This is a genomic window from Streptomyces sp. NPDC091272 (assembly GCF_044757485.1).
Lineage (GTDB): Bacteria > Actinomycetota > Actinomycetes > Streptomycetales > Streptomycetaceae > Streptomyces.
Genome location: NZ_JBIVVC010000003.1, coordinates 56,396 through 509,631 on the forward strand (window position 1 = coordinate 56,396; position 453,236 = coordinate 509,631).

The 453,236-nt window shown below is 70.5% G+C and carries 416 protein-coding genes, 5 tRNA genes and 4 pseudogenes (2 of these 425 running past the window's edge); 208 read left to right on the plus strand and 217 right to left on the minus strand.

Going from position 1 to position 453,236, the window contains the following annotated elements:
- A protein-coding gene (locus tag ACIQM4_RS09490) for an NADP-dependent oxidoreductase (RefSeq protein WP_401588408.1) crosses the window boundary here: on the minus strand, window positions 1-601 show its 5' portion. It extends 326 nt beyond the left edge of the window; the window shows 601 of its 927 coding nt (coding positions 1-601); it begins with the start codon at window positions 599-601; its stop codon lies off the left edge, out of view.
- Window positions 602-733: 132 nt separating this feature from the next.
- On the opposite strand from ACIQM4_RS09490, the gene ACIQM4_RS09495 reads away from it, so the two are divergent.
- The 6 genes from ACIQM4_RS09495 (at window position 734) to ACIQM4_RS09520 (ending at window position 4,269) form a co-directional block, all read left to right on the plus strand.
- Window positions 734-1,234, plus strand: coding sequence for a MarR family winged helix-turn-helix transcriptional regulator (locus tag ACIQM4_RS09495; protein WP_401588411.1), 501 nt, complete (start codon window positions 734-736; stop codon window positions 1,232-1,234).
- Window positions 1,235-1,250: 16 nt separating this feature from the next.
- Window positions 1,251-2,111, plus strand: coding sequence for a dihydropteroate synthase (folP, locus tag ACIQM4_RS09500; RefSeq protein WP_401588414.1), 861 nt, complete (start codon window positions 1,251-1,253; stop codon window positions 2,109-2,111).
- Entirely contained in the window at window positions 2,108-2,557 is a 450-nt protein-coding gene (locus ACIQM4_RS09505) for a nuclear transport factor 2 family protein (RefSeq protein ID WP_401588417.1), read from the plus strand. Before folP ends, ACIQM4_RS09505 begins: the two co-directional genes overlap by 4 nt.
- A gap of 190 nt (window positions 2,558-2,747) precedes the next feature.
- Window positions 2,748-3,107, plus strand: coding sequence for a dihydroneopterin aldolase (gene folB, locus ACIQM4_RS09510; protein WP_401588419.1), 360 nt, complete (start codon window positions 2,748-2,750; stop codon window positions 3,105-3,107).
- Entirely contained in the window at window positions 3,104-3,703 is a 600-nt protein-coding gene (gene folK, locus ACIQM4_RS09515) for a 2-amino-4-hydroxy-6-hydroxymethyldihydropteridine diphosphokinase (RefSeq protein WP_401588422.1), read from the plus strand. The genes folB and folK overlap by 4 nt, the downstream gene beginning before the upstream one ends.
- An 80-nt stretch (window positions 3,704-3,783) precedes the next feature.
- Window positions 3,784-4,269 carry a DUF3180 domain-containing protein gene (locus ACIQM4_RS09520; RefSeq protein WP_401588425.1) on the plus strand — a complete coding sequence of 162 codons (486 nt, stop codon included), beginning with the start codon at window positions 3,784-3,786 and terminating at the stop codon, window positions 4,267-4,269.
- Window positions 4,270-4,368: 99 nt separating this feature from the next.
- Here the strand turns inward: ACIQM4_RS09520 and folE are convergent, their stop codons facing one another.
- The 6 genes from folE to dacB all read right to left on the minus strand — a co-directional run bounded on the left by folE (window position 4,369) and on the right by dacB (window position 11,844).
- Window positions 4,369-4,974 carry a GTP cyclohydrolase I FolE gene (folE, locus tag ACIQM4_RS09525; RefSeq protein WP_401588427.1) on the minus strand — a complete coding sequence of 202 codons (606 nt, stop codon included), beginning with the start codon at window positions 4,972-4,974 and terminating at the stop codon, window positions 4,369-4,371.
- Window positions 4,975-5,131: 157 nt separating this feature from the next.
- Window positions 5,132-7,174, minus strand: coding sequence for an ATP-dependent zinc metalloprotease FtsH (gene ftsH, locus ACIQM4_RS09530; protein WP_401588430.1), 2,043 nt, complete (start codon window positions 7,172-7,174; stop codon window positions 5,132-5,134).
- Window positions 7,175-7,394: 220 nt separating this feature from the next.
- Window positions 7,395-7,955 (minus strand): hypoxanthine phosphoribosyltransferase, encoded by a 561-nt coding sequence (gene hpt, locus ACIQM4_RS09535; protein WP_401588433.1) that lies wholly within the window; start codon window positions 7,953-7,955, stop codon window positions 7,395-7,397.
- A 16-nt stretch (window positions 7,956-7,971) separates the two neighbouring features.
- Window positions 7,972-9,039: a tRNA lysidine(34) synthetase TilS gene (gene tilS, locus ACIQM4_RS09540; RefSeq protein ID WP_401588436.1), complete on the minus strand. Its 1,068-nt coding sequence runs from the start codon at window positions 9,037-9,039 to the stop codon at window positions 7,972-7,974.
- Window positions 9,040-9,226: 187 nt separating this feature from the next.
- The gene (locus ACIQM4_RS09545; protein WP_401588438.1) at window positions 9,227-10,357 is read right to left on the minus strand and encodes a zinc-dependent metalloprotease; all 1,131 of its coding nucleotides are present in this window, start codon (window positions 10,355-10,357) and stop codon (window positions 9,227-9,229) included.
- Window positions 10,358-10,428: 71 nt separating this feature from the next.
- Window positions 10,429-11,844: a D-alanyl-D-alanine carboxypeptidase/D-alanyl-D-alanine-endopeptidase gene (dacB, locus tag ACIQM4_RS09550; protein ID WP_401588441.1), complete on the minus strand. Its 1,416-nt coding sequence runs from the start codon at window positions 11,842-11,844 to the stop codon at window positions 10,429-10,431.
- Window positions 11,845-12,024: 180 nt separating this feature from the next.
- Between dacB and ACIQM4_RS09555 the strand changes: the two genes are divergently transcribed.
- Both ACIQM4_RS09555 and ACIQM4_RS09560 read left to right on the plus strand, forming a co-directional pair.
- Window positions 12,025-12,519, plus strand: coding sequence for an inorganic diphosphatase (locus ACIQM4_RS09555; RefSeq protein ID WP_185034151.1), 495 nt, complete (start codon window positions 12,025-12,027; stop codon window positions 12,517-12,519).
- A gap of 855 nt (window positions 12,520-13,374) precedes the next feature.
- Window positions 13,375-15,072: a threonine/serine exporter ThrE family protein gene (locus ACIQM4_RS09560; RefSeq protein ID WP_401590073.1), complete on the plus strand. Its 1,698-nt coding sequence runs from the start codon at window positions 13,375-13,377 to the stop codon at window positions 15,070-15,072.
- Window positions 15,073-15,162: 90 nt separating this feature from the next.
- On the opposite strand, the gene ACIQM4_RS09565 is transcribed toward ACIQM4_RS09560, so the two are convergent.
- The 4 genes from ACIQM4_RS09565 to ACIQM4_RS09580 form a co-directional block, all read right to left on the minus strand.
- On the minus strand, window positions 15,163-15,903 hold the full coding sequence (locus ACIQM4_RS09565; protein WP_401588443.1) for a DedA family protein: 741 nt from the start codon (window positions 15,901-15,903) through the stop codon (window positions 15,163-15,165).
- A 249-nt stretch (window positions 15,904-16,152) separates the two neighbouring features.
- Window positions 16,153-16,911: a MerR family transcriptional regulator gene (locus ACIQM4_RS09570; RefSeq protein ID WP_401588445.1), complete on the minus strand. Its 759-nt coding sequence runs from the start codon at window positions 16,909-16,911 to the stop codon at window positions 16,153-16,155.
- A 209-nt stretch (window positions 16,912-17,120) separates the two neighbouring features.
- The gene (locus tag ACIQM4_RS09575) at window positions 17,121-18,578 is read right to left on the minus strand and encodes an aldehyde dehydrogenase family protein (RefSeq protein WP_401588447.1); all 1,458 of its coding nucleotides are present in this window, start codon (window positions 18,576-18,578) and stop codon (window positions 17,121-17,123) included.
- A 184-nt stretch (window positions 18,579-18,762) separates the two neighbouring features.
- Window positions 18,763-19,626: a helix-turn-helix domain-containing protein gene (locus ACIQM4_RS09580; protein WP_401588450.1), complete on the minus strand. Its 864-nt coding sequence runs from the start codon at window positions 19,624-19,626 to the stop codon at window positions 18,763-18,765.
- Between the two features lie 349 nt (window positions 19,627-19,975).
- Here ACIQM4_RS09580 and ACIQM4_RS09585 point away from each other — a divergent pair, with 349 nt between their 5' ends.
- Window positions 19,976-20,467 (plus strand): ATP-binding protein, encoded by a 492-nt coding sequence (locus ACIQM4_RS09585; RefSeq protein ID WP_401588453.1) that lies wholly within the window; start codon window positions 19,976-19,978, stop codon window positions 20,465-20,467.
- A gap of 159 nt (window positions 20,468-20,626) precedes the next feature.
- On the opposite strand, the gene ACIQM4_RS09590 is transcribed toward ACIQM4_RS09585, so the two are convergent.
- On the minus strand, window positions 20,627-20,869 hold the full coding sequence (locus ACIQM4_RS09590) for a DUF397 domain-containing protein (RefSeq protein ID WP_401588454.1): 243 nt from the start codon (window positions 20,867-20,869) through the stop codon (window positions 20,627-20,629).
- Between the two features lie 264 nt (window positions 20,870-21,133).
- Between ACIQM4_RS09590 and ACIQM4_RS09595 the strand changes: the two genes are divergently transcribed.
- Window positions 21,134-21,682, plus strand: a complete 549-nt coding sequence (locus tag ACIQM4_RS09595) for a hypothetical protein (protein WP_401588456.1) — start codon at window positions 21,134-21,136, stop codon at window positions 21,680-21,682.
- Between the two features lie 62 nt (window positions 21,683-21,744).
- On the opposite strand, the gene ACIQM4_RS09600 is transcribed toward ACIQM4_RS09595, so the two are convergent.
- The 3 genes from ACIQM4_RS09600 to ACIQM4_RS09610 all read right to left on the minus strand — a co-directional run bounded on the left by ACIQM4_RS09600 (window position 21,745) and on the right by ACIQM4_RS09610 (window position 26,604).
- Window positions 21,745-23,952 carry an FUSC family protein gene (locus ACIQM4_RS09600; protein ID WP_401588459.1) on the minus strand — a complete coding sequence of 736 codons (2,208 nt, stop codon included), beginning with the start codon at window positions 23,950-23,952 and terminating at the stop codon, window positions 21,745-21,747.
- Between the two features lie 420 nt (window positions 23,953-24,372).
- Window positions 24,373-25,611 (minus strand): DUF2786 domain-containing protein, encoded by a 1,239-nt coding sequence (locus tag ACIQM4_RS09605; RefSeq protein ID WP_401588462.1) that lies wholly within the window; start codon window positions 25,609-25,611, stop codon window positions 24,373-24,375.
- Between the two features lie 153 nt (window positions 25,612-25,764).
- Entirely contained in the window at window positions 25,765-26,604 is an 840-nt protein-coding gene (locus ACIQM4_RS09610; RefSeq protein WP_401588464.1) for a nitrilase-related carbon-nitrogen hydrolase, read from the minus strand.
- Window positions 26,605-26,813: 209 nt separating this feature from the next.
- Here ACIQM4_RS09610 and ACIQM4_RS09615 point away from each other — a divergent pair, with 209 nt between their 5' ends.
- Window positions 26,814-28,535: a bifunctional 3'-5' exonuclease/DNA polymerase gene (locus ACIQM4_RS09615; protein ID WP_401588466.1), complete on the plus strand. Its 1,722-nt coding sequence runs from the start codon at window positions 26,814-26,816 to the stop codon at window positions 28,533-28,535.
- Between the two features lie 143 nt (window positions 28,536-28,678).
- Here ACIQM4_RS09615 and ACIQM4_RS09620 read toward each other — a convergent pair whose 3' ends face one another.
- Window positions 28,679-29,929, minus strand: coding sequence for a hypothetical protein (locus tag ACIQM4_RS09620; RefSeq protein ID WP_401588469.1), 1,251 nt, complete (start codon window positions 29,927-29,929; stop codon window positions 28,679-28,681).
- Window positions 29,930-30,075: 146 nt separating this feature from the next.
- Window positions 30,076-30,588 (minus strand): SigE family RNA polymerase sigma factor, encoded by a 513-nt coding sequence (locus ACIQM4_RS09625; protein ID WP_401588472.1) that lies wholly within the window; start codon window positions 30,586-30,588, stop codon window positions 30,076-30,078.
- 105 nt (window positions 30,589-30,693) lie between these two features.
- Here ACIQM4_RS09625 and ACIQM4_RS09630 point away from each other — a divergent pair, with 105 nt between their 5' ends.
- The 5 genes from ACIQM4_RS09630 to ACIQM4_RS09650 all read left to right on the plus strand — a co-directional run bounded on the left by ACIQM4_RS09630 (window position 30,694) and on the right by ACIQM4_RS09650 (window position 33,742).
- Window positions 30,694-31,092: a DUF6479 family protein gene (locus ACIQM4_RS09630; RefSeq protein WP_401588474.1), complete on the plus strand. Its 399-nt coding sequence runs from the start codon at window positions 30,694-30,696 to the stop codon at window positions 31,090-31,092.
- 185 nt (window positions 31,093-31,277) lie between these two features.
- Entirely contained in the window at window positions 31,278-31,754 is a 477-nt protein-coding gene (locus ACIQM4_RS09635; protein ID WP_401588476.1) for a DNA starvation/stationary phase protection protein, read from the plus strand.
- 145 nt (window positions 31,755-31,899) lie between these two features.
- A complete protein-coding gene (locus ACIQM4_RS09640; protein WP_401588478.1) occupies window positions 31,900-32,544 on the plus strand; it encodes a DsbA family protein in 645 nt (214 codons plus the stop codon).
- Between the two features lie 64 nt (window positions 32,545-32,608).
- A complete protein-coding gene (locus tag ACIQM4_RS09645) occupies window positions 32,609-33,211 on the plus strand; it encodes a GNAT family N-acetyltransferase (RefSeq protein WP_401588481.1) in 603 nt (200 codons plus the stop codon).
- Window positions 33,212-33,358: 147 nt separating this feature from the next.
- Entirely contained in the window at window positions 33,359-33,742 is a 384-nt protein-coding gene (locus ACIQM4_RS09650; RefSeq protein ID WP_401590076.1) for a VOC family protein, read from the plus strand.
- A 123-nt stretch (window positions 33,743-33,865) separates the two neighbouring features.
- On the opposite strand, the gene pssA is transcribed toward ACIQM4_RS09650, so the two are convergent.
- The 3 genes from pssA to ACIQM4_RS09665 form a co-directional block, all read right to left on the minus strand.
- Window positions 33,866-34,693, minus strand: coding sequence for a CDP-diacylglycerol--serine O-phosphatidyltransferase (pssA, locus tag ACIQM4_RS09655; protein ID WP_401588483.1), 828 nt, complete (start codon window positions 34,691-34,693; stop codon window positions 33,866-33,868).
- Window positions 34,694-34,949: 256 nt separating this feature from the next.
- Window positions 34,950-35,468, minus strand: a complete 519-nt coding sequence (locus tag ACIQM4_RS09660) for a DinB family protein (protein ID WP_401588485.1) — start codon at window positions 35,466-35,468, stop codon at window positions 34,950-34,952.
- 200 nt (window positions 35,469-35,668) lie between these two features.
- Window positions 35,669-36,688 (minus strand): LuxR C-terminal-related transcriptional regulator, encoded by a 1,020-nt coding sequence (locus tag ACIQM4_RS09665; protein ID WP_401588488.1) that lies wholly within the window; start codon window positions 36,686-36,688, stop codon window positions 35,669-35,671.
- 1,377 nt (window positions 36,689-38,065) lie between these two features.
- Here ACIQM4_RS09665 and ACIQM4_RS09670 point away from each other — a divergent pair.
- Together ACIQM4_RS09670 and ACIQM4_RS09675 are read left to right on the plus strand one after the other, a co-directional pair.
- Window positions 38,066-38,671, plus strand: coding sequence for a hypothetical protein (locus tag ACIQM4_RS09670; RefSeq protein ID WP_401588491.1), 606 nt, complete (start codon window positions 38,066-38,068; stop codon window positions 38,669-38,671).
- A 160-nt stretch (window positions 38,672-38,831) separates the two neighbouring features.
- Window positions 38,832-40,223, plus strand: a complete 1,392-nt coding sequence (locus ACIQM4_RS09675) for a helix-turn-helix domain-containing protein (protein ID WP_401588494.1) — start codon at window positions 38,832-38,834, stop codon at window positions 40,221-40,223.
- 27 nt (window positions 40,224-40,250) lie between these two features.
- Here ACIQM4_RS09675 and ACIQM4_RS09680 read toward each other — a convergent pair whose 3' ends face one another.
- Window positions 40,251-40,583, minus strand: coding sequence for a hypothetical protein (locus tag ACIQM4_RS09680; protein WP_401588497.1), 333 nt, complete (start codon window positions 40,581-40,583; stop codon window positions 40,251-40,253).
- A 377-nt stretch (window positions 40,584-40,960) separates the two neighbouring features.
- Here ACIQM4_RS09680 and leuA point away from each other — a divergent pair, with 377 nt between their 5' ends.
- The 22 genes from leuA (at window position 40,961) to ACIQM4_RS09790 (ending at window position 70,470) form a co-directional block, all read left to right on the plus strand.
- The gene (leuA, locus tag ACIQM4_RS09685; RefSeq protein WP_401588499.1) at window positions 40,961-42,706 is read left to right on the plus strand and encodes a 2-isopropylmalate synthase; all 1,746 of its coding nucleotides are present in this window, start codon (window positions 40,961-40,963) and stop codon (window positions 42,704-42,706) included.
- A gap of 161 nt (window positions 42,707-42,867) precedes the next feature.
- Entirely contained in the window at window positions 42,868-43,638 is a 771-nt protein-coding gene (locus ACIQM4_RS09690; RefSeq protein WP_401588502.1) for a thioesterase II family protein, read from the plus strand.
- Entirely contained in the window at window positions 43,635-44,006 is a 372-nt protein-coding gene (locus ACIQM4_RS09695) for an acyl carrier protein (RefSeq protein ID WP_401588505.1), read from the plus strand. Before ACIQM4_RS09690 ends, ACIQM4_RS09695 begins: the two co-directional genes overlap by 4 nt.
- The gene (locus ACIQM4_RS09700) at window positions 44,003-45,403 is read left to right on the plus strand and encodes a cytochrome P450 (RefSeq protein ID WP_401588508.1); all 1,401 of its coding nucleotides are present in this window, start codon (window positions 44,003-44,005) and stop codon (window positions 45,401-45,403) included. Before ACIQM4_RS09695 ends, ACIQM4_RS09700 begins: the two co-directional genes overlap by 4 nt.
- Window positions 45,404-45,477: 74 nt before the next feature.
- Window positions 45,478-45,690, plus strand: coding sequence for an MbtH family protein (locus ACIQM4_RS09705; protein ID WP_401588510.1), 213 nt, complete (start codon window positions 45,478-45,480; stop codon window positions 45,688-45,690).
- On the plus strand, window positions 45,687-46,466 hold the full coding sequence (locus ACIQM4_RS09710) for a thioesterase II family protein (RefSeq protein ID WP_401588513.1): 780 nt from the start codon (window positions 45,687-45,689) through the stop codon (window positions 46,464-46,466). Before ACIQM4_RS09705 ends, ACIQM4_RS09710 begins: the two co-directional genes overlap by 4 nt.
- Window positions 46,463-48,268: a non-ribosomal peptide synthetase gene (locus ACIQM4_RS09715; RefSeq protein WP_401588515.1), complete on the plus strand. Its 1,806-nt coding sequence runs from the start codon at window positions 46,463-46,465 to the stop codon at window positions 48,266-48,268. Before ACIQM4_RS09710 ends, ACIQM4_RS09715 begins: the two co-directional genes overlap by 4 nt.
- The gene (locus tag ACIQM4_RS09720) at window positions 48,265-49,494 is read left to right on the plus strand and encodes a cytochrome P450 (protein ID WP_401588518.1); all 1,230 of its coding nucleotides are present in this window, start codon (window positions 48,265-48,267) and stop codon (window positions 49,492-49,494) included. The genes ACIQM4_RS09715 and ACIQM4_RS09720 overlap by 4 nt, the downstream gene beginning before the upstream one ends.
- The gene (locus ACIQM4_RS09725; RefSeq protein ID WP_401588521.1) at window positions 49,491-50,228 is read left to right on the plus strand and encodes a thioesterase II family protein; all 738 of its coding nucleotides are present in this window, start codon (window positions 49,491-49,493) and stop codon (window positions 50,226-50,228) included. The genes ACIQM4_RS09720 and ACIQM4_RS09725 overlap by 4 nt, the downstream gene beginning before the upstream one ends.
- 94 nt (window positions 50,229-50,322) lie before the next feature.
- Window positions 50,323-51,321 (plus strand): TauD/TfdA family dioxygenase, encoded by a 999-nt coding sequence (locus ACIQM4_RS09730; protein ID WP_401588524.1) that lies wholly within the window; start codon window positions 50,323-50,325, stop codon window positions 51,319-51,321.
- Between the two features lie 129 nt (window positions 51,322-51,450).
- Window positions 51,451-52,527 carry a phosphopantetheine-binding protein gene (locus ACIQM4_RS09735; RefSeq protein ID WP_401588527.1) on the plus strand — a complete coding sequence of 359 codons (1,077 nt, stop codon included), beginning with the start codon at window positions 51,451-51,453 and terminating at the stop codon, window positions 52,525-52,527.
- Window positions 52,528-52,532: 5 nt separating this feature from the next.
- The gene (locus ACIQM4_RS09740) at window positions 52,533-52,763 is read left to right on the plus strand and encodes an MbtH family protein (RefSeq protein ID WP_401588530.1); all 231 of its coding nucleotides are present in this window, start codon (window positions 52,533-52,535) and stop codon (window positions 52,761-52,763) included.
- On the plus strand, window positions 52,760-61,237 hold the full coding sequence (locus ACIQM4_RS09745) for an amino acid adenylation domain-containing protein (RefSeq protein WP_401588533.1): 8,478 nt from the start codon (window positions 52,760-52,762) through the stop codon (window positions 61,235-61,237). The genes ACIQM4_RS09740 and ACIQM4_RS09745 overlap by 4 nt, the downstream gene beginning before the upstream one ends.
- Window positions 61,234-62,532 carry an MFS transporter gene (locus ACIQM4_RS09750; RefSeq protein ID WP_401588536.1) on the plus strand — a complete coding sequence of 433 codons (1,299 nt, stop codon included), beginning with the start codon at window positions 61,234-61,236 and terminating at the stop codon, window positions 62,530-62,532. The genes ACIQM4_RS09745 and ACIQM4_RS09750 overlap by 4 nt, the downstream gene beginning before the upstream one ends.
- 2 nt (window positions 62,533-62,534) lie before the next feature.
- A complete protein-coding gene (locus ACIQM4_RS09755) occupies window positions 62,535-63,194 on the plus strand; it encodes a hypothetical protein (protein WP_401588538.1) in 660 nt (219 codons plus the stop codon).
- A 32-nt stretch (window positions 63,195-63,226) separates the two neighbouring features.
- Entirely contained in the window at window positions 63,227-64,249 is a 1,023-nt protein-coding gene (gene gntD, locus ACIQM4_RS09760; RefSeq protein WP_401588541.1) for a guanitoxin biosynthesis L-enduracididine beta-hydroxylase GntD, read from the plus strand.
- A gap of 249 nt (window positions 64,250-64,498) precedes the next feature.
- Window positions 64,499-64,960 carry a cobalamin B12-binding domain-containing protein gene (locus ACIQM4_RS09765; protein WP_401588544.1) on the plus strand — a complete coding sequence of 154 codons (462 nt, stop codon included), beginning with the start codon at window positions 64,499-64,501 and terminating at the stop codon, window positions 64,958-64,960.
- A complete protein-coding gene (locus ACIQM4_RS09770) occupies window positions 64,957-66,243 on the plus strand; it encodes a methylaspartate mutase (protein ID WP_401588547.1) in 1,287 nt (428 codons plus the stop codon). Before ACIQM4_RS09765 ends, ACIQM4_RS09770 begins: the two co-directional genes overlap by 4 nt.
- Before the next feature lie 59 nt (window positions 66,244-66,302).
- Window positions 66,303-67,259: an amino acid ABC transporter substrate-binding protein gene (locus ACIQM4_RS09775; RefSeq protein WP_401588549.1), complete on the plus strand. Its 957-nt coding sequence runs from the start codon at window positions 66,303-66,305 to the stop codon at window positions 67,257-67,259.
- A gap of 65 nt (window positions 67,260-67,324) precedes the next feature.
- On the plus strand, window positions 67,325-68,320 hold the full coding sequence (locus tag ACIQM4_RS09780) for a DMT family transporter (protein WP_401588551.1): 996 nt from the start codon (window positions 67,325-67,327) through the stop codon (window positions 68,318-68,320).
- A gap of 6 nt (window positions 68,321-68,326) precedes the next feature.
- Window positions 68,327-69,397 carry an aspartate-semialdehyde dehydrogenase gene (locus ACIQM4_RS09785; RefSeq protein ID WP_401588554.1) on the plus strand — a complete coding sequence of 357 codons (1,071 nt, stop codon included), beginning with the start codon at window positions 68,327-68,329 and terminating at the stop codon, window positions 69,395-69,397.
- On the plus strand, window positions 69,394-70,470 hold the full coding sequence (locus ACIQM4_RS09790) for an aspartate kinase (RefSeq protein WP_401588558.1): 1,077 nt from the start codon (window positions 69,394-69,396) through the stop codon (window positions 70,468-70,470). The genes ACIQM4_RS09785 and ACIQM4_RS09790 overlap by 4 nt, the downstream gene beginning before the upstream one ends.
- Before the next feature lie 52 nt (window positions 70,471-70,522).
- Here the strand turns inward: ACIQM4_RS09790 and ACIQM4_RS09795 are convergent, their stop codons facing one another.
- The 5 genes from ACIQM4_RS09795 to ACIQM4_RS09815 all read right to left on the minus strand — a co-directional run bounded on the left by ACIQM4_RS09795 (window position 70,523) and on the right by ACIQM4_RS09815 (window position 75,051).
- On the minus strand, window positions 70,523-71,605 hold the full coding sequence (locus ACIQM4_RS09795) for a hypothetical protein (RefSeq protein ID WP_401588560.1): 1,083 nt from the start codon (window positions 71,603-71,605) through the stop codon (window positions 70,523-70,525).
- Between the two features lie 76 nt (window positions 71,606-71,681).
- On the minus strand, window positions 71,682-72,272 hold the full coding sequence (locus tag ACIQM4_RS09800) for a TetR family transcriptional regulator (protein WP_401588563.1): 591 nt from the start codon (window positions 72,270-72,272) through the stop codon (window positions 71,682-71,684).
- Between the two features lie 69 nt (window positions 72,273-72,341).
- On the minus strand, window positions 72,342-73,013 hold the full coding sequence (locus ACIQM4_RS09805; RefSeq protein WP_401588566.1) for an HAD family hydrolase: 672 nt from the start codon (window positions 73,011-73,013) through the stop codon (window positions 72,342-72,344).
- 44 nt (window positions 73,014-73,057) lie between these two features.
- Window positions 73,058-74,191, minus strand: a complete 1,134-nt coding sequence (locus ACIQM4_RS09810; protein WP_401590079.1) for an oxidoreductase — start codon at window positions 74,189-74,191, stop codon at window positions 73,058-73,060.
- Window positions 74,192-74,193: 2 nt separating this feature from the next.
- Window positions 74,194-75,051 carry a ScbA/BarX family gamma-butyrolactone biosynthesis protein gene (locus ACIQM4_RS09815; RefSeq protein WP_401588568.1) on the minus strand — a complete coding sequence of 286 codons (858 nt, stop codon included), beginning with the start codon at window positions 75,049-75,051 and terminating at the stop codon, window positions 74,194-74,196.
- Window positions 75,052-75,359: 308 nt separating this feature from the next.
- Between ACIQM4_RS09815 and ACIQM4_RS09820 the strand changes: the two genes are divergently transcribed.
- Complete coding sequence (locus tag ACIQM4_RS09820; protein ID WP_401588571.1) at window positions 75,360-76,025, plus strand: ScbR family autoregulator-binding transcription factor; 666 nt, start codon at window positions 75,360-75,362, stop codon at window positions 76,023-76,025.
- Window positions 76,026-76,142: 117 nt separating this feature from the next.
- On the opposite strand, the gene ACIQM4_RS09825 is transcribed toward ACIQM4_RS09820, so the two are convergent.
- Both ACIQM4_RS09825 and ACIQM4_RS09830 read right to left on the minus strand, forming a co-directional pair.
- On the minus strand, window positions 76,143-78,740 hold the full coding sequence (locus tag ACIQM4_RS09825; RefSeq protein ID WP_401588574.1) for an AMP-binding protein: 2,598 nt from the start codon (window positions 78,738-78,740) through the stop codon (window positions 76,143-76,145).
- On the minus strand, window positions 78,740-80,245 hold the full coding sequence (locus ACIQM4_RS09830) for an MFS transporter (protein ID WP_401588577.1): 1,506 nt from the start codon (window positions 80,243-80,245) through the stop codon (window positions 78,740-78,742). Before ACIQM4_RS09830 ends, ACIQM4_RS09825 begins: the two co-directional genes overlap by 1 nt.
- Window positions 80,246-80,503: 258 nt before the next feature.
- Here ACIQM4_RS09830 and ACIQM4_RS09835 point away from each other — a divergent pair, with 258 nt between their 5' ends.
- Window positions 80,504-81,535 (plus strand): hypothetical protein, encoded by a 1,032-nt coding sequence (locus ACIQM4_RS09835; RefSeq protein ID WP_401588580.1) that lies wholly within the window; start codon window positions 80,504-80,506, stop codon window positions 81,533-81,535.
- A 202-nt stretch (window positions 81,536-81,737) separates the two neighbouring features.
- Here ACIQM4_RS09835 and ACIQM4_RS09840 read toward each other — a convergent pair.
- The 10 genes from ACIQM4_RS09840 to ACIQM4_RS09885 all read right to left on the minus strand — a co-directional run bounded on the left by ACIQM4_RS09840 (window position 81,738) and on the right by ACIQM4_RS09885 (window position 98,444).
- Window positions 81,738-81,811, minus strand: a tRNA-Thr gene (locus tag ACIQM4_RS09840).
- 101 nt (window positions 81,812-81,912) lie between these two features.
- The gene (locus ACIQM4_RS09845) at window positions 81,913-83,496 is read right to left on the minus strand and encodes an alpha/beta hydrolase (protein ID WP_401588583.1); all 1,584 of its coding nucleotides are present in this window, start codon (window positions 83,494-83,496) and stop codon (window positions 81,913-81,915) included.
- Window positions 83,497-83,664: 168 nt separating this feature from the next.
- The gene (locus ACIQM4_RS09850; protein ID WP_401588586.1) at window positions 83,665-84,870 is read right to left on the minus strand and encodes a DNA polymerase III subunit delta'; all 1,206 of its coding nucleotides are present in this window, start codon (window positions 84,868-84,870) and stop codon (window positions 83,665-83,667) included.
- Window positions 84,871-85,200: 330 nt separating this feature from the next.
- On the minus strand, window positions 85,201-88,584 hold the full coding sequence (gene tmk, locus ACIQM4_RS09855; RefSeq protein ID WP_401588589.1) for a dTMP kinase: 3,384 nt from the start codon (window positions 88,582-88,584) through the stop codon (window positions 85,201-85,203).
- Between the two features lie 547 nt (window positions 88,585-89,131).
- On the minus strand, window positions 89,132-91,957 hold the full coding sequence (gene topA, locus ACIQM4_RS09860) for a type I DNA topoisomerase (RefSeq protein WP_401588592.1): 2,826 nt from the start codon (window positions 91,955-91,957) through the stop codon (window positions 89,132-89,134).
- 502 nt (window positions 91,958-92,459) lie between these two features.
- Window positions 92,460-94,001 (minus strand): methyltransferase, encoded by a 1,542-nt coding sequence (locus ACIQM4_RS09865; RefSeq protein WP_401588594.1) that lies wholly within the window; start codon window positions 93,999-94,001, stop codon window positions 92,460-92,462.
- A gap of 106 nt (window positions 94,002-94,107) precedes the next feature.
- On the minus strand, window positions 94,108-94,635 hold the full coding sequence (locus ACIQM4_RS09870; RefSeq protein WP_401588597.1) for a small secreted protein: 528 nt from the start codon (window positions 94,633-94,635) through the stop codon (window positions 94,108-94,110).
- A 211-nt stretch (window positions 94,636-94,846) separates the two neighbouring features.
- Window positions 94,847-97,327, minus strand: a complete 2,481-nt coding sequence (locus ACIQM4_RS09875) for a sodium-translocating pyrophosphatase (protein WP_401588599.1) — start codon at window positions 97,325-97,327, stop codon at window positions 94,847-94,849.
- 201 nt (window positions 97,328-97,528) lie between these two features.
- Window positions 97,529-97,978, minus strand: a complete 450-nt coding sequence (locus ACIQM4_RS09880) for an ATP-binding protein (RefSeq protein WP_401588602.1) — start codon at window positions 97,976-97,978, stop codon at window positions 97,529-97,531.
- A gap of 112 nt (window positions 97,979-98,090) precedes the next feature.
- Window positions 98,091-98,444 carry an STAS domain-containing protein gene (locus tag ACIQM4_RS09885; protein WP_185033884.1) on the minus strand — a complete coding sequence of 118 codons (354 nt, stop codon included), beginning with the start codon at window positions 98,442-98,444 and terminating at the stop codon, window positions 98,091-98,093.
- Between the two features lie 163 nt (window positions 98,445-98,607).
- Between ACIQM4_RS09885 and ACIQM4_RS09890 the strand changes: the two genes are divergently transcribed.
- Window positions 98,608-101,064 carry a DEAD/DEAH box helicase gene (locus ACIQM4_RS09890; RefSeq protein ID WP_401588605.1) on the plus strand — a complete coding sequence of 819 codons (2,457 nt, stop codon included), beginning with the start codon at window positions 98,608-98,610 and terminating at the stop codon, window positions 101,062-101,064.
- Between the two features lie 180 nt (window positions 101,065-101,244).
- On the opposite strand, the pseudogene ACIQM4_RS09895 reads toward ACIQM4_RS09890, so the two are convergent.
- The 7 genes and pseudogenes from ACIQM4_RS09895 to ssd form a co-directional block, all read right to left on the minus strand.
- Window positions 101,245-101,679: pseudogene (locus ACIQM4_RS09895) on the minus strand (Rv3654c family TadE-like protein); the annotation flags it as partial.
- Between the two features lie 17 nt (window positions 101,680-101,696).
- Window positions 101,697-102,083 (minus strand): TadE family type IV pilus minor pilin, encoded by a 387-nt coding sequence (locus ACIQM4_RS09900; protein WP_401588608.1) that lies wholly within the window; start codon window positions 102,081-102,083, stop codon window positions 101,697-101,699.
- Window positions 102,070-102,207 carry a DUF4244 domain-containing protein gene (locus ACIQM4_RS09905; RefSeq protein ID WP_401588611.1) on the minus strand — a complete coding sequence of 46 codons (138 nt, stop codon included), beginning with the start codon at window positions 102,205-102,207 and terminating at the stop codon, window positions 102,070-102,072. The genes ACIQM4_RS09900 and ACIQM4_RS09905 overlap by 14 nt, the downstream gene beginning before the upstream one ends.
- 150 nt (window positions 102,208-102,357) lie before the next feature.
- The gene (locus tag ACIQM4_RS09910; RefSeq protein WP_401588614.1) at window positions 102,358-103,149 is read right to left on the minus strand and encodes a type II secretion system F family protein; all 792 of its coding nucleotides are present in this window, start codon (window positions 103,147-103,149) and stop codon (window positions 102,358-102,360) included.
- On the minus strand, window positions 103,146-103,973 hold the full coding sequence (locus ACIQM4_RS09915) for a type II secretion system F family protein (RefSeq protein WP_401590082.1): 828 nt from the start codon (window positions 103,971-103,973) through the stop codon (window positions 103,146-103,148). The genes ACIQM4_RS09910 and ACIQM4_RS09915 overlap by 4 nt, the downstream gene beginning before the upstream one ends.
- Window positions 103,974-104,023: 50 nt before the next feature.
- Window positions 104,024-105,175 carry a TadA family conjugal transfer-associated ATPase gene (locus tag ACIQM4_RS09920; protein ID WP_401588617.1) on the minus strand — a complete coding sequence of 384 codons (1,152 nt, stop codon included), beginning with the start codon at window positions 105,173-105,175 and terminating at the stop codon, window positions 104,024-104,026.
- On the minus strand, window positions 105,172-106,263 hold the full coding sequence (ssd, locus tag ACIQM4_RS09925; RefSeq protein ID WP_401590085.1) for a septum site-determining protein Ssd: 1,092 nt from the start codon (window positions 106,261-106,263) through the stop codon (window positions 105,172-105,174). The genes ACIQM4_RS09920 and ssd overlap by 4 nt, the downstream gene beginning before the upstream one ends.
- 474 nt (window positions 106,264-106,737) lie before the next feature.
- Between ssd and ACIQM4_RS09930 the strand changes: the two genes are divergently transcribed.
- Window positions 106,738-107,586, plus strand: a complete 849-nt coding sequence (locus tag ACIQM4_RS09930; protein ID WP_401588619.1) for an HAD family hydrolase — start codon at window positions 106,738-106,740, stop codon at window positions 107,584-107,586.
- 555 nt (window positions 107,587-108,141) lie between these two features.
- Here ACIQM4_RS09930 and ACIQM4_RS09935 read toward each other — a convergent pair.
- Window positions 108,142-108,969, minus strand: a complete 828-nt coding sequence (locus ACIQM4_RS09935; RefSeq protein ID WP_401588621.1) for an oxidoreductase — start codon at window positions 108,967-108,969, stop codon at window positions 108,142-108,144.
- 112 nt (window positions 108,970-109,081) lie between these two features.
- Here ACIQM4_RS09935 and ACIQM4_RS09940 point away from each other — a divergent pair, with 112 nt between their 5' ends.
- The gene (locus ACIQM4_RS09940) at window positions 109,082-110,074 is read left to right on the plus strand and encodes an ATP-binding protein (protein WP_401588624.1); all 993 of its coding nucleotides are present in this window, start codon (window positions 109,082-109,084) and stop codon (window positions 110,072-110,074) included.
- Between the two features lie 48 nt (window positions 110,075-110,122).
- Here the strand turns inward: ACIQM4_RS09940 and ACIQM4_RS09945 are convergent, their stop codons facing one another.
- Window positions 110,123-111,475: a hypothetical protein gene (locus ACIQM4_RS09945; protein ID WP_401588626.1), complete on the minus strand. Its 1,353-nt coding sequence runs from the start codon at window positions 111,473-111,475 to the stop codon at window positions 110,123-110,125.
- Between the two features lie 290 nt (window positions 111,476-111,765).
- Here ACIQM4_RS09945 and ACIQM4_RS09950 point away from each other — a divergent pair, with 290 nt between their 5' ends.
- The 6 genes from ACIQM4_RS09950 (at window position 111,766) to ACIQM4_RS09975 (ending at window position 120,214) form a co-directional block, all read left to right on the plus strand.
- The gene (locus ACIQM4_RS09950) at window positions 111,766-114,156 is read left to right on the plus strand and encodes a bifunctional SulP family inorganic anion transporter/carbonic anhydrase (RefSeq protein ID WP_401588629.1); all 2,391 of its coding nucleotides are present in this window, start codon (window positions 111,766-111,768) and stop codon (window positions 114,154-114,156) included.
- Window positions 114,157-114,525: 369 nt separating this feature from the next.
- Complete coding sequence (gene acs, locus ACIQM4_RS09955) at window positions 114,526-116,484, plus strand: acetate--CoA ligase (RefSeq protein ID WP_401588632.1); 1,959 nt, start codon at window positions 114,526-114,528, stop codon at window positions 116,482-116,484.
- Window positions 116,485-116,699: 215 nt separating this feature from the next.
- On the plus strand, window positions 116,700-118,166 hold the full coding sequence (gene nhaA, locus ACIQM4_RS09960; protein WP_401590088.1) for a Na+/H+ antiporter NhaA: 1,467 nt from the start codon (window positions 116,700-116,702) through the stop codon (window positions 118,164-118,166).
- A gap of 125 nt (window positions 118,167-118,291) precedes the next feature.
- Complete coding sequence (locus tag ACIQM4_RS09965) at window positions 118,292-118,774, plus strand: phage holin family protein (protein WP_401588634.1); 483 nt, start codon at window positions 118,292-118,294, stop codon at window positions 118,772-118,774.
- Window positions 118,771-119,748, plus strand: coding sequence for an alpha/beta fold hydrolase (locus ACIQM4_RS09970; RefSeq protein WP_401588637.1), 978 nt, complete (start codon window positions 118,771-118,773; stop codon window positions 119,746-119,748). Before ACIQM4_RS09965 ends, ACIQM4_RS09970 begins: the two co-directional genes overlap by 4 nt.
- A gap of 277 nt (window positions 119,749-120,025) precedes the next feature.
- The gene (locus ACIQM4_RS09975; RefSeq protein WP_401588640.1) at window positions 120,026-120,214 is read left to right on the plus strand and encodes a hypothetical protein; all 189 of its coding nucleotides are present in this window, start codon (window positions 120,026-120,028) and stop codon (window positions 120,212-120,214) included.
- Window positions 120,215-120,269: 55 nt separating this feature from the next.
- On the opposite strand, the gene ACIQM4_RS09980 is transcribed toward ACIQM4_RS09975, so the two are convergent.
- The 4 genes from ACIQM4_RS09980 to nth all read right to left on the minus strand — a co-directional run bounded on the left by ACIQM4_RS09980 (window position 120,270) and on the right by nth (window position 125,333).
- Window positions 120,270-121,661 carry a 6-phospho-beta-glucosidase gene (locus ACIQM4_RS09980; protein WP_401588643.1) on the minus strand — a complete coding sequence of 464 codons (1,392 nt, stop codon included), beginning with the start codon at window positions 121,659-121,661 and terminating at the stop codon, window positions 120,270-120,272.
- A 246-nt stretch (window positions 121,662-121,907) separates the two neighbouring features.
- A complete protein-coding gene (locus tag ACIQM4_RS09985; RefSeq protein WP_401588645.1) occupies window positions 121,908-123,113 on the minus strand; it encodes a MarP family serine protease in 1,206 nt (401 codons plus the stop codon).
- Window positions 123,114-123,135: 22 nt separating this feature from the next.
- Complete coding sequence (locus ACIQM4_RS09990; protein ID WP_401590091.1) at window positions 123,136-123,819, minus strand: NUDIX hydrolase; 684 nt, start codon at window positions 123,817-123,819, stop codon at window positions 123,136-123,138.
- A 515-nt stretch (window positions 123,820-124,334) separates the two neighbouring features.
- Window positions 124,335-125,333: an endonuclease III gene (gene nth, locus ACIQM4_RS09995; RefSeq protein WP_401590094.1), complete on the minus strand. Its 999-nt coding sequence runs from the start codon at window positions 125,331-125,333 to the stop codon at window positions 124,335-124,337.
- Window positions 125,334-125,656: 323 nt separating this feature from the next.
- Between nth and ACIQM4_RS10000 the strand changes: the two genes are divergently transcribed.
- Both ACIQM4_RS10000 and ACIQM4_RS10005 read left to right on the plus strand, forming a co-directional pair.
- Window positions 125,657-126,331, plus strand: coding sequence for a Crp/Fnr family transcriptional regulator (locus ACIQM4_RS10000; RefSeq protein ID WP_164258843.1), 675 nt, complete (start codon window positions 125,657-125,659; stop codon window positions 126,329-126,331).
- A 218-nt stretch (window positions 126,332-126,549) separates the two neighbouring features.
- Window positions 126,550-127,344 carry a nucleotidyltransferase gene (locus ACIQM4_RS10005; protein ID WP_401588648.1) on the plus strand — a complete coding sequence of 265 codons (795 nt, stop codon included), beginning with the start codon at window positions 126,550-126,552 and terminating at the stop codon, window positions 127,342-127,344.
- Window positions 127,345-127,502: 158 nt separating this feature from the next.
- Here the strand turns inward: ACIQM4_RS10005 and ACIQM4_RS10010 are convergent, their stop codons facing one another.
- The 4 genes from ACIQM4_RS10010 to ACIQM4_RS10025 form a co-directional block, all read right to left on the minus strand.
- A complete protein-coding gene (locus tag ACIQM4_RS10010) occupies window positions 127,503-128,333 on the minus strand; it encodes an MBL fold metallo-hydrolase (RefSeq protein ID WP_401588650.1) in 831 nt (276 codons plus the stop codon).
- Entirely contained in the window at window positions 128,330-129,334 is a 1,005-nt protein-coding gene (locus ACIQM4_RS10015) for an NUDIX hydrolase (RefSeq protein ID WP_401588652.1), read from the minus strand. Before ACIQM4_RS10015 ends, ACIQM4_RS10010 begins: the two co-directional genes overlap by 4 nt.
- Window positions 129,335-129,406: 72 nt before the next feature.
- Window positions 129,407-129,874: a RidA family protein gene (locus ACIQM4_RS10020; RefSeq protein ID WP_401588655.1), complete on the minus strand. Its 468-nt coding sequence runs from the start codon at window positions 129,872-129,874 to the stop codon at window positions 129,407-129,409.
- Window positions 129,871-130,032: a DUF4177 domain-containing protein gene (locus tag ACIQM4_RS10025; RefSeq protein ID WP_014178397.1), complete on the minus strand. Its 162-nt coding sequence runs from the start codon at window positions 130,030-130,032 to the stop codon at window positions 129,871-129,873. The genes ACIQM4_RS10020 and ACIQM4_RS10025 overlap by 4 nt, the downstream gene beginning before the upstream one ends.
- 82 nt (window positions 130,033-130,114) lie before the next feature.
- Between ACIQM4_RS10025 and ACIQM4_RS10030 the strand changes: the two genes are divergently transcribed.
- On the plus strand, window positions 130,115-131,113 hold the full coding sequence (locus ACIQM4_RS10030; RefSeq protein WP_401588658.1) for an ArsA family ATPase: 999 nt from the start codon (window positions 130,115-130,117) through the stop codon (window positions 131,111-131,113).
- A 155-nt stretch (window positions 131,114-131,268) separates the two neighbouring features.
- The gene (locus ACIQM4_RS10035; protein ID WP_401588661.1) at window positions 131,269-132,693 is read left to right on the plus strand and encodes an ArsA family ATPase; all 1,425 of its coding nucleotides are present in this window, start codon (window positions 131,269-131,271) and stop codon (window positions 132,691-132,693) included.
- Between the two features lie 15 nt (window positions 132,694-132,708).
- Here the strand turns inward: ACIQM4_RS10035 and ACIQM4_RS10040 are convergent, their stop codons facing one another.
- Window positions 132,709-133,056: a WhiB family transcriptional regulator gene (locus ACIQM4_RS10040; RefSeq protein WP_401588663.1), complete on the minus strand. Its 348-nt coding sequence runs from the start codon at window positions 133,054-133,056 to the stop codon at window positions 132,709-132,711.
- Window positions 133,057-133,419: 363 nt separating this feature from the next.
- Between ACIQM4_RS10040 and ACIQM4_RS10045 the strand changes: the two genes are divergently transcribed.
- A complete protein-coding gene (locus ACIQM4_RS10045) occupies window positions 133,420-135,687 on the plus strand; it encodes a transglycosylase domain-containing protein (protein ID WP_401588666.1) in 2,268 nt (755 codons plus the stop codon).
- Window positions 135,688-135,840: 153 nt separating this feature from the next.
- On the opposite strand, the gene ACIQM4_RS10050 is transcribed toward ACIQM4_RS10045, so the two are convergent.
- The gene (locus tag ACIQM4_RS10050) at window positions 135,841-136,317 is read right to left on the minus strand and encodes a GatB/YqeY domain-containing protein (protein ID WP_401588669.1); all 477 of its coding nucleotides are present in this window, start codon (window positions 136,315-136,317) and stop codon (window positions 135,841-135,843) included.
- 88 nt (window positions 136,318-136,405) lie between these two features.
- On the opposite strand from ACIQM4_RS10050, the gene ACIQM4_RS10055 reads away from it, so the two are divergent.
- The 3 genes from ACIQM4_RS10055 to ACIQM4_RS10065 all read left to right on the plus strand — a co-directional run bounded on the left by ACIQM4_RS10055 (window position 136,406) and on the right by ACIQM4_RS10065 (window position 138,380).
- Window positions 136,406-137,353 carry a metallophosphoesterase gene (locus tag ACIQM4_RS10055; protein WP_401588672.1) on the plus strand — a complete coding sequence of 316 codons (948 nt, stop codon included), beginning with the start codon at window positions 136,406-136,408 and terminating at the stop codon, window positions 137,351-137,353.
- A 194-nt stretch (window positions 137,354-137,547) separates the two neighbouring features.
- A complete protein-coding gene (locus tag ACIQM4_RS10060) occupies window positions 137,548-138,276 on the plus strand; it encodes a Pr6Pr family membrane protein (protein WP_401588675.1) in 729 nt (242 codons plus the stop codon).
- A gap of 30 nt (window positions 138,277-138,306) precedes the next feature.
- Window positions 138,307-138,380 (plus strand) — tRNA-Pro (locus ACIQM4_RS10065).
- A gap of 382 nt (window positions 138,381-138,762) precedes the next feature.
- On the opposite strand, the gene ACIQM4_RS10070 is transcribed toward ACIQM4_RS10065, so the two are convergent.
- Both ACIQM4_RS10070 and ACIQM4_RS10075 read right to left on the minus strand, forming a co-directional pair.
- The gene (locus ACIQM4_RS10070; protein ID WP_401588677.1) at window positions 138,763-139,878 is read right to left on the minus strand and encodes an MFS transporter; all 1,116 of its coding nucleotides are present in this window, start codon (window positions 139,876-139,878) and stop codon (window positions 138,763-138,765) included.
- 80 nt (window positions 139,879-139,958) lie between these two features.
- Window positions 139,959-141,854 (minus strand): FAD/NAD(P)-binding protein, encoded by a 1,896-nt coding sequence (locus tag ACIQM4_RS10075; protein ID WP_401588680.1) that lies wholly within the window; start codon window positions 141,852-141,854, stop codon window positions 139,959-139,961.
- A 404-nt stretch (window positions 141,855-142,258) separates the two neighbouring features.
- Between ACIQM4_RS10075 and ACIQM4_RS10080 the strand changes: the two genes are divergently transcribed.
- The 8 genes from ACIQM4_RS10080 (at window position 142,259) to ACIQM4_RS10115 (ending at window position 150,256) form a co-directional block, all read left to right on the plus strand.
- Window positions 142,259-143,617 (plus strand): KamA family radical SAM protein, encoded by a 1,359-nt coding sequence (locus ACIQM4_RS10080; RefSeq protein ID WP_401588683.1) that lies wholly within the window; start codon window positions 142,259-142,261, stop codon window positions 143,615-143,617.
- A 5-nt stretch (window positions 143,618-143,622) separates the two neighbouring features.
- On the plus strand, window positions 143,623-144,474 hold the full coding sequence (locus ACIQM4_RS10085; RefSeq protein ID WP_401588685.1) for an N-acyl homoserine lactonase family protein: 852 nt from the start codon (window positions 143,623-143,625) through the stop codon (window positions 144,472-144,474).
- A complete protein-coding gene (locus ACIQM4_RS10090; protein ID WP_401588687.1) occupies window positions 144,471-146,339 on the plus strand; it encodes an FAD/NAD(P)-binding protein in 1,869 nt (622 codons plus the stop codon). Before ACIQM4_RS10085 ends, ACIQM4_RS10090 begins: the two co-directional genes overlap by 4 nt.
- The gene (locus tag ACIQM4_RS10095; RefSeq protein WP_401588690.1) at window positions 146,302-146,790 is read left to right on the plus strand and encodes a cupin domain-containing protein; all 489 of its coding nucleotides are present in this window, start codon (window positions 146,302-146,304) and stop codon (window positions 146,788-146,790) included. The genes ACIQM4_RS10090 and ACIQM4_RS10095 overlap by 38 nt, the downstream gene beginning before the upstream one ends.
- 17 nt (window positions 146,791-146,807) lie before the next feature.
- A complete protein-coding gene (locus ACIQM4_RS10100) occupies window positions 146,808-147,209 on the plus strand; it encodes a VOC family protein (RefSeq protein WP_401588693.1) in 402 nt (133 codons plus the stop codon).
- Window positions 147,210-147,362: 153 nt separating this feature from the next.
- A complete protein-coding gene (locus ACIQM4_RS10105; RefSeq protein WP_401588695.1) occupies window positions 147,363-148,733 on the plus strand; it encodes an MFS transporter in 1,371 nt (456 codons plus the stop codon).
- Between the two features lie 48 nt (window positions 148,734-148,781).
- Window positions 148,782-149,156 (plus strand): cupin domain-containing protein, encoded by a 375-nt coding sequence (locus ACIQM4_RS10110; protein ID WP_401588697.1) that lies wholly within the window; start codon window positions 148,782-148,784, stop codon window positions 149,154-149,156.
- Between the two features lie 209 nt (window positions 149,157-149,365).
- The gene (locus tag ACIQM4_RS10115; RefSeq protein WP_401588700.1) at window positions 149,366-150,256 is read left to right on the plus strand and encodes a LysR family transcriptional regulator; all 891 of its coding nucleotides are present in this window, start codon (window positions 149,366-149,368) and stop codon (window positions 150,254-150,256) included.
- A gap of 233 nt (window positions 150,257-150,489) precedes the next feature.
- Here ACIQM4_RS10115 and ACIQM4_RS10120 read toward each other — a convergent pair whose 3' ends face one another.
- Entirely contained in the window at window positions 150,490-150,888 is a 399-nt protein-coding gene (locus ACIQM4_RS10120) for a nuclear transport factor 2 family protein (protein WP_401588703.1), read from the minus strand.
- 80 nt (window positions 150,889-150,968) lie between these two features.
- Between ACIQM4_RS10120 and ACIQM4_RS10125 the strand changes: the two genes are divergently transcribed.
- Window positions 150,969-152,777: a prolyl oligopeptidase family serine peptidase gene (locus tag ACIQM4_RS10125; RefSeq protein WP_401588705.1), complete on the plus strand. Its 1,809-nt coding sequence runs from the start codon at window positions 150,969-150,971 to the stop codon at window positions 152,775-152,777.
- 187 nt (window positions 152,778-152,964) lie between these two features.
- The gene (locus tag ACIQM4_RS10130; RefSeq protein ID WP_401588708.1) at window positions 152,965-153,840 is read left to right on the plus strand and encodes an SURF1 family protein; all 876 of its coding nucleotides are present in this window, start codon (window positions 152,965-152,967) and stop codon (window positions 153,838-153,840) included.
- On the opposite strand, the gene ACIQM4_RS10135 is transcribed toward ACIQM4_RS10130, so the two are convergent.
- The 4 genes from ACIQM4_RS10135 to ACIQM4_RS10150 all read right to left on the minus strand — a co-directional run bounded on the left by ACIQM4_RS10135 (window position 153,810) and on the right by ACIQM4_RS10150 (window position 158,716).
- Complete coding sequence (locus tag ACIQM4_RS10135; RefSeq protein ID WP_401588710.1) at window positions 153,810-155,066, minus strand: hypothetical protein; 1,257 nt, start codon at window positions 155,064-155,066, stop codon at window positions 153,810-153,812. The two genes, ACIQM4_RS10130 and ACIQM4_RS10135, sit on opposite strands and share 31 nt — an antisense overlap.
- Before the next feature lie 152 nt (window positions 155,067-155,218).
- Window positions 155,219-155,980, minus strand: coding sequence for a SigE family RNA polymerase sigma factor (locus tag ACIQM4_RS10140; RefSeq protein ID WP_401590097.1), 762 nt, complete (start codon window positions 155,978-155,980; stop codon window positions 155,219-155,221).
- Window positions 155,981-156,386: 406 nt separating this feature from the next.
- A complete protein-coding gene (locus ACIQM4_RS10145) occupies window positions 156,387-157,448 on the minus strand; it encodes an aspartate-semialdehyde dehydrogenase (protein WP_401588712.1) in 1,062 nt (353 codons plus the stop codon).
- A complete protein-coding gene (locus ACIQM4_RS10150) occupies window positions 157,445-158,716 on the minus strand; it encodes an aspartate kinase (protein WP_401588715.1) in 1,272 nt (423 codons plus the stop codon). The genes ACIQM4_RS10145 and ACIQM4_RS10150 overlap by 4 nt, the downstream gene beginning before the upstream one ends.
- 282 nt (window positions 158,717-158,998) lie before the next feature.
- Here ACIQM4_RS10150 and ACIQM4_RS10155 point away from each other — a divergent pair, with 282 nt between their 5' ends.
- Window positions 158,999-159,673 (plus strand): hypothetical protein, encoded by a 675-nt coding sequence (locus ACIQM4_RS10155; protein WP_401588718.1) that lies wholly within the window; start codon window positions 158,999-159,001, stop codon window positions 159,671-159,673.
- A 107-nt stretch (window positions 159,674-159,780) separates the two neighbouring features.
- On the opposite strand, the gene ACIQM4_RS10160 is transcribed toward ACIQM4_RS10155, so the two are convergent.
- From ACIQM4_RS10160 to ACIQM4_RS10170, 3 genes are all read right to left on the minus strand, one after another.
- Window positions 159,781-160,479: a DUF5063 domain-containing protein gene (locus ACIQM4_RS10160; protein WP_401588720.1), complete on the minus strand. Its 699-nt coding sequence runs from the start codon at window positions 160,477-160,479 to the stop codon at window positions 159,781-159,783.
- Window positions 160,472-161,071, minus strand: coding sequence for a recombination mediator RecR (recR, locus tag ACIQM4_RS10165; RefSeq protein WP_401588722.1), 600 nt, complete (start codon window positions 161,069-161,071; stop codon window positions 160,472-160,474). Before recR ends, ACIQM4_RS10160 begins: the two co-directional genes overlap by 8 nt.
- 78 nt (window positions 161,072-161,149) lie before the next feature.
- The gene (locus ACIQM4_RS10170) at window positions 161,150-161,485 is read right to left on the minus strand and encodes a YbaB/EbfC family nucleoid-associated protein (RefSeq protein WP_266664739.1); all 336 of its coding nucleotides are present in this window, start codon (window positions 161,483-161,485) and stop codon (window positions 161,150-161,152) included.
- 329 nt (window positions 161,486-161,814) lie between these two features.
- Between ACIQM4_RS10170 and ACIQM4_RS10175 the strand changes: the two genes are divergently transcribed.
- Window positions 161,815-162,624, plus strand: a complete 810-nt coding sequence (locus ACIQM4_RS10175) for an SLATT domain-containing protein (protein WP_401588725.1) — start codon at window positions 161,815-161,817, stop codon at window positions 162,622-162,624.
- A gap of 82 nt (window positions 162,625-162,706) precedes the next feature.
- On the opposite strand, the gene ACIQM4_RS10180 is transcribed toward ACIQM4_RS10175, so the two are convergent.
- The 3 genes from ACIQM4_RS10180 to ACIQM4_RS10190 form a co-directional block, all read right to left on the minus strand.
- A complete protein-coding gene (locus ACIQM4_RS10180; protein WP_401588728.1) occupies window positions 162,707-163,354 on the minus strand; it encodes a hypothetical protein in 648 nt (215 codons plus the stop codon).
- 257 nt (window positions 163,355-163,611) lie between these two features.
- Window positions 163,612-164,307 carry a GntR family transcriptional regulator gene (locus tag ACIQM4_RS10185; RefSeq protein WP_401588730.1) on the minus strand — a complete coding sequence of 232 codons (696 nt, stop codon included), beginning with the start codon at window positions 164,305-164,307 and terminating at the stop codon, window positions 163,612-163,614.
- 218 nt (window positions 164,308-164,525) lie between these two features.
- Window positions 164,526-165,887, minus strand: coding sequence for an aspartate aminotransferase family protein (locus tag ACIQM4_RS10190; protein WP_401588733.1), 1,362 nt, complete (start codon window positions 165,885-165,887; stop codon window positions 164,526-164,528).
- 353 nt (window positions 165,888-166,240) lie between these two features.
- Here ACIQM4_RS10190 and ACIQM4_RS10195 point away from each other — a divergent pair, with 353 nt between their 5' ends.
- Window positions 166,241-168,364, plus strand: coding sequence for a protein kinase (locus tag ACIQM4_RS10195; RefSeq protein WP_401588736.1), 2,124 nt, complete (start codon window positions 166,241-166,243; stop codon window positions 168,362-168,364).
- A gap of 85 nt (window positions 168,365-168,449) precedes the next feature.
- Complete coding sequence (locus ACIQM4_RS10200; RefSeq protein WP_401588739.1) at window positions 168,450-169,433, plus strand: BtrH N-terminal domain-containing protein; 984 nt, start codon at window positions 168,450-168,452, stop codon at window positions 169,431-169,433.
- A 285-nt stretch (window positions 169,434-169,718) separates the two neighbouring features.
- Here the strand turns inward: ACIQM4_RS10200 and ACIQM4_RS10205 are convergent, their stop codons facing one another.
- Window positions 169,719-171,086 carry a lipase family protein gene (locus ACIQM4_RS10205; RefSeq protein ID WP_401588742.1) on the minus strand — a complete coding sequence of 456 codons (1,368 nt, stop codon included), beginning with the start codon at window positions 171,084-171,086 and terminating at the stop codon, window positions 169,719-169,721.
- A gap of 364 nt (window positions 171,087-171,450) precedes the next feature.
- On the minus strand, window positions 171,451-172,734 hold the full coding sequence (locus ACIQM4_RS10210) for an adenylosuccinate synthase (RefSeq protein WP_401588744.1): 1,284 nt from the start codon (window positions 172,732-172,734) through the stop codon (window positions 171,451-171,453).
- A 208-nt stretch (window positions 172,735-172,942) separates the two neighbouring features.
- On the opposite strand from ACIQM4_RS10210, the gene ACIQM4_RS10215 reads away from it, so the two are divergent.
- The gene (locus ACIQM4_RS10215) at window positions 172,943-173,731 is read left to right on the plus strand and encodes a diacylglycerol kinase (RefSeq protein WP_401590100.1); all 789 of its coding nucleotides are present in this window, start codon (window positions 172,943-172,945) and stop codon (window positions 173,729-173,731) included.
- A 92-nt stretch (window positions 173,732-173,823) separates the two neighbouring features.
- Here the strand turns inward: ACIQM4_RS10215 and ACIQM4_RS10220 are convergent, their stop codons facing one another.
- Window positions 173,824-174,252 carry a GbsR/MarR family transcriptional regulator gene (locus ACIQM4_RS10220; RefSeq protein ID WP_401590103.1) on the minus strand — a complete coding sequence of 143 codons (429 nt, stop codon included), beginning with the start codon at window positions 174,250-174,252 and terminating at the stop codon, window positions 173,824-173,826.
- 178 nt (window positions 174,253-174,430) lie between these two features.
- Between ACIQM4_RS10220 and ACIQM4_RS10225 the strand changes: the two genes are divergently transcribed.
- On the plus strand, window positions 174,431-175,363 hold the full coding sequence (locus ACIQM4_RS10225) for an ATP-binding cassette domain-containing protein (protein ID WP_401588746.1): 933 nt from the start codon (window positions 174,431-174,433) through the stop codon (window positions 175,361-175,363).
- Complete coding sequence (locus ACIQM4_RS10230) at window positions 175,360-176,961, plus strand: ABC transporter permease (protein WP_401588749.1); 1,602 nt, start codon at window positions 175,360-175,362, stop codon at window positions 176,959-176,961. The genes ACIQM4_RS10225 and ACIQM4_RS10230 overlap by 4 nt, the downstream gene beginning before the upstream one ends.
- A gap of 48 nt (window positions 176,962-177,009) precedes the next feature.
- On the opposite strand, the gene ACIQM4_RS10235 is transcribed toward ACIQM4_RS10230, so the two are convergent.
- From ACIQM4_RS10235 to ACIQM4_RS10310, 16 genes and pseudogenes are all read right to left on the minus strand, one after another.
- Window positions 177,010-177,510, minus strand: a complete 501-nt coding sequence (locus tag ACIQM4_RS10235) for a tetratricopeptide repeat protein (protein ID WP_401588752.1) — start codon at window positions 177,508-177,510, stop codon at window positions 177,010-177,012.
- A 130-nt stretch (window positions 177,511-177,640) separates the two neighbouring features.
- Window positions 177,641-178,348 carry a response regulator gene (locus ACIQM4_RS10240; protein ID WP_401588755.1) on the minus strand — a complete coding sequence of 236 codons (708 nt, stop codon included), beginning with the start codon at window positions 178,346-178,348 and terminating at the stop codon, window positions 177,641-177,643.
- Between the two features lie 380 nt (window positions 178,349-178,728).
- Window positions 178,729-180,027, minus strand: a pseudogene (locus ACIQM4_RS10245) (sensor histidine kinase); the annotation flags it as partial.
- A gap of 160 nt (window positions 180,028-180,187) precedes the next feature.
- Window positions 180,188-181,063 (minus strand): alpha/beta hydrolase family protein, encoded by an 876-nt coding sequence (locus tag ACIQM4_RS10250; protein WP_401588757.1) that lies wholly within the window; start codon window positions 181,061-181,063, stop codon window positions 180,188-180,190.
- A gap of 197 nt (window positions 181,064-181,260) precedes the next feature.
- Window positions 181,261-182,478 (minus strand): kynureninase, encoded by a 1,218-nt coding sequence (gene kynU, locus ACIQM4_RS10255; RefSeq protein WP_401590106.1) that lies wholly within the window; start codon window positions 182,476-182,478, stop codon window positions 181,261-181,263.
- A gap of 22 nt (window positions 182,479-182,500) precedes the next feature.
- Window positions 182,501-183,367 (minus strand): tryptophan 2,3-dioxygenase family protein, encoded by an 867-nt coding sequence (locus tag ACIQM4_RS10260; protein ID WP_401588760.1) that lies wholly within the window; start codon window positions 183,365-183,367, stop codon window positions 182,501-182,503.
- Window positions 183,368-183,478: 111 nt separating this feature from the next.
- Window positions 183,479-184,339: a DUF3152 domain-containing protein gene (locus ACIQM4_RS10265; RefSeq protein ID WP_401588763.1), complete on the minus strand. Its 861-nt coding sequence runs from the start codon at window positions 184,337-184,339 to the stop codon at window positions 183,479-183,481.
- A 258-nt stretch (window positions 184,340-184,597) separates the two neighbouring features.
- Complete coding sequence (locus ACIQM4_RS10270) at window positions 184,598-185,011, minus strand: DUF3151 domain-containing protein (RefSeq protein WP_401588766.1); 414 nt, start codon at window positions 185,009-185,011, stop codon at window positions 184,598-184,600.
- A 4-nt stretch (window positions 185,012-185,015) separates the two neighbouring features.
- A complete protein-coding gene (locus ACIQM4_RS10275) occupies window positions 185,016-186,506 on the minus strand; it encodes an MFS transporter (protein ID WP_401588769.1) in 1,491 nt (496 codons plus the stop codon).
- A gap of 398 nt (window positions 186,507-186,904) precedes the next feature.
- A complete protein-coding gene (fbaA, locus tag ACIQM4_RS10280; protein WP_401588772.1) occupies window positions 186,905-187,936 on the minus strand; it encodes a class II fructose-bisphosphate aldolase in 1,032 nt (343 codons plus the stop codon).
- Window positions 187,937-188,238: 302 nt separating this feature from the next.
- The gene (pyrE, locus tag ACIQM4_RS10285; protein ID WP_401588774.1) at window positions 188,239-188,778 is read right to left on the minus strand and encodes an orotate phosphoribosyltransferase; all 540 of its coding nucleotides are present in this window, start codon (window positions 188,776-188,778) and stop codon (window positions 188,239-188,241) included.
- A gap of 21 nt (window positions 188,779-188,799) precedes the next feature.
- On the minus strand, window positions 188,800-189,600 hold the full coding sequence (locus ACIQM4_RS10290) for an aldose 1-epimerase (RefSeq protein ID WP_401590109.1): 801 nt from the start codon (window positions 189,598-189,600) through the stop codon (window positions 188,800-188,802).
- 79 nt (window positions 189,601-189,679) lie between these two features.
- Window positions 189,680-190,591, minus strand: coding sequence for an SRPBCC domain-containing protein (locus ACIQM4_RS10295; RefSeq protein ID WP_401588777.1), 912 nt, complete (start codon window positions 190,589-190,591; stop codon window positions 189,680-189,682).
- Between the two features lie 134 nt (window positions 190,592-190,725).
- On the minus strand, window positions 190,726-192,348 hold the full coding sequence (locus tag ACIQM4_RS10300; RefSeq protein ID WP_401590112.1) for a polyamine aminopropyltransferase: 1,623 nt from the start codon (window positions 192,346-192,348) through the stop codon (window positions 190,726-190,728).
- A gap of 321 nt (window positions 192,349-192,669) precedes the next feature.
- Window positions 192,670-193,191 (minus strand): DUF2617 family protein, encoded by a 522-nt coding sequence (locus ACIQM4_RS10305; RefSeq protein WP_401588779.1) that lies wholly within the window; start codon window positions 193,189-193,191, stop codon window positions 192,670-192,672.
- Window positions 193,192-193,542: 351 nt separating this feature from the next.
- Window positions 193,543-193,818 carry a hypothetical protein gene (locus ACIQM4_RS10310; protein WP_401588782.1) on the minus strand — a complete coding sequence of 92 codons (276 nt, stop codon included), beginning with the start codon at window positions 193,816-193,818 and terminating at the stop codon, window positions 193,543-193,545.
- Window positions 193,819-193,940: 122 nt separating this feature from the next.
- Here ACIQM4_RS10310 and ACIQM4_RS10315 point away from each other — a divergent pair, with 122 nt between their 5' ends.
- On the plus strand, window positions 193,941-195,176 hold the full coding sequence (locus tag ACIQM4_RS10315; RefSeq protein WP_401588785.1) for a pyridoxal phosphate-dependent aminotransferase: 1,236 nt from the start codon (window positions 193,941-193,943) through the stop codon (window positions 195,174-195,176).
- A gap of 69 nt (window positions 195,177-195,245) precedes the next feature.
- On the opposite strand, the pseudogene ACIQM4_RS10320 reads toward ACIQM4_RS10315, so the two are convergent.
- Window positions 195,246-195,647 (minus strand): annotated as a pseudogene (locus ACIQM4_RS10320) (ATP-binding protein); the annotation flags it as partial.
- 158 nt (window positions 195,648-195,805) lie between these two features.
- On the opposite strand from ACIQM4_RS10320, the gene ACIQM4_RS10325 reads away from it, so the two are divergent.
- Both ACIQM4_RS10325 and ACIQM4_RS10330 read left to right on the plus strand, forming a co-directional pair.
- Window positions 195,806-196,639 (plus strand): Scr1 family TA system antitoxin-like transcriptional regulator, encoded by an 834-nt coding sequence (locus ACIQM4_RS10325; protein WP_401588788.1) that lies wholly within the window; start codon window positions 195,806-195,808, stop codon window positions 196,637-196,639.
- Entirely contained in the window at window positions 196,636-196,899 is a 264-nt protein-coding gene (locus tag ACIQM4_RS10330) for a DUF397 domain-containing protein (RefSeq protein WP_401588791.1), read from the plus strand. The genes ACIQM4_RS10325 and ACIQM4_RS10330 overlap by 4 nt, the downstream gene beginning before the upstream one ends.
- Window positions 196,900-196,990: 91 nt before the next feature.
- Here the strand turns inward: ACIQM4_RS10330 and ACIQM4_RS10335 are convergent, their stop codons facing one another.
- From ACIQM4_RS10335 to clpB, 4 genes are all read right to left on the minus strand, one after another.
- Window positions 196,991-197,551 (minus strand): YbjN domain-containing protein, encoded by a 561-nt coding sequence (locus tag ACIQM4_RS10335; protein WP_401588794.1) that lies wholly within the window; start codon window positions 197,549-197,551, stop codon window positions 196,991-196,993.
- A gap of 96 nt (window positions 197,552-197,647) precedes the next feature.
- Window positions 197,648-198,160 (minus strand): RloB family protein, encoded by a 513-nt coding sequence (locus ACIQM4_RS10340; protein WP_401588797.1) that lies wholly within the window; start codon window positions 198,158-198,160, stop codon window positions 197,648-197,650.
- Window positions 198,099-199,496, minus strand: a complete 1,398-nt coding sequence (locus tag ACIQM4_RS10345) for an ATP/GTP-binding protein (RefSeq protein ID WP_401588800.1) — start codon at window positions 199,494-199,496, stop codon at window positions 198,099-198,101. Before ACIQM4_RS10345 ends, ACIQM4_RS10340 begins: the two co-directional genes overlap by 62 nt.
- Window positions 199,497-199,626: 130 nt before the next feature.
- Window positions 199,627-202,239, minus strand: a complete 2,613-nt coding sequence (clpB, locus tag ACIQM4_RS10350; RefSeq protein WP_401588803.1) for an ATP-dependent chaperone ClpB — start codon at window positions 202,237-202,239, stop codon at window positions 199,627-199,629.
- A gap of 131 nt (window positions 202,240-202,370) precedes the next feature.
- On the opposite strand from clpB, the gene ACIQM4_RS10355 reads away from it, so the two are divergent.
- On the plus strand, window positions 202,371-202,775 hold the full coding sequence (locus ACIQM4_RS10355; protein ID WP_401588805.1) for a TIGR03618 family F420-dependent PPOX class oxidoreductase: 405 nt from the start codon (window positions 202,371-202,373) through the stop codon (window positions 202,773-202,775).
- Between the two features lie 168 nt (window positions 202,776-202,943).
- Here ACIQM4_RS10355 and ACIQM4_RS10360 read toward each other — a convergent pair whose 3' ends face one another.
- Both ACIQM4_RS10360 and ACIQM4_RS10365 read right to left on the minus strand, forming a co-directional pair.
- On the minus strand, window positions 202,944-203,276 hold the full coding sequence (locus tag ACIQM4_RS10360; RefSeq protein ID WP_401588808.1) for a (2Fe-2S)-binding protein: 333 nt from the start codon (window positions 203,274-203,276) through the stop codon (window positions 202,944-202,946).
- A 1-nt stretch (window position 203,277) separates the two neighbouring features.
- The gene (locus tag ACIQM4_RS10365) at window positions 203,278-203,505 is read right to left on the minus strand and encodes a hypothetical protein (RefSeq protein ID WP_401588810.1); all 228 of its coding nucleotides are present in this window, start codon (window positions 203,503-203,505) and stop codon (window positions 203,278-203,280) included.
- 130 nt (window positions 203,506-203,635) lie between these two features.
- Here ACIQM4_RS10365 and ACIQM4_RS10370 point away from each other — a divergent pair, with 130 nt between their 5' ends.
- Both ACIQM4_RS10370 and ACIQM4_RS10375 read left to right on the plus strand, forming a co-directional pair.
- Window positions 203,636-204,613 carry a helix-turn-helix transcriptional regulator gene (locus tag ACIQM4_RS10370; RefSeq protein ID WP_401588813.1) on the plus strand — a complete coding sequence of 326 codons (978 nt, stop codon included), beginning with the start codon at window positions 203,636-203,638 and terminating at the stop codon, window positions 204,611-204,613.
- A 38-nt stretch (window positions 204,614-204,651) separates the two neighbouring features.
- Window positions 204,652-205,371 (plus strand): helix-turn-helix transcriptional regulator, encoded by a 720-nt coding sequence (locus tag ACIQM4_RS10375; protein WP_401588816.1) that lies wholly within the window; start codon window positions 204,652-204,654, stop codon window positions 205,369-205,371.
- 55 nt (window positions 205,372-205,426) lie between these two features.
- Here the strand turns inward: ACIQM4_RS10375 and ACIQM4_RS10380 are convergent, their stop codons facing one another.
- The 5 genes from ACIQM4_RS10380 to ACIQM4_RS10400 all read right to left on the minus strand — a co-directional run bounded on the left by ACIQM4_RS10380 (window position 205,427) and on the right by ACIQM4_RS10400 (window position 211,193).
- Window positions 205,427-205,879 carry a heat shock protein transcriptional repressor HspR gene (locus ACIQM4_RS10380; RefSeq protein ID WP_401588819.1) on the minus strand — a complete coding sequence of 151 codons (453 nt, stop codon included), beginning with the start codon at window positions 205,877-205,879 and terminating at the stop codon, window positions 205,427-205,429.
- A 7-nt stretch (window positions 205,880-205,886) separates the two neighbouring features.
- Window positions 205,887-207,065, minus strand: coding sequence for a molecular chaperone DnaJ (gene dnaJ, locus ACIQM4_RS10385; protein ID WP_401588822.1), 1,179 nt, complete (start codon window positions 207,063-207,065; stop codon window positions 205,887-205,889).
- A gap of 35 nt (window positions 207,066-207,100) precedes the next feature.
- Complete coding sequence (grpE, locus tag ACIQM4_RS10390) at window positions 207,101-207,763, minus strand: nucleotide exchange factor GrpE (RefSeq protein ID WP_401588825.1); 663 nt, start codon at window positions 207,761-207,763, stop codon at window positions 207,101-207,103.
- The gene (gene dnaK, locus ACIQM4_RS10395; protein ID WP_401588828.1) at window positions 207,763-209,625 is read right to left on the minus strand and encodes a molecular chaperone DnaK; all 1,863 of its coding nucleotides are present in this window, start codon (window positions 209,623-209,625) and stop codon (window positions 207,763-207,765) included. Before dnaK ends, grpE begins: the two co-directional genes overlap by 1 nt.
- 284 nt (window positions 209,626-209,909) lie before the next feature.
- Window positions 209,910-211,193 (minus strand): LCP family protein, encoded by a 1,284-nt coding sequence (locus ACIQM4_RS10400; RefSeq protein WP_401588831.1) that lies wholly within the window; start codon window positions 211,191-211,193, stop codon window positions 209,910-209,912.
- A 218-nt stretch (window positions 211,194-211,411) separates the two neighbouring features.
- On the opposite strand from ACIQM4_RS10400, the gene ACIQM4_RS10405 reads away from it, so the two are divergent.
- Entirely contained in the window at window positions 211,412-211,993 is a 582-nt protein-coding gene (locus tag ACIQM4_RS10405; RefSeq protein WP_401588834.1) for a sugar transferase, read from the plus strand.
- Here the strand turns inward: ACIQM4_RS10405 and ACIQM4_RS10410 are convergent, their stop codons facing one another.
- Complete coding sequence (locus ACIQM4_RS10410) at window positions 211,994-213,175, minus strand: glycosyltransferase (protein ID WP_401588837.1); 1,182 nt, start codon at window positions 213,173-213,175, stop codon at window positions 211,994-211,996. It abuts the gene before it with no gap.
- 347 nt (window positions 213,176-213,522) lie between these two features.
- Between ACIQM4_RS10410 and ACIQM4_RS10415 the strand changes: the two genes are divergently transcribed.
- Window positions 213,523-215,805, plus strand: coding sequence for a (Fe-S)-binding protein (locus tag ACIQM4_RS10415; RefSeq protein WP_401588840.1), 2,283 nt, complete (start codon window positions 213,523-213,525; stop codon window positions 215,803-215,805).
- A 309-nt stretch (window positions 215,806-216,114) separates the two neighbouring features.
- Window positions 216,115-217,167 (plus strand): YIP1 family protein, encoded by a 1,053-nt coding sequence (locus ACIQM4_RS10420; RefSeq protein ID WP_401588843.1) that lies wholly within the window; start codon window positions 216,115-216,117, stop codon window positions 217,165-217,167.
- 119 nt (window positions 217,168-217,286) lie between these two features.
- Here ACIQM4_RS10420 and ACIQM4_RS10425 read toward each other — a convergent pair whose 3' ends face one another.
- From ACIQM4_RS10425 to ACIQM4_RS10435, 3 genes are all read right to left on the minus strand, one after another.
- On the minus strand, window positions 217,287-217,784 hold the full coding sequence (locus tag ACIQM4_RS10425; protein WP_401588846.1) for a phosphoribosyltransferase: 498 nt from the start codon (window positions 217,782-217,784) through the stop codon (window positions 217,287-217,289).
- Between the two features lie 8 nt (window positions 217,785-217,792).
- Window positions 217,793-218,368 (minus strand): dCTP deaminase, encoded by a 576-nt coding sequence (gene dcd, locus ACIQM4_RS10430; protein ID WP_401588849.1) that lies wholly within the window; start codon window positions 218,366-218,368, stop codon window positions 217,793-217,795.
- A 144-nt stretch (window positions 218,369-218,512) separates the two neighbouring features.
- Window positions 218,513-218,722 carry a hypothetical protein gene (locus ACIQM4_RS10435; protein WP_401588852.1) on the minus strand — a complete coding sequence of 70 codons (210 nt, stop codon included), beginning with the start codon at window positions 218,720-218,722 and terminating at the stop codon, window positions 218,513-218,515.
- A gap of 124 nt (window positions 218,723-218,846) precedes the next feature.
- Between ACIQM4_RS10435 and ACIQM4_RS10440 the strand changes: the two genes are divergently transcribed.
- Window positions 218,847-218,920, plus strand: a tRNA-Gly gene (locus tag ACIQM4_RS10440).
- Window positions 218,921-218,971: 51 nt separating this feature from the next.
- Here the strand turns inward: ACIQM4_RS10440 and ACIQM4_RS10445 are convergent.
- The 16 genes and pseudogenes from ACIQM4_RS10445 to ACIQM4_RS10520 form a co-directional block, all read right to left on the minus strand.
- Window positions 218,972-220,153, minus strand: a complete 1,182-nt coding sequence (locus ACIQM4_RS10445; protein ID WP_401588854.1) for a tyrosine-type recombinase/integrase — start codon at window positions 220,151-220,153, stop codon at window positions 218,972-218,974.
- On the minus strand, window positions 220,153-220,362 hold the full coding sequence (locus ACIQM4_RS10450; protein ID WP_401588857.1) for an excisionase family DNA-binding protein: 210 nt from the start codon (window positions 220,360-220,362) through the stop codon (window positions 220,153-220,155). The genes ACIQM4_RS10445 and ACIQM4_RS10450 overlap by 1 nt, the downstream gene beginning before the upstream one ends.
- A 446-nt stretch (window positions 220,363-220,808) precedes the next feature.
- The gene (locus ACIQM4_RS10455) at window positions 220,809-222,284 is read right to left on the minus strand and encodes an ATP-binding protein (protein WP_401588859.1); all 1,476 of its coding nucleotides are present in this window, start codon (window positions 222,282-222,284) and stop codon (window positions 220,809-220,811) included.
- Window positions 222,285-222,286: 2 nt separating this feature from the next.
- Window positions 222,287-223,147, minus strand: a complete 861-nt coding sequence (locus ACIQM4_RS10460; protein ID WP_401588862.1) for a bifunctional DNA primase/polymerase — start codon at window positions 223,145-223,147, stop codon at window positions 222,287-222,289.
- An 87-nt stretch (window positions 223,148-223,234) separates the two neighbouring features.
- Window positions 223,235-223,423, minus strand: coding sequence for a hypothetical protein (locus ACIQM4_RS10465; RefSeq protein ID WP_401590176.1), 189 nt, complete (start codon window positions 223,421-223,423; stop codon window positions 223,235-223,237).
- On the minus strand, window positions 223,411-223,977 hold the full coding sequence (locus ACIQM4_RS10470; RefSeq protein WP_401590178.1) for a hypothetical protein: 567 nt from the start codon (window positions 223,975-223,977) through the stop codon (window positions 223,411-223,413). Before ACIQM4_RS10470 ends, ACIQM4_RS10465 begins: the two co-directional genes overlap by 13 nt.
- Window positions 223,952-224,389: pseudogene (locus tag ACIQM4_RS10475) on the minus strand (DNA cytosine methyltransferase); the annotation flags it as partial. The pseudogene ACIQM4_RS10475 and the gene ACIQM4_RS10470, both read right to left, overlap by 26 nt.
- Before the next feature lie 86 nt (window positions 224,390-224,475).
- The gene (locus ACIQM4_RS10480; protein ID WP_401588864.1) at window positions 224,476-224,964 is read right to left on the minus strand and encodes a hypothetical protein; all 489 of its coding nucleotides are present in this window, start codon (window positions 224,962-224,964) and stop codon (window positions 224,476-224,478) included.
- A gap of 15 nt (window positions 224,965-224,979) precedes the next feature.
- Entirely contained in the window at window positions 224,980-225,423 is a 444-nt protein-coding gene (locus ACIQM4_RS10485; RefSeq protein WP_401588867.1) for a hypothetical protein, read from the minus strand.
- A 14-nt stretch (window positions 225,424-225,437) separates the two neighbouring features.
- Window positions 225,438-225,632 carry a hypothetical protein gene (locus ACIQM4_RS10490; RefSeq protein WP_401588869.1) on the minus strand — a complete coding sequence of 65 codons (195 nt, stop codon included), beginning with the start codon at window positions 225,630-225,632 and terminating at the stop codon, window positions 225,438-225,440.
- Window positions 225,633-225,721: 89 nt separating this feature from the next.
- Window positions 225,722-226,030, minus strand: a complete 309-nt coding sequence (locus ACIQM4_RS10495; RefSeq protein ID WP_401588872.1) for a hypothetical protein — start codon at window positions 226,028-226,030, stop codon at window positions 225,722-225,724.
- 140 nt (window positions 226,031-226,170) lie between these two features.
- Window positions 226,171-228,399 (minus strand): cell division protein FtsK, encoded by a 2,229-nt coding sequence (locus ACIQM4_RS10500; protein ID WP_401588875.1) that lies wholly within the window; start codon window positions 228,397-228,399, stop codon window positions 226,171-226,173.
- 103 nt (window positions 228,400-228,502) lie between these two features.
- Entirely contained in the window at window positions 228,503-229,513 is a 1,011-nt protein-coding gene (locus ACIQM4_RS10505) for a DUF2637 domain-containing protein (RefSeq protein ID WP_401588876.1), read from the minus strand.
- Window positions 229,510-230,040: a hypothetical protein gene (locus ACIQM4_RS10510; protein ID WP_401588878.1), complete on the minus strand. Its 531-nt coding sequence runs from the start codon at window positions 230,038-230,040 to the stop codon at window positions 229,510-229,512. Before ACIQM4_RS10510 ends, ACIQM4_RS10505 begins: the two co-directional genes overlap by 4 nt.
- Window positions 230,037-230,330 carry a hypothetical protein gene (locus ACIQM4_RS10515; protein ID WP_401588881.1) on the minus strand — a complete coding sequence of 98 codons (294 nt, stop codon included), beginning with the start codon at window positions 230,328-230,330 and terminating at the stop codon, window positions 230,037-230,039. Before ACIQM4_RS10515 ends, ACIQM4_RS10510 begins: the two co-directional genes overlap by 4 nt.
- A 91-nt stretch (window positions 230,331-230,421) precedes the next feature.
- A complete protein-coding gene (locus ACIQM4_RS10520; RefSeq protein ID WP_401588884.1) occupies window positions 230,422-230,790 on the minus strand; it encodes a hypothetical protein in 369 nt (122 codons plus the stop codon).
- A gap of 687 nt (window positions 230,791-231,477) precedes the next feature.
- On the opposite strand from ACIQM4_RS10520, the gene ACIQM4_RS10525 reads away from it, so the two are divergent.
- A complete protein-coding gene (locus ACIQM4_RS10525) occupies window positions 231,478-232,248 on the plus strand; it encodes an XRE family transcriptional regulator (protein ID WP_401588886.1) in 771 nt (256 codons plus the stop codon).
- Window positions 232,245-232,718, plus strand: a complete 474-nt coding sequence (locus ACIQM4_RS10530) for an NUDIX hydrolase (protein ID WP_401588889.1) — start codon at window positions 232,245-232,247, stop codon at window positions 232,716-232,718. The genes ACIQM4_RS10525 and ACIQM4_RS10530 overlap by 4 nt, the downstream gene beginning before the upstream one ends.
- Here ACIQM4_RS10530 and ACIQM4_RS10535 read toward each other — a convergent pair.
- The 6 genes from ACIQM4_RS10535 to ACIQM4_RS10560 form a co-directional block, all read right to left on the minus strand.
- On the minus strand, window positions 232,706-233,275 hold the full coding sequence (locus ACIQM4_RS10535; RefSeq protein ID WP_401588892.1) for an HD domain-containing protein: 570 nt from the start codon (window positions 233,273-233,275) through the stop codon (window positions 232,706-232,708). The two genes, ACIQM4_RS10530 and ACIQM4_RS10535, sit on opposite strands and share 13 nt — an antisense overlap.
- Before the next feature lie 11 nt (window positions 233,276-233,286).
- Window positions 233,287-233,733 (minus strand): GntR family transcriptional regulator, encoded by a 447-nt coding sequence (locus ACIQM4_RS10540; RefSeq protein ID WP_401588895.1) that lies wholly within the window; start codon window positions 233,731-233,733, stop codon window positions 233,287-233,289.
- A gap of 114 nt (window positions 233,734-233,847) precedes the next feature.
- Entirely contained in the window at window positions 233,848-234,684 is an 837-nt protein-coding gene (locus ACIQM4_RS10545) for a hypothetical protein (protein WP_401588898.1), read from the minus strand.
- A 958-nt stretch (window positions 234,685-235,642) separates the two neighbouring features.
- Window positions 235,643-236,806, minus strand: a complete 1,164-nt coding sequence (locus tag ACIQM4_RS10550; protein ID WP_401588900.1) for a tyrosine-type recombinase/integrase — start codon at window positions 236,804-236,806, stop codon at window positions 235,643-235,645.
- Window positions 236,806-237,027 carry an excisionase family DNA-binding protein gene (locus tag ACIQM4_RS10555; protein ID WP_401588903.1) on the minus strand — a complete coding sequence of 74 codons (222 nt, stop codon included), beginning with the start codon at window positions 237,025-237,027 and terminating at the stop codon, window positions 236,806-236,808. Before ACIQM4_RS10555 ends, ACIQM4_RS10550 begins: the two co-directional genes overlap by 1 nt.
- A gap of 189 nt (window positions 237,028-237,216) precedes the next feature.
- Window positions 237,217-237,708: a helix-turn-helix domain-containing protein gene (locus ACIQM4_RS10560; RefSeq protein WP_401588905.1), complete on the minus strand. Its 492-nt coding sequence runs from the start codon at window positions 237,706-237,708 to the stop codon at window positions 237,217-237,219.
- Window positions 237,709-238,013: 305 nt separating this feature from the next.
- On the opposite strand from ACIQM4_RS10560, the gene ACIQM4_RS10565 reads away from it, so the two are divergent.
- From ACIQM4_RS10565 to ACIQM4_RS10580, 4 genes are all read left to right on the plus strand, one after another.
- A complete protein-coding gene (locus tag ACIQM4_RS10565; RefSeq protein ID WP_401588908.1) occupies window positions 238,014-239,750 on the plus strand; it encodes a DnaB-like helicase N-terminal domain-containing protein in 1,737 nt (578 codons plus the stop codon).
- Between the two features lie 113 nt (window positions 239,751-239,863).
- Window positions 239,864-240,661 carry a DUF2637 domain-containing protein gene (locus tag ACIQM4_RS10570; RefSeq protein ID WP_401588911.1) on the plus strand — a complete coding sequence of 266 codons (798 nt, stop codon included), beginning with the start codon at window positions 239,864-239,866 and terminating at the stop codon, window positions 240,659-240,661.
- A 239-nt stretch (window positions 240,662-240,900) separates the two neighbouring features.
- The gene (gene mobC / locus ACIQM4_RS10575; protein WP_401588914.1) at window positions 240,901-241,347 is read left to right on the plus strand and encodes a plasmid mobilization relaxosome protein MobC; all 447 of its coding nucleotides are present in this window, start codon (window positions 240,901-240,903) and stop codon (window positions 241,345-241,347) included.
- Entirely contained in the window at window positions 241,348-243,018 is a 1,671-nt protein-coding gene (locus ACIQM4_RS10580) for a relaxase/mobilization nuclease domain-containing protein (RefSeq protein WP_401588917.1), read from the plus strand.
- A gap of 15 nt (window positions 243,019-243,033) precedes the next feature.
- Here the strand turns inward: ACIQM4_RS10580 and ACIQM4_RS10585 are convergent, their stop codons facing one another.
- Window positions 243,034-243,864: a DUF1932 domain-containing protein gene (locus tag ACIQM4_RS10585; protein ID WP_401588920.1), complete on the minus strand. Its 831-nt coding sequence runs from the start codon at window positions 243,862-243,864 to the stop codon at window positions 243,034-243,036.
- 188 nt (window positions 243,865-244,052) lie between these two features.
- Here ACIQM4_RS10585 and ACIQM4_RS10590 point away from each other — a divergent pair, with 188 nt between their 5' ends.
- From ACIQM4_RS10590 to ACIQM4_RS10615, 6 genes are all read left to right on the plus strand, one after another.
- Complete coding sequence (locus ACIQM4_RS10590; RefSeq protein WP_401588923.1) at window positions 244,053-245,282, plus strand: helix-turn-helix domain-containing protein; 1,230 nt, start codon at window positions 244,053-244,055, stop codon at window positions 245,280-245,282.
- Between the two features lie 55 nt (window positions 245,283-245,337).
- Window positions 245,338-245,784 carry a hypothetical protein gene (locus ACIQM4_RS10595; RefSeq protein ID WP_401588926.1) on the plus strand — a complete coding sequence of 149 codons (447 nt, stop codon included), beginning with the start codon at window positions 245,338-245,340 and terminating at the stop codon, window positions 245,782-245,784.
- On the plus strand, window positions 245,781-246,005 hold the full coding sequence (locus ACIQM4_RS10600; RefSeq protein ID WP_401588929.1) for a hypothetical protein: 225 nt from the start codon (window positions 245,781-245,783) through the stop codon (window positions 246,003-246,005). Before ACIQM4_RS10595 ends, ACIQM4_RS10600 begins: the two co-directional genes overlap by 4 nt.
- A 60-nt stretch (window positions 246,006-246,065) precedes the next feature.
- The gene (locus tag ACIQM4_RS10605; protein WP_401588932.1) at window positions 246,066-247,298 is read left to right on the plus strand and encodes a hypothetical protein; all 1,233 of its coding nucleotides are present in this window, start codon (window positions 246,066-246,068) and stop codon (window positions 247,296-247,298) included.
- A gap of 106 nt (window positions 247,299-247,404) precedes the next feature.
- A complete protein-coding gene (locus tag ACIQM4_RS10610) occupies window positions 247,405-248,727 on the plus strand; it encodes a UDP-glucose dehydrogenase family protein (RefSeq protein WP_401588935.1) in 1,323 nt (440 codons plus the stop codon).
- A 26-nt stretch (window positions 248,728-248,753) separates the two neighbouring features.
- Complete coding sequence (locus ACIQM4_RS10615; RefSeq protein ID WP_401588937.1) at window positions 248,754-249,083, plus strand: MazG-like family protein; 330 nt, start codon at window positions 248,754-248,756, stop codon at window positions 249,081-249,083.
- A 474-nt stretch (window positions 249,084-249,557) separates the two neighbouring features.
- On the opposite strand, the gene ACIQM4_RS10620 is transcribed toward ACIQM4_RS10615, so the two are convergent.
- A complete protein-coding gene (locus ACIQM4_RS10620; RefSeq protein ID WP_401588940.1) occupies window positions 249,558-250,208 on the minus strand; it encodes a TetR/AcrR family transcriptional regulator in 651 nt (216 codons plus the stop codon).
- A 161-nt stretch (window positions 250,209-250,369) separates the two neighbouring features.
- Between ACIQM4_RS10620 and ACIQM4_RS10625 the strand changes: the two genes are divergently transcribed.
- From ACIQM4_RS10625 to ACIQM4_RS10635, 3 genes are all read left to right on the plus strand, one after another.
- Window positions 250,370-251,311, plus strand: coding sequence for an NADP-dependent oxidoreductase (locus ACIQM4_RS10625; protein WP_401588942.1), 942 nt, complete (start codon window positions 250,370-250,372; stop codon window positions 251,309-251,311).
- Between the two features lie 637 nt (window positions 251,312-251,948).
- Window positions 251,949-252,260 (plus strand): NIPSNAP family protein, encoded by a 312-nt coding sequence (locus tag ACIQM4_RS10630; RefSeq protein WP_401588945.1) that lies wholly within the window; start codon window positions 251,949-251,951, stop codon window positions 252,258-252,260.
- A gap of 296 nt (window positions 252,261-252,556) precedes the next feature.
- Complete coding sequence (locus tag ACIQM4_RS10635; RefSeq protein WP_401588947.1) at window positions 252,557-253,168, plus strand: hypothetical protein; 612 nt, start codon at window positions 252,557-252,559, stop codon at window positions 253,166-253,168.
- Window positions 253,169-253,279: 111 nt separating this feature from the next.
- On the opposite strand, the gene ACIQM4_RS10640 is transcribed toward ACIQM4_RS10635, so the two are convergent.
- The 6 genes from ACIQM4_RS10640 to ACIQM4_RS10665 all read right to left on the minus strand — a co-directional run bounded on the left by ACIQM4_RS10640 (window position 253,280) and on the right by ACIQM4_RS10665 (window position 258,854).
- A complete protein-coding gene (locus tag ACIQM4_RS10640; protein WP_401588950.1) occupies window positions 253,280-254,164 on the minus strand; it encodes a histidine kinase in 885 nt (294 codons plus the stop codon).
- A gap of 119 nt (window positions 254,165-254,283) precedes the next feature.
- Entirely contained in the window at window positions 254,284-254,895 is a 612-nt protein-coding gene (locus ACIQM4_RS10645; protein ID WP_401588953.1) for a hypothetical protein, read from the minus strand.
- Between the two features lie 12 nt (window positions 254,896-254,907).
- Window positions 254,908-256,359 (minus strand): hypothetical protein, encoded by a 1,452-nt coding sequence (locus ACIQM4_RS10650; protein ID WP_401588956.1) that lies wholly within the window; start codon window positions 256,357-256,359, stop codon window positions 254,908-254,910.
- 181 nt (window positions 256,360-256,540) lie between these two features.
- Window positions 256,541-256,993, minus strand: a complete 453-nt coding sequence (locus ACIQM4_RS10655; protein ID WP_401588958.1) for a hypothetical protein — start codon at window positions 256,991-256,993, stop codon at window positions 256,541-256,543.
- An 80-nt stretch (window positions 256,994-257,073) separates the two neighbouring features.
- A complete protein-coding gene (locus ACIQM4_RS10660; protein ID WP_401588961.1) occupies window positions 257,074-258,156 on the minus strand; it encodes an ABC transporter substrate-binding protein in 1,083 nt (360 codons plus the stop codon).
- 197 nt (window positions 258,157-258,353) lie between these two features.
- The gene (locus ACIQM4_RS10665) at window positions 258,354-258,854 is read right to left on the minus strand and encodes a DUF2269 family protein (RefSeq protein WP_401588964.1); all 501 of its coding nucleotides are present in this window, start codon (window positions 258,852-258,854) and stop codon (window positions 258,354-258,356) included.
- 108 nt (window positions 258,855-258,962) lie between these two features.
- Between ACIQM4_RS10665 and ACIQM4_RS10670 the strand changes: the two genes are divergently transcribed.
- From ACIQM4_RS10670 to ACIQM4_RS10685, 4 genes are read left to right on the plus strand one after another with little or no spacing between them, the layout of a single operon-like run.
- Window positions 258,963-259,328, plus strand: a complete 366-nt coding sequence (locus ACIQM4_RS10670) for a PadR family transcriptional regulator (RefSeq protein ID WP_401588967.1) — start codon at window positions 258,963-258,965, stop codon at window positions 259,326-259,328.
- On the plus strand, window positions 259,325-260,002 hold the full coding sequence (locus tag ACIQM4_RS10675; RefSeq protein WP_401588969.1) for a permease prefix domain 1-containing protein: 678 nt from the start codon (window positions 259,325-259,327) through the stop codon (window positions 260,000-260,002). Before ACIQM4_RS10670 ends, ACIQM4_RS10675 begins: the two co-directional genes overlap by 4 nt.
- A 40-nt stretch (window positions 260,003-260,042) precedes the next feature.
- Complete coding sequence (locus ACIQM4_RS10680; RefSeq protein WP_401588972.1) at window positions 260,043-260,549, plus strand: cytidine deaminase family protein; 507 nt, start codon at window positions 260,043-260,045, stop codon at window positions 260,547-260,549.
- A complete protein-coding gene (locus ACIQM4_RS10685) occupies window positions 260,546-261,481 on the plus strand; it encodes a sulfurtransferase (RefSeq protein ID WP_401588975.1) in 936 nt (311 codons plus the stop codon). The genes ACIQM4_RS10680 and ACIQM4_RS10685 overlap by 4 nt, the downstream gene beginning before the upstream one ends.
- 243 nt (window positions 261,482-261,724) lie before the next feature.
- Here the strand turns inward: ACIQM4_RS10685 and ACIQM4_RS10690 are convergent, their stop codons facing one another.
- The gene (locus ACIQM4_RS10690; RefSeq protein ID WP_401588978.1) at window positions 261,725-262,777 is read right to left on the minus strand and encodes a PRC and DUF2382 domain-containing protein; all 1,053 of its coding nucleotides are present in this window, start codon (window positions 262,775-262,777) and stop codon (window positions 261,725-261,727) included.
- 340 nt (window positions 262,778-263,117) lie between these two features.
- On the opposite strand from ACIQM4_RS10690, the gene ACIQM4_RS10695 reads away from it, so the two are divergent.
- Window positions 263,118-265,628: an ATP-binding protein gene (locus tag ACIQM4_RS10695; protein WP_401588981.1), complete on the plus strand. Its 2,511-nt coding sequence runs from the start codon at window positions 263,118-263,120 to the stop codon at window positions 265,626-265,628.
- A 112-nt stretch (window positions 265,629-265,740) separates the two neighbouring features.
- Window positions 265,741-268,101 carry an ATP-binding protein gene (locus ACIQM4_RS10700; RefSeq protein ID WP_401588984.1) on the plus strand — a complete coding sequence of 787 codons (2,361 nt, stop codon included), beginning with the start codon at window positions 265,741-265,743 and terminating at the stop codon, window positions 268,099-268,101.
- Between the two features lie 49 nt (window positions 268,102-268,150).
- Here ACIQM4_RS10700 and ACIQM4_RS10705 read toward each other — a convergent pair whose 3' ends face one another.
- Window positions 268,151-268,312: a hypothetical protein gene (locus ACIQM4_RS10705; RefSeq protein ID WP_401588987.1), complete on the minus strand. Its 162-nt coding sequence runs from the start codon at window positions 268,310-268,312 to the stop codon at window positions 268,151-268,153.
- A gap of 354 nt (window positions 268,313-268,666) precedes the next feature.
- Between ACIQM4_RS10705 and ACIQM4_RS10710 the strand changes: the two genes are divergently transcribed.
- Window positions 268,667-269,089 carry an ATP-binding protein gene (locus tag ACIQM4_RS10710; RefSeq protein WP_401588990.1) on the plus strand — a complete coding sequence of 141 codons (423 nt, stop codon included), beginning with the start codon at window positions 268,667-268,669 and terminating at the stop codon, window positions 269,087-269,089.
- A 132-nt stretch (window positions 269,090-269,221) separates the two neighbouring features.
- Here the strand turns inward: ACIQM4_RS10710 and ACIQM4_RS10715 are convergent, their stop codons facing one another.
- Both ACIQM4_RS10715 and ACIQM4_RS10720 read right to left on the minus strand, forming a co-directional pair.
- Window positions 269,222-269,578 carry a hypothetical protein gene (locus ACIQM4_RS10715; RefSeq protein ID WP_401588993.1) on the minus strand — a complete coding sequence of 119 codons (357 nt, stop codon included), beginning with the start codon at window positions 269,576-269,578 and terminating at the stop codon, window positions 269,222-269,224.
- Between the two features lie 150 nt (window positions 269,579-269,728).
- Complete coding sequence (locus tag ACIQM4_RS10720; RefSeq protein WP_401588995.1) at window positions 269,729-270,706, minus strand: LLM class F420-dependent oxidoreductase; 978 nt, start codon at window positions 270,704-270,706, stop codon at window positions 269,729-269,731.
- 202 nt (window positions 270,707-270,908) lie between these two features.
- Here ACIQM4_RS10720 and ACIQM4_RS10725 point away from each other — a divergent pair, with 202 nt between their 5' ends.
- From ACIQM4_RS10725 to ACIQM4_RS10735, 3 genes are all read left to right on the plus strand, one after another.
- Entirely contained in the window at window positions 270,909-271,403 is a 495-nt protein-coding gene (locus tag ACIQM4_RS10725) for a cation:proton antiporter regulatory subunit (RefSeq protein WP_401588997.1), read from the plus strand.
- A gap of 14 nt (window positions 271,404-271,417) precedes the next feature.
- On the plus strand, window positions 271,418-272,749 hold the full coding sequence (locus tag ACIQM4_RS10730) for a cation:proton antiporter (protein ID WP_401589000.1): 1,332 nt from the start codon (window positions 271,418-271,420) through the stop codon (window positions 272,747-272,749).
- Window positions 272,750-272,963: 214 nt separating this feature from the next.
- Window positions 272,964-273,419 carry a tellurite resistance TerB family protein gene (locus ACIQM4_RS10735; RefSeq protein WP_401589003.1) on the plus strand — a complete coding sequence of 152 codons (456 nt, stop codon included), beginning with the start codon at window positions 272,964-272,966 and terminating at the stop codon, window positions 273,417-273,419.
- 32 nt (window positions 273,420-273,451) lie between these two features.
- On the opposite strand, the gene ACIQM4_RS10740 is transcribed toward ACIQM4_RS10735, so the two are convergent.
- The 3 genes from ACIQM4_RS10740 to ACIQM4_RS10750 form a co-directional block, all read right to left on the minus strand.
- Window positions 273,452-274,054, minus strand: coding sequence for a CatB-related O-acetyltransferase (locus tag ACIQM4_RS10740; RefSeq protein ID WP_401590115.1), 603 nt, complete (start codon window positions 274,052-274,054; stop codon window positions 273,452-273,454).
- Window positions 274,055-274,120: 66 nt separating this feature from the next.
- Window positions 274,121-274,747 (minus strand): GNAT family N-acetyltransferase, encoded by a 627-nt coding sequence (locus ACIQM4_RS10745; protein ID WP_401589006.1) that lies wholly within the window; start codon window positions 274,745-274,747, stop codon window positions 274,121-274,123.
- A gap of 40 nt (window positions 274,748-274,787) precedes the next feature.
- Entirely contained in the window at window positions 274,788-275,918 is a 1,131-nt protein-coding gene (locus ACIQM4_RS10750; protein ID WP_401589009.1) for a M23 family metallopeptidase, read from the minus strand.
- A gap of 316 nt (window positions 275,919-276,234) precedes the next feature.
- Here ACIQM4_RS10750 and ACIQM4_RS10755 point away from each other — a divergent pair, with 316 nt between their 5' ends.
- Together ACIQM4_RS10755 and ACIQM4_RS10760 are read left to right on the plus strand one after the other, a co-directional pair.
- Window positions 276,235-276,978, plus strand: a complete 744-nt coding sequence (locus ACIQM4_RS10755; protein WP_401589012.1) for an ANTAR domain-containing protein — start codon at window positions 276,235-276,237, stop codon at window positions 276,976-276,978.
- Window positions 276,979-277,060: 82 nt separating this feature from the next.
- Window positions 277,061-277,807, plus strand: a complete 747-nt coding sequence (locus ACIQM4_RS10760) for an ANTAR domain-containing protein (RefSeq protein ID WP_401589015.1) — start codon at window positions 277,061-277,063, stop codon at window positions 277,805-277,807.
- Window positions 277,808-277,959: 152 nt separating this feature from the next.
- Here the strand turns inward: ACIQM4_RS10760 and ACIQM4_RS10765 are convergent, their stop codons facing one another.
- Window positions 277,960-278,238, minus strand: a complete 279-nt coding sequence (locus tag ACIQM4_RS10765; protein ID WP_401589018.1) for a hypothetical protein — start codon at window positions 278,236-278,238, stop codon at window positions 277,960-277,962.
- A gap of 231 nt (window positions 278,239-278,469) precedes the next feature.
- On the opposite strand from ACIQM4_RS10765, the gene ACIQM4_RS10770 reads away from it, so the two are divergent.
- From ACIQM4_RS10770 to ACIQM4_RS10785, 4 genes are all read left to right on the plus strand, one after another.
- Window positions 278,470-279,636, plus strand: coding sequence for an LLM class flavin-dependent oxidoreductase (locus ACIQM4_RS10770; RefSeq protein ID WP_401589021.1), 1,167 nt, complete (start codon window positions 278,470-278,472; stop codon window positions 279,634-279,636).
- Window positions 279,633-280,307: an FMN reductase gene (locus ACIQM4_RS10775; protein ID WP_401589024.1), complete on the plus strand. Its 675-nt coding sequence runs from the start codon at window positions 279,633-279,635 to the stop codon at window positions 280,305-280,307. The genes ACIQM4_RS10770 and ACIQM4_RS10775 overlap by 4 nt, the downstream gene beginning before the upstream one ends.
- A gap of 29 nt (window positions 280,308-280,336) precedes the next feature.
- On the plus strand, window positions 280,337-280,771 hold the full coding sequence (locus ACIQM4_RS10780) for a VOC family protein (protein ID WP_401589026.1): 435 nt from the start codon (window positions 280,337-280,339) through the stop codon (window positions 280,769-280,771).
- A 112-nt stretch (window positions 280,772-280,883) separates the two neighbouring features.
- Window positions 280,884-281,303, plus strand: a complete 420-nt coding sequence (locus ACIQM4_RS10785) for a hypothetical protein (RefSeq protein WP_401589028.1) — start codon at window positions 280,884-280,886, stop codon at window positions 281,301-281,303.
- A gap of 128 nt (window positions 281,304-281,431) precedes the next feature.
- Here ACIQM4_RS10785 and ACIQM4_RS10790 read toward each other — a convergent pair whose 3' ends face one another.
- The 3 genes from ACIQM4_RS10790 to ACIQM4_RS10800 form a co-directional block, all read right to left on the minus strand.
- Entirely contained in the window at window positions 281,432-282,307 is an 876-nt protein-coding gene (locus ACIQM4_RS10790) for an ABC transporter permease (protein WP_401589030.1), read from the minus strand.
- Window positions 282,304-283,263, minus strand: coding sequence for an ATP-binding cassette domain-containing protein (locus ACIQM4_RS10795; RefSeq protein WP_401590118.1), 960 nt, complete (start codon window positions 283,261-283,263; stop codon window positions 282,304-282,306). The genes ACIQM4_RS10790 and ACIQM4_RS10795 overlap by 4 nt, the downstream gene beginning before the upstream one ends.
- Window positions 283,264-283,539: 276 nt before the next feature.
- Complete coding sequence (locus ACIQM4_RS10800) at window positions 283,540-283,971, minus strand: hypothetical protein (RefSeq protein WP_401589033.1); 432 nt, start codon at window positions 283,969-283,971, stop codon at window positions 283,540-283,542.
- A 324-nt stretch (window positions 283,972-284,295) separates the two neighbouring features.
- Here ACIQM4_RS10800 and ACIQM4_RS10805 point away from each other — a divergent pair, with 324 nt between their 5' ends.
- The 3 genes from ACIQM4_RS10805 (at window position 284,296) to ACIQM4_RS10815 (ending at window position 288,069) form a co-directional block, all read left to right on the plus strand.
- Complete coding sequence (locus ACIQM4_RS10805; RefSeq protein WP_401589035.1) at window positions 284,296-285,174, plus strand: hypothetical protein; 879 nt, start codon at window positions 284,296-284,298, stop codon at window positions 285,172-285,174.
- Window positions 285,175-285,229: 55 nt separating this feature from the next.
- Complete coding sequence (locus ACIQM4_RS10810; RefSeq protein ID WP_401589038.1) at window positions 285,230-285,778, plus strand: FxLYD domain-containing protein; 549 nt, start codon at window positions 285,230-285,232, stop codon at window positions 285,776-285,778.
- 647 nt (window positions 285,779-286,425) lie between these two features.
- Window positions 286,426-288,069 carry an alpha/beta fold hydrolase gene (locus ACIQM4_RS10815; protein ID WP_401589041.1) on the plus strand — a complete coding sequence of 548 codons (1,644 nt, stop codon included), beginning with the start codon at window positions 286,426-286,428 and terminating at the stop codon, window positions 288,067-288,069.
- A gap of 74 nt (window positions 288,070-288,143) precedes the next feature.
- On the opposite strand, the gene ACIQM4_RS10820 is transcribed toward ACIQM4_RS10815, so the two are convergent.
- Both ACIQM4_RS10820 and ACIQM4_RS10825 read right to left on the minus strand, forming a co-directional pair.
- Entirely contained in the window at window positions 288,144-290,234 is a 2,091-nt protein-coding gene (locus ACIQM4_RS10820) for a PhoX family protein (RefSeq protein ID WP_401589043.1), read from the minus strand.
- A 181-nt stretch (window positions 290,235-290,415) separates the two neighbouring features.
- Window positions 290,416-292,053: an MFS transporter gene (locus ACIQM4_RS10825; protein WP_401589046.1), complete on the minus strand. Its 1,638-nt coding sequence runs from the start codon at window positions 292,051-292,053 to the stop codon at window positions 290,416-290,418.
- Window positions 292,054-292,254: 201 nt separating this feature from the next.
- Here ACIQM4_RS10825 and ACIQM4_RS10830 point away from each other — a divergent pair, with 201 nt between their 5' ends.
- A complete protein-coding gene (locus ACIQM4_RS10830) occupies window positions 292,255-293,004 on the plus strand; it encodes a TetR/AcrR family transcriptional regulator C-terminal domain-containing protein (protein ID WP_401589048.1) in 750 nt (249 codons plus the stop codon).
- A gap of 133 nt (window positions 293,005-293,137) precedes the next feature.
- On the opposite strand, the gene ACIQM4_RS10835 is transcribed toward ACIQM4_RS10830, so the two are convergent.
- Window positions 293,138-293,485 carry a DUF6344 domain-containing protein gene (locus tag ACIQM4_RS10835; protein WP_401589051.1) on the minus strand — a complete coding sequence of 116 codons (348 nt, stop codon included), beginning with the start codon at window positions 293,483-293,485 and terminating at the stop codon, window positions 293,138-293,140.
- Between the two features lie 341 nt (window positions 293,486-293,826).
- On the opposite strand from ACIQM4_RS10835, the gene ACIQM4_RS10840 reads away from it, so the two are divergent.
- Complete coding sequence (locus ACIQM4_RS10840) at window positions 293,827-295,308, plus strand: VWA domain-containing protein (protein WP_401589053.1); 1,482 nt, start codon at window positions 293,827-293,829, stop codon at window positions 295,306-295,308.
- A 146-nt stretch (window positions 295,309-295,454) separates the two neighbouring features.
- A complete protein-coding gene (gene metG / locus ACIQM4_RS10845; RefSeq protein WP_401589056.1) occupies window positions 295,455-297,065 on the plus strand; it encodes a methionine--tRNA ligase in 1,611 nt (536 codons plus the stop codon).
- Window positions 297,066-297,162: 97 nt separating this feature from the next.
- Here metG and ACIQM4_RS10850 read toward each other — a convergent pair whose 3' ends face one another.
- From ACIQM4_RS10850 to aspS, 3 genes are all read right to left on the minus strand, one after another.
- The gene (locus ACIQM4_RS10850; protein WP_401589058.1) at window positions 297,163-297,954 is read right to left on the minus strand and encodes a L,D-transpeptidase family protein; all 792 of its coding nucleotides are present in this window, start codon (window positions 297,952-297,954) and stop codon (window positions 297,163-297,165) included.
- On the minus strand, window positions 297,951-298,208 hold the full coding sequence (locus ACIQM4_RS10855; RefSeq protein WP_401589061.1) for a hypothetical protein: 258 nt from the start codon (window positions 298,206-298,208) through the stop codon (window positions 297,951-297,953). The genes ACIQM4_RS10850 and ACIQM4_RS10855 overlap by 4 nt, the downstream gene beginning before the upstream one ends.
- Before the next feature lie 275 nt (window positions 298,209-298,483).
- Complete coding sequence (aspS, locus tag ACIQM4_RS10860; protein WP_401589063.1) at window positions 298,484-300,250, minus strand: aspartate--tRNA ligase; 1,767 nt, start codon at window positions 300,248-300,250, stop codon at window positions 298,484-298,486.
- Between the two features lie 252 nt (window positions 300,251-300,502).
- Between aspS and ACIQM4_RS10865 the strand changes: the two genes are divergently transcribed.
- Window positions 300,503-302,608, plus strand: coding sequence for a SpoIIE family protein phosphatase (locus tag ACIQM4_RS10865; RefSeq protein ID WP_401589066.1), 2,106 nt, complete (start codon window positions 300,503-300,505; stop codon window positions 302,606-302,608).
- Here ACIQM4_RS10865 and ACIQM4_RS10870 read toward each other — a convergent pair.
- The 3 genes from ACIQM4_RS10870 to ACIQM4_RS10880 form a co-directional block, all read right to left on the minus strand.
- Window positions 302,569-303,681 carry an AI-2E family transporter gene (locus tag ACIQM4_RS10870; protein WP_401589068.1) on the minus strand — a complete coding sequence of 371 codons (1,113 nt, stop codon included), beginning with the start codon at window positions 303,679-303,681 and terminating at the stop codon, window positions 302,569-302,571. The genes ACIQM4_RS10865 and ACIQM4_RS10870 overlap by 40 nt on opposite strands.
- Window positions 303,682-303,835: 154 nt before the next feature.
- On the minus strand, window positions 303,836-304,792 hold the full coding sequence (locus ACIQM4_RS10875) for a pirin family protein (protein WP_401589071.1): 957 nt from the start codon (window positions 304,790-304,792) through the stop codon (window positions 303,836-303,838).
- Window positions 304,793-304,879: 87 nt separating this feature from the next.
- Window positions 304,880-305,374 carry an SseB family protein gene (locus tag ACIQM4_RS10880; protein ID WP_401589073.1) on the minus strand — a complete coding sequence of 165 codons (495 nt, stop codon included), beginning with the start codon at window positions 305,372-305,374 and terminating at the stop codon, window positions 304,880-304,882.
- A 131-nt stretch (window positions 305,375-305,505) separates the two neighbouring features.
- Between ACIQM4_RS10880 and ACIQM4_RS10885 the strand changes: the two genes are divergently transcribed.
- The 4 genes from ACIQM4_RS10885 to ACIQM4_RS10900 all read left to right on the plus strand — a co-directional run bounded on the left by ACIQM4_RS10885 (window position 305,506) and on the right by ACIQM4_RS10900 (window position 310,001).
- On the plus strand, window positions 305,506-307,332 hold the full coding sequence (locus ACIQM4_RS10885) for an acyl-CoA dehydrogenase (protein ID WP_401589076.1): 1,827 nt from the start codon (window positions 305,506-305,508) through the stop codon (window positions 307,330-307,332).
- Window positions 307,333-307,418: 86 nt separating this feature from the next.
- Window positions 307,419-308,141, plus strand: a complete 723-nt coding sequence (locus ACIQM4_RS10890; RefSeq protein WP_401589078.1) for a hypothetical protein — start codon at window positions 307,419-307,421, stop codon at window positions 308,139-308,141.
- A gap of 56 nt (window positions 308,142-308,197) precedes the next feature.
- Window positions 308,198-309,490: a M18 family aminopeptidase gene (locus ACIQM4_RS10895; protein WP_401589081.1), complete on the plus strand. Its 1,293-nt coding sequence runs from the start codon at window positions 308,198-308,200 to the stop codon at window positions 309,488-309,490.
- 283 nt (window positions 309,491-309,773) lie between these two features.
- Window positions 309,774-310,001 (plus strand): DUF6458 family protein, encoded by a 228-nt coding sequence (locus ACIQM4_RS10900; RefSeq protein ID WP_401589084.1) that lies wholly within the window; start codon window positions 309,774-309,776, stop codon window positions 309,999-310,001.
- A 54-nt stretch (window positions 310,002-310,055) separates the two neighbouring features.
- On the opposite strand, the gene ACIQM4_RS10905 is transcribed toward ACIQM4_RS10900, so the two are convergent.
- Window positions 310,056-311,888, minus strand: a complete 1,833-nt coding sequence (locus tag ACIQM4_RS10905; RefSeq protein WP_401589087.1) for a thioredoxin-like domain-containing protein — start codon at window positions 311,886-311,888, stop codon at window positions 310,056-310,058.
- A gap of 94 nt (window positions 311,889-311,982) precedes the next feature.
- Between ACIQM4_RS10905 and ACIQM4_RS10910 the strand changes: the two genes are divergently transcribed.
- The 5 genes from ACIQM4_RS10910 (at window position 311,983) to ACIQM4_RS10930 (ending at window position 315,309) form a co-directional block, all read left to right on the plus strand.
- Window positions 311,983-312,624 (plus strand): toxin-antitoxin system HicB family antitoxin, encoded by a 642-nt coding sequence (locus ACIQM4_RS10910; RefSeq protein WP_401589088.1) that lies wholly within the window; start codon window positions 311,983-311,985, stop codon window positions 312,622-312,624.
- Between the two features lie 87 nt (window positions 312,625-312,711).
- Window positions 312,712-313,602 carry a DUF4097 family beta strand repeat-containing protein gene (locus ACIQM4_RS10915; protein ID WP_401589090.1) on the plus strand — a complete coding sequence of 297 codons (891 nt, stop codon included), beginning with the start codon at window positions 312,712-312,714 and terminating at the stop codon, window positions 313,600-313,602.
- 106 nt (window positions 313,603-313,708) lie between these two features.
- Window positions 313,709-314,200 (plus strand): GNAT family N-acetyltransferase, encoded by a 492-nt coding sequence (locus tag ACIQM4_RS10920; RefSeq protein WP_401589092.1) that lies wholly within the window; start codon window positions 313,709-313,711, stop codon window positions 314,198-314,200.
- A 22-nt stretch (window positions 314,201-314,222) separates the two neighbouring features.
- Window positions 314,223-314,783 carry a GNAT family N-acetyltransferase gene (locus ACIQM4_RS10925; protein WP_401589096.1) on the plus strand — a complete coding sequence of 187 codons (561 nt, stop codon included), beginning with the start codon at window positions 314,223-314,225 and terminating at the stop codon, window positions 314,781-314,783.
- Between the two features lie 31 nt (window positions 314,784-314,814).
- Window positions 314,815-315,309 (plus strand): LURP-one-related/scramblase family protein, encoded by a 495-nt coding sequence (locus ACIQM4_RS10930; protein WP_401589098.1) that lies wholly within the window; start codon window positions 314,815-314,817, stop codon window positions 315,307-315,309.
- Between the two features lie 78 nt (window positions 315,310-315,387).
- Here the strand turns inward: ACIQM4_RS10930 and ACIQM4_RS10935 are convergent, their stop codons facing one another.
- On the minus strand, window positions 315,388-316,209 hold the full coding sequence (locus ACIQM4_RS10935; protein WP_401589101.1) for a carbon-nitrogen family hydrolase: 822 nt from the start codon (window positions 316,207-316,209) through the stop codon (window positions 315,388-315,390).
- A gap of 198 nt (window positions 316,210-316,407) precedes the next feature.
- On the opposite strand from ACIQM4_RS10935, the gene ACIQM4_RS10940 reads away from it, so the two are divergent.
- The gene (locus ACIQM4_RS10940; protein WP_401589103.1) at window positions 316,408-317,238 is read left to right on the plus strand and encodes a maleylpyruvate isomerase family mycothiol-dependent enzyme; all 831 of its coding nucleotides are present in this window, start codon (window positions 316,408-316,410) and stop codon (window positions 317,236-317,238) included.
- A gap of 22 nt (window positions 317,239-317,260) precedes the next feature.
- Here ACIQM4_RS10940 and ACIQM4_RS10945 read toward each other — a convergent pair whose 3' ends face one another.
- The 5 genes from ACIQM4_RS10945 to pdhA (ACIQM4_RS10965) all read right to left on the minus strand — a co-directional run bounded on the left by ACIQM4_RS10945 (window position 317,261) and on the right by pdhA (ACIQM4_RS10965) (window position 322,894).
- A complete protein-coding gene (locus tag ACIQM4_RS10945) occupies window positions 317,261-318,565 on the minus strand; it encodes a nitrate/nitrite transporter (RefSeq protein ID WP_401589106.1) in 1,305 nt (434 codons plus the stop codon).
- Complete coding sequence (locus ACIQM4_RS10950) at window positions 318,562-319,203, minus strand: GntR family transcriptional regulator (protein WP_401589108.1); 642 nt, start codon at window positions 319,201-319,203, stop codon at window positions 318,562-318,564. Before ACIQM4_RS10950 ends, ACIQM4_RS10945 begins: the two co-directional genes overlap by 4 nt.
- Window positions 319,204-319,280: 77 nt before the next feature.
- On the minus strand, window positions 319,281-320,723 hold the full coding sequence (locus ACIQM4_RS10955) for a dihydrolipoamide acetyltransferase family protein (RefSeq protein ID WP_401589110.1): 1,443 nt from the start codon (window positions 320,721-320,723) through the stop codon (window positions 319,281-319,283).
- A gap of 12 nt (window positions 320,724-320,735) precedes the next feature.
- Complete coding sequence (locus ACIQM4_RS10960; RefSeq protein ID WP_401589112.1) at window positions 320,736-321,716, minus strand: alpha-ketoacid dehydrogenase subunit beta; 981 nt, start codon at window positions 321,714-321,716, stop codon at window positions 320,736-320,738.
- A gap of 2 nt (window positions 321,717-321,718) precedes the next feature.
- A complete protein-coding gene (gene pdhA / locus ACIQM4_RS10965; RefSeq protein ID WP_401589115.1) occupies window positions 321,719-322,894 on the minus strand; it encodes a pyruvate dehydrogenase (acetyl-transferring) E1 component subunit alpha in 1,176 nt (391 codons plus the stop codon).
- A gap of 326 nt (window positions 322,895-323,220) precedes the next feature.
- On the opposite strand from pdhA (ACIQM4_RS10965), the gene ACIQM4_RS10970 reads away from it, so the two are divergent.
- The 3 genes from ACIQM4_RS10970 (at window position 323,221) to ACIQM4_RS10980 (ending at window position 325,505) form a co-directional block, all read left to right on the plus strand.
- On the plus strand, window positions 323,221-323,883 hold the full coding sequence (locus ACIQM4_RS10970; protein ID WP_401589117.1) for a response regulator: 663 nt from the start codon (window positions 323,221-323,223) through the stop codon (window positions 323,881-323,883).
- A 105-nt stretch (window positions 323,884-323,988) separates the two neighbouring features.
- Window positions 323,989-324,408 carry a pyridoxamine 5'-phosphate oxidase family protein gene (locus ACIQM4_RS10975; RefSeq protein ID WP_401589120.1) on the plus strand — a complete coding sequence of 140 codons (420 nt, stop codon included), beginning with the start codon at window positions 323,989-323,991 and terminating at the stop codon, window positions 324,406-324,408.
- Between the two features lie 35 nt (window positions 324,409-324,443).
- Window positions 324,444-325,505, plus strand: a complete 1,062-nt coding sequence (locus ACIQM4_RS10980; protein WP_401589123.1) for a phosphotransferase — start codon at window positions 324,444-324,446, stop codon at window positions 325,503-325,505.
- 177 nt (window positions 325,506-325,682) lie between these two features.
- On the opposite strand, the gene ACIQM4_RS10985 is transcribed toward ACIQM4_RS10980, so the two are convergent.
- Window positions 325,683-327,404 carry a protein kinase gene (locus ACIQM4_RS10985; protein ID WP_401589126.1) on the minus strand — a complete coding sequence of 574 codons (1,722 nt, stop codon included), beginning with the start codon at window positions 327,402-327,404 and terminating at the stop codon, window positions 325,683-325,685.
- A gap of 364 nt (window positions 327,405-327,768) precedes the next feature.
- On the opposite strand from ACIQM4_RS10985, the gene ACIQM4_RS10990 reads away from it, so the two are divergent.
- The 6 genes from ACIQM4_RS10990 (at window position 327,769) to ACIQM4_RS11015 (ending at window position 335,475) form a co-directional block, all read left to right on the plus strand.
- Complete coding sequence (locus ACIQM4_RS10990; RefSeq protein WP_401589128.1) at window positions 327,769-329,397, plus strand: protein kinase; 1,629 nt, start codon at window positions 327,769-327,771, stop codon at window positions 329,395-329,397.
- Window positions 329,398-329,649: 252 nt separating this feature from the next.
- Window positions 329,650-330,303, plus strand: coding sequence for a hypothetical protein (locus ACIQM4_RS10995; protein WP_401589131.1), 654 nt, complete (start codon window positions 329,650-329,652; stop codon window positions 330,301-330,303).
- A gap of 82 nt (window positions 330,304-330,385) precedes the next feature.
- The gene (locus tag ACIQM4_RS11000) at window positions 330,386-331,075 is read left to right on the plus strand and encodes a PadR family transcriptional regulator (protein ID WP_401589134.1); all 690 of its coding nucleotides are present in this window, start codon (window positions 330,386-330,388) and stop codon (window positions 331,073-331,075) included.
- A 70-nt stretch (window positions 331,076-331,145) separates the two neighbouring features.
- Entirely contained in the window at window positions 331,146-331,961 is an 816-nt protein-coding gene (locus ACIQM4_RS11005) for an ABC transporter ATP-binding protein (protein ID WP_401589137.1), read from the plus strand.
- Entirely contained in the window at window positions 331,958-334,834 is a 2,877-nt protein-coding gene (locus ACIQM4_RS11010) for an FtsX-like permease family protein (protein WP_401589139.1), read from the plus strand. Before ACIQM4_RS11005 ends, ACIQM4_RS11010 begins: the two co-directional genes overlap by 4 nt.
- Window positions 334,835-334,932: 98 nt before the next feature.
- Complete coding sequence (locus ACIQM4_RS11015; RefSeq protein WP_401589141.1) at window positions 334,933-335,475, plus strand: bacterial proteasome activator family protein; 543 nt, start codon at window positions 334,933-334,935, stop codon at window positions 335,473-335,475.
- A gap of 111 nt (window positions 335,476-335,586) precedes the next feature.
- On the opposite strand, the gene ACIQM4_RS11020 is transcribed toward ACIQM4_RS11015, so the two are convergent.
- The 7 genes from ACIQM4_RS11020 to pdhA (ACIQM4_RS11050) all read right to left on the minus strand — a co-directional run bounded on the left by ACIQM4_RS11020 (window position 335,587) and on the right by pdhA (ACIQM4_RS11050) (window position 343,865).
- The gene (locus ACIQM4_RS11020) at window positions 335,587-336,567 is read right to left on the minus strand and encodes an NAD(P)H-quinone oxidoreductase (RefSeq protein ID WP_401589144.1); all 981 of its coding nucleotides are present in this window, start codon (window positions 336,565-336,567) and stop codon (window positions 335,587-335,589) included.
- An 88-nt stretch (window positions 336,568-336,655) separates the two neighbouring features.
- Entirely contained in the window at window positions 336,656-337,762 is a 1,107-nt protein-coding gene (locus tag ACIQM4_RS11025) for a potassium channel family protein (RefSeq protein ID WP_401589147.1), read from the minus strand.
- A gap of 22 nt (window positions 337,763-337,784) precedes the next feature.
- Entirely contained in the window at window positions 337,785-339,200 is a 1,416-nt protein-coding gene (locus tag ACIQM4_RS11030; protein ID WP_401589149.1) for a molybdopterin molybdotransferase MoeA, read from the minus strand.
- Window positions 339,197-340,123: an NTP transferase domain-containing protein gene (locus ACIQM4_RS11035; RefSeq protein ID WP_401589151.1), complete on the minus strand. Its 927-nt coding sequence runs from the start codon at window positions 340,121-340,123 to the stop codon at window positions 339,197-339,199. The genes ACIQM4_RS11030 and ACIQM4_RS11035 overlap by 4 nt, the downstream gene beginning before the upstream one ends.
- A gap of 106 nt (window positions 340,124-340,229) precedes the next feature.
- On the minus strand, window positions 340,230-341,669 hold the full coding sequence (locus tag ACIQM4_RS11040; RefSeq protein ID WP_401589154.1) for a dihydrolipoamide acetyltransferase family protein: 1,440 nt from the start codon (window positions 341,667-341,669) through the stop codon (window positions 340,230-340,232).
- Window position 341,670: 1 nt separating this feature from the next.
- Window positions 341,671-342,639 (minus strand): alpha-ketoacid dehydrogenase subunit beta, encoded by a 969-nt coding sequence (locus ACIQM4_RS11045; protein WP_401590121.1) that lies wholly within the window; start codon window positions 342,637-342,639, stop codon window positions 341,671-341,673.
- 80 nt (window positions 342,640-342,719) lie between these two features.
- Window positions 342,720-343,865, minus strand: a complete 1,146-nt coding sequence (gene pdhA, locus ACIQM4_RS11050) for a pyruvate dehydrogenase (acetyl-transferring) E1 component subunit alpha (RefSeq protein WP_401589156.1) — start codon at window positions 343,863-343,865, stop codon at window positions 342,720-342,722.
- Window positions 343,866-344,062: 197 nt separating this feature from the next.
- Here pdhA (ACIQM4_RS11050) and ACIQM4_RS11055 point away from each other — a divergent pair, with 197 nt between their 5' ends.
- Window positions 344,063-344,620 (plus strand): Lrp/AsnC family transcriptional regulator, encoded by a 558-nt coding sequence (locus ACIQM4_RS11055; protein ID WP_401589159.1) that lies wholly within the window; start codon window positions 344,063-344,065, stop codon window positions 344,618-344,620.
- 126 nt (window positions 344,621-344,746) lie between these two features.
- On the opposite strand, the gene ACIQM4_RS11060 is transcribed toward ACIQM4_RS11055, so the two are convergent.
- Both ACIQM4_RS11060 and ACIQM4_RS11065 read right to left on the minus strand, forming a co-directional pair.
- The gene (locus ACIQM4_RS11060; protein ID WP_401589162.1) at window positions 344,747-345,445 is read right to left on the minus strand and encodes a TetR/AcrR family transcriptional regulator; all 699 of its coding nucleotides are present in this window, start codon (window positions 345,443-345,445) and stop codon (window positions 344,747-344,749) included.
- Entirely contained in the window at window positions 345,442-346,968 is a 1,527-nt protein-coding gene (locus ACIQM4_RS11065; protein WP_401589164.1) for a 3-hydroxyacyl-CoA dehydrogenase, read from the minus strand. The genes ACIQM4_RS11060 and ACIQM4_RS11065 overlap by 4 nt, the downstream gene beginning before the upstream one ends.
- Window positions 346,969-347,094: 126 nt before the next feature.
- Here ACIQM4_RS11065 and paaN point away from each other — a divergent pair, with 126 nt between their 5' ends.
- Window positions 347,095-348,798: a phenylacetic acid degradation protein PaaN gene (paaN, locus tag ACIQM4_RS11070; RefSeq protein ID WP_401589166.1), complete on the plus strand. Its 1,704-nt coding sequence runs from the start codon at window positions 347,095-347,097 to the stop codon at window positions 348,796-348,798.
- 127 nt (window positions 348,799-348,925) lie between these two features.
- On the opposite strand, the gene ACIQM4_RS11075 is transcribed toward paaN, so the two are convergent.
- From ACIQM4_RS11075 to ACIQM4_RS11090, 4 genes are all read right to left on the minus strand, one after another.
- A complete protein-coding gene (locus ACIQM4_RS11075) occupies window positions 348,926-349,951 on the minus strand; it encodes a hypothetical protein (RefSeq protein ID WP_401589169.1) in 1,026 nt (341 codons plus the stop codon).
- Between the two features lie 345 nt (window positions 349,952-350,296).
- Window positions 350,297-351,040: a TrmH family RNA methyltransferase gene (locus ACIQM4_RS11080; protein WP_401590124.1), complete on the minus strand. Its 744-nt coding sequence runs from the start codon at window positions 351,038-351,040 to the stop codon at window positions 350,297-350,299.
- Window positions 351,041-351,111: 71 nt separating this feature from the next.
- Window positions 351,112-352,314 carry an HTTM domain-containing protein gene (locus ACIQM4_RS11085; RefSeq protein WP_401589172.1) on the minus strand — a complete coding sequence of 401 codons (1,203 nt, stop codon included), beginning with the start codon at window positions 352,312-352,314 and terminating at the stop codon, window positions 351,112-351,114.
- Window positions 352,311-352,985 carry a DUF5819 family protein gene (locus ACIQM4_RS11090; protein ID WP_401589175.1) on the minus strand — a complete coding sequence of 225 codons (675 nt, stop codon included), beginning with the start codon at window positions 352,983-352,985 and terminating at the stop codon, window positions 352,311-352,313. Before ACIQM4_RS11090 ends, ACIQM4_RS11085 begins: the two co-directional genes overlap by 4 nt.
- 131 nt (window positions 352,986-353,116) lie before the next feature.
- On the opposite strand from ACIQM4_RS11090, the gene paaA reads away from it, so the two are divergent.
- The 6 genes from paaA (at window position 353,117) to ACIQM4_RS11120 (ending at window position 358,429) form a co-directional block, all read left to right on the plus strand.
- The gene (gene paaA / locus ACIQM4_RS11095) at window positions 353,117-354,289 is read left to right on the plus strand and encodes a 1,2-phenylacetyl-CoA epoxidase subunit PaaA (RefSeq protein ID WP_401589177.1); all 1,173 of its coding nucleotides are present in this window, start codon (window positions 353,117-353,119) and stop codon (window positions 354,287-354,289) included.
- A complete protein-coding gene (paaB, locus tag ACIQM4_RS11100; RefSeq protein ID WP_401589179.1) occupies window positions 354,286-354,585 on the plus strand; it encodes a 1,2-phenylacetyl-CoA epoxidase subunit PaaB in 300 nt (99 codons plus the stop codon). Before paaA ends, paaB begins: the two co-directional genes overlap by 4 nt.
- Complete coding sequence (gene paaC / locus ACIQM4_RS11105) at window positions 354,582-355,307, plus strand: 1,2-phenylacetyl-CoA epoxidase subunit PaaC (protein WP_401589182.1); 726 nt, start codon at window positions 354,582-354,584, stop codon at window positions 355,305-355,307. The genes paaB and paaC overlap by 4 nt, the downstream gene beginning before the upstream one ends.
- Window positions 355,308-355,534: 227 nt before the next feature.
- Complete coding sequence (gene paaD, locus ACIQM4_RS11110; protein WP_401590127.1) at window positions 355,535-356,044, plus strand: 1,2-phenylacetyl-CoA epoxidase subunit PaaD; 510 nt, start codon at window positions 355,535-355,537, stop codon at window positions 356,042-356,044.
- Window positions 356,045-357,109, plus strand: coding sequence for a 2Fe-2S iron-sulfur cluster-binding protein (locus ACIQM4_RS11115; RefSeq protein ID WP_401589184.1), 1,065 nt, complete (start codon window positions 356,045-356,047; stop codon window positions 357,107-357,109).
- 183 nt (window positions 357,110-357,292) lie between these two features.
- Complete coding sequence (locus tag ACIQM4_RS11120; RefSeq protein WP_401589186.1) at window positions 357,293-358,429, plus strand: acyl-CoA dehydrogenase family protein; 1,137 nt, start codon at window positions 357,293-357,295, stop codon at window positions 358,427-358,429.
- A gap of 18 nt (window positions 358,430-358,447) precedes the next feature.
- Here the strand turns inward: ACIQM4_RS11120 and ACIQM4_RS11125 are convergent, their stop codons facing one another.
- The 4 genes from ACIQM4_RS11125 to ACIQM4_RS11140 all read right to left on the minus strand — a co-directional run bounded on the left by ACIQM4_RS11125 (window position 358,448) and on the right by ACIQM4_RS11140 (window position 362,786).
- Entirely contained in the window at window positions 358,448-358,792 is a 345-nt protein-coding gene (locus ACIQM4_RS11125) for a rhodanese-like domain-containing protein (RefSeq protein WP_401589189.1), read from the minus strand.
- Between the two features lie 81 nt (window positions 358,793-358,873).
- Complete coding sequence (locus ACIQM4_RS11130) at window positions 358,874-359,716, minus strand: hypothetical protein (RefSeq protein WP_401589193.1); 843 nt, start codon at window positions 359,714-359,716, stop codon at window positions 358,874-358,876.
- Window positions 359,717-359,805: 89 nt separating this feature from the next.
- Window positions 359,806-361,263, minus strand: coding sequence for a DUF2252 domain-containing protein (locus ACIQM4_RS11135; RefSeq protein WP_401589196.1), 1,458 nt, complete (start codon window positions 361,261-361,263; stop codon window positions 359,806-359,808).
- 227 nt (window positions 361,264-361,490) lie between these two features.
- On the minus strand, window positions 361,491-362,786 hold the full coding sequence (locus tag ACIQM4_RS11140) for a hypothetical protein (protein WP_401589199.1): 1,296 nt from the start codon (window positions 362,784-362,786) through the stop codon (window positions 361,491-361,493).
- A gap of 97 nt (window positions 362,787-362,883) precedes the next feature.
- Here ACIQM4_RS11140 and ACIQM4_RS11145 point away from each other — a divergent pair, with 97 nt between their 5' ends.
- Window positions 362,884-363,321: a MarR family winged helix-turn-helix transcriptional regulator gene (locus ACIQM4_RS11145; protein WP_401589201.1), complete on the plus strand. Its 438-nt coding sequence runs from the start codon at window positions 362,884-362,886 to the stop codon at window positions 363,319-363,321.
- Window positions 363,322-363,442: 121 nt separating this feature from the next.
- Here ACIQM4_RS11145 and ACIQM4_RS11150 read toward each other — a convergent pair whose 3' ends face one another.
- Window positions 363,443-365,158 (minus strand): glycosyltransferase, encoded by a 1,716-nt coding sequence (locus ACIQM4_RS11150; RefSeq protein ID WP_401589204.1) that lies wholly within the window; start codon window positions 365,156-365,158, stop codon window positions 363,443-363,445.
- Window positions 365,159-365,269: 111 nt separating this feature from the next.
- Window positions 365,270-365,352, minus strand: a tRNA-Leu gene (locus ACIQM4_RS11155).
- 310 nt (window positions 365,353-365,662) lie between these two features.
- Here ACIQM4_RS11155 and ACIQM4_RS11160 point away from each other — a divergent pair.
- From ACIQM4_RS11160 to pknB, 6 genes are all read left to right on the plus strand, one after another.
- A complete protein-coding gene (locus tag ACIQM4_RS11160) occupies window positions 365,663-366,508 on the plus strand; it encodes an FhaA domain-containing protein (protein ID WP_401589206.1) in 846 nt (281 codons plus the stop codon).
- A gap of 10 nt (window positions 366,509-366,518) precedes the next feature.
- Entirely contained in the window at window positions 366,519-367,040 is a 522-nt protein-coding gene (locus ACIQM4_RS11165) for an FHA domain-containing protein (protein ID WP_401589209.1), read from the plus strand.
- A 150-nt stretch (window positions 367,041-367,190) separates the two neighbouring features.
- Window positions 367,191-368,690: a Stp1/IreP family PP2C-type Ser/Thr phosphatase gene (locus tag ACIQM4_RS11170; protein ID WP_401589211.1), complete on the plus strand. Its 1,500-nt coding sequence runs from the start codon at window positions 367,191-367,193 to the stop codon at window positions 368,688-368,690.
- A gap of 15 nt (window positions 368,691-368,705) precedes the next feature.
- Complete coding sequence (locus ACIQM4_RS11175) at window positions 368,706-370,106, plus strand: FtsW/RodA/SpoVE family cell cycle protein (protein ID WP_401589214.1); 1,401 nt, start codon at window positions 368,706-368,708, stop codon at window positions 370,104-370,106.
- Window positions 370,103-371,563: a peptidoglycan D,D-transpeptidase FtsI family protein gene (locus ACIQM4_RS11180; RefSeq protein WP_401589217.1), complete on the plus strand. Its 1,461-nt coding sequence runs from the start codon at window positions 370,103-370,105 to the stop codon at window positions 371,561-371,563. The genes ACIQM4_RS11175 and ACIQM4_RS11180 overlap by 4 nt, the downstream gene beginning before the upstream one ends.
- Before the next feature lie 277 nt (window positions 371,564-371,840).
- Entirely contained in the window at window positions 371,841-373,856 is a 2,016-nt protein-coding gene (gene pknB, locus ACIQM4_RS11185; RefSeq protein ID WP_401589219.1) for a Stk1 family PASTA domain-containing Ser/Thr kinase, read from the plus strand.
- 267 nt (window positions 373,857-374,123) lie between these two features.
- Here pknB and ACIQM4_RS11190 read toward each other — a convergent pair whose 3' ends face one another.
- Genes ACIQM4_RS11190 through ACIQM4_RS11215 form a run of 6 tightly spaced genes read right to left on the minus strand, consistent with a single transcriptional unit; the run spans window position 374,124 to window position 378,953 of the window.
- Entirely contained in the window at window positions 374,124-374,864 is a 741-nt protein-coding gene (locus ACIQM4_RS11190; protein ID WP_401589222.1) for a class E sortase, read from the minus strand.
- Between the two features lie 60 nt (window positions 374,865-374,924).
- A complete protein-coding gene (locus tag ACIQM4_RS11195; RefSeq protein WP_401589225.1) occupies window positions 374,925-376,481 on the minus strand; it encodes a class E sortase in 1,557 nt (518 codons plus the stop codon).
- Window positions 376,478-377,122, minus strand: a complete 645-nt coding sequence (locus ACIQM4_RS11200) for an aminodeoxychorismate/anthranilate synthase component II (RefSeq protein ID WP_401589228.1) — start codon at window positions 377,120-377,122, stop codon at window positions 376,478-376,480. The genes ACIQM4_RS11195 and ACIQM4_RS11200 overlap by 4 nt, the downstream gene beginning before the upstream one ends.
- Window positions 377,119-377,298: a hypothetical protein gene (locus tag ACIQM4_RS11205; protein WP_401590130.1), complete on the minus strand. Its 180-nt coding sequence runs from the start codon at window positions 377,296-377,298 to the stop codon at window positions 377,119-377,121. Before ACIQM4_RS11205 ends, ACIQM4_RS11200 begins: the two co-directional genes overlap by 4 nt.
- A 58-nt stretch (window positions 377,299-377,356) precedes the next feature.
- On the minus strand, window positions 377,357-378,055 hold the full coding sequence (locus tag ACIQM4_RS11210; RefSeq protein ID WP_401589231.1) for a class E sortase: 699 nt from the start codon (window positions 378,053-378,055) through the stop codon (window positions 377,357-377,359).
- A 43-nt stretch (window positions 378,056-378,098) separates the two neighbouring features.
- Window positions 378,099-378,953, minus strand: coding sequence for a DUF881 domain-containing protein (locus tag ACIQM4_RS11215; RefSeq protein WP_401589234.1), 855 nt, complete (start codon window positions 378,951-378,953; stop codon window positions 378,099-378,101).
- A 148-nt stretch (window positions 378,954-379,101) separates the two neighbouring features.
- Between ACIQM4_RS11215 and crgA the strand changes: the two genes are divergently transcribed.
- On the plus strand, window positions 379,102-379,359 hold the full coding sequence (gene crgA, locus ACIQM4_RS11220; protein ID WP_401589236.1) for a cell division protein CrgA: 258 nt from the start codon (window positions 379,102-379,104) through the stop codon (window positions 379,357-379,359).
- 287 nt (window positions 379,360-379,646) lie between these two features.
- Here the strand turns inward: crgA and ACIQM4_RS11225 are convergent, their stop codons facing one another.
- Entirely contained in the window at window positions 379,647-380,561 is a 915-nt protein-coding gene (locus ACIQM4_RS11225) for a rhomboid family intramembrane serine protease (protein WP_401589239.1), read from the minus strand.
- 19 nt (window positions 380,562-380,580) lie between these two features.
- Window positions 380,581-381,108, minus strand: a complete 528-nt coding sequence (locus tag ACIQM4_RS11230) for a peptidylprolyl isomerase (protein WP_401589242.1) — start codon at window positions 381,106-381,108, stop codon at window positions 380,581-380,583.
- Between the two features lie 308 nt (window positions 381,109-381,416).
- Here ACIQM4_RS11230 and ACIQM4_RS11235 point away from each other — a divergent pair, with 308 nt between their 5' ends.
- Window positions 381,417-382,127, plus strand: coding sequence for a DUF5324 family protein (locus tag ACIQM4_RS11235; protein WP_401589244.1), 711 nt, complete (start codon window positions 381,417-381,419; stop codon window positions 382,125-382,127).
- A 384-nt stretch (window positions 382,128-382,511) separates the two neighbouring features.
- On the opposite strand, the gene ACIQM4_RS11240 is transcribed toward ACIQM4_RS11235, so the two are convergent.
- Window positions 382,512-383,351, minus strand: coding sequence for a sugar phosphate nucleotidyltransferase (locus tag ACIQM4_RS11240; RefSeq protein ID WP_401589247.1), 840 nt, complete (start codon window positions 383,349-383,351; stop codon window positions 382,512-382,514).
- Window positions 383,352-383,395: 44 nt separating this feature from the next.
- Between ACIQM4_RS11240 and ACIQM4_RS11245 the strand changes: the two genes are divergently transcribed.
- Window positions 383,396-383,824, plus strand: coding sequence for an NUDIX domain-containing protein (locus tag ACIQM4_RS11245; RefSeq protein ID WP_401520834.1), 429 nt, complete (start codon window positions 383,396-383,398; stop codon window positions 383,822-383,824).
- Here ACIQM4_RS11245 and ACIQM4_RS11250 read toward each other — a convergent pair.
- Window positions 383,819-385,642 carry an SUMF1/EgtB/PvdO family nonheme iron enzyme gene (locus tag ACIQM4_RS11250; RefSeq protein WP_401589250.1) on the minus strand — a complete coding sequence of 608 codons (1,824 nt, stop codon included), beginning with the start codon at window positions 385,640-385,642 and terminating at the stop codon, window positions 383,819-383,821. The two genes, ACIQM4_RS11245 and ACIQM4_RS11250, sit on opposite strands and share 6 nt — an antisense overlap.
- A 103-nt stretch (window positions 385,643-385,745) precedes the next feature.
- Entirely contained in the window at window positions 385,746-386,183 is a 438-nt protein-coding gene (locus ACIQM4_RS11255) for a pyridoxamine 5'-phosphate oxidase family protein (RefSeq protein WP_401589253.1), read from the minus strand.
- 677 nt (window positions 386,184-386,860) lie between these two features.
- Between ACIQM4_RS11255 and ACIQM4_RS11260 the strand changes: the two genes are divergently transcribed.
- Genes ACIQM4_RS11260 through ACIQM4_RS11270 form a run of 3 tightly spaced genes read left to right on the plus strand, consistent with a single transcriptional unit; the run spans window position 386,861 to window position 389,769 of the window.
- Window positions 386,861-387,439, plus strand: a complete 579-nt coding sequence (locus ACIQM4_RS11260; protein ID WP_401589256.1) for a hypothetical protein — start codon at window positions 386,861-386,863, stop codon at window positions 387,437-387,439.
- A gap of 3 nt (window positions 387,440-387,442) precedes the next feature.
- The gene (locus ACIQM4_RS11265) at window positions 387,443-388,558 is read left to right on the plus strand and encodes an MAB_1171c family putative transporter (RefSeq protein WP_401589258.1); all 1,116 of its coding nucleotides are present in this window, start codon (window positions 387,443-387,445) and stop codon (window positions 388,556-388,558) included.
- Window positions 388,559-388,581: 23 nt separating this feature from the next.
- Window positions 388,582-389,769: an amidohydrolase family protein gene (locus ACIQM4_RS11270; RefSeq protein WP_401589261.1), complete on the plus strand. Its 1,188-nt coding sequence runs from the start codon at window positions 388,582-388,584 to the stop codon at window positions 389,767-389,769.
- Window positions 389,770-389,824: 55 nt separating this feature from the next.
- On the opposite strand, the gene ACIQM4_RS11275 is transcribed toward ACIQM4_RS11270, so the two are convergent.
- Window positions 389,825-390,661, minus strand: a complete 837-nt coding sequence (locus ACIQM4_RS11275; RefSeq protein ID WP_401520818.1) for a helix-turn-helix transcriptional regulator — start codon at window positions 390,659-390,661, stop codon at window positions 389,825-389,827.
- A gap of 375 nt (window positions 390,662-391,036) precedes the next feature.
- Between ACIQM4_RS11275 and ACIQM4_RS11280 the strand changes: the two genes are divergently transcribed.
- The 21 genes from ACIQM4_RS11280 to ACIQM4_RS11380 all read left to right on the plus strand — a co-directional run bounded on the left by ACIQM4_RS11280 (window position 391,037) and on the right by ACIQM4_RS11380 (window position 407,847).
- Window positions 391,037-391,351 (plus strand): transcriptional regulator, encoded by a 315-nt coding sequence (locus ACIQM4_RS11280; protein WP_248585367.1) that lies wholly within the window; start codon window positions 391,037-391,039, stop codon window positions 391,349-391,351.
- Window positions 391,351-391,725, plus strand: coding sequence for a hypothetical protein (locus ACIQM4_RS11285; protein WP_401520815.1), 375 nt, complete (start codon window positions 391,351-391,353; stop codon window positions 391,723-391,725). The genes ACIQM4_RS11280 and ACIQM4_RS11285 overlap by 1 nt, the downstream gene beginning before the upstream one ends.
- A gap of 57 nt (window positions 391,726-391,782) precedes the next feature.
- On the plus strand, window positions 391,783-392,364 hold the full coding sequence (locus tag ACIQM4_RS11290; protein WP_401520812.1) for a WhiB family transcriptional regulator: 582 nt from the start codon (window positions 391,783-391,785) through the stop codon (window positions 392,362-392,364).
- A 62-nt stretch (window positions 392,365-392,426) separates the two neighbouring features.
- Entirely contained in the window at window positions 392,427-392,786 is a 360-nt protein-coding gene (locus tag ACIQM4_RS11295; RefSeq protein ID WP_401589265.1) for a hypothetical protein, read from the plus strand.
- Window positions 392,787-392,851: 65 nt separating this feature from the next.
- On the plus strand, window positions 392,852-393,652 hold the full coding sequence (locus ACIQM4_RS11300) for a hypothetical protein (RefSeq protein ID WP_401589268.1): 801 nt from the start codon (window positions 392,852-392,854) through the stop codon (window positions 393,650-393,652).
- Window positions 393,653-393,654: 2 nt separating this feature from the next.
- Window positions 393,655-394,383: an ATP-binding protein gene (locus ACIQM4_RS11305; protein ID WP_401589271.1), complete on the plus strand. Its 729-nt coding sequence runs from the start codon at window positions 393,655-393,657 to the stop codon at window positions 394,381-394,383.
- On the plus strand, window positions 394,380-394,730 hold the full coding sequence (locus ACIQM4_RS11310; RefSeq protein ID WP_401589273.1) for a DUF4326 domain-containing protein: 351 nt from the start codon (window positions 394,380-394,382) through the stop codon (window positions 394,728-394,730). Before ACIQM4_RS11305 ends, ACIQM4_RS11310 begins: the two co-directional genes overlap by 4 nt.
- Window positions 394,730-395,149, plus strand: coding sequence for a DUF6195 family protein (locus ACIQM4_RS11315; protein WP_401520797.1), 420 nt, complete (start codon window positions 394,730-394,732; stop codon window positions 395,147-395,149). Before ACIQM4_RS11310 ends, ACIQM4_RS11315 begins: the two co-directional genes overlap by 1 nt.
- Complete coding sequence (locus ACIQM4_RS11320; RefSeq protein WP_401589276.1) at window positions 395,149-396,267, plus strand: DUF2637 domain-containing protein; 1,119 nt, start codon at window positions 395,149-395,151, stop codon at window positions 396,265-396,267. Before ACIQM4_RS11315 ends, ACIQM4_RS11320 begins: the two co-directional genes overlap by 1 nt.
- Window positions 396,268-396,350: 83 nt before the next feature.
- Window positions 396,351-396,902: a hypothetical protein gene (locus ACIQM4_RS11325; protein WP_401589280.1), complete on the plus strand. Its 552-nt coding sequence runs from the start codon at window positions 396,351-396,353 to the stop codon at window positions 396,900-396,902.
- Between the two features lie 433 nt (window positions 396,903-397,335).
- Window positions 397,336-397,944 carry a hypothetical protein gene (locus ACIQM4_RS11330; RefSeq protein ID WP_401589283.1) on the plus strand — a complete coding sequence of 203 codons (609 nt, stop codon included), beginning with the start codon at window positions 397,336-397,338 and terminating at the stop codon, window positions 397,942-397,944.
- Window positions 397,945-397,954: 10 nt separating this feature from the next.
- Window positions 397,955-398,932: an NlpC/P60 family protein gene (locus ACIQM4_RS11335; RefSeq protein WP_401589285.1), complete on the plus strand. Its 978-nt coding sequence runs from the start codon at window positions 397,955-397,957 to the stop codon at window positions 398,930-398,932.
- Between the two features lie 50 nt (window positions 398,933-398,982).
- A complete protein-coding gene (locus ACIQM4_RS11340) occupies window positions 398,983-399,321 on the plus strand; it encodes a hypothetical protein (protein WP_007447287.1) in 339 nt (112 codons plus the stop codon).
- A gap of 3 nt (window positions 399,322-399,324) precedes the next feature.
- The gene (locus ACIQM4_RS11345) at window positions 399,325-400,635 is read left to right on the plus strand and encodes a hypothetical protein (protein WP_401589287.1); all 1,311 of its coding nucleotides are present in this window, start codon (window positions 399,325-399,327) and stop codon (window positions 400,633-400,635) included.
- Window positions 400,616-402,247 carry a hypothetical protein gene (locus ACIQM4_RS11350; RefSeq protein ID WP_401589289.1) on the plus strand — a complete coding sequence of 544 codons (1,632 nt, stop codon included), beginning with the start codon at window positions 400,616-400,618 and terminating at the stop codon, window positions 402,245-402,247. Before ACIQM4_RS11345 ends, ACIQM4_RS11350 begins: the two co-directional genes overlap by 20 nt.
- A gap of 6 nt (window positions 402,248-402,253) precedes the next feature.
- Window positions 402,254-403,780 carry an SCO6880 family protein gene (locus ACIQM4_RS11355; RefSeq protein WP_401589292.1) on the plus strand — a complete coding sequence of 509 codons (1,527 nt, stop codon included), beginning with the start codon at window positions 402,254-402,256 and terminating at the stop codon, window positions 403,778-403,780.
- The gene (locus ACIQM4_RS11360; protein ID WP_366799528.1) at window positions 403,777-405,213 is read left to right on the plus strand and encodes an ATP/GTP-binding protein; all 1,437 of its coding nucleotides are present in this window, start codon (window positions 403,777-403,779) and stop codon (window positions 405,211-405,213) included. The genes ACIQM4_RS11355 and ACIQM4_RS11360 overlap by 4 nt, the downstream gene beginning before the upstream one ends.
- Window positions 405,210-405,596, plus strand: coding sequence for a DUF6238 family protein (locus ACIQM4_RS11365; RefSeq protein WP_401589295.1), 387 nt, complete (start codon window positions 405,210-405,212; stop codon window positions 405,594-405,596). The genes ACIQM4_RS11360 and ACIQM4_RS11365 overlap by 4 nt, the downstream gene beginning before the upstream one ends.
- On the plus strand, window positions 405,596-405,859 hold the full coding sequence (locus ACIQM4_RS11370) for a hypothetical protein (RefSeq protein WP_401589298.1): 264 nt from the start codon (window positions 405,596-405,598) through the stop codon (window positions 405,857-405,859). Before ACIQM4_RS11365 ends, ACIQM4_RS11370 begins: the two co-directional genes overlap by 1 nt.
- 39 nt (window positions 405,860-405,898) lie before the next feature.
- The gene (locus tag ACIQM4_RS11375) at window positions 405,899-407,347 is read left to right on the plus strand and encodes a type IV secretory system conjugative DNA transfer family protein (protein WP_401589301.1); all 1,449 of its coding nucleotides are present in this window, start codon (window positions 405,899-405,901) and stop codon (window positions 407,345-407,347) included.
- Window positions 407,344-407,847 (plus strand): hypothetical protein, encoded by a 504-nt coding sequence (locus tag ACIQM4_RS11380; protein WP_401589303.1) that lies wholly within the window; start codon window positions 407,344-407,346, stop codon window positions 407,845-407,847. The genes ACIQM4_RS11375 and ACIQM4_RS11380 overlap by 4 nt, the downstream gene beginning before the upstream one ends.
- A gap of 565 nt (window positions 407,848-408,412) precedes the next feature.
- On the opposite strand, the gene ACIQM4_RS11385 is transcribed toward ACIQM4_RS11380, so the two are convergent.
- Complete coding sequence (locus ACIQM4_RS11385; RefSeq protein WP_055643649.1) at window positions 408,413-409,045, minus strand: HAD-IA family hydrolase; 633 nt, start codon at window positions 409,043-409,045, stop codon at window positions 408,413-408,415.
- 174 nt (window positions 409,046-409,219) lie between these two features.
- Between ACIQM4_RS11385 and ACIQM4_RS11390 the strand changes: the two genes are divergently transcribed.
- The 13 genes from ACIQM4_RS11390 (at window position 409,220) to ACIQM4_RS11450 (ending at window position 421,257) form a co-directional block, all read left to right on the plus strand.
- Window positions 409,220-410,440: a helix-turn-helix domain-containing protein gene (locus ACIQM4_RS11390; RefSeq protein WP_283451046.1), complete on the plus strand. Its 1,221-nt coding sequence runs from the start codon at window positions 409,220-409,222 to the stop codon at window positions 410,438-410,440.
- Window positions 410,441-410,521: 81 nt separating this feature from the next.
- Window positions 410,522-410,770: a hypothetical protein gene (locus ACIQM4_RS11395; RefSeq protein WP_401589307.1), complete on the plus strand. Its 249-nt coding sequence runs from the start codon at window positions 410,522-410,524 to the stop codon at window positions 410,768-410,770.
- Between the two features lie 235 nt (window positions 410,771-411,005).
- Window positions 411,006-411,422, plus strand: a complete 417-nt coding sequence (locus ACIQM4_RS11400) for an ATP-binding protein (protein WP_401589310.1) — start codon at window positions 411,006-411,008, stop codon at window positions 411,420-411,422.
- Window positions 411,422-411,937 (plus strand): DUF6415 family natural product biosynthesis protein, encoded by a 516-nt coding sequence (locus ACIQM4_RS11405; protein ID WP_401589312.1) that lies wholly within the window; start codon window positions 411,422-411,424, stop codon window positions 411,935-411,937. The genes ACIQM4_RS11400 and ACIQM4_RS11405 overlap by 1 nt, the downstream gene beginning before the upstream one ends.
- Window positions 411,931-412,395 carry a DUF6302 family protein gene (locus tag ACIQM4_RS11410; RefSeq protein ID WP_401589315.1) on the plus strand — a complete coding sequence of 155 codons (465 nt, stop codon included), beginning with the start codon at window positions 411,931-411,933 and terminating at the stop codon, window positions 412,393-412,395. The genes ACIQM4_RS11405 and ACIQM4_RS11410 overlap by 7 nt, the downstream gene beginning before the upstream one ends.
- 53 nt (window positions 412,396-412,448) lie before the next feature.
- The gene (locus tag ACIQM4_RS11415; RefSeq protein ID WP_401589318.1) at window positions 412,449-412,652 is read left to right on the plus strand and encodes a DUF5999 family protein; all 204 of its coding nucleotides are present in this window, start codon (window positions 412,449-412,451) and stop codon (window positions 412,650-412,652) included.
- A complete protein-coding gene (locus ACIQM4_RS11420) occupies window positions 412,649-413,296 on the plus strand; it encodes a hypothetical protein (protein ID WP_401589321.1) in 648 nt (215 codons plus the stop codon). The genes ACIQM4_RS11415 and ACIQM4_RS11420 overlap by 4 nt, the downstream gene beginning before the upstream one ends.
- Window positions 413,297-413,499: 203 nt before the next feature.
- Complete coding sequence (gene fxlM, locus ACIQM4_RS11425) at window positions 413,500-414,738, plus strand: methyltransferase, FxLD system (RefSeq protein WP_401589324.1); 1,239 nt, start codon at window positions 413,500-413,502, stop codon at window positions 414,736-414,738.
- Between the two features lie 50 nt (window positions 414,739-414,788).
- Window positions 414,789-414,995: an FxLD family lanthipeptide gene (gene fxlA / locus ACIQM4_RS11430; RefSeq protein ID WP_250287672.1), complete on the plus strand. Its 207-nt coding sequence runs from the start codon at window positions 414,789-414,791 to the stop codon at window positions 414,993-414,995.
- Window positions 414,996-415,089: 94 nt separating this feature from the next.
- Window positions 415,090-418,155 carry a lantibiotic dehydratase gene (locus tag ACIQM4_RS11435; protein ID WP_401589327.1) on the plus strand — a complete coding sequence of 1,022 codons (3,066 nt, stop codon included), beginning with the start codon at window positions 415,090-415,092 and terminating at the stop codon, window positions 418,153-418,155.
- Window positions 418,152-419,381 carry a lanthionine synthetase C family protein gene (locus tag ACIQM4_RS11440; protein WP_401589330.1) on the plus strand — a complete coding sequence of 410 codons (1,230 nt, stop codon included), beginning with the start codon at window positions 418,152-418,154 and terminating at the stop codon, window positions 419,379-419,381. The genes ACIQM4_RS11435 and ACIQM4_RS11440 overlap by 4 nt, the downstream gene beginning before the upstream one ends.
- A 2-nt stretch (window positions 419,382-419,383) precedes the next feature.
- Window positions 419,384-420,346 (plus strand): thiopeptide-type bacteriocin biosynthesis protein, encoded by a 963-nt coding sequence (locus ACIQM4_RS11445; RefSeq protein WP_401589333.1) that lies wholly within the window; start codon window positions 419,384-419,386, stop codon window positions 420,344-420,346.
- Window positions 420,347-420,945: 599 nt separating this feature from the next.
- Window positions 420,946-421,257 carry a hypothetical protein gene (locus tag ACIQM4_RS11450; RefSeq protein WP_401589335.1) on the plus strand — a complete coding sequence of 104 codons (312 nt, stop codon included), beginning with the start codon at window positions 420,946-420,948 and terminating at the stop codon, window positions 421,255-421,257.
- 16 nt (window positions 421,258-421,273) lie between these two features.
- Here the strand turns inward: ACIQM4_RS11450 and ACIQM4_RS11455 are convergent, their stop codons facing one another.
- From ACIQM4_RS11455 to ACIQM4_RS11515, 13 genes are all read right to left on the minus strand, one after another.
- Entirely contained in the window at window positions 421,274-425,719 is a 4,446-nt protein-coding gene (locus tag ACIQM4_RS11455; protein WP_401589338.1) for an AAA family ATPase, read from the minus strand.
- A gap of 635 nt (window positions 425,720-426,354) precedes the next feature.
- On the minus strand, window positions 426,355-426,531 hold the full coding sequence (locus tag ACIQM4_RS11460) for a hypothetical protein (protein ID WP_401589340.1): 177 nt from the start codon (window positions 426,529-426,531) through the stop codon (window positions 426,355-426,357).
- Between the two features lie 3 nt (window positions 426,532-426,534).
- Entirely contained in the window at window positions 426,535-427,188 is a 654-nt protein-coding gene (locus ACIQM4_RS11465) for a hypothetical protein (RefSeq protein ID WP_401589343.1), read from the minus strand.
- Between the two features lie 44 nt (window positions 427,189-427,232).
- Window positions 427,233-427,511 (minus strand): DUF6211 family protein, encoded by a 279-nt coding sequence (locus tag ACIQM4_RS11470; RefSeq protein ID WP_401523181.1) that lies wholly within the window; start codon window positions 427,509-427,511, stop codon window positions 427,233-427,235.
- A 201-nt stretch (window positions 427,512-427,712) separates the two neighbouring features.
- Window positions 427,713-428,321, minus strand: coding sequence for a DUF6349 family protein (locus ACIQM4_RS11475; RefSeq protein ID WP_401589346.1), 609 nt, complete (start codon window positions 428,319-428,321; stop codon window positions 427,713-427,715).
- Window positions 428,318-428,716, minus strand: coding sequence for a DUF6181 family protein (locus tag ACIQM4_RS11480; protein WP_384312008.1), 399 nt, complete (start codon window positions 428,714-428,716; stop codon window positions 428,318-428,320). The genes ACIQM4_RS11475 and ACIQM4_RS11480 overlap by 4 nt, the downstream gene beginning before the upstream one ends.
- Window positions 428,717-428,760: 44 nt before the next feature.
- Complete coding sequence (locus ACIQM4_RS11485; RefSeq protein ID WP_401589348.1) at window positions 428,761-429,189, minus strand: DUF6197 family protein; 429 nt, start codon at window positions 429,187-429,189, stop codon at window positions 428,761-428,763.
- A 59-nt stretch (window positions 429,190-429,248) separates the two neighbouring features.
- Window positions 429,249-429,893 (minus strand): hypothetical protein, encoded by a 645-nt coding sequence (locus ACIQM4_RS11490; protein ID WP_401589350.1) that lies wholly within the window; start codon window positions 429,891-429,893, stop codon window positions 429,249-429,251.
- 84 nt (window positions 429,894-429,977) lie between these two features.
- Complete coding sequence (locus tag ACIQM4_RS11495) at window positions 429,978-431,453, minus strand: DUF3560 domain-containing protein (RefSeq protein ID WP_401589353.1); 1,476 nt, start codon at window positions 431,451-431,453, stop codon at window positions 429,978-429,980.
- Between the two features lie 329 nt (window positions 431,454-431,782).
- On the minus strand, window positions 431,783-432,205 hold the full coding sequence (locus tag ACIQM4_RS11500; RefSeq protein WP_356359998.1) for a DUF6409 family protein: 423 nt from the start codon (window positions 432,203-432,205) through the stop codon (window positions 431,783-431,785).
- Window positions 432,206-432,331: 126 nt separating this feature from the next.
- Window positions 432,332-433,207, minus strand: a complete 876-nt coding sequence (locus tag ACIQM4_RS11505) for a hypothetical protein (RefSeq protein WP_401589355.1) — start codon at window positions 433,205-433,207, stop codon at window positions 432,332-432,334.
- Between the two features lie 127 nt (window positions 433,208-433,334).
- Window positions 433,335-433,694 carry a hypothetical protein gene (locus tag ACIQM4_RS11510; RefSeq protein ID WP_381179781.1) on the minus strand — a complete coding sequence of 120 codons (360 nt, stop codon included), beginning with the start codon at window positions 433,692-433,694 and terminating at the stop codon, window positions 433,335-433,337.
- A gap of 66 nt (window positions 433,695-433,760) precedes the next feature.
- Window positions 433,761-434,393: a hypothetical protein gene (locus ACIQM4_RS11515; protein ID WP_401589358.1), complete on the minus strand. Its 633-nt coding sequence runs from the start codon at window positions 434,391-434,393 to the stop codon at window positions 433,761-433,763.
- A 762-nt stretch (window positions 434,394-435,155) separates the two neighbouring features.
- Here ACIQM4_RS11515 and ACIQM4_RS11520 point away from each other — a divergent pair.
- Window positions 435,156-435,566: a hypothetical protein gene (locus ACIQM4_RS11520; protein WP_401589361.1), complete on the plus strand. Its 411-nt coding sequence runs from the start codon at window positions 435,156-435,158 to the stop codon at window positions 435,564-435,566.
- A 113-nt stretch (window positions 435,567-435,679) separates the two neighbouring features.
- Here the strand turns inward: ACIQM4_RS11520 and ACIQM4_RS11525 are convergent, their stop codons facing one another.
- From ACIQM4_RS11525 to ACIQM4_RS11555, 7 genes are all read right to left on the minus strand, one after another.
- A complete protein-coding gene (locus ACIQM4_RS11525) occupies window positions 435,680-435,883 on the minus strand; it encodes a hypothetical protein (RefSeq protein WP_401589363.1) in 204 nt (67 codons plus the stop codon).
- 224 nt (window positions 435,884-436,107) lie between these two features.
- Window positions 436,108-436,467 (minus strand): hypothetical protein, encoded by a 360-nt coding sequence (locus ACIQM4_RS11530; protein ID WP_401589365.1) that lies wholly within the window; start codon window positions 436,465-436,467, stop codon window positions 436,108-436,110.
- Between the two features lie 593 nt (window positions 436,468-437,060).
- Window positions 437,061-438,278, minus strand: a complete 1,218-nt coding sequence (locus tag ACIQM4_RS11535) for a hypothetical protein (RefSeq protein ID WP_401589367.1) — start codon at window positions 438,276-438,278, stop codon at window positions 437,061-437,063.
- Between the two features lie 134 nt (window positions 438,279-438,412).
- Complete coding sequence (locus ACIQM4_RS11540) at window positions 438,413-438,835, minus strand: hypothetical protein (protein WP_401589370.1); 423 nt, start codon at window positions 438,833-438,835, stop codon at window positions 438,413-438,415.
- A 64-nt stretch (window positions 438,836-438,899) separates the two neighbouring features.
- Complete coding sequence (locus tag ACIQM4_RS11545) at window positions 438,900-440,675, minus strand: ParB N-terminal domain-containing protein (RefSeq protein ID WP_401589372.1); 1,776 nt, start codon at window positions 440,673-440,675, stop codon at window positions 438,900-438,902.
- Between the two features lie 94 nt (window positions 440,676-440,769).
- The gene (locus ACIQM4_RS11550; protein WP_401589374.1) at window positions 440,770-441,234 is read right to left on the minus strand and encodes a DUF6197 family protein; all 465 of its coding nucleotides are present in this window, start codon (window positions 441,232-441,234) and stop codon (window positions 440,770-440,772) included.
- Window positions 441,235-441,308: 74 nt separating this feature from the next.
- Window positions 441,309-442,049: a DUF2786 domain-containing protein gene (locus ACIQM4_RS11555; RefSeq protein ID WP_401589376.1), complete on the minus strand. Its 741-nt coding sequence runs from the start codon at window positions 442,047-442,049 to the stop codon at window positions 441,309-441,311.
- Between the two features lie 541 nt (window positions 442,050-442,590).
- On the opposite strand from ACIQM4_RS11555, the gene ACIQM4_RS11560 reads away from it, so the two are divergent.
- The 7 genes from ACIQM4_RS11560 (at window position 442,591) to ACIQM4_RS11590 (ending at window position 449,728) form a co-directional block, all read left to right on the plus strand.
- Window positions 442,591-443,040, plus strand: coding sequence for a hypothetical protein (locus ACIQM4_RS11560; protein WP_401589378.1), 450 nt, complete (start codon window positions 442,591-442,593; stop codon window positions 443,038-443,040).
- Between the two features lie 938 nt (window positions 443,041-443,978).
- On the plus strand, window positions 443,979-444,887 hold the full coding sequence (locus ACIQM4_RS11565) for an urease subunit gamma (protein WP_401589380.1): 909 nt from the start codon (window positions 443,979-443,981) through the stop codon (window positions 444,885-444,887).
- Between the two features lie 2 nt (window positions 444,888-444,889).
- Window positions 444,890-446,971, plus strand: coding sequence for an urease subunit alpha (ureC, locus tag ACIQM4_RS11570; RefSeq protein ID WP_401589383.1), 2,082 nt, complete (start codon window positions 444,890-444,892; stop codon window positions 446,969-446,971).
- A gap of 99 nt (window positions 446,972-447,070) precedes the next feature.
- Window positions 447,071-447,745: an urease accessory protein UreF gene (locus ACIQM4_RS11575; RefSeq protein WP_401589385.1), complete on the plus strand. Its 675-nt coding sequence runs from the start codon at window positions 447,071-447,073 to the stop codon at window positions 447,743-447,745.
- A gap of 25 nt (window positions 447,746-447,770) precedes the next feature.
- On the plus strand, window positions 447,771-448,466 hold the full coding sequence (ureG, locus tag ACIQM4_RS11580; protein ID WP_401589388.1) for an urease accessory protein UreG: 696 nt from the start codon (window positions 447,771-447,773) through the stop codon (window positions 448,464-448,466).
- 119 nt (window positions 448,467-448,585) lie between these two features.
- Complete coding sequence (locus ACIQM4_RS11585) at window positions 448,586-449,410, plus strand: urease accessory protein UreD (protein WP_401589390.1); 825 nt, start codon at window positions 448,586-448,588, stop codon at window positions 449,408-449,410.
- Between the two features lie 123 nt (window positions 449,411-449,533).
- Window positions 449,534-449,728, plus strand: a complete 195-nt coding sequence (locus tag ACIQM4_RS11590) for a hypothetical protein (RefSeq protein WP_401589393.1) — start codon at window positions 449,534-449,536, stop codon at window positions 449,726-449,728.
- A gap of 321 nt (window positions 449,729-450,049) precedes the next feature.
- On the opposite strand, the gene ACIQM4_RS11595 is transcribed toward ACIQM4_RS11590, so the two are convergent.
- A complete protein-coding gene (locus ACIQM4_RS11595; RefSeq protein ID WP_401589395.1) occupies window positions 450,050-451,921 on the minus strand; it encodes a tyrosine-type recombinase/integrase in 1,872 nt (623 codons plus the stop codon).
- 104 nt (window positions 451,922-452,025) lie between these two features.
- Window positions 452,026-452,098 (minus strand) — tRNA-Ala (locus ACIQM4_RS11600).
- 164 nt (window positions 452,099-452,262) lie between these two features.
- Between ACIQM4_RS11600 and ACIQM4_RS11605 the strand changes: the two genes are divergently transcribed.
- The gene (locus ACIQM4_RS11605) at window positions 452,263-452,811 is read left to right on the plus strand and encodes a DNA-binding protein (RefSeq protein ID WP_401589397.1); all 549 of its coding nucleotides are present in this window, start codon (window positions 452,263-452,265) and stop codon (window positions 452,809-452,811) included.
- A 60-nt stretch (window positions 452,812-452,871) separates the two neighbouring features.
- Window positions 452,872-453,236, plus strand: partial view of a protein kinase gene (locus tag ACIQM4_RS11610; RefSeq protein ID WP_401589400.1) — the start only. Its footprint extends 1,297 nt past the window's final position; the window shows 365 of its 1,662 coding nt (coding positions 1-365); it begins with the start codon at window positions 452,872-452,874; its stop codon lies beyond the right edge, outside the window.

Consider the following 453,236-nt stretch of genomic DNA (forward strand, 5'->3'; position numbering starts at 1 on the left):
CGAGGCCTTCGCCGTACGCGACGGGCGTCGCCCCGAGCGACCGCAGGTAGTCGTGGTTGCGCTCGCTCGCGGTGCCGATGACCTCGGCGCCCAGCGAGCGCGCGATCTGCACGGCGAGCGAGCCGACGCCGCCGGCCGCCGCGTGCACGAGGACCTTGTCGCCAGGACGGACCGCCAGGTGCCTGGTCAGCGCCTGGTAGGCGGTCAGCCCGGCCAGCGGCAGCCCCGCCGCCTCCTCGAAGCCGACGTTGGCGGGCTTGCGGGCCAGGGTGCGGACGGGCGCCGCCACGTACTCCGCGAAGGTGCCCCGCGAGACGAGGTCCTCCCGTACGTAACCGATCACCTCGTCCCCCGGCACGTACTCGGTCACCGCGGCGCCCGCCTTCTCCACGACGCCCGCCACGTCCCACCCCGGCACCACAGGGAAGACGGCGTCCAGCACCGGATCCAGATGGCCGCCGAGGATCTTCCAGTCGACCGGGTTGACCGAGGCGGCCCGGACCTTGACGAGCACGGAGTCAGGACCGAGCTTGGGCTCGGGCCGCTCGCCGTACTCCAGGGCGTCGGGGCTGCCGTATGCGCTGTACGTGATGGCCTTCATGGAGGTGCTCCAAACTCAGTGACTTCGCGTCGCCACTCGACGGACGACAGATGGTTGACATCCTCAAGTAACCGTTTCCGACGGTACCTCAATCGTTGAGATGGTCAAGTTTTCCGGCGTACACTGCGTGTCATGGCAGCCCACCCGCCGAACCCGGCCCACCCCCCGACCAAGGCCGAACTGGTCGACCGGCTGGCCGCGTCCTTCGGTGTCTACTACGCCGACTTCACGCTCGCCGCCGCCACCGCGGGGCTCACCCCCAGCCAGGCCAAGGCGCTCAGCGTGCTGCGCTCCTCTCCTGCCCCGATGCGTGCCCTCGCCACCACCCTGGCCTGTGACGCCTCCAACATCACCGGCATCGTGGACCGGCTGGAGAAGCGCGAACTGGTGCGCCGGGAGCCGAGCCCCACCGACCGCCGCGTCAAGAACGTCGTCCTCACCCCGCACGGCGAGCAGACCATCGACACGATCCGGGCCAGGATGCACGCCACGCTCGCGGCACTGGACACCCTGGACGGCACGGAACGCACCACCCTGTTCACCCTCCTCGCCCGGGTCTTCGGCGCCGGCGCGCAAGATCCCGGCGATCCGGACGGTTCACCCGTTCCCGACGGTCCGGAGATCGGGACCTGACGCCTAGGCTGGACGTATGAGTACGTTGCTGCACACCCACCCCGCCGAAGGACTCCCGGAGTGGGACCGCTGTGCGGTCATGGGCGTCGTGAACGTGACGCCCGACTCCTTCTCCGACGGCGGCCGCTGGTTCGACACCGCGTCCGCGGTGAAGCGGGGCCTCGCCCTGGTCGCGGAGGGGGCGGACCTGGTCGACGTGGGCGGCGAGTCCACCCGCCCCGGCGCCAGCCGCGTCGACGCCGACGAGGAGCTCAAGAGGGTCGTGCCGGTCGTCCGCGCCCTCGCGTCGGAGGGCGTCACCGTCTCCGTGGACACCATGCGCGCCGCCGTCGCGGAACAGGCCGTCGCGGCCGGCGCCGTGCTGGTCAACGACGTCAGCGGCGGTCTCGCGGACCCCGCCATGGTCCCCGCCGTGGCGGCGGCGGGCGTCCCCTTCGTGGTGATGCACTGGCGCGGCTTCAGCGCGGACATGAACAGCCTGGCGGTGTACGACGACGTCGTCGCCGAGGTCCTCGCCGAGCTCCACGCGCGCGTGGACGCGGTCGTCGCGGGCGGCGTCGACCCCCGGCGCATCGTCGTCGACCCCGGCCTCGGCTTCGCCAAGCGCGCCGAGCACGACCTCACCCTCCTCGCCCACCTCGGCGACCTGCGCTCGCTGGGCCGTCCCCTGCTGGTCGCCGCCTCCCGCAAACGCTTCCTGGGCCACGTCCTGGCGGGCGAGGGCGCCGCTCCGCCGCCCGCCCGTGAGCGCGACGCCGCCACCGCCGCCGTCTCCGCGATCGCCGCCCACGAGGGCGCCTGGGCGGTCCGGGTGCACGAGGTACGGGCCACCGCCGACGCGGTACGGGTCGCCCGCGCCGTGGCGGGCGCCAGGTGACGCCCCGCGCCTCCGACGCCGAGCGGGTCGAACTGGCCAACACGGCGTTCTACGAATGTCTGGAGCGCGGCGACTTCGAGGAGCTGTCCGCGCTCTGGCTCGACGACGAGATCTCCTGTGTGCACCCGGGCTGGCCGGTGCTCTCCGGGCGCGGCGAGGTGCTGCGCTCGTACGCGCTGATCATGGCGCACACCGACTACATCCAGTTCTTCCTCACCGATGTGCGGGTCTCCGTGATGGGCGACACCGCCCTGGCGACCTGCACGGAGAACATCCTCAGCGGCGGCCCCGCCGAGGAGAGCGGCGAACTGGGACCCCTGGTCGGCCAGCTGGTCGTCGCCACCAATGTGTTCCGGCGCACCCCGGACGGCTGGCGGCTGTGGGCCCACCACGGCTCGCCGGTCCTGGCGGACTCCGACGACGACGAGGACGAGGATTCCTCCTGACGGACGACGCAACCGCGCCCCGAGTGGGTAGGGGCCTGGGAGGAAAACCCGGAAGGGGCCCTTCCGGGCGCCCGGCGCGGCCCCCGCGGACCGGGCCTGTCGGTGCCCGCAGGTAGATTCGGTTCTCAGGTGACGTGCCGACCGCACTCGGCACGGGCCCCGATGACTACGAACAGCAGGAGTGATTCGCGTGGATCGTGTCGCGCTGCGCGGCCTCAAGGCCCGTGGACACCACGGCGTGTTCCCCAAGGAACGCGAGGAGGGCCAGACCTTCATCGTGGACCTCGTCCTCGGCCTGGACACCCGTCCCGCCGCCGCCGACGACGACCTGACGAAGACCGTCCACTACGGCGTGGTCGCCGAGGAGGTCGTGGAGGTCGTGCAGGGCGAACCGGTCAATCTGATCGAGACGCTCGCCGAGCGGATCGCCCAGCAGTGCCTCAAGCACGACGGGGTCGACGAGGTCGAGGTCACCGTCCACAAGCCGGACGCCCCGATCACCGTGCCCTTCGACGACGTGACCATCACCATCACCCGGAGCCGTGTATGAACCAGACGCAGAGCGACCCCACCGTCCAGCCGGTTCCCACCTCCGTGACGGAGCAGGTGGACGCGGCCGACATGACCCTGTCCAACCCGAAATGGGCCGTCATCGGTCTCGGCAGCAACCTCGGCAACCGCCTGGAGACCCTCCAGGGCGCCGTGGACCTCCTGGAAGACACCCCGGGCGTCCGGGTCAAGGGCGTCTCCCCGGTGTACGAGACGGAGCCGTGGGGCGTCGAGGCCGGCTCCCAGCCGTCGTACTTCAACGCGGTGATCCTGGTGAAGACCACCCTCCCGCCGGCCTCGCTGCTGGAGCGCGGCCAGGCCATCGAGGAGGGCTTCGACCGGGTCCGCGAGGAGCGCTGGGGCCCCCGCACGATCGACGTCGACATCCTCTCGTACGCCAACGTCGTCTCGGACGACCCGCTGCTCACGCTCCCCCACCCGCGTGCCCACGAGCGCGGCTTCGTGCTGGCCCCCTGGCACGACGTGGAGCCCGAGGGCCAGGTCCCGGGCCGGGGCGCGGTCGCCGACCTCCTGGGCACCGTCTCCACCGAGGGCGTGCACCCGCGCACCGACCTGGAACTCCATCTGCCCGAGTAAGCGTTCACGTCGTACGACACTGGTGTCAGGCGTGGTGCGGTCGAGCACCACGCCCCTTAGGTGACGGAGAGCGGAGCTTCGTGAAGCAACTACGGCTCGGGGTACTGACCGGCGTGTTCGCGGTGGCCGGGGTGCTGTCCTGGGCGGGCGCCCGGCTGTGGGCGTCGGTCGCCACCCTGCCCGGCGTACCGGTCGCTGCGCCCGTCGTGCTGGCACTGATCGCCGTCGTGCTGCTGGCGACCGCGCTGGCCCTGCGCGCCCGGCTGCGCGCCCAGCGCGAGCGCCGCCCCGGCGCCAAGGGCGTCGACCCGCTGCTGGCCGCCCGCGCGGTGGTCTTCGGCCAGGCGAGCGCGCTGGTCGCCGCCCTCGTCGCCGGGATGTACGGCGGCGTGGGCGTCCACCTGCTCACCCAGTTCTCCGACCTGCCCTCCCGCCACACCCAGGCCCTCTACGCGGGCTTCTCGGTCCTGGCGGGCGCGGCCATCGTCGCCGCCGCCTTCTTCCTGGAGCGCGTCCTACGCCTCCCCGACGACGACGACCAGGCCCCGGCGGCGGACCCGGCCTGACCCGCCCCAGGACCTTCGCGCGGCCCGGCGCATACCAGCGGGCCATGATCAGCGTTCACCAGCGGGCCGGCCCGGCGTTTGCCGGCGGGCCGGCCCGGACTAGCGGGCCATGATCAGGCTCATCGCCTCGGCGCGGGTCGCCGGGTCGCGGAGCTGTCCGCGCACCGCGGAGGTGATCGTCTTCGCGCCCGGCTTGCGCACCCCGCGCATCGTCATGCACATGTGCTCGCACTCCACGACGACGATCACCCCGCGCGGTTCCAGGATCTCCATGAGCGAGTCGGCCGTCTGCGTGGTCAGCCGCTCCTGGACCTGCGGCCGGCGCGCGAAGACGTCGACCAGCCGGGCCAGCTTCGACAGACCGGTGATCTTGCCGTCGGTGGACGGGATGTAGCCGACGTGCGCCACACCGTGGAACGGGACCAGGTGATGTTCGCAGCTGGACATCACCTCGATGTCCTTGACCAGCACCATCTCGTCGTGCCCCAGGTCGAAGGTCGTCGTCAGGACGTCCTCGGGCTTCTGCCGCAGCCCGGCGAATATCTCCCGGTACGCCCGCGCCACCCGCGCCGGAGTCTCCCGCAGGCCCTCGCGGTCGGGGTCCTCGCCGACGGCGATGAGGAGCTCGCGCACCGCGCTCTCGGCCCGCTTCTCGTCGAACTCGCCGACGGAGAACTCGCCGTCCAGCGTCACGGGGTCGGTCATCACTGCCTCGTTCCTGTGGTTCATCCGTGCGGCACGCAGAAAAGCCGCGGCCCCCAGGCTAAAACCTGGGGGTCGCGGCATCCATTCCGGGCCCGGGGCGAACCGGGCCGGCGATGGGGTCTCCCCTGCTCGAAGAAGCTGAGCGTCCGGGGAGGGTTCAGCTGTTCTCCGGTCGCTCCTCGGGAGCCGGGGCCGGGGCCCCGTCCCCCGGTGTCGCGTCCTTGGTCACCGAGGTGATCGCGGGCGTGGCACCCGCGGAGCCGTTGGTGAGGGCGAGCTCCCTGGGCGAGAGCACCGGCGGCCGGGTCGACGGCGTACGCCGGGAGGAGCCGGTCCACGCGGGGCGGGCCGGGCGCTTCACGAGAGGCTGGAAGACCTCCGCGATCTGCTCCTTGTTCAGCGTCTCCTTCTCCAGGAGGGCCAGCACGAGGTTGTCCAGGACGTCGCGGTTCTCGACCAGGATCTCCCACGCCTCGTTGTGCGCGGTCTCGATGAGCTTCTTGACCTCTTCGTCGACGAGCGCGGCGACCTCTTCCGAGTAGTCGCGCTGGTGCGTCATGTCCCGGCCCAGGAAGGGCTCGGTGTTGTCGCCGCCGAACTTGATCGCGCCGAGACGCTCGGTCATGCCGTACTGCGTGACCATCGCGCGGGCCGTACCGGTGGCCTTCTCGATGTCGTTCGCAGCGCCGGTCGTCGGGTCGTGGAAGACCAGTTCCTCGGCCGCGCGCCCGCCCATCATGTAGGCGAGCTGGTCGAGCATCTCGTTGCGCGTGGTCGAGTACTTGTCCTCGTCCGGCAGGACCATGGTGTAACCCAGGGCCCGGCCGCGCGACAGGATCGTGATCTTGTGGACCGGGTCCGAGTTCGGCAGAGCCGCCGCGACCAGGGCGTGACCGCCCTCGTGGTACGCGGTGATCTTCTTTTCCTTGTCGGACATGATCCGGGTCCGCTTCTGCGGGCCCGCCACGACACGGTCGATCGCCTCGTCGAGCATGTGGTTGTCGATCAGCTTCATGTTGCTGCGCGCGGTGAGCAGCGCGGCCTCGTTCAGCACGTTCGACAGGTCCGCGCCCGTGAAGCCGGGCGTACGACGGGCGACCGCGCCCAGGTCGACGTCCTGGGCGACCGGCTTGCCCTTCTGGTGAACCTTGAGGATCTCCAGCCGGCCCTGCATGTCCGGGCGGTCGACCGCGATCTGCCGGTCGAAGCGTCCCGGGCGCAGCAGCGCCGGGTCCAGGATGTCCGGCCGGTTCGTGGCGGCGATCAGGATGACGCCGCCCTTCACGTCGAAGCCGTCCATCTCGACGAGCAGCTGGTTGAGCGTCTGCTCGCGCTCGTCGTGACCGCCGCCCATGCCGGCGCCGCGGTGGCGGCCGACGGCGTCGATCTCGTCGACGAAGACGATCGCCGGGGCGTTCGCCTTGGCCTGCTCGAAGAGGTCACGGACACGCGAGGCGCCGACACCCACGAACATCTCGACGAAGTCGGAACCCGAGATGGAGTAGAACGGCACGCCCGCCTCGCCCGCGACAGCACGCGCGAGCAGGGTCTTGCCCGTGCCCGGCGGACCGTACAGCAGTACGCCCTTGGGGATCTTGGCCCCGACGGCCTGGAACTTCGCCGGCTCCTGGAGGAACTCCTTGATCTCGTGGAGCTCCTCGACCGCCTCGTCGGACCCCGCCACGTCGGAGAAGGTCGTCTTCGGGGTGTCCTTGGTGATGAGCTTCGCCTTGGACTTCCCGAACTGCATGACCCGGGAGCCGCCGCCCTGCATCTGATTCATCAGGAACAGGAAGACGACGACGATGAGGACGAAGGGCAGCAGGGTGAGCAGGATCCCGACGAAGGCGTTCTGCTTCGTCGGTGAGACGGTGTAACCGTTCTTGATCTTGCCGCTCTCGAACTTCTGGTCGAGCTTCGCGGCGAGCTTGGAACCCTGGTCCCCGATGTAGCTCGCCTGGATCTTGGAGCTGTCGTCGACCCTCTGGTCGCCCTTCAGCTGCACCTTGATGATCTGTTCTTCACCGGTGGTCAGTTTGACCTGGTCGACCTGATCCTTGTCGATCGCCTGGATGACCTTGCCGGTGTCGACCGTCTTGTAGCCGCCAGACGAGCCGACGACCTGCATCAGCACGACCACGGCGAGGACGGCCAGCACGATCCACATGACCGGCCCACGGAAGTATCGCTTCACGTCCATCCATACGGGGCGAACTGCGCCCCGTCCCTCCTGCCCGTAGGTAAATGCCGCTGAATAAAAGACTGTTCTTCGGACGGTACCCCAGCATTGTCACCCGCGACCGCAGGGGACGGCTGACAAACCTGCCTTCCCCTCCTCCAACGGCGGGAATTGCGCGGGGGTTCCCCGATATGGACCCGGGAACGGACCGGGGCCGCCGGGCGGCCGTCCGGCGGAGCCGTCAGCCCCCGTAGACGTGGGGCGCGAGGGTCCCGACGAAGGGGAGGTTGCGGTACTTCTCGGCGTAATCCAGGCCATATCCGATGACGAACTCATTCGGAATGTCGAATCCGACCCACTTCACGTCGATGGCCACCTTGGCGGCCTCCGGCTTGCGCAGCAGCGTGCACACGTTCAGTGAGGCCGGCTCGCGCGAGCCGAGGTTCGACAGCAGCCAGGACAGCGTCAGTCCGGAGTCGATGATGTCCTCGACGATCAGGACGTCCTTGCCCTTGATGTCGGTGTCCAGGTCCTTGAGGATCCGGACCACACCCGAGGACTGGGTGCCCGCGCCGTACGACGACACCGCCATCCAGTCCATGGTGAGCGGGGTGGACAGCGCACGCGCCAGGTCCGCCATCACCATCACGGCGCCCTTCAGCACCCCGACGATGAGCAGTTCCTTGCCCGCGTACTCCGCATCGATCTTGGCGGCCAGCTCGGCCAGCTTCGCGTCGATCTCTTCCTTGGTGATGAGCACCGACTTGAGGTCGGTGCCCATGTCGTTCGCGTCCACCCGCATCACTTTCGTAGAACTTTCAGCCCTGCCGAATGACCAGTCTGCCACCCTGCCGCTGAGCCTCCACCCGGCCGGGGAGGTTGATGGCTCCCTGCCCGCGCCATCCGGTGATCAGCCGGTCCACCTCCTCGATGTGCCGGGCGAAGAGTGAACCGGCGGGCGAACCCACCTCGATGACCGCCCTGCGCAGCACCCGGCGGCGCACCGCGGGCGGCAGCGCGTACAGCTTGGCGCACTCCAGCCGGCCGGTCTCGTCCCGCACGGAGCGGCCGGCCTCGGCGGCCCAGTCGTCGAGGGCGTCGGCGTCGTCCCGGGAGAGCTGCGCCGTACGGGCGAGGGCCTCGACGACGCCCTTGCCGAGCGCCTTCTCCAGGGCCGGCAGGCCCTCCTGGCGCAGCCGTGAGCGGGTGTAGGCGGGGTCGGCGTTGTGCGGGTCGTCCCAGACGGGCAGGGACTGGACCATGCAGGCCTTGCGGGCGGTCTGCCGGTCGAGCTGGAGGAAGGGACGGCGGTAGCGCCCGGCCGCCCCCGAGACGGCCGCCATTCCGGACAGCGAGCGGGTGCCGGAGCCGCGGGCGAGGCCGAGGAGGACGGTCTCGGCCTGGTCGTCGCGGGTGTGGCCGAGCAGGATCGCGGCGGCGCCGTGCCGCAGGGCCGCGCCGTCCAGCGCCGCGTACCTCGCGTCGCGGGCGGCGGCCTCCGGGCCGCCGGCCCGGCCGACGGTGACGGCGACGGCCTCGGCGGGGGCCAGGCCCAGGGCGGTCATCCGGACCACGACCTCGGCGGCGCGCGTGCCGGAGCCTGCCTGGAGGTTGTGGTCGACGGTGATCCCGCCCGCCCGGACGCCCAGCTTGGGCGCCTCGAAGGCCAGCGCGGAGGCGAGCGCCATGGAGTCCGCGCCGCCGGAGCACGCCACGAGCACGAGCGGGGCGGGCTGCTCCTGCGGGGTCGCACGGTGCGCCCGGTCGTCGCTTGCGGGCCGGCCGGCGCCGTCGTGCCGGTCGGTGCGGTGATGGTCGTTCAGGACGTCGTGGAGTACGCGGCGGACCGCCAGGCGTATCGCTGCGACCGCTGGATGGGGACCCATGTCCGGTGCCCTTCGGTGGAGTTGGGGTGCCTCGGGAGGAGGAAGCCTCTGTCACTGAGAGTGCGTAGATGGTGACAGAAACGAGCGGATACCCGAGCATTGCACGCCTACCCAGCGCTTACGGTCCCTCAGATGGGTGATTTCCAGGGCGTTTCCCTTACCGTTCCTGCCGTCGCACACACCGGCTTCACGCTTCTCCCTTACGGTGCACCCTCGCGACCCAGTCCGCAGGCGCGGCGATCTCCGATTTGGTGGGCAGCGTGTTCGGCGAGGTCCAGACCCGGTTGAAGCCGTCCATGCCGACCTCCTCGACCACGGCGCGTACGAAGCGCTCGCCGTCCTTGTACTGACGCAGCTTGGCGTCCATGCCGAGCAGCCTGCGCAGCGCGAGGTCGAGCCGGCTCGCGCCCTTGGCGCGCCGCTGCTGGAACTTCTCCCTGATCTCGGCGACGGACGGGACGACCTGGGGCCCCACGCCGTCCATGACGTAGTCCGCGTGCCCTTCGAGCAGGGACATCACGGCGGTGAGGCGGCCGAGGATCTCGCGCTGCGCGGGGGTCTGGACCAGCTCGACGAGACTGCGGCCGCCCTCGTCCTCCTCGCCGTCGGGGCGGCCTCCGGCGAACGACTGGGCGGCTTCGCGCAGCCGTTCCAGGACCGTCATCGGGTCGACCTCGGTCTCGCCGAGGAACGCCTGGATCTCGCCCTCCAGGTGGTCGCGCAGCCAGGGCACCGCGGTGAACTGGGTGCGGTGGGTCTCCTCGTGCAGGCACACCCAGAGGCGGAAGTCGTGAGGGTCCACCTCCAGCTCGCGCTCGACGTGCACGATGTTCGGCGCGACCAGCAGCAGCCGGCCGCCGCCGTTCTCACCCGCGGGAAGGTCCCTGCTGCCCGGGGCGAAGGTCTCGTACTGGCCCAGGACGCGGGAGGACAGGAACGACAGCAGCATCCCCACCTCCACGCCGGTGACCTTGCCGCCGACCGCGCCGAGCACGGCGCCGCCGGGGGTGGAGCCGCGCCGCTCCTGCATCTTGCCCAGCAGCGGCCTGAGCAGTTCGCGGAAGCCCGCGACGTTCGCCTTCACCCAGCCGGTGCGGTCGACGACCAGTACCGGGGTGTCCTGCAGTTCCGTTCCTTCGGGGATCATCCGCGTGTACGCGCGGACGTGTTCCTCGGACGCCTTGGCGTGCTTGCGCAGCTCCGCGACGACGGCTCGGGCCTCGTCCCGACTGATGTCGGGACCCGGCCTCACGAGTCGGGTCGCGGTCGCCACCGCGAGCTTCCAGTCGACCATCTCCGCACCACCGAGGCTCGTCATGCGTCAACCGTACGTTGTCGAGGGCGTACGGGGAGGGGGGTCGGGGCGGGTGGGTTACGGGACGCCGTTGCTCAGTGCGCGCCCGCCAGCGCGGACGCCATCGCGTCCAGCGCCTTCTGCGCCGGGTCCGGCGCCGGGGTGCCCGACGCCAGGAACGCGAACGCCAGCAGCCGTCCGTCCTCGGTGACGACGGTCCCGGCGAGGGTGTTGATGCCGGTGAGGGTGCCCGTCTTGGCGCGGACGAGACCCGTGCCGGGGGCCGAGCCGGCGTAGCGGGACTGGAGGGTGCCGCTGAATCCGGCGACCGGCAGACCGGTGAGGACCGAGCGGAGTTCCGGGTGGTCCGGGTCCGCCGACCGGGCGAGCAGCGCGGTCAGCAGCCCCGCCGAGACCCGGTCGTTGCGGTCCAGGCCGCTGCCGTCGGCGAAGTGCGCGCCGCTCAGCAGGCCGTCCGCGGGCAGGTCGAGCCCGGCGAGGCGCTCGCGCACCGCCTTGCCCGCCCCCGCGAAGCTCGCCTCCTTGCCCGCGGCCAGCGCCGTCTGGCGGGCGAGCGCCTCGGCGAGGTCGTTGTCACTGTTGGTGAGGGTGCGCTCGACGAGCGCGGAGAGCGGCGCGGAGAGGGTCCTGGCAACCGGCTGCGCGCCTTCGGGTGCCTTGCCCGCGGACGGGACGCCCGTCACCTGCACGCCCAGGGCGCGCAGTTCGCCCGCGAAGGCGCGCGCGGCGTCCGCGGCCGGATCGGGGGAGCGGTCGCCGATTCCGCTGCGGGTGCCGTCGGTACGGCCCTCCTCCACCATCAGCGGGGTCACCCGGGCGATGTTCTCGTTGCCCGCGCCGATGGGGTGCACCTCGGGACCGCTGTAGAGGGTCGTGTCGTACGTGAGGGACACCTTGCCCGCGCCCTTGTCGCGCAGCGCGCGGGCCGTGTCGGCGGCCAGGGCGCGCAGCCCCGCCTTCGCCAGGGTGGGGTCGCCACCGCCCTTGAGGGTGATCCGCTTGTTGTCGGGGGCGGCCAGGACCGTGGTGGCGATGCGGTGGTCGGGGCCGAGGGCGGAGAGCGCGGCGACCGTCGTGGCGATCTTGACGGTGGAGGCGGGCGTCATCGCGTCCCGCTGCCCGCGCCCGTACAGCTGCTTGCCGGTGGCCGCGTCGACGACCGAAGCGGTACGGAACGCGCCGAGCGCGGCCTTCTCCATGAGCGGCGTCAGCACCTCTTTGAGGTGGTTCGGGCGCGCGGCGGGCGCGGCGGGGGCGCCGAGGGCACTGAGCACGCCCCGCGCGCTGGGCGCGGGAGCCGGTTCGGCCGGGTCGGGGCCCGGTGTCGCGTGATGTGCGCCACCCGTACGGTCCTGGGCGGCCGACAGGTCCCGCTCGGCCTTACGCTGACCGGAGTCCCAGGGCCCCGCCACGGCCACGGCGCCGGCGGCGAGTGCCAGTCCGGCGACTGCGGAGCCCGCCGTGAGCTGCCAGGTCTTGAGCTTGGGCACTGCGGACCAGCCCCTTTCGCGATCACACGTCTGCGTGAGGGACACTTAACCACTGCGTCTTGCGCGAGCACGGCACCCCGCGGGGCACATCCGGCCCATTCGGCCGGGGCTCCGGGGGTCGGTTTCCTCCGGGAGGACGCACCACCCTTGAAAACTGTGTTGATCATGGAGGAGCCACCCGTGGAGTTCGACGTCACCATCGAGATTCCGAAGGGTTCGCGGAACAAGTACGAGGTGGACCACGAGACCGGTCGGATCCGTCTGGACCGTCGACTCTTCACCTCGACCAGCTACCCCGCGGACTACGGATTCGTCGAGAACACCCTCGGCGAGGACGGCGACCCGCTGGACGCGCTGGTCATCCTGGACGAGCCCACCTTCCCCGGCTGTGTCATCAAGTGCCGCGCCATCGGCATGTTCCGCATGACGGACGAGGCCGGCGGCGACGACAAGCTGCTGTGCGTCCCGGCCTCGGACCCGCGGGTGGAGCACCTGCGCGACATCCACCACGTGTCCGAGTTCGACCGCCTGGAGATCCAGCACTTCTTCGAGGTCTACAAGGACCTGGAGCCCGGCAAGTCGGTCGAGGGCGCGGACTGGGTCGGCCGCACCGAGGCGGAGGCCGAGATCGAGGCCTCGTACAAGCGCCTTGAGGCGCAGGGCGGGGCGCACTGACCCGCACCGCGATCGTCCGTGTGAGCGGGCGGCACACCCTCTTCGCCGAGGGGTGCCGCCCGCTCGTACGTTGCGGGCCGGGCGGGCGGCGGGGCGGGTGGATCCGTGAACATACTGGGCAGGTGGGGTATCACCGAGGCTGGAGTGACGAGAGCGAGGCGAGTGGTGGCGGAGGCGCAGGGCGGCGGCGAGGGCGGTGCCGAGGCCGATGAGGTCGAGGACCGCAAGCCGCAGTCGGACGAGGCGCGCGGCGCGTCCATGACTCCGTCGGGCGCGAAGCCTGACGCGGGTCCTGCGACGAGGTCCGGCAAGCCGTCCGACGCGAGGCCCGGCAAGCCGTCCGACGCGAGATCCGGCAAGCGGCCGTCCGATGCGGAATCCGGCGCGAGGGGTGACGCGCGGGCCGGCTCGGGAACCGGGGCAACGTCCGGCGCGAAGCCCGGCGCGCGGCCCGGCGCGGGGGGCGGGGTGAGGTCTGGGGCGGCGTCCGCGGCGAAGCCCGGGGTCGCGTCCGACGCGAAGCCCGGTGCGCCGTCCGACGCGAAGCCCGGTGCGCCGTCCGACGCGAAGCCTGGCGCACCGTCCGACGCCAGGCCCGGTGCGGGGGGCCGCGCGAGGTCCCGCACGGAGGGCGACGCGCCGTCCGACGCCAAGCCCGGTGCGGGAGGCCGCGTGAGGTCCCCCACGGAGGGCGGCGCGCCGTCCGACGCCAGGCCCGGTGCGGGGGGCGGTGGGCCCGTGGGGTCCCAGGCCGTTCCGGCTGTCGGTGGGTGGTCCGGGTCCGTCGCCGCGTCCGGTGCGGGCGCCGGGCGCAACTCCTCCAGCGCCACGTCCGGTGTCGGGGCGACCCAGGCCATTCCGGTGGTGACCCTGGACGAGGACCAGTCGGTGACCTCGGAGTTCGCGCTGCCCGAGGGGTTCAGGGCCGCTCCCGCGGTCGAGGAGGAGCAGGCGACCTCGGAGTTCGCGCTGCCGCAAGGGCTGACGCCCGAGAGCCCGCAGGTGCAGGAGGGCTCCGCCTTCGACGCGCCCAGGACCGCCGCGCAGAAGCGGAACGGCTTCGAGCCCCCCAGGACCTACAGCGCGCGGAACTCCCCGCCCGCCTTCACCCCCGCCCACGGCATACCTGTCGTACGGCTCACCAAGGAGGCGCCCTGGCAGGACCGGATGCGCACCCTGCTGCGCATGCCCGTCGGCGACCGGCCGGTACCAGACAGCGTGCAGCGGCACGGCGACGAGGAGGACTCGGGGCCCGCGGTCCCGCGCGTGCTCGACCTGACGCTGCGTATCGGCGAGCTGCTGCTGGCCGGCGGTGAGGGCGCCGAGGATGTCGAGGCGGCCATGTTCGCGGTGTGCCGGGCCTACGGGCTCGACCGATGCGAGCCGACCGTCACCTTCACGCTGCTGTCCATCTCGTACCAGCCCTCGCTCGTCGACGACCCGGTCACGGCCAGCCGTACGGTACGGCGCCGGGGCACCGACTACACCCGGCTGGCGGGCGTCTACCGGCTGATCGCGGACATCACGGCGCCGGACATCGACGTCACCCTGGAGGAGGCGTACCGACGGCTCGCCGAGATCCGGCGAAACCGGCACCCGTACCCGGGCTGGGCGCTGTCCGGCGCCAGCGGGCTGCTCGCCGGCTCGGCGTCGGTGCTGGTCGGCGGTGGGGTCATCGTGTTCGTCGCGGCGGCGCTCGGGGCGATCCTGGGCGACCGGCTGGCATGGCTGTGCGCGGGGCGCGGGCTGCCGGAGTTCTACCAGTTCGTGGCCGCGGCGATGCCGCCCGCCGCGATGGGGGTCGGCCTGGCCTTCGTACCGGAGAACGTGGTCGGCGGAATCCTGCCGTCCGCCGTGGTCACCGGTGGACTCTTCGCGCTGCTGCCGGGGCGGGCGCTGGTGGCAGGCGTGCAGGACGGCCTGACCGGCTACTACATCACCGCGTCCGCGCGACTGCTCGAAGTCATGTACTTCTTCATCGCGATCGTGCTGGGCGTACTGATCGTGCTGTACGCGGGCGCGGGGCTGAACCCGAACCTGCACCCGGACGCCACCATGCAGGTCCAGTCCCGGCCGGTGATCCAGATCCTGGCGTCCATCGCACTGTGCTTCGCCTTCGCGATCCTGCTCCAGCAGGAGCGCAACACGGTGATCATGGTGGCCCTGAACGGCGGCGTCGCCTGGATCGTGTTCGGCGCGATGAACACCACGGGGAACATCTCCGCCGTCCCCTCCACCGCCGTCGCCGCCGGGCTCGTCGGCCTCTTCGGCCAGCTTTTCTCGCGCTACCAGTACGCGTCGGCGCTGCCGTACGTCACGGCGGCCATCGGGCCGCTGCTGCCGGGTTCGGCCACGTACTACGGCCTGCTGGGCATCGCGCAGAACGATGTGAACGCCGGTATCGCCTCGCTCTCCAAGGCGGCGGCGATCGCGCTCGCGATCGCGATCGGGGTGAACCTCGGTGGCGAGATCTCGCGGCTGTTCCTGCGGATGCCGGGCGGCGGACGCGAGGGCGGCAGCCGCCGGGCGGCCAAGCGGACGCGAGGCTTCTAGCGCACCGCGAAGGAGTACGAAGAAGTACGAAGGAGGGGCGGCCAGGACCGAAATCCTGGCCGCCCCTCCTTCGTCGCGCGGGCCGGGAGATCAGCGCTTGGCGTGCCTGCCGCGCTGCGGCGGTGTCGGGGGCTGCTGGGGCGGCAGACCGGAGGCGGGTCCGGCCGTGGTGTCACCCGCCGGGCCCTGCGCCGGGTCCTTCGGGGCCTTCTTGGACTGGCTGCGGGCCCGCAGCACCTCGATGACGATCGGGACCACCGAGATCAGGACGATGCCGACCAGGATGAGCTCGATGTTCTTGTGGACGAACTCGACGTTGCCGAGGGCCGCTCCGAGGAGCGTCACGCCCGCGCCCCAGAGCAGACCGCCGATGACGTTGTACGTGATGAAGGTGCGGTAGTTCATCTTGCTGACGCCGACGATGATCGGCGTGAAGGTGCGCACGATGGGCACGAAACGGGCCAGGATCAGGGCCTTCGGTCCGTGCTTCTCGAAGAACTCGTGTGCTTTCTGGACGTTCTCCTGCTTGAAGATCTTCGAGTCGGGCCGGCGGAACAGCGCGGGGCCGACCTTCCGGCCGAAGAGGTAGCCGACCTGGTCGCCGATGACCGCCGCAAGCACGATCAGCAGGCACAGCAGCCACAGCGGCGTGTCCAGCTTGTTGGTGGTGACCAGCAGGCCCGCGGTGAACAGCAGGGAGTCGCCGGGCAGGAAGAATCCGATCAGCAGGCCGGACTCGGCGAAGACGATGGCGAGCAGGCCCCACAGGCCGAAGGTGTTCAGCAGGTAGTCCGGGTCCAGCCAGGCCGGTCCTAGCGCAAGCGTATTCACGGGTTCCGGGCTCCTGGGGGGGGGATCGTCTGCGATGGGCTCGCCAAAACTATCAACGCGCGCGTGCGCTTCCGGGTTCCCCCGGCTCTCCCAGGGTGCACTCCGCGCAGACCGGTGCAAAGCTCCCGGCCGGGAACCGGCGGGAAGACGACCCTCACGACCCTCCCCGCGGCGTGCCAGGGAGCTCGGGGGTGGGTACGGGCCGGGCGGCGGGCACCCGCTCCGTACGCACCCCCGTCCCCTACCGGTTCAGAGGTGGCGCAGCGCGTTGGCCAGCATCGCGTCGCGCATGTAGACGGCGAGTCCGGGCCTGATCGCCTCGTAGGTGGCGGTGAAGCGCGCGTCCGCGACGTACATCTCCCCAAGGCTGCTGTGCATCTCGTGGCCGCACTCGTAGTGGTTGCCCGAGATGAACCCGCGGTGCTCCTCGGCCACGTCCATGGCCTGTTCGGAGTCGGCCGCGACCCCGGCGTCGAGCAGGCCGGCCATCCTGCGGTGCAGCGCGTCGAAGCCCTCGGTGAGCCGTTTCCAGTCCTCCTTGGTCCAGGTGACCGCGTTGTGCTGCGACTCGCGGTAGGCCTCGGTGCCGCCCCAGCGCTCCCGGACCTCGTCGGCGTACTGGTCGGGGTCGAAGTCCCCGAAGACCTCGAACTTCTCCTCGGGGGTGAGGTTGATGCCCATCTTCCGTGCCTCCATGGCGGTTTCGACGGCGGCGGCCATCTCCTGGAGCCTGGCGATACGCCCGGTCAGCAGCGCGTGCTGACGCCGCAGGTGTTCCCACGGGTCGGATTCCGGGTCGTCCAGGAGGGCCGCCACCTGGTCGAGAGGGAAGCCGAGCTCCCGGTAGAACAGGATCTGCTGCAGCCGGTCCAGGTCGCCGTCGTCGTAACGGCGGTGCCCCGCGTGGCTGCGGCCGCTCGGGGAGAGCAGACCGATCGCGTCGTAGTGGTGCAGGGTGCGCACGGTGACTCCGGCGAGTTCGGCGACCTTGCCCACGGGGTGGCTCATGGCTGTCCGCTGCCCTCTCTGCGGGTGTCCCCCGCGCGGGCCCGTGCTGCGAGGCCCGCGGGGGCGGTGGGGTGTTCCTTCGGTACGTCCCCCAGCCTGTGTCCTCACGCGGCGTGAGGTGCAACCCCGCCGGGCCGCGCGCCTCGCGCACCGCGCGCGGGCGCCCGGCCGGGCCGCATACCCGGCTCACCCCGCGCGCACGGGCGCCCTCAGAAGGGGAACTCGGAGCGGCCGTGCTGGACCGAGATCCACTTCTGGGTGGTGAAGACGTCGACGGTCGACTCGCCGTTCATCCGGCCGATGCCGGACGCCTTCTCGCCGCCGAAGGCGACCAGCGGGTCGTCCTGGATGGTCGAGTCGTTGATGTGGATCATGCCGGTCTCGATGCGCCGGGCGAAGCGGACGCCCCGCTCGACGTTCTCGGTCATGACGGCGCCGCTCAGTCCGTACGGGCTGTCGTTGGCGATGCGGACGGCCTCGTCCTCGCCGTCGAAGGGCAGCAGGAGCGCGACGGGTCCGAAGACCTCCTGCTTCAGGATGGGCGAGTCGTCGGGAAGACCGGCGAGGACCGTCGGCTCCACGAGGTTGCCGCGCGTAGAACCCCGTACGAGAGCGGTGGCGCCCTCGGCGAGGGCCTGGTCGACCAGGCCGGACAGGGCCTCGGCGTGGAAGTTGTTGATGACCGGGCCGAGCTGGGTGGCGGGGTCGGTGGGGTCGCCGGTGCGCAGCGCCCGCACCTTGGCGACGAACTTCTCGGTGAACTCCGGCTGGACGGACCGGTCGACGAGGATCCGGTTGGCGGCCATGCAGACCTGCCCCTGGGAGACGAACCGGCTGAAGACGGCCGCGGACGCCGCGTAGTCCAGGTCCGCGTCGTCCAGGACCACCAGCGCGCTGTTGCCGCTCAGGGACAGGATGGTGCGCTTGAAGCGGGCCCCTGCGACGGCCGCGACGTGCCTGCCGGTGCGGTCGGAGCCGGTGAAGGAGATCACCTTGGGCACGGGGTGCTCTATGAGCGCGTCACCGATCTCGGCTATGTCGGTGATGAGGACGTTCAGGAGGCCCGCGGGCAGCCCCGCCTCCTCGAAGAGGTGGGCCAGCAGCCCGCCGCCCATGACGGGGGTGTTCTGGTTCGGCTTGATCACCACGGCGTTGCCCAGGGCGAGGGCGGGGGCGGCCGCCTTGATGCCGGTGAGGAAGGGGAAGTTGAACGGGCTGACCACACCGACGACGCCGACCGGCAGCCGGTGCACCCGGTTCTCCTTGCCCGGCACGGGCGAGGAGAGGATGCGGCCCTCGGGCATGGTCGCCAACTGCGTTGCCTCGCGCAGGAATTCCCTGGCCAGGCGTACTTCGTACAGCGCCTTCGTGCGCGTACCGCCAACCTCTTCGGTGATCGCGGCGACGATCTCCTCGTGCCGCTCCTCGACGAGGCGCAGCACCCGGTCCACGACGTCTCGGCGGCTGTACGGGCTCACGGCGGCCCAGTCGCGCTGTGCGCGCTCGGCGGCCCGGTAGGCGTCGTCGACCTCGGCGACCGAGGCGACGGTGATCGCGGCGAGCTTCTCCCCGTTGTACGGGTTGAAGTCGATGATGTCCCACGAGCCGCTGCCGGTGCGCCACTCGCCGTCGATGTACTGGTGCGCCAGGTCGGTGAAGAAGGACATGCGATCCCTTACTGCTGCTGTCGCGCGACTGCCGCTGCCGCGCACTCGCCGAGTTGTTCCCCGTGGTGTTGCCGTTGGTGCCGTCCGCGCCGGCGCCCGTGGTGCCGTTGTTGATCGCCGTTGTTGATCCCCGTGACTACTGATGCTCACGTGCAGTCCGAGGTTCCGTCAACGTACATATGGATCAGATCAGTTGGAGCAGTCCACGCAGGACGTCCCGGGTGGCGGTCGGGGTCGGGCAGTCCTGTTGGAGGCGTCCCATGACGCGCTCGTACTGACCGACCTCCTCGCGCTTGTCCAGGTAGAGCGCGCTGGTCAGCTGTTCCAGATAGACGAGGTCGGAGAGGTCGGACTCCGGGAACCGCAGCAGGGTGAAGGCGCCGCTCTCGCCCGCGTGCCCGCCGAAGTTGAACGGCATCACCTGGAGCGTGACGTTCGGCCGCTCGGAGACGTCGATCAGGTGCTGCAACTGCCCCCGCATGACGTCCCGGTCACCGTACGGGCGGCGCAGGGCCGCCTCGTCGAGCACGGCGTGGAAGTGCGGGGCGCGCTCGGACACCAGGATCTTCTGCCGCTCCAGGCGCAGCGCGACCCGGCGGTCCACCTCGGCGCCGGTGGCGTGCGGCATGCCGCGGGAGATGACGGCCTGCGCGTACGCCTCGGTCTGCAACAGCCCGTGCACGAACTGGACTTCGTAGATCCGGATCAACGACGCCGCACCCTCCAGGCCGACGTACGTCTGGAACCAGCCGGGCAGCACGTCGCCGAAGCTGTGCCACCAGCCCGCGAGGTTGGCCTCGCGGGCCAGCGCGAGCAGCGAGTCGCGCTCCGCCCCGTCGCTCACGCCGTACAGCGTGAGCAGATCCTCCACGTCCCTGGCCTTGAAGCTCACCCGTCCCAACTCCATGCGGCTGATCTTCGACTCGGATGCACGGATCGAGTAGCCGGCTGCCTCGCGGGTGATGCCGCGCGACTCGCGCAGGCGCCTGAGCTGTGACCCCAGCAGGATGCGGCGCACCACCGACCCGCTCGACTCCCCTGCGGTCACTTCTCCGGCCCTCCCTCTCGTTCATCTGTGCGCGAGGCCCTCCCCCAAGGGTCCCGAGAGCCGAAGTCTGCCACCAAAACGCTTCAGCCTGTACGCATTCGGTTACGGAAATGGCAGGCCCGCGAAAGTGGTCGAAGGAAGAAATGAGCAAGAAACGGCACTCTGTTGTTCAAGTCCGGCGCGTGCACGTGCATCTGCCCTTGCATCTGCCGTACGCATTCGGGAACCTTGGTCCGCGCGCACGTATGACCAACGTTCGCACCGCCGTCGCATTGCTTGACGCGTCGCCGTTGCAGCGCTGCTGCTTCACCGCCGTATCGCCATGACCGCGAACCCGGGAGCGCCTCGCATGGGGACGAATGGATCGACCGTGCTCGTGCCGTTACGGCAGGGGCTGCCCCCCATCGACCCCTCGGCCGTGTCCTCCTCCGCGTCCTGCGCGCTGCCCGCACGGTACGAAGCGGTGGGCGGGGCGCGGAAGTTCACCCGCAGCACGCTCTGCCAGTGGGAGCTGGAGAACAGGTTCGACGACGTCGCACTGGTGGTCTCCGAGCTCGTCACCAACGCCCTGCGGCACGCCCTGCCCTCCGACACCCCGCGCGAGAACGACCCGCCGGTACGACTGCACCTGATGCGCTGGAGCTCGCGGCTGGTGTGTGCCGTGCGCGATCCCAGCCACCAGGGTCCTGCGGCGCGCGAGAGCGACGACTTCTCCGCGGAGTCCGGGCGCGGGCTCTTCCTGGTGGACTCCTTCAGCGACAGCTGGGGATGGCACCCGCTGGCCGGGACGCTGGACGGCAAGGTCGTGTGGGCGCTGTTCCGGCTGCGGCCCGAGAGCTGAGCCCGCGCAGGTGGGCCACTGACCGGCGGTGAGTCGCCGCCCGTAGATCAGGAACGGGCGGCGGCTCCCCGCCCGCGGGCACGGACGCACGGCACGGTTCCCCGCCCGCGGACGCACGAGGGCTTCCCGCCCGCGGACCGGGACGGTGCGTACGGCGGGTCAGCCGCCTGCCGTCAGGTGGTCGAACTCGCCGTCCTTGATGCCGAGCAGCATCGCCTCTATCTCCGCCCGCGTGTAGACGAGCGCGGGCCCTTCCGGGTGCCGTGAGTTCCGTACGGCAACGTTTCCCCCGGGCAGTTTCGCGAACTCCACGCAGGAGCCCTGCGAATTGCTGTGTCTGCTCTTCTGCCAGACCACCCCGTGGAGCTCTGTGGCAGCCATGCCGTTGTATGCGTGGTGCACAGGACGCTCCCGGAAGTACTGGTGTCAACTGACCCGGATCATAGCTTCGTTCACCTGCCGTTGCATGGGCAGATGCACGTGCACGCGGGGTTGCCCCTTGACTACAGAACCGGATGGCTCTATTGGCGTCCCCTGCGCCCTTGCGTCCCGCCACCCCTTCGTACGGACTTCTTCAGTAGACGCCCTGGTAGCTTGACGCGTTCCTTCCACCTGCCAATTGACGTAATGGCAAAAGCACATGGGGAGTCTGGAGTGCACAGTCACATGCGTACCGGTGCCGGGGTGGCCGCGCTCGCGGCGCTCCTCCTGCTGACCGGCTGCAGCAGCGACGGCGGCGGCGAGGGCAAGGACGCCGGCGGCCCGCCGACGGCGGCCGGCTCCGGGCCGGGCGCCACGGAGAGCCCCGAGGGCGACGCGAGCACCGCGCCGCCCGCCGGGGACGCCGGGACGGCCGACATCGAGGGCTCCTGGACGGCGAACACCGCAGGCAAGCTCGTCGTGCTGACCGTGCAGGACGACATGGCGGGCGTCGCCGGCGAGCACCTGTGCACCGGGCGGGCGATCCGCCAGGGGAGCATCACGCTGGACCTCAAGTGCGCGAACGGCGACACCGACCGTGCGAAGGGGCAGGTGAGCCCGGGCGCGGACGGCAGGACCCTCACGGTGAAGTGGGAGGGCAGCGGTATCGAGGACAAGTTCTCCAAGGCACCGTCGGACGCGATTCCGTCGGAGATGCCGTCCGGGATGCCGTCGGACCTGCCGTCCGGGATGCCGTCGGACCTGCCTTCGATGCCGAAGCTGCCGGAGTCCTGACGCGTTGACGCGCTGGTGCCTGGTGGCTGGTACCTGGTGTCTTTTGCTTGGTGCTTGGTGCGCTACGAGGCGACGGCGGCCGCGCTCCCCTTGGGGCGGGGCCCCTCGCCCGCGAGGGACTCGGTGAGTTCGTCCAGCGCCTCCAGGAGGAGCCCGGCGCCCTTGCGCACCACCTTGTCGTCGCCCTCGGCATCCTCGGCGTCCCAGGCGCCGAGGGCGGAGCGGAAGGCCTCCCAGCGAGGCGCGCGCCTCTCCCGTACGGCACGGGCCGCGTCCTCCACGTCGCGGCGCAGCGCGTCCGCGAGCAAGGCGGCGGCCGGGACGGGTTTGGTGTCACGCGCCGGGAGGTGCGCCTCCATCAGCATGGCCACCCGGGCGAGCTGGGCGAGCGCGTCCGGGGCGTCCGCCGCGGCGGACCTGGACAGTCCGCGGTGCCGTACGGGTTCGTTGGCCGCCCGCTCCAGGGCGTCCTTCCAGTTGACCCGCGCCTCCCGGGTGCCGAGCAGGGCCTCCCGTACGGCCTCGCGCGGGGCGCCCGCGGGGTCCGCGTACCGCTGGAGGACGGCGGATGCGTACCGGCCGTCCGCCACCAGCCAGTCGGCGAGGCGGGTGCGCAGCCGCGGGGTCTCCCAGGCCGGGTAGACGGCGTACGCGAGCATCGCGAGGAGTCCGCCGGCCAGGGTCAGCACGACCCGCTCGGGGACGGTCTGGGTCCACTGGAGGCCGCCCATGCCGAGCAGGAAGACCACGTAGGCGGCGACGAAGACCTGGGTGACGGCGTACCCGGTGCGCAGCAGCAGGAACATCAAGAAGGCGCACCCGACGGCGAGCGCAGCCGAGAGCCGGGTGTCCGGGTGGGTGAGCTGGACGAGCCCGGTGGCGAGGGCGACGCCGAGCAGGGTGCCGCCGAACCGGGCGACGGCGCGGGAGTACGTCTGCGAGAAGTCGGGCCGCATGATCATGACGGCGGCCATCGGCGCCCAGTAGCTGTGGCCGAGCGGGAGCGCCGAAGCGACCGCGTACCCGGTGGCGCTGACCGCCGCGACGCGCAGTGCGTGCCGCAGTACCGGGGAGTCCCTGCGCAGCTCGCCGCGCATGGCCCGCAGGGCGACCGGGAACAGCTCGAACACCGTGGGCCGGTGCAGATGGTCGTCGGGGTCGGCGCGGTGCTCGGGCCGGCGGGCGACCCGGCGGGCGGCGCCCCGGGCGAGGCGGGCGGCGGTGCGGTAGGCGGTGTCGTCGTCGGGGCTGCGGTCGGGTTCCTTGCGCCTGGCGTTGGTGGTGCCGCTGCCCTGGGCGGTCTCGATCACGTCGCGCAACAGGGTGATCAGCCGGGACTCCGCGCGGCGGGCGGGCCCGGAGAGGACGGCACCCTCCTTGGGGACGGCGAGCACCGCGCGGGCGGCCGGGGACATGGTGACCGGCTCGCCCTTGCGGACCGCGCGGGCGGCGGCGTCCAGGGTGGAACCGGCGGCGGCGAGCAGTTCGCGGACCCGCGCGCGTGCGTCGCCCTCCGCGGGGACGCCGAGGGCCGGGTCGGCGAGGGAGGCCAGGACGGGGCGGATACGTTCCGCCAGGCCGCGGGTGCCGTGCAGTTCCGCGGGGCGGCGGCGGGCCTGGCGGGGCGTGATGGCGGCGGCGTTGCGCGCGGTCATCAGCGGCTCGGGGTCGAACGGGGCAACGGGGTCGTGCCGCAGCCGTCGCGCGTAGTCGGCCTCGGCGGCGAGGGCGTCGGCGAGGGCGTCCCGCTGGGCGCCCCAGCGGCGTACCGGGAAGAGCACGATCAGCGCGGCCTGCACCACCCCGCCCACCATGATCATCGCAGCGTGCCCCGCGGCGGTGGCGACGGAGGTGGGGAGGGTGACGGTCACCAGCATGATCGCCACGTTCGAGCTGGCGATCATGCCGGCGGTGGGCCCGACCGCCCAGGTCATGCCCGCGAGGAACGTCCAGACGGCCAGCAGGCTGATGAACAGCACCTGGTGAGAGCCGGTCAGGTAGCCGACGAAGGTCGTCACCGCGAGGCTCGCGCCCGAGGCGAGCGCGAGTACGGGGCGGGTGCGCCAGCTGCGCTGGAACGTCGCCAGGGCGGCCTGGAAGGCACCGAATGCGGAACTGGCGGCCACGGCGGGGCCGAAAACATACAGAGAGACACCGACGAGAAGGGCAAGCCCGACCGCGGCCCGGACCGCGATCAACGGATCGAGCCGCTGGCGCTCGACCGTGAGTCCGGAGCGGGCGGTGTGCTTCAGGGCTTTCAGCCAGCTCATGCAACGACCCTAATCGCTGAGTGAGGGATGGGGCGGAGCGGGCGAGGGAGGCGGGAGTGGGGGATGGGAGTGGCGGGGCGTGCGGGGTGCGGGGTGTGGTGGGGGCGTCTGTCCGGGGGCGTCTGTCCGGGGCGGTGAGCGTGGTCGCCCTGGGGCGGTGAGCGCGCCAGCACCCGGCACAGTGCGCCCGTCCGCCCGGCACGGTGAGCGCGACAGCACCCGGCACAGTGCGCCCGTTCGCCCGGCACGGAGAGCGCGACAGCACCCGGCACGGTGAGCGCGTCCGTCCGGCAGAGCTGCGCCGTCGCGCGGGGGATGGCCCCCGGGGGGCGCCAGGCCCCTGTCGCTGCCACGAAGCTCGGAGGCCCCGCGCCCCCTCCCAAAGGCCCCCGTCCCGCGCGCGCGGCGCCGCGGGCTGTCTCAGCGGGTGATGCGGTCCTGGGAGTCGCGCGGTCCTCGCGGGTCGTGCACCGATGCGCGGTTTGCCGCCGCGGTGCCGTGTTCCCAGCCGGCCAGGTCGTTCACGCCGCGTACCCGGGTGGACGTCGTGCGCGGGAACATCTGCTCCGCGCGGTCCGTCACCGCCACGTCCCGCGCCGAGAGCACCGGCAGCAGCGAGCCGCCCGCCTCCTCCACCACGTGCTCCGTGGCCTCCGCCAGCCGGGCGCCCAGCCTGCTCGCGTACGCCGTCAGGAAGGACTGCCGGAAGGATTTCGTCCGTTTGCGGCCCCCGGCCCGCTGGGCCGCCTCCGCGCGCGTCATCGCCGCCGTCCCCTGCACCAGCAGCGAGGTGTGCAGCAGCTCGACGGCCTCCAGGTCCGCCTCGAAACCGACCACCGTGGAGAACCCGAACTCGCTGTTCCACACGGCCTGGCAACGGTTCGCCCGCGCCACCGCGTCGAGCAGGATCGCCTTCGCCGTCTCGTACGGTGCGTCGACGCCGACGCGGCAGGCGCCGGGACCGCCCGCCGAGCGCCCGTCCCCCTTCGCCGCGAGCACGGCCTCGTCGATGCTGTGCCGTGCCATCAGCTCCTGCGCCTTGCCGGTGAGCGCCTCCGCCTCCTCCGGGTAGTCCGTGGCCTCCGCCTTGGCGAGCAGGGCCCGGATCCGGGTCAGCATCCGCGGCTCGCCAGGTACCGCCTGCTGCTGCTGCACGAGCGCGGAGGCGCCGGGAGCCGGGCCCACCGGCTCGATCGTGGGCAGCCTGATCAGCAGCCGCAGCAGTTCCAGCACCGCGGTCGCCAGCGAGAAACGGTCGGTCCTCTCGCGGCGGGCGAGCGCCTCGGCGTACCGCTCGTCGCTCCGCCACCACACCTCTCCCGCGGCCCCCAGTTCCTCCAGCTGTGCCTGCCAGCGCGGCGGCACGTACGCGCGCGCGGGCGCGTGCCGCCTCTGCTCGGCGGCGATCAGGTCGGCGAGGAGGCGTACGTGCACCTCCTTGAGGTCGCGGCCGACGAGGCGGGCGACGTCGGCGGGCTGCCAGCCCCGGTCCCAGGCGCGCCGCACGAACTCCTCGCCCCTGCGCAGCACTTCCCGGCCCGCGTCGGCCCAGGGGGCGGCGGCGAGCAGCGAGGCCCCGAGGTCGAGATCGTCGTCACCGGTTCCGTACAGGGCGGAGAACGCCTGCTCTGCGCCAGGAAAGGCAGCGGTGTCGGTCAACGGATCTCCTCGGTCGGGCTCACCCTTCTGGTATACCGCGCCCGGCCCGGCAGTCGTGAGCCGGCCGCCACCTACCTCCCCGTCCCCCTCACCCGGCTCCGACCGGCGGGAGCCCCCCGCCCGGCCCAGCCTTGTGTCCTCGCCCGGCCCCCCTCAGCTGTCCCCGCCCTCGTCGATCAGGCGGCCCACCTCGCGCGACACCAGTCCGAGTCTGGCCTCCGCGACGAGCGGCACCGAGCGGCGCTGGCGGCGTGCCTCGTGCACCGAGATGTCGGCGGTGACCAGGGCGGCCTCCCACTTGGGCGCCTGCGCGACGACCATGCCGCGCGGGTCGACGACACGGGAGCCGCCCCAGAAGGACGCGCCGTTCTCGCTGCCGACCCGGTTCACGAAGACCACCCAGCACTGCAGCATCCGGGCCGTGTACGACAGCAGGCTGTCCCAGTACAGGCCGGTGTCCATGGCCTCCGGGTCCAGGGACGCGGCGCTGTTCGCGGGCACGACGACGACCTCGGCCCCGTCCTGCACGGCGATCCACGGCAGGACCGGCTGCCAGGCGTCGTTGCAGATGAGCGTGGCCGCCCGGCCCCGTCCGCCGGGCAGGTCGTACGCCTTCAGCGACTGGCCGGGACTGACGTGCTTGCGCTCCTCCCAGGCCAGGTAGTTGGGCAGGTACAGCTTGCGGTGGGCGTGCAGCAGGGCGCCCGCGCTGTAGTAGCCCGAGGTGTTGTACGCCCGCATGGACGTGTACTCGTGGAAGCCGACGACGACGTCCGCGCCGAGCGTGCTCAGCTCCGCCAGCCGGGGGTCGCGGGCCTCCACCGAGGTGTCCTGCTTGAGCGCCCCCAGGTGGTAGCCGTGCAGGCTGAGCTCGGGGAAGACGACGAGGTCCGCCCCCTGGGCGACGGCCTGCCTGATCCCGTCCCTGGCCGCGGCCAGGTTGGCTTCGACGTCACCGAGGACGCAGTCGGTCTGTGCCAGTGCCACTCGCATGCCGTCGACCCTGCCAGCGGCCCGCCGGGTCGGCATCCCGGGCGGGCTGTGCGGACGTACCCCGAGGCACACCGGGGCTCCGGGGACTCTGGGGGGCCGGGGGCTTCCGGGGGGCCGGGGGCTTCCGGGCGTTCCAGGGGCTTCCGGGGGCTTCCGGGGGCTTCCGGCGGGGCCGGCCGTTGTCAGACCCCCCTGCCAGACTCGCTGCCATGAACGAGAGGTGGGCCGTCGCCCCGGCGGAGGGCGGCGGGGCGCTGCTGGTCCCACTGACCCGGGCCGGCCGCCCCGCCTCCGGGGTGCGCCACGAACCCGACCTCGCGGAGGCGGTCAGGTCCCGCCCCGAGGTGACCCGGTGGGTGTGGCGCTCCACCGCCGAGATCTACCCGCGGCTCCTCGCCGCCGGCGTCCGCGTACCGCGGTGTTACGACATCGAGGACGCCGAGATCCTGCTCCTCGGCCACGCGGGCCGCTCGGGCGAGCCCCGTTCCGCCGCCGCGGGGTACGCCCGCCTGCACCACCTGCCCGTCCCGCCCGACCCGCCGCAGCGCGCCGCCGAGCCGGGCTCCCAGTCCTCCCTGTTCGAACCGCAGCCGGTGCACCTGCCCTTCGACGCGCTCCTCCAGGTGTACGAGGACCAGGTCCGCCGGCACGACGAGGCCGAGCACCCGGGCCGGATGCGGCTGCTGACCGGGGCCGAGTCCGCCGGCATGCTCGTCGCCGCCGAGATGAACCGCGCGGGCCTGCCCTGGCGCGCCGACGTCCACCGGTCCGTCCTGGACGAGCTCCTCGGCGAACGGTACGCGGGCGGCGGTGACCCCCGCCGGATGGCCGAGCTGGCGGACCAGGTGTCCGAGGCGTTCGGCCGCAGGGTCAGGCCCGAGCTGCCCGCGGACGTCATCAAGGCGTTCGCCTCGGCCGGGATCAGGATCAGGTCGACCCGGCGCTGGGAGCTGGAGGGGATCGACCACCCGGCCGTGGCGCCCCTCGTCGCGTACAAGAAGCTCTACCGGATCCTGACCGCGCACGGCTGGAGCTGGCTCCAGGACTGGGTGCGCGACGGCCGCTTCCGGCCCGAGTACCTGCCGGGCGGCACGGTCACCGGCCGGTGGGTGACCAACGGCGGCGGGGCGCTGCAGATCCCCAAGGTCATCCGACGGGCGGTCGTCGCCGACGAGGGCTGGCGGCTGGTGGTCGCCGACGCGGACCAGATGGAGCCCCGCGTACTTGCCGCGATCTCGCGCGACCCCGGGCTGATGGAGGTCGCCGGGCAGCCGGGCGACCTCTACAAGGCGGTTTCCGACCGGGCGTTCGCCGGCGACCGGGAGGCCGCGAAGCTCGCCGTACTGGGCGCGGTGTACGGGCAGACGTCCGGCGACGGCCTGAAGAACCTCGCCGCGATGCGCCGGAGGTTCCCGCGCGCCGTGAGTTACGTGGACGACGCGGCGCAGGCGGGCGAGGAGGGCCGCCTCGTCCGCACCTGGCTGGGCCGGACGTGCCCACCGGCGGCAGGCGCTGACGACGACTTCGGGGAGGCCGGAATACCGCAGGAGCCCGACGAAGGCCCCCGGGGCGAGGGAGAGTCCGCCCCCGGCCGCCAGGGGCGCGCGGGCCACCCGGGTCAGGCCTCGCGCGACGACCGCGCCCGGGGCCGCTTCACCCGTAACTTCGTCGTCCAGGGCAGCGCGGCGGACTGGGCGCTGCTGATGCTGGCCGCACTGCGCCAGGCCCTGCACGCCTCCGGGGCCAGGGCCGAACTGGTCTTCTTCCAGCACGACGAGGTGATCGTGCACTGCCCGGTGGATGAGACGGAGGCGGTCACGGACGCGATCCGCGAGGCCGGTGAGCTGGCCGGGCGGATCGCCTTCGGGGAGAGCCCGGTACGGTTCCCGTTCACGGTGGCGGCGGTGCGGTGCTATGCGGACGCGAAGTAGGCGCACAGGCCGGTGGTGCGCCCGTGCGCCTCTCGCGGGCCCGCGCGCCGCGAGCCCGCGAGCCCGCGAGCCCGCACCCCGCTCCTAAGCCCTTGCCCCTGCCCCTGCCCCTGCCCCTGCGTCCGGTTACCGCGCCCCGGCGGTCACTTCCACCAGCGGGGGCTGAGGGCGATCGACTTGAGCTGCTCGGCCGTGAGGACCGGGTGTGGGCGGGTCGGTGCGGTGTGCTGGGTGTCGGAGTTGAAGGCCGAGAGCACCACGCGGCGTCCGTCGGGGCGCAGCGTGTCGACCGTGCGCATCACGACTCCCTCGACCCCCTTCTCCCCCGCCGAGTCGGCGACCACGACCTTGGTGCCGTCCGGGAGCACGGTGGCCCGGCCGGGCGTCATCTCACTCATGCCGCGCTGGGCGTTGACCTGGACGAGGCCGCCGCCCTGCCCGTCGTTCACGACCAGGCTGGTGAAGCCCGGTTGGCTGAAGCGGTCCCGGGTCTTCAGCCCCGCGGGCAGCAGCGCGCCCAGGATGGCGGACATCTTGGCCGCGCCGGGCTCGCCCGGCACCCCGTCGTCGGCCGGCGCCGGGGCGGCCAGCCGGCCCGCAGCCGTACGCCACCGCGCGTCGGTGACCAGGGCCTTCAACGCGGCAGGGTCGAGCGGCGGGTTGAGCCTGCTGTCCGGCGCGCCCTTCTGCGCGGGGGCGTTCCACTCACTCGCGTCGACGAGGTATCCCTCACGGCTGAGCAGCACCGCCCGCCAGGACTTGGTGTTCACCTTGCCGGTCGCGTACTCGTACCCCTGAAGGATCATGAGCCTGGCGCCGTCCGGAAGCCTCTCGCTGGTGCACGCGTCGAAGCGGACGTACGCCTTCGACGGGCAGGCGACCTGGTCGGAGGCCGCGTCGCTCGCGGGGTCCACGCGGCCCAGGCTGATCCCCATGGCCGCCTTCCCCTTGCCGTCGTCGTAGACGGCCGACGCGGAGGGAGGCGACTGCTTGGGCCCCTCGGCGCTCCCGGACCCCCCCGCCTGCACGTCGGTGAGTGTGCCTCCCGGCAGCAGCTCCCTGAAGGTGTCCGCCATGAAGGCCGCGGTCACCTTCTCCCCCGCGGTCCCCCCGCCGGCCGCCGCGGTCGCCCGTGGTGGCGCGGTCGCCGGCCCGGAGGCGGCCACCTGCCCGGTCGCCCCGCCGCCGGCTCCGAGCAGACCCCCGGCCCAGGCTCCGCCCACCCCCACCAGGGCGAGGGCGGCCACGCCGCCGGTCACCGCACCGGCCCGGCGGCGGCGCAGGGCCCGCAGACCCCTGGTCCGCCCGAGGTCGGCGAGCTGTTGCTGGTCGGTGGAGAAGCCGTCACCGGCGCGCCGCAGCGCCTGACCGAGCTCGTCCTCGAAGGAAGGCATGGCAAACCCCTGTCGTGGGCGTCGCGTGGACGCGTGGTCGTGTGTGTGCGGGTGGTCGTCGTCGGGAGGGGGTTGGTGCGGTCACTCGGTGGTGCGTGCGCCCCGTTCGGTGCGTCCGCGCAGTGGTGCGGTCCTGCGGGGCCCCCTCAATGGGAGGCGAACTCCGTCAGGCTGCCGCCCAGTTGCTCGCGCAGCCGCGCCAACGCCCGTACGGACCGGGTACGTACGGCCGCGGAGCTCACGTTCATCGCGTCGGCGGTCTCCTCGACGCTGCGGTCCTCCCAGTACCGCAGCACGACGACCGCCCGGTCCTTCGGAGCGAGCCGCCCCAACGCCTGGAGCAAGGTCACCCGCAGTTCGAAGTCGGCCCCGGGAACGCCCGCGCCGTCCGGGAGTTCGCCGACCGGCCGTTCCGAGGCCGAACGTCGCCGCTGCTGGCTCAGGAAGGTCCGCACGAGCACGGTCTGGGCGTACGCGGCCGGGTTGTCGATCCGTGAGACGCGCCCCCACAGCGCGTACATCCGCCCCAGCGTCTCCTGCACCAGATCCTCGGCCAGATGGGTGTCTCCGCTGGTCAGCAGACAGGCGGACCGGAACAGATGACCTCCTCTGACGGTGGCGAACTCCAGATACGCCTCGTCCCGCCGCGCTCCCCGCATGCGTCCCCCACTCGTCCCGTCCGCTGCCTACACCTCACTGACGCGGTGGCCCCTCCCGAATGTTTCACCCCGCATCCACCCGTACCCGCGGGGTACGCGGCAGGCATGCACACACACGACATCGGACCCGCAGAAACGGAACTGGCCTCGTCGCTGGCCGCCTCCCGCGACCTGATGGTGGGCATCGCCCCGTTCGTGATCGGGCTGGCCCTGGTGGCGGTACTCATAGGCGCCGTGTGGCTCGGCATCCGGGTGAAGAAGCGTGAGCCCGCTCCCCCGCGTCCCGAGGAACAGCCCCGCGCGCCGAAGCGGGACCACCCGCCGGGCGAGGTACAGGAAGTCAGGGAGCCGGCCGAGGTCCCGCAGGACGGGGTCCGCCGCACCCCCCATCAGCTGGGCGGGTACGGCAACTCGGGCACCTGCCCGGCCGGTGCCGACGCACGGCCGCCCACCTGGAGCGAGAACTCCGGCGGAGCGTTCGGCAGCGGCGGGCCCGGCGCCTGACCCGCACCGAGGCGCGACCCCGCACGACGGACCGCGCACACCGCACCGCACCCCGCACCCCTCACCCCGCACACGAGCCGCGGACCACGTATCACGCCCCGCGCACCACACGCACCACACGTGCCACACGCCACACGCACCACGCACCACGCACCACGCACCAGAACGCACAGGAGGAACCCGACATGACCGCCCCCACCATCCAGAGCACCCTCCCCGAGGCCTCCCGCCAGATAACCGGCGAAGCGCTCCAGGGCGCCCTGGTCGACCTCCTCGACCTTTCGCTGCTCGCCAAGCAGGCGCACTGGACGATCGTCGGGCCGCGGTTCCGTTCGCTGCACCTTCAGCTCGACGAGATCGTCGACACGGCCCGCGCCTACGCGGACACGGTCGCCGAGCGCGCCTCCGCGATCGGGGTCGCACCCGACGGGCGGGCGGCGACCGTCGCCAGGACCACCGAGCTCCCGCAGCCCGCGAGCGGCTGGACCGCCGACGACGACGTGGTGTCACTGCTCGTCGAGGCACTGGGCGGCGCGATCCTGCGGATGCGTGAGCGCATCGAAGCGACCGACCGGCCGGACCCGGTGACCCAGGACATCTTCATCGGGATGACCGCGGAGCTGGAGAAGCAGCGCTGGATGTTCCAGGCCGAGAACCACTGAGGGAGCCGCTGAGGAGCACCACAGGGGCGCACCGCGGAGGCATACCCCGGACAGGCGCAGGTGCCCACGGCCGCCGACCGCCCGCTGGAGATGCGGCGCCCGGCCCCCTGTGCGTACCTGGGAAGGACGAGAAGGAGTCCGGCCCATGCCGCAGCAGTCCGCGCCGCCCCAGCCCCCGCAGTCGTCGCAGCCGCCCCGAAGGCCCGCCCACACCACGGGCGGGTCCGGGCTCGTCGTCCCGTACGGAAGGGCCGGCGAGCTGCCGGTCCTCTCCGTGTACGAGGACTTCCGCTGCCCGTACTGCGCGAGCCTGGAAGGCAGCGCGGGAGCCGCGATCCGCCGCTTCGCCGACGAGGGGCGACTGCGCCTGGAGTACCACTTCGCGGCGTTCATCGACGGGATGGCCGGCGGCCGGGGGTCGGTGACGGCGGTGGCCGCGGCGGGCGCCGCGGTCAACGAGGACCAGGCGGCCTTCAAGACCCTGCACGAGGCCCTCTTCGCCCAGCAGCCCGACGAGAGCGTCGACTCCTACGGTGACCCCTCGGTCGTGCTGCGGGTCGGCGAGTCCGTGGGCCTGGTCGCACCGGGTTTCCGCGAGGCGACCGCTGCCGGCACGTACCTCCCGTGGGCGCAGGCCGTCACGGAGGAGTTCGGCCGCAACGACGTGCGCAGCACCCCCACGGTCCGCCTGGGCGGAACGCCGATCCGCGGCCTCGACCGCGCCGGCCGCCCGCTGTCGGCCGCGGAGATCACCGCCCAGATAGAGGCGGCGCTGGGACGGTCGGCGTGACGGCCGGGAACACCAGGTCGTACGTCTTGTTCCACATCCCGCTCCCCGCTGTCACGCTGTGGGCATGGCAGCAGTGGCAGCAGAGGTGTTCTTCCGTCGGCTGAGCAGGTGGCAGGCCGACCAGCAGCGAGAATCCATCGCGGATCTCTACGAACTGACGTACCGGGAAAGCAGCTTGACCCCTCGGCGGAGCAATCCGTACGAACCCGTGCCGGCGCCGGACTCATCCTTCCACGACCGCGCCGCCTTCCTGGCCCGGTTCGCGGCGGCCGTGCAGCGCCCGGGTTTCGACCTCCTGATCGCGAGCACCCCCACCACCCTGGTCGGCTGCGTCTACGGCTACCTCCCCGACCGGCAGGGCTCCTGGTGGTACGGACGCCACGACATCGCGCCGCCCGAGATCGGGCAACTGGCCGACTCGGGCCGGGTCTTCAACATCGCCGATCTCATGGTCGCGCCCACCCACCGCCGGCAGAAGGTCGCCGAACGCCTCCAGGAACGGCTGCTGGTACGGGTGGACGCCGAACTCGTCACCACGCTCATCGAGCCGGCCAACTCGGCGGCCAAGGCGGCGTACGAGGCCTGGCACTGGAGCCGTACGGGCCGCATCGCCGCCGCCAACGGCCGCCCCGAGCTTGAGGTTTGGACCCGTATACCACCCGGGTGAGGACCCGTCCCTGCGACAAAAGGCCAGGCCAGAGCGGGCGTACGAGCCTGGCGTACGGGCCTGGCGTACGGGCCTCGGCGACCATTGACAGCAGCCCGCGGGCCCTGCTTGGTTCTCCCCATGCCTACCTCTTCTGCTCCACCTCAGCTGCGTGTGAAGGATTTCGACCACCTGGTCCTCAACGTCCAGGACGTGGAGCGTTCGCTCGCCTTCTACACGGGCCCGCTCGGCCTGGAACCGGTGCGCGTGGAGGAGTGGCGCGCGGGCAAGGTCCCCTTCCCCTCCGTACGCGTGAACCAGGCGACGATCATCGACCTGTTCAGCCGCCCCCGCGGCGAGTCCAACGTCGACCACATCTGCCTGACCGTCGACCCGCTCGACTGGCAGGCGGTCATCGACTCCGGCACCTTCACCGTCCTGGAGGGCCCGGTCCCCCGCTTCGGCGCCCGCGGCGACGCCCAGTCGCTCTACGTCTCGGACCCGGACGGCAACACGGTCGAGCTCCGCTGGTACCCGCAGGACGTCGACTAGCCCCGTATACGCGGTACATGGGCGACCGCCACGAGCGGCCACGTCACACGGAAGGGCCCCAGGCCCGCACTTCGGGACCTGGGGCCGCTCGTCGGACCCGGCCACGCAGGCCGGGTCCCGTCGCTACGCCGAACGCGTGTGGCGCGCCGTGTTGATGCGACGCGCCGTGGCGACCACCGGCAGCAGCGCGGCCAGCGCGACCTGGAGCGCGCACCCGGTCACCATCAGACCCTCGGCCCGCGGGACACCGGCGGCCCAGGCCACCAGGCAGCCGATGTTGAAGGCCGCCCACACGACCGTGGCGACCGCCATCCGGCCGGTGGGCTTCGGGTACTCGACCCGGCTGACCATGAGCCACGCCACGCCGGCCAGGGCAACGAGGGTGATCAGGAAGGGGAGTTCGAGCAGGACGACCGAGACGACGGTGAGCGCGGCGAACGGGATCGGCATCCCCTGGAACATGCCGTCCTGCATCGCGGTGACGGAGAACCGCGCCAGCCGCAGCAGCCCCGCGAGCAGCACGGCGACCGCGCCGAACACGGCGAGTCCCAGGTACGAGACGTCGCTGACGATGCCCCAGACCACCACGAAGTACGCGGGCGCCAGGCCGAAGCTGATCAGGTCCGAGAGGTTGTCGAGCTCAGCTCCCATGTCGGAGCTGCGGAACCTCCGGGCGACCAGCCCGTCGCACAGATCGAAGAGCGACGCCAGGAGGATGAGCATGACCGCGGTGGCGGCCCCGTGCCGTACGGAGCCGGCGCCCTCCCCGTCGGTCAGGTAGGGCACCAGGACCGCCGTGGTGATGAAGTAGATGGAGAGGAATCCACAGACCGCGTTGCCCAGTGTCAGCACGTCGGCCGCCGAAAGCCTCGAAGGAGACGGCTTGCGCGCCGCCTCCTCGGACATCTCCTCGGCCCACAGCACTGACATTTCAGTATCGGTCGTGGTCAAAACACTCTCTCCTACGCGCGAATGGTCGACTGCCGGTCACCGGTGGCGAGCATCATCCCAGTACCGTGCGGGAATCGACAGCCAGGGTGGACGCCCCGCCCGGGTGCGCCCGGGACCGGCCGGCGCCGAACAGGAAGGCGTCCGGATCGAGGGCCGGCCCGAGGAAGTCCCGGTCAACCAGTGTGCACCGTGCGGGGGTTCATCAATTTCGCTGCGGGGGATCCACGGCGTCCGGCAGCTCGCCCGGACACCGGGGTCAGTCGTCCAGCGGGTTGCCGGTCGTGCCGTCGAGCAACTCGCGCAGGATGTCCAGGTGGCCGTTGTGGCGGGCCGTCTCCTCGGTGAGATGGAGGAGGATCCAGCGCAGGTCGACATGGAGGCCGTCGCGAATGGTCTCCTTGGCCCGCGCGGCCAGGTCGGTGCCGGCGGCCAGTTCACGGTAGCGGGCGCTCTGTTCCTCGTACTCGTCGAGCAACTGCGTGAGCGGGAAGTCGACGGCGATGCGCATCTCGCCGTCGGGGTCCTCGTCCGTCATGGGGGCCCGGTCCTCCTCGCCGAGGAAGATCACTTGGAACCAGTAGTACTCGACCCAGCGGAGGTGGTTGATGATGCCGCTCATGGTCATCAGGGGCGAGCCCGGCAGCAGCGCCTTGCGGGCGTTCTCCGCGGAGACCCCGGCGCACTTGGCGCGGGCGGTGTTACGTGCGTAGTCGAGGAACGTGGTGAGCTGGGTGCGGTCGTCCCATGCGGGCGGTGTGTCGTCGATTTTGGTCATCGCCTGAAGCGTCCCCGATCACCGAGCCCGATGTCGAGCGCTTTGGCGACGGACCCTACCCGTCGGGTCACCCGGACCGGCGTACGGACCCGGCCCGCCGGGTCGCCCGGACCGGCGTGCGGACCCGGCCACGAGCCGCGACGCCGTACCGGGTCCGTCACGCGGAACCGGCCACAAACCGTGGCGCCGTACCGTCGTCCCTACGCGGGCTCCCGGCTGTCGTCGATGCTCACGTCGTCGTCCTCGACCTCGGTCTCCCCCACGACACCCAGGTCGGAGTGGTCCAGCAGGTCGGTCTGGGCTATGAGGTAGGCGAGCTGTGCGCGGCTGCGGCTGCCCAGGACCTCCGAGGTCTTCTGGACGTGGGTGCCCACCGTGCGCCTGCTGATGCCCAGGCGCCCCGCGATCGCCTCGTCGGTGTAGCCCTCGACCATGAGCCGCAGCACGGCCCTCCTGGTCTCGTTGGTGAGGGGCGGCGGGCGCAGCCGGGAGGGCGCCTCCCCCACCGGTGCCGCCCGGCTCCACGCCTGCTCGAAGCCCTTCACCAGGTACTCGATGATGCTGGGGTGCCGGATGACCAGCGCGGACTGGCGGCGGTCGCGCGGGCCGGGCATGAAGGCCGTCCTGCTGTCACACACGATGAGCCGCTCGAAGACCTCGTCGATCGTCCTGACCTCCGCGCCCGCGGACACCACTCGCTCGATGTAGGAGAGCGTGGGGCCGTGTCCCCGCACCGTGTGCTGGTACAGCGTGCGCTGTTTGACACCGCGGGCGGCCAGGGCGAGATCCCGTGGCAGCGCCTCGGCGAGGAGCTCGGGCGAACGGCCGCCGTTGGGCTGGGCGGTCAGCAGCTCCTCGCGGCACGACTGCACCGCCTCTTCGAGGGCGGCGGCGATCACGCTCTCGCCGGAGAGCACCTGGACCGAGGTGCCGCCGTCCTGCTGGGCCTCCGCGTAGACGGTCTCCGCCCGGGCCATCGTGGTGCGGATCGCCATCAGGGTGTCCTGGTACTCCGTGATGGCCCGTTTGATCGGGCGGGAGAGCGAGGCAGCGGCAAGGTCCGGGGGGACCGGAGTGAGAGCGTCCGGGTTGTCCGGCAGGAACCGGAGCAGCCCCAGGTCGACCAGGCAGTCAGGGACCCGGTCAGTCGTGACGCCGCCCGCCTCCAGCACGTCGCGATAGCGCTCCAGGCCGACCTCGCACAGCTCAGGGAGCTTCATTACCCCCACCTGCTCATGCTCTGTACACATCTGTCCACCCTTCACGTTCTTGCACTGCCCACTCATGATGTCATTCGAACCTTCACCCGCGACGAACGGCGGTGGATGATTCTGAAACACCGCAAAGGTGAACTCAGTTTCTGAATCGTGGGGGAATCATGATTGACCGCATTCGCACCGTTTCTGTCGCACTCGGAACGGCCGCCCTGCTGGCCTTCGGCACCGTCAGTCTTGTTGCGGGCGGCCCGACGCCGGCGAACACCGAATACGCGGCCGCTGCTTCCCAGGGTTCCGGGTCCGCCACGTCGGACGACTCCGCCTGGGGATAATTCCCACTGTGCTCCCGCAGCCGTCAAAGCGGGACGCGAGCCTGGTGGACGGGGATCCGACGGCCGGTTCGGCCACGGATACTTCGCCCAGGTGACCTGGTACGAGAAACGCTGATGCGCACGCCTCGCGAGAACCGACGTGACTCGTATCCGGCAGCCGCCGGAGTTTCACAGAACATTGCGAATTCCGGATCACCCTGGACGGCGGTCCGAAATGCTGCCCGGCGGTGAGAATGTGCGCCCTGCCGCGCGTGCCGGTTCGCGCGGGAGGGCCGACCGGTCACGGCGCCGGGTCCCCCGGGGCAGGCGTTCTCGTGAAGGCGTGCCCGAAGGACCGCCCTCCCGGTGCGCGACCCCGTGCGCCGACGGCACGGCGCACCACGGCGAGCAGTCCGAATGAGATGCACGTTCGTCACCAACTGGGGTGCGAGGAACGGTATTTGAGAGCGTGACAGGTGTCCCGGCCGATCGTGGTCCGGGCGCTCACGACGAGGCGAGCCGTATCGCTCAGCACGGCTCCACGTCGCGGAATTCGCCTTCGCGACTCTCATTCGACGCCGCCCCGTGGGCAGAAACGCAAGCGGCGCACGCTACTGGGACCGGGCTCCTCCGTGAGTCGACGACAGACGCGGCAGTGCCCTGATGACATACCTGGTGCAAAGGAGGAGGAGTCAGAATGACCGATCGGCCCGTGGTGGCCCTGGTCGATGCTTACTCCAGTGCGCGACTGCTCGTTCCCCCGATCCGGGACCGAGGTTATGAAATCGTCCACGTGCAGAGCACCGCAGCGATACCAGAACGGTTTGCGTCGTCCTTTCGCTGCGACGACTTTCGTGACGTCGTGGTGCATCGCGCCCGATTCACGGACACGCTGGACCGCGTATCCTCCTTTCAGCCGGTAGCCGTTCTGCCGGGGCTCGGCACGGGGGTCGGACTCGCCGCGGCTCTGGGCGCGGGACTGGGTCTGCGAAGCAGTGGTATGCGACGGAACGTGGCTCGGCGGAATTCTGCTGAAAAAGCCGGGCCGTCGGGATTCAAGGTGCATTCCGTGAGTCTGGACGGGGTCCACTACATCTGCGATATCTGGGAGACGCGGCAGACCGGGCCGCGGCAGGCGGACGGACGGCCGGGCGGTGCGAGGCTGCTCGCCCGCCGGGGCGAGCGGCAGGACCGCTTGGCGGACCTGACACTGACCGGACTCGACGCGGCGGGGCTGCGCAACGGTCCGGCCTGCACGGTGTTCGAGCACACCGTGCACGGCCCGGCCCCGGTCACCACGACCGCGGGCATCTGCGCCACCGACGAGCCGCTGCTCACACGCGCGGCGCTCGGCGAAGGACAGGCCGACTGGACCGTGTTCGCCTATCTCGCCCCGGAATGGTTCCGGTTGCGTGCCGCCAGGCCCTACCGGCGGCTACGGCACGCGGCCTGGGTCGCCCTGCCCGTTCCGGCCTCCGGTTCCGCGAGTTCCCGGGGCCTCATGCGGGAGTTGAAGGCGCTGGAGAGTTACCAGGGCGCAGTGACCGGCGGGTCTGTGCCCGTCACCCGGGTTCAGTTCCTCCACGCCGATGAACCGACCGTGGAGCACGACTACGCCGCGGCCCTGTCCTCGGTGGAACGGTACGGGGAAGGGCCATGGACGCCGGCCGGCTGAACGTCATTTTGACCGTGGCTCATCCCTTACGGACGGCGCCGGGAGCAGGGCAGCACGGACGCCCCCGCCCGGACCGACATCGCTCCCGGGGGACGCGGCGACGGTGTGCGACCCGAATCAACTTGCTGTCCACAGCACGAGACACAGTGGCGAGGATGCTTTGAATTCGACTCAGAACCGCGACGAGCGCACGGTGCCGCCGGACCATCAGGACTCTTCGAGCCTCGGGGCCGTACTCAAGGCGGCACGCAGACGCATCGGCGTCACCCAGACCCAGCTCGCCGACCTGTCGTCCGTCAGTGTCCGGACGATTCGGGATCTCGAACTCGGTCTCACCCAGAACCCCCGGCGGGAGACCCTCCGACTGCTGCTGGACGGTCTGCGGCTGACCGGGGTCCAGCGGGCACGGGTCGAGGAGGCAGCCGCCGGGCCCGCCTCCGGCGGCATCCCGGCCGACTCCTTCGCCCCGCCGCCCGCCGTGCTCGAACCGACCGTCGGCCGCGAGCGCGACATCGAAGCTCTCCTGGGTCTCGTCAACCTCGGCGGACACCGTCTGATCCGGGTGGTCGGCATGGCCGGGGTCGGCAAGACCCGGCTGCTCCAGGAGGTCGCCGGGGCGATGGACGCCTCGTCCCGGATGCGGGTCCTCTGGGCAGGGCCGGAGGGCGGGGCCACCGACAGTTCCGCGGACCGTTCGCAGGCCCAGGTCGCCGAACTGCTCGGCGGTGACGGTGAGATCGACCAGCTGGCCACCGCCGTCGGCGCCGACGACATCCTGCTGGTACTGCCCGACGTGACCATGAACCCCGACTCGCTGGCGGCGCTCCGCCGTCTGCTGGTGCGGCGGCGGGGACTGCGCGTCCTGTACGAGGCCAGGGAGAGCTCGGAGTGGGGCGCGGGCACCGACTACCCGGTCTTCCCGCTGTCCGTGGCGGACCGTTCGGCCGGTTCCGCAGGCCGTGAGGCGTCCGTCAGCCCTGCTCTGCGGCTGATGCTGTCGCGCTGTGGCTCGCTCGAACGCGAGGCGTCGGCCGACAGCCGGACCATGGCCGCGCTCGCCGGCATCTGCCGAAGCCTCGACGGCATCCCCCGGGCGATCGAAGCTGCCGCCGCCTGGCTCCTTCTCTACAGTCCGGACCAGCTCCTGAGCCTGGCCGGGCGCGATCCGTTCAAGCTCGCCACCCCGCCCGGCAACGACACCGCCGATCTGCGGGCGGTGCTGCAGGCGGCCGTCGAGTCACTGCACCCGCGCGACGCCGACGTCCTGCGTCGGCTCACCACCCACTCGCTCCCCTGGACCATGGCCCAGGCCTTCGCCTCGCCGGAGCAGATCGGCGACCCGGCGCTCAGCTCCATCCACCTGCTGTGCACCCTGGGCCTGGTGCGGCCGGCCAACTGGGACGCGGGCGGCACCCCCAGGTTCACCGTGCTGAACCTGGTCCGCCATCTGCTGGCCGAGGACGCCGCACCAGCTGCCCCCGCACCCGAACCCAGAGTGGCGCTGCGCTGGCAGTCCCCGGCCGGCGTGGAGTCCCGGTCCTATGCGGCGTGAGCGGGCCGCAGGGGGCAGAGGAGGGCGTCAGTACCAGTCGTCGTCGGGCTTCGTGACGTCGTGACGGTCGTGGCGTCCGTAGGAATCGCCGTCCTCGGGCAACGGCGGCAGCACCAGGGGGCCTGGCGGCGGGCCTTGGTCCGTCTGACGTGCGTAGCGGTGCTCACGGAACCTCAGATGCAGCTTCCGTTCCCGCACCTTCAGCCGACGCCGCTCGCGCCGTCCCGCTTCGTCGTCGTCCTGTTCCTGGGTGAGCCGCCGGTTGTCCCAGTACGCACGCTCCTGGTCCGCCACCTCCTCCCCGGGAGAGGAAGGGCCCTCAAGATCACCGTAATCGTTGTCGTCCAGGCGGGCTGTCATGCGGCTCAGATTACTTGCAGGCCGAGCCGTCGGGTGTGGCGTGCACCACTCCTGAGCAGGCGACTCGACGTCCTGGTTCCCGCCGCAGGAACCGGCGCGGAGCCGACCGGCGATACCGGGCGGAAGTCGCCGCCTGATCGCCTCCGTTGCTGCCGGTCCCGGGGGGCCGGCGCTCCTAAGGTCTGGATCCATCGCGTAGTTGGCGGATCGGCGAGCGTCCTTCTCCGAAGGCGCACCAGGCCTGTGACCGCTGCTTCCTACCATGCGCAGCACATCGCGCGAGTCTTCGGCGCGGCAGCCACCGGTACGGGCCGACCCGCGGGGTGAGCGCGCCCCTCAGTACACGGACACTCCTTTCCAATCTGGGCAGAGGACCAATGATGTCAAGCACTCTCGTGGAACGGCCCGCCTCCGTGGCCACCACCTCCCTGACCGGCACCTCCCGTACCGGCGCCTCCCTGACCGGCAGCGTCCAGCAGCCGAGCGGTATGCCAGTGCACCGCTACAAGCCCTTCGAAGGGCCGGACCTGCCGGACCGCCGGTGGCCGGCGCGCAAGCTCCGCAAGGCTCCGCTGTGGTGTTCGGTGGACCTCCGCGACGGCAACCAGGCGCTGCCCGAGCCCATGGACCTGGCACGCAAGCACCGGCTGTTCCGGCAGCTCGTCGCCATGGGCTTCAAGGAGATCGAGGTCGGCTTCCCGTCGGCGAGCCAGGTCGACTTCGACTTCGTGCGCGAGCTGATCGAGCAGGACCTGATCCCGCACGACGTGACGATCCAGGTCATCATGCAGGCGCGTACCGAACTGATCGAGCGCACCTTCGAGGCGCTGCGGGGCGCCCCGCGCGCCGTGGTCCACCTGTACAACTCCGTCTCGCCGCTCCAGCGCCGGGTGGTGTTCGGCGCGGACCGTGAGGACATCCTCCACATGACGGTGCAGGCGGTCCGGCTGATCACCAAGCTCGCGGCGCAGCACGTCGGCGGAGAGATCCTTTTCGAGTACTCGCCGGAGTCGTTCACCGCGACCGAGCCCGACTACGCGCTGGAGATCTGCGAGGCCGTCATGGACGTCTGGCAGCCGGCTGCGGGGCGTCCGATCATCATCAACCTGCCCGCGACCGTCGAGTGCACCCTGCCCAACGAGTTCGCCGACCAGGTCGAGTGGATGGACCGCAACCTGAGCCGCCGCGAGCACATCAGCCTGTCCGTGCACCCGCACAACGACCGGGGCACGGGAGTGGCGGCGGCCGAACTCGCTGTCCTGGCAGGCGCCGACCGGGTGGAGGGCTGCCTGTTCGGCAACGGCGAGCGCACCGGCAACGTGGACCTGCTGACACTCGGCATGAACCTCTTCTCCCACGGCGTCGACCCGATGATCGACTTCTCGGACATCGCCACGATCCGGCAGGTCGCCGAGGAGTGCACGCAGCTGCCGACCCACCCGCGCCACCCGTACGCCGGCGACCTGGTCTACACGGCGTTCTCCGGTTCCCATCAGGACGCGATCAAGAAGGGGTTCGACTCGATGGAGCGCACGGCGCAGGGCGCCGGTTCCCCCGTCGGTGAGACCCCCTGGGGCGTTCCCTACCTGCCGATCGACCCGAAGGACGTCGGCCGTTCGTACGAGGCGATCATTCGCGTCAACAGCCAGTCCGGCAAGGGCGGGGTCGCCTACCTGCTCAAGACGGGGCACGGCTTCGACCTTCCGCGCCGCCTCCAGGTGGAGGTCTCCCGCCTGGTCCAGCGGCACAGCGAGGAGTGCGCCACCGAGGTCGGGTCCGCGCAGGTGTGGGAGCTCTTCACCCGGGAGTTCCTGGCCGAGGGTCAGCCGCTGCGGGTGACCGGCACGACGGACGGCGTCGTCGAGACGGAACTCGACGGAGCCACCCGCTACTTCAGGGCAAAGAGCGGTGCGGCGTTCGCCGACGCGCTGCGGGACGCCGGGACGGACGTGACCGTGCGGTCCCTCACCGTCCAGCCGCCCGACGCCGAGAACTCCTCGGTGGTCGTCTACGCCGAGTGCACGGTCGGCGGGGAGAGCGTCTGGGGTGTCGGCCTCCACGGCGACGAGACCGGCGCGGCCGTGCGCGCCATAGCCTCCGCGGTCAACCGGGCCGCCAGGTAGCTCCGCGGCGGCCGCTCCGGACCGGGACGTCAGACAGCACCGCAGCACACCGCTCCGGACCGGGGCGCCAGACAGCACCGCGGCACACCGCTCCGGACCGGGGCGCCCCGCCTCTGCGCCGCCGGCCCGGTGGCCGGGCCCATGAGATAGGCGAAACAACGATGTTCAGAGATCTCCGGAAGCGTCCCGGGACGTCCTCCAACGGGCCGACCGAGGAGCTGACCTGCTACTTCCTTCACCATGCGGGCGGCTCAGCCGCCGGCTTCATGGCGCTGGCCCAGGCCTTCCCGCCCGGCTGGCGACTGCGCGCCGTCGACCTCCCGGGCCGCGGCGCTGCCTCCCACCTGCCGCACTGCCGTGACGCGGCGGAGGCCGTGGAGCTGCTCAAGCCCGCCTTCCTGGCCGAGGCGGACGGCCCGTACGCCGTGTTCGGGCACAGCATGGGCGCCCTGATCGGGTACGAGCTCGTCCGGGAGCTGGAGCGGGCCGGCCGGCCGCCGGCCTGGCTCGGGGTGTCCGCGATGCCCGCGCCCGCGCTGGCGTGCGCCCGCTTCTCCGAGCGCCGTGACCTGTGGTCGCCGGAGCGGTTGATCGGCTTCATGCGGAGCCTGGGCGGCACTCCGGAGGAGATGCTGTCCGACCCCGAGACGGCGGACTGGATGGTCGGCGTCCTGCGGGGCGACCTGCACCTGGTGGACACCTACGAGTACGCGCAGGGACCGCCCGTCACCGTGCCGATGTCGGTCTTCATGGGCGTCGACGACGAGATGTCCACGCCCGAGCTGATCGACGACTGGCAGTCGTACTGCACCCGGCCCGTGCGGTTCCACTACCTGCCCGGGGGCCACTTCTACCTGTTCGAGCAGGCCGAGGGCCTGGCCCGGTGCATGGCCGAGGACATGGCGAAGGTCAGGGAGACGGCGCCGCTGTGAGCAAGGCCCGCCCGAAGTACGAGATCGACACCGACCGACAAGGACAAAGACAGGCAATGGAATCGTCACCGAGCGCCGTCCGTCAGCACGCCGAACAGGGCGAGAAATCGCAGCAGCCGAACACATCCCAAGCCCCCTCCAATGCACCTGTGCAGGAAATGGCGGAGCTGTGGGCGTCACTTCTCGACCGCGAGGTCGCGCCGGACGACAACTTTTTCGAAATCGGCGGCAATTCGCTGATCGGCATCCAGATTCTCGAACGGATTTCGCAGACGTACGGGGTCCGGCTGTCCGTACGTGACTTCTACCTGGCGCAGTCCCCCGCCCGGGTGGCCGAGCTGATCGAACCGGGCAGGTCCCGGACATGAGGCTGACACCGGGCGCAGGCCACGACGTCGACCTCGACGATGTCGATCTGCTCGACCTGGACCTCTACACGTCGGGCGATCCGCACCGGATCTGGGACGCAATGCGGGCGAGGGCGCCGCTGCACCACCAAACACTGGCGGAGGGCCGGGAGTTCTGGTCATTGACCCGCTACGACGACGTCTGCCGGGTACTGGGCGACCACCGGGAGTTCACCTCCGAACGCGGCACGGTGATCACTCATCTCGGGGAGGACGACGTCGCCGCCGGCGTGCTGCTGACGTCCACCGACCCGCCCCGGCACACCGAGGTCCGCAGGCCGATCGCCCCCAAGCTCACCGCACGCGCGGTGAGGTCCTGGGAGGACGGCATCCGGCGGGCGATCGTACGGTTCCTCGAACCGGCCGTCGAGAGCGGCACCTTCGACCTGGGCGAGCAGGTGCAACGCCTGCCCGCGATCGTCACGGGCCCGCTCCTGGGCATCCCGGAGCAGGACTGGGACGGACTCGTACAGCTGACCTCGATGGTGATGGCCCCCTCGGACCCGCACTTCAAGCTCGGCAGCGAAGCGGCGACCCTGGCCATCGCCCACCACGAGCTCGTCGACTACGTGACCCAGTGGGTCAAACGGCGGCGGTCGGACGGCGGCGAGGACGAGAGCCTGCTCGACCACCTGATGAGCGTCCGCGCGGGGGGCGCGCCGCTGACCGACGAGGAGATCGCCCTCGACGGCTACAGCATCCTCCTGGGCGCCAACATCACCACTCCGTGGACCATTTCGGGCACGGTGCAGGCGCTCGTGGAACACCCCGAGCAGTACGCGCGGGCCGCCGCCGACCTGTCCCTGGTGCCCAACCTCGTCGAGGAGGGGCTGCGCTGGACGTCGTCCGCGTGCAACTTCATGCGGTACGCGGTGCACGACGTCGAGATCGGCGGGGGCACGATCCCCGCCGGTGGAGCGGTCGTCGCGTGGATCGGGTCGGCCAACAGGGACGGGACCCAGTTCCCCGACCCGCACAGGTTCGACATCACGCGCGACAACGCGAAGCGCCAGGTCGCCTTCGGCTTCGGACCGCACTTCTGCATCGGGGCGCCGCTGGCCAGGATGACCCTGCGGATCTTCTTCGAGGAGCTGCTGGGGCGGTGCGAGTCGATCGAATTCGCCGGAGAGCCGCAGCACCTGCGGTCGATCTTCATCGCGGGGATGACCCAGCTGCCCGTCACCGTCCGCAGGAGGCGACCCGACGGTCGTCACCGCGGTGGACAGCGGGTCGCCGGTCCGGCGACGGCCGGGGCCGACGCCGCCGCGCGGCCTGCCGGGACAACGGATTCCGGGTGCCCGGCAATTGCCGCTGTTCTGCCTCAACAGGTGCCGGTGAAGGCCAATTCCGGGTTCTAGCCTGGTTTTCGGAGCTTCATCCGGCAGGGCCACCGTCTTTTAGCTCACCCACCCACATTTCGACCGGAGCGATGATGAGCAATACCTCATTGGAAGCAGCGGAGAGTGCCGTATGGCTGGCCGTGCGCAACGAGGAAGGCCGGCACAGCATTTGGCCTGACGGCCTTTCCATACCCCCCGGATGGAGCGAGGCCGGGCACCGCGGTGACAAGTCCGGTTGCCTGGAGTACATCTCGGAGAACTGGACCGACCCGCGCCCGGCCGGTGTGGGGCGGGTGCGGTCTTGAGCAGCCGAGAGGGCGGCCGGCAGTGGCTCGTCCGCGACACCGACCCCGACGCCCGAGCCCGGTTGTTCTGCTTCCCGGTGGCCGGCGCAGGTGCTTCCTCCTACCGCGACTGGCCCACGCGGACGGGCGACATCGAGATCTGCCCCGTCCAGCTCCCGGGCCGTGAGAACCGGTTCAGGTCCCCCGCCCACACGTCCATGGACGTGTTCGCCAAGGAGGCGGCCGACGCACTCCTGCCCTACCTGGACAAGCCGTTCGGCTTCTTCGGCCACTGCTACGGGGCGCGCCTGAGCTACGGCCTCTCGGTCGAGCTCGCCGCCCGTGGCGGCCCGACGCCCCAGCAGATCTTCGCCTCCTCCTGCCTGGCCCCCCACCGCGGTGGCTACTTCGGCGGCGGCCGCTCCGGCCCCTTCACACCGGAGACCACGGACGAGGAGTACATGGAGGAGCTGCGCCACGGCTGCGAGCAGCGCGGCGAGCCCACGCCCCCGGACGAGCTGCTCGCCATGGCCATCCAGGTGCTGCGCGCCGACATCGCACTGACCTGCGGCTACCAGCCGTCGGGCGCGGGCAGCACCCCGTTGGACGTCACCACCATCTCCTGGACCGGGGACACCCACATGCGTCCCGAGGAGATGGACGAGTGGTCGGCCTACGGAAACGTGCGGCAGATCCTGCTGCCCGGAAACGACCACACCCACCGATCGGCACCGGCGGACCTGCTCCAGGTCATCGCGGACGGTCTCCCGGAACGAACAGGAGTGCTCACACCGTGAACACGGACGACCGCCGCACCGCCCCGGGCGTGCCCCCCACCCTCACCGAGCTGTTCACCAGGTCGGCCGCAGCGCACGGCGACTCCCCGGCGGTGTCGGACGACTCCGGCCGCCGGCTCACCTACGCCGAGCTCGACCGCGCGTCGGCCGAGCTGGCCCAGCGCCTCATCGACGAGGGCGTACGCCGCGAGGACCGGGTGGGCATCCACCGCGAGCGCGACGTCGACCTCGTGATCAGCATTCTCGGCGTGCTGCGGGCCGGCGCGGCCTACGTGGCTGTGGACCTGCGCTACCCGAAGGCCCGGCGCGAGCTCATGCTCAGCGCGGCCGACGGCCGGCTGACCCTGGTCGGCCCCGGCGAGCGGGAACAGCTCGGTGCCCAGGTGCGCACCCTGGTCTGGGAGTACGACGCCGAACGCGCCCGGGCCGACGCGCCGGGGGCCGGCCTGCCCGACAGTGCCCCGCAGGACGCGGCGTGCGTGCTGTTCACCTCCGGCTCCACCGGCACCCCCAAGGGCGTCGTGGTCGAGCACCACAACCTCGTGCACTTCGCGGTCAATCCGCTGCTGCCGACGCTCAGCCCCGCCGACCGGGTGGCCCAGATCGCGAACATCTCCTTCGACACCTTCCACTGGGAGCTGTGGAGTTCGTTCTGGGCAGGCGCCGAGATCGTCATGATGCCCTCGGTGCCCGACCTGGTGAAGGGCGACCCGGGACGCGAGCTGCGCCGCCGCCGGATCACCGCGCTGCTCTCGCCGACCATGGCCTTCAACCACATCGCGGCCGAGGACGCCGACGTGTTCTCCTCGCTCCGCGTGCTGCAGACCGGTGGCGACGTGGTCCGTCCCGCCGCCTGCCGCGACGTGCTCGCGAGCAAGTTCTCGGGTCAGCTGGTCAACCTGTACGGGCCCACCGAGGGAACCACCGCGGCCACCGCGTTCACCATCACCGACGTCGCGCCGGACGCGACGAGCGTGCCCATCGGCGCCGGTCTCGCGGGTGTGCAGCTGCACGTCCTCGACGAGCGGCTGCGCCCGGTCCCCAAGGGAACACCCGGCGAGCTCCACATCGGCGGGGCGGGCGTGACCCGCGGCTATCTGCGTGACCCCGCGCGGACGGCGGAGCGGTTCCTGCCCGACCCGTTCGGCACCCCCGGGTCCGTGATGTACGCGACCGGCGACCTCGTCAGCGAGCGCCCCGACGGCGTACTGGACTACCTCGGCCGCAACGACGACCAGGTGAAGATCCGCGGCTACCGGGTCGAGCCGCGCGAGGTGGAGCGTTCGCTGCTCGCCTGTTCCGGCGTTCTCGACGTCGCCGTGCTGCCGCAGGGCGAGGGCCAGGACAAGCGGCTCGTCGCGTTCGTCGTGCCCCAGGGCCGGACCACCATGCCCGAGGTGCGTGCGTACGCCGAGGCGACCGTCCCGGACTTCCAGGTGCCCTCCGAGTTCCTCCAGGTGCCGGAGATCCAGTCCACCCCGCACGGCAAACGCGACACCGCTGCGCTGCTCGATCTCCTGGGCGACCGGGACCGGCGCCGCAGCGACTACGTGGCTGCGCGTACGGACAGCGAGCGCTACCTCACCACGGTCTGGGAGGAGCTGCTCGGCACCGAGCGGATCAGCGTCAACGACGACTTCTTCGAGCTCGGCGGCAACTCGATGCTGGCCTTCCGCATGAGCCGCCGGATCAACCGGGACCAGGAGGCGGGCATCGGTCTGGAGGACGTGCTCGGCAACACCGTGCTGTCCGACATGGCGCTCGCCCTCGACGCGTCGCGGAGCAAGGGAGAGGACGAATGACCCAGCTTCTGATGTCGGCCGCCGACATCGACCTCAACGACACCGAGGCCTTCGTCACCGGCGACCCCCACGAGTTGTGGGCGCGGCTGCGTGCGGAGGACCCGGTCCACTGGAACCCCACGCCCGAGGGCGGGTTCTGGGCCCTGACCAAGTTCGACGACGTGCTGATGGCCTTCCGGGACACCGAGACGTTCAGCTCGGAGCACGGAACCGTCATCGGCGGCTCGTTCCGCAACGAGGCCGACACCGCCTCCGGGCGCATGCTCGTCACCTCCGACGCCCAGCGCCACCGGCAGCTGCGCCGCCGGATGCACCGGGTGTTCTCCGCGAAGATGATCGAGCGGGTGACCGAGACGGTCCGCGGGCGGGTCGCCGTCGTGCTGGACAGGATGTGGGCCGACGGCGGCGGCGACTTCGCCACCGACGTGGCCCGCGAGCTGCCGGCCGGTGGCCTGATGGCCCAGCTGAACATCGGGCACGCCGACGCGCTGCACCTGCTGCGCCTCACCCAGACGATGATCGGGTACCGGGACGAGGACCACACCCTCGGCATCGCGCACGAGGGGCTGCGGCTCGCGACCGCCCAGGCGGACGTCTTCGACTTCTTCCTGGACCTGATCGCCGAGCGCCGGGCCCGGCCGGGCGACGACGCGGTGAGCATCCTGCTCCGGCCCGAGCCGGGCGAGCGCGACCTCGACGAGGACACGCTCCTGTTCAACCTCATGAACCTGGCCATCGGCGGCAACGAGACGACCCAGCACAGCGCCAGCGGTGGTCTGCTCGCCCTGATGGACGACCCGGCGCAGTGGGAGAGGCTGCGGGCGGACCAGAAGCTGATCGGCACCGGTCTGGAGGAGTTCGTCCGCTGGACGTCCACCGCCTCGTACGTGCAGCGGCAGGTCACCAGGCCCGTGGAGGTGCGCGGTGTGCAGCTGGCCGAGGGCGACTCGGTCACGCTGTGGACGGCGTCCGCCAACCGCGACGAGGACCAGTTCCCCGACCCGAACCGGTTCGACCTCGGCCGCACCCCCAACCGCCATGTCGGCTTCGCCAGCGGTCCGCACCACTGCATCGGCGCCGCGATGGGCCGCACCGCGCTCGCCGCCCTGCTCCAGGGCCTGCGCGAGCGGCCCGGCCGACTGGTCCCGGCCGGCCCGACGACCCGGCTCCGGTCGAACTTCATGCTCGAGTACAAGAGCGTGCCGGTCGAGGTGACCGCGGTATGACCGTCTGGACCCTGCGGCCGGTGCCTGCCGACGGCGACTACCTGGTCCTCGGCGTGCCGTACGCGGGCACCGGGGCGGCCTCGTTCAAGACGTGGCCGCGAGAGCTCGGGGCGGGCCGGTTCTGCGCCGTGCAGCCGCCCGGCCGCGAGAACCGGTTCGGCGAGGCGCACGTCAGCAGCCACCAGGAGTTCGCGGAGGGCCTGGTGGCGGAGATCGCCGAGCACCTGGACCGCCCGTACGCGCTGATCGGCCACTGCGGCGCGGTGCCGTTCCTGCTGCAGATCGCGGCGCACCTGGAGAAGCAGGGCCTGCCGACCCCCCGGCGGCTGTTCGCCTCCGGGTGGGGCGCCCCGCACAAGGGGCTCTACGGAAGGCTGAACTTCGTCGACCTCGACGAGGTCGACATGGTCGCCGAGATCGAGGAGCGGTGCGCGGCCCTCGGCTACCGAATGCCGCCCGATTTCCTTGAGGTGGCCGCGGAGACCCTGCTCGCCGACGTGCGGCTGCAGCGCGGCTACCGGGCCGAGGCGCTGCCCAGCCGGAGGGTCCCCGTCTCGGTGATCGGCTGGACCGAGGACGCCGTCGTCCCCCAGGCCGAGGTGTGGCCCGGCTGGGACGAGTGCGCCTCGGCCACGTACCACGTTCTTGAGGGCGATCACTGGGAGTTCCTCCGCTTCCCCCAGGAGCTGCGCGACCTCATCGAGCGCGAAATGACCGCCGCGACCAGCACGTAGACGCCCGACGCGGCTCGTGACTGCCCGATTCCACGCGACCGACCGCTGCGCGACCTTCAGCATCAGGCCCGCGTGATCGCCCAAAGGACCAGACATGCCCACTCATATGTTGAGCCACCGCATTCCCGAGGACCTCGACCGGACGAGCGTGACGCTGACCGACCGGGAGCGCGCCGACGTGCGCGCACTGGCGGAGGAACTGCACCGGTCCCCGGCCGCCGGGCAGATCGACGACCCCCGCTGGCTGGCGCAGGCGCGGCGGCACAGCTGCCGGCTGCCGGTACGGCTGCTCGAAGCCCTGCGTGACTTCCGCTCCGCGCCGGGTCCCGGAGGAACCCTGCTGGTCGGGAACCTCCCCGTCGACGCAGGGACGCTGCCCGACACCCCGACGGTGCCGGACTCCGTGGAGCGCAGGGCCACGGTGCCCGCCGCGACGGCGATGCTTCTCGGCCAGCAGCTCGGCGACGTGTTCGCCTTCCGCAACGAGAAGCACGGCGCGCTGGTGCACAACGTCGTGCCGGTCCCGGCACTGGCCACCTCGCAGAGCAACGCCGGTTCCGTCGAGCTCGAACTGCACAACGAGAACGCCTTCCACCCGCACCGCCCGGACCTCATCGGGCTGCTGTGCCTGCGCAGCGATCACGAGGGCACGGCGGGCACCCTGTTCTCCTCCGTACGGCGGGCGCGGGTACTGCTCGACGACAGCGACGTGGCGATCCTGCGCCTGCCCCGCTTCGTCACCGAGGCGCCGCCGTCGTTCCGTGCGGGCGACGCGACCACCGCGCACGCCGTCCTGAACGGTTCGTTCGACGACCCGGACATCCAGGTCGACCTCAACGCGACCAAGGCACTCGACGACGAGGCCGGCGCGGCGCTGCGCCGGCTCGGCGCGGCCCTGGCCGAGACGGCGTCGGAACTGGTGCTGCGGCCCGGCGACATGGCGTTCCTGGACAACCGCCTCGTGGTGCACGGCCGTACCGAGTTCACCCCCCGCTACGACGGCAACGACCGCTGGCTGCACCGGGTCTACGTCCACATGGACGGGCGGCCCAGTCTGTCGCACCGGATCGGCCCGGGGCCCGTTCTGGCCTAGGGGCAGCACCGAGCCCAGGCCGGGCCGGGCCCACGCCGGACCGAGCCCAGGCCGGACCGGGCCCACGGCCTGATCCGCCGGACCGCCCCCAGCCGTTCGCCCTTGAGATTCCCGTAAAGGACAAAGCATATGAACGCAGCTCAGACGGCTGTCATCCCGTCGGCCGAACCGGCGGCGCCGAGCCTGGTGCGACAGATCCTCCTGGACATCTGGAGCACCACGCTCCAGCACGACGTGAGCGTGCACGACAACTTCTTCCAAGCCGGCGGCGACTCACTGACCGCCCTGGTCACCATCGAGCAGATCAACCAGCGCCTCGGCTGGCGGATCAACATGGGCGACCTGATGCGGTTCCAGACCATCGCCGAATTGAGCGCGCAGAAGGCGCAGCCACAGGCCGCCAACACCGAGATCGCGCTGCTGCGGATGAGCAACCAGGGCTCGCGCACGCCGATCGTCTTCGTCCACGCCGGGCACGGCATGGTCGACGGTTACGGCCGGCTCGTCCGGGAGCTGGGTACGGACCGGGCCTGCTACGGGCTGCAGTCCCCCCTGCTGGTCGAAGGCGTCGAGAGCGTGCCGGACGACATCCAGGGGCTCGCCGGGCTCTACGCGGACGCGCTGCAGGACGAGTTCGGTGAGGACGAGTTCCACCTCTTCGGCTCCTGCGCGGGCGGCGCGCTCTGCCTGGAACTCAACCGCATCGCCGCGGACCGCGGGCTCACCGTCGGCCGGACGATCGTGGTCGACGGCTACATCGAACGGGGCACCGACGGTGTGATGTCCGAGGACGAGCTGATCGTGGACTTCTACGAGGGCCTCCTGCGCATGTCGGGCACCACGAAGCAGTTTCCGCCGATGAGCCCGCAGGACGCCGACCTCGAACTGGCGCTGCGCAACTCCGCCGCCGCCATGTTCGGCACGGGTCTGGGCTTCGACGACCGGGCCGAGGCATTCTGCCGCCGCCTCTACACCTCCTTCGTCAGCACCGCGCGCGCCTGGGAGTCCTACCGCCCCGAGCCCGCAGACGTCGATCTGCTGCTGCTCCTCGCGCAGGACAACGACACGCTCGACGACTGGAGTTCGGCCGTCACCGGCGAGCTGACCGCGGAGGTGCTGGACTCCGAGTTCTACGGCCAGCGGCTCTGCATCGAAGAGGCCCCGTACCTCGTGGCCCGCACCCTCAACTACCTGGGCGAGAGCTGATCAGCATGGACAGCACAGCTACCAACCCGTTCGAGGACGCCACCGGCGTTTACCTCGTGCTGCGCAACACCGCCGGTCAGTACTCCCTGTGGCCGGGATCCGTGGACGTGCCCGCCGGATGGCACACCGAGTTCGGCCCAGGACCGCGGGCGGCCTGCGCCGAGCACATCGAGAAGAACTGGACGGACCTGGGCCCCGTGCGCCCGGGTGCCGCGGCGGGAGAACTGGTCTCATGACCGAGCAACTTGAACGCTTCGCCACCCTCGCCCGGCCGGCGCAGCCGGCGACCGGCCTCGTCGGCCGCTTCGCGGAGCAGGTCGCCCGTGCCCCCCGGGCACCGGCACTGATCGCCGGGGACACCGTCGTGTCGTACGGCGAACTCGACGACCGGGCCAACAGGGTGGCGCGTCGGCTGGCCGACCGGGGCATCACGGCGGAGGACGTCGTCGCCATCCTCCTGCCCCCTTCCCCCGACCTGGTCGCCGCGCTCCTCGGCACCCTCAAGGCCGGGGCGATGTACCTGCCGCTGGACCCCCACTACCCGCCGGACCGGCTCGCCTACATGGTGGCCGACGCGGCGCCCCGCGCGCTGATCACCACCCGGGAGGCGGAGGCGGGATTCGACGGCCTCGGCGAGGTCGACACGGGCGCGGTGCTGTACCTGGACCAGCACGAGGACGACCAGCGGGACCCGGCTCCGGCCGGCCCTGCCGGTCCCTTCCTCGACCCTGTCTTCGACCCGGCCTCCGATGCGAGCTTCGACTCCGTCCTCGACCCCGCCTTCGATCCCGGCTTCGACCCGGACCGCGGCGCCTACACCATCTACACCTCGGGCTCGACCGGCCGCCCCAAGGGGGTCGTCGTCACACACCGCTCGCTCGCGAACTTCCTGGACTGCCTGACCGACCGGTTCCAGGTGCAGCCGGGTGACATCGCCCTGTCCACCACCTCGATCTCCTTCGACATCGCCGGGCTTGAGCTGTACCTGCCGCTGGTGAACGGCGCCGTGGTGCACCTGGTGCCGCGGGAGACCATCGTGGACGGCGTGTCGCTGCGCCGGTACCTGGCCAAGGCCGCGCCCACGCTGGTGCAGGGGACCCCGGCGCTGTGGCAGCTGCTGCGGGAGGCCGACTGGAGTCCGGCCGAACTCCGCGCCACGGCGCGCCTGTTGTGCGGTGGCGAGGCGCTGCCGCAGGATCTCGCCGACTTCCTCGCCGCGGGCACGGCCTCGGTCTGGAACCTCTACGGCCCGACCGAGACCACCATCTGGTCGCTCCTGGCACCGGTGGTCGCCGGGGAGCCCGTCACCATCGGACACCCGATGTGGAACACCGGGGTCCACGTCCTGGACGACTGCCTGGCACCGGTGCCACAGGGCGGGACGGGTGAGCTCTACCTCTCCGGGGACGGCCTGGCCCGCGGCTACCGCGGGCGCGGCGCGCTCACCGCCGAGCGCTTCGTGGCCTGCCCGTTCGGCGCCCCCGGAAGCCGTATGTACCGCACCGGCGACCTGGTGCGCCAACGCCCGGACGGCGCACTGGACTTCGTCGGCCGGGTCGACGAACAGGTGAAGATCCGCGGCTACCGCGTCGAACTCGGCGAGATCGAAGCGGCACTGCGCCGGCTTCCCCAGGTGGCCCAGGCGCGGGTCATCATGCGTGAGGACGTCTCGGGCGTCGCCCAGCTGACCGGGTACGTCGTACCGGCAAGCGGCCACAGCCCCACGGCCGACGAACTGCGCCGCGCCCTCGGCGCGTGGCTCCCGGCGCACATGGTGCCCTCCGGCATCGGCATCCTCGACCGCTTCCCGCTGACTCCCGCGGGCAAGATCGACCGCAAGGCGCTGCCTTCGGCGGTCCGCACCGGCACCGAGGCGGGCCGGGCTCCGAGCACCCCGCACGAGCGGGTGCTGGCCGAGCTGTTCGGTGAGGTGCTGGGGCTCAGCGACGTCAGCGCCGACGACAGCTTCTTCGACCGCGGCGGCAACTCGCTCGCCGCCAACCGCCTCGTCTCGCGCGTGCGCGGCGAACTCGGCGTCGAGATACCCATCCGCGCCGTCTTCGACGAGCCCACCCCGGCCGCCCTCGCACTGCGGCTCACCGAGGCCGACCAGGCCCGCCCCGCCCTGCGCCCGATGGAGCGCGGAGCCTCGCTGCCGCTGTCGTACGCCCAGCAGCGTCTGTACTTCCTGCACCGGCTGGAGGGCCCCAGCTCCACGTACAACATGCCCGTCGCGGTGCGGCTGACCGGGGAGCTGGACCTGGCGGCGTTGCGCGCGGCCGTCGTCCACCTCCTGCAGCGGCACGAGAGCCTGCGTACCCGGTTCGCGGAGGGGCCGCTCGGCGCCGAGCAGGTGGTGGTGGCCGGCTCCGACGCCGCCGTGGCCGCCGCGGCCGACATCACCGTGCACGAGGTCACGGACCAGGAGCTGCCCGCCGCCGTCGACGTCGCGGTGGGCCACCTCTTCGACCTCACCACCGACATCCCGGTACGCGTCGACCTGTTCCGCACCGGCGACCGCGAGCACGTGCTGGTGCTGTGCATCCACCACATCGCCAGCGACGGCTGGTCGCTGGTCCCGCTGGTGCGCGACCTGTGCGACGCGTACACCGCCCACCGTGCGGCCACCGGCCCCACGACGCCGCCGCTGGAGGTCCAGTACGCCGACTACACGCTGTGGCAGCGCGAACTCCTCGGCTCGGCCGACGACGCGGACAGCCTCATGGCACGGCAGCTCACCTACTGGCGCGAGCAGCTCACCGGCGCGCCCGAGCTGCTGGAGCTGCCCGTCGACCGCCCGCGCCCCGTCACGGCGACCTTCCAGGGCGACGTGGTGCCCTTCGAGGTGCCGGCCTCGCTCGCGGACAGGCTGACGAAGCTGGCCAAGCGAGAGGGCGTCAGCCTGTTCATGGTGCTCCAAGCGGCCACGGCGACACTGCTGACCAAGCTGGGCGCAGGCACCGACATCCCCCTGGGCAGCGTCCTCGCCGGGCGCGCCGACCGCGCCGTCGACGACAACGTCGGCTTCTTCGTCAACACCCTGGTGCTGCGCACCGACACCTCGGGCGACCCCACCTTCACCGACCTGCTGGCCCGGGTCAGGACCGCCAACCTGGCCGCGTACGAGAACCAGGACCTGCCGTTCGAGTACCTCGTCGAGGTGCTGAACCCGTCCCGCGGCACCAGCCACCACCCGCTGTTCCAGGTCATGCTGGTGCTGCAGAACAACGAGACGCCGCAGTGGCGCCTCGGCGAGCTCGCGGCGACGCACGAGGTGGTGCCCACCCGTACCTCGAAGTTCGACCTGACCTTCGAGCTGACCGAGCGGTTCACCGCCGGTGGCAGGCCGGACGGGCTCAGCGGTGAGATCGAGTACGCGACCGACCTGTTCGACCGGTCCACGGCCGAGACCCTGGTCGAGCGGCTGCTGCGGGTGCTGGGGTCGGTGGCCGACGACCCGGCGCGTCCGCTGGCGTCCGTCGACGTCCTCGGCGCGGCCGAGCGGCGCACGATCGTGCAGGAGTGGAACGACACCGGACTTCAACTCTCCGGTGCGACCTACCCGCAGCTGCTGGCCGACCAGGTGGCCCGTACCCCTGACGCCGTCGCCCTCGTCCACGAGGACACCGAGCTGACCTTCGCCGAACTCGACCGCCGGTCGAACCGGATCGCGCACTGGCTGATCTCCCGTGGCGCCGGCCGTGACGACGTGGTCGGACTCGCGATGCGGCGCAGTCCCGAGCTGCTGTGCGCGCTGCTCGGAATCCTCAAGGCCGGCGCCGTCTATCTGCCGCTCGACCCGGACTATCCGCCGGACCGCCTTGCCTTCATGATCGCGGACAGTGCTCCCGCGATGCTCCTGACCACGAGCGACGTCGTCGCGAAGCTGACCGACGAGGCGCGCCGGCTGCCCCGCCTGGAGTTCGACGACCCGCACACGCCTCACGAGTTGGCGCGCCATCGCGCCGACGCGCCGACGGACGCGGACCGCCGCGCGCCGCTGCGCCTGGACGACCTGGCGTACGTCATCTACACCTCCGGCTCCACCGGGCGCCCCAAGGGCGTCGCCGTCACGCACCGGGGCATCCCCAACCTCGCCCACAGCTACCTGGAGCGGTTCCGGCTCGAACAGGGCTCGCGGTTCCTGCAGTTCTCCTCGATCAACTTCGACCCGACCTTCTGCGAGCTGTGCTGCACCCTGCTCGCCGGCGCGACCGTCGTACTCACGTCGCCCGACGAACTGCTCTCCGCGGACCGTCAGCGTGAGGTGATGGCCCGCCACCGGCCGACGCACATCACCTTCTCGCCCACCATTCTCAGCGGGATGTCCCAGGACGCGCTCGCGGACTGCGGCAATGTGATGGTCGCCGGCGAGGCGTGCCTGCCCGCACTGGCCGCCACCTGGGCGCCGGGCCGCCGGATGATCAACGCTTACGGGCCGACCGAGGCCACCGTGGACACCCTGTACTGGGAGTGCGGCAGCGGCCCGGACGGCTTCGAGGACGCGTCGGTTCCGGTGGGCCGTCCGCTGAGCAACACCAGGGTGTACATCCTCGACGCCGCGCTGCGCCCGGTGCCGCCCGGTGTCACCGGTGAGCTGTACATCAGCGGTGACGGTCTGGCCCGCGGCTATCTCGGCAGGCCGGCCCTGACCGCCGAGCGGTTCGTGGCCTGCCCGTTCGGTGCCCCCGGCGGCCGTATGTACCGCACCGGGGACCTGGCGCGGTGGCGCGCGACCGGTGTGGTGGACTTCGTCGGCCGCGCCGACGACCAGGTCAAGATCCGCGGGATGCGCATCGAGCTCGGCGAGATCGACGCGGTGCTGAAGGGCCACCAGGAGGTGGCGCAGTCCGCCGTCGTCGTCCGCGAGGACACCCCCGGCCATCAGCAGCTCATCGGCTATGTGGTCCCCCGGGCACACGGCGGGGCCCACGACATCGAGCACGTCGACAAGTGGCACCAGATCCACGAGCAGGGCTACAGCGAGCAGCGCGACCTCGGCACCGAACAGGACTTCACCGGCTGGAACTCCAGCTACGACAACGAGCCGCTGCCCCTGGAGTACATGACCGAGTGGCAGGCTGCCACGGTCCGCCGCATTCTCGACCTGCGCCCGGCCAGGGTGCTGGAGGTCGGGGTCGGTTCCGGTCTGATCCTGCGGCCGGTCGCACCGCACTGCACCGCGTACACCGGGGTGGACTTCTCCGGCGCCCTGATCCGCACACTCGGCAGGTCGATCGAGGGCAGCGACCTGCACGACCGGGTCGACCTGCACACCATGGCGGCCCACGAGATCGGGGCGCTGGCGCCCGCCCGCTTCGACACCGTGGTGATCAACTCGGTGGCGCAGTACTTCCCCAGCGTCGACTACCTGACCGACGTCGTGCGCCAGAGCATGGAGATGCTCGCTCCCGGCGGTCGGCTCGTGCTGGGTGACATCCGCAATCTGCGGCTGCTGCGGGCCTTCGTCACCGCCATCGTCCTGCACGACGGCGCGCACGCCGACGAGTCCCTCGCCACGGTGCGGGACATCGTCGCCCACCAGCAGGAGCTGGAGAGCGAGTTGCTGCTCGACCCGGCCTTCTTCGCCCGGATCGGCGACCTGGTCCCGGACGTCGCCGGTGTGGACGTACAGCTCAAGCGCGGTGCCTTCCACAACGAGCTGACGGACTTCCGCTACGACGTGGTCCTGCACAAGCAGGGAGCGGACCTGGTCTCCCTCGCCGACGTGCCCGCGCACGGGTGGACCAGCGCCGAGGACGTCGAGACCCACCTGGGTACGGCCCGGCCGCAGGCGCTGCGGGTCACCGGGGTGCCCAACGGCCGGGTGACGGCGAAGGTGGCGACCGCGCGGCGGGTGGCCGCCGGGACCGACACTCTCGTACGCAGCCTGTCCGAGGCGGGCGACCCCACGTCCGGGGTCGACCCCGAGACCCTGTGCGAGATCGGCGCCAGGCTCGGCTACACCGTGCACCCGACCTGGACGGACACCGAGGAGGGCGACCGGTTCGACGTGGTCTTCCTCGCCGCCGGGCGGGCGGGGCAGGCGCTGACCGATGTGTTCCTGGCCCCGGACGGGGACGAGCGTCCGCTGTGGCAGCTCGCCAACGACCCGCAGGCCGCCGACCGCGGCCGCAGCCTCGCCACCGAACTGCGCCGCCACGCGGCACGGCGGCTGCCGGACCACATGGTGCCCGCCGCCGTCGTCGTACTGGACGCGTTGCCCTTGACGCCCAACGGCAAGCTGGACACCCGGCAGTTGCCCGCCCCCGAGTTCGGCTCCCGGGCGGGACGGCCGCCGGCCACGCCGCAGGAAGCTGCGATGGCGGCGCTGTTCGCCGACGTGCTCGGCCTGGCGGCGGTCGGCGCCGACGACCGCTTCTTCGACCTCGGCGGCGACAGCATCCGGTCCATCCAACTCGTCAGCAGGGCGCGCGCGGAGGGTTTCCGGATCACCCCGCGCGACGTCTTCCACGAGCAGACGGTCGAGGCCCTGGTGATCCGGGCCGCCCAGCACGCCGAGGCCCACCCGGCGGACGACGGCGCGGTCGTGGACGTCGAGGCCTGGGAGAAGATCCTGCGGACCCCCGACCCGGCCTACCCGGTCTCCGAACCCTCGCCCGCCGAGGAACGGGGGCGCCTGACCCGGCGCGTCGTCGGCGAGGCGGCCGAGCGGCTGCTGACCGCCGTGCCGCGCCTGTACCACTGCGGCCCCGAACACATCGCGGTGGCCGCGCTCGCTCCGGTGCTCGTCGAGTGGCGCCGTACGCAGCTGCCGGGGGCCGGAGCCTGGCTGCGACTGGACCTGGCCACGGCGGGCTCGCCGACCGCGCACCCGGTGCGTCTCAATCCGGGCACGCCGGACCTGGCCAGGGCGCTGGCCGAACCGCGGGAGCTGGCGCGGGTACTGAAGCGGGTCAAGGAACAGGTACGCGCGGTACCGGAAGCCGGCCATCACTACGCAGCGCTGCTCGCCGACCCCACGGCCGCACAGCGACTGTCCTCGTACGAGGCCTCGCAGGTGCGCCTGCGGGTGACACCTGCCGGTACGGGCCACGCCGACAGTGCGGCGGGTACGGCCCACGCCGACAGTGCCGCGGGTACGGCCATTGCCGGCAGCAACGCCGGTACGACGCACGCCGGCAGCTCCGCCGGTGCGGACCGAGCCGCCAACGACGTGCGCATCGGGCACGAAGGTACGGAGCCCGCTCTCAGCATCGATGTCCGGCCGGCCGGGGACGGCAAGGCTCTGGAGACCAGCTGGTCCTGGGACGCCACGCGGTTCACCGAGACCGCCGTGGCGGCGCTCGCCGACCGGTGGGCCGACTTCCTGGTCGCGCTGGCAGACCTCGCGGACCACCCGGAGCTCGGCGGGCTGACTCCTTCGGACGTCGCCCTGGTCGATGCCAAGCAGTCGACCATCAACCAGTTGGAGGCCGACTACCCCGGCCTCTGCGACATCCTGCCGCTCACCCCGCTCCAGCAGGGCTTCCTGCTGTACGCATCCGCCGACCACCACGGCCGTGACCCCTATCAGCGACAGAGCCTGTTCGAGCTGGACGGGCCGCTGGACACCGATCGGCTGCGCCGGGCGGCGCAGGCACTCCTGACCAGGCACCCCAACCTGCGCGCCGGCTTCACCCACCGAGGCCTGCAGACCCCCGTGCAGGTGGTGCAGGAACAGGTGGAGGTGGAGTGGACCGTGCAGGACCTGTCCCACCTCGCACCGGCGGAGCAGGAGCGCCGGGAGGCGGAGATCCTCGCTGCGGACCAGGGGCGCGGGTTCGACCTGTCGGTGCCCGTGCTGATGCGCTTCACCCTGCTGCGCCTCGGGCCGGAGCGGCATCGGCTGCTCGTCGGAGACCACCACATCCTGCTCGACGGCTGGTCGAACTCGCTGGTGTGGCACGAGCTGTTCGCGCTGTACCGCGGCGATCGGCTGCCGGCGGCGCCGGCTTTCCGTGACTACCTGGCGTGGCTCGCGTCGGGCGACCGCGAGGCCGCGGTGTCGGCATGGCGAAGCTATCTGGCGGACGTCGACGGCCCCACCAGGGTCCATGCGGCCAAGCCGGCGCCGGGCGTCCCGCTACGGGCCCTGAAGGCCGAGCTGACACCGGAGTTGACCGGTTCACTGCAACACCGGTGCGCCCAGGCCGGGGTGACTCTCAACACGGCCCTCCAGACGGCGTGGGGCATCGCGCTCGGCAGTCTCACCGGGCGCGAGGACGTGCTGTTCGGCAACACCGTCTCCGAACGGCCGGCCGAGATCGACGGCGTCGAGTCCATGGTCGGGCTGCTGCTCAACACCGTGCCGCTGCGCGTGCGTGTCCAGGCGGGCGAACCCGTCCGCACGACCATGGCCCGGGTGCAGGAGTCGCAGCTGGACATCTTCCCGCACCGCTCCCTCGAACTCACCGAGATCCAGCGGCTGTTCGGCACGGGCGAACTGTTCGACGCCTGTTACGTGTTCCAGAGTTACCCCGCGGATTCCCTCAACGAGAGCGGGGGCAACGGCCTCCGGATTCGTGAACGGACACTCGGCGACGAGGGGCTTCCGCATTACCCGCTGAGCATCACGGTGACTCCGGGCCGGCAAATCCAATTCACCGTCGGATACCACCCTCATCTGTTCGACGACGACCAGATCAACGAGATCAAGGAGTCCGTCATCGGTACGCTCAAGACGATCGCGGCAGGGGAAAACGGATGAAGAATTTCCTGACGATGGTGCGCGGACTTCCGTTCGCGATGAAGGTCCTGCTGGCTTCCGCCGCCGCGCGCAGCCTGAGCTCTTTCGCGATCCTGGCCTACATGCCCATCTACCTGTACGACTCGGTGGGCATGGAAGGTGCCACCATCGGCTATGTGATCGGTGGCAGCGTACTGGTCGGCACGCTTTCGGGCGTCTACGGTGGCTATCTCGCGGACCGGGTCAAGAAGATCGACCTGGTGATCGTGCTGGACATCGTGGTCATACTGCTCAATCTCAGCCTGACGACGTTCCGTGATCCGGTAGCCGTCACCGCGGTCCTTCTCCTGACCAATATCGCCTCCTGGACGATGGGCGTCGCCGGCAGCGCCCTGCTCTCCGACCTGGTGCCGTCCGAGAATCGCACCAAGGTTTTCTCGCTGCGCTACTCGTTGCAGAACATAGGTGCAGCAGTGGGCCCCTTCCTGGGAATTGCCGCGCTCGCGGCCGGGCCCGGTGGGCCGTTCATTCTCAGCGTCGTCGTCATTGGCGCCTCCTTGGTTCCTCTGCTCATGTACCGCCGCCGGTTCCTGCCTGCCGCCGCCGGTACGACGGCGCCGGCCGGGCATGCGGAGCAGAGCGCCGGGAAGCAGGACGCGGAGGAGGCGGAAGAGACTCCCAAGTTCCGTCAGGTGCTGAAGGTGATGGGGGCGGACCGCCGGCTGACCTTCTTCACGATCGGCGGAATCCTCAGCATCGTGGTCTACGGACCGCTGTTGACCTTCATGTCGCAGTACCTCGTCCTGGTCGAGGACCGCGACACCGCCTACAAGCTGGTCGCGTACATCTCCGCCGCCAACGCCATCACGGTCATCGGCGCCCAGTACGCCCTCGGCAGCCGCCTCAGGCCGGACAACCTCCTGAAGTGGCTGACCATCGGGATCGGCGCCTTCGTCGTCGGCCTGATCGCGATGTCACTGTCCACGAATGCGGCCATCATCGTCGTCGCTGTCGTGATCTTCAGCCTTGGCGAGGTCATCCTGGTGCCCGCGGAGTTCTCATTCATCGACTCCATCGCTCCCGCCAATCTGCGCGGCAGCTATTTCGGCGCACAGAACCTCATTCATATCGGTATAGCCCTGGGTCCGATTCTCTGCGGCTTCCTCCTCCAGCACTTCGCGCCGGCCGCGATGTTCTACGTCCTGATCGCCGTCGTGCTGGCCAGCTGGTGGTTCTACGTCATCGGCTGCCGGGTCACGGCAGCCCATCGCGAGCCGACACAGGCTGCCACGGAACCAGCGAAGGTGGGTAACTAGAAGTGAGCTTCGAAGAAATCACGCAGAAGACCTACTGCCCCTTCGCCAAGCCGTCGAAGATGGGACCCGGAATCACCATCCGGACCGATGACGTCGAAATGGAACTGACACGCCACCGGGACCTCGTCGCGGAGTTCTTCCGCACGGCCGCCGAGCGCTCACGCGACGGCATGATCATCACCTTCGAAGAGCCGACGCTCGGTATCACGCTGGACGCGCTGGTAAACCTCACCCGACGCTTCTACGCCACGCTCACCCAGATGTTCTCAAGCGTCTACATTCCCGATGATCCGCTGCCCGACGAACGCTGGTACGCGATGATCGAGGGCGAACTCTTCTTCCTGGTCTCCTTCGCCCCCTGCTACCCGGAGACATCACCGCGGTACACCCACGGCGATCAGCGGACCTACTTCCTGCTGCAACCCGCCAGCACTTTCGAGCGGCACGCCAAGTTCATCGACCGGCAACGCGCGGGAATCAGCCGCGCCTTCGCCGCGGTCGGCAAGCCGTACGACGCGCGGCTGGCCAATGTGGAGAACGACATCTTCAAGGCCGTCATGCCGATCGCCCCCATCGATCAGCACATCCCCTGGTGGTCCCCCGAGAGCACCCCGACGAACCCCCAGCAGGACCGCCTCCTGCACACGGCCCTCAACGGCTGACACCAAACATTCGAACCAAAGGTGAGACACCCATGAGTGAGTACCGCGGCATTCTGAGCTACGACCTCTCCGCCGAACAAGTGGCGTCCCTGGACCAGTTGCTCTCCGCCCCGAACGTGGCACAGCACGATCCCGGCGAGCAGGCGTTCTACGACAACGCCTGGGAGCTGGTGTCGAAGGTGCCGGTCGGACTTCGCCGGTTCCTTGAGGAGTTCCGGCGCGACGAGGCAGCTGCCGGCTTCCTGCTGCGCGGCTTCGGCGTCGACGACGACGCCGTCGGCCCGACTCCCGCCAACTGGGCCGAGGCCGCGGCGGCCGGACGCACCCGCCGGGAGGAGCTCTTCCTCGCGCTGATGGGCCAGTGCCTCGGCGAGGTGTTCAGCTGGCCCACGCTCCAGTCCGGACGAATGATCCAGAACGTGCTGCCCATCGCCGGCGAGGAAGGCGAGCAGAACGGACACGGCAGCGACGTGCTCCTCGAATGGCACACCGAGGACGCCTTCCACCCCTACCGCTGCGACTACCTGGCCCTCTTCGGCATCCGCAACCACGACCGGGTTCCGACGACGCTGGCCTCGGTCCAGGAGGTGGAACTGTCCGCGGACAGACGACAGGTGCTGTCCGAACCGCGGTTCCACATCCTGCCCGACGACGAGCACCTGCGTCAGCTCGCCGTCCAGCGGCCGAACGACCCCGGCCTGCTGCGGATGCGCGAGATGCGGGACAACCCCGAGCCCGTCGCCGTGCTCTTCGGCGCCGCCGACGCTCCGTACCTGCGCATAGACCCGTTCTTCATGCGCTGCGTCGAAGGCGACGGCGAGGCGGAACTGGCGCTCAAGGACCTGGTGACAGAGCTGGAGCGTGTGCAGCAGGACGTGGTGGTGGACGCGGGCACGCTGCTGGTCGTCGACAACTACCGCGCCGTGCACGGCCGCCGCGCGTTCACGGCCCGCTACGACGGCGCCGACCGCTGGTTGCAGAAGGCCGTCGTCACCCGCGACCTCCGCAAGTCCCGCTCCGCACGGGAGTCCGCCGCAGGACGCCTCCTCAGCTGACCCACGGCCCAGAACCGAACGCTCCGTCCCCCGTCCGGGGCGGAGCTCGGTCGCGCCGCTCACCCTGACCACGCAGAGACCATCGAAATGCCGGGGGCCGGATCCAGCCGCTGACGCTGAGCGCGCCGGCCGACTGACCGGACGGCGCGGCACCGAGGTTTCGGGCGCTGGGCGAAGAGTGGGAGCAGTGATTCGACCCCGCGTCGAAGTGTTGGCGCAGGTGGGCGTGCCGTTCCTACCGTCAGGGCCATGAGGAAACCGAGACCCCATCCCGACCCCAGGCGGCCGCGCCGCGCGGTGCTGTCCAGCGTCTCCTCGGACTCGCACACGTGGAACCTGGTCTACCTTCAGCTCCTGCTCGAAGAGGCGGGGTTCGAGGTCACCAACCTCGGCGCCTGCGTGCCTCCGGAGATGCTGGCCGAACGCGCCCTTGACGTCCGGCCCGACCTGATCCTGCTGTCCAGCGTCAACGGGCACGGTGGACTTCAGGCCGCCGCGTATGCCCAGCTGATCAAGGCGCAGTCAGCCCTCGCCGACACCCCGCTCGTCATCGGCGGCAAGCTCGGCGTGGCGGGGGAGGCCGACCGTGGCCTGGTCCCCGAACTCGTCGAGGCCGGCTTCGACGGGGTCTTCGTCGGGGACGAGGCCGTCGCCGAGTTCCGCGAGTACCTCGACCGGGTGCGCCCGCCCACCGTGGTGGCCGCCGCGTGAGCGCCGCGCCCCCGGTGGCCTTCGGCCGCCATGTCGCCGAGCGTGCGGCGGCCGGGTCCCTGGTGGTCCAGCCCCGGCTCGGCTTCGCCACCACCGAGCGGATGCGCGGCGCCCTCGAAGCGGTCAGGGCGGCGCGCGCGGACACCGTCGGCACCCTCACCCTCGACAGCTACACCCGCGTGAACGACCACGCCGCGGCCGCCGCGGCACTGCGCGCGGGCCAGGACCTCAACGGGTTCCCGCTCGTCGCACACGGCACCGACCGCACCCGCGGCATGCTCGAAGGTCTGTTCGACGCGGACTTCCCGGTGCAGGTCAGACACGGTTCCGCGCAGCCGCTGCAGATCTTCCGGGCGCTGCTCGACTCCGGTCTCGACGCCACGGAGGGCGGCCCGGTCTCGTACTGCCTGCCCTACAGCCGGGTCCCGCTGGAACAGGCCGTCGCCGCCTGGGCGGAGTGCTGCCGGCTGCTCGCGGACGGTCCGGGAGACGGGCGTCCGGGGCATCTGGAGAGCTTCGCCGGATGCATGCTGGGACAGCTGTGCCCGCCCGGACTACTGGTCGCGCTCGGCATCCTGGAGGGCCTGTTCGCCCGCCGGTACGGGGTGCGCAGCCTGTCGCTGAGCTATTCGCAGCAGGTCGACGCGGAACAGGACGCGGAGGCCCTGCGGGCGCTGCGGGCGCTGGCCGCGGAGTTTCTGCCGGACATGGACGTCCACCTGGTCGTCTACACGTTCATGGGCCTGTTCCCGCGCACCCCGCAGGGCAGCGCCGCGATCCTGCGCGACAGCGTCGACCTGGCCAGGAGCGCCGGGGCGGAGCGGCTCATCGTCAAGACGGCGGCCGAGGCCGAGCGCATCCCGACGGTCGCGGAGAACGTCACCGCCCTGGAGCAGGCCACGGCCCGCGCCAGGACCCGGAGTTCGGCGCCGGTCACCGGCCCCGCCGACGCCACCGCCACCGAGACGTACGCCGAGGCCCGGCTACTGATCGAGGCGGTGCTCGGTCTCGACACGGACATCGGCCGGGCCCTCGTCGCCGCGTTTTCGCGCGGCGTGCTCGACGTGCCGTACTGCCTGCACCCGGACAACGCCAAGCGGGCTCGCGCCCGGATCGCCCCCGACGGGCGGCTGCGCTGGTCCGACCCCGGCCGGATGCCCCTGCCCGCCGCGGCGGTGCCCGCGGCCGAACGGCACCGCCGGGTCGGCTCCGCGGAACTCCTGCACATGCTCTCGCACAACCAGCGGTCGTACGACGCCCAGGCTCCGGCCGCCGTCGCCTGACCGCCCGGCTCCCCCACCTCACACGTCACTTGTCACCACCTCAGAGAGGCAGCTTCGCCATGCCCCCGATCTCCACCTCCGCCGACTCCGCCACCCTCGACGCCGTCCGTGCCCGCGGCCGGGTCCGGGTCGGCGTATCGACCGGCATCAAGGGCCTGTCCTGGACCGACGAGCAGGGGGTGCGCCGCGGCCTGGACGTGGACACCGCCCGCGCGGTCGCCGCCGCGGTGCTCGGCGACGCGGATGCCGTCGACTACGTCGAGCTGACCCCCGAGCAGCGCATGCCCTCGCTCGCCGCCGGCCGGATCGACCTGCTGAGCTGCAACGCGACGTGGACGCTGACCCGCGAGTGCGCCTCCGGCGCGGTGTTCCTGCCCACCACGGCGTACGACGGCGGCGCCTTCATGGTGAAGCGCTCCTCGGGCATCACCACGGCCGACCAGCTCGACGGCCGCAAGCTCGCGGTGCTCGGCGGCACCAGCAGCGCCGGCAGCCTGGAGGCATACTTCGGCCCCCGCGGCATGGCGGTCACGGCGGTGCCGTTCGACACCCCGGCCGGGGCCCTCGCCGCCTACGCCGGCGGCAGCGTCGACGGTTATGTCTGCGACCGGATCGTGCTCGCCGGTGAGCGCACCCGGATCGGCGACCCCGAGGACCACGTGATCCTTGAGGAGACCATCTCCAACGAGCCGATGGGCCCCGCCGTCCGCGACGACGACGCGGCGTGGCTGCGGATCAACCGCTGGGTGTTCTTCGCCCTGGTCGCCGCCGAGGCCGAGGGCCTCACCTCCGCGAACGTCGCCGACTTCGACTCGGGGCTGCTCGCCCGGCAGGCCGAACTCGGCGCCGCCGCCGGCCTTCCGGCCACGTGGATCAGCGACGCGGTGGGCCAGGTCGGCTCCTACGGCGAGATCTACGACCGCAACCTCGGCGCCGCGTCCGGTCTCGGCATCGCCCGCGGCCTCAACGACCTGTGGCTGCGCGGCGGCCTGATCTACGCCCCACCGCTGGCCTGACCGCACACCCGGGTGCCCCGCCCGCCGTCGTCCGTACCCGCGACTCCCCTGGAGCTCTCCCTTCCATGACCACCTCGTCCTCCAAGCGCCCCCTGCTCCAGATCGGTACGGCCATGGCCGGCTGGGGCACCATCGGGGCGTTCGTCCTGGCCAGTGGCCAGTCCTCGTTCAACGTGGCGTTCGTGCGCTGTCTGCTCGGCGCCGTCGCGATCGCCCTCGTCTGCCTCGCCCGCGGTGACTTCCGCGCCACCAATCTGACCCGGCGCAATCTGCTGTTCATCGTCGGCGGCGGCATCTGCCTGGTCTTCAACTGGGTTTTCCTGTTCACCGCGTTCCAGCTGACCTCGATCACGCTGGCCACCGTGCTCTACCACACCGAGCCGTTCTTCGTGCTCCTCATGGGCGTCATCGCCTTCAAGGAGGCGATCACCCGGCACAAGGTGGCCTGGGTCGTCGTCGCCTTCGCCGGTCTCGTCGCCACCACCGAGATCTGGCGGCTCGACTCCGACGACCTCGGTGACGGCATGGTCGCCGGCATGGCCTGCGCAGCCGCGGCCGCCCTGCTCTATGGCATCGCCACCGTCACCGCCAAGCAGGTCGAGGGCGTCAAGCCGCAGCTGACCGCGCTGATCCAGTTCGTCATCGGCATCGTGCTGCTGCTGCCCTTCGCCGATCTCGGCTCGCTCGCCTCGGCCGGCTCCGGCTGGGCCTGGCTGGTGCCGATCGGCCTGTTCCACACGGCGCTGCTGTACTTCCTCATGTACTCGGCGGTCCCGAAGCTGCCGAGCGCCACCATCGCCGTCGTCGCCTTCGTCAACCCGGCCGTGGCGATCGTCTGCGACATGGTGTTCTTCGGCCACCGCCTCACCCTCGGCGAGGGCGTCGGCATCCTCCTGATCGCCGTGGCCAGCCTCGGCGTCACCCTCGGCTGGCGTCTGCTGCCCGGCACGTCCAAGTCCCTTACTCCGGCAGCTGGTTCACCGGTCCAGGCGCAGAGCGCCGAAGTCATCGCGGCGGAGCCCGCCGCTGCCACCCCGTCCTCGTACGCCGCCAGGAGCTGACCCCGCATGACCGCCACCCTTCCCGAGACCACCGCCCCCGCCACCGTGCGCCCGCCCCGGATCGCCCTGGTGGGCGGCACCGGCGCCGTCGGCCGCACCTTCCTGGATCTGATCGCCCAGCGCGGTTTCGCCTTCGAGTCGATCCGGCTCGTCGCCTCACCCCGCTCGGCCGGGCGCACCCTGCCCGTGCCCGGCGGCTCGGCCGTCGTCGAGTCCCTGGAGAGCTGCGACTTCGACGGTGTGGACCTCGCGTTCTTCTCGGCGGGTACGCCGCTGAGCGTGGCGCACGCGCCCCGGGCCGCCACGGCCGGCGCCCTCGTCGTCGACAACACCAACGCCTTTCGGATGGACCCGGCGAGCCCGCTGGTCGTCCCGCAGGTCAACGGGGGCCTGCTGGCCCGGCGCCCGGAGAGCGGCATCGTCGCCAACCCGAACTGCTCCACCATTCCATTGGCGCGCCTGCTGAAGCCGATCCAGGAGCGGTACGGGCTCGACCGGGTCACCGTCTCCACCTACCAGGCGGCGTCCGGCGGCGGCCAGAGCGGCATCGACGAACTGCGCGCCGACACCGCCGCCCGGCTCGCCGACTTCGCGGCCCCGGCGCCCGAGAACAGCAGGTTCGGCCCCGGACTCGCCTTCAACGTGGTGCCCGCCATCGACAGGCTCCTGGCGCACGGCGGGACGCTGGAGGAGCAGAAGATGCGCCAGGAGTCACGGCGCATCCTCGGCCTCGACACACTCGACCTGACCGCCACCTGCGTCCGCGTCCCGGTGGTCAACGGCCACTCGGAGGCCGTCGTCATCGACGCACAGGACGAGGTCGACGCCCGGGAACTGACCGACCTGCTCGACGCGCAGGAGGAGGTGCGGGTGTGGCGCGAGGGCTGGCCGACGCCGCGCACCGCGGCCGCCGAGTCCGATCTGGTGCACGTCGGCCGGGTCAGGACCGACCCGGAGAACCCGCGCCGGGTGCTGCTCTGGCTCGTCGCCGACAACCTGCGGATCGGCGCCGCACTCAACGCCCTACAGATCGCCGAGAAGGCGGTCGCACACGGAATCGTCGGAGGTTCGCGATGACCCTGCACGTCCTCAAGTTCGGTGGCTCGACGTTCCCCTCGACCCACCAGTACCGCTCCATCGCCCGCTATCTGCGCCGCCGCCTGGCCCGCGGCGAGCAACTGGTCATCGTGGCCAGCGGCATGCAGGGCGCCACCGAGAACGTCCGCTCCCTGGCCACGTCCATCGATCCGGCGGTCGGCACCGCCGCCCTGCACGGGGTGCTGCCGCTCGCCGACACCACGGGCGCGGGACTGCTCAGGATCGGCCTGGAGCGCGAAGGGGTGCCCGCCACGCTGCTGCACGGGCACCGCACCGGGCTGGTCACCGAGTCCGTCGAGGACCGGGCGGCGCCCCTGCTACGCACCGAAACCACCGAGATTCACGCACTGTTGGCGCGCGGCATCACGCCGGTGCTGCCCGGTGGTCAGGGCGCGGACGACCAGCACCGGCCGACGTGGCTCGGCAAGAACAGCTCCGATCTGAGCGCGGTGGCGCTGACCGGCGCGCTCGGCCTGCCGGAGGTGGAGATCTTCTCCGACGTGGAGGGCGTCTACTCGGCCGACCCGAACGTCATCGACGGGGCGCAGCCCATGGCCGAGCTGCGGTACGAGGACATGCTGGCGCTCGCCGCGCACGGCGCGAAGGTGCTGCACCCGCAGTCGGTGCGGCTCGCCCAGCAGCACGGCGTCAGCATCGTGTGCCGCCTCAACTATGGCGATTTCACGTCGGGTTCGGTGATCGGCGAGCGCGGCAGGGCGCGCAGCGTGGTGGTGGACCTGCGCTCGGTCGTCGCGTCGTTCGCCGACGCGTACACGGCGGACCGGGCGTACCGGCACCTGCTGGCGGCGGGCGCTCAGGCGCACCGTCCGGTGCTGGAAGGCCGCCATCTCGTGGCGGTGACCGGCGGCTTCTTCGATGTGCCGCGGGCCCTGTCGGAGGGCGGGTTCGCGGTGTCCATCGGCAGCGAGCGAATGGTGACCGCGGTGAGCGAGGACGGCGCCGCCGTGCACATCGCGGCCGACGAAGCGCAGGCTCGGCGGCTCGGCTCCCTTCTGCACGACGAGCTGACCGGGGTGGCCGCCCTGGCCTGACCCGGCTCACGAGAAGGTCCCCGGAGCATTGGCTCCGGGGACCTCGCCGTTCTCAACCGGCCGCGGAACCAGCGGCATTGAGCAGACGCGAGCCCAGCTCGGTCAGCAGGTGCTGAACCTGCTTCCCGCGCCGGTACGTGGCGACGAGCCCGGCCAGGCGCAGCGCGGTGGCGTGGCTGGAAGCGGTGGGGGCGCCGACCCCGAGCCGCAGGGCGAGCTCCGTGGTGCTGCACCCGGTACCGATGGCGGCCAGCGCCTGCGAGCGGGCCCGGCCGAGCAGCCCGATCAGCGGCTTGGCCTCGGCCCCGGTGCGCCGCTCGGTCCGCTCCTCGGTCACCGGGTAGCGCAGCACGGTCAGTTCGCCGTGGGTGAGCACGGCGGGGTGCGGTGCGACGGCGCTGGGCACGATGAGCGCGCCGGCTGTGGCGTGCCTGGGCGGCCGGGGCCGGGCGGCGGCGCCGTTGCGGGCCGCGGGTCCCGCGCCGGACCGGGCGGTGGCGAGGTACAGCACCTCGTCCTCGTACGAGATGTGTTCGTGCAGCGTGTCAAGCAGGTGGCCGACGCCGTGGCGGGCGAGGACGTGCGCCCGGTAGGCCACGTCGCCCTCCAGTGCGCGGCGGACCTCGGGCCAGCGGTCCGCGAGCCACACGTCGAAGGCCCGGCGCAAGGCGTCGAGCAGTTCCGCGACGTGCGGCGAGGGCACCGGGGCCGGGGGCCCCGCGGGCGCCGCCGGCTCCTCGGCGGCGGACGGGTCGCCGTGGACGTCGGCGCACATCCGGGCGCTCAGCGCTTCGAGTTCGCGCTCCAGGTCCGGGGAGCTCGTGACGTCGAACAAGGCGGGCGAGAGCAGCGCCGCGGTGGGCCATCGGGTGGCGCGCAGGGCGTCGGAGAGCCGCCTCAGTTCGGCGTCGCGCGAGCCGTCGCGCCTACTGCCGCCCGCGTACTGGGCGACTTCGGCGAGGAGTTCGTTGAGCGGGGAGATGACGAAGCGGGTGCGGGACAGCGCCGTGCCGTCCATGACGACCACGGGCCGCCCGATGCCGCTCGCGCCGCGCGGCGCGCGGGTGCGCGTGGGAGTGGGCGTGGGCGTGGGCGTGGGCGTTCCGATGGTGGGTGCTGGGCCGGCGATGTCCATGGTGAGCCTTCTCCTGAAACATTCGTTCTCAAAGGTATGTTTTTGCGTGGCGCGGAGGTCGCGCGAGCCACGAGCGTTACGGCCCGCAGATCACGTCGAGCACCGTCCGCGCCACCTCCGGCCAGCGGCCCACCTCCCCTGCCGCCCGGCCTCCGAACGTGGCGCCGCACACGAGGGCGAACAGCACCTGGGCGGCGGACTCCGGGCGCCAGGGCGGGGTGAGCCGACCGGAGCGCTCGGCCCTGTGCAGTTCGTGGAGCAAGTGCCCGTGCATCCGCTCCAGCAGGTCGGCCCCCTCCTCCCCCGCATCCGGACGCGCGTCGGCGGCGAGCCGGAGCGCCGCCCGGAACCGGGGTTCGGCGAGCCGCCGCATCAGCGCACCGGTCGCCGCACGGAGCACCTGTCGCGGATCGCCACCCCCGTCCGCCTCCGCGCGGGCGCACATCTCGGCCCAGTCGGACGCGGCCTGCCGGGTCAGCGCCTCGGCCAGCGCCTCCTTGGACGGGAAGTGCCCGTACAACGCGCCGGTCGTGACCCCGAGGCGGCGGGCCACGACCTTGAGGTTGGCCGCCTGGTAGCCGACCGTGGCGAACTCCTCGGCGGCGAGGTCGAGTACACCCTGCCGGGTGCGGTGGGACCTCTCCTGCTGCGTCATCTTCTCGGCCATCAATTTCCTTCCCGCGGGTATGTTTCGATGTCGTACGTGCGGGCCCCGAAGGGCCCGCACGGCAGGGTCCTAGAGTCGCGGCCCACTCCCCGCGGGCAGCTGGGGCCACCCCGCACGCAGCGCGTGGTCCGCGAGGTCCGGATCGTCTCCGACCACGGCGGGGCGCCCCACCGCCCGCAGTAGCGGCAGGTCACTGGCGTGATCGCCGTACGCGTAGCAGCCGTCGGCGACCGCGCCGGAGCGGCGGATGAGATCGCGGGCCGCCGCCCCCTTGACCGCCCCGATCATGGGCCGTTCGACCTCGCCGGTGAGCACCCCCCGGGCGTCGGCGCACAGTTCGGTGCAGAGCACCGCGTCGGCGCCGAGGTCGCGGGCGACCGGCTCGACCAGGGCCCGCATCGAACCGGAGACCAGCACCACCGTGCGGCCCGCGGCCCGGTGCCCGCGCAGCGCCTCGACTGCGCGGAGCACAAAGGCCGAAGCGCCCTCGCGGTACGCGGCGTACCAGTGCCGCCCCGCCGCTTCGAGTTCGGCGGCCGGCACCCCGGCGTAGCGGCGGAAGTGGGCCCGGTTCCGGGCGGCGCGGTCGCCTTGGACCGGGCGGGTGTCGGCGCCCCGCCCATGTCCGAGCGCGGTCCAGTATGCCCAGAAGTCGAACATGCTCTTGGTCGCGATCAGCGTCTCGTCGACGTCGAAGAAGGCGATCGCGCCCGAGGTGTACGTACGTCCCTCGGGCTTCAACGTCTGTCTTGAAATCGCTAGTTGGGCCCCGACGGCCGCCGCATTCACTCCGCCCCCGCTCGCTGCGCGGGCACGGCGAAGAGTGCCTGAGCGTACGCCTCGGCCGCCGATTCGAAGCCGAGGGCTGCGTGCGAGGCGATCGCGGCGATGTCGTTGCGCCGCAGCAGCACCGGGTCGTCCTCCGCGAGGCCGCCCGCACCGAGGCCGCGCCACAGCCCGTCGACCGCCTCCGCGCACAGTTCCACGGCGAGCACCGCGTCCCTGCGGTTCTCGGCGACCACCAGCGCGGTGGCCTCGGCGTGGTCCGCCCGGTGGGTGGCGGCCCGCAGGAGCAGTTCCGCCGAGTGGACCTTGGCGGCAGCGCGGGTCAGGACGTGCCGGGCCCCGACGCCCGCGATGGCGGAGGTCCCGTCGGGGCGCCGCTTGGCGGACATGGCCGCACGCCAGTCGAGCAGCGCACCGCGGGCGGCGCCGAGCGCGGGCAGGGCGAACATCAGGGAGCCGACCAGGGCGTACGGGACGCGGTGGCAGCGCTCCACGGACGGGTCCACGCGGCCGAGGTCGGCGAAGCTGAAGCTGCGGTGGGCGGGCACGAACACGTCCTCGGCGCGGACGGCGTTGCTGCCGGTGCCGCGCAGCCCGGTCGTGTGCCAGGTGTCGGTGACCGTCACCCGGTCGCGGGGCACGGCGAACACCCGGTGCCCGGCCTCGCCCTCCCCCGGCGTACGGCTGGCGAGCAGCACCCACTCGGCGTGGTCGACCCCGCTGGCGAAGCCCCAACTCCCGGTCAGCCGCCAGCCGCCCGCCGCCGCGGTCGCCTCACCCTGCGGCGGGACGATGGAGGCGGCGATCCGCACGTCGGGGCCCGCGCCCCACAGGTCGCACTGCCCCGCCTCGGGCAGGTAGGCGGCGAGCCGGCCGTGCGCGGCGTACAGCGTGGCGCACCATGCGGTGGAGGCGCAGGCCTCGGCGACGCCCGCCGAGGCGTCCAGCAGTTCGCCGAACCCTCCGGCGCGGCCACCGAACCGACCCGGCACGAAGTGCCGCGCGAACCCGGCCTCGACCACCGCCCCGGCCACCGCGCCCGCCAGTCTTCGCCGACGCGGCAACTCTCCCCGGTCGGCCAGCGCGTGCGCGACGAGGGCGTCGACATCGATCCCGGTACGCACGTCCGTCATGGTCAGCACGTCGCACCCCCCAGCGTGACCGAGGCAAGGGTGCGCTCCCCCTGTGCGACGGTCACTTCGACCGCATCGTCCGCGCGTTGACGCGCCGTCAGCAGGGTGTCGGCGTCCAGTTCACCGAAGGCATGGAAGACGCTCTCCAGCGCGGCGGGCCGCGCGTGCTCCGGGTGCAGCGCGGCGCCCACCTGCCGGACGGCCTCCAGCAGGACCATGCCGGGCATGTGGTCGCAGCCGTGGTCGAACAGCACCGGGTGCGCCGGGTCGAGCCGCAGCCGCCAGGCGTCCGCCGCCACCCTCTCGACGAGCCGGTCCCGGTCCGCGACCGGCCCCGAGGCCAGCACCGGCCGGATGTCCTCGACGCCCGAGTACTCCGTGCCGCGCAGCCGGAGCGTCGCGTACCGGTCCCGGTCCACGGCCATCCAGCGCATGCCGCCGCGGGCCACCCGCCGCCCGTCCTGGTACACCTCGGCCGTCATCCGCATGTCGAAGCGCCGCCCGCGCCCCAGCGGTGTGAAGGTCGCCTCCATGACCAGCGGCGCCGCGTCGGGGCCGCCGGCCGGCAGTTCGCCGTCCCGCTCCAGGTGCAGATCGCACAGGATGAAGGCGTGGTCGCGCGGCACGGCGTAGAAGCGGTGCGAGAGGTGGATCGCGGTCTGCCGGACGGCCTCGGCGAGCAGCAGCGGATCACCGGCGGCGCCGCCCCCGCGGTGCCCGAGGAAGTGGTCGCGGTGCCAGCGCAGCGCCAGCACGAACCGCCCGCCCTCCAACTGCACCGCGTCTTCGAGCAGTACCTCACCGTCGGCCGCCTTGTGCACCGAGTCGCGGTGCACAAGGGCCTGGGCCCGAGCCTGCACAGGGCCCCCCGCGAAGTCCTCCCGAGCCTGCACAGGGCCCCCCGCGAAGTCCTCCCGAGCCTGCACAGGGCCCCCCGCGAAGTCCTCCCGAGCCCTGTCGTCCGTAGCGCCGAGCGCCGTAAAAACGTGCATGACCACACCTCCCCGTACTGAGTACGCACCGCGAAAAGTGCGCTCTGAGCAGCGCCCTCCAAGATCATTCCGGCGAGCGGCTCGAAAATATACCTACGGAAAGGTATCTTTCAAGGGTCGCCCGACAGGCGATACGCCCACGGCCAGGACAAGCGATCAGGAACGAGCTGCTCCGCATGACTCCCCCTCCCACCACCCCCGGGACCTCGCACGCCTTCGCCACCAAGAAGGTCACCGCCGCGCGCGGCCCCGAGCCGCGCCAGGACCGTGCCGTACGCACCAAAGCCGTCGTCCTGAGGGCGGCCGCCCACCTCTTCGCCACCCGCGGCTTCCGTCACACCTCGGTCAAGGACGTGGCGGAGGCCGTCGAGATGACCAAGGGCGCGGTCTACTTCCACTACCCGACCAAGGAGGCCCTCGCGGTCGCCGTGGTCGAGGCGCACTACGCGGAGTGGCCCAAGCTCCTCGACCAGGTACGGGAACTCGGCCTCGCCCCGCTGGAGACGGCCCTCGCGATGCTCGACGGCGCGGCACTCGCCTTCCGGGACAACGCGATCGTGCAGGGCGGCGCGCGGCTCCAGATCGAGCGTCCGCACATCGACGCCGAGCTCCCCACGCCGTACGTGGACTGGATGAACCTGCTGCGCGACCTCCTCGAACAGGCTCGGGACCAGGGCCAGTTGGCGGACTCCGTGGATCCGGTGGCGGCCGCCCGGACCCTGGTGGCGAGCTTCTTCGGCGTGCAGCACGTGTCGGACGTCCTGGCCGGCCGCGCGGACCTGGAGGAACGCTGGACGGAGTCGCGGACACTGTTCCTGGCGGCACTGCGCCGACAGCCGTAACGCCTCCCCTTCGCACCACACACAGAGAACCGCCGGACCCACACCATCGGGTCCGGCGGTTCTTCGTACGTCTCTCCACACTCCGTCAGCACTGGCGCAGTGGGCGGGAGTTGACGCCTACTGGACGATCTCCTCGGCCGCCCGCGCGGCGAGCCAGTCGCACACCACGGCGTCGTTGGGCGGTTCGAGCAGGGCGAAGTGGTCGATGGGCAACTGGTCCACGTCGGCCTCACGCAGGATGTCGCGCCACTGCCCGAGCGCGCTGCCCGGGGTCCACGGCAGGCCGGAGGTGGCGGCCAACGCCGTCTCGCCCCGGTGGGCGTAGTCGACGGCGCCGCCGGTGTCGCCCTGGAGCAGCCGCACCGGCAGCCCCTCGGGAGCGCCGAGGCGGACTCCCTCCAGGATCCGGGCATTCGACTCGTACACCGTCCAGGCGTCCTCGATCTCCTCGCCGCCCGCCTCGGCGGCCAGGGTCCCGGCGGCCTTGGCGGCGGCGGTGACGGCCGCGAGGTCGAACGCCCCTTCCTCGGTGACGAACTCCTGCGGCGGCGCCGGGATCGACCAGCCGACGCGCACGAAGATGTCGAAGGCGTCCCGCGGGTTCACCCGGTGCGAGCCGGGGTCCGGCGGATCGATCAACAGGGCGCGCACCGGGCGGGCGCCGTCACGGTGCAGGCGGCGGGCCACTTCGTACGCGAAGACGCCGCCCAGCGAGAAGCCGGAGACACAGATCGAGCCGAACCGTTCGACGCCGTTGTCGAGGAGCACCCGCGCGAGCCCGTCGGCGAGCGCCGCCATGCCCTGGCTGGACAGTTCCGCCGGGGTCTCCATGGCCCACACGGTGTCGTCGGCGGGCAGCAGCCGGGACAGCGCCGCGTAGCGGGTGACCGCGCCGGACAGCGGCGGCAGGAAGACCCACAGCCGCTCCTGGCCCGCCGTCCGCATCGGGACGAGCGTCGTACCGGTGACGTGGTGCGCGGTGGGGATGCCGCCCTGCCGGTCGGCGAGCAGCCCCGCCAGTGCGTCGAACCGGGGCGAGCGGTAGAGCTCGGCGGCCCGCAGCTGGACTCCCGTCATGTGCTGGACCTTCGAGATCAGCTCGATGGCCCGGACGGAGTCGCCGCCCGCCTCGAAGAAGCTCGCCGTGTCGTCCTCGGGCGGCGAGCCGAGCACCTGGCTCCAGGCGTGCCGCAGCAGCCCGGTCGTGTCACGCGGGTCGAGGTGCTCCGCCGCGTCGGCGTGCCGGGCCTCGGCCCGCCCGCGCAGCTCGGCCCTGTCGACCTTGCCCCGGGTGGTCAGCGGCAGCGCGTCGACCACGGTGACCTGGGAGGGCAGCATGAAGTGGGGCAGGGTGGCGGCGAGTTGCCGCACGAGGTCCGAGGCGCCTGCGGCCCGCGCGCCGCAGTCGGCGGTGAGCGTCACGAAGGCCGCGAGCAACCGGCCGCCCGCGCCGTCGAAGGGTACGACCGCGGCGTCCTGCACGTCGTCCAGGGACCGCAGGTGGGAGGCGACCTCGTCGAGCTCCACCCGGAAGCCGCCCTGCACCTTGACCTGGGCGTCGAGGCGGCCGTGCAGCACGTAGCCGCCACCGGGGCGCGCGGTGGCGAGGTCGCCGGTGCGGTAGGACCACACGCCGTCGATGGTGCGGAACGCCGTCGAGGACGCCGCGTGCCCCAGGTAGCCGCGGCCGACGGCGACGCCCTGGATGACGAGTTCGGTCGCGTCCTTCCCGCTCTTGTCCTCCGTGTCACCGATCGGGTCGAGGCGGAAGGTGACACCGTCGATGGGGTCGCCGATGGTGATCGGGTCGCCGGGCAGCAGGTCCCGGTAGCAGACGACGACGGCCGTCTCGGTCGGCCCGTACCCGTTGACGACCCGGACGCCGTCGGCCGCGGCCCCGGCCCAGGCGGCCACCGCTCCCTGCGTGGGGGCCTCGCCGCCCGCCATGACCAGGCGCAGGCCGGGGGCGAGGCGGGTGCGCGATGCGGCGAGTTCCGCGCCGAACTTGTTGCAGACGCCGGTGGGCAGGCTGACCACGGTGACACCGAGGCGCTCGCAGTGGCGCAGGAACTCCTCCGCCCTGCTGTAGACGAACGCCTCGTCGCGGAAGACCAGTTCACAGCCCGCGGCCATCGACGTACAGATCTGTTCGAGCGCGAGGTCGAAGGCGATGGAGGAGAAGAACAGCCGGGTGTCGGTGGCGGTGAGCCCGTACCACTCGACGGTGCCCCGCACATGGTTGTCCAGCGCGTCCTGTTCGACCACGGCGCCCTTGGGTGCGCCGGTGGAGCCCGAGGTGTAGCCGACGTAGGCGGCGCGCGAGGTCCGGCGGGCGAGCCGCTCGTCCAGCGGCGGCCCGGGGCGGGGCCCGCGTTTGGGGCCGTTCGCGGTGATCACCGCGGCCGGGGCGCAGTCGTCGATGATCAACTGCTTGCGGGCGTCCGGGAAGTCCGGCTCCAGCAGGGTGAACGCGGCTTTGGCCCGCTGCACGGCGGCCATGGCGACGACCGTGTCGACGCCGACCGGCAGATCGATGACGACGACGCTCTCCTCGACGACGTCGAGTGCGCGCAGTTGACTCGCCAATTCGGTGACGGCGGAGTTGAGTTCGCCGTAGGTCGTGCGGCGCGGGCCGTGGCTGAGTGCGATTCGCCCGGGTCGTTCGGCGGCGTGCGCGGCGATCGCGGCGGACAGGGCGGCGGGGGTGGGGGACATCAGGCATTCACCTCGTGGGACGTGGCAAGGACAGGGGCGCGCTTGGCGGGGCGGGGCAGGAGGACCAGGACGAGGACGGCGGCGGCGCCCGCGACGGCGGCGCCGGTGAGCCAGGCGGCCGTCAGACCATGGCCGACGGCGTCGGTGAACCAGTGCGCGGCGTGGCCGAACCGGTCCAGGGCGGCGGCGTGGCCCTCGTTCACCGTCCCCGCCCCGGCCGGCACCGGGGGCGTCGCCCGGTCGGTGTCGGAGGCGTAGCCGGCGGAGAAGACGAGGCCCATCACGGCCACTCCCCCGGCCCCGAAGATCTGCTGGAACATGGCGTTCACCGAGGAGCCGACCCCGGCGTCGGCCGGCCGGAGCGTGCCGACGATCAGCGTGAGCGCGGGCCCGACCGACCAGCCCATGCCGAGGCCGCACCCCAACAGGCCCACGGCGAGCAGCGGATAGCTCCCCTCACCGGCGGCGAGCGCGCTCACCGCACAGCCCACGGCGGCGCAGCCGAGCCCCGCCGCGACGAGCGTCCGGGGCCCGGTGGCGGCCACCACGCGTACGCAGGTCAAGGAGGCGACCGCGAGTCCCGCCGCGAGCGGCAGCAGTCCGGCCCCCGCCGCAAGCGGGCTCCACCCGAGGCCGTACTGAGTGAACTGCCCGGCCAGGAACACCGACCCGAATAGCGCGAAGAACAGCCCCGACATGGCGACGACGGCGCCGGTGAACTGCCGCTCGCGCAGATAGGACAGGTCGAACAGCGGCCGCTCGGTGCGCTGTTGGTGCCGTACGTAGCCGATCAGCGCGAGCACGGCGACGAGAGCGATTCCGGCGCGCACGAGGGCAGGGACGCGGTCGTCGGTGGCGAAGATGACCGACGCGGCGAGTGCGAGAACCCCGACCAGCAGCAGGGCCGCCCCCGCAGGGGCCGGTCGCCGGGCCGCGCCGGTCGGCCGGACCCGGTCGACGAGCAGCGCGTTCCCGATCAGCGCGACGACGCCGACGGGCACGTTGATGAGGAAGATGGAGCCGTAGGCGAAGCGCGTGAGCAGCAGCCCGCCCAGCACGGGCCCGATCGCGACACCGAGGCCGACCACGGCGGGCCACAGCGCGAGCACCCGCCCCCGCCCGTGCTCGGTCAACTGCCGCGCGAACAGACCGAAGATGCTCGGCACGATGAACGCCGCCCCGACCCCCATCCCGGCCCGCGAGACGACCAGGGCCACCACCGACGGCGCAAGGGCCCCCAGCACCGACGCCGCAGTGAAGGCGGTGACGCCGATGGCGTAGGAGCGGCGCGGGCCGAGGCGGTCGACGATGCTGCCCGCGACGATGAGCGAGGCGGCGAACACCAACATGTACGCGTCGATGGCCAGTTGGACATCGGGAGTACCGGCGTTCAGGGAAGCGGAGATCTTGGGGACCGCGGTATTGATGATGGAATTGTCCGCGGACACCATGAAAAGGCTCAGATACGCGGTCGCCACCACACCGATGGTGCGTGAACGTCTCACTGGCTGACGCGGGGCCGACGGCATGCGGTTCTTCTCTCGTCTACGGGAGTGGTGTCGTGCGGAGAATCGCGGTGTCGCGGCAGCTCCACGCCGGGAAGCTAACAGCCGATTACTTCGCCGAACCAGCATCCGTGACCGCGGTCACACACAATGCCCGACCCTTTTGACGGTGCCTCAAATAGATGGACGGGAGGGCGCAATGCGTTTTCGCTACCGGCACGACGCGACCCTCGCGATCCCTTCTTCCCGGAGCCACCCATGACGATTGAGACTGTTGCCGCGCCCACCTGGACCATCGAGCCGGAGTTCGCGTTCACCGACGCCGAGCGCACGGCCCTCGAAGCCTCGCTGAGCACGGTCACAGCGAACCCGTACCGCCTGTACGAGGCCCACCGCTTTCAGGTGGGGCAGCTGCTGGCCGAGGGCGCGGTGCCCGAGCGATTCATCCGCCACGTCGAGACGCTGACCGCCCGCGACCGGGCCGCCGACCCCGTCGTCGTCATGAAGAACGTGCCGCACGACCGCGACGTACCGGTATTCGACTTCGACCAGCCGGTCCGCTCCAAGTACGAGGTGAAGAAGACCTTCGTCGCCGAGGGATTCCTGGCCCTGTTCGCCCAGCTCGCCCACACCCCGGCCATCGGATACGTGAACGTCAATGACGGGGACGTGTTCCAGGACATCTATCCGCAGCGACGCCTCCAGGAAAGCCAGTCGCAGAAAGCGCTGAAGCAGATTCATTTCCACAAGGACCTCGCCAACCATTTCGTGCGGCCCGACCAGGTCTACATGGTGGGTATGCGCAGCAACCCCGTGAACGAGGTCTACACGTCGTTCGTACGGAACATCGACGTGATCGAGGCATTCACCGCGCAGGAGCTGGAACTGCTGCGCTCCAACGAGTTCTACACGCCCTTCGACGACCTGAGCACCATGGGCGGCGGCCGCGTGACGCTCGGCGAGGCCGACCTGCACCCGGTCATCGGTGGCCGCGGCCCGGAGGACCTGCGCTTCTTCGAGAACCGGACGGTCGGGGTCACCGAGGCGGCCAAGGCCATCGTCCCGAAGCTCGCCGAGACCCTGCACCGCCTCAAGCAGCGCGTCTTCATCGAGCCCGGCGACTTCGTCATCACCTACAACAACCACACGATCCACGCCAAGGAGGTCCTCCACGTCGGCGACCCCGAGGCCCTCCAGACCCGCTGGATCATCAAGACCGTCAACGTCGACGACATGACCCCGCACCGCGAACACCTTGTCCCAGGCACGGACCACCTGATCAACGGCTGACAGTCTCGCAATCGAGTGACAGATGGCCCGCCACGGTTTCCGTGACGGGCCATCGGGTCGCGTAGGAGCTGTTCGCATCGTTTCTGCGCCGCGTACGTGCGGCGGGGCGGGTGAGCCCCAAGCGGGCGGTATCGCCCACAGAAATGGATCACGAAAAGCACAAAGGCCCAGGTCAGAGGCAATCTGTCCTGGGCCTTTTCGGAGCCGCCTTCGGGATTCGAACCCGAGACCTACGCATTACGAGTGCGTTGCTCTGGCCAACTGAGCTAAGGCGGCGCCGCTGCCGGTCACACCATGGTGCGATCAGCAGCGGAGCCAAGTCTACACAGTTTCGCGAGGTGCTCCGCACACCCCCAAGGCAGTGGTCCCCGTGCAGGTCAGGAGCACTGTTTACCGTCCTTGGGAGGGGTTCCCTCCAGCAGGTAGGTGTTGATCGCCGTGTCGATGCAGTCGCTGCCGCGGCCGTACGCGGTGTGGCCGTCACCGTCGTACGAGAGGAGGGTTCCGGTGGCCAGCTGGGCAGCGAGGGACTTGGCCCACCGGTAGGGGGTGGCCGGGTCGCGGGTGGTGCCGACCACGACGATCGGGGCCGCGCCCCTCGCCTCGATGCGGTGCGGCTTGCCGGTGGCCTCGATCGGCCAGGACGCGCAGTTCAGGGAGGCCCAGGCCAGGCCTTCGCCGAAGACGGGGGAGGCCTTCTCGAAGGTCGGCAGCGCGGATGTGACGTCTGCGGCGGACGTGAAGGCCGGCGGGAGGTCGAGGCAGTTGACGGCGGTGTTGGCGTACATCAGATTGGCGTACTTGCCGTTGCCGTCACGCTCGTAGTAGCTGTCGGCGAGCGCGAGGAGTCCGTTTCCGTCACCGGACTGCGCGGACTTGATGCCGGCCTGCAACTGCGGCCAGGCCGCCTCGTCGTACATCGCGGCGATCACCCCCGTGGTGGCGAGGGCCTCGCCGAGCGGGCGGTTCCTGTCCTTGGTGGGTACGGGCTTGGCGTCGAGCGTGGCGAAGAACTCCTTGAGCCGGGCGCCGGCCCGGTCAGGGGTGCCGGTGCCCAGCGGGCAGCTCTGCTGCTTGACGCAGTCCGCCGCGAAGGACCGGAACGCGGTCTCGAAGCCGGCCGTCTGGTCGCGGTTCATCTCCCGGGCCGCCAGCGAGGGGTCCATCGCGCCGTCCAGGACGAGGCGGCCGGTGCGGTCGGGGAAGAGTTCGGCGTACGTGGCGCCCAGGAAGGTCCCGTACGAGGCCCCGACGTACTGGAGCTTCTTGTCGCCGAGGATCTCGCGCAGGACGTCCATGTCGCGGGCCGCCTCCACGGTGGAGACGTGCGGCAGAACGCGCTTCGAGCGCCTTTCGCAGCCCGCCGCGAACCTGTCGTACGCGGCGGTCAGCTTCGCGGTCTCGGCCGCGTCGTCCGGGGTCTGGTCGACCTGCGTGTGCGCGTCCATCTCGGGTCCGGTCAGGCACTCGACGGGTTCGCTGCGGGCCACGCCGCGGGGGTCGACGGCGACCATGTCGTAGCGGGCGCGGACCGGGGCCGGGTAGCCGAGGGCGGCGTACGCCTGGAGGTAGCCGATCGCGGAGCCGCCGGGACCACCCGGGTTGACCAGCAGCGAACCGATGCGCTTGCCGGGCCCGGTGGCCTTCTTGCGGGAGACGGCGAGCTTGATGTCTCCGCTGCCGCCGGCGCCGGTGCCCGGCTTGGCGTAATCGAGAGGCGCCTTCATGGACGCGCACTCGAAGCCGGGGACACCGCACTCCCGCCAGCTCAGTTTCTGCGCGTAGTACGGGGCCAGGGCCGCCCGGTCCGCTCCCTGCGCCGGGCCCTGCGCCGCGGTGGGCACGGTGCGGCCCGGTGCGGGCGGCGACGCGTTGCCGGACGAGCAGCCGGAGGAGCCGACCAGCAGGGCGGTCGCGGCGAACAGGGTGGCGGAGGAGAGGAGCAGGCGCCTGGTATCCATGTCCGGAGCGTAGTGGGAGTGCTACCTGGTGTGCGCCCCGGAGGTGCGCAGTTGCCCGTACGAGTGAGGCGGTCAAGGGCGGCGCCCCCTCAGCCCCTTCAGCCCCCCAGCCCTTCAGCCCTCTCAGCCCCGTCAGCCCTCTCAGCCCCGTCAGCCCTCTCAGCACCCTCAGCCCGTCCGCAGTGACACCGCCATCGCCTCGACCGCCAGCAGCGGGGCCACGTTCCGGTCCAGGGCCTGTCGGCAGGCGATGATCGCCTCGATCCGGCGGAGGGTGCGCTCGGGGGTGGAGTCGCGGGCGACGCGGTCCAGGGAGTCCCGTACGTCCTCGTTCGCCAGGGCCACCGACGAGCCGAGCTGGAGGGCGAGTACGTCCCGGTAGAACCCGGTCAGGTCCGTGAGGGCGAGGTCGAGGGTGTCGCGCTGGGTGCGGGTGGAGCGGCGCTTCTGCCGGTCGGCGAGTTCCTTCATCGCGCCCGCCGTGCCGCGTGGCATCCGGCCGCCGGCCGCGCCGCCGAGGGCCGCCTTCAGGTCCTCGGTCTCCTTCTCGTCGACGTCCTCAGCGACCTGTTTCGCGTCCTCGCCCGCCGCGTCGACCAACTCCTGGGCGGCCTTGAGGCAGCCGCCGATGTCGTCCACCCGCAGGGGGAGCCGGAGGACCGTGGCCCGGCGGGCGCGGGCCCGTTCGTCCGTAGCGAGGCGGCGGGCGCGGCCGATGTGGCCCTGGGTCGCGCGGGCGGCGGTCAGCGCCGCCTCGGGGTCGATCCCGTCGCGCCGTACCAGTACGTCGGCGACGGCCGTCACCGACGGGGTGCTGAGCGTCAGGTGCCGGCAGCGGGAACGGATCGTGGGCAGCACGTCTTCGAGGGAGGGCGCGCAGAGCAACCAGACCGTGCGGGGGGCGGGCTCCTCGACGGCCTTCAGCAGGACGTTGCCCGCGCCCTCGGTGAGGCGGTCGGCGTCCTCCAGGACGATGACCTGCCAGCGGCCGACCGCGGGGGACAGCTGGGCGCGACGGACCAGGTCCCGGGTCTCCTTCACACCGATGGAGAGGAGGTCGGTGCGGACGATCTCCACATCCGCGTGCGTACCGACGAGGGTGGTGTGGCAGCCGTCGCAGAACCCGCAGCCGGGGACGCCGCCCATCGCCCGGTCGGGGCTGGTGCACTGAAGGGCGGATGCGAAGGCACGGGCGGCGGTGGAACGTCCGGATCCGGGCGGGCCGGTGAACAGCCAGGCGTGCGTCATCTTCGACGCGTCCGCCGCGACCCCACCGGTCGACTGGACGGTGACCTGCGCATCGGCGTCCCTGGCCGCGCCGGCCAGCTGCGCCTGGACGCGCTCCTGCCCGACCAGGTCGTCCCATACGGTCATACCGCTCCCACCTCACACCTCACGACCCCGAAGCAGGGGCCGGACCCCGAAGCGGGGGCCTGTCCCATTGTGGGCGACGGGACTGACAACCCTGACAACGGCGACAACACTGACAGCGGTGAACGGAAGCGAACGGACCCGTGCCAGGCGAGGCACGGGTCCGCTGTCGGACCGAAGCGAACGGACCGTTCCTACGAGCACGAGCAGCCCGCCGACGTCGGACCGAAGCGAACGGACCGTTCCTACGAGCACGAGCAGCCCGCCCCCGCCCCGCCCCACGCACCCTCAAGCGTCGGCCGAACCCCGGCCCCTCACGGCCGCGCGCACCCCTCAGGGCCGGCGTCCGCGCCCCCTGCCCCGCTTCCCGTTGTCCTCGTCCTGCTCGCCCAGCAGTTCGTCCGCCAGCGACGGCAGATCGTCCAGCGGCGTCTCCTCCGCCCAGTCCGAACGCCGACGCGGCCGATCGGAGCGGGCCGAGTCCTCGTGCTCGCCGCCCGGATTGTCCGGGTCGAACTGCGGAAGCTCGCGCGTCGCGTCCTCCCGGGGCACGACACGCTCGTCACGCTCGTCCCGGAAGTACCCCCGCGGAACCCGGCCTCCCCCGGCCGCACCCGTATCCCGTACGGGCGGAAACACAGCGGTCTCGTCCGCGGCCCCGGCGTCCCGTACCGGCGGGATCACGGCCGTCTCGTCCGCCGCCCTTGCCTCGCGTACGGGCGGAATGACGGCAGTCTCGTCCGCGTCCCGTGCCTCCCGTACCGGCGGAAGCACAGCGGTCTCGTCCGCCGCCCGCACGTCCCGAACCGGCGGGATCACGGCCGTCTCGTCCGCCGCCCGCACGTCCCGAACCGGCGGGATCACGGCCGTCTCGTCCGCCGCCCGGTCCGCCGTGGGCCGCGGCGGGCGTGGGGAGGTCTCCCGCGCGGACGGCGTCCGGGGCAGCGAGGTCGTCTCCTCCACGTCCCGACCCGCGTCATCGTGGGCGGTCGCGCCCCGGCCGCTCCCGTCCCGGTGGTCCCCGTCCCGGTGGTCCCCGTCCCCGTCCTTCGTCAGGTTCAGCCGTGCCATCGGCGTCTGGAGCGTCGTCTCGTTGTCCGGCTCCGGCACCCGCAGGGCAGCCGCGGCAGCGGAAGCCGCCGATGCCGCTGCCGCCGCGGCCCGTGCCTCTTCCGCACGCAGCAGGGCCTCCTCGGCCTTGCGCTGCTTCTCGCGGCGGCGCTCCTCCGCCTCCGCGCGCAGCCTGGCCTCTTCCTCGGCCTGCTTGCGGAGCCTTTCCTGCTCAAGCGCGCGCGCCTTGGCCTCGGCCTCGCGGCGTACCCGTTCCTCCTCGGCCTGCCTGCGCGCCTCCTCCGCGCGCCTGCGTGCCTCCTCCGCCTGCCGCTCGGCCTCGCGCAGCCGCGCCTCCTCGACCTCGCGGCGCTTGCGCTCCTCCTCCTCGGCACGCAGCCGGGCGAGCTGCTCCTGGCGCTCACGCTCCAGCCGCTCCTCCTCGGCCTTGCGCGCGGCCTCCTCCTCGGCGAGGCGGCGTGCCTCCTCCTCGGCGGCCTTGCGCGCGGCCTGCTGGGCGGCGATCTCCTGCTCCGACAGCGGCAGCATCTGGTCGAGCCGGTGACGTACGACCGTGGTGACCGCCTCGGGCTCCTGGCCCGCGTCCACCACCAGATAGCGGCCCGCGTCCGAGGCCGCGAGGGTCAGGAACCCGGCCCGCACGCGCGCGTGGAACTCCGGCGGCTCCGACTCCAGCCGGTCCGGCGCCTCCGTGAAGCGCTCGCGCGCCGTCTCGGGAGACACGTCCAGCAGTACCGTCAGGTGCGGTACGAGCCCGTGGGTCGCCCAGCGCGAGATGCGCGCGATCTCGGTCGGGGCCAGGTCGCGGCCCGCTCCCTGGTAGGCCACCGACGAGTCGATGTACCGGTCGCTGATGACGATCGCGCCGCGTTCCAGCGCCGGCCGTACGACCGAGTCCACGTGCTCCGCGCGGTCCGCCGCGTACAGCAGTGCCTCCGCGCGGTTCGAGAGTCCCGCGCTCGACACGTCCAGCAGGATCGACCGCAGCCGCTTGCCGATCGGCGTCGCACCCGGCTCGCGGGTGACCACGACCTCGTGGCCCTTGTCCCTTATCCAGTCGGCGAGCGCCTTGGCCTGGGTGGACTTGCCGGCGCCGTCGCCGCCCTCCAGGGCGATGAAGAAGCCGGTCGCCGAGGGTGCCTGCCCGGGTTCCCCGCCGCGGACCGCCTCGCGCAGATCGCGCCGCAGTGGAACCCCCTGCCGGTCGTCCGCCTTCGCGAGCACGAGGGCGGCCACGGGCAGCAGCAGCGCTCCGACCAGCATCAACGTATATCCGGCGCCGCCACCCCGGACGAAGACGAAGCTTCCGCTCTCCAGCCTGTGCATACCGATCGCGGCAGCCAGGAGGGGCCCGGCGAGCACGCCGAGCGCGCCACAGACGCGTACGACCGCCTGCAGGTGCTCCGTCGTACGGGCCCGGCGGTAGTCCTCCGTCTCCAGGTCGAGCAGGGTGTGCCCGGTGTTCGCCGCGACACCCGCGCCGACGCCCGCGAGGAGCGCGAGCAGCAGCACGGTGGTGGTGTCCGGGACCAGGCCCATGGCCAGCAGCGCGACCCCGGTGACGGCGATCGCGAGAGCCAGCAGCCGACGCCGCGAAAGCGTCGGAAGGATCTTGGCGGCAGTACGGATGCCGATGCCCACACCTGCCGCGAGGGCGAGTACGAGCAGCGCGAAGACGGCCGGTCCGCGGCCGAGATCACGTGCGTGCAGTACCGAGACGGCTCCGGCGGCGGCAGTCGACATGGTGACCGCGGCACAGGCCAGAACCAGAAGCGGAATGGCTCCGGTGCGCCCCTTGTCGGGCCCGTTCCCGGTGCTCGGACGACGCAGCCCCTCCAGCGGAGAACGCGCGCGCGGCGTCTGCACATCGGGAAGCCGCAGCAGTACGAGCGTGGAAACGGAGGCGGCGAAGAGTCCTGCCGCGAGATAGGAACCCAGCGCCGCCTGGTGGCGCGAGAACCAGTCGATGCCGGTCCCGAGCAGCCGGCCGAGCAGCACGGCGACCAGGAGCGCGGCGGCGGCGAGCGGGATCGCCGCGAAGTTCGTACGCAGGGACAGCCGTCGCAGCGCCCCGAGGTGATCCGGAAGGGGCCGTACCGCGGCGCCCTCGATGGGCGGGGCGGGCAGCAGTGCGGGTGCGGCACTCTCGCACGCCACGGCCCAGAAACGCTCGGCGACCCCCATCAGGAACACGGTCACCAGCAATATCGCTGTCGCCTTCGCGGGCAGCCAGACCACCCACAGCGGGGCGACGACCAGCAGGGCGAGCCGCAGACCGTCGGCGCCGAGCATCGCCCAGCGCCGGTCGAGCGGACCTCCGGGCGCGACGAGCGCGGAGACAGGGCCGAGCAGTACGGCCCCGAACAACAGAGTGGCGAGCACACGCGCACCGAACACGGAGGCCACGATCAGGGCCGCACCGCGGTAATCCCCGCCGAAGACATCTCGGGGGCCTGATGCCTCCAGCGTCAGCAGGAGGAGGACAAGAAGGGCGAGAGCATCCCCGACACCGCCGACGAGCTGTGCGCTCCACAGCCGCTTCAGCGGCTGATGGCGCAGAAGAGCCCGTACGGCTCGCTCGCGTGAGTCTGCGGCTAGTGCGTCGGAGGTGGGGCTCACGACCGTTGGCTGCTCGGCTCGCGTCATCCGCCCAGCCTATCCGCAGCACCGGGACCGCATGCGCGTGCACTCGAACTAATGTCTCCCCCCACCCTGAGCCCCGCCGGGCAGCGGAGCAGCCCCTTGGGCTGAGGCCGCCCGAAGCTCCCCCCAGCCTCCTTGGGCAGCGGGGCCGCCCCCCCGGGGGCGGGACGGGTGGGCAAGGGGGCGGCCCCTCGCGCGAAGCGCATCCCCCTTGGCGGCGGGCCAGCCTTGCGTGGCGCGTTTCCTTCGCGCGGGCGCGTCGTGGCTGATCGCGCAGTTCCCCGCGCCCCTGGGAGGTGCCCCCTGGGCGTGGGAGCGAGACGTGCGGGTGCGTCGTGGCTGGTCGCGCAGATCCCCGGCCTCGTGGGGCGCCCCCTGGGCGAGGGAGCGGATCGTGCGGGCACGTCGTGGCTGATCGCGCAGTTCCCCGCGCCCCTGGGAGGTGCCCCCTGACCGTGGTAGCGAGACGTGCGGGCACGTCGTGGCTGATCGCGCAGTTCCTCGCGCCCGGGGCCCAGGGGCGCGGGGGCCCCGGGCCCCCGAGGGCCCTCTATTCCGGAGCCGGTGTCTTCTTCGCCGCCGCAGCCGCCGTCTTCTTCGCCGCCGCGGGAGCCGTCGTCTTCTTCGCCGCCGCGCCTGCCGCCGTCTTCTTCGCTGCCGTCTTCTTGGCCGGAGCCTTCTTCGCCGGAGCCTTCTTCGCCGCCTTCTTGGCGACCTTCTTCGCCGGTCCCTTGGCGCGCTTCTCCGCCAGGAGCTCGTACCCGCGCTCCGGAGTGATCTCCTCCACGCTGTCGCCCGAGCGCAGCGTCGCGTTCGTCTCGCCGTCGGTCACGTACGCACCGAAGCGGCCGTCCTTCACCACGACCGGACGCTCGCTCACCGGGTCCGTGCCCAGTTCCTTCAGCGGCGGCTTGGCCGCGGCCCGCCCGCGCTGCTTGGGCTGGGCGTAGATGGCCAGCGCCTCCTCCACCGTGATGGAGAACAGCTGGTCCTCGGTCTCCAGCGACCGCGAGTCCGTCCCCTTCTTGAGGTACGGCCCGTAACGCCCGTTCTGCGCGGTGATCTCGACGCCCTCGGCGTCGACCCCCACCACGCGCGGCAGCGACATCAGCTTCAGCGCGTCGGCCAGCGTCACCGTGTCCAGCGACATCGACTTGAAGAGGGAGGCGGTCCGCGGCTTGATCGCGTTCTTGCCGGTCTTCGGCGTGCCCTCGGGCAGGATCTCCGTGACGTACGGGCCGTAGCGGCCGTCCTTCGCGACGATCTGCCGTCCCGTCTCCGGGTCCGCGCCCAGCTCGAAGTCACCGCTCGGCTTGGCCAGCAGCTCCTCCGCGTACTCCACGGTCAGCTCGTCCGGAGCCATGTCGTCGGGGACGTCCGCACGCTGGTGGTTCTCCGCGTCCTTCTCGCCACGCTCGATGTACGGCCCGTAACGGCCGACCCGCAGCACGATCCCGTCGCCCACCGGGAACGACGAGATCTCCCGCGCGTCGATCGCACCGAGGTCCGTCACCAGTTCCTTGAGCCCGCCCAGGTGGTCGCCGTCGCCGTTGCCCGCCTCGGAGGCGAGGCCGGCCGCCTCGCCCTCGCCGAAGTAGAACCGCCGCAGCCACGGCACGGACTGCGCCTCGCCCCGCGCGATGCGGTCGAGGTCGTCCTCCATCCGGGCGGTGAAGTCGTAGTCGACGAGCCGGCCGAAGTGCTTCTCCAGCAGGTTGACCACGGCGAACGACAGGAAGGACGGGACGAGCGCCGTCCCCTTCTTGAAGACGTAGCCGCGGTCCAGGATGGTGCCGATGATCGAGGCGTACGTGGACGGACGCCCGATCTCCCGCTCCTCCAGCTCCTTGACCAGCGAGGCCTCGGTGTAACGGGCCGGCGGCTTGGTCGCGTGGCCGTCAACCGTGATCTCCTCGGCGCCCAGCGCGTCGCCCTCGGCGACCTGCGGCAGACGGCGCTCGCGGTCGTCCAGCTCCGCGTTCGGGTCGTCGGCGCCTTCCACGTACGCCTTCATGAAGCCGTGGAAGGTGATCGTCTTGCCGGAGGCCGAGAACTCGGCGACCCGGCCGTCGGACGAGGTGCCCGCGATCCGCACGGTCACCGAGTTTCCGACCGCGTCCTTCATCTGCGAGGCGACCGTCCGCTTCCAGATCAGCTCGTAGAGCCGGAACTGGTCGCCGGTCAGGCCGGTCTCGGCCGGAGTGCGGAAACGGTCACCCGACGGGCGAATCGCCTCGTGCGCCTCCTGGGCGTTCTTGACCTTCCCGGCGTAGGTGCGCGGCTTGTCCGGGAGGTAGTCGGCGCCGTACAGCTGGGTGACCTGGGTGCGGGCGGCGGTGATCGCGGTGCCGGACAGCGTCGTGGAGTCCGTACGCATGTAGGTGATGAAGCCGTTCTCGTACAGCTTCTGGGCCACCTGCATGGTCGACTTCGCGCCGAATCCGAGCTTGCGGGACGCCTCCTGCTGGAGGGTCGTCGTACGGAACGGTGCGTAGGGCGAGCGGCGGTACGGCTTGGACTCGACCGAGCGCACCGCGAAGGTGGAGTCGGCGAGGGCCGCGGCCAGTGCGCGGGCGTTCGCCTCGTCCAGGTGCAGGACGTCGCTCTTCAGCTGTCCGGCCGCGCTGAAGTCGCGGCCCTGGGCGACGCGCCTGCCGTCGACCGTCGTCAGGCGGGCGACCAGGGAGGACGGGTCGGAGGCGTCGCCGGTGCGTCCGGTGGAGAACGTACCGGTGAGGTCCCAGTACTCAGCAGAACGAAAAGCGATGCGCTCGCGTTCCCGGGCGACCACAAGGCGGGTCGCGACGGACTGCACCCGGCCCGCCGACAGCTTCGGCATGACCTTCTTCCACAGGACCGGCGACACCTCGTAGCCGTACAGGCGGTCGAGGATGCGCCTGGTCTCCTGCGCGTCGACCATCGGCTTGTTCAGCTCGCGCGGGTTCGACACCGCCTCGCGGATCGCGTCCTTGGTGATCTCGTGGAAGACCATCCGGTGGACGGGGACCTTGGGCTTCAGGACCTCCTGGAGGTGCCACGCGATGGCTTCGCCCTCGCGGTCCTCATCGGTGGCCAGGAAGAGTTCGTCCGACTCGGCCAGCAGCTCCTTGAGCTTCTTGACCTGCGCCTTCTTGTCGGAGTTCACGACGTAGATGGGCTGGAAGTCGTTGTCGACGTCAACCCCGAGGCGACGGACCTCGCCGGTGTACTTGTCCGGCACCTCCGCGGCGCCGTTCGGGAGGTCGCGGATGTGCCCGACGCTCGCCTCGACTACGTATCCGGGGCCGAGGTAGCCCTTGATCGTCTTCGCCTTGGCAGGCGACTCGACGATGACGAGTCGGCGGCCGCCCTGTGCGGTCTCGCTGGTCGGGGACAACTTGGCTCTTCTCTCCGGTCGACACTCGGTGGTCACAAGTGGTGGTTTGTACCCGCCACGCACGGCAGTGCGCGGCGCATATCGCTGCGGAGTGTGACGGTACAACCCGCCCCCGTGTCAAACGGCAAAAGCCCGAAAGCCCGCAACGGCCACTCGGAGACGGTAACCCGACAATCGCCATTCCTGCCGCCCGGACCGACACACCACCCCTTACGGGTGCCGGGTCGAGCCGTCCGGCTCCCGGCCCGGTGACCCCGCCTGACCTGCCGATGAGCCCCCTCAGCCGCCTCTCGGCGAGGCCGTCCCGGCCTGCGCCTTCAGATCGGCCGACCGCCGGGGCGGGCCGGTCCCGCACGCCCCCTGCCGCACCCCGGCGGATCCGACGGACCCCGCCGAAGCTCCTTCGAGCCGCCCTCGGCGGGACGACGGACCCGCCGAGGTGACTTCGCGCACCCGTGCCGCACCCCGGCACTCGCCCACCGGGTGGCCGCGGTCCTTCAGCTCACTGGACCCCGCCCGCCCCGAGCGGCTCCAGGAACCCCTGCTCCACCAGCAAACGGATGGCCTCCGGGGTCCGGTCCCTGAGCAATACCGGGTCCTCCTCGATGAGTTGCGCAATCGCGTCCAGGATCTGACCTGCGGTCAGCGACCCGTCCGACACCCCTGCGAAACCCGCACCGACCGTGTCGACCTTCGTCGCCCGCCGCATCCCCCGGTGCTGGCGCAGCACCACGTGCTCCGGGTCCTCGGCGCCCGGCGTGCCGATCTGCTCCTGCACGACCTCGTCGGCGAGCTTGAAACGGTCCGCGAGGAGCGCCGCGTCGTCGTGTGCGCGCAGATAGTCCTGCCGCTCGAAGTGGGCGCGGATCACCGGGCCCAGCGGCTGCTCGACGGCGTGCGGCCACTCCTCGACGGTGATCGACGGCGCGTCCTGCGCGGCCGCCGACCTGCGCAGGGTGATCCAGCCGAAGCCGACCCCGGTGGTCTTGCGGGCCTCGAACTCGTCCAGCCAGGCCTCGTACCGCGCCGCGTACTCGGCGGGGTCGGTCCGGTGGTCGCCGCCGTCGCGCAGCCACAGCTCGGCGTACTGCGTGACGTCCTGCACCTCGCGCTGCACGATCCACGCGTCGCAGCCGCGCGGCACCCAGGAGCGGAGCCTGTCCTGCCAGTCCTCGCCCTCCACGTGCTGCCAGTTGGCGAGGAACTGCGCGTACCCGCCCTCGTTCAGCAGCTCTCCCGCGCCGGACACCAGCGTGCGGCACAGGTCGTCCCCGCCCATTCCGCCGTCCCGGTAGGTCAGCCGGGCGCCGGGCGAGATGACGAAGGGCGGGTTGGAGACGATCAGGTCGTACGTCGCCTCCCCCACCGGCTCGAACAGCGAGCCCTCCAGCAGCTCGGCCTCCGGCGCCCCCGACAGTGCGAGGGTGAGGCGGGTGAAGGCGAGCGCCCGCGGGTTCAGATCGGTGGCGGTGACCCGTACCGCGTGCTGGGCGGCGTGCAGCGCCTGGATGCCCGAGCCCGTACCGAGGTCCAGTGCGGAGCCGACAGGCGTACGTACGGTGATGCCGGCGAGCGTGGTGGACGCGCCGCCGACGCCGAGCACGACGCCCTCCTCGCGGGTGCCCGCCCCGCCCGCGCCGCCGACCGCACGCCCCAGGTCGGACACGATGAACCAGTCCTGGCCCTCGTCCCCGCCGTAGGGCCGCACATCGACGCTCGCCCGTACCTCGTCGCCCTCTGCCACCAGCCAGCCGTCGGCCAGGCACAGTTCCACCGGCAGTACGGCGGCGGCGCGCGGGGCCGGCACCGGTTCCTGGAGCAGGAAGAGGCGCACCAGCGTCGCCAGCGGACCCTCTCCCCTGGTGGCGCGCAGGGCGGGCACGGTCTCGCCGCGGGCGAGCGCGCTGTACGCGGGCGCGCCGAGCAGGTCGAGCAGCCCGTCGGCGGTGAAGGCCGCGGCGAGCAGGGCGTCCCGCAGCCGGGGCGCGCTCTCGGGGGCGGGCAGGGACTCGGGCAGGGGCGCGGAAAGACTGGTCTGACTCACCCGGCCATTGTCACCGCTGCCACCGACAATCGCCGTAACCCGTGCACGGCCCGGCCCCGGGCGTACCCCCCGGCTCGGGGGGAGCTCGGGCCGCCGGGCCCTTCGGTCACTTGGTCGGGGTCGCGGCCCCGTCCTTGGGCTTCACGCAGGTCGGCTGAGCCTTGCTGAGCAGCTTGTCCGCCTTCTCCATGTCGGTGCCGATCTCCTTCAGGCCCTTCGCGAACGAGTCGCCGTTCTTCGGGTCGAGTGCCTCGGCCTTCTTCTTCAGCTCGGTATACGCGGCGGCCTGCGCCTCCAACTGCTTGATGCCGTCCTGCTGGAGCTGCTCGCCCTTGTCGATCGGCGGTACGCCCGAGGTGCGCAGCGCCTGGGCCAGCGCCCGGTTCGACTCCGCGACCTGCTGGAACGCGGCCACGTCAGCCTTCTTGATGTCCTCGGGCTTGCCGTCGGCCGCCGTCGCGACGATCAGCTGCTCGGCCTTGCTGCGCTTGTCCAGCGCGGTCTTCTCCTTCGGGCAGAAAGCCTTGGACCACTCCGCCTTCTTGTCTTCGGCGTCGTCTCCGCAGCCGGTCAGCGTCGTCATCATCACCAGTACCGCACCGCCGGACAGTGCGGCTGCAAGCTTCTTGTTCACCGGATTGGTCCCTTCCAAGGTTCTCGGCCCCGGAACATACACGCCAACTGGGCTACTACCGCGTGTCGAGGGTCCCATTCACCCGGCATTGAAGCCATTTGCACCAAGAGAGAGACGGCTCACGCCCCTCCCGCGCCCGCGCGCACAGGGGGCGGGCGACACACCAACGCGTGCCGCCCGCCCGCCTTCTGAGCTGCCGTTACCTGATCCTCTACGGCACCGCCCTGGTCGTCATGGTCGGCCCGGCCTGTTCCGGCACACCCCCGGAGTTGCCTTCGTCACCATTTCCTCCCTGGCCGCCCGCTTCGTCGCCCATCACGATGCCGCGCCGCTTGGACACGTACACCGCGCCGACGATCACGCCGAAGGCGATGACCGCGACCACGGCCCGCACCCACGGGTTCGCGTCGACGCCGAAGCTGAACTGGACGACGGCGGGTGCGATCAGCAGCGCCACCAGGTTCATCACCTTCAGCAGCGGGTTGATCGCGGGGCCCGCGGTGTCCTTGAACGGGTCACCGACGGTGTCACCGATCACCGTCGCGGAGTGCGCCTCGCTGCCCTTGCCGCCGTGGTGGCCGTCCTCGACGAGCTTCTTGGCGTTGTCCCAGGCCCCGCCGGAGTTCGCGAGGAAGACCGCCATCAGGGTGCCGGCCCCGATCGCACCCGCGAGGTACGAGCCGAGCGCGCCGACCCCGAACGTGAAGCCGACCGCGATCGGAGCCATCACGGCCAGCAGCCCTGGGGTCGCCAGCTCGCGCAGCGCGTCCTTCGTACAGATGTCGACGACCCGCCCGTACTCCGGCTTCTCCGTGTAGTCCATGATCCCCGGGTGCTCGCGGAACTGCCGCCGCACCTCGTACACCACGGCCCCCGCCGACCTGGACACCGCGTTGATCGCCAGCCCCGAGAAGAGGAAGACGACCGCGGCGCCGAGCATCAGCCCGACCAGGTTGTTCGGCTGCGAGATGTCCATGGAGAGGTTGACCGGGGTGCCTTCACCGCCGGTCACCACGCCTGCCTTCCGCGCCGCGCTCAGGATGGCGTCGCGGTACGAGCCGAAGAGCGCCGCCGCCGCGAGGACGGCCGTGGCGATGGCGATGCCCTTGGTGATGGCCTTGGTCGTGTTGCCCACCGCGTCCAGGTCGGTGAGCACCTGCGCGCCCGCGCCCGTCACGTCGCCGGACATCTCGGCGATCCCCTGCGCGTTGTCGGAGACGGGGCCGAAGGTGTCCATCGCGACGATGACCCCGACGGTGGTGAGCAGCCCGGTCCCGGCCAGCGCGACCGCGAAGAGGGCCAGGATGATCGACGTGCCGCCGAGCAGGAAGGCCCCGTACACACCGAGTCCGATGAGCAGCGCGGTGTAGACGGCGGATTCCAGCCCGATCGAGATGCCGGCCAGCACCACGGTCGCGGCCCCGGTCAGCGACGACTTCCCGATGTCACGGACCGGCCGCCGTGTCGTCTCAGTGAAGTAGCCCGTCAGCTGCTGGATCAGCGCGGCCAGCACGATGCCGATGGCCACGGCGACCAGCGCCAGCATCCGCGGATCACCGCTGTGCCCGAGCACCGTCTTGTCCCCGACGCCGTCGAGATCCGCGTACGAGGACGGCAGGTACACGAAGACGGCCACGGCGACCAGCACCAGGGAGATCGCGGCGGAGATGAAGAAGCCGCGGTTGATCGCGGTCATGCCGCTGCGGTCGGCGCGCCGGGGCGCGACGGCGAAGATGCCGATCATCGCGGTGATCACGCCGATCGCGGGGACGATCAGCGGGAACGCGAGCCCCGCGTCGCCGAACGCGGCCATGCCCAGGATCAGCGCCGCGACCAGCGTCACCGCGTACGACTCGAAGAGGTCGGCCGCCATCCCCGCGCAGTCACCGACGTTGTCACCCACGTTGTCGGCGATGGTCGCGGCATTGCGCGGATCGTCTTCCGGAATTCCCTGTTCCACCTTGCCGACCAGGTCGGCGCCGACATCGGCGGCCTTGGTGAAGATGCCGCCGCCGACCCGCATGAACATCGCGATGAGCGCGGCGCCGAGACCGAAGCCCTCCAGGACCTTGGGGGCGTGGTCGGCGTACACGAGGACGACGACGGCGGCCCCCAGCAGCCCGAGGCCCACGGTGATCATTCCGACGACGCCACCCGTGCGAAAAGCGATCTTCATCGCTTTGTGCGAAGCGATCTTCGAACCGTCCACCGCGGACGCCGAGGCGAGATCCTTTTGTGTCTCCCCCTCCACCGAAATGGCAGGCGTCGCTTCTCGCGCAGCCGCCGCCACACGCACATTGCTCCGTACGGCAAGACGCATGCCGATGTATCCGGTCGCCGCGGAGAATACCGCGCCGACGAGGAAGAACAGCGATCGTCCTATCCGCTGCGAGGCGTTGTCGGCCGGAAGCAGCAGCAACAGGAACACCACCACCACCGCGAAGATCCCCAGGGTCCGCAGCTGCCGCGTCAGATAGGCGTTCGCGCCTTCCTGAACGGCGGCGGCGATCTCCTTCATGGAGTCGGTACCCTCGTCCGCCGCCAGGACCTGCCGTACCAGCAGGCGGGCGACGATCAGTGCGGCGATCGCGACGGCGGCGATGACGATCACGATGAGCCGGTTGTTGTCGGTGAGTGAAACCGCGAGGTTGGAGAGATGTTCGGACTGTGGGGAGTTGAAGAGTCCCGCCATTCGTCCTCCTTGACGCGCAGAGCTCAAGATGTGGACGGATTGTAGGTAGCGGAAGCTGATCTCAACAGACCGCAGTGGAACCGATCTCGGTAAATGATTTTGAAGCGGCTCCGAAAAGACGAAAGGCCCTGCTCAGCAGGGCCTTACGAATATCAATTCCGGAAATGCCGTAGGAGCATTACCACAGGGACCCCAGGGGCCTCAGGGCAGATTCACCGCGGAAGCGATGGGCCAGCTCATACGGATCACTCCGCCGTTCGCCCCGTCGACGACTTCGAGGTCGTCGACGAGCCCGCTGATCACGGCGAGTCCCATGTCGTCCTCGCCGTCGGAGTCGAGATCGACAGCACCCGGCACCGACTCCGGTGTGCTGCGCGCGTCCGGCACCGCGACGTCCGGCCCGGGAACCTCGTCGCCGACCTCGATGGAGAAGGTCTTCTCCTCCTCGGTCAACGCCACCCGCACCGGAGCCGAAATACCGTTCGAACGGTGCAGCCCCACGGCTCGGGAGCACGCCTCACCCACCGCGAGCCGGACTTCGTCCAGCACCGCCTCGTCGACCCCGGCCCGACGCGCCACGGCGGCCGCCACGAGGCGGGCCGTCCTGACGTGCTCGGGCTGGGCGCTGAAACGGAGTTCCACGGTGGCCATTGCGCTCCCCCTTGACGTACGGGCGTGCATCCGCAGGAGGCCGGGCGGTAGGCCCGGCACCCCGCGTTGTACTGCTCTTTGTTTCGAAATCGCTCCCGGGAACCGGAAGCCGTCAGTCGGTGGCCGCGACGGCTTCGTCGACCGTGGTGTGGATGGGGAACACCTTGGTCAGTCCGGTAATCCGGAAGATCTTGAGAATGCGCTCCTGGTTGCAGACCAGGCGCAGCGAGCCCTCATGGGCACGCACACGCTTCAGCCCGCCGACCAGTACGCCGAGACCGGTGGAGTCGAGGAAGTCCACGCCCTCCATGTCGACGACCAGGTGGTAACTGCCGTCGTTCACCAACTCGACCAACTGCTCGCGCAGCTTGGGCGCGGTATACACATCAATCTCGCCACCGACCTCGACGACCGTACGGTCGCCGGCAGGTCCGGTCACGTTGCGAGTCGACAGGGACAGGTCCACGGATCCTCCAGCACCTTGCTATCGAGCGGCCGCCCCCCTGAGGTCTCCCCGGCGGAGCCAGAGGACGGAACGCCAGCCGCGAAACGCATTCAATCACTTACCAGCAGGCGAGCACGACGCCTTGGGCCCATTGTCCGTCACGCCAGTGACACACTCGGCGGTGATGGCCAAGAATCCCCGTACCGGACGACCTCCCCAGAGCAGGGCCCAGACCCCGTCTCCAGGCGAGGTCCTCGCCCGTCTCACCGCAGGGGAGAGCCGGGCCGCTCGCGTCACTCATACGGAGCACCTGCCCCCGCGTGAGGGCACCCATGCAGTCTGGCCCGACCGCATCCGCGCGGAAGTGATCGCGGCCGTCCGGAACGCCGGAATCGAGCACCCCTGGACCCACCAGGCACAGGCCGCGGAGCACGCGCTGGACGGCGAGTCCGTGGTGATCGCCACCGGGACGGCCTCCGGCAAGTCCCTCGCCTACCTGGCGCCGGTCCTCAGCGCCCTCCTGGACGGCTCTGAGGCGCCCAACGGCCGCGGCGCGACCGCCCTCTACCTGGCGCCCACCAAGGCCCTGGCGGCCGACCAGCGCCGCGCGGTGAAAGCCCTCGCGGCCCCCCTCGGCAACGCGGTCCGCCCGGCGGTCTACGACGGGGACACCCCGGTCGAGGAACGCGAATGGGTGCGCCAGTACGCCAACCTGGTCCTCACCAACCCCGACATGCTGCACCGCGGGATACTCCCGTCACACCCCCGCTGGTCCTCCTTCCTCAAGGCCCTGCGCTTCGTCGTCATCGACGAGTGCCACACCTACCGCGGCGTCTTCGGCTCCCACGTCGCGCAGGTCGTACGCCGGCTCCGCCGGCTCTGCGCGCGGTACGGGGCCGACCCGGTCTTCCTCCTCGCCTCCGCCACCTCCGCGGACCCGGCGGTGGCCGCGAGCCGCCTCACCGGCCTGCCCGTCCGGGAGGTCGCCGACGACGCGTCGCCCCGCGGCGAACTGGTCTTCGCCCTCTGGGAGCCCCCGCTCACCGATCTCCACGGCGAGCAGGAGGCCCCCGTGCGACGCACCGCCACCGCGGAGACGGCTGACCTGCTCACCGACCTGATCCTGCACAAAACCCGCACAGTCGCCTTCGTGCGCTCCCGCCGTGGGGCCGAACTGATCTCCCTCATCGCGAAGGAACGCCTGGCCTCGATCGACCGCTCCCTCCCACAGCGGGTGGCGGCCTACCGCGGCGGTTATCTCCCCGAGGAACGCCGGGCCCTCGAAGCCGCCCTGCACTCCGGCGAGCTCCTCGGCCTGGCCGCCACCACGGCCCTCGAACTCGGCATCGACGTCTCCGGCCTGGACGCCGTCCTGATCGCCGGCTATCCCGGCACCCGCGCCTCCCTCTGGCAGCAGGCCGGCCGTGCGGGCCGCTCCGGCGGGGGCGCCCTGGCCGTCCTCATCGCCCGCGACGACCCCCTGGACACCTATCTCGCCCACCACCCCGAGGCCCTCTTCGCCCAGCCGGTGGAATCGACGGTCCTCGACCCCGACAACCCGTACGTCCTTGCCCCGCACCTGTGCGCGGCCGCCGCCGAGCTCCCCCTGACCGCTCCCGACCTCGCCCTCTTCGGCCCGGCCGCGGCCCCGCTCCTGCCCTCCCTCGAAGCGGCGGCCCTCCTGCGCCGCCGCGGGAAGTCCTGGTACTGGACCCGCCGCGACCGCGCCGCCGACCTGGCCGACATCCGGGGCGGGGGCGGCAATCCCGTCCAGATCGTCGAGGAGTCCACCGGCCGGCTGCTCGGCACGGTCGACGCCGAAGCCGCCCACACCGCCGTGCACGAGGGCGCCGTCCACCTCCACCAGGGCCGCAGCTACCTGGTCCGCCGGCTCGACCTCGAAGACTCCGCAGCACTGGTGGAAGAGGCCAGTCCGCCCTACTCCACCACCGCTCGCGACACCACCGCGATCTCGATCCTGTCGACCGACACCACCGTCCACTGGGGCACGGCCCGCCTGCACTACGGCTCCGTCGAGGTCACGAACCAGGTCGTCTCCTTCCTCCGCCGCAAACTCATCACCGGCGAGGTCCTGGGCGAGACCAAGCTCGACCTGCCACCGCGCACCCTGCGGACCCGGGCCGTCTGGTGGACGATCACCGAGGACGACATGGACGCGGCCCGCCTCACCCCCGAGATCCTCCCGGGCGCCCTGCACGCCGCCGAACACGCCTCCATCGGCCTGCTCCCGCTCTTCGCCACCTGCGACCGCTGGGACATCGGCGGGGTCTCCCTGCCCCTCCACCCCGACACCCTCCTCCCCACCGTCTTCGTCTACGACGGCCATCCGGGCGGCGCCGGCTTCGCCGAACGCGGATTCGAGACCGCCCGTGCCTGGCTCACCGCCACCCGGGAAGCCATCGCCTCCTGCGAGTGCGACGCCGGCTGCCCGTCCTGCATCCAGTCCCCCAAGTGCGGCAACGGCAACGACCCCCTGCACAAACGCGGCGCCCTCCGCCTCCTCACCACCCTCCTCAACGCGGCCCCACCCCCCGCCACCACCACTCCCACCCCACCCGACCCCTCCTCCACCGACTCCACCCCATCCGAGCCCACCACCTTGAACGAGAGCGAGTCCTAGGGGTCCCCGAGCCCCTGAGGCACCTTCGACCACGCTGCCTCCCGGCCCTCCCGGCACTCCTGGCCTTCCCGGCCCTCCCGGCCCTCCCTGCCCTCCCTGCCCTCCCGGCCCTCCCTGCCCTCCCTGCCCTCCCGGCCCTCCCGGCCCTGCCGGCCCTGTCGGCCCTCCCGGCCCTGCCCTGGCCCTCACCTCCACCTCGTACGGCCCCACGCCGGCCGCCACCGAGATGTCCGCCACCTCGCCCCGCACCGAACACCTCACCAGCCGGGCACCTTGCGCCCCGGCCACCTCCCGCGCCCTCCCGCACGCCGTGGCCTCCCCCCGCCTCCACTCCATTGCCGCCGCCAACGCCGCCAGGTCGGCGCCGCCGCCGGCCCGGTGCCGGGCCACCACTGCCTGTCCCATCGCCAGCACCCCGGTGAACACCACTGCGAGCATCGCGATCACCCCCAACGCCCACACCGACGCCGACCCCCGGTCCGACCCCGCTCCCCTCGTCCTCATCGGCCCACGCCCCCAACGCCCTGTTCTCCCCGGCGCCGGCGCCCGCCCCCGGCCCCACCTCCGCACCCACCCCCGCACCCACCCCCGCCCCGAGCCACCTCCTCCCGCCATCGCCGTCGCCCGCAGGTTCACGTCGCCCCCGCCCCCACCGTCTCCTCGGCCAGAGCCACCGCCTCGGCCCGCAGTGCCAGGCCCAGTCGGCCGGGCCCCGGCGCGGGTGCTTCCACCAGCACCCGCACCAGGTCGCCCTCACGCCTGAACCCGACCTTCGCGCCGTCCGGCGCCGCCTGCCTCACCGCCGCCTCTGTCGCCGCCCGTGGTTCCTGCCGGGCCGCGGCCCGCGCCCCCACCCGGGCCGCGTCGACGCACTGGATCTGCGCGGAGGCCGCCATCAGGGCCCACACCAGCGCCAACCCGAACAACATCAGTACGGGCAGGGCCAGAGCCGCCTCGGCAGTCACATAGCCGCTGTCACCCTGCGCACGGCTCTGCGTCGCTGTCTCAGAACTGGACATCGAGCGCCCTCGACACCGCCGCCTGCAGCGCCGTCGAGACCGCGTCGCTGCTGACGACCTTGTAGAGCACCGCTGCGAAGGCGCACGCCGCGATCGTCCCCACCGCGTACTCGGAGGTCGTCATTCCGGCGTCCCCTGCCACTCGCCCCCAGCTTCCGCCCCGCAGCTTCAGCCACATCCACCACCGCTTCCACACCCACAGCCATTTCCACATCTCGACCTCCCGTTGATTACGTTCACCGCGTATGCCGAACCGGCTCTTTGCCGGTTCGTTTCAGCCACCGCCCAGCAACCCGTCCGCCAGCCCGATCACCACCGGCGCCACTCCCACCACCAAGAACGCGGGCAGGAAGCAGAGCGACAGCGGAACGACGATCAGCACCCCGGCCCTGTTGGCCGATGCCTCGGCCAAACGGGCCCGTTCCGCCCGGAGGCCGTCCGCCACGCGACCGATCGGCCCGGCCGCCGGGGCCCCGCTGGTTCCAGCGCGCTCCAGGCACCTGGCCAGCCCGGCGGCGCCCGGTATCGCCGCCACCCGGCCCCACGCCTGGGCCGGTTCACCTCCGAGCCTGAGCTCCGCCGCCACCCGCGACAGCCGTTCCCCGACCGGCCCACCGAGTGAATCCCCGACCGCCCCCGCAGCCTCCAGAGGCCCGGCCCCCGCCGCGACGCAGGCCGCCAAGAGGTCTGCGGCAAGCGGCAGTTGCCGACCCACGGCCGCCTCCTCGGCGGCAGCCTCGCCCCCCGACTGACGGCCCCGCTGCCACCGCCGCACTCCGACCGCGGCCACCGCCCCGGCGAGACACCCCCACACCCCGCCCACGAGCACGTATCCCGCGACCAGCGCTCCTGCGGGACCGCCCCAGTCCCGCGCCCACCCGACGCGGCCACGAAGGAGTCCTCGCCGTGCCTCCTCGTACACCGCCGCCTCGACCGCCAGCAGTCTCACCAGCCGCTGCCGGGCCTCCCGCTCGCTGCGCCGCCCCGCCACCGCGAAGGCGAGGCTTCCCACGGCCGCCCCCGCGGCCACCACCGCCCCCAGCCTGTGGACAACTTCGCCACTCATGACCCGTCCCCCTCTCCGTCGCTCACGATCCGGTGGGCCCACAGGAGTCCCACGGTTTCCAACAGCCCTCCCGTCACCAGGCACCCGAGCCCCAGCGGTGTGTGCAGCAGCACCCTCAGCGGGTCGGCGCCCATCGCGGTGCCGATCAGCACTCCCACCACCGGCAGCACCGCGAGCAGTCCCACCGTCGACCAGGCCCCCGCCAGCCGTGCCCGCAGGTGCTCCCGCCGGTCCCGATCGGCCCGCAGCGCCGCCTCCAACCGGTCGAGTCCGGCGGCGAGTCCGGCCCCGCTGCCCACCGCCACCTGCCAGCAGACGGCGAGACCGACCAGCCCGGCCGCTCCCGGCTCCCGCGCGGCCCGGTGCAGCGCCACCGGCACCTCACCCCCGAACCTGGCCGCCGCCAACACCTCGGCCGCCCCGTCGCCCAGCGCGCCGGTGTCCGCGGCCGCCGCGCACAGCGCCTGTCCCGGCTGACTGCCCGCCCGAAGCTCCCCACCGACCGCCCCGCAGAGCGCGATCACCTCGTCGGCGCGTCTGGCGCGCGCCCGCGTCCGCTCCCTCGCCCGCAGCCGCCTTCGCACCAGCGGAACCGCCGCCGCCCCCAGCGCCAGTGGAATCACCGACTCCCCCAGGAGCGCGACCACCGCCGCCCCCGGCACGCACCACCACTCGGGCCGCATCCGCTCCCGCACCTGCGGCCAGACCCTCTCCCAGGGCGCCTCCCGCTCCTGCGCCAAGCCCCCGGCCAGCACCGTCCGGGCCCGTCGCGGGCCCTGCCCCCGGCCGACCAGCAACCAGGCCGCGAGCCCCGCGCACACCATCGCCGCACACGTCGCCGCGTACGTCGTCGCGTACGAGGGCGGCCCTCCGGTCACAGCGCACCACCGATCAGTTCGCGCAGCCGGGGCCAGCCCCGCTCCCGTACGAACCCCTCGGCGCCCCACCGCAGCGCGGGCACCGTCAGCACCAGCCCGGCAGGGTCCCGGTCCAGCACGTGCACCTCGGCGAGGCGCCGCCGCCCGTCCCGGTCCCGTACGAGATGCAGGACCACCGACAGCGCTGCCGCCAACTGGCTGTGCAAAGCCGCCCGGTCCAGTCCGGCGGCCGTCCCCAGGGCCTCCATCCGTGCCGGTACCTGCGCCGCCGCGTTGGCGTGGACGGTCCCGCACCCGCCCTCGTGCCCGGTGTTCAACGCGGCCAGCAGTTCGGTCACTTCGCCGCCGCGGACCTCACCGACCACCAGTCGGTCAGGCCGCATCCGCAGCGCCTGTCGCACCAGGTCCCGCAGGGTGACCCGGCCCGCGCCCTCCTGGTTCGGGGGCCGGGACTCCAGCCGCACCACATGGGGATGGTCGGGTCGCAGCTCCGCCGAATCCTCCGCGAGAACGATCCGCTCCCGCTCCCCGACCAGCCCCAGCAGCGCCGAGAGCAGAGTCGTCTTGCCCGCCCCCGTGCCCCCGCTGATCAGGAACGAAAGCCTGGCCTCCACCAGCGCCCGCAGCAGCACGTCCCCGCCCGGTGGCACGGTCCCGGCAGTCACCAGTTCCTGGGGCCGGAACGCCCTGGGCCGAACCACCCGCAGTGAAAGACACGTCGACCCGACGGCCACCGGTGGCAGCACGGCGTGCATCCGCGTCCCGTCCGGCAGGCGGGCGTCCACCCACGGCCTGGCGTCGTCGAGCCGTCGGCCGGCCACGGCGGCGAGCCGCTGCGCCAGCCTGCGCACCGCCGCCGCGTCCTCGAAGCAGACTTCGGAGAGCTCCAGGCCCGCGCCGCGGTCGACCCACACCCGGTCCGGCGCCGACACCAGCACGTCGGACACCGAAGGATCGGCGAGCAGCGGCTCCAACGGTCCCGCCCCCACGAGCTCGGACCGCAACTCGTCGGCGGCCCCGAGGACTTCCGTGTCCCCGAGCAGCCGCCCCTGCTCCCGCAGCACGGCGGCCACCCTGGCCGGTGTCGGCTCCGCCCCGCTCTCCGCGAGACGCATGCGCACCGCGTCGAGCAGTACGGACGCGCTCATCCGGCCACACCCCCGACCAGCGCGCGCTCCCAGAACGCGGTGCAGAAGCGGGCCAGCGGACCGCGCGGGCTGCTCCCCGGCGGCTCCCCGTCCGCGAGGGCCTCCCACAGCCCCGGCTCGGCGGGCACTTCTCCCACCAGAGGGAGGTCGAGTGCCTTGGCCACCCATTTCTCGTCGAGTCCTGCCGCATACGGTCCTCGTACGACCGTCCGCAGATCCTCCAGCACCATGCCCGCCGTGGCGGCGACCCGCCGAGCCGCTGCCACGGCCCGCAGCTCCCCGGGCACCACGAGCAGCCCGAGGTCCAGCTGGGCCAGCGCCTCCGCCACGCTCTCGTCCACCCGGCGCGGCAGGTCCACGACCACCACCCCGCCGGCCCGGCGGGCCGCCGCGAGCACCGACCGCATCGCTTCCGGGGGGATGACCACCGCGTCGCTGCGGTCCCAGCTCAACACTCTCAAGTCATGCAGCCGGGGCAGCGATTCCTCCAGTGCCGCGCTGGCGACCCGCCCCCGTGAGGAGGCGAAGTCGGGCCAGCGCATGCCCTGCACGCTCTCCCCGCCGAGCAGGACGTCGAGCCCCCCACCGAGCGGATCGCCGTCAATGAGCATGGTGCGGCTGCCGGCTCGTGCCGCCGTGACGGCGAGCGCGCACGCCAGGGTGGAAGCCCCCGCCCCGCCGCGTCCGCCCATCACTCCGACGGTGAGTGCCTGACGGCCGACGCCCTCCGTCGCGTCGGCGATCCGGTTCACCAGCCAGGTTTCCGCGTCCGGCAGGCGCAGTACGTAGTCCGCGCCGATCTCGACGGCCCGCCGCCAGACCAGCGGATCGTCCTGGTCCCGTCCGACGAGCATCACCCCTCGCCTGCGCACGGCTCCCCGCACGCGGGCGGCGGCGTCATCGCCGACGAGCACCAGCGGCGCGGCTTCCCAACTTCCGTGCCGTTCCGGCAATCCGTGCTGAACTTCCGGCTCCGCTCCCGCCGCGGCGCACAATCTCAGTAGATCGTCGAGCAGTTCCACATCTTCGGTGACGATCAGCGGTCCACCCCGCCGCCCTCCGGCAGCCGACAACCGGTCGGGTGTGATCGGTCGAGCCACGATCTCCGCCCCCTCTCACTGCGCTCTCAAGCGATTTCGAGATCCGCGAACTTCGCGGCTGGAATCACCGTGCAGCGATCCGGAAAATCGTGTGGATCTTGCTCGAAAACTGTGGACAACTCATCGGTTGTGAATATTCCGACCACCCTTACCAGTGACTTCCAAGGGGAGCGGAACGACTACCCAGAGTGACTAGTTGAGAGCGTGAGAGGACCCGACATCCATCACGTACGAGAGGGAGGGCCTGCCCGATACACCAGGATCAAGGGCCGCCGAGGAGTCCGAAAACCCATCCGGACATGCGACGACCCCCGCCGGGGGGGAGAGCGGGGGTCGTCTGCCACGGTTCGACTCGGGGGGGGAGGAGCCGAACCGGGGTAGCACGGTCGCGAACGATCCGTGACTTCCATGGTGTACCCGAGAGGCTTCTCAGGCAAACCCACGCGCCACAGCGTACGCCGAATGGTGGGCGCCTATGCTCGCCTCGTGGAAATCCGCTCGCTCCCCCGCACCGCTGCCTTCTTCGACCTGGACAAGACCGTCATTGCGAAGTCGAGCACGCTGACCTTCAGCAAGTCCTTCTACCAAGGCGGGCTGATCAACCGCCGGGCCGTTCTCAGAACGGCGTACGCGCAGTTCGTCTTCCTGGCCGGGGGCGCGGACCACGATCAGATGGAAGGGATGCGCGAATACCTCTCGGCGCTCTGCAAGGGCTGGAACGTCCAGCAGGTGCGGGAGATCGTCGCCGAGACCCTGCACGACCTGATCGACCCGATCATCTACGACGAGGCGGCTTCTCTCATCGAGGAGCACCACGCGGCCGGCCGCGATGTCGTGATCGTCTCGACGTCCGGGGCCGAGGTGGTCGAACCGATCGGCGAGCTGCTCGGGGCGGACCGGGTGGTGGCCACCCGGATGGTCGTCGGCGAAGACGGCTGTTTCACCGGCGAGGTCGAGTACTACGCCTACGGGCCGACGAAGGCGAAGGCCGTCGAGGAGCTCGCCGCATCCGAGGGGTACGACCTGGCACGCTGTTTCGCGTACAGCGACTCGGCGACCGACGTGCCGATGCTGGAGTCGGTCGGCCACCCCTTCGCGGTCAATCCGGACCGCGCCCTGCGCCGGGAGGCGACCGCCCGGGAATGGCCGATTCTGACCTTCAACCGTCCGGTGCGGCTGAAGCAGCGGCTACCCAGTCTCTCGATGCCGCCCCGCCCGGCCCTGATGGCAGCGGCAGCGGTGGGCGCGGCGGCCGCCACGGCCGGCCTCGTCTGGTACGCGAACCGCCGCCGGGTCCCCGTCACCGGTTGAGTCCATGCAACCTGTGGCTTGCCACTCCCCTGCGATTTGCCCGTATTTGAGACTAAAAGTAAAGAAGGCCCCCCAGGGGTTTCGCTTCCCCGCCGACGGGAGTACAAAGGAGTCAACGGCCCGCGAGACCAAGGACATCCGAGAGGATCACCTGCCTACGCATCACGGCCCCACGGACCGCGCATGGAAGCCGAGCACCCACGCGACGTCGACCCGTCGATTACGGGCCAGCCGCACCAGGCGACGGGCGAAGATCCCGACCTGATGGGCAAAAATCCGAGGACGCTTGGTAACCCGGCCGACATGCCAGCGGCGGTACCGACTCAGGTACCGCCGCACCTTTGTGTTCGGCACCGCCGCACCTTCATGTCCAGCGCCGCCGCACCTTTGTGTTCGGCACCGCCGCACCTTCATGTCCAGCGCCGCCGCACCTGCGCGTTCGGCACCGCCGCACCTTTGTGTCCAGCAGGTACCGCCGCACTCTTGTGGCCAAACACCCGTGTCCGACACCGACACCGCCCGCCCCGGCCCCTGAGCGGCCCGCCCGTCCCAGGTTCAGGCCGCTCCGCGCTGCAGGGCCTCGCAGACCGCCGTCGACTCCCGGGCGCCGAGCTCCGCCGCCCGTCCGCAGTGCGCGATCCACGCCGCCACGCCCTCCGGCGTGCCGGACACGTAACCCTCCAGGGCCGCGAGGTACTCCGCCCGGCCCTGTTCCGCATGGCCCACCTCGGCCGGGCACACCGCCTTCGGGTCGAGCCCGCTGTTGATCAGCACGATGCGCTCGGCGGTCCGTGCCACGAGCCCGTTGTGCGAGCCGAACGGCCGCAGGGCCAGCAGCTCACCGTGCACCACCGCTGCCGTCACCAGTGCCGGAGCAGCCGCGCCGCCCGCGATGATCAGCTGGGAGAGCCCCTCCAGGCGGCCGGCCACCTCGCTCGCACCGGGGAGAGCGAGCTCGATCAGTGGCTCGTCGACCGGCTCGCCCGCCAGCCTCGGCCGTCCCACAAGTTCGTCCGCGACGCCCGCTCCACCCGCCGCCACCAGGTGCAACCGGGCCAGGACCCGCAGCGGTGACTGCCGCCAGATGGAGAGCAACTGCCCTGCCTCGGCCGCCAGCCGCAGCGCCCCGCCGACCACCCGGGCCTCGTCGTCGCCGCTGAAGTCGGTGCGCCGCCGCACCTCCTCCAGTGCCCAGTCGGCCCCCGCGAGCGCCGCCGAACCGCGCGCACCACGCAGCGCGGCCTCTCCGGTGATCTCGTTGCTGCGACGCCGCATGACGCGGTGCCCGTAGACCCGGTCCACCGCCCCGCGCACGGAATCCACTGCCTCGGGCACGCCCGGCAGCGCACCTAGCGCCGCGAGCGGATCAGCGTTCGTACTCATAAGTAAGGAGCGTACGCACCGTTCCCGCGCACCCGTCCCGGCTCCTCCTTGGAGTGGTCTTCTTCACTTGCATTGCACACCCAGAGCATTCACGCGATTACCCTTGGTGAACATGAAGATCGCTTTCGTCGGGAAGGGCGGCAGTGGCAAGACCACGCTGTCCTCACTGTTCATCCGCCACCTCACGGCCAACGAAGCTCCGGTCGTCGCCGTAGACGCCGACATCAACCAGCATCTGGGCGCGGCCCTGGGCCTCTCGGACGACGAGTCGGCCGCGCTGCCCGCGATGGGGGCGCACCTCCCCCTCATCAAGGACTACCTGCGTGGCACCAACCCCCGCATCGCCTCCGCCGAGTCGATGATCAAGACGACTCCGCCCGGCGAGGGCTCCCGGCTGCTGCGGGTCGGCGAGGACAACCCGGTGTACGACGCGTGCGCCCGTGAGGTCTCCCTCGACGACGGCGTCATCCGGCTGATGGCCACCGGCCCGTTCACCGAGTCGGACCTGGGCGTGGCCTGCTACCACTCCAAGGTCGGCGCCGTCGAGATGTGCCTGAACCACCTGGTCGACGGCCCCGAGGAGTTCGTCGTCGTCGACATGACCGCGGGCTCGGACTCCTTCGCGTCCGGCATGTTCACCCGCTTCGACATGACGTTCCTGGTGGCCGAGCCGACCCGCAAGGGCGTCTCCGTCTACCGTCAGTACAAGGAGTACGCCCGGGACTTCGGCATCGCGCTGAAGGTCGTCGGCAACAAGGTCCAGGGTCAGGACGACCTGGACTTCCTGCGCGCGGAGGTCGGTGACGACCTGTTGGTCTCCGTGGGCCAGTCGGACTGGGTGCGCGCCATGGAGAAGGGCCGGCCCAACCGCTTCGAGCTCCTGGAGGCGGACAACCGGCTCGCCCTGCAAACGCTCCAGGACGCCGCCGAGGACAGCTACGCGCACCGCGACTGGGCGCGATACACCCGCCAGATGGTGCACTTCCACCTGAAGAACGCGGAGAGCTGGGGGAACGCGAAGACCGGCGTCGACCTGGCTGCCCAGGTCGACCCGGCCTTCGTACTGGACGAGCGGCTGGTGGCCGGCGCGGCCCAACCCGCCTGAGTGGCGAAGTGCCGGCGCACCGGCCGGGCCGGCCAAGGGAGCGGAAGCTCAGTGCCGTTCAGCCGGTGCGGCTGCCTGCGCGGCGGGCGCGTGGACGACCGGTGCAAGGGCGGCCGGGGCGTGAGAGGCCGGTGCAAGGGCGGCCGGGGCGTGGGCGGCCGACGCGCGGGTGGCCGGCTGGGCGGCCGGGTTCAGGTAGGACGCCCAGCCCGTCTTCGGCGCCTGGCCGACCTTCAGGGAGCGCAGCTTGGCCAGGACCTTCGGGTCCTGCGCGTCCAGCCAGTCCGCGAGCTGACGGAACGACACACACTTCACGTCGCGCTGGGTGCAGACGGCCTTGATGGTGTCCTCGATGGCGCGCATGTACGTGCCGCCGTTCCAGGACTCGAAGTGGTTGCCGATGATCAGCGGGGCGCGGTTGCCCTTGTACGAACGGTCGAAGGCCTGCAGCAGACCGTCGCGCATCTGATTGCCCCAGTACTCGTGCTGACTCTCGTCGCCGCGGGTCGCACCCGACTGGTTCATGTAAAAGTTGTAGTCCATGGACAGGGTCTGGAAGGCCCTCCCAGGTACGGGCACCAGCTGCATCGACAGGTCCCAGAGACGGCCCTCCTTCTCGGGCCAGATCTGGTCGTTGACACCGCTGGTGTCGTAGCGGAAGCCCATCTCGCTCGCCGCGCGCATGAAGTTCTTGCGGCCCTCCAGGCAGGGGGTGCGCGCGCCGATCAGTTCCTTCTCGTAGTCGAAGGGCAGCGGCTTGACCGATTTCAGCGCCGCGTTGGACTTCCAGTTCTTGACGAAGGACTTGGCCTGGGAGATCTCGCTCTTCCACTCCTCCTTGGACCAGGTGCCCACCCCGCCGTCCTTGCCGCAGAAGTGGCCGTTGAAGTGGGTGCCGATCTCGTTGCCCTCGAACCAGGCGCCGCGGATCTGCTCCACGGTGTCCTTGATTCCCTTGGCGTCGTTGAAGCCGATGTCGGAGCGCCCGACCGCGTGCTGCGGCGGGTTGTAGAGGTTCTTCTTGTCCCCGGGCAGGAGGTAGACCCCGCTGAGGAAGTACGTCATCGACGCGTTGTACTTCTGTCCGACCTTGCGGAAGTGGGAGAACAGCCGCTGGCTGTCCTCACCCGCGCCGTCCCAGGAGAACACCACGAACTGCGGGGGCTTCTGGCCCGGCGCGAGCTTCTTCGGCACGGGCTGCATGGGCTGGGCCCCGGTGTACGCGGTCGAGCCGTCGCCGATCAGCCGGACCGGGCTCTTGGGTGCGGCGACGGGCTCGTTCTTCTTGGCTCCGTGGGCGCCTGCCGGTCCGGACGTCTGACCCCCGCACCCCGCGAGGGCGGCCAGGGACAGTACGGCGGCGGTGACGCCGAAGGTGACTCTCTTCGTGGCGGCCATCATCCGCCCACCCTCTTTCCTTCATCGGCTTGCAGGGCCGCGGACCGGAACGGTTCGAACGGCGCGGCAAACCTCGCACGCACGCACAATCACATTGATGCGACAAGCCGCACGAAATGCTTATTCACTGGTTCGGGTGAGTAATTGCCCCATTTGACCGCAAAGGCCCACCCAAGCCTTTACTCTGAATTACGATTCGTTTACCGAGAGTTTTAGGTCCCCCGCTGCACGCCGTGATCCACGGCCGCGACCCCTCGTTCCCGCGACCGCGCTGCCCCGGAGGAGACAAGGCAATGACTGCTTGCGTACCCACTCGCCCCGACCACACCTCTCGCACCACCCGAGCCTCACGGTTCCAACGGCCGCACAGCCCGCCGTCCGGTGACGGCGGGAAGCACCACCGAGCCCGTTTCAAGATCGCGGGAGGCGACCTCGCCGCCTCGCTGACCGTGTTTCTGATCGCGGTGCCCATGTCGCTGGGACTGGCCGTCGCCATAGACGCCCCGCTGGCGGCCGGCCTGATCGGCGCCGCTGTCGGCGGCATCGTCGTCGGACTGCTCGGCGGCACTCCGCTCCTGGTCAGCGGGCCCTCGGCCGGGCTGACCGTGGTGACCGCAGGACTGATCCAGCGTTACGGCTGGCGCACCACCTGCGGCATCGTCATCTGCGCCGGTCTGGTGCAGATCCTGCTCGGCTCGCTCAAGGCCGCGCGCAATGCCCTGGCCGTCAGCCCCGCCATCGTGCACGGCACCCTCGCCGGCATCGGCGTCGCGATCGCGCTCGCCCAGTTGCACATCGTGCTCGGCGGCTCGCCCGAGAGTTCCGCCGTCGACAACGCCCTCGCCCTGCCCGAACAGTTGGCCAACCTCGGTCCGGCCGCCCCCCTCATCGGCATCCTCACCATCGCCGTGCTGATCCTGTGGCCGCGCCTCCCGGGGCGTACGGGCAAATTCCTCCGCAAGACCCCCGCCGCACTCGCGTCCGTCGCGATCGCCACCGCGGTCGCCGCCGTCGCGGCCCCCTCGATCACCAGGGTCGACCTGCCGTCCTGGAGCAGCCACGCCCTGCCCGAAATTCCACAGGGGCCGGTGCTCGCGCTCATCGCGGCGGTGCTCACGGTCACTCTGGTGGCGAGCCTGGAATCGCTGTTGTCCGCGGTCGCCGTGGACAAACTGGCCGCGGAGCGCCCCGCGGTGCCGGGCGTGCCACCGGTGCCACGCTCCGACCTGGACCGTGAACTGCGCGGCCAGGGCATTTCCAACATGGTGTCCGGCCTGCTCGGCGGGCTGCCGATCTCCGGCGGCGCCGTCCGCTCCACGGCCAACGTCCGTACGGGCGCGGTCAGCCGGGCCGCCACCGTGCTGCACGGTGTATGGGTACTGCTCGCCTCCGCACTGCTCGTCGGGGTTCTGGAGTGGATTCCGCTGGCCGCGCTGGCCGCCCTGGTGATGATGGTCGGCATCCAGATGGTGAGCTTCGCGCACATCCGTAACGTCCACAGGCACCGCGAATTCCTGGTGTACGTCACCACGGTCGCCGGTGTCGTCCTGCTCGGGGTGCTGGAGGGCGTGGCCCTGGGCATCGCCGTCGCCGTCGCCGTCGCTCTGCACCGGCTGGCCAAGACCCGCATCGTCACCGAGACGACCGCCGACGGCGTCCACCATGTGCGGGTGCGTGGCCAGTTGACCTTCCTGGCGGTCCCCCGGCTGACCCGGACGCTGGGCCAGGTGCCCCAGGGGTCGCACGCGGTCGTGGAACTGGACGGCTCCTTCATGGACCACGCGGCGTACGAGGCACTGCAGAGCTGGCAGGACAGCCATGTCGCGCAAGGCGGCAAGGTCGAGGTCACCGGCAGGTCCGGCATCCGGGTCGCCGGGCCGGTGACCGGTGCGCACACCTGCTGCCGCCCCTGGACCCCCTGGCACAACCACCACTGCGACGAACACACGGCGCCCGCCGAAGCCCCCGGCGCCCGCCCCGCCGGTACGCGCCAACTGGCCAGCGGTCTCAGCGCGTTCCAGCGCAACACCGCGCCGCTGGTCCGCGACGAACTGGCGCGCCTTGCCAGGGAGGGCCAGAGCCCCTCCCAGCTGTTCCTGACCTGCGCGGACTCCCGCCTGGTCACGAGCATGATCACGTCCAGCGGCCCCGGCGACCTCTTCACCGTGCGGAACGTGGGAAATCTGGTTCCGCCGCCGGGGGCGGAGAGCACCGACGATTCGGTCGCGGCAGCCATCGAGTACGCGGTGGACGTGCTGAAGGTCGCCTCCATCACCATCTGCGGGCACTCCGGGTGCGGTGCCATGCAAGCCCTGCTCAACAGCCCGGCGGAGAATGCCGAGAGCACCCCGCTACGACGGTGGCTTCGCCACGGCGCGCCGAGCCTGAGCCGGATGCGCAGCCGTCACCACTCGTGGGCGCGGATCTCCGGACGGCTGCCCACCGATGTCGTGGAGCAGCTCTGCCTGACCAACGTGGTGCAGCAGCTGGAGCACCTGCGCCAGCACGAATCGGTGCGGCGGCGCCTCGCCGAGGGCACCCTCGAACTGCACGGGATGTACTTCCACGTGGGCGAGGCGCAGGCATACCTGCTGGTCGACGGGGCACGGATCGGAGAGACCAGCGAGGTCTTCGACCGGGTCGTGCCGTCGTCACACACGCAGCGGGAGGACCTGAGCGCGTGAGCCGACACGCGCGGGGCGGCCTGGGCGCGTGAGCCGACGGCCTGGAAAGGCCTGAGCGCCCGAGCCGCCACGCAGTGGAAGGGCTTGAGCGCCTGAGCTACCACGCCGCGGAGAGGCCTGCGCGCCTGACCTACCACGCCGTGGAGCGGCCTGCGCGCCCGAACCGCGCACGTCGAACCCTTTCGGGTCGGCGTACGTGAGACCGTACGGCCCCCGCCGCACGCCCGCGGCGGGGGCCATACGGACGTCGTGGCAGCTCACGGACCGAATAGGTCTAAACCAATTTCCTGAGGGCTCTTGTCACCAGGGCCTATGACTGATGAGCTAAGCCACGGGACCCATCGGACGCCCCTGGGATTGGGAGATGTCGTGAGCAACGAAAGCCTGGCCAACCTTCTGAAGGAGGAGCGTCGTTTCGCTCCTCCCGCCGAGCTGGCCGCGAACGCCAACGTCACTGCGGAGGCGTACGAGCAGGCCAAGACCGACCGACTCGGTTTCTGGGCCGAGCAGGCACGTCGCCTCAGTTGGGCCACCGAGCCCACCGAGACCCTCGACTGGACGAACCCGCCGTTCGCGAAGTGGTTCGCCGACGGCACCCTCAACGTCGCGTACAACTGCGTGGACCGCCATGTCGAGGCCGGCAACGGCGACCGCGTCGCGATCCACTTCGAGGGCGAGCCCGGCGACAGCCGCTCCCTCACCTACGCACAGCTCAAGGACGAGGTCTCGCGCGCCGCGAACGCCCTGACCGAGCTGGGCGTCGTCAAGGGCGACCGGGTCGCCGTCTACCTCCCGATGATCCCCGAGGCCGCGATCGCGATGCTGGCCTGCGCCCGCGTCGGCGCCGCGCACTCGGTCGTCTTCGGCGGCTTCTCGGCCGACGCCGTCGCCTCGCGCATCCAGGACGCCGACGCCAAACTCGTCATCACCTCCGACGGCGGCTACCGGCGCGGCAAGCCCTCCGCGCTGAAGCCCGCGATCGACGAGGCCGTCGCCAAGTGTCCGACGGTCGAGCACGTACTGGTCGTACAGCGTACGAAGCAGGAGACGGCGTGGGACGAGACCCGCGACGTGTGGTGGCACGACATCGTCGGCCGTCAGTCCGCCGAGCACACCCCCGAGGCGTTCGAGGCCGAGCACCCGCTGTTCATCCTCTACACCTCCGGCACCACCGGTAAGCCCAAGGGCATCCTGCACACCTCCGGCGGTTACCTCACCCAGGCGGCCTACACCCACCAGGCGGTCTTCGACCTCAAGCCCGAGAGCGACGTCTACTGGTGCACCGCCGACATCGGCTGGGTCACCGGACACTCGTACATCGTCTACGGGCCGCTCGCCAACGGCGCCACCCAGGTCATGTACGAAGGCACCCCCGACACCCCCCACCAGGGGCGTTTCTGGGAGATCGTGCAGAAGTACAAGGTGAGCATCCTCTACACGGCGCCGACCGCGATCCGTACCTTCATGAAGTGGGGAGACGACATCCCCGCCAAGTTCGACCTCTCCTCGCTGCGCGTCCTCGGCTCGGTGGGCGAGCCGATCAACCCCGAGGCGTGGATGTGGTACCGCAAGAACATCGGCGGCGACAAGTGCCCCATCGTGGACACCTGGTGGCAGACCGAGACCGGCGCCATGATGATCTCCCCGCTGCCCGGCGTCACCGAGACGAAGCCGGGTTCGGCGCAGCGCGCACTGCCGGGCATCGCCGCGACGGTCGTCGACGACGAGGCGCGTGAGGTTCCCGACGGCGGAGGCGGCTACCTCGTCCTCACCGAGCCGTGGCCCTCCATGCTCCGTACGATCTGGGGCGACGACCAGCGGTTCATCGACACCTACTGGTCCCGCTTCGAGGGCAAGTACTTCGCCGGCGACGGCGCGAAGAAGGACGACGACGGCGACATCTGGCTGCTGGGCCGCGTCGACGACGTCATGCTGGTCTCCGGCCACAACATCTCCACCACCGAGGTCGAGTCCGCCCTCGTCTCCCACCCCTCGGTCGCCGAGGCCGCCGTGGTGGGCGCCGCGGACGAGACGACGGGGCAGGCCATCGTCGCCTTCGTCATCCTGCGCGGCACCGCGTCCGAGACCGACACCCTGGTCGCCGAACTCCGCAACCACGTCGGCGCCACCCTCGGCCCGATCGCCAAGCCCAAGCGGATCCTGCCGGTGGCCGAGCTGCCGAAGACGCGCTCCGGCAAGATCATGCGACGCCTGCTGCGCGACATCGCCGAGGACCGCGAGCTGGGCGATGTCTCGACCCTCACCGACGCCTCGGTGATGGGACTCATCCAGGCCAAGCTGCCGAGCTCGGCGGGCGGGGACGACTGACCACTGCCGGCTGACCACTTGGGACACGCGCGGGGCACATCCGTCCCGTACGTCCCCTGAACAGCTCAAGGGCACCCCGCGCTCCCCGCGCCGGGTGCCCTCTGCGCTCGTAAGGTGAAGATCGCCGGATACACCCTTGCGCACCACCGGTAGAGTTGTCCGCGCGTCAGGAACGCGTCAAAACTCGACAGGTGCGCCGGGAAGTCTGGTCGGCAATGTGCTTCATGCTGCCCACCGACCGGAGGTATTCACCCGTGGCCGCGCCCACTCCCCCCACCAGGAGCAAGTTCCTCGGACGGCTCCCGCTCCCCGAACGGACGTACGTCGCGGACGCGCTCCGCACCGAGACGGTCGGCGGTGTGCTGCTCCTGCTGGCCGCCGTCGCGGCGCTGATCTGGGCAAACACCTTCGGGTCGAGTTACGAGTCGCTGCGCGGCATGCACTTCGGGCCCGGCTTCGTCGGCCTCGACCTGTCCGTCCAGCACTGGGCGGCCGACGGCCTCCTCGCGATCTTCTTCTTCGTCGCCGGCATCGAGCTCAAGCGCGAACTCGTCGCGGGTGAGCTGCGCGACCCGAGAGCCGCCGCACTCCCCGTGATCGCCGCGCTCTGCGGCATGGCGGTGCCGGCCCTCGTCTACGTACTCGTGAACGTCATCGGCGGTGGGAACACCGGCGGCTGGGCGGTCCCGACAGCGACCGACATCGCCTTCGCGCTGGCGGTCCTCGCCGTCATCGGCACCTCGCTGCCCTCCGCGCTCCGGGCCTTCCTGCTCACCCTGGCCGTCGTGGACGACCTCTTCGCGATCCTGATCATCGCGGTCTTCTTCACCAGCGACATCAACTTCGCCGCGCTCGGAGGCGCCTTCGTCGGTCTGGTCGTCTTCTGGCTGCTGCTGCGGGCGAACGTGCGCGGTTGGTACGTCTACGTGCCGCTGGCGCTGGTGATCTGGGGCCTGATGTACAACAGCGGCGTGCACGCCACCATCGCCGGTGTGGCGATGGGCCTGATGCTGCGCTGCAGCCGTCGCGAAGGGGAGGAGCACTCGCCGGGCGAGCACATCGAACACCTGGTGCGGCCGTTGTCGGCGGGACTGGCCGTGCCACTCTTCGCCCTGTTCTCGGCAGGTGTGTCGGTGTCGGGCGGGGCGATCGCCGATGTCTTCACCAGGCCGGAGACGCTCGGTGTGGTGCTGGGACTGGTGGTCGGCAAGGCGGTCGGCATCTTCGGCGGCACCTGGCTCGCCGCCCGTTTCACCAAGGCGGAACTCAACGAGGACCTGGTCTGGCCGGACGTCTTCGCGGTCGCGTCCCTGGCCGGGATCGGCTTCACAGTGTCCCTGCTGATCGGCGAACTCGCCTTCACCGACGACCTGGAGCTCGCCGACGAGGTCAAGGCGGCGGTACTGATCGGCTCGCTGATCGCCGCGGTCCTGTCCGGCGTGCTGCTGAAGTTGCGGGTCCGCAAGTACCGTGCGCTCTACGACGAGGAGGAGCGCGACGAGGACATGGACGGCGTCCCGGACATCTACGAGGTGGGAAAGCCGGACTACCACCTGAGGATGGCCGAGATCCACGAAGCGAAGGCCGCGGAGCACCGACGGCTGGCAGCGCAGTGCGCGGGTAGCGAGAACATCGAGGAAGTGCTGGGGGCGGCGCGCGACGAGGGCCGCGGTCCGGCATGATCTGACTGCAGATCCTAAGAGCTTGAACAGCAGAGCTCGCACGACAGAGCTCGAACGGCAAAGCCCGAACAGCCGAGCTCGAACAGAAGCTTGTACAGCAGCTTGAACAAAAGAGGGAGAGAGCGATGAGCGACCCCGCCCGCAACGCCCACGGCGTCGAGAGCGCCGAGCGCAGCCTCGGACAGTTGGTCGCCACGGCGACCACCGAGATGTCCGCGCTCGTGCACGACGAGATCGCGCTGGCCAAGATTCAGCTGCGGCAGGACGTCAAGCGCGGCGCCGTCGGCGGCGGGGCGTTCGGCGCGGCCGGCGCCGTACTGATCTTCTCGCTGCCGATGCTGAGCTTCGCACTGGCGTACGGAATTCACACCTGGAGCGGTGGCTGGAACCTCGCATGGTGCTTCCTCCTCTCCTTCGCCGCGAACGTGCTGGTCGCGGGCCTGCTCGCGTTGATCGGCGTCGTCTTCGCGAAGAAGGCGAAGAAGGGGAAGGGCCCGCAGAAGGCCGCCGCGGCCGCCAAGGAGACGGCCGCCGTGCTCGGGAATGCGAAGCCGCACCCCCGTCAGGTGCAGGACAACACGGTCGTTGTGGCACGCTCATCCGTATGACCGCCCTAGATACCGACGGCTCCGGCACTCCCACCCCGTCCGGCGGCTTCGCCGCCTCGGCGTCCGCCTCCTCCGTCGTACGCCTCGACGGGCCGTGGACGCACCGGGACGTGGCGGCCAACGGCGCGCGTTTCCACATCGCGGAAATGGGCGACGGGCCGCTGGTGCTGCTGCTGCACGGGTTCCCGCAGTTCTGGTGGACCTGGCGGCATCAGCTGACGGCGCTTGCCGACGCCGGTTTCCGGGCGGTGGCGATGGACCTGCGCGGGGTGGGCGGCAGCGACCGAACGCCGCGCGGCTACGACCCGGCGAACCTCGCGCTGGACATCACGGGGGTCGTACGGTCCCTGGGCGAGCCGGACGCAGCGCTCGTCGGGCACGATCTGGGCGGGTACCTGGCGTGGACGGCGGCGGCGATGCGGCCGAAGCTGGTACGTCGGCTCGTGGTCTCCTCGATGCCGCACCCGAGACGCTGGCGCTCGGCGATGCTGTCGGACTTCTCGCAGTCGCGGGCCGGTTCGTACGTCTGGGGATTCCAGCGGCCCTGGGTACCGGAGCGGCAACTCGTCGCGGACGACGCGGCTTTGACCGGCCGGCTGATCCGCGACTGGTCGGGGCCGCGGCAGCCGGACGACAAGACGGTCGACGCCTACCGGCTGGCGATGACGATCCCGTCGACGGCACACTGCTCGGTCGAGCCCTACCGGTGGATGGTGCGATCGATGGCACGTCCCGACGGGCTCCAGTTCAACCGGCGGATGAAGACACCGGTACGGGTGCCGACGCTCCATCTGCACGGATCACTGGACCCGGTGATGCGCACCCGCAGCGCGGCCGGCTCCGGCGAGTACGTCGATGCGCCCTACCGGTGGCGACTGCTCGACGGCCTCGGGCACTTCCCGCACGAGGAGGACCCCGAGACCTTCTCCACCGAACTGGTCAACTGGCTGAAGGACCCGGAACCGGACCGGTAACCGACCGGGCGTCACGGCTTGCGGCACAGATCGGGGACCTACCGGTCTGGGTCCGACAGATCTGCGACCGTCCGTGGGCGGACCGTCCGTGGGTGGACCGACCGGGCGTGGACCGACCGGGCGTGGACCGACCGGGCGTGGACCGACCGGGCGTGGACCGACCGGGGACGCCTCAGCCAGAACGCTTGTACTACGAACAGCCAAATGCCCCTCGCATAGGCCAATTGGCGTCGCGTCAGACGATTACCGACCTTGGGCCCCGGGCACACGTCGGGGTATGGGCTGGACGCACGACTACGGTGACGCAGCACGCAACCGCCGCTCGGCCACAGCGCCGATCACCTACGAAAGGGGACGCCCCCACGATGAGGGCCACTACCACCCCGGACGGGCGATTGGCATTCCTCGTATCCTCCGGCGCCGCGCCCGGTGGATGTCGGCGCGACTGAGGCATCAGCGGACCTGACCCTCCCGCGCACGGAGGCCGGACCGCCCCGGGACCAGTCCCTCCTGGTCCCTGGTCAGTCCTTTCTGAGGTAGCCGAGTCCCGGGTGTGCGTTCCGGTAGCCCTCCAGCAGCCTGCGCGCCACCTGTACCGAGTCGACGAGCGGATGCAGGGCGAACGCCTTGACCGCCTCCTGTGCCGACCCGCTCTCCCCCGCTGCCAGCACGCAGCGCTCCACGGCCTTCACGGCGGCCACCAGGCCTGCCTCGTGCCCGGAGAGCTGCGACACCGCGGCGGGGCGGGCTCCGGCCGCGTCGACCAGGCACGGGACCTCGATGACGGCTGCCTCGTCGAGGATGTCCAGCACCCCGCCGTTACGGATGTTGAGGATCAGCGTCGTACGTTCGTCGCGCGCGATGGCCCGCATCAGGGCCAGCGCCACGTATTCGTACCCGCCGGACTCCAGGTCGTCGGCGGTGCGCTCCCCCGCGCCCGCCGCCTCCCGGTTCTCCGCCATGTACGTCGCCTCGCGCTCGGCCCTCGTACGGTCCCAGGCGTCCCAGGCCGCACCCTGGCCCACCGCGGGGTCCCGGGCTGCCGCCAGCTCGTCGTAGAACCGGGACTGCTGGTCCCGCAGGAAGGCGCCGCGGGTCTGCTTCGCCTGCCGGTAGGCGGTCACGGCCTCGCGGTTGAAGTAGTAGTAGTGCAGGTACTCGTTGGGCACCGAGCCGAGCGAGCGCAGCCAGTCCGCGCCGAAGAGCCTGCCCTCCTCGAAGGACGCCAGCCGCTCCGGGTCCGCGAACAACTCCGGGAGCACATCGCGGCCGTCGACGTACAGCCCGCGCAACCAGCCCAGATGGTTGAGGCCCACGTAGTCGGCGCGCGCGGTGGCCGGGTCCTCGACACCGAGGGTGCGGGCGACCCGCCTGGCCAGCCCCACGGGGGAGTCACAGATACCGATGACCCGGTCGCCGAGGTGGCGGGACATCGCCTCGGTGACCAGGCCCGCCGGGTTGGTGAAGTTGATGACCCACGCCTCCGGTGCCAGCCGGGCCACCCGCCGGGCGATGTCGACGGCGACCGGAACCGTGCGCAGTCCGTAGGCGATGCCGCCCGCACCGACGGTCTCCTGGCCGAGGACCCCCTCGTCCAGCGCGATTCGTTCGTCCGCCGCGCGGCCCGCCAGGCCACCGACCCGGATCGCGGAGAAGACGAAGTCCGCACCGCGCAGCGCCTCGTCCAGGTCGGTGGTGACAGTGACCTCGGGGGCCGGTGGCGTGCCGGGGGTGCCATCGGCGCGGGCACGGGCCGCCTGATCTGCCAGGACCCGGGCGATGGCGGTGAGCCGGTCCTGGTCGAGGTCGTGCAGGGTGACATGGGTGACGCGGCCCTCCGCGCGGTCGTTCAGCAGCGCCCCGTACACCAGAGGGACGCGGAAACCGCCGCCGCCCAGGATCGTCAGTCGCATGATGCAGGCCTCTCCGGTACGTGATGCAGGTGGTCGTGGGTCGGGTGGTCGTGGGGCAGGGCCCTTCAGGTGCGGCAGGGCCCTTCAGGTGCGGCAGGGCCCTTCAGTAATCGCAGGTACCTCGGGTCGGGATGCCCCCAGCGGGTTCCCGTACTTCAGACTCGCAGGTCGGGTCGCTCTTATGGATCAACCCGTGGGTTGGCACATTGCCTCCACCCACGGGTTGATCGCCGGTCACCGCGTCACTCAGAGCGCACAGCCCTGGCTGTCCACCTGCTGGTTTGCGGCGCGCCCGACCTTGATGTCGTCGCGGATCTCGTCCGCGGTCAGCGCGTACCCCGTCTCCGGGTCGTCCAGGGATTTGGCGAAGACCACGCCGTACACCTTGCCGTCGGGGGTCAGCAGCGGACCGCCGGAGTTTCCCTGGCGGACCGTCGCGTACAGGGAGTAGACATCTCGGCGCACCGTGTCGCGATGGTAGATGTCAGGGCCGCTGGCGTTGATCCGGGCGCGCACACGCGCCGAGCGGACGTCGTACGACCCGTTCTCCGGGAAGCCGGCGACGATCGCGCCGTCGCCGCTGCGGGCGTCGCCCTCGGTGAACCGGAGCGGTTCGGCCCGCAGGTCCGGCACGTCCAGTACGGCGATGTCGCGCTTCCAGTCGTAGAGCACGACCTTCGCGTCGTACAGCTTGCCCTCGCCGCCGATCTGGACGGTCGGCTCGCTGACTCCGCCGACGACGTGCGCGTTGGTCATCACGCGGCGCTCGGAGAAGACGAAGCCGGTTCCCTCCAGGACCTTGCCGCAGCCGGGCGCCGTACCGACGACCTTGACGATGGACTTCTTGGCGCGCGCCGCGACCGCGCTGCCCGCGAGCTTCGGGTCCGGGGGCTTGACCGCGGTGATCGGCTCGTTGGAGAAGGGGCTGAAGACCTGGGGGAAGCCGTTCTGCGCGAGAACGGAACTGAAGTCCGCGAACCAGGTGCTGGCCTCGCCCGGTACCACCCGGTCCACCCCGAGCAGCACCTTGGAACTGCGCACCTCCTTGCCGACCGTGGGCAGCGAGGTGCCCGCGACCAGCGAGCCGATCAGCCAGGCCACCAGCAGCATCGCGCAGACGTTGACCAGCGCGCCTCCGGTCGCGTCCAGGGCGCGGGCCGGTGACCAGGTGATGTATCGGCGCAGCTTGTTGCCGAGGTGAGTGGTGAAGGCCTGGCCCACCGAGGCGCAGACGATCACAATCACGACCGCCACCAGGATCCCGGTCGTCGAGTCGCCGAGGGACGAGCCGTCGGCGAACCACCCCCAGATCGGCGGCAGCAGCAAGACCGCGACAAGACCGCCGCCGAGGAACCCGACCACCGACAGCACGCCGACGACGAATCCCTGGCGGTACCCGATGACCGCGAACCACACCGCCGCGACCAGCAACACAATGTCCAGGACGTTCACGCCCGCCACCCTGCCATGTCCGTCATGCGTGCCAGTCGAGCGGGACCTCACGAAGGCGGTCCCAGGGCCGCTCCCAGCCCGCGAAGTGCAGAACCTTGTCGACCACTCCTGCGGTGAACCCCCACAGCAGACCCGATTCCAGCAGGAAGGCGGGCCCACGGTGACCTCGCGGGTGGACGCTCGTCGCCCGGTGCGCCGGGTCCGTGAGATACGCCACCGGAACCGTGAAAACGCTCGCCGTCTCCCCCTGGTCGACGGCGCCGACCGGACTCGGCTCGCGCCACCAGCCGAGCACCGGCGTCACCACGAAGCTGCTGACGGGGATGTAGAGCCGGGGCAGCACCCCGAAGACCTGCACACCGGAGGGGTCGAGTCCGGTCTCTTCCTCGGCCTCCCTGAGGGCGGCCCGGAGCGGGCCGGTGGTCTCCGGGTCGCCGTCACCCGGATCGAGCGCCCCGCCGGGGAAGGAAATCTGTCCGGCGTGCGAGCGGAGGCTGCTCGCCCGCTCCATCAGGAGCAGCTCGGGGCCCTGCGACCCCTCCCCGAAGAGCACGAGTACCGCCGACTGCCGGCCGGCCCCGCTCTCGGGCGGCAGAAAACTGCTGAGCTGCTCCGGACGGACGCTGCGGGCCACCGCCGCCACCGGGTCCAGCCAGGCGGGCAGGCCGCGGTCGTTGACGGTGTCCCGCACTGCCTCTGCCGTCACTCCGGTCGCCGCCTTGCTCTCGTGCGTGTTGCTTCTTCCGTACGACTCCGGGTGCTCGTACGCCTTGTCCGTCTCGTGCGTCCTGACGGCCTCGTACGCCCCGCCGGGCGTCCCGTACGCCCCGCCGGGCGTCCCGCCGGGCTCGTACGTCCCGTCGGGCTCGTACGTCCCGCCCGTCTTGTACGTCCTGCGGGACTCGTACGTCCTACCCGTTTCGTACGCCCCGCCAGCCTCATACGCCTCGTCGGTTTCGTATGCCCTGTCGATCTCGTACGTATCACCGTTGCGGCGCGGGCCGCCGTGGGTGTGCGTCTCACGCGCTGCGCCCGCCGTGCTTGCCGCGCTTGCCGCGCTCGCCGCGCTCGCCGCGCTCGCCGCGCTCGCCGCTGCGGTGTGCGGCGTGCCTGTACGTCTCATCCCCACCCCCCTACGTCCCCAACGTCCGCCCCCGCCACGATCGTTCCGGACTCTGCCGTCCTTGCTGTCGTCCCTGCGTAATCCTGGGCCCGAGGGGGTCACATTCCAGCCGGAGCCGCCCCCATCGGCGGCGCCGGCTTGCCACCGGCGTCCAGGAAGGACTGCGGGGGCTTCAGCCGCTGGCCCGGATAGCCACCCTTCTCGTACTTCAGCAGCTTCTCGGCCTTCTCCGGGTCCGTCTCGCCCAGGCCGTACGACGGACAGAGCGCGGCGATCGGGCAGGCCCCGCAGGCGGGCTTGCGGGAGTGACAGATCCGGCGGCCGTGGAAGACGACGCGGTGCGAGAGCATCGTCCACTCGCTCTTCGGGAAGATCTCGGCGACCACCGCCTCGACCTTCACCGGGTCCTCCTCATCGGTCCACTTCCAGCGGCGCACCAGGCGGCCGAAGTGTGTGTCGACCGTGATGCCGGGGACCCCGAAATAGTTCCCGAGAACGACGTTCGCCGTCTTGCGGCCGACTCCGGGCAGCGTCACCAGGTCCTCGATCCGGCCGGGCACCTCACCGCCGAAGTTGTCCCGGAGGGCGGCGGACAGACCCAGCAGGGACCTTGCCTTGGCGCGGAAGAATCCCGTGGGCCGGATGATCTCCTCCAGCTCCTCCGGAACGGCCGCCGCCATGTCCTCGGGCGTCGGGTACGCCTTGAAGAGGGCGGGGGTGGTCTGGTTGACGCGCAGGTCGGTGGTCTGTGCGGAGAGGACGGTGGCGACCAGCAACTGGAAGGGGTCCTCGAAGTCCAGCTCCGGGTGGGCGTAGGGGTAGACCTCGGCGAGCGCCCGATTGATCTTGCGGGCGCGGCGGACCATGGTGAGGTGCGACTCGGGCTTGGCGGCCCGTCCCGCGGCTTTCTTGGCCCCGGTGGCTTTCTTGGCACCGGCGGCTTTCTTGGCCCCGGCGGCCTTCGTCCCGGCTGCTTCGGTGTCGGTCGTCCCCGACTTCGGTTTCTTTGGCTTCGCCGCGGCGCTCGCGGTCTTCGCGGCGGCCTTCCTCGGCTTCGACACGGCCTCCACGGACTCCACGGACTCCGACACGGCCATCCCGGGCTTCGAGACGGCTTTCTTGGGCTTCGACACGGCTTTGTTGGGCTTCGACGCAGCCTGTTCGCCCACGGCGGAATTACGGCTCGCTGTCACCTGTCCAGCCCCCTTGACCTGCGCTCTCACCGGCTTGTTGGACACCCGACCAGCCTAGGGCCAGGTACTGACATCCGCCTTGGTCACGGCCCGATGCCTACCCAATCGGCCCCCTGAAGCACGACCAGGCCCAGTAGTAAGTCATCCTTAGTGATTGATCGCACTGTTTTACCGTCCGGCATCATGGGGACCACGGTCCCCTGAGCAGGTCGACAAGGAGAGAACACGTGGACGACGTTCTGCGGCGCGCCCCGCTCTTCGCGGCGCTCGATGACGAGCAGGCCGCGGAGCTGCGCGCCTCCATGAGCGAGGTAACCCTCGCACGCGGTGACGCCCTGTTCCACGAGGGCGACCCCGGTGACCGCCTTTATGTGGTGACCGAGGGCAAGGTGAAGCTTCACCGCACCTCCCCCGACGGCCGGGAGAACATGCTGGCCGTCCTCGGACCCGGCGAGCTGATCGGCGAGCTCTCGCTGTTCGACCCGGGCCCGCGCACCGCCACCGCGTCGGCCCTGACCGAGGTCAAGCTGCTGGGCCTCGGCCACGGCGACCTCCAGCCCTGGCTGAACGTACGTCCGGAGGTGGCCACCGCGCTGCTGCGGGCGGTCGCCCGCCGGCTGCGCAAGACCAACGACCAGATGTCCGACCTGGTCTTCTCCGACGTGCCCGGTCGCGTGGCCCGTGCGCTCCTGGACCTGTCGCGCCGCTTCGGCGTGCAGTCCGAGGAGGGCATCCACGTCGTGCACGACCTCACGCAGGAAGAGCTGGCCCAGTTGGTCGGCGCGTCCCGCGAGACGGTCAACAAGGCCCTCGCGGACTTCGCCGGGCGGGGCTGGTTGCGCCTGGAAGCACGGGCAGTGATCCTGCTCGACGTGGAACGACTGGCCAAGCGCTCGCGCTGAGCGGATTCGTTCCACGACCGCCAGGCGCTCGGGCTCAGCCGTTGCGGTTCACGAGCACCAGGCGCTCAGGCTCAGCGCTCGGGCCAGACCGTCGCGTCTCGTCTCAGCTCGTCTCGTCTCAGCTCACAGAGCGGTCTCATCTCGTACGCACGACGGCGGGGCGCCCCTTTCACCCAGGGGGCGCCCCGCCGTCGTCACACCACCCCACGGCGGCGGACATGGCACGGCACCCGTACATCGAGCGCGAGGGCTCGATGGAGCGCGTCCAGGCGGAGTTCCGCCCCGTCGTGGAGGCGCTGCACGCGCGCGTGGCGTCGGTCTTCGGCGTGGACCGGCTGCACAGCGCCTATGTGTACGGTTCGGTTCCGCGCGGCACGGCCGTGCCCGGCAGGTCCGACCTGGACGTGCTGCTCGCCCTGCGGGCGGAGCCCACGGAAGCCGATCGGGCGGACGCCCGGAGCATCGGTGAGGCGCTCGACGCCGGTTTCGACCAGATCGACGGCGTCGGCACGCTCCTCTTCAGCGAGGCCGTGCTGCTGAGCGAACTGGAGCGGTACGACATGGGCTGGTTCGTCGCCTGCCTCTGCACACCGCTGATCGGCCCAGACCTGGCGGAGCAGTTGCCCCGCTACCGGCCGGACGCGCTGTTGGCCCGGGAGACCAACGGCGACCTGATCGATGTACTGCCCCGGTGGCGGCAGTTGGTCGTCGACGCGGACACCGACGACGAGCGGCGACGGCTCAGCCGTGTCTTCGCCCGTCGGATCGTGCGGACCGGGCTGACTCTCGTGATGCCCCGCTGGGGCCGGTTCACCAGCGAACTTGTCCAGTCCGCCGAGGTGTTCGCCCGGTATTACCCGGAACGCGGCGACGAGATGCGGAAAGTCGCGTACGTCGCCGGGAACCCCACGGCCGGTCGGTCCGTTCTTCAGACGTACACCGAGGATCTCGGTCCGTGGCTGGCAGACGAATACGTCGCGGTGCACGGCCCCAAGACCCCCCGGCCGTACTGAAACACCGCAGTGAAAGGGCCTTCGCGCCCCCGCAGCTTGTGAACTGCACAGTGAAGCAGAATTCGTTCGGATCAGGCCCGCTCGCGACTTGCGGCAGGCCGCGCACATGCCCTCAAGGCCGGCCCACACATCCGGAAGGCCGGCCCACACATCCGGCCTCAGACCAAGCCGTGCTCGCGCAGATACTCCAGCTGCGCGCGCACCGAGAGCTCGGCCGCAGGCCACAGGGACCGGTCCACGTCCGCGTACACCCGCGCCACCACCTCGGACGCGCTCATGTGCCCGCTCTCCACGGCCATCTCCACCTGTGCCAGCCGTTTCGCCCGGTGCGCCAGGTAGAACTCGACCGCGCCCTGGGCATCGTCGAGAACCGGACCGTGGCCCGGCAGGACGAGATGCACCCCGTCGTCGACCGTCAACGACCGCAGCCGCCGCAGCGAGTCGAGATAGTCCCCGAGTCGACCGTCCGGGTGCGCCACCACCGTCGTGCCGCGTCCCAGAACCGTGTCCCCCGTCAGCACGGCCCGGTCGGCCGGCAAATGGAAGCAGAGAGAGTCCGCGGTGTGCCCCGGCGTGGGCACCACCCGCATCTCGACTCCGCCGGTGGTGATGACATCACCGGCGCCCAGCCCCTCGTCGCCCAGCCGCAGCGCGGGGTCCAGCGCCCGTACCGACGTCCGGGTCAGCTCCGCGAAGCGCGCGGCCCCCTCCGCGTGGTCGGGATGTCCGTGCGTCAGCAGGGTCAGCGCGACCCGCTTGCCCGCCCTCTCCGCAGTGTCGATCACCGCCCGCAGATGCACGTCGTCCAAGGGACCCGGGTCCACGACGACGGCCAGGTCGGAACCGGGCTCGGAGACGATCCAGGTGTTGGTGCCGTCGAGCGTCATCGCCGACGGGTTGGGCGCCAGCACGTTGACCGCGCGCGCGGAGGCCCGGCCGGACAGCGCTCCGCCTCTCGGCTGGCCCGGCAGGGCGGCGGCGTCCGTCACCGGGGGCCTCCTACCGCGGGGGCCTCACCGGCCGGGATGTGCTTGGTGAACTCGTCGTGACCGGGCCAGCTCAGCACCAGCTCCCCGTCCACCAGTCGGGCCTGTGCGAGCACGGGGGTCATGTCCTGGCCCGAGGCGGCCGCCAGGACCTCTGCCACCGTCCGGTACGGCAGGAGGCGTCGCAGCGTGGAGACGGTCGGCGGCATCATCAGCAGCTCCCCCCGGTCGTACCCCGCGGCCGCGTCGGCGGGAGTCGTCCACACGGTGCGGTCCGCCTCCGTGGAGGCGTTACGGGTGCGCTGTCCCGGCGGCAGCGCGGCCACGAAGAACCAGGTGTCGTACCGCCTGGGTTCGAACTCCGGGGTGATCCAGCGCGCCCACGCGCCCAGCAGGTCTGAGCGCAGCACCAGTTTCCTGCGGTCGAGGAACTCCGCGAAGGCCAGCTCGCGGGCGACCAGGGCCTGCCGGTCCGCCTCCCAGTCGTCGCCCGTGGTGTCGTCGACGACGGTGTCCGGCGTGGCGCCGGCCAGGAGGACGCCCGCCTCCTCGAAGGTCTCGCGGACAGCCGCGCAGACCACCGCCTGGGCCGCGCCCAGGTCGTCCGGCAGCCCGAGGCGCTCGCCCCACTCGGCCAGGGACGGCCCCGCCCAGCGGACCAGCGACTCGTCGTCCCTGGGGTCCACGCCGCCACCCGGATACGCGTACGCGCCTCCGGCGAAAGCCATGGAGGCGCGTCTGCGCAGCATGTGGACGGTCAGTCCGCGACCACGTCGAACGGAACCAGCCAAGAGGGCGGCGTCCTCCCGGCCGATGCTCTCCCGGCCGGCGTCCTCCCGGCCAACGCCGACCGGGCCGACCCCGTCGGTGTCACCGGCGGTGTCACCGTCGCTCAGCAGCAGCACGGTCGCGGCCCGCTTCGGGGTGGCCGGGCTGAGCTCGCCGCTCGCCAGTGCGCGGATCCGGTCGGGCCATTCGGGCGGGTACCACTGACCATTGGACATGGCCGGATGCTACGGCCAACCGTCTCGATGTTCGAGGGGCAGTGGTACCCCACACGCGCCGTCACCTGGTGGTCAGGCGTGGGAGAGCTCCACCTGGATCTCGACCTCGACGGGGGCGTCCAACGGCAGGACGGCCACGCCGACGGCGCTGCGGGCGTGCACGCCCTTGTCGCCGAGGACCTCGCCGAGCAGCTCGCTCGTACCGTTGATCACGGCGGGCTGGCCGGTGAAGTCGGGGGCCGAGGCGACGAAGCCGACGACCTTCACGACACGCGCGATGCGGTCCAGGTCACCCGCGACGGACTTCACGGCGGCCAGTGCGTTCAGCGCGCAGATCCGCGCCAGGTCCTTGGCCTCCTCGGGGGTGACCTCCGCGCCGACCTTGCCGGTGACCGGCAGCGAGCCGTCCACCATCGGGAGCTGGCCCGCCGTGTAGACGTACACGCCGGACTGCACGGCCGGCTGGTAGGCGGCCAGCGGCGGTACCACCTCAGGCAGGGTCAGGCCGAGCGAGGCGAGCTTCTCCTCGACGGCGCTCATGCGGCCTTCTCCCGCTTGAGATAGGCCACCAGCTGCTCGGGGTTGTTGGGTCCGGGGACGACCTGGACGAGCTCCCAGCCGTCCTCGCCCCAGGTGTCCAGAATTTGCTTCGTCGCGTGCACGAGAAGGGGCACGGTCGCGTATTCCCACTTGGTCATGCGGCCGACTGTAGCCGGTGGGAGCGCGACGGAAGGACGGCCTCCTGATTGGGCCCCCGGGCGACTGGTTAGGCTCGATGGCGTGAGCAGGCTCCAGGTCGTCAGTGGCAAGGGCGGTACCGGCAAGACCACGGTCGCCGCCGCACTCGCGCTCGCCCTCGCCACCGAGGGCAAACGCACCCTCCTGGTGGAGGTCGAGGGCAGACAGGGCATCGCGCAGCTCTTCGAGACGGAAGCCCTTCCGTACGAGGAGCGCAAGATCGCTGTCGCGTCGGGCGGCGGGGAGGTGTACGCCCTCGCGATCGACGCCGAACGCGCGCTGCTCGACTACCTCCAGATGTTCTACAAACTGGGAAGCGCCGGCCGGGCGCTCAAGAAGCTCGGCGCGATCGACTTCGCAACCACCATCGCGCCGGGACTGCGGGACGTACTGCTGACCGGCAAGGCCTGCGAGGCGGTCCGCCGACGGGACAAGAAGAACGCGTACGTCTACGACCACGTCGTCATGGACGCCCCGCCGACAGGTCGCATCACCCGCTTCCTGAACGTGAACGACGAGGTCGCGGGTCTGGCGAAGTTCGGTCCCATACACAATCAGGCTCAGGCCGTGATGCGGGTTCTCAAGTCCCCCGAGACCGCGGTGCACTTCGTCACCCTGCTTGAGGAGATGCCGGTCCAGGAGACCGCGGACGGCATCGCCGAGCTGCGGGCCGCCGAGCTGCCGGTGGGCAAGGTCATCGTGAACATGGTCCGTCCACACCTGGTGGACGAGGGGGCCCTGCGTTCCGCCGCGGGTGAGCAACGCGCGGCGGTGGCCCAGGCGCTCTCCCGGGCGGGCCTCGGCGGGGCGCGACGTGGCGGGCTCGCGGAGCGCCTGGTGGACCCGCTCCTGGAGCAGGCGGCCGAGCACGCGCAGCGCGTCGAGCTGGAACGGGAACAGCGGGCGGCGCTGGCCGGGCTCAACCTGGGGACGTACGAACTCCCGTTGCTCGGCGAAGGGTTGGACCTGGCCGGGCTCTACCGGCTGGCGGCAGCACTCCGCGCCCACGTCGGCGCGGACCTGGCAGGGGGAACAGCATGAGTACGGACAGGACGTCGGGAACGAACGGGACGCCGGGAACGAACAGGACGCCGGGAACGGACAAGACGCCCGGAACGGACACGGCGGCACGGAGCGCGCCGGGGGCTGGGGCGGCAGATTCCCCCGCGACGTACGGCCCCGGCACGGAGCGCGGGATGGACCCGGCACCGCTGCTGGACGTCGATCCGCTGCTGGACGATCCGGCGACCCGCATCATCGTGTGCTGCGGGTCGGGCGGCGTCGGCAAGACGACGACGGCCGCGGCGCTGGGCGTACGGGCGGCCGAGCGCGGACGGCGGGCAGTGGTGCTGACCATCGACCCGGCGCGCAGGCTCGCGCAGTCGATGGGCATCGACTCCCTCGACAACGTGCCGCGCCGGGTGAAGGGCGTCGACGACTCGGCCGGTGGCGAGCTGCACGCCATGATGCTGGACATGAAGCGCACCTTCGACGAGATCGTCGAGGCGCACGCGGACGCGGACCGGGCCCGCGCCATCCTGGAGAACCCCTTCTACCAGTCCCTGTCGGCCGGGTTCGCCGGTACGCAGGAGTACATGGCGATGGAGAAGCTGGGGCAGCTCCGCTCGCGCGACGAGTGGGACCTGATCGTCGTGGACACCCCGCCGAGCCGGTCGGCGCTGGACTTCCTGGACGCGCCGAAGCGGCTGGGGTCCTTCCTGGACGGGAAGTTCATCCGGGTGCTGATGGCACCGGCGAAGGTGGGCGGCCGGGCCGGGATGAAGTTCCTCAATGTCGGCATGTCGATGATGACGGGCACGCTCAGCAAGCTGATGGGCGGTCAGCTCCTGCGTGACGTGCAGACGTTCGTGGCGGCGATGGACACGATGTTCGGCGGGTTCCGGACCCGGGCGGACGCCACGTACCGGCTGCTCCAGGCGCCCGGGACGGCGTTCCTGGTGGTCGCCGCCCCGGAGCGGGACGCGCTGCGTGAGGCGGCGTACTTCGTCGAGCGGCTCGCGGCCGAGGAGATGCCGCTGGCAGGCCTCGTGCTGAACCGGGTGCACGGCAGTGGCGCCCCCCAGCTGTCCGCCGAACGGGCACTGGCCGCGGCGGAACACCTCGCCACGGCAACAACCTCGACGCCCGCCACGCCGGACAGCCGCACGCCCGTGGCGGAGACCACCTCCACGCCTGCCCCGGCGAACAACTCCGCGCCCGTCACAGGCAAGACCGATGCCGGGAAAACCGATGCCGAAGAAAATCTTGACGAGCGCGGCATTGTGGATCAGGGGGACGGGAATGCTGGAGTTCGTGGCTCCACGGCCGCCTCTCCCGAGACACCTCGAACTCCCCAGCATCCAGGCGCAGTCGACGACGTCGAGCAGTTGACCGCGGGTCTGCTGCGGCTGCATGCCGAACGCATGCAGGTTCTCGCGCGTGAACAGCGAACGCGCGACCGCTTCACCGCACTCCACCCCGAGGTGGCAGTGACCGAAGTCGCCGCCCTTCCCGGGGACGTACACGATCTGGCCGGGCTGCGGGCCATCGGTGAGCGGCTGGCGACCGGTCAGGCATCCCCGCCCGATCCGCCACCTTCCACGCCGACACCTTCGGCCTAGTCCCCCACGATTGGCCTAGCCCACCGCGGCGAACGTCTCCTCGTAGACCTCGTCCTCTTCGAGTACCGCGGGCAGTATTCCCGCACTGCGCTCGTACTCCGTGCGCGCGGTCTCCAGAAGCCGGCGCCACGAGGTGACCGTCGGCCGCCTGCGCAGCAACGCACGGCGTTCCCGCTCCGTCATGCCACCCCACACGCCGAACTCGACGCGGTTGTCCAGCGCGTCCGCCAGGCACTCGGTACGCACCGGACATCCGGTGCACACCGCCTTGGCCCGGTTCTGCGCCGCTCCTTGTACGAACAGTTCATCCGGATCGGTAGTGCGGCAGGCTGCCTGCGCACTCCAGTCGGTTACCCAGCCCATCCCGGCGCCGTCCTCTCCCGAATCGAGGCTCCCCCACGGCGGTAGCGGCATATTCACCGCTGCCAGTTGAGGACGTTACGGAAGGTGGGCACAGCGCAACACCCCCTTCGGGCCCAATCTTGAATGGCCCGAACGGACTATGCGTATGCGGCAGATCACCCAACGGAGTGAGCTGGGGACATGCGTCATCTTCCCGATAAAACGGGACAGTTCGACCAGGTCGCGGCGGATTCGGGCCCGGCCGCGGAGTTGTTCGACCGGCTCCCACACCTTGATGCGGAGCCGCACTCCTGTGACAGTTGAGAGCAGCTTAGGCCAGAGCCTTTACATGTGTCCGGCGAATGAGAACGTAGGCTTCGCCCCATGGCAAAAAAGCGCTCGGGCGGGGGTCTCACGCGGACCCAGCAGGCCGCCAAATTCCTCGGTGTCAGCGTGCTCGCCGGAGCCGTGCTGGCAGGCATCGCCCTGCCCGCCGCCGGCGCGCTCGGTCTCGCGAGCAAGGGGACAATCGAGGAGTTCGACACCATCCCGGCGAACCTCAAGCGCCCGCCGCTGAGCCAGCGCACCACCATCCTCGACAGCCAGGGTGGCAGGATCGCCACGGTGTACTCGCGCGACCGGACCGTGGTCCCGCTCAAGGACATCTCGCCGTACATGCAGAAGGCGATCGTCGCGATCGAGGACAACCGGTACTACGAGCACGGCGCGGTCGACCTCAAGGGCATCCTGCGCGCGCTCAACCGGAACGTGCAGTCGGGCGGCACCGCGCAGGGCGCCTCGACCCTCACCCAGCAGTACGTGAAGAACGTCTTCGTCGAAGAGGCCGGTGACGACCCAGACAAGGTCGCCCAGGCCACCCAGCAGACCCTCGGCCGCAAGATCCGCGAACTCAAGTACGCGATCCAGGTCGAGAAGGAGCTGGGCAAGCAGAAGATCCTGGAGAACTACCTCAACATCACGTTCTTCGGGCAGCAGGCGTACGGCGTCGAGGCCGCGTCGCAGCGCTACTTCAGCAAGCACGCCAAGGACCTCAAGCTCGAAGAGGCCGCGATGCTGGCCGGTCTCGTGCAGTCGCCGACGCGGTACGACCCGGTCAACGACTCGGCGGAGGCCACCAAACGCCGCAACATCGTGATCCAGCGGATGGCCGACATCCGTGAGATCTCGCCCGCCGAGGCGGCGCGGGCCAAGGCCGCCCCGCTGAAGCTGGCGGTCAGCAAGCCCAAGAACGGCTGCATCACCGCCGTCAGCGGCGCCGGCTTCTTCTGCGACTACGTCCGCGAGGTCTTCCTCAACGACCCGGTCTTCGGCAAGACCAAGGAGGACCGGGCCAAGGTCTGGAACCAGGGCGGGCTGACGGTCCGTACGACCATGGACCCGAAGGCGCAGGAGTCCACCCAGGCCTCCATCAAGCAGCACGTCTACAAGAGCGACAAGGTCGCCACGGCCGTCACGCTGGTCGAGCCCGGCTCCGGCAAGATCCTCGCGATGGGCCAGTCCAAGCCGTACGGCTTCGGCGACAACGAGACGCAGATCAACTACTCCGTCGACAGGAACATGGGCGGGTCGAACTTCGGCTTCCCGACCGGCTCGACCTTCAAGCCGTTCCTGACCGCGGCCGCACTGGAGGAGGGCAGGCCGCCGACGCAGACCTACCCGTCGCCGTACCAGATGCCTTACCCGGCCCGGATCGCGACCTGCAGCGGCAAGCCGTGGGTGAACGTCGGTATGAAGCAGAAGCTGGAGAACGAGAACGAGGCCGAGGTCGGCCCGTACGCGCTCGGGGAAGCGATGAACAAGTCCGTCAACACGTACTTCGTTCAGATGCTCGAAGACATCGGGATGTGCCCGGTGGCCAAGATGAGCGAGAAGCTCGGCCTGATCCAGGGCCACGGGGTGAAGATCCCCGAGGAACCCTCGCCGCTGACCCTCGGCTCCAACGGCATCTCACCGCTGCGGATGGCCAGTTCGTACGCCGCCTTCGCCAACCGCGGCACGTACTGCACGCCCGTCGCCATCGAGTCGATCAAGGGCCCCGGTGGCAAGGCCCTCCCGGTCCCGAAGACCTCGTGCTCGCGGGCGATGGCCGAACAGACCGCGGACACCGTCAGCACCTTGCTGCGCGGAGTGGTCGACTCCGGTACGGGCGCGAAGGCCGGGCTCCAGAACGGCCGCGACAACGCGGGCAAGACGGGTACGACCGACGCCCGCAAGAACGCCTGGTTCGTCGGCTACACCCCGAACCTGTCCGGTGCGGTCTGGGTCGGCAGCCCCTCCCAGCAGGTCCAGATGGAGGACATCACCATCGGCGGCCGCTACCAGCCGAAGGTGTACGGAGGCGAGGTTCCCGGCCCCATCTGGAAGGACGCGATGACGGGCGCCCTGGACGGCAAGGACTCACCGCGCTTCAACACCATCGACATTCCCGAGCCCAACAAGGACAAGGACAAGGACAAGGGGAAGGACAAGGGCAAGAAGCGGCCGGGCAGCGACAACAAGCCTCCAGGGAACGACCCGGGCCAGGACCCCGGTGGGAACGGCGACGGTGACAACGGCGGCGGCGACCAGGGTGGCGACGGCGGCGGTGACGGCGGCGACTGGGACGACATCCTCGGTGGCAACTGGCCGTAGGCAGGTACGCCGGTAGTCGGTGCGCCGGTAGTCCGGATGCTTCGGCGGTCCGGGCGCTTCGGCAGCCCTGTAGGCGGCGACATGCGGGAGAGGGCTCCACCCGGTCGGGTGGAGCCCTCTCCCCGTACAGCTACGGCAGCCGCCGTCGTCCCCTCAGCCCGCCAGGAGCCGCTTCACCGTGGCGGCGACCCGGCCGCCGTCTGCGCGGCCCGCGACCTTCGGGTTGACGATCTTCATGACCGCGCCCATCGCGCGCGGTCCCTCGGCGCCCTGTGCCTTCGCCTCGTCGACGGCCCCCGCCACGATCGCGGTCAGCTCGTCGTCGCTCAGCTGCTGCGGAAGGTACGTCGCGAGGATCTCGCCCTCGGCCTTCTCCCGCTCCGCCGACTCCGTCCGGCCGCCCTTGGCGAAGGCGTCCGCCGCCTCGCGACGCTTCTTCGCCTCCTTGGCGATCACCTTCTCCACCTCCGCGTCGGAGAGCTCGCGGGCCTGCTTGCCGGAGACCTCCTCCACCTGGACGGCGGCGAGGGTGAGACGGAGCGTGGACGAGCGGAGTTCGTCACGCGCCCGGATCGCGGCGGTGAGGTCTTCCTTCAGCTGGGACTTGAGCTGGGACTTGGGCGTGGTCATGACGCAAGTGTGGCAGGTCGGGCGCCCCGGCCGCCCACCGATTTCCGCCGCGGCGCTGGGCCCCGTGCTCATCTGCAACGATGGGGACATGCGCGCACGTTACGGAGTACCCCTGGGAATCACGGCCGTTGGCGCGGCCGGCCTCGCCTACGCAGCCGGCTTCGAAGCCCGGTCGTTCCGGCTCCGACGGGTGACGGTTCCCGTCCTGCCGCCGGGGGCGAAGCCGCTACGGGTGCTTCAGGTCTCGGACATCCACATGGTGGGCGGGCAGCGCAAGAAGCAGCGCTGGCTCCAGTCGCTCGCCGGTCTGCGCCCCGACTTCGTCGTCAACACGGGTGACAACCTCTCCGACCCGGAGGGCGTGCCGGAAGTACTGGACGCACTCGGTCCGCTCATGCAGTTCCCCGGTGTGTACGTATTCGGCTCCAACGACTACTACGCACCGAAGCTGCGCAATCCGGGTCGCTATCTGATCGAAAAGGTCCAGGGCAAGCACGGTCTGAACGGCAACCCGCCCGCCACCGGGGTGCTCCGCAACCCGTGGGAGGACCTGCGCGACGGGTTCGACGCGGCGGGCTGGGTCAACCTCACCAACACCCGCGGAAGCCTCAAGCTCCCCACCGCGGACGGTTTCGACCTCGCGTTCACGGGGCTCGACGACCCGCACATCAAGCGCGACCGGTACGCGCAGGTCGCGGGCGGCCCGGACGCCTCCGCCGACTTCTCGATCGGCGTGGTCCACGCCCCGTACCTCCGCACGCTGGACGCGTTCACCGCCGACGGCTACCCCCTGGTCCTGGCGGGCCACACCCACGGCGGGCAGCTCTGCATCCCCTTCTACGGAGCGCTGGTCACCAACTGCGACCTGGACGCCGACCGCGTCAAGGGCCTCTCCACGCACGAGGCGGGCGGCCGGAGGGCGTACCTGCACGTATCGGCGGGTTGTGGCACCAACCGCTACACCCCGGTCCGCTTCGCCTGCCCCCCCGAAGCAACCCTGCTGACGCTGACACCGGGGCCGGCGCCGCGCTCGTAGCCTCGTAAGCGGCGAACGCCCACCGGGCCGCGGGCGCGCCCCGTCTCAGCCACGGGCGCACCCCGCCCGAACCGTCCGATCCCTCGGAACCCTCCTGCCCTCGGAACCCTCCGAACCCTCCTGCCCTCGGAATCCTCCGAACCCCCCGGGACCTTTCGCCTCACACCCGGTCGAATTGTCCTACCGTAGGGATCATGACCGCCCCGATCTCCGCGGGCGTGCCCGCCTCAGCTGTCGTGCCGCCCCGCCGCCGCCCTTACGCCGCCGTCTATCGGGCGCTCCTCTGCGCCGCGGCTGTCGCCGGCATCGTGATCGACCTGTCCGTCGGTGACCCCCTTCTCGTACCGGTCTACTTCACGATCCAGTCGAACGCCCTGCTCGCGCTCGTCCTCGGCTGGTCGGCGGTCCGCGCCTGGACCGGGGGCCCGCCCCTGTCTCCGCGGCTGACCGGCGGCGCGCTGCTCTTCATCCTCATCACCGGCCTCGTCTACCACCTGGTCCTGGCCAACGAATCGAGCGGCTTCTCCATGACCGGCGGCCCGCCCTCCGGCTGGCACGCGCTCTCCAACCAGCTGCTCCACACCGTGACCCCCGTCGGCGCGGCCCTGGACTGGCTCCTGCTCACCGCCCCCGGCGGCCTTCTCCTCCGGTACGCAGCCCAGTGGCTCCTCTACCCCGCCGCGTACTTCGCCTTCGCCCTGATCCGCGGCGCCGCCCTCGCCCCGGACGCCACGGCCCGTTACCCGTACCCGTTCCTGGATGCCGCGGACCACGGCTACGCCGGCGTAGCCACAAACGCGCTGGTCCTGGGCCTGATCTTCTACGCCCTCGCACTGGCCCTGGTCGCCCTGGACCGCGTCCGCCCGTACCTGCCCGCACGCGAAAACCGGATTTCGCCTACGAGCGCGGGTGGGCTAAAGTAATCGATGTCGCCACGGCAACGTGGTGGACATCGGGGTGTAGCGCAGCTTGGCAGCGCGCTTCGTTCGGGACGAAGAGGTCGTGGGTTCAAATCCCGCCACCCCGACAGTGAAGTACCAGGTCAGGGGCCTGATCCGCATGGCGGGTCAGGCCCCTGAGTGGTTCCTGGAGATCGCTTGGGAGAAATCTGGGAGAAGACCTTGATCGGCTTCTCCCAGGAGCAGTCTCCGGTGCGGCAGTCCGAGTGACGCTCAAGCACCCTCGGACCTGCGCGTTCGCGAATCCAGGGCTCGTAGCTGACCAGGGACGCCACGGCGGGCCGCCCCAACGGTCGTGCGGAACACCGCACATGACAGGTCATCGCTCAGCGCCTCCCCACGACCACGCCCGTGCACTCGCCCAGCGGGTGCGGGCGTTGCGGGAGGAACGCGGGTGGACGCGTGAACGGCTGGTCAAAGAGGCGGGCGTCGTTGCCGGACGCTCCCTTGTCAGACTCGGGCAGCCCTCCTCCTGGCCACGGCGACACAACACATTGCGGCCAGGCCCGCAGCCGTCAGTGCCCACCAGGCTGCGACCGCGTTCACGGTGAACAGGTATCCACACGCCATCGGGCCAGTGGCCGCACCCAGCGAGACTCCCATCTGGCTGTAGGCAGTGGCCCGCTGCTCTCGGCCCGGGTACGGCAGTCCGATGGCATAGTGCAGAAGGCCCGCCCAGCCCCAGCCGCCTCCATAAGCAAGCAGGGCACCCACAGTGGTCAGCGTGAGCGACGAATGCGCCAGAAGAACGGTGCCTGCCACTCCCGCTGCAAACATTGCGATCAGCGCCGCCCAGGTGGCCCGAGGCAGCCGCCCGATCAGCCATCCGGCGATCAGCCGGACCGCGATGTTCAGGGCAGCGCCGGCTGTAGCCACCGCTCCCGCGACGGACAAAGACGCACCACGGCTGGTCAACGACAGGACCAGGAAGCCGCCGAGGCCGTTTCCCACCATTGCACCGAAAAATCCGGCGCCGCTCAGAGCCAGCAGGAAGACATCCCCACGCAGTGGAGGCACGATGTCACGTCCTGCAGTCACGGGCCGACTGCCCGGGGGGACCGTGCGCGCGAAGAGGACAGCGGCCACGCCGCACAGCACCGCCGTACCGGCAAACACCGGCCGCCAGCCGGCCGGTCCCGCCAGCGTCGGCATGACCATGCTGGCGAGCAGGGTCGCTGCGGGCACTGCGGCCTGTTTGAGGCCGAAGGCGAACGCCCGCAGTCGAGGTGCGCAGCGACGCATGAGTAGGGCATTGGTGTGAGGCTGGGTGTACCCGTAGGTGAAACCGCCAACCGCCGAGGAGAGCCAGAGCCCCACGGTGGGTGCCGCCGCTGCACTCAGCAGCCCCAGACACGTGGCGCCCAGCGCCACAGCGAGGGTGCGTTCGACCACCGGAGGAAGGGCAGCCCGTTTGCTGATGAAGGCTCCCGACAAGGAGGCCAGCCAGTACACGGCCAGGATGGCTCCCATACGGACCGAGCTCCAACCGAACTCGGAGGAGATCAGGCCGTTCGCCGCCCCGGGAAGGAACACAGGCAGCGACGTGAGCACCGTGACCGCCGCCACCCCCGCAGCTGTGTACGGGCCCGAGGGAGGATCTCCGGTGGAGGAAGCCGTGGCAGGGGCGCGCGCGGCGGTGGACGTTGTCATCGGACGGGCATCTCCACCTGGCCGGACGGCTGCGCTGCGCCGATTCCGAGCACCGTTCTCGCGATCGCGTCCGCGTCCCCCAACGTCACGGAATCGACTCCAGGCCGGACACCTGCCGCTGTCGCCCAGTGCGCACCTTCAGTGGGGACGCCAAGTGCGAACCGGTGGGAGTGAGGCTGACCGTGCGCGTCCACGAGGTGGCTGGGCCGTTCGGTCACCGCGAGGCCACCGGTCTCATAGCTATCGCCGTGTGGATTGGGTATGCGGTACGGGGCCGCCTGCCCGGTGTCCAGGAGATGTCGCATGAGCGGGTCGGAGGTCGTGCGAACGTCTGGGTCCTGAATGCGCGCCTCGATGAGGGCCATGACCGGTGTGGGCGCCCCCGGCACTCTGTCCGAGGAGACCATGAAGCCGCTTCCGTCTGCCTTCGGGACGACACGCATCCCTGGGCCCACGGGCTTCAGGATTCCGGCGCGAATGACTGCCGCCATTTCCGCGATGCGACGTCGGGGCGGGCCGATGGAAAGAGAGGCGTTGAACGGCGAGTACCAGTCGGCCAGTTCGTCTCGGTAGGAATCCCCCGTGATCCGACCGTGGTCGACCACCTGCCGGATCTCGTTGCGCAGATCCCGCAGGGCGTCGAGGGCAGCCTTGACCGGGTCATCGATGTTGCCTCCGCCGGCCAACGCAGCGTCGCGCTCCAGATGCAGCAGCAACCAGTGGGTGAACTCCTCCCGCCCGCTGAGGGCTTCATCACCGTACGGTGTCTCGATGGCCGTCCAGTCCCAGTGATCACATGCGGAGATGCCGTAGGCCCGCAGCCGCTCTGTCAGTGGGCTGTGGTCAGGGAGGGCCAAGGAGGCACTCAGGAACGCCGACGTGGCCTCGGCTGATGCACCACGTCGCCGCAGCAGTGCCTGGTAGTAGACGAGCTCTACTTCACGGGCGATCAGCGGCCACACGTCCCGGCAGAAGCGGACATCACCATCCACCGCAGCGCGTCGGCGCAGGGCCCGGATCCTGCTGTCCGTCAACAGCACGGGCCGGTGGCGTTCCCCCATGCCTTTCTGGTTCTCGCCGCGCGCCTGGTACGGGATGCCTCGGCGAGATCCCGCGTAAAGCTTCGGCTCAAGGCCCGAGGGGTGATAGACGAGCTTCCCGTCCACACGTTCCTCGAACACGCCACCGCGTCCCTGGGTGAACAGCGCCAGGTAGTCGAAGAAGGTGAGGCCAAGGCCGCGCAGCGCCACTGGCTCGCCTGGGCCGATCCCGTTGAGGTCCATCTCCGCGGGATTGCCCGGCCCGATACGGCGTGAACCGGGCGAAGACAATGGAGAGGCAGAGTTTGCGACGTGCCCCTGGGCGAGAATCACGGAGTGGAGCCGTAGGCAGTCCCCTCCCGCCAGCTGCAGCAGCTGCGCCGTACCTCGCCCATCCAGCGTGACCGCGCTGTCCTCGTGAACCCTCACCCTCAGATTTGAGGGCGCTGTCTCCACAGTCCGCTGGAAGGCCCACCGGAGATAGTGACCGTACAGCGCGCGCGTGGGGTAGGAGTCGGGGCTCAGGGCCTGTACCTGCGTGAGTACGCCATCTGGGTATCCCGCCGCTGGTCCCGTGGCAGCCAGCAGGGCTGCCCACTCGTACAAGTTGGGTCCTGGTGTCACCGGCCCGTCGCACAGAACGCTCGCGTCGGTGAACACAGTGATCTGCTCGGCAACCGTGTTCATCATCAGGTGAGGCGACTGCTCCGTACGCCAGACCCGCCCTGCCCCGGCCGGAGCAGGGTCGACTACGTGCACGCTTACATGCCCGACGTCCGGGTGGGACGCCGCGTTGGCGCACAACCGCTCCAAGACAGTGAGCCCTCGCGGTCCAGCGCCCACGATGCCCACGCTAAGCCGCCCGTTCAACGGCAGAACCTCCGCCCCTCAGCTTTCCCTTGCTCCTCATGGACAGCTGCTGAGCGTAAGACCTCGACGAAGCGGCATTCATGCGACCGGCGAACCACTCATACACATGGATCATGAATCGATTCATGCATACAGTGCATGAATGTTCGTCCGCGTCTATTTCCCCACCCTTGGCACCTACAGCTAATTTTGTGAACCGCGGCGAAAGAATGCCCTCAAGTCCGATTCCCGGACGATTGCATGAACACGGGGAAGAGGAAACGCGCGGGAGCCCCCGTGTTCACGCAGGTTCTTCGCTCAGCCTGCTAGGCGCCGCTCATTCGGCAGCCCTGGACCTGACTTGTTCGCTCCGACACCGCATTCACGCAACCCTGACGGGAGTTCGCATGGATAACTCAAGCGAAAGCTCACCGAAGTACAAGCCCTATAACCGCTCGTCCATTCATCGCGCACCGCAATGGGAGCGCATTCCACCCGAGCTGCGCGAGGCAGTCGATGTGGTGTCCCACGTCCTGCCATTCCGAACCAATCAATACGTCCTCGATGAACTAATAGACTGGGACAATATTCCAGACGATCCGATATACCGGCTCAACTTCCCGCACAAGTCCATGCTTGATCCGGACGACTACATCACGTTGCGTGACCTGCTGCGCTCGGACGACAAAAAGCAGCTGGCCAAGCAGATCCACGTGATCCGGTCACGAATGAACCCGCACCCGGCCGGCCAGCAGTCACACAACGTGCCGGAGCTTGACGGCGAGGCTGTTCCTGGCATCCAGCACAAGTACGCGGAGACGGTCCTCTTTTTCCCGAGCGCCGGCCAGACGTGCCACGCCTACTGCACGTTCTGTTTCCGCTGGCCACAGTTTGTCGGCGAGGAGGACCTGAAGTTCGCGGCCCGTGATGCCGAGGGCTTGGTCGCCTACCTCAAACGGCACCCCGAGGTCACCGATGTGCTGATCACCGGTGGCGACCCCTTGATCATGCGCACGGCCACGCTGGAGCGATACCTCGAACCCCTCCTGGTGCCCGAACTGGCTCACATCCAGAACATCAGGATCGGTACGAAGGCGGTGGGCTACTGGCCGCAGCGGTTCGTCAGTGATCCAGACGCCGATGAGTTGCTGCGACTGTTCGAGCGCGTCGTGGGTGCGGGCAAGCACCTCGCGCTGATGGGCCATTACAACCACCCAGCTGAGCTGCGCCCGGCCATCGCGCAAGACGCCCTGCGCCGCATCTCTGCAACCGGTGCCGTCGTGCGCATGCAGTCGCCTGTCCTGCAGCACATCAATGATGATCCGGCCGCCTGGCACGAGTTGTGGACCCAGGGAGTGAAACTGGGTGCCATCCCGTACTACATGTTCGTCGAGCGTGACACCGGTGCGCGGTCCTACTTCGAGCTGCCGCTGGTCAAGGCATATGACATCTTCCGCTCGGCCTACTCGAGCGTCTCCGGTCTGTCTCGTACGGTACGTGGGCCGTCGATGAGCGCGTTCCCGGGAAAGGTGCTCATCGACGGTGTCCCGACGATCCGGGGCGAGAAGGTCTTCGCTCTGCAACTCCTCCAGGCACGGCGAGGCGGCCTCGTCCGCCAGCCGTTCTACGCGAAGTTCGACCCCGAAGCGACCTGGTTCGACCAACTCGTACCCGCCTTCGGGGAGAGCAAGTTCCTCTTTGAGGAGGAGCCGTCCGGCATCGCTGACTCCACGCTCGGCAAGCCGCTCAACCTCGTGGGGGTCTGAGCCGTATGACCGAGGACACGCATCCGGTATACGAAGTCCTGGCACTCCGGTTCGGCACCCATGCAGACCGGCCCGCGCGGGACAACTTCCTTGTCGATGACGGCCAGTTCACACCGGGCAGCGAGATGCCCATGGACTTCTACCTCTGGGCGATTCGCAACGACCGGCACTTCCTCCTCGTGGACACGGGATTCCCCGAGGAGATGGCCCAGCGCCGCGGACGCACCCTGTTCCGCGACCCGGTTGATGCGCTGAGCGATCTCGGTATGGCGGCCGAAGATGTCTCCGACGTCGTGATCACGCACATGCACTATGACCACGCAGGGAACCTGGACCGGTTCCCGCACGCTCGGATCCATCTGCAGCAGGACGAACTCCAATTCTGTACCGGGCCTGCCATGCGTCACCATGTCGTGCGCAAGCCCTTCGAACCGGTCAACATCAAAACAGCGGTGCAGGGTCTGTTCGAGGATCAACTCGTCCTCCACTCAGGGCAAGCCGAGATCATCCCTGGAGTTACGGTGCACCCGGTTCCGGGCCACACTCCGGGCACCCAGGTGGTACGGGTTCCGACCACACGCGGCTGGGTCGTGCTGGCAAGTGACGCCACGCACCTGTGGGCCAACATCCGGCTCCGCAGCCCGTTCCCGATCCTCGACCGTCTCACGCCGATGCTCGAAGGGTACGAACGGATCGAAGCCCTGGCGGACGGGGACGACCACATCATCCCCGGACACGATCCTCAGGTGGCACTGCGCTTCCCACCTCTCCCCGGTGCGGCTGACTGGGCCTGTCTCCACGAACCCGTGCTCGACGGCATCGACGCCGCGGCGGCGACCGCTGGAGCCGTGCGATGAGCGCTCTCCAGGTGGCCGTGAACGGTGTAGGGCCGCGCGGCCTGAGCATCCTGCAGCGAATCTCCGAACTCGCGGCGGAACTGCCGGCGGGATGCTCGCTGGACGTGCACCTCATAGACCCTGGTGACAGCGGCCAGGGTGTGCACTCCACGCAACAGCCAGGACACCTGTTGACCAACACCGTTGCCAGCCAAGTGACGATGTTCGCCAATGGCCAGGGTCCGTCGTTCACCCAGTGGGCGGCTGCCAGCGGATACCGGCAGTTCGGCGGCGCGTTCTGTCCGACGGGTGACGATTCCGGGGAGCCCGTCGGAGAGCACGCCTATCTACCGCGCCAGCTCCTTGGCGCCTATCTCAGCTGGGTCTTCGACCAGACAGTTAATGGCCTGCCGCAGCACGTACGCATTGTCCACCACCGTGACCGGGCCGTGGACATCGAGCAGGGGGACGCCGGCCGCTTCGCCATCCGTCTTGAGAAGGGCTTCGTCGTCCACAGCGACTACCTCTTCCTGACAACAGGACACTGCGAACGGATCCCCACAGAGGAGGATCAGGCGTACGAGGAGTTCGCACGCGGTAACGCCAAGCGGAACCCCCGGCTTGCCTACTGCTCCACTCCGTACCCGGTCAACCGGCTTCAGCAAATCGCCCCCGGATCAACGGTCGCCGTCCAGGGGTTCGGGCTCACCGCACACGACGTAATCTCCGAGCTCACAGTCGGTCGAGGTGGAACATTCCACGGCTCCGGGCCTGACACGGAGTACCGGCCTTCCGGACGCGAACCCCAGATTCGGCTGTTCTCGCGCCAGTGCCTGCCTTTCAGTGCCCGTGGGGTGAACCAGAAGGGAATCACCGGGGCCCACCGTCCGCGGTTCTTCACCAATGAAGCCGTACAACAGCTACAGCAAGAGGCCACCCGACACCGGGGCGACCCCAGGCTCGACTTCACAGAAGAGGTCCTTCCGCTCTTGCTGCGGGAAATGGGGTACGCCTATCGATCGACCGAGGAGCAACGCTCCATTTCGCCGGAGGACTACGAGCTCACTGCAGGCGACCGTCGTGCACTAGAAGAGCTCCTCGACCCGTTGCACGACAAGCAGTTCGCGAATCAGGAGGAATTCGCGAAATTCTTCGTGGACCACATTGTCAGTGACCTGGAGCACGCAGAACTCGGCAACGCCACGAGTCCTGTGAAGGCCGCCACCGACGTCATCCGCGACACCCGGGCAAGCCTGCGGGAGGCCGTTGAGTTCTCCGGCCTCACACCTGACTCGCACAGGGTGTTCAACAGGAAGTACGTGCCAGTCATGAACCGGGTCTCGTTCGGACCCCCACGGCACCGCAACCATCAGCTCCTCGCGCTGATGCACGCGGGGATTGTGGACCTGGCCGGCGGCCCGGGCAGCCGAGTGCTCCTCGATCGGGAGGCGGCAAAGTTCACCGTCCGCACCGACTACCCGGACGGCCCCGAGATCCACTACGCCGACGCGCTGATCGTGGCGCGCCTCGACGCGTTCCACCCCGAGAGTGACCGGTCACCGTTGATCGCCAACCTCCTTGAGCGGGGCCTCATACGGCCCTACTCGAACGACGAATTCAAGCCCGGTGGCATCGACATCGATGAACGCGGCCGTCCGGTCACGGCGGCAGGCCAGGCGCTGAACTCCGCCTGGGCAGTGGGCTACTTGGTCGAGGGGCCACGGTTCTACACACACGCGCTGCCTCGCCAGGCGATGGCCTCGCAGTTCACGCTCGACGCCGACATGGCCGTGCGCGACATGGTCTCGGACATCAAGCACCGACATAACACCACCCAGGAGGAAGAAGATGCCGGTTCAGACCGGAAGCCAATTTCCGTACCCTGAATTCCGCAAACGCCATGCCCAGGAACGCCCCGCCCCGACCATTTGGCAGTGGGAGAGGCTGGCCGAGGAACTGGCGGCAGCCGAGCACACGGAATACGGAACGCTCACACTTGCCACCCCCGACGGCGACCACCAGGTCGTTCCGGGTATGTCGATGACTTTCCAGTCCGTGAGGCCAGGTGAACACACCACCCCGCATACCCACTCCTGGTGGCACCTCTATTTCGTACGATCCGGCTCCGGCGTCCTGGTCTTCGACGAGACCGATGAAACCGTCGGCGTAAGCGGCGGCGACATCGTGCTCATTCCTGCCTGGCATGTGCATCACTTCGAAAATAACAAGTCGGGCGGTGACCTCTTGCTGCTCAATATGTCGAACCTTCCTCAACTGGCCGACTTGCACAACAAGTTCTCCAATGAATACGCGCCGACAGACGTTCAGAACAACTAGCAGTAATGGGAGGGATCATGTTCAAGCGAATAGATCACATCGGTGTAGTGGTGGATGACCTTGCAGCGGCAAGGTCCTTTCTGGAAAGCCTGGGAATGCGTCTGGAGCGGGCGCAGGAGGTCCCGGAGCGGAACGTGAAGATTGCCTTCTACTTCTGTGGGGACGGCCGAATCGAGCTCATCGAGCCCACAACAGAGGAAGCCCGCCGGCGCAGGCTGGGCGCGGGTAACCAGGCTCGGATCGAACACATCGGAGTCGAGGTCGACGACGTCCCCGACATCATGAAGGCGGTCCAAGGACTGGGCGTTGAGCTGACTACCAGCGAACCGGTCCCGGTCGGTCCGAACCTGAATGCATGGACGGAGCCCCACACCTCCAACGGCGTCCAGTTCCAGCTGGTCCAGCGGGATGCCGTCTGACGGAGGGAGCGGCGCACAAGGCGGGCCGCATCGCCCGCCGTTCGAACCGTCAGCTATCGACCGAGGTGTGACTTCTTGAAGACATCTCCTACGCATGAGTCAACGCGAACCGGAGCACGACAAGGGGACGCCGCCCCTCATGGGAAGCGACAGGTGTGGCTACTCGCCTCACTGCTTGGCGGCATGTTCCTGGGAAACGTGGACATTGCGGTGGTCAACGTCGCGATCCCGTCGATCCGAGACCGTCTGCACGCGACCGGCAGCGAGCTGGAGCTGATCGTTTCGGGCTACACGCTCGCGTACGCCATGTTGCTGATCACTGGCGCCAGGCTTGGCGAAATCCGAGGGCGCCGCTGGACCTACCTGCTGGGGTTGGTCGTATTCACGGTCTCCTCACTGGCTTGCGGCCTCGCGCCGAACGGCGGCGCACTAGTGGGTGCCCGAGTAGTGCAGGGGATCGGCGCCGCCCTGATGGTCTCCCAGGTGCTGACAGGCATTCAGGTCAACTTCGAGGGGCCAGCACGCCGACGAGCACTGGGCGCCTATACCGGTGTCCTAGGGGTGAGTTCCGTCATTGGGCAGGCGCTGGGTGGCGTTCTGGTGTCGGCCGACATCCTGGGCACGGGATGGCGCCCCATTTTCCTGATCAACGTACCGATCGGTGCCCTTCTGCTGATCGCCGCGTTCATCTTCCTGCCGGCCGATGAAGGCACCGGGCAGAAGAAGCTGGATCTGCGAGGCGTGGGGCTTCTGTCCCTCGCGCTGTTTCTTCTGGTGACACCGCTCGTGATGGGTCAGGACGCGGGTTGGGCTCCGTGGACATGGGGCTGCATCGCCGCATCCCTGCCGGTCTTCGCTGTATTTGCCGTGGTGGAGGGAGGTATCACGCGGCGCGGGGGCGACCCACTGATGAATGTCGGGCTGCTTGCCCGCAGGCCGGTGGCCCTGGCATTGGTCTCCCAAGCCGCAACTCGCGCCGGGTACTTCGCCCTGCTGTTCGTCCTCGCGCTGTATCTACAGCAAGGGCTGGGCAAGAGTGCGGTGTATGCGGGGCTGGTTCCCGTCGCATGGGTGGCGACCTTCGCTCTGGTCGGCCCCGTCCTCGGCGGAGCCGGCGCGCGCACTCGGCGGCTCGCGGCCCCCGTGGGAAGTCTTCTGATGGCGATCGCTTTTGCAGCCATGGCTGCGGGCGCTCAGAGCACCGGCTGGCTGGTCGTCCTCCTCGGTATCGGTGGCGTTGGCTACGGCGCAGCCTTCAGCGGGACGCTGGCCCACCTCACGGAGTCCGTCGAAGCTCGGTACGCGCCGGACATGAGCGGCCTGTTCAACACGACGCTGCAGGTCGGCGGAACCATGGGTGTTGCCGTCTTCGGAACCGTCTATCTGGGTCTCGCCGAACCGAGCAGCACCCCAAAGGACGCTTTCAGCACCACTAGTGCGGCACTGGCTGTCGTGTCGGTAGCTGCCTCCGCGCTCATCCTGCTCGCGGGAAAGGCCCAGTCAGCCTCCACCTCCAAATCATGATCAACCATCTATCACCACCAAACGACCAAATAGAAGGAGAAGCACACCATGGACGTTATTCGTCACCCCGGAGACGCGACCAAGGGACCTGAGGAGCGGTTCTACGGCGATGTCTGGCTGTGGCCTCGCATCGGTGCCACCGCCAACACCGAAGTGCGCAATGTGTTGTTCACTCCCGGCTCGCACAGCGCATGGCATCGGCACCCGGCGGGTCAGGTACTGCACGTGACCGAAGGCGTGGGAGTCGTGGGGTACCGAGGCGGCGAGCGGCAAGAGATCAGGGCGGGCGACACCGTTGTCTGCCACCCCGGTGAGGAGCACTGGCACGGCGCGGGCCCGCGCACCTTCATGACACACATCGCCGTCACCGATGGCCCCACCGAGTGGAAGGAGCACGTGACGGACGAGGAGTACCAGGGCTGAGCCCACGCGCAGGCGACGTCTCATGCAGGGCCCGGGTCGTCCGGGCCCTGCATGACGAATTGTTCACTGCACGGGCAGAGCCAGGAAACAACAACGCCAAAGCGATTCTCGGGAGATGAGGCAGGGCTCAGGTGCGTACGCAACCCGAGAGCGGCGACCCTTCCGACAGTAATGCAAGTCCCTATGCGGCCTTGCATATGCTTCTGGCCATGAGCATCGAGCTGCACCACCTACGCGGGTTCCTGGCCTTGGCGGAGGAAAGGCACTTCACCAGGGCCGCCCATCGGATGGGTGTGTCACAGCCAACACTCAGCCGCAACATACGACGCCTGGAGGAACTGGTCGGGCGACGCCTGCTGGAACGGTCCACCCGCCAGGTCTCCCTCACCGCGGCCGGCGCGACGCTGTACGACCAGCTCAGCGTTCTCATCCCTCGCCTGGAGGCGGCCCTGCACCCTGACCCCGACGAGGAACCGTTTCGCGTGGGTTTCGCCTGGGGCTTTCCCACAGGGTGGCCCCAGGAGGTCATCGCCACGTTCGAGGCCGAGACCGGGATACCGGTGAAGGTGCACCGGCGAGACGCAAAGCTCGCAGGGGTGGACCAAGGGGAAGCCGACGTGGCAATTCTAAGGGGACGCATACCTGTACCCCCCGAAATGGAATCAGTCACCTTGCTGCACGAACGGAGAATTGTCGCAGTATCCACGCGATCTGAACTCGCGAAGCGGGAAGAAATAAGCTGGCAAGATATCGCTGACCATTCTCTCGTGCTCAATGAGGTAAGCGGGACAACGGACTTGACGCAGTGGCCCGAGGGCAGCCGCCCCAGCATTTCTGCCATCTGTCGAAACTTCGACGAGTGGTTGGAGGCTGTCGCGGCGAACAAAGGCGTTGGCGTGGTGCCCGAATTTGTCGGTCGCCAGCACATTCATTCCTTCGTGTCGTTCCTCACCGTGCCTGACGGTCCGCCCGTTCCCCTCAACCTCGTCTACCTGAAGCATGGCGGCCACCCTCTGACACCTCGCTTCGTCGCCATGGCCCAGGCTGCGATGAGTTCGGCGGAGGAGTCGGGTTCCGGTCTGACAGACCACAGGAACTGATCCGACGCAGCTGACTCCGCATCGCTGCACGTCCCAGAACCCCCACACCAGGGAGATCGTCGTCTGACCCCGCGAGGCCGGCGGCCTTGGTCGTTCATGATGGCCACGCTGCTCGCCCCGCCGAGTCCGCCCACGACCTCCACCGCCTGCTGGAGTCCATTGGCGCCTGGCAGCCGCTTGAGGGGAGGCTGGCGTTGTCCGAGACATTGATCCGGCATCCCGGGCGGCCCCGGTCAGTACCGCTCCACCAGGTGTTCGCGGCCGGTCGGGGGTTCGTAGGGTTCGGGCCGGAATTCTGTGATGTCGGTGAGCAGGCCGGTGGTGGGGTCGGCGGTGAAGAAGGTGATGGCGTGGAGTTCTTCCAGGCCGACCGTGACGTGGAGCCAGGTGACGGCGCTGTAACCCTGGACGACCGTGCGCAGGACTTCGGCGTGCCAGGCGGCCGGATAGTCGCGGTGGAAGCGGGAGAGCGCGGACCTGCCGTGGATGCGTTCCCCGGTCTGCGGGAGGTCGTAGGTGACGTCGTCCGCGAGGGTCTTGTCGAAGGTGACCCAGTCGTGGGCCCCGGCGGCCTTCCAGTAGGCCTGGACGGTGGCTCGCAGGTCTGGGAGCGGGTCTTTGTGGTGGGCCATGGTGTGAGTGTGGAGGGGGGCACCGACAGCCGACGGTCGGGGTGGGTGGGTCCTGGGGGCGGGTCCTGTTTGATGGGGGGATGAGTAGTGGTGAGAGTGACGGCGTGGTGGACGTTCCCCGGTGGGAGCAGCGGTTTCGGGCGGCTCGGGTTTCGTTGCCCGAGTGGGCGGAGCAGGCACCGGAGCGGGCCCTGTTCGTGTCCAACGCGACGGGGACCTACGAGCTGTACGCCTGGGACCGGGCGAGCGGTGCCCAGCGGCAGGTGACGGATCGGGCCAACGGGACCACCGACGGCGTTCTGACGCCCGACGGGCAGAGCATCTGGTGGTTCGACGACACCGACGGCGACGAGTTCGGCGTGTGGCGGCGGCAGCCGTTCGGCGGTGGGGAGGACGTGCTCGCCGTGCCGGGGCTGGAAGCCTCCTATCCCGCGGGGCTCGCCCTCGGGGTCGACGGGACGGTGGTCGTCGGGCGCTCGACCGACGAGGACGGGTCGACGATCCATGTCGTACGGGAGCCCGGGGCCGAGCCCGTGGAGGTCTACCGGCACCGGGAGTCCGCCGGGGTCGGGGACCTCAGTCACGACTCCGCGCTGCTCGCCGTCGAGCACACCGAGCACGGGGATGCCATGCATTCCTCGCTGCGGGTGCTGCGCGTGGCCGACGGCGGCCTCGTCGCGGAGCTGGACGACAGCGCGGGCGGGACCAAGGAGCTCGGTCTTGAGGTGCTCGGCTTCTCGCCCGTGGACGGGGACAGCCGCATGCTGGTCGGCCACCAGCGGCGGGGGCGTTGGGAGCCGATGCTCTGGGACCCGGTGACCGGGACCGAGACCGAGCTGTCCGTCGACCTGCCCGGGGACGTGAGCGCCGACTGGTACCCGGACGGATCCGCACTGATCCTCGGGCACAGCTTCGAGGCCCGCGGCGAGCTGTGGCGTTACGAGATCGCGAGCCGCGAGCTGACCCGGGTGCCGACCCCCGCCGGATCCGTCTCCGGGGCCACCGCACGGCCCGACGGGACCGTCGAGTACATGTGGTCGTCGGCCGCCGAACCGCCGGTCGTACGGTCGACCGGCGGCGGCGTCGTGCTCGACCCGCCCGGCGCCACGCCTCCTGCCTCCGTACCGGTCGAGACGGTGTGGGTGGACGGGCCCGGGGGGCGCATCCACGCGCTGGTGCAGCGGCCCGCGGGCGGCGAAGGTCCGTTCCCGACCGTCTTCGAGGTGCACGGCGGGCCGACCTGGCACGACAGCGACTCGTTCACCGCGGGGCCGGCCGCCTGGGTGGACCACGGCTTCGCCGTCGTACGCGTCAACTACCGCGGTTCCACCGGTTACGGCCGCGAGTGGACCGACGCCCTCAAGCACCGGGTGGGGCTGATCGAACTTGAGGACATCGCGGCGGTACGTGAGTGGGCCGTCGCGTCCGGGCTCGCCGATCCCGCGCGGATCGTGCTGTCCGGGGGCTCCTGGGGCGGCTATCTGACGCTGCTCGGCCTCGGTACGCAGCCGGACGCCTGGGCCGTCGGACTCGCCGCCGTGCCGGTCGCCGACTACGTGACGGCGTACGAGGACGAGATGGAGGCCCTCAAGGCGCTGGACCGCACGCTGTTCGGCGGGACGCCGGACGAGGTGCCGGAGCGGTTCAGGGTCTCGTCGCCGCTGACGTACGTCGACGACGTGAAGGCGCCCGTCTACATCTCCGCCGGGATGAACGACCCGCGCTGCCCGATCCAGCAGATCGACAACTACGTCGACCGGCTGGCCGCCCGGGACGCGGTGCACGAGGTCTACCGGTACGACGCGGGGCACGGGTCTCTCGTCGTCGAGGAGCGGATCAAGCAGGTGCGGCTGGAGATCGACTTCGTGCGGCGGCATCTGGGGAAGTAGGGGTGGTTGCGTCCGGGCGGTGCCGGTGGCCGGTGGCCGGTCACCGTGCGGGCGTCCGGCGCCTGTTCGGGGGCAGCTCGTCCTCGCGGGCGTCCCGCCGCCGGGGCCCGGGGCGAGCCGCCCCCCTGCCCCGCGGCGGGGGCGACCCGCCCTCCTGCCCGGTGGGCCGGGAACGTACCGTAGAAACGTGTACCGGTTTCTGCTGACTCCGCGCTGGTGGGGGATCAACCTCTTCGTCGTGCTCGCCATCCCCTTCTGTGTCTTCATGGGGTCCTGGCAGCTCGGCCGATTCGAGGACCGGGTCGACTCGCACCGCAGCGCGGAGGCGGCCCCCGATCCCGCGAAGCAGGCCGCCGTGCCGCTGGAGGAGCTGCTGCCCGTCTCGACCGAGACCTCGGGCAAGCAGGCGAAGGTGACCGGGCGGTACGCGGACCAGTTCCTCGTGCCCGGCCGGACGCTGGACGACAGGGCCGGGTACTACGTCCTCGGGATGCTGAAGACCGACACCGGCGGTGGCAAGGGGCTCCCCGTCGTACGGGGCTGGGTTGCAGGCGACGCGCGCGGTGCCACTCCCCCGCCCGCGCCCACCGGCGAGGTCACCGTGACCGGGGCCCTGCAGGCCTCCGAGAACTCACAGACCGACGGCGTCGACACCGCGGGCGGGCTGCCGCGGGGGCAGGTCGGGATGATCAGCTCCGCGACGCTCGTCAACCTCGTGCCGTACGGGGTCTACGACGCCTGGATCACCCAGGGCGCCGGCGAGAGCGGTGCGAGCGGGATGAAGGCCGTGCCCGCGGTCGCCCCGCAGGGGAGTGGCCTCGACCTGAAGGCGTTCCAGAACCTCGGATACACCGGCGAGTGGTTCGTCTTCGCCGGGTTCGTGCTCTTCATGTGGTTCCGGCTGGTGCGCCGTGAGGCGGAGACCGCGCGGGACCTGGCCCTGGGGATCCCGACGGAGGGTGACGGGGGCGACGGGGGCGACGGCCCCGGTGCCGAAGATGCGGACGGCCCCGCAGGAGCGGGCCGGCGCGGTCACGGTGCGTCCAGTACGCCCGTCCGGTAGATCGTTCCCGCGCACGCGTTCGGAATCGTCGCCTCCGCGCTCGGGGCGCCCGGTTCCGCCGTGTGCGTCACGGCGACCTTGCCGTCCGCCTGTTCGCCGTCGCCCGTGCCCAGTTGCGTCGTCGCGCCGCCGTCCACGGCGTCCGTGTCGTCCGCTCCCGCCTCCGGTACCTTCCCGCCGCTCTCGCCGCCTGCCGTGGCCGAGCCGCCGTCGGACTGTCCCGGGTCCTCGCCGCCGCCCCCGGTGGGCGTGGGGTCGGGGGACACTCCCGTCGAGGGGCAGGTGTCCTGCGGGACCCACGCGAACCGCACCTCGTACGCCGCCTCAGGCGGCAGCACCAGGCTGCGGGCCTCGTCCGCCGGGTCGGGCAGGCCCGGGGCCGGGTCGCCCGACGTGTGCTCGACGACCTTGATGCGGGACCGGTCGGCCGCGCCCATGGCCTGGAAGTTCATGCTGCCGCCGCCCGGCACGGCGCACTCGGCGCCCGACCTGTTGGCGATCCGGAAGGTGCCGTAGACCCTTCCCTTGGCGTCCGGGGCGCCGGTGGTCGCCCTGACGACCTCCAGCTGCGCGCCGTCGCAGGTGGGCTTCTCGGGCTCCGTGGCGTCCTGTTCGTACGCACCGACGCCGTCGCTGCCGGTGTCGGCGCCGCTCTCGCCGTCCTGCGACCCGCCCGGCTCCGGCTTCTCCTGCTCGCCGTCCGGGCCCTCGTCCCTGGACTCGCCCGGGTCCTTGCTCAGGGGGCCGTCCTTGTCCTGCTCCCCGCCGTCACCGGGGCCGGTGGCCCTGCCGCCGTCCTCGACGCCTTGGGTGTCCTCGGAGTGGCCCGCGTTCGCGGGGCTCGCGGTGGTGGCGGTGCCCGACCTGGACACGTGCAGGAACGCCGGGACCGCGGTGCCGATCAGCAGCGCAGCGGCGGCCACCCCGACCACCGCCTGCCGACGCCTGGTGCGGCGGAGCGGTACCGCCCTGTGCAGCTGGTCGAGCGCGCCCTCCGAGGGTGCGAGGTCCTGCACCGCGCCGTGCATCAGGCGGCGGATCGCCAGCTCGTCGGGGCTGAGGGAGGGGGTGCCGGAGCTCCCCGCCGCCGGTCCGTCGCCAGGACCCCGGGGGGTTGCGGGCGAGCCGCTGCCGAAGGTGTCGTTCCCGCTGCCCCGGGCTCCGTCGTTCGCCGGTGGGGTCTGCCGCCCGTGGCGCTCCTCGTGCCCGTCGCGCCCGTCGTTCACAATCCTGTTTCCAGTCCGGTCGTGCCTCGGCCCGTCCGGCCCGTACCGCGCATGGTGGTCGTGGCGGTCGTGGCGTGCTCCGCGACCGTGGCGGTCGTTGCCGTACCCACCCGGTCCACCGGATCCACCCGTGCCCCCGCCGTTGTTGCCTTTCACGCGGTCGCCTCCATCGCGACGCGCAGCGCCGCGATCCCGCGTGAACCGTACGCCTTCACCGAGCCCAGCGATATTCCGAGCACCTCGGCGACCTGCGCCTCGGTCATGTCCGCGAAGTAGCGAAGGCTCAGCACCTCGCGCTGGCGCCGTTGCAGTCCGCGCATCGCCTTGATCAGCGCGTCCCGCTCCAGGGTGACGTACGCACCCTCCTCCGCGCTCGCCATGTCCGGCATCGGCTTGGAGAGCAGCTTGAGGCCGAGGATGCGGCGGCGCAGTGCGGAGCGGGAGAGGTTGACGACGGTCTGGCGGAGGTACGCCAGGGTCTTCTCCGGCTCCCGGACCCGTCCGCGCGCGGAGTGCACCCGGATGAAGGCCTCCTGCACGACGTCCTCGCAGGACGCGACGTCGTCGAGCAGCAGCGCCGCCAGGCCGAGCAGCGAGCGGTAGTGCGCGCGGTAGGTCTCGGTCAGGTGGTCGACGGTGGTGCCCTCTGCCAGGGTCGTCTCGTCAGTGGTCACGAGCGCGGGCCCGTACGTCGCGGAGTCCGGTGCCGGGGCACCGGCCAGCGGGGCGGTGGCGTGCGGGGCACCGGCAGCGCCCGTCGGCGCCGGCACGACCGAGGAGACCGCTCCCGTCTGCACCGGCGTCGTGACCGTGCCCGTCGGCGCCTGCGCCGGAATGCGTGCGGGCCGTGCCGCGGGCATGGGGGCGATCACCGGCATGCCGCCGGGCGCGCGGGACGTACGCCGCGGGCGCATGGACGCGCCGCGCAGCGAGACCGCCGTGATGTCGAGAACCTCTGCTGCCACGCCTGTTGGACACGCTTCTCCCCGTCAGGGTTGTACGCGCAGGACGTGGCTTTCGCCGGTGTGCTCACCGGCGTGCTCACCGGTGAATGCGATGCACCGTTTCGCCCCATGCGTAACCGCCCCTCCCCATTGCCCCAATTTTCCCCCCGGCAGACGGGATCGCTGTGGCCTCTTGCGAGGGCGACAACGGAGACGCACAACGCCCAACTGCCGGTTCCCACAAGGGCAGAGGCAATTTCCCCGGTCCCTCGACGGCACCGGTCACGCCGCCGCCGTCCTGCCGCACGTCCGACCCATGTGGTTCAGACCCGTTACCCCTGCACAGGGCATTCACAGATCCTACAAACAGTACCGGTCAGTTCATCGCGAGTTCGGCAGCGACCAATTCGGCGATCTGCACCGTATTCAGGGCAGATCCCTTCCGCAGGTTGTCGCCGCAGACGAAGAGTTCCAGCGCCGCGGGATCATCCATGGAGCGGCGTACCCGGCCGACCCAGGTCGGGTCGGTGCCGACCACGTCGGCGGGGGTGGGGAAGTCGCCCGCAGCCGGATCGTCGAAGAGGACCACGCCGGGGGCGGTGGCGAGGATCTCCTCGGCCCTTTCGACCGTCACCTCGGACTCGAAGCGGGCGTGCACGGAAGCGGAGTGGACGCTGATGACGGGGACCCGTACACAGGTCGCGGTGACCCGCAGCTCGGGCAGGCCGAGGATCTTGCGGGACTCGTCCCTGATCTTCAGTTCCTCGGACGACCAGCCGTTGTCCCGCACCTCGCCCACCCACGGCACCACGTTGAGCGCGAGCGGCGCGGAGAACGGGCCGAGGTCGTCGCCGACGGCCCGCCGTACCCCGCCCGGGGTGGTGCCCGCGTCGCCCTCCGCGGCAAGCAGCGAGAGCTGGGCGCGCAGCGTGTCGATGCCGCGCTGTCCGGCGCCGCTGGCCGCCTGGTAGGAGGAGACGACGAGCTCGGTGAGGCCGAACTCGGCGTGCAGGGCGCCGAGCGCCACGATCATCGACAGGGTGGTGCAGTTCGGGGTCGCCACGATGCCGCGCGGGCGCAGCCTGGCGCAGTGCGCGTTGACCTCGGGGACGACCAGGGGCACGTCCTCGTCACCCCGGAAGGCCGCCGAGTTGTCCACCACGACGGCGCCCTTGGCCACGGCGACCGGCGCCCAGCGCGCGGCCACCTCGTCGGGCACGTCGAAAAGGGCGACGTCGACGCCTTCCAGCGCCTCCTCGCCCAGTGCCACGACCTCGACCTGCTCGCCGCGCACGGCCAGCGTGGAGCCGGCCGTGCGCGGGGAGGAGAGGAGTCGGATCTCGCCCCAGATGTCGGCGTGCTGCGACAGGATCTGGAGCATGACCCGGCCGACCGCCCCGGTCGCCCCGACGACCGCGAGCGTCGGCTTGTCGGTCACCTTCCGGTGCCTCCGTAGACCACGGCCTCGTCGGATTCCGTGTCGAGTCCGAAGGCCGTGTGCACGGCGCGGACGGCCTCGTTGACGTCGTCGGCGCGGGTGACGACCGAGATGCGGATCTCGGAGGTCGAGATCAGCTCGATGTTCACGCCCGCGTCGGACAGCGCCTCGAAGAAGCCGGCCGTCACGCCGGGGTTGGTCTTCATGCCGGCGCCGACCAGCGAGATCTTGCCGATCTGGTCGTCGTAGCGCAGCGAGTCGTAGCCGACGGCCGCGCGAGCCTTCTCCAGCGCGTCGGTGGCCTTGCGGCCCTCGGTCTTCGGCAGCGTGAAGGAGATGTCGGTCAGCCCGGTGGAGGCGGCCGACACGTTCTGCACGATCATGTCGATGTTGATCTCGGCGTCCGCGATGGCACGGAAGATCGCCGCGGCCTCGCCCGGCTTGTCCGGCACTCCGACGACCGTGACCTTGGCCTCGGAGACGTCGTGGGCGACTCCGGAGATGATGGCCTGCTCCACCTGCTGGTCTCCCTGCGGCTCGTTGCTGACCCACGTACCGCGCAGGCCCGAGAAGGACGAGCGTACGTGAATGGGGATGTTGTAACGGCGTGCGTACTCCACGCACCGGTGCAGCAGCACCTTGGAGCCGGACGCGGCCAGCTCCAGCATGTCCTCGAAGGAGATCCAGTCGATCTTCTTCGCCTTCTTCACCACACGCGGGTCGGCGGTGAACACGCCGTCCACGTCCGTGTAGATCTCGCAGACCTCGGCGTCGAGGGCGGCGGCCAGCGCGACGGCCGTCGTGTCCGAACCACCGCGACCGAGGGTCGTGATGTTCTTCCCCTCCTGGCTGACGCCCTGGAACCCGGCGACGATGGCGATGTTGCCCTCATCGATCGAGGTCCGGATGCGGCCCGGGGTGACGTCGATGATCCGCGCCTTGTTGTGGACCGAGTCGGTGATGACACCGGCCTGGCTGCCCGTGAAGGACTGGGCCTCGTGGCCCAGGTTTTTGATCGCCATGGCCAGCAGGGCCATGGAGATCCGCTCTCCCGCGGTCAGCAGCATGTCGAATTCGCGTCCGGCGGGGATCGGAGATACCTGTCCGGCGAGATCGATCAGCTCATCCGTGGTGTCGCCCATCGCGGACACCACGACAACGACCTGATGGCCGTTCTTCTTGGCATCCACGACTCGCTTGGCGACACGCTTGATGCCTTCGGCATCGGCGACGGAGGAGCCTCCGTACTTCTGCACGACAAGGCCCACGTGCGCTCCTCGTTAGTCCATTGCGGCAGTTCATTACTGCGCTCGAATCAGTTTAACGAGCGGGCCGGTCGCACCGGGCGGGTACCGCATCGTGAGACGTCTCGCTCACGACCTGGTCCGCCCCGCACGGTCCTGCCTGCTCGAACGGGATGCTGCCCCGGTCCCACGACCGTACGCGGAAGGTGTCCTGCCTCACACGGACCGCCAGGGGAACCGGGCACGGGGAGGGGCCGTCACAGCCCCGCCGCGGGAACTCCAATCCCGCCCGCCCCTGGAGGAACCATGCAAGGACGCACCTCGGCCTACGCCGCACTCGCCCTGCTCACTCTCTCCACGGCCTGCGGGAGCGACCCCGGCGGCCGGACGGACACCGTACGGCCGCGATCCGGCGATGTGCGGGCCTGCCCCACGGGCAACCCCGACCCGCGGGGCCTGCCGACCCGGGACGGGGACGGCTCCCCGATGAACACCCCCGAGGCACGCGCCCTGGCCGACGCCGTCGCCCCGCCCAAGAGGGGCACCGGGCAGAACGCCGCGTACTACGACATCTACAGCTCGATGACCGTCGACCGGCCGCCCGGCCGGGTCGCCCTGTGCGTCACCGACCCGGCACGCGGCCGGGACTGGGTGGCGGCCGCCGCGAAGGCGCATCCCGGGGTGGACTTCGCGCGGCTCGACCTCTACCGGGGGCGCTGGTCCGCGAAGGAGGTCCAGGCGGCCGGTGCACGCGTGCTGAGCCACGCCGGGCAGTACGGCTTCCCGATCCGCACGCTGTCCCAGGACGGGGCCACCGGCCTCACCGTGGGCACCACGCCGGCCGGGGCCGCCTCCCGTGACTTCCGCACCCGGCTGGCCGGGCACGCGGGCACGGTGGCCGTACGGGTCAGGGCGGTGGGCGAGATCCTGCCGGTCGAGGGCACCGCCGGAATGCCCCTGCCGAAGGTGCGGCCGCGCTGAGGGGCGCGGGAACCGGGCACGGGGAGGGGGCCCGCCGCTCGTTGCGGTGGGCCCCCTCGTTTCGTCTTCGCCTCGGGCGCTACTTCGTCCCGTCCTCGCCTCGGGCGTTACTTCGTCCTGATGCCCAGCGGGCCCGCGATCTCCTCCAGCATCACGCGGCCCGCCTCTTCCTCCAGGTCCTTCTCGCCCAGGTCCTCGTCGGTGTCCAGGCCGTCCAGCTCCTGGAGGGGCTGGTCGAGGCGGACGTGTGCGACGAGGGACTGCAGGGCGCGCAGGGTGGCCGAGGCCGTGGAGCCCCAGTTGGAGAAGTACGAGAACTGCCACCACCACAGGGCCTCGCTGGTGCGGCCGGCCCGGTAGTGGGCGAGGCCGTGCCGCAGGTCGGTGACCACGTCGGCGAGGTCGTCCGAGATACGGCAGGCGACGGGCGCCTTGCGCGGCTCGTACGGGTCGAAGACCTCGGAGTAGACGTCGATGGGCTCCAGCATCCGCGCGAACCTTATGCGCAGGTCGTCCACGTCCGGCTCGGGCCCGAGGTCGGGCTCGTACCGCTCGTCCGGGACGAAGTCCTCGTGCGCGCCGAGCCGGCCGCCCGCGAGGAGGAGCTGGGACACCTCCAGCAGGAGGAACGGCACGGCACTGTCCGGCTCGTCGCCCCTCGCCACCTCGGTGACGGCCAGGATGAAGCTCTCCACCTGGTCGGCGATCTGGACCGCGAACGAGTCAGGTTCCTGGTCGGGCCGCCGGTCCTGGCCGGTCCCGGGCGTGGCCGCGGGCGCGCCCGCGGTCTCGGTGACGTCAGACATCCAGCAATCGTCTCCCCTCGAAGGCACGCCCGAGCGTGACCTCGTCGGCGTACTCAAGGTCTCCCCCTACAGGGAGACCACTGGCCAGCCGAGTGACCTTCAAACCCATCGGCTTGATCATCCGTGCCAGGTACGTGGCCGTGGCCTCGCCCTCCAGATTCGGGTCCGTCGCCAGGATGAGCTCGGTGACGGTGCCGTCCGCGAGCCGGGCGAGCAGTTCCCTGATCCGCAGGTCGTCCGGGCCGACGCCCTCGATGGGGCTGATCGCGCCGCCCAGCACGTGGTAGCGCCCCCGGAACTCACGCGTCCGCTCGATCGCGACCACGTCCTTGGGCTCCTCCACGACACAGATGACGGTCGTGTCGCGGCGCGGGTCGCGGCAGATGTTGCACCGCTCCTCCTGCGCGACGTTCCCGCACACCGCGCAGAAGCGGACCTTGTCCTTCACTTCCAGCAGCGCGTGCGCGAGCCGGCGGACGTCCGTCGGCTCGGCCTGGAGGATGTGGAAGGCGATCCGCTGCGCGCTCTTGGGACCGACGCCGGGCAGCCTGCCCAACTCGTCGATGAGGTCCTGAACCACGCCTTCGTACAACGGATTGCCTTCCCTGTTCTTCTTCGTGCGTACGGTAGTTGCTGCGGGGCTCCCGGCAGAAGAGAGCTGCCGGATCCGCTAGAACGGCAGGCCCGGCATGCCGCCCAGGCCCTGGGTCAGCGGACCGAGCTTCTGCTGCTGGAGGGTCTGCGCGTTCTCGTTCGCGGCCTGGACCGCGGCGACGACGAGGTCGGCGAGGGTCTCCGTGTCGTCCGGGTCGACGGCCTTCGGGTCGATCACCAGGGCACGCAGCTCGCCGGAGCCGTTGACGGTGGCCTTGACCAGGCCGCCGCCCGCGGTGCCGTCGACCTCGGTCCTGGCGAGCTCCTCCTGCGCCTGGGCGAGGTCCTGCTGCATCTTCTGGGCCTGCTGGAGCAGCTGCTGCATGTTGGGCTGGCCACCACCGGGGATCACGGCATGTCTCCTAGTCGTCCTGGCGTCGGCGTCGTCCTGGGCATCCTCGGACTCATGACGCGCGCGCTCGTCATTCGGTCGGTCGTTCCGAGCCTACGTGGTCCTCCGACGGCCCGCCCCGCGCCGTACGAAGTGACTCTTTCGGGTGAGTGGGCGTGGCCTCCCCCTCCTGATCACGGCACCCGTACGGAGGGAAATACCGGGGCAACGGCCCCACGGCCCACCATTCGGCGGTAGGAAGGGCGAGCGCACCCGTACGGAGGAGTTTGCCGGTACGCCGCAGGAACGTTCCCAGCGCGGATCTTCAGAGCAGAGCAGAGGAGTGCCCGGTGAGTCAGCCGGAGATGCAGCCCGAGGGGCCGCCGGCCCGGCACGACGCCGGACCGGGGTCCTGTTCCGGTCATGAATCCGGTTCCGGTCACAGTTGCGGTGCCGGCGGCAGTGACGAGTGGGGCTGGGACACCGAGGACCTGGCCGGGCGGCCCTTCCCGCTCGGCGACTGGGGGGAGCCGGCGGAGCGGCTGGACGAGCTGTACCGGTGGGTGGAGGCGGGGGCGCTGCGCACGGCCCGCTGGTACCTGGCCGACCGCGGCTGGAAGCGGCGGGGCGCGCGGGGGCTGCGGATCGGGACGGCGGCGGGGGCCGTGACCGGTGCCGCGCTGCCGCTGCTCGACCTGACCGGGGCGGTGCCGGGTGGCGCGGGGTGGGGGTATCTGTCGCTGCTGGTGGGCGCGGCGTGCGTGGCCTGCGACCGGTACTTCGGGCTGACCTCGGGCTGGATGCGGGACATGGCGACCGCGCACGCGGTGCAGCGACGACTCACCGCACTCCAGTTCGACTGGGCGTCGGAGAGCGTACGGGAGATCCTCGGGCCGACGGACGGTACGGCGAGCGAGGCGGCGGAGCGGTGCCTGGGGGTGCTGCGGCGCTTCACCGAGGACATCACGGAGCTGGTCCGCGTGGAGACGACGGACTGGATGGGCGAGTTCCGCTCGGGTCCCGCGCCGCTGGTCATGCAGACGCTGGGCGCGGCACCGGCCAGGCCCGAGGGGATCTCGGGCCATCCGAGCCGGTTACCGCTGCCGCCGGGGACACGGCCGAACATGCCGCGCCAGAGGCCGCCGGAGGCGCCGAGGTAGGGAGCGGGACAAGGGGCTTCGGGGGGGAGGGCGGGGGGCGGTGCTGCGTGGGACCGCCCCCTGGCCGAGCGGCCCGGCGGAATCAGCTGAAGACGATCATGGAGCCTTGGGCGAGGCTTCGGGTGGCTGCCGCGTGCAGGCCGAGCCAGACATGGCGCTCGCGTGCGAACGGGGACGGGTCCAGGGGGCCGGGGGCCGGCTCCTCCAGCGTGGTGGGGCCGCTCGGCGGGAGCGGCGGCGCGGGCGGGTTCGCCGGGTCGATGCCGATCGCGGGCGCGACGTACTCCAACTCCCGCAGCAGTCCCTGCGCCGACCCCAACGGGCCGCCGCCCGCGAGGAGTTCGTCGGAGGTGAGCGGCGCAGAGAAGTCCACGGGGACGTACACCCCCGCGTGGTCGTAGTGCCAGACGAGGTGCGAGTGCAGTGCGGTCTCCTCGAACATCTCCAGCAACTGCTCGTAGTCACCGCCCAGTTCGTCGACCGGTGTCACCGCGAGGCCGCGCGCCATGAGCAGGTAGGCCCGGCGCAGGAAGTGCAGCGCGTCGTAGTCGAAACCCGCGACCGGGGCGACGTCGCCGGACAGTCCCGGCATGTACGGGAAGATCGGGACCGTCGGCAGACCGGCATCGGTGAGTGCCTTGTCGTAGGTCGCGATCTCTTCGGCGAAGGGGTTGTCGGGGCTCTGGCACAGTACGTCGACAAGGGGCACCAGCCACAGGTCACAGGCCAAGGGGGCTCCTCCACGGTCCGAAGCTTCCGGCCCCGTGGTCGGCGACCGGTCAGGGCAGCGTAATGCCATGTGTACGCGGCGCGAAGACCGCCGGTCAGAGCCCGCGTGCGGAAGTTGTCGCAGCCCGGCCGCGGGCCACCCCCGGGCCCGCACGCGGAAGCTGTTCGCAGCCCGGCCGCGGACCGCCTCCGGGGCCGCGCGCGGAAGCTGTGCGCAGCTCGGCCGCGGACCGCCTCGGGCCTCGCGCGGCAGCGGGGTCAGGACTCGCGAGGGGAAGTGGTCGCGGCGACGCGGTCGGCCCAGGCCAGGGCTGCCTCGTCGTGTGCGGCCAGCACCTCGTACACCGCCTCCTCGTCGCAGCGGGTGAGCGCCTCGACGACCTCCTCGTGCCGCTTCCACAGGCAGCCGGAGGCGCCCAGGTCGCGCTCGGCACGCAGGTGCGGCACGGAGAACACCCAGCAGCGGACGCGGAGCTGATGCAGGAAGGCCGCTATGTGCGGGTTGCCCGCCATCGCGGCGAGTTCCTGCCAGAACCGCAGGTCGTACCCGATGAGGACGTCCAGGTCCCCCGCCCGCGCCGCCCGTGTCGCCTCCTCGGCCCGGCGCCGCATCACCGCGAGCCGGTCGGGGGCCAGGTCGCTCGCGGCGACCGAGAGCCGGTGGTGGATGCCCTCGACCACGAGCCCGCGCGCCTCGACCATGCCGCGGAACTCGTCGAGCGAGTACTCCCTGACCTTGAATCCCTTGTGCTGGTCGGATTCGAGGAGGCCCTGGGCCGCGAGGTCCACGAGCGCCTCGCGCACGGGGGTCGCGGAGACCTCGTACTGCTCCGCGATCTGCCGGACCGTGAACTCCCGGCCCGGCTCCAGCCGCCCGGCGAGGACCTCGTCACGCAGTGCGTCGGTGAGCTGCTGCCGCAGGGTGCTGCGGTTCACCGTCCGGCCAGCGGGCATCGTGCTCCCCCTTCGTCCGCTCCGGACACCCTATGGGGCGCCCGGAGCGGGACAAGAAGGGGGTTACCCGGCGTATCGGCGGGAGGGACGGCCGAGGGGTGGCGGACCGTGTGCCCGACGGGGTGGCGGACCGTGTGCCCGCCGGACGGGAGGGCCGTGTGCCCGACGGGTGGCGACCGTGCGCACGCCGCTCGGCCCGGCCGTGTGCCCGCTCCCCGCTAGACCGTGTGTCCGTCCGCCACCGTCAGCGCCTCGTCGAGGGCCGCCAGGCCCTCCTTGGCCTCGGCCTCGGTGACGTTGCACGGCGGCACGACGTGCGTGCGGTTCATGTTGATGAAGGGCCACAGGCCGTTCTTCTTGCACGCGGCGCCGAAGGCCGCCATCGGGGCGGCGGCCGCACCGGTTGCGTTGTACGGGACCAGCGGCTCGCGGGTCTCGCGGCTCCTGACCAGCTCCAGCGCCCAGAACATGCCCGTGCCCCGCACCTCGCCGACGCTCGGGTGGCGCTCGGCGAGGCCGCGCAGGCCGGGGCCGATGACGGTGGCGCCGAGGTGCGCCGCGTTCTCGACGACCTGCTCCTCCTCCATCACCCGGATGGTGGCGACGGCCGCCGCGCAGGCAAGCGGGTGGCCCGAGTAGGTGAGGCCGCCCGGGAAGGCACGCTTGTCGAAGGTCTCGGCGATCCGCTGCGAGATGGCGACACCGCCGAGGGGTACGTAACCGCTGTTGACGCCCTTCGCGAAGGTCATCAGGTCCGGTACGACGTCGTGGTGCTCGGCGGCGAACCACTTGCCGGTCCGCCCGAAGCCCGCCATGACCTCGTCGAGCACGAAGACGATGTCGTACCGGTCGCAGAGCTCACGCACGCCCTTGAGGTATCCGGTGGGCGGCGTCATGATCCCGGCCGTGCCCGGCACGGTCTCCAGGACGATCGCGGCGACCGAGCCCGGCCCCTCGAAGGTGATGGTGTCCTCCAGGTGCTGGAGGGCGCGGGCGCACTCCTCCTCCTCGGTCGACGCGTGGAACGCGGACCGGTAGAGGAAGGGCGCCCAGAAGTGCACGGTGCCCGACGTGCCGTTGTCGGACGCCCAGCGCCGGGGGTCACCGGTGAGGTTGATCGCCGTGTTCGTACCCCCGTGGTACGAGCGGTAGGCGGCCAGCACCTTGTGGCGGCCGGTGTGCAGACGGGCCATCCGTACGGCGTTCTCGATCGCCTCGGCGCCGCCGTTGGTGAAGAAGATCTTGTCCAGGTCACCGGGGGTGTGCTCGGCGATCAGGCGGGCGGCCTCGGACCTGGCCTCCACGGCGAAGGCGGGCGCGAAGGTGGTCATCGTCGCGGCCTGCTCCTGGATCGCCGCGACGACCTTGGGGTGCTGGTAGCCGATGTTGGTGAAGACGAGGCCGCTGGTGAAGTCGAGGTAGCGGTTGCCCTCGTAGTCCCAGAAGTACGAGCCCTCCGCACCTGCGACGGCCAGGGGGTCGATCAGGCCCTGGGCGGACCAGGAGTGGAACACGTGGGCCCGGTCGGCGGCCTTGACGGCTGCGCCCTTGGCCGGGTCGGGGGTGAAGTGAGGGGTCATGGAGCCAGGGTAAGGACCCGCAGCTCGCAGGGGCCATGGCCACCTTGTACGGGATGCGCCACGGGGGTCGGCAGGGTGTCGAGAGGCGCCCGGCGAAACCCCCGGCGGCGGCTACCACCGGCGGCCCGCACAACCCCCGCGGCGGCTTCCACCGGCGGTCCGCGCAACCCCCCGCGACGGATTCCACCGGCGGCCGACGAAATCCCCCACGGCGTCTTCCACCACAGCACCCACAGTGACACCGCCCCGACGCGACAGTGACGGAACGGTGGCACGCACCGGACCCGATTGTCGTACGGCGGCACTATCCTCGGCCCATCGGCGGCACATCGGGGGAGGGTGGCGCAGCAATCATGGCCATGGAGAAACTGGGGCCCTCGGACCCCCGCCACATCGGCGACTACCGACTGCTGGCGCGCCTCGGCGCGGGCGGGATGGGCCAGGTCTTCCTGGCCCGCTCGGACCGCGGTCGCACCGTCGCGGTGAAACTCGTACGGCGGGAGCTCGCCGAGCAGGAGGAGTTCCGCTCGCGCTTCCGCCAGGAGGTGCAGGCGGCGCGCCGGGTCGGCGGGCACTGGACCGCGCCCGTCCTCGACGCGGACACGGAAGCCGAAGTCCCCTGGGTGGCCACAGGTTACGTCGCGGGGCCCACCCTCCAGCAGGTGGTCTCCGGCGGCCACGGCCCGCTCCCCGAACGCTCGGTGCTCGTCCTGGCGGCCGGTCTCACCCGCGCCCTCCAGGACATCCACGCCGCGGGCCTCATCCACCGGGACCTCAAGCCCTCCAACGTCCTGGTCACCATCGACGGCCCGCGGGTCATCGACTTCGGCATCGCGCGCGCCCTGGAGACGGTCACCGACAGCGGACTGACCCGCACCGGAGCGCTGGTCGGCTCGCCCGGCTTCATGGCCCCCGAGCAGATCCGCGGGGACCGGGTCACCACCGCCTGCGACGTCTTCTGCCTCGGTTCGGTCCTCTCGTACGCGGCCACCGGCCGCCTCCCCTTCGGTACGGCCCACAGCGGTGTGCACGCGTTGATGTTCCGCATCGCGCAGGAGCCGCCGGACCTCGCCGACGTACCGGAGTCCCTGCACGACCTGATCCGCGACTGTCTGCAGAAACCGCCCGCGGCGCGTCCCGCCCTCGACCGGGTCCTGGCCCGTACGGGCCCCGCCCCGGCGGCGGGCGAGCCGTGGCTGCCCGCGACACTGGTGGCCCAACTGGGCATCCACGCCGTGCAGTTGCTCGACCTGGAGAACCCGACGACGTCGCTTCCGGCGGGCGCGTTGCCCCCGGCGGAGCCTGCCGCGAACCCACCGGGCACACCCGAGGCGCAGGCCGGGGACCCTCCGGGCACATCCGAGGCGCAGGCGGCGGACCCACCGGGCGCACCCGAGTCGCGGGCCGGGGGCGCGGGCGCGCAGGAACCCGCCGGCCCACCGGCAGCCCCCGGCACACCCGGCGGCGGGGGCGGTGTGCACTCCATGCCCACCGTGGTCGTCGGCACCCCTCCCGCCGCCCCGGGCGGCCCTCCCGCACCCGGCGTCCCGCGGAGCCCCGGCACACCTCCGCCGCCCCAGTCGCCGGCGCAGTCGCCACTGCCCGCCCTGCCCCCCACCGCGTCCGGACCGTACGCATACCCGAACCAGCAGGCACAGCAGGGCGGTTACGGGTACCCGGGCCACCAGCAGGCCCAGCCCGGCGGATACGGATATCCGGACCAGCAGCAGCCGCAGCCCGGCGGAGGTTACGGATACCCGAACCAGCCGCCGCCGCAACCCGCCGCCGGTTACGGGTATCCGAACCAGCAACCGCAGTACGGGAGTTACGGCTACACCTACCCCGGTGGCGGCGTCCCCGGTTCCGGGCCGGGGTCCTCGCCCGAGCCCTCGCCCCGCAGCAACCGCGCCACCTTCGCACTGATCGCCGTCGCACTCGTCGTCGCGCTCGGCGCGGGTGGCTCGGTCTACGCGTTCATGCGCGGCGGCGACGACAGTCAGGTGACCGACGCGGGGGCCTCCGGCAGCCCGACGTCCCCGCGCAGCGCCGCCTCCTCCCCCGCCGAAGGGTCCGGCTCCCCCGGTTCCTCCTCCGCACCGGGCAGCAGCGGCGCCCCTGCCACCGCCGGAACGGTCCCCGGCGGCTTCCTCGGAACATGGCGGGGGACGGTGGCCGGGGACGCGGGCACGAGCACCCGCGGGCTCACGCTGCGGCAGGGCGAGACCGGGGACACCGTCATGTCGCTGACGGCCGACGGGCCGGCCGGGAGCGGGAGTTACCACTGTCTCTTCGAGGCCGAGCTGACCTCGGTGACCCCGCCGGACGGGCCGGTCCACCTGGGCCCCTCCAGGGTCGTCGTCGGTCCCACCCCGACGTGCACCCCGGGACGGGAGTCCGAGCTGGTGCTGCTGCCGGACGGACGGATGCGCCGTACGACGGCGGACAACAAATCGGTGACCTACACGAAGTCGGGCTGAGGACACACCACTGGCCACCGCCCCCACAACGGCGAGCGGGCAAGCGGGCAAGCGGGCAAGCGGGCAAACCGGGAGAATGGACCCCATGGCCATGGTGCAGGGCGCGGACGCCCGCGGGATGCAGCACTGCGAGACGACCGCCCTCGGCGTGCTGCTGCGGCACGAGGGGATCGACCTGTCCGAGCCGATGCTGTTCGGGCTCGGCTCGGGGCTCTCCTTCTTCTACTGGGACAGCAAGAGCATGGGCTTCCCCTTCCTGGGCGGCCGGGTCAAGCCGTTCGAGCTCACCAGGAACCTGGCCGCCACCCTGGGCCTCGGCCTCCTGGTCGAGGAGACCACCTCGCCGCGCAGGGCCTGGCAGCAGGTGGTGGCGCACCTCGACGCCGGGCGGCCCGTCGGCCTGCAGCTGGACAGCTACCACCTGGACCACTTCGACACCAAGGTGCACTTCGGCGGGCACGTCGTGGCGATGTACGGCTACGACGAGGAGAACGCGTACCTGGTGGACACCGCGCCGCAGGGCGGAGCCGTCACCACCTCCCTCACCGGCCTGGCCAGGGCCAGGGCCGAGCGCGGCCCCATGACGGCCAGGCACCGGTCGTTCACCCTCACGGCGCCCGGCCGCCCGGTGCCCCCGCAGGACCGGATCGTCCCCGCGATCCGCGCCTGCGCCGAAGCCTTCCTGAACCCGCCCATCGCGAACCTCGGCCACCGGGGCATCGCGAAGGCAGCCGAGCAGGTGCCGAAGTGGCTGCGGCGCAGCGGGAATCCGCGGGAGGACCTGCCGCGGGCCGCACTCCTCATGGAACGGGCGGGGACCGGCGGCGCACTGTTCCGCAACCTCTACCGGGACTTCCTCACCGAGTGCGCACAGCTCGTCGACAGCGATCGTCTGCGCACCGGCCTCGGCCTGTACACCGAGGCCGCCGCCCACTGGACACGGGTGGCCGAACTCGTCGCGGCAGCCGGTGAATCGGGCGATCCGGACGACCTCGCTCAGGCTGCCGCCCTCCTCCAGGAGCTCTCGCGGGTCGAGTACGACGCGATGCGCTCGCTCAGCCTGATCTGACGACCCCGGGGATGAACGTCCGGCGAACACTGGGCGCTGCACCGCCCGGCGTGCCCCACCGCCTCGTACCGTGACCGGTCCCGCGGCACCCTTCCGCGGGCTCGGGGGAAACGGGGAGGGGTGAACGGAGCCGGCGGCGGCCGGTCGCGTGCCCGGGAGCGTGGAGGCGGCCGGTCGCGCGCCCGGGGCCGTGGAGGCGGTCGCCCCGTCTGCCCGGGGCCGTGGAGGCGGCCGGTCGCGCGCCCGGGGCCGTGGGGCTGAGGCAGCCCCGGGCGCGCCGCCCCGCTACCCCGCCGCCGGAACCTCCGGCTCCAGCGAGTTGCCCGCCGGGATCCGCCCGCAGTCCGACGGTGCCTTCTTGCCGGCGAACCGGTCGTTCAGCCAGCCCAGCGCGGTGGGCGCCCACGGCACGGCCGCCCCGACGTGGCTCAGCAGCTCGAACTGGTCGTACTTGATCGCCGCGTTGCCCTTGTCGCAGTACTGCCGCGCCAGCCCGCGCACGTCGCCCGCGACCATCACCCCGTCGCCCCTGCCGATGCCCGGCAGGTTGCTGAGGGTCCCCTCGAAGACGCCTCCGTTGCCCTGGGCGATGTAGCCGGGGATCTGCGGGGTGGCGGCCGAGCCGAGGTTGAGCTTGTTCACGGCCTCCAGGAAGGGGGCCACCGAGTTCGGGTTCTCGTACTGCGGTTTCACCAGCTTCTTCCAGGTCAGCCCCGGGTACTGGCCCAGCGCGTTGATGATCGACGCCTTCTCCAGCTTCTTGAAGACCTGGAGGCCGTAGCTGTTCAGGTAGGGCGTGAAGTCGATGTCGTACGCGCGGGCCGCCCCGATGACGGCCATGGGGGCGACGCCCGCCCAGATCGAACTGCCGCCGATGTACTTGAGGTTGTGCGCCGGGTTCACCAGCAGCCCGCCCTCGGCGTAGCCCACCAGTCTCCTGTTGACGTCCGGCGCGTAGCTCGGTGCGAGGGCGGCGGCCCAGTGGGTGGCGATGGCCCCGCCGGAGTAACCGGCCATGCCGAACCGGGTGGTGGGGTTCAGACCGGTCTCCGGGGAGCGGCTCGCGGCCCGGATCGAGTCCAGGGTGTTCGTCCCGTACTCGGGTCCCGCCGCGAAGTTGGCGGTCTGCCCCTCGGTGTCGGGGATGACCACGTTGTAGCCCGCCAGCAGCAGCGGAACCATGAGGAGCGACTCGCCGTTGGCGATCAGGCCGCCGAGGGAGACATCGCCCGCGATCGCCCGGGAGGGCCCGTGCTCGGGGTCGAGGGAGTCGTAGAACGACTGGTACGACACCGCCTTGCTGCCGTCACCGCTGGGGCTGCGCACGATCGAGGTCACCCCGGCGGACGGCCGGCCCTTGGCGTCGACCGTGCGGAACAGCAGCTGGGTGGCCTTGACCGGCGTGCCGATGCCGAGGACGTGGTAGTTCATCGTCCGCGTCTTCAGCACGTCGCCGGGCGCGTACGAGGCGAGGGGCTTGCTGCCGTCGTAGGTGTAGAAGGTGTCCTTCGCGGCGGCAGCTGCTGCTGCGGAGGACGCCTGCGGAGCGAGGGTGCTGGGGGCGGCCGACGCGGTGGTGGCCAACGGGACGGCGGTGACGGCCAGAGCGGTGAAGACGGCGGTGGCCAGCTTGCCCGGTGCGATGCGGTGCATGGTTCCCTCGGATTCGTCTCATGGAACACGGGGATGGCGTGGGGGTGTTACCTCGCGGTAACAGCGCCGCAAGTTACCAAGGGGTACGCCTGTTGACCAGGGTTCTCACAAGCCCGGGAGGGAAGTTCTCGCACGGCCGGGAGGGGCGGGGGAACCAGATCTCCGCCCAAACCGTGCGCGAAGCCGCACGCGGACAGCGCGCTCGGGCATGGCGGGGGGGGGTGCCCGGAGCACCGCACGCGGGCATGGCGAAGGGGGCGCCGGGACCACCCTCACGCGGGCATGGCGAAGGGGGCGCCCGGACCACCGTCCGGACGCCCCCTTTCCGTTGCTGCCGGCTCCCGCGCGCGGGGGCCGCTCTCCCTCAGATGAAGGAGTTGATCTCGATCGTCTCGGTGCGGCCGGGGCCGACGCCGATGGCGGAGATCGGTGCGCCCGACATCTCCTCCAGGGCCTTCACGTACGCCTGCGCGTTCTTCGGCAGGTCGGCGAAGGTCTTGGCCTTGGTGATGTCCTCGGACCAGCCGGGGAGGTTCTCGTAGATCGGCTTCGCGTGGTGGAAGTCGGTCTGCGAGTACGGAAGCTCCTCGACGCGCTTGCCGTCGATCTCGTACGCGACGCAGACGGGGATCTCCTCCCAGCCGGTCAGCACGTCGAGCTTGGTGAGGAAGAAGTCCGTCAGGCCGTTGACGCGCGTGGCGTAGCGGGCGATCGGGGCGTCGAACCAGCCGCAGCGGCGGTCACGGCCGGTGGTGACACCGCGCTCGCCACCGATGCGGCGCAGCGCCTCGCCGTCCTCGTCGTGGAGTTCGGTCGGGAACGGGCCCGCGCCGACCCGCGTCGTGTACGCCTTGAGGATGCCGATGACCCGGCTGATCTTCGTCGGCCCCACGCCCGCACCCGTGCAGGCGCCGCCCGCGGTCGGGTTCGAGGAGGTGACGAAGGGGTACGTGCCGTGGTCGACGTCGAGCAGCGTGCCCTGGCCGCCCTCGAAGAGGACCACCTTGTCGTCGTCCAGCGCCTTGTTGAGGATCAGGGTGGTGTCGGCGACGAAGGGCTTGATCTGCTCCGCGTACTGGAGCATCTCCTCGACGATCTTCCCGGCCTCGATGGCGCGGCGGTTGTAGAGCTTCGTGAGCAGCTGGTTCTTGGTCTCCAGCGCCGCTTCGACCTTCTGGGTGAGGATCGACTCGTCGTAGAGGTCCTGGACGCGGATACCGGTCCGGTTGATCTTGTCCGCGTACGTCGGGCCGATGCCACGGCCGGTCGTACCGATCTTCCGCTTGCCGAGGAACCGTTCCGTCACCTTGTCGACCGTGACGTTGTACGGCGTGATCAGGTGGGCGTTGCCGCTGATCAGAAGCTTGGACGTGTCGACACCGCGGTCGTTCAGCCCACTCAGCTCGGAGAGCAGGACGGCGGGATCGACGACGACACCGTTTCCGATGACCGGCGTGCACCCAGGAGAGAGGATTCCGGAAGGGAGAAGATGCAGCGCGTACTTCTGGTCGCCTACGACAACCGTGTGGCCGGCGTTGTTGCCGCCTTGGTAGCGCACCACGTAATCGACGGATCCACCGAGCAGGTCGGTGGCCTTTCCCTTGCCTTCGTCACCCCACTGAGCACCGAGCAGCACAAGTGCGGGCACAGGCGTACACCCCTTCCGGGCGGGGCATGTCCAAGGTCAGGGGCGTACGCGATGACGTGCGTCGACGACAGTGTCGACATGCATCGCGTGCCTTGACCGCTGAACCGCTGCCCCGGAATAGACCAAGCCCCTGGCGCAATAGCGCAAGGGGCTCTTGCACAAAGATGCTACCCGAGGAAGGACCGAGGTGTCGGCTCCCGACCAGCTCATGGTGGTCATCGACCCGGTCGCCCGGCGGACGGACGGCGAGTCCGTCCGTATCGCGAAGGATGTGCTGTGCGCCGGGGCGCGCGCCAAAATTTGTCTTCCCGAGACCTCCGAGGAGTTCGCGCGGGCACTCGCCCGCAGGGGGCGCCGGCGGCCGGTGGTGATCGGCGACGACCGTGCGCTGTTGCGCACGGTGGGCCTGCTGCACCGCGAGAGAGAGCTGACGGGCGGCGCCCCGGTGGGCGTGGTGCCGGTGGGCCAGGCCGTCTCGCTGATCCGTTCCCTCGGTGTGCCGACGGGCACGGTCGCGGCGGCGCGGGCCGTCCTGGAGGGTGCGGTCCGGCGGCTGGACCTGCTGGTCGACGACAGCGACGGGGTGGTGCTCGGCGGGCTGCGGGTGCCGGGCGCGATCACCGCGACGCCGCCGCCGGCCTGGGCGGCGTGGCCGCCGTGGACCGCCTGCCGTTCGTTCGTACGGACCCTGGTGCGGCCCGCGCCCCCGCGGCTGCGCACCTACCGGCTGCGGGTGGAGGCGGACGGGGTGCTGCTGAGCGACCTGGACGAGCCGGTGCAGGGCGTGTCGGTACGGGCGCGTGGCGGCCGGGCCGAGGTGGTGGTCAGCGGCTCCGCCGACCGCACCGCCGCCCCGGCCACGGTGCGGGCCCTCTCGGTCACCGTCTCGGGCCCCGACTTCCGCTACCGGGCCGACGAGGTGGTGGGCGGCCCGGTGCGGACCCGGACGTGGACGGTACGGGAGGGGGCCTGGGGGCTGGTGGTACCGGCGGGGTAGGCGAGGCGGCGCGCGGTGAGCCGTGGCCGGCGCGGGGTGGGTGTCCTGCGGCCGGCGCGGGTGTCCCGTGGCCGGCGCGACTGCGCGGGTGGTCAGCGGCGGTCCTGGTCGAGTTCCGCCCGGTGCTCGCGCCAGCGCTGCATCATCAGCGGGATCTGCTGCTGGACGAAGGCGAAGAAGTCCGCCGACTCCGCGATCCGCCGGCCTGCCGGGCTGTCCTGGCCGAGCAGTTCGGCGCCCTCCAGCAGGACCGCCTCCCAGCGCACCAGTACCGCGTCCCGGCGGCCGAACGCCTCGTACCAGAGCTCGTCGTGCAGCAGGTAGCGGTCCCGGCGGGTGCCCGGTTCGCGTTCGCGGCGGACCATGTGGACGTGGGAGAGGTAGCGGACGGCGCCCGAAACGGCGGCCGGGCTGATCCGCAGCTGTTCGGAGAGCTCGGTGGAGGTCATCGAGCCGCTGTCCGAGGCCAGCAGGGCGGCGAACACCCGGGAGGCCATGCGCTGCATGCCCGCGTCCGTCATCTCGCCGGCGAAGCGCTCGACGAAGCGCGACACGGCGCCCTCGGGGCGGTCCGCCGTCGCGGGTCCGGTGCTGTCGTCGCTGGTCACTGCCACATCGTCTCCCCTGCTCGGCCTTCCGCCAGAGTTTATACGCTTCCTTAACTTCACAACTTTGTGAACTGCGCGTACGTTCAGAAGCATGACCACCGCGATCAGCGTGGCCGGACTGCACAAGTCGTTCGGCCGCACGCATGCACTGGACGGCCTGGACCTCGATGTCCGGGCGGGCGAGGTCCACGGCTTCCTCGGTCCGAACGGGTCGGGCAAGTCCACCACCATCCGGGTCCTGCTCGGCCTGCTGCGCGCCGATGCGGGCGCGGTGCGGCTGCTCGGCGGCGACCCGTGGCACGACGCGGTCACCCTGCACCGCCGGATCGCGTACGTCCCCGGCGACGTGACCCTGTGGCGCAACCTCTCCGGCGGCGAGGTCATCGACCTGTACGGGAGGCTGCGCGGCGGCCTGGACCCGGCGCGGCGGGCCGAGCTCGTCGCACGCTTCGAGCTGGATCCGACCAAGAAGGGGCGTACGTACTCCAAGGGCAACCGGCAGAAGGTGGCCCTGGTGGCGGCGTTCGCGGCGCGGGACGTGGACCTGCTGATCCTCGACGAGCCGACCAGCGGACTCGACCCCCTGATGGAGTCGGTGTTCCAGCGGTGCGTGCAGGAGGCCAGGCAGGACGGGCGGACCGTGCTGCTGTCGTCGCACCTCCTCAGCGAGGTCGAGGCCCTGTGCGACCGGGTCAGCATCATCCGGCAGGGGCGGACGGTGGAGACGGGTTCCCTCGCGGAGCTGCGCCACCTCACCCGTACGTCGATCACCGCCGAGCTGGCGTCCGCGCCGAACGGGGTGTCCGCGCTGCCCGGCGTGCACGACGTCGACGTGCAGGGCAACCGGGTCCGGCTGCAGGTCGACACCGACAAGCTGGACGCGGTACTGGGCTCGCTCACCGCGTCGGGGGTGCGGTCGCTGACCAGCACGCCACCGACGCTGGAGGAGCTGTTCCTGCGGCACTACGGCGAGCACGGCGCCGACGCGGACGGCGCGGGCCACGAGGAGGTGGCGGCGCGATGAGCGCGCCGGCCGTTGCCCTCGCGGGCGCCCGCCAACTGACCGGTACGGGCGCGCTGTTGCGGCTCGCGCTGCGCCGGGACCGGGTACTGATGCCGGTGTGGGTCCTGGCGCTCGGGCTGACCATGAGCAGCGGCGTCGGCACCGTCGAGTCGCTGTACGGGACGGCAGCCGAGCGCACCGGGGTGGCCGGGTCCATGGCGGCGAACGGCTCGCTGCGCGCACTGTACGGACCGGTCTTCGAACCCTCGGTGGGCGGCCTGGTGGCCTGGCGGCTCGGCGGGTTCGTGGCGCTGATGGCGGGCGCGATGAGCCTGGTCGTCGTCGTACGGCACACCAGGGAGGAGGAGGAAACCGGGCGGCAGGAGATGCTGTCGGCCGCCGTCGTCGGCCGCCGGGCCGCCCTGGCGGCGGCGCTCCTCGCCGCGCTGGTCGCCAACGCGGCGCTGGTGGTGCTCGTCGCCGGCGCTCTCGCCCGGTCCACCGGGGAGACGGGCGGGGCGCTCGCGCTGGGTCTCGCGATCGGCGCGACGGGCATGTTCTTCGCCGGGGTGGCGGCGGTGACCGCGCAGCTCAGCGAGAGCGCACGGCTGGCGAAGGGCCTCGCGGCGGCGGCCCTGGGCGCCGCCTTCATCCTGCGCGCGGCGGGCGACGCGGCGACCGCCGACGCCTCGTCGGTGCTGAACTGGCTCTCGCCGCTCGGCTGGACGGAGAACGTCAGGCCGTACGGCGACGAGCGGTGGTGGGTGCTCGGGCTGCTCGTGGCGGGCGCGGTCGCGCTGGCCGCGGGCGCCCAGGTGCTGGCCGGCCGCCGGGACGTCGGCATGAGCTTCCTGCCCGCCCGGCCCGGCCCGGCCGCCGGACGGCTGTCGTCGGCCCACGCTCTCGCCCTGCGCCTCCAGCGCGGCAGCCTGGCGGCCTGGCTGACCGGATTCCTGCTCTGCGGGCTGCTGTTCGGCGGGATGACGGACGCGGTGACGGACCTCGTCGGCGCCAACGAACGGACCGCCGAGATCTTCCGGCGCCTGGGCGGCGAGCAGGAGATGAGCGAGGCGTTCCTGGCCGCGATGGCCGGGATGCTGGGGATGGTCGCCGCGCTGTACGTGGTGGGCTCGGTGCTGCGGCTGCACGGCGAGGAGACCTCCCAGCGGGCCGAACCGGTGCTGGCGGGGGCGGTGGGGCGGATCGGGTGGGCGGCCGGACACCTGGTCGTCGCGTTCGGCGGCGCGGTGGCGGTGCTGCTCGCGGGCGGCCTGGGGCTGGCCGCCGGACGCGGGCAGGACCTCGGCGCGGTGCTCGGTGCGTGCCTGGTGCAGGTGCCGGCGGTGTGGGTGCTGGGCGGGCTCGCGGTACTGCTCCACGGCTTCGCACCGCAACTCGCGCCGGCCGCCTGGGGAGTGACCGGGCTGTGCCTGGCGGTGGGCTGGATCGGCCCGGTGCTGAACCTGCCGTCCGCGCTGATGAACCTGTCGCCGTTCGGCCATCTGCCGAAGCTGCCGGGCGGGGAGATGTCCTGGACACCGGTACTGGTGCTGACCGCACTGACGGCATGCCTGGTCGCGGCGGGCCTGACGGGGCTACGGAGGAGGGACCTGGGGTAGCGGGGCGGAGGGGGGCCGCTCGGCCGACCGGACGGGCACGGTGCCCCGCTACTCGGTTTCGTCGAGGTCCTTCGCGTAGTACCCGATCGCCGCCCGGTACTGCCGCACCCCCGCGTCCTCGCTGGTCTCCGCGAGCAGGTGGAGCAGCAGTTGCATGCCCTCGTGGGCCTGGCCGACGTTGTAGAGGGCCATCGCCAGGAAGGTCCGCAGTGCGCCGTCGGCCGGGAACTCGTCCCTGCCGGTGCGCAGGGTCCGCACCGCCTCCTCGTACCGGCCGAGGACCCGGTACGTGCTGCCGAGGCCGAGGAGCGCGCCGCGCCTGTCGGTGGCGGACAGCTCCCCCGCCAGCGCCTTCTCGTAGAACGGCACCGCCTGTGCCTCCAGGCCGAGCCGGTCGTGCGCCCACGCGCTCTGGTAGGCGATCTCCGCGTCCTCGGGGAAGCGCTCCCCCAGCGCCAGCAACCGCTGCCTGGCCTCCTCGGTGCGGTCGGCGACGCGCAGGGCGACTGCTTCGGCGAGGAGGGACGCGCGGTCCTGGTGGGCGGTCATGCGGGCCATGGTCGCAGGGGGCGGGCCGAGCATCCCGATACCGGCCGAACTCCCGGCCGGCTGACTTAACACCGTTTACAGGAGTCGGGCGCGAACAAGGTCGGTTCACATGTCCGGGTGGTCCGCTCGGCTACCCCGGCCGCACCAGCCTCGCCTCGTACGCGAAGACCGCCGCCTGGGTCCTGTCGCGCAGGCCCAGTTTCACCAGGACCCGGCTGACATGGGTCTTGATCGTGGACTCGGCGACGACCAGACGGGCGGCGATCTCCCCGTTGGAGAGGCCGTGCGCGATGAGTACGAGTACCTCGGTCTCGCGGTCGGTGAGGTCGCCGATCTGGGCCACACCGGCCGGCTGCCTGCCGACCGGTTCGGTGAGCTTGGAGAACTCGGCGATCAGCCGCTTGGTGACGGCGGGGGCCAGCAGCGCGTCGCCGCCCGCCACCACCCGGACCCCGTCGGCCAGTTGGCGGGCGGAGGCGTCCTTGAGGAGGAAACCGGACGCCCCGGCGCGCAGGGCCTGGTAGACGTACTCGTCGAGGTCGAAGGTGGTCAGCACGAGCACCTTGGAGTCCGGGTGCCCGGCGACGATCGCGCGGGTGGCCTCGATGCCGTTCAGCTCGGGCATCCGGATGTCCATCAGGACGACGTCCGGGCGCAGGGCGGCGACCTGCGCGATCGCCTGGCGCCCGTCGACCGCCTCGCCGACGACCTCGATGCCGGGCATCGCGTTCAGGAGCACCGAGAAGCCCTCGCGGACCATCATCTGGTCGTCGACGATCAGGACCCGGATGTCGGCGGAGGCGGGCCGGGGGTCGAGGGGCACTGCCGCGGCCGTCACGCGGAGGCCTCCCGGCCGCGCGGCACGGAGATCCCGCGGGCGGAGCCGGGCGGTGCTGCGTCTGCCTGTACGGAGCCGGACGGCACGGAGCTGTGCGATGCGGAGCCGTGCGATGCGGAGCCGTGCGATGCGGAGCCGGGCGATGCGGAGCCGTGCGGCATGGCGGCGGCCGGTACGGAGCCGGACGGTACGGCGTCCTCGACGGACGTCGCTTGGCCCGGGACCGCCTGACCACCGGCGGCCATGTGGCCCGAGGTCGTGCCGTCCGCGCCCGTGCCGCCCGGGACCGCGTCGGCCATGACCGTGGGGTCCGGGGCGGGCTGTCCGGGGATCGCGTCACTCACCATCGGCCCCGGGGCGCTCTCGCGCGCGGTCGCCGGTGATTCCGGGGCGGGCGCCGTCGCCACCGGTACGAACACCGTCACCTCGAAGCCCCCTTCCGTCGTCGGCTCCGCCGTCATCTCGCCGTCCAGCATGGCGACCCGCTCCCTCATGCCGGTCACGCCGTGTCCCGCGCCGGGCGACGGCGGGGCGTCGGCCGTGCCCGGACCGTTCACCACGCGCAGTCCGAGTCCGCCGATCACGTAACTCACCTCGACCCGCGCGGAGGCCCCCGGCGCGTGCCGCAGCACGTTGCTCAGTGCCTCCTGCACGATCCGGTACGCGGACAGCTCGACCCCCTGCGGGAGCTCACGGACCGCGCCCGTGGTGACCTGCTCGACGTCCAGGCCGGTGTCCCGGACGTTGGCCAGCAGCCCGGCCAGGTCGGCGAGCCTGGGCTGCGGGGCGTCCGGCGCCTCGTGGTCCGACGCCCGTACGACGCCCAGGACGCGCCGGAGTTCGGTCAGCGCGGCCACCGCGTTCTCCCGGATCGTGGCGAAGGCCTGTTCCAGCTCGGGCGGCGGGTCCTGCACCCGGTAGGGGGCCGCCTCGGCCTGGATGGCGACGACCGACATGTGGTGCGCCACCACGTCGTGCAGCTCGCGCGCGATGGTGGTGCGCTCCTCCAGGAGCGTGCGGCGGTCCCGTTCGACCGCGGTGACGGACTTCTGCGCGACGATCTCGCGCTGGCCGGCCCGGCGGACCTGGACGAAGCAGACGAACAGCAGCAGGAAGGCGGCGCCGACCAGGAAGGGCCCGCCGTTGCCGGTGCTGCGGGCCGCGGGCAGCACCTCCGCCAGCAGGAAGTACCCGGCGGACAGCGACCACATCCAGACGGCGGTACGCGGCCTGGTCCTGGCCGCCACCACGACGAGCACGGCGAGGTGCGCGACGACCATGCCGGGCGGCAGCGGCCAGTCGTCGTCGAACCCGCCGAGGCCGCCCGTGACCGGGATCATCAGCAGCGAGAACCACCAGGCGCCGACCGGCCTGACCAGGGTGAGGAGCACGGGAGCCGCGGTGAGCAGGCCCATCACCAAGCCCTGGACCTCCCCGCCCGCCGAGTCCAGCGCGACGTAGCCCGCGATCAGTGCGAACCCCGCGACGACGGCGTGCACGGCCCACGCCGCACGGGGCCTGATCCGGGCGGGCAGCCGGCTCAGCGGCGGACTCCCCTGCCGCAGGGGCGGCAGCAGGCGGTACGCGAACGGGTCGCGCAGCAGGTCCTCGCGCAGCCCGCCCAGCGCATGCGCCGCCAGGCGGAATTCAGGGCTTCGACTACCGGTCGTCTTGGTCACGCATCCCAAGGTAGGCGGGCGGGCGCGGCAGGTCGTCCGCCCGCACGGCGACCTTTGCCGTCCGTCGCTGGTACTACCCGCACCCCTACTCCCGGCGGAACCGTGCTCCCGGAGGAACCGCCGGGAAGTCCGTGCGCTCCCGGAAGGGGAGGCCCCCTCCCTAATACGCGAGCTGTGCGATCTCCTCCGCCACCACCGCGCACGCGTCCGCCGCCGGGTCGATCAGCGGGAAGTGCCCGACGTCCTCCAGGAGCGTCAGCCCGACGACCTCGCCGGCCCCGGCCGCCGCGTCCGCGTACGCCTCCGCCACCTCGTGCGGGACCGTCGTGTCGGTGCGGCCCTGCACGACGGCGGTGGCGATCCCGGTGGGCAGCAGCGCGGCCGGGTCCGCGTACGGCTGCCGCTCCTCGTACCGCGCCGGGCCGCCCAGGAGTTGGGTGACCGCGCCGCCGCACACGTCCAGTCGTACCGCCGTCGCGAAGTCCGCGACCGGGGCGAGCGCGACCACTCCGCGCAGCTGCGGCGGGGCGTCGAGGCGCCAGCGCGAGCCCTCGGGGAGGACGTGCCTGGCCGCCGCCCAGAGCGCGAGGTGCCCGCCCGCCGAGTGCCCGGTCAGTACGGTGCGCCGGACGTCGGCCTCGGGGAGCGCCTCCTTCACCAGGTGGGGCAGCGCGTCGAGGGCCGCCGCCACGTCGTCGAAGGTCTCCGGCCAGCGGCCGGCCGACGGACCGTCCGCGTTCTGCCGCGGGAGCGAACTGCCGCGCCGGTACTCGACGTTGGCGACCGCGAAGCCGCGCCGGGCGAGGAAGTCGGCGAACGGGGTGATGTGCTGCCTGTCGTACTGCGCCCGCCACGCCCCGCCGTGCAGGACCACGACCAGCGGCGCGGCCCCGCCGCTCCCGGACTCCCGCCGAGGGGCGTAGAAGTCGACGACCTGGTCGGGGTGATCGCCGTACGCGGCGCAGGCGTCCGGTGCGACGGCCGGGTGCTCGGGCGGCTCGTCCGGCAACGGCGCACGGCTCGGCATGCTCGGCATACGACTTCAACCTCCGGGCACTGGCGGGACGTTCACACGCCCGTACGGATCACCGGTGGCCCGCCGGTGGCTCACCCGCGGACCACTTGTCGGATCACATGTGGATCATTAAGCGCGGACGCTACCAGCCACTTTGCGCACGCGTGGCCACGCCGGGAACGGTTCCCCCCGACGTGGCCGGCCTCCTGGCGCGCGGCTCAGGACCGCTGGAGCACCTCGGCGAGCACCCGTGCGGACCGCTCCACGTCACCGAACCCGACGTACAGCGGGGTGAAGCCGAAGCGCAGCACGTCCGGGTGGCGGAAGTCCCCCAGCACGCCCCGCTCGATCAGCGCCTTCATCACCTCGCCCGCGTCGGCGCAGCGCAACGAGATCTGGCTGCCGCGTTCGGTGTGCGCGAGCGGTGTCACCACCTCCACGCGGCCCTCCGGCAGGTAGTCCCGTACGCACTCCAGGAAGAAGTCCGTGAGGGCGAGGGACTTCGCCCGTACGGAGTCGACGCCGACCCCGTCCCAGACACCGAGTGCCGCTTCGAGTGCCAGCATCGAGAGGATGTCGGGGGTGCCCACCCGGCCGCGCACCGCGCCGTCGGCGGGCGCGTAGTCGGGCGCCATCCCGAACGGGTTCGCGTGGCCCGTCCAGCCGGGCAGCGGCGAGTCGAAACGCTCCTGGTGGCGGGCGGCGACATACAGGTAGGCGGGCGAACCCGGCCCGCCGTTCAGGTACTTGTACGTGCAGCCGACCGCCAGGTCCACGCCGTGCGTGTCGAGCCCCACGGGGAGCGCGCCCGCGCTGTGGCACAGGTCCCAGACGGCGAGCGCGCCCGCCTCGTGCACCGCCGCGGTGAGACCGGGCAGGTCGTGCAGGCGGCCGGTGCGGTAGTCGACGTGGTTGAGGAGCACCGCGGCGGTACGGGGCCCGAGTGCGCCCGGCACCTCCGCCGGGCGGACCGGGCGCAGCGTCCGGCCGGTCATCCGGGCGGCGGACCGCGCGATGTAGCCGTCGGTGGGGAAGGTCGTCGCGTCGACGAGGATCTCGTCACGCGCCTCGTCGTCCACCAGCCGCACGGCCGCCACCAGCGCCTTGAAGACGTTGACGCTGGTCGAGTCGCCGACCACGACCTGTCCTGGCGCCGCGCCCACGAGCGGGGCGAGGCGGTCACCGATCCGCTCGGGCGCCGTCCACCAGCCGCTCTCGTCCCAGGAGCGGATCAGCAGCTCGCCCCACTCCCTGGCCATCACGTCCTGGACGCGTCCCGGGACGGCGCGGGGCAGCGCGCCGAGGGAGTTCCCGTCGAGGTAGACGACCCCTTCGGGAAGGGCGAACAGCTCGCGGTACCCGGCGAGTCCGTCGGCGGCGTCGAGCGCGACGGCACGCGCCGCGTACGTCTCGGACACGGTGCTGCTCCCGGACATCGCGTTCCTCTGCTGTGCGGTCTCAGACATGGCTGCGCGCCGTCCACAGTTCGGGGAAGACGTTCTTCTGCGCGCGCTTCTCCAGCCACGCCACCCCGGCGGAGCCGCCGGTGCCCACCTTCGAGCCCATCGCGCGCCGGGTCGCCACCAGGTGGTCGTTGCGCCATCGCCACACGAGCTCGCCGACCTCGGTCAGCGCCTCGCCGAGCACGACGAGTTCGGAGCGTCCGGCGCCGACCTCCTCGGCCTCGTAGAGCCGCGCCCACACCGCCTCGACCTCGGGCGAGGGCACGTACTTCTGCGAGAGGTCGCGGTCCAGCACCTCGGGCGGCACGGGCAGCCCGCGCCTGGCGAGCAGCCGCAGCACCTCGTCGTACAGGCTGGGCTGGTGCAGCGCCTTCTCCAGTTCGTCGTGCACGCGGGGCGCCCCCCGGTGCGGTACGAGCATCGAGGCGGACTTGTCGCCGAGCATGAACTCCATCCGCCGGTACATCGCGGACTGGAACCCGGAGCCGTCACCGAGCGCGCTGCGGTACGAGTTGAACTGGACGGGGGTGAGGTTGGCGAGCGGCTTCCAGGAGGCGTTCAGGGCCTCCAGCTCGCGGGTGGAGCGTTTCAGGGCCTCCAGCGCGACGGGGATCTTCTCCTCGCGCAGCGCGGCGGCAGCCGTCTCCCACTCGTGGACTATGACCGTGAACCACAGCTCCATGACCTGGGTGGTGACCAGGAAGACCATCTCGCCGGGATCGTCGGAGAGGGGGTGCTGGAGGTGGGTGAGAACGTCCGCCTGGACGTAGTCCTCGTACGGTGTGGTGCCCGCGAAGTCGAGGTTGGGGGTCTCGGGACCCGCTGCCTCTCCGCTGCCGGGCGCCTCGGGGGTGTGCGTCATCGCATGCTCCTAGACACGGACTTCCAGGTAGCGGTCCGCCCCTTCCGAGAAGGATTTTCGGAGCCCCGGTCCCTTGCGGGCATCATAGGCCGGGCTCGGTCGGGTGGCTCCTCAGCGGCCGGGGCCGGACAGATACGCACCGTTCGCGGCATATGGCCAGGCGTTGGAGTGGCATCCCTCCAGGCCCTTGATCTGCTGCATCATCACGGGCGCGGGGCGGCCGGGGGCGGGGCAGCCGAGGTGGTCGAGGCCCAGGGCGTGGCCCAGCTCGTGGTTGATGATCAGGTGCCGGTACTCGGCGGGCGCCCCCGCGAACTGCGGCGACCCCCGCACCCAGCGGCGCAGGTTCACCACGACCCCCTGGCCGGTCTCGCAGTTGAGCTCGCCGCCGGTGTCCAGGCCCACCTCGCCGCAGAGCCGGTCGGCGGTGTCGGGGGTGGCGATGCGGATGACGAGCTCTGCGGGTCCCCCTGCCACCAGCTGGAACTGCCCCCTGCCGTTCCTGGCCCAGCCGCGCGGGTGGGCCACGATCGCCTGTATCTCGGCGGCGGCCCGCTCGGGGGCGATGCCGCTGCCCTCCTCGACCTGTACCTGGTAGCGGCGCAGGGTGGAGCCCGAACCGACGGGCCTGCCGGAGATCCCGGCGGCGGCGAACGTACCGGTACCGGCCTCGGGAACGGGGGCGTCCGGCGTCTCGGGGCCGCGTGCGCGGCTCGGCGGGTCGGCGGACACCTCGCCGGGTGCGTCACCGGGGGCGCGGGTGGCGCCGGGTCTCCCGTCCGCCGTCCACGGGGTGCCCGGTCTGGCGGCGTCGTGCCAGGCGGCCACCGCGAGGCCGCCACCGCCGAGGACCGCCGCCGTGCAGGCCAGGGCGACGATGATCCGTCCGCGCCGGGTGAGGCGGGTCCGGCAGGGGCCGGTGGAGCGGCGGTCGGGCCGGGCGTACTCCCGGCGGTCGTCGCGCTGGCCCACGGCAGAGCCCTCCCCTGGTTGGTGCCGCCGGCAGGTGGGGGGAGCGGGGCGGACGGCCCCGGGCGCCGGTAACGATCATTGCTGGAACCCGCCGATCGTACAGGCGTCCTCTCCCGCTGCCTCCGCGGCGCGGCCCTCCCCCGGGCCGCACATGCCGCAGACCCCCACACCCGGTTCTGCCCCGGCCCGGACATGCCGCTGCCCCCACGCCCGGGTTTTCCCCAGGCTGTGGGGGCAGCGCGCCACCGGTGTCCCCGGTCAGCCCAGGGTGTCCGCCGCCGCCTCGGAGGACTCGCGCAGGAAGGTCGAGCAGCGGTCGTACTCCTCCTGCTCGCCGATCGACTGCGCGGCACGGGCCAGCGCGTGCAGGGCGCGCAGGAAGCCGCGGTTCGGCTCGTGCTCCCACGGCACCGGGCCGTGGCCCTTCCAGCCGGCCCGGCGCAACGAGTCCAGACCGCGGTGGTAACCGGTGCGCGCGTACGCGTACGACTCGACGACGCTGCCGCGCTCGAAGGCGTCGTCGGCGAGCTGCGCCCACGCCAGCGACGACGCGGGGTACTTCGCTGCGACGTCGGCGGGCGCCGCGCCGGACGCGAGCAGCTCACGCGGCTCCGGGTCGTCGGGCAGGTGGGTCGGGGGCGGTCCCCCGAGGAGATCCTGGTGAATAGCCATGCCCCTAGTCTGCCTGCCCCCGGGAGCGGTCGGGTTCCAGCGGGGGAGCCGCGACCGAGCAGTTCGTACGGCACTCCGGGACGTGTGCGTCCGGCCTGGGGTTGCGTACGGTCAGCAGTGCGATCAGCGCGCCCAGCACCAGCACCCCCGCGCACATGGGCATCGCCCGGTCGAAGGTGGCGCCGAACTCCGCGGCCGAGCGGTACGCGTCCGGGCCCATGCCCGCGAGCAGCGGCAGCGCCGCCACCGCGACGAGTCCCGCCGCGCGGGCGGCGGCGTTGTTGATGCCGGAGGCGAGACCGGCCTGCCCGGTGTCGACCGAGGCCAGCACGGTCGCGGTGAGGGGGGCCACCAGGGTCACCATCCCCATGCCCATCACCACGATCGCGGGCAGCACGTCCGTCAGGTACGAGGAGCCGGCGCCCACCCGCAGCATCAGCAGCATGCCCGCCGCGCACAGCAGCGGCCCCACGGTCAGCGGCACGCGCGGCCCGATGCGCTGGGCGAGCGCCCCGGAGCGGGCGGACAGGAACAGCATCAGTACGGTCGTCGGCAGCATCGCCGTACCCGCCTGGAGCGCCGAGTACCCGACCACCACCTGGAGCTGGAGCGCGGTCAGGAAGAAGAAGCCGCTGAACGCCGCGTACACGCACAGCGTCACCACGTTGACCGCGGTGAACTGCCGGGAGGCGAACAGCGTCAGCGGCATCATCGGGTCCTTCCTGACCCGCTCCACGTACAGGAAGGCCGCCGCGACGACCACGCCGCCGACCGCGCACCCGATGACGAGCAGCGACGCCCCGCCGTCCGGCGCCTCGATCAGCGCGTACGTCACCAGCGCCAGCGCGAGGGCCGCGAGGACGGCCCCCAGCACGTCGAACCGGCCGTGCGCCCGCGGGTCCCTGGACTCCGGTACGTGCCGCAGCGCGACAGGCACACAGAGCGCGGCCAGCGGCACGTTGATCAGGAACGCCCACCGCCAGCCGGGCCCGTCCACCAGCCAGCCGCCCAGGAAGGGCCCGACGGCGGCGCCGATGCCGCCGAGCCCCGACCAGAGGCCGACCGCGCGGGCCCGGTCGTCGGGGTGGAACGAGGCCTGGATCAGCGCGAGCGAGCCCGGGGTGAGCAGCGCCCCGCCGATGCCTTGCAGGGCGCGGGCGGCGACGAGCACCGTGGCGTTGGGAGCCAGCCCGCACAGCAGGGAGGCGGCGGCGAACCACACCACCCCGATCACGAAGACCTTGCGCCGCCCGTAACGGTCCCCGAGCGCCCCGCCGAGCAGGATGAGCCCCGCCAGCGTCAGCATGTACGCGTTGACGGTCCACTGGAGCCCCGCGAGGTCGGCCCCCAGGTCGCGGCCGATCCTCGGCAGGGCGACGTTGACCACCGTGGAGTCGAGCATCGCCATGCTCGACCCGAGCACGGTGGTCAGCAGCACCCACCGCCCGGCCCCACTCCCAACCCGAAGCCCACCACCACTCACACCCAAAGCCATACGCGCATCGTCCCCGCAACCCACCCCCACGGCCACCCCAACCACCACCCCCACAGGGGCGCCCTTCAGGGGCGCGGAGAACTGCGCGCCCAGCCACAACGCACCCGCACAAAACCCACCCGCCCCCTCAGACGACGCGGGCCCTCGCCCCCAAAGGGGCGCCCTTCAGGGGCGGGGAACTGCGCGACCAGCCACAACGCACCCGCACAAAACCCACCCGCCCCGCGGCGAGCGGCTCAGGGAAAGGGGCGGGGAGGGGCACCGCCCGCCGCAGGCGCAAACAACCCGCACATCCCATCCCCAGCCCCCCTCCCCCGCACACGACAAAGCCCGGCACCCCCGAACCAATCCGGGAATGCCGGGCCCACACCGGCGAAGGCATCGCCGACGCCAACGACCTACTTCAGCCGCGTCCCGGTGGACCGAAGCGCCGCACAAGCCTCCGTCACCCGAGTCGCCATGCCCGCCTCAGCCGCCTTGCCCCACGTGCGCGGGTCGTACTTCGACTTCGTGCCGACCTCGCCGTCGACCTTCAGCACCGCGTCGTAGTTGCGGAACATGTGGTCCACGACCGGACGCGTGAAGGCGTACTGCGTGTCCGTGTCGAGGTTCATCTTCACGACGCCGTTCTCCAGCGCGGTGGCGATCTCCTCGGCCGTCGAGCCCGACCCACCGTGGAAGACGAAGTCGAACGGCTGGCTTCCGGCGGCCTTGCCGTACTTCGCACCCACGCCCTCCTGAAGGTCCTTCAGCAGCTCCGGGCGCAGCACGACGTTGCCCGGCTTGTACACGCCGTGCACGTTGCCGAACGAGGCGGCCAGCAGGTAGCGGCCCTTCTCGCCCAGGCCCAGCGCCTCAGCGGTGCGCAGCGCGTCGTCGACGGTCGTGTACAGCTCGTCGTTGATCTCGTGGCTGACGCCGTCCTCCTCGCCGCCGGTCGGGGTGATCTCGACCTCAAGGATGATCTTCGCGGCGGCGGCCTTGGCCAGCAGCTCCTGGCCGATGGCCAGGTTGTCGGCCAGCGTCTCGGCGGAGCCGTCCCACATGTGGGACTGGAACAGCGGGTTGCGGCCGGCCTTGACGCGCTCCGCGGAGACCTCGATCAGCGGACGCACGTAGGTGTCCAGCTTGTCCTTGGGGCAGTGGTCCGTGTGCAGCGCGACGGTGATGTCGTACTTCGCGGCGACGATGTGCGCGAACTCGGCCAGGGCGACCGCGCCGGTCACCATGTCCTTGTTGTGCTGGCCACCCAGGAACTCCGCACCGCCCGTGGAGATCTGGATGATGCCGTCGCTCTCGGCCTCGGCGAAGCCACGGAGCGCCGCGTGCAGAGTCTGCGACGAGGTCACGTTGATCGCCGGGTAGGCGAACTTCTCCGCCTTCGCCCGGTCGAGCATCTGGGCGTAGACCTCGGGGGTTGCGATGGGCATCTGTCCGCTCCTTGGGATATGCGGGTGTGCGTTGCTGGTCCCTGACCTGGGGGCGACGTCATCGTCGCCCCCATCTTTCCAGACTCTCCCCCCGGCTCCACCCGGCGGCGTCCGCCGGTGGCACCCCGGAACGCGCAGAGGTCGGTGTGTTTCACGTGAAACACACCGACCTCCGACAAACCCCCAGGTCAGAACCGCACCCTCGCGAGGCCCGGACCTAGGTCACCAGTTAGGGCGAGTTCCAGCCCGACCAGCGACCAAGCGGTTCGGGCCAGATCCAGCCCGACCAGCGACCAGCCGGTTCAGGCAAGATCCAGATCGGCCAGCGAGTACGCGTTGATGTACGGCAGACCCGCCGCGTCGATCACCGGCGCCGCTCCCCGCTCCACGATCACCGCGACACCGACGACCTCGCCGCCCGCCTCCCGGACCGCCTCGACGGCCGTCATCGGGGAGCCGCCGGTGGTCGACACGTCCTCGACGACCAGGCAGCGACGGCCCTTGACGTCGGTGCCCTCGATCCGGCGCTGCATTCCGTGCGCCTTGCCCGCCTTGCGGACGACGAAGGCGTCCATCCGGCCGCCGCGCGCAGCGGCGGCGTGCAGCATCGAGGTGGCGACGGGGTCGGCGCCGAGCGTCAGCCCGCCGACGCAGTCGTAGTCGAGCGCCGCGGTGGCGTCGAGCATGACCTGCCCCACCAGCGGCGCCGCCTCCCCGTCCAGGGTGATCCGGCGCAGGTCGATGTAGTAGTCGGCCTCCAGACCCGAGGAGAGGGTCACCTTGCCGTGCACCACGGCCTTGTCCTTGATCTGCTGGAGCAGCTCAGCACGTACGTCAGTCATGGTGACGAGCTTAAGCGGGGGTCAGGAGAGCCGCCGCCACGCCCAGGTCGTCGACGCCTCCAGGGGGTCGACCGGGGTGACCAGCCGCGGCAGGGTGTTGAGCCCGTTCGGCGGGCCGGTCTGCGGTTCGACGCAGACGGCCGCCTCCTGCTCGTCGTACACGACCACCCACTCCTCCCGGCTGGTGACCTTGATCTCCAGCTGCCGCGGCCAGGTCAGGGTGACCTCGACACCGTCCGGCATGCCGAAGCAGTCGTCCCAGGGGCCGGGCCGCGGGTCGACGCGGCGGCCGGTCGGCAGGTGGTTGTCGCCGCGCTCCTCCTGCCAGGCCGCCTCGAAGGCGAGCTCGACGTCCGCGCCGGAGCCCAGGTTGCGCCGGAACCACGGGTGCCAGCCGATCTGCGCGGGGAACGAGTCGTCGTAGGTCTCGACACCCATGCTGAGCGTGAGCGCGTCCGGCGTCAGCTCGAAGGTCTGGGTGACCCGGCCCTTGTACGGCCACGGGCTGGTGAGCTCGTACGTGAACGAGGCCGACGCCTCGTCACGGGCCGCGGTGCGCCAGCGGGCGTCGCGGCCGGTGCCGTGGATGGCGTGCGGCGGCGAGTTCACCGGGAGCTGGTGCACCTTGTCGCCGTCGCGGAACCTCCCGTTCTCGGTCCGCCCGCACCAGGGCACCATCGGGAAGCAGCCGAAGGGCTTGCCGTTCTCGGGCCCGCGGAGCACCTCGGTGCCACCGATGCGCAAGCTCTCGACGCGGCAGCCGTCGGCCGGGTCGACGGTCAGCTCGACGTCTCCGGCGTGCAGCAGGACGCCGGAGCCCATGTCCTTGTTCTGTTCGCTATCCACGCACGGGACCCTACCCAGCGCCGGGCCCCGTGCGGCCCCGTCACGGGCCCCGGTTCTACCTGCGGCGGCGCAGCGCCCGCCCGACGACCACCGCGGAGGCGACCGCGAGGGCCGCCGCCGGGGCGAGACGGCGCAGCGTGAACGTGCCGGCTGCCGGGGCGGGCGCCATGACGGGGGCGTACCGGCCGCGCGGCGGCGCGTGGTCGACCTCCTCGGCGCTGCGGCCGATCATCGTGCGGCGGGCGTGCGCGGCCTCGGCGGGCGGCTCCTCGGGGAAGGCCTCCGGGAGGTCGTCGGGCAGTCCGTCGAGTGCCTCGCGCAGCGCCTCGTCCTCCTCCTCGCGGGTGGGCGGCACCGGGACGGGATCGGGGTCCTCGCCGCGCGGACGGAGTGCGGGCTCCGGGTCGGGGTCCTCGCCGCCCGGGCGGAGCGTGGGCTCCGGGGCGGGGTCCTCGAACTCCAGCTCGTCGTCGCTGAGCCGGTCGAGGGTGGGCGGTGTCACCTCCGCGCCGTGCCCGGAGTCCTCTTCCGAGGGGCCCGCCTCCGCCGCGAGACGGGTGGTGAAGCGCTCCAGCAGCCGTTGTACCGCGGCCTCCACGGCGGGGGCGTCGAGCTCGGTGATGCGGCCCCCGCCCCGGGCCGTGCCGGTGAGGAGCAGCGTCGTGCCCCCCTCGGCCGCCTCGGTGCGCACGGTCAGGGAGACCTTGACCGTGCCGTCCCCGCGCGCCTCGGTGCCCTCGCCCGTCAGGGTGAAGGTGTCGTCCTGGGGACCACCGCTGATGCTCAGCGCACCCCGGTAGGTGATGGTGTGGCCACCGGCCCTGACCTTCAGCCGGCCGGACAGCGGCGGGGACGTCTTGTCGGCATCCTGCTGGAGGCCTGGCACGCAGCGCGCGACCCGGGCGGGGTCGGCGAGCGTCTGCCGTACGGCCTCGGGCAGAACCGGAACGAACACCTCATGCTCCATGGTTCCCGAGCCTACTCACGCGCGCCGGGTTCACACCCGTCTCTGCGCAGAACCTCGCGCCGAGTGTGCCCAGGCGTGCAGAACAGCCGCGCCGAGTGTGCCCGGACGCGGGGGGGGGGCGCACCGCTCGCCGGTCACGGCGCGTACCGCGGATGGACCAGGGTCGAGGCGGGCAGGCTTGCCGTCCGGGTCGCTTCCGCCGACCGCGCGCCGGAGAGCAGCAGCGGGGAGGTGAGCGAGCGCAGCCGCGGGGCCCGTGGGGAGAGACCGAGGGCGGGGCGGGTGCGGCCGGCGAGGAGCAGCCCCCAGTCGCGGGGTGCGCGCGAACTGTCCGACGAGCGGTCAGGACCCGCACTGAACGCGGAGAGACGGCCGCTCGCCAGATAGGGGCGGGTGCGCAGGCCCGCCGCGCGCAGGGTCGCCTCGACCGTCCAGTAGTCGTGCGGGCGGGCCCCGACCGGCCCGGCGTGCACGGCGATCCGCCCGTCCGGGGCGAGCACGGCGGCGGCCAGCCCGTAGAACTCCTGCGAGTAGAGCTTCGTGGACGCGGTGATGCCGGGGTCCGGCAGGTCCGAGATCACCACGTCGTACGGGGCGACGTCGAGCGGCGCCGAGCGCAGCCACCCGAACGCGTCCGCGTGCACGACGTGCAGCCGGGGGTCCCGGTGGACCCCGCCGTTGAGGGCGACCAGCGCGGGGTCCGTACGGGCGAGCCTGACCAGTTCCGGGTCGAGGTCGACCAGGGTCACCGAGGTGACGTCCGGGTAGCGGAGGATCTCGCGGGCGGCCAGTCCGTCGCCGCCGCCGAGGACGAGGACGCGGGCGTGCCTGCCGCGCATCGCGGGATGCACCAGCGCCTCGTGGTACCGGTACTCGTCGCGCCCGGAGAAGCGGAGCCTGCCGTCCAGGAAGAGGTCGGGCGGCCCGTTCGGCTCCCCGGTGACGACGACCTCCTGCACGTCCGTCTGGACCGCGACGCGCACCCGGTCCCCGTACACGGCCCGCCTGGCGGCCCGTTCGAAGTCGTCGACGAGGACGGTCGCGGTGGCCAGCGAGGCCAGCACCACCAGGTTGACCACGATCAGGAGCCAGCGTGAGCGGCGGGTGAGGTCGCGGCGGAACAGCCACAGCACCAGGGCCCCGCCGGCGGCGGTGTTGACGGCCCCGGTGACCAGGGCGCCGGTGAGCTGCCCCAGCATCGGGAGCAGGAAGAACGGGAAGGCGAGACCGCCGACCAGGGCGCCCACGTAGTCGGCGGCGAACAGGTCGGCCACGTCGCCGCTGGCGTCGTCCTCGTCGCCCTCGGCCGCCTTGCGCCCCTGTCTGCCGATCCGCTGGATCATGGTCATCAGCAGCGGGATCTCCGCGCCGATGAGGATGCCGATGGCCAGCGAGAAGCCCACCAGGACGTAGCTCGCGCCGCCGAACCAGGCGAACGACGCGTACAGCACCAGGGCCGAGCTCCCGCCGACCGCCGCGAGTCCCGCCTCCAGCAGCCCGAACCCCACGGCCGCCCGCCAGCGCAGCCGCTTCGCCAGCAGCGAGCCGACACCCATCGCGAAGACCATCGTGGAGAGCACCACGGACGCCTGGGTGACCGAGTCGCCGATCAGGTACGAGGCGAGGGCGACCAGCTCCAGCTCGTACACCAGTCCGCAGGCGGCGCAGATGAAGACCACGCCGAGCACCAGGAGCCGGGCCGTCCGCGCCCGTACCGGAAGCGGCGCCCCCGACCTGCCCGCCCGCCCGGACGGCACCGACTCGCAGACGTCCGCCGCACGAGGGCCCGGCGGCACGGAACGCGCGGCTCCGGACCGGTCAGAACGCGAAGTACCGGACCGGTCAGAACGCGACGCGCCCGGCCGGTCAGAACGCGACGCGCCGGACCGATCGGAACGGGAAGCACCGGATCGATCGGAATGCGAAGTACCGGACGGGTCAGGGGTGTCGGGGCCGGCTGGGGCGGAGGCCGGTTGGATCATGCTGGGTACGCTACGTCACCACTCGCCCGCAACCTGTCACCCACAAGGGTGTAAGTGGAGCACACCCCGCATGGAACGCGCGTCGTGCGGAACACCTCACACCGCCGCCGGCACCCGGGCCCCCACCCTCGTCCTGGTCACCACCAACTCCCCTTCCTGCGGGTACGCGTGCCAGGTGCGCCAGCTGACCCGCCCGGCGCCCTCGCGCTGGGCGAGGAGCGCGGTGAAGGCGTGCGGGCTGCCGGGGAACGTGCCTGCGAGGCCGTGCGGATGGTCGGCGACCAGGGCGAGAAGCTCCTGCGCACGCCCCGCGAAAGCGGCCTCCGACAGCGATTCGACGCGGGCCGCGAACTCGTAGTCCCACTCGCCGACCTGCTTGGAGACGCCCAGCGGCAGCGGGGTCCTGCTGCCCGGGATGCAGGCCACGGTCTCCGAGCAGTAACCGTCACCCTCCTCCAGGAGCACCTGGTGGGAGGCGCCGAGCAGCCGCAGCTGAAGTTTCGCGCCGTGCAGTTCGAGGTCCAGTACGGCGAGGGCGGACAACGGCTCCCGGCCCAGCGCCCAGGCCAGGTCGGAGGCACACGTGTCGGTGTAGTCGGTCTTGAGGGTCGTGAGCATGAGGGGGCTCCGCAAACACGCAGTGGGGGGTGGACCAGGGGGGTACGCCGGAGGGGTCGGGGTGGTGGAGCTGGGGACCGCCCGCTCGGGTCCGCCTGGGACCGCGGGATTCCAGTGACGGATTTTCAACAGCGAGGGAATCATGAAGTGTGCGGCGCTCATAGCGTTTTTACCCAACTTGACGGGGTTTCCATCCCCCCGGGGGCCACACGGTTCAACTGTTCAACAAATAGGGGCTCCCAGCCCAACAAATGTGCGCCCGGCGGGAGTTCGGGTCGGCGTTCGAGCCGTCCCTCCTCCCGCCGGGCGCACGGCGGTGATTCACCGGTTCACCGGACCAGCTGCCCCGTGTCAGCTGCCTCCGCCGCCGCCGCAGCCACCACCGCCGCCCCCTCCGCCACAGGAGGAGGAACCGCCGCCGCAGGACGACGACGAACTCCCGCAGGACGAGGAGGAGCCGCTGTCGCCGCCGCCCACCCAGCCGCCACCGCCGCTCCAGCCGGCGCCGCCGCGCCGGTGCCCCCGCGACCTCGTGACGGGCCGGCGCGCCGACCCGCGCGAGACCGTCACCAGGATGCCGACGATCACGACCAACGACACGCCCAGTGCGATGAAGAGACCGACCATGGGTCCCACCGTCCTTTCCGTTCCCCCGGCGCGGACGGCAGGTCGCCCGCACGTGCCTCGGTGATTCCCGAAGGCCCACGCGGCCAAAGCAGAGTTGAGCAAGTCCAGAGGTTCCGCGCAGGATGGCTGCCATGACCTCCACCGCCGACACCTCTGGCACCTCAGACGCCCCCCGCCCCCTCCTCAACCGCCGCCTCGCCGAGTTCGGGACGACGATCTTCGCCGAGATGTCCGCCCTGGCCCTGCGCACCGGCGCGATCAACCTCGGGCAGGGCTTCCCCGACCGGGACGGCCCCGACGAGGTGCGCGAGGCCGCGGTGCGGGCGCTGCGCGACGGCCGTGGCAACCAGTACCCGCCGGGCCCCGGCGTCCCCGAGCTGCGGCAGGCGGTCACCGCGCACCAGCAGCGCCGTTACGGGCTGCCGTACGACCCGGACACCGAGGTCCTGGTCACCGCGGGCGCCACCGAGGCCATCGCCGCATCCCTCCTCGCGCTGGTCGAGCCGGGTGACGAGGTGATCGCACTGGAGCCGTACTACGACTCGTACGCCGCCTGCATCGCCATGGCGGGCGGCCGGCGCGTGCCGGTCACGCTCCGGCCGCGCGACGGCGCGTACCACCTCGACCTCGACGAGCTGCGCGACGCGGTCACCCCGCGCACCCGGCTGATCCTGCTCAACACCCCGCACAACCCGACCGGCACCGTCCTCACCCGCGAGGAGCTGGCCGCGATCGCCGCGCTCGCGGTCGAACGCGACCTGCTGGTGGTCACCGACGAGGTGTACGAACACCTGGTGTACGACGGCGAGCACATCCCGCTCGCCTCGTTCCCCGGGATGCGGGAGCGCACGGTGACGATCTCGTCGGCGGGCAAGACCTTCTCGTTCACCGGCTGGAAGGTCGGCTGGATCACCGCCTCCGCGGCGCTGGTGGCGGCCGTACGGTCGGCAAAGCAGTACCTGACGTACGTCTCGGCGGGCCCCTTCCAGTACGCCGTCGCGGAGGCGCTCGCCCTGCCCGACACGTACTTCGACGGGCTACGGGCCGAGCTGACCGCCAAGCGGGACCTGTTGGGCACCGGACTCGCGGAGGCGGGCTTCGACGTCTACCGGCCGTCCGGGACCTACTTCGTGACCACCGACATCCGGCCGCTGGGCGCCCCCGAGGGCGGCGACGGCTTCGCGTTCTGCCGGGCGCTGCCCGAGCGGTGCGGGGTCGTCGCGATCCCGAACGCGGTGTTCTACGACGACCGGGCGGCGGGCGCCCCCTTCGTACGGTTCGCCTTCTGCAAGCGGACCGAGGTCCTCCAGGACGCGGTGGACCGGCTGAAGGTGCTTCAGAAAGGGGGCTCCGCGTAGCCGCACCCGTACGGTCTTGCCGGACTCGCCCGCACCCCTGTCCGCACGCAGGAACCAGCTCAACTCGCCGAGCTCGCTCACCAGATGGAGCCCCCGGCCCCTCTCGTCACACCGCCGGCCGTGCGCGAAGCCCGCCACCGGGTCGGACACGTCCACCAGCAGGCTGCCGTCCTCCAGCACCGCCAGCCGCAGCCAGGCCACCCTGCCGGGCCGGTGCGCGTGCACGACGGCGTTGGTCACCAGCTCGGAGACGACCAGCACGGCGTCCTCGATGTCACCGCCCCACCCGAGAAGGGTCAGTTCGACGCGTGTACGAGTACGGGCGAGGGCGACCGCGCGCGGAACCGGCGCGCACTCGGCGGACCACTCACGGGACACGGGAGGCAGCAGGGGCGTGGCGGGAGCTGAGTGGAGCACGTTCCGGACCTCGTGTTCGTGAGGGGCGAGGGGGAGACCGACAAGTTCGCTCATCGTGGGTGAAAGCGTGTCAGCGGCCGACTACCGTCGGTACTCCACCCGACCCGTAAAAGTGAACTTGCGGCTCGGAACGGAATCCGGTGCGGCCGAAGTGGGCAGCCTTGAGGCCGCGTTGCGGGTTCGGTGAGGTGCGCTGTGGAGGGCGGGGAGAAGTGGGAGACCAGAGCAGTGGCAATCGAGGAAAACCGCTCATCTGGAAGATGTTCGGCCTGCAACAGAAGGCGCTGCGGGCGCATCGCGGCCTGACCCAGGAACAGTTGGCAGCGATGACGGCGCGCAACTACTCGCTGTCGACGGTCCAGAAGGTGGAGGCCGGGTCGATCCGGCCACATCCGGACTACGTCACGGACGTCGACCACGCACTGGGCGCGAAGGGCATGCTCGTCGCGATGCTGGAGGAACTGGCGAAGCCGGGGTATCCGGAGTTCTTCCAGGGATACGCGGACACGGAGAAGACCACCACCCGGCTGTACACCTACAACACGCACGCCCTGCACGGTCTCTTGCAGACCGAAGCTCACGCGCGCGTCGTGCTCAGCAACTTCGTCCCGTTGCTGGAAGACGATGAGATCGAAGCGAATGTCCGTGGCCGTCTGGAACGCCAGTCCCTACTCGCCCGGAAGCCCTCGCCCGCCCTCTGTTTCGTCATTGAGGAACAGGTGCTGCGCCGCCCGATCGGCGGGACGGCAGTACACAAGGAACAGCTGCTGCACATCGCCGACTGCGCGCGGATGCGCAACATCTCTCTGCACGTCATGCCAACGAACGTAGAGACCCACGTCGGACTCGACGGATCAATGACACTTCTGGATACCGAGGAGGGTCAGTCGCTCGCATACGTCGAGTACCAGGGCGGCGGGTCCACCTTCTACAGCCTCCCAAAAGAGGTCAACGCCATGGAGCAGCGGTATGCAATGATCCGATCCGATGCACTCCGGACGAGGGAGTCGCTGAAGCTGATCGAGGAACTGGCAGGAGCCCTATGATCGACATTATCCCCAACTCGGCCTGGAGCAAGTCGAGTTACAGCGGCAATGCAGGCGGCGAGTGCATCGAGGTCGCCCACGGCTGGCACAAGTCCAGCTACAGCGGCAACCAGGGCGGCGAGTGCATCGAAATCGCCACCTGCGCCTGCGCCGACGTCCACGTCAGGGACAGCAAGCTCGGCGGCGCCTCCCCCACCTTCGACGTCAGGCCCACCAGCTGGACGGCCTTCACGGCCTTCGCGGCGGCGCACACCGTCTGACCGCGCGACGGAAGAACGAAAGCCCGGCCCGGGGCCTCGGTCGTGGTGACCGCAGCGCCCTGGCCGGGCTCTCGATGTGGCGTGGGGGCGGTTACTTGCCCTGCTCCGTACCCTCGCCGTTGTCGCTCTCGCCGTCCTCGCCCTTGACGGCCGAGTCGACGTCCTTCTCCAGGCCGAGCTGCTCGACGACCCACTTGTCGAACTCGATGGAGGCGCGGACCCAGCTGACCGTGGAGGACACGAAGTGCTCCAGGGAGACGCCGGTGCCGATCAGCATCTGCGCCTCGCCGATCAGGCGGACGGAGCCGTCGTCGTGGGTGTGGCTGTAGACCTTCGGCCACAGGGTGCGGCGGTTCCAGTCGTCGAGGAGCTCCAGGAGCTGGACCTTGTCCTCGATGCTGTGCGGCCGGTCGTAGAACGTCCGCACCGAGAAGACCTGCTGGTCGTCCTCGCCACGGAACATGAAGTACGTGCGGAACTCTTCCCACGGAGCGGCGAGGTCACCCTCGTCGTCGGTGACGTACTTGAGCTCCATCTGGTCGAGCAGCTGCTTGACCAGATCCTGGTCGGGGACGACGGGGCCCGACGGTCCCTCGGGCTGCGGTTCGGGCTGTCCCCCGAAATTCGGAATCGAGGACGGGTCGATGCTCACCGTGTATTTCCCTTCGTACGGTTCCGGTCATCCTCTCCCATCCCGGGAGGGGGAACGCAAGCCCCGCCGGGTGCGATCCGCTGCGGGCGGACACTTTCACGGGTTGGCCATGCGATCGGTGAGCCTCCACACCCCGGTCGAGGGGTTGCGTTCGTGCTGCTCACCCGACGGGTCCAGCTTGCGCGCCCGCTCGGCGGCCTGCGGGAGTCCGTCACGGTACGTGGCGAAGTCGACCCGTGTCTTGTCGTAGCCCGGCACGTGCTTCCGGAGCAGGGGCAGCAGCTTCTTGTACGAGTCGACGTGGCCCTGGTGGTCCGCGAAGTGGAGCAGGAGCCACAGCTCGAAGCACGGGGCGGAGACGGCCACCTCGATACCGTGGCGCCGGGCCTCCGCCACCGCCTGAGCGACGTCCTTGAACTCGTCGACGTCGAAGACCGCCCAGACCTCGTCGTAACCGTCCCGGTGCAGGTCCCGCTGACCGCAGGCGTACTTCACGAGCTGAGTCGGCGAGCAGGGCTTCTCGCGTACGGCGACGGACACCGCACGATTACGCAGATGGTCGCGCAGCCCCTGGAGATACAGACGCTCGGTCGCCTTGCTCCCGCACACCACGAGGATCGTGCGTGCGGACGGCCGGACCGGTGCGCGGCGCCGTCCGGACCCCTCGCGCGGGAACTTCCTGGCCATGGTCCCCCTCGTAGTGCTGCCAGTAGTTCTTGACCAGCTCCTCGAAGGCCGTGGCGGGGAGCAGCGGCACCGCTCCGTAGCTCCCGGCGAGGTATCGGCGTTCGAAGTTCTCCCCCTTACGCGGCTTGAAGTCGCTGAGCGGGTACAGCTCGGAGGCACCCGTGGCCGGTGCCTTCTCCACGAACCACACCTGGTCCCGGCGCAACACCTGTTCTCCCAGCATGCTGCCGAGGAGCGAGGCATCGTGCGTGGTGAAGATCAGTTGGGCGCCGCACGGGTTGAGCTCGGGGTCCTGGAAGAGGCCGAGGAGCTTGGCTGCGAGGAGGGGGTGCAGGCTGATGTCGAGTTCGTCGACCCATACCTCCCCGCCGCCCAGGAGAGCGACGAGCGCCGTGGTCACCAGGCTGAGCCAGGTCTTCGTGCCCGCCGATTCGGCCGTGGCGGGCAGCACGAACTCCTCGTCCCCGACCCGATGGATGAACTCCAGCACTTCGGCCTTCGTCGCTTCGAAGACGTCCGACGGCTGCCCGTGCTGACCGGCGGCGGTTCCGTCCCTGGGCCGCCGCCGAATGCTGTGCACGCCCAGGTCGGCAGCCGTCAGGACCTCGGCGAGGACGGACAGACCCTGTCTGCTCAAGTGCTCGTACAGCACAGCGGCCAATCCTCCGGAACCGCTGGCGACGACTGCCTGGCGCGTGCCGTCGTTCACCCGAAGGCTTCCCGTCAGAGCACTCCACACCACTTTGAGCTGCGGATGCGCCGCCTGGGCCGCCGCCGACAGATACAAACTGTTGGGCCGCGTCGTACGCTCGACGGCCAGTCGCTCCCCCGTCAGCGTCGCCCCGTACGACATCGTCATGCCCGTGCGCTCGTAGAGCACCCGCCGCCGGCCTTTGGGGTAGGAGTACAGCCACTCCTCGGCGATCTCCCTGTCCGTGACGCTGAACCCGTACACGTACCGGACGCCGTCCAGCAGCACGTCCACCCCGTACGAGGAGGGCTCCTGGCGGCTTTCGTGGTCGAGGAGGAAGGGCGTGCGGGGCACCGGGGCGTCGGGCAGCCAGCGCGCCTGGGAGTCCTTCACCACCGAGACGAAGAAGCCGTACGCCTGCATCAGCGTCGACTTCCCCGACGCGTTCGCCCCGTACAGGGCCACCACCGGCACCGCCGGGCGGTCGTCCCCGTACGCCGGTGCGAGGTTCAGCTCCTGCGGCTCCCGGAGAGAGCCGTGGTTGGCGACTCGAAAGCTAAGCAGCACCCCTTGCCTCTCTTTCAACGTCTTGTGAACAAGTGAACTGCGCATTGGCCACTTAGCACAGAGCCTAGTCCCTGTTCGAGAACAGGAACAGGCCCGCCACCCACGAGGGTGACGGGCCTGATCGCCCCCGTTACTTCTCCAGCACCGGCGGGGCCGAGGTCGCCGGTCCCACCAGCAGCTCGTCGCCGACCCGCTCGACACGCACCGTGTCGCCGTCCTTGACCTCGCCCGCCAGGATCTCCTTGGCCAGGCGGTCGCCGATCGCGGTCTGGATGAGGCGGCGCAGCGGCCGGGCGCCGTACGCCGGGTCGTTGCCCTCCTCGGCCAGCCAGGCCAGTGCCTCGGGCGTGACGTCCAGGGTCAGCTGACGGTCGGCGAGCCGCTTGGCGAGGCGGCCGACCTGGAGCTCGGCGATGTGCGCCAGCTCGTCCTTGCCGAGGGCGGAGAAGACCACCAGGTCGTCGAGCCGGTTCAGGAACTCCGGCTTGAAGGAGGACCGGACGACGTCGAGCACCTGCTGCTTCTTGACCTCCTCGGTGGTCAGCGGGTCCATCAGGTACTGGCTGCCGAGGTTGGAGGTCAGGATCAGGATGGTGTTGCGGAAGTCCACCGTCCGGCCCTGGCCGTCGGTGAGCCGGCCGTCGTCGAGGACCTGGAGCAGGACGTCGAAGACCTCCGGGTGTGCCTTCTCGACCTCGTCGAGGAGCACCACGCTGTACGGGCGCCTGCGCACGGCCTCGGTGAGCTGGCCGCCCTCCTCGTAGCCGACGTAACCGGGCGGGGCGCCGACCAGGCGCGAGACGCTGTGCTTCTCGCCGTACTCCGACATGTCGATACGGACCATGGCCCGCTCGTCGTCGAAGAGGAAGTCCGCGAGGGCCTTCGCCAGCTCCGTCTTGCCGACGCCGGTCGGGCCGAGGAAGAGGAAGGAGCCGGTGGGGCGGTCCGGGTCGGCGATGCCCGCGCGGGTGCGCCGGACCGCGTCGGAGACCGCCTGCACGGCCTCGTGCTGGCCGATCAGGCGCCTGCCGAGCTCCTGCTCCATGCGCAGCAGCTTCTGCGTCTCGCCCTCCAGCAGGCGGCCTGCCGGGATGCCGGTCCAGGAGCCGACGACGTCCGCGATGTCGTCGGGGCCGACCTCCTCCTTGACCATGGTGTCGACCTCGCGCACCTCCGCCTCGGCTGCGGCGGCCTCCTCCAGCTCCCGCTCCAGGCCGGGGATCTCCCCGTAGAGCAGCTTGGAGGCGGTGTCGAAGTCGCCGTCGCGCTGGGCGCGCTCGGCGGTGCCGCGCAGCTCGTCGAGCTTCTCCTTCAGCTCACCGACCCGGTTGAGGCCCTGCTTCTCCTTCTCCCAGCGGGCGTTGAGGCCGCGCAGTTCCTCCTCCCTGTCGGCGAGGTCACGGCGCAGCTTCTCCAGCCGCTGCACGGAACCGGCGTCGGTCTCGCTCTTGAGCGCCAGCTCCTCCATCCGCAGCCGGTCCACCGACCGCTGGAGCTCGTCGATCTCCACCGGGGAGGAGTCGATCTCCATCCGCAGCCGGGACGCCGCCTCGTCGACGAGGTCGATCGCCTTGTCGGGCAGGAAGCGGGAGGTGATGTACCGGTCGGAGAGGGTGGCCGCCGCGACCAGCGAGGAGTCCGCGATCTGCACCTTGTGGTGCGCCTCGTACCGGCCCTTGAGCCCGCGCAGGATCGCGATGGTGTCCTCCACGGACGGCTCGGCGACCAGCACCTGCTGGAAGCGCCGCTCCAGCGCGGGGTCCTTCTCGATCCGCTCGCGGTACTCGTCGAGCGTGGTCGCGCCGACCATCCGCAGCTCGCCGCGGGCCAGCATCGGCTTGAGCATGTTGCCCGCGTCCATGGCGGAGTCACCGCCGGCCCCGGCGCCCACCACGGTGTGCAGCTCGTCGATGAAGGTGATGATCTGGCCGTCGCTCTCCTTGATCTCGGAGAGGACGGTTTTCAGCCGTTCCTCGAACTCGCCGCGGTACTTGGCGCCCGCCACCATCGCGCCGAGGTCGAGCGAGACCAGCTTCTTGTTCTTCAGCGACTCGGGGACGTCCCCCTTCACGATGCGCTGGGCCAGGCCCTCGACGACGGCGGTCTTGCCCACGCCCGGTTCACCGATCAGCACCGGGTTGTTCTTGGTGCGGCGCGACAGCACCTGCACCACGCGCCGGATCTCCTGGTCGCGGCCGATGACCGGGTCCAGCTTTCCGTCGCGCGCGGCGGCCGTGAAGTCGGTGCCGAACTTCTCCAGGGCCTTGTACTGGCCCTCCGGGTCGGGAGTGGTCACCCGGCGCCCTCCCCTGCTCTTCTCGAATGCGTCGAGCAGCTTGTCCGCGCTCGCGCCCTGGTTCTTCAGTACGTCGGCGGCCTGGCCGCCCTTTGCGGCGAGGCCGATGAGCAGATGCTCGGTGGAGAGGAATTCATCCCCCAGCTCCTTGGCGCGCTGGGCGGCGTCGGCGACGACGGCCAGCATCTCGCGGTTGGGCTGCGGCGGCGACACCGTGGACCCGGTCACGCTGGGCAGCGCCGAGAGCAGCCGCTCCGCGCCGGAGCGCACCGCCGCCTGGTCCGCCTCCACGGCGGCCAGCAGGTCGGTGATGTTCTCGTTGTCCTGGCCCTCCAGCAGGGCGAGCAGCAGGTGCGCGGGGGTCAGATCGGGGTGGCCGTCGCTCACGGCCCGCTGGGTGGCCGCGTTGATCGCGTCCCGGCTCCTGTTGGTCAGCTCGGCTTCCACGTCTGTTCTCTCCTCCTGTACGCCCTCACGGCACCGACAAGCTGTACGACCCGTATGGCTCTGCCAACGTGCACAAAGTTGAGTCTATTCCACTCAGCTTTACCGTTCCCTGCCGGGCTAATCTGCGGTGCATGGCCATCGACGTACGCAATCCGACCCCCGAGTACCGCGCCTTCTGGAGCGAGTACCACCTCTGCACCCTGACTACCCCCCGCCCGGACGGAACGCCACACGTGGTGCCGGTAGGGGTGACCTTCGACCCGGAGCAGGGCGTCGCGCGCGTCATCTGCTCGGGCACCAGCCGCAAGGCCGTCCACGTGGCGGCGGCGGGCGCGGCGGGGGCCCGGGTCGCGGTGTGCCAGATGGCGGGCCGCAAGTGGGCGACGCTGGAGGGGGTGGCACGCCTGCGCACGGAGCCGGCGGAGGTCGCGGACGCGGAGCGGCGCTACACCGAGCGCTACGGGCGCACCCCGCGGGAGAACCCCGCGCGGGTCGTCATCGAGATCACGGTGACGCGGGGCATGGGCAACGCGTAGGCACGGGCCGCGTGCGGGCGCGTGGGCCGTGGTGGGCGCTCAGGCGCTCCAGGCCGTGTGCGGGCGCGCGTGCGGGCACAACACAGCGGCGCCCTCGTGTTCAGGTTCACGAGGACGCCGCCGTGGGGGGGAAGCGCCTGAGCGATCTACTGCAACGGGGGAATCGCGTCAGGCACTGCGGGGGGTGGTCAGGCGCGAGGCGGAGCGGGGAACGTTCTCCGCCTCGAAGAGCTGGTGGTCGGACTTCTCAAGGTTCACGAAGATGTTGCCGTACCGGATCTCGCACCGGATCGGCTGCGGCGCGCCACGGGGCCTGCGCAGACACCGGTAGGCACGGACCTCCTCGTCCTGGTCACGAACGACCAGGATCGGGTCGCCGAAGAGGGTCACCATCAACGAGTCGCCGCGCTCGGGGAGGGCGGAGACAAGATCGACGAGGTGCCACCCGCTGCGGATGACGCGTGCCATCTCACGCCGGAAGGAGGGATCGTCCGAAGGCATGTCAGGCGTCCTGACCGGCAGGGACGGAATCCCAGATCACGTCCCCCGGGCCCTTGACGGCGGCAGGGACGAGGTCCCAGATCACGTCCGGCGGCACCACGTCGCCGGCGCGGGTGTGGGCACTCGCTGGGGCACTGTCCCAGATCACGTCGTAGCCGCCCGCCGCCGTGAACAGCGCACTTGCGGAAAAGGACACCGCGAGCACCGAGTGAAGCAATCTCTTGCGCATGGTCGGCTTCGTCCTCACTTCCTAGGTTTCGTCGCCCCCGACACCGAAACGATGGCTCATAGACCCACGTCAGCACCACAGAGTCGATGCATCATGTTCTTGTACGTGCAAGACCCTGGGGGGCGGACAAATGGACCAGAGCGGGGCAGAAGTGGCACATCCTCATGGGGTGTCGGACCTGTGCGACCAAGGGAGGCAGGCCTACATCCGGGCATTGCAGTCCGGTCGCATCGCGCGTGCCGAAGTGACGTCCATACCTTGCCTGATGGACTTGGCACTGTTGCAACCCGACCCGGACGACGCGGACTTCCTGCGCCCGGTTCCACCCGCGGCGGTTTTGGCCAAACGTCTGCACCCCATCGAGCACCAGATCCAGGAGCACCGCCGGCTCGCGGTCGAACTGGTCGATTCCTTCGACCAGTTCATGGCGATCAGTGCACAGGATCCACCCATCACCCACGCAATCACCGTGCTGGAGAGCAAGCCCCGCATCAACGCGGCCATCGGCGCCGCCATCGCCGACTGCCGGTCCGAGGTCCTCACCATCCAGCCGGGTGGCGGCCGCAGTGAGGACACCCTGCACCTGGCGGTCCAGCGCGGCCAGTTGATGACCGGCCGGGGTGTCCGGATGCGCACCCTGTACCAGCACACGGCGCGGCACAGCCACGGTACTCTCGCCTACGCGGAGATCATGGCCGAGGGCAGGGTGGAGATCCGTACCCTCGAAGAACTCATCGAACGCTTGATGATCTTCGATCGCAAGGTGGCCTTCCTGCCCGCCAGCGACGACCGCGAGGTCGCCCTGGAGATCCGCCACCCCGGACTCGTCGAGTACCTCGCCAACGTCTTCGAGCAGTTCTGGCACCGCGCCGTCCCCCTCGTCGAACCCGTGACCTACGAGCCCACCCCGACCGGAATCTCGGGCGTCCAGCGCTCCATCGCGAAGCTGCTCATCGACGGTTACGTGGACGAGGCCATCGCCCGTCGGCTGGGCATGAACGTCCGGACCTGCCGAGCACATATAGCCAAACTGGCCGCCTCTTTGGGCAGCGGGAGCCGCGCCCAACTCGGCTATCTGATAGCAAGGTCGAACATCCTCGACTCCTAACAGCGTCTGAGTGCGCCCCTCGCCCGATCGGAACAACCTTGATCTCGGCCCCACTTCCCGCGATCACCGTCCTGGAAGGTCTTGAGCGGATCAACGCCTCCCTGGACACGGCTTCCGCGGAATGCCACACGGAGGTCCGCACGCTCCAGCCCGGCGGAGCCCGCTCCGAACTCGACCTCGCCCAGGCCCTTGAGCGCTCCCAGCACTTCGGCGTGCGCGGCATCCACATGCGCACCCTCTACCAGCACACCGTGCGGCACAGCTACGGCCTGCACGCCTACCTGGACCGCCTGGCCGACGTCCAGCTGGAGGTGCGCACCCTGGAGGAACTGGTTCCCCGCCTGATGATCTTCGACCGCACGGTGGCTTACATCCCGGCCGGGGCCGGCACCCGTATCGCCCTGGAGCTGAGGGACCCCGACCTCATCGCCTTCCTGACGGCCGCCTTCGACTGCTTCTGGCAGCACGCCGTACCCCTGCACGAACCGCTGCCCGAGCCCGCAGGACCGGACGGCATCACGGCCATCCGTCGCTCCATCGCCCGGCTACTCGTGGAGGGCAACGTGGACGAGGAGATCGCGCACCGCCTCGGCCTCAACATCCGCACCTGCCGCGCCCACATCGCGAAGCTCTCCGCCGCGCTCGGCGGCAGCAGCAACCGCGCCCAGCTCGGCTACCAGATCGCCAGATCGGGCATCCTGGACGAACCGCGGCCGGCCGGACAGGCGGGGTCGGGCGGGACTGAAGGCGGGGCTTGAAGCCTGGACTTGAAGACTGGACTTGAAGGCGGGCCTGGGCGGCCCCGGGCGGGGCCTAGGCCTCGCCGTGCCGCCTGGGGCGCCACACCACCAGTGCGCTCGCCTGGTGGACGTCCTGGTAGGGGACCAGGTCGCGGCGGTACGAGGCGTGCACCTGGGCCTCGCGTTGCTGGATGGCGGCGGCGGCGCCGTCCACCGCGGCCGAGAGTTCGGCGACCCGGGACTGCAGGGCCGCGACCTGGTTCTCCAGCTCGATGATGCGCTTGATACCGGCCAGATTGATGCCCTCGTCCTGCGACAACTGCTGGACGGTGCGCAGTAGTTCGATGTCACGGGCCGAGTAGCGCCGACCGCGCCCGGCCGTGCGGTCGGGGGAGACCAGGCCGAGGCGGTCGTACTGACGCAGGGTCTGCGGGTGCAGGCCGGAGAGCTGAGCGGCGACCGAGATGACGTACACCGGAGACTCGTCGGTCAACTCGTAAGGATTGGTGCGTCGTCGGCCGTCCATGACTCTCCTATGCCCCCTTCGCGTCCTGGAAGAGTGCGGCCCGCGGGTCGTCGCCCGCCGTGGCCTCACGGTAGGTCTCCAGGGCTTCCCTGGCCTTGTCGTTCAGTTCGGTGGGTACGTCGACCTCGACGGTGACGAGGAGGTCGCCACGGGTGCCGTCCTTGCGGACCGCGCCCTTGCCACGGGCCCGCATCGTGCGCCCGTTGGGCGTGCCTGCGGGCAGCTTCAGGGTGACCGCGGGACCGCCGAGGGTGGGCACCTTCACCTCGCCGCCGAGCGCCGCCTCCGTGAAGGAGACCGGCACGGTGACGGTGAGGTTGTCGCCCTTGCGGCCGAAGACGGGGTGCGCGTCGACGTGCACGACGACGTAGAGGTCGCCGGCCGGTCCGCCGCGTTCGCCCGGGGTTCCCTTGCCGCGCAGGCGGATCCGCTGCCCGTCGACGACGCCGGCGGGGATGCGGACCTGCATGGTGCGCGAGGACTTGGCCCGCCCCGAGCCCTTGCAGATGTCGCAGGGGGTCTCGGCGATCAGACCGCGGCCCTTGCAGTCCACGCACGGGTCGGTGAGGGAGAACCCGCCACCGCCGCCGCGCGAGACCTGCCCGGTGCCGACGCAGGTCGGGCACACCCGGGGCGTGCCGTTCTTGTCGCCGGTGCCGGAACAGGCCTTGCAGGGGGCCTGGGACGACATCCGCAGCGGCACCGTCGCCCCGTCGACCGCCTCGGTGAAGCTGAGGGTGACCTCGGACTCGATGTCCTGGCCGCGGCGGGGCTGCGTGCGCGTGCCCGTACCGCCGCGGTTGAAGAGGCCGCCGAAGACGTCCCCGATGCCACCGCCGAAGCCACCGGGCTGGGTGGAGCCGCCGGCCGCGCCGCCGAACAGGTCCCCGAGGTCGAAGTTGAACGAGCCGCCGCCCGCGGCCCCGGGGCCGGGGCGGAAGCCGCCGTTCCCGAAGAGCGCGCGCGCCTCGTCGTACTCCTTGCGCTTCTTGGCGTCCCCGAGGATGTCGTTCGCCTCGGAGATCTCCTTGAAGCGGTCCTCGGCCTCGGCGTTGCCCTTGTTGGCGTCCGGGTGGAACTCGCGGGCGAGCTTCCGGTACGCCTTCTTGATCTCGGCCTCGGTGGCGTCCTTGGGGACGCCGAGGACCTTGTAGTAGTCCTTCTCGACGAAGTCCTTAGTGCTCATTCCTCGACGTCCCTCCTCTCGGACTCCGCAGAGCTTCAGCCCTTTTCGGGGCCACCGCTCTCCTCAGCGTCCTCGGTTTCCTCACTCTTGTCGGCGGCGCCCGGCTGGGGCTCCGCCACCGCGACCCGGGCGGGACGGATCGTGCGTTCGCCGATCCGGTAGCCGGGCTGCAGGATCGCCACGCAGGTCGTCTCGGTGACGTCCGGTGCGTAGCTGTGCATCAGGGCTTCGTGGATCGTCGGGTCGAAGGGCTCGCCCTCCTTGCCGAACTGCATGAGGCCCATCTTCGCGGCCACGGTCTCCAGCGACTCGGCCACCGACTTGAAGCCGCCGACCAGTTCGCCGTGTTCCCGTGCCCGGCCGATGTCGTCGAGCGTCGGGAGGAGCTCGGTCACGAGGTTCGCCGCGGCGATCTCCTTGACCGTGACCCGGTCCCGCTCCACGCGGCGACGGTAGTTCTGGTACTCGGCCTGGAGCCGCTGGAGGTCGGCCGTGCGCTCGGAGAGCGCCATCTTGGCCTGGTCCAGCTGGGCGGTCAGTGCGACGTCCTTCGCGGCACTCGCGTCCCCGGCCGGGGCCGCCGAGCCCTCGTCCAAGGAATCCTTGGACGCGGGGGTCTCGGCGGCCTTCGGCTCGGCGTCGTCCGTGCCGGGAGAGACGTCGGGCTTCTCGTCGAAGCCCGGTGTCTCCTCCGTCATCAGGCAGCGCCGCCCTTCTTGTCCTTCTCGTCGTCGACGATCTCGGCGTCGACGACGTCGTCGTCGGCCTGCGCCTGACCGGCACCCTCGGCGCCCGGGGCACCCTCGGCGCCCGCGGCCTGCGCGCCCTGGGCGTCGGCGTACATCGCCTGGCCCAGCTTCTGCGAGACGGCGGCGACCTTCTCCGTCGCCGTGCGGATCTCGGCCGTGTCCTCGCCCTTGAGCTTTTCCTTCAGCTCGGTGACGGAGGTCTCGACCTCGGTCTTCACGTCGGCGGGGACCTTCTCCTCGTTGTCCTTGAGGAACTTCTCCGTCTGGTAGACGAGCTGCTCGGCCTGGTTGCGGGTCTCGGCGGCCTCGCGGCGCTTGTGGTCCTCGTCCGCGTACTGCTCGGCCTCTTCGCGCATCCGGTTGACCTCGTCCTTCGGCAGCGAGGAGCCACCGGTGACGGTCATCTTCTGCTCCTTGCCGGTGCCGAGGTCCTTGGCAGCGACGTGCATGATGCCGTTGGCGTCGATGTCGAAGGCGACCTCGATCTGCGGCACGCCACGCGGGGCCGGCGGCAGACCGGTCAGCTCGAACATCCCGAGCTTCTTGTTGTACGCCGCGATCTCGCGCTCGCCCTGGTAGACCTGGATCTGCACGGACGGCTGGTTGTCCTCGGCCGTCGTGAAGATCTCGGAGCGCTTCGTCGGAATCGTGGTGTTCCGCTCGATGAGCTTGGTCATGATGCCGCCCTTGGTCTCGATACCCAGGGACAGCGGGGTCACGTCGAGGAGCAGGACGTCCTTGACCTCACCCTTGAGGACACCCGCCTGGAGCGAGGCGCCGATGGCGACGACCTCGTCCGGGTTGACGCCCTTGTTGGCCTCGCGGCCACCGGTGAGCTCCTTGACGAGCTCGGCCACGGCCGGCATACGGGTCGAGCCACCGACGAGAACGACGTGGTCGATCTCGGAGAGCTGGATGCCCGCGTCCTTGATGACGTTGTTGAACGGGCTCTTGCACCGCTCCAGCAGGTCGGAGGTGAGCTGCTGGAACTGGGCGCGGGTGAGCTTCTCGTCCAGGTGCAGCGGGCCCTCGGCGGACGCCGTGATGTAGGGCAGGTTGATCGACGTCTCGGTGGACGACGACAGCTCGATCTTCGCCTTCTCCGCGGCCTCGCGCAGACGCTGGAGAGCCATCTTGTCCTTGCCCAGGTCCACACCGTGGTTGCCCTGGAACTGCTTCACGAGGTAGTCGACGACGCGCTGGTCCCAGTCGTCACCACCGAGGTGGTTGTCACCGTTGGTGGCCTTCACCTCGACGACGCCGTCACCGATCTCCAGGAGCGACACGTCGAAGGTGCCGCCGCCGAGGTCGAAGACGAGGATCGTCTGGTCGTCCTTGTCGAGGCCGTACGCCAGGGCGGCGGCAGTCGGCTCGTTGACGATGCGCAGGACGTTGAGGCCCGCGATCTCACCGGCCTCCTTCGTCGCCTGACGCTCGGAGTCGTTGAAGTACGCCGGGACGGTGATGACCGCGTCGGCCACCTTCTCGCCCAGGTAGGACTCCGCGTCACGCTTGAGCTTCTGCAGGATGAAGGCGCTCATCTGCTGCGGGTTGAAGCTCTTGCCGTCGAGGTCGATGCTCCAGTCGGTGCCCATGTGGCGCTTGACGGAGCGGATCGTCCTGTCGACGTTGGTGACTGCCTGGCGCTTCGCGACCTCGCCGACGAGCACCTCGCCGTTCTTGGCGAAGGCGACGACGGACGGCGTGGTCCTGGCGCCCTCGGCGTTGGTGATGACGGTGGGCTCGCCGCCTTCGAGAACGCTGACGACGGAGTTAGTCGTGCCCAGGTCGATGCCGACCGCACGTGCCATTTCGATTCCTCCTGCAGTTCTTACTTGAGTGGATCTGACTCAAGGATGCATCACCTGCCCGCAGACGTCAACAGACCTGAGTCGACCTCGCTCAACTCTTATGCGGTTCTTATCCGCAAGGGCGCCGACGGTTGCGTTTGCCCATCTCAGAGGGGTGAGGGTGGCGATTGAGGGTGGTGGGTGCGGGCGGGGCGCCCGTGGTTACGGAGCCGCCCCACCCCCGCTGCCCCAAGTTCTGGCGCCTACTCGTACGCGTCTACTTCGTACGCGTCGCTCTGGCCCGCTTACTCGTACGCGTCGTGGTACGGCTCGAACTCCGGCTCGTCCGGTTCCTCCGCCGGCTCCCGCTGCGCCCTCCGCAGCGCCGCCGCCAGCGGCGTGTCCTTCTGTACCGCTTCGAACACCCGGCGGGCCTCCGGTTGTTCCAGGTCGAGGCGGTACCAGTGGTCCTGCGCCTGGCGGTGCGGCACCGTGTGGAAGGTCAGCGCCCCGGGCGGCAGCTCCTGCAGGCTCTGGACCATGCCGTACAGCTCGCTCAGCGAGTCGAGGCCCGTGTCCGCGCTCACCGCGGAGGTCGCCGCGTCCAGGACCGGGAAGAGCCGGGCGGGGTTGGCGAGGGTGCCGTTGTTGCGGATCTTGGCGGCCAGCCGGGCGACGAAGTCCTGCTGGCGGCTGATCCGGTTGAGGTCACTGCCGTCGCCGACGTAGCTGCGCGCCCGGACGTAGGAGAGCGCGGTCTCGCCCTTGAGCAGGTGCTTGCCCGCGCTCAGGTCGAGGCCGACGTTCGGATCGTGCTCGGCCTTCCTGACGTTCACCTCGACACCGCCCACCGCGTTGACGATCTTCTTGAAGCCGGTGAAGTCGACGCTGAGGTGGTGGTCGATCCGGATGCCGGTGAGCTTCTCCAGCGTACGGATGGTGCAGGCCGCGCCGCCGAACTGGAAGGCCCAGTTGAACTGGGCGTTCTGCTCGACGCTGTACTCCCCGTCCTGGCGCAGACAGCTCGGGATGTCTACCCGCAGGTCACGCGGCACGCTCAGCACCTCGGCGCGCCTACGGTCGGCGGCCACGTGCAGCAGCATCACCGTGTCGGAACGCTCACTGCCCGCCTCCTGCCGCCAGTCGGAGCCGAGCAGCAGGATGTTCTGCGCGCCGCCGGGGTGCGGGGCGGGGCGCTGGGCCCCGTACTCGGCGAGCAGCGCGGCGGTCTGTTCGTCGGTACGGATGTTGCCGTCGATCTTCCGGTACGCGAGCCAGCCGGCGACCGCGGACAACCCGACGAGCAGCGCCACGCCCGCGCAGAGGAGCCGCAGGGGCCTGCCGCTCCTGACGGCGCGGAGCGTGCGGTTGAGGCGTCGCCCGGGCGGGTGTGGGCGGGCCTCCCGACGCTCTCGGACCTCTTGGACCTCTCGGACCTCCTGCCCGTCCCGGCCATCCCGGCCCACCAAGCCCTCCTGCCCCTCCCGGCCATCCCGGCCATCCAAGCCCTCCTGCCCCTCCCGGCCCTCCTGCCCGGCCCAGTCCCCCTGCGCGCCCCGGCCCTCCTGGTCCTCCGGTTGCGTGTTCATCGGATCCGTCCCCTCCTCGTTCGCCTCACCCGCTCAGGCGCCCGGCGTCGGAACAGGTGCCGTGCCGGCCAACACCTCTCCGCACCTCTTCGACCCGGCCGGGTGACGCGAGCGTGGCGCGCCACCCTCACCGGCTGCTGTTCCTCGTGGGAGAGTCATTTCCACAAAAACGACTATTCGCATTAAGTCAGGCAAAGATCCCACGAAAGGATGCGGATATGCGGGCACCGTCCGCCAAGCGCACGCTCGACCTGGCCGGCAGCCTGCTGCTGCTCGTCGTTCTCGCCCCGCTGCTGGCCGCTGCCGCTGCCGTCGTGGCGTTCACGTCTCCCGGCGGCGTCCTCCTGCGGCAGACCAGGGCCGGACTGAACGGCGCACCCTTCGAGCTGCTGAAGTTCCGCACCGTCACCCGCACCACCTCCCGCACCATGTCCCACGCCGTCTCCCCCACCACCCCGGCCGGGCGCCTCCTGCGCCGCTTCTCGCTCGACGAGCTCCCCCAGTTGATCAACGTCGTACGGGGCGAGATGTCCCTGGTGGGACCGCGACCGCTGCCCGTGGCGGACGCCGGCCACCGAGGCGCGGCCCGCGGCCGGCTGATCGTGCCGCCCGGCATCACGGGCCTCTGGCAGGTCAACCGGCATCCCGAAATGCCGTGGAACGAGATGGTGTTGGTGGACCTGGAGTACGTGGACCGGCACTGGCTCGGTCTCGACCTCGCCATCCTGGCCCGCACGCTCCCCACCGTGCTCACCCCTCGCCCCGCACGCACCACGCACACCGCGCATCCCGCGCACTGATCAGCCCGCGCCCGGGACCCCGTCCACACGGCCGGCGCCGCGCCCGTGCAGCACGGACGTGTAAAGCGCCGTCGTACGCGCCACCCACACCGGCTCCGAGTACCGCTCGCCGAACACCCGGACGCAGTGCGCGCGCCGTGCGGGGAAACGGGCGGCCAGCGCCTCCGCGTACACCAGGGGCACGCGCTCCGGACAGCGGCCGGGAAACACCAGCCCCCGCCAGGACGGCAGCCGCCGCCGCAGCTCCTGCCTCCCCAGCGTGCCGAGGAAGCGCACCGACGCACCCCTGGCGGCGGCAGCGGCCCGGCAGTCGACGTCCAGCTCCCCGTCACCGACCACGTCGAGGGGAACCTCCTGCGGCCAGCGGCGAAGCAGTTCCAGGATTCCGTCCTCCGCGCCGAGCCGCCCCACGAAGACCCATCGCCCCTTCCCCGCGGTGGAGTTGACGCGCGGCGCAGCGGACACGAAATGCGGTACGAGAGCCGGCCGGCCACCCGGTAAGCCGGCCCTCTCGTACGTCCGCCGGCTCAGCTCGGACAGCACGACGAGCCGGTCCGCCCGCGACAGCAACGGATCGGCCGCCACGCCGCCGGCCGTCACGCCGCCGCGCCCGGACCAGGCAGCCGGCAGGGGCGCCGTACGCGGCCCCCGGTCACAGCCCTCACGCCGCCCGGCCCAGCGCCCGCCGTCCGCACACCGCGCGCAGACCGGGCCCGCCCGGTAAGGGCCGCCCGCGGGGCACTGCGGACGGTGGTGGTGGTGGTACAGCGTCGCGACCACTGGCCCCTGCCAGTCCCACACCCAGGCACTCGCGGAGTCCGGGGCGAGGTCGTGCACGTGGACCACGTCGGGCGCGAAGCCGGCCAGCCGCTCCACCGGGCTCGCGTCCCGACCGGGAGCACTCCAGGAGAGGCCCTTCAACGGCTCTGCCCCGCGCGCGAGTTCACGTGGACGGACGGCGATCACGGTGACCTCGTGCCCGACGGCACGCAGGGCCCGCTCCTGGTCACGGACCGCCTCGTACTTCCCGCCGGGCGTCGCGGAGGCATGGCCGCCGATCACGAGGGCGACCCGCAGCGCCCCGCCCCCGCGGTCGACCCGGGAGAGGCCGGCCCCGGAGAGGCCAGCCTCGGAGAGGTCGGTACGGGCGGTGGCGGCCGGACGGCGAGCGAGAGAAGTCATGCGCGCACGGTAGGCAGTCGTTCACGTTCGGTGAGACGTGACGCGCGGGTGCCCGCCGGGCGGGTGAGCGACGGGCACGAGCACGCGGACGGGCGCATCCCCCGATCACCGGCCTGAAGTGCAACACCACACCCCCCACCGATTCCCGCTGCGGTCCGGTGAGGCTCCCCTGAGCGACACAGATCACCGCCCCCGCGGATACTGTGCGACGGCATAAGTGGGTAATCTCAGCTCGACTGGATAAGTTACCGCTTAGTAATCAAGAAGCACGCTTGAGGCCGCCCGGGACCCGGGAAGCGCCCCAGGCACCCCGTTACCCACCCTCGCAGGCCCGAGGAGCCCCCAAAATGCAACTCGCCGCGATCATCGTGTCGCTGGTCCTCATGGCAGTCGGCGTCGCGCTGTTCGGCCGTGCGACCGTCCAGATCTACCGCTTCGTCAAGCTCGGCCAGCCGGTCCCCGCCGGCACCAGGACCGACAACCCCTGGCAGCGCGCCGTCACGGTGGTCAAGGAGTTCCTCGGCCACACCCGGATGAACAAGTGGGGCGTCGTCGGCGTCGCGCACTGGTTCGTCGCGGTGGGCTTCTTCTCGCTGCTCCTGACGATCGTGAACGCCGTCGGCCAGCTCTTCCAGGCCGACTGGCTGCTGCCGATCGTCGGTGAATGGGCGCCGTACAACGTCTTCGTCGAGTTCATCGGCACGATGACCGTGCTCGGCATCCTGGTGCTGATCGCGATCCGCCAGCTGAACCGGCCCGGCGGGGCAGGCCGCAAGTCCCGCTTCGCCGGCTCCAACACCGGCCAGGCGTACTTCGTCGAGACGGTCATCCTGATCGTCGGCATCTGCATCTTCACGCTGCACGCGCTGGAAGGCGCCCAGCACCACGTCGACAGCTACGAGGCGTCCTTCTTCATCTCGTACCCGTTCGTCGCATGGTTCCGCGGCATGGACCTCGCCACGCTGCAGACGCTCACGTACTTCTTCGCGGGCCTGAAGATCGCCACCTCGTTCATCTGGATGATCACGGTCGCGCTCAAGACCGACATGGGTGTCGCCTGGCACCGCTTCCTGGCCTTCCCCAACATCTTCTTCAAGCGCAAGGCGGACGGCGACGTCGCGCTGGGCGCGCTGCTGCCGATGACCACGGGCGGCAAGGAGATCGACTGGGAGGACCCGGCGGAGGACGCCACCTTCGGCGTCAGCCAGGTCGAGCAGTTCAGCTGGAAGGGCATCCTCGACTTCTCCACCTGCACCGAGTGCGGGCGCTGCCAGTCGCAGTGCCCCGCCTGGAACACCGGCAAGCCGCTCTCGCCGAAGCTCCTGATCATGTCCCTGCGCGACCACGCGCACGCCAAGGCGCCGTACCTGCTGGCGGGCGGCGGCAAGGACATGGAGGGCAACGAGCAGGCCACGCCGGAGCAGCTCGCCGACGTACCCGCCTCGGCCCTCGCCGAGGCCGAGCGCCCCCTCATCGGCACGGTCGAGGAGAACGGCGTCATCGACCCCGACGTCCTCTGGTCCTGCACCACCTGCGGCGCCTGCGTCGAGCAGTGCCCGGTGGACATCGAGCACATCGACCACATCGTCGACATGCGCCGCTACCAGGTGATGATCGAGTCCGCGTTCCCGTCCGAGGCGGGCACGATGCTCAAGAACCTGGAGAAGAAGGGCAACCCCTGGGGGCTCGCCAAGAAGCAGCGCGTGGAGTGGACCAAGGAGGTCGACTTCGAGGTGCCGATCGTCGGCAAGACGATCGAGGACCTCACCGAGGTGGAGTACCTCTACTGGGTCGGCTGCGCGGGGGCCCTGGAGGACCGCGCCAAGAAGACCACCAAGGCCTTCGCGGAGCTCCTGCACATCGCGGGCGTGAAGTTCGCGATCATGGGCGGCGACGAGAAGTGCACCGGTGACTCGGCCCGCCGCCTCGGCAACGAGCCGCTGTTCCAGCAGCTGGGCGCCGAGAACGTCGCGATGCTGAACATGGCGTACGGCGAGTCCCTCGACGAGGACGGGGGCGTGGACGAGTCGACGCGTAAGCCGAAGTCGTCGAAGAAGATCGTCGCGACCTGCCCGCACTGCTTCAACACGATCGCGAACGAGTACCCGCAGCTGGGCGGCGAGTTCGAGGTCATCCACCACACGCAGCTGCTCCAGCACCTCATCGACGAGGGCAAGCTGATCCCGGTGACCCCGGTCGAGGGCCTCATCACGTACCACGACCCCTGCTACCTGGGCCGCCACAACAAGGTCTACACGCCCCCGCGCGAGATCATGTCCGCCGTCCCGGGCCTGCGCCAGCAGGAGATGCACCGCCACAAGGAACGCGGCTTCTGCTGCGGCGCCGGCGGCGCGCGGATGTGGATGGAGGAGCGGATCGGCAAGCGCATCAACAACGAGCGGGTCGACGAGGCCCTCTCCCTGAACCCGGACATCGTCTCGACCGCCTGCCCGTTCTGCCTGGTCATGCTGACCGACTCGGTCAACGGCAAGAAGAACGACGGCAAGGCCAAGGAGTCGCTCACCGTGGTCGACGTGGCCCAGCTGCTGCTGGACTCGGTCAAGACCCCGGCGGAACCGACGGACACGCCGGAATCGGAGATCGCACCGGAGCCGGAGCCGGTGAAGTAGGGGCGTCCCGCGCACGGCGTCGTAGGCACGGCGTCCCACGCACGGCGTCGTACGCGGCGCCTCACGGGGAGGGCCTCGTACACACAGGTCCGTATGCGGAGAAGTGAGAAGTGAATGCGGCCGGTTCTGCCCCCCAGCGGGGCGGAACCGGCCGCATCGCGTTGCGAGGGGCGCGCCACTCGTGCCCCTGCCCCACCCCCGGACAGCCCCCCAGGGAACCCCTAGGGGATGTCACAGGTCGGCCGCAAAGGCCCCCCGCTTACGCACCACCCGGCACCGGGCGCATCCGGAGCGGGTACGTTCGTTCGTGTGGCTGGATTCAGGATCGGACGCGGCCGGGACAACCGCACGCAGCAACAACCGCAGCGGCAGCAACCGCAGCGGCAGCAACCGCAGCAGCAGCCGTACGGGGGGCAGCAGGCACCGCCTCACCCCCAGTACGGCCAGCAGCAGTGGCCGCAGACGCAGGGGCAAGCCGGTTACGGCGCTGCCCCCAGAGGCCAGGGCGGACACGGCAACGGCGGATACGGAGGCGGCGGTTACGGCGGCGGCGCGGACGAGCCGGAGTACTTCGGCGACCCGCACCCGCAGGGCGGTTACGACCCCCGCGGCGGCGGTCGCCCCCCGTACGGCAACGATCCGTACGGCCAGGACCCGCACGGCCGGGACCCGTACGGCCAGGGCGGGCACCCGCAGGGCTCCCCCGCCCACGACCCGTACGCCAACAACCCGGGTCACACCCAGGCCTTCAGCGTCAACGAGGACCCGTACGGCGACGGCAACACCTACCGGGCGGGCAACACGCCCGCCCCGCCGGCCGGTCCCCGCCTGCACTGGAAGCAGCTGCTCTCGGGCATCGTGCTGCGGCCCGGTGCGACGTTCTGGCAGACGCGCGACCACCAGGTCTGGGTCCCGGCGCTGATCGTCACGTTCCTGTACGGCCTGCTCGCGGTCTTCGGCTTCGACAAGGCCCGCGAGGAGACGATCAACTCGACCTTCGCCAGTGCCATTCCGTACGTCCTCACGACCTCGGTCGCGATGATCATCTGCGGTCTGATCCTGGGCGTGGTGACGCACACTCTCGCCCGTCAGCTGGGCGGCGACGGCTCCTGGCAGCCCACGGTCGGGCTGTCGATGCTGATCATGTCCCTGACGGACGCGCCACGCCTGCTCTTCGCCCTCTTCCTGGGCGGCGACAACAGCCTGGTCCAGATCATCGGCTGGGTGACGTGGCTGGCGGCCGGCGCGCTGTTCACGTCCATGGTCAGCAAGTCGCACGACCTGCCGTGGCCGAAGGCACTGGGCGCGTCGGCGATCCAGCTGGTCGCGCTGCTTTCGCTGCTGAAGCTCGGCACGATCTGAGGGTTCGCGCGATCCGACGCCCGAATGGATCTGACGCACGCGCGAGGAAGGGCCCGGTACGAGAACTCTCGTACCGGGCCCTTCCTCATGTCACCCTCATGCCACCACTCTCGGCATGGTCACGCGTCGAGAACCTGCCCCGCACGCCGGACGACGGGCTTCTCCACGGACCAGGGGAAATTGATCCACTCGTCGGTCCGCTTCCACACGTACTCGCACTTCACGAGGGAGTGCGACTTCTCGTAGACGACGGCGCTGCGCACCTCGGCGACGTGCTCCAGGCAGAAGTCGTGCACCAGCTTCAGGGTCTTGCCGGTGTCGGCGACGTCGTCAGCGATAAGAACCTTCTTGTTGCTGAAGTCGATCACGTTCGGCACCGGCGCGAGCATGACCGGCATTTCCAGCGTCGTGCCGACCCCGGTGTAGAACTCGACATTCACCAGGTGGATGTTCTTCACGTCGAGGGCGTAAGCAAGCCCGCCCGCGACGAAGACACCGCCCCGCGCGATGCTCAGCACGACGTCGGGCTCGTAGCCGTCGTCGGCGATCGTCTGCGCCAGTTCGCGCACCGCGTGCCCGAAACCGTCGTACGTCAGGTTCTCTCGTACGTCACTCATACCGGCTATCACACCTGTGTCCGATGGAAATTGAGGAAGGAGCGCGAGGCGGTAGGCCCACGCTGCCCCTGGTAACGGGACCCGTACCGCTCGGACCCGTAAGGAAACTCAGCCGAAGAACTCAACTGGAACAGACACAGCTGCCCGATCTTCATCCCAGGCCACAGCTTGATGGGCAAAGTCGCGAGATTCGACAGTTCAAGCGTCACATGCCCGGAAAAGCCGGGGTCGATGAACCCCGCGGTCGAATGCGTCACCAGCCCGAGCCGTCCGAGCGAACTCTTTCCCTCCAGCCTCGAAGCGAGGTTGTCGGGGAGGGTGATCGTCTCGTACGTGGACGCGAGCACGAACTCACCCGGGTGAAGGATGAAGGCCTCGTCGCCGTCCGGCTCGACGAGCCGCGTCAGATCGACCTGCTCGACGGCGGGGTCGATGTGCGGGTACCGGTGGTTCTCGAACACCCGGAAATAGCGGTCCAGCCGTACATCGATGCTCGACGGCTGCACCATGGATTCGTCGTACGGATCAATGCGTACTCGTCCGGCGTCGATCTCGGCCCGGATGTCCTTGTCTGAGAGAAGCACCCACCGAGGATACGCAGAGCGCGCGGGCCCACCCCAACCGGGCAACCCGCGCGCCGACCCACTACCGACCGCTACTCACCACTCACTCCCACCCACCGGCTCCCACTCGCCGGCGCCGCTCCCTGACTCCACTCCCTGACTCCCCTACCGCTCCTCGACCCCCCTCACAGGTACGGCCTGCCGCAGCCGAGCACACCGAGGACAACGAACGAGCCTCCCGGGCCCGATCCGCCCCTCACCGAGCTGCCGCAACGGGAACGAAAAGGTACTGAACACATGCCCTTCGGCACAGCGGACGACGGTGCGATCCATCAAGTCCCTTCCCCAAACCACGCGTGGACGAAGCTGCCACATTAGGGGATAAACAGGACGCCCCACCAAACGGCACTCCGCACCCGCCCCCACCCGCTACCTGCATCGGGATCCCGACATGGGGTACAGTGTCCGACGATGCGGCAACAGCTCAACGGCCGTTTCGGCGGGTGTAGTTTAATGGTAGAACATGAGCTTCCCAAGCTCAGAGCGCGAGTTCGATTCTCGTCACCCGCTCCATAGCAAACCCCCAGGCCAGCGGCCCGGGGGTTCTTTGTTGTCTAGACCCATTCAGGAACCGTGCACCACCTCTGCACTACCTTGCCCCTTCCTGACCTGCTCAGAGGCCTTGTCGCGTGCCCCTCGCACCATCTTGTCCAGCCCGCTCGCGAGCTCTTTCTGTCGCTCCAGATCGGAGTGCTGGTAGATCAGCGCCGCCCGTTCGGTGGATTGGCCGGCGCGCACCATCGTGTCCTTGAGCGTGGCCCCGGACCGGGTCATCAGCGTGTGGCCGGTATGCCGAAGGTCATAGAAGCGGAAGTTCTCCGGCATCCCGACCTTCGTGCGTGCCTTGCGCCACTTGCGGCCGAAGGACGACCGCCGGAACGGGGCCCCCTTCTCGCCGACGAACAGCAGCCCCTCCGCGCCCTTCTCGGCGTACCAGTCGAGGTGACGACGCAGGTCCGTGCGGAGGAAGCCCGGCAGGACGATGACGCGCTTCCCTGCCTCGGATTTCGTGGGGCCTTCAGCCCGTCGCCCCGTGGTCAGCTCCGGTGCGGCCTTGCGGACGCGGATCGTCATCTGCTCCAAGTCCACATCCTTGCGCCGAAGTTCGGCCTGCTCCTCGGGGCGCATCGGGCCGTATGCCCCGAGGTAGACCATCAGCCGCCAACGGATGCCAACTGCCTCCGCGAGCGCGTCGACCTGCTCCACGGTTGCGATCTCGCGCTCCTCGGCCGTCTCCTTGCCCGCACCCTTGATCCGGCAGGGGTTGCGGCGGATCAGCTCATCGTCCGCGGCCGTCTCCAGGATGGCTTTGATGAGCCGGTAGGACTTGGCCACCGTGGTCGCGCCGGTGGCCTTGCGTCGCTCCGTACGCCATTCACGGATGCGGGGCGGTGTGAGCTGGTCCAGGTCGTATGAGCCCAGCCCAGGAAGGATGTGGAGGCGAAGGAGCCGTAGGTACAGCTCCTCGGTGGTTGCTCCGATCTCGCGGTCCTCCACCCACTGCCGGGCGTACTCGTCGAAGTTCACGGCTCCCGCATCCGGGTCACGCCAGTCGCCTCGGGTGAGGTCCGCTTCGATCTGGGAGAGCCAGACTTCCGCGTCCGTCTTCGTGTCGAACGTCTTCGGTGCGAACCTCCGCTCCCCGGTGGGGTCTAGGTACGAGGCGGCCCACCGGCCAGAGCGGTACTGCCGTACCGCTCCGAACCGGCGGATACTCTTGCCCTTCTTCGGGCCCTTCTTTGCCACTAAGCGACCCTCCTGCTGCGGCGGCGCGGGCGAATCGGCTCCACCGTGTGCGCCTCGATGAACGCGGTCAGTGCGCTTTCCGGGATGCGGACGTGGCGACCGACCTTGACGAAGGTGATGCGTCGCTCTGCGATCAGGCGACGAGGGAAGCGTTCGGTCGTGCCGAGAAGCTCTGCGACTTCTGGCACCGACAGGTATTTCTCACGCAACGGGCACTCCTCGGTGGGCGCGGAGGGAAGTGCTGCTGTCTGTCCGAGGTGCGGATTTCTGCGTCACCGCGTCACCTGCGTCATTTGCCGGTCTGACCTGCGGTTTTGGGTGACGCAGCGGTTTCGGGGTGTGTCACCGGCGCGTCATCCCGTACGTCATCGGGTGACGCGGGTGACGCAGGATGACGCAGGATCGGCCGTCTGCGTCATCGGTGTTGGGGCAGGTCACGGACCGTTTTCCACCCCGGGGTGACGCAGGTGACGCAGAACTTCTCTCTTAGGAAAAAGAGAAGGGGGAGTTCTGTTGGTGGTGGGGGTGCGACTCAGAGAGCAAAGAAGGAGCCGCTTCGCGGCGCGACCACCGGGGCGGCGCGGTGCGCCGAACAGCAAGAAGAGCACCGGCACGGGGTGCTCTTCTTGCTTGTCCGCCACCACGGCGGCGCTGATCAGAACGCCGCTTCCTGCTGCTCCGGGGGCGGCCCCGCAGGTCGGGCCATCTCGATGTAACGGGCGGTCTTGGAGCGTCCCCAGTCGATGAGGACCCCGCGCGCTGCAAGGGTCGGCTGAAGCCGCTTGAGACGGTCGGAGAGAACCTTGCCCGTGGTCGGCCATCCCTTGGGCAGCGGGTGGAAGTCCTCTCCGGTGTAGAGCTGGGTGAGGCAGTGCAGCCACTCTGCGGAAGCCATCCGCTGCTCTGCCCCGGCGTCCAGTCCGGCGGCGTGCTTGAGGACGGTCTGCGCGAGCAGGTCGCCCTCGATGACGTCGTCGTTGAGGTCGTCCAGACTGGCCCGGTAGGCGTTGAGCGCACCGAGCCCTGTTGCCGCGTCGAGCTGCGCGCACAGGTGCGCGAAGTCGGCCATCCGCAGATCAGTGGGGATGCCGGCGTCCGCGCCACGGACCTTGACGGTGAGGTCCAGGAGGGAGCCGAGGACGACCGGCAGGATCTCCTCGAACTCCTTCCACAGCTCCGCTTCCGTACGCCGCACCCGCGGACGTTCGAGGCGGAGCGGCAGAAGCCGTTCGGCGAGGTCGGGCCGGATGACGCCGACGTCGATGCCGGTCATGAGCAGCGGGCGCCGGTAGCCGACGCGGAAGACGTCCCCGTCGGTGAACAGGGCACGCTTGACGTTCTCGGCCCCGGTGACGATGCAGCACATCGCATCGGCCAGGTCCGGGGTCATGTGCGAGAGGTTGTCCAGCGCGGTCACCCATCCTGCCGCCACGGCCGCGATCAGGTTCTCCTCATCCTTCGGCGCCCGCCGCAGGTCCCCGCTCATGCCCTCGATGATCCGCACGAGCATCCGCCCGCCGGTGGACTTGCCCGCACCCTGCGGCCCGGTGAGGAACGGAGCAGGGACCGGTACGGACGGCCCGAGACAGCCGATCAGCCACGCGATGGCCAGGCACTCGGTCTCCGCGGTGGCGAAGTTGCACAGCCGCATCAGGAGGTCGATGCCCTTGCCCTGGGTGTCCTTGGCGGGCAGGGGCAGTTCCCCGGTGAGCTGGGTGCGTCGCCAGCACACCTCTCGCGGGTCGGGGGTGAGGATGTCCCAGCCGGTGGGGTGGATGCGTACGGACTGCCCGTCATCGCGTCCCAGGTCCAGCCACGTCGCTCCGTCGAAGCCGGGGGCCACACGGATGTGCACCGGCTGCACCCCCTCGTACAGGGCGAGTGCCTCGATGAGGTCCAGCGCCTCTTTGAGCGCGGACCCGTTGAACACCCCTTGCCCGTCCTTGAACAGGCCGACCATGAGTTCTTGGCGGTGGCTGCCGGTGGTGCCCTGGGAGCGGATCGGGCGGGCGACGGGGTGGCCGTTCTTCTGCGCGTACACGGTGCCGTCTCCGGTGCGGAAGTACCGGAAGTGGGATTGCGCGTACTCGGTGATGATCTCGCGTGCCGGGGTCTTTTCGTCGTCGGACATGGTCACAGTCCCAACTTGGTGCGGGCGTTGGTCCAGGCGTCGGTGCAGTGCCGGGCGGTTTCGCCCTTGGCCTGCGCGGCGGTGAACAGCCGGGTGACGTGGGCGTCGGTGAGGCATCCGCATCGCCCGTGGACGGAAAGCACGGCGAGGAAGGTGCGGTAGACGGTCGCGTGGATGCCGCTGGACGCCTCGGTGATGCGCTGTTCCGCCATGGTGATGCCGCGTTCCAGGAAGGCGGGCGTGCGGTGCCTGCAGACCCCCTCTGCGGCCCGCGTGGGCACGGTGAAGGCGTACGGCACCGGCCGGACGGGGGCGGGTTCCTTGACGGCCAGTGCGCGCACCTCGGGCGGCAGAGCCGTGAAGGTGCCGGTGCCGGGGCCGCGCCAGCGGGCGTAGGCCATCGTCGACTTGATGTCGACGCCGTCGCGGACGCCGTTCGCGGAGGGCATGGTGCCCTGGTAGATCCAGTGCTGTCCGCGCGTGGTGCGTACGGTCCGGGTGGCCGGCAGGCAGACGCGCGCCCAGGCGATGGCGTCGGCGTGGTCGAGGTCGAGGACGGTCAGGCCCGCGCCGCCCGGGTAGTAGGCGACCGCCGCCGCAGTGCGCCACGCGTCAGCCCATTGCGGTGAGTTGAGGGTCCACGGGTCGGTGGTGGCGGCGGCCCAGCCGTGGCAGGGCTTCGGGCAGGTGCAGGGGCCGGGGGTCTTCATGTGGGGGCGCCCGCCGCACGAGGTGTACAGGCAGGCGGGGCAGTTGGCGAAGGGCACTTTGCCCTTGTGCAGCGGCAGGACGGGCAGGCCGTCGGCCGCGAGCGTAAGGGCGGTGCTGAGGTGGTCTCGCCGGATCGTGGCGGGATGGGTCATGCTGGTGGTCTCCTGCTCTCCTGGAGGGATGGGAGAACCCGGGGCGGGCGCGGCTTGTGGAAGAGATGGCGCCCGCCCCGGGCGTGTTCAAGCGGCGGTACGGGTGGTCAGGGCGGCGGGGCTGAGGAAGCGGAGCGCGGCAACGGCCTGTTGCGGCACCACGCCGTTGCCCAGCGCCTTGAGCTGTGCGGAGCGAGAGAGGCCGGGAACGGCGGTGACGTGCCCGTCAGGCAGGCCCATGAGCCATTCGACGAAAGCGGGACTCAGACGTCCCACAGCGTCAACTGGTCCGGGGGCGGGGCGCTGGAGGACCGTTTGCCACCGCGCGACCGCTTCGGCGTACTCGCCCCACTCGGCGCCTGCGTCGGGAACGCACTCAGCGCCACCTCGGGCAGGTTCGCCCTGCCCGATCGCACCCGCCGGTCCGTCGAATCCGTGCGCGAGACCGCGCCCTTCGTGCCGTCCGTGGCCCGCGGGGTCGGCAGAAGCGAGCCCATCTCGGCCGCCAGGCTCTTGCCGTGCCTCCCGGCTTCCTGCGACGGCGAGCGTTTCGTCTGACGGTTCTCGTTCTCCGACGCGCGCGGGGTGGGCAGCAGCGAGACGACGTGCCGCAGGTTCATCCCGCCCTGTGCCGCGTGCCCCGCTCCGGTGTTCTCCGAGGTCGAAGGAGTCGGCAGGAGCGAGCCAACGGCGGTCGGAAGCTGCCCGCGCTGCCCGCCGCCCTTGAAGTCCCGTGCTGCCGGAGTCGGCAGGCCACGCGAGGACGAAGAGCCGCCTTCGCTGATGAGCCGCTCCCACGTCAGATGCGCGAAGAGTGCACCACCGCGCATCGAACCCGAGGGCGGCAAGGTCTCCAAGCACGGTGTCGAATCCGAGAGAAAGGTGCCCTGCGACGTTCTCAAACACCGCGAGTCGGGGTCGTAGAACCCCAAGGGCACGGGCGATGTCGGACCAGATGTGCCGCTCATCAGCGGTCCCTTTCCTCTTGCCGGCGGAGCTGAACGGCTGGCACGGGTAGCCGCCCAGCAGCACGTCGACCGGTGCGACGCGGGCCCAGTCGACGGCGGTGAGGTCGCCCAGGTTCGGCGTCCCCGGGTGATGGTGCGCGAGGATGCGGCTGGCCCCGGCGTCGTTGTCCGCGACCCAGGCCAACGAGCCGCCGAACACTTCCTGCACGGCCATGTCCAGGCCGCCGTATCCGGTGCACAGCGAGCCGAGCCGCAGTGCGGGGGGAGGACTCATACGGGGTTCTCCTGCTCTCTTGGAGGGATGGGAGAACCCGGGGCGGGCGCGGCTTGTGGAAGAGATGACGTCCGCCCCGGGCACAGCTAGACGCACGTGCAGTCGGGGCGTTCGCCGCTGCCATCGGCACCGCACCCGCAGCAGTGCGGGTAGATCTCGCCGTCGTCGTCCTCTGCTGCGCAGTGGGGGCAGTCGGCGAACTCGTCTTCGTCGGCGCTCGTGTCGTAGCCGAGCGGGCTGAGGGCCGAGTGCACCTGGTCGAGGGCTTCGGCCAGGTGCTGGGCGCGGCCGATGGCGACGCGCGCGGCCTGGACGGCGGACGATGCGGCGTGGGCGGGGTCCTTGCTTCCGTCCACGGTGAGCCGGTCGGCCTGGTGGGCGTCGGTCACGGGCTGGAGTGCCTGGGTGATGGCCTGCGGCAGCATGCGCGAGAGGTGTGCGAGTGTCCCGATCAGGCTGTAGGCGTCGCCGGGGTACTGCCAGCCCGTCCCCGGCGTGCGGGTGCGGTGGTTGATGGCGCGGATGGCTTCGGCGGCCTGGTCGGCCAGTGCTACGGGGCTCTGGGTGTGGTCCATGCCGTACTCCTCTGGTCAGGTGTGGAAGTGGTTGCGTTTGATGACGGCCTTGCGGATGTTGACGGTCGTGCCGCCGCCGGATCCGGCGAAGAGCTGCACGGCGATGAAGCCGCCGAAGATGACCGCGGCGAGGATGATGAGCTGGGTGATCAGCGCGGTGAGTGCGGCGATGAACGTGGTGAGCATCAGCAGGCCGCCGCAAACCGCGGCGAAGCCGACGCCCCCGAGCGCGATGTTCACCGCGGCCCGCGACACGGGCGGCTTGACGGTGACCGGTTCGGGTTTGGCCGGGTCGATGGCGTAGCCGGTGACGACGCGCCCGTCGGGCAGCACGATGGTCTGCACGGCCGGGATGCGGCCCGGTTGTACGGGCATCATCGGCGCCGGGGCCGGTATCGGGGTGGGGTAGTGGAGGGTGCCGGCGGTTTCGGCCGGGCGGTAGGGGGTGGGCTGGTTCACGGCGGGGTCTCCTGTCAGGGGCGCAGGCCTGCGAGGAAGTTGAAGACGGAGGCGCACAGGTCGCGGATCGGTTCGTCCGCGCCGGTTCCGGCGGTGAAGAAGCCGAGCAGGAACAGGACGACGGCGGGGCCGATGCCTCCGGCCTTGGCCTTGACGATGAAGATGGCCGCGATGGCGAGCAGGAGGATCGCGGAGAGGTTGACCGCCATGGGCGGTGCTCCTTTCGGTCAGCGGGCGGGGCAGGAGGCCACGAGCAGGCCGAGGACGACGCAGAGGAGCGCGAGGCGCAGGACGGCCCTCATGCGGTCGGCGCCTTCCGCGCGCCGGGGCCCGTGGCTTTGGCGGCGGCTTCGTCGGCGGCGCGGCCCTTGCAGTAGGCGCGCACCCACAGGTGGTAGAGGTGGCGGCCGACGCGTATGCGGATGCCGTGGCCGTCGCACTTGCGGCAGTGCTTGCCGCGCTTGGGCTTGCCGCTCCGGGTGTGGGTGAGCTGGAAGCCGAGTCCCTCGCAGCGGCGGCAGGACTTCCACGGGGAGACTGCACAGACTCCGGCGTAACCGAGCGTGAGCAGCACGATGAGGGCGCTAGCGAGCAGCGGGAAGGGCATGAGGGCCTCTCTGGGCTGGTTTCCGGGGTTTTCGCAGGTGAGTCGCTAGGTGCTAGCGACCTGATCAGGGGCAATGTGGGTCGCTAGCGAGGTTGCTAGGTCTAGCGACCTTGCTCGCTAGACCTAGCGGCCTCTGGTTCCTACTTGTCGCCCCGCTTCTTGTTGCGCTGCGTGACCGCGTCGATGATGTGCTGACGCTCGATGCCGCGCCGGTTGGCTCCCTTGCCGTCCTCGGTCTTGCCCCACACCTGGCCGGTGGTGATGCCGTACGGCTTGAGTGCGGTGGCGAGCTGGTCGGCCTTGGCGCGGCCCTCCAGGTCGGCCCACTCGCCGTAGACGGCGGGGGCGAACTCGGCGAGGCGGTCGACGACCGACTCGGACCACACCTTGTCTTCGCTGCGCCCGAGGACGGCGGCGGTGTCGTCGAGGATCGCGTCCGCGCTGCGGGTCGCACTCACCTCGCCCGCGGCGTCGCCGGACAGCGTGCCCTCCTCCTCGCGCAGGGCGCGGGCACGGCCGAGGATCGTTTCCGCGTCGCGGCCGGTGGCCAGGTAGGTGCGCACGATCCCGGAGTCGTCCGTCATGCCCTTGAGCAGGCCCACGCCCTTGTGGGACTTCAGCAGCTTGGACGCGTCCAGGCCCTCGCCCATCGATCCGGCACCGAGCACCACCTCAGAGACGTGGTACGAGCCGACCCGCAGCGAGAACCGGGCCTGGTGCTGGTCACGCAGCACCGACGGGCACGCGGTGTCATCGGGCTTCTGCGTGGAGTTCATGACCGAGACGCCGACCGCCGGGGCGACCCGGGCGAGGTAGACGAGCAGGTCAAGGATGGTCTTGCCGTGGGTGGGGTGCTGCAAGTACTCCTGCACCTCATCCACCACCACCAGGGTGAGCGGCATGTTCAGCTTCCGGTCCCGGCTGATCTCCGGGGTGAGCTTGCCCTCCGGGCAGATGTGCAGGGGCAGTTCGGAGAGCCGGTGGTAACGGTCCTCCACATCGGCCTTCAGCTCCATCAGCGCGTTGACCAGGTGCATGACCGGGTCAAAGCCGTCCCTGGGGACGATGCCGAAGCCGATCCGGTGCGCGACCTTGGCGAAGGAACGCCAGTCCGGCGACGCCTTCCCGTCGAACACGATCAGGCGGACGTCCGGGTCCAGGGCGGCAGCGAGCGCGATGGTGCGGGCAGAGAACGTCTTGCCCTGCCGCGGCACCGCGCCGACCAGCAGCGAGAGCCACAGCATGGTGGCCATCACCGGGTTGCCGCGCTCATCCACGCCCCACGGGAACGGCTTCCAGAAGTCCACCCTGGTCGCACCGAGCAGCGGCGACTTCCCGGACGGAACCGCGAGCGGGTCACGGTCGGCGATCCAGTAGGAGACGCGCCGGCCGCTGGTCTCGTCCTTGTCGAGGAACAGCTGCGTGGGGGCGATGTCCATGCCCGAGCAGAGCCGGGCATGGGCCTTCATCGCATCCTCGAACGTCATGCCGTACGGCAGGTCGACCACCACACGCCAGCCGTCCCCGTCCCGGCCGATCGGCCGCGGGAACGCGATCGTCTGGTCCTTCGTGGTCAGCTTCGCTGCCTCGTGGGCGCGGATCACGATGTCCGAGGACAGCTTGCGCTTGCGGAACGTCACCTTCGCCCGGTCGATGAGCGGCTTGTCCGCAGGCGTCCCCCCGAGACCGAGACCCGTGGTCAGGGTGACGATCGACAGGGCAAGGAGCCAGGTGGGCGCCATCACCCACAGCAGCAGAGCCAGGGTGAGGCCGACCATGCTGGCCACGGTCGCGACGATGGACCGCATCCGCACCCGGGCGTCACGCTGACGCGACAGCTTCAGGTACGTCGCGGCGTCCTCATCGAGGACAGAGGCCAGGCGCAGGGCCCGCCCTTCGGTGTCGAAAACCCAGCGGCCCACCGCCGACGACCAGCGCCAGGCGCCGCGCGGGCTGTAGGCGAGCAGCTTGGGCGTGTAGACGCACGGCAGGCGCCACGCGTGGTAGCCGAGCATCGTGGAGTAGTGCCGCACCGCCCACTTGCGGACGGCCGTGCGCTGGTCAGGCAGCTTCACCCAGTCCGGGAAGACCGGCTGACGCACCTTGTCGCGTACCTCCATCCACTCCGTGATGGACGGCGGGTACACCTCCTTGGGCGGGTCGACCGTGGCGCCCTCGGTCAGTCCCTGGGCCTCGGGATCCTCGGTGTCGGGGAGTTCGGCCTCCCACTCACCCGGCTTCACCGTGCCCGGCGCCTGCTCAGCAGGGGCCGGGGCGGGGGCCTTCTTGAGCTTGAACGGCAGGACTGCCGCCGTCTTTTCCTCTTCCGGCGCCTCAACGGGCGGACCGGACACGTTGATCTCGGTCATGCTGGAGTACTCCTTCAGGGGAGTTGCAGGGGTTCGGCCGCCGCGGTGAGAGGTGAGCGGCCGAACCCCGAACAGGACTGATCACAGGGAAGGTGCAGGGCTGTTACTGGCCCGCGATGGCGAGTTCCGTGCGGCGGCCCGCGTCGGGCTCGCGGTGCTCGGCATAGCGGGAGGAGACCCAGCCGACCGACCAGCCGGACAGTTCCGCCGCCTGCCGCACGGGCAGGCTCGCGGTGAACGCGGCGGTCACGATCCGGCGCGCCTCGTCCTCGGGCAGCTTGCTCTCGGCAGGACCCCGGTTCAGGAGCGCGGCGCGTTCACGCTCGGCCCGCTCCACTCGTTCACGGCGTTCACGCTCAACCGCCGCAGCGTGCTCGCGCTGTTCCGCTTCGGCACGCTCGTGGCTCTGGCGTTCACGCGTCTGCCGCTCGCGTTCACGCTGTTCATGCTCGCGTTCACGGCGTTCACGGGCCTCCCGCTCGACCGCCGCAGCGTGCTCGCGGGCCTCGCGCTCCTCACGCTGCCGGCGCTCTTCGCGCTCGGCCTGTTCGCGGGCCAGATTCGTTTCGTGGTCACGCTGTTCACGCGCCAGCCGCTCAGCGTGCTCGCGCTCCTCACGCGCCTCCGCACGGGCCCGCTCAGCACGCTCGCGGGCCGCCTGCTCCCAGTCTTCACGCTCGGCCTTCTGCTGGATCTCCAGGCCGCTGACGGCCCGCGCGATGGCCCGCCGATAGGCAAGGCCGGTTTCTGCGGTGACGATGAGCAGGAGCGGCGCCACGGCATGGACGGACACGCCGACCAGGTCTTTCTTCAGTGCGGAGTCGGCGGTGTTGAGCGCCAGCGTCATCAGACCGGTCATCCAGCGCAGCACCACCGGCCAGCGTCCGCCGTGCCCACCGAGCCGGGCCAGCACGTCATCGAGCTTGACCACGATGACCACGGCCGCATCGACGACCAGGGGCAGGATCGGGGCCGTCCAGTCCCACGAATCTGCGGTGTGCCTGGCCATCAACGGCGTGACCGTCAGGACGGAGAAGAGCATCGCCCCGGACACGATGAGCCAGGTGCCAACGGACAGGGCCTTTTCCGCTGAACGGATATGAACAGCGTTCACGCCGCCCCCCAGACCGGCTCCGCGATCGGGGTCAGTGCCCCGCGGAACCCGTGTGCGGTGGCGTCGTAGGTGAACGTCGCCAGCAGCCATTCCGCATCCGCCCAGAAGCGCCGGGCCGGACCCCAATCGCGGTCCATCGGAACAGCGTGGGCGGCGGTGTCGGCGTAGGCGTCCTCACGGCGGCGGTAGACCATCACCGGGGTGCCGTGGTGCACGAGTACGAACACCTGCCGCGCCTGAACGAGCGCCTCCGTGAGGTCCTCGCGCAGACGCCGAAGCGCGATGTCCTTGAGCAGAAGCTCTTCCTGTCCGGCGCTCAGTTCGTCCAGGGCGCCGGCAAGGAGCATGCCGACCTCATCCGCGGTCGCCTCCGCACGCTCCGCGCGGTCGGTGACGGCGAACAGCTCGACCGTGTGCCGGACCGACGCCTCCTTTGCGGCCTCCCTCGCCTCGCGGGCCCGCTCGAACGCGGCGTGCGTGTCTGTCTCAAGCAGGGCGAGACGCTTACGGGCGACGATGCGGATCATGCCGCCGCCCCCTTCCGGACCCGACGGACACGGGCGGCGGGACGGGTGAGCGGCACGACGTTGAACAGCTCCGCGGCGTGCTCCTCGATCGCGCGGGAGGCGATGCGGATCGCGTCGTCGGGCATACCGGGGTTGTCGGCGAGGATGTCGCGGGCCGCGGCCAGACGGGCCGCGCGCTCCATCTCGCTCTCCCCCTCCGCACCCAGCCACAGCTCAACCGGGGTGCCAAGGGCGAGTTCAACGAAGTCGGTGCTGGTCACGGCCTGATGGCCGCTGATGTACGAACGCATGACGAACTCCTGATCACGGAGGGACAGAGGAAGGACCGGGGGTGGGCGCGGCTTGTGGAGAGACGACGCCCACCCCGGCAGGAGGAGCAGGTCAGACACGCACCCGGCGCGGCCGGTGGAAGGTGTTGACCAGCCCGCCGAAGATGGCGGAGACGGAGGAGAGCGCGACGAACACCGTCAGCGCCAGACCACCACCGAGGTTGTGCACCGTGCCGCCCAAGACCGCGGCGACCACCAGGGCGAGCGCGAAGAGGACCAGCGTGGCGACGGACCGGGCGGTGCTCTGCGGCTTCATGCCGCGGGCCACCAGCTCCAGCTCCGACGGAACCACCGGGCGGGAAAGCCCGGGACCGAGCGAGAGAACGACCAGACTGCCGCTGGTGTGAGCGGCGACCCCGGCGACCGTGCCCAGGGTCTTGCAGTTGCGGATACGAACGACGTCACCGATACCGAGCAACATGAACGACTCCTGTCGTAGACGAAGTGGAGCGGACTGAGCTGATCTCCGGCTCCCCTCAACCCCGCCCGTACGGCTCGATGGCCGGACGGGCGGGGGAGGCAACCAGCCCAGTGCTTCGCCGGCGTGCCGTTGCCACGGCTGGCCGGACCCGAGATTGGGAAATCGGTGCGTCATCGTCACTGCTCTGACGCCAGCAGGGCGGCGCGTACCAGGTGGCAGACCAGCGGGTTGACCTCCCGAAAGGAAGGGATGATCCCGAAGGACTGTTCTCCAGAGCTGGCACACATCAAAGGGGCCACCAACACGGTCATCACCCGGACTGTTACGGGGCAGGGGTTCGAGCCCTGCTCTTCATCTCACTGTTGAGTTCTCAAGGAACGACCAACTCAGGACCCGAAAGCGCGCGGCCGAAGCCGCCTTCAAACGAGCAATCCCGAACCGACCGAGCAGGCACAGCGGCACCTCACAACTCCGTGAGGTACATGTAGTACTTGTTCCTCATCATGCAGAGAGGTGTTCGCGGCGTCAAGCCCTTCGACTTTTTCGGATTTCGCGAGCCCCTCGGCTCGATGTGTCTTAAGACTCGCCCCGGCAGCGAAGACGTTCGACCCCGCACATGTACGACCTGTGCACGACTTGGGTACGGTGAAGTCGTACCAAGTCGTCCCAACTGAGCGGGAGTTCGGCGTGGCCAACGAGAAGCTTCGCGGCGCGATAGTCGAGAGCGGCATGACGCTTGCCGAGGTGGGGGCCAGTCTCGGAGTGTCGACCAAGACCGTCGAACGCTGGATCAATGACCCGAAGCGCAAGCCGTACCGGCGCTTCCAGTACGCGACGGCCTCACTCCTCCAGCGCGACGTGTCCTACCTGTGGCCGGAGGAGCAGACCTCAGCAGAGATCACGGAGGCCGGGAACGCTGAGCTGGTCAAGCTGTACCCGCACCGGTCCGTCGTGCCCAAGCAGCTCTGGAACCAGCTCTACGAGCAGACTCGGGAGGTTTTCGACGTCGTCGTGTACTCCGGTTTCTGGCTCACCGAGGACGCCGAGTTTCACCGCATCGTCAAAGAGAAGTCATCGGCCGGCGTACCGGTCCGCTTCATGCTCGGAGACCCGGACTGTCCCGCCGTGGCAGTACGCGGCGAAGACGAAGGAATCGGTCCGGCCATGGCCAGCAAGATTCGGAACGCGCTGGTCAACTACCGGCCGCTCTTCAGGCTCCCCGGTGTCGAGTTCCGCCTTCACCGCACCACGCTCTACAACTCGCTGTACCGCGCCGACAACGAGATGCTCGCGAACGGCCACCTGTACGGCGTGGGTGCCTATATGGCTCCCGTGCTCCACATCCAACGCGTCCCAGGTGGCGAGCTGTTCGACGCCTACGCTGAGAGCATCGAACGAGTCTGGGACAACGCCCGCCCCATCTCGTCCCCCACGGATCTCGGAGGAACGACCGCATGAGCCGAATCGACTACTACCGCGACCCGAACGCCCCCAAGGCAAACTCTGTCGTCCCCTCGGTCACCGCAGTCGTCCGCGACGATGCGGGCCGACTCCTGCTCATCCACAAGACGGACAATGACCTGTGGGCAGTCCCCGGCGGTGGCCACGACATCGGCGAGAGCGTCGGCGACACGGTCGTACGGGAAGTGCTGGAAGAGACCGGAATCACCGTCGAAATCGACAACATCGTGGGTCTCTACACAGACCCCCAGCACGTGATGGCTTACGACGATGGCGAGGTCCGCCAACAGTTCTCGATCTGCTTCCGCGCCCACCCCACCGGGGGTTCCCTGCGTACGAGCAGCGAGTCGAAAGAGGTCCGCTGGATAGACCCGGCGGACCTCGATGACCTCGACATCCACCCGTCAATGCGTCTGCGCATCCAGCACGGCCTGGACGACTCGCGTCAGTCTCCCTACATCGGTTGATCTGTGGGACGTGCCTGAGCAAGTCGTCCCTCAACGCGGTGCGCCGCCGCGTGGATCTCCGGCGCCGCCCGCTGAATGAAGCGGCCCACGATGGTGTCGGGGCCGTACCGGTTCACGATCTCGTCAAGGCGCGCGGTCACCGTGGTCTGCGTGCCGTCCGGGGTGGTGGTCATGTCGCAGAAGAGCAGCGCGTCAACGAGGTCGGGCCGCTCTAGGTCGAACTCGCTTTCCAGCTCATGCCGTAGCCCTCGCTCCTCAGCTTCCAGGAGTGCGCACGAGTGGTGGGCCACTAGGCGGATCACCCGCTCATCCACACCTTCCTGCTTGCGCAGAAACCGGGCACCGTCCAGGGGGTGGAATCCAGTGACCGCAACATCTGGCGAGTACCCGATGTCGTGCAGCACTGCGGCTGCTTCCAACAGCTCCGCATCGTCACCGAGGATCGGGGCGAGGGAGCGCGCGCGCTTGGCCACTCCGAGGGAGTGCTCCCACCTACGCGGCAGAGGCTCGGCCAGAAGCGATTCAGATAGCGGGTAAGCCCACTCAGTCAGTCCCATGAAGGCCAAGATTACGACCGCCTCGGCGAAGACGGGAGGGCGCGCACCGTGCGCCCCTTGCCGTGGACGGTGACGAGCAAACCGTTCCCCTCCATCAAGGCAAGACCACGACGTACCGCCGTACGAGAGGCAGCGAACCTCTCGCAGAGCTTCGCTTCGGACGGGTAGGGGTCGCCGATCGCAAGACCGTCACCCTCGATTACTGCGGTCATCCGTTCCACCAGCGGCCGGCGGTCGCCGCCCTGCGCTACACGCCAACCGATCCCCGGCGCAGACTCAAGCACGCCTTCGGTTTCGAGCGTCTTGAGGGCGCGCCGGATCGTGTTGCGGGAGACCCCGTGCTGCTGCATGAGGACAGCCTCGGATGGCAGGCCGTCGACGAACTCACCATCCACCACCCCCTTCCGCAGTGCTTCCGAGATGACCAGGTAGGTACCGCGCGGACTGGCCTCCGACACTTGGGTTCCCCTCATAGTCGATAGGTAATAAACGTCAAGCTTGCCATCCTCCAGAAAGGAGCCATAGCTAGAGCCTTGTACACCCCTCGCGGCACAGCTCGCTCATCTAGCACCTCATGGGCGGTCAGGTCCTGGCCCGGTCGTCGGCCCCCGCACGCTGCCCTCTTCCGGCACAGCGACGAAAGCCTGTCTCGTTTGGCTTAAAAAGTCCGCTGAGGATAGGCGCCCACGCCGCCCGCGATGTAGAGCTGCCGGAAGAGTTGCAATGATCGCCGCAATAGCCAAGCTCACCACTGAGGGCACATTCAGAAAAGCGGAGCATGCGGCAAAAATGAGCGCCAGGAAAGCCCCAGCGATAGCCATTCTAAATTCTCTCCTGTCGTCACTGCCTAGTGAATTTTCTGTTGCGAGCACCTGCGCTCTCGGAGAAAGGTCAGAGTCATCGAGCAAGCCGTGCCAACACCCCCGGGCGGACCTTTCGAAGACCTTTATGGCCAATTCCATTAGCGCCTCGCGCCCATCAACACCCTTGACGAGGATTCCCTCAGCCGAGTCTTCTATGGTGGCAGCCACCTGCCGCAGGTGCATAGCGGACTGATCTCGTCGTACCGGCGGCACCCCGGGCCGCCCGTGTGCGGCCACAGAGCGCAGAGCGAGACATAGCAAATTCACCTCTCGATCGATATGAACAGAATCGAATTTGATCGGATTTGGGTGCGCGCATGCGTAGAGCACGTACAGCAAGTGCGCGTGCACTGTTAACTCGACATCAGCCTTGAACTGCCATCGCATATTCGAGACCGCGAAGTGGAGAAAAATGTAATAGATGACAAATCCGCTGAGTTGAATCGCTGCAACGTGAGCCGAAAAGAAACCCCACGAGTTTGTCTTTTCAGGGTCAAGGCCGAGGTAGCCACTTACCGCAGAGGTAAGGACCGTGAAAGCGCTCATCACGAGGATACTAGTCGAGCTCAGCACCAACAAATCCTGCACTCGACCAAAATACGCTCGATACCGGGCAAGCAGGATACTCCGCGCCCGTGCCTTGCTTACTGGTATAGCGCAGCCCTTTACGGCGAGATATCGGGAGACCCCATTAACCCACCTTCGCTCTCTCTGAAATAGTTTCCTATACCGGGCAACGGAGAGCATCTTACCTCCACGCCGCCACGGTAGAAATATCGCCGCCCTCCTCCGCGATCTCTTCAGCCGTATAATTACCGCAAAGGGGAGAAACAGGTCGAAGAAAAGAATCAAGATGATGAGAAAGGAAGTGTGAGTCAAATCCGCCACCCCGCTTGAGTGCGCCTCCGTCTCGGTCATCTTGCCAGGAGTCGAGTGCAGCAATCAGCCAAAGCGCATTTCTCTTCTTCGCCTTGCGCCACGTCTTGAATCAAGCCGATGGGCACACCACGCCGCGCTGTGCACGTCGCGGTGATCCAGGCAGCGTCCAACCGACGCCACGCAGCCCCGGCCGTAGCGCACTACCTCTGCACCACTTAACGCGGTCACTCGCGGTCAGCAGGGGGCAGCCAACCCGCCCACCTGGTAGGGACTCGCAGTCATTTCCCCACGTCAGGGCCTCTCGCCACCGCCAATCCTCGGGATTCCCAAGCTCAGAGCGCGAGTTCGATTCTCGTCACCCGCTCCATGACGAAGGCCCAGGTCAGAGACCTGGGCCTTGTTTGTTGTCCAGTCCTGTCGAGAGTCGGCGTGCCCTCTGCGTGCCCCAACTCCCGGATCAACGCCGTCCGGAAGAGTCTTGGGCGACGCGCAAGGAGCGTGCCCACGAACCGCGTCTCATATGGCGAGACGCGTTTCGGGTGACCTGTGTCACTTCTAGCGCCACCGAGCGAATCTGCATACTCGAACGACTCTCGGTGGTACCTCGACCCGTGACAGGAATCGCCTATCCGAAACGGCGTTTCGGACTCGGACCAGCTCCTTTCTCCTCGGGGCGTCCGCGCAGCTCGCGCACCCTGGCGTCGATACCTCCGGCAACCTCCCGCTGTCGCTCGTCGTCCGAGTGCTGATAGATCAGCGCGGCCTTCTCCGAAGACTGGCCGGCGCGAACCATCGTGTCCTTGAGGGTGGCGCCGGACTGGGTGGAGAGGGTGTGGCCGGTGTGGCGCAGGTCGTAGAAGCGGAAACCCTCCGGGAGACCGACCGCGTCACGGGCCTTGGCCCACTTGCGGCCGAAGGTGCTGCGGCGGAACGGCGCTCCCCTTTCCCCGACGAACAGCAGCCCGTCGGGTTCCTTCGCGGCGAACCAGTCCAGGTGCCGCTTGACCTCCTTGGCGAGGAAGGCGGGCAGGTGGATGGTGCGTACGCCCGCCGTCGACTTCGTGTCGCCTTCCGCTCGGCGGCCGGTGGTCAGCTCGGGGGCCGCTTCGGTGATGCGTACGGCGAGCGGGTCGAGGGTGATCGAGGTGCGACGCAGGGCCGCCTGCTCCTCCGGGCGCATGGGGCCGTAGGCGCAGAAGTAGACCATCAGCCGCCAGCGGGGACCCATGGCCTCGGCGAGGGCGTCGACCTGGGCGACGGTGGCGGTGGGGCGCTCCTTGGGTTGCTCGGTGCCCGCGCCGCGGATGCGGCAGGGGTTGCGGCGGATGAGTTCGTCGTCGGCGGCCGTCTCCATGATCGCTTTGAGCAGGCGATAGGACTTGGCGACCGTAGTCGCACCGGTGGCATCCAACCGCTCGGCCCTCCATGTCCGGACGGCCTGCGGGGTGATCTCGTCAAGGTCGTGGTCGCCGAAGGCTGGCAGGACGTGCAGTCGGAGCAGGCGGCGGTACAGCTCGTCCGTGGTGGCGGCGAGGCCGCGCTCGTCGACCCACTTGAGGGCGTACTCCTCGAAGTTGACCGCACCCGCGTCGGGGTCGACCCAGTGGTTGCGTTCGATGTCGGCCTGGGTGAGCGTCAACCAGGTCTGCGCCTCGGTCTTCGTCCGGAACGTCTCGGGCGCGGTGCGGCGGGCACCGTCGGGGGCCCAGTAGCGGGCCTGCCAGCGGCCGGAGGGGAGCTGGCGAGTGGTGCCGAATTCGCGCCGCCGCTGCGGCTTACGGGCTGTCATCAGGCTGCCCTCCGCAGGCGGGCGCGGGTCTCGCGGAGGGTGTGGATGGTGCGCTCCTCGATGTACGCCGTGATGGCGCTGTCGGGGATGCGGACGGGCCGGCCGAGCTTGACGTAGCGGATCCGGCGTTCCTGGATGAGGCGGCGGACGAAGCGCACGCCGGTGCCGAGGCGTTCGGCTGCCTGCTCCACGGTGAGGAGGGCGTCGGGGGTGGTGGTCACCTCCTTCGCGGGACGGGTTCGCCGGGTGGAGGCGTGCGGTATCGCGTCGGGGCGCAAGGGTGCTCCGATTCTGACCCGTGGCAGGGGCGGCAACCCCGGGGCCTGGGTCGTTCAGGGATGGGCGTGGGTGGGTGAAGAGCCGTCGGCCGAGGGTTTGCGGGCTCGGGACGGTGAGGCGGCGGCCGGGTACTACCCGCGGACGGGTGGTCCCGGGCGGCCGGCCTGGAGATTGACGAGTTCGGCGGCGATGGCGTTGGAGACCATCACGTCGGCTTCGGCACGGATCTCGGGGTGCTGCTGGAGGTAGGCGTCGAGGACGTCGCGGGCCTTGTTGGCTTCGATGCTGGCGCGGGTGGACGCGCGGTAGGCGGCGACCACGTCGTCGATCAGCTCCATGGCCCGATCCATCGCGGCCAGCCCGGGGGGACCGACGAAGTTGGTGAGCGGGACCCCGAAGACCTCGGAGAAGCCGATGGCCTCGTCGAGGTTGAGGCGGCGTTTGCGGTTCTCGATGCGCCAGACCGCCGACGGGTTCATGTCGTAGCCGGCCTCGTTGAGGTGGTCGGAGAGCGTGGTGGTGCTCCAACCGCGCTTGTCGCGCTCCAACTTGATGCGTACGGCGGCGTTGTCCTCGCTGCTGAGGACCACTCCTGCGGCGGCTTCCCGCTCTTCCTCGGGCATCGGATCCTCCTCTCGTCGTTCGAATTGCCGCGGCTGTCGGGGCATGGCACAACAGTACATGATCTTGTGCGCTTCGCAAAGCTCTCTGCGCACCGCATAGTGCGTGGTACTGTCGATCATCCCAGCAGACCGCAGCGATCCCCTGGAGTCCCCCAGCAGCGACCCGAGCATGAAAGAAGCCCCCCGGTGATCCACCACCGAGGGGCTCAAGCGCAAACCTCACGCCGCCCATCCCTGAACGACTTACCTGCGAGCCGGGATTGCCGTCCCATGTGGCCCGCACGTAGAGGAGCTCGCTGTCCATTATGGACGACGCCCGGCCCAACGCGCCACACCGCACCGTCCCGCCCGATCCGACATCCGTACCGCCGCACGACGCGGAGGCCGAGGCTGCCGTCCTGGGCGCCTGCATGCACGGCCCGGACGTCATCGACGCCGTCCGCAACCTGCTCGACGGATCCGACTTCTACCGCCCGGCCCACGAGACGGTCTGGCGAGCGATCCTCGCCCTCCGCGCCGAGGATCTGCCGACCGACCCGATCGTGCTCGGGGACCACCTGCAGAGGCAGGGCGACCTGGAGCGCGTCGGCGGCAAGGTGTACGTGCACCGCCTGTACGGGGCGACGCCCGCCGTGAGCGGCGCCCTCCACTACGCGGGCATCGTGCGCAACCTCGCCGACCTGCGCCGCCTGCGCGCCTCCAGCATGCGCACCACCCAGCTCACGATGGAACCGGGAGCGGATCCCGACGCCATCCGCAGCGCGGTCGAGGCCGACGTTCGCGCCGAGCGCGAGCGAGCCCTGGCGTCCGGCCAGGGGCGGCTCTCGCGCTACCTGACCGACGGGTGGCACTTCGTGACCCGGACGGGCGCCGACCAGGACCCGCTGTGGGGAATGCCCGAGCAGAGCGCCTGGTCCTCCGGCGAGAGCCTGATGATCGTCGGGGCTCCGGGAGTCGGCAAGACCACCCTCGCGCACCAGGTCATCTTCGGCCGCCTCGGCCTGGCCGACAGCGTCCTGGGGCTGCCGGTCATCCCGGGCAAGCGGGTGCTCTATCTCGCCATGGACCGGCCCAAGCAGATCGCGCGCACCCTGGCCCGGCGGGTCGAGCCGCAGCACGAGTCCCGGCTGCGCGACGGCCTCGCCGTCTGGCAGGGCCCACTGCCCGCCACCCTCGACCAGGAGCCCGACCTCCTCGCCGACCTCGCCGCCGCCCACCAGGCCGACACGATCGTGATCGACAGCCTGAAGGACGCGGTCAGCTCCCTCGTCGACGACGCCCAGGCCGGCGCGTACAACAACGCCCGCCAGCGAGCCATCCGCAACGGCGTCGAGGTCATGGAGCTCCACCACCAGCGCAAGGCCGGCGAAGGACTCCCGCGCGCCCAGCGGCCGAGCCTCGACCGCGTCTACGGCTCGACGTGGCTGACCTCCGGGGCGGGCAGCGTCCTGTTCGTCAGCGGCGAGGCGGGTGACCTCGCGGTCACCGTCCACCAGCTCAAGTGCCCCACCGGCGAGATCGGCCCGCTCCAGGTCATCCACGACCACGAGCGCGGCGTCTCCACCGTCGACCCGGCGCTCGACCCCGTCGAGATCCTCCGCAAGCGGCCCGACGGACTCACCGTCCGCGAACTGGCCATGGTCCAGAGCGGCGAGAACAACCCCGGCCGGGCCGCCACCGAGAAGGCCCGCCGCACCCTGGACCGCCTCGTGCGGAGCGGCCTTGCGGCCAAGGCCGACGGCACGGCAGGCGGCAGCGGAGGCGGCCAGCAGGCCCGCTACCGCGCCTCCGTCCGGCACATCGGCGCCGTCTCCTGGCCCAGGCCGACCCGGCCCGGACCGTACACGGAGGCGTACACGCACCCCCAGGGCACAGCCCCGTCCCCGCCCGGCCCGAGGCGTACACGAACACCGAAAAACCCCAGGTCAAGCGATCACGCACTCGTACACGCCGTACACGCGCACAAGCGTTCACGCGCGAGCCCCCCTTTAGAAGGGGGCTCGCGTGTACGCCCCTCCCGTGAACGCCGTGATCGCTCCTGAAATCCCAGAACGGAGCACTCCCCCTGAACGCCGCCAGCACCACCTCCTCCCGCCCGACCCACCAGGCGGCCGGACGGTACGTACTCCTCGTCGCCGGGGCCTTCATCCTCGCGTTGACCACCGCCGGGTTCTGGCTCTCCTACGCGCACCTCGCCGAGGTCGCCGGACGCCACGGCCTCGCACTCTCCCCCGCCCGCCAGTGGGCCTGGCCCGCCACCCTGGACGCCTTCATCGTCATCGGCGAACTCCTGATGCTCCACGCCGGTCTGCGGCGGGAGACCGACCGCTGGGCCATGGCGATGACCGCGACCGGCTCGGTCGGCTCCATCGCCCTCAACGTGGCCGGGGTCAGCGGTACCGGCGACGCCCCGGCCCCCGTCCTCGACTACGTGGTCGCCGCCGTCCCACCCAGCGCGGCGCTGCTGGCCTTCGCCCTGCTCATGCGGCAGGTCCACCGGCTGGTCACGATCCCGGCCACCGCGCCCACCCACACGGGGCCCCGGGATGGCGACCGCCACGTGGCGTCGACCGGGGGCCACAACGTGGCCGTGGCTCTCCTCGACAACCCGTCCGCCCGAGCCGCTCGCACCGGTGCTGACGCGGCCACCGAAGTTCGGGGAGCCACGGCGCCGGCGCAGGAACCCGCAGCCACGGGCGGGGCGACGGCTGAGCGGGGCGCAGCAGCCGAGACGCCTCAGGGCACGGGCAAGGCCCGACGGCCCAGCGCCACGATGGAGGAGATCCTGCGCATCGGCCGCACCACTCCCCTGGGCCGCGACGGCGTCTCCCGTCGCAAGCTCGAAGAGGCCGTCCGCGCCGCCGGGTACGCCGCCGGCCGCAAGCGCCTGGAGGACGCCAAGAAGGCCCTGCAGGACGAACTCGACGAGACCGCCGACGCCCGCACCGCCTGACCCATTCCCCATCCCCGGCCCCTACGGGTCGACATTTCGAAGGAACACCGATGCACGACCAGGACCACGCACACGCCCGCGAACTCCCTTCCCAGCAGGCGCAGATGACCGTCACCCCCACCCCGGGCGGAGCAAGGTATGGCGTTGGACCGTCCAGGGGCCGGTCCCACGCAGCCTCCGCCCCAGGGGTGGCGCAGGCAGGACTCCGGAGCGGGGGCGCACCGGAGCAGAAGGGGGTCGTGCGTGCCGCCGACGAAGCCGCTCTGCGCCGCGTCGCCCGACGCCGCGCCCGCGAGAGCGAGCAGCGCAAAGAGCGCGTCGACGTCCGTTACAGCGTCGACGAGAAGAGCGCGATCCTCACCGAGGCCCACCGTCTCGGACTCGCCGGCGCCCACCTCGTCGGCGCCATCGTCATGGCTCACCTCCAGGACGGCCTCGCCCTGCCCGCCGTGCGTACGCAGCTCGACGACCTGATCGACGAGCTCGCCGCCCTGCGCACGGACGTCGCCCGCGTCGGCACGAACGTCAACCAGATCGCCCACCGCCTCAACGCGGGCGGCTCCCCACACTCCGGGGACACCGACCTCCTCGCCGAGGCAGGCCAGGTCCTGGATGTGGCCCGCCGGGCGGTCACCGCGATCGACACGGCCGCCGACGTGGCCGCCACCGGGCACGAGGTGGCGTGAGTGATCGCCAACATCGTCAAGCCCGGCAGCAAGACCAGGGGCGTCCTGAACTACCTCTACGGGCCCGGTCGCGCCAACGAGCACACCGACGCCCACCTCGTCGCCTCCTTCGACGACTTCGCCCCCGACCCCGGCCGCGACCCCCAGGCCACCCTCGCCCAGCTCACCGCCGTCCTCGACCTCCGGGTCAAGCAGGCCGGCGACCAGGCAGCCGCCGGCCACGTGTGGCACTGCTCGATCCGGGCCGCTCCCGAGGATCCCGTCCTCACCGACGAGCAGTGGGCCACCATCGCCCGACGCGTCCTGAACGCCACCGGCATCGCCCCCGCCGGCGACCCGGACGCCTGCCGCTGGGTGGCCGTGCGCCACGCGGAGGACCACATCCACATCGTCGCCACCAAGGTCCGCGCGGACCTGCGGCCACCCCGCAACTGGAACGACTTCCTGCGCGCCGACAAGGAGCTCGTCGCCGTCGAGAAGGACTACGGCCTGCGCCAGGTGCCTCGCGGCGACCGCTCCGCCGCCAAGCGGCCCACCCGCGCCGAGCAGGAGAAGGCCCGGCGTACCGGAAAATCCCGTACCGCTCGCGAGGACCTGCGCAGCACGGTCCGCACCGCCGCCGCAGCCGCCACCAGCACCGACGAGCTCTTCCGCCTCCTTCAAGGCTCCGGTGTCCTGGTGGACCTCCAGCACTTTCCTTCCGGAGACGTGCGCGGCTACAAGGTCGCTCTGGCCGGCGACACCAACAAGGACGGACAACCCGTCTGGTACTCCGGCTCCACCCTCGCCGCCGACCTCTCCTTCCCCAAGATCAGGGAACGCCTGGACTCCGCCGGCACCACCCCGGTCACCCCACCGGCCGTCGACGCCTGGCGTCAGCTCGCTCATGCCGCCGACCGGATACCGGGGCTCCTCGACCACAGCGACGACGAGGCAGGGCAGGCGCACATCGCGGCCCTCTCCGAAGCCCTCGCCGCCCTGCCGCTCACGGCACCGCCGGACGTGCGCCGACCGCTCATGCAGGCAACGGTCGCCTTCGAACCAGCGGGACGCTCCCGCATCCGAGCCGACCACCGGCAGGCACAGGCCACCCGACGCACGGTCAAGGCGATCCTGCGCACGCCGCCACCCAAGGACGGAGCCCTCCTCGTGGCCGTCCTGGACGCTGTCCTGCTCGCCGTCATCGCCGCACAGCACTGGCACCGCACCCGCGGCCACCACCAGCAGGCCGAGGCCGCCCACCGAACCACCGTGCACGTGTGGACCGCCTACGCGGCGGCAGCGGCCGAGCCCCTGGCGAAGCTCCGGCAGCGGGGTGACGGGCTTCCCCGCCACGTCATCGACCAGCAAGCCGCCGCCGTGCGCCGAGCCGTGCCCGACCTGGCCGAACAGATCCTCGCCGAACCGGGCTGGCCGGCCCTCGCCGCCACTCTCCACGACGCCCCCGCCACGGGACACATCGCGAAGGCTTCGCTGCTCGTCCGTGCAGTCGGTCGGCGCGAGCTCGACAGCGCCACCAGCCTCAGCGAAGTCCTCACCTGGCGCCTCAAGAGCCTCGCTCCGCCGGCCTCCGCGCCGGTCCAGCGAGCCGGCGTGGCAGCCGACAGGTCGGCGCCCGTCGCGGCCGGCGTGACCCGCCAGTCGCCGAATGCTCGCGGACGAGGGCGATGACGGTTTCGGAGAGCGTCAGCCCCGCAGGTGGGACAGGGTGACGGCGACCGGCAGGTGGTCCTTGTCCTTGTCCTGCTCCCACCGGCCCATGACCCGCGCCGTGGCCTGTGCCAGATCCGCCGGCAGACCGGCCCCGCGGAGCGCGTCCGCGACCTCCTCCATCTCCGGGGCCCAGCGCCAGGCGCGGGCGGCGACGCTCGGCAGGTACTGCGGGTCCGACAGGATGCCGGAGACCATGATCTCGGCCTCTGCGGTGAGCTGCTCGCCGACTCCGTGGGCGTCGGCCAGGGCGTGGGCGACACCGGCGAGGGTGCGGGCGGCCTTCTGGTAGCTGGCGAAGGCCATCTTGAGGGCGGAGGCGGATCCGATGTCGTCGCCGGTTCGCCGTACGTGCACGGAGGTGCCCGGGAACAGCGCCTCGACCAGGGCCACGGCTGCCGGATCCCCGGCGAGGTGGAGGCGGGCGCTGCGATCGTCACCGGGTGGCGGGCCGAAGATCGCGCCGTCGACGATCGCGGAGCCGGGGCAGATCTTCTCCGCGATGCGCTGCATGCGCTGGGGACTGACGGCGTTGGCATCGACGTACACCCCGGCGAAGTCGTGCGAGGCGACCGTGGCCGCCACGTCCTCCGCAGCCTGCGGCGGGCAGACAGAGAGGACCACGGTGCTCCTGGCCAGTGCTTCCGCGAGCGAGCCGCACGCCACCGCTCCCGCCTTCCGTGCGCGGCTACGGGTGGTCTCGCTACGACTCTCAGGCACCCAGAGCACCTCGTGGCCGGCGGCCACGGCCTGGGCGGCGATGGCTGCCCCCATCGTTCCGGGGTGCAGGAGAGTCAGGGTGGTCACGGGCTGCCTCCTGGCAGGACGGAGTTCGGACACGTTGCTCGGCGCCATCATCGGGGAGGGCCCGGGGTGGCGTTGTCCTTGAACTCACCGCACCCCGGCGCGGTGTCCTGGGTACCGTGCTGGTGACGAACTCAGTACGGACGACTCGGTGAGCGATCCGGGCGGTCCGGCGGCCTGGAGGTGTCCTGATGCTGGAGGAAGCCGAGGAGATCGGCCGGCGGGTCCGCAGGGCGAGGCTGCGGCTGGGGATGCCGCAGGCCGACCTGGCGTCGGCCCTGGGCAAGTCGCAGGGCTGGGTATCGAAGATGGAGCGGGGCCTGATCGAGCTGGACCGGGTGGGTCTGCTCAACCAGGTCGCCGCCGAGCTGCACGTCCATCCCAACGATCTGATCGGCCGCCCTTACAGCAGCTCTCCGGCCGACAACCAGTGGCAGGTCGCAGCCGCCTCCATCCTGCGCGAACTGCGCCGCTACGACCTCACCCCCGTCTTCGACGGCACACCCCGACCCGCACCGGAGCTGTGGCGCGAGGTGACCCGGCTGCACCGGCTGCGGGACGCCGCCGCGAACGTGGCGGTCCTGCGCGTCCTGCCCGACCTGTTCCGCGAGGCCCGCGCGCTGGCGGAAACGTCGCAGGGCCACGAGCGGGAAGAGGCGTACGCGATCTACGCGGTGTGCTGCAAGTTCGCGCATACCGCCGCGCACTCACTGGGTCATCCCGAGCTGGTGGCGATGGCCTGCGAGCGCGCCGCCTGGTCGGCGCGGTTGTCCGGGGACCCGGTGCTGCCGGCCGTCGCGGACTGGATGCGCGTGTGGGACATGTGGGCCACGGCCGACTGGGCGGACGCGCTGACGCTCTCGGACAAGGCGATCGCCTCGGTCCAGCAGGCGTACGAGCACGGCGAGCCGCTGGCCGTACGAGCATGGGGGACCCTCCAGCTCCGGGCAGCGGTGTCGGCCGCCCGCGCCGGACGCGGGCCGGAGGCGGAGGAGCGGATCGGCTACGCCAGGACCGCCGCCGAGCGGATGGAGGGGCTGGGGCAGGCGCCGGTGTACGACCGGCACTCGCTGACGTTCTCTGCCGGCAACGTGCAGATCCACGCCGTCAGCATCGCCCTGGAGATGGGCGAGCAGGGCAAGGCGCTGGAGATCAACCGCCGCACCAGCCCCGACCTCGTGGACGCGCTGCCCCACTCCCGCCAGGGTCACCACCACATGGACGTCGCGCGGGCCTGGCTGTGGGACGGCAACCGCACTAAGGCCCTCGCCGAGCTGGAGACCGCCGAGCGCATCGCACCCCAGCTCGTCCGCAACCACCCCATCGCCCGCTCCACCCTGCGCAGCATCGTCTACGCCGAGCGCGCGGCCACGCGGGAGAAGCTGCGGCGCATGTCCGACCGCTTCCACCTGGACGGATAAGGGCTGTATTCCTCCGGCTCATATTCGGCGGCCGAGCCGTCCCTACCTTCTGGGCATGACCGGACGACGCTCATCCCACCACCCGTTACCGGGAGCCGAGCCGGAAGCGGCCCCCTCCTCTGCGCCCCAGCTCGGTGACCTCGTGACCGACACCGCCCGCCAGGGCCGTGTCGGTGTCGTGGTCGCCCTGCCCGGCGAGGACTCCGCCACGACCTACCACCTGCGCCCGCCCGGCGGAGGCTCCGCCTGGTCCGCGCCGGCCGACGGAAGAACGCTGCGGCCCGTGCCCACGCAGGCCGCCCACGCCACCCTGCTGCCCGGCCGTGACGCGGTCTACAACCGCCGTACCGGCGAGGGCTCCGTAGCCGTTCGCCTCCACTTCGAGGACGGCTCGACCCGCGAGGGCTCCCTCGTCCTCGCGTCGGCCGAGCTGGAACGGCTCTACGTCGAGACCAGCCGCCTGTTGTCCCTGCACGAGAAGCACGCGAGGAACGGCGGATGAACGGGCGCCACCAGCACCGCCCGACGCGCTCCTCCGCTGCCGACCCCACCCGCCTGGACCGCGGCAGCCGACTCGCCCTCGCGGCGCTCGCCCTCGCCGGGCCGGCGGGACCCGCCTGGGTTCTGCGCGAACAGGCCGATCCCCTGCTCGGCGCCGGAAGCCACCCGCCCGCCGTCGCCGAGCCGGACGACGGCCTGCCCCGCACCGCCGCCAACGGCTGAGGCGCTGCCCACAGCCAACCTGACCCGGCGCACCCTGCTGCGCTTTCCCCGGGAGGTTTCATGGACATCCCGTACATCGTCATCGACCAGCTCGACCCCGACCAGCAGCAGATCTGGAAGACGCACTTCGGCGACGCCGACCGCCCCCGTTACATCGAGGAGGGCATCTGGCGCCGCACCCAGGAGCAGGCCACCGCCCGTCAGTCCGGATGGTCGGGCCCCGGCGACGCCCGCCGGCGCGTCGTGCACTACCGCTACCGGTACGGCCTGGTGCCCACCACCGCCGCCCCCGCCATCGGCCTGACCGACCTGTACCTCTACCACTCCGCCGCCGCCCCGGCCGAGGAGATCACCGCCCACCGCGACGCCTTGCGGGCCTCGCTCACGGCCGGGGGATGGAAGAGCCTCCTCGGCGGCGAGCTGTGGACGCGACGCGACCTGGAGTGCCGGATCACCCCCTACGACGTCCACCCCCAGGACGCCCGTGCGGGCCGCCGCCTCCCCACCGGGTACCGGACGCTGGACGTGCAGATCACCTCGACCTCGTACACGCCACCGCCCTCCGTGCGCCACCTGCCGTGGAGCGTGCTGGCCGGCGGCATCCGGCGCAAGGACCGCCCGGGTACGCCGACGCTCGTCCCGGACCTGTCCGCCCTGGCGGACCTGCGGCCCTTCCAGGTGGAGATCGGCTGCGGCACGTCCGTGGAGGCCGGCATCCCGCCGCTGCACCGGCTCCACGAGATCTACCGGGTCACCGACCGCCAGGGCCACGAACCCCGCGAACACCGCTTCACCCTCTCCCCGGCCACGGACACCCTGCTGCACGAGATGCTGACCGAGCCGGAGGAGAAGACGGCGGAGTTCGTGGAGATGTTCCGCGCCTGCTTCCTGGCCGAGCCGACCCCCGCCATGTGGGCGCTGAAGGAGCTCCAGGACGCCGGGCACCTCGTGGGGCCGGTCATCACCAACAACTTCGACGTCCTGGCCGCCCGCGCCGGCCTCGACGAGTGCTTCGTGCGCCGCTACGACCAGATCGTGCCCGACGTCACCTGGGTGGAGGGCGCCAAGGCACTCCTGGTGGTCGGCCTGCACGCCGACCGGCGCAAGGTCCAGGCCCGTGCTCGCGAGCGCGGCATGACCGTCGTCCACCTGGACCCCGAGGGCTTCTGGCACGACGGCCGCTTCCTGCCCTACCCGCTGGAAGGACCGCAGACCGGCGATCTGGTGTGCCGAGCCACCGCAGCCGAAGCGCTGCCCGAACTCGTCAACCTCCTGAAGCAGCCTTCCGGTTGACCTACCTGCACGAAGAAGGCCGAGCCGGGTGCGGGCGCTAGCGTGACGCATCCGGCCGGCCCGGACTCCCCGGGCAGGCGAGACGAGGGAAAGGAGCGTCGGTCCCATGCGCGTATCCGTCATCGGCTGCGGCCACCTGGGCATCCCGCACGCCGCTGCGATGGCCGAGATCGGCCACGAGGTCATCGGCGTCGACCTGGACCAGGCCAAGATCGACCGCCTCAACGCCGGCGAGAGCCCCATCTACGAAGAGGGCCTCGCCGAACTCCTCGCCACCCACACCGGCACCGGCCGCCTGCGCTTCACCACCAGCCTCGCCGAGGCCGCCGACTTCGCCGACGTCCACTTCCTCGCCGTCGGCACCCCCATCGACGCCGACGGACGCAGCTACGACACCGGCCAGGTCTTCGGCGCCGCCCGCGCCCTCGCCCCGCACCTCACCCGCCCCACCGTCATCATCGGCAAATCCACCGTCACCGTCGGCACCACCCGCGACCTCGCCGCCCTCCTCGCCCGCCTCTCCCCGGCCGGCGACGACGTCGAGGTCGTCTGGAACCCCGAGTTCCTCCGCGAAGGCCACGCCATCGACGACACCCTGCGCCCCGACCGCATCGTCGTCGGCGTCCCCTCACCCCACGCCGAAGACGTCGTCCGCGAGGTCTACGGGCCGCTCCTGGCGAACGGCATCCCGCTGTTCGCCACCGACCCCGCCACCGCCGAACTCATCAAGGGCGCCGCCAACGCCTACCTCGGCATGAAGATCTCCTTCATCAACGGCGTCGCCGACATGTGCGACGCCGCCGGCGCCGACGTCCAACAGCTCACCGAAGCCATCGGCCTCGACCCCCGCATCGGCCGCGGCGGCCTCAACGCCGGCCCCGGCTACGGCGGCGGCTGCCTCCCCAAGGACGTCCGCGCCTTCACCGCCTCCGCCAACACCCTCGGCGCCACCCAGGCCGCCAAACTCCTGCGCGCCGCCGAAGAGGTCAACGAATCCCGCCCCACCGCCGCCCTCAAACTCATCGAGCAGACCCTCGGCCGCCCCGTCACCGGCGTACGCGTCACCGTCTGGGGCGCTTCCTTCAAGGCCGGGACCGACGACGTCCGCGAATCCCCGGCCCTGGCGATCGCCGCCCTCATGCACCAGCGCGGCGCCACCGTCACTGTCCACGACCCCCACGCCGTCCCCACCGCACTCCGCCGCCACCCCGAACTCGACTACGCCGACACCCTCGACGCCTCCGCCCAGGACGCCGAACTCATCGTCCTGGCCACCGAATGGACCCACTTCCGCGACGCCGACCCCAAGGCGCTCGCCTCCCTGGTCGCGGACCCGGTCCTCGTCGACCTCCGCAACCTCATCGACGCCGACGCCTGGCGCATGGCCGGATGGAACGTGCGCCAGCTCGGACGACCCGCACAGGAATAGCCGAACCCATCGACCGGAGGTCCGCCATGGACGCCATATGGGACGACATCGAAAAGCTCTCCGCCGTCTGCCGAGCAGCCGGCGCCCACCTGCCCGACGAAGAGCTCCGGAGCCTCCAGATCGGCAAGGTCGCCGAGGAAGCCGGCGAAGCCATGCACGCCCTCCACGGCCTGAAGGGCCTCACCACCTGCGGTGACGACCATGACTGGAACGAGGTCCAGAACGACCTCGTCGGAGCTGTCATCGCCGCCTTGCTGGCCATGCATTACGTCAGTCCTGCGGATGCTCGCGTCACCTTCGACGAGATCTTCCACAGGCGCACGCGCCGAGGTCGTGAGGCCGCGAGGGCTGTTTGACTTGCGCCGGCCGGCTGCCTCGCTGGGCACCCATCAGTTGCGCCGCTGGATGAGTAGGGGTGAGACCTGACTGGGGAGCGATCAGTGCACTCAAGGCACCCGTTACGCCTTCTCTCGGAAAGTCCGCACGCCACAACGGCCGCCTCTGGGACACGTCCGGCCGACCGTGCCACAACGTGCCGGTCGGGCCGGTGAAGAGCGGCAAACGGGGTGGCGCACCAACAGGTCGCCACCCCACATCAGCCCACGTTTACGCAGGTCAACGCCTGAGGGTTGTTCGTCACCCCACACTCTCCGAGGCTGCGCACCAGCCGGTCGAGCGACACCGGTCACGGTGTTGTCGGTCGCCTGAAGGACGACACGCACGGCCGGTGTACCCGGGCGAGGTCCGAAAGGGGCCTGGTAGCGGCCAAGGAGACAAACCCCGCGACCTGCTCGCACGGTACGACGGTCCGCCCTGGTTCCGCCGCGACCTCAGCCCGGGGTGTTCGCGTCGGCGAGGAGGTCGTGCGGCGCCTCGCCGGGCAGGGGGCGGGTGCCGGGTGCGCGCAGGCCGTCGAGGAGGAGGGCGACCGTGCGCTGCCACTGGGTGTCGGCGGCCCGGAGGTCGAGGCAGTCGGTGCTGACGGAAGCGCGGGTCAGGACGACGATGTCGCGCCAGGTGACGTCGCCGCGGAGGACGCCTGCCCGTTGAGCGCGCTCGGTGAGCTGCTGTGCAGCCTCGCGGAGCCACAGCCGGGAGGCGCTGCGTTCGGGTTCCAGGGAGGTGGTCTGTGCGGCCAGTTCGCAGATTCCGCGGTTGAGGGTCTGGGCCCTGGTGAGCTCGGTGAGGAACAGCGCGAGGCCCTCCCACGGGTCCGGGGTGTCCAGGGCGTGGTCGACGGCTGCCCGCAGTTCGGCGACGGCGGCGGCGACGATGTCCTGGATGAGGGCTTCGCGGGTGCCGAAGCGCCGGTAGAGGGTGCCCACGCCGACTTCGGCCAGCGTGGCGATCTCGTGCGCGCCGGCCTCCAGCCCCTTCGCGGCGACGATCTGGCGGGCGGCCTTCAGGAGCCGGAGGCGTTTGCGCCGGGAGTCCGCCCGCTCGGCGGGCGAGGGCGGGGGTGAGGCGGGCGCGGAATCCATGCTTCCACCTTACGTGGACGCCACCACTCCGAACGGACGTGATCGTTCCGTTCAGGTGTTACGGTCGAAATCACGGCAGCGAAAGACGCCGGAAAGTCCCTTTTGGGTGGCGACCCTGGGCAGTGGTGCGCCGCCCCATTTCCGAAGAGAGCAGGTTCCCCATGCGCGCGGCTGTGTTCACCGAGGCGGACGGATTCGGCATCGTCACCCTCCCCGTCCCCGAGCCCGGCCCCGGGCAGATCCGGGTGAAGGTCGCGGCGAGCGACGTCAACAACATCGACGTCTCCCAGTCGCGAGGCAACATGGCGACCCACGTCGACCCGACGACGAACCCACCCGAAGTTGAGATGGGCCACCCTGAACGGGTCGGTGTCGGCGTCAACGTCGCCGGAACTGTCGACGCCCTCGGACCCGGCGTGAACGGCCCGGCACTCGGCACGCGAGTGGCCGGCACGCGCTTCGGGAGCGACCCTCGGTTCACGGAGCTGGGCAGCCACGCCGACTACGTCCTCGTCTCCGCCAAGGACATCGCTCCCCTCGCCGACAGCCTCGACTTCCTCGACGCCGCCACGATTCCGCTCAACGCCCTGACCGCGGCCGACGGGCTCGCCCAGCTGGACATCAGCCTCGGCAACCGGGTCCTGGTCACCGGGGCGGCGGGCTCGGCCGGCGGATACGCCGTGTCCCTGGCCGCCCACGCGGGCTGGGACGTCACCGCCCTGGCCCGCGACACCGACACCGACTTCCTCCAGCGCGCCGGCGCCGCCCACGCCATCACCTCACTCGACGGGCAGGAGGGCTTCGACGCCGTCCTGGACGCGGCGAGCCTCAACGAGCAGACGCTGCCCGTCCTGCGTGACGGCGGTACCTACGTCGCCTTCGACCTCCGCTACCCCGAAGGACTCGACGCCCGGAACATCACCGCCCACGCCGCCTACTACCCCCGGGCCGGCCACCAGAAGCTGGAAGAAGTCCTCCAGCTCGCCGCCGAGGGCATCCTCGAACCCCGCCGCGCCGGCATCGTCCCCCTTGACGACGCCACCCGCGCCTACAGCCTCCTCACCAAGGGCGGCCACCGCGGACGGTGGGTCATCACCCCCTGAAACGAGGGGCGAGCGCCTGCCCGGTGGAGTGAACGGACAAGGAGTTCCCAGCACGGCACGGGGCACCGGATCACCCTTACCTACGCTCCAGGGAGCCCACAGCTGTCCGACAGGCGCCTTGGGCACCTCCACGCCCGTCCCTGCAACTACGGCTGAGGGCCGAGTCGCACCCCGCCGAGCGATCCAGGCTCGACGCAGAGGGCAGAGCCGCACCGTTCGCAAGCGCCATCCGTGGGGACCCGGTCGCATCCCCGCCGCCGCGCACGGGCCCAGAACGTACTCCCCGGCGGCGGGCTCCGACCTCCCGCGCACCACCTCGGCGACCCGTGCCCCGAACGTGCCCTCCAAGGGGGAGAAGAGCGGTCAACAGGGGGTGTGATCAGGCCCAGCCCAGACACCCACGTTGCCCGCATACGGCCAGGTCAGAGGAGGTTTCACGTGATCAAAGCACCGTGATTCCCAAGCTCAGAGCGCGAGTTCGATTCTCGTCACCCGCTCCACGCAGAACATACGAAAGCCCCAGGCCGGCGGCCCGGGGCCTCTTTGTTGTACGTCGGACCGCCGTATCTGTGCCGGGTGCTTAGACCGCCGCCCCCAGTCGTACAAGTGTCTGTCCGCCGCACGGCATCATGCACGCATGGTCACCATTCATCTGAAGTACGAGATCGACTCTGACAAGCTTGCGGATTTCGAGGAGTACGGGCGTCGCTGGGTCCGGCTCGTCAATCGGTTCGGCGGGACGCACCACGGTTACTTCCTGCCCAGTGAGGGCGACAGCGACATTGCCTATGCCCTGTTCTCCTTCCCCAGCCTGGCCGCGTACGAGCAGTACCGCTCCGACAGCATGTCCGACCCCGAGTGCCAGCAGGCGTTCGAACTGGCTCGTGAGACCCGTTGCATCAAGCGCTACGAGCGCCGGTTCCTCAGGCCGCTCGACGGGCTTTCCTAGATCGCCCACCCGGGAGGCCGCCGGCGCGCGGGTCGCCGGCATCGGGACAGGCCCGCCCCCGGGGCAGCCCTCTGGTCGCGCACCTTGTGCTGACGCAGGCGGGTGACGTCCGTCGGTGTCGTGCCGGTATGGGATGTCACGGTCCTGTCTTATGACGATCACGGAAGGAACTTCCGGCAGCCTCCTCGGCATCTCCCCCTGCAAGAACCACGGCAAGGGGCCGGGGGGTTGGCCGGTGGCCGATGTTCCCGGGCCAGATCGCCTGTCCGGCTGGGGCAGGAACCCGTTGAGGAGAAATGATGCTCGTTCGGAAGAAGAAGATCTCCCTGTTCGCCGTCGCTGCTGTGGCTGCCGGTCTGTCACTCACCGCCTGCGGCGGCAACGCAACCGACGCGTCCTCGTCCGCCAAGGCCGGTTCGTCCGCCAATGCCGGTTCGTCCGCCGAGGTCGGTTCGTCCTCTTCCGCGAGTGCCTCGCCCTCTGTTGCCGCGACGACGTCCGGCAAGAACGTCGCCTCGGGTTCCGCCGAGGAGGGCGGGGGCCGCTGCACCGACCAGTTCGACTACGCGGACGACCCGCGCTCCAACGCCGAGATCAACAGCATCGGTGCGGACACGGGGCACTGCCCGGCCCCGGAGAAGAAGGGCGCCGGCGGTAAGGGCGGGGCCAGTTGTACCAACCGGATCGACTACGCCGGCGACCCCCGTTCCAACGCCGAGATCAACAGCATCGGCGAGAGCACCGGCCACTGTCCCGCCCCGGAGAAGAAGAGCAAGCCCGCCGGTACGCCCAAGAAGGCCGGGAGCAGCTGCACCAACCAGATCAACTACGCCGGCGACTCCCGCTCCAACGCCGAGATCAACAGCATCGGCGCAGACACCGGCTACTGCCCGCCGGTCAAGCCCTGATCCCGCGTTCCTCGGCGGCGTCCCGCATCGGCTTCGGTGCTGCTTGAAGCGCCGGGCCGCAGCCGGCCGCGCGGGACGGGCCTTGGCCGGCGATCCTCGCCCGGTGGCCGACTACGCCTCGCGTGCGGCCTGTTCGGTCTTCGCGGCGCGGAGGTCGCTCTGCGGCGGGAGCAGGTCCGTGAGGTGGGTCCAGATTGTTTTGGCGGGGACTTGGACGAGCCTGAAGGGGGTTGACGGGGCGATGCGCGTGTCCGGGACCGGTTCGGTGGGGAGTTCGCGGAGCCAGTAGCCCAGGGGGCCGCAGTCCCAGACGGCGAAACCGCGGGCCTCCGTGGCTTCGCCCGCGGCGGTACGGGTCTGCCAGGCCGAGGTCAGGCGCCAGCTGGAGCGGAGTTCGGAGATCAGGTCGGCGAGCAGGGTCAGCGAAGGTTCGGCGAGCGCGCCGGTGGTGGCGAGGGCACGGTGGATCGCCTCGTGCTCCACCTCCGCGGGGCGGGCGACCTGCGCACCTTCCAGAACCGCCAGTCCCGCCTCGACGGTGGAGAGGGTCGTCTCCACGACGGCCGCTGCCGCCTTGTCCCGCGGGTCCTGCGCCGGCCCCTCGGTGCCCGGGGACTGTTGGAGGTTCACCATCTCGGCCAGTTTCCACACCAGCGTCTTCGGCTCCACGCACGTGTACTCCGACTCGGCCGTGCCCGGCCACGCCTCGTGCGCGACGACATGTTCCTCGCCGATCAGCATTCCGTGGTGCAGCTTCCCCTGCCTGCTCGCGGTCTCCAGCGAGATGACCACCCCCGGCGTGAGCACCGTCCTCAGCAGGGGCAGCAGCAGTGTCGAGAGTTTGCCCTCCGCGGTGATCAAACCGCAGTCCAGCAGCTCCTGACGGGCTGCCGCGAACTCGTCGGGCGCCACGTTCCCCGAGGCCAGCTCGGACAGCACGATCACGTGCTCGTCGGCCAGCCGGAAACGGGACCGGGACATGTCGAAGGAAGGCATACATCCCCATTTAGTGGTGGTGGTGAGGGAGGGAGGTGAGGGAGGGAGGGGGCGGGAGGGGGGTGGTGAAGGAAGGGGTTGTGTGGGGGGCCGGATCGGTCCGCGTCGCTCGGGCGGGGTCAGGACTGGGATTCGGTCCAGAAGAAGAAGATCCTGCGCATGCCCGCCCGTACCGCTCCCCGCCGCGTCAGTACGGAGCGGTCGACCTCACAGAAGAGGACCGCGAGGGCGATGTCCGCGGCCAGGACCCGTCCCGTCGCCCGTACCGTCACCCTGCGTCCGCCGGCCAGGCCGGTCTGCCGGACTGTGATGAGGGCGCCCGGGTCCTCGGAGTCCGCGCTCCGGGACAGTTCGTACGCGCGGCGGCCCAGCGCCGTCAGCCGGTACGAGTCGCCCAGGTACGTCATGCGCAGGGAGCGCCCCCGGTGGGTGGGCGCCCAACGGTTGCGGTCCATCCTCACCAGTGCGTCGCCCACCCGCAGCGTCGAACCGTTGAGGGTCGGCCTCAGTGCCGTCTCCGTGTGCAGCCCCCGCGTCTCGAAGCGGGTCCGCGGGATCTGTCCGCCACTCGCCTCCGTGGATATGGAGTTCGACACGTTCGGGCCTGCCGGGCACGCCACCCGGATCTCGCCGAACTCCGCAGAAGTGCCCTGCCAGCCGGAACTGGTGCGCCCGCCCGGCTGCTTCTCCTTCCAGGGAGCGAGCGTGAACGGACTGATCGTCGTGTGCATGTGCCTGCCTCGCTAGTCGAACGGATTGAGGGCGCTGCCGAGTTTCTTCGCACCGCCGGCGATGCCGTCCCCGATGTCGGACACCTTGTCGCCCGCCCAGTCCGTGGCCTTGCCGATGCCCTCGCCGATGGCTTCGTGGTTGTCCCAGACCAGGGCGCCCGCGTACACCAGCCCCGTACCCACCGCCAGGCCGGCCGTGACCGGGTTGGGGGCCACGGTCAGCGCGGTCATCGACGCGCTGAACGCCGTACCGCTCAGGTCGCTGGCGAACTTCGCCGGGTCTGCCTTGATCATGTCCGCGTCGTACGTGGCCAGGTTGGCGACCCCGTAGGCGGTCGCCGCGACCCCGCCGACCACGCCCGCGCCGCGGATCCAGCCGGCGGCCTTCGCGGCATTCGCCAGGCCGCCGTTCTGCGCGACCCGCACCAGGTTGGCCTCCGCCGCCGACGGCATGACGAACGCGCCGTTGCGCATGAACCCGCCGAGCATGGCGGCCTCGTCGGACCCGGTGATCGCGTTGACCATGCCGGGCGGGACCCGGCTGAGCAGGCTTCCCGGCGCCACGCCCGCGAGGCGCGTGTTGATGAAGTTGGAGAGGAACGTGCCGGGGGCGGTGACGTCCTTGCCCTGTTTCAGGTACTTGAAGAGCTTCAGGGCGCTGCCCGCGCTGCCGCCCGCCGCCGCGGCGAACGCGGAGGCCGTGATGGTGCCCTTCTGCACGGCGGCGAAGAGTTCCGCGAGCTGTTTGCTGCCCGTCAGCTTCTCCACGCCGGACTTCTGCAGGCGCTGGATGTAGTCGTCGAGCGTCTCGCCGTCGCGCATGGCGAGCGAGTTGAGCTCCATGCGCTCGCGCTTCTGCTGGTCGTCGGCGGCCGCGACCTTGTCCGCATTGCCGTTGAAACCGCCCGTGGTGCCGTCGTTCGCACCGCCACCGGTGTCCTTGACGACCGCTTCCAGGTCCTTCTGGAGGTTCTTGTCGGCCTCGTCGACGGCCTTCACACAGGACTTGAGGTACTCGGCCCAGGACTGCTCACTGGCCCGGACGCTCTTGGCGTACTCCGGGTCGTGGCGCAGGGCGTTGCGCTCGCTCTCGGTCGCGCGTTCCAGGTCGAAGGCCACGTTGCCCTGCTCGGAGACCTTCATCCCGGCCGCGACCGCGTCGGCGCGGCCGGTCTCCAGCCGCTCCTTGAGCTCGACGAACTGCGCGTGCGCGTTGCGCAGCAGGGTGGCGGTCGCCTTCGCCTGGGTCTGGGCGGCCTGGTACTCGTACCGGGTGGCCGAGAAGTTCAGCGCAGCCGCGTCGGCGCTGCGCCCCTGCCACGTCTCACCGACAGCGATCTTCTGGACGCTGTCCCGGTAGCGCTTCTCGACCTTCGCGAACTCGTCCGCCATGGACTTCCACTTGTCGGCGGCCGCGGTGAGTTTGCCGTAGTCGGTCGTCAGGACTTCGCGGTACGTCAGCATGGTTGTCCCTTCCGCGAGAGAGCGGAGGTGTTGGGTGGCGGGTTGGGGTGGGGGTGCAGGCGGAGGCGGCGGTACGTGACCGTCGGCGTCTCGGTGGCCTGCGGGCGGAGTGGGCGGCGACGACCCGACACCGCCCGTGCCGCACAGGCCCGCCGCGGGCACCCGCGTCGGCGTCGGTCCCTCATCGGATGCGGTCGAGCCCCGACGGGGGCCTGATGGCGTCGATTCCGTCGCGGCGTGCGCCGTCGGCCCCGGTCAGCGTGGTGGCGGTGTTCCGCAGGCCGTCGCGCTCGCTGCTCAGGCGGCCCATCAGGGCCTTGACCTGGCCCTCCCACGTGGTCTGCACCTTCTTCAGCGCGGCCGCGGTCACCCATCCGTTGAAGGCGGTGACGGCGGTGGCATGGGACTCGTCCGCGTGGTCGCCGGCCTTCTTGGTGCTCGACAGCAGCTCCGTGTCTATGACACCGGCCGCGGCCCTCTTCTCGGACGACGACGACGCGAGTCTCGGCGGGCCGCCGCCCGGGGCCGGAGTGGGCACCAGTCCCTCATCGGGGAGACCGTTCAACCGCATCCCGGTGGAGCCGCGTTCGGTCGCCGCCGCACGCAATTCCGCCCATTCCTCGTCGAAGCCCACTCCGCGCCTCCCCCACTGCTGCTGATCACGGCTTGGCGCCGGAGTCTATAGGCCGTGTCCGCAGCCGCGACCGGAGCCCCTCAGCCGGTGTGCAGGATCCGGAAACGGTCGAGGTCCGCGGGGTCCCTGTCGGCCACCTGGACCGGGGCCGTTGCCCATTGCCGGACGCCGATGCCCGGTACACGGGAGAAGCCGATCCGTCCGCGGGTGCCCTCGACCGTCACGTCCGGCCAGGACGCGGCGATACGGGACCGATCGGTGCCGTGGCCGCGCAGCACGTCGGCCAGCACGGCGATCGTGTCGTACCCCTCGAAGGCGACGAAGGAGGGGGCTTGGGACAGTTGCGCGCGCAGTGCCTTGCCTACCCGGGCGCCGAGCGGGGTGAGATGCTCGGGCAGGTAGCGCAGGAACGGGATTCCGGCGCCCTCCTCGCCCAGCAGCTCCGTCCACCCCGCGAACTCCGGCTGCCCGGCCGGGGCGCCCAGCAGGACCCTGGTCAGGCGGCTGTCCCGGCGTACGGCCCTGACGAGGGGCACCGCGGGTTCCGGGTGGCCGACCAGGAGCAGCAGGGCTGTCGCGCGGCGGGCCACGAGCGCGTCGCAGACGGCCTCGGGGGAGAGCGTGCTCATGTCGAGCGCGGTGACGCTGCCGCCGCGCGGGGTCAGGTGGTCCCGCAGGATCCGGGTCCCCGTCCGCCAGTAGAGCGTTGGCTGGGCCGCCACCGCGACGCGCCCGTGGCCCGCGGCGAGAAGGAAGTCCGCGTAGACCTGCCAACCGCGGGACTGCGGCGGTGAGAGCCGCGCGACCCACTCGGTCGGCTGCTCGGTGAGCGCGTCGAGCACCGCGGACGAGCAGAGGTACGGGAGGCCGAGGGCGTCCGCCCTGGTGGCCGCGGCGCGGGCGACCACGCTGTGGTACTCCCCCGCCAGCGCGGCCACACCCAGGCCGGCCAACTCGTCCACGGCCGTGACGGCCCTCTCCGGGTCGGCCGCGGTGTCCCGTACCACCAGGCTGAGCGGCCTGCCGTCGATCCCGCCGGCGTCATTGACCTCGCGCACGGCCAGTTCGCACCCGGCGAGCAGGTGCCGGCCCGCCTCGACCCAGCCGGGACTGGTCAGCGGAGCGAGAACGCCGATCAGCAGCGGCGATGCCCCGGCGGCCATGGCCGTTCCTGGGGCTGTTCCTGGGGCCGTTCCTGGGGCCGTTCCCGGGGCCGTTCCCGGGGAAGAAGTCCTGTGCATGCGGGGCGTCTCCCATGAGAGGCGGTCGGCTGTGCCGGACATTGCATCCACCGCCGTCGGCGTTGGCAACCGAATACCCCCTCCCGAGCCGGAGCGCCCGCGCCCCCAAGACCGTCCCCTCACGCTCCCGTCGTGGAGCCGGGACGGACCACCATCAGGACGACGACCGCCGCCCACAGCAGGTTGAAGATTCCGGTGGTCATGGCGAGCCTTGCGGTGGCCCTGCGACGGGTGGGTGCCTCTGACTCGTCCGGCTCGGTCGCGCCCTCGCCGGCCAAGGGGGTTTCGAGCAGCTCCTCCTGGCCCGGCAGCACCAGGGCCAGGAGGATTCCGGCTGCCACACCCGTCAGCACGATCGACGCCATCAGCCACGCGTCGCCCAGTACCCCCATCGCCGCCCCGGTCGCGATACCGAGTACCGGGACCGCGATCCCCACGGTGGCGTAGACCCGGCAGATCCTGTGCAGGAAGGCAGCCGTACGGAGGTCCTGGCCGGGGGCGCCGCCGTCACCGGGAGCGGCGGGCCTCGCGTAACGGGGGAACATCGACGCCGCGACCGTGATGGGGCCGATCGCCAGGATCGCCGCCAGAACGTGCAACGACAGCAGGAATTTGGTCACGGAATGTCCTTCACGGTGGGGTCCTTCACCGGGTGTTCTTCGCGGGGGCAGATAGGTTGGCTGCCAATAGGTAACACAGCAACGCGTGTTTGTGTAGGCTGCCTACCCATGAGGCAGGATGCGGTACGCGGACATCTGGACGGCCTGCTGCTCGCCGTCGTCGAGCCTGGCCCGCTGCACGGTTACGCGATCATCACCGCCGTGCAGGAGCGCAGCAGCGGCGCGCTCGAACTGCGGACCGGGACCATCTATCCGGCGCTGAACCGGCTGGAGCGGCTGGGACTGCTGCAGAGCAGTTGGGAGGGCGAGGGTCAACGCAAGCGCCGTTGTTACGAGTTGACCGAATCCGGGCGGCGGTTCCTCGCCGACGAGCGCACCGCCTGGCGCGACTTCACCGCGGCCATCGGGTCGGTCCTCAACCCCGTCCCGCCGGCCGCGCCGGGCCGGCACGGGCAGCGGGGACTGGCCACATGAGTGCGCCGTCCGCGCGGCCGGGCGGCCGGGGCGACCCCGTCGAGGAGTACGTCGCCGGGCTCGACGCCACCCTGCGGGGTCCCGTACGCGCCAAGGCCCGCCTGGTCGCCGAACTGCGGGACGGACTCGGGGACACGGTGGAGGCCCTCGTGCGGGCCGGGGTCTCGTACGAGCGTGCCGTGGACCGGGCGGTGGAGGAGTTCGGGGAGGTCACCGAGGTCGGGGAGAGCTGTCAGCGGGAGCTGACCTTCGCCCAGACCCGGCACACCGCCGGGGCGGTGGCGATCACCGCTCCCTTCCTGGTCGCCTGCGGGTACCTGGTGAGCAGGGCCGGGCAGGAGCAGTCCGGGGCGCTGCCGCGCGCCGCGTACTTCGTGGCCGTGCAGCTCGCCTCCGTCGCGGGCGCGGCGGTGCTGCTCGCCGCGGTCGCGCTGGCGGTGACCGGTGCCTTCGCGCGCCGACTGCCGGACCTGCGCCGGCTGCCGCACGCCGTCGCCTGGACCGGAACCGCCGCGAGCGCCTCGATGGCCGTCGCCACACTCGCCCTGGCGACCGCGGCCCTGCTCGCCGAGGAGTGGGCGCTGACCGCCGGCGCCTGCGCCCTCGCCGCCGTCTCGCACGCCGTCGTCGCGGGCTCGGCGAGGGCCTGCCGGGCGTGCGTACGGGAGGAATAAGCGCAGGCCGCCGGCCCCGGCCCTCCGTACCATGCCGCGCATGGGAACTTCGATGCGTGAGCTGAGCGCCGACGAGGAGGAACTCCTCGCGTACGCAAGGGAGATCGTCGACACGCACGGCGACGGCGCGGCCGGGATCCACACCATGGGGGCCGCGGTACGCGGCGCCGACGGGCGGATGCACGGCGGGATCAACGTGTACCACTTCACCGGCGGGCCCTGCGCCGAGCTGGTGGCGCTGGGGCACGCGCGGGCCTCGGGGGCACGGGAGTTGGTGACGATCGTCGCCGTCGGGGACGGCGGGCGCGGGCCGGTCGGACCGTGCGGCCGGGACCGGCAGGTACTGCTCGACCTCCACCCGGGCATCAGGGTGATCCTGCCGACCGTGGAGGGGGTGCGGAGCGTTCGGGTCGAGGAGTTGCTGCCGCACGCGACCCGTTGGACGCCCGAAGGCGGGGCGGGCGTGCTCCAAGCAGCCGAGAAGGCAGCAGAGCGAACAGAAGAGCGAGCAGCAGCAGAGGACGCGGGAGAAGGGGGCGCGGCATGAGTCGGGTGGCGGACGGTGCCTGGCCCGGGCCACTGGTGGGCGTCGACTGGCTGGGGACGCACCTCGGCGCGGAGGATCTGGTCGTGCTGGACGCGTCCGTGGGCGCGCACCGGCGCAAGGGGCCTTGGATTCCCGGGGCCCGGATCTTCGACATCGACGGGGAGATGTCGGCCCACGGGGAGGGCCTCGCACCGCACACCAGGCCGAGCGCGGAACAGTTCGTCGCCCGCGTGAAGGCATGGGGAGTGCGTGAAACCGACCGCCTCGTCGTGTATGACGCCGTCGGCATCTACTCCTGCGCACGGGCCTGGTGGATGCTGCGCGCCACCGGGTTCGAGCGGGTCGCCGTGCTGGACGGGGGTCTGCCGGGCTGGATCGCGGCAGGACTGCCGGTCGACACGGAGCCGGTCGACGCGCAGCCGGTCGACGCGCAGCCGGTCGACGCGCAGCCGGTCAACGCAGAGCCGGGGAATGCCCACGAGGTGCGCGCCGAGGTGGCGGCGCCGGCCACCGGTGCGGTACGGGAGAGACCCGGTGCGTTCGTCGGGCGGGCCGAGGTCGAGGCGGCGCTGGAGGACGGGCGGAGCGTGGTGCTCGACGCGCGCAGCCGGGGGCGGTTCGCGGGCACGGAGCCCGAGCCCCGGGCGGGCCTGCGCGCGGGGCACATGCCGGGGGCGGTCAATCTGCCGTTCGGCGAGCTGCAGGACGGGCACGGGCGGATGCGGCCAGCGGCGGAGCTGCGCGCCAGGTTCGACGACGTCGCGGACGCAGGGCGGCCGTTGGTGGTCAGCTGTGGCTCCGGGGTGACCGCCTGCGTGCTGGCCCTGGGCGCCGAACTGGCCGGGCGCGGGGACGTATCGGTGTACGACGGCTCGTGGAGCGAGTGGGGCCTGGAGGGGGCGGAGACCCCGGTCGCCACGGGAGAGAACTGAGTCCGCCGCCCCTCCCCGGGAGGCAGGTCAGGGGAGCGGCGGGAGAGCCGCACGCACCCCTGGCCCTCCGCGACAAACCGCACGCATCCCTGGCCTCCCGCAACAAACCGCACGCACCCCCGGCCTCCCGCAACAGAAGGGGACGAGTAGCCGGCCCGTGTCGGCGCCGGCTCCTCGTCCCTGCCCTGCTTCACCCCATCGCCGCGGGCCCTCGCGGGCCCGCGGTTCACCGAGGACGTGAGGTCACCGCTTGCCGCGGTGGTCCGTGTCCTTGTTCCAGGTTTCGCGGGTGTTCGCGTGCTTCTCGCGGAGGCCCTCGTCGTAGTCGACCTCCTCCTTGCGGACCTGGCCCGAGACCTCCTGCTGCTCGGTCACCTTGTAGACCTCCAGGCGGACCCGCTCGACCGGCACGGTCTCCTTGCGCATCACCGCCTGCTCCTCGTGCAGCACCACCTCGACCTCGGCCTCGCCGATGTTGGCGGTCGTGCGGCCGGTGCGGCGCTCCTCGTCGGTGATGGGCACGCGGCTGACCCGTACCTCCTCGTGGCTGACCTCGACCGACTTCGTGACGTCCTCCGTCACCACGCGCTTGCGCAGCGCCGCACGCCCGCTCTCGCGCTCCTCGGTCGCGAAGCTCAGCCGCTCCTCGGAGAGCAGCAGCTCCTCGCTCTGGCCCTTGTCACCGGCCGTACCGGCGCTCGCGCGGCCGGTCAGGTCGGCGTCCGTGCCACGGGTCGGCGCTCCCGCACCGGCCATGGGCCTGGCGCCGGGCGCACCCGCCAGCGGCCGGGCAGTGGTCTCGGCCCGGCCCGTGGTGGTCTTCGAGCGTTCCGCCGCGGCGGCGGTACCGCCCGCCACCCCGCCCGCTGCCGCTGCCGTACCCGCGGCACCTGCCGCGCCCGCGGCGTGCCGGCCCGTCGACGGCGTCGCGTCGCCCGTACGGCCCGCGAGGCCGTTGCCGCGCGCCGCGCCGCCGGGTCCCGTCAGACCGTAGTGCTCGTAGAGGGTGCCCTCCTCCGAGCGGTCCAGATGGCCGTCCACGTCGATGCGCGGCGCGTCCTTGATGAGGTCCTTGCTGTGCGGGACCCGCAGGCCGCCGTCGGTGCGGGTGGCGCCCGCCAGCGGGACGAACGTCTCCTTGGTGCCGAACAGTCCGGTGCGTACCGTGACCCACTCCGGTTCTCCGGTGGTGTCGTCGCGGTAGACCTTCTGCACGGCCCCGACCTTGTTGCCTTCGGCGTCGACCACGTTCGCGCCGGACAGGTCCTCAGGGGTGTAGCCGTTGGGAGCGGTCATGGGCTTCTCGTCTCCTTCCGCGCAGCACCGATGCAGCACCGATTCAGTGCAGTGCCCTGCGCATACGTACAGTTCGCGCGCCATCGACGCCGCCCGCGACCGCAGTGATCGCCCCGTGGGCGGTCCGGTGCCCGCCGGAGGGCCCTTCTCCCCGTCATAGCAGGGCCTCGGGGGGCTGTCGGGCAGTTTCCACCCCATGTACTCCGTTCGAGTGAATCACCCCCTGCAGGCGGTCTTGCCCTCCCCCGTCACCACCTGTCACCGTGCGGTCCGTACGCTGACAGGGATGCCCTAACGGGCCACACTGGTACGTACATTGAGAACCGCGTGTGGGGGCGACATGGCACTCGGCTACACCCGGCGCACCGGCACGCTGCCCGTCGAGGTGACGGGCTTCGTCGGCCGCATCTCGGAACTGGACCAGGTAAGGGAGCTGCTGCGCCGTTCACGGCTCGCCACCCTGGTCGGTCCCGGCGGGGTCGGCAAGAGCCGTCTCGCGCTGCGTACCGCGCTCTCCCTCAAGGGGGAGTACGACGACGGGGTCGTCCTCGTCGAACTGTCCGCGCTGCACGATCCCGAGCTGCTGCCGGGCGCGGTGGCGGGCGCCCTCGGGCTGCCCGAGCAGTCCGGGCGGGTGATGGTCGACGTGGTGGTCGAGCATCTGGAGGACCGGCACCTGCTGCTCGTCCTGGACACCTGTGAGCACCTGCTCGACGCCTGCGCGCTCCTCGCCGACCTGCTGCTGCGCGAGGCACCCGGTGTCACGGTGCTGGCCACCAGCCGCCAGCCGCTCGACGTGCCCGGTGAACACACCCTGCCCGTACCACCCTTGGAGGACCGCGACGCGATCGAGCTGTTCGCGCAGCGGGCCGCCGCCGTCGTCCCGGGTTTCGAGGTGCACGACGGCAACCGGGGAGACGTCCTCGCCCTGTGCACCCGGCTCGACGGCATTCCGCTCGCCATCGAACTCGCGACCGTCCGGTTGCGCGCACTGCCCCTGGAACAGCTCACCGCGCGCCTGGAGCACCGCTTCCAGGTGCTGACCGGCGGGCGGCGCAGCGCGGCGCTGCCCCGCCACCAGACGCTGCGTACCGCCATCGACTGGAGCCACGAGCTGTGCTCGGAGCCGGAGCGGCTGCTCTGGGCGCGGCTCTCCGTCTTCGCCGGTTCCTTCGACCTGACGGCGGTCGAGGAAGTCTGTTCCGACGGCGGGGGGAACGGCGGCGCGAATGCGGGTGGGAACGGGGACGCGGCTGGGGGCGGCGGCGCGGGTGGGGACGGCAGTGGGGGCGAGGACGGCGGCGGGCAGGGCAGCGGGCTCGCCCGGGAGGAAATCCTGGAGCACCTGATAGGGCTCGTCGACAAGTCCGTCGTCCTCAGGGACGGCGACGAGGGCGCCCGCTACCGGCTGCTCGACACGATCCGTGAGTACGGCGCCGACAGGTGCACCCAGCCGGAGCGCGAGCGGTGCAGGCGGCGGCACCGGGACCACTACCTGGGGCGCGCCTCGTACTTCTTCGAGATGCTGCTCTCGGCGGAACAGGTGCCGCTGTACTGGCAGTTGCACCGGGACCTGGCGGACCTGCGCAGCGCCCTGGAGTACTCGCTCTCACGGCCGGACGGGGTGCGGTCCGCGCTGGTGATGGCGGCCAGGCTGTGGCCCTTCTGGTCGACGGCGGGGCTCTTCAAGGAGGGCAGGTACTGGCTCGACAAGGGCCTCGCGCTCGACCCCGAGGCGTCGCGGGAGCGCTCGCAGGCGCTGCTGTGGGGCAGTCTGCTCGCGGTGATGCAGGGCGACGTGGGGCCCGCCCTCGCCGGGTTCCAGGAGACCTGCGCGGTGGCGGAGGCCTGCGGCTCGGAGCTGGACCGGGTGCTCGCCCTCGGTTACATCGGCGGCATCGCCTGGCTGTCGGGCGACGAGGCCAACGGGCGCGGCACCTCCACCGAGGCCCTCTCGGGCCAGCTGCGCATCGGGGACCCGCTCGGCCTGGTGGTGCACCACTACCAGAGCGCGTACGTCCAGTCGCTGATAAGGCGTTCCGACGAGTCCGACGCGCACGCCGACGAGGCCCTGCGGCGGATCGCCCAGGCACCCGGCGGCGGGGTCGGCGAGTGCATGATCACCAGCCAGGTGCTCGGCATCAAGGGCATGGCCGCCTGGACCAGGGGGGACGCGCCCGAGAGCGTACGGCTGGCGCGGGAATCGCTGCGTGCCAGCAGGGAGTTGCGGGACGTCTTCGCCGCCACGAACTCACTGGAGCTGCTGGCCTGGGGCTCGGCGGAGACCGGTGCCCACCGGCTCGCCGCCTGGCTGCTGGGCACCTGCGGCGAGCTCTGGCGCAAGATCGGCTCCCCCATGATCGGCGTGGCCATCTACCAGGACGACCACTCCCGGGTGGCGGAGCAGGTGAGCGCCGCGCTGGGCGCATCCGAGTACCGGCTGCTGTTCGCGCAGGGCGCCCAGCTCTCCCTCGACCAGGCGGTGGAGCTGGCCCTGGCCGGTGCCACCCGCCCTGTGAACCCCGCATCCCCCGGCGACCGGCCGCCCTCGTACGACCACCTCACCCGGCGCGAACGGGAGGTCGCCACGCTCGTCTCGGCGGGCCTGACCAACCGGGAGATCTCCGAGCACCTGGTGATCTCCAAGCGCACGGCCGACGCCCACGTCGAGCACATCCTGGCCAAGCTGGGCTTCTCCTCGCGCACCCAGATCGCGGCCCTGGCCCAGGAGGACGGCGCAGGCGGGACGGCGGAGCAGGGGACGGCGGTACGGGGGGCTCCGGCGCGCGGGCCCGGCGGCAGCCCCCCGAACGGCCCCGGCACGGCCCGTGCGGGGACGGCGAGGCCCTGAACCGACGAGCGGTGACAGCCGGGTCTCCCGGCAGCGGGAACCGTAGGCTGGTGCGGGCGGGGCCGGTCGGGCCGCACGGCACGCACCTTGAGCACCGCACCTGGGGGGCGACATGGCACTCGGCTACACCCGGCGCACCGGCACGCTGCCCCTGGAGGTGACGGGCTTCGTCGGCCGCACCGCGGAGCTCGGCCAGGTACGTGAACTGCTGCGCCGCTCCCGCCTCGTCACCCTGGTGGGCCCCGGCGGGGTCGGCAAGAGCCGTCTCGCACTGCGCGGCGCGCTCGCCGCGAAGGGCGAGTACGACGACGGCAGCGTCCTGGTCGAACTGTCCGCGCTGCGCGACCCCGAGCTGCTGCCCGGCGCCGTCGCGGACGCGCTGGGGCTGCCCGAGCAGACCGGCCGGGACATGCTCGACGTCGTCATGGAACACCTCGCGCCGCGCCGGCTGCTGCTGGTCCTGGACACCTGCGAGCACCTGCTGGACGCCTGCGCGCTCCTCGCCGACCTGCTGCTGCGCGAGGTGCCGGGCGTCACCGTGCTGGCCACCAGCCGCCAGCCGCTCGACGTGCCCGGCGAACACACCCTGGCGGTACCGCCGTTGGAGATCGGTGACGCCCTTGCGCTCTTCGCCCAGCGGGCCGACGCCATCCTGCCTGGCTTCACCGTCGACGAGTCGAACCGGGCGGACGTCACCGCCTTGTGCGGGCGTCTGGACGGCATCCCGCTCGCCATCGAGCTCGCGACCGTGCGGCTGCGGGCGCTGCCGCTCGCCCAGCTCACCGCGCGCCTGGAGGACCGCTTCCAGATCCTCACCGGCGGGCGGCGCAGCGCCTCGCTGCCCCGCCACCAGACGCTCCGAACCGCCATCGACTGGAGCCACGACCTGTGCTCGGAGCCCGAACGGGCGCTGTGGGCACGCCTTTCGGTGTTCGCCGGGCCGTTCGACCTGACGGCCGTCGAGGAGATCTGTGCGGAGGGCCCGGGGGACACCGGCGCGGCGGACGGCGTGCTGCCCAGGGCGGAGGTGCTGGAGTTCCTGGTGGGGCTCGTGGACAAGTCCGTCGTGCTGCGGGTCGGCGAGAACGGCGCCCACTACCGGCTGCTGGACACCATCCGCGAGTACGGCGCCGACCGGTGCGCCGACGACGAACGCGCACGGCTGGCCCGGCGCCACCAGGACCACTACTTCGCGCGCGCCAGGCGCTTCGCCGACCGCGTCGTCACCTCCGAACAGGTGCCGCTCTACCGGCAGTTGCACCACGACCTCGCCAACCTCCGCAGCGCCTTCGAGTACGCCCTGGGCCGTCCCGAAGGAGTGCGCCCCGCGCTGCGCGCGGCAACCGGGCTGTGGCCCTTCTGGGCGACGGCGGGCCTCTTCAAGGAGGGCCGCTACTGGATCTCCAAGGGTCTGGCGCTGGAGGGCGAGCCCTGCGAGGAGCGGGCGGCGGGCTTTCTGTGGGGCTCCCTGCTGGCCACCATGCAGGGCGACATCGAGCCCGCGCTGACCGGCTTCGAAACGGCCCGCGCGGTCGCCGCGGAGGCCGGTGACGACCTCCTCCTGGCCCTGGCACTCGGTTACGCGGGCGGTGTGGGCTGGCTCTTCGGCGACGAGGTCAACGGCCGCCGGATGCTGGACGACTCCCTGGTGATGCAGCACCGGCTGAACGACCACTTCGCGCTGATCGTGCACCACTACCAGCGCGCCTACATGCACTCGCTGCTGCGGCACGCCGACGAGGCGACCGAGCACGCCGACGAGGCGCTGCGCCGCATCGGGTCGGGCCCCGGCGCAGGACCGGACGGCGCCGCGGGCGAGTGCATGATCAGGAGCCAGGCGCTGGGCATCAAGGGCATGGCCGCCTGGGTGCGCGGTGACGCGAAGGAGGCCTTCCGGCTCGCCCTCACCTCGGTGGCCCTCAGCCGGGAACTCCAGGACGTGTTCGGAACTGCGAACTCCCTGGAACTGCTCGCCTGGGGGGCCGCGGGCACGGACCGCACCCGCCAGTCGGCCTGGCTGCTCGGTGCCTGCGGCGAGCTGTGGCGCAAGGTGGGCAATCCGATGGTGGGGGTGGCCGCCCATCCGGACGACCGGGCCCGGGTGGAGCGGGAGGTACGGGAGAAGCTGGGCGACGAGACGTACGGACGCCTCTTCGCACAGGGCGCCCGGCTCCCGCTGGACCGGGTGGTGGAGCTGGCCCTGGCCGGTTCGCCGGTTCCCGCGCCCGCCCCGCCGCCGGGCCCCGGCGCCGACCGCGCCGCCGGGCGCGACCATCTGACCCGGCGCGAACGCGAGGTCGCGGACCTGGTCTCCGCAGGTCTGACCAACCGGGAGATCTCCGAACGCCTGGTCATCTCCAAGCGCACGGCCGACGCCCACGTCGAGCACATCCTCGCCAAGCTGGGCTTCTCCTCCCGCACCCAGATCACGGCGCTGGCCCAGGAGCCACCCGCGGGGGACGACCGCTCGTAGGGCCGGGGCGCGGCGTCGGCCTGAGCGGCACGGGCGGCGCGGCGGTTCCTCAGTCCTTCGGCGGGTTCGAGGAGGGTCCGCGGTAGCGGGCGGCCACGCTCAGCAGCGCGAGTGCGAACACCACGGCGAGGACGATCCGGGCGGCCACCGGCAGGTCGGGGCCCGCCGCGGCCAGGACGGCGGCGGGGGCGTCGGCGTGCATGAGGTTCATGGCACCCGTGTGCCCCGCGCCCGTGCGGACGAACGCGGTGTCCCTCCGACGGGCGGCGCGTCTCTCCCGGGTTGACGCCGGCGCCCCCGGCGTCTCTCCCGGGTTGACGCCGGCGCCCCCGGCAGGGGCCACCGGTGTCCCCGGCAAGGGCCCCTCACCAGCCCGTTCCGCCTGCTCGCCGACGGTCGCGGACGGGCGGGACGGTTCGTCACCGCCCTTCCTGCGGCATCCCGGGAAATTCCCATGACTGAAAACGCCATGATGGGGAAAGCGCGTCAGCAGAGCACCGGACATCACGGGGGACGTCAGGTGTACGACAGAAGACGGGTGGTGCGGACGGTGCGGGAAGCGACAATGACGGTGACCATCCCATTCAGTGCCAGCGCGACATACGACGGAGCGCCCGGCACGATTGGCGAGGCCCGGGATTTCGCCGCCGATTTCCTGCTGCGGGCAGAGGCCCTGCACGGCGTCCCGGTGTCGTCGAGGACGGCGGGCACGGTGAAGCTCGTGGTCAGCGAGCTGGTGACGAACGCGGCGAAGTACGCGCCCGGCCCGTGCCTGCTCGACCTCTCGGTCAACCGCTCGACCCCGCACGGCAACAGCCTTCAGATCACCGTGTGGGACACCGACGACAGCCTCCCGCAGCCCGGTACGCCCGACCCCGAGCGGATCGGCGGCCACGGCCTGGAACTGGTGCTCGCACTGTGCAGCAAGTACGACATCCAGCGGCTGGCGGGCGGCAAGCGGGTACGGGTGCACGTCTCGCTCGACTGATTCGGCGCCGGTGCCAACGGGTCCGTTGTACTCACCTGTACTCACACACCGTTGAGGGAACACAGCTGAGGGCACACAGCTGAGGGGCGGGCCCGGACTTCTCGTCGGACCCGCCCCGTACCGGTGCGGCGGTTAGCGGCCCGTCACCCGCAGCTGGACCTCCTGCTCCTGGTCACCCGCGGCCGTTCCCTCGTCCGAGACCGAGAACGCCGCGCCGAGCGCCTCCTGCGCCCGCGCCACCTCGTGCGGTCCGCCCTGCACGGTGACCGTCGCCGGTCCTGAGAGCGAGGTCGGCGCGGGCTTCTCGCCGGTGCTCTCCGCGCCGTCCGACTCGTAGACCGTCGTCCACACCGTGGGCCCGCCCCCGGCGTTGTCCTGCGGGGCGTCGCCCGAGTCACGGTCGGAGGACGCGAACACGGTGGCCACGACCTCGAAGACGGCTCGGGCGTCCTGCGCCGGGCAGTCGGTGACGGTGACGGTTACCTTCATGATTCCTCTTCCTGGGTTCAACGGCTCGGGTTCGGTGGTGGTGCGGTGCCGGTCTCACACGGTGTGCGGTTCACCCGGTGTGCGGTTCGCACGGTGCCGGGCTCGTACAGTGCCGGGCTCGTACAGTGCCGTGCTCGCGCGGTGCAGGATTCACAACTCGCGCAGTGCGGGCAGCAGTTCACGCTCTGCCCACTTCAGGTACGGCTCCTGCTGGTCGCCGCCGATCTGGACGAGGGCCACCTCGGTGAAGCCCGCCTCCACATACGGCCGTACGGCCTCCACGAAGTCCGCCACGTCCGAGCCGCACGGAATCGTCCCGGCCACGTCCTCGGGCCGTACGAACTGGGTGGCGCCGGCGAAGCCCGCCGGGTTCGGCAGCTCCGCGTTGACCTTCCAGCCGCCGGCGAACCAGCGGAACTGCTCGTGCGCACGGGCCACCGCGGCGTCCTTGTCGGTGCCGAAGGACACCGGGAGCTGGCCGACGCGGGGCTTGCCCGCCCCGCCGTGCCGGTCGAAGGCCTCGATCAGTTCGCTCTTGGGCTCGGTCGCGATCACCAGGTCGCCCAGCTGTCCCGCCACTTCGCAGGACCGCTCGCCGGACACCGCGATGCCGATCGGCGGCAGTTCGAGGCCCTCGTCGGCCGGCAGGTCCCACAGCCGCGCGTTCTCGACGTCGAAGTGCGTCCCGTGGTAGCTGAAGTCGCCGCCTCCGAACAGGCCCCGGATGATCTCCACGGCCTCCTCCAGCATCTCCACCCGGACGTGCGCCGCGGGCCAGCCCTCGCCCACCACGTGCTCGTTGAGCCGCTCACCCGAACCGAGGCCGAGCCGGAAGCGGCCCTCGGAGAGCAGCTGCATCGTCGCGGCCTTCTGGGCGACGACCGCCGGGTGGTAGCGCACGGTCGGGCAGGTCACGTACGTCATGAGCGGGATCCGCTCGGTCGCCTGCGCGGCGGCGCCGAGCACGCTCCAGGCGTACGGGGCGTGGCCCTGCTCGGTCAGCCAGGGGAAGTAGTGGTCCGAGGTGACGGAGAAGTCGAACCCGGCCCGCTCGGCGCCGACGACGTGGTCGACGAGGGCGCGGGGCCCGGCCTGCTCGGTCATCATCGTGTAGCCGATTTGCACCATGCTGATCGCCTCTCCGGACAGCGGTTGTCGAAACGCGCAAACGCCCCATGGACATCATCGAATGTCATTTGCTTATCACCGTATATCGGCTCAAAGCACACCACCTCCGCGCGGAGTAGGGTAATGGAAAGTTAAAGTTGATCAGCTCTGTCCCCGCTCCGATCTCTTCTGCCCCCGTTTTCGAGCTTCCATGGAGGCCCTCGTGGGAACCCGCCGATCCACCCTCCCCGGCATAGGCAGCCAGTACGACTTCGTCACCGAAGGTGGCCGGCACATCTCCGTCGTCGTCCACCACGACGGCAGGCGCTTCCTCGGCTTCTACGACGAGAGCGACCCGGACGCCTGCCGGCAGGCGATCCCGCTCTCCCAGGACGAGGCCACCGCGCTCGCACACCTCCTGGACGCGGCCCCTATCGACGCCGTACGCACCGACGGGATCGACCTCGTGACCGAGCACATCCCGGTGACGTCCAGGTCGCCGTACGGCGGCAAGCTCCTCGGCGACACCAAGGCACGCTCCCGCACCGGCGCCTCGATCGTGGCCGTGCTGCGCAGGGCCAGCGCGCACCCGTCGCCCGAGCCTGCCTTCCGGCTGGCGATCGGGGACACCCTCGTCGCGGTCGGCACCCGCGAGGGCGTGGACGCGCTCGCCGAGATCATCGCGGGCACCGCTGACGGCGCCACCGCCGACGACTGAGGGCGAGGAGAACCGTGCACCACACCACCGCCCTGCTCATCGAACTCGGCGCCGTCATCCTCACCCTGGGGATCATCGGGCGCCTGGCGGGCCGAATAGGCCTGTCCCCCATCCCCCTCTACCTGCTCGCCGGGCTCGCCTTCGGCCACGGCGGACTGATCCCGCTCGACGCGAGCGAGGACTTCACCGCCGTCGGCGCCGAGATCGGCGTCATCCTGCTGCTGCTCCTGCTGGGGCTGGAGTACAGCGCGAGTGAGCTGGTCAGCAGCCTGAAGACGCAGTACCCCTCCGGCATCGTCGACTTCCTGCTCAATGCCGTGCCCGGCGCGGTCGCCGCCCTGATCCTCGGCTGGGGCGCGGTCGGCGCGGTCGCCCTCGCGGGCGTCACCTGGATCTCCTCGTCCGGCGTCATCGCCAAGGTCATGACCGACCTCGGACGCCTCGGCAACCGCGAGACCCCCGTCATCCTCGGCGTCCTGGTGATGGAGGACCTGGCGATGGCGGTCTACCTGCCGCTGCTCACCGCCCTGCTCGCGGGCGTCGGCCTCGCGGGCGGCAGCGTCACGCTGCTCATCTCGCTCGGCACGGTCGGCCTGGTCCTTTACGCGGCGCTGCGGCACGGCCGGATCATCAGCCGGGCGGTCTCCTCCGACAACCCGGAGATGCTGCTCCTGGTCGTGCTAGGGCTGACCGTCCTGGTCGCGGGCATCGCCCAGCAGCTCCAGGTGTCGGCGGCGGTCGGCGCGTTCCTGGTCGGCATCGCCCTGTCGGGGGAGGTCGCGGAGGGCGCGCACAAGCTGCTCGCCCCGCTGCGGGACCTGTTCGCCGCGGTGTTCTTCGTCTTCTTCGGCCTCTCGACGGACCCCGCGGACATCCCGCCGGTGCTCCTGCCGGCGCTCCTCCTCGCGATCGTGACGACCTTCACCAAGATCGGTACGGGCTGGTACGCGGCCCGGCGCGCGGGCATCGGCTCACGCGGCCGGCTCCGCGCGGGCGGCACGCTGGTGGCGCGCGGCGAGTTCTCGATCGTGATCGCGGGCCTGGCGGTGGCCACGGAACCCCGCATCGGGCCGATCGCCACGGCGTACGTACTGATCCTGGTCATCATCGGCCCACTGGCCGCCCGCTGGACGGAACCCCTGATCACACGGGTACGAGGCACCAGGCGCAAGCCCCCACTCGCGGGACCGCCGACCCTGGAGGACATGATCGCGGCAGAAACGGCCGCGGCGACCGGGGCCTCGGGCCCCGGGGGGAGCGCGGGAGCCGGGGGGCCTGCCGGAGCGGCCGGCTCAGCGGAAGCCACGGGGGCTGCCGGAGCGGCGGAGTCGGCCGCGCGCTCCTGAGGGGCGCGGGGTCGCGTGGGGCTGGGCGGGCTCGCTTGCGCGGGGACTCGCGGGCTCGCGCGGGGCTGGGCGGGCTCGCTTGGGCTTGCGCGGGGACTCGCGGGCTCGCGCGGGGCTGGGCGTTACCTCCCTCCCCGGGACTTAGGGCGCCTTTAGCTCACACCCTGTTAGTTTCTACACGTCTGTAGATCCATTCTGACGACGGAGAGACTTCATGGCCCTGTGGGACCGCCTCAAGGAAACCGCCTCGACGATGCAGACCCAGCTGGAGTCGAAGAAGAACGAGCTGAAGAGCGGCTCGTTCCGTGACGCGAGCATGGCCATGTGTGCGTTGGTCGCGGCGGCGGACGGCAGCATCGATCCCGCGGAGCGCCAGCGGGTGGCCGCGCTCATCGCCTCCAACGACGTCCTGAAGAACTTCCCCGCGGATGATCTCCAGAGCCGCTTCAACGACTACGTCGGCCGGCTGACGTCGGACTTCGCGTTGGGCAAGGTGAGCGTCCTCCAGGAGATCGCCAAGGCGAAGAAGAAGCCGGCGGAAGCGCGTGCGGTCGTCCAGATCGGCATCGTGATCGGCGGCGCCGACGGCGACTTCGACAAGACGGAGCAGGCGGTCGTCCGGGAGGCGTGCTTCGCCCTGGACCTGCCGCCGCACGAGTTCGACCTGTAGCTGTTACCGCTCGACCGGCCGGTACGGGCACGTCAGCGTGGGGCGACTGCCTCCAGTTCCTCCACGCTGCCCGCCATCACCACCCGTACGTGCTGCGTCAGATGCTCGACCGGCCAGTCCCACCACGCGAGTGCGAGCAGCCGCTCGATCTCCTCGTCACCGAACCGCTTACGGATCAGTCTGGCCGGGTTGCCGCCGACGATCGCGTAGTCGGGCACGTCGGAGGTCACGACGGACCCGGCGGCGACGATCCCGCCGTGCCCGATCCGCACGCCTGGCATGACGGTGACCCCGTACCCGATCCAGACGTCGTTGCCCAGGACGGTGTCGCCGCGTACCGGCAGGTTGGTGAGCAGGTCCACATGCGGGCCCCACGCCCCGCCCAGCGTCGGGAACGGAAAGGTGGACGGGCCGTCGAGCCGGTGGTTGGCACCGTTCATGATGAACCGCACGCCGGTGGCCAGCGCGCAGAACCTGCCGATCCGCAGCCGCTCGGGGCCGTAGTGGTAGAGCACGTTCCGCGTTTCGAAGGCGGTCGCGTCGTCCGGGTCGTCGTAGTACGAGTAGTCCCCCACCTCGATGAGCGGCGAGGTCACCAGCGGCTTGAGAAGCACGACCCGCGGCTGACCCCGCATGGGGTGCAGGGTGTGGGGATCGGTGGGCGGAAGTACTTCGGTGGGGGTGCTGGAATCGGTCACGGGTCACTCCTTGCCAGGCGTCGTACGACGTGCCAAAAGTGCGGGGCGGCTCGGCGCCGCATAACCGGCAGGGCCCGGCGCGGCATAACAATGCACGTCGACGAGCTCTCCCGCACCCCAGTTCTGTTCACCCGTCCCGAGCCGTCGCCACCCGATCCGCTCGTAGAAGGCCACCGCGGGGTCGACGGCCACCACATCCAGCACCGGCCACAGGCCCAACCTGTCCGTGCAACTCACCACTTGCGTCAGCAACGCCCGGCCGATCCCGTGGCCGTGCCCCCGCGGCGCGACGAACAGCCGGCCCACCACGGCCGCGCCCCGGGCACGGACGCCCTGGGCACAGGCGCCCTGTTCCGCACGCCACAGCCCGGGAGCGACGTCCCCGGCCGCGGGCGCCGTCAGGGCCACATGCCCGACGATGTCCCCGTCCGGCGCCTCGGCAACCCACGCGCCGAGCTCACCGCCCTGGCACAGCCAACCCGGTGGGTCAGCGGGCCAGTTGCGCGGGTAGCCACTCGTCCCGTGCACCGTGCGCAAGGCCCGTACGCATGCCTCAAGGTCGGCGTCCCGCCGGGTCCGCACCCTCACATGGGTCCCGTTGTACTCGTCCACCCCACCGTCAGCGCGCATCCGCACATGGAAGCATCCCGCCCCGCCGCCGTAACGAGGGTCATACGTCCACCCCGTGCTCGCGCAGCCACGGGAGCGGGTCGACGCCGGAGCCCAACTGCGGTGTCACGCGTACCTCGAAGTGCAGGTGCGGCCCGGACACGTTGCCCGTGCTGCCGCTGAGCCCGACGGTCTCCCCCGCCGCCACCCGGCGGCCGGGCGCCACCCCGAGCACCGACAGGTGGGCGTACTGCGTGAAGTAGCCGTTCGCGTGCCGCACGATCACCTGCTTGCCGAAGCCGTCGCCGCAGCCGGTGAAGTAGACGGTGCCGTCGCCCACGGACCGTACCGGCGCGCCGTCGAGCACGGCGAAGTCCTGCCCGGTGTGCCGGTCCTTCCACCGTCCGCCCGGCTGTGCGAACCCCGCGGACAGCGGCGCGGGGTCGACGGGTGCGACCCAACGCGGCGCGGCGGTCCGCTCCGAAGGGGCGTCCGGCGGCGGCCCGAGCGGCTCCCCGGCCGTCCCGCCGCCGCAGGCAGGCCCGGGAGCCCCGCCGGCCCGAGCCGCCCCGTTGCCCGCGCCCTGGCCGGCCTGTGCCATCGCGAGCGCCGCCCGCCGGGCCTCCTCGGCGGCCCGGAGCCGCTGCTGGGCCTCGCGCAGCCTCCCCTCGATCTGCTCCCTGGCCGCCGACTGCCGGGCCAGCTCGACCTTGAGCGTGCCGAGCGCGCGCGCCGACGCCGCCCGGTCCCGCGCGAGCCGCGCCCTGGTGTCCCGTGCGCGCGTCAGCAACGAGGCCGCCGCATGCCCTCCCCGCCGCGCGAGTGCCACCTTCTCCATCATCTGCTCGGGGGACGAGGCGGCCAGGAACCGTACGGTGAGCCCCAGCCCGCCACCACCCCGGTACTGGCTGCGTGCGAACCGGCCCATCGAGTCACGCAGTTGGCTCATGCGCCGCAGCTCGACGCGCTCCGCCGCCCGCAGCCGGCCGGCCTTCCCCCGCTCCCGCCGCACCGCCTTGCGGGCCGCCTCGTGCGCCTGCACGGCCAGGGACGCCTCGCGGTACAGCCGTTCGACCTCCACCGCCCCGGACGGGGATTCGACGCCCTGCCCGCTGCCGCTCGCGCCCACCACGAGACAGCCCGCAACGGCCACCGAGACCGCACACCTTCGTGTGAATTCGATTCGTCGCATCGACCGACTGTGGCAACCCCGCGCCGGATCGGACCGGCACCGCCCCGCGGGACGCGCGAGAGGGTCACTCAGGTGCAGCAACGCGGGTGCGCAGGCCAGGCGGTGCACGTGTCGTCGACGGGCGTCGGTGTCCGGCAGCGGCCGGCTGACGGGATCCACCGACCGGCTTGGTTGTCAAGTCTGCTTGAAGCGCGGCGGGCGGCGCGTGCATGCTGAGAGGCAGTGGAGGAAGCGCCGTTCGGAAGTGTGCGGCACCACGGGTCCGGTCCGCGTACCGGAGCCGTGGTCGTCGGCACGGTGGCCGGAGTGACAGGACATGACCGCGTTCAGGACCGAAGAACTCGACTGGCTGCTGGACTCGTTGGAGCCCGGCGGGCCGGGGCCTGCCGGAAACTGGCCGGTGCGGTGTGCCGAGTTGCTGGACCTCGACGGGGTGTCGGTCTCCACCCAGAGCCACTCCGCGGAACTGATCTGGTACAGCGGAGAGTTGAGCACCAGGCTGGACGACCTTCAGTTCACGCTGGGCGAGGGCCCGAGTTACGTCGCCACAAGGGACGGCGCCCTGTGCCTGGTCACCGACGTGCGAAGGTCACCAGGACCCTGCTGGCCGGCCTTCGTCCCCGGCGCCCTGGAACTGGGCGTGCAGTCCGTGTTCGCCTTCCCGCTCCGGCTCGGCGCGCTGCGGATCGGCTCGCTGACCGGGCACCGCCGGGAAGCGCGGGGCATGGTGGAGGAGAGCGTCGACGCGGCACTCCAGATCTGCGACGCCCTCACGATGTTCGTGCTCTCCTCGCTGCGGACACCGGGCCGCGAGATGGTGCCGACACCCGTCAGGGGCGAGCGCCCCGGCGGACTCCACCGGGCCGTCGTGCACCAGGCGACCGGGGTGCTGACAGTCACCCTCGGCGTGGACCTCACCACGGCCCTCGACCGGTTGCGGGCCTACGCCTTCGCCCAGGACCGCCCCATCGTCTCCGTCGCGCGTGACATCGTCGCCCGGCGGCTGCGGCTGCCCGACGACCGGCCGCAGACGCGGGACGGACCGGACGGCCGCGGATGAGGGACGAGGACGCCCTCGGGCCGCCGGCTGCCCCAGACCTGCCGGACACCATGGGAAGCTGCGGGAACCGAGGAAGACGAACATGACCAGGGAACGCGAACTGTCCCTCGCAGACACCTTCGTAGAGCTGGCGGACACCCTCGTCGACGAGTTCGACGTCATCGACTTCCTCCAGCAACTGTGCGTCCGTTGCCGGCAGCTGGTCGACGTCGCCGTCGCCGCGGTGCTGCTCGCCCCGCCAGGAGAACCGTTGCGCCCCGTGGCCCCCTGTGATCCCGGGGACGACCTCGCCGAACTCCTCGACCTCTCCGCCGAACAGGGCCCCGCCCTCGACTGCCACCTCGGCTCCGCCCCGCCCGCGGGCGGTGACCTGGCGCGCGTGGACCTGGCCGGTGCCGCGTACGACCGGTGGCCCGTCTTCCTGCCGAGGGCCCGGCAGGGCGGTTACACCTGGGCGAGCGCGCTGCCGCTGCGGCTGCGCGGGGAGCGGCTCGGCAGCCTGCTCCTGCTGCGTACGGGCACGGAGCCGCTGTCCTCCACCGACGTACGGATCGGCCAGGCGCTCGCCGACGCCGCCACCATCGGCCTGGTGCACGAACAGACCCTGCGTGCCCACCGCGCCACGGGCATCCAGCTGCGCACCGCGCTCCACAGCCGCATCCTCATCGAGCAGGCCAAGGGGGTGCTGGCCGCCCGGCTGGCGGTCGGGGTCGACGAGGCGTTCGCGGTACTGCGCGCCCATGCGCGCAGCCACGGCCGCCGGCTGACGGAGGTGGCGCGCGAGGTCATCGAGGACGGGCTGGTGCCGGAGCCGCAGGCGCAGCGGTAGGCCTGCCGGCGGTGGGGCTGCCGGCGGTGGGGCTGCCGGTGGTGGGGCTGCCGGTGGTGGGGCTGCCGGCGGTGGGGCAGCGACTCGTCGGCACTCGCCGCCGGTGGGGCAGCAGCACACCTCCGGCCCCTCCGGGTACGGCGGTGCCCCGTTCAGGAGAAGCGGCGCAGGTGTTCCTCGGTGGGGCGGAAGCGTTTGCAGCAGTTGCCGCACCACCAGCGCCAGTGGTGCTCGTCGGTGGCCCTGATCTCCGCCCTGGTGTCCTTCCAGAGCAGGCCCTGTCGGCAGCGGGGACAGGTTGGCGGGATCGGCGGCGGAGGCGGCAGGGCTCCCGCGGCGGGGCGGGGATCGGCGTGGGCGCCCGCGCGTGTGCCGTTCACGGTGCTGGGGGGTGTGCCGGTGCGTGTGCCGGTGCCTGTGCGTGTGGACATCCCGGCAGCGTGCACCGCCGCAGGGCCTCGCGGGGCGGATTCGTGGTGCGCTCACCCCTTGGGGGGACAGGGGCCCGCCCGCCTTCGATCAGCCGACCGACGGTCGCCGCCAGGCCCCGGCCGCCGCCCGGTGCCGGGGGCCGCGGGGTGGGGGAATAGATCGCGGGGGCCGCCCGTTGACGGGTTTGTTCAATATTCAACAAGCTCTCGACAGACGCAAGAGGTGGCCCGATGAGCGCGACGCAGTTCGGAATCTTCACCGTCGGCGACGTGACGCCCGACCCGACGACCGGACGTACCCCGACCGAGCACGAGCGCATCAAGGCGATGGTCGCGATCGCGCAGAAGGCGGAAGAGGTCGGCCTGGACGTCTTCGCGACGGGCGAGCACCACAACCCGCCGTTCGTCCCGTCCTCCCCCACCACGATGCTCGGCTACATCGCCGCCCGCACCGAACGCCTCATCCTGTCCACCTCCACCACCCTCATCACCACCAACGACCCGGTGAAGATCGCCGAGGACTACGCGATGCTCCAGCACCTGGCCGACGGGCGCGTCGACCTGATGATGGGGCGCGGCAACACCGGCCCGGTGTACCCGTGGTTCGGCAAGGACATCCGCCAGGGCATCCCGCTCGCGGTCGAGAACTACGCGCTGCTGCACGAGCTGTGGCGCAACGAGGTGGTGAACTGGGAGGGCAGGTTCCGTACCCCGCTCCAGTCCTTCATGTCCACCCCGCGCCCGCTGGACGGCGTCCCGCCCTTCGTCTGGCACGGCTCCATCCGCTCCCCCGAGATCGCCGAGCAGGCCGCCTACTACGGTGACGGCTTCTTCGCCAACAACATCTTCTGGCCGAAGGACCACTTCCGGAAGCTGATCAACCTTTACCGCGAGCGGTACGCGCACTACGGCCACGGCACCCCCGACCAGGCGATGGTCGGACTCGGCGGCCAGCTGTTCCTGGCGAAGAACTCGCAGGACGCGGTCCGCGCCTTCCGCCCGTACTTCGACAACGCGCCGGTCTACGGCCACGGCCCCTCCCTGGAGGAGTTCACCTCCCAGACGCCGCTGACGGTGGGCTCCCCGCAGGAGGCCATCGAGAAGACCCTCACCTTCCGCGAGAGCTTCGGCGACTACCAGCGCCAGCTCTTCCTGATGGACCACGCCGGTCTGCCGCTGAAGACCGTGCTGGAGCAGCTCGACATCCTCGGCGAGGAGGTCGTGCCGGTCCTGCGCGAGGAGTTCGCCAAGAACCGCCCGGCCCAGGTCCCCGACGGGCCGACGCACGCGGCACGGGTCGCCCAGGCCCTCGCCGACAGCACGGACAACACCGACAGCACCGACAGCACCGACAGCACCGACAGCACCGACAGCAACAAGGAGGTGGAGGCGTCATGAAGCTGGTCGTCGTCTCGGCGGGCCTGAGCGTCCCCTCCTCCACCCGGCTGCTCGCGGACCGGCTGACCGAGGCGGTGCGTACGGAACTCCCCGACGTCTCCGTACGGTTCGTCGAGCTCCGCGAACTCGCCACCGCCATCGCGAACAACCTGGTCACCGGGTTCCCGAACGCGGCCCTGCACGAGGCGATCGAGTCGGTGGCCGGTGCGGACGCCCTGATCGCCGTCACCCCGGTCTTCTCGGCCTCGTACAGCGGTCTCTTCAAGTCCTTCTTCGACCTGCTCGACCCGGACGCGCTGACCGGGACCCCGGTCCTGATCGCGGCGACCGGTGGCACACCCAGGCACTCGCTCGCGCTGGACCACGCGGTACGCCCCCTCTTCGCGTACCTGCGCGCGCTGGTCGTCCCCACCGCGGTCTTCGCCGCGTCGGAGGACTGGGGCGGCGAGGGCGACGCCTTCACCGCCCACCTGCCGGGCCGGATCGCGCGGGCCGCGGGAGAGCTGACCACGCTGCTACGGGCGCGGGGAGGCGCCGCCGTACCCGCGGCGGCGCCGCCCACCGAGGCTGCGACGGAAGAGGCCGTCGTGTCCGAGGCGGAGCCGGCCGCGTCCGGGGCGGAGACCGTCGTGCCGTTCGCCCGGCAGCTGGCGGAACTGCGCATCGGCTGACCTCCCGCCGCCGGCACTATGGTGGCTCGATGTCCTCGATCAAGAAGTTCCAGGTCACCTTCGACTGCGCGGAGCCGGAGCGGGTCGCCCGCTTCTGGTGCGAGGTCCTGGGGTACGTCGTGCCGCCGCCCCCGGCGGGGTTCGCCACGTGGGACGCCTACGACCGCTCGCTGCCGCCCGGGGAGCAGGGGGCGTCGTTCGCGTGCGGTGACCCCTCGGGGGAAGGTCCGCGCCTGTACTTCCAGCGCGTCCCCGAGGGCAAGGCAGTCAAGAACCGCGTGCACCTCGACGTGCGGGCCGGCACCGGACTCGTGGGCGCGGAGCGCCTCGCCGCGCTGGAGGCCGAGAGGGACCGGCTGGTCGCCCTCGGCGCGGTGGAGGTGCGGGTGCTGCCCGCCGACGAGGTCAACGAGTCCTGCATCGCGATGCAGGACGTCGAGGGCAACGAGTTCTGCCTCGACTGAGCAGTACGGGAGGGTGCTGGCGAGGAGTGCCGAGGCGGGGGCCGAGAAGGAAGCCGGCGCGGGAACGGAGAAGGAAGCCGGCGCGGGGTGCCGACGGCTATCCTGCGGCCGCATGAGCGACCCCACCCCGGCCCCCGCCGCCGGCTACGTCCGGTTCCAGGGCACCACACCGCACGCCCGCGGCCACCTCCCCGGCATCTTCGCGCTGGTCAACGGCCTTGCCAGGGACGGCAGACTCTCGCCCGAGCAGGAGAGGTTCCGCCGCGCGAACAACGACTGGTACGACGGCGCGTACCCCGAGCCTTCGAGCGTCGACCCGACCGTCTACGACCACGCCGTGAATCCCGGCGCGGTCGCCTGGTTCAAGGCCGGTTCGACGGAGCTGATCGAGCGGGTGCCCGGTTACCTGGAGATCCTGGCCGCCCACGGGGTCGAGTGCCTGGAGGTCCGGTCCGAGAACGCCCCGGGGCGGATCGTCTACGAGGACGCGTGGCAGGTCGTCGTCGTCCCGCACCACCCGGACGCCCCGTAGCGCCACTGGGGGCGCGGGTTGGGGACGCACGCATCGCGGGCCCCGGCGGCACACCCAACTCCCGTTCTCCACCCTCCGGTTGTAGGTCCCTACTTCCGGTTGTAGGTCCCTACTTCCGGTTGTAGGTCCTACTTCCGGTTGTAGAGCCGCATCGTCGCCGTGCCGAACGCCACCAGGAACAGTGCCGCCCAGCCGAGCGACCACGCGATGTCGGCCCCCGGCCAGCGACCGGCCATCAACTCCCGTACCGCAGTGGCCACATGGCTCACCGGGCTGTTGTTGACGAAGGCCTGGAGCCAGCCCGGCATGGTCCTCGGGTCGACGAAGACGTTGGACAGGAAGGTCAGCGGGAAGATCACCATCATGCTGACGCCCATCACCGACTTCTCCGAGCGCAGCATCAGACCGAACATCGTCCAGATCCAGGAGAACGCGAAGGAGAAGATCATCAGCAGGACCACGCCCGCCAGGACGCCCAGCACCCCGCCCTGTGGCCGGTAGCCGATGATCAGGCCCACCGCCAGGATGACCACCGAGGCGATGAGGTACCGCACGACGTCGCCCAGCAGATAGCCGACCATCGGCGCCGGGCGCCACATCGGGAGGGTGCGGAAGCGGTCGAAGACCCCCTTGGAGATGTCGGTGTTGATGGCCACGCCCGTGTACATCGTGATCATGACGATGGACATCACCAGCACGCCGGGGAGAAGGAACTGGATGTACTCCGACACCGAGCCGGCCAGCGCACCGCCGAACAGGTAGGCGTACATCAGGACCATCATGATCGGGAAGGCCGTGACGTCGAACAGCTGCTCCGGCACGTGCTTGATCTTCAGCATGGCGCGCCAGCCGAAGGTGAGCGAGGCCGAGAGCGCGCTCGGGCGGGGCGGCCGGTCCTTGGCGACGAGCAGCGCGGCGAGTTCGTCGACCTTGGGGGCCTGCAGAAGGGCTTCCCCCGCGTCCTGCTGGTCGGTGATGGTGGTAGCGGTGGGTGCGGTGCTCATGCTGCGGTCCCCTCCTTGTCGGTGAGCGCCATGAAGACCTCGTCGAGGCTGGGCTGGCCGAGCGCGAAGCTGTCGACGGTGATACCGGCGCGGGCGAGAGCGGCGAGGGACGCCGCGGCCTGTTCGGCGGCGCCGGCCTCGGTGCTGCCGCCGTCCACGGTGGCGGTCAGCGCGACGGGATCCGGGTCGAGTTGGACGGTGGCGTGCATCGCGTCGACCAGGATGCGCTCCGCCTGGGCGCGCCGGTCCGCCTCGCGCAGCCTCAGGTGTACGGAGCCGGAGCCGACCGACGCCTTCAGCTCGCCCTTCGTGCCCTCGGCGATGACCTTGCCGTGGTCGATGACGGCGATCCGGGAGGCCAACTGATCGGCCTCGTCCAGGTACTGGGTGGTGAGGAGCACCGTGGTGCCCTGCGCGACGACGGCGCGGATGATGTCCCAGACCTGGTTGCGGCTGCGCGGGTCGAGCCCGGTGGTGGGCTCGTCCAGGAAGAGCAGGTCGGGGGTGTTGAGGATGGACGCGGCGATGTCGATGCGGCGCCGCATGCCGCCCGAGTAGTTCTTGACCTGCTTGCCGGCCGCCTCGGTCAGTCCGAACGCCTCCAGCAGCTGGGCGGCGCGGGAGCGGGACCCGGGTTTGGTGTGCCCGAGCAGCCGGGCGAGGAGGACCAGGTTCTCGGTGCCGGTGAGGTCCTCGTCAACGGACGCGTACTGCCCGGTGAGACTGACCCGCGAACGTACCGCGTCCGCCTCCTTCACCACGTCCTTGCCGAACACGCGGGCACTGCCGCCGTCCGGCCGCAGCAGGGTGGCGAGCATCTTCACCGCGGTGGTCTTGCCGGCGCCGTTGGGGCCCAGGACGCCGTAGACGGTGCCGGTGGGGACGGAGAGGTCGACGCCGTCGACGGCGCGGTTGGTACCGAAGACCTTGACCAGTCCGGTGGTCTCGATCGCGATCTCCGGGGTGGTGGCGAAGGTGGGTGCGGAGGTGGACGGGGTGGGTGGGTTGGACGGGGCGGAGAGGGTTGATGGGTTGGACGGGGTGGGTGGGTTGGACGGGGTGGATGGGTCGGAGGCTGCTGGATGACTCACGTTGCCTTACCCCTGCTCGGTCGAATCGGCAGTGCAGACAGGTGTTCTACTACGGGCCGCGGGCGAGCGGACCGCCCCGGTACAACTCGACCGTAGTTGACGTGAGTTGGGGAGCGACAAGCGTTTTTTGCCCGCTGTTTGCTAGGGGGCGTGCGAGTAGAAGACGTAGTACGAGGCCACCAGCATCGCCGCGAAGAGGGCCAGGGCGAGGACCACCGAGGTGAGGACCGAGCCGCCGCCCAGGCTGAAGAGGAAGCCCATGGCGATGCCGAAGGGGACGGCGAAGGCGAGGGCGCGCTGGCCGGGTGCCAGCCGATGACCCACCTTGCCGACGGCGTACGCGATCGCGGTCAGAATCACGCCGCACACCACGCCGAGCCAGACGTTCCCCCAGGTCAGGGGGGAACTGTCGCGGGCCATGAAGGCGGTGTAGATGCCGTAGACGACACCCAGGGTGAGGGGGACGGCCCAGCCGGCCCGCCCGGCGCGCGTGGGAGCGGCGGCCCCGGCCGGCTGCGGAACTCGTGGGGCCCGGCCCGTACCCCGTCCCGGTACTGCTACGTGTGCACCCATGTCGGCGACCTCCTCGGTACTCGGAACGCCCCCTGTTCTCGCCCTTCCAGGTCACACCCGGCGCGCGTGGGGGGCAAGTGGATCACGGGGACCGGGACGCTGCCCCGGCCGACCGGGCGCACTGTCCCGCCGACCGGGCGCACTGTCCCGCCGACCGGGCGCACTGTCCCGTCGTCCGGGACGCCCCCGGCGGGCCACCGTTTCGGCAACTCGTCCGCCCCGCGGATCACCGATCACCGCCCCCAGCGGCTCACCATCCCGGGAACTCACCGCCCCGGCGGCTCACCGGTCGCGGGGAGGGTGGGACTCGCCTTGGCTGGGGGCATGCGCCGATTTCTCCCTCTCCTGCTGCTCGTCCTCGCCGCACTCCTCGTACCGGTGAGCGCGGTCGCGGTGTGGGCGAACGCCGAGATCGAGGACACCGGCCGCTACGTCGACACCATGGCGCCGCTGGCCCACGACCCCGAGGTGCAGAAAGCGGTCAGCTCCCGGTTGACCAGCGAGGTCGTGAAGCAGATCGATCTCGGCCCGCTGCAGAACGGCGCCGAGCGGCTGATCGGCGAGGCAGCCCGCTCGTTCACCGGCACCGACGCCTACGCGACGGCGTGGGACACCGTCAGCCGCGTCACCCATGACGCCTTCGCCGATGCCCTCGCCGCCGACAAGGGCTCGGGCGACTCCGTCACCCTCGACCTGGCGCCGGTCACCGCAGAGGTCAAGGAACAGCTCCAGGAGAACGGCATCCCGCTCGCCGGCCGCATCCCGGTCGTCCACACCGACATCACCCTGCTGCGCACCGACCAGCTGGACACCTGGCGCACGGCGTACCACCTGCTGATCCCGGCGGCGCGATGGCTGGTCCCACTGACCGTCGTGCTGATCGCGGCCGCGATCCTGCTCGCCGTACGGGGCCGGCGCCTGCTCATCACCGCGCTGGCCGGCCTTGCCCTGGTGGCCGGGGCGCTGCTGCTCGCGCTCGTGCTCGCCGTCGCGCACAACCTCTCCCTGGCGAACCTCCCGCAGGACGTCAGCCGGGCGGCGGGCGAGGCCGTGTACTCGGCGCTCACCGCGGCCCTGCGCACCACCGCGTGGACGGTGGGGGCGGTGGGGCTCGTGGTGGCGGTGGTGGCCTGGGGAGCGTGGTGGCTGAGCGGGCGCAGGAGCGCACGGAGGACGGATACGGCGCCGGCGAGGCTCCGCTGACCCGTTCGGACCGCTTGCCTCGCGGCCGGCGCGGGGGCGGCGCAAGGTGGCCCGCATGAAGATCACCCGTGCAGCTCGTGCAGCTCGTGCAACCCGTGCAACCCGCGCAACCCGTGCAGCCGTCCTCGTCGCGGCCCTCGCGCTGACCGCCACCGCGTGCGGTGATGACGACAAGGCGAAGGCCGGGGACGTCGTCTCGAACGCCACGAAGAAGGCCGGGGAAGCAGCGGCGAGCGCCACCGCGAAGGCGGGCGAGGCAGGCGAGAAGGCGAAGGAGGCGTACGCGTCCGCCTCCGCGTCTGCCTCGGCCAAGTTCGCCGAGATCAAGGACGGCGCCGACGCCAAGGACGAGGTCAAGGCCGGCGCCGTCAAGGCCGCCGGCGACCGCTCCACCGCCGAGGTCACCGCGACCAACAAGCAGGACAAGGAGAAGACCTACACCGTCCAGGTCGACTTCCGCGACGGTGACGGCAACCGCCTGGACACCGTCGTCGTCAACGTCAAGGACGTGGCGGCAGGCAAGAACGCCACAGCCACCGCACGGAGCAACCGGACGCTGAACGGCGACGTCAAGGCGGAGATCGCGAAGGCGGTACGGCACTGAGGTCGCTGCGGCGCTGAGGTCGCTGCGGCACTCAGGTCGCTGCGGCACTGAGGTCGCTGCGGCACTCACGTCGCTGCGGCGCTGAGGTCGCTGCGGCACTGAGCGCGCCACCACGCTCACCTCAGCCGGCGGACCACCACACGGGGGGCCGCCCCGGTGCACGTCGCCCATACGGGGCTCAGCGCATGCGGTCGCGTACGAACACGACCAGCCTGGAGCACCGAGGCCGCAACACAGCGGGACCCGACGACGGCGAGAGGGGCACGCGCAGTGCCGGCAGAAGCGGGACGCAGGACCCAACGCCGTCCGGCACCGGACCGAGCGGCCCTTCTCGCGGTCGGACGGCAGACAGCGACCCCGGACCGCCGGGCGCCGGGCCACCGGGCACCGGGCCACCGGGCACCGGGCCACCGGGCACCGGACCGCCAGACACCGGACCGCCGGGAACGTGACCGCCGGGCACCGGACCGCCGGGACCGTGACCGCCGGACCTCCTCCCACGGGCTACGGACACTGCCCCCGGACCGGTCGGCGTCGCATCGCACGGCCTTCCGCACCGGCGGCGGCCAGTGACCCCGGGCCGCCCCGGGGCGGGCGCCCCGGCAACCACCCCCCTCGCCCAGCGCACGCTGCCCCGCGTTCGACCGGTGGTCCACCGCCCCGGCGCCCCCCGGCCCGCCCGGGTCGTCGTCGGGCTCCTCGGCGCCGTGCTGGTCCTCCTCCTCACCGCGTGCGGTGGCGGTGGCGGGCCCGCCCCCGACGACTCCTCCTCCGCCTCCGCGTCCCGAGCAACCGGCGCTCCCTCCGTGCCCGCGCCCGACGCAGACTGGAAGGACTGTCCGCTGACCGGCCAGCCGGACCGGGAGTGTGCCACGTTCAAGGTGCCGGTGGACGCGGCGAAGCCCGGTTCCGGCACGCTCGACCTGGCCGTCTCCCGGCTTCCCGCCACCGACCGCAAGCGCCGGGTCGGAGTGCTGGTGACGGACCCCGGCGGCCCCGGCCTGCCCGGCCGCTACACCCCGGCCGCCCTGCTCCCGCCCCAGCTCCGCGCCCTCTTCGACATCGTGGGTCTCGACCGGCGCGGCTCGGGTGCCAGCACCCCGGTGGACTGCGGTGAACCGGGCGCCGCGGTCCAGCGGCTCGCGAAGGCCGAAGCCCCGGGCGGTGGTTCCCGTGACGACCTGGGGAAGTCCCTCACCAAGGCGGAACTCACCGCCGTGAGCACCGAGTCGGCCGCCTATGTCACCAAATGCCGCACGAAGTACGGCGAGTTGACTGCCCACCTCGGCACCCGCGACGCCGCGGCCGACCTGGAGTCCCTGCGGCTCGCCCTCGGCGAGGAGAAACTCAGCCTCCTCTTCCTCTCGTACGGCACCCTGCTCGGCCAGGAGTATCTGCGCCTCCACCCCGACCGGGTGCGGGCCGCGGTGCTCGACGGCACCGCGGACCCGGACCGTACCGGCGCCCAGGTCGCCGTCGACGGCGTCCTGGACCTCGAAACGGCCTCCGGTACAGAGGACGAGGAGCCGGCCACCGGCCAGAACGCCGCGAAGCTGCGCTCGTACACCGCCGGTTTCCGCCCCTGGTGCAGCACCTCAGGGCCGGCCGAGTGCGCGCTCGCCCCCGACCCGGTGGCGCCCCTCACGCGCGTCGCCGCCAGGACCCCGGACCTGCTCAAGGCCGCCGAGGCCGTCATGGTGGTGCCGGCCGACTGGCCCGGTTTCAGCAGGGCCGTCGCACAGGCCGCCGCAGGTCTCTCGGCGGGCGCCGACCCGGCGGACGGCGGCACACCCTTCGCCGCCCTGAAGGCGTACGCGGCAAAGGGCTTCCCGAAGGACGTCGCTGCCGCCGCCAAGCCCGTACCGCCCCCGCTCGCCCTCACCCTCGGCAACCACTGCGCGGACTTCTCCTGGCCGCGGGAGGCCGCCGCGCTCCTCACGCAGGTCTCGGCGACCGCCCGGCGGGCCGGCAAGGCGGACAGCGCACCCCAGATCGCCTCCGAGTACGTCCCGTGTGCCGAGTGGCCACGGGCCTCGGGCCCCGCGGGCCCGCTCGGCGCGTTGACCGCGAAGGCCGCCCCGCGCCCGCTGATCGTCAACTCCGCCCAGGACCCGCGCACCCCGCTCGCGGGCGCGCGGGCGGTCGCCGAGCGCCTGCCCGGCGCACTCCTCACGGTGGCCGGCCGCTCCCACGGCGTCACCCTGAACGGCAACCCGTGCGTGAACACCGCCGTGCTCCGCACCCTCACCGGCAACGCCGCGCCCGCCGAAGGCTCCTGCCCGGCGGCCTGAGCCCGGCGACGGCGCCTGGGCCGGGGCGGCCGGGGTCTGCCCCCTGCCGCCCCGGCCCGCCCCCGCAGGACTCCTCACACCCCGATGTCGCGGCCGTCCTTGCGCCAGACCGAGACGACCGCCGGGCGGACCATCTTGCCGGGCCCGTCCGGCCAGGCCGAGAGGGGCTTTTCGACGGTGGCGCCGTCGAGCTCGCCCGGGTGCTGGACCGCGACCAGGACGCGGCGGTCCTGGATCAGCGGGCCGCAGGTCTCGGCCCCCTTGGGGACGGTCAGGAACTGCTTCAGCTCACCGCGCCGCTCACCGGCCGTGGCGACACCGAACAGCCCGTCGTGCGATCCGAGTTGGTTGCCGTCGGTGGAGATCCACAGGTTGCCGTGGTCGTCGAAGGCGACGTTGTCGGGGCAGGAGATCGGGGAGACCTTGTCCTTGGGGAAGCCCGCGAAGTACGTGGCCGGGTCGGCCGGGTCCCCTGCGACCAGGAAGAGGCGCCAGGAGAAGGAGTCGCCCGCCGGGTCGTCCCAGTGCTCGGCGAGTTCGAGGATCTGGCCGTGCTTGTTGAGATTGCGCGGGTTGGCCTCGTCCGCACCGGGCTTGCCTGGCTTGCCGCGGTCGGTGTTGTTGGTGAGGGCGACGTAGACGCGGCCCGTGCGCGGGGAGGGTTCGACGTCCTCCGGGCGGTCCATCTTGGTGGCGCCGACCTTGTCGCCCGCGAGCCGGGTGAAGACGTAGACCTCTTCGGCCGTCATCCCGGGGACGTGTGACTTCGTGCCGGTGGCGAGCGGGATCCAGCTGCCGGTGCCGTCGAACTCACCGTCGGATGGCAGCTTGCCCGTACCGTCGAACTCCGCCGCGGGGGAGTCGCCCGTCAGCTTCGCGACGTACAGGGTGCCCTCGTCCAGGAGCGTGAGGTTGTACTCGCGCGCGGCGCGCGAGTTCCCCTTCTTCATGCGGCGCGAGGAGACGAACTTGTAGAGGTAGTCGAAGCGTTCGTCGTCGCCCATGTAGACGACCGGACGCCCGTCGTCGGTCAGCCGCGGCTGCGCCGCCTCGTGCTTGAAACGGCCGAGCGCGGTGCGCTTGCGCGGGGTCGAGTCGGGGTCGTACGGGTCGAGCTCGACGACCCAGCCGTGCCGGTGCGACTCCTGGGGCTCCTGGGCGATGTCGAAGCGCTTGTCGAACCGTTCCCACTTGCGCTCGGTCGCGCCGACGGTCATGCCGTAACGCTGGTCGGTGGCGCTCTTCGCGTAGTCCGCGTTGGCGAAGTAGCCGTTGCAGTTCTCCTCGCCGTGCAGGGTGGTGCCCCAGGGCGTGGTGCCGCCCGCGCAGTTGGCGAAGGTGCCGAGGACCTTGGTGCCGGTCGGATCGGCGGACGTACGCAGGAACTTGCTGCCCGCCGCCGGGCCCGTCAGCCGCATCGGGGTGGTGGCCGTGATGCGGCGGTTGAGGTGGTGGCGCGGGACGGCGGTCAGACCGGCGCCGCGGCGCATCTCCTCGACCACGACGACGCCCAGGCCGTGCGCCGCCCAGGCGATCTCGACCTGCTCGCGGGTCGGGTTGGCCGGGTCGTAGCCCCGGAACATCAGGACCTCGTCGGTGTACTCGTGGTTGGCGACCAGCACCTGGCGGTCGCCGCCCTCGCCGCGCAGGGGCAGCAGCGAGAGGAAGTCGTTGTTGTAGCCGAACTGGCCCGCCTGCGCCTTCGCGGTCTGCTTGTCCGGGTCGAAGGCCGGTGCGCCGCGCAGGATCGGGTCGCCCCAGCGGATCACCACGTTCTGCTCGTAGCCGGAGGGGATGGTGACCTTGTCGTCCTTGTTGGGCGCGACGGGGGTGAAGCGCAGGCCCTTGGCGCCGGAGGCCTTCGAGCCGCCGCCGTTGCCCTGACCGGTGCCGGGGCGGTTCCGCGCGGACTCCGCGGCGACCGCGTCCGGCGCCCCGCCGACCGCGAGCGCGCCGCCCGCCGTGGCCGCGACCGTGACGACCGCCGCCGCGCGCATCATCGAACGGCGGGACAGCACCCCCGCGATGACGTCACCGACGTACTCGTTGTCGCTGGTGTTGGGGACCTCCTGGAAACAGGCGTCCCCGCAGCGGTATCGGCACGTGAGCGCGGAACGTCCGCCGGCGTGCGGCGACGGGTTGAGCAGCGGCAACAGGGTGCGCACGTCGGTTCCCCTCCGAGGGTGAACGGGTGACAGGTGACAGTGGGTTTCGGCCGTGACACTAGGTGCAGTACGGGGCGCCCCCGGGGCACGTCGGATGAACGGGCGGTGAAGTCCGGCCGACGGAACCCCTGCTGACCGGGCGCGGGCGCCACAGGCCGGGGCGCCCAACCCTCCCGCAGGGTCAATGGGCGGCATCAGCCAGCGGATGTACCGGTGCCTTCTCCTCCTGCTCCCGCCCCGGACCTTGCAACGGCCCCTGCGCCACCTCGTCGGCCGCCGGGCCCTGCGCCGGAACCCCCACCGCCTCGTCGGCCGCCGGATTCATCCCCTTCGGGTCCCGCATCATCAGGAAGGCCACCACCGCGGCTGCCAGCACCCCCGCCGCGCTGATCAGGAACGTCGTCCCCATCCCCGAGGTGAACGCGTCCCGTGCGGTGCCGGCGAGCGTTCCGTCCCCGGTACGGGCCGCCAGGGCCAGCGCCTCGCTGACGGAGTGCCGGGCGGCGGCCGGCGCGGACTCCGGCATGGAGGCCGCGTACGTCGTGGTCAGGATCGAGCCGAGAGCGGCGACGCCCAGGGCCGCGCCCGCCTGCTGGATGGTGTCGTTGAGTGCGGAGCCCACCCCGGCGTGCTCCGTCGGGATGGCGCCCATCAGCGCGGTGATCGCGGCCGGCATCGCCAGTCCGGCACCGGCCCCGATGGCAACCATTCCGGCAGCCAGGAACAGGAAGCCGTCACCGGGCTGCAGCGAGCTGAGGAGCACGAACCCGCCGGCCAGGACGACCAGGCCGACCGCGGCCATCGCCCGGTTGCCGATCCGCCCGCCGAGCGTGGCGCCCAGTCCGTTGAACACAAGGGCGGCGAGCGCCATCGGGATGAAGGACGAACCGGCCTCGGTCGGCGAGTAGCCGAGCACGAACTGGACGTACTGGGTGACCACCAGGAGCAGTCCGCCGTTGCCGACCTGGACGAGGGTGAGGGAGAGGCTGCCGCCGGCGAAATTGCGGTCCCGGAAGAGGCTCAGCGGGACCATCGGCTCGTCGGTCCTCAGTTCCCAGACGACGAAGGCGGTCAGACCGAGGACCGCGACGGCCAGCGGCACCAGGGTGGAGGCGTGGGAGAGCCCGCCCTTCGGCAGTTCGTTGATCGTCCAGACCAGCGCCACCATGCCGAGCACGGAGAGGAGCGCGCCGACCGGGTCGGCCTTCTTCCAGGGCCCCTTGGACTCCGGCATCAGGAGGACGGCGGCGAGGATGGCGAGGACGGCCACCGGCACGTTGATCAGGAAGACCGCGCTCCAGGAGAAGTGCGTGACGAGGGCGCCGCCGAGGACCGGCCCGCCGATCAGGCCGAGCATCGAGACCGAACCCCACACCGCCATCGCCTTGCGCAGTTCGTCGGCGGCGAAGACGTTCATGAGGATGGAGAGAGTCGAGGGCATGACGAGCGCGCCACCGATCCCCATCACCGTACGCGCGGCGATGAGTTGGACCGGGTCGGAGGCGAACGCCCCGGCCAGCGAGGCGAGTCCGAAGAGTGACAGCCCGATCATCATCAGCCGGCGTCGGCCGAACCTGTCGGACAGACTGCCCGAGGTGAGCAGCAGACCGGCGAAGACGAGGATGTAACTCTCCAGCACCCACTGGATGTTCTGCGGCGTGGCGCCCAACTCCTCGGCAAGCGCCGGGACCGCGACGGTCAGCGCCATGTTGTCGATCACCAGCACCAGGGTGGCCAGGCACAGCACCATCAGGATGATCCACCGGCGCGGGTCGCGCACCGAACCTGCTTCTGGCGCAGTGGACTTGGACTCTGTCATGGCCAACCTCCGTGTCACGTTCCCCAGTTGGGAAGGGTGCGTACCGCGTGCTCTCGTTGCGCACACTGTACGCAGTGCGCACGGTGTACGCAAGACGATTACGCCGTACCTCGTTGCGAACGAAGTACGCAGCAGGCAAACGTCGTGCGCTACCGTGGCCGTGGTACGAGCGAGCCGACGCACAGAGGGAGGCCCCCGGTAATGGCCACGAGCGAGAAGTCACCGCAGCCGATCGCATCCGTGTGGGCGCGTCCGCGCGCCAAGCAGCGGGAGCAGCTGAGCCGGGAGCAGATCGTCACGCAGGCGGTACTCCTGCTGGACGCCGACGGCATCGAGTCCTTGAGCATGCGAAAGCTCGGCACCCGTCTGGGCGCCGGCGCGACATCCCTCTACCGGCATGTCGCCAACAAGGACGAGCTCATCGAGCTGGTCGTGGACGAGATCTACGGAGAACTCGAGGTCCCGGCGGTGAGCGGGGAGCTGGGCTGGCGGGAAGCCACTGTCCGCAGTGCGTACAGCGTGCGGTCGATGGCACTTCGCCACCCGTGGATGGCTTCGGTGATGGGTCAGGTGGGCCTGGTCCACCTGGGGCCGAACGTGATGCGCATGACGGAACGGCTGGCCGACATCATCGCGGCGGCCGGGTTCCCCGTCGAGGAGGCCGATCTGGCCCTCAGCGCGGTCTTCTCCTACGTCATCGGGTACGCGACCAGCGAGGCCGCGCAACTGTCGTTGATCGCACGCAGCGGCCTGAGTGAGGCCGAGTGGATCGAGAGCCTGTCCGACGCCTCCGCACGGGCCACGGAAGATCTTCCGCGGCTACGGGAGGGACGGGACAACTACCAGGGCAGGTCTCCCGAACAGATCCGGAACGAGAAGTTCGGCTACGGACTTCAACGTGTCCTGGACGGACTGGAGTTCAGGCTCGGTGCACTTGGTACGGAGGGTTAGGCACTTCGGTCGTACGGAGTACTTGAGGCGTCAGGTCGTACGGAGGACTTGAGGCGTCAGGTCGTACGGAGGACCTGAGGTGTCCGGTCGTACGGGACTCGGTGAGTCCGGGGCAGCCACTCGAACGGGGAGGTCAGGCTGCCGTCTCGTAGTCCGCGCGGACACCCCGGACGCGGTCCAGCGAGGGGACCTGGCGTACCGAGGGGGAGCCGCCGTGCGCCTCGGCCCTGATGCGCTGCTTCATGGTGGGGGGCACGGAGCGCGTCGGCACCTGCGCCGACCAGCGTGCCGAGAGCGGGGCCGTGGCCGGCTGTTCCACCCGTCCGTTGTGGCGCGCGGTCGCCGGGGCCGACGACTGCTGTGCGTCGGAGGAGTTGTCCGCCGTGGCGGCCGGGGCGGTGGCGGCGGCCGGGGCGGTCAGGCCCAGCGTCGCGAGGAGCGCGACAATCGCGCCGATCAGTGCGGTCCACATCGTCTTCATGGCAGAGCTCCTTGAGGAAGGTCGCAACGGAACGTCAGGGACGAATCCGCGATGTCCGGTTGTCGTACATTCCTCATGATGCGGATGAAGCACGAGATGACACGGACCGCCACCCCGATTCGCAGTTCTTCGGACAAACGCCACCCGTGCGGAGCAATTGAGGGCATTTGAGGGCCGGACACGTCGTCCGGAAGCCGCTTCCGGAGCGGCGGAAGCCACTGCTCCGGCCCGGCGGAGAGGGCCGCTAACCTTACGTGTCACCCCTGGTCAGGGATCAATCCCCCCAGTGCGGACATACAACGCACCCCACTCACACCCCACTCACTCGAAAGGCCTCGCCCATGGGCATTCGGAGCTTGCTGCGCAAGGTGTTTGGCGGCCGGACGGAACAGCAGGACGAGTCCTCGGCGGTGTCGTCGTCACCGTCGGTCCCGTCCCAGGCCGGGCGCACGCAGGGGGCGGCCGAACCGGCCGATGCCCAGGCCGCCGAGGGGGCCGAGAGCGGGGAGAAGCCCTCGAACTCGGCCTCGAAGAAGGCGGGTTCCGCCTCCCTGGCGGATGAACTGGTGGCCGAGGCGTTCGACAAGCCGAAGCAGGGGGCCACGTCCAAGAAGGAGTCCGCGGCTTCCGATGCGGACGGTTCCGCCAAGGAGGAGGAAGAGGTGCCCGCGCCGGCCGTGTCCGCCGAGGGCCAGGTTCCGGCCCAGACGGACCGGGACTCGGCGCCCGAGGCGACGGACGCGCCGCTTCCCGCGCCGCACGAGGTTCTTGACGAGCCGTCAACCGCGACCCCGGTCATCCCGGAACAGTCGGAGCCGGAGCCCGAGCCGGAGCCCGAGCCGGAACCGGAGGCCGTAACTGCTGCGCCCGAGCCTGCCGTGGAACCGGAACCGAAGCCGGAGCCGAAGCCCGTGGCTGCCGAGCCGGAGCCGAAGCCCGTGGCTGCCGAGCCGGAGCCGCAGCCCGAGCCCGTGACCGCCGAGCCCGTGACCGCAAAGGCCGAGCCGGAAACCGCCAAGGCCGCTAAGACCGCCAAAGCCGCCAAGGCCGCCAAGGCCGCCAAGGCCGATCCCGTCGCGCCGAAGACCAAGCCGGAAGCCGCCAAGGCCGAGCGGGCGTCCCGGTCCGGCGCCGCCGGGGCCCCGGCACTCACCGCCGCGCAGGTCAAGGCGCGGGCCCCGCAGCTCTCCGCCGCGTACCGCGCAGCCGGCACCGTACTCAAGAAGGCCGAGCTGACCGGGGCGCGTGCCCGGGTGTACCTCGTGCTGGACCGGTCCGGGTCCATGCGTCCGTACTTCAAGGACGGCAGTGCCCAGAAGCTCGGCGAGCGCGCGCTCGCGCTCTCCGCGCACCTCGGTGACACCGGGGAGGTCCCCGTCGTCTTCTTCTCGACCGACATCGACGGCACCGGCACCCTCACCCTCGACGACATCGACGAGGGCTCGGGCAAGGTCGACGCGCTGCACGCCGAGCTCGGCCACATGGGGCGTACGAGCTACCACCGCGCGGTGGAGGAGATCGTCGACCACTACGAGAAGAACAGCGGCGAGTACGAAGGACCCGCACTGGTGATCTTCCAGACGGACGGTGCGCCGGAGGCCAAGGGCGCGGCGACCGCCGCGCTCGCCGAGGCGGCCAGGCTGCCGCTGTTCTGGCAGTTCGTCGCGTTCGGCGAGAGCGACGCGAAGGGCTTCGACTACCTGCGCAAGCTGGACGTCCCGAACGCCGCCTTCTTCCACGCGGGCCCCGAGCCGGCCGGCCTCACCGACGCCGCCCTCTACAAGGGCCTGCTCGCGGGCCCCGCGGAGTGGCTCAAGGGCTGACGCTCCACGACGGGAGTTGCGAAGGGCCGTCCCCCCACCGGGACGGCCCTTCGTACATGCGGGTGAAGGTGCCGCCGCATATGCGGGCGAAGGGGCCGCTGTATATGCGGGTGAAGGGGCTGCCACGCACCACTTAAGATTTCTGCATGGCGGCCACTGGATTCGAGAAGCAGGGGGCGGCGGCGTACTACGTCACGACCCCCATTTACTACGTCAACGACGCTCCTCACCTGGGCCACGCCTATACGACCGTCGCAGGCGACGTGCTCACGCGCTGGCACCGTCAGCGCGGCGAGAAGGTGTGGTTCCTCACCGGCACGGACGAGCACGGTCAGAAGATCCTGCGCACGGCCGAGGCGAACGGGGTCACGCCCCAGGAGTGGTGCGACAAGCTCGTCGAGGAGGCCTGGAAGCCTCTCTGGGAGCACCTGAACATCGCGAACGACGACTTCATCCGCACGACGGAGAAGCGTCACACCGACCGTGTGCAGGAGTTCGTCCAGGACCTCTACGACAAGGACGAGATCTACAAGGGCGGCTACGAGGGCCCCTACTGCGTGGGCTGCGAGGAGTACAAGCTCCCGGGCGACCTCATCGAGGCGGAGGACGGGACGAAGCTCTGTCCCATCCACAAGAAGCCGGTGGAGATCCTCAAGGAGGAGAACTACTTCTTCAAGCTCAGCGAGTACGGCCCGAAGCTGCTGGAGTTCTACGAGGCCAACCCGGGCTTCATCCAGCCCGAGTCCGCTCGCAACGAGGTCGTGAACTTCGTCAAGCAGGGCCTCCAGGACCTGTCGATCTCGCGCTCCACCTTCGACTGGGGCGTCCCCGTGCCGTGGGACGACAAGCACGTCATCTACGTGTGGGTCGACGCCCTGCTGAATTACGCGACGGCCGCCGGCTACGGCTCGGACGAGGAGAAGTTCAAGTCGGTCTTCCCCGCCGACGTCCACCTGGTGGGCAAGGACATCCTGCGCTTCCACGCGGTGATCTGGCCCGCGATGCTGATGGCGCAGGGACTTCCCGTCCCGGGGCGGGTGGCCGCCAACGGCTGGCTGATGGTCGGCGGCGAGAAGATGTCGAAGTCGAACCTGACCGGCATCAAGCCGCAGGACCTCACCTCGCACTTCGGCGTGGACGCCTACCGCTGGTACTTCCTGCGGGCCATCGCCTTCGGCAGCGACGGTTCCTTCTCGTGGGAGGACTTCACCGCCCGCTACACCTCCGAACTGGCCAACGACTACGGCAACCTCGCCTCGCGCGTGGCCGCGATGGTCGGCAAGTACTTCGGCGGCACACTCCCGGAGGCCACCGCCGCGGGTGACGCCGAGCGCGCCGTCCAGGAAGGCCTCGCGAAGGCCGTCGCCGACGCGGACCGGCTCATCGGCGAGGAACTGGACTTCCAGGCCGGCATCCTGGCGATCTTCGACTTCGTGAAGCAGGTCAACGGCTACATCACGGAGCAGGAGCCCTGGAAGGTCGCCAAGGACGACTCGGCGGAAGGACGGGCGCGTCTCGCGACGATCCTCTACACCTCGGCCGAGTCGCTGCGCGCCATGGCCGTCCTGCTGAACGCCGTCATGCCGGAGACGTCCCAGAAGCTGTGGGACTCGCTGGGCGCGGACGCCGCCGGCCTGGGCGCGCTCGCGGACCAGCGCGTCCAGGACGCGGGCGCCTGGGGCCGGCTCCCCGTCGGCGCGACGGTGACGAAGGGCGCGGTGCTGTTCCCGCGCCTGGAGGAGAAGCCGACCGCGTGATCCGCTGACGCGGTACGCGCGAGGGGGCCCGGGGTCGTGTCGACCCCGGGCCCCCTCGCGTGACCGGTCGGTTCACGTCACGTGACGAGGCGCCCGGTCACTTCGCCAGGTCCGTCGTCGGCCCCATCACCACCACCGGTTTCTTCGCCGGGTCGAGCGCCTGGAGCAGCTCCTTCATCGCCTCGCGCTTGAGGGCGACGCAGCCGGAGGTGGGGGTGGTGTGCTCGACGTGGAGCCAGATGCCGCCGCCCCTGTCCGCGCCCAGCGGACGGCCCCAGTCGAGGGGGTTGTGCCCCGCGCGGCGGTTGTAGTTGATCGCGACGACGTAGTCGAAGGAGCCCCTGAGGGACTGACCGGAGGCGTCCGTGCGGTTGATCCGGTAACCGCGCCCGTGGTCGTAGGGGAGTCTGGTGCCGGGGTCGGGGAGCAGTCCGCCCGCGTCGGTGAGGCCGAAGACGCCGATCGGTGAACGCAGGTCGCCCTGGACATGGTGGTCGGTCCAGCCGCGCCGCGCGTTCTGCGCGGACCAGGAGCGGGCGGTTCGCCAACCGTGGGCGGTCTTCTCGTAGAGGACCGCCCCGGCGTCGGTGGAGTCGCGGTCCTTGCCGGTGACGACCAGGGCCTGCCGGGTGTCCTTGCCGATCTCGCCGCGGGTACGGGGGCCGAGGCCGGGCAGCTCGGCGGGAAGGACGGCCCGCGGGTGCGCGCTCCGCGGTTCGGCCGCATTCCCGTCCGCACCGCCCGGTACCTGCGCAGCCTGCCGGGTCGGTCCGGGGCCCGGGGCCTTGCCGGGTCCGCCGCAGGCGCTGGGCGCGACGGCGAGCGCGACGACGGCGCACGCCGCGGCGCGCATCCGGTGACGGCGGGCGGTGGCCCGGGGGGTGTTCACTGGCTGTCCTTCGTCGCGTCGGTCTGCCGGCGGCCGGGCGGACCCGCGGCCTGGATGCCCGGGGTCTTCCCGTGGATGTCGAGGTTCTGCGCGTCGAGAACCGCGCGGGCCTCCTCCACCCGGTACGGGAGCGGGGCCGCGAGGCACGCCGCGGCCCGCGGACGGCGCTCCCCGCGCGGCGCGCCGCCGGTCGTCCCGGCCGTCGACGACGGCCGGGTGCCGCGGGGCAGCGCCCCCGCGGCGGTGGTCCTCAACAGATCCTCCAGGTCCAGGCCCGCGCACGCATCCGGAACACACCCCGTCTCCCGATCCCTCGCCGTCACCGGGGCCCCTGTCGCTGCCGTGCAATGCCGTGCTCCTGTCGCTCATCCGCGGGCCGCCCGCACCCGCGGATCACGCCGGGGGACCGATCGGGTTGTCCCGGACAGGAAGAAGGGTCCGGACACCTTTCGGTTCCCGGACCCTTCGTACATATGCGCACAAAAGCGCCCCCGGCCGTACGGGCGGGGGCGCTCTCGGGTGCGGAGACCTACTTCTCGACCGGCTTGCGCAGCTGGATGTTCAGCTCGCGCAGCCGGGTCTCGTCCAGGACGGTCGGGGCGCCCATCATGAGGTCCTGGGCGTTGCCGTTGAGCGGGAAGGCGATCGTCTCGCGGATGTTCGGCTCGTCGGCGAGGAGCATCACGATGCGGTCGACGCCGGGGGCGATGCCACCGTGCGGCGGGGCCCCGAGGCGGAAGGCGCGCAGCATGCCCGCAAACTCGTGCTCGACGGTCTCCCGGTCGTAACCGGCGATCTCGAAGGCCTTGAGCATCAGCTCGGGCTCGTGATTGCGGATCGCGCCCGACGACAGCTCGATGCCGTTGCAGACGATGTCGTACTGGAAGGCCAGGATGTCCAGCGGGTCCTTCTCCTCCAGGTCGGCCAGGCCGCCCTGGGGCATCGAGAAGGGGTTGTGCGAGAAGTCGATCTTGCCGGTCTCCTCGTCCTTCTCGTACATCGGGAAGTCGACGATCCAGCAGAACCGGAATACGCCCTCCTCGAAGTGCCCGGCCCGCTTGGCGGCCTCGACCCGCACCGCCGACATGATCTTGGAGACCTCGTCGAACTCGCCCGCGCCGAAGAAGATCGCGTGGCCGGGCAGCAGGGAGAGCCGGTCGGTCAGCGCCTTGACGTCGTCCTCGGTGAGGAACTTCGCGATCGGGCCCGACAGCTGGCCGTCCTCACCGACCCGGACCCAGGCCAGACCCTTCGCGCCCTGCTCGACCGCGTAGTCGCCCAGGCCGTCGAAGAACTTGCGGGACTGACCCGCCGTGTCCGGGACGGGCAGCGCGCGGACGTGCTTGCCGGCGAACGCCTTGAAGCCGGACCCGGCGAAGACGTCCGTGACGTCCACGAGCTCCAGCTTGGCGCGCAGGTCGGGCTTGTCGTTGCCGTACTTCAGCATCGACTCGCGGAACGGGATGCGCGGGAACGGAGAGGTGACCTCGCGCCCGCCGCCGAACTCGGTGAACAGCTCGGTCATCAGCTTCTCGATCGGCTGGAAGACGTCCTCCTGCTCGACGAAGGACATCTCCACGTCGAGCTGGTAGAACTCGCCCGGCGAGCGGTCCGCGCGGGCGTCCTCGTCGCGGAAGCACGGCGCGATCTGGAAGTAGCGGTCGAAGCCCGAGATCATCAGCAGCTGCTTGAACTGCTGCGGCGCCTGCGGCAGCGCGTAGAACTTGCCCGGGTTCAGCCGGGAGGGCACCACGAAGTCACGGGCGCCCTCGGGGGAGGTCGCGGTGAGGATCGGGGTGGCCATCTCGTTGAAGCCCAGCGCGACCATCTTCGAACGGATCGAGGCGATGACCGAGGAGCGCAGCATGATGTTGCGGTGCATGCGCTCGCGGCGCAGGTCGAGGAAGCGGTACTCCAGGCGCCGCTCCTCGTTGACGCCGTCCTCGGCGTTGATGGTGAAGGGGAGCGGGTTGGCGGCGCCCAGCACCTCGATCTCGGTCACCTCGATCTCCACCTCACCGGTGGGGAGCTCGGGGTTGACGTTGTCCGCGCCACGGGCGGAGACCTTGCCGTCGACGCGGACGACGGTCTCCTTGGTCAGCTTCGCGAGGGCCTCGTTGGCGGGGGTGCCGGGGCGGGCGACGAGCTGGACCAGACCGTAGTGGTCACGCAGGTCGATGAAGAGGATGCCGCCCAGGTCTCGGCGATTGTGCAGCCAGCCGCTCAGCCGGACGTCGGCGCCGACGTCGGTGGCGCGGAGCTCGCCGCACGTGTGGGACCTGTACCGATGCTGCATCGTTCATCCAATTCTTCGCGAGATTCTTCGCGAGACAGGCGGGAATCAACTTCCTCCAAGGCTACCGGGCGTGCGCACCCCGTTTTCCGGCCCCGTCGGGCGGACGGCACTTCGCGCGTGTGCGGTGGCGAGGTGCCCGGCCGGAGCGCCCACGGCGCCGTTCGGCGCCGATGTTTCACGTGAAACGGAGACCTCCCGGCACCGCCGCCGCCCCGAGCGGCCGGTCACCGTGCGACCTGGAAGGATGTGCCCATGCGCACCGAGGACGTGCTGGCCGCGATCGACACGGGCCTGTGGCGGTGGGACAACGCCTCCAAGGCCGTTGTCTTCGACGCCGTGGCCGCCCGCCTTGTCGGCCTGCCCGCCGGGGAAGCCACGCTCACCGAGTCCGCCGCACGGGCCCGTTTCCACCCCGTCGACTGGAACGAGATAGACGGCATCATCACCCTCGCCGTCGCCGAGGGCACCGTCGCAGAGGCCCGGCTGCGGGTCATGTCGCAGGACGGGCGCCAGGTTCTTCGTACGGTACGCAGCCGGTCCAGGCCGCTGAGCACGCCGGAGGGCGACTACCAGCTCATCGGCACCCTCCAGGAGGTCGCCGAGCCCCCGCCCGGCACCGCGGCCCGCACTCCGGTGACCGGTGACTGGCGGCGCTCACGTGAGGCGTTCCTGCTGGACGCGGGGCGCGCGCTGGCGGAGGCCCGGTCCACGGCGGAGGTGCTGCGGGTGGCGGCCTCCCTGTCCATGCCGGGGTTCTCGCCGGACGGGCTCGCGGTGTTCGGGGTGGCGGGCGACCGGCTGACGACGATCGGGCACCACGGGCACGGGCCGGGGGACGAGGATCCGTTCCGGGACATGCCGCTGGACACGGACTACCCGGCTGCCGAGGTCGCGCGCACCGGGCGGGCCATCTATCTGCCGACGCCCGAGGATTACCGGACCCGCTTCCCGGCGACCTGGCCGCTGGCCGAACCGTTCGGGCGCAGGTCCTGGGCGTATCTGCCGCTGGTCGTGGCGGGCCGGACGATGGGCGCGTGGATGGCGGGCTTCGCCCACCCGGTCGCGTTCACCCCGGACGAGCGCTCGGTGCTGACGACGGTGGCGCGGATGCTGGCCCAGGCGCTCGCGCGGGCCGGTGTGGAGGAGTCGGAGCGGGCCCTCTCCGACGGCCTCCAACGCTCGATGATGCCGACGCTGGGCCCCGCGGTACCGGGCATGAACGTGGCCGCGCGGTACGTGCCGACCGGCGGCGGGCTCCAGGTCGGCGGCGACTGGTACGACGTGATCCCGCTGCCCAGCGGCCGGGTGGCGCTGGTCATCGGCGACGTGCAGGGGCACGACGTGCGGGCGGCGGGGCTGATGGGCCAGCTGCGGATCGCGTTGCGTGCGTACGCCTCGGAGGGGCACCGGCCGGACGCGGTCCTCTCCCGTGCCTCCCGCTTCCTGCACGGCATCACCGACACGTACGCCCCCGACGACCACTCCAGTCCGCGTTTCGCCACCTGTCTGTATCTGGAGGTCGACCCGGCCGACGGGACGGTGGAGCTGGCTCGTGCGGGGCACCCGGAACCCGCGGTGCGGATGCCGGACGGGACCGTCGTGGTCCGCACGACGGCCGGCGGGCTGCCGCTGGGCATCGACGCGGACACCGACTACCCCACGACGCGGCTCGCCCTCGAACCCGGCGAGACGCTGATGATCTGCACGGACGGGCTGATCGAGACGGGCGGACACGATCTGGACTCCGGCTGGGCCAGGCTCCGTACGACCTTGGAGAACCACCGGGAGCTGGACCTGGAGACACTCGCCGACGAACTCGTGCAGGCGGTGCACGGGCCGCCCTCGCACCACACCACGGGGCCGTTGTCCGACCGCCGGGAGGACGACATCGCCCTGCTGCTGCTGAGCCGGGACGGGGTGCCCGCCACGGTTCCCCCGTCGACGGTGCGGTCCACCGCGCTGACCGTCGCCCAGGCCGAGCCCGAGCGCATCGCAAGCACCCGCCGTCAGCTGCGCGAGCTGCTGCACGACTGGGCGGTCGAGGACCAGGTGGACTCGGCGGTGCTGATGGTCTCCGAGATGGTGACCAACGTGCTCGTGCACACGGACGGGGACGCGCTGCTCACCGCCCGCGCGACCGGACCCCTCGGTGCCCGGCGGCTGCGGGTCGAGGTCACCGACGTCAGCGACGAACTGCCGCACAAGCGGCGCCCCGGCGAGATGGCCTCCTCGGGCCGCGGGCTGCTGCTGATGGAGATGCTCGCGCACAAGTGGGGCGTGGACCCGCGCGGCCGGGGCAAGTCGATCTGGTTCGAGCTCTACGAGGACGCGCCGCCGGTGTCGTACGGGGACCTCTGAGCGCTCTCCCGGACGGGCGGGTGCTCCTTGTCCGAGTAGTCCTTCCTGAGCTCGGAGAGGACGCCGAAGGCGGCGGCCGTCAGCGGCACCGCGAGCAGCATCCCGAGGATCCCGGCGACCGAGGCTCCCGCCGTGATGGCCAGCATCACCACCGCCGGGTGCATCTGGACGGTCCTGCTCTGGATCACCGGCTGGAGGATGTGCCCCTCAAGCACCTGGACGGCGAGGACGACGCCCAGCGCCCACAGCGCGATGACCAGGCCACGGTCGGCGAGCGCGACGAGGACCGCCACGGCGCCGGAGATGAAGGCGCCGAGGTAGGGGATGTACGCACCGACGAAGACGAGCGCCCCGAGGCCGACGGCGCCGGGAACGCGCAGGATCAGCAGGCCGACGGTGATGCAGAGCGCGTCGATGAGCGCGATGAACGTCGTCCCGCGCATGAACCCCTCCACCGCCTCGAAGGCGCGGCGCGACATCGCCTCGGCGGTGTCGGCGGTGTCCCCGGGCGCGAGGCCGCGCAGCGCGGACACGGCGCGGTCCGAGTCCCGCAGGAAGAAGAAGATCAGCAGCATGGCGAGGACCGCGGTCGCGACGATCTCGCCCACGATGCCGAGGCCTGCGAGCACCCCGGAGGCGGCCGTCCCGCCGAACTTGCCCAGCAGGTCCTTGGCCTTGTCGCCGAGGTCGCTCAGGGTGGTGCCCGTCCCACCGAACTTCTCGGCGAGGTCGGACGCTGCACGCTCCACCGACGACAGGATCTGCGCACCGCTGTCGATGAGGGCGTTGACGACGATCCAGGAGGCATCGCCGGCCGCGGCGACGACGGCCGCGCAGGTCAGGGCGGCGGCCAGCGACCTGTTGACCTTCATCCTGACGAGACGTCGATGGAGCGGCCCGAGCAGCGCCGTGCCGAGCAGTGCGAGGAGGACGGGCGTCACCGCGGTCTTGAAGGTGACGCACAGCCAGATCGCCACGGCGACGACCCCGGCGACGAGCAACGCGACGACACACCAGGCGGCGATGCGTCGGGCGGGGTCCGGCAGGAGGGGTTTCGGCTGGGACGACGGCATGCGCCCCACGAGAGCACGGCGCCGGGCCGCCCGCCCCCCGGCGACGGCCGGGCGGGTGACGGGCCGTCAGGACATGGTGTCCGACGGCCCGCCCACGACTGCACTCCGTGCCCCGCGGGCCGTCAGGACAAGGCGTCCGACGGCCCCCCGGCACCTACATGCCGTGCACTGCGGGCACCGTCCCCAGCAGACCCTTCTGGAAGTCCTCGAAGGCCTGGCGGAGTTCGTCCTGGCTGTTCATGACGAACGGGCCGTAGTGCGCCATCGGCTCCCGGATCGGACGGCCGCCCAGGAGCACGACCTCCAGGTCGGGGGTGTGCGAGTCCTGGGTCTCGTCGGCGCGGACCGTCAGCGAGCCCCCGTCGCCGAAGACCGCCGTCTGGCCCACCTGAACCGGGCGCCGGTCCTTGCCCACGGAGCCCCGGCCGGCCAGCACGTACGCCAGCCCGTTGAAGTCGGAGCGCCAGGGGAGCGTGACCTCGGCACCCGGCCGGACCGTCGCGTGGATCATCGTGATGGGGGTGTGCGTGATGCCGGGACCCTCGTGCCCGTCGAGCTCGCCCGCGATGACACGCAGCAGCGCGCCGCCGTCGGGAGAGGTCAGGAGCTGGACCTGGCCACCGCGGATGTCCTGGTAGCGGGGGTTCATCATCTTGTCCGCCGCGGGGAGGTTCACCCACAGCTGGAGGCCGTGGAAGAGCCCGCCGGACTGGACGAGCGACTCCGGCGGCGCCTCGATGTGGAGCAGGCCGGAGCCGGCCGTCATCCACTGGGTGTCGCCGTTCTGGATGGTGCCGCCGCCACCGTTGCTGTCCTGGTGGATGAAGGAACCGTCGATCAGGTACGTCACGGTCTCGAAGCCGCGGTGCGGGTGCCAGGGCGTGCCCTTGGGCTCTCCGGCCGCGTACTCCACCTCGCCCATCTGGTCCATCATGATGAACGGGTCGAGGTGCCGGTAGTTGATGCCCGCGAACGCGCGGCGCACCGGGAAGCCCTCCCCCTCGAAGCCGCTCGGCGCCGTGGTGACGGCGAGCACGGGGCGGGCCACGGCGTCCACGGGAGCGGACACCCTCGGCAGGGTCAGCGGGTTTTCGACGGTCACTGCGGGCATCTTGAGCCACCTCCAGGCGGGATGTTCAACATTCAACTTAGTTGAATCCTGAACTTCCCGCAACAGGGGGCTTTCGGCCGGGCCGGCTCAGCCGTACATGCGGCGCATCGCGAAGTCGACCATCTGCTCCACCGCCTTGGCGTCGAACACCATCCGGTGCTCGCCCTCCATGTCGAGCACGAAGCCGTACCCGGTCGGCAGCAGGTCGATCACCTCGGCGCCGGTGATCACGAAGTACTTGGACTCCTTGCCCGCGTACCTGCGCAGCTCCTTGAGCGAGGTGAACATCGGGATCACCGGGTGCTGCGTGTTGTGCAGCGCCAGGAATCCGGGGCCCTCGCCCCGCGGGCAGTAGACCTTCGACGAGGCGAAGATCTGCTGGAAGTCCTCGGCGGACAGCGTTCCGGTGGTGAACGCGCGCACCCCGTCGGCCAGCGAGGGCGGCGAAGGCTCGGGGTACAGCGGCTGCTCCGCGTAGGCCTGCTGCTGGGGCGGCGGCTGCGGCGGGGCATACCCCTGCTGGGCGCCCCCCGGCGGGGCGTAGCCCTGCTGCGCGCCCGGATTCTGCTCGTAGCCATACATGCGGGAAAGAGTAGTGGGCCACATCTGGCCGCATGGGGTTGCGGCTTATTACCGACGGGTAGCATCATCGTAGCTACTTGCTGGTATTTGTACGAGGATCCTGCCTCCCCGAGTTATACGGAGCCGTCGCCATGGGGCACTACAAGTCGAACCTCCGGGACATCGAGTTCAACCTCTTCGAGGTGCTCGGCCGCGACAAGCTGTACGGCACCGGCCCGTTCGCGGAGATGGACGTCGAGACCGCCAAGAGCATCCTCGACGAACTGCGCCGGCTCGCCGAGAACGAGCTGGCCGAGTCCTTCGAGGACGCCGACCGCAACCCGCCGGTCTTCGACCCGTCGACCAACACCGCGCCCGTCCCGGCCTCCTTCAAGAAGAGCTACCAGGCCTTCATGGACTCCGAGTACTGGCGCCTCGGCCTGCCGGAGGAGATCGGCGGCACCACCTCCCCGCGCTCCCTGATCTGGGCGTACGCGGAGCTGCTGCTCGGCGCCAACCCGGCGGTCTGGATGTACTCCTCGGGTCCGGCCTTCGCCGGCATCCTCTTCCAGGAGGGCAACGACGCGCAGAAGAAGGTCGCGCAGATCGCCGTGGACAAGCAGTGGGGCTCCACCATGGTCCTCACCGAGCCGGACGCCGGCTCGGACGTCGGCGCGGGCCGCACCAAGGCGGTCCAGCAGGAGGACGGCTCCTGGCACATCGAGGGCGTGAAGCGCTTCATCACGTCCGGTGAGCACGACATGTCGGAGAACATCCTCCACTACGTCCTCGCCCGCCCCGAGGGCGCCGGCCCCGGCACCAAGGGCCTGTCGCTCTTCCTCGTCCCGAAGTACGAGTTCGACTGGGAAACCGGTGAGCTCGGTGCGCGCAACGGCGCCTACGCGACGAACGTCGAGCACAAGATGGGTCTCAAGGCCTCCAACACCTGCGAGATGACCTTCGGCGACCAGCACCCCGCCAAGGGCTGGCTGATCGGCGACAAGCACGACGGCATCCGCCAGATGTTCATGATCATCGAGTTCGCCCGGATGATGGTCGGCACGAAGGCCATCGCCACCCTGTCGACGGGCTACCTGAACGCCCTGGAGTACGCCAAGGAGCGCGTGCAGGGTCCCGACCTCGCCCAGTTCATGGACAAGACCGCTCCCAAGGTCACCATCACGCACCACCCCGACGTGCGCCGCTCGCTCATGACGCAGAAGGCCTACGCGGAGGGCATGCGCGCCCTCGTGCTGCACACCGCCTGCGTCCAGGACGAGATCGCGCTGAAGGAGGCGAACGGCGAGGACGCCAAGGCGGAGATCGCGCTGAACGACCTGCTGCTGCCGATCGTGAAGGGCTACGGCTCGGAGAAGTCCTACGAGCAGCTGGCCCAGTCGCTCCAGACGTTCGGTGGCTCCGGTTACCTCCAGGAGTACCCGATCGAGCAGTACATCCGGGACGCCAAGATCGACACGCTGTACGAAGGCACCACCGCGATCCAGGGCCAGGACTTCTTCTTCCGGAAGATCGTCCGCAACCAGGGCGCCGCGCTGAACCAGCTCGCCGAGGAGATCAAGAAGTTCCTCGCGGTCGGCACCGGCGGCGACGAGCTCGCCCCGGCGCGCGAGCAGCTCGCCAAGGCGGCCGTCGACCTGGAGGCCATCGTCGGCGCCATGCTCACCGACCTCGCGGGCACCGAGAAGGACGTCAGGTCCATCTACAAGGTGGGCCTCAACACGACCCGTCTGCTGATGGCCTCCGGCGACGTCGTGGTCGGCTACCTGCTGCTGCGCGGCGCGGCCGTCGCCGCCGAGAAGCTGGCAGGCGCCTCCGCCAAGGACAAGGCCTTCTACACCGGCAAGATCGCCGCCGCCAAGTTCTTCGCCGCGAACGTGCTGCCGGGCGTGGGCATCGAGCGCGCGAAGGCCGAGACGGTCGACAACTCGCTGATGGAGCTGGACGAGGCCGCGTTCTAGGTTCGTCCCCAGCTGCCGAACGGGCCGGAGTGTTTCACGTGAAACACTCCGGCCCGCTGTCGGTGGGGCGTGGCAGGCTTGTTGGCATGGCTGGACAGGAGCACATGAGCAAGGGCGCCGGATACTCGGTCCCGGCCGGGCTGCCGCACGCGCTCAAGGAGCTGCGCAGCAGGCTCGGCTCGGCGAACGACCTGGTGGGCGAGTTGTACGAGGGCGCCCACCCCGCCGAGTACGAACCGGTCGCCGACTCGCTGTACAGCGCGTACCGCACCGCCTCCGAGCTCGCCCCCGCCCGGAACGTGACCGGCTGCAAGGAGCACCCCGACGGCGCCGTCGACCCGACCGTGCCCGACGGCTGGGGCCGCTGCCTGATCTGCAACCACCGCCGCCGGCTCACCGAGCGAGGGGCACCCACCCCCGCCGAGGAGACGCCCCGGCTGCCCGAGCGCACCGGGCAGCGCACCACCCTGGCCACGCTGACCGCACAGTTCGCCCTGGTCAACGAGCGCTCGTTCAACCTCGGGACGGCCTCACGGCCCACGGAGTTCGCGGCACTCGCCGAGGCCCTGCACCGGGCCTTCGTACTGGCCCGCGAGCTGTCCCGGCCGCGCAACGCCTCCGGGTGCGCCCAGCACCCCGGCGCCCCGGTCGACCCGGACGCCCCGCCCGGCGAGGAGTGCCTGTTCTGCGCGGGCCGCCGCCGTCAGGCGCAGCGCGCGGCGGGCACCCCGCAGATGCTGCCCAGGGTGCCGCGCGGCGAGCGACGGATGCCGCTGCGCAGGAGGTTCGAGCGGCCGCCGGGGCTGTAGCGCGCCCGGTGCCTGACCGTGACCCGGGTGCCTGCGGGCCTGGTTACGCTGAACACATGAGCACAGCAGCCCGCTTCGATCGCGGACACACCGACGACCTGATGTCCTTCCTGACGGCCGGCCCTTCGCCGTACCACGCCGTCGCCGCCGCTGCCGAGCGGCTGGAGAAGGTGGGCTTCCGGCAGGTGGCCGAGACCGACGCCTGGGACGGCACCTCGGGTGGCAAGTACGTACTGCGCGGCGGTGCGATCGTCGCCTGGTACGTGCCGGACGGCGCGCGGGCGCACACTCCCTTCCGTATCGTCGGCGCCCACACCGACTCTCCCAACCTGCGCGTGAAGCCGCTCCCCGACACCGGCAACGAGGGCTGGCGCCAGGTCGCCGTCGAGGTCTACGGCGGGACGCTGCTCAACACCTGGCTGGACCGGGACCTCGGCCTCGCGGGCCGGCTGACCCTGCGCGACGGCTCGCACCGGCTGGTCAACATCGACCGGCCGCTGCTGCGCGTCCCGCAGCTGGCCGTGCACCTCGACCGCGCGGTCAACGAGGGCATGAAGCTCGACAAGCAGCGGCACATGCAGCCCATCTGGGGCCTGGGCGAGGTGCACGAGGGCGACCTCATCGCGTACGTCGCGCAGGAGGCGGGTGTGGACCCCGAGGACGTCGTGGGCTGGGACCTGATGCCGCACGCCGTGGAGGCCCCCTCCTACCTGGGCCGCGACCAGGAACTGGTGGCGGGCCCCCGGATGGACAACCTGATCTCCGTGCACGCGGGAGTCGCCGCGCTGGCCGCCGTCGCGAGCGGTGACGAGGAGCTGCCGTACATCCCGGTGCTGGCCGCCTTCGACCACGAGGAGAACGGCTCGCAGTCCGACACGGGCGCCGACGGCCCCCTCCTGGGCAATGTGCTGGAGCGCTCCGTCTTCGCCCGCGGCGGCTCCCCCGAGGACAAGGCCCGCGCGGTCGCGGGGACGATCTGTCTGTCCTCCGACACGGGTCACGCCGTGCACCCCAACTACGCGGAGCGGCACGACCCGACGCACCACCCGCGCGCCAACGGCGGCCCCATCCTCAAGGTCAATGTGAACCAGCGGTACGCCACGGACGGCGCGGGGCGCGCGGTGTTCGCGGCAGCATGCGAGAAGGCGGGGGTGCCGTGGCAGAACTTCGTCTCGAACAACGCGATGCCCTGCGGCACGACCATCGGCCCGATCACCGCCGCCCGGCACGGCATCCAGACCGTGGACATCGGTGTCGCGATCCTCTCCATGCACAGCGCCCGCGAGCTGTGCGGCGCCGACGATCCGTACCTCCTGGCCAACGCCCTGACCGCCTTCCTGGAGGGCTAGGGCCTCTCGTTTGGATCATGCTGGGCTCGCCCTGATCCAGCCTGATCCAAACGAAAGACCCTAGGTCCGAAAGGGTCCAGGTCCTGCCACCGCACCCTTGCGAACCGGCCAAGCCGGCCCGGCCGGAGGGCTGAACTCCGCCTCCGCGCATGGCCGTTCCGGGCCCGGGTACGCGCTCTCGTACAAGAGAGCCGATTGATTCCGTACGCAAACCGGGCTCGGAACGGTCGTAAGCACTCGCGGGTCGCGCATTCGCGGGAATCGCATTCGGAGGCGAACTGACATGGGACTGGGCGGCTGCATCGTCCTCGTCGCGGTGGGGGCCATCCTGACCTTCGCCACGGACTGGGAGCTGGAAAGCGTCAACCTCGACCTGGTCGGGGTGATCATGATGCTCGTCGGTGTCATCGGAATCGTGGTCTTCACGAGCGTGCTGCGACGCCGTCGCGGTGTGATCGTTCCGCCCGCGCAGAACACGGTGGTCGAGGACCCGAACCGCCGCTACGAGTAACGCGTCATCCTGGCCCGCCCCGCAGGTGCGGGGCGGGCCCGACGGCTGTTCCGGCTACGCGTCCAGGCCCGCCAGGACGAGGGCGAGCCTGGGCACACCGGTCTCGGTGACCTTGACCGGAACTCCCCAGTCCTGCTGGTGGACATGGCAGGCGGGGTACTCGTTGGCCGGGTCGTCGTCGCAGGACGCGGCCATCGCGGAGACGTGCAGGACCCCTTCCGCGACCTCCGGGTCCAACAGGATCTCGCGGCTCAGGTCGCTGCCCGTACCGTCCCCCTCCGCGATCAGTCCGGGCGGCGTCGCGGAGACCAGCAGCCGGGTCGAAGGGCCGTACCGGGTGTCGAGCTTCTGACCGCTCGGCGCCTCGAAGACGACGTCGAGCCGGAGCTTGCCCGGCGCGACCTCGGTCGCGGCCCGCTGCGTGCGGTGGGCGACGGCCTCCACCCGTACCGCCTCCTCGGGCAGCCGCAGCCGGGTCAGCCGGTGCCGCGCCGACTCGACGACCACGATGTCGTCGTCGACCAGGACCGCGCCGCTCGGCTCCCGTAGGTCCGTGGCGAGCGTGGTGACCTGGCCGCTGTGCGGTTCGTACCTGCGCAGCGAGTGGTTGTACGTGTCGCTGATCGCGACCGATCCGTCGGGCAGCGCGGTGACGCCCAACGGGTGCTGCAACAGGGCCTGTCCGGCCTCGCCGTCACGGTGCCCGAAGTCAAAGAGGCCGGTGCCGACGGCGGTGTGGACGACGTCGTCGGTGTCCACCCAGCGCAACGCGGAGGTTTCCGAGTCGGCGACCCACAGGCGGTCGTCGGCGGCGGCCAGACCGGAGGGCTGCGCGAACCAGGCCTCGGCGACCGGGCCGTCGACCAGGCCCTCGTTGGTGGTCCCGGCGGCCACCCGGACCCGGCCCGACTCCGGGTCGTACGCCCAGAGCTGGTGCACACCGGCCATGGCGATCCACACCTCGCCGCGCCACCAGGCCACGTCCCACGGGGACGACAGCGACACGTCGAGCGCCGGCCCCGAGGTCGGCTCGCCCTGCCACCACTGCTTTCCGGTCCCGGCGAGCACCTCCACCCGGCCGTTGACCGGGTCGTACGACTTCAGCTGGTGGTTGACCGTGTCGGCGACGACCACCCGGCCGTCGGGGAGGAGGGCGAGCCCCTGCGGCTCGTTGAACCCACCGCCGCCACCGCCGTCGTCGCCGTCGATCCTGCGGAGCACGCGCTCGCCGTCCGACGCCAGCTCGACGAGCTGGTTGCGGGTGGTGTCGGAAACCAGCAGCCGGCCGGGCTCCCCGTCGCCCTGGGGCAGCAGGAGCGCCTTGCCGGGGAAGCGGAGATCGGTGGCGACGGGCTCGGGCTCGACATAGGGGCCGTCACCGCGCCGCAGCGTCCCCTTGGCCTCGTGCTCGGCCTCCAGCTCGGTGATCAGCCGCTCGATGGCGTGTGCATGCCCCTCGCCCGCGTGCTGGGCGACGATGTACCCCTCCGGGTCGATGACGACCAGGGTCGGCCAGGCGCGGACGGCGTACTGCTTCCAGGTGGCCAGCTCGGGGTCGTCCAGGACGGGGTGGTGCACCTGGTAGCGCTCGGTGGCATCGACGACGGCCTGGTGCTCGGCCTCGTGCACGAACTTCGGCGAGTGCACGCCGATGATCACCGTGGTGTCGCTGTGCCGCTGTTCCAGCTCACGGAGCTCGTCGAGCACGTGGAGGCAGTTGATGCAGCAGAAGGTCCAGAAATCGACCACCACGCACTTGCCGCGCAGCCCGGCGAGGGTCAGCTCTTTGCCTCCGGTGTTCAGCCAGCCGCCCTTGCCGATCAGCTCGGGGGCGCGGACACGGGCACGGCGGGGCGCGGGGGTGGGCGCCGGGGCAGCATCGTTCATCCTTAAAGCTTGCCACTCCGGCGCAGCTCGCCGCCGCCCCGGCGCTGAGCCAGGAGCCCTTGATCTGGTACCACTGTGGCACCATAATGCCGCCATGGACCTCACGCCGTATGTCGACACCCTCCGCCGCGAACTCGCGACGGCCGCGGAAGCGGGAGGGGACGAGGCTCGTGCCCTGGCGGAGCGGCTCACGGCGCCGCTGGAGTCGGCCGCCAGGCTCGCCCTGCTGAACGTCCTCTCGGACGCCATGGGCGAGGTGACCCGCGAGCTCGCGCCCGGTTCGGTGGACGTACGGCTGCGGGGGCTCGACCCGTCGTTCGTCGTGACGCCGGCGCCGGGCGGGCCGGAGTTCGCGGGGCGGCCCGAACCCGGCGGACAGGAGACGCGCGGAGACCGGGCGGGGAGCGGGCAGGGGACGCGGGACGGCCTGGCGGGGAGCGGGCCTGCCCCGGCAGCCGTTTCCCGGGCCGCGGAAACTTCGGCAGGCCCGGGGCCCGCGGACACCGAGGAGAACGGCACCTCCCGGATCAACCTGCGACTGCCCGCCCACCTCAAGACGCGCGCCGAGGAAGCGGCAGGACACGAGGGCCTGTCGCTGAACGCCTGGCTGGTACGGGCCGTGGCCTCGGCCGTCGAACCTGGCGCGGGACCGTCGGGCACCGGCCGCCCTCCCTACGCCGACCCCGTCCAGCACCCCGGCCGCAGCAGGCAGAGCTTCACGGGCTGGGTCCGCTGACGCGGAGCGCGAGACGCCGACCGGAACACTCCACGCGGCCACCCGGCTGCGGGGACGACCCGCTGGAACCAGGAGAACGGGACAGTCATGCCGAAAGCCCGGTCCGCCGAAAAACCGCACGTCCACCGCTTCAAGACCCCCACCCCGGTCACGGCCGCCGTGAGCATCGAGGTGGGCACGGTACGGGTCCTCGCCACCGAACGCACCGACACGGTCGTGACCGTGCTGCCGGGGGTGCAGGACAGGCCCGCCGACGTGAAGGCCGCCGAGCAGACCCAGGTGGACTGTGCGAACGGCACGCTGCGGGTTCGCGCCCCCAGGACCCGCGCTCTCTTCGGCAAGACTCCCAGCATCGCCGTGGAGATCGAGGTGCCCGCCGGCTCCCTGCTCGAAGGCCGCTCCTCGGTGGGTGAGTTCGACTGCCGGGGACGGTTCTCCGAGGTGCGCGTCAGGGCGTCGGTCGGCGACATCCGGGTGGGCCACGCGGACACGGTCCATCTCGGTACCGGACACGGCAGCGTCACCGCCGACCACGTCGAGGGCAACGCCGAGGTCACCACCGGCTCCGGCGAGATCCGGCTGGGCACGGTCGGCGGCACCGGCACCGTCAAGAGCTCCAACGGCGACATCCGCGTGGACGACATCACGGGAGCACTGAACCTGCGCGTCGCCAACGGCAACGTCACCGTCGGCCGCGCCCGCTCCGCCGTCACCTCGCGGACCGCCAACGGGGGAGTGCGGCTCGACGAGGTCATCCGCGGAAAGGTCACCGTCGAGACCTCGGCGGGGAACATCGAGGTCGGTGTCAGGGACGGTTCCGCGGCCTGGCTCGACGTCAACTCCACGCTCGGCAGGGTCGAAACAGACCTTGCAGACGCGGACGGTCCGGGCGACGCCGGAGAAACCGTCGAGGTCCGGGCCCGTACGACCATCGGCAGCATCACCGTCCGCCGGGCCGCCGGCACACCGCCCCACTAATCCACTTGCCCCGGCCACCCTCCTCTGGGAACGTGACGGCCCGAGGCCGCGAACACCTCCGCACGCCACCCCGTTCGCGTACCGGAAACCCCGTTCAGGAGACCCCTTGCCGCTCGTCGCCGACCTGCCCACCGACCGTCTCCTGCTGCGCGCCTGGACCCCGGAGGAGATCGACGCGGTGATCGCCGGGAAGCACCTCGCGCACTGGGCGCAGGACTACCCGACCGAGGGCGACCAGAGCCTGTCCGGGCTCTTCGCCGAGAACCCAGACTGGTACGGCGAGTACGGCCACCGTCAGATCGTCGAACGCGGGAGCGGCCAGGTCGTCGGTGCCATCGGACTCTTCTGGCCGCCGACCGACGGCGAGATCGAGTTCGGGTACGGAGTGGCGCCCTCACGCCGGCGCCGCGGTTACGCCTCCGAGGCTGCCCGGGCACTGGTCGCGCACGCGCTCGGCGCCCCGGGCGTGCACACCGTCTACGCGAAGGTGTCGCTCGACAACCCTGCCTCCGCCCGCGTGCTTGAGAAGGCGGGCCTCACGCCCTGGAACGGCCTGACCCTCGAACCCGGCCTGACCGCCTTCCGTACCTCCTCCTGACCACCCGGTGAACACGAGATCCGTGACCGTGCCGCACCCAGGCCCCGCGCCCACCCCCGCGCCGCTGCCCGTTCCCGGCCTCCAGCGCCTGCGTGCCGAACACGCCCCCGCGCTCCTCGCCTTCGAACGCGCCAACCGTGCCTTCTTCGCCGCGTCCGTTCCCGACCGGGGTGACGCGTACTTCACCGGGTTCGCGGACCGGCACCGCGCCCTGCTCGCCGAACAGGCCGCGGGCACGATCGCGTTCCACCTGCTCGTGGGCGAGGACGGCGAGGTCCTGGGCCGGTTCAACCTCGTCGACATCGCCGACGGCTCGGCCGAGGTCGGCTACCGCCTCGCCGAGAAGGCGGGTGGCCGTGGGCTCGCCACCGCCGCCGTCCGCGCGCTCTGCTCCCTCGCGGAGACCCGTTACGCACTGCACACCCTGCGTGCCGCGACCACTCGCGACAACCTCGCCTCCCGCAAGGTCCTCGCCCGCACCGGCTTCCTGACGACGGGAACGGCCGACTTCGACGGCCGCCCCGGGCTCACCTACGTACGGACCAGGCCCGAGCGACCGGAGCCCGGGGCGCCGCGCGCGTGACTCGGCCGTCGGGGCGGGTATCCGTCATGGCATGAAGTTTCTCGTACGCGACAAGCTCTTCTCGATCGGTGACGACTACTGGATCGAGGACGAGAACGGACAGCATGCCTTCCTCGTCGACGGCAAGGCACTCCGGCTGCGGGACACCTTGGAGATCAAGGACTCCGAGGGACGGACGCTGATCACGCTCAGGGAGAAGATGCTCAGCTGGCGGGACGCGATGACCTTGGAGAGGAATGGCGAGGCGCTCGCGACCGTACGGAAAAAGCGGCTGTCGCTGCTGCGCAACCACTACCGCGTCACGCTCAACGAGGGCACCGAACTGGACGTGAGCGGCAGGGTGCTGGACCGGGAGTTCGCCGTCGAGTACGACGGCGAACTCCTCGCCCACATCTCCCGCCAGTGGTTCCGGGTGCGGGAGACGTACGCCGTCAACGTCGTACGGGAGGACACCGACGCGGCCCTGCTGATCGCGGTCGCGGTCTGCGTGATCCGCATGGCGGAGAAGGAGCGTGAGGGGGACTAGGGCCCCTGGTTGTCCTCGTCGGATCCGGTGCGTCCTTGTCGGATCCGGTGCGTCCTCGTCAGGGCCGGTGCGTGCTCGTCAGGGCCGGTGCGGTTCCGGCAGGCCCAGCAGGCGGTCCTTGAGGGCCGGGAACTGTTCGCGGGTCGCCGCGGGCCGTGCCGGGTCCAGGTCCACCACCAGGACCTCCTCGCCCGCGCCCGCCTCGGCCAGTACCTCGCCCCAAGGGTCGACGACGACGCTGTACCCGGCCTGCTCGACACCCGCGTGCGTGCCGGCCGTGCCGCAGGCCAGGACGTACGCCTGGTTCTCCACCGCCCGCGCGCGGGCCAGCAGCGTCCAGTGTCCGCGCCGCTTCACGGGCCATCCGGCGGGCACGACGAAGGCCTCGGCGCCGCCGTCGACGAGCCCGCGGAAGAGTTCGGGGAAGCGCAGGTCGTAGCAGGTGGCAAGGCCCAGGTGCAGCTCCGGCGTGCGTACGGTGACCAGTTCGCGCCCCGCGCCCATCAGCACCGCCTCGCCCTCGTCGAAGCCGAAGCGGTGGATCTTCCGGTAGCAGGCGGCGAGTTCACCGTCGGGGGCGAAGACCAGGGAGGTGTTGTAGAGGGCCCCCTGCGCCGAGGCCGAGCCGTCTTCCGGCGCGGCCCGCTCCACGAACGAACCGGCGTGCAGCCAGGCCCCGATGTCCCGCGCCGCCTTCGCCATCGCCTCGTACGTGGGGCCCTTGAGCGGCTCCGCCTCCTCGGCGAACCCCTGGTACCCCCAGGCTCCCGTCGGCCACAGCTCGGGAAGCACCACGAGGTCACTGCCCTGCTGTTCCCGCACCAGCGAGGCGACCCTCTCCCGGCGGGAATTGACCGATTCCTCGTCCTTTACGTCGATCTGGAGCAGAGAGGCGCGCACACTACCACCGTCCTGGCATTCGAGCCGTCAACACGGGCCTACGATCGTCACACGAAAGCACTGCCGGGGTGCCTCCGGGCAGCGTAACTTAGCGTTCAAGTCCGCACCCGGACACCCGAACCGCATCTGCCCGCCCGCACGCACGGCAACCCAGCCGCACCGCCCGCGCCGCCGCCACTGAACCGCCCGAGGGGTCCCGTGACCGTCCACCAAGCCAGCCTGCAGACCAGTGCCGATGCCTGGGCGCATTCCATCGAGGCGATATCCGACCTGGTGAAGCCACTCGTCGAGGGCGAGTGGAACCGCCGCACCCCGTGCCCCGGCTGGTCGGTGCGCGACATCGTCTCCCACGTCATCGGCGCCGAGTGCGAGATGCTGGGCGACCCCCGCCCGATCCACTCCCTGCCGAGCGACCTCTTCCACATCACCTCCGACGTGGCGCGTTACCTGGAGGTGCAGGTCGACGTGCGGCGTCACCACACGGCGCCGGAGATGACCTCGGAGCTGGAGTACACGATCATCCGCCGCAACCGCCAGCTGCGGAACGAGAGCCGCTCCCCCGACACCACCGTCCGCTCGCCGCTCACCGGCCGGGAGACCACCCTCGAAACCGCCCTGTGGATGCGGGCGTTCGACGTGTGGGTGCACGAGCAGGACCTGCGCACCACCTTCCGGCAGCCGGGCAACCTGGACTCCCCCGGCGCGTACCTCGCCCGTGACTTCCTGCTGCAGGCCCTGCCCAAGGTCGTCGCCAAGGACGCGGGCGCGCCCACGAACTCGGCGGTCGTCTTCGACGTCCACGGCCCGGTCGAGTTCCTGCGTACGGTGCGCGTCGACGACCGTGGCCGGGGCACCGTCGACGGCACCCCCTCGCTCGGCCCGCTCGTCACGGTCGCGCTCGACTGGGAGACCTTCTACCGGCTGGCCTGTGGCCGGGTGCGGTACGCGGCGGTGGCCGACCTGATCAAGATCGAGGGCGACGAGGACCTGGCCGACGCGATCCTGCGGAACTTCGCCGTGACGCCGTAGCGGCGTTTCACGTGAAACATCCTCACGCGGGTACGTGCACGGCCTCCACCCGGCTCGCCACCAGGTGTTCCCGTTCGCGCCGCGCCGTCCGGTTGCGCAACCGCAGGATCTGGGTCAGCCCCACCGCCTCCAGCACGAACACCGAGGCGAACGCGATGCGGTAGTTGTCACCGGTGGCGTCGAGGAGCACGCCGACCGCGAGCAGGGTGGTCATGGAGGCGATGAAGCCGCCCATGTTGACGATTCCGGAGGCCGTGCCCTGTCGCTCCGGCGGGTTCGCCGGCCGCGCGAAGTCGAAGCCGATCATCGAGGCGGGACCGCACGCCCCGAGCACCACGCACAGCGTGACCAGCAGCCACAGCGGTACGTGCGGCGCCGGGTAGGAGATCACGGCGCCCCAGAGCACGGCGGTCGCCGCAACCGTGCCGAGAGCCAGCGGGACGCGCGCCGTGTGGCGCCGCGCGATGACCTGCCCGTACACGAGCCCGATGACCATGTTGGACAGCACGACCAGTGTCAGCAGCTCACCGGCCGCCGCCCGCGACATGCCCTGCGCCTCCACCAGGAACGGCATCCCCCACAGCAGCAGGAACACCATCGCCGGGAACTGCGTCGTGAAGTGCACCCACATCCCGAGCCGCGTACCGGGCTCGCGCCACGCCGCCGCGATCTGCTGTCGTACGAAGGCGGGTCCGGCACGCGTCACCGACGGGGGTTCGTACCCCTCCGGGTGGTCCTTCAGCAGCAGCAGCGTCAGTACGAGGACGACCACACCGGCCGCCGCGCTGCCCAGGAAGGTCACGGTCCAGCCGTAGCCGTGCAGCGACCGGGCGATGACCAGCGTCGAGACCAGGTTGCCCGCCATCCCGAAGAGGGCCGCGACCTGCGCGATCATCGGACCGCGCCGGGCCGGGAACCAGCGGGTGCCGAGCCGCAGCACGCTGATGAACGTCATGGCGTCACCGCAGCCGAGCAGCGCCCTCGACACGAGCGCGGTGCCGTACGTCGGGGAGAGGGCGAAACCCACCTGGCCGACGGTGAACAGGACGGCGCCCAGCGCCAGGACCTTCTTGGTGCCCAGCCGGTCGACCATCAGCCCGACGGGTATCTGCATGCCCGCGTACACGAGCAGCTGGAGTATGGAGAAGGTGGAGAGGGCCGAGGCGTTGACCTGGAAGCGGTCGGCGGCGTCCAGTCCCGCTACGCCCAGGCTGGTGCGGAAGGTGACGGCGACGAAGTAGACGGCGACTCCGACGGACCAGACGGCGACCGCCTTGCGACCGCCCGGCGGGTCGCCGTGCAACCGGGGCACCGTGGACCTGCTCATCGGTCGTCCCCCCTGACCAGCACCTTGACCCGGCTGACGTGCCGGTGGACACAGGCGGCCGCGGCGTCCGCGTCACCCGCCCTGAGCGCGTCGAGCATTTCGGCGTGCTCGGCGATGTTGAGCGCGATGCGGTCCGGGTGGGCCTCCATCACGGCGACGCCCATCCGCAGCTGCCGGTCGCGCATCTGGTCGTAGAGGCGGGACAGGATCTGGTTCCCCGCGCTGCGGACGATCTCCGCGTGGAAGCGGCGGTCGGTGTCGGCGACCTCCGCGAGGTCCCCGGCGAGCGCGCGGCGCTGTTGCTCGGCGAGCAGCCCTTCGAGCCGGGCGATGAGATGCGGCGTCGCCGGTACGGCCTTTCGTACGGCGAACTCCTCGACCAGCAGCCTGGTTTCCACCACGTCCGCGATCTCCTGTGCGGAGACGGCCAGGACCAGGGCGCCCTTCTTCGGGTAGAGCTTGATCAGCCCTTCGACCTCAAGGCGCAAAAGCGCCTCGCGGACCGGGGTGCGCGACACGCCGACCGCTTCGGCGAGGTGGCCCTCGGTGAGGAGCGTTCCGCCCTCGTAGCTGCGGTCGAGGACGCCCCTCTTGATGTGGTCGTAGACACGTTCGGCGGCGGGAGGTGCGGCAGGCATGCGCACAGCATAGATACAACAGGTGCACAAGAGACAGGCCCGTCCACATCGCGGACGGGCCCTTGCCTGCTGCCGTGCTACGCCCAGGTGATCAGGCGCTTCGGGTTCTCCAGTACCGCCGCCGTGTCGGCCAGCACCTTGGAGCCGAGCTCACCGTCGACCACCCGGTGGTCGAAGGAGAGCGCCAGGGTGGTGACCTGGCGGGCCTTGACCTTGCCCTTGTGGACCCAGGGCTGGAGCTTGATCGCGCCGACCGCGAGGATCGCGGACTCGCCCGGATTGAGGATCGGCGTGCCGGTGTCGACGCCGAAGACGCCGACGTTGGTGATGGTCACCGTGCCGCCCTGCATGGCCGCGGGGGACGTCTTGCCCTCGCGGGCGGTGGCGACCAGGTCACCGAGGGCGGACGCCAGTTCGGGCAGGGTTTTGGCGTGGGCGTCCTTGATGTTCGGGACGATCAGCCCGCGCGGGGTGGCCGCGGCGATGCCCAGGTTCACGTAGCCCTTCTGCACGATCTCCTGGTTCGCCTCGTCCCAGGCCGCGTTGACGGCCGGGTTGCGCCTGATGGCGACGAGGAGGGCCTTGGCGATGAGCAGCAGCGGGTTGACCCGCAGACCTGCCAGGTCGGGGTCCTGCTTGAGTTCGGCGACCAGCTTCATCGTGCGCGTGACGTCGAGCGTGATGAACTCGGTGACGTGCGGGGCGGTGAACGCGCTGTTCACCATCGCCGCGGCGGTCGCCTTGCGGACGCCCTTGATCGGGGTACGGACCTCTCGCTGACCGGCCTCGGCCGAAACCACGGTGGCGGCGGCCGTGCCCGGACCGGCTGTTCCACGTGAAACATCCGCGTCGTCGAGGGCTGTTTCACGTGAAACAGCCGGTTCCACCGCGGCGCCCGCCGCGGCGTGCACGTCCTCACGCGTGATGACGCCGTTCGCACCGCTCGGCGTCACGGCCGCGAGGTCGATGCCGAGGTCCTTGGCGAGCTTGCGCACCGGCGGCTTGGCCAGGGGCTTCGTACGCTCCTGGCCGGCGGCGGACGCGCCGTTCAACTCGGCCTGCACGGCGGCGGAGTAGGCCGCCTTCTCGGGCGCCGGGGCGTCCGTCTTGCGGGCGCGGCGCTTGGTGGAGGACTCGGCGACGCCGTAGCCGACCAGGACCGGCTGACGGCCCGAGGGCGCCTCGGCCTCGTCCTGCTCCGGCTCGGTGGCCGGAGCCGGGGCCGGTGCGGCGGCGGGCGCCTCGGGGGCGGCGGTTCCCGGCGCCACGTCGACCGTGATGATCGGGGTGCCGACGTCGACCGTCACGCCCTCGTCGAAGCGCAGCTCGTGCACCACTCCGTCGTACGGGATGGGCAGTTCGACGGCCGCCTTCGCGGTCTCGATCTCACACACGACCTGGCCGTCGGTGACGGTGTCACCCGGCTGGACGTACCACTTGAGGATCTCGGCCTCGGTGAGGCCCTCGCCCACGTCGGGCAGCTTGAACTCGCGGTAGCGAGCAGCGGTCTCTGTAGTCATCTGGTCGGCCCCTTAGTACGCGAGCGAGCGGTCGACGGCGTCGAGCACCCGGTCCAGCCCGGGGAGGTACTCGTCCTCCAGGCGGGCCGGCGGGTACGGCGCGTGGTAGCCGCCGACCCTGAGCACCGGGGCCTCCAGGTGGTAGAAGCACCGCTCGGTGATCCGGGCGGCGATCTCCGCGCCCGCACCGTAGAAGACCGGAGCCTCGTGCACGACGACCAGGCGCCGTGTCTTCTCGACCGAGGTCTGGATGGTGTCGAAGTCGATCGGGGACATCGAGCGCAGGTCCACGACCTCGACCGACTTGCCCTCCTCGGCCGCGGTGGCCGCGGCCTCCAGACAGACCTTGACCATCGGCCCGTACGCGGCGAGCGTGAGGTCCGTGCCCGTACGGGCGACCCGGGCGCTGTGCAGCGGGGCGGGGATCGCGTCGAAGTCGACCTCGCTCTTGTCCCAGTAGCGCCGCTTCGGCTCGAAGTAGATCACCGGGTCGTCGCCCTGCACGGCCTGGCGCAGCATCCAGTAGGCGTCGGACGCGTTGGACGGCGAAACCACCTTGAGACCCGCCACGTGGGCGAACAGCGTCTCGGGCGACTCGCTGTGGTGCTCCACGGCGCCGATGCCGCCGCCGTACGGGATGCGGATGACGACCGGCAGCTTGATCTTGCCGAGCGAGCGGGCGTGCATCTTCGCGAGCTGCGTGACGATCTGGTCGTACGCCGGGAAGACGAAGCCGTCGAACTGGATCTCCACCACCGGGCGGTAACCGCGCAGTGCCAGACCGATCGCGGTGCCGACGATGCCGGACTCGGCCAGCGGGGTGTCGATGACCCGGCCCTCGCCGAAGTCCTTGAACAGACCGTCGGTGACCCGGAAGACACCGCCGAGCTTCCCGACGTCCTCACCCATGATCAGGACCTTGGGGTCCGTCTCCAGGGCCTTGCGGAGGGACTCGTTGATCGCCTTGGCGATCGGGAGCTTCTGAACTGCCATGGCTACTTGCCCTCCTCGGCGAACGACGCCCGGTAGGCGGCGAACTGGGCGCGCTCCTCGTCGACGAGCGCGTGCCCGTCCGCGTAGACGTTCTCGAAGATCGCCATGGTGTCGGGGTCGGGCATCGAGCGCACCACCTCGCGGACCCGCTTGCCGAGTGCCTCGCTCTCGGCCTCCATCTCCTCGAAGAAGGCCGCGTCCGCGAGCCCTTCCTTCTCCAGGTAGGTGCGGACGCGCAGAATCGGGTCCTTCGCCTCCCACGCCTCGCGCTCCTCGTCGGCCCGGTAGCGCGTCGGGTCGTCGGTGGTGGTGTGCGCACCCATCCGGTAGGTGAACGCCTCCACCAGGGTGGGCCCTTCACCGCGGCGGGCCCGCTCCAGGGCGGACCTCGTCACGGCCAGGCAGGCCAGCACGTCGTTGCCGTCGACGCGGACGCCGGGGAAGCCGAACCCCTGGGCGCGCTGGTAGAGCGGCACCCGCATCTGCTTCTCGGTGGGCTCGGAGATCGCCCACTGGTTGTTCTGGCAGAAGAAGACCACGGGGGCGTTGTAGACCGCGGAGAAGGTGAACGATTCAGCTACGTCGCCCTGGGAGGACGCCCCGTCGCCGAAGTACGCGATCACGGCCGAGTCCGCGCCGTCCTTGGCGACGCCCATGGCGTAGCCGGTGGCGTGCAGGGTCTGCGAGCCGATGACGATCGTGTACAGGTGGAAGTTGTTGCTGTTGGGGTCCCAGCCGCCGTGGTTCACCCCGCGGAACATGCCCAGCAGGTTCGTCGGGTCGACGCCGCGGCACCAGGCCACGCCGTGCTCGCGGTAGGTCGGGAAGACGTAGTCGTCGTCGCGCAGCGCACGGCCGGAGCCGATCTGGGCGGCCTCCTGGCCGAGCAGCGAGGCCCACAGGCCCAGTTCGCCCTGGCGCTGGAGCGAGGTCGCCTCGGCGTCGAAGCGGCGGGTGAGGACCATGTCCCGGTACAGCCCGCGCAGTTCGTCGGCGCTCAGGTCGATCTCGTAGTCCGGGTGGGTGACCCGCTCGCCCTCGGGGGTCAGCAGCTGGACCAGCTGCGGCTCGTCGGGGGCCTTGGCGGTGGCCTTCTTGGCGCCGGCGCGCTTGGCGGCCGCTCCTGATGCTCCGCTGCTGCGGCGCGGTTTACGCGCGGCAGTGCTGTCCACGGTCACGTGCGTGCTCCTCCGTCGGTCCGGCCCCCGGGGTCTGCCGGGAGACCAGTGCGGCTCGCCCTGTCCCCGTACCCGCGCACGGGGTGGGTGCGCTCGGTCGGGACAAGGCGTGACAGGTGCCCCGGCGAGCACCCTGTAAAAAGCACGTTACCCAGTGCTTCGCATAACTGCGAAACCCCATTTGACCTGCGATTTTGCTTGGATTTCCAAGTAAATCGAAGAATGCGGGAACAACCACTGGTCAGAGCCTTGCGGGCCGCCGGAACAGGGGCACGTTATCCCGGTCACCTCGGGCACGGGAAGAGTTCATGTGTGAGGATGGCGTCGTGCGCGAATCAGGCAAAATCACCGTTTTCCTTCTTGATGACCACGAAGTCGTCAGGCGTGGCGTCCACGAATTGCTCTCCGTCGAGGAGGACATCGAGGTGGTCGGGGAAGCTGGCACAGCGGCAGATGCCCTGGTCAGGATCGTTGCGACCCGCCCCGACGTCGCCGTGCTCGACGTCCGGCTCCCGGACGGCAGCGGTGTGGAGGTCTGCCGCGAGGTCCGTTCACAGAACGAGGACATCAAATGTCTGATGCTCACCTCGTTCGCGGACGACGAGGCCCTTTTCGACGCGATCATGGCGGGTGCGTCCGGCTATGTCCTCAAGGCGATCCGCGGCAACGAACTGCTTTCGGCCGTACGGGACGTCGCGGCGGGCAAATCCCTCCTCGACCCCGTGGCGACCGCCCGCGTCCTGGAGCGGCTGCGGGCCGGCAACAACGCCAAGGGTGACCAGCGACTGGCCAACCTCACCGAGCAGGAGCGGAAGATCCTCGACCTCATCGGCGAGGGCCTGACCAACCGCGTGATCGGCGAGCGGCTGCACCTCGCGGAGAAGACGATCAAGAATTACGTCTCCAGCCTGCTGTCCAAACTCGGCATGGAACGCCGCTCGCAGGCCGCCGCCTACGTCGCCAGAATGCAGGCGGAAGAGCGCCGCTGACCAGCGCGACTGCACCCCTCGCACCGCGCTGATCAGCCACTATGTGACCTTTCTCGGGACCTAGGTCTCTTTTGGCACGGCCCCGGCATGGCGCACAGTGAAGACATGCCCACCTCCGACAGCCACCGCGCCATCGAGCTGCTGACTTCCGTGCCGTACGGCCGGGTCGCCACCAGCATGCGCGCGCTGCCGTTCCTGGCCGTCGCGCGCCATGTGGTCGCCGACGGCGCGATCCTGCTGCGCATGCATGCCGGCTACGGCTACCACCAGGCCTGCAACGGCAGTGTCGTCGCGTACGAGACCGACAACTTCAACTCGGGCGAGAGCCGGCTGTGGTCGGTCCAGGCCACCGGGGAGGCCCGCATCGTCGAGCCCACCGTCGCGGAGCGGAAACTGTTCGGGCCCGGCCCTGCCGAGGTCGAGGGCGAACCTTTCGAGGCCGTCCACATGCGGATCGATCCGCAGTTCTACCTGGTCCACACGCTGTCCGGGATCCGGGAGCGGACTCTTCAGCACACAGGGTGAGAACCCCTCACCTCAGGTGATCTAACATCTGCCGGGTGCCGCGCTCATCTGTCACCTCCGTCACCGCCGACGCCTTGACCGCCGCCGACGCCGCGCCGCCACCCGACCCGCCCGTGCGGCGGCTGCTGGGCCGGTACGCGGCGCTGGGCGAGCCGGTGTCCTGCGAGCCCGTGGCCCAGGGCCTGCTGAACCACGGGTTCCGGCTGACCACCACCCGCGGTGACTTCTTCCTCAAGCACCACCTCGACGGCGACCGCGCGGCCATCACCCGCCAGCACCGTGCCACCCGGCGCCTGGCCGGGCTCGGCGTGCCCGTCGCCCCGCCCCTGCACGACTCCGGCGGTGACACCGTCGCGGTGATCGGCGACCGCTGCTACGCACTGCATCCCTGGGTCGACGGCAGCCACCGGGGCGGCGCCCAGCACACCGAGACCGAGTCGCTGCGGCTCGGCGCGCTGCTCGGCGTCGTACACACGTGCCTGGACGAGGTCATGGAGGCAGAGGCCGGCCGGGACGGCGGACAGCTGAGCGCCGATCCGGCGGACAGCTTCGAGACCATCGCGGAACTGCTGCTGCTGGCCCGCCGACGGCGCCCCCAGGACGCCTTCGACGTACTCGCCGAGCACCGCCTCCTGGAGCGCCGCACACTCCTGGAGCGGCACGCGCACCGTCGTCCCGCGGCCGGGGACGAGCCGGCCGCCGGATGGGTGCACGGCGACTTCCACCCGCTGAACCTGCTCTACCGCGACGCCGACCCGGCCGCGATCGTCGACTGGGACCGGCTCGCGGTGCAGCCGCGCGCCGAGGAGGCGGTCCGTGCGGCGGCCATCTTCTTCGTCCGGCCGGACGGGCAGCTGACGCTGGCGAAGGTACGCGCCTACGCGCGCGCGTACCGGCGGGCGTCGGGCGCGGACGGGGCCGAGCTGGCCGCGGCCGTCCACCGGGTGTGGTGGGAACGGCTGAACGACTTCTGGATACTGCGATGGCGCTACCAGCTGCACGACCGAAGGGCCGACCCGCAGTTTCCTGCGGCGTCGGCCCTGGCGGTCTGGTGGACCAAGGAGTACGAGGCGGTGCTGGACGCCTTCGCGGGGTGAGCCCCGGCGCGAGGGCCCGCGGGGGAGCGGGCCACTCGCGGGCGGGCCTGCGAGCGGGCCCCTCGCGGGCGGGCCCGCGGGAGAGGCGGGTCCCTCGCGGGCGGGCCACTCGCGGGCGGCGGCCTCGCCTCGGCCGCGGCGGGATGCCCGCCGCGGCGCCCGCGTAGGGGCTTGCGGTTACGGCGTGGTGCCCGCTGCCGCGTTGGTGCCCGCCGCGGCGCCCGCGTTGGCGTTGCCCTCGGCCTCGCCCGCGTTGGCAGCGCCGCCGGGAGTGGTGCCTCCGTCAGCAGCGCCACCGTCGGCCGCACCACCGTCAGCGGCTCCACCATCGGCCGCACCACCATCGGCGGCCCCACCGTCAGCGGCCCCACCGTCAGCCGCACCACCGTCAGCCGCACCACCGTCGGCCGCACCACCGTTGTCAGCAGCGCCACCGTTGTTGGCGCCGCCGTCGACGCTGCCGGTCGGCGGGGTCGTCGGGTCCTTCGTCGGGCCGGTGGTGGGGGTCTTGCTGGGCTTGTTGCTCGGCGTGTAGGGAGGCGGGTTGCCGCCCGTACCGCCGCCGGTCACCGAGTTGGAGCTGCTGTCGCTGTCACCCTCGGTGGTGTTGTCGGTCTCGGTGGGCGACTCGCTGCCCTGCGGGCTGGAGGGGGTGCTGCTGACGGAGGGCGACTGCTTGGGCTCCTGCGGCAGTTTCTCCGCGCCGTTCATCGCGTTCACCGCGTACGCCACGCCGCCCGCGATCGCGAGGATCGCCAGCACCGCGAAGATCCACATCTTGGTGCGGTTGGGGCGGCCCTGGTCGTAGCCGCCGTCGTACGCCCCGTCGTTCGGGTTGCCCGGCGGGAGCATCGCACCGGTGGGCCGGAACTGCGAGGTGTCGCCGTGCTGCGGGTGGCCCAGCGCCATCGTCCCGGCGGTGCCGTGGGCCGGGGTGTAGCCGGACTCGTGCATCTCGACCGGCCCGGTGTTCCAGGTGCCGGTGTGGCTGCCCTGCTGCTGGAGCATCTGGAGCCCGTACTGAACCAGCCCGCGCATCTCCTCCGCGCTCTGGAACCGGTCGTCCGGGTCCTTCGCGAGGGCGCGCATGGCCAGGCCGTCGAGCTCCGGCGGGGCCACGTCCGACATCTCGGACGGCGGCACCGGAAGGTCCTGGACGTGCTGGTAGACCACCGACAGCGGCGTCTCGCCCATGAAGGGGGGCCGCAGCGCGAGCAGTTCGTACAGCAGACAGCCCGTGGCGTACAGGTCGGAGCGGTGGTCGACGGCCTTGCCGAGCGCCTGCTCGGGGGAGAGGTACTGCGGGGTGCCCATGACCATGCCGGTCTGCGTCATCGTCGACTGCACGCCGTGCAGGGCGCGCGCGATGCCGAAGTCCATCACCTTGACCGCGCCGCCGTGCGTGATGATCACGTTGGCGGGCTTGATGTCGCGGTGCACGATGCCGTGCTGGTGGCTGTACGCGAGGGCCTCCAGCACGCCGGAGACGATGATCAGCGCCTGCTCGGGGCCCGGGGCCTCGGCGTTGAGCAGCAGGTCACGGATGGTGTTGCCCTCGACGAGCTCCATCACGATGTACGGGACGAGATTGCCGCCGATGCGGTCCTCGCCCGAGTCGTACACGGCCACGACCGCGTGGTGGTTCAGGCCGGCGACCGACTGCGCCTCACGCGTGAAGCGCGCCTTGGCGACCGGGTCCTCGGCGAGATCGGAGCGGAGCAGCTTCACCGCGACCGTACGGCCGAGCCGTACGTCCTCCGCGGCGAACACCTCGGCCATGCCGCCACGGCCGAGACGGTGCGTCAGCCGGTAACGACCGTCGCCGACCAGTCCGCCCATACCGAATGATTCCGGCAGGTCAGACACTCCGCCGCCGGTGTCCTCGGGTTCGGGTGCCATCAGTCCTCGCCGTCATCATCTGTCCGCGCCGGCGCATGTATCGCGTCGCGGGGGTTCACAGGGTTCTCCGCCACGTCACGCTACAGCCTCGTACGAGGGAGCCCTGCTGCGAGATGGACCTGCCATCAAAACCGTTGCGCCTGTACCCGTGCAAATTACCCGTCCTTCGTACCGCTCGGCGGCTCCGCTGATAACGCTTCCGAGACTCTTCGTTGCGCGTACGGTCACGGATCGGGCACCTCGCTTGACGTGCCGGTGCCCTCGGGCAGACTTGGCCGGTGATGAGGGGCGGTCGCGGACCGTCCCGGCACAGCACCGGAGAAGGACTGACGCGGAGCCGCCGCGCCGAGGGGGATGCACAGTCATGAGCCAGGACGGCACGCGGGGCCGGTATGCCGGCGGCTCGGTGGCAGGCGGGCGGTACCAGCTGCGCGACCTGCTCGGCGAGGGCGGCATGGCCTCCGTCTACCTGGCGTACGACTCCGCCCTCGACCGTCAGGTCGCGATCAAGACGCTGCACGCGGAGATGGGCCGCGAGGCCGCCTTCCGCGAGCGCTTCCGGCGCGAGGCCCAGGCAGTGGCCAAGCTCTCGCACACCAACATCGTCTCCGTCTTCGACACCGGCGAGGACGAGCTCGGCGGTATGCAGATGCCGTACATCGTCATGGAGTACGTCGAGGGCCAGCCGCTCGGCTCGGTACTGGCGGCCGACGTCCGCCAGTACGGCGCGATGCCCGCCGAGAAGGCGTTGAAGATCACCTCGGACGTGCTCGCGGCGCTGGAGACCAGTCACGAGATGGGCCTGGTGCACCGCGACATCAAGCCCGGCAACGTGATGATGACCAAGCGCGGGGTCGTCAAGGTCATGGACTTCGGCATCGCCCGCGCCATGCAGTCCGGCGTCACCTCGATGACCCAGACCGGAATGGTCGTCGGCACCCCGCAGTACCTCTCGCCCGAGCAGGCCCTGGGGCGCGGCGTGGATGCCCGCTCCGACCTCTACTCGGTCGGCATCATGCTGTTCCAGCTGCTCACCGGGCGGCTGCCGTTCGAGGCCGACTCGCCTCTCGCCCTTGCGTATGCACAGGTCCAGGAAGAGCCGGTGGCCCCCTCGTCCATCAACCGGACGATTCCGCCGGCCGTCGACGCGCTCGTCGCGCGCGCCCTGAAGAAGAACCCGAACGAGCGCTTCCCCAGCGCAGCGGCGATGGCCGACGAGTGTGTGCGGGTGCTCAGCACGGTCCGGCCGGGTGCCGCACCAGTGATCGTTCCAGGCAGCGGACCCACCATGAACAGCGGCTCGGGCGTCAGCTCGGCGGTCTTCCCGCCGGTCGAGCAGAGCGGTTACGGGGTTCCGGCGAGCGGTGTGCAGATGCCGTACCAGCCGCCGCCCCCCGGCCCGGGTCCTTACGGGCCGATGACGCCCGCCCCGGTCCCCACGCCGCAGCCGGCCTACGGGTACCCGCAGCAGGGCGGCTACGCCACGCCCCCGCCTTCCCCGTACGCACAGCCCTCCGCGCAGACACCGCAGGCACCCGCGCCGCAGCACCCGCCCGCGAGGAAGAACAACCTGCCGTTGGTCATCGGCGCGATCGTGGTCGCGCTGCTGGCGATCGGCGGCGTGGTCTACGCCATGGTCCCGGGCGAGAAGAAGGACCCGGGCACCGAGGCGGACGGGCAGACGACCGGCCAGCAGGAGGGCTTCAAGGGCCCCGACCGGTCGAAGACCATCAAGAGCACCGAGTGCACCAGCCCCGACGAGAACGACCTCGACCCGGCCAAGGTCGACGCACCCGACTTCGTCTTCAAGAACGTCCGCTCGGTGAAGGAGTGCCTGCAGGCGGCGGGCTGGAAGTTCCAGGAGAAGTCGACCGACGAGAACCAGTGGGGCGAGGAGACGGTCATCGACCAGTACCCGAGGGCGGGCACGGCGATGGACCCGGACCGGACCACCATCGAACTGACGGTCTCCACGGGCAACCCGGCAGGTTAGGCGGGGGGCGCGGCAGGCGGGCCTTGCGTCGGCGCGAGACGCGAGGGCTTGGCAGCGCGGGGCTTTGCGGCAGCGCGAGCGCACGGGCAGCACGCGGCACGGCGGACAGCGCGGCCTTGCGGTGGCGGAGTGCGGGGAGCGCGTGCGGCGGAGGGTGAGGTTCCGTATGCCGCGATACAGGTGCCCGTTTCGACCTGGTATGTGACGCTGAGTCTGTTGGCTCGGCGGTACCGGACGGGAGGCGGTCGCCCGATGGCTCCAAGGCTCCGCGCACAGGTCACCGCTCTCGCGGCGGCGGTCTCGCTGGGAGCGGCGGCAGCACTGGGGACCTGCGCCCCCTCCGTCGCGGCGCCCCCCGCACCGGATTTCGGGGGCTCGTCCGTCACAGGCTCGTCCGTCACAGGCTCGTCCGTCACAGGCTCGTCCGTCACAGGCTCGTCCGTCGCGGCCGGCCTTGCGACCCCGCCGGAGCCCTCCGACCCGATGGTCGACGGGGACCGCGACCCCACGGACACCTCCGACGCGTCCGGCGCGGTGGGACCGGTGGTGTCCGTGGACCGCGCCGACGGGCCTCTCGCCGGGCGGCGGGCCGGGCTGGGGCAGGTCCGTCCCGGGCGGGCGACCGAGCCCGAGATCGTACGGCCGGTCATCGGGAACGTACCGGAGGCGCCACCCGCCCCGCGCCCGCGGCTGCCGCTCCCGCGCCCGGTGCCTCCCTCGCCCCCGTCACCCGTCACACCACAACCACCGGAGCCGTCCCGGGGGGCGACTCCCCCCGCCGACCCGTGGGAAGAGGCCGCACGCCGGCCCGCACCGTTCACCCTGGAGGTGCTGCCACTGGGCACCGGCATCCTCCTGGTGGGGCTGGGACTGGGGTTCCTGGCGATGCGGTTGCGCCGCCGTTAGACACCGCGTCACCGGCACGTACCGCCCGAAGTGGCGCCGGCCAGGCTTGCCATCAGGTCCATACTCGGTATACATACTCAGTATGTCGATCCGCCACGGGCTCCTCGCCCTTCTTGAGCAGGGCCCCCGGTACGGCTCCCAGCTGCGTACCGAATTCGAGTCCAGGACCGGCGCCACCTGGCCGCTGAACGTCGGGCAGGTCTACACGACGCTCAGCCGCCTGGAACGCGACGGCATGGTCGCCGCCGACGGCGACGACGACGCCGGACGCCCGCTGTACGCGATCACCGACGCCGGACGCGAAGAACTGCACCAGTGGTTCGGCCGCCCCGTCGACCGCACCAGCCCGCCCCGCGACGAACTCGCCATCAAGCTCGCCATGGCCGTCGGCGCTCCCGGCGTCGACATCCGGGCCGTCATCCAGTCCCAGCGGCACGCCACCTTGAAGGCCATGCAGGACTACACCCGGCTCAAGGCGCAGGCCCTGGTCGCCGTGGAGTCCGCCACCGGCACGCAGGGCGACTTCCAGGACAGCGCCAGGGGCCGCGACGACGTGGCCTGGCTGCTCGTGCTGGAACAGCTGATCTTCCAGACCGAGGCCGAGGCGCGCTGGCTCGACCACTCCGAGTCCCGGCTCGTCCGGCTCTCCGCCTCGGCCGCCCGGGGAGCCACTCCGCCCCCGGCCGACACCTTCACGCCCAAGGGCGCTCCCGCGTCCTCGGACGACCCTGCCGCCCCGGTGCCACCGCGCCGCCGCGCAGGACGGCGCTGACCTCGCCCACCGCACCTTCCCGCCCGGCGCACCCCGCGCCGGGCGACCTCTCAGGGGGGACCCCACAGCCATGCCCAAGCAGTCCCATCTGCCTCACCAGTCACATCAGCCCCAGAGTTCACAGCAGCCCCAGCCGGTGCTGCTGCTGGAGCAGCTGACCCGGGTGCACGGCAGCGGCGCCACCGAGGTGCACGCCCTGCGCGGGGTGAACCTCTCCGTCTTCCCCGGCGAGTTCGTCGCCGTCATGGGCCCCTCCGGGTCGGGCAAGTCCACCTTGCTCACCCTCGCGGGGGGCCTCGACCAGCCCACCTCGGGACGGGTCGTCGTCGAGGGCACCGACATCACGACGGCCGGACGCAAGGAGCTCGCCGCGCTGCGCCGCCGCAGCATCGGCTACGTCTTCCAGGACTACAACCTCATCCCGGCACTGACCGCGGCCGAGAACGTGGCACTGCCCCGCGAACTGGACGGCACGTCCGCCCGCAAGGCCCGCGTCTCCGCGCTCGCCGCACTGGAGGAGATGGGGCTCGGCCACCTCGCCGACCGGTTCCCCGACGAGATGTCCGGCGGCCAGCAGCAGCGCGTCGCCATCGCCCGCGCCCTGGTGGGCGACCGCCGCCTGGTCCTCGCGGACGAGCCGACCGGCGCCCTCGACTCCGAGACCGGTGAGTCCGTGCTCGCCCTGCTCCGCGCGCGCTGCGACGCCGGCGCGGCCGGCATCCTCGTCACCCACGAACCGCGCTTCGCGGCCTGGGCGGACCGGGTGGTCTTCCTGCGCGACGGCTCCGTGGTCGACGAGACGATACGCACCGAGGCCGACTCCCTCCTCGCCGTCGGCAACGCGACCGGAACCACCGGCACGACCGGGCAGGCGGGCACCAAGTGAGCGGCTGGTACCACTCCTGGCTCGCGGCGATCCGCATCGCCCGCCGTGACGCCTGGCGCTCCAAGGGCCGCAGCCTCCTGGTCCTCGCCATGATCGCCCTGCCCATCCTCGGGGTGAGCGCCGTCGACGTGACGCTGCGCAGCTCCGAACTGGGCGTCAGTGACCGGATGGACCGCATGCTCGGCGGCGCCGACGCCCGGCTCACCGACACCGGCATGGGCGGTGTCGCCATCGAGCAGACGCCGCACACCGGCGACCAGGGCTCCGACCAGTGGGAACCGGTCGGCGGCTGGGACGCCTACACGAACAGACCTACCCCCGAGGGGAAGACGGACGTCACCAAGGTGATCCCGGCCGGAACCAGGGCCCTCACCGACACCCGGGGCTCCACCCCGATCCGGACCACGCACGGTCTGCTCCACTCCGACATCCGCGAGCTGAACGCCGCCGACCCGCTGGCGAAGGGGTTGCTGGACCTCGACCGGGGCCGCTTCCCCGAGAAGGCCGGCGAGATCGCCGCGACCAACCACTTCCTGGAGGCGGGCGGCCTCTCCGTGGGTTCCAAGGTCAAGGCCCGCGCCTCGGAGAGCGAGTTCACCGTCGTCGGCTCCTACGACCTGCCCGACGACCTCAACCTCGACCAGGTCAACGCACTGCCCGGCACCTTCTTCGCCCCGCTGAACAAGGCCCTCACCGCCCAGGGCCTGACGCCCACCGGCGGCGAGACCACCTACCTGGTGGGTGGCGGCGGCCGCGACGGTTTCACGTGGAACATGGTCAAGGCGGCCAACACCAAGGGCGTCGAGGTGCTCTCGCGCGCCGTCGCCCTGAGCCCGCCCGCCGACTCCGAGGTGCCCTACTTCGCGCACCACGCGAAGGACAGCGGCCACGACGGAACGAGCGGGGCACTGGCGGCGGCGGCCACCATCGTCGGGCTCGCCCTGCTGGAGATCTGCCTGCTCGCCGGTCCCGCCTTCGCGGTGGGTGCCCGCCGCTCGCGCCGTCAGCTCGGCCTGGTCGGCGCCAACGGTGGCGACCGCCGCCACATCCGGGCCATCGTCCTGTCCGGTGGCCTGGTCATCGGTGTCGCCGCGGCCGTCATCGGCACGGCGCTCGGCATCGCCCTCACCCTCGCCCTCCAGCCTGCCCTGGAGAGCTACCTCGGCAAGCGGTTCGGCGACTTCGACCTGCGGCCGCTGGAGCTCCTCGGCATCGCCCTGCTCGCCGTGTTCACCGGCCTGATGGCGGCCGTCGTGCCCGCCGTCACCGCTTCCCGGCAGCCCGTCCTGGCCTCCCTCACCGGGCGGCGCGGCGTCCGCCGGGCGAACCGGGTACTGCCGTTGATCGGACTGATCGCCGTCGCGCTCGGCGCGGCGATCGCCCTGTACGGGGCCACCGCCAGTGACAGTCCGCTCCTCGTGGGAGGCGGCAGCGCCCTCGCCGAACTGGGCGTGGTCGCGCTGACCCCGGTACTGGTCGGCCTGTTCGGGCGGATCGGCGGTTGGCTGCCGCTCTCGCCGCGGCTCGCCCTGCGCGACGCCGTACGCAACCGGGGGCGTACGGCACCCGCGGTCGCCGCGGTACTGGCCGCCGTCGCGGGCACCGTCGCGGTCGCCACGTACACCGCCAGCAGCGACGCCCAGCAGCGCGCCTCGTACGAGGCGATGCTCCCGTACGGCGTCGGCTCGACCACCACCGACGAGGCGGGTGGCCGCGACCTGCCGGCCATGCGGGCCGCCGTGCAGACGAACCTGCCGCTCGACGTCCTCACCGACGTCCGGCGCATCGTCGTCGGAAGCAAGAACTGCACCGAGTACAGCGAGGACGCGAAGTGCGGCCTCGTCGAGCTGGTCGTACCGAAGGCCAACCAGTGTCCGCTCCACGAGAGGGACGGGTCCGGCGGCGACCCGGCCGAGCGCTTCTCCGTCGAGGAACGGCGCGAGCTGGCCAAGGACTGGCGCTGCCGGGTGCACTTCGAGGGCAACGCGCCCAGCCCCTCCGGGGTGACCATCGGTGACGAGAAGGTCCTGCGGGTCCTCGGCATCACCGACCCCGGCACCGTGAACGCGATCAAGCAGGGCAGGACCGTCGCCTTCGGCCGGGGCCACGCCGAGAACGGCAAGATCGGCATCAAGGTCGTCACCGACCGCAAGAAGGCCGACGAGGCGATGGCCGCAGGCAAGGACGCACCGGGCAAGATCACGTCGGTGCCCGTCCACCAGGCCCCCGAGAGCGTCGACACCTACGGCCTCCAGGTCCTGATGCCCCCCGCCGCGGCCAAGGCCGCCGGGTTCACCACGGTGCCCTACGGACTGCTCTTCTCGACGTCCACACTGCCCAGCACCGAGCAGACGCAGGCGATGAACGGCGCCTTCGACAAGATCGGCATCACCCAGATGCCGTACATCGAGGCAGGCTTCACCGGCCGCACCGGAATCGTGCTGCTCGCCCTGACGGTGTTCGCGGGGCTCGTCACCATCGGCGCCGCCGGAATCGCCACCGGCCTGGCCCAGGCGGACGCCGAACCCGACCTCAAGACCCTCGCCGCGGTCGGCGCCCCGCCCCGGGTGCGCCGCACCCTCAGCGGATTCCAGTGCGGCACGGTCGCCCTGATGGGCGTGGTCCTCGGCTCGGCCGCGGGCGTACTGCCCGCGATCGGGCTGCTGCTCAACCAGCGGCGGTCCGACGCGGCCCAGCTCCAGCAGAACATCGACATGGGCTGGGGCGGCAGCATGCACACGGCCGAGATCCCCATCGTCGTCCCGTGGCCGACCCTGGCAGCGCTGCTCGTCGCCGTCCCGCTCGGCGCGGCGCTCCTCGCCGCACTGGTCACCCGTTCACGCGGCGCGCTCGCCCGGCGCGCGGAGGCCTGAGCAGAACATCCGGGCAAGCTGTGCCCCCGTATGAAGGTGGATCACCTTTGTGCGGGGGCACACCCACCTGTGACGCAGGTGTACGAGAGAATGTCGGCATGGAGATGCCGAGGAGTGAACGGTCGCAGGAGAGCCCCCAGGTCCTGGTCGTCGGACAGGACGGAATGGCGCTCGGCGGCGGTGACGACGAGTCGCGCGAGGTGCCAGTGACGGACATGGTGGAACAGCCCGCGAAGGTCATGCGCATCGGCAGCATGATCAAGCAACTCCTGGAGGAAGTCCGCGCGGCTCCTCTGGACGAGGCGAGCCGGGTACGGCTCAAGGACATCCACGCCAGCTCGGTGAAGGAGCTGGAGGACGGGCTCGCCCCGGAGCTCGTCGAGGAACTGGAGCGGCTGTCGCTGCCCTTCACCGAGGAAGCCATCCCCTCCGAGGCGGAACTGCGCATCGCGCAGGCACAGCTGGTGGGCTGGCTCGAAGGACTCTTCCACGGCATCCAGACCGCGCTGTTCGCCCAGCAGATGGCGGCGCGCGCCCAGCTTGAACAGATGCGCCGGGCACTGCCGCCGGGCACCGTGCACGAGGACGACGAGGAGCAGGGCCACGGCCACGCCGCCCGCACGGGCGGTCCGTACCTGTAGGCCGTAGCGCGAGGAAGGGGCCCGGTTCCGCGGAACCGGGCCCCTTTTCGCTGTCGTCACGACGGTGGCGCCTGTACGGCCGTGCGCGCGACAGCCTCGCGCGCCGACGTCTCAGTCCGTGCTGAGCAGGATCTTGCCGATGTGAGTGCCCTCGTCCAGAGCCCTGTGCCCCTCGGACGCCTGGTCCATCGGGAAGACCCGGTCGACCACCGGACGCACCCGGCCCGCGGCGATCAGCGGCCACACGTGCTCGCGCACCGCCGCCACGATCGCCGCCTTCTCGCCCAACGGGCGGCTGCGCAACGAGGTCGCGGTGATCGCTGCCCGCTTGCGCAGCAGGGCGTTGAGGTTGATCTCGCCCTTCACCCCGCCCTGCAGACCGATGATCGCCAGACGGCCGCTGGTGGCCAGCGCCTTCACGTTCTGGTCGAGGTACTTGGCGCCGATGATGTCGAGAATGACGTCCGCGCCCTTGCCGTCGGTGGCCTTGCGCAGCTCGGTGACGAAGTCCTGCTCGCGGTAGTCGATGAGGATGTCCGCGCCCAGCTCCGCGCAGCGCGCCAGCTTCTCCGGGCCGCCCGCCGTGACGGCGACACGGGCACCGACCGCCTTGGCCAGCTGGATCGCCATGGAACCGATGCCGCTGGCCCCGCCGTGCACGAGAAGAGTCTCGCCGGGGCGCAGATGGGCGATCATGAAGACGTTCGACCAGACCGTCGCCGTCACCTCGGGCAGCGCGGCGGCCGTGACCAGGTCCACGCCCTCCGGCACGGGCAGCAGCTGACCGGCGGGAACGGCCACCTTCTGGGCGTACCCACCGCCGGAGAGCAGCGCGCACACCTCGTCGCCGACCGCCCAGCCGTGCACCCCGGCGCCCAGCGCCACGATCCGGCCGGAGCACTCCAGGCCGGGGTAGCGGGACGCACCGGGCGGCGGGTCGTAGAAGCCCTGTCGCTGAAGCAGATCGGCGCGGTTGACCGCACTGGCGGCCACCTCGACGAGGACCTCGCCCTCGTTCGGGACGGGGTCGGGGACCTCCGCCCAGACGAGAGCGTCGGGGCCGCCGGGTTCGGGGATCGTGATCGCATGCATGGCGGCGAGGCTACCCCCGGCGCCTCTGATCAGTCCGAAAGCCCTGACCAACAGCCTTCCGAAGAATCGCGCGGACCCGCTTTGCGCCCTACTCCGCCGAGGTGACGCGTACGCTGGACGACCCCTCGGACCCCGGTGTCGCCCGGACGATCGCGATCACCCGGTCGGTGAGCTGGAGCGGACTGGCCTTCGGATCGTCGTAACCGAGCAGCCGGTGCCCGCGCAACACGCTCACCACCAGGTCCTCGGTCTCGCGGACGTTCTTGCCGACCTCGCTCTTTATGACCGGGCGCTCGATCAGGTCCAGCCCCGAGCCCTGCTGGATCAGGTCCTCCATCACCGTGCCGGCGCTCGGGCTGAGCACGGAGAGACCGAGCAGTCGGCCCGCCGCGCTCGCGCTGGTGATGACGGCGTCCGCTCCGGACTGGCGCAGCAGCGGCGCGTTCTCCTCCTCACGGACCGCGGCCACGATCTTCGCGCCCCGGTTGAGCTGGCGGGCGGTGAGCGTGACGAGCACCGCCGTGTCGTCGCGCTGGGTGGCGATGACGATCTGACGGGCCCGCTGGAGTTCAGCCCGCAGCAGTACGTCACTGCGCGTCGCGTCGCCCACCACCCCGGTCAGGCCCTCCGCGTTGCAGGTCTCGATGACCTTGGCGCTCGGGTCGACGACGACAATCTGGTCCTTGCGCAGGCCGGTGGCGATCAGCGTCTGCATCGCGGACCTGCCCTTCGTCCCGTACCCGATGACGACAGTGTGGTCTCGCAACTGGGACCTCCAGCGATTCAGCCGGAACTCTTCGCGGGTCCGCTCGGTGAGGACCTCAAGAGTGGTGCCGACCAGGATGATCAGAAAAAGAACCCGCAGCGGCGTCACGAGCAGCACATTGGTGAGCCGCGCGCCGTCGCTGTACGGGACGATGTCGCCGTACCCCGTGGTGGAGAGGGTGACGGTCGAGTAGTAGACGGCGTCGAGCAGGTCCACGCCGCCGTCGGAGTTGTCGTGGTAGCCGGAGCGGTCGACCCACACGATGAAGACGGTCACCGCGAGTACCAGCATCGCCATCAGCAGCCGCCTGCCGACCTGGCGCAGCGGGCGCTCCACGATGTGCTTGGGCAGCTTCACCGGGGCGGTCGTCAGGTGCTCGTCCGCACCTCGCGCCATCGCGTCATGGCCGGGCAGTTTCACGTGAAACATCCTTCCGTGCGGGCCGGTTGTTTCACGTGAAACAGCCTTCCGCCCAGGGCAGGTCGAGGATTTCCAACTCGTCACCGGCCCGCGCGCCGCCGGGCGGTACGACGGCCAGCCCGTCGGCGGCGGCGATACCGCGCAGCATCGCGGGCCCGTTGTAGTGCAGCGGTACGGCATGGTCCGCGCCGGTCGGGCCGGTGCGGTGGGTGACGGGCACGAGCCGGGTCGAGACGGGGTGGCCGGGGATCTCGTCACGGACCGGCGCCCGGTACGGCTCGGTGGCCGGCCGGTGCGCGAGGGCCCGCAGCAAGGGTCCGGCCAGCGTGAGCAGTCCGGACACGGCGGCCAGGGGGTTGCCCGGCAGCCCCACCAGATGGGTGTCAGGGGAGAGCCGGGCCAGCAGCATGGGATGGCCGGGCCGCACCTCCACCCCGTCCACGAGGATCTCGGTCCCCACGGCGTCGGCCGACGCGCTTCGGGCGGCCCTCGCCGCCGTCGCGAGGAAGGGCCGGACGTGGTCGACCGGTCCCGCGGCCGTACCGCCGGTGGTGACGATCACGTCCGCCTCGGAGCCCAGGACCGCCCTGCGCAGCACCTCCGGGTCGTCCCCCAGGCACCGGGTGTCGAGAACGTCGGCGCCCAGGGCGCGCAGCCAGGGGGCCAGGAGCGGGCCGAGCGCGTCCCTGACCATCCCGTCGTGGGGCAGGCCCCCGGTCAGCAACTCGTCGCCCAGGATCAGCACTTCGACCGTGGGCCTCGGGACGCTCAGCAGGGTGTCGTAACCGGCGGCCGCGGCGAGACCGAGGACGGCCGGGGTGACCAGGGACCCGGCGGGCAGCAGATGGTCCCCGGTGCGGCACTCCTGGCCTCTCGGCCGGATGTCCTGGCCGGGGATCACCTCGCGCAGGGCGTGCAGCCGCAACTTGCTCTCGTCCGCGTGGGCGTGCTCGCTGCGGATGACGGCGGTCGCCTCGGCGGGGATGCGGGCACCGGTGGCGATACGGACGGCCTCGCCGTCGTTCAGCGGATCGGGGGCGGCGCGGCCCGCGAGAATTCCGTGGCCCTCGTGGAAGGACCACGGCCCGGGGCCCGCGACGGCCCAGCCGTCCATGGCGGAGGTGTCGAAGGACGGCAGGTCGGTGAGGGCTTCGAGGGGCTCGGCGAGCACCTGCCCGAGGGCCTGCCCGAGCGGGACCCGCAGCGGGCGGGCCGGCGCGGCGTGTCCGGCCCGGAAGGCGGCGGCGCGAGCTTCGGGCCAGGAGGCGCCGGCGGCGTGGTCAGGGGTGACGGGGTCGGCCGGGGCAGCGGACTCCTGGCCGGCGCCGGCCGCGGTCGCGGCGGTGGGGGCGGGGACCGCGGCCTGCTCGCGTGGTTCACGGGGCTCACGGCTGACCAGGGCGAGCGCCTGGTCGATTCCGTCGATCTCGTGCTCGATGTCGTTCACGAGGTGCCGCCCCCGTCCTGCGAGGCCTTCGCGGAGTCCTTGCCGGACGCCGGTTCCGCGGTCCCTGGGGCCTCGTCGGAGGCCTCCGCCACCCACCGGGCAGCGAGGGCGGTGGCCTTGCGGACCGCTTCGGCGACGGCTTCGGGGCCGTCACCTCCGGCCCGCCCGGCGGCGTACCCGACCAGGAACGTCGTCAGGGGGGCGGCGGGTCGGGCGACGCCGTGCGCGGCATCGCGCGCGAGGTCGAGGAGCAGGGGAGTGTCGACGGGCAGGTCGACGCCGAGTTCGTCCTTGACTGCGGTGATCCATTCATCCAGCACGTGCCCATGCTCCCTGATCCGGGCTCGGGCCGCGGCGATGTTTTCCCAGGTGTCGCAGTCGAAGGAAGCAAGAGGGGCGGCCGTAACCACGCGGGTCAGGGCGAGTTCGGCGGTGAGCCGGCGCAGCGGGAGTCCGGAGAGGGTGCCGTACCCGGTTTCCAGCACGGCGAGTTCGCGGCGCAGCGCCTCTGCCCGGTAGGCAGCGACGAGAGGCTGGTCGCGGCCGCCCGCGTCGACGAGCAGCGCCGCCTGGGCGTGCGGCTCTGCCGCGAGCGCGCCGACGAGAGTGTCCACGGTCGCCCGGTCGATGAACGGCAGGTCGACGGAGAGCACGACGAGGACCGCGGCCCCGCTCTCCCGTACCCCGGCGGCGAGCGCGGCGAGCGGTCCGCCACCCCGCGGCTCCTCGTGCGTCCAGGTCACGGGCCGAGCGGTGGCGCGGCGGCCCCCGACGACCACGGTCGCCCCGGCCCCGTCACAGGCCGTCAGCACACGGTCGAGCAGGGGCCGCCCGCCGACCCGCACGGCGGCCTTGTCCACCCCGCCGAGCCGCCGCCCGGCCCCGCCGGCCAGCACGACGGCGTCATACGCATGGGCACTCATGCCCCAGAGTATGTACGGGCCGCCGCCTCTGCCGGTGACTAGGGCCCGCCCCGCGTGATCGGCGGGACGGGAGCGTTCCTGGCCCTCGGACGCCCACCGGCCGGGATCAGAGGGTGCGCAGCAGCAGCGCCGGTTGCTCCACGCAGTCGGCCACGTATCGCAGGAAGCCTCCCGCGGTGCCGCCGTCGCAGACCCGGTGGTCGAAGGTCAGCGACAGCTGGACGACCTTGCGTACCGCCAACTCCCCCTCGTGCACCCACGGCTTGGGCACGATGCGGCCCACACCGAGCATCGCCGCCTCCGGGTGGTTGATGATCGGCGTGGATCCGTCGACGCCGAACACGCCGTAGTTGTTCAGCGTGAAGGTGCCACCGGTGAGCTGGGCGGGGGTGAGCCGGCCCGCCCTGGCGGCCTCGGTCAGCCGTACGATCTCCTCGCCCAGCGACTCCACGTTGCGCGCGTGGGCGTCACGGACCACCGGGACGACGAGTCCCCGCCCGGTCTGGGCCGCGAAACCCAGATGCACCTCGGGCAGGCGGACGATCTCCCGGGCCTCGGTGTCCACGGTGGAGTTGAGCTCCGGGAAGCGGGCGAGCGCAGCCGTACAGATGCGGGCCAGCAGCGCGAGGACCGACACCTTGGGGGCACTACCCAGGCTGCCTCCGCTGTTCATCGCCGTACGGGCCGCCATCAGCTCCGTCGCGTCGGCGTCCACCCAGCAGGTCGCGTCCGGAATCTCGCGGCGGCTGCGGGACAGCTTGTCGGCGACGGCGCCACGGACACCCTTCAGCGGAACACGCATGGCGGGGGCGGGGGCAGCGACGGTGACGGGAGCTGGGGCGGGGTCCGGGGCCGGGGCCTGCACCACGGCCGGTGCGGATTCCGCTGTACGTATGGCCCGCTCCACATCGGTACGGAGGATCAGCCCGTCGGGGCCCGATCCGTCCAACTGCCGCAAATCGAGACCGCTCTCCCGAGCCAGCCTGCGCACGAGCGGCGAGATCACCGGCACGGGCCCGTCGGCCGCACCGAGCAGCGCACCGGTCACCGATGCTTCAGGGGCCGTCCGAGGCGTCTCCCTCGGCCCGGCCGCGCCGTTGGCCGTCTGCACCACCGGCCGCACCCGGCGGCGACGAGCCGCCGGGGCGGTGGTGCCGTAGCCCACCAGGACGTTCCCCGACCCGGACGCAGCGCCGTCACCACTGCTGTCACCGCCGCCGCCGTCACCGCCGCCGGTTCCGCTTCCCGCTGCCGCACTCTCACCGCCCGTGGTGAGGCCTGCGGCGCCCTCCGGTGACTCCGCGCCGACCGCCACGGTCAACAGCGGGGAGCCGACCGGGAGTTCGGTGCCCTCCGCGCCGAACCTGGCCGTCACCACACCGCCGTACGGACACGGCACCTCGACCATCGCCTTGGCCGTCTCGACCTCGACCACCGGCTGGTCGACGGCGACGACGTCGCCCACCTCCACCAGCCAGCGCACGATCTCCGCCTCGGTCAGCCCCTCGCCCAGGTCAGGCAGTCTGAACTCCAACACCTGAGCCATCTCAGTCCTCCCACTGGAGCCGGGCCACCGCGTCCAGCACCCGGTCCACGCCGGGCAGATGGTGGCGTTCGAGCATCGGCGGCGGGTACGGCACGTCCAGGCCGGCGACGCGCAGCACCGGAGCCTCCAGGTGGTGGAAGCACCGCTCCGTGACGCGGGCGGCGATCTCGCCGCCCGGCCCACCGAAACCGGCGGACTCGTGGACGACGACGGCGCGCCCGGTACGCCGTACCGAGGAGGCCACCGTCTCGTCGTCGAAGGGCACCAGCGAACGCAGGTCGACGACTTCCAGGTCCCAGCCCTCGGCGGTGGCCGCCTCCGCGGCCTCCAGGCACACCGGCAGGGAAGGCCCGTAGGTGATCAGTGTGGCGCTGCGGCCGGTGCGGCGCACGACTGCCCGGCCTATCGGTGCGACGGCCGCCGGGGCGTCGGGCGACCAGTCGGCCCTCGACCAGTACAGCCGCTTGGGCTCAAGGAAGACCACCGGATCGTCGGACGCGATGGCCTCGCGCAGCATTCCGTAGGCGTCCTCGACGGTCGCCGGGGTGACGACGTGCAGCCCCGGGGTGGCCATGTAGTACGCCTCGGAGGAGTCGCTGTGGTGCTCCACCCCGCCGATCCCGCCGCCGTACGGGATGCGGATCGTCAGCGGCATCGGGAGCGCGCCGCGGGTGCGGTTGCGCATCTTGGCCACATGGCTGGCGAGCTGCTCGAACGCCGGGTAGGCAAACGCGTCGAACTGCATCTCCACGACCGGCCGCAGCCCGTACATCGCCATGCCGACGGCCGCTCCCAGGATTCCCGCCTCGGCGAGCGGGGTGTCCGTACAGCGGTCCTCGCCGAACTCCTTGGCCAGCCCGTCGGTGATCCGGAAGACCCCGCCCAGGGCGCCCACGTCCTCCCCCATGACGTGCACCGTCGGGTCGTCGGCCATCGCGTCACGCAGGGCCCGCTGGAGTGCCTGCGCCATGCTCGCGGGCTTCGCAGCGGCCTTGCCCGCCGTCTTGCCCGCCGCCTCGGCGCCTGCCGCGGCCCCCGCCACCGTGCTGTTCATCGGCCGGTCCCCGCTTCCTCTTCAGCGTCCAGCTCGGCCCTCAGCTGTGCCTCCTGCTCGCGCAGCTGCGTGGTGCGCTCCGCGTACACATGGGTGAAGAGGCCCATCGGGTCGAGCACCGGGTCCGCGTTCATCCGGGCGCGGAGGTCGGCTGCCATCGTCTCGGCGGCCTCCCGGGCCTCCCGTATGCCCGCTTCGTCGAGCATGTCGCGCTCCGTGAGCTCGCGCTCCAGGAGGGCGATCGGATCGTGGTCGCGCCAGGCGGAGACCTCCGCGTCACCCCGGTAACGGGTGGCGTCGTCGGCGTTGGTGTGCGCCTCCATGCGGTACGTCACGGCCTCGACCAGCGTGGGGCCGCCTCCTCGGCGGGCCCGCTCCACCGCTTCGGCCAGCACCTCGTGCACCGCGGCCGCGTCGTTCCCGTCGACGAGCCGGCCCGGCATCCCGTACCCGACGGCCTTGTGGGCGAGTGAGGGCGCGGCCGTCTGCTTGGCGAGCGGCACGGAGATCGCGAAGCCGTTGTTCTGCACCAGGAAGACGACCGGGGCCTGCCAGACGGCGGCGAAGTTCAGTGCCTCGTGGAAGTCGCCCTCGCTGGTGCCGCCGTCCCCGACCATGGCGAGGGCCACCACGTCGTCGCCCTTGAGGCGTGCGGCGTGGGCGAGACCCACGGCGTGCGGCAGCTGGGTGGCCAGCGGGGTGCACAGCGGGGCGATGCGGCTCTCCCGCGGGTCGTGGCCGGTGTGCCAGTCACCCCGCAGCAGGGTCAGCGCCTGGACGGGGTCCAGGCCGCGCGCCACGGCCGCGAGGGTGTCGCGGTAAGACGGGAACAGCCAGTCCTGCTCGCGCAGCACCAGTGCGGCGGCGACCTCGCAGGCCTCCTGGCCGGTGCTGGAGGGGTACACGGCGAGGCGGCCCTGCCTGGTGAGCGCGGTGGCCTGCGCGTTGTACCTACGGCCGCGGACCAGTTCCGCGTACAGCCGGCGCATCAGGGCGGGGTCGATCCCGGCGGCGGCCGCGGTGCCGAGCACCCGGTACGGCTCGGGGTCGGGGAGCAGCGGGGCGGGGTCGGTGCGGGGCCGCCAGGCCGGGGGAGGGCTGGGCCGGTAGGCCGCGCTGCCCGGCATCTCTTGAATCGTCACGACGAACACCTCCTCGTGGGAGCGATGCGGAACGGTCGTGAGGGCGTCGGCACCCCGGTGCGGAATGTGGCGCGTCTCACCTACCGATTGTTCGGTCGTGGGTGCAGTTTGGCTACAGGCGGCATCAGCCTGTGGACAAACGGTTCTGCGGGCCCTGGGATGGGAACAGGACGTCCATGGCGGGGAGGCGGGGGCAGATGGCAGCTGAACAAATGGCCGGGTCGGGAGCGAGTGTCCCCGGATCGGGTGACGGTTTTCGCGGCGACGCCGAAGTTGTCCACAGCCCGCCGCCTCCCCCCAGACCCCTGGACGCCATCGACCAGGACATCCTGCGGATGCTCCAGGCCGACGGCCGCGCCTCGATACGGTCGGTCGCCGAACGGGTCCATGTCTCGCGCGCGAACGCCTACGCCCGGATCAACCGCCTGATCGACGACGGCGTGATCCGTGGTTTCAGCGCCCGCGTAGACCACGAACGGGCAGGCCAGGGCGCCTCCGCCTACATAACCCTCAAGATCGTCCAGAACTCGTGGCGCACCGTCCGCGAGGAACTCCAAGCGCTGCCGGGGGCCGCTCACATCGCGCTGGTCAGCGGGGACTTCGACGTGCTGCTGCTGGTGCACACCCCGGACAACAGAACGCTCCGCGAGCTTGTCCTGACCCGGATCCAGGCCATCCCCGAGGTGCTGAGCACCCGCACGCTCCTCGTCTTCGAGGAAACCGACCTGGAACCCAGGCGTTCGTCGCGGGAGTGAGCCTCGCGGCCGGCGCCCGCCCCGCGGCCTCGGGGGCCGATCGTGACCGCCCGCTCCCTCTCGTCTCCCGGTTGAGCCGCCCTTCAGGCTCCGGCTGAGCCCCTTCGGCCCCGGCTGAGCCGCCCCTCAGCCCGTCCGCAGTCCGTCGAAGGCCAGTCGCACCACGGTGTCCGCGAGCTGGTCCTGCTCCGCGGCCCCGCCAGGGTGCGGCCGGTACCACTCGACCAAAGAGTTGATCATCCCGAAGAGCAGCCGGGTCGCCAGCCGGATGTCCACGTCCGCACGCAGGTCCCCGTCGGCCGCCGCCGCCTTCAGCAGGTCGGCGACCCGCTGGTCGAACTCGCGGCGCCGTTCCAGCGCCCACCGCTCGGCCCGGGTGTTCCCGCGGACCCGCAGCAGCAGCGTCACGTACGGAAGTTCCGCCATCAGCACCTCGACGGTGCGCCGGGTGACGTGCTCGACGCGCTCGATCGCCCGGCCACGCACCGCCTGGGGCTCCTCCAGAACGGCGAACAGCCCGTCCAGCGCCCGGCTGACGGCGCGCCGCAGCAGCTCCTCCTTGCCCGCCACGTGGTGGTAGATGGACGACTTGGAGATCCCGGCGGCCTTGGAGAGGTGCTCCATCGAGGTGCCGTCGTAACCCCGCTCGTTGAAGACGCGTACGGCGACGGCGAGCAGGGTTTCGGGCGTGTACGTGTCCCTCTTCGCCGAACCGGGGCGGTCCTGGCCCGCGCGCTCCGAGCCGTGGCCGCCGTGCCCCGGGCGCTCCGGGCCTGAGCGGTCCGGGCGCGGGCGGTCCGTGTGCGTACCTTCTGTGGCGGTCATCCGGTGCTCTCCTCTGCGGACTCGGTCGCCTCTTCGGCGTACGCCTGCCGGTAGTGCGCCAGGGACGGGGCGTAGCGCCCGGTCGGACAGCGTTCGTGCAGCGCGGTGAGCAGGTCGAAGGACCAGTCGCCGGTGAGCTCACGGCCCCACTCCAGCGGCCCGCGCGGGTAGTTGACGCCGAGCCGCATCGCGGTGTCGATGTCCTGCGCCGAGGCGACGCCCTTGGCGACGGCGTCCAGCGCCAGGTCGACGAGCATGGCGACCGTCCGTCCGACGATCATGCCGGGAACGTCTCCGATCACACTGACGTCCTTGCCGAGCGCCTGGAAGAGTCCGACCGCTTCCTTGAGGGTGCGCTCGCTGACGTCGTCCGAGGCAGCGAGGGCGACGCGGGTGGCGGACCGGTAGTCGAGGGCCAGGTCGAAGTGGACGACGTCGCTGTACTCGACGGAGGTGTGCCCGTCGACGGGGGCGAGCTGACCGCCGCCGGGCAGCTCGATGTAGGGGCCGCCGGACGTCAGCTGCTTCACGTCGATGCCGTCGGCCTCCTGGAGCATGGAGATCACCTCGGCGGCGGGCCCGAAGTCACCGGCGACGGTGACGTGCGCGGGCGCCTCCTCGGGCGCGGCGGTGTGCGGCTGCGGCCTCGCCGCCCCTTGCTCGTACGAGAACCACCCCTTGCCGGTCTTCCTGCCGAGACGCCCCGACTCCACCAGACGACGCTGCGGCAGCGAGGGCACGAACTTGGGGCTCTGGTGAAAGGCCTCCCAGACCGAACGGGAGACGGCCTCGTTGACGTCCTGGCCGATCAGGTCGGTCAGCTCGAAAGGACCCATCCGAAAGCCCCCGCACTCACGCAGCACGGCGTCGACGGTGGCCGGGTCGGCGGCCTGCTCCTCGTACACCGCGAACGCCTCCGCGTAGAAGGGGCGGGCGATCCGGTTGACGAGGAAGCCGGGGGTGTCGGCGCAGCGCACCGGGGTCTTCCCCCAGGCGAGCGCCGTGTCGTACGCGCGCGTGGCGGCCGCGTCGTCCGTGCCGAAGCCGCTGACGATCTCCACCAGGGGGAGCAGCGGAGCCGGGTTGAAGAAGTGCATGCCGACGACGCGGCCGGGGTGTTCCAGTGCGCCCGCGACCGCTGTGACGGACAACGAGGAGGTGTTGGTGGCCAGCAGGGTGTCTTCGGCGACGAGCGCCTCAAGGGCGGAGAACAGCTGCTGCTTCACCGTGAGCTGCTCCACCACCGCCTCGATGACGAGGGCCGCCTCGGAGAGGTCCCGCAGGTCGTGCGCGGGGTGCAGCCGCCCGAGCGCCTCGTCGGCCTCCGCGCGGCCGAGCCGCCCCTTCTCCACCAGGCGCTCCACCCGGGAACGCACGGCGGCGTCCGCGGCCGTGGTGCGCCCCGCGTCCACGTCGAAGAGGAGGACGGGGTGCCCGGCGATGAGGGCGACCTGGGCGATGCCCTGGCCCATGGTCCCGGCCCCGACGACGGCGACGGTGCGGGCGCGCTCGATTGCTGTCATGCGGCCAATCCTCCCGGACGGGTTGTCCACAGCTTTACGTCGGCCCCCTTGTCCCGACCGATCGTTCGGTTACTCTAGCCGTGTCCGCCCGTCCAAGCCCAGCTCGACGAGGAGTTGGTCCGCGCAATGCAGTCGCCCCAGAAGCTGACGCAGCTGACCGAGACCCACCGGCCCACACTCGACCAGGCCCTCGACGCGATCCGCAGCCGCGCCTACTGGTCCCCGCACCCCGAACACCCGAAGGCGTACGGCGAGAGCGCGGCGGCCGACGGTCTCGCGGCGTTCGAGGCACTCAAGGGCGCCCGCTTCGACCTGGGCGAGCAGCCCGGCACGGACGGCTGGACCGGCGGTTCCCCCGCCGACGGCGGCGAAGTCTCGCCGTACGGCCCCGAGCTGGGCATCTCGTACCCGCATGCCGACATCGACGTGCTGCTGCCCGCCATGCGCGCGGGCATGGGCGCCTGGCGGGACGCAGGGCCCGAGGCGCGAGCCGTGGTCTGTCTGGAGATCCTGGCCCGGATCAGCGCCCGGACGCACGAGTTCGCGCACGCCGTGATGCACACCAGCGGCCAGGCCTTCATGATGGCGCTCCAGGCCGGCGGGCCGCACGCCCAGGACCGCGGCCTGGAGGCGGTGGCGTACGCCTACGCCGAGCAGACCCGGGTGCCCGCCGCGGCGGACTGGTCGAAACCGCAGGGCAAGCGCGACCCGCTCAACCTGTCGAAGGCCTTCACCGCCGTTCCGCGCGGCATCTCGCTGCTCATCGGCTGCAACACCTTCCCCACCTGGAACGGCTACCCGGGCCTGTTCGCGTCCCTGGCCACCGGCAACCCGGTCCTGGTCAAGCCGCACCCGCGCGCGGTGCTGCCGCTCGCCCTGACGGTGAAGGTGGCCCGCGAGGTCCTCACCGAGGCGGGCTTCGACGCCAACCTGGTGGCGCTCGCCGCGGAGCGTCCCGGCGAAGGCATCGCCAAGACCCTCGCCACCCGCCCCGAGATCAAAATCATTGACTACACGGGGTCCACCGAGTTCGGCGACTGGCTGGAGGCCCACGCCCGTCAGGCGCAGGTCTACACGGAGAAGGCCGGCGTCAACACGGTGATCGTCGACTCCACCGACGACTACCGGGGAATGCTCTCCAACCTGGCGTTCTCGCTGTCCCTGTACAGCGGCCAGATGTGCACCACCCCGCAGAACCTGCTGGTCCCCCGCGGCGGCATCACCACCGACGCGGGCCCCAAGTCGTACGACGAGGTGGTCGGCGACCTCGCCAAGTCGGTGGGCGGCCTGCTCGGCGACGACGCCAGGGCGAACGCGCTGCTGGGCGCACTGGTCAACCCGGACGTGAAGTCGCGGCTGGAGGCGGCGGCCGGTCTCGGCGAGGTCGCCCTCCCCTCACGGGAGGTCAGCAACCCGGACTTCCCCGGCGCGACCGTCCGCACCCCCGTCATCGTCAAGCTGGACGGTGCGAAGCCGGACGCAGAGGCGGCGTACCTCTCGGAGTGCTTCGGCCCGGTGTCCTTCGCCGTCGCCGTCGACTCCACGGCCGACGCCCTGGACCTGCTGCGCCGGACCGTCCGTGACAAGGGCGCGATGACGGTCGGCGCGTACACGACCTCCCCCGAGGTGGAGCGTGCCGTCGAGGAGGTCTGCCTGGAGGAGTCCGCGCAGCTCTCGCTGAACCTGACGGGCGGGGTGTACGTCAACCAGACCGCCGCCTTCTCCGACTTCCACGGCTCCGGCGGCAACCCGGCCGCGAACGCAGCGCTGTGCGACGGCGCGTTCGTGTCCAACCGCTTCCGGACAGTGGAGGTACGCCGCCAGGCCTGACCGCGATGCCGGCGGCGTACGGGCAGGAACGGATGCCGTGGCCCGTGCCCCCCAAGCGGGGGCCACGGCATCCACCGCCTGCGACAGCATCCTCCGCGGCCGGCAGCCTCCATCCCACGGAGGGCGGTCAGCGGTGCCGGCCGGCCGCCACGCCCATCTCCCGCAGCAGGGCGGCGATCTCGGGCGGCGAGCCGTGCACATGGACATCGCCCAGGGACAGTCGCATCCCGCTCCGGCCGTCCGGCTCGTCCCGCTCGTCCCGCTCGTCCCGCTCGTCCCGCTCGTCCCGCTCGTCCCGCTCGCCCTGCTCGCCCTGCTCGCCCTGCCGAGGCTGCGACCGCGCGAACCCGTCCTGACGCAGCCGCCCTACCGCGGGACGACGCTGGCGGTCCACCGCGGACTCGTCCTGACACTGCCGCCACGCCGGTTGCCCGGTCAGCCGCCGTACGATCTCGACGAGCTTGACGGCCCCGCACGGCCGGGTGGGGCGGCCGCCCGCGATCCCGTACCGCTCGGCCTCCGCGCAGCGGTAGTACGGCCCGGACGGTGGCCCACCGTCCTCGCCGGGCGCCGGCAGGCAGACCTCCATGGCGCCGTGCCGGCAGTGCACCGTCCCGTCGGACATCACGGTGACGTCCTCGCCGAGGGCGTTCGCCACGTCCGCGAGGGCGTGCGGCCGCCGCCCGTCATCATTCCGGAGCTCCGCCGAATCCAGGACTTGGCGCACGTCGCACGGCCTCCCGATCGCGTCACCCCCGGCGCCCCGCACCGGGCGCAGCAGTTCGCCGCGGACCGCCCTCGCCACCTCGCTCCCCTCCAGCACCATCGCGAGCACCAGCGCCGCCTGCGCGGGAAAGACCCCCAATTGACGCCTGGGCGAACGCGACTGCGCCAGATTCACTGCCACGAACGCCCGCAGCCTCTCCCCGTGGAGCTGCCGGTAGCCGTAACCTCCCAGCTCCCCGGCATGCCTGCGCACCACCCGGCGCAGCACCACCGGGTCCACCTCGAAGTAGTCGGCGAGCAGCGACGCGGTGACATGGACGCCGTCAGGCAGCAACGGCAGTTGCCTCACCTCGTCCAGGACGTCCGTCCGGTGCGCGAGGGTCGCGCGCACCTCTCGCGCGTCCAGCAGAGCTCGTTCCGTGTACATGGCTGTGCCCTCCAAGGGGGCTCGCAGGAATACGGCGAACCACCCCTCGGTGCAGGAACCAGCTACGGGCGGTGACAGAGACGTTCACATGACCTTGTCCAAGGTCAGCTCTCGGGCCAGCTCTACGCGCGCGGCTTCACCACTGCTGCCGCAACCAGGATCGACGCTCCGCTCGAAGACGTAAACGACACACTCATCCGAAAGTCACACTTACACAGGCACGGGTTGCACGGGTTTACGAACACGCGTGCACAGAAGAGTCGCCGGGAACACGGGCACGGATATACGCGAGCTTTGCATGGGCACGGATATACGCGAGCTCTGCACGGGCCTCCGCGACAGCCCTTAGGACGGCTCCGGCACCTGCGCGTACCGCTGCACCCACGCGTGCATCGCGATCGCCGCCGCGGCCCCGGCGTTGATCGACCGCGTCGATCCGAACTGCGCGATCGAGCACACCATCGACGCGTGCGCCCGAGCCTCCTCCGTGAGTCCCGGCCCCTCCTGTCCGAACAGCAGCACACACCGCTCCGGCAGTACGGTCCGCTCCAGCGGCACCGCCCCCGGCAGGTTGTCGATGCCGATGATCGGCAGGCCCTCGGCCGCCGCCCACGCGGTCAGCGACTCGGTGTCGGGGTGGTGCCGGACGTGCTGGTAGCGGTCGGTGACCATGGCCCCGCGCCGGTTCCAGCGCCGCCGCCCCACGATGTGGATCTCCTTCGCGAGGAAGGCGTTCGCGGTGCGCACCACGGAACCGATGTTGAAGTCGTGGCCCCAGTTCTCCACAGCCACATGGAATCCGTGCCGCCGGGTGTCCAGGTCGGCGACGATCGCCTCACGCGTCCAGTACCGGTACGGGTCGACGACGTTCCGCCGGTCGCCGTGCGCGAGCAGCTCGGGGTCGTACCACTCTCCCTCGGGCCACGGCTCGGGATGCGGGCCTACCCCGATCACGTCCCCGCTGCCTTCCTTCACGTTCAGGAAGGCGTCGTCGTACTGCACCGGCTCGTCCGCACCGGGCCGGCTCACGCCAGGCTCGTCCGCACCAGGCTCGCTCGCGCCAGGCCGGCTCGCACCGCGCTCACTCATGCCGTGCTCACGCGCGCCAAACGCGCTCACGCCGTGCTCGCGCCGACCGGGCTGGGGGGTGTTCTCGCTGCTCACCCCACGAGCGTACGGGGCTCCTCGGCAGGCTCTTGACGCTGCTGCGCGGTCTTGCGCGCGGGCAGCACCCGGTTCCGTAGCCGCCCCGCACGTCCCCCCAGCCACATCAGGAACACCGTCGGCAGGAACACCGCGTCCGCCGCGATCATCGCCATCGAGAAGAACGGCAGGCCGAGGAGGACCGCGATGCTCGCGTGCTCCACGATCATCAACGCCAGCAGGACGTTCTTCACCCGCCTGTTGAACAGCGTGAACGGGAACGCGACCTGCACGATCACCGTCCCGTACGTCACCAGCATCACCATCGTCCCGCTGGCCGCGAACAGCGCGGAGAGGCTGGGCCAGGGCGTGAAGTAGTCCAGGTGCAGCGGGTAGTAGATCGCGGTGCCGTCCTGCCAGCGCGAGCCCTGCACCTTGTACCAGCCCGCCGTCGCGTAGACGAAGCAGACCTCGACCATGATGATCAGCAGGCCCGCGTTGTGCACGAGGTTCGTCAGGACGTTCAGCAGCAGTCGCGGTTCTCCGTCCGCGTACCGGCAAACCGCCCACCACAGGGCGTGCGCGAGCAACAACGTCCAGAAGACCAGCAGCCAGCCCCAGCTCAGCACACCCGCGTATGTCACCACCGCGAGAGCGACGCCGAGCACCGTCCACAGGGCGGGCCCCACCCGGTCGCGCACGACAGCGGCGACGGCGCCACCCGCCGCCCGGACCCTGCGCGCGTCCAGCGACCACACCTGCCCGCACCGGGTGAGCACCAGGTACATCGCCATCAGGTGGATGACGTTGTCACCGCCGTCACCCATGAAGACGCTGCGGTTCATCGGGGACAGCACGCCGATCATGAACAGGACGGACAACGTCCGGGTGCGCCAGCCCAGGAGCAGCAGCACGCTCGCCACGATCGCGGAAAAGTACACAAACTCGAACCACAGGGTGCTGTCCGACCACATCAGCGCCGAGAACGCCTTGTTGTCGTCGATGATGCGCGCCGCCATGTCCCAGCTCCACGGCCCCTGCGGCCCGTACAGCTCGTGCCGGTGGGGGATCTCGCGCAGCAGGAAGAGCAGCCAGGTGGCGGCGAACCCGATACGGACTATCGCTGTCTGGTACGGGCCGCGCGCGGCCGAGGTGACGTACTGGACGCCTTGGCGAAGACCCTTGCGCAGGCTCTGACAGAGCCGGATCAGGCTGCTCACTTGGTCACCCCGGCCTCTGCCGCGACCTTCGTGAGATCGGCCGGCGTCACTGTCCACCACGGCAGCACCCGGTACGCGGGGCCGTTGGCTGCTTTCTCCTTGCTCCACGGCGGCGGTTTCACCGGGGTCGCGCGCGAGCGGACCTGGATGCGGGCGACGGCGCCCCCCATGTCCAGGGCCGACATCCGCTCCAGCACGATGCGCCGTACGTAACGCTCGGCGAGGCCGCCGCGCATGCCGAGCGACCGGTTGTTCTCGTCGTGCCAGCCGGTGTAGAAGTCCCAGCCGCGGCGCAGTTCGTTCTGGACGGTGTGGCTGGGGAGCAGGCTGCCACGGAGCTCCTCGGCGTCCCTGGCGGAGAAGTCGATCCACTCGGTGGTGCGCCACTGGCCGCTCTCGGTACGGATCTGGGCACGGGCCTGGACGGCGATGTTCTGCTGGAGCGGATTGGGCGCGAAGAGCTTCCAGTTCTGCTCGAACTCGGGGTTCATCCAGGCATCCACCGCAGTGCCGTGCTCCTTGGTCAGCGTGTTGGACGGGCTGACGTGCAGGAAGACCATGCCGAGGTGAACCAGTGCGGTGACGGCGATCAGCGCGAGCGCGAGCGCCGCGACGATCCGGGAAGGAAGGGACAGCCCGGCGAGCCCGGCCTTGTCGTCGTACGAATCCATCCCGCCCCGATCAGCACGCGTCGGCCGGCGTCGGCCAGTTTTCCACAGAGGTTGACACCCTACGGGCCACCGCCTCACCATTGAAGTCATTGAACCGAACGATCGGTCGGTAGGTGGCTCAGGGGGCCAGGATGACGGCAGAGACGACAGAGACGGCAGGACAGACCCCGCCGGGGACACAGACGGCGAGCGAGGCAGCGGCCGGGGCGACGGACGGGGCTGCGCGCCGAACATCGGACGGGGCGGCGCGCCGGGCCACGGACGAGACGGCGCACCAAGCCACGGACGAGTCTGCGCACCGCATCACGGACGGGGCGGCGCACCAGGCGGTGTTTGACGCCGCCGTCGCCGCCGACGAGCGGATCGAACCGCGCGACTGGATGCCCGACGCCTACCGCGCCTCCCTGGTCCGCCAGATGGCCCAGCACGCCCACTCCGAGATCATCGGCATGCAGCCCGAGGCGAACTGGATCACCCGCGCCCCCTCGCTGCGCCGCAAGGCCATCCTGATGGCCAAGGTCCAGGACGAGGCAGGCCACGGCCTCTACCTCTACAGCGCCGCCGAGACGCTCGGCACCAGCCGCGAAGAACTCCTCGACAAACTCCACACCGGACGCCAGAAGTACTCGTCGATCTTCAACTACCCGACGCTGACCTGGGCCGACGTCGGCGCGATCGGCTGGCTCGTGGACGGAGCCGCGATCACCAACCAGGTCCCGATCTGCCGCTGCTCCTACGGCCCCTACGCCCGTGCCATGGTCCGCATCTGCAAGGAGGAGTCCTTCCACCAGCGCCAGGGTTACGAATCGCTGCTCGCCCTCTCCCAGGGCACCCCTGAACAGCACGCGATGGCCCAGGACGCGGTGGACCGGTGGTGGTGGCCGTCCCTGATGATGTTCGGCCCGCCCGACGACGAGTCCGCGCACTCCGCGCAGTCCATGGCATGGAAGATCAAACGGCACACCAACGACGAACTGCGCCAACGGTTCGTCGACATCGCCGTCCCGCAGGCCGCATCCCTCGGCCTCACCCTTCCGGACCCCGACCTGCGGTGGAACGAGGAACGCGGCCATTACGACTTCGGCGCCCTCGACTGGTCCGAGTTCCGCGAAATCCTCAAGGGCAACGGCCCCTGCAACGAGCAGCGGATCACCCAGCGCCGACGGGCACACGAAGAGGGCGCCTGGGTACGCGACGCGGCGGCGGCCTACGCGACGAAGCACAGCAAGCACACCAAGCGCGACGAGAACGACAAGCGCAAGGCGCACAGCGAGCTCGACAGGCACGAGGGGGCAGCGGCATGACAGGCACCGGAAGCAACCACGACTGGCCACTGTGGGAGGTGTTCGTGCGCTCCCGCCGCGGACTGTCCCACACCCACGCAGGCAGCCTGCACGCCCCCGACGCCGAAATGGCCCTGCGCAACGCACGCGACCTCTACACCCGCAGGTCCGAGGGCGTCTCCCTCTGGGTGGTGCCGTCGACCGAGATCACCGCGTCCTCCCCCGACGAGAAGGACTCCTTCTTCGAACCGGCCGGTGACAAGCCCTACCGCCACCCCACCTTCTACGAGATCCCGGACGGGGTGAAACATCTGTGACCTCGGCAACGACCCCACTGGCCACGGCCCTGGCACTGGGCGACGACGCGTTGATCCTCTCCCACCGGCTGGGGGAGTGGGCGGGCCACGCCCCGGTACTGGAGGAGGAGGTCGCCCTCGCCAACATCGCACTGGACCTCCTCGGACAGGCCCGCATCCTGCTCTCGCTCGTCGGTGACGAGGACGAACTGGCCTACCTCCGCGAGGAACGCTCCTTTCGCAACCTCCAACTCGTCGAGCAGCCGAACGGCGACTTCGCACACACCCTCGTCAGGCAGCTCTACTTCTCCACCTACCAACACCTGCTGTACAAGCAACTCGCCGCCGGTACGGGCGATTTCGCGCCTCTCGCGGCCAAGGCCGTCAAGGAGACGGCCTACCACCGCGACCACGCCGAACAGTGGACACTCCGCCTGGGCGACGGCACGCCCGAGAGCCACGAGCGGGCACAACGGGCGGTCGACGCACTGTGGCGGTTCACCGGCGAACCGTTCCAACCGGTCGAAGGTCTCGGAGAGATCGACCACCGGGCCCTGGAGTCCGACTGGCTGACCGCCGTGACGGACGTACTGCAGCGGGCCACTCTCACCGTGCCCCGGACCCCGCGTTCCGGTGGCTGGGCGGCCGGCGCCGGACGGCAAGGGCTGCACACCGAACCGTTCGGCCGGATGCTCGCCGAGATGCAACACCTGCACCGCAGCCACCCGGGGGCGACATGGTGACCGACGAGACACGGCGGCGCCCCGAACCCGAGCAGGCCGGCCCACCCGAAGGAAAGAACCACCCGGGGACGGAGATCGACACCGCATCGCTGGCGGGCACCGCACCGGGGGCGGCAGTGGGCACTGCACCGGAGGCGGGCGCCGCGCCGGAGGAGGCGGGCATCGCGCCGGAGGAGGCGGGCACCGCACCGGAGGAGGCGGGCACCGCACCGGAGGAGGACACCGCGTTGCGTTCGGATTCGGATACCGCGCTGGAAGCGGAACTGCGGCGACTGGCCGGTTCGGTCCCCGACCCCGAACTCCCCGTCCTCACCCTGGGCGAACTCGGCGTGCTGCGCGCCGTCCACGTGCCCGGCCCCGGCCGGGTCGAGGTCGACCTGACCCCCACCTACACCGGCTGCCCCGCCATCGAGGCGATGTCCGCGGACATCGAGCGGATACTCCACGAAACCGGCGGCATGCCCGAGGTGACGGTGCGCACCGTCCTCGCCCCCGCCTGGTCCACGGACGACATCAGCCCCGAAGGGCGGCGCAAACTCGCCGAGTTCGGAATCGCACCGCCACGCGCCACCCGCGAGGCCACTGACGAGCCGATACCCCTTTCCCTCGCCATCCGGTGCCCGCACTGCGGATCCATCGACACCGAACTCCTCAGCAGGTTCTCCTCCACCGCGTGCAAGGCGCTGCGCCGTTGCATCTCCTGCCGCGAACCCTTCGATCACTTCAAGGAGCTGTAGATGCCGTTCCACCCGCTCCGGGTCCAGGGCATCGAGCGGCTCACCGACGATGCGGTGGCCGTCACCCTCGCGGTGCCGCCCGAACTGCGCGAAACCTTCCGGCACACCCCCGGCCAGCACCTGGCGCTACGGCGGATCGTGGACGGGCAGGAAATTCGGCGCACCTACTCGATCTGCGCACCCGCCACCCAAGCCCCCGCCGAACCGATGCTGCGGGTCGGCATCCGCCTCGTCGACGGCGGCGCCTACTCCACGTACGCCCTGAAGGAACTACTGGTCGGGGACACCGTCGAGGCGATGCCACCGGCAGGCCGCTTCACCCTGGAACCGCGGGACGGGCACTTCGCGGCGATCGTCGGCGGCAGCGGCATCACCCCGGTTCTCTCGATCGCGGCCACCCTGCTCACCCGGCGTCCGGATGCCCGGTTCTGCCTGATCCGCAGCGACCGGACCGCCGCCTCCACGATGTTCCTGGAGGAGACCGCCGACCTCAAGGACCGATTCCCCGAGCGGTTCCAACTGGTCACCGCCCTCTCCCGGGAGGAACAGCAGTCGGGCCTGCCGTCCGGACGGCTCGACGAGGAACGGCTCACGGGACTGCTGCCCGCGCTGCTGCCGGTGACGGAGATCGACGGCTGGTACCTGTGCGGGCCACTCGGCCTGGTCCAGGGCGCCGAACGGGCACTGCGCACACTCGGCGTCGCCAGGGACCGCATCCACGAGGAAATCTTCCACGTCGACGACGGCGCAGCTGCCGCCGGACCGGCCGCGACCGTCCCCGCCGCCGTGGGAGGCAGCCTGACCGCGACGCTCGACGGCAGGTCCGGCACCTGGCCGGTCCAGGACGGCGAAGCACTCCTGGACACGGTGCTGCGGGCCCGTGCGGACGCCCCCTACGCCTGCAAGGGCGGAGTGTGCGGCACCTGCCGCGCCTTCCTCGTACGGGGCGAGGTACGGATGGACCGCAACTACGCGCTGGAGACGGAGGAGACCGACGCGGGGTACGTACTGGCCTGCCAGTCCCACCCGGCCACCGCAGAGGTGGAGTTGGACTTCGACCGCTGAGAGCCGCAGGCGCCGCACCTGGGTCCCGGCGGGCACCTGGACGCACGGCCGGAAACCCGGACCCACAGCCGGGCACCCGCAGGACGAGGACGTGGCCGCGCCGCCATTCCCTTCCCGTAGAACGTGTTCTATCTTGACGCACCGTCAGGCAACCGAGCTTGCACGGGTACGGGAGGGCAGGCAGTGGACTTCACCTTCACCGAGGAGCAGCAGGCGGCCACCGAGGCGGCAAAAGCCGTTTTCGCCGGGGTGGCGCCCGACGCAGTCCCGAGTCCGGCACTTACCCCGGGCGCCGTCGCCGACGACTTCGACCGGCCACTGTGGGCGAAACTCGCGGGCGCCGACCTGCTGAGCCTCCTCCTCGAACCGGCACACGGCGGCGCCGGCCTGGACCCGATCGCACTGTGTCTCGTCCTGCGGGAAGCCACCAAGGTCCTCGCCCGCGTACCCCTGCTGGAGACGAGCGCGGTCGCACTCGCCGTACAGCGGTACGCGACCAAAGAACTCGCCGCAGAACTCCTGCCCCCGGCAGGACGCGGCGAGCTCGTCCTCACCGCGGCGGCCCACGGGCGCACCGGACACGACCCCGCCGAACTCGCCGTCACCGCTCAGCAGTCGGACCAGGACGCCTGGACCCTGGACGGCGTGCAGACCGCCGTCCCATGGGCCCAGCACGCCGACCGGATCGCGGTGCCCGCCCACACCGCCGAAGGCCGCACCGTACTCGCGCTGATCCCCCGGGACCGTACCGGCGTCACCCTCACCGACCAGGTCTCCACCAGCGGCGAACTCCTCGCCGAGGTACGCCTGGACGCCGTACGCGGTGCCCCGCACGAGGTGATCACCGACGGTGGTGCATGGGAGTGGTTGCGCGCCCTGCTCATCACGGGGACCTGCGCCCAAGCTCTGGGGCTCGGGGAACGCGTCCTCACGATGTCCGCCGAATACACCTCGCAGCGCGAGCAGTTCGGTTTCCCCGTGGCCACGTTCCAGGCCGTCGCCGTCCAGGCAGCGGACCGCTACATCGATCTGCGTGCCATGGAAGCCACCCTCTGGCAGGCGGCCTGGCGCCTAGGTACGGGCGCCGGCGGAGCGCTGCCCCTCGCCGCGGACGTCGCGGTCGCCAAGATCTGGGCATCCGACGGCGTACGCCGCACCGTCCAGACCGCACAGCACCTGCACGGCGGCTTCGGCGCCGACACCGACTACCCGCTGCACCGCTACCACGCCTGGGCCAAGCAGCTGGAACTCTCCCTCGGCCCGGCCGCGGCCCACGAGGAGGCCCTGGGCGACCTGCTGGCCGCCCACCCACTGGGCTGAAACCCGGGGCCGGAAACCTCAGAGCACGAACGCGGGGGCGTCGCCGTCGGCCACCATCGGCCGGCCGGCGCCGTCCCAGGCGAGCATCCCGCCCTCGATGTTCACCGCGTCGACGCCCTGCTGCACCAAGTACTGCGTGACCTGCGCGGACCGACCGCCCACCCGGCACATCACATACGCGCGGCGGCCGTCCGAGACCGCCTCGGTGACCTCACCGAACCTGGCCACGAAATTACTCATCGGTACGTGCATCGCACCCTCGACGTGCCCGGCCGCCCACTCGTCGGTCTCCCGGACATCCAGCACCAGGCCGTCAGCCGGTACCGACGCGACATCCACCGAGGGCATGGAGGCGAAATTCATGGGTCAGGCCTTCTCTCGTACACACAGACAGATCCTTCACACCGGCCACGGCCACACCTCGGCCGCACCCGCCCGGGAACGCTACTGCACCCACCGGGCCAGCTCGCCCTCCCGCTCGGAGACCTGCGCGAGCAACTGCTCGGCGATCTCCTCCAGCAACCGGTCGGGATCGTCCGGGGCCATCCGCAGCATCGAGCCGATGGCGCTCTCCTCCAGGTCACGGGCGACGAGCGTCAGGAGCTCCTTGCGCTGCGACAACCACTCCAACCGCGCGTACAGCTCCTCGCTCTCGCTGCGCCGCACCTCGGGCACCGGGCCGGCCGCCCACTCCTCGGCCAGGTCTCGCAGCTGGGACTCGTCGCCGCGCGCATAGGCGGCATTGACGCGGGTGAGGAACTCCTCACGCCTGGCCTGCTCCGCCTCCTCGCGCGCCAGGTCGGGATGCGCCTTGCGGACCAGTTCGCGGTACAGCTTCCGGGCCTCCTCGCTGGGCCGCACCCGCTCCGGCGGCCGCACCGGCTGCTCGGTCAGCATCGCGGCGGCCTCGGGGGACAGCCCGTCGGAGTCCATCCAGTCGTGGAACAACTCCTCGACCCCCGGCATCGGCATGACCAGCGCCCGCGCCTCCCGGGCCTTCGCCACGTCCGCGGGGTCCCCGGTCCTGTGCGCCCGAGCCTCCGCGATCTGAGCATCCAGCTCGTCAAGCCGCGCGTACATGGGGCCGAGCTTCTGGTGGTGCAGCCGAGAGAAATTCTCGACCTCGATCCGGAAGGTGTCGACCGCGATCTCGAACTCGATCAAGGCCTGCTCGGCGGCCCCCACCGCCTTCTCCAACCGCGCCTCGGGCCGCTCACCGGCCGCACCCTCGCCGGGCCGTACGTCTTCCTTGGGGGTAGCCGGTCCCCCGGCGGCATCCTGAGTCACTCATCCAGCGTACGGTCCCGAGCCACTGCCGGGGGGCTCCCCCTCCCCCCCTCCCCCCGCCCCTCCCTCCCCGCCCCCGGCCCCATCCCTCACACCCCCGTCTCCGCCGCGATCCTTCCGTTCTTGACGGCGGTCACCAGCACGGCGTGGTCGGCCTCCGTACGGTCCGCGTACGTCACGGCGAAGTCCGCGACGGCTTCGTCGAACTCCTCGTTCTTCCCGCAGTAGCCGGCGACGAGCTCCGGGTCCGCGCTGTGCGCGTGTGCGCGGGCGAGGAGTGCGCCGGTCATCCTTCCGTAGTCGTCGACCTGGTCGGCCTCCAGCGCCGCCGGGTCCACACTCCCCTTCCTGTTCCTGAACTGCCGCACCTGGTACGGCAGTTCGTCGACCGTGCACCAACCGAGCAGGATGTCGCTGACGACCTGCATGCGCTTCTGTCCGAGCACCACCCGCCGCCCCTCGTGGTCCTGCTCGGGTATCGCGAACCCGGCCTTCGGGAGGTAGGGAGCCAGGGCGGACGGCCGTGCCTCCTTCACCTGCAGCACCAGCGGTTCGCCCCGGTGGTCGAGCAGCAGCACCACGTACGACCTGGTGCCGACGCTGCCGGTGCCGACCACCCGGAACGCCACGTCATGTATCGCGTACCTGGCCAGCAGGGGCAGCCGGTCCTGCGCGACCGTGCCCAGGTACTCACCGAGTGCCGACGCCACCGCCGCCGCTTCGGCGTCGGGGACCCTGCGCAGGACCGGCGGGGCGTCCACGAAGCGGCAGCTGCCGTCCTCGGCCCGTGCCGTGGACCTGGCGGCGAAGCGCGCACTGGTGTTCTTGCGTGCCTTCTCCGAGACCTTCTCCAAGGTGCCCAGCAGGTCACGGGCATCGGTGTGGGAGACGAGCTCCTCGTCGGCTATCGCGTTCCAGGCGTCCGACGCGGGCATCTTCGCCATCAGACGCATGGTTCGCCGATAGGCGCCGACCGCGTCGAACGCACCCTTCCGGCAGGTGTCCTCGTCCGCCCCTGCCTCACGTCCCGCGAGTACGAGTGAGGTCGCGAGCCGCTTGACGTCCCATTCCCACGGCCCCACGACGGTCTCGTCGAAGTCGTTCAGGTCGATGACGAGGCGGCCCCGGGCGTCGCCGTAGATCCCGAAGTTCGCTGCGTGCGCGTCGCCGCATATCTGCGCGGCCACGCCGGTGACGGGGGTGCCCGCCAGGTCGTGGGCCATCAGCCCGGCGGCGCCCCGCAGGAAGGAGAAGGGGGAAGCGGCCATCCGCCCCACCCGCAGTGGTGTCAGGGAGGCAACGCGGCCCCGGCCGGACTCCTCGACGGCGCGCACCGCGTCCGGGCGTGCGGCGTCGAACACCGCCGTGCTGTGCGTCCGTCGCGGCACCTCGGCGCGCAGGGCCTTCCCCTCCCGCTTGCGCGACCTGGCTTGGTCGGCGCCGGGCGCGCCCGCACCCGCCTTCCCGGCATCCGGGGCGGTCCGCCGGGCGAAGCCCTCCACCACCGGGATCCGCTCGACCCCCATTGCGCTGCCGGCCTCGCTCATCGCGCCGCCTCCCCCCGCTCGGTACCGCACCGGGAGCCGCTCGGTGCGGCTCCGACTTCAACTGCAAACGACGGTATCGCCGTTGTTTCGGTGGTGGGGAGGCTGGTTGTGGATAACCGGGGAAAAGTATGAGGAACGGCCCCGGGTCCGGTACGGGGTACCGGGCCCGGGGCCGTTGTTGTTCACCGCGTGGCAGCCAGGCTTGGAGCCCCCCGGCCCTGTCCGGCTCACACGCCTACCGCTTCCTCCAGCTCTTCCTCGACCGACCCCTCCGCCGAGCCTTCCCGAGCGTCCGGCGCAGCGTGTGCCCCGTGTCCTGCCCGGTGTTCCTGCGCGTCCGGCGCAGCGTGTGCCATGTGTCCTGCCCGGTGTTCCTGGGCGTCCGTGGCGGCGTACGCCTCGTGGCCTGCCCGGTGTTCCGCAGATGCCGGGGCGGCGTGTGCCCCGTGCCCCCGCCGAGCGGCCGGACGAGCGGCCGGGCCCCCGGCCGTCGAGTCGGCGGCCGGCACGACGGCATCGGTCCCCGCCTCGACCGCCGTGCGACGCCGTGCCGCTTCGCCCAGTGCCGCCACGCCGAGCACGGCGACGCCCACCAGGAACCACAGTGCCAGCACCAGCACGCTGCGTCCCACGCCGTTGCCGTCGAAGTAGACGTGTCCGCGTGCCCCTTCGATGAAGCCGGCGCCGTTCCAGAAGGAGTGCAGAGAGGCGAAGAAGCCGGACTGGAGCTCGGGCCGGAATATGCCGCCCGAGCTGGTGAAGTTGAGCATCACGAACAGCACCATCACGCTCAGCGTCGTCCACCTCTTGAGGTAGGTGTGCAGCCCGACGCCGACCAGCAGGATGCCCGCCGAGTACAGCCAGGACATCGCCCACACCCCGGCAAGGCCGTGGTCCACGAGGTGGAAGAGCGGGCCTGCGAAGACCGCACCGATCGCGCTGACCACCAGCGACATGCCCAGGGAGAGCAGTGCCCTGATCCTGAGCGGCAGCACCGCACCCGCTCCGCCGATCACCGCCACCGACGCGTAACTGCCGATGCTCAGTGCGACGAGCAGGAAGAACAGTCCCTGTCCTGTCGGGTCGCCGGCCGACACGCGGGCCACGTCCGTCACCTTGAGCGGTGCGCCCTGCTTGGCGGCCAGTTCGGTGAAGACCTTCTGGACGACGGTCGCGGTCGTGTCGGACCCCGCACTGGCGACCATCAGTTCGGGCTTGTCTCCCGGTACGTACGCTCCGTAGATCTCACGGTCCATGAGCTGCGACTGCGCCGCCGACCGGTCCGCGACGGTACGCACGTCGAGTGCGCCCGCGCCCTTGTCGTGCAGGGTCTGTGCGAGCACCTGCGTGCTCGGGCCGGAGCCGACGACGTCGACCCGCAGGTTGTGGGGTTCGGGGGCGTGGAAGGCGCCCAGGTAGGCCAGCCCCATGCCGATGCACATCAGCAGGGGGGTGACGAGGTGGACGAGAACGTGCCGTAGCGACGCTCCCGTGCCGCTCCGAGTGAGGGGGGACGCAGACATCAACAGACTCCAGGGGGACACGACACAGTGGTTGGTAATTACAACCACATCGATGGATGTACTCTACAACCAATCGAGCGGAGGGCAAAACACCCCAATGACCACCCAGCACCCGCGGCGCACCACGGCCGTCGACACCATCGAACGCGAGCTGACCGCCTTCGCCCGCCGGGCCCGCGCCACCGCGGCCCGTCTCCACCCCCACCTGCCGCTGGTCTCGTACACGCTCCTCGCGCACATCCACGACCAGCAGGGCTGCCGCGCCACCGACCTCGCCACCCACTACATGCTCGACAAGTCCACCGTCAGCCGTCAGCTCGCCGCCCTCGAAAGGCTCGGCCTGGTGGAGCGCCGGCCGGACCCCGACGACCACCGCGTCCAGGTCCTGCACCCCACCGAGGCGGGTACGGCCACCCTGACCGCCACCCACGCGAGCCGTCACGCCGCCTACCAGGAACGCCTGTCGGAGTGGTCGGAGGCAGACCTCACCCGTTTCGCGTCGTACCTGCTGCGCTACAACAACAGCGGCGCCTGACCACGAGGCGCACCACCACCCGTGCACTCGGCCCCGCACGGGCCGCCCCCCGTGAACCCGCGCGTCCCGCCCCCCGGCGGCCAGCAACTCGCCCCGCCCACCCCCTCACATCAGACTCACATCAGAACCGCACGCTCCACACCGTCGCCGCCCCCGCCGAGCCGCCGTCCACCGCCGGCATCCGCAGCACAGTCGCCCGGCGACCGTCGAGCAGCTGCCGCACCCGCGCCGCGTCCGGCTGCAAGCGGCCCTTGTCGAACCGCACGAAGCTCACTCTCGTCCCCGGCTCCACCCGCAACCGCCCGTACTGGCCGTACGTCACCGCGTCGCACCCCGAGTACCAGCCGAACTCCGGCTCGTACCCCGTGACGATCAGGCAGCTCTCCCCGTCCCGCGCCGCCAGCGCCCGCGCCACCGGCACCGTCGAGGCACCCAGCGACGCCGGACCCGGCATCGCGCCGTGCGCCACCGCCTGCGCCGTGCCCGCCACCGTCAGCCCGGCGAGTACACCCACGCACAGCAGTACCCGCGGCGCCCACGCGCGCGTGAGCTCCGCCACTGCCTGTACGCCGAGCACGGTGAGGAGTGTCACCGGCAGGTACACGAAGCGAGGTTCGCCGTCCGTCGCCATCCCCAGCACCACGAACACCAGCAGCGCCGCGGACCCCAGGAACACCCGCCGCCGGTCGTCGGGCCGCGACGGTGCGCCGGAGCCACGCCCCCGCCGCTCCCGCCGTACCCGCAGCCACGCCGCGACCGCCGCGCAGACTCCCGCCGCCATCACCACCGCGCCCAGGTCGCCCGCCAGCCGGTAGGGGAAGACGCCCAGGTAGTAGACGAGTCCGTCGCCGACGTACTCCCGGTTGGCCTGCGAGGTGGCCGAGAGGATCATCCCCAGCGGTTTGCCGGTGCGCTGTGTTGCGTGGAGGAGGTGCGGCACGAGTCCCAGTGCGAGCACCCCGGCCGCCGCCCACAGCCGCCACCCCAGGGCGAGCCAGGCCCGTGGCCCGTAGGCGAGTACGCCGGCGAGCGCGACGGCGAGCAGGTTGCCCACCACCCCGTACCGCAGGTAGAAGGCCGCCAGGGCGACGAACGGCACGAGCAGCACGGCCCGCGCGCCCGCCTTCGTCCCCGCCCGCTCCTGCGCCGTGACCAGCAGGAACACCACGATGAGCAGCAGCGCGGTGGACCCGATGTCGTTCAGGTACTCCGGCACGCGCCGCAGGAATCCCAGCCCGCTCAGCAGCACCAGCACCACCACCACGGCCCGCCGGGGCGTCGTCCACGCGCGTGCCACGAGATACGTCGTACAGAGCATCACCAGGGCCAGCACCAGGGCGACCGCCCGCAGCGCCCCCGTGCCACCGCCCGAGGCGTGTCCTTGATATCCCGTCAGCCGGAGTGCGAGTGCGCCCAACGCGGGCAGTCCGACCGGCCGGTAGACGCCCCAGCCCGCGTCAGGCGTCCCGTCGAACCAGAAGCGCGCCTTGTTCGCGTAGACCGCCTCCTCGTGCCCGAGGTAGGGCTCGAAGTCCTGCAGCCAGGCCCACACCCCCGCGGCCAGGGCGAGGACCACCACCACGTACGCCCACGCCGGGATCCGTCTCAGCCGTTTCTCCGCCGCCGTGATGAATCCGGGAACTCCGCCGGTGTCCGGCCCGTTCTCCAGCCACCAGGGTTTCGCCATCAGCCACAGCACCGCCGCGAGCAGCAGGTAGGGCCAGGGCTGCCAGCCGGGCAGCCAGCCCCCGAGGCCCACGGCCAGCGTCAGTTGCTGCGCCGCGGCCGCCCCCGTCAGCACCAGCGCACCGACACCGAACAGCTTCGACCGCGTCACATCCGCCTCCGACCAGCAGTACACCGGCCCGGCCGGGACGAGCAGGGCCAGCAAAAGGACATACAGAAAAGGGCCCCACCGTTTTCACGGTGAGACCCGATTCTTTGAAAGTGCGCGAGGGGGGATTTGAACCCCCACGTCCCTAAGGACACTGGCACCTGAAGCCAGCGCGTCTGCCGTTCCGCCACTCGCGCATGAGTGAAGTCGTTCGATTCTCCGCACTGGTTTGTGCGACCGGTTGGCGACAAGAAGAAGATTAGCACGCTGGTCGGGGTGGGTTCACACGCATAGTTTCCGGGGACCCGCCAGTGGAACGCGGCCCTCCGGCACCCACTCCTCAAGGGAGGAGCACGCGTGCGGGACACTGTCAGGAGGCCACCTCTACGATCCCTTGTGAGGGGTGACACTCATCGACTGGGCGGACAAGGGGAACCAGCCGTTTTCCCGGCGCGTGGATACGATCAGTAAGCAGTACCAGGACGACAACGACGGAGGAGGTGCCCCATGGGAGTCCTGAAGCGTTTCGAACAAAAGCTCGAAGGCATGGTGAACGGCACCTTCGCCAAGGTCTTCAAGTCAGAGGTCCAGCCCGTCGAGATCGCCGGCGCCCTCCAGCGCGAGTGCGACAACAACGCGACGATCTGGAACCGCGAGCGGACCGTCGTCCCCAACGACTTCATCGTCGAACTCAGCACCCCGGACTACGAGCGGCTGAGCCCGTACTCCGGCCAGTTGGGCGACGAGCTCTCGGGCCTGGTCCGCGACTACGCGAAGCAGCAGCGCTACACCTTCATGGGCCCCATCAAGGTCCATCTGGAGAAGGCGGACGACCTCGACACAGGTCTGTACCGAGTACGCAGCCGCACGCTCGCCTCGAGCACCTCGCAGGTCGCGGCCCCTTCCGAGCCGGGCCCCGCCGCTCCCCGCGGTGGTGGGTACGGCTACCCGCCCGCGGCGTCCGGCGGCGCACCGCCCATGCCGCAGGCCCCGCCCGGCGGCGCGGCCCGCCCCGCGCCGGGCGCCGACCGGCGCGCACCCGCAGCAGGCCCCGGGCCCATGCCCGGCGCCCAGATCCGGCGCTGGATCGAGATCAACGGCACCCGCCACCAGATCTCCAGGCCCACCCTCGTGATGGGCCGCAGCACCGAGGCCGACGTACGGATCGACGACCCCGGGGTCTCGCGCAGACACTGCGAGATCCGCACGGGCACGCCCGCCACGATCCAGGACCTCGGGTCCACCAACGGCATCGTGGTGGACGGCCAGCACACCACCCGCGCTACGCTCCGCGACGGCTCGCGGATCGTCGTGGGCAGCACCACCATCGTTTACCGGCAAGCCGAAGGGTGAAGCGGGGGCAATGTCAGAGCTGACCCTGACGGTCATGCGGCTAGGTTTCCTAGCTGTCCTGTGGCTATTCGTAATTGTGGCCGTCCAGGTCATCCGCAGCGACCTGTTCGGTACGCGCGTCACGCAACGCGGCTCGCGCCGCGGCAATGCGTCCGACACGCGTACCCAGCAGCAGAACACCGGCGGGGGGCGCCAACAGGCCGCGCCCCCGCAGCAGCAACAACGCCAGCGCCGCGGCGCCCCGACCAAGCTGGTCGTCTCCGAAGGCAGCCTCACCGGAACCACGGTGGCGCTCCAGGGGCAGACCATCACGCTGGGCCGCGCGCACGACTCGACGATCGTGCTGGACGACGACTACGCCTCCAGCAGGCATGCCAGGATCTACCCGGACCGCGACGGCAACTGGATCGTCGAGGACCTGGGATCCACCAACGGCACCTATCTCGACCGGAACCGGCTCACCACGCCGCAACCGATTCCGCTGGGCGCACCGATCCGCATCGGCAAGACCGTCATCGAGCTGCGGAAGTAGTACGACAATGAGCGAGCGGAGCGAGCGAGCCGCAGCGGCCCCGGCACAGGGCCACAGCGCCCTGGCCACGGGCCGGAGCGCGCTCCCGACCGGAGGGTGGGCAGTGTGGCTCGAAACCCGGTGTACCCGGAGCCGACGGGTGAGGTGCGTATGAGTCTGTCCCTGCGCTTCGCCGCCGGATCGCACAAGGGCATGATCCGGGAGGGCAACGAGGACTCCGGCTACGCCGGCCCCCGCCTTCTCGCGATCGCCGACGGCATGGGCGGCCAGGCCGCCGGTGAGGTCGCCTCGTCCGAGGTGATCTCCACGCTGGTCCAGCTCGACGACGACGTGCCCGGGTCGGACATCCTGACCTCCCTGGGCACCGCCGTGCAGCAGGCCAACGACCAGTTGCGCATGATGGTCGAGGAGGACTCCCAGCTGGAGGGGATGGGCACCACGCTCACCGCCTTGCTGTGGACCGGCCGGCGCCTGGGCCTGGTGCACGTCGGGGACTCCCGCGCGTACCTGCTGCGCGACGGCGTCCTCACCCAGATCACGCAGGACCACACCTGGGTGCAGCGCCTCGTCGACGAGGGCCGCATCACCGAGGAGGAAGCCACCACCCACCCGCAGCGCTCCCTGCTGATGCGCGCGCTGGGCAGCGGCGACCACGTGGAACCGGACCTCTCCATCCGTGAGGTCCGGGCCGGTGACCGCTACCTGATCTGCTCCGACGGCCTGTCGGGCGTCGTGTCCCACCAGACGATGGAGGAGACGCTCGCCAGCTACCAGGGCCCGCAGGAGACCGTCCAGCACCTGATCGAGCTGGCGCTGCGCGGCGGCGGTCCCGACAACATCACCTGCATCGTCGCGGACGTGCTGGACGTCGACGGCAACGACACCCTGGCCGGCCGGCTCAACGACACCCCGGTCATCGTCGGCGCCGTCGCGGAGAACCAGATCTCGTCGCACGACAGCGGCGCCATGCAGACCCCGGCGGGCCGGGCGGCCGGCCTCGGCCGTCCCGCGCCCACCCCGCAGCCGCAGCAGCCCTCGGGCAGCTTCGGCCCGGCGGGCAGTGGCAGCGGCGGGTACGGGGGGAGCCTCCCCGACGACACGTTCGACATGTACAACGGCGAGGACTTCGTGAAGTCCCCCGGCCGCAAGTGGCTCAAGAGATCGCTCCTCCTCGTACTCGCGCTGGCCGTCGTCGGCGGCGGTCTGTACGGCGGTTACCGCTGGACGCAGACCCAGTACTACGTCGGCGCCAGCAGCGAGCACGTCGCGCTCTACCGGGGCGTCGACCAGAAACTGCCGTTGGTCTCGCTCTCGAAGATCGAGAAGGACCACCCCGAGATCGAACTCAAGTACCTCCCGGACTTCCAGTCCAAGGAGGTCAAGGACACGCTGCCGGCCGGTGACCTTGCCCAGGCACGCGAGAAGATCGAGAAGCTCGCGCTCCAGGCGTCCGCCTGCAAGAAGAAGTCCGAACAGCGCACGGCGCCGCCGCCGAAGCAGCCGACGACGCCCAAGCCCAGCAAGACGCCGGGCGCCAAGACTCCGCCGACCGCAGCCACACCCACTCCGAGCGCCCCCGCTCCCGGTCCCACCCTCTCCGAGGAAGAGCAGGAACTGGCCTCGCAGTGCGGTAAGCCGGCCACACCGTAGGGGGCCCACACCACCATGAGCGTTGTCACCAACACGACCACCATCGGCGCGATCGAAGCACCGAGCAGGCGCAACACCGAGCTGGTCATGCTCGCGTTCGCCGTCGCCATCCCGGTCTTCGCGTACGCCAACGTGGGACTCGCCAAGGACGGCTCCCTGCCCACGGGCATGCTCGGGTACGGGATCGGGCTCAGCCTCCTGGCCGGCGTCGCGCACCTGATGATGCGCAAGTTCGCCCCGTACGCGGACCCGTTGATGCTGCCCGTGGCGACCCTGCTCAACGGGCTCGGGCTGGTCCTCATCTGGCGCCTCGACCAGGAACCGCTGATCACCACGGCCAAACTCGGCGGGCCGATGGCGGCCAAGCAGCTGATGTGGTCGACCGTCGGTGTCGCGCTCTTCCTGGCTGTCCTGCTGCTCCTGAAGGACCACCGCGTACTGCAGCGCTACACCTACATCTCCATGGTGGTCGCCCTCGTACTGCTGATCCTGCCGATGTTCTTCCCCGGCGTGAACGGCGCGAAGATCTGGATCACCATCCCGGGGCTCGGCTCGCTGCAACCGGGCGAGTTCGCGAAAATCATCATCGCGATCTTCTTCGCCGGCTATCTCATGGTGAAACGGGACGCGCTCGCCCTCGCCAGCCGCCGTTTCATGGGGATGTACCTGCCCCGCGGCCGCGACCTCGGGCCGATCATCGCCATCTGGGCGCTCAGCCTGATGATCCTGATCTTCGAGACCGACCTGGGCACTTCGCTGCTCTTCTTCGGCCTCTTCGTGATCATGTTGTACGTGGCCACGGAGCGCACCAGCTGGGTCGTCTTCGGGCTCTCCCTCAGCGCGGCGGGCGCGGTCGGTGTGGCGTCCTTCGCCAGCCACGTCCAGACCCGTGTCCACAACTGGCTCAACCCGCTGGCCCTCGCGTCCAACGGTGGAGTCACCGAGACCGCCCAGTCGATGTTCTCCTTCGGCTCAGGCGGCCTCTTCGGTTCCGGTCTCGGCCAGGGCTACTCCCGCTTCATCGGCGGCATCGCCCCCAAGAGCGACTACATCCTCGCCACCATCGGCGAGGAGATGGGCCTCACCGGCCTGATGGCGATCATCCTGCTGTACGGGCTGCTCATCGAGCGCGGCATCCGTACGGCGCTGGCCGCCCGTGACCCCTTCGGCAAGCTCCTCGCCATCGGGCTGTCCGGCGCCTTCGCCCTCCAGGTCTTCGTCGTCGCGGGCGGCGTCACCGGCCTCATCCCGCTGACCGGCATGACCATGCCGTTCATTGCCCAGGGCGGTTCCTCCGTGATCGCCAACTGGGCGCTCGTGGCGATCCTGCTGCGTATCAGCGACACCGCGCGGCGCCCCGCGCCCGCCCCCGCCCCGTCCCCCGACGCCGAGATGACCCAGGTGGTCCGACCGTGAACAAGCCCCTGCGCCGGGTCGCAATCTTCTGCGGAATCCTGGTCCTCGCGCTGCTCGTCCGCGTCAACTGGGTCCAGTTCGTCCAGGCCGACGAGCTCAAGAACCACGCTGACAACCGCCGTGTCCTCGTGGAGCGTTACGCCCACCCGCGCGGCGACATCATCGTCGACGGCAAGGCCATCACCGGCTCGACGGTGGCCAAGAGCGGCGACCTGAAGTACAAGCGCACGTACAAGGACGGGGCCATGTGGGCCCCCGTGACGGGCTTCGCCTCCCAGGTCTACGGCGCCACCCAGTTGGAGAACCTCAACGACGGCATCCTCACCGGCACCGACGACCGTCTCTTCTTCGACCGGACCCTCTCGCTGTTCACCGGTGAGGAGAAGAAGGGCGGCAACGTCGTCACCACCCTCAACGGTGACGCGCAGCGCGCCGCCTACGACGGCCTGAAGGGCAAGAAGGGCGCCGTCGCGGCCCTCGACCCGAAGACCGGGAAGATCCTCGCGCTGGCCAGCACCCCCTCGTACGACCCCTCCAAGATCGCGGGCATGGGCGACGACGAGGAGTGGAAGAAGCTCGACAAGAAGGTCAACCCGGACGACATCTCGCTCAACCGGGCGCTGCGCCAGACCTACCCGCCCGGCTCGACGTTCAAGGTCGTCACGGCGGCCGCCGCGCTGGAGCACGGCAAGATCACGGACATCGACGCGCCGACCGACACGCCACTGCCGTGGATCATGCCCGGCACGACGACCCCGCTGCCGAACGAGGGCGACATCCCCTGCAAGAACGCCACGCTGCGCGTCGCCCTGCGGGTGTCCTGCAACACGGTCTTCGGCAAGCTGGGCGCCGACCTCGGCAAGGACCAGATGCGGGAGACTGCGGAGAAGTTCGGCTTCAACAGCGAGCAGTTCACCCCCGTCCGCTCCAACGCGAGTGTCTGGCCCAAGGAGCTCAACGCCTCCCAGACCGCGCTGTCCTCCATCGGCCAGTTCAACACGGCCACCACCCCCCTCCAGATGGCCATGGTCACCTCCGCCATCGCCAACGACGGCAAGCTCATGACGCCGTACATGGTCGACAAGCTGACCGACCCCAACCTGGACGTCATCAAGCAGACCGACCCGGTCGAGATGAGCCAGCCGCTGTCTGCGGACAACGCGCAGAAGGTCCAGCAGATGATGGAGACCGTCGTGAAGGAGGGCACCGGCACCGGCGCCCAGATCGACGGTGTGACCGTCGGCGGCAAGACCGGTACCGCCCAGCACGGCGTGAACAACGAGGGTGACCCGTACGCCTGGTTCATCTCCTACGCCAAGACCGACAAGGGCTCCCCGGTGGCGGTCGCCGTGGTCGTCGAGGACAGTGACGCCGCCCGCGGCGACATCTCCGGTGGCGGTCTCGCGGCGCCGATCGCCAAGAACGTCATGAAGGCAGTGCTCGACCGCGCGAAGTAGGCACGGCCAGGACGGGGGGATGTTTCACGTGAAACATCCCCCCGTGCGCGGGACGTCCGAGATGTTTCACGTGAAACATCGCCGGGCGCTCCGGACGCCCGGGGAGTGACCCCGGTCACCACCCCGTCACATTCGCGCACGTTGACGTACCGGTCGGGTATCAGGTGACGGTCGCGGGCCGACCGGGTGCGGACCGCCCGGTACCGTATGCGCGAACAGCACACCGCCGGACCACGCACGGGTGCGGTCGGGACAGACGGAGAGGGCTGGATTAGCTATGGAAGAGCCGCGTCGCCTCGGCGGCCGGTACGAGCTGGGCTCGGTGCTCGGCCGTGGTGGCATGGCCGAGGTCTACATCGCCCAGGACACCCGGCTCGGCCGCACCGTCGCTGTGAAGACGCTCCGGGTGGACCTCGCCCGCGATCCGTCCTTCCAGGCCCGGTTCCGCCGTGAGGCCCAGTCCTCCGCCTCACTCAACCACCCGGCGATCGTGGCCGTCTACGACACCGGCGAGGACTACGTCGACGGGGTCTCGCTCCCGTACATCGTGATGGAGTACGTCGACGGGTCGACGCTGCGCGAGCTCCTGCACTCCGGTCGCAGGCTGCTTCCCGAGCGCACCCTGGAGATGACGGTCGGGATCCTCCAGGCACTGGAGTACTCGCACCGCGCCCAGATCGTCCACCGGGACATCAAGCCGGCCAACGTCATGCTGACGCGCACCGGCCAGGTCAAGGTCATGGACTTCGGCATCGCCCGCGCCATGGGCGACTCCGGCATGACGATGACCCAGACCGCGGCCGTCATCGGCACCGCCCAGTACCTCTCCCCGGAGCAGGCCAAGGGCGAGCAGGTCGACGCACGGTCCGACCTGTACTCCACCGGCTGTCTGCTCTACGAACTCCTCGCGGTCCGTCCCCCCTTCATCGGGGACTCCCCGGTCGCGGTCGCCTACCAGCACGTACGGGAAGAACCGCAGCCTCCGTCGAACTTCGACCCCGAGATCACGCCCGAGATGGACGCCATCGTCCTCAAGGCCCTGACCAAGGACCCCGACTACCGCTACCAGTCGGCCGACGAGATGCGTGCCGACATCGAGGCCTGTCTGGACGGCCGCCCGGTCGCCGCGACCGCTGCGATGGGCGCGGTCGGCTACGGTGGCTACGACTCGTACGGCAGCAACGACCAGCCCACCACCGCGCTTCGCCAGGCCGGCCAGGGCGGTGGCAGTCAGACGGCGATGATGCCGCCGGTCGGCAGTGGCGGGGACGGCTACGGCAACGGGAAGGGCAGCGGCGGTTATGACGAGCCGACCGGCCGCCGCCGCCAGCAGCCCAAGAAGAGCAACACCTCGACGATCCTGCTCGCCCTGGCCGGCGTTCTGGTCCTCATCGGTGCGGTCCTGATCGGCAACGCCCTGTTCAACAGCAAGAAGGCGCCCGAATCCTTCGATGTGCCCAAGCTCGTCGGGCAGACGTTCGCCGCGGCGCAACGGTCCGCCAGTGCGGTCGATGTGACGCTCTCGCGGACCGACGAACCCTGCAAGGACCAGGAGAAGGGCCTCATCTGTTCGCAGAGCCCCAAGTCCGGGAAGGTCGACAAGGGCGACACCATCACGGTCGTCGTCTCGACCGGCGCCCCCAAGGTCGCGGTCCCCGACGTCGTGGAGCAGAGCGAGCAGCGGGCCACCGAGCGGCTGAAGGACGCGGGCTTCACGCCCAAGGTCAAGCAGGCCGAGTCCGAGAAGACCGAGGGCACGGTCATCGAACAGCTTCCCAAGGGCGGTGAGTCCGCGGAGGAGAACTCCGAGGTCACCATCACCATCGCCAAGAAGAAGACGCTGACCGTCCCGGACCTGACCGGTCAGACCTACGAGGCCGCCGAGGCCACCCTCAAGAACCTCGGGTTCGAGAGCGTGAGCAAGGCCGAGCAGGAGTCCGACCAGCAGCCGAACACCGTTGTCAGCCAGAGCGTGAAGGGCAAGGCGCTGCCGAGTACCGGCATCACCTTGATCGTCGCCAAGGCCAAGCAGCAGGAGCCCCCGCCGCCGGGCGACAACCAGGTGCAGATCCCGGGCGACCTCGCGAACAAGTCCTACGGCGAGGTCAAGGGCATCCTGGAGGGCCTTGAGCTGACCGTCCAGCCCGCTCCCGGAGGCAGCGACAAGGACGACGCCAGGGTCATGTCCGTCAACCCGGGCGGCAACACCATGGTCGCCAAGGGCTCCACGGTGGTCGTGTTCGCCATCGGCGGGGGCGGCGACCACGGCGGCGGTGGCCTGTTCGGCGACTGACCGCCGCACCGGCCCGGCACCAAGATCTTGGGGCCGGGCTGCCACCCGGTGGAACCTCAGCACAGCGAGGAGGGCCCCCGGCACACACCGTGCCGGGGGCCCTCGCACGTACCGCGACGGCAGCCGGTCCGCCCACCCCTGCCGTCCCGGCTCGGGAGCCGGTCCGCCCGGTCCCCGGCGTCTCAACACGTACGCGGCCGCAGCCGGCTGCCCGCCCGGTCCCCAGCGTCCCAACACGTACGCGGCCGCAGCCGGTCCGCCTGCTCCCTACCGTGCCAGCTCTGCCGGCGGCGTCCTCTTCGCGTCCACGCGTTCCGTGCGCTCCAGTTCGCCCCACACCACGTAGCGGTACTTCGACGTGAAGACCGGGGTGCACGTCGTCAGGGTGATGTAGCGGCCGGGCCCTGACCTGCCGGACTCCTTGGGGACCGCGTCCAGCACCTGCACGTTGTACTTCGACGTCTCCGGCAGGGCCGCGTACACCTTGTAGACGTACCAGAGGTCCTTCGTCTCGAAGACGATCGAGTCGCCGTTCTTCAGCTTGTCGATGTTGTGGAACTTCGCCCCGTGCCCGTCGCGGTGCGCGGCCAGCGAGAAGTTGCCCTGCTTCTCCCACGGGAGCGCGGACCTCACCGGATCCGTGTAGTAGCCCGCGACGCCCGCGTTGAGCCCCTCGGTGGCGGTGCCCTTCTTGACGAGCACCTCACCGTTCTTCATCGCCGGTACGTGCAGGAACCCGATGCCGTCCTTGGTGTCCAGGGCGCCCGGCTCGGTGCTCTCCCAGTTGTGCCGCACGTCGTCGCCCTGCCGGCCCGCCTCGCGGTCGGCCAGCACATTGGTCCACCACAGCGAGTACGCCACGAACAGGCCGAGCACCAGCCCCGCGGTGATCAGCAGTTCACCGAAGACACTGACCGCACCCGCGACCCGCCCGCGCGCACGCGAGGCCTGACGCGGGGGCGCCACCTCTGCGTCCGTCCGCTCGTCCTGCCCGGTCCTCGCTGCCACCGCACCGTCCCTCGTGTCCTGGCCCCCGGCCGGCGCCGGGTCCCGGCCGTCCCGGCCGCCTCAGCCGTCGAGTGCCGCCGGCATGCCCTTGCTCCGGGGCCGTTCGTCGACCATCTTGCCCCAGACGATCAGCCGGTAGGTGCTGGTGAATTCCGGGGTGCACGTGGTCAGCGTCAGGTACCTGCCCGGCTTGGTGAAACCGGACCCCCGCGGCACCGGCTGGATGACCGAGACGTTCGACGGCGACGTCTGCGACAGCATCGACACCATCTCGTACGTGTAGAACGCGTCCTGCGTCTCCACGACGATCTTGTCGCCCTTCAGCAGCCGGTTGACGTAACGGAACGGTTCTCCGTGCGTGTTGCGGTGCCCCGCCACGGCGAAGTTCCCCTGCTTGTCGCCCGGCATCGCCGTCTTCAGTTTGCCGTCCGCGTAGTGCCCGACCATGCCCCGGTCCAGCACCTTGTGCTTGTCGATGCCCTCGGCCACCGGAACCTTCACGTCCAGCTTCGGGATGTGCATGATCGCGAAACCCTGGCCCGGCTCGAACACCCCGGCAGCCTTCGGCTTCGCTCCGCCCTTCGCCCAACCGTCCTGGAGGCTGTGCGTGGCCCCGTCGGCCTGCATCCCGGCCCGGACGTTGGTCCACCACAGCTGGTACGTCACGAACAGCAGCATCACCACGCCGAAGGTGATGAACAGTTCCCCGACGAACCGGCTGACGACGACTCCCGCGCCCTCCTTGCGCGCCGGAGCACCGGCCCTGGCCCCCCGGCGGCGCGCGGCACGGCCTCCGGGCTCGGGCTCGGGCTCGCGGGCGGGCTCCGGGCCGGGCTCCGGATCCACCGAGGGCCCGGACGCGTGCTCGGACGCCGCCTCGGAATCGGACCCGACTATTCGGCGCCCGTCGGCGGCCCGGCCGATCGTCGGAATGGCGAAGGTCTCGTCGTTCGCGGGCTGTTCCGCGGCGTAGGCCCGGGGCGGGGCGTACGTCCGCGGCCCGGAGGGCGCGTAGGACTCCGGCTCCGCGTACGCCTCGTATGCCTCAGGTGCCTCGGGCTGTCCGTGAAACACCGGAGGCTGCGACTGCGGCTGTACATAGGTTTCGGGCGCCGGCACATAGGTTTCGGGCGCCGGCACGTAGGTATCGCGCACGGGCACGTAGGTTCCGGGTGTCGGCACGTAGTCCTGCCCGGCGGCCGGAGGCACTTGCGTGCCGTACCAGTCGCGCCGGTAGCCCTCGGGGTCGTACCACTCCTCGGGCTGGGCCTGCGGGTGGAACGGGGGCTGTGCCTGGGGCTGCGGGTACTGACGCTGCGTCTGTTGGTACGGCTGCGGATACGGGGGCGGCTGTACGGCCCCCTGCTGCCCCGCGTACGGGTCGTACGCCCCGTGGGCCCCCGGGGCCCCGCCAGGCTGCTCCTGGCCCGGCAGCGGGTCGTTCAGCGGGTCCGCGAGCCGGTCCACCGCCGCGCCCAGGCCGTCCGTCCCGAACTCGTCCTGGCCGCCGTACTGCTGCGCCCCGTACGCCTGCTGCTGCCGGTCGTCGTACCCGTACGCATACTCCTGGGGCGCGCCGTACCCGGCGGCGTCGTGTTCGGGGCGGAGCGCCGTCACGCGGCGGCCTTACCCGCACCCACCACCGGAGCCAACCCCACCGACCGCCCCACAGCCTCGGTGTCGCCGCACTGGACGAGCCAGTTGGCCAGCATCAGGTGCCCCCACTCGGTGAGTACCGACTCAGGATGGAACTGCACGCCCTCGACCGGGAGATCGCGGTGCCGCAGTCCCATCACGATCCCGTCGGCGGTCCGCGCGGTCACCTCCAGCTCGGAAGGAACGGACGCCGGTTCCGCCGCGAGGGAGTGGTAGCGAGTCGCGGTGAAGGGCGACGGCAGCCCGGCGAACACCCCGGCGCCCTCGTGCAGCACCGGTGACGTCTTGCCGTGCAGCAGCTCCGGGGCCCGGCCGACGACGCCGCCGTACGCCACCGCCATCGACTGCATCCCGAGACAGACGCCGAAGACCGGAACTCCGCTCTGCGCACAGTGCCTGACCATGTCGACGCAGACGCCCGCCTGCTCCGGCGCGCCGGGCCCGGGGGACAGCAGCACGCCGTCGAAGCCGTCCTGGGCGTGTTCCGGCCCGACCTCGTCGTTGCGGAGCACCTCGCACTCGGCGCCCAGTTGGTAGAGGTACTGGACCAGGTTGAAGACGAAGCTGTCGTAGTTGTCGACGACCAGAATGCGCGCGCTCATGAGCCGTTCGTCCCGTTCTTTCCGTCGACCGTCACGTCACCGAACGGCAGCAGGGGCTCCGCCCACGGGAAGACGTACTGGAACAGCACGTACACCACCGCGAGGATCAGCAGGAGCGAGAGGAATGCCCGCACCCACGCGTTGCCCGGCAGATGCCGCCAGATCCAGCCGTACATGCTGCCCCTTCCCATTCGGTCGTGACCCAGACTAAAGGGCGGCGGCAACCAGGTGGGGTCAGCCGGTCAAAGCCGGGGGCGCGCCCTCGCCCACGGGCCGTGTCGCGTCGAGATGTGCCCAGGCGACCAGCCGGTGGCTGCTGCCCCACTCGGGGTCGCAGGTGGTGAGCGTGAGGTAGCGTCCGGGCCCGTCGAAGCCCGCCTTGCGCGGCACCGGGTCCACCACCCCGATGTCGCTGGGCACCGTCAGGTACGGCTTCCGGTGGATGCGGTACGTGAACCAGGTCGTGCCGTCGTTGAGCACCACCGCGTCCCCGGGGCGCAGCCTGGGAAAGTCCTTGAAGGGGTCGCCGTAGGTCCTGCGGTGTCCCGCGACGGAGAAGTTGCCGCTCTCGCCGAGGCGCGCGGTGCCCGCGTAGTGGCCGAGGCCCTTTTTCAGCGTCCCGGTGGCGGTGCCCTCCAGCACGGGCCAGTCCCACTTCTTGCCGAACCGGGGCACGTACATGACGGCGAAGGGTTTTCCTTCGCGGTACGGGGGTGCGGCGGCCTCGGGAGATCCGGTGGGCGCGGGGGCGGCCGGGGCGGCGGCGGGCGGCCGGTGTGCCCATTCGTCCCGCAGGGCGTCGATCTGCCCGTCGGAGGCCCCGGAGGCCTGCACCCCGGTCCACAGGAGCACGTAGACGACGAACAGGACGATCAGGGCGCCGACGGTGATGCACAGTTCGCTGAAGGTCCTGACGACCAGTCGCACCGACACAAGGACGCCCCTCCCGAGCCCCGTGCCCGCGCCGCTGTCGCCGCTATTGCACGGGCTTCGCGTAGTGGAGATCCACTGTGCCCGAGTAGCCGGGCAGAGTCATCGCCTCGTGCTCGTCAACTTTCCACCCGAGCCCGTAAGCCTTGACGTACAGCTGGTAGTTCTGCAGCGCGGGGGAGGCGGTGAGCGCCTTCTTGAGGCTGCCGCGGTCGCCCACAGCGGTGACGGTGTACGGCGGCGAGTAGACACGGCCCTGGAGGATCAGGGTGTTGCCGACGCAGCGGACGGCGCTGGTGGAGATGAGGCGCTGGTCCATGATCTGGATGCCCTGGGCGCCGCCCTGCCACAGCGCGTTGACGACGGCCTGGAGGTCCTGCTGGTGGATGACCAGGTCGTTGGGGTGCGGCTTGGGGTAGCCGGGGCTGGCGGTGGCTCCCGGCGGCGCGTCGTTGAGGGTGACGGTGAGGGCCTGGCCGTTGAGTTTCCTGGAACCGGCGGCCTGTTCCAGGGCGCCGAGCTTGGCGTCCTCGGCACGGGTGCTGCCGTCGTCCCGCTGGGCGAGCGCGTCGACGTCGTTGCGGACGGCGCCGGTGGACTTCTCCAGCTCCTTGTTCTTCTCGCTGCGCTGGCGGGTGAGGTCGGAGAGCTTCAGCAGCGAGTCGTCGGTGCGGATGTTGGTGCCCTTGGCGGTGTTGAAGCTCGTGACGAAGATGAGACCGGCGAGGGCGAAGACCGCGGCGGTGAGCAGACGTACGGGGCGCAGCGCGGGGCGCCGCGGCGAGGACCCGTTCGTGGGACGGTCGGCGGGCGGATCCGTGGGTCCCTCCGAGGGGCGGACCGTGGGCTTCTCGGTGGGCCGTACCGTGGACTCGTCCGGGGAGTCGGCAGAATTGCTCATACCCTTATCTCCTTCGACGCCGCGGAAGCACTACGCTAACGGACGCCCGGGGGAGGCAGTGTTTCCCCTGATGGCTCCCGCCTGCCCCCTTGGCGTCATGCCACAGTTCTCTGCGCGGTAACGCAGCGCATCGACAGGAGAGTCCCTCGTGCCGAAGTCACGTATCCGCAAGAAGGCCGATTTCACGCCTCCGCCCGCTGCGAAGCAGGCGACCGCGATCAAGCTGACGAGCCGCAGCTGGGTGGCGCCGGTGATGCTGGCGCTGTTCCTCATCGGTCTCGCCTGGATCGTGCTGTTCTACGTGACCGAGGGCGATCTGCCGATCGAGAGCCTGGCGAACTGGAACATCGTGGTCGGCTTCGGCTTCATCGCCGCCGGCTTCGGTGTCTCCACGCAGTGGAAGTAGAGGCACCTCGCGGGCCTGTTCCGCAAGCACTGCCCAGAACTGTCCACAGCGTTATCCACACCTGAGGAAAAGTTACGACGATCTGTGGATAACTCTCACGCCGTTGACGCCGGTGTGATCGCGTCCACACCCCGCACCACGCTGCTGCCCCTTGTCCTGGCTGGGAAAACCCGGCTCAGCTACAAGGGGCTCAGTTGTTCCCACGGCTGCCCACAGAATGCACAGCTCTGGCCACGCGCTGTGGACAACGTACGAAGACCGGGTCGAAAGTCCCGTCCCGGGCCACCTCAGACCGTGAGCGTGGCCGTTCTGACCAGCACCGTCACCAGGACCAGGACGAAGACCAGGCCGAAGGCCCCATACTGCACGAGGCTGCGCCTCTGCGGCGGCGCTGCGACCAGACCGAGCGCCAGCAGCACACCCGCGACGAGACCGCCGATGTGAGCCTGCCAGGCGATGTTGCTGCCGCCGAAGGTGAAGATCAGGTTGATCACGAGCAGGGCGATGACGGGACGCATGTCGTAGTTCATGCGCTTCATCAGGACCGCGGTGGCACCGAGCAGTCCGAAGATCGCCCCGGAGGCGCCGAGCGAGGGCTGGTCGGGTGCGGCGACTGCATAGGTGAGGGCGCTGCCCGCGAGTCCGGAGAGCAGATAGAGGGCGATGAACCTGGCCCGCCCCAGCGCCGCCTCCAGCGGGCCGCCGAGCCACCACAGACCCAGCATGTTGAAGGCGATGTGCCAGATCTCCTTGTGCAGGAACATCGAGGTGACCAGCCGGTACCACTCGCCCGCCGCGACGCCCTGGAAGACGAAGTCCGGTGGGGCCGGCCAGGCGCCGAGCAGGAAGAAGTCGGTGACGATCCGGTCGCCGGTGCCGGGGACGAGCACCAGGGCGAATACCGCCAGGTTCAGCCCGACGAGGATCTTGGTGACCAGCCGGGGGTCGCCGCCGCGGACGGCGGTGCCGGCGATGTTCCGCGGCTGGTTCGCGGTGGGCGCGTGTCCCGTCCCCGACCCGCTCCGTACACAGTCGGGGCACTGGAAGCCGACGGAGGCATCGACCATGCAGTCGGTGCAGATCGGCTTCTCGCAACGGGTGCACCGGATTCCGGTCTCCCGGTCGGGGTGCCTGTAGCAGTGCGGAATCGAGCCGCCCGCGTCGGCGGGCTGCGGGTCCGGGCTTTTCGGCGGCTGGTCCATGCCGTCCATTGTCACGATGTCAGCGCGTGCGGACGACGACTGTCTCCAGAACGATGTCTTCCACCGGGCGCTCGGTGCGCGGGTGGCGCTCCGCGCGGGCGATGGAATCGACGACCTTCTTGCTGTCCGCGTCGACGACCTCGCCGAAAATGGTGTGCTTGCGGTTGAGCATGACGGTCGGCTCGACGGTGATGAAGAACTGTGAACCGTTGGTTGCGGGGCCGGCGTTGGCCATCGCCAGCAGGTACGGCTTGTCGAAACTCAGCTCGGGGTGGAACTCGTCGGCGAACTCGTAGCCGGGGCCGCCCATGCCGTTCCCGAGGGGATCGCCGCCCTGGATCATGAACCCGCTGATCACCCGGTGGAAGACCGTGCCGTCGTACAGCTTGTCCGTGGTCTTCTCGCCGGTTTCCGGGTTCGTCCACTCACGCTCACCCCGGGCGAGCTCGACGAAGTTGCGGACCGTCCTGGGGGCGTGGTTCGGCAGCAGCCGGATCTCGATGTCGCCCCGGCTGGTCCTGAGGGTGGCGTAAAGCTGCTCGGCCACGAATCTGCCTTCCGCTGGGTCCTGAGGCCCGCCGAGTGGTGGGGCGGGCGTGCGCCGATCCTCGCACGAGCCCCGCTGTGACCGGCCCGGCGACCGGCCTTCTTCGGACGAGTCCGCCCAGAACCGGGGCGACCGGGCGGGAAGCGTGGCATTGTCGTGCACAGTTCCCGTTGCACCATATTTGCCCCATGATCTTCATTCATGACCCGGATGCCCGTCCGCGCATGCCACAAGTGCCTGTGACGGGCATGATTTTGGTTCGGGTGGAAAGGCGCATCAAAGAAGCGCCACCGAGGAGGAGGATTTCCGTGACCCGTAAGGACAGCGTGCGCAGCGCGACCGGTACGGCGAAGGACAGCGTGCGACACGCCGCCGAAGTGGTGGCGCCCTACGCGGGCACGGCCAAGGACACGGCCGTGCACTACGCGCACGAAGCCCGGACACGGCTCGCGCCGCGGGTTTCGCACGCCACCCAGCAGGCGGCCGAACAGGCTCGCGCCCAGTACGGGGCGCATCTCGCGCCCGCCATCGAGCAGGCGCGCACCCATGTTCCGGCCCGGGTGGACGAGGCGGCGCACAGGGCGGCTGTCATGACCAGGAAGGCCGCCAAGCAGGCGGCGGACTACACCGTGCCGCGGGTCGAGCACGCGGTGGCGGCAGCACAGCCGGTACGGGACGAGGCGGCGGCCCGCAGCACGGCCGCGCTCGCCGCACTGCGCGGACAGGTCTCCCCCAAGGAGGTCCAGAAGCTGGTGCGCAAACACGAGCGCCGGGCGCGTTCCGGGCGGCTCGCCAAGCGTCTCGCAGTACTGGGTGTGCTGGCGGGCGGCGCTTTCGCCGCCTGGAAGTGGTGGGACAAGCAGGCCAACCCGGACTGGCTGGTGGAGCCCCCGCCCGCCACCGAGGTCCACGACCGCACGCCGCTGACCTCGGTCGACGGCAGCGGCCAGGACGTCCTCGACCCCGAGGTCCAGGCCAAGCAGGCCGAGGCCGAGGCAGCGGACCCGAAGGACCACTGACCGGCAGCCTGCGTACCGGTACGAAAAAGACCCCCTGACCTGCTAAGCAGCAGGTCAGGGGGTCTTTTGCTGTGGAGCCTAGGAGAGTCGAACCCGAAATTGTTACCTCTCTGACCTGCGGAAACGCCGGAGAATCGGACATTAGGCCCTGTTTCCATCCTCCTGCGTCCTGCTCTATCCGCCTCGATCAGGCTCCCGTGCTGACACGTCAGCACGGGTCCGGCACACGTTGCTGAAGGAAATCTCCAGCTCCGATCAAGCCCTTAGACACCTTGCCATACAGGAGATAGGCGTGCCGACCGGCGTAACTTGCGCCAGCAAAGTGCTGCCGAACGCCCGCAAGCGGTCCGTTGGCGTCAGCACGGGCCCTTGGCCGCCCTGTGGTCAGTGGCCCGGCACCAGTTCCCTCGTCGGACTCGGGACGCCGAGATCCGTCAAGGGCTGCGTACTCGTTGCCACGTCAACGCGATGCGATCTCGCGTATGAGGCCAAGGCCAAAGAGAACTTCGGCTCGCTGATCGTGCTCTGAGCCACTGCCGCAAGGTAGCGCAGCAGCCTCGGCGTGACTCTCATCCTCCCTTGAAGCAGCCGGAGATTGGCGATGCCGCACTCCGCCTCCAGCCGGATCGTCTCCTCTCGGTCAGGCTTCTCGACCAGCCCTACCATCCTCTGCACGGGGCCCTCGCCGGTGCAGAGGATCACTCCGTGGCTGCTTGCCGCGCTGGCGTCAAAGGGTGCGGCCAGAACCGCCGGGACCGCTGACGGGGTCGCTGTGACGAGCGCGGACAGCGCTGTATGGGTGGGGTCCACGTTGTCAGCAAAGACCACGTAGAACTCCCCGGTGCGCAAGTGTTCGGAACCGTTCAACACGGACGTGACATCGGCGTATCGGCCGCGTTGGGCGATGAAGTCGACTTGCAGGTGGTCGGCGGCTCGGGGCTGAGCAGGAAGCTGGTTCGTGAGGCTCCGGTAGCGGGCCAAAGCCCCTGGAGCGAGGACCTGGCGGGTCCAGTCGATCAGCGGCGTGTAGTACGGGTGGTGGACTACCACGGCGCGATCACTCCCGATGGCAGCGACCTCATCCACGATGTGCGCGAGGCCCGGCCGGCCCCAGACAGGCCGCAGCTCCTTGGGCAGGTACGGTGACCAACTGCCTACGCGGGTGCCCAATCCACCGGCGGCGATCACCACCGGTGGCGCGGCAGAGGTTGACGGCCGTTTCATCGGTGTCCCCTTCGGGCCGGTCCCCCGAGCGATAGCGTCAGCGGATGCATACACGTGTGACGGGCATCGTCATCGAGGACGACAAGATCCTGGTGCTCAACCAGGACACCGACGGCCCCAGGACCTGGTCCCTGCCTGGCGGCAAGGTCGAGGACGGCGAGGCTCTGGAAGAGGCGCTGGTCAGAGAGATGCGGGAGGAAACCGGCGCCGAGGTTGAAGTGGGCCGGTTGCTGTATCTGTGCGACAACACGAGTGCTCACGTCGTTCACATCACCTTCGAGGCCCGCATCGTGGGCGGGGAGATCGGAGCGGTCAAGGAGGGTGCGGACACGCGGCCGATCCGAGGCGTCGAGTTCGTGGCGCTGGACGACCTGTCCGACCGAGGCTTCAGTGACGTGTTCGTGAAGCTCTGCCGGGACGGGTTCCCGGGCGCGGGTTCGTACATGGGGCCGAAGTCCGCGATCGGCCTATAGGCCGATCGAACTGATCAGCAGCCGGTCGAGTTCGCCTGGCGTGGTCCGGGCGGACTCGTTGACGGCGTCGACCCACTGATTGAGCAGGTGCGCGAGCTCCCAAGCTCCGAGCCGGGCGGCATCGGTGGTTTGGGGGTCGCGCACCAAGCGGACCCCAACGCCTCGTGAGGAGCCCAGCAGGTAGCGCGAACGGACGGCTGACACCGCACCTTCGGTGCTCGGAGTGTTCCAGGCCGCGCCGAACAAATACCGCTGCAAGGGCTGGGCTTCAGGCAGCGCAGGGCCATCGCCACACCAGAACTGGACGTTGCCGATCAGATGGTGAATCTCCCGATCGCCAAGGCCGGGTTCCATCACAGGACAGCTGTCCCCCACGGCATAGCCGCTGTTGTACGCCCGCGCGCCCCTCGTGGCATCCAAGGCTTCGGCCCGGCTCGGCAACCGCGCTCCGAACCATGCTGCCGCGACGGCCGCCCCGATCCAGGTGACCCAGTACGCGGGATGGGACTCGTATCCGCGGCTAACCCGCCAGCGTCGATCGGCCGGGTCGTAGTGGAGTCGTCCACCACGTTCGTGGGGCATCGGGCAGACCAGGATATTGGTGCCGAGCCGGGAGTTCACCGCACCGCCCGCGTGCAGCATGGTCAGCAGCTCGGCCATTTCCGTGTTGGTGACCAGCAGATTGCGCCACTGGGATCGCCCTACCGGCCTGTAAGCCGGTTTGGCCGTCCGCTGGGGAGCAGGTTGGGCGCGGACGTGGTGGCTGGGCCGGAGCACGGGTTCATGCAGCTCGTACTGATCGTCACCAGCTAGCCACTGGGTGACGGTCTCGGTCACTTCAGGGTCGAGCTGGTGGCGGGCCTGGGCAACGGTCTCCTCTACCGCCGCTTTGACAAGGTCCACCACACCGGGGGCCAACTCGGCGACCAAGGTCTCCTTGCGTCCGATGGTGGCGAAGGTGGTGTCCGTCGCAGCTGTGGCGCCAGCAGCGTTAGGCGACGCACCGGCCGGTTCCGGCATTTCGACACCGAGGAACTGGGTGAGACCCGCTTCTGTACGTCCGGGATCGCTGACGTGCTGTTCGTACGGGATGACCAGGCGGGGGCGGCGGGACGGCTCGTCTCCGTCGAAGAGGCCGCGGGCGAGCAGCAGGGAGTTCACGACGATCAGCCGCCCCAAAGCGGTGGCCGGATCGGGGTCGTCCTGCGGGAGGAGCGGCGCGAAGACCGTTCGCCACCTCGGGGCGCGGGCCGTCGCTGCGACCTGGGCGTAGCGGTCGCTGTAGCGCCATCGGTCCCAGAGCCGGCCTCGGGCGAATGAGGAAGCGATTCCGATGGGTGCCCGGGTGAGGATGACGGCAGGCGAATCAGGCAGCATCCCCAAGACGGTGTCCGTGGCGAAGAAGAGGTTCGTCTCCTTCACCAAGTGCCTTGGTTCCCCGTGCAGGTCGCTGAGCGCGCCGAGGAGATGGTGCCAGCCCAAGCCAGTGAGTCCGGTTCCCTGGAGGCTTGGCGGTACTCGGTTACCAGGCGACAGCGGGTGTTCGCGGCCGAGCTGCTGGCGGAAAGGCTCGTTGTGCTGCGGCATCGTCCCGCGCAACGAGTCGGACAGCCAGTTCGATCCGACCCTCTCGAAGATGCCGAGGGCCAGCGCGGGCGGCGAAACTGGCCCTCCGCCCTGCTGCTTCAGGTGGGCGGCCAGGCGCGCGACGATGCTATGGATAGTGCCGTCGGGCAGAGCCGCGCTCAACGCGGGGTGCGGCTTCGCGGGCGGTAAGGGTGCCGCGCCGGGCTCCGTCTGTTCGTGACTTGTTGTCATGACCCGCAAACGTAGAGCCACTTCGAGCGCCCACCCCTGAGGAAAACTCAGGGCTGAGTAACGCTCAGGGTCTGCATATGCCTATGTCTCGGGTCACTCGACGCTACGCAGCGGCCTGGCCCGTCTGGGGGCGGGCGCCCAAGGTCTGACCCAGTGCCCGTTCGACCGAAATCAGGATGACCACCCGCTCGGGGTCTGGGGCCGGCGTGCGACCGTATCGCTTTCCGTAACGGGCCACCGCGTCTTCGACCACAGCCTCGTCGGTGCACACCTCCGCGGCCCCTTCGAGCGTGGCCCACCGGCCGCCGTCGACCTGGCACACGGCTACGTTGGCTTCGCCCCCACTCGCGACAATGTTGGCCACTTTACGACTGGATTTGCGGGTGATAACTCTGGCCACGCCAGCGGCGGCGTCCACCGTCACACCGACCGGCACAACATGCGGTCGCCCGTTGGGCCGCAGCGTGGTCAGCGTGCACAGGTGGTACTCGTTCCAGAACTCTAGGTAGTTGTCCGACTGGGCGGATATCGCGTTCGACATGGCTGAAAGCGTAAACGCCACAGTTGCCCGAACTGCCCCATAGTGACCGGCACCACACCCCTTCCGATCTGCCATTTTGTCCACTTCGCGGGTGTTTGCGAGAGCGTCAGGCTCATCGAAAGTCTCAGGTTGATAACGGAGTCATCTATCGACTCGCGAAAGTTGATCCGTTCACGCCAGACAGTAAAACAGCAGCTCAAAGCCCCGTACGGGATTCAACAAGGTTGCTTTAGGTCGCTTTGACTGGTTGAAGTTACCTGCCGCCTACACGAATCGATCATGACTTTTAGGCCATGTCTTGTCGGTTGCTTCACGTACTGTCCAACGAGGTTCCCGAGAGCTCCGCGGGGCAGCCTCGCCCGGGGTGTCAGGGCGCGTTCGCGTACGTGACATCCGAGTAGACGGTGAGCCCTGGATGTCTAACATCCCTCCCCCTGCGAGGGGGGTCAGTGGGGGCGCAGGTGCAGCCGACCGCGGTCGTTTCCGGCGCCGGGAACCGGACGTCATCGACATGGGCGCGGTGTCGCCCGGCTCGGGGAGCCATCACAGCCGGTTGGAGGGATTACTCAGTGTGGTCGGATAGAAGTGGCCGAGACGCGGCGGAGCCCAAGGTTCCCGCTCAAGACCGAGCCAACCGCCGACGCCTTGGACGCTGGCGTACAGCCACGGCCCGAACGGTGGAGAAGGATCTGCACCGGCTGATTCGGCGTGAGCTGCAAGATCTCGGGGTCACTCCCCCGCTCGACGTTCACGACCTCTGCGAGAAGCTGAGCCGACGGCGCGGACGCCCTCTGTTTCTGCGTGCAGCTCCGCTGCCCAAGCCCGGCCCCTCGGGCATGTGGGCGGAGTACGACACCTACGACGTGATCCTGTACCAGCAGGAGACGACCGACCTGCACCAAGACGGGATCATCCTGCACGAGGTCGGACACATCCTCGTGGCGGAGAACGAGAAGGCAGCCGAGGACTCCGCCCGCAGGGTGGAGACAGACACGCCCGATGCAGCTCCTGATGAGGACGCGGCGGCCGTCGATGTGGAGGGGTGGGCCGCCCTGCTGCCGGTCTTCGGGACCGAGGCGGTCAAGCGCGTTGCCCAGCGTTGCTCGTATGACGACGGCGAGGAGTGCTCCGTCGAACTCGTGGCCACGATCATCCTGGAGTGGTCGGCCCTTCTCGCATCCTCCACTCCTCCGGCCGATGACCCCGCTCTGCGACGGGTCGAGGCAGCTCTCGGCGACCGGCGAGGATGGCTGTAGAACGTGGAACTCCTGCTCCTGGGGCTCGTGGCCGCACTGGTCTGGAAGCTCTACCAGTGGAAGCGAAGCCCGCATGACGCACCCCTTCGCTCAGTCACTCTCTGCCTGCTTTGCGCGGCGCTCTCGTACCCCGTAGCGATGCCCGGCGGCGCGTCCGGCGTCGACACCGTCGCCGGCCATGGGACGGCGAAGCTGATCCAGAACGTACTGCTGCTTCTCGCGGTGTACTTCCTGATGTGCTTCTACCTCTACTCCGCCGCTGACGAGGACGCGGGCCGACGCAGGGCCCGGAAGGAAGCCGTCGTTGTCGCGGTCGTAGCGGTGGCGATCACGGTGGCTGCCGAGTCTGTGCCGCACGAGGTCTTCGCTGGCTCCTTCAGCACGGCCGACATGACGACTCCGCAGATCTCGTTCTTCTACGGCGGCGCCGGCCTCTACCTGATGTACGCGCTCGGCATGGCGTGCCGGTGGACTCGCCGCTACGCCCGCATGTCCCGACGCCCGCACTCCACCGGGCTCTGGATGGCCGCCGCGGGTCTGGGGGCGATGGCGGTGGCCTGCGCGATCCGCGCCGTCATCGTCGCCGTTCGCGCGGCCGACGTAGAGGTCCCTAAACCGCTGATGGCCGCCGTCGCCTTCCTTCTGGTGGCGTCCATCCTCACGTTCGCGGCGGGCATCACGTACTCCGGAGCCCGAGCCCGGATCTCGTCCCTCCGCCTCTGGCTCCAGCACCGACGTGATCACCGCCGCCTCGCGCCGCTGTGGGAGCTGCTGGCGGAGACGTACCCGGACAACGTGTTGCGGCCGGCGTCCGCAGCGGCCCTGGACCGGTGGCGGGCCCGCGGCGTGCATCGGCGTTATCACCGCCGCATCGTGGAATGCCGCGACGGCTTGGTGGACATCAGCCCTTACCTGCTGGACGAGGGTGACGACAGCACGGTCCTCAACATCGACTCCGCCGAGCTTGCTGCCCGGCTGCGCAGGGCCTCCGCCCGGGTTGAGACGGGGGTCCCCGCGCCCCGCCGCGCGGTCCCCCTCGCGATGGCGCTGGGCAGCGACCGCGAGTCGGATGTGAAACAACTGATTGCGGTATCCGACGCACTGCGCGCAGCCGCATGACCTCGCAAGATCAAGGAGTCACGATGCTGATTACCGGTGGACGAGTGCTCGTCGACTCGGGGACCTACCTTGAAGACGGCGCCGTTCTCATCGAGGGCGCGTCGATCGCGGCCGTCGGGCCCCGCACGGAGATCGAGGAGCGGGCCGGGGCCGATGTGCCCCGGTTCGAGTTCGGCGGAACCATCTTGCCGGGACTCATCGACGCTCACGTTCACCTGGCCTTCGACGGGGGCCCTGACCCGGTGGCCACACTCCAGGGCTCGACGGATGAAGCCCTGTTCGAGGACATGCGACGTCGCGGCGAACAGCTCCTGCGGAGCGGCGTCACCACTGTGCGTGATCTCGGTGACCGGGGCGGACTGGCCCTTCGTCTGGACGCCGAGATCAAGGACCGGCGTACACCGGGGCCGCGGATCGTCTCCGCGGGCACCCCGGCGACCACCGTGGGCGGGCACTGCCACTTCCTGGGCGGCGAGGTTTCCGGCGAGACGGAGATCCGCGAGCTCGTACGGCGCAACCTCGCGTGCGGGGCCGGCGTCATCAAGGCGATGGTGACCGGCGGCGGTCTGACGAAGGACGGTCCCAAGAGCCACCAGTCGCAGTTCACGGCGGAGGAGCTGGCCGCTCTGGTGGAGGAAGCCCACGAGGCGGGCGTGCCCGTGGCGGCCCATGCCCACGGTGCCGACGGTATCGCCGCAGCCGTCGACGCGGGCGTCGACACCATCGAGCACTGCACCTGGATGTCGAGCACTGGCCTGGACTTCCGGCCGGATGTGGTCCAGCAGATCATCACGAAGGGCATCACCGTCTGCCCGGCGGTAAGCCCGCACTGGCAGATGCTCCCGAAGTTCTTCGGCGAGGAACGCGCCCGTGCGATGTTCGATCTGGTGCGGCAGATGGCCGACGCCGGAGTCCGCCTGATCGCAGGGACGGACGCAGGCGTGCAGCGCGCTGGCTTCGACGGACTTGTTCAGGCCCTGTCGTTCTACTCGCACCTGGGTTTGTCGAACGCCTCGATCATCGACATGGCGACCTCACAGGCTGCCGCCGCACTGGGCCTGGGCGAGATCACGGGGAAGGTCGCTCCCGGCTACCGCGCGGATCTCCTCCTGGTGGACGGTGACCCACTCGCGGATCTCTCCGCACTGGGCGGCGTCCAGGCCGTGTTCGCTTCCGGTCTGCGCCACGAGCCGAGCGGCACGGGGCAGTAGGAACCTCACACTGGTGCCCTGTTTCCTGACTCTCGCGGGTCCGGGGGACAGGGCGCTAGCTGTTGGTGCCTGGACCGGCCTTCTTGTCCAGCTCGCTGGCGAGGTCGTTCAGGATCGAGAGGACATCGGCCGGCAGGCCTTCGGTACTCATTCCGCGGGCCCGGACTCGGCCCACCTTGCCCTGCTTGGCCGCCGACATGAGGCGGAGCCCTTCGTAGACCTGCCGGGCGACGGACTCGTTCGGCTCGAAGTACAGCTTCGAGACGTCGAAGAACTTGGCCAGACCTTCGAGGACCACGGGCAGCGGTGCGTCGTCTCCGCCCGTCCGCAGGGCCTCGATGTCCTCGGCTGAGGTGACCTGGGAGCCCGCGTAGGCGTTCACCGAGTCCGCGATCTCCTGATCATCCGGAGCGGTTCGGCCCGGGTAGGAGCGCTCCAGCAAGAGAGTGATCTTCTCAGCCAGCGTCTCCGGCACCTTCTCGGCCTCGGCGGTCTCCTCGTCAGCCTCTCCGAAAGACCGGTCCTGGGCGCGCTTCAGCTCGTCCTCGGTCACCCCGTATGCCGCCGCCAGAAGAGGGACGTACCGGTCCTTGAGGCGGCGGACACCCCCTTCGGCACCAGCCACTGGCCCGTCGCTCTTGGTACCGATGACCGTCCGCGTCTCGTATCGGTAGAGGCCGGCGTCGCATCGCAGGTCAACCAGATCGGGCAAGCCGTCGCGCGGGAACAGGTCGTCCAGATCCCGGTTCAGCACTTTGGCCAGAGCAGGCAGCTTCTCTTGATCGGGCGTCGTCGCTCCCGACTCCCACCCCGCCACGGTCGAGTCCGCAGCACCGAGGGCGGACGCGACGTCGGCCTGCGAGACATCGGCGGCTCGACGTACCGCGCGCACACGTTCTCTGTCGAAACGGCGAGCTGGCATCGGACCTCGTTTTTTGGGTGAACCGAGGAAACCTCGGACTGTTGACTTTTGATGCGAACCAAGATAGCTTCATCTTAGCGAAAAACGAGGGGGTTCGCACCCCTCTCGGCCTTCGCCCACCTGCGGTTCCCATCGTGAACCGACTCGGTGAAGAGGGGATTCCGCGCAGCACTCGGGCGCGGTCCCTCCCCTCAAAACGCCATCGGCGCCCGAGAGTTCGCACCTCTCGGACGCCAGACAGCTCGTGATCCGTGGCCCCCGACAAGGGCGCTGATCACTCGCACGGCCACTCCGTGTCCTTTCGCACGGCACGACGGAGCGGCGTACCACATAAAGGAGTGTCGCATGTCCCCCACTACGGACTGCAACCCGAAGGTGGAGATCCCTTCGGGCCCGGCCGAACGTCTGGCGGCGCAACTGTCGTCCATGCTGCCGGAAGTCGCCGTCGTACAGGTGCGCCTTCAGGGGCCTCGGACCTTGTGGCCCCACCTCGGGCTGACCGCCGTGAACGCCAGCGGACGGACCCTTCGTGTCCCTCGGGCGAAGGCGGTCACCATCGCCCGGTGGATCATCCGCTCATTCCCCCAAGCCGGATGGGCGGCCTCCGGCGGGCACGCCTTCGACCTGCGGACCGCTGAACTGCGCGGGCTGGAAGCGTGATGGCGACCGTGGCACCGGCGAACGCGGGCCCGGCCGTGGACTTGCAGGGACTCGCGGCCGTGGTCGGCCTCCTGGCTCAGGCCGGCGGCCTGGACGCCCTGTTGGGCAGCCAGGCTACTGACTCTCGCGATAAGCGTCTGCACATCGGGTACAGCGAAGCCGCTGAACGGCTGAACATTCCGGAAAAGTGGCTCCGCGAGCGTATATCCACGCTCCCTCACCGGAAGTTCGGCAAGTTCGTGCAGTTCACGGAGGATGACCTCCACGCGATTTCCGATATGCACTTCGTCAGCCCTGGTGAAAAGACCCAGAGGGATGACGAGTCGGTACTGATGGCGCTTCAGCCTTCCAAGCGCTCTCGTAAGCGTTCCTGATCTCCTCTCGCGCCCGATTGCAATAATTCGCGGCGCTGCGAACATCGCGAGAAACAAATGAGCATTGACATATCCAGCCTCATCGAGGCTGCGCACCGGGGAAATTGGCTGCCCCTCATAGAAGAGTCGAAGAAGGCTCCGGGTAAGCACTGGGCCGAGTACGCCCGATGCGCTAACCAGGACATCAATATCTTCGTCCCTCTCGCAGACGGCCCCAGGGAAGAACCCGACACCGTGAAAGCCAAGCTGGGAGTCTCCCTCAACCGTCCTCGCAATCTGTGCGCGTCATGCCCGTTGGCCGTCGCTGCCCGGTGCCTGGTGGAGTCCCTGAAGGATGACGACGAGTACGGAATCCGGGGCGGCCTTCTGGCTTCCGAGCGTGCAGAGCTGCGGCGTGCATGGCAAGACCGGGACATCGAGAAAGCAGTAGAAGGCGCGCTTCGAGGTTGCACCGCAGCCTTGACCAAGCCCGCCCGGGACGCCGTGATTGCGCGCTTCGCCACTGATCCATCACTGGACGCTGCTGCCGTCGCCCGCGGGCTTGGCGTGACGCACGAGTATCTGCTGAAACTCGCCCGTCGCTACCGAAAGTCGCAGGCCGGGCAGGGCACGCCCTCGCTGCACGTCGTCGCCGCCTGACGCCGCCCCCGAGGAAACGATTCTTCCGCACGGCGGACCCTGCGTTCACGGGAGTTCCCCCCATGCTTCAGAACAGCCCTTCCGGATTTCGGCGCAGGACTATCGGTGCCGAGATTCGAGAAATTGCACCCACGGCAGTACTCGTGCGGGTCTACCCCGTGCGCCGGTCTGTTACCCACCTCTTCGAATCGGACTTTCACCGCATGCTTATCGACCGCAGGACCGAAGAGGAGGTTGCGCGCATGGTCAGGCGCGGTTTCGGAAAGGCTGCCGACTGGCGTCGCGCCCACGACTTCCATCTCCCCACCGAAACCCTCTATCTCACCCCGGAGCCATATCAGAACGGCTACGTCCCGGAGGACGACCAGTCTTTCGGTCTTTCCCTCAGCCGTCGCATAGCCATAGGCGACGGTGACCACTGATGAGTGCCATAGCGACCGAACTGGTCTGGTCACACTCGAAGTCGTGCAGGGGCTCGCGCCTCGTCATGCTGGCGCTGGCCCGCGAGGCGGACGACGACGGCAAGGCGACGCTAACCCTTGATGAGATATCCGCCGTTACCCGCCTTACGCCTCGTTCGATAACGAAATGTCTCGGAGAGCTGGCAAAGCTCGGAGAACTGAGCCACGAACGCGGAGGGGGCGCCTCCAACCCGAATTCCTACTCCATATTGCTGTGTAGCGGGACCGCCGAGGAAACCACCAGCACGGTGAAGGAACTTCCTACTCTCCACCCTGGCGGATCAGAAATGGGAGAGAAGTACCAGGAAGTTCCTTCCCAGAACCTCGCCGACGAAGTCGGAAGTGGGAAGTTTCGGCACGCAGATTCGGAAGTTTCTTCCTCGCGCGTACGTGGTGGTAATACTCCCTACGGGAGTATTACCACCACCAAAGAGCAAGCTAGCTTGCCGAGGTCACGCCGAGAGAACAACGCTGTCGAGCAAGGCTCTGTGACGGTTCCTGACGGAGCCAAAGACCTGGTAACAGCCATAACAGGCGCCGGAATGCTCGTTGGTTGGCGACTGACCGAATCGGAATGGGATCGGGTAACAGCTCTCGCAGCACGTTGGGGAAATGAACGGCTGGTCGAGATGGTGGCGCGGCGATGGAACGCCGACCGCCCGCCACAGTCCGCCCGCTATCTGCTGCGCATCTGGGCGGATCTGCCCTCGCACGCTCCCCCCGCAGCAGCCTCTCAGGGGAATGTCGTGCCGTTGCGTCGGCAGTCCGGAGGCTGGGTTCCCTTTCAGAACACCGCTGCCCCCAGCGCTTACCAGAACGGATTTTGATCATGGCAGAGCCAGAACGCGCGGGCAGCGCCAGGTCGATGCGCGCAATGGAACGAATACTCGCTGCGAAAGGACTTCAGGCCGTGCCGGATGCCGACCCCGCCGACGAAGCATCGGAAGAGAACCCCGGAGATCGCGAGTGGCACTCCCGGGCTCGGGCCGACTACGCCCTGAGCCGCTGGCAGAGGGCCACCCCTCCCCGGTTCCGTGACGCGGAGGCCACGCTGCCGGAGGTCATCGGCTGGGCCGACCGGGCACTCACGAACAACGCCGGGGCTGGCGCTCTGCTCCTCACCGGCCTCACGGGGACGGGCAAGACGCACCAGGCGTACGGGGCCTTGCGGAGGATCGCGGCCGGCGGACCGGACCGGTTCGAGCTGATCGCCGTGAACTCAGCTGACATGTACGGCAACCTGCGCCCGTCACAGGTCATGGGGACAGCAGAACACGAGCTGCAACGGCTCAGCCGGGTTCAGTACCTGCTCCTCGATGACCTCGGCACAGCGAAGACGTCGGAATGGACCGAAGAGGTCACGTACCGGCTGATCAACTACAGGTACAACCACTGCTTGCCGACGATCATCACGTCCAACCTTCCGGCCCGTGATGAGAACGGCCCGGACCTGAGCGACTTCGTCGGGGCCCGCGTGGCGAGCCGTCTGGCCGAGATGGTCACGACGCTCGTGCCGATGATCGGCGCCGATCGGCGCCGTGGTGGGAGGGCGGCGTGAGGCCCGTCCGCCTCCGCGGAGCGTCCCGCGACGCCGCAGCGTTGTCCACAGCCTGTGCATACGTCGGTCCTCGCAGCCGGTACGCGAACCCGTTCACAGCCGGGGTGCGGTCCCCACTCGGTTCCCCGATGGACGCTGCGGAGTCGGTGGACCTCTTCGCCGCCACGCTCCGCGGCCCGGTCGGGCGTCACTACGCCGCTCGCTTCGCCCGAGTCCTGCGCGGGCTCGACCTCATGTGCACATGCCCCCTTGACGCTCCGTGTCACGCGGATGTTCTCCTCCGCCTCGCTAATGAGCCCGGCGGCGGCACCGCACCCTGCACTACCGATCTTCTGGAAGGCCCCTGATGAGTCACCCGATCATGTTTGCTGCGGCCAAGCGCCTCACCACCGCAGAGGAGCGGCGCAAGACCGCTCGGGAGGCCGCGTTCCGCACCTGGGGTCCGAGGTCGATCACCGCAGCGTCCAAGTACGCACGCACCCTCCTGGGGGACGCCGCAGTCACGCTCGACTGGGAGGTCCTGGGGCTTCTCAGCTTCGAGGAACACCTGCAAGCCTTCGCGTCGCTCGACACGACCGGGGGCCAGCACCTGGAGCTGTACTACACCGATCAGGGCGGCACGGAACGAATCTCGCTGCGGGTTTCGTGTGTGAGCTGCCCGAGTCAGCACGTGCACGAGGTCACGTCTTTGGAACGGCTCGGTCAGCTCCTCTCGCAGACCCCGGCCTGGCAGGACATCAGCCCGCGCGACGGAGGCAACCTCTGATGTCACACGCGCACATAGACACGGCGGCGGGAACCGAACCGCAGGGGAGCTACAGCCTGCGCGGGATGACGGCCTGGGACCGCAGTGCGATCATCCTGCTCGGCGCGGCCGGCTTCGCCTTCTCGTATGACGCACTGCGTCAGATCGCCCTCGCGATCCACGCCAGGGAGACCTTGTCCTACCTGTTCCCGGTGTTCATCGACGGGTTCATTGCCTACGGCGTGCGGGCGATCGTGCTTCTCAGGCACCAGCGGTTCGCCGCGCGGCTCTACGCCTGGTTCTTGTTCCTCGCGGCGACCGGGGCGAGCCTCGGCGCGAACGCTCTGCACGCCATCACGCTGAACGATTCTCCGCAGGCCGGACGGTCCGCGCTGCACCTCACGGACAGCGTCGTGGGTGTGCTGTCGATGCTCGCGCCCCTCGCGCTGGCGGGATCGGTCCACCTCTACATTTTGATGGCGCGGACGGCTGAGCGGGCGGTCCCGGACGGGGCTGATTCCGGTCCCGGACCGGTCCGCGAGACGTCTCCGACGCTCGAACGCGTCGCTGTCCAGCAGCGTCCTCGTCCGCTGGAAGCACCGGCGCCGATGCCTCCACTGTCGTTGACAAACGGTCCGTCCGCGCCGCAGGACGCCGCCGCGGTAGCCGTTGACCTGCGGAAAGCCGAGCCCTCGCCCGCAGAAGAAGAACGTACGGAGGACACCGCAGACCATCCGTCCGCCGAAGCGGACGAAGAAGAGGCGGAGGGCGAGAGCGCGGACGGACCGGAGGGTGGACCTACGGACCACGCTCCGAGCACAGCACTTCCGGAGGACACGGAATCCTCCGCGCCCACGGCGGTCCGCACCTCGGCGGACGGAGAAACGCCGTCCGTCCCGGACGACGCGGAATGCCCACAGGACCGGGAGGCGGATGACGACTGGTTGGCAGAGCTGCTGCCGATTGCGCGATCGGCTACCGAGCGAGCCGGACGGACCAGTCGCGAGGTTGTAGGGGACGCCGTCCGCAAGCATCAGGCGATCAGCAACGACCGGCTTGGTGTGCTGCTGGCCCGGCTGAAGGAAGAGGACGACGAGGGGACAAGGACACCCGCCGCTGCCTCCAGCGCCCTCTGGTGATGTCATCTCATGACGGGCTCGGGGCCTGTGTGGCTCGCGCCGCACAGGCCCCGGCCGGTCAGCTTGATCAGGAAGGAACGCCGATGTGGTCTCGCCGACGCGACCGGGCTGAGGACGCCGCCCGTGCCGATGCCGTACAGACAGCGTCCGCCCTCGCGGTTCACCTCCAGGGCGGGGGCGGTCTTGTGCCGGTCCAGGCGGACGGTCTTGCCCTTGCGGTCGGTGAGGTCGCCTTCGCGGACGTGGCGTGCTCCGCCGCCCGCTTCTACGGGACAGGGGTCGACTACCCGACCCCGGCGAGTGGCTATTTCGAGGACCACCCGACCTTCGGCCGGCGGTGGGTGAGCAACGGTCGTCTCGACTCCCGTCGGCGGCAGGAAGCGGAGGACGCCGCCCGTCCGCAGTGGCGCGATCACACCGCTGCCCGAGTGGTGCTGACGTCGGCTGGCGTACGGCTCCTCCCGGTGGGGGCTCGTGAGTGGATGCCGTTCGACCACGTCCTCCTGACCGGAGTCGCCAATGAACCGCCCGCCGTCGTGCTCTCGTACAGCACGTGCGCGCCCCTGCTCCTGAGCGGCTCAGCCGCCCCGTGGCTCGGCGTGGCGGTCGAGCACCTGCACCACAGCTCCGCATAGGACCGTAAGCCGCTCCGCCGAAAGCCGGAACTTAATTCCTGGAATTAAGTTCCGGCTTTTTTGTTGATTCGAGTTGTCCGCGAACCCCTGCAAGGATTCAGGCACGGCCAACGCCACAAGGCTTTTCCGGCCGTAAAGATCCGCTTGGGATCTCCTTCGAATCACGCAAGGGACTGATGGCCTTGATATGAGTGACGCCCCCGGCAACTCAACCGTCTCACAGACGCGAAACACGATCGAACTCTTCGACAGATGAGACAGGCAGATAGAGCTACGCGCTCCGGCCTGATTCTCAATTTCTCCGGCATTCGCCGGTAAAGCCCGCAGGAGGAATCCCGCCTCTTCCTGCGAAGGAGCGGCGCGGCTTCCAGCCCCCGCGGGGCCGCGCCGCTCGCACTTCCGAAATCTCCTGCACCAAGGTTGTGGTTCCCGCATGCCTCGATCCACCCGTTTCATACCTATATCAGCCGCAATAGGAGTAGCTGGTTCCCTGGTTCTCCTGTCGGCCGGCTGCGCCAGCTCGGACAGCGGCACGTCCGCCGCCTCGACCGCGTCCACGCAGCCGCACTCGGTCTCGGCGGGCATCCCCGATACCGACCCGTCGCACAGCGGCAGCACCGCTTCCCCGGCAACAACGCGCCTCCCGACAGACGTTGAGCGGACGGCTCGGGCCTTCACCACGGCCTACGCGGAACGCGACGCCCGCGACGGCGCCGACCACTCGTACGCAGACGCCGGCGCTCGGGCCGCCCGGCTCGCCTCGGGCGAACTGGCAGGCGTCCTCGCCCAGAAGCGACCGAGCCAGGACGCCGCATGGGCCGCCCTGCGGGCCGAGAAGGCACACCAGACAGCCAAGATCACGTCCGCCGTCATCCCCGACGGTGCGCCTGCGGCAACGGCCTCCTCCGCCCTCGTCCGCGTGAGCTACACCCTCACGACCACCCCGAAGTCCGGCCACGCGCGCAGCAGTAACGAACAGCTCGCACTCCGCCTGGAGCACACCGCCGAGGGCTGGCGCGTCACCGCCTTGCCCTGGGCGTGACGGGGCCGCGATGAACAAGGGCACACAAGCTGGCCTGGGACTCGTCACGGCCGGGCTCATCACCGGCGTCGCCATGCTGACCACGTTTGGAGGGGCCGACAGCGCCTCCGCGCAGGAAGCCGGACCTGGGGGCGGCATCACGACGGACGCGCCTGTTCCGGGCTGGGTCCGTGAGCTGATCAACAAGCACGCGGGCGAGTGCACGCAGGTCACAGCTTCCCTCCTGGCGGCTCAGCTGTACACGGAGAGCAACTTCAACTCCGGTGCGACGTCGCCCGTCGGCGCCCTCGGCATCGCTCAGTTCATGCCGGGGACCTGGGCACAGCACGGCAAAGACGGCGACGGCGACGGGGTCAAGGACGTCCGCAACCCTGCCGACGCCATCGCCGCGCAAGCCGCGTACGACTGCACCTTGGCCGACGAGGTCAAGAAGGTGCCGGGCGACTCGACGGACAACATGCTGGCCGCGTACAACGCGGGCGGCGGCGCGGTGATCAAGTACGGCGGCATCCCCCCGTACCCCGAGACCCGCAACTACGTGCGCAGCATTCGAGCTCTGGCCTCGAAATGGGCCGACGCCGTCAGCCCGGACGCACCGGCCGGCAAGGGCGCCGCCCGCGCGATCTCGGCCGCGAAGACGGCCCTCGGCACGTGGTACCGGTGGGGCGGCAGTTGCGTCATGCCGTACGAGGGTGTGGGCGGCTGCGACTGCTCCTCGCTCACCAAGATGGCCTGGTCAGCGGCGGGAGTGAACCTGCCGCGCACCACGTACGACCAGGTCCACGCAGGGACTGCCGTCAAGGCCGTCTCCCAACTCGCCCCGGGCGACCTGTTGTTCAGCGTCCCGGGCAGCGCCGGCCCTGAGCACGTCGGTATGTACATCGGCGGCGGCCAGGTCATCGACGCACCGCACACCGGGGCTCAGGTGCGGATCAAGCCGCTCAGCTACTGGAAACCGCAGATCATCGCGATGCGGCACGTCGGCTAATCACGCCAAAACATCCCAAACCACTCCTCACAGCACCAAGGGGCTGAACCATGCACAACCTCCTCTCTGCCGCTGCCGATCCCTCCCTGCACACGACCCTCGCCGCCGGAGCCGATGTTGTGTCCGGCGTGAAGCCGGACTGGGGTCCCTTCGGGAAGCTCGGCGGCACGGCGAAGGTCATCCTGGGTGTCATCGCCGCCGTCGTCCTCGTCGTCGGCGCCGGTGCCTTCCTCGCCGGTGTCGGCAAGTCGAAGGGGTGGTTCGGTGAGGGCCACTCCACGATGGACAGCTCGCGCGGCAAGGGCATGATGGTCGGCGGCCTGACCTGCGTCTTCCTCGTGGCCAGCTTCGGCACCATCTTCGCCATTACGTACGGCATGGGTGTGTGATCCATGCCTATCCGATCCCGGAGGAACGTTTCCTCCTCGAAAGCCAGCGGAGCGCGCCGCTCGTCGGCCAAGCTCTGGGGCATCGCGGCCGGCGGTGCGGCCGTGGTCACCGCGGCCGGGGTGGTCGTCAGCATGACGACGGGCACCCCTCCGGCCACGGCACCCTCCGCGTCGGCACCCGCCCACTCGGCTCCGCAGGCGAGCGGGGAAGGCGTGCGGGAGCTGCACGGTGTCCCCGTCGGCTACCCGCACACTCGATCCGGCGCCAAGGCGGCAGCGGCCAACTACACGACGGTCAGCGGGAGCTCGCAGTTCCTCACGGACAAGGACGCGCGGCACCGTGCGGTGGCAGTTATGGCGGCCAAGGGCTCGGCTGATGCGGCGGTGAAGAAGGCCGACCACGCTGCCGAGGACGCGGTCAGCTCCCTGCGGGGCGACGCCTCCAAGGTTTCCGTCAAGAAGACCGTCGCGCGTACCGGTGTCCTCTCGGCGCATGTCCTGGGCTTCGACGCCCACGGGGCGATGGTGCGGTTGTGGACGACGACGGTTCGCGGCAGCACGGCCGGGCACGCGACACCGAAGACGGGTTTCCAGTCGGTGACGGTCACCCTCACCTGGGAGTCCGACGACTGGAAGCTGAAGGACAGTTCGGCCTCGACGGGACTGGTCGCTCCGATCGACGTGCGGCAGGCATCCAACGTACCGGGCGACTTCTCGGACTACGTTCCGGCCGCTGCAGAAGACCCCGTGCTGAGCGGCGCCGAAGACCGCAGTGGATTCCCGGCACCGTACGGACACAACGAGCGCGGCGCGCGTGCCGCTGCCGTCAGCGCCACCATGCTCTACGGCGACCCTCGGTTCTTCACCGATGAGGACTGGCGGCACCGGATGCTGTCGGCCACGGCCGCGTCGAGCGTGCTGCACTCGGTCACCTCGGACACCGACTCGACGGCTCGTCTGGTCATGGAGAACCGCGGTGTCGGCGCGGACGGGACGACCGCCGACGGCAGCGAGCTGATCACGCGGACGGCGGCGCTCGCCACCCGCTCGATCTCCTACTCCGACCAGGCCGCGAGCGTGGAGCTGTGGACGGCGTCGGTGGGGGGCGTCGCCGGGAAGGACGAGACGCAGCGCCCGCAGGTCGCCTTCCTGCGGATGACCGTGGATCTGGTCTGGGAGGACGGCACCTGGAAGACGACGGCCGTCACGCCGTCCGAACCGCTCGTTCCGTCGCCGCCGGCCATGCAGGAAGCCGACCCGGCCGACAGCTTCGCGGACGTGGGAGGTGCCAGCAATGCGCCTGCGACTGCGTGATGACGCCCCCGGCCTGCTGACCATCGAGCGGGGAACCCCAGGCCGCTGGCGCCGCCGTCTCCAGGCGGTGGCGATGGTCAACGTGATCATCGGGTTCGTTTTCGTGCCCTCGGCGGTGGCCAACCCCTTTTGCTACATCCCGATGGTCTGCGAGGCGAAGGCGGCCATCGACTTCGTCAAGGACCCGTTGGGGTTCCTGCTCCAGAAGCTGACCGAGGCCAACATCTGGTTCTTGCGCAAGATGCTGGAGCTGATCCAGAACACCACGAAGATCGACCTGACGAGCACCGGCTTCCTGAAGCAGTACGCGATCATCTTCGCGGCCTCCAGCCTGCTCACCGTGGCTCTCTGGTTGATCGCCGTGGCCAAACGGGCGGTCCGCGGAGTCGCCCTGACTACCGCCGTGTCCGAGGCGATTGGCTTCCTTCTCCTCCAGTTCGTGGTCAACGCCATGACGCCGGGAGCAATCGCGCTGCTGATGAAGGCCATTGACGAAGTCACGGCCATCTTCGAGCCGTACGCGACGAGCAACTTCAAACCGTTCCTGGAGAACATCCTCAAGGTCATGGCAGCCAACCCCACCGAGGGCGTGGGACAGCTGCTGGTCGTCAACCTCATCATGATGTGCGGCGCCCTGCTGATGTGGATCGAGCTCCTGATCCGCAGCGCGGCCATCTACGTGGCCGTGGCGCTCGGGCCGATCGTCAACGCCGGGCTGGTCGACCGCGACCTGTGGGGGAAGTCGAAGAAGTGGTTCGGCGCCATCTTCGCCATCGGCCTGAGTAAGCCGATCTTGTTCGCCCTGCTGGGCCTCGGCGGCGCGATCCTCAGCGACACCTCGGGGAGCATGTCCGACGCGGTCTCCAAGACCCTGGTCGGCGCGTTGATCCTCCTGCTTGCCGTCTTCGCGTCCGCCACGCTCTACAAGTGGGTGCCTGCCTTCGGCGACGAGATGGCCAGTCTCCATCACGACCGGAAGAGTGCACAGTCCTCCGGCCCGGCCGCCGCGGTCGACGGCCCCGCCCAGCACGCCAACAGGGCGATGGGCGCTCGTGTCCAGGACTCCTTGGTCGGCGGCTCCAAGTCCGCTGGCGCCAAGACCGCTGGCGCGAAGATGGGCGGCGGAACTGCTGTGGCCGGACCGGTCGCGGTCGGTGCCGCCATTGCCAAGGCCGGCGTCGACGTGGCGAAGAACAAGGCCACCACTTCCCCAGGCGCGCAGGGCACCGACGCCGCAGGCGGCGGCAAGGCCGAACAGCCCGAGAGCCAGCAGGGCGGCGAGGACACCGCCGGTACGTCCGGTGCACCGGCCGCCGCTAGTCCCCAGGGAGCGACCTCCGACCCGGTCGTCGGCTCTTCTCCGGACTGGTCCTCGGCCGGTGGGCACGCCTCGGCGGGGCGCCCACCGGGAGCCAATGGGACACCGAGCACAGCACAGCCGTCCTCCCCGCCGTCAACCGGCACGGGAACCTCGGGCCCGACACCGCCCGCCTCCCCCTCCTCCGCATCAGGAACCACCTCGGGCTCCGGGCCCTCCGTCACGCCCCCGCCGCCGTCGCGGCCCTCGGGCGGCCAGGCACCCGGACGACCGAACCCCAGCAAGGATCAGTGACCCTCCATGTCGACTCGTACGTATCAGTTCGGAAAGCACCGCCCCACAGGGCTGGTCGGCCGCCGAGACCTCGGCGAACAGGTCGTCCTCGGCGGCGGCGCCGTCACCGGCATCCTCTTCGGCTACCTCTTCAACGGCGTGACGGCCATCGCCGCAACGTGCCTGGTCCTGCCGATCCTGCTCGCCCTGGTCATCGTGTATGCCCCGTACCGGCCCAAGGGCACGTCCCAGCGGCGCACCCTCTACCGCTGGTGGCGGATCAACCGCTACCACCGCAAGGCGCTCCGCCGTACCGGCGGCGTATGGGTGTCCCCGGCCGTCGAGGCCGGCGTGCGCCGCAACGGCACACCGCCGGACGCCGCTCTTGTGGAGCCGGAAGGCGTCACGGGCATGACGTGGGTGCCGGTCACGGTCCGCGGTCAGCAGGCCGTCGTGGTCCTCCAGCCGGAGGCCGGGTGCGTCACAGCCACCCTGGAGATCGCTTCGCCCGGCCTCGGCGGCAAGGAAGTCGGTGAGCAGATCGTCGCCCTGGAGCGTTGGGGCGAACTCCTCGACGCCTTCGGGAACGTCGAAGAACACCCGGTGAAGCGCATCCAGGTCCTGGCCCGGCAGATGAAGTCGGACCCCTACGCCCACCAGCGTTACATCGCGCAGCGCGACGAGTCGGCCGCGACGACGGACGCCCCGCAGTGGCTGAAGGACTCGTACGACGTACTGGCCAACGCCGTGTCGACTTCTGCTGAGGAGCACCGCTACTACATCACCATCCACGCCCGGTTCACCCGCGACCTGGCGGCCGAGGGTGCCGCCCGCGGTACGGGTGACGAAGGAGTCGCCGCCGCCATGGCCGCGTACCTGGATGAGCTGTGGTCCCGCGCGGAGGACGCCGACCTCTCTGTGATCGCGCCCCTGGACGAAGGGCGGATGACCGCGTTCATCCGCAACTCGTACGACCCGGATCACGCTATCTGGGACACCGATCTCCGACAGGCGCACGCCTTCCCCCGCAACGTCGACGTCCGCGACGGCGCACACGTCGCCACTCGCGCGGCAGGTTCCACGGACAGCTGGTACCACGCCACGGCCGCCGTCGTCGGATGGCCCACGACCCCTGTCGGCCCCGACTTCCTCTCGCCGCTGCTGATCGGGATGCCCGACGTCATCCGCACCATCTCGATCACGCAGCAGCTCGAACCCAACGACAAGGCCGTGGAGCGAATGCTCGCGGAGGACACGAACAACCAGGCCGAGATCGACCGCGACCGTAAGCGCGGCAAGAACATCGACCCGCGCGACCAGATCGCCGCCAGCGCTACCGGATCGCGCGGCATGACCCTGGCTTCCTCCGGCGCGGCCGGCTCCGCCGTCGTCGGCTACATCAGCATCTCCTCGCGCAGCGCCGAAGAGCTGGAGCGCACCAAGCGCACCACCGCCTCCCGTGCCCGCAACGCGCACCTGCGGATCGAATGGCTCGACCTCGAACACGCCCGCGCCTTCGCCACGACCCTGCCCCTCGCCGGAGGCATCAAGTGACAGACCTGCTCGACCTCGCCCCGCTGTCGCCGATGCACGAGACGGTGCGCCGTCCCCTCTACACCGAGACGACCACCAGCCAAGCCCTCTACCTGCCCATCGCACCGCCGACCCTCGGCACGGCAGGCGCGATCATCGGCCGAGAGCTGTACTCGGGCAAGGCGTTCATCTACTGCCCGTTCTCGGCGTTCGGTGACGGCCTGCCCGGCGGCAACATGATCGTCATGGGGGACACGGGCCGGGGAAAATCGGCCCTGACCAAGACGTACGCGGCCCGGCAGATCCGCCTCGGGCGTCAGGTCGTCGTCCTCGACACCAAGGAGCAGAAGGAGCGCGAAGAAGGCGAGTGGGCCGCGCTCGGCCGCTCGCTGACCGGCAAGGCCCCGGTGAAGTTCGCCCCCGGCGGTGGCCGTGCGGCGTCGTGCATCAACCCGATGGACCCCGCCATCGCGGGTAAGCGGCAAGTCGAGCTGGTGCGCACGATCGTTGAACTCGGTCTCGGTAAGGCCCTGGACGAGTTCGCCGGCTCTGCCCTGCGGATCGCGATCCGTAGGGCCCACCAGCGGGCAGGTGAACTCGGCCGCACCCCGGTCCTGGCCGACGTCGCCGCCGCGCTGCGGTCACCGGAGGAGTCCGACGCGGCGGCCAAGAAGCGTACGCGGGACGAACTTCTCGGTGACGGCCTGGAGGCGTCCTACGTCCTGGATCGGCTCTGCGGCAGCGAGCAGGACGCCACCGGCGACCTGACGGGCATGCTCGACGGCCCGACCAGCCTGGGCGTGGACCTCGACGCCGACATGATCGTTTTCGACCTGACCAAGGTCCCGTCCGGTGGCGTCGCCATGACCATCCTCGTCGCCGTGATCTCGGTCTTCCTCGAAGAGGTGTGGCTGCGTCCGCTGTGCGAATGCGGGTCGGAGCCGGGGCAACACGACCGAGTCGTGGTCGACGCGAACTCCGGAGCCTGGGAGCTGGGGCCGAACCCCGGCTCCGGCTGCCGCCGCTACACGCAGCGCAAGCGCATCCTCGTCTGTGAGGAAGCGTGGCACATCCTCGGGACGCCCCAACTCGCCTCGCTTCTGGAGAAGTTCCTCAAGTTCGCGCGTGGGTACGGCCTGTCCTGCATCTTCATCGTTCATCACTTGTCGGACATCGACGACAGCTCGGAGACCCAAGCGGCGCTGAAGATGGCCGACACCATCGTGATCTACAGCCAGAAGAAGGCGGAGGCGGAAGCGACGGTGGCCCGGCTGGGTCTGCCGTCCTGGACGGCCGAGCACATCATGCGTCTGCGCCGCGGGATCGCCCTGTGGAAGGTCGGCGAGGTGATCTACCCCGGCGTCCAGCATTTGTTGGTGGAGGCCGAGCAGCACCTGTGCTTCTCCTCCGGCTCGATGACCGACCTGGCCAGCACCTCCCCGGACACCGAATGAGCGGATACCACCACCTCTCCGCCGCCGACCCCGTCCACGCAGATTCGGAACGAGCCCTCGCCATGACCGTCACCACCGACCACACCACGCTTCCCGCTGACGAACGCGCGGTGCGACAGGACATCGACCAGCTGCACGCCGAAGCACTCGACCTCGCCCGACGCATGAAAGAACTGGCCCTCGTGCTGGACCACGGCGACTACTCCGCCGCCGGGGGCCGCGTACGTACGGCCGTCGCCCACATCTGGCGAGCCGCCGAGGACCTGCACAGCGCTTTCCACACCGCGCCCCCGCGCTGTGCCGGGCCCGACGCGTCGATGTCGCGGCTGTGCGGCCGGCGGATGCGCTACCTGGCGGCCCGCGTCGCCCGGAGGACCGAGTAGTGGACATCCTGCCCGGCGGAATCTCCCTGGTCCTGTACGCCGTGACGGCCGTGTGCGCGGTGGCCTTGGTGACGCTCTGGTTCCTGCTGAACCGCGGACGGCGCAACGCCGGATTCGCGAGCAAGGGACAGCTCAAGCGCCAGATGTCGGCCAAAGCGGTCTTGAAGGCCACCGAGATCCGGCCCTCCCTCACCAGCGACGACAGCCACCCCCGCCGCGCAGCTGGGGTGAGCTTCGCGAAGGACCGCGCCGCCGCTCGCTGACCCTCCCTCCTTGTCGCCCACCTCGCTCCGGAGTACGTCATGCACCACCCCCTCGATCCTCACGATTTCGGCTACTCATTGGGTACCTCGCAGCGCCCGAAGGGCGTCGACCTCTGGTCCCGCGCCGACAAGGCATGCCGGGTCATCGGTCCGATGGGCAGCGGAAAGACGATGAGGTTCTTCGCCCCGCTCGTCCGCAACTGGGCCGGGCCGGTCCTGGCCACCTCGACCAAGCCCGATCTGGTCGAACTCACCCTCGACGCGCGGCAGCGGGAGGGCCGGCCCGTCGCGGTCTTCGACCCGCAGAACATCGCACCGAGCCTCCCGCGCTTCCGGTGGACCCCGATCAACGGCGCAGCCGACACGGAGGTGGCGATGATGCGCGGGAAGGCGTTCGTCGCGGGCTCCCGCACCCCCAACAGCGCGGCACAATCCAGTGAGGGCAGCGCCTTCTACAAGGGGCAGGCGGCCAAGATCCTCGCCGCCTTCTTCCACGCCGCCGCCCTCGACGGCGCGTCCCTCGACTGGGTGCTGCGGTGGGCCCGCAAGCTGACCGACCCGGCGCCCCTCGGCATCCTCAACGCCCACCCCGGCGCCGGCCCCGGCTGGGCGGACATGCTCCGCACGGCCACCTCCGGCGACAGCCGCACCGTCGGCAACACCGCCTCGACCCTGGACGCGGCCCTCGAACCCTTCATGCACCAGTCGGTGATCAACGCCCTCCAGGGAGACGGAGAGGACCCCACGGACTTCGGCGCGTTCCTCGACGCCGGGGGCACCCTCTACCTCCTCGGCAAGGACAGCGAGGTGAACAGCGTCGCTCCGCTGACCACCGCGATAGCCGAAGACCTTCTGGATCTCGCGGAGGCGCACGCTCTCGCGTCCCCGGCCGGGCGGCTCGACCCCGCTCTCCTCGCGGCCCTGGACGAGGCGCCGAACATTGCGCCCATCCCCTCCCTCCGCCAACGCGTCGCAGACGGCCGGGGTCGTGGCATCACGGTCATCTACGGCCTCCAGGCGTGGGCGTCGGCTCGTGCCCGCTTCGGCGAGGACACCGCCAAGGAGCTGGCGGCCTTCACCAACAACGTCGTCGTCCTGCCCGGGGACAAGGACCCCGACTTCCTGAAGGACATGTCCGACCTGTGTGGTCAGGTCGAGCGAGAGCGCACGACGAAGACCACGTCCGGTGGGGACCGCGGTGGCCACTCGACGGCCACGCACATGGCGCTCGAACCCGTCCTTCGAGGAGACGAGATCAGGGGTCTTCCCGAGGGGCACGCCCTGGTCCTCGCGGACAACCTCCCGCCGATCGTCACCCAGCTCGATGGCATGTGGACCTGGGATTCCTGGTCCGAGATCGAGGGTCACGTCCGTGACCTACGAGCCGCCAACGAAGCCGAGCGGACCCGGCGGAGCACCGAGAAGAAGAACCAGGCCGAGGCCCATGCGGCGGCGTGGGCCGGTCGTGAAGGAGCGGCTGCCGCATGACCGAGCCCCTGACCCGCTTCGAGCCCTTCCCCGAGCCGCCCGCACTGATCCTGGAGTACATCGCGGAGCGGAGCACGGAGGAGTCCGTGGCCGCCGATGGTCCCGCCCCGTGGGACATCGGCGCCCTGTCAGCAGAGTTGATCGAGCCGATGCCCGCGTGGCTCGATTCCGTGTGCCGCTGGCTGAACCGGACGTACGCCTGGCAACCGCAGGACGTCATCCCGCCCTGCTGGGGGAAGCACGAGGGCCTGGCATACGAGATCGCGGCCCTGGCCTTCGCCAGGGGAGACGCGTATACGGAGGCGGGCTCGTCCGTGATCTGGCACGAGCAGTACGACCGCTTCCTCACTCGAATGAACAAGACGTTGGGCAAGGCGGGCGACGAATGCCGCGTCGGCAGGCACGACGAGCGTCCGGCGCGTTTCCAGCTCGCGGCCTGGCCCACGGCCAAGGGCGAGGAGACGGGATCTGCGGGACGAGTCAAGGAGATGGCCGGATGATGGCGGACCCGAACATGGTCTTCTCGACGGACCCTCGTCGCGGGCTGGTGGCGCGTAGCGGATGGGAGCAGGAGGAAGCACGGACAGTGCTTCGTGATCTCGGTTGGGAGTGGGCGGAGGAACTGCACGCCCTCGTCCCACCGGACGACGTGCCGGAGGTCGACGCCGGCCTTCAGGCAGTAGAGGAACTGCACCTGCACGGGCACCGAACCGGCTACGCCGTGGGGCCTTACGGCACGATGCGGTTGACCCTGGGTCGCGCAGAGCAGGTGTTCACAAAGGTCGCCGCTCGGGAACCTGGTGAGGTCACCCCCGACGCGGGCGCAAAAGAAAATGATCAGCCTGCAAGAGCGGAGACCAGGCGGCCTACGTACGGGGGCACATCCGCTTGGGAAGGGCCGAGTGAACCCGACGGGCCCGAGTCCCCAGCAATCTAGAACGCGCTCCCGCAAGAGCCCATACCTGTCCTTCAGCGTTCGAGGAGCCCCAGTAGGGGCGTCCTCGAACGCTGCTGCCGTTCGTTGGCCGGCGTAACGTCCGCAGCGAACTGTTCCGCTCTGTTCGTTCAGGCGGGAGCGGGGTCGAGGAGAAGCGAGTCGAGAATGGCAGCTGTGCCGGTGGGATCGGTCGTGTGGTGCACGGTGCGGATGCCCAGGGTCTCGGCGGGCGGCAGGTTCTCCGCATGGTCATCAACGAAGACGCACTCAGGACCGGTCAGGTCTAGGGCGTCAAGCGCGCGCTGATAGATGAGCGGCGACGGCTTCCGTACGCCCTCCAGCTCCGACAAGATCACGGCATCGAAGAAGTCCGTCCACATGCCCTTGTCCTCGTACGGGTTGTAGGGCTCGATCCCGAACGAGTTGCTGAGCATGGCCACCTTGATCCCTGCCGCGCGAGCGCGCTTCGCGGCGGCGACGATCTGAGGCTCCGGGTGAAGGTTGGCCAGAGCGCGCCGCATCAGGTCGGTGGAGTCGATACCAAGGATGCCGCCGATGACGCGGTTCCAGTCCTCCTGGGTGGCCTCACCGACCTCCAGCGCTGCGTAGATCGCGACGCCGTCGGGATGCTCGTTCAGCGCCGCGAAATACGCGCCTGGAGTCAATCCCTCCGTCCTCTCGAACGCCTGCCCGTTCAGTCGCATCCGAGTGGTGAGCACACCACCGAAGTCGAGAATCAGACCACGGTATGGGGCTGGCAAAGCGGCCTCCTTGCCGATCTTTCCTACGTGTACGCGGTCCCCCGGCCGCAGGGCGACAGGGGGACCGTTGAGTGCCCTCCCCAGAGGGAGAGACCCCCAGTATCGCCTCTCCCCGAAGCACGTGGGCCTACGCTTGACACGAGTGCCCTGTCCACTACGGCGAACGGTCAACCCATGGTGTATGACGGAGAGTTGTTCAGCATCGGCCAACGAATCAAGTGGTGGCGTGAGCGCCGGGGCTTGTCCCAAAGGATGCTGGGAGACCTAATCGGCAGGTCAGAGAACTGGGTCTACAAGATCGAGAATGACCGGATGCCCTTGGACCGGCTTCCGATTCTGATCGCCCTGAGTAAGCAGCTGCGATGCAGTCTGGAGGACCTGACGGGCGGCTACGTGTCCGGAATCGTTACGGCGGGCACGGAGCACGAGCACGTTCCGCTCATCCGACAGGCCCTGTCGCTGCCCGCCTCCCTCCTCCCGCAGCGGATCGGGTCGGTCACCTCCGACGACTTCGAGTCCTCGGTTACGGACGCCTGGAAGGTCTACGAGACGCAGGCTGACGACCGGTACCGCGACGTCGGCGAGCGGCTGCCCACCTTGCTGCGGCAGGGACATGCCGCTCTGCGCGACGCCTCGCCTGAGCAGGAGGGCACCGTCCTCCGGCAGCTCATCAGTCTCTACGGTCTGCACCAGATCTGGCTTCGCCGCGTCGGTGAACCGACCCTCGCCCGCATCGCGGCCGACCGCGGCCTCTCCCTCGCGGACAACGCCGGTGACCCGGCCCTCCTCGCAGCTGCGGCCTGGAACCTGGCCTGCGTTCTCACTTCCGCTGGCGACGTGGAAGACAGCTACGAACTTGCCCGGCAGACCATCGCCCAGTGCCGGCCGCACGACGACTCCAACGCGGAACACTGGTCCGCGTACGGCGCACTACACCTGCAAGGTGCCGTCGCCGCGGTACGCGCCACAAAGGGCCCGAGGGCGTGGGACCTGTACAACGGCGCGCAGCAGGCCGTGGACCGGGTCGGCGCGGACCTCAACCACTGGCACACCTGCTTCGGTCCGACCAACTTCGCCATGCACGAGGTACACCTGAAGGCAGAGGAGGGCGACACCAGCGAAGCACTCCGCGCCGCCGATCACGTCCTCGTCAATGAAGAGGTCCCGCTCGAACGTCGGACCCGGTACCTGATCGAGGTAATGAACCTCAACCGCATCCAGCGAGACGACTACGCGACGGTGCACATTCTCGGCAAGCTGCTGAAGCAGTCGCCGGAGGAGATCGTGTTCTCTCCCCTGGTCAGGGAGGCGGTGGCCGACCTGCTGAAGCGCGAGAAGCCGATGTGGCGCGACGACCTTCGTGCGGTAGCGAAGCACATCGGGCTCGCTGCATAGGCATATGCCAACCCTGAGCGTTACTCAGCCCTGATTTTTTCTCAGGGGTGGGGTCTCGAAGTGGCCCTACGTTTACGGGTCATGACGACAAGTCACGCTCAGACGGAAGCTGGCGCGGCGCCCTTACCGCCCGCCAAGCGCCACCTCCGCCTTGCTCGTGAGGCCGAGGTCGCGCACACGGAGGCCGGTCGTTTCGCGGTCCCCCTCGACCTGCACGAGGGGGCCGCGGAGCCCGCGACCATTCCGCTGGTCCTGACGGCCGATGAAGCGGTTGCTCTGCACGGCAGGCTCGGTGCCCTCTTCCCGTTCGCGGAGGGGGGCAACCGATGACCACACGAACTCCCGCAGATCGTGAGCGCCGCCGCAACCTCGCGGACGCTGCGAACACACCGTTGCCCGCTTTTGCCGGACTGCTCCGGCACGTCCCGGGCCAGCAGCGTCGGACGGGCCCGCTCGCTTCCCTCGACGACCGAGCCGCCCCGGAAAACGGGGCCTCACAGATCGGGACGGAGCGGTGATCGGCCCGGCGTCGCAGCGCCCGACCGCAACTCGTACCGGCGGCCTGGTGGAGGAACGCTTTTCCATCACCAAGCACTCCCCGGGCGAGCGCCCCCCTCCCGTAGACGAGTCCCGCGTCCGCGCCATGAGGCTCGTGACCCGCGAACGTCTCACCTCCCGCGGTCTGACCTGCGTCGCCGACGACGCGACACTCGTTGTCTCTGAGCTGATCACTAACGCCATCGTGCACAGCGGTGGCAGGCAAATCCGGCTGACCCTTGACGTGCGCGATGGCGTCCTGCGCATCCGTGTCCATGACGGCGTGCCCGGACCTCGCCCCACTGCTCAGTGCCCCGAGGACGACGACGAGCACGGTCGCGGCCTGGTGCTCGTACGGGAGATCGCCCGCAGCAGACAGGGCGCGTGGGGTGTCAGCGACAACGGCGCCACCACGTGGTGCGAGCTGAGTTTGGTGGCTTGCTGATGACGAACACCGCATTACGCGACGAGACGACGAGCCCGGAGACCATGCCGGTTCGCGTCAAGGACCCGACGGTCCCCACGACCCCTTGGATTCCTCCACACGGTGAGGAGGAGGCCCGGCGGTACCTGAGCGCAGTGCGTGAGTGGGCAAGCGTGGATTGGAACGAGGTGTACGACGACCTCGACACCATCCTGCACGGCGAGGAAGAGATCAGCCACCACGCCGCGGGCCCGTCCGGCGGAGCACCATTACCCAACTACAACAACGATGCCCTTACTCAGCGCTTCCTCATGGCGCTCAAGCTGCTTGTAGCCCGCGCCTTGCGAGACAAAGCCGACGAGAAGCACCCGGACATCGCCGCTCTGATCGGACAGGCCCGCACGCTGCGTGCCGAGGTAGTGGCCGGCGACGCGGGACAGACCATCGGACTCGTTCGGAAGCTGGCGCGGCTCACCCTCGATCTCGCCGAGCTTCTGGAAGAGGCCGGGATCGTCAGGGGGCTGGTCGAGTGCTGACGACCACCAAGGCTTCGGCGCGTTCGCTCGGCCCTTCCCTCTGCCCTGCCGAGGAGGCATACGACTTCGAGCACTTCCGGGACCGCCTTGCCCGGCCCGAGGTCCTTGCTCACGCTGTCGCGGTACGCGTCTTCCGGGCACCACTGCTTGCCGTGCCGGTCGGCGGCCCGCGTCGCGGCGGATACATGTCCTTCGATCTGCTGTCTTTGGCAATAGGGGCACGCGACCTTCTCACGAACCGGCGGGGGTTTCCGGACCTCCGCGTCCGATGGTCGCCGTACCGCGATACCTGCCACACCGTCGAGTGGGGCGATCCCGCTCCCGAGTGGTGGGAGGACGACGCGGTCTTCGGCCGCTTCTACGGCTACAGCGAGTCCGCCATCACCTCGTTCGTACGTGAACGCCCACAGACACCCTCTTCGGCAACCTCCACTCCGTGTTCCCCCACGGCTTCGTAGTCGCCGAAGAGGGCCCGACTTCCCCGCACTGCCCTGAGAGGACGACGAGTACGATGTGCCAGCACACCCCGCCGTGTCCCACGGCCGAGGCTTCCGACCGAGAGGCCGCCCGCCCCACGGCGGCCCACCCTGAACAGGGCTGGAGCCTGCTGTGCAACGGGGTGCTGCTCTTCGAGGACACCGGCGAGCTGCTGCCGGACGGCCAGATCGTCGCTCCATACCGGCCGGTCGCGCTCACCGTCGGGAGCACCGCGTGACCACCGCTCCCGAGGCCGTCGTGCCTTACATCACCGCCCGGGAGGGTGAAGAGGCCGACTCGTTCCTCAACCTACGTATGGGCCGCGGGCCGGACGGCCGGCCGCGTCTCCGATACGTGGATGAGGCGCCGCCGGACCGGGACCTCAAGGGCGTGCTCTGGGCCCGCTACTCCATGTCGCTCGACACCTTCGGGCAGCCCTGCGGGACACCGCGCTGGCGGATGGTTCACCCGCACCGTCAACGCGTGACGATGGCGCTGCTGCGGTGCCAGGTATGCACCGTCCAATTGCAGCGCACCGACGGCATCCTCTTCCTGGAAACGGCGGGTGAAGAGGGCTACGACGGTCCAGTGAAGACCGCGCAGCCGCCGGTCTGTCTGGAGCACGCCCGGATGGCGGCAGGCCGGTGCCCACGGCTCAGGGCAAGGGGCCACGTAGCGCTTCTCGCCACCCGTTTCCCGCTGTACGGCGTGATCGGCCACGCGTACCAGTGGAGCGCGAACGGCCTTCAGGCCCTCTCAGACGTGGACTCCCCCATCCCTTACCGCCATCCCCAGATCGGCATGTTCCTGGCCTCCCAGCTCGTACGGGAACTGCGGGAGTACAAGGTCGTCAACCTGGACGATCTTGTGCCCGCCGCCTAGACGGCCGCCCGGCTCTCCTGAGTGGTACAGACAGGACCGCCGGGCGGCTCACCACCGGCGCCGGACCTTCGCGCGCCGTCCAGCACGAACCCGCCAACCTTCGGCGGTCCGACGAGAACGGAGAGCTTTCGCCGATAGCCTCCCGGCCCCCGGCACGCGTGCCGGCCTACCCGCCCCCGAACACGAACGACCGAAGGAAGTCCATGACGAACACGACCGTCGAGCCCGACGAGGCGACCCGCCTGCGGAACAAGGTGGTGGACGAGCTCTGCGCGGACGGCAACATCTCCTCCCCGGAGATCGAAGCGGTGATGCGCAAGGTGCCCCGGCACGAGTTCACCCCCGCTGACACGCCGCTGGACAAGGCGTACGACACGTACGCCGCCGTGATCACCAAGACGGACGAGCACGGCGTACAGCTCAGCTCCGTCTCCGCGCCGCAGATCCAGGCCATGATGCTGGAGCAGGCCCAGGTGAAGCCCGGGATGCGGGTCCTGGAGATCGGCTCGGGCGGGCTGAACGCGGCCTACCTCGCCGAACTCGTCGGTGAGGACGGTGAAGTCGTCACCGTGGACATCGACCCCGTCGTCACCGATCTCGCGCGCCAGCTCCTGAACGAGCACGGCTACGGCCGAGTTCACGTCGTCACCGCCGACGCCGCCGAGCCCATCCCGGACCTCGGTGAGGTCGACGTCGTGATGGTGACCGCCGGGGCCTGGGACGTCTCCCCGGCCTGGACCGCGCAGCTCAAGGAGGGCGGCCGGCTCATCGTCCCGCTGCGGATGCGCGGCCTGACCCGGTCGGTCGCCTTCGTCCAGGTCAAGGGCGAGCACGGCCCCTACCTGGAGAGCGAGTCGGCGAAGATCTGCGGCTTCGTCCCGATGCAGGGTTCGACCGCTCACCGGGAAGAACTCCTCCTCGTCAACGGCACCCCGGAGATCGGCCTCAAGTTCGATGACGGCCTGCCGGCCGACCCGCACCGACTCGACAACGCCGTCACGTTCCCGCGCCACGAACTGTGGACCGGCGTCACCGTCCGCATCCAGGAACTCATCGACACCCTCCAGATGGCGATGGCGATCAGCCTGCCGGGCTTCTGCACGATGGCCGTCGATGAGAACTCGGACACGGGCGTGGTCGACCCCGTGAACAAGCGGTTCGCCCTCGCGGCCGTCGAGGACGACACCTTCGCCTACCTCGTCACCCGCCGCACCGAGGACAACAAGCACCTGGAGTACGGCGTGCACGCCCTCGGCCCGCACGCGAAGCAGTTCGCCGACGAGATCGCCGGCGTGCTCCGCGACTGGGAGGCCAACCGGCGCGGCGGCCCCAGTCCGGTCATCCGGGTCTATCCGGCCAGCACTCCCGATGACCAGATCCCGGCCGACCGGGTCATCGACAAGGTGCACAGCCGGATCTCGCTCTCCTGGCCCTCGGCGTAACACCGGGAGCCAGGTCGTCCCGCACCACCCCAACAAGAGGAAGGCACATCATGACGAGCGCCACTCTCGCCCCGCCCCCGGTCGCGCCCGCCCCGCTGGCGGGCCTGGACGACGACGACTTCGCGCCCCTGGACGTGAAGGTCGTCATCGCCGAGCACTCGTACGGCCATCTCATGTGCTCCACGGGCGACGGCTGCGGCACCACCTGCGCGACCGGTGCCTCCGCCTGCGGTTCCTTTACGGAGGACCCGGCCTGATCCAGGCCGACCCCTCACCTGTGGGCCGGGCGAAGCGCTTCGCCCGGCCCACAGGCCCCTCTCCCCTCCCCGCGCCGCCTCATGGAAGGGCCTCATGGCTTCCCGAGCAGCCGCCGGATACCAGTGGCAAGGCGTTGCGATGTTGCGCGCCACCACCAGCCCCGGGCCGGCAGACATCCCCCGTACCCTCGACCTGGACAACGTGGCCGTCACCCGCGGATGGCTGAACCGCATCTGGCAGCGCGAGGACTTCCGCAGCGCGCTGGAGCTGGCCACCCCCGTCCTGTCCGACGCCATCGAGGCCGTCGTCCGGGGCCGGCAGACTGAGCCCCGTCATGTCCGCCGCACCGCGCTGTCGACGGTTTCCTATCTCCTGCGGTGGCAGCACCGGCCGACCCCGCTCGGCCTGTTCGCCGGCATCGCCCCGGTGTCCGTCGGGCCCCGGGCGATGGCGCGGTGGCGCGACAAGCACCGCGCGATGATCCGGCCGGACGCCGAATGGGTCACCGACATGGTTCTCCGGCTCCAGCGCGCCCCCGCGTTGCTGAAGCGGTTACCGCTCGTCGCCAACAACGCCGCCCGCACCCGCGGTGACCGGCTCGTGGCGCCGGGACCACCCTCCGACGGTCACGCCGTCCTCTTGGCCCCGGTCGAGATATCCGTCCGCAACGCCCGGCCGGTGGCCGCCGCCATGGACGCGGCCCGCACCCCCATCCCTTACGGCGACCTCCACAGCCACCTGCGCGACCGCTTCCCGCAGGCCACACCGGAGAAGATCGACGCCCTTCTCACCAGCCTGGTCGAGCAGCAGTTCCTCATCACCAGCCTCTGGGCGCCCATGACCACCATGGACGGCTTTCAGCACCTGTGCCGCGAACTGGACCGGCACCAGGCGGACGACGTCCCCGAGGTGCGGGACCTGGTTCACGCGCTGTACGCGCTGCGCGACGACGTGTCTGCCCACCAGCCGACGCTTTCCGACACCAGCGTGAGCGCCGTCGCCGCGCGGATGCGCGCCCTCACCACCGTCACGCCGACACCGCTGCTCATTGACACCGCCCTCGACTGCGAGACCCAGCTCCCGCAGTCCGTGATCGCGGAAGTGCAGGCAGCCGTGTCGGCCCTCTACCGGACTACCCCGCAGCCCTACGGCTACCAGCACTGGCGCGACTACCACCGCCGCTTCCGGGCCCGGTACGGCGTCGGGGCCCTGGTGCCGGTGATGGACCTGGTCGCCGACAGCGGTCTGGGCCTGCCCGCCGGATACGTCGGCTCCGAACGCGGCGCCGCCCTGAAGGTGCGCACCGACCGCGATGAACTGCTGCTCGCGCTGATGCAGCAAGTCCTCCTGGACGGCCGCGATGAACTGCGGCTGACGGACGACATGGTCGACGCCTTGGAGAAGGCCGCCGGAGAGGACGAGCGGCTGTTCGTACCCCGGGTGGAGGCCGCCTTCGAAGTCCACTCACCCAGCACCCGGGCACTGTCCAGCGGCACCTTCGATGTCCTCCTCACCGCGGTCCCCCGCCCCGGCAGCAGCATGGCCGGCCGGTTCGCCCACGTCCTGCCGCCCGAGCATCAGGACGCGCTCGCCGCCACGTACCACGGGGCGCCGGACGCCCTCACGGCGCAGCTCGTGTTCCCGCCGCGCCGCCACCGCAACGAGAACGTCACCCGTACGTCGCGGCTGCTGCCGCACGTCATCGAGCTGTCCGGCCACCAGGAGATCGACGAGACGACGATCCCGCTCGCCGACATCGCCGTCACCGCGGACCCGCGCAGCTTCCACCTCGTGCAGCTCTCCACCGGCCGGCGCATCGACGTGCGGGTTCTGCACGCCCTGGAAGGCGGGACACAGACACCACCACTGGCCCGGTTCCTCGCCGAAGTGGCCAACGGGCGGTACGCCGCCTACAAGCCGTTCGACTTCGGCACCGGCTCCCGGCTCCCGTTCCTCCCCCGGGTGCGCTACCGCCGCACCATCCTCACGCAGGCCCGATGGCTTCTGATGGCCGACGACCTGCCCGGCCGCAAAGCCTCGACCGAGGAGTGGGAGGACGCCTTCACCGCCTGGCGGGACCGGCTACGGGTCCCCATGCAGGTCGCGATCATCGAGTACGACCAGCGCCTTCCCCTCGACCTGTCCCACCCGGTCCACCGCCGGGCCTTGCGCGCCCACCTCGACAACGCCCGGCGTCTGGAGCTGCGCGAGGTCCCGGACGTAGACGCCCACGGCTGGATCGGACGGGCACACGAGATCTGGCTCTCTCTGGGCCGGTTGCAGCCGGAGACCGCCGATGTGCCCCGGCCGCGCCCCGCCACGGCGCCGGTCCCCGGGCGGCACCTTCCGGGCGCCGGTGACGTCCTGCTCGCGCAGCTTCACGCCCACCCGCGCCGCTACGACGAGATCCTGAGCCGCCACCTGCCCGTCCTCCTCGCCGCGTTCGGCGACACCCCGCCAGTTTGGTGGTTCACCCGGCATCGGGAGATGGCCCGCCCGGACGCCGACCAGCACCTCGACCTCACGCTGCACCTTCCTCCGGACGCGTACGGGGTCGCCGCTCAGCACGTCCGCAGGTGGGCGGACAGCCTGCACGGGACCGGTCTGGCGGCTGGGCTCGTCCTGGCTCCCTACCAGCCGCAGACCGGGCGCTTCGGCAGCGAGGCAGCCATGGACGCCGCGCACCAGGTGTTCGCCGCAGACTCCGCCGCCGCCCTCGCACAGATCCAGCTCACCGAGCGCACCGACGTCTTCGCCCCGCAGGCCCTCGCCGCGGCCAGCGCTCTGCACCTCGTCACCCCCCTGGCGCCGAACAACGCGGCGGCCGAGGAGTGGTTGGTGCGCAACCTCCCCCAGAGCACGGGGCGGCTGAACCGGGCCCTTCGTACCCAGGTGCTCGAACTCGCCGCACCGAACGGCGCCTCCGCGCTCGCGGCCCTCCCCGGCGGCCCTGCGGTCGCCGAAGCATGGCGGGCCCGCGCCGCCGCCGTGGACACCTACCGGAACGCCTTGACCGGCCAGCGTGATCCCCTCGGCGTCGCCCGGTCTCTCCTGCACCAGCACCACGTCCAGGCCCTGGGCGTCGATCCGCGCGCCGAGGAGACCACGATCCGGCTCGTACGAACCGCGGCCCTCCAGCACAGGATGGCCGCCCGATGACCGCGCCGGCTGCCACCACCGCGACGATCCTGGAGCAGTACACGGCCCACCTCGCACAACCCGCTCCGCCGCCCCCGGACGAGCCGTGGGCGGTGCAGTCCCTCGCCGACGGCGCCGCCGGAATCAGCCTGCTGCACATCGAGATGGCCAGCCGTCACGGCGGTTCCTGGCGCCCCGCCCACCGATGGATCACCGCCGCAGCGGGCGGGCACATCAGCGCGGCCGACACCGCAGGGCTGTTCCTCGGCGCCCCGGCCCTCGGCTTCGTCCTCACCACCGTCCCGCCGTCCTTCCAGCACCTGTACGAACCGGCGCGGCGGACCCTGCACCAGCACATCGCCGACCTGACCCACCGCCGCGTGGACGCCGCGCTCACCCGCATCCGCAAGGGCGACCTGCCCGCGTTCGCCGAGTACGACCTGTTCTACGGCCTCACCGGCATCGGGGCGTACCTTCTACGGACCGACCCCGAAGGGCTCCCCCTGGAACGGGTCCTGAAGTACCTCGTGGCCCTGACCCGCCCCCTCGCCCCCGACGGCCGCGGCCTGCCGGGCTGGTGGGTCCGCCACGACCCGGCCCGTGGCGAGTCCCCCCACTTCCCGGGCGGCCACGGCAACTTCGGTGCAGCCCACGGCATCACCGGTCCACTTCTCCTGCTGGCCCAGGCCATGCGCCGCGGCATCGCCGTCAGCGGGCACCGCGAAGCCATCTGGAGCATCTGCGAACACCTTGACGCCTGGTGCCAGCTCAGTCCCTCCGGTCCCTGGTGGCCCGAGCACATCTCCCGCCGCGACCTCGACCTCGGGCGCCCGCACCACGACGCCCCCACCCGGCCGAGCTGGTGCTACGGAACCACGGGCATCGCACGAGCCGGGCAACTCGCCGGGCTCGCCCTGCGCGCCCCCGACGTCCAAGCGTTCTACGAGGACGCCCTGTACCGCGCCCTGACCGACCCCGCACAGCTCGCCCACGTCACCGACTCCGGCCTGTGCCACGGCTGGGCAGGCATCTACCAGACCACCACCCGCGCCGCCGCCGATGCCCGCGACCCCCGACTTCAGACCCTCCCGAAGCGCCTCGGCGGCACCCTCGCAGCGAACGCCCAGCCGGACCTTCCCAAGTCCGGCCTGATCAGCGGCGTCGCCGGTACCGCGCTCGCCCTCACCACCTACGCCTCACAGCAGGCCCCGATCTCCGGATGGGACGCATGTCTCTTGATCAACTGATCTTGACGGAGCCGACCGCGATCCAGCGCGCGGTCTCCGCTGCCCTCGCCGGCCTGCCGATCCCCGAGGTCGCAGCCCAGTACGCGATGGAACCGACGATCCTGTCCGACGCCGTGGCGGTCTACGACCAAGCTGGCCGGGAGGCCCTGGCCCGCCACGCAGCCACCACCGACTGGTGGCAGGTGTACCTCCATTTCACCGACTGGACGAAGGCCGACACCACCTTCACCACGCACGTGCTCCCCGTGCTTCTGGAGGCGGAGGCTGCGGGGCTCATGGGCGGCTGGTGGTACACCCGCAAGCACCCGTGCTGGCGCCTGCGCCTTCGTCTACAGCCCGAGGCCGGAACCAAACTGACCCTCGGCGACGGCTTCGACCGTCTCGTCTCCGACGGGCATCTGCAACGGTGGTGGCCCGGGATCTACGAGCCGGAGACCGCAGCGTTCGGGGGCACGGTCAGCATGACGGCCGCGCACGCGCTGTTCGTCACCGACAGCCGAGAGGCGCAGCAACTAAGGCAGCGCGGGGACCTAGCCGTGGGACCCCGGGAGCTGTCCGTTCTCCTCTGCACGATCATGATGCGCGCCGCGGGCCTGGAGTGGTACGAGCAAGGTGACGTGTGGCACCGCGTCATCACGGAAGAGCACCGATCGGCCGTCAGCGACGTCCCGGCAGACCGGCTCGACGCCCGCGCGCAGGAGATCCGGCCGCTGCTCTTCGCCGACAGTGATGTCCTGCTGCGCCCCGGCGGGCTGTTGGAACCCGTCGCCGAGTGGGCCGCCGTCTTCCGCAGCACGGGGCAGGAACTCCGCCGTGCCGTACAGGACGGGACGCTCGACCGAGGGCTGCGGCAGGTACTCAGCTACCACGTGATCTTCCACTGGAACCGGCTCGGCCTGTCCATGCGCGGGCAGAGCATCCTCGCCTGGGCAGCCAGGGCAGCCATCCTGCACGGGGAGAGATAAGGGTCATGACGACGCTCATCCTCGGCGGCAGGGGCTTCCTGGGATGGATTGCTCAGGCAGGTGAGAGCGGCCGGGCAGCACCCGGCCGCCCCGCGTTGACATCTGAAACCGTGTGCCGGCCGGACCTACTACTACGACGCTAACGCCCCTGGCCATCGGGCTAGGACGTACGAGAGAGGGCACGCCATGACCACCCCTTCGCAGCCGAGACGATGGGTGAGCCTCGGTTTGGTGTTCGGGGGCCACACCCCGGTCTACTCGATCCCGCAGCCCGCTTCCGGCCCCTCGCGTGCCCCCGTGCCGCCCGTCGGTGAACCCGCTGAAGAGGACGCCGAGGAGCTGATGCGTGAAGCGCGCTACAGGCCGAAGGTGCCGTACCCCGGCGCACGCTCGATGCCTTGGGACAGCGAGTGCATGGACTGCGGGGCACGTCGCAGACCCTCGCTTCAGGATGTCGAGCGCGGTGTTCGGTGCAAGCACATCCGGCGGAGGTCTGGCGCATGAGGCGAGCACCCGTGACCGCTCAGAGCGCGGTGTTCCAGTGCAAGTTGTGCCCGAACAAGGGGACAGACCGGGAGATCCGAGGTGTCGGCGCGCGGATGGCTGCGTATCGGGTGTGCAGCTCGTGTGACTTCTGGCTGATGTGCCTGGGGTACGCGATGCTCGGCGACCAAGACCCGGACGGCCGGCGTGCCCTCCGGATCGACGGCGTCCATTACCTGTCATGGACCGAGGAGCAGGGGTTCCCCCCGGAGATCGGCTACGTAGGGGACGGTGAGTCCCGCTACGTCCTGCTCGACGACCCGACAGGCGCCGTGCACGTGACGCGCGGCCTCTGGCTCATGGGCACCATCCCGGATGCGTTCCGCGACCGGATGCCGGACAACGCGGTCTTCGCTCCGCCAGCCTAGGAAGGTAGGCACCTTCTTACACGGGCGGTGCGTCGTGAGCGCTGTCCGGCGGTGCGGGCTGTGTGTGGTCCACCGCAGTTCGGTTGGCGTACGGGGAGTCGGGCTTCGGAGATGAGGGCGCCGCGGGCTCATCGGCATCGACGTGCTGACGTCCGTGCTGGGCTCGCAGACTCGTCTCCTTCTGGAGGCCAGACACGCGGTGGTTTGCGCCGTGAGCAGTGCTGCGAGCCTTGATGGCCTCGGCCCGGAGCTGCTTGGCTGCCTCGTTGTCCTTGGCCTTGGCCCGCCGAAGCAGCGCGGCCTTCTCCTGCTGCGGCATGTCCGCTTCCGTCAGCACAGCTTCGTGCTCGTTGACGGGTCCGGCCTGCCGGGTAGCTTCCTGGAGCCGCGTGTCCATCTGCTCCAGCTCCTGGACAGTCTCCTCACGGGTACGAAGGAGGGTTTCCCGGTCCGCCTCGACCGCAGCACGTTCGTCACCGCGGAGTGCCGCCCTCCCAAAAAGGCCCGTCGCGGCCAACTGCTGTTCAAGACCTTCGATACGGGCCTCGGTGCCGTTCAATTGAACGGTGCGTTCCGCGATGGTGCCGTCCAGCAGCCGGACTTCGCGGATGGCCACGGCCCGTTCGGCAACATCCAGGTGACGGCGTTGGAGCGCGAGTGAATTGGGGCCTGCACCGGCAGCGGCCTCCTGTTCGGCACGATCGGCGGCGGCTTCCGCCTTGTCGGCCGCCGTCGTTGTGGCGCGGGCAGCGATGGCGGCCTTGCGCACGGCGTCACGCAGCGCCGAGCTACTGAGGTGAGTGTATGGACGGGCACCCGTCGGCGCGGGTCCCGAAGGTGTGGCCGGCGCCATGGTCGGCTCGGCGTTCGCCGGTGCGGGGCGGTCCTCGTGTTCCGGAGCCTCTTCGCGAGTGTCGGCGTCGTGGTGCTCGTCGGCGCCAGGGGCGCGCGGGATCGGGAGGTCCGCTACGACCTGGCGGACGTGGGCAGGGACCGCGTTCTTCGGGAGTTCGGTGAGGATCATGCGTTCCTCGGTGCCGTTCTCGATCTCGCGGATGAGGCCCGCGACGGCGCGGTCAAGCTGTTCCTGGTCGGTGAGTACGTCGCCGTGGCGGGCGCGGTCGGCGTCGGTCTCGTAGACGGAGAGCGGCAGGAAGAGGTGGGACTCCTTCTTGTCGCGGCTCATCATCGTGTAGAGGGCGTTCGCCTGTGCGCCGGGGCCGTAGACCAGGGCCTCTTGGACGGTGAGGCCCTGCGACTTGTGGCCGGTGATCGCGTATCCGAGGCTGAGCCCGCCCTGTGCGATGTAGTCGGCGTCCACCCATTCGGCGACGTCACGGTGGCCGTCCTCGGTCTTCTCCCGCCACTCCACCAGCACCCGGCGTTCCTCGTCCACGGCGCGCACGATTCCGCGGTAGCCGTTCAGGACGTCGTCGTTCTGCCCTCGGCTCTTCTTGCCCCGGTAGTCGTTGACCCGAAGGAGGACCTGGTCACCGACGGAGAGGGTCAGCTCGCCGCCACCGGGCAGCGCGTATGCGTGCTCGGGACCGGTGAGGTCGCCGTTCTCCTTCCGCAGTGCGCGGGCGCCGGTGTTCAGCTCTTCCACGATCTCGTTGGTGGCGGCGAGCATGAGGAGCTGCTGCACGGCGGTGTGGTCGTCGGTGTGCGCGGCCCGCTTGTCAGCCCAGACGGTGAGCATCGCGGCGAGGGTGGCGTCCTTGTCCGCGAGAGCGTGCACGCGACCGGTCCCGGCGAAGGTACGGAGCGATTCCACGCGGTTGTCGTCGCGCCACAGATCCAGGGCCCGGCGCTCGACCATGTCCTTCTGGCGGAAATTCTGGCTGAGGGTGAGCCCGCCTACGAGGTGGTGCACGGCGGCGAAGCTGCCGCCGATGCCGGGCGAGTGGAGTTGCTTGGGGTCACCGATACCGACAACCTTCGTGCCGGTTTCCGCGGCGTGGGTGAGGAGTTCGGAGACGTCGCGGTCATCGCACATCGCGGCTTCGTCCACGACCAACACGTCCACACCGGTGAGGCCGGAGCCTCCGTTGCGGATGCCGGTCAACCAGGAAGCGAGGGTCCGGGACTCGATGCCCGCCTCGGCCTTCAGGTTCGCGGCGGCGACGGCGGCCGTACTCGCGCCGGCGATGACGAGACCGTGCGCCTCCCATGCCTGCCGCGCGGTGTCCATGATCGTGGTCTTGCCCGATCCGGCGATGCCCACGACGGCGTCGATTCCGTGCCCGGCCGTGAGCAGCCGTTCGAGGACGGCACGCTGTTCGTCGGAGAACGTGAAGCTGCCACCGTGCTGAGCCTCGACGGTGGACAGCGTCATGTCGACCGTGTCGCTGCTGACTACGGCGGCCTGAGTCCCGAGCCGGTTCGTGGCCTCGGAGACGATCAGCGCTTCGGCCGCCACGACATCCGCCGTGGTGTACCGGTCGGCGTGCGCGAAGTGCTGGGCACCCTTCGGGTTGAGCTGGACCGCGTATCCGGCGTGCCGGAGTACGGAGTTGGTGAGCTGTTCGGCCTCGGCGGCATCCGCGACGCCGTACGGGAGGGCGTCCAGCACGGCGGCGATGGTGGCGGCGTGGGTGAACTCCTTGGAGTGGCTGGTCAAGCCGGTCTTGGGGTCGAAGACCTGGGCGCACAGCTCGTCCAGGGTGGGGTTCTGATCTGCTCGGTCCTGTTCCATCGCGCTGGCTGCGATGGCATCAGGGTCGTCTCCGGCCGCACGGCCTTCGGCCTGCCAGTAGGCACGGAGGACATCGTCCCCGACCCCGGCAGCCTCGCCGTTCTTTGCGGCCTTGGACGCGGTGGAGGCGGCGGTGCGCTCGCGGGTCGTGGCGCTGTCGTAGTCGATGCCGAGTTTCGTCAGCAGGTCCCGAACCTGGCTGTCGCGCTTGCTGAACAGCCGGATCGTGGCCTCGGGAATCGCTGCGATCTCCCAGGCTCCGGTCCGTTCCTCTCGGCGGAAGCTGATGCCGAACTCGTTGGTCAGCTCGCGGCGGATGCGGGCGTTCATGAGGGACTGGGTCGCGCGGGTGTGCCGGTGGAGGTCGCGGCCCCCGCTGGCCATCGTGGACCACTTGCCGTCGGCGCCCTTGACCATGTTGGCGAGGGTGAAGTGCAGGTGGAAGTGGGGATCTCCGTACGGGGCGCCGTCGACGGGGCGGGCGGCGCGGTGGACCATCATCCAGCCGGAGAACCCGCTCGTCGTCACGGTCTCGGCCTCGTCGCCGTCGCCGTGGTGGCCGCGCATGGCGTACGCGGTCCACCGCTCCAGGGCGCCGATGGACTCGCGGCCGACAGCCGTGTAGATGCCCTCGACCTGGGCGGCGATCTCCTCGGGCGCGTACGCGAGGAACGCGGACTTCGACTTCGCCAGGTCCAAGGTGACGTCGGCACCGCGGTTGCCGACTTGCACGCGGCCTTCGAGCAGCGCGGCCTTGATCTCCTCGGCGTCCCACACGTCCTCGGGCGTGAGTCCTGCCGCCTTGGCCATCGCGACGGCTTCCCGCACGTCCATCGGCAGATCCCGGAGACGACGTGCACCTTCGCCTTCGGTCTGGGCGTACCGGCGCTTCATGGACGCGGCGTCGAACAGGTCGGCGGGCTCTTGGCCGGTCTCGGTGGCGCGGGCCTCGACCGCGCGCAGGAGCGCACGGGCGTCCAGGTGGCCGCCCGCCTCGGCGGCGACGGCCTTCTCCACCGTGTCCTCGCCGTAGAGGTCGACGGCATTAATGCCGACGGCGTCGGCGAGCTTCAGCACCGTGGAGACGGGGACGCGGTGCGTCTCTCCGAACCGCTTGAGCTGGCTTTCCATCCGGCGGAAGGCGTCCTGCTTGCGCTTGGAGTCGAGCAGAGAGGCCGGGTTCACGCTGCGTTCGGCTGCGGCGCGGCGGATGGCGCGGGCCAGTGGGGCGGCTGGGAGCTTGGCGGCCGGCGCGATGGCCAGCTTGGGTTCCACGAGGGTCTGCCCGGTCCGGGGGTCTTCCCCGAGCATGAGGCGCCGGGCGGCCGGGAACTGCTCGGGGGCGAGGGTGCTGCCGGGGGTGATGTCGAACTCGGTGAGACCGTTTCCGATCCAGACCAGGGGGCGTTCACTGGGGTCCAGGTGGTAGTCCACCTGTCCGTCGGCGGGCCGTGGAGGAAGGGCCTTTTCGCCGTAGAGATCGCGGGCGTCGAGCCCGGCTGCGGCGGCGACTTCCACGGCGTCGAACCCGGTGAACCGCGCCGTGCCCTTGCTGCGGAGGAGTCCGCGGGCGCGGAAGAAGGCGCGCTTGGCCTCGCGGTTGGCGAGCAGGGAGGCGACGGGGGCACCGGCGGCTTCGGCCTTGGCCTCGATCGCGGCGACGAGAGGGGCGGCGTCGACCGCTACGGCCTTCCCGCATCCATGGCCGCCGGTAAGGCGGTACTCAACCTGCTCGTCGGACGGGCCGATCATGGTCACCCATCCCATCGGCCCGCTCACCCCCCGTTCTCATTCGGTCAGTTTCGGTCGTCTTGGCTGATTGTATCGTCACGAAGTGACGATACCTTGGTCCTCTCAAATCAAGATCATGATCAACGAGGGGGAACCTCGGGCACTCGGAGCGGGCTGGTCGTTCCTGCGGATCAGGCTCGTGGAGCCTGATGTCCTGTTGGACTGTTACCTCTGTGTCGGGTGCGCGGGCTGGGGCGCCATACGCGCTGAGGCGGTATGACGATCCGAGGTCGGTGCGGCACCTGCGCGGGGCTGTGTCGTTGGTCCGCGTATAGAGCACCCCTCGTATCCGGCGGCTTCCCGCCGGTTCGCCGAGTTGTCGGGCGCGTACTGGATGGCCTCGGACTCCCCGGGCGTACGGGGTCGACGCGGAGAGCCGGTTCGGACCGGGACGTCAGACTCCGCCCCCGCACCCGGGCGATCGGCCGGAGGGCGGAGCGGGCTCCCGACCAGTGATGAGGCTCGTAGCCGCTGATCTGTCGCCTGCGATCGGGTCGAGCGGTCTTGGTTGGGCCCTGCCGACCCGCAAGCGCCTGGTGACATGACGAAGGTCCCCGCTCCGGGTCGGAGCGGGGACCTTCGTCATGCTGGCCGTGTGGCTCGGCCGACGGCTACGTGTTCAGGGGCCACTCGCCGAACGGCACCGGCGCCTGACCGTGGGCCTCGCGCACGGCTTCCTCGGTGCCGCACGTGGTGCAGACGAAGACCTCGCGGTCGGTGGTCAGCCGGGAACGTGCGGGTCGTTCACCGAGCGGGCCGCCGCAGCGCGGACAGCGGGTGTCGGGCACGGGTCACTCCTCGGGATGCTCACGGGCGGACTTGAGGATCAGGTTCCAGGTCGGGCGGGAGTAGGACTTCTCCGTCTGCCCCTGAAGCTCGGGGATCAGGTCGGCGTTCTTCGCCCCGGGGTTCGCCGCGATGGCCTGCCGGGCAAGGGTCAGCCGCTCGTCTCCCTGGTAGGGGTAGGCCAGTCCGCGGCGGCCGGTGGGCCGTCCGCCGGCATGCCCGCGGCCCTTGCGGTCCGCGAGGTACTGCCACAGCCTCCAGCGCTTCCACTTCGGGCGGCGCCGGGTCGGAAGCTCGTCCCAGTCGTCCGGTGCCGGCCATCCCTCTGGCGGGTTCTTGACGTAGTGGGAGACGGTGGCGGAGTCGGCAAACCCGCAGATCTTCGCCGCCTCGGCCGGGCCCACCATCTCTTCGGGGTCGCCGTCGAGCTTCGGCGGGTTGGTGGTGCTGGCTGCGGCGCGCTGCCGCTGAAGCTCGTGGTGCCACGTCGCCCATACGTCGCCGTCCCAGTGCATGACGCCGTCGATGGTCTCCGCGACGGGCGGGTGCCCGTTGTTCTCCCGGTCGGTCCAGAGGTTTTGAAGCGTGGGTTCGCTGATGCCGTGGACCTTGCGCAGGTCTGCGCGTGAGTAGAGCGTGCGGCCGGTCTTGGGGGACACGGTCGTCTCCTGTTCTTGGTCGGGGTCGTGACCGCTCGGCGCGGTCATTGGATCTCGTCCGGGTCCGGGGCCGGCGTCCACGTACGGCTGCCTGCCGGTTCCAGCCGGGTGAGGGTGGCTATGTCTGCCAGGGGGACGGCGGCTGCCCAGTCGGCGCGGCCGGGGTGGTCGACGGGCAGGTTGAGTACGAGGTGCCGGCCGGTCGGGGGGAAGTCCTCGACGATGACGAAGGTGTCGGCCTGATCAGCGCCGATGCTGTTACCCCCCTTGAGCTGGGCGATGTCGCCGGGCTGGGGACAGTCGGGGTGTCGGTCACATAGCATGGTGTGGTCTTTCTGGTGAGAGAGACACCGACGGCCAGCGCCTTGTTGCCCTTGTGCGCTGGCCGTCATCTGTTGTCTGGGGTGCGTCGCGCCCCGTGGGACGCACGGCCGGTCGGAGGTTGCCCGCTCCGCTGACGGCGGAGTAATTAAACCACCTTTGGATCGAGCGGGGCGGGGCCCTAATCCGGGAGACGGTGGTCATCAGAAGAGGGCTCCCTGATCTGCGGGGCGTCGGCCCCGGTCGGTGGGTGGCCGGGTGACGTGGAGTTCGTAGCGGGGACGTCCCGCGTGCGGCGGGGCGTGAGCTTCGCGGCGGTACCGGCTCCAAGCCACAACGGGGGCGCCCTGGTCGAGCCAGCCCGCCGGGTACCGGGCGGTGAGCTGAGCCCAGCGACTCCGGCTCCGCGGGACGGCCCACCGGTCCTCGACCGTGGTGATCGGCGGCAGTGTCCGCCAGTCGGGGAACGCATGATCGTGGGCGTCCTCCACCGCCTCGTTGTCACCGTCCCCGAACCCGTCGCCGGAGTGCACGGGGCCTTCCCACTCGCACGCGAGGCATCCGCCGCGGAACTCCTGCTCGTCCCCCCGGCGGCCGGTCGGCCGGCTACGGGAGAGCAGGGTCGGGGCGTGGTGTGCGGGCGGGTCCAGCTCGTGGCCGAGCTCGCTGTACGCGCCGCCGGGGTGTCCGGGCTGGATGTGCCACGCCTGCACGGCGCTCTCGGGGCGGTGGCGCGTCCGCGCGTTGCGCACTCGCCAGTAGTACGTCTGCCGTGCTCGTGCTCCGATCGGCTCGGCGACGGTGGCGGTCACGATGTCCTGCTTCCGGCGGCGAGGACTTCCCGGAGCGGGTCAGCGAGCGCGGCCTGTTCGGCGGGGGCGTCGAGGAACCGTGGCCCGTACGCGCGGCGCACCGCGCGGCGGGCGTCCTGGTGGCGGTTGAGTTCCGGGTAGTACGGCGATCGGTCGAGCACGTCATAGCCGTGCTGGGTGAGCACGTCGGCGATGAGCGACCGGACCTGTACGGGGTCGAGGGCGGAGAGGTCGGATTCCCCCGGGGCCGCAAGGAGTACACGGATCAGCTCGGTCGCGCTGAGCCGGGGGTGGAGGGGGACGTTGAGCCGGTGGACGCCGTCCCGGCTGGGGGTGGCGGCTCCTCGGCGGCTCGGCGTCCTGGTGGTGCTGCGGTCTTCTGTCGTCTCGTCCATCGTGCTGGCCTTCGATGACTCGGGATGCTGGCGGGCAGCGGGTGTCAGAACAGGGCGTGTTCGGCGCGCGCGGCGGCAGTGCGGAACGCGTGGGCGGCGTCGGCGGCGGTACGGCCGGGCTCGGCGCTCCACCGGTCGATGGCCTCGCGGTGCAGGGCCTTGGCGGCGGCGGGGTCGTCGGTGTCGACGGGGTGACCGGTGACGGTTTCCGCGAGGATGGCGAACGCCTGGTCGCGGGCGCGATAGATGCGGTCCCAGTCGTACGTCCGGCCAGCGGCTCCGCGCCCGTGGCCGGCGGCGACTTCGACAGCGCCGCGCGGCCAGCACGGCAACGTGGCCGTACGGCCAGGACCGTCGAACAGGCGCGCGCCCTGGTGGATGCCGACGTGCTCGATGTGGCGGGCGGCCCATGCCAGGATCGCGGTCGGAGTGTCGGCGATGACGATGCTTTCGGGGGTGTGGTGGGTCGGCACGATGCTGTCCTTCGGGAAGCGGGGGCGGCAGCGCGCTGCCGCCGCCCCTCGATCGGCTACTAGTGGTAGGCGGGGATCAGCCGGCGGACCTTGTCCTCCCCGATGCACCCACCCTTGTGACGGCGCGCGCTCGGCGGCTCTCCGTTGCGCCCGCGCAGGTGTGACCAGAACTTCGGGCCTTCCCACGGGCACAATTCGCAGCTGAGGAACCAGTGGTTATCGCTGCCGGGAAACCCGGTGAGCACTGCCCGCCAATGGTGGGCCCGGAGTCCCGCGAACGCGATCTGCGCGCCCTCAATGTTGCGATCATTGACCGGCATCCGCGGGTGTAGGAGAGGAACCGGCCCGCACAACGGTGTGGGGGCCTCGGCCAGCACCTGGTCCAGGGGAACGGCGCCGATCCGACCGGCGGCGTACTCATCCGCGAGATGGGCGGCGGCCATGTCGGTACCAGGGGTCCCCTTGGGCGGACGGCGGAGGTTGCGTTCGCCCTCGGTGGTCAGGACGAGCCAATCCCGGTGCCACCTGTAGGCGCGGCCGATGACCTGGTCTTCGCCGACGATCACGGGGTATCGGCACTGGATGTCGGGGGAGCCGACGCGGTACGTCGGGACGGTGGTGCTGCCCTCGGTCGCGGGGACGATGTGCCTGCCCGCTTCGGTGTCGGGGACGGTGATGGTCGCGGGTCGTTCGAGGAGGTGCATGGTCATGGTGGTGCCCTGTTCTGGTGAGAAAGGGGCCCGTCCCCCCGGCGTGCTCGGCCACCGGGGGGAGGGGTGGGGGCGTGGTTAGGCGGCCTCGGCCGGGGACTGCGGGGCGGCGGTCCATTCACGGCGCGGAGTGATGCCCAGCTCGTCTAGGACCGCGGCGTGGCTGCCGTTGTCCGGGACCCATTCCCAGTCGGCGCCTTCGGTGCCGGGCCGGTCGGTCCAGGTGAGCATGTAGGAGCGGCCGGAGGTGCGGGGGTCGCCGCACACCGCCTTTGCCTCGCGGCGGGTCATCGCCCACAAGGCGCGCTTGCGGGAACGGCGGGAGTTCTTCGAGGTGATGAGCACCAGTGCCATGCCCTCCAGTCCGTTTGCCTTTTCGGCGGGAGCCGTCACCGGGGTCGGCCTCCATTCAGGCGCGTGTTGATGTAGAGCCCAGCGCCGGGCTTTCGCGTGCCATGGGCTGGGGTGGCTGGTAAGGCACGTCTCAGCCGTCGGTACCGGCTCCTTGATCGGCGGAGCCTGTTGGGCCTGCTCCTGGTGCTCGGCGGCCTCGGCCCGAGGCGACTGCTGCATCTCGTCGGCGCTCTTGCGCCCGGACACGTCGTCATAGGGAGCGGTCCACGTCCAGCTGTCGTGACGGTTGTCTGCCGCGCGAACGACACGCTGACCGACGCCGTTGTGAATGTGCGGGATCGTCACCGACTTCGGGTTGACCCGCAGGACCTCGTACCAAGTGCCTCGATAGAGAACGAAATCCCCGCGCGTGAAGTCGGCTTTCGACCACATCTTGAAGCCCTCGGCCTCGGCGTCCTTGATGGCCTGCTCCCAGTGGGCGATCTCCTCCGTCAGCTCCTGGCGCTCGGTCTCCAGCTCGGGGTCTGCCGGACTCCGGGAAAACCCCTTGGCGGACTCGCCGCGCTGCCACTTCTCGACCGCGCGGAGGTCGGCCCGCAGCTTGTCGAGACGGCGTAGCGTGCGGCCGGGGTCCTTCTTGAACCGCTCGTAGTTCGCGGCGGCCTGTGCCCGGCCGGTCCAGTGGGCGGCGCGGTCGCTTTCGCTGATGCTCTTGCGCATCGCGTTGTCCATCCGCGCGTGATCACGGCGGGCGCGGCCCTCGGAGTGGTGTCCGATGAGGATGGGCTGACCGAAGGCGAACCGCTCGGATATCTCGTGGCTCGCCTTCCATGCGGCCTCGGAACTCTGGGCGGCGCTGGCGGCGTATCCGCCGAACCTCTCCGCCCGGCCCTCGGCCTTCTCTTCCCGTTCCTTCTCGGCGTCGGAGAACGAGCGGCGGTCGGCGTTGTCGATGGCCAACGTGACCTCGAAGCCTGCGTCTCGGAGTCGCTGCGCAAGAAGTTCGAGCGAGGGGGTGTAGGTGGCGTGGTCGCGGCTGTGCGGGAGGTACCAGCAGTCAAGGTTCCTGCTCCAGCGGAAGGGCTGGCGTTGGGTCCGGCCGTACTCGCGGAGTCGCAGAATCTCGGCCGATCCGTCGCCCCGGCTCGTGCCCTCGATCAGGGTTCCTTCTCGGCGGGTGTGGGTGATCTCGATAGTCACTGAACTGGCTTTTCCTGGTGAGAGTTTGGTCCGTCCGCAGGGCGGACCGTGCGTTGGCAGCGGCGCTGCACCACCGGCGCGGGCCGTGAGGGACGATCGGCTCGCGGGTCGTCGCGCCTGCGCGACGACAGGGGCTGTCGCGCCCCCGCGGGGCGCGTCCGCTGCGGTCCGGTGCCCGTCGCCGGTCGGCGGAGCCGCCTGCGGCGGAGTCGGCCGGCGGCGGTGAACGCACCGGACCTGTCCTGCCGCCCCGAAGGGGTGTCCGCTGGGGTGCTCGGGGGCCTGCCGGTCCGGAGGGTTGCCCTCCCCCGGACCGGCGGGCCTTGGTGTCAGCTGCGGTGGAGCGTGTGCCGGGCGGCCGGGTCGGCGTCGGCCAGTCCGGTCCGCTCGCGCCATGCCTGGCGGACGGCGGCGCGGAGCGCGTCCCCGTCGTCGTAGGCGAACCGTCCCCGGCGCAGGTTGCGGACGATGTCGCGGAACGTGTCCTGGTGCATCGTGGTCAGCGTGTCGTCAAGCGGGGTCAGCTCGTGGGGGAACATCGCCTGGACGCTGTCGCCCGGCTGCGGGGCACCGAGGGTGAAGAACCAGACGACCGCCATCGTGGCCTCGTCGGCGAACTCCGGCCCGCCGAATGGACCGACGACGACGGCGGGGCGGGTGTCGAGCTGGTGGCCCCGGAACCAGGGCCCACCGATCACGAGCGTCGCGGTGGGGAAGTCCTGCACGGTCGGCTTCGGTGCGGTGGTGAGCATGTCGTGTCCTGTCTGGTGAGAGATTCCGCCGGGGCCGTTTGGCCCGGCGGCGGTGCCGGTCGGGGGGTTGCCCTCCCCCTTCCGACACCATTAATTAAACCATGTTCTTGGGTCTGGGTCAACCCGTCACGGCAAGTTCGCGGCGGTGCTCGGCGGCCGTCTTGACGGCGCGGGCGATAGCCCGGCCGGTCTCGATGGCCCGGACGGCGGCACCGGGGGCTTCTTGTCCTGGGTGATGATGCCCGCGAGCGGCGGCATGACGGCGGGGCCCGGGGCGATTCCGAGGATGAGCGCGGCGACGTGGGCGGCTGAGGCGACTTCGGCGGCATGCTGGCCGGGAAGGGGGGCGTCCACCTCGGGGATGCGTCGCCACGCGTGGCCGTACAGCAGGATGCGGACGGCATTGTCGGGGGCATCCTGGGTGAAGTCGAACCCTCCGGCCTGCTCCGGGTCCTCGTGGTACTGGTCGCGGTACTGGTACACCAGGACATCGCGGATGACCTCGGCGGCGAACGGGGCTGCGGCGGGCGGCTCGTAGGCGTCGCCGTCCGTCTGGCTGATGTCGAAGACCGGCCCGGCCTTGAAGCCGGAGACCTTGCGCCCCTGACTCTCGGCGGCCTCGCCTGCGGCCTCTCGCTGCCCGCCGTCGGGGGCTGCGGCCGTGGCCTCCTGGGCATCCTCGGTCCGGCGCTTGATCGGCGTCCAGATACGGAGGGAGGTGGACCCCTTGACCGGGAAGCGTCCCACCTTTCGCCAGTCTCCGGAGCTGAGTACGTGGGTCGCGTTCGGGCACTGGGCGGCGATGGCGATGCAGTTGGTGGGGCTGCGGTCGTCGCGGTCCGGGTGGGTCAGGTTCGCAGCCGTGCGCATGACGGCGGCCCAGAATTCCTCGCTGCCGACCATCGCGCCGTACGCGCGATCCATGACGGCTTCGAGTTCGCCGCGCATCTTGGCGGAGTAGGCCCGGCGCTCTTCGTCGGTCATCTTCGGCTTACGGGGCATGTCGCGGTCCTCCTGGTGAGAGATCGGCGTCCGGGGCCGGCTGACCCTCGGGGGTGTCGGCCGGGGGGTTGCGCTCCCCCTTCCGACACCACTAATTAAACCATGTTCTTGGGTGAATGGCAACCCCTTAAATCCAGTACAACCCTGCTTCGTTGCTCACGGCCCGGTATGCGGCTATGACCTCGTCTTCTATTTTCGTCCAGTGTTCGAGGATATCGGGGGCGGTCTTTTTGTCGCTGGCTGCGCGCGTCGCCCTGCGCCACTCGATGGCGATTTTGAGCGTGCGGAGTTGGGACCGGGTCAGTTCCCACCGGCCGGAGTCCGGGAGTTGATCGCCGTAGGCCATTGCTACGGCGTTGTTGATGTGTTCGGTACCGGACCAAACATTATGTGCGGCTTGGAGAGCAAGAGCGCGCTTGAGGGTGCACCGCAGGTGCGGGGCCTGGACGATCCATTGCGGCTCGATGGTGAAAATGTCGGCGCTCATCACGGGGCCTTTCCCTGTGGGGGGCGGCGCGCTACGGGAACGCGCCGCCGGGATTGATGGGGGCGCTTAGAGGGCGTATCCGTCGACGTATTCGCCGTACTCGTCTTCGGAGGTCTGAACGCTCGGGAGAAAGCGACTCACCGCGAATACAACGGCGTCGGCGATAGTCCGGGGCACGTCGTTGAGTACAAGGCTCACCGCATCACCGTCGAGCCCGATACGGACTTCTCCCGGCTCAAGATTCATGTAGACAAAGGCCGTTGTACCGTCGATGCGGGTTCGCGCTCCGGGAAGTCGCTCGGAGAGGTCGCGTGCGGCTTCCTCGACGTCCCGGCGCATCTCGGCCTGTGCGCGGTTGTGCTCCATCACTCGCTCGTGAACGTCACGGTGCGCGGGGATGAGGTCGGCGGCGATCCGGGCCGCGATGTCCGCCGGGTCCTCGGTCATGGCGACTCGGACGGTGTCGCGCTCGCCCCTGCGGAACGGGTAGTCGGTGGCGGGGAACGCGCCTCGGATGTGCAGGTGACCAGGGTCATCGAACCGCTCGGAGAGGTGGAGCTGTCGGCCGTCCAGGTGGGTGAAGGTGGCGGCGTGGTCCAGCTCCTTGACGCCGTGGCGTGCGGGCTGCGGTCGCCAGTTCCCGCCGAGTTCAAGCGCGATCGGGTGGGCCAGCTCCGCGACGGTCAGCGGCATGTTCATCCCTTGTCTCCTGGTGAGAGAGGTTGTCGGCGGCCGGTCGGCCTGCCGTGTGCCGGTCGGGGGTTGCCCTCCCCTTCCGACATCACTAATTAAACCATGTTCTAGGGGTTGGGTCAACCCGAAAATAGGCTCCGACCTGCCCTTTTCCCGTTCCGCCGACCCGCACCCGCTCGGCCGGGCCCGGCCACAACAGGCCTGGGCGGGGTTCCCTCCTCGGTCGGACAGCTCCGCCGTATCAGGGTTCCGGGCGCGGTGTCCTGGCTCGCGTAGCGACCGCGCAGCGGCTCGGCCTGGACGCCGTGACCGGGTTCCTGATACGCCCCTTGGGGTGTCCGGCCGAGGAGGGAACCCCGCCTTCACCACCCGCACCACAACGGCGCGGCACCCAACCGACCAGCCCCCACCCCCTCCGAGGAGGACCCGCCGGAGGCAGCCTTTCGCTCTGGCCGGCACCCAACCAACCCGTCGCAGGCGTTCCGGAGTCGGGGCAGTTCAGGGGGTGAATCGGTCGTGGCGTGAACCGGGACACATTATGCGGCGCCGCCAGCACCAGTACCTCGCCGAGGAGTTCGAGCGTCGCCTCCGGGCACTGTAGGACGTCGAGGTACCGGCGTGTTGGAGGCCAGACGGATGCGCCGCGCGCCCCCTCAACTGGTGGTTTAGATATCAGACCATTCTGAAAGCGGGCGATGTTCTCATAGCGTGGCCACGCCGCAGCCGGTGAAGGCAGCGGCTATCGCATCAGAGGGGAATTGCATGTCCATGAGCAAGAGGACCCGGGCAGTCCTGGGGACCAGTGCCGCGCTCAGCCTCCTCGCCGGCGGAGCGTGGGCGGGAATCGCGGTGGCCGCAGCTCCGGGCGCGAAGGTGACCGCCCCCTACGCGCAGGCCGCCGCTGTGATCAACTCCGACGGCAGCGTCAACCGGTCCAAGGGCATCGCGGCAGTCACCAAGCCCTCCACGGGGAACTACTGCGTGGAACTGGAGGACAAGGACCTGGACATCAAGAACCTGGTGCCCAACGCCACTCTCCAGCGCAAGACCTTCGACTACGACGTACAGATCTCCATGTGGCCGGACCCCACGTGCGGGAGCCGCACGGACACCTTCCTCGTCCTGACCGGAAGGCCCGGAGCCTTCGGGGACGCGGCCTTCTCCATCGTCATCCCCTAGCCCGGTAGCGATGCAAGGGCCGTCACGGCACGCTTCGTGCGCCGTGACGGCCATCCGCAAGCGCCAGGCCGCCGTCGACGCGTAAGTGTCATCACGCTTGGCGCCAGGGGGCCCTATTGAAGGTGCAGGCTGTCGAGCGCGTCGGACACGACGCCGGCCTCGGTGACGTCATGGGCCGTCTCGTTGTCGAAGGTGTGTGCTTCGCCGGTGGCGTGCGCTTCTTCGACGGCCCAGCCGTCTGCCTGGGCGGCTCCGGTGAAGGAGAGGACGGTTCCTGCGAGGGCACCTGCTACGAATACGCGCTTAATGGTGTTCACCGACCGCTAACGATCACGGAAGGTCATGGTTACCGCGCGACGCCGAATCCCTTTTCGTCTAGGAACGACTTCACTATGCCGGTCTGCCAATCGGCCATGTCCGTGCCTTGCGTTGTTGTAAGCCATGAGCGACAGGACAGTCACCGTCCCGCATCCGCCACGGCCGATTCTGATGCTTGGGCACTATTGGGCACTGCTAGCCCGCCGAAGCAGTGCCCGACCGCTCAGAGATCGCCGTCCGGATTGAACTCGTACTCGAATACGTACCGAAGGTTGTCGTACGTCTTGGACTCCGACGGAGCGGCACTCCTAGCCTTGAGGGCGATCTTGAGCGGTCCTCCGGTGAAAATGGCTACCGGATTGCCCTGCCCGTCAACGACGGGGAGTTCAGCGGGAAGTGCCTTGCCGCCGCTGACGACCAGTGTGGCCGTACCGTCCACGTAACGCAGGCTCAGTGAGCCGATGTCCTCCGGCTTGACCTCATCGACCGGGAGCAACGTCACGTCGCTGGTCTCAGGGGTGATCACCGTCGTCGGGAAGGCCCTCAAGCCGGTTACCTCGGGCGTGGCCTGCTCATCAGACATGTCTGCGTCCCTCCCTGGCCAACTCCCTGTTGACCAGGGAGGATCTCCCCATTACCTCATGTCCTCACACCCGGAAGCCTGCATTGCTTGCAGGCCGATCGCACTGCGCTTCCCCGGTTCGCCTGGTCGACCTGCCGGGCGCCCTGGAGACAAGTCTGCGGAGACGGGTCTCCTTCCGGGGCGAGCTGACGTTGGATGGCGCACGCGGTCTCGGGCATGGGGTGTTCCTCGGGGTCTCGGTGGTGCAGTCGGCGGCGGACGGTGCCTCCGTCGGGGAGGTGCCGCCCGTGGTCGCGCGGAGCGCGACGGAAGTGCTGTCGTGCCCGCAGGGCACGCCCGTTTTGGCCCGGCGTCCGGACGGGCCGGGAGGGCCGCCTGCGGCCCGGACGGCTCGGCCGGCTGCGAGCCGGGCCAGGCTGAGCCGTCCCGGAGGGACGCCCTTCGTACGGGGCCGGTGAGCGGGGCCGGCCGCCGACGCGGGCGGACCCGGACGGTGATGGGCGGAGCGTGGGGTGGGCGGCTCGATGCCGTCCACCCCACGGCCCGGCGGGCGGGGTCCGGCCGGGCGGTGCCTCCCGCCCGGCCGGGGCCTGCTACGCGGCGACCGGTTCGCGTGCGGCGACGCGGCACCGCGTGAGTACGGTCTGTGCGGTCTCGCCGTAGATGCTGTGGTCCTTGACCGTGCCGGTCAGCTCGACCTCGTCGCCCTGGTCGGGGACGTCGGCGGCGCTGCTGAACCAGACGAACACGTTGCCCTGCGGGTCCTGGAACTTCACCAGTCGGCGGCGCTGGGTGTGGTAGCCGTACGTCCGACCCTCCAGCTCGATCACGGTGGTAACGGTGGCGGGGGTGGTGATGCGCTCGCCCACGGTGCCCTGCGGCTTGCTGTTCTGGGCGGCCCGCTCGGTGGCCTCCTTCTCCTGGTCGCGGTACCAACCCGCGATGGCGGACACGAGCGTCGGCAGGTGGCGCGGGTCGACGGTCTCGCCCTTCGCCAACTGGCCCACCTTGTGGCGGTAGTCGGAGAGGCTGCCGTATCCCTGGACGGCCCATGCCCGGACGGCGGCGGCGGTGGTCGGCGCGTCGGGGTCGGCGTCGATGTCGGCCCGCCATTCCATCGGGGCCTTGCGGTCGAAGAAGTACGCTTCGACGCCGTCGGCGGTCGGCCGGGTGTTCTTCCACTGCTCGGACCGGCTGTAGAAGCGGCCCTCCGTGTTCACGATGGCGGCGGTCACCCGCAGGACCTCAGCCACCGGGACGCGGAGATCGGCCGGGATGCCGCCCTCTTCGCCGTCCCAATCGGAGTCCTTCAGCGTGCCGAACCGCCAAAGGGCCTCAAGGCCCTTGATCGGCAGACCGGTGTACGGCTCGACACACGTGGTACCCAACTGCCGCATCTCGCCGTTCTCGTGGCGGGCGAGATAGGTGGCGGTGCGGTGGCGGGCAACGGCGCACCCGTGGCAGAAGTTCTCGATGGCGCGGTACTGGCGCGCGGCCTCGGCGTCCTGCTCGGGCAGACCGGGGAACAGGCTGGTGATCGTTTCGCCCTCCGCGTCGTGGTCCAGGCGGGCAATGACGGTCCAGCCGTGGTGACGGGGGATGTCACCGGAGACCGTCACGGTGACGGTGGGCCGCTTGCCGATCAGGCGGCCGTCAGTGTCGTGGTAGTCGGCCAGGAAGGGCGCGGAGATGTCGAGCGTGTACGCGCTGAGGTGGTGGACGGCGGCGCGGGCGTTGGTGGCCTCGACAAGCTGACGGACGCGGGACTGGGCCGTGGCGGGGATGGAAAACCGCATGGCTGCGCTGGTCATCGTGAGTGCTCCTGCTGGTGAGAGAGGAATCGAGCGCCCGGCCAGGCGGGTTGCCCTCCGCGACGGCCGGGGTCGGGCCGGCTGGCGGCCCGTGGGACCGGAGGGGGGTTGCCCTCCCCCTCCGACACCATTAATTAAACCATGTTTTGGGGGGTGGGGCAAGCATCCCGGCCGGGGATGTCGAGTGCGGCGCGGTCGCGCAGGAACGCAGCGAACAAGGCGGCGGTGTAGCTGTCGGCGGTGCCGTACGTACGGCGGCAGTCCAGCGCGCCGATGCGCTCGCCCCGGTGGCGGACCGGGAACGGCTGGCCGGGGGCCGGGATGGCGAGCGCGTACAGTCCGCGCGGGGTGTCCACGCGCAGGACGACGGCGGCGGCCTGGTGGTCGTAGGCGGCGGACCAGCGGGCGGGCCCGATACCGAACTCCGCGAGACCGGACGCGATGGCGCGGGCCTGCATGATGTCGGCGGTGGTGCTGGGGTCGGGCTCGGCGGGAGCGGGGACGCATCCGCAACCGTGGTCGTCGGCGTAGGTCTCGAACAGAGCTGTACGGGTCACTGTGGGGCTCCTGGGGTGCCGGGGGCGGGCAGTTCCCGCCCCCGGCCTCGGGCGGCTGAGGTGGTTAGGCGGCGGCTTCGTCGTCGCTGGCAGGGTCGTCGCCCTCCTCGGCCTCCGGCTCGCTCGCCTCCTCGTCGGTGCCGGTCTCCTGCTCGGTCTCCGGCTCGCTGCCGGACGTGATCGCGGCGCGGGGCTTCTTCTTCGACGGGTCGTAGGGCTCCTCGTCCACGACCGACTGCTCAATGGGCGTGAGCGGGTACCCGAGGGACGCGAGCACCTGGAACCACCGGCCGGTGGGCTTCCGCGTCCACGGGGCGTGCTGGCTGTCCGTCCGCCACGCCGACCGGTTCGCGCACTTCTCCCGGACGGCCGCGATGGCGGCGAACTGGAGCTGAGGGGCCCGGCGTGGGTCCTTGGCGACGTGCCCGGCGAAACTGCCCCGATCCTTGGCCTGCTCGGTGTTCAGGCCCAGGAATCCGGCCAGGATCTCGGTGGTGCCCTCCTTGTTCAGATCGTCGGAGATTCCCCAACTGCCGTTCAAAAGAGCGTTATTGACGTGACCGATCAGGGTGTTGGTGGTGTTCTTCGGGAGGTTCCGCCGCTTGATCAGGTCCGTGATCCACTTCCGGCGCAGGGCCTCGGCCGCGTCCCAGTCGATGTTCCCCTTCTTGACGGCGGCGCGGGCGGCGCGCTCGGCCTCCTTGTCGGCGGTGGTCATCGTGCCGCCGCTGGCGCTGGCACCCTCGGGCACCGTGTGCCCGTACAGACCGGGAGCGGAGCAGTAAGGCTCGTACCGGTCCCCCCGCCGCTCATCGAACACCCACACAAGCCCCTTGCACTCGGCGTGCTCCTCGGTGCTGATGCCGCGCAGTCGCCACACAGGCGTGGCCCGCTCGGACAGCTCCTCGGCGTCCCTGATCTTCTGCCCGGCCGTCTCCAGCTCCGCGCGGTGCGCCTCCGCCTTGACCCGCTTGTCGCGCTTGGTCCGCTCGATGGCGATGGCCCAGTCCACGTCTCCCTCGTCGGCGTCATCCTCGGCGGCGGCCTCGGTGATCGCGGCGAGCGCTTCGGCGTCGTCGGCGAACTCCGAGAGCGCGGCCAGGTGCTCGAAAGTCCACTCGTAGCTGCCCGCGCCGCTCACGGCGGCGCTCAACTTCTCGTCAGACCTGACCTTGACCAGCGTCTTGACGTCCTTCTGCCGAACACCTGCGGCCTTGGCGATGCGGCCGACCTGCGCGCCCGCCTCGGCGGCGCTGAACATGGCCTGGTTCATCTCGGACGGGCTGAGGCTCTTACGGTGCTGGGCGGTCGTGATCATGTCGAGGAACTGCCCGGCCGCGTCACGGTCGTCGTCCTCCCACTCGTACGGCAGGTGGGTGAGACCCGCGTCCGTCGCTGCGTGGTAGCGGCGGTTTCCGTCGTTGACCTGGAGGACTCCGCCGTCAAGCCGCTGGATCTTGACGGGGATGCGGCACCCCTCGGCGCGGAGCGATTCCACGAACGGCGCGTTCAGGTCGAGGTCTTCGCGGGCGTTCTTCGGGTGCGGGGTGAGCGCGTCGATCCGGATGACGGGACGGGGGGTGACCGGCACGGTCTCCAGCCCTGCGGCGACGGCGGCGGCCAGTCGCTGGAACCCGTCGATGATCTGCGGCACGTCGCCGTGGGTGCGGACGACGTACAGCGGCTCCACGACGCCGTTGTCCTTTACGTCGGCCAGCAGTTCAGCCGGGGCCTCGATGTCGCGGACGTTGCCGGGGTGCGCGGCAAGTTCGGCGACCGTGAAGGTCGGCCACGGGGCAGGGGCAGCCTGGACGCCGGCCTGGGTCTTGGGGTTCGTCATCGGTCCTTCTTCTTCCTGGTGAGAGTTCTTCGGGCCGTTCGGCCCGGTGACGGTGTCGGCCGGGGGGTTGCCCTCCCCCTTCCGACACCATTAATTAAACCATGTTCTTAACAGTGGGGCAACCAGGGATGCTGTGATCGCCGTCACTCGCGTGCAGGGCTGCGGCGGCGCGAATCATCGCGGCGGCCTCGGCGGTCGTTCGCTCGGGCTCGTCCCCCCAGCACCACAGCAGGGTGCGCCGGTAGGCGTCCTCCGTGAGCTTCAGCTTTCGCCACCGGACGCCGGACACGGGGCGGCCGTTGATGTGGTCGCTGAGCACCACAAGGGAGTCGAACAGGGCGCGCTGGAAGACGTGCCACGGCTCACCGCGTACGGACCAGCGGGGCCGGGCGGAGCGTACGCCGCGCTCCCACGCGTGCAGCACGGTGCACGGGGCGGTGTCGCCCATTCGGCCGGGCTGCCAGAGGTGGTCACCCTGGTAGAGCCCGACGCGTTCGATGTGGTTGGCGGCGGCCGTGAGGATGCGGGCGGGGGTGGCCGGGGGCCTTCGTGACGGCACGGTTATGCCTCCTGGGAGGGGTCGCGGGCTCGGCGGCCGGGGGCGGCGAACGGCCACCCCCGGCCCTGTCGGGGTTACGCGGCTATGGACCCGGCCGTGCTGCGGCCGATCCGCTTACCGCCGATGTCGGCGCGGCTTCCCGCGATCCATCCGGCTCCGTACCCGTTGCCGGTCATGGTGGTGGTGCCGCCCTTCCGTGCACGCGGGTAAGCCTGGTGGTAGCTGCGCGAAACGACGGCCTTGCGGTCCGCAAGCACGAGGGCCGCGCTGCGGCCGGTGGCGCTGGTCTCGCCCCTGGCCTCTTCGCGTGCGCCGCGCTCGGCCTCCTCGATGCGGTCACCCACCCGGTTGATGAAGCCGAGGAGCCACGACCGACGCCAGGCACGCGCCCCCTGGCCCGGCGGGACCGACTGAGCGGCCAGTCCGCTGTTCATCTGGAGCAGAAGAGAGGTGTAGAGCAGTTCAACGCGCTGAAGGTCGCTCGCATACCCGAAGATGTGCACCCGGCGGGCCGGGCCGCTGCCGTCACGGCCAAGGTGGATCAGCTCGCACCCGAGAGCGAGCGCGATTCGGTTGATGAGGCGGACCCGCTCCATCGCCCACGGGTTGTCCAGAACGATCTTGCGGTCCGTCGGGGCATCACTGGCGGGGTTGGCGTCGCTGAGCATCGCCTGTTCGACGCCGTACTTCGCCATCATCTCGAACGCCCGCTTCCGGGCAAGCTCCGCCTCCGACTCCGGCGTGCGGGGGTCCTCCGCCTTGGCGAGGAGAGCGCGGATGGTTTCGAGCTTCGCGGGGGCCTTCGTGGTGCTCACGGTCGTTCTCCTGGTGAGAGAGGTTGTCAGCGGCCGGTCGGCCTGCCGTGTGCCGGTCGGGGGTTGCCCTCCCCTTCCGACATCACTAATTAAACCATGTTCTAGGGGTTGGGTCAACCCGAAAATAGGCTCCGACCTGCCCTTTTCCCGTTCCGCCGACCCGCACCCGCTCGGCCGGGCCCGGCCACAACAGGCCTGGGCGGGGTTCCCTCCTCGGTCGGACAGCTCCGCCGTATCAGGGTTCCGGGCGCGGTGTCCTGGCTCGCGTAGCGACCGCGCAGCGGCTCGGCCTGGACGCCGTGACCGGGTTCCTGATACGCCCCTTGGGGTGTCCGGCCGAGGAGGGAACCCCGCCTTCACCACCCGCACCACAACGGCGCGGCACCCAACCGACCAGCCCCCACCCCCTCCGAGGAGGACCCGCCGGAGGCAGCCTTTCGCTCTGGCCGGCACCCAACCAACCCGTGGTTCGAGATGTCCGCGGACCTGTGCCTACGGTGCGCGCGACGAGCACTGATTTCGAACAGGACTGGGGGCACGGGTGAGCACCACTTCGGCAGGACCGGTGAGCGCGGCGGACCTGCGGCGACGGGTTCGCGCTGCTGAAGCGCTGAAGGCGAAGACGCGGGAGATGGCAGCTACGAACGCGCTGAGCGCGCGTGAGGCCGCGGTGAACGCAGCCAAGGCGAAGGAGGAGGCCGACGCCACGGCTCGGGAGGCTACTGCTGTAGTTCTGCGGCTGTTCGGCAACGATGCCGAGTTGGTCTCGGAACTGCTGGGCGTGCCGGCGGAGGAGCTGGAACGCGAGGCGAAGCCTGTTACCGCCGCTCGTGCGAAGGAGATCATCGAATCGCTGCGGGCCCGTGCCGAGCGCCCCCGCCCCACCCGGGCCCGGAAGCCTCGGGCCGATGCGGCGAAAGCGGCTTCTTCGGCCTCGGGCACCCCGGCCCCGGCCGTCACAGGGGACGGTAGCCGGGCTGATGCCTCCTGAGAACGACCTTGGGCCCGGACTCTTCCCGCTCGCGGCGGTGAACGAGTCCGGGCCCGTTCACGTTGATGAGCAACTTGCCCTCATCGGTGAGCCAACGCCCGTGCGCATACCGGCTGTTGCGTGGTCAGTCTGGCTTGCCAACGAGTCCGTTCAAGCCAGGTACTGGGCAAAGGTCTATCGAACAGGGTCAACCGAGGACTGCTGGTTCTTCTTCGGCGGGATCTCCAGCACCGGCCACGCCAGCTTCAGGGCCGCCTCGCGGCCGGGCAGGACGCGACGCGGCACGGTGCCGGGTCACCTCTACGGGTACCAGCTCGCGCACGGTGTCATCCCTCGGCTCGGTTGGGGCACCGACAGCCCGACCGTCTGCCACACCTGCGACAACCACTCCTGCCAGCAGCCGACGCACCTGCGACTGGGGACAGCGGCGGAGAACCGTGCCGAATGGCTGGCCCGCCGCAGAGACCCGGGTAGCCCCCTCGCAGACCTTCGCGGCCCGGCCGGACGCTCCCGCGCCATAGGCACTGCTATCCGGGCCGGCCGGAACGGCGGGGAGTCCGAATCGGAGATCGCAGCACGCATCCGTGCGGCGGTTGCGGCGGGCCGCCCACTCAGCCTCTGGTGACGACTGGCCACCACCGAAAGATCCGCCTTTGGATAGAACGTGACACGCACTGGACCACACCGCGCCCTCGTGTACGTGCTGAACGGGCGCTGGCTGTCCTGCGACGTTGGTGCTGTGAGGGGCATTGCATGTGCCCTTATGAGTGACGGCACCGATTCGCTTCATCGATCTTGGTTCACCCGATAGGCGGATGGAATGGTTGCCTCCGTTTCCTTTCCTGCCGCGCTCGTTGGAGCAGAGTGCGGCGTTCTCAGCAGTCCCTCGCATGCGGTCGCCGCACACGTCACGCCGAACCACAGGAAGGAGGCACCGTATGCATCTGACGCCGCATGAGCAGGAGCGTCTCATGATCCGTCTCGCGGCCGATCTGGTCGAGCGACGCCTCATTCGGGAGCCCACTCTCAAGCTGAATTACCCAGAGGTCATGGCGCTGTTCTCCGCCTACGTCCTGGAGGAGGCGCGCCACGACACCAAGACGGTCGCTGAACTCATGGATACCAGTTTGAGCGATGTGGCGGAGGAGATCGAACAGCGCCACAAGGACCTCAACAACCCACTCTCCCTGCCGAAGACGACGACCACTCCGGGGATGACGACCAAGCCGGCCACGCAGAAGACGCCGGGTGCGTCGACCACGGCGCCCCCGGCGCCAAGGCCGACCATCAGCCTCATGCCGGGCGTGAGGGAAATGATCGTCGATGTGCAGATCGAGGCGACGTTCAAGGACGGCACCAAGCTGGTGACCATCCCGCACCCGTTCGGGGAAGACAAGGCACCGGTGTACCCGGGCCAGTACGAACTCCTCAAGGACGACGACGATCAGGACCGGGCGCCGTACAGCCCGAACCGGGTGTCGTACAACCTGGACCCGAGCGGCAACTTCCCGGGCGGTGACAAGCTGTGGGCGAGGAACACCGCGGACCGCCCGATCCAGGTCGGCTCCCACTTCCACTTGGAAGATGTCAACCCGCAGCTCCGCTTCTACACGGAGGTGAATGGCCGGGCGTCATCCACGCCGGCTGTCGTGACGGGGAAGCGGCTGCATATCGCAGCCGGTACCTCGGAGCGGTTCGAGCCGGGTGTCGAGCGTGCGGTATGGGTGGTGCCCATCCGGGGGCTGGGACAGGTGAAGGGACTCAAGGCCGGCAAGACCGCTCCGAACTGGACGGCCCCGACCTCATCGAGTGGCACGGCCCCGACCTCATCGAATGGGACGGTGTGATGATGGGTACTCCCCCCAACCAAGCAGCTTCCGTTGTCTCTTCGCAACCGCCGGGTCCTAGTTTCACCGTTCGCCCTCCGGTACCGCTGAAGCGGGAGGACTACGCCACGCTCTACGGCCCGACGACCGGTGACAAGGTCCGGCTTGCCGACACGGACCTCATCGTCGAGATCGAGGAAGACTGGTGCGGCGGGCCGGGGCGCAGCGGCGACGAGATGCTGTTCGGCGGCGGCAAGGTCATGCGCGAGTCGATGGGCATGTCGCACCGTGCGCGGGACAATGACCCCGACACCAAGCCGGGCGAAGAACCGATGGACACGGTGATCACCGGTGCGTTGATCATTGACCACTGGGGCGTGGTGAAGGCCGACGTAGGCCTGCGAGGCGGGGTGATCAAGGCCATCGGACAGGCTTACAACCCGGAAACGATGTCGCCGAAGCCTCAGACTTCGACCAAGTCGTATGCCTCGAACTTCGTGGTGGGGCCGGACACCGAGGCGATCTCCGGGAACGGGAAGATCCTGACCGCGGGCGGCATCGACACGCATGTGCATTTCCTGGGTCCCGGACAGATTCATGAGGCACTCGCGTCGGGCGTGACCACGCTCATCGGCGGCGGTACCGGTCCTGCGGACGGCAGCAGGGCCACCACGATGACGCCGGGCTGGTGGCACCTGGAGCAGACCTTCAAGGCGCTGGACGCCTATCCGGTCAACATCGGCCTGTTCGCCAAGGGCGGCACGATCAATCACAAGGCGCTGGAGGCTCAGATCGAGGCCGGCGCCATCGGTATCAAGGTCCACGAGGACTGGGGTGCCACTCCTGCTGCCATCAGGACGGCGCTGGATGTCTGTGACACCCATGATGCCCAAGTCGCCCTGCATGCGGACTCGATGAACGAGTCCGGGTTCGTCGAGGACACCTTTGAGGCGACCAAGGACAGCAACGGCAAGCCCCGGAGCATTCACGTCTTCCATGTCGAAGGCGCCGGCGGCGGGCACGCACCGGACATCATGAAGCTGGCCGGGAAGGAAACGGACCCGAGAACGGGTGTGGTCAGGGAGTACACGAATGTGCTGCCCGCGTCGACCAACCCGACCCGGCCCCTGACGGTCAACACGGTCGCTGAGCACATGTACATGATGGTCATCTGCCATCACCTCAACCTCAAGGTCGAGGCTGACGAGGCGTACGCGGATTCGCGTATCCGGCCCTCCACCATGGCCGCTGAGGACCTGCTGCACGACATGGGTGCCATCTCGATGATGTCTTCCGACTCGCAGGCCATGGGGCGTATCGGCGAGATGGTCACGCGGACCTGGCAGACCGCACACGTCATGAAGAAGCGCCACGGGCCCCTGCCGGAAGACGCCACCCACGGCAACGACAACTTCCGCGTCAAGCGTTACATCGCCAAGTACACGATCAACCCGGCCATCGCCCATGGCATCGACAAGTACGTCGGTTCGGTCGAGGTCCCGCGCACCGCCGAGCTCAAGGTCGCGGATCTGGTCCTGTGGGAGCCGAAGTTCTTCGGCGTGAAGCCACACATGATCATCAAGGGCGGGCAGATCGCCTATGCGCAGCTCGGTGACGCCAACGCGTCGATCCCGACACCGCAGCCGTACCTGCCCCGACCCGTGTGGGGAGCGTGTGGCACGGCTCCGGGAGGCAACTCCTTCAACTTCGTCGTGGTAAAGGCCAACGACATCAAGAAGGACTACGCGCTGACCAAGGAGGTGAAGGTCATCACGTCCACCCGCGACAAGACCAAGCGGCACATGGTGCACAACGATGTGTCGCCAAAGATCACGATCGACCCCTCCAAGTTCCAGATCACCATCGGTGAGGGCGGGGGAACGACCTCGCGCCAACCCGGAACGAAGGCAGGCGATGTCCCGCCCAACGCGCCGGGCGCATACCGGGGCACGACCAAGGATGCCGTCGCCGAGGTAGAAGGCGACCTGATGTTCGACGCGGAAAACTACCCGACCCCGGCCGCGGCGCCAGCCACAAGCCCGCCCCAGGGCAATGGCCTCTACGAGACCGAACTGCCGATGGCACAGAAGTACTTCCTCTTCTGAGCGCGGCGGCTGGCCCGGCGGTCCACCGCCGCCGGGCCGGCCGCTCGGGAAGTCCGTCCACCTGACCTCCGTACCTGCGAAAGGCAGGCCACCGCTCTCATGAGCCATGCCGCCCTGCTCGTCCTGGCCGACGGCCGTTTCCCTGCCGGTGGGCACGCCCACTCCGGCGGTGTGGAGGCCGCGGTCGCCTCGCACGGTGTCCACGACGCCGCGAGCCTGGAGGCGTTCTGTCGGGGCCGCCTGCACACCGCCGGGCTGACCGCGGCCGGCCTCGCCGCCGCGGCCGCCACCGGATACGACCCGATGGCGCTGGACGAGGCCGCCGACGCACGCACCCCCGTACCTGCGCTGCGGCAGGTCGCCCGCAAACTCGGCCGGCAGATGCTGCGGGCCGCCCGGGCCGCCTGGCCCTGCCCCGAGCTCGACCAGATCGCCCACTCGCTCCCGAAGGGCGCCCACCAGCCCGTGGTCCTGGGCGTCACCGCCCGCGCCGCCGGCCTGACCCCCTCGGATGCCGCCCAGTGCGCCGCCTACGAGAGCATCGGCGGACCGGCAACGGCGGCAGTGCGTCTGCTGAGCCTCAACCCGTTCGACGCGACCGCCCTGCTCGCCCGGCTCGCCGGTGAACTCGACGACGTCGCCCACGCCGCCGCCGACGCGGCAGCGCGGATCGATGCCGAAGGCGTCGGGGTTCTGCCCGCCGCGTCGTCGCCGTTGCTTGACATCACCGGCGAACAGCACGCCGCTTGGTCCCAGCGCCTCTTCGCCTCCTGACCCCCCACACCGTTCGGAGAACGCCATGCACCTCGACCACGACACGATGCTGCCGCACCACCACACCCCGAGCGCCGAGGCCCTGCACCCCGACGGCAGGCGCCGCGCTCTGCGTATCGGCCTCGGCGGGCCCGTCGGGTCCGGCAAGACCGCCACCGTCGCCGCACTGTGCCGCGCCCTGCGCGCCCGGCTGTCCATCGCGGTCGTCACCAACGACATCTACACCCGCGAGGACGCCGAGTTCCTGCTCCGCGAAGCCGTACTGCCACCGGAGCGCATCACCGCCGTCGAGACCGGAGCCTGCCCGCACACCGCGATCCGCGACGACATCTCCGCCAACCTCGAAGCCGTCGAACAGCTGGAGGAGACACTGCCCGCACTAGACCTGATCCTCATCGAGTCCGGCGGCGACAACCTCACCGCCACCTTCTCCAAGGGCCTCGTCGACCACCAGGTGTTCGTCATCGACGTCTCCAGCGGTGACGACATCCCCCGCAAGGGCGGCCCCGGCATCACCACCGCCGACCTCCTCGTCATCAACAAGACCGACCTCGCTCCGTACGTCGGCGCGGACCTGGAGACCATGGCCGCCGACGCGAGCAAGCAGCGCGGCGACCTCCCCGTCGTCTTCACCAGCCTCGCCTCGGACGACGGCATCCAGCCGGTCGCCGACTGGGTCAACGGATGCCTGTCCGCCTGGCATGCCGAGGTCGCCGTATGACAGCCGCTGCACCACGTACACGCCCGGCGCCCACTGCGGAACACCCCACGCCGACGCCGGTCGCCGAAGGAAACGAGACGGACAGCGGGCGGACAAACGGGGCACCCGGCGTCGGGTGGGTGCACGCAACTAACCCCGAGATCTCCGGAGTCGAGGCCACCGCTTTCATCAGGGCGGCCTACGACGGCTCCGCCACCACCGTCCCCGTCCGGCGCAACAGCGGTCCCTTCCACCTGAACCAGAAGCGATCCCACGGCGGGTGGGCCCGGATCAGCGTGCTCAGCTCCATGTGCGCACCCCTCGGCGGAGACCGACTCGCACTCGACATCACCGTCGAGGAACACGCCAAGCTGGAGGTGACCACTCCGGCCGCCACCATCGCGCTGCCCGGCGCCACCGGCGCCCCCGCGACCTACGACGTCCGTCTCGCCGTCGCCGACCACGCCATGCTGACGTGGCTCCCGAAGCCCCTGATCAGCACCCAGGGCAGCACCCTCCACCAGACCTGCACCATCGACCTCGCACTGACCGCCGCCGTCATTGTGCGCGAAGAGCAACTCCTCGGCCGCATCCCCGAGCCGCCCGGCCACCTCACCACCCGCCTGACCGTGCACCGAGGCGGCCGCCCCGTCATCGACCAGCACGGCGTCTACGGCGGGAGAGCACCGGCATGGGACGGCCCCGCCGTACTCGGCAGATACCGCGCCACTGGTCAACTTCTCGTCGTGGACCCCTGTCTGGGCAGCGACCACCCGCCGGTCCTCTTCGGCGACGATCCCGACAGGGGCCACGCCGTTCTCACCCCACTCGCCCGGCACCCCGCATACCTGGCCACCGCCGCCGGCCGCGGCCTCCACGACGTAGGCGAACTTCTGGACGCAGCACTTGAGCACATCCGGAACATGTGGACCGGACCAGAGAGCGAACCACAGGTCCGGGAATAGTGCGGCCCCGCACAAGCGTGACGACACCAAAGATCAACGTCACCATGGACATCTCGCGCCATCACTGTCCGGCGCACGGCGGCACCAGCCACCTCCGGCCCGACGAGCCACAAGTCCTGGAAAGTGGGACGTCTTCACGGGAAACGGCGGACCACGATCGCCACCCCGTACTCGACGGTGCACAAGTTCATCCGGTGCTCGTCGACGTACTTCGGCTCGGTTGAGGCCGACGCCTCGGCAATGGAGGCGCTGAAGCAGCTTCCGCACCTGATCGACCGCAAGAAGTTACCCGCTACAGAGGTCGCGCAGGAACCCTGACCGGGTCGTGGCGGCGCCTGGTGTTCGCCGTCCTCGGAGCCGAACCCGGACTCGCGGACAAGGCGGCCTACGCGTTCCGCGTACTGAAGCACCCCAACCGCACCCTGCGCCCGCCGCGACGTGTACGCGCGGCGGGCGGACCGGTGGGGTGACTCGCGGGCCGAGCTTCTGGCCGGGGACCGCGGGGTGTCCGCCCAGCCGACCGTTGCTCAGGGCGCTCGGTCTGGAGGTAGAGTCCGCCGCCCCTGGCCGTTCCGTTCCCCCCCCGAAGGCACATGAAGAAGAGCACATTCCTTCGAGTGACGGGCTAGACCTGGCGCGTCAAGCCTCGGTGCTCGTGAGATCGGCGTCCGGATGCTTGGCACACACCTCCAGAGCCTCCATCCGGGCCTGCTCGAAGGCTCGGACGACAGCCGACTTGTTGATTCCCCGAGCGTGCGCCTCTGTGTTGGCGTGTGGGCGGAACTCGGTCCGGAACTCTGCGGCCCGCGTGGTGAAGCCGTCGTGCTCGAACTCCCACGTCCACCGGCTACTCACCGGAAGCGGCTCGTACGTCAGAGTGCCGTCGGCCTCGTACGAGGCCAAGGCGTAGTGCACGAACTGCCGCTCCGGCATCCGGGACCAGACGGAGCCGCCGCCGGTCCACCGCTCGCGCTCCTCTGGGCCAAGGGCTCCGCGGCGGGCAATCTTGCCCTCTGGCCAACCGTCTGCCCGCATTGTCGCGATTTCTTCCTCGTGGTCGTCGTTCCACTGGTCGGTGATGTCCTGTGCATGCTCGCGGTCCGCGAACGGCACCTCCCGACCCCCCAGCGTGACGACAAAGACCGGGTCGTTCTCGTGCTCTGCATCGGCATCGTCCCGCGGCATGTCGCTGGCGTCCTTCCAGGTTTCCTGAGCCAGTCCTGAAAGCTGTCGAGGGACGTGGGGAAGACCGTCCGTGGTGGCGGCCAAGCCGGAGCGCTCCAGGAAGCCGGGCAGCGGGGCCGTGGGGTCCATAGCCCATTCGATGGCGGCCATGACCTCGTCATCCAAGGCGTCCAGAAGGTGGCCGTAGCGGTCCACGGTGGTGGTGATGGACTCGTGGCCAAGCCGTCCCTGGATGGCCGGCAGCGGAACCTTCGCTGCGATCAGCCACGATGCGTGGGAGTGACGAAGGTCGTGGATGCGCGGTCGCTTGATCAGGCCGTACTTCTCTGCGGCCAGCTCGATCGCGGGTATCCAGCGCAGGCGCCGGAAGGTGCCGGGGTCCCACTTGCCACCTTCGGGACCGGTGAAGATCAGGGCGTTGGGGGCCAACCCCTTTGCACGGCGCCGAAGCATCCGGTCGAGCTTGTGCGTGATGACGACGGTGCGGCGCGACTTCCGGGTCTTCGGGGGGCCGAGGATGGACTTGCCGTCCTCGTCCTTCTTCCAGGCCCTCTGTACGCGGATAGCCGGGCGCCCGTTGCGACGCCGGAGGTCTCGCGGCTGAAGCGCGGTGGCCTCGCCCCACCGGAAGCCGGTCTCCGCGATGGTCTCGCCAAGATCCTTGGCGTCGTCGCGAAGGCACTCGTAGATCCAGGCCCATTCCTCGCGTTCGAGGAAGACCATCTCCTCTTCGTCCTCGGCTCCGTCGAGCCGGGGCAGACGGGTCTTCGCGCACGGGTTGGACGCCCGCAGTGACGGTTCTGCATCGACAGCTGACTGCATGATCGCGCTGAGAAGACCGTGCTTGTTCTGGACGGTCTTCGGCGCGTAGGCAGTCCGGGGCTTCCGATCACGCGGGTCGAGCGGGGCGAGGCGCCCGGCTTCGAGGTCGTTGACCCAGTCCTGGACCATCGTCCGGACAATGCTGCCCTCGCCGTCCTCCACGGAGTACGGGCCGAACCAGGGAGCCATGTTCTCCCTGATCTCCTTCTTGTACTTGCTCCGCGTGTCGCCCTGGATACCGGTGAGGCGATCGACGTAGGCGAGCGCGAAGGGCTCGAACATGGTGTCCGCCCGCCGCCGGTCCGCAACAAAACCGTGACCTCGGGTCCAGCCCGGAGGCCACTGCTGCCCGTGCCCGTTCACCAGATCACGGAAGCGCTCGGCGGCTGTCTCGTCCTCGAAAACCTCGGACTCCTGCTTGCCGCCACGGGCTCCGCCGGCCCTCCACATCACCGTGAAGCTGGCCGTTCCGTCGCGCTTGTCCCGTTTCTTGATGTACGCCATGTGGGGCACCGTAAATCAGATCGGTGCTGACACGGTGCTGACGTTATAAACACAGAGAGGTCCCCTGACCTGCGTTTCCGCAGGTCAGGGGACCTCTACTGATGTGGAGCCTAGGAGAGTCGAACTCCTGACATCTGCCTTGCAAAGGCAGCGCTCTACCAACTGAGCTAAGGCCCCGAAAAAAGGGTTGCGTCACCGAGTGGAACAGCGCTCGGCAACCGACGCACCAACAGAGTAGCGGGTGACCCCCGTATTTCCGCAAACAGAATTGGGGCTCCCCGTCCGCGACCACTCTCCGTAAGATGCTCCGCGAGGTTCGCAGCAGCGAAGGGGAGACGCAGATGGACGCAGCACAACAGGAAGCCGCGGCAAGAGCCAGGGAGCTTCAGCGCAGTTGGTACGGGGAACCGCTGGGGGCGCTCTTCCGCAGGCTCATCGACGATCTGGGGCTCAACCAGGCCCGGCTCGCCGCCGTGCTGGGCCTGTCCGCGCCCATGCTGTCCCAGCTGATGAGCGGCCAGCGCGCCAAGATCGGCAATCCGGCGGTGGTCCAGCGCGTCCAGGCACTGCAGGAACTGGCCGGCCAGGTGGCCGACGGAAGCGTGAGCGCGGGGGAGGCGACCGACCGCATGGAGGAGATCAAGAAGTCCCAGGGCGGTTCCGTACTGAACGCCACCAGCCAGACGACGGCGAGCTCGGGCGCGCCGACCGTCCGGCGCGTGGTGCGCGAGATCCAGTCGCTGCTCCGCTCGGTGGCGGGTGCCGGGGACATCATCCATGCCGCGGACTCCCTCGCCGCCGACCATCCGGAACTGGCAGAGTTCCTCCGGGTGTACGGCGCGGGGCGCACCGCGGAGGCGGTCGCCCACTACGAGGCGCACCAGAGCTGACGGACCGCCCGGAGGGCACGGGCGGCGACACGAGCTGGATCGGGGAGCGGGCGCAGCACTATGGGTGAGATATTCGCGGGCCGGTACGAGCTGATCGATCCGATCGGCCGGGGCGGGATGGGCGCGGTCTGGCGGTCCTGGGACCACAGGCGGCGCCGCTACGTCGCCGCCAAGGTGCTCCAGCAGAGCGACGCGCACACCCTGCTGCGCTTCGTGCGGGAGCAGGCCCTGCGCATCGATCACCCGCATGTGCTGGCGCCCGCGAGCTGGGCCGCGGACGACGACAAGGTCCTCTTCACCATGGACCTGGTGAGCGGGGGCTCGCTCGCCCACGTCATCGGGGACTACGGCCCGCTCCCGCCCCGCTTCGTGTGCACCCTGCTCGACCAGCTCCTCGCCGGGCTCGCAGCCGTGCACGCGGAAGG

What these genes read in the sequence shown, in the direction of transcription:
- ACIQM4_RS09495 (WP_401588411.1), top strand. Translation starts at nt 734, where the DNA reads ATGGCAGCCCACCCGCCGAACCCGGCCCACCCCCCGACCAAGGCCGAA.
- folP (WP_401588414.1), top strand. Translation starts at nt 1,251, where the DNA reads ATGAGTACGTTGCTGCACACCCACCCCGCCGAAGGACTCCCGGAGTGG.
- folK (WP_401588422.1), top strand. Translation starts at nt 3,104, where the DNA reads ATGAACCAGACGCAGAGCGACCCCACCGTCCAGCCGGTTCCCACCTCC.
- folE (WP_401588427.1), bottom strand. Translation starts at nt 4,974, where the DNA reads ATGACCGACCCCGTGACGCTGGACGGCGAGTTCTCCGTCGGCGAGTTC.
- ftsH (WP_401588430.1), bottom strand. Translation starts at nt 7,174, where the DNA reads ATGGACGTGAAGCGATACTTCCGTGGGCCGGTCATGTGGATCGTGCTG.
- hpt (WP_401588433.1), bottom strand. Translation starts at nt 7,955, where the DNA reads ATGCGGGTGGACGCGAACGACATGGGCACCGACCTCAAGTCGGTGCTC.
- tilS (WP_401588436.1), bottom strand. Translation starts at nt 9,039, where the DNA reads ATGGGTCCCCATCCAGCGGTCGCAGCGATACGCCTGGCGGTCCGCCGC.
- ACIQM4_RS09545 (WP_401588438.1), bottom strand. Translation starts at nt 10,357, where the DNA reads ATGACGAGCCTCGGTGGTGCGGAGATGGTCGACTGGAAGCTCGCGGTG.
- ACIQM4_RS09570 (WP_401588445.1), bottom strand. Translation starts at nt 16,911, where the DNA reads ATGAGCCACCCCGTGGGCAAGGTCGCCGAACTCGCCGGAGTCACCGTG.
- ACIQM4_RS09575 (WP_401588447.1), bottom strand. Translation starts at nt 18,578, where the DNA reads ATGTCCTTCTTCACCGACCTGGCGCACCAGTACATCGACGGCGAGTGG.
- ACIQM4_RS09585 (WP_401588453.1), top strand. Translation starts at nt 19,976, where the DNA reads ATGGGGACGAATGGATCGACCGTGCTCGTGCCGTTACGGCAGGGGCTG.
- ACIQM4_RS09595 (WP_401588456.1), top strand. Translation starts at nt 21,134, where the DNA reads ATGCGTACCGGTGCCGGGGTGGCCGCGCTCGCGGCGCTCCTCCTGCTG.
- ACIQM4_RS09600 (WP_401588459.1), bottom strand. Translation starts at nt 23,952, where the DNA reads ATGAGCTGGCTGAAAGCCCTGAAGCACACCGCCCGCTCCGGACTCACG.
- ACIQM4_RS09610 (WP_401588464.1), bottom strand. Translation starts at nt 26,604, where the DNA reads ATGCGAGTGGCACTGGCACAGACCGACTGCGTCCTCGGTGACGTCGAA.
- ACIQM4_RS09615 (WP_401588466.1), top strand. Translation starts at nt 26,814, where the DNA reads ATGAACGAGAGGTGGGCCGTCGCCCCGGCGGAGGGCGGCGGGGCGCTG.
- ACIQM4_RS09620 (WP_401588469.1), bottom strand. Translation starts at nt 29,929, where the DNA reads ATGCCTTCCTTCGAGGACGAGCTCGGTCAGGCGCTGCGGCGCGCCGGT.
- ACIQM4_RS09625 (WP_401588472.1), bottom strand. Translation starts at nt 30,588, where the DNA reads ATGCGGGGAGCGCGGCGGGACGAGGCGTATCTGGAGTTCGCCACCGTC.
- ACIQM4_RS09630 (WP_401588474.1), top strand. Translation starts at nt 30,694, where the DNA reads ATGCACACACACGACATCGGACCCGCAGAAACGGAACTGGCCTCGTCG.
- ACIQM4_RS09635 (WP_401588476.1), top strand. Translation starts at nt 31,278, where the DNA reads ATGACCGCCCCCACCATCCAGAGCACCCTCCCCGAGGCCTCCCGCCAG.
- ACIQM4_RS09640 (WP_401588478.1), top strand. Translation starts at nt 31,900, where the DNA reads ATGCCGCAGCAGTCCGCGCCGCCCCAGCCCCCGCAGTCGTCGCAGCCG.
- ACIQM4_RS09645 (WP_401588481.1), top strand. Translation starts at nt 32,609, where the DNA reads ATGGCAGCAGTGGCAGCAGAGGTGTTCTTCCGTCGGCTGAGCAGGTGG.
- ACIQM4_RS09660 (WP_401588485.1), bottom strand. Translation starts at nt 35,468, where the DNA reads ATGACCAAAATCGACGACACACCGCCCGCATGGGACGACCGCACCCAG.
- ACIQM4_RS09665 (WP_401588488.1), bottom strand. Translation starts at nt 36,688, where the DNA reads ATGAAGCTCCCTGAGCTGTGCGAGGTCGGCCTGGAGCGCTATCGCGAC.
- ACIQM4_RS09680 (WP_401588497.1), bottom strand. Translation starts at nt 40,583, where the DNA reads ATGACAGCCCGCCTGGACGACAACGATTACGGTGATCTTGAGGGCCCT.
- leuA (WP_401588499.1), top strand. Translation starts at nt 40,961, where the DNA reads ATGATGTCAAGCACTCTCGTGGAACGGCCCGCCTCCGTGGCCACCACC.
- ACIQM4_RS09690 (WP_401588502.1), top strand. Translation starts at nt 42,868, where the DNA reads ATGTTCAGAGATCTCCGGAAGCGTCCCGGGACGTCCTCCAACGGGCCG.
- ACIQM4_RS09700 (WP_401588508.1), top strand. Translation starts at nt 44,003, where the DNA reads ATGAGGCTGACACCGGGCGCAGGCCACGACGTCGACCTCGACGATGTC.
- ACIQM4_RS09705 (WP_401588510.1), top strand. Translation starts at nt 45,478, where the DNA reads ATGAGCAATACCTCATTGGAAGCAGCGGAGAGTGCCGTATGGCTGGCC.
- ACIQM4_RS09720 (WP_401588518.1), top strand. Translation starts at nt 48,265, where the DNA reads ATGACCCAGCTTCTGATGTCGGCCGCCGACATCGACCTCAACGACACC.
- ACIQM4_RS09725 (WP_401588521.1), top strand. Translation starts at nt 49,491, where the DNA reads ATGACCGTCTGGACCCTGCGGCCGGTGCCTGCCGACGGCGACTACCTG.
- ACIQM4_RS09730 (WP_401588524.1), top strand. Translation starts at nt 50,323, where the DNA reads ATGCCCACTCATATGTTGAGCCACCGCATTCCCGAGGACCTCGACCGG.
- ACIQM4_RS09735 (WP_401588527.1), top strand. Translation starts at nt 51,451, where the DNA reads ATGAACGCAGCTCAGACGGCTGTCATCCCGTCGGCCGAACCGGCGGCG.
- ACIQM4_RS09740 (WP_401588530.1), top strand. Translation starts at nt 52,533, where the DNA reads ATGGACAGCACAGCTACCAACCCGTTCGAGGACGCCACCGGCGTTTAC.
- ACIQM4_RS09745 (WP_401588533.1), top strand. Translation starts at nt 52,760, where the DNA reads ATGACCGAGCAACTTGAACGCTTCGCCACCCTCGCCCGGCCGGCGCAG.
- ACIQM4_RS09750 (WP_401588536.1), top strand. Translation starts at nt 61,234, where the DNA reads ATGAAGAATTTCCTGACGATGGTGCGCGGACTTCCGTTCGCGATGAAG.
- gntD (WP_401588541.1), top strand. Translation starts at nt 63,227, where the DNA reads ATGAGTGAGTACCGCGGCATTCTGAGCTACGACCTCTCCGCCGAACAA.
- ACIQM4_RS09765 (WP_401588544.1), top strand. Translation starts at nt 64,499, where the DNA reads ATGAGGAAACCGAGACCCCATCCCGACCCCAGGCGGCCGCGCCGCGCG.
- ACIQM4_RS09775 (WP_401588549.1), top strand. Translation starts at nt 66,303, where the DNA reads ATGCCCCCGATCTCCACCTCCGCCGACTCCGCCACCCTCGACGCCGTC.
- ACIQM4_RS09780 (WP_401588551.1), top strand. Translation starts at nt 67,325, where the DNA reads ATGACCACCTCGTCCTCCAAGCGCCCCCTGCTCCAGATCGGTACGGCC.
- ACIQM4_RS09785 (WP_401588554.1), top strand. Translation starts at nt 68,327, where the DNA reads ATGACCGCCACCCTTCCCGAGACCACCGCCCCCGCCACCGTGCGCCCG.
- ACIQM4_RS09790 (WP_401588558.1), top strand. Translation starts at nt 69,394, where the DNA reads ATGACCCTGCACGTCCTCAAGTTCGGTGGCTCGACGTTCCCCTCGACC.
- ACIQM4_RS09795 (WP_401588560.1), bottom strand. Translation starts at nt 71,605, where the DNA reads ATGGACATCGCCGGCCCAGCACCCACCATCGGAACGCCCACGCCCACG.
- ACIQM4_RS09800 (WP_401588563.1), bottom strand. Translation starts at nt 72,272, where the DNA reads ATGGCCGAGAAGATGACGCAGCAGGAGAGGTCCCACCGCACCCGGCAG.
- ACIQM4_RS09810 (WP_401590079.1), bottom strand. Translation starts at nt 74,191, where the DNA reads ATGACGGACGTGCGTACCGGGATCGATGTCGACGCCCTCGTCGCGCAC.
- ACIQM4_RS09820 (WP_401588571.1), top strand. Translation starts at nt 75,360, where the DNA reads ATGACTCCCCCTCCCACCACCCCCGGGACCTCGCACGCCTTCGCCACC.
- ACIQM4_RS09825 (WP_401588574.1), bottom strand. Translation starts at nt 78,740, where the DNA reads ATGTCCCCCACCCCCGCCGCCCTGTCCGCCGCGATCGCCGCGCACGCC.
- ACIQM4_RS09835 (WP_401588580.1), top strand. Translation starts at nt 80,504, where the DNA reads ATGACGATTGAGACTGTTGCCGCGCCCACCTGGACCATCGAGCCGGAG.
- ACIQM4_RS09845 (WP_401588583.1), bottom strand. Translation starts at nt 83,496, where the DNA reads ATGGATACCAGGCGCCTGCTCCTCTCCTCCGCCACCCTGTTCGCCGCG.
- ACIQM4_RS09850 (WP_401588586.1), bottom strand. Translation starts at nt 84,870, where the DNA reads ATGACCGTATGGGACGACCTGGTCGGGCAGGAGCGCGTCCAGGCGCAG.
- tmk (WP_401588589.1), bottom strand. Translation starts at nt 88,584, where the DNA reads ATGACGCGAGCCGAGCAGCCAACGGTCGTGAGCCCCACCTCCGACGCA.
- ACIQM4_RS09875 (WP_401588599.1), bottom strand. Translation starts at nt 97,327, where the DNA reads ATGGCGGGACTCTTCAACTCCCCACAGTCCGAACATCTCTCCAACCTC.
- ACIQM4_RS09880 (WP_401588602.1), bottom strand. Translation starts at nt 97,978, where the DNA reads ATGGCCACCGTGGAACTCCGTTTCAGCGCCCAGCCCGAGCACGTCAGG.
- ACIQM4_RS09890 (WP_401588605.1), top strand. Translation starts at nt 98,608, where the DNA reads ATGGCCAAGAATCCCCGTACCGGACGACCTCCCCAGAGCAGGGCCCAG.
- ACIQM4_RS09900 (WP_401588608.1), bottom strand. Translation starts at nt 102,083, where the DNA reads ATGTCCAGTTCTGAGACAGCGACGCAGAGCCGTGCGCAGGGTGACAGC.
- ACIQM4_RS09905 (WP_401588611.1), bottom strand. Translation starts at nt 102,207, where the DNA reads ATGACGACCTCCGAGTACGCGGTGGGGACGATCGCGGCGTGCGCCTTC.
- ACIQM4_RS09910 (WP_401588614.1), bottom strand. Translation starts at nt 103,149, where the DNA reads ATGAGTGGCGAAGTTGTCCACAGGCTGGGGGCGGTGGTGGCCGCGGGG.
- ACIQM4_RS09915 (WP_401590082.1), bottom strand. Translation starts at nt 103,973, where the DNA reads ATGGTGTGCGCGGGGCTCGCGGCCTGGTTGCTGGTCGGCCGGGGGCAG.
- ACIQM4_RS09920 (WP_401588617.1), bottom strand. Translation starts at nt 105,175, where the DNA reads ATGAGCGCGTCCGTACTGCTCGACGCGGTGCGCATGCGTCTCGCGGAG.
- ACIQM4_RS09930 (WP_401588619.1), top strand. Translation starts at nt 106,738, where the DNA reads ATGGTGGGCGCCTATGCTCGCCTCGTGGAAATCCGCTCGCTCCCCCGC.
- ACIQM4_RS09935 (WP_401588621.1), bottom strand. Translation starts at nt 108,969, where the DNA reads ATGAGTACGAACGCTGATCCGCTCGCGGCGCTAGGTGCGCTGCCGGGC.
- ACIQM4_RS09940 (WP_401588624.1), top strand. Translation starts at nt 109,082, where the DNA reads ATGAAGATCGCTTTCGTCGGGAAGGGCGGCAGTGGCAAGACCACGCTG.
- ACIQM4_RS09945 (WP_401588626.1), bottom strand. Translation starts at nt 111,475, where the DNA reads ATGATGGCCGCCACGAAGAGAGTCACCTTCGGCGTCACCGCCGCCGTA.
- ACIQM4_RS09950 (WP_401588629.1), top strand. Translation starts at nt 111,766, where the DNA reads ATGACTGCTTGCGTACCCACTCGCCCCGACCACACCTCTCGCACCACC.
- nhaA (WP_401590088.1), top strand. Translation starts at nt 116,700, where the DNA reads ATGTGCTTCATGCTGCCCACCGACCGGAGGTATTCACCCGTGGCCGCG.
- ACIQM4_RS09965 (WP_401588634.1), top strand. Translation starts at nt 118,292, where the DNA reads ATGAGCGACCCCGCCCGCAACGCCCACGGCGTCGAGAGCGCCGAGCGC.
- ACIQM4_RS09970 (WP_401588637.1), top strand. Translation starts at nt 118,771, where the DNA reads ATGACCGCCCTAGATACCGACGGCTCCGGCACTCCCACCCCGTCCGGC.
- ACIQM4_RS09975 (WP_401588640.1), top strand. Translation starts at nt 120,026, where the DNA reads ATGGGCTGGACGCACGACTACGGTGACGCAGCACGCAACCGCCGCTCG.
- ACIQM4_RS09980 (WP_401588643.1), bottom strand. Translation starts at nt 121,661, where the DNA reads ATGCGACTGACGATCCTGGGCGGCGGCGGTTTCCGCGTCCCTCTGGTG.
- nth (WP_401590094.1), bottom strand. Translation starts at nt 125,333, where the DNA reads ATGGCCGTGTCGGAGTCCGTGGAGTCCGTGGAGGCCGTGTCGAAGCCG.
- ACIQM4_RS10005 (WP_401588648.1), top strand. Translation starts at nt 126,550, where the DNA reads ATGGCACGGCACCCGTACATCGAGCGCGAGGGCTCGATGGAGCGCGTC.
- ACIQM4_RS10015 (WP_401588652.1), bottom strand. Translation starts at nt 129,334, where the DNA reads ATGTCCAATGGTCAGTGGTACCCGCCCGAATGGCCCGACCGGATCCGC.
- ACIQM4_RS10020 (WP_401588655.1), bottom strand. Translation starts at nt 129,874, where the DNA reads ATGAGCGCCGTCGAGGAGAAGCTCGCCTCGCTCGGCCTGACCCTGCCT.
- ACIQM4_RS10025 (WP_014178397.1), bottom strand. Translation starts at nt 130,032, where the DNA reads ATGACCAAGTGGGAATACGCGACCGTGCCCCTTCTCGTGCACGCGACG.
- ACIQM4_RS10035 (WP_401588661.1), top strand. Translation starts at nt 131,269, where the DNA reads ATGGACCCGGCACCGCTGCTGGACGTCGATCCGCTGCTGGACGATCCG.
- ACIQM4_RS10040 (WP_401588663.1), bottom strand. Translation starts at nt 133,056, where the DNA reads ATGGGCTGGGTAACCGACTGGAGTGCGCAGGCAGCCTGCCGCACTACC.
- ACIQM4_RS10045 (WP_401588666.1), top strand. Translation starts at nt 133,420, where the DNA reads ATGGCAAAAAAGCGCTCGGGCGGGGGTCTCACGCGGACCCAGCAGGCC.
- ACIQM4_RS10050 (WP_401588669.1), bottom strand. Translation starts at nt 136,317, where the DNA reads ATGACCACGCCCAAGTCCCAGCTCAAGTCCCAGCTGAAGGAAGACCTC.
- ACIQM4_RS10055 (WP_401588672.1), top strand. Translation starts at nt 136,406, where the DNA reads ATGCGCGCACGTTACGGAGTACCCCTGGGAATCACGGCCGTTGGCGCG.
- ACIQM4_RS10060 (WP_401588675.1), top strand. Translation starts at nt 137,548, where the DNA reads ATGACCGCCCCGATCTCCGCGGGCGTGCCCGCCTCAGCTGTCGTGCCG.
- ACIQM4_RS10080 (WP_401588683.1), top strand. Translation starts at nt 142,259, where the DNA reads ATGGATAACTCAAGCGAAAGCTCACCGAAGTACAAGCCCTATAACCGC.
- ACIQM4_RS10085 (WP_401588685.1), top strand. Translation starts at nt 143,623, where the DNA reads ATGACCGAGGACACGCATCCGGTATACGAAGTCCTGGCACTCCGGTTC.
- ACIQM4_RS10090 (WP_401588687.1), top strand. Translation starts at nt 144,471, where the DNA reads ATGAGCGCTCTCCAGGTGGCCGTGAACGGTGTAGGGCCGCGCGGCCTG.
- ACIQM4_RS10095 (WP_401588690.1), top strand. Translation starts at nt 146,302, where the DNA reads ATGCCGGTTCAGACCGGAAGCCAATTTCCGTACCCTGAATTCCGCAAA.
- ACIQM4_RS10100 (WP_401588693.1), top strand. Translation starts at nt 146,808, where the DNA reads ATGTTCAAGCGAATAGATCACATCGGTGTAGTGGTGGATGACCTTGCA.
- ACIQM4_RS10110 (WP_401588697.1), top strand. Translation starts at nt 148,782, where the DNA reads ATGGACGTTATTCGTCACCCCGGAGACGCGACCAAGGGACCTGAGGAG.
- ACIQM4_RS10115 (WP_401588700.1), top strand. Translation starts at nt 149,366, where the DNA reads ATGAGCATCGAGCTGCACCACCTACGCGGGTTCCTGGCCTTGGCGGAG.
- ACIQM4_RS10120 (WP_401588703.1), bottom strand. Translation starts at nt 150,888, where the DNA reads ATGGCCCACCACAAAGACCCGCTCCCAGACCTGCGAGCCACCGTCCAG.
- ACIQM4_RS10125 (WP_401588705.1), top strand. Translation starts at nt 150,969, where the DNA reads ATGAGTAGTGGTGAGAGTGACGGCGTGGTGGACGTTCCCCGGTGGGAG.
- ACIQM4_RS10140 (WP_401590097.1), bottom strand. Translation starts at nt 155,980, where the DNA reads ATGCGCCCGCGGCGTACGTCCCGCGCGCCCGGCGGCATGCCGGTGATC.
- ACIQM4_RS10155 (WP_401588718.1), top strand. Translation starts at nt 158,999, where the DNA reads ATGCAAGGACGCACCTCGGCCTACGCCGCACTCGCCCTGCTCACTCTC.
- ACIQM4_RS10160 (WP_401588720.1), bottom strand. Translation starts at nt 160,479, where the DNA reads ATGTCTGACGTCACCGAGACCGCGGGCGCGCCCGCGGCCACGCCCGGG.
- ACIQM4_RS10185 (WP_401588730.1), bottom strand. Translation starts at nt 164,307, where the DNA reads ATGCCCGCTGGCCGGACGGTGAACCGCAGCACCCTGCGGCAGCAGCTC.
- ACIQM4_RS10190 (WP_401588733.1), bottom strand. Translation starts at nt 165,887, where the DNA reads ATGACCCCTCACTTCACCCCCGACCCGGCCAAGGGCGCAGCCGTCAAG.
- ACIQM4_RS10195 (WP_401588736.1), top strand. Translation starts at nt 166,241, where the DNA reads ATGGCCATGGAGAAACTGGGGCCCTCGGACCCCCGCCACATCGGCGAC.
- ACIQM4_RS10200 (WP_401588739.1), top strand. Translation starts at nt 168,450, where the DNA reads ATGGCCATGGTGCAGGGCGCGGACGCCCGCGGGATGCAGCACTGCGAG.
- ACIQM4_RS10205 (WP_401588742.1), bottom strand. Translation starts at nt 171,086, where the DNA reads ATGCACCGCATCGCACCGGGCAAGCTGGCCACCGCCGTCTTCACCGCT.
- ACIQM4_RS10215 (WP_401590100.1), top strand. Translation starts at nt 172,943, where the DNA reads ATGGTGGTCATCGACCCGGTCGCCCGGCGGACGGACGGCGAGTCCGTC.
- ACIQM4_RS10220 (WP_401590103.1), bottom strand. Translation starts at nt 174,252, where the DNA reads ATGACGGACGCGGGCATGCAGCGCATGGCCTCCCGGGTGTTCGCCGCC.
- ACIQM4_RS10225 (WP_401588746.1), top strand. Translation starts at nt 174,431, where the DNA reads ATGACCACCGCGATCAGCGTGGCCGGACTGCACAAGTCGTTCGGCCGC.
- ACIQM4_RS10230 (WP_401588749.1), top strand. Translation starts at nt 175,360, where the DNA reads ATGAGCGCGCCGGCCGTTGCCCTCGCGGGCGCCCGCCAACTGACCGGT.
- ACIQM4_RS10235 (WP_401588752.1), bottom strand. Translation starts at nt 177,510, where the DNA reads ATGACCGCCCACCAGGACCGCGCGTCCCTCCTCGCCGAAGCAGTCGCC.
- ACIQM4_RS10250 (WP_401588757.1), bottom strand. Translation starts at nt 181,063, where the DNA reads ATGCCGAGCATGCCGAGCCGTGCGCCGTTGCCGGACGAGCCGCCCGAG.
- kynU (WP_401590106.1), bottom strand. Translation starts at nt 182,478, where the DNA reads ATGTCCGGGAGCAGCACCGTGTCCGAGACGTACGCGGCGCGTGCCGTC.
- ACIQM4_RS10260 (WP_401588760.1), bottom strand. Translation starts at nt 183,367, where the DNA reads ATGACGCACACCCCCGAGGCGCCCGGCAGCGGAGAGGCAGCGGGTCCC.
- ACIQM4_RS10270 (WP_401588766.1), bottom strand. Translation starts at nt 185,011, where the DNA reads ATGGCTATTCACCAGGATCTCCTCGGGGGACCGCCCCCGACCCACCTG.
- ACIQM4_RS10275 (WP_401588769.1), bottom strand. Translation starts at nt 186,506, where the DNA reads ATGGCTTTGGGTGTGAGTGGTGGTGGGCTTCGGGTTGGGAGTGGGGCC.
- fbaA (WP_401588772.1), bottom strand. Translation starts at nt 187,936, where the DNA reads ATGCCCATCGCAACCCCCGAGGTCTACGCCCAGATGCTCGACCGGGCG.
- pyrE (WP_401588774.1), bottom strand. Translation starts at nt 188,778, where the DNA reads ATGACTGACGTACGTGCTGAGCTGCTCCAGCAGATCAAGGACAAGGCC.
- ACIQM4_RS10290 (WP_401590109.1), bottom strand. Translation starts at nt 189,600, where the DNA reads ATGGGCTCCGGCGTCCTGCTGCACGCCGGAGACGTCGAGCTGACCGTC.
- ACIQM4_RS10295 (WP_401588777.1), bottom strand. Translation starts at nt 190,591, where the DNA reads ATGGAGCATGAGGTGTTCGTTCCGGTTCTGCCCGAGGCCGTACGGCAG.
- ACIQM4_RS10305 (WP_401588779.1), bottom strand. Translation starts at nt 193,191, where the DNA reads ATGCTCACGACCCTCAAGACCGACTACACCGACACGTGTGCCTCCGAC.
- ACIQM4_RS10310 (WP_401588782.1), bottom strand. Translation starts at nt 193,818, where the DNA reads ATGGTCGGTCTCTTCATCGCACTGGGCGTGTCGTTGGTCGTGATCGTC.
- ACIQM4_RS10315 (WP_401588785.1), top strand. Translation starts at nt 193,941, where the DNA reads ATGGCTGCCATGACCTCCACCGCCGACACCTCTGGCACCTCAGACGCC.
- ACIQM4_RS10330 (WP_401588791.1), top strand. Translation starts at nt 196,636, where the DNA reads ATGATCGACATTATCCCCAACTCGGCCTGGAGCAAGTCGAGTTACAGC.
- ACIQM4_RS10355 (WP_401588805.1), top strand. Translation starts at nt 202,371, where the DNA reads ATGGCCATCGACGTACGCAATCCGACCCCCGAGTACCGCGCCTTCTGG.
- ACIQM4_RS10360 (WP_401588808.1), bottom strand. Translation starts at nt 203,276, where the DNA reads ATGCCTTCGGACGATCCCTCCTTCCGGCGTGAGATGGCACGCGTCATC.
- ACIQM4_RS10365 (WP_401588810.1), bottom strand. Translation starts at nt 203,505, where the DNA reads ATGCGCAAGAGATTGCTTCACTCGGTGCTCGCGGTGTCCTTTTCCGCA.
- ACIQM4_RS10370 (WP_401588813.1), top strand. Translation starts at nt 203,636, where the DNA reads ATGGACCAGAGCGGGGCAGAAGTGGCACATCCTCATGGGGTGTCGGAC.
- ACIQM4_RS10380 (WP_401588819.1), bottom strand. Translation starts at nt 205,879, where the DNA reads ATGGACGGCCGACGACGCACCAATCCTTACGAGTTGACCGACGAGTCT.
- dnaJ (WP_401588822.1), bottom strand. Translation starts at nt 207,065, where the DNA reads ATGAGCACTAAGGACTTCGTCGAGAAGGACTACTACAAGGTCCTCGGC.
- grpE (WP_401588825.1), bottom strand. Translation starts at nt 207,763, where the DNA reads ATGACGGAGGAGACACCGGGCTTCGACGAGAAGCCCGACGTCTCTCCC.
- dnaK (WP_401588828.1), bottom strand. Translation starts at nt 209,625, where the DNA reads ATGGCACGTGCGGTCGGCATCGACCTGGGCACGACTAACTCCGTCGTC.
- ACIQM4_RS10400 (WP_401588831.1), bottom strand. Translation starts at nt 211,193, where the DNA reads ATGAACACGCAACCGGAGGACCAGGAGGGCCGGGGCGCGCAGGGGGAC.
- ACIQM4_RS10405 (WP_401588834.1), top strand. Translation starts at nt 211,412, where the DNA reads ATGCGGGCACCGTCCGCCAAGCGCACGCTCGACCTGGCCGGCAGCCTG.
- ACIQM4_RS10410 (WP_401588837.1), bottom strand. Translation starts at nt 213,175, where the DNA reads ATGACTTCTCTCGCTCGCCGTCCGGCCGCCACCGCCCGTACCGACCTC.
- ACIQM4_RS10415 (WP_401588840.1), top strand. Translation starts at nt 213,523, where the DNA reads ATGCAACTCGCCGCGATCATCGTGTCGCTGGTCCTCATGGCAGTCGGC.
- ACIQM4_RS10425 (WP_401588846.1), bottom strand. Translation starts at nt 217,784, where the DNA reads ATGAGTGACGTACGAGAGAACCTGACGTACGACGGTTTCGGGCACGCG.
- ACIQM4_RS10435 (WP_401588852.1), bottom strand. Translation starts at nt 218,722, where the DNA reads ATGTGGCAGCTTCGTCCACGCGTGGTTTGGGGAAGGGACTTGATGGAT.
- ACIQM4_RS10455 (WP_401588859.1), bottom strand. Translation starts at nt 222,284, where the DNA reads ATGTCCGACGACGAAAAGACCCCGGCACGCGAGATCATCACCGAGTAC.
- ACIQM4_RS10460 (WP_401588862.1), bottom strand. Translation starts at nt 223,147, where the DNA reads ATGACCCATCCCGCCACGATCCGGCGAGACCACCTCAGCACCGCCCTT.
- ACIQM4_RS10470 (WP_401590178.1), bottom strand. Translation starts at nt 223,977, where the DNA reads ATGCGCGGTGGTGCACTCTTCGCGCATCTGACGTGGGAGCGGCTCATC.
- ACIQM4_RS10480 (WP_401588864.1), bottom strand. Translation starts at nt 224,964, where the DNA reads ATGGACCACACCCAGAGCCCCGTAGCACTGGCCGACCAGGCCGCCGAA.
- ACIQM4_RS10490 (WP_401588869.1), bottom strand. Translation starts at nt 225,632, where the DNA reads ATGGCGGTCAACCTCTCCGCGATCCTCCTGCTCGCCATCGCGGCCATC.
- ACIQM4_RS10495 (WP_401588872.1), bottom strand. Translation starts at nt 226,030, where the DNA reads ATGCCCTTCCCGCTGCTCGCTAGCGCCCTCATCGTGCTGCTCACGCTC.
- ACIQM4_RS10500 (WP_401588875.1), bottom strand. Translation starts at nt 228,399, where the DNA reads ATGACCGAGATCAACGTGTCCGGTCCGCCCGTTGAGGCGCCGGAAGAG.
- ACIQM4_RS10510 (WP_401588878.1), bottom strand. Translation starts at nt 230,040, where the DNA reads ATGATCCGCATCGTCGCCCGTAAGCGTCTCGCCCTGCTTGAGACAGAC.
- ACIQM4_RS10515 (WP_401588881.1), bottom strand. Translation starts at nt 230,330, where the DNA reads ATGCGTTCGTACATCAGCGGCCATCAGGCCGTGACCAGCACCGACTTC.
- ACIQM4_RS10520 (WP_401588884.1), bottom strand. Translation starts at nt 230,790, where the DNA reads ATGTTGCTCGGTATCGGTGACGTCGTTCGTATCCGCAACTGCAAGACC.
- ACIQM4_RS10530 (WP_401588889.1), top strand. Translation starts at nt 232,245, where the DNA reads ATGAGCCGAATCGACTACTACCGCGACCCGAACGCCCCCAAGGCAAAC.
- ACIQM4_RS10535 (WP_401588892.1), bottom strand. Translation starts at nt 233,275, where the DNA reads ATGGGACTGACTGAGTGGGCTTACCCGCTATCTGAATCGCTTCTGGCC.
- ACIQM4_RS10545 (WP_401588898.1), bottom strand. Translation starts at nt 234,684, where the DNA reads ATGAGCGCTTTCACGGTCCTTACCTCTGCGGTAAGTGGCTACCTCGGC.
- ACIQM4_RS10550 (WP_401588900.1), bottom strand. Translation starts at nt 236,806, where the DNA reads ATGACAGCCCGTAAGCCGCAGCGGCGGCGCGAATTCGGCACCACTCGC.
- ACIQM4_RS10560 (WP_401588905.1), bottom strand. Translation starts at nt 237,708, where the DNA reads ATGCCCGAGGAAGAGCGGGAAGCCGCCGCAGGAGTGGTCCTCAGCAGC.
- ACIQM4_RS10565 (WP_401588908.1), top strand. Translation starts at nt 238,014, where the DNA reads ATGGACGACGCCCGGCCCAACGCGCCACACCGCACCGTCCCGCCCGAT.
- ACIQM4_RS10590 (WP_401588923.1), top strand. Translation starts at nt 244,053, where the DNA reads ATGCTGGAGGAAGCCGAGGAGATCGGCCGGCGGGTCCGCAGGGCGAGG.
- ACIQM4_RS10595 (WP_401588926.1), top strand. Translation starts at nt 245,338, where the DNA reads ATGACCGGACGACGCTCATCCCACCACCCGTTACCGGGAGCCGAGCCG.
- ACIQM4_RS10600 (WP_401588929.1), top strand. Translation starts at nt 245,781, where the DNA reads ATGAACGGGCGCCACCAGCACCGCCCGACGCGCTCCTCCGCTGCCGAC.
- ACIQM4_RS10605 (WP_401588932.1), top strand. Translation starts at nt 246,066, where the DNA reads ATGGACATCCCGTACATCGTCATCGACCAGCTCGACCCCGACCAGCAG.
- ACIQM4_RS10610 (WP_401588935.1), top strand. Translation starts at nt 247,405, where the DNA reads ATGCGCGTATCCGTCATCGGCTGCGGCCACCTGGGCATCCCGCACGCC.
- ACIQM4_RS10615 (WP_401588937.1), top strand. Translation starts at nt 248,754, where the DNA reads ATGGACGCCATATGGGACGACATCGAAAAGCTCTCCGCCGTCTGCCGA.
- ACIQM4_RS10620 (WP_401588940.1), bottom strand. Translation starts at nt 250,208, where the DNA reads ATGGATTCCGCGCCCGCCTCACCCCCGCCCTCGCCCGCCGAGCGGGCG.
- ACIQM4_RS10625 (WP_401588942.1), top strand. Translation starts at nt 250,370, where the DNA reads ATGCGCGCGGCTGTGTTCACCGAGGCGGACGGATTCGGCATCGTCACC.
- ACIQM4_RS10630 (WP_401588945.1), top strand. Translation starts at nt 251,949, where the DNA reads ATGGTCACCATTCATCTGAAGTACGAGATCGACTCTGACAAGCTTGCG.
- ACIQM4_RS10635 (WP_401588947.1), top strand. Translation starts at nt 252,557, where the DNA reads ATGATGCTCGTTCGGAAGAAGAAGATCTCCCTGTTCGCCGTCGCTGCT.
- ACIQM4_RS10640 (WP_401588950.1), bottom strand. Translation starts at nt 254,164, where the DNA reads ATGCCTTCCTTCGACATGTCCCGGTCCCGTTTCCGGCTGGCCGACGAG.
- ACIQM4_RS10645 (WP_401588953.1), bottom strand. Translation starts at nt 254,895, where the DNA reads ATGCACACGACGATCAGTCCGTTCACGCTCGCTCCCTGGAAGGAGAAG.
- ACIQM4_RS10650 (WP_401588956.1), bottom strand. Translation starts at nt 256,359, where the DNA reads ATGCTGACGTACCGCGAAGTCCTGACGACCGACTACGGCAAACTCACC.
- ACIQM4_RS10660 (WP_401588961.1), bottom strand. Translation starts at nt 258,156, where the DNA reads ATGGCCGCCGGGGCATCGCCGCTGCTGATCGGCGTTCTCGCTCCGCTG.
- ACIQM4_RS10670 (WP_401588967.1), top strand. Translation starts at nt 258,963, where the DNA reads ATGAGGCAGGATGCGGTACGCGGACATCTGGACGGCCTGCTGCTCGCC.
- ACIQM4_RS10675 (WP_401588969.1), top strand. Translation starts at nt 259,325, where the DNA reads ATGAGTGCGCCGTCCGCGCGGCCGGGCGGCCGGGGCGACCCCGTCGAG.
- ACIQM4_RS10680 (WP_401588972.1), top strand. Translation starts at nt 260,043, where the DNA reads ATGGGAACTTCGATGCGTGAGCTGAGCGCCGACGAGGAGGAACTCCTC.
- ACIQM4_RS10685 (WP_401588975.1), top strand. Translation starts at nt 260,546, where the DNA reads ATGAGTCGGGTGGCGGACGGTGCCTGGCCCGGGCCACTGGTGGGCGTC.
- ACIQM4_RS10690 (WP_401588978.1), bottom strand. Translation starts at nt 262,777, where the DNA reads ATGACCGCTCCCAACGGCTACACCCCTGAGGACCTGTCCGGCGCGAAC.
- ACIQM4_RS10695 (WP_401588981.1), top strand. Translation starts at nt 263,118, where the DNA reads ATGGCACTCGGCTACACCCGGCGCACCGGCACGCTGCCCGTCGAGGTG.
- ACIQM4_RS10700 (WP_401588984.1), top strand. Translation starts at nt 265,741, where the DNA reads ATGGCACTCGGCTACACCCGGCGCACCGGCACGCTGCCCCTGGAGGTG.
- ACIQM4_RS10705 (WP_401588987.1), bottom strand. Translation starts at nt 268,312, where the DNA reads ATGAACCTCATGCACGCCGACGCCCCCGCCGCCGTCCTGGCCGCGGCG.
- ACIQM4_RS10710 (WP_401588990.1), top strand. Translation starts at nt 268,667, where the DNA reads ATGACGGTGACCATCCCATTCAGTGCCAGCGCGACATACGACGGAGCG.
- ACIQM4_RS10715 (WP_401588993.1), bottom strand. Translation starts at nt 269,578, where the DNA reads ATGAAGGTAACCGTCACCGTCACCGACTGCCCGGCGCAGGACGCCCGA.
- ACIQM4_RS10720 (WP_401588995.1), bottom strand. Translation starts at nt 270,706, where the DNA reads ATGGTGCAAATCGGCTACACGATGATGACCGAGCAGGCCGGGCCCCGC.
- ACIQM4_RS10735 (WP_401589003.1), top strand. Translation starts at nt 272,964, where the DNA reads ATGGCCCTGTGGGACCGCCTCAAGGAAACCGCCTCGACGATGCAGACC.
- ACIQM4_RS10740 (WP_401590115.1), bottom strand. Translation starts at nt 274,054, where the DNA reads ATGCGGGGTCAGCCGCGGGTCGTGCTTCTCAAGCCGCTGGTGACCTCG.
- ACIQM4_RS10745 (WP_401589006.1), bottom strand. Translation starts at nt 274,747, where the DNA reads ATGCGCGCTGACGGTGGGGTGGACGAGTACAACGGGACCCATGTGAGG.
- ACIQM4_RS10750 (WP_401589009.1), bottom strand. Translation starts at nt 275,918, where the DNA reads ATGCGACGAATCGAATTCACACGAAGGTGTGCGGTCTCGGTGGCCGTT.
- ACIQM4_RS10755 (WP_401589012.1), top strand. Translation starts at nt 276,235, where the DNA reads ATGACCGCGTTCAGGACCGAAGAACTCGACTGGCTGCTGGACTCGTTG.
- ACIQM4_RS10760 (WP_401589015.1), top strand. Translation starts at nt 277,061, where the DNA reads ATGACCAGGGAACGCGAACTGTCCCTCGCAGACACCTTCGTAGAGCTG.
- ACIQM4_RS10765 (WP_401589018.1), bottom strand. Translation starts at nt 278,238, where the DNA reads ATGTCCACACGCACAGGCACCGGCACACGCACCGGCACACCCCCCAGC.
- ACIQM4_RS10770 (WP_401589021.1), top strand. Translation starts at nt 278,470, where the DNA reads ATGAGCGCGACGCAGTTCGGAATCTTCACCGTCGGCGACGTGACGCCC.
- ACIQM4_RS10775 (WP_401589024.1), top strand. Translation starts at nt 279,633, where the DNA reads ATGAAGCTGGTCGTCGTCTCGGCGGGCCTGAGCGTCCCCTCCTCCACC.
- ACIQM4_RS10780 (WP_401589026.1), top strand. Translation starts at nt 280,337, where the DNA reads ATGTCCTCGATCAAGAAGTTCCAGGTCACCTTCGACTGCGCGGAGCCG.
- ACIQM4_RS10785 (WP_401589028.1), top strand. Translation starts at nt 280,884, where the DNA reads ATGAGCGACCCCACCCCGGCCCCCGCCGCCGGCTACGTCCGGTTCCAG.
- ACIQM4_RS10790 (WP_401589030.1), bottom strand. Translation starts at nt 282,307, where the DNA reads ATGAGCACCGCACCCACCGCTACCACCATCACCGACCAGCAGGACGCG.
- ACIQM4_RS10800 (WP_401589033.1), bottom strand. Translation starts at nt 283,971, where the DNA reads ATGGGTGCACACGTAGCAGTACCGGGACGGGGTACGGGCCGGGCCCCA.
- ACIQM4_RS10805 (WP_401589035.1), top strand. Translation starts at nt 284,296, where the DNA reads ATGCGCCGATTTCTCCCTCTCCTGCTGCTCGTCCTCGCCGCACTCCTC.
- ACIQM4_RS10810 (WP_401589038.1), top strand. Translation starts at nt 285,230, where the DNA reads ATGAAGATCACCCGTGCAGCTCGTGCAGCTCGTGCAACCCGTGCAACC.
- ACIQM4_RS10825 (WP_401589046.1), bottom strand. Translation starts at nt 292,053, where the DNA reads ATGACAGAGTCCAAGTCCACTGCGCCAGAAGCAGGTTCGGTGCGCGAC.
- ACIQM4_RS10830 (WP_401589048.1), top strand. Translation starts at nt 292,255, where the DNA reads ATGGCCACGAGCGAGAAGTCACCGCAGCCGATCGCATCCGTGTGGGCG.
- ACIQM4_RS10835 (WP_401589051.1), bottom strand. Translation starts at nt 293,485, where the DNA reads ATGAAGACGATGTGGACCGCACTGATCGGCGCGATTGTCGCGCTCCTC.
- ACIQM4_RS10840 (WP_401589053.1), top strand. Translation starts at nt 293,827, where the DNA reads ATGGGCATTCGGAGCTTGCTGCGCAAGGTGTTTGGCGGCCGGACGGAA.
- metG (WP_401589056.1), top strand. Translation starts at nt 295,455, where the DNA reads ATGGCGGCCACTGGATTCGAGAAGCAGGGGGCGGCGGCGTACTACGTC.
- aspS (WP_401589063.1), bottom strand. Translation starts at nt 300,250, where the DNA reads ATGCAGCATCGGTACAGGTCCCACACGTGCGGCGAGCTCCGCGCCACC.
- ACIQM4_RS10865 (WP_401589066.1), top strand. Translation starts at nt 300,503, where the DNA reads ATGCGCACCGAGGACGTGCTGGCCGCGATCGACACGGGCCTGTGGCGG.
- ACIQM4_RS10870 (WP_401589068.1), bottom strand. Translation starts at nt 303,681, where the DNA reads ATGCCGTCGTCCCAGCCGAAACCCCTCCTGCCGGACCCCGCCCGACGC.
- ACIQM4_RS10875 (WP_401589071.1), bottom strand. Translation starts at nt 304,792, where the DNA reads ATGCCCGCAGTGACCGTCGAAAACCCGCTGACCCTGCCGAGGGTGTCC.
- ACIQM4_RS10880 (WP_401589073.1), bottom strand. Translation starts at nt 305,374, where the DNA reads ATGTATGGCTACGAGCAGAATCCGGGCGCGCAGCAGGGCTACGCCCCG.
- ACIQM4_RS10885 (WP_401589076.1), top strand. Translation starts at nt 305,506, where the DNA reads ATGGGGCACTACAAGTCGAACCTCCGGGACATCGAGTTCAACCTCTTC.
- ACIQM4_RS10890 (WP_401589078.1), top strand. Translation starts at nt 307,419, where the DNA reads ATGGCTGGACAGGAGCACATGAGCAAGGGCGCCGGATACTCGGTCCCG.
- ACIQM4_RS10895 (WP_401589081.1), top strand. Translation starts at nt 308,198, where the DNA reads ATGAGCACAGCAGCCCGCTTCGATCGCGGACACACCGACGACCTGATG.
- ACIQM4_RS10900 (WP_401589084.1), top strand. Translation starts at nt 309,774, where the DNA reads ATGGGACTGGGCGGCTGCATCGTCCTCGTCGCGGTGGGGGCCATCCTG.
- ACIQM4_RS10905 (WP_401589087.1), bottom strand. Translation starts at nt 311,888, where the DNA reads ATGAACGATGCTGCCCCGGCGCCCACCCCCGCGCCCCGCCGTGCCCGT.
- ACIQM4_RS10910 (WP_401589088.1), top strand. Translation starts at nt 311,983, where the DNA reads ATGGACCTCACGCCGTATGTCGACACCCTCCGCCGCGAACTCGCGACG.
- ACIQM4_RS10915 (WP_401589090.1), top strand. Translation starts at nt 312,712, where the DNA reads ATGCCGAAAGCCCGGTCCGCCGAAAAACCGCACGTCCACCGCTTCAAG.
- ACIQM4_RS10930 (WP_401589098.1), top strand. Translation starts at nt 314,815, where the DNA reads ATGAAGTTTCTCGTACGCGACAAGCTCTTCTCGATCGGTGACGACTAC.
- ACIQM4_RS10945 (WP_401589106.1), bottom strand. Translation starts at nt 318,565, where the DNA reads ATGAGCAGGTCCACGGTGCCCCGGTTGCACGGCGACCCGCCGGGCGGT.
- ACIQM4_RS10950 (WP_401589108.1), bottom strand. Translation starts at nt 319,203, where the DNA reads ATGCCTGCCGCACCTCCCGCCGCCGAACGTGTCTACGACCACATCAAG.
- ACIQM4_RS10955 (WP_401589110.1), bottom strand. Translation starts at nt 320,723, where the DNA reads ATGACTACAGAGACCGCTGCTCGCTACCGCGAGTTCAAGCTGCCCGAC.
- ACIQM4_RS10960 (WP_401589112.1), bottom strand. Translation starts at nt 321,716, where the DNA reads ATGGCAGTTCAGAAGCTCCCGATCGCCAAGGCGATCAACGAGTCCCTC.
- ACIQM4_RS10975 (WP_401589120.1), top strand. Translation starts at nt 323,989, where the DNA reads ATGCCCACCTCCGACAGCCACCGCGCCATCGAGCTGCTGACTTCCGTG.
- ACIQM4_RS10985 (WP_401589126.1), bottom strand. Translation starts at nt 327,404, where the DNA reads ATGGCACCCGAACCCGAGGACACCGGCGGCGGAGTGTCTGACCTGCCG.
- ACIQM4_RS10990 (WP_401589128.1), top strand. Translation starts at nt 327,769, where the DNA reads ATGAGCCAGGACGGCACGCGGGGCCGGTATGCCGGCGGCTCGGTGGCA.
- ACIQM4_RS10995 (WP_401589131.1), top strand. Translation starts at nt 329,650, where the DNA reads ATGGCTCCAAGGCTCCGCGCACAGGTCACCGCTCTCGCGGCGGCGGTC.
- ACIQM4_RS11000 (WP_401589134.1), top strand. Translation starts at nt 330,386, where the DNA reads ATGTCGATCCGCCACGGGCTCCTCGCCCTTCTTGAGCAGGGCCCCCGG.
- ACIQM4_RS11005 (WP_401589137.1), top strand. Translation starts at nt 331,146, where the DNA reads ATGCCCAAGCAGTCCCATCTGCCTCACCAGTCACATCAGCCCCAGAGT.
- ACIQM4_RS11015 (WP_401589141.1), top strand. Translation starts at nt 334,933, where the DNA reads ATGGAGATGCCGAGGAGTGAACGGTCGCAGGAGAGCCCCCAGGTCCTG.
- ACIQM4_RS11020 (WP_401589144.1), bottom strand. Translation starts at nt 336,567, where the DNA reads ATGCATGCGATCACGATCCCCGAACCCGGCGGCCCCGACGCTCTCGTC.
- ACIQM4_RS11025 (WP_401589147.1), bottom strand. Translation starts at nt 337,762, where the DNA reads ATGTTTCACGTGAAACTGCCCGGCCATGACGCGATGGCGCGAGGTGCG.
- ACIQM4_RS11035 (WP_401589151.1), bottom strand. Translation starts at nt 340,123, where the DNA reads ATGAGTGCCCATGCGTATGACGCCGTCGTGCTGGCCGGCGGGGCCGGG.
- ACIQM4_RS11040 (WP_401589154.1), bottom strand. Translation starts at nt 341,669, where the DNA reads ATGGCTCAGGTGTTGGAGTTCAGACTGCCTGACCTGGGCGAGGGGCTG.
- ACIQM4_RS11045 (WP_401590121.1), bottom strand. Translation starts at nt 342,639, where the DNA reads ATGGCGCAGGCACTCCAGCGGGCCCTGCGTGACGCGATGGCCGACGAC.
- ACIQM4_RS11055 (WP_401589159.1), top strand. Translation starts at nt 344,063, where the DNA reads ATGGCAGCTGAACAAATGGCCGGGTCGGGAGCGAGTGTCCCCGGATCG.
- ACIQM4_RS11060 (WP_401589162.1), bottom strand. Translation starts at nt 345,445, where the DNA reads ATGACCGCCACAGAAGGTACGCACACGGACCGCCCGCGCCCGGACCGC.
- ACIQM4_RS11065 (WP_401589164.1), bottom strand. Translation starts at nt 346,968, where the DNA reads ATGACAGCAATCGAGCGCGCCCGCACCGTCGCCGTCGTCGGGGCCGGG.
- paaN (WP_401589166.1), top strand. Translation starts at nt 347,095, where the DNA reads ATGCAGTCGCCCCAGAAGCTGACGCAGCTGACCGAGACCCACCGGCCC.
- ACIQM4_RS11075 (WP_401589169.1), bottom strand. Translation starts at nt 349,951, where the DNA reads ATGTACACGGAACGAGCTCTGCTGGACGCGCGAGAGGTGCGCGCGACC.
- ACIQM4_RS11080 (WP_401590124.1), bottom strand. Translation starts at nt 351,040, where the DNA reads ATGAGTGAGCGCGGTGCGAGCCGGCCTGGCGCGAGCGAGCCTGGTGCG.
- ACIQM4_RS11090 (WP_401589175.1), bottom strand. Translation starts at nt 352,985, where the DNA reads ATGGATTCGTACGACGACAAGGCCGGGCTCGCCGGGCTGTCCCTTCCT.
- paaA (WP_401589177.1), top strand. Translation starts at nt 353,117, where the DNA reads ATGACGGCAGAGACGACAGAGACGGCAGGACAGACCCCGCCGGGGACA.
- paaB (WP_401589179.1), top strand. Translation starts at nt 354,286, where the DNA reads ATGACAGGCACCGGAAGCAACCACGACTGGCCACTGTGGGAGGTGTTC.
- ACIQM4_RS11115 (WP_401589184.1), top strand. Translation starts at nt 356,045, where the DNA reads ATGCCGTTCCACCCGCTCCGGGTCCAGGGCATCGAGCGGCTCACCGAC.
- ACIQM4_RS11125 (WP_401589189.1), bottom strand. Translation starts at nt 358,792, where the DNA reads ATGAATTTCGCCTCCATGCCCTCGGTGGATGTCGCGTCGGTACCGGCT.
- ACIQM4_RS11135 (WP_401589196.1), bottom strand. Translation starts at nt 361,263, where the DNA reads ATGAGCGAGGCCGGCAGCGCAATGGGGGTCGAGCGGATCCCGGTGGTG.
- ACIQM4_RS11140 (WP_401589199.1), bottom strand. Translation starts at nt 362,786, where the DNA reads ATGTCTGCGTCCCCCCTCACTCGGAGCGGCACGGGAGCGTCGCTACGG.
- ACIQM4_RS11145 (WP_401589201.1), top strand. Translation starts at nt 362,884, where the DNA reads ATGACCACCCAGCACCCGCGGCGCACCACGGCCGTCGACACCATCGAA.
- ACIQM4_RS11160 (WP_401589206.1), top strand. Translation starts at nt 365,663, where the DNA reads ATGGGAGTCCTGAAGCGTTTCGAACAAAAGCTCGAAGGCATGGTGAAC.
- ACIQM4_RS11165 (WP_401589209.1), top strand. Translation starts at nt 366,519, where the DNA reads ATGTCAGAGCTGACCCTGACGGTCATGCGGCTAGGTTTCCTAGCTGTC.
- ACIQM4_RS11170 (WP_401589211.1), top strand. Translation starts at nt 367,191, where the DNA reads ATGAGTCTGTCCCTGCGCTTCGCCGCCGGATCGCACAAGGGCATGATC.
- ACIQM4_RS11175 (WP_401589214.1), top strand. Translation starts at nt 368,706, where the DNA reads ATGAGCGTTGTCACCAACACGACCACCATCGGCGCGATCGAAGCACCG.
- pknB (WP_401589219.1), top strand. Translation starts at nt 371,841, where the DNA reads ATGGAAGAGCCGCGTCGCCTCGGCGGCCGGTACGAGCTGGGCTCGGTG.
- ACIQM4_RS11200 (WP_401589228.1), bottom strand. Translation starts at nt 377,122, where the DNA reads ATGAGCGCGCGCATTCTGGTCGTCGACAACTACGACAGCTTCGTCTTC.
- ACIQM4_RS11205 (WP_401590130.1), bottom strand. Translation starts at nt 377,298, where the DNA reads ATGTACGGCTGGATCTGGCGGCATCTGCCGGGCAACGCGTGGGTGCGG.
- ACIQM4_RS11215 (WP_401589234.1), bottom strand. Translation starts at nt 378,953, where the DNA reads ATGAGCAATTCTGCCGACTCCCCGGACGAGTCCACGGTACGGCCCACC.
- ACIQM4_RS11225 (WP_401589239.1), bottom strand. Translation starts at nt 380,561, where the DNA reads ATGGACCAGCCGCCGAAAAGCCCGGACCCGCAGCCCGCCGACGCGGGC.
- ACIQM4_RS11240 (WP_401589247.1), bottom strand. Translation starts at nt 383,351, where the DNA reads ATGAAACGGCCGTCAACCTCTGCCGCGCCACCGGTGGTGATCGCCGCC.
- ACIQM4_RS11245 (WP_401520834.1), top strand. Translation starts at nt 383,396, where the DNA reads ATGCATACACGTGTGACGGGCATCGTCATCGAGGACGACAAGATCCTG.
- ACIQM4_RS11250 (WP_401589250.1), bottom strand. Translation starts at nt 385,642, where the DNA reads ATGACAACAAGTCACGAACAGACGGAGCCCGGCGCGGCACCCTTACCG.
- ACIQM4_RS11255 (WP_401589253.1), bottom strand. Translation starts at nt 386,183, where the DNA reads ATGTCGAACGCGATATCCGCCCAGTCGGACAACTACCTAGAGTTCTGG.
- ACIQM4_RS11270 (WP_401589261.1), top strand. Translation starts at nt 388,582, where the DNA reads ATGCTGATTACCGGTGGACGAGTGCTCGTCGACTCGGGGACCTACCTT.
- ACIQM4_RS11280 (WP_248585367.1), top strand. Translation starts at nt 391,037, where the DNA reads ATGTCCCCCACTACGGACTGCAACCCGAAGGTGGAGATCCCTTCGGGC.
- ACIQM4_RS11285 (WP_401520815.1), top strand. Translation starts at nt 391,351, where the DNA reads ATGGCGACCGTGGCACCGGCGAACGCGGGCCCGGCCGTGGACTTGCAG.
- ACIQM4_RS11290 (WP_401520812.1), top strand. Translation starts at nt 391,783, where the DNA reads ATGAGCATTGACATATCCAGCCTCATCGAGGCTGCGCACCGGGGAAAT.
- ACIQM4_RS11295 (WP_401589265.1), top strand. Translation starts at nt 392,427, where the DNA reads ATGCTTCAGAACAGCCCTTCCGGATTTCGGCGCAGGACTATCGGTGCC.
- ACIQM4_RS11300 (WP_401589268.1), top strand. Translation starts at nt 392,852, where the DNA reads ATGCTGGCGCTGGCCCGCGAGGCGGACGACGACGGCAAGGCGACGCTA.
- ACIQM4_RS11305 (WP_401589271.1), top strand. Translation starts at nt 393,655, where the DNA reads ATGGCAGAGCCAGAACGCGCGGGCAGCGCCAGGTCGATGCGCGCAATG.
- ACIQM4_RS11315 (WP_401520797.1), top strand. Translation starts at nt 394,730, where the DNA reads ATGAGTCACCCGATCATGTTTGCTGCGGCCAAGCGCCTCACCACCGCA.
- ACIQM4_RS11320 (WP_401589276.1), top strand. Translation starts at nt 395,149, where the DNA reads ATGTCACACGCGCACATAGACACGGCGGCGGGAACCGAACCGCAGGGG.
- ACIQM4_RS11325 (WP_401589280.1), top strand. Translation starts at nt 396,351, where the DNA reads ATGTGGTCTCGCCGACGCGACCGGGCTGAGGACGCCGCCCGTGCCGAT.
- ACIQM4_RS11330 (WP_401589283.1), top strand. Translation starts at nt 397,336, where the DNA reads ATGCCTCGATCCACCCGTTTCATACCTATATCAGCCGCAATAGGAGTA.
- ACIQM4_RS11335 (WP_401589285.1), top strand. Translation starts at nt 397,955, where the DNA reads ATGAACAAGGGCACACAAGCTGGCCTGGGACTCGTCACGGCCGGGCTC.
- ACIQM4_RS11340 (WP_007447287.1), top strand. Translation starts at nt 398,983, where the DNA reads ATGCACAACCTCCTCTCTGCCGCTGCCGATCCCTCCCTGCACACGACC.
- ACIQM4_RS11345 (WP_401589287.1), top strand. Translation starts at nt 399,325, where the DNA reads ATGCCTATCCGATCCCGGAGGAACGTTTCCTCCTCGAAAGCCAGCGGA.
- ACIQM4_RS11350 (WP_401589289.1), top strand. Translation starts at nt 400,616, where the DNA reads ATGCGCCTGCGACTGCGTGATGACGCCCCCGGCCTGCTGACCATCGAG.
- ACIQM4_RS11355 (WP_401589292.1), top strand. Translation starts at nt 402,254, where the DNA reads ATGTCGACTCGTACGTATCAGTTCGGAAAGCACCGCCCCACAGGGCTG.
- ACIQM4_RS11365 (WP_401589295.1), top strand. Translation starts at nt 405,210, where the DNA reads ATGAGCGGATACCACCACCTCTCCGCCGCCGACCCCGTCCACGCAGAT.
- ACIQM4_RS11375 (WP_401589301.1), top strand. Translation starts at nt 405,899, where the DNA reads ATGCACCACCCCCTCGATCCTCACGATTTCGGCTACTCATTGGGTACC.
- ACIQM4_RS11380 (WP_401589303.1), top strand. Translation starts at nt 407,344, where the DNA reads ATGACCGAGCCCCTGACCCGCTTCGAGCCCTTCCCCGAGCCGCCCGCA.
- ACIQM4_RS11390 (WP_283451046.1), top strand. Translation starts at nt 409,220, where the DNA reads ATGGTGTATGACGGAGAGTTGTTCAGCATCGGCCAACGAATCAAGTGG.
- ACIQM4_RS11395 (WP_401589307.1), top strand. Translation starts at nt 410,522, where the DNA reads ATGACGACAAGTCACGCTCAGACGGAAGCTGGCGCGGCGCCCTTACCG.
- ACIQM4_RS11405 (WP_401589312.1), top strand. Translation starts at nt 411,422, where the DNA reads ATGACGAACACCGCATTACGCGACGAGACGACGAGCCCGGAGACCATG.
- ACIQM4_RS11415 (WP_401589318.1), top strand. Translation starts at nt 412,449, where the DNA reads ATGTGCCAGCACACCCCGCCGTGTCCCACGGCCGAGGCTTCCGACCGA.
- fxlM (WP_401589324.1), top strand. Translation starts at nt 413,500, where the DNA reads ATGACGAACACGACCGTCGAGCCCGACGAGGCGACCCGCCTGCGGAAC.
- fxlA (WP_250287672.1), top strand. Translation starts at nt 414,789, where the DNA reads ATGACGAGCGCCACTCTCGCCCCGCCCCCGGTCGCGCCCGCCCCGCTG.
- ACIQM4_RS11435 (WP_401589327.1), top strand. Translation starts at nt 415,090, where the DNA reads ATGGCTTCCCGAGCAGCCGCCGGATACCAGTGGCAAGGCGTTGCGATG.
- ACIQM4_RS11440 (WP_401589330.1), top strand. Translation starts at nt 418,152, where the DNA reads ATGACCGCGCCGGCTGCCACCACCGCGACGATCCTGGAGCAGTACACG.
- ACIQM4_RS11450 (WP_401589335.1), top strand. Translation starts at nt 420,946, where the DNA reads ATGGCTGCGTATCGGGTGTGCAGCTCGTGTGACTTCTGGCTGATGTGC.
- ACIQM4_RS11455 (WP_401589338.1), bottom strand. Translation starts at nt 425,719, where the DNA reads ATGGGATGGGTGACCATGATCGGCCCGTCCGACGAGCAGGTTGAGTAC.
- ACIQM4_RS11470 (WP_401523181.1), bottom strand. Translation starts at nt 427,511, where the DNA reads ATGCTATGTGACCGACACCCCGACTGTCCCCAGCCCGGCGACATCGCC.
- ACIQM4_RS11480 (WP_384312008.1), bottom strand. Translation starts at nt 428,716, where the DNA reads ATGGACGAGACGACAGAAGACCGCAGCACCACCAGGACGCCGAGCCGC.
- ACIQM4_RS11490 (WP_401589350.1), bottom strand. Translation starts at nt 429,893, where the DNA reads ATGCACCTCCTCGAACGACCCGCGACCATCACCGTCCCCGACACCGAA.
- ACIQM4_RS11500 (WP_356359998.1), bottom strand. Translation starts at nt 432,205, where the DNA reads ATGCTCACCACCGCACCGAAGCCGACCGTGCAGGACTTCCCCACCGCG.
- ACIQM4_RS11505 (WP_401589355.1), bottom strand. Translation starts at nt 433,207, where the DNA reads ATGCCCCGTAAGCCGAAGATGACCGACGAAGAGCGCCGGGCCTACTCC.
- ACIQM4_RS11510 (WP_381179781.1), bottom strand. Translation starts at nt 433,694, where the DNA reads ATGAGCGCCGACATTTTCACCATCGAGCCGCAATGGATCGTCCAGGCC.
- ACIQM4_RS11515 (WP_401589358.1), bottom strand. Translation starts at nt 434,393, where the DNA reads ATGAACATGCCGCTGACCGTCGCGGAGCTGGCCCACCCGATCGCGCTT.
- ACIQM4_RS11520 (WP_401589361.1), top strand. Translation starts at nt 435,156, where the DNA reads ATGAGCAAGAGGACCCGGGCAGTCCTGGGGACCAGTGCCGCGCTCAGC.
- ACIQM4_RS11530 (WP_401589365.1), bottom strand. Translation starts at nt 436,467, where the DNA reads ATGTCTGATGAGCAGGCCACGCCCGAGGTAACCGGCTTGAGGGCCTTC.
- ACIQM4_RS11535 (WP_401589367.1), bottom strand. Translation starts at nt 438,278, where the DNA reads ATGACCAGCGCAGCCATGCGGTTTTCCATCCCCGCCACGGCCCAGTCC.
- ACIQM4_RS11545 (WP_401589372.1), bottom strand. Translation starts at nt 440,675, where the DNA reads ATGACGAACCCCAAGACCCAGGCCGGCGTCCAGGCTGCCCCTGCCCCG.
- ACIQM4_RS11565 (WP_401589380.1), top strand. Translation starts at nt 443,979, where the DNA reads ATGCATCTGACGCCGCATGAGCAGGAGCGTCTCATGATCCGTCTCGCG.
- ureC (WP_401589383.1), top strand. Translation starts at nt 444,890, where the DNA reads ATGGGTACTCCCCCCAACCAAGCAGCTTCCGTTGTCTCTTCGCAACCG.
- ACIQM4_RS11575 (WP_401589385.1), top strand. Translation starts at nt 447,071, where the DNA reads ATGAGCCATGCCGCCCTGCTCGTCCTGGCCGACGGCCGTTTCCCTGCC.
- ureG (WP_401589388.1), top strand. Translation starts at nt 447,771, where the DNA reads ATGCACCTCGACCACGACACGATGCTGCCGCACCACCACACCCCGAGC.
- ACIQM4_RS11595 (WP_401589395.1), bottom strand. Translation starts at nt 451,921, where the DNA reads ATGGCGTACATCAAGAAACGGGACAAGCGCGACGGAACGGCCAGCTTC.
- ACIQM4_RS11605 (WP_401589397.1), top strand. Translation starts at nt 452,263, where the DNA reads ATGGACGCAGCACAACAGGAAGCCGCGGCAAGAGCCAGGGAGCTTCAG.